Genomic DNA, 461,373 nt, shown 5'->3' on the forward strand with positions numbered 1-461,373 from the left:
GAGTTTTACATTATTGGGGAGATAGGCCTTCAATATTATGGCGAGCTTGGTTGGCAAGATACCTTTGATGATGTTTTGGGGAGATTAGATTCCTTAAACAAGGATATGAGGGAGCATGGGTTTAGTTACACGAAGCCAGTAAATCTTGGTGACGTACGATGGACGCCATCGACCCAGAATAGTATCGAAGATCTTCACGCCTTTTACAGCTACTGGAAAGCTGGAAGCATGGACTTTAATGGTACTTATTGGACGAAGGATGGCGGCATTTACAACACCGCTTATGCGCAAGAAGGTGAAACGTACACTTTTGAAACTGTCATTCCTGCAAACCCAAAAGCGCCCGCTTTTGATGTGTTTGTAAATGGTCGTCAGGTTGCTCATAACATTAAGGCGGATAAGGAGAGCTTATTCTTTAAAGTGAATGCTTTTGAGCAAAAGGGTGACCAGATGGTGATTGAATTTAAGCCGCTAGAACAGACTGGCGAGAAGATACTTTTAGATCACTTTTTGGTTCGTACTGTCGAGTAGACTGAGCTGTTAAGTTTTTATCAGTAGGCGCTTATCAATAGGGGCTTATGAACATACCCTTATAAATAAGTGCGTATAAAAAAACCTCCGTATATACGGAGGTTTTTATTTATCTGGTGCTGACTTCGTTAAAGAAGAAGCAAGCCGATATTAGAAGTTAGCAGAGCGTGGTGTACGTGGGAACGGGATAACGTCACGAACGTTGCCCATACCTGTTACGTAAGAGACTAGACGCTCAAAGCCAAGACCGAAGCCAGCGTGAGGCACAGTGCCGTATTTACGTAGGTCGCGGTACCAGCTCATGTGCTCAGGGTCGATACCCATACCAATCATGCGCTCGTCTAGAATGTCTAGACGCTCTTCACGTTGTGCACCACCGATGATTTCACCGATGCCTGGTGCAAGTACGTCCATTGCTGCAACTGTCTTGCCGTCGTCGTTTAAGCGCATGTAGAAAGCTTTGATGTCTTTCGGGTAGTTCTTAACGATAACAGGTGCTTTGAAGTGCTCTTCAGCTAGGTAACGCTCATGCTCAGAAGACATGTCGATGCCCCACTCAACGTCGAATTCAAATTTCTTACCAGAATCTAGTAGGATTTGGATTGCGTCAGTGTAGTCAACTTGTGCGAAATCAGCGTCTACGAATTGCTCTAGACGAGTGATTGCTTCTTTGTCGATGCGAGAAGCGAAGAACTCAAGGTCGTCGCGGCGCTCTTCAAGAACAGCAGCGAAAACGTACTTAAGCATGTCTTCAGCCAGTTTTGCTACATCGTCAAGGTCTGCAAACGCAACTTCAGGCTCAACCATCCAGAATTCAGCTAGGTGGCGGCTTGTGTTTGAGTTTTCAGCACGGAACGTAGGACCGAACGTGTAAACTTTGCTTAGTGCACAAGCGTAAGCTTCAGCATTAAGTTGGCCAGATACTGTTAGGAAAGTTTCTTTACCGAAGAAATCTTCGTTGAAGTCAACTTTGCCTTCGTCAGTGCGAGGTAGGTTTTCCATGTCTAGCGTCGATACGCGGAACATTTCACCAGCGCCTTCTGCATCAGATGCAGTGATAAGCGGAGCTGAAGTCCAGAAGAAACCTTGCTCGTGGTAGAAACGGTGAATCGCTTGAGATAAACAGTTACGTACACGTGCTACTGCGCCGATCACGTTCGTACGTGGGCGTAGGTGAGCAACTTCACGAAGGTATTCAATAGAGTGACGTGTCTTAGCCATTGGGTAAGTGTCAGCGTCTTCAACCCAGCCTACAACTTTAACGTCAGTTGCTGCCAGTTCGAAGTCTTGACCTTTCGCAGGAGACTCAACAATCTTACCTGTTACTTCAACAGAGCAGCCAGTTGTTAGCTTTAATACTTCGTCTTCGTAATTATTAAGATTATTAGGAACCACGGCCTGAATCGGGTCGAAACAAGAGCCGTCATAAATGGCAAGGAAAGAGATTCCAGCTTTGGAATCACGACGTGAACGGATCCAGCCGCGAACAGTTACTTCACTGTCTACCGCTAGCTTGCCGCCAAGTACGTCTGTTACAGGCGCGTAAGTCATGTTGATTTCATTCTCCATTGAGGGACAAATTCAACTCAAAGTCTCTAGCATTGAGGCAAATGAACATATATTTGCACAATAATTAGCCGAAACATTGAGTTGTATAAACTTTTTAAATCGATTGAACATATTACCTGTCATACCGACAGCTTCAACCTTTATTCTTGCTTGGTGAAAGAAATATTGTGTCTACTGACCAGAAATACCTTTTAGGGTGTGTTTTTTGTTCGATTTGGCTTTCTGTTTGGTATTTGTTTGAGTGCTAGGGAGGTGCGCTAGCGCTAATGGTTAAGTATTCTTCAATACCTTGTAAATCGATGTGAGCAGAGTGATTGAAACGACGTGAACTGACGTTGGTTACAACATAGATCTGGCTGAAATCGAGACCGCTAGCGGTTTTTGGCCGGATTAAGAAGCGTTAATATTCGAAACCTTTGTTTGCAAGATTGGACGTGTGATTAATGTAGCGCTCACTTTATATTGGCAGCCATTCAAGCTTGTGCGTTAACCGAGCTATCTGTGTAATACCTAGGTTTCCTTGTGCAATAGCTATATTACCTCGTGTAATAGCTTAGTTGTTTTGTGCAATATCTAAGTTACCTTGTGCAGTACTTACACTACCTTGTCCGAAACTTAAGTGATAAACACAAAGCACAAGTGTGAGTCCATCTAATCAACAATCACCCACAAGAGGAGTTTAATATTCACGTGTTAATTACGCCGCCTTAACCCCTGCATTCTCTCTACACCCGCACTTTTCGAGCACTCGCTCATTCAAGAAAAACAGTCGATCAAATTATGTCTGAACAAGGCAGGACTGGCTGTACAAGTAAAAGAGAATTACATGCTTAATTATTTAAAAAAACACTGGTTATCAAACGTTAAAGGAGATTCATTATCTGGGATTGTGGTTGCACTCGCATTAATCCCTGAAGCCATCGCATTTTCAATTATTGCAGGCGTTGACCCTAAAGTAGGGCTTTATGCTTCTTTCTGTATCTGTGTTGTAACCGCTTTGGTTGGCAGTCGTCCGGGGATGATCTCTGGGGCAACGGGCGCAATGGCGCTGTTGATGGTCACCTTAGTGAGAGAACACGGGCTAGAGTATCTACTCGCAGCTTCATTTCTTGCTGGCGTCATTCAAATCGCGGCTGGATACCTCAAGCTTGGTAATCTGATGAATTTCGTTTCCAAATCGGTGATTACTGGGTTTGTTAACGCGCTCGCTATTCTTATATTTATGGCTCAGCTCCCTGAGTTGATCAACGTCCCTTCGAGCGTTTACGTATTAGTCGCTTTGGGTTTGGCGATCATTTATCTGCTTCCTTATTTTCCCAAGTTTGGTCGTGCAATACCTTCTCCATTAGTCGCGATTGTTGCCCTGACTATTATCAGTTTGTTATTTGGTTTAGATGTCAGAACGATTGGAGATATGGGTAAGCTTCCGGATTCACTGCCTGTGTTCTTGATCCCTAATATTCCATTCACGTTTGATACGCTCACAACCATCCTTCCATATTCTATTGCTCTATCTCTTGTAGGCTTATTGGAATCATTGATGACGGCGACGATAGTGGATGACCTGACCGATACTGAAAGTAATAAGAACAATGAATGCAAAGGGCAGGGCGTAGCGAACATCGTGGCTTCACTATTTGGTGGTATGGCGGGGTGTGCGATGATTGGCCAGTCGATCATTAACATCAAATCTGGCGGCTTAACCCGATTATCCAGCCTGATCGCCGGGGTTGTTTTACTGCTAATGGTGGTGTTTGTTTCTGATTGGTTGAAGCTGATACCGATGGCCGCTTTAGTGTCTGTGATGATCATGGTTTCAATCGGCACGTTTTCATGGCGCTCTGTTGTTGAGCTTAAAGACCACACACTCCCAACCAATGTAACCATGTTAGCAACCGTGGCGGTGGTGGTGTTTACTCACAATCTCGCAATAGGTGTTGCGGTTGGCGTGGTGCTATCGGCTCTGTTTTATGCGCATGCTAGCAAATCCATGGTCTTTATATCCGATGAAGTCGTGACTAACGAAATGCACACTACCCACCGAGTAAAAGGCCATGTCTTCTTTGCTTCTTCAGATGCGTTTGTCGATCTATTTGATTATGACAATGCGACCTCTTTAGTGACCATCGATATTTCGGATGCGTCTTTCCTAGATAACACTTCAGTTGAGGCGCTTGATAAGGTCGTATTTAAGTTCCGTAAAAAGGGCGCTTATGTAGAAGTCTCAGGAATGGATACCGTGAGTGCGAATCTGATATTCAAACACGCGATGTACCACAAGCATAAAGATTTAACCGCGGTTTCCATTACGCACTAATCATGGTTTAAGGTACTTTAAAAGCTTAAAATCCTGAACTAGACATTGTTATGAAGATAAAGCGCTCATCTTTGAGCGCTTTTTTGTTGATGTCGGTAGGGGAGTTCTAGCGACCTATGACTGACCTTGATCGTTGGTTTTTGAGTTCGATAAGGTGAATTGGTTGATAAGAGATTCAAGGTGATCAGACAGCTCTTCTAAATCATTACTGATTCCACGAGTCTCAGCCGCAGACTGCGATGTGTTGTCGGCGTGAGAAGTGATGGTTTCAACCTTTTGTTGAACATCTTCGGTCGCGTGTGTAGTGGATTGCGTCTGTTGTTGAATATTTTTCGCATGAGCCAGCACTTGTTTCATTTCTTCAACGACACCGTTCATTTCAACGGACAGTGCGTCGATATCTGTTGAGCTTTGATGTGCTTGTTCGCAAACGCGATCGGCAGAAGTCAGCGACTCTTCACTGCCTTGCTGGAACTGATGAATGATAGACTCAATACTGCCAGTTGCCTCTGCCGTTCGTGATGCAAGATTTCGAACTTCATCTGCCACTACCGCAAAGCCCCGACCTTGCTCTCCCGCACGAGCCGCTTCAATCGCCGCATTTAAGGCTAGAAGGTTGGTTTGGTCGGCAATGCCACGAATCACACTCAATATTGAAGAGACCTCTCCGGTTTGCTCATTGAGTGTCAGTATCTTGTGTTTCACTTCTTCTATGCTGCTGACTAGGTTCTTTATCTCACTACTTGCATCATGTGCTTGGTTCGCACTTTTACAGGCCACATCAGCGGTATGATTGATGAGTTCTGACGCGGTTAAAGTGGCTTGTTCTACATTGACTTGTTGCGCCTGTATCCCTTCGATATTGTTTTGTACTTCAGCGGTTTCGTTTTGTTGATCGCTGGCGGCTTGCTCGGTAATTTGTGCAACACTGGTCAGTTGGTTGGCAGACGCATTCAGTTTGTGCGAGGTGTCTTGTACCTTCTCTAAGCTGTCGGAAACCGTGCCCATGAACGAGTTGATGGAGTTAGCAAGCGTGCCAATTTCATCTTTGCTTTGCTCTGGCAGCCGAGTGGATAGGTTTTTATCACTGCTGACTTGGGTCATAAAGCGAGAGGTTTGTTGAAGCGGGCGAACGATTATCTTACGAATCAATCCCATAGTAAGAACGAATCCGGCAAAGGAGATCACTGCCATGATACCGATCGCTGTCATCGTTTGAGTATTGATCAGCGAGTTGACATGGCTAAGGTTATATTCAAGTCGAATTGCACCTAATACTTCCCCTTCTGGCGCCATATGACATGCCACACAATTGGTGCCGCGATAGTTCTCGCTCGACTTCATTGGCAGAGCAATAACCAAGCCTTTTCCCCAATCGGCAGAAAAGGGTTCGATAACGGTTTCACCCGCTAGCGCTCGTTTATCAATATCATCCACAGGTGTTTGGTTGTCATTGCCAGGCCCGTATAACTTACTCACCGCATCAGCACGCAATACACGAACATTTTCAATGCCTTCTTGAGCTAACGCTTTCTGACGAAGGGTCTCTTTTTGTGCCATAGTGCCAGTGAGCATCATCATATTGAGGCTATCGAAATAGTTGCTCGCTTTATCGTGAAGCTGCTCACTTAACACTGAGTTTACAAGTTGCTTTTGCTGCGAATATTGAAAGTAGGTCGATATTGCTAATAGAAAAGTGAACACAATGGCGAGGGCCACTAGGATTTTAAAGGTGATTGTTGAGCGCATAAGGTGTTTGTTTTTATTAATTATAATGACGCGCATACTTTACGTGTAAGAGACCCTACCACCTATGAGGTATAACCGATTGTGTGACCACACTCCGGTTGTGGTTATGTTTCTGTGATGTAGCGAGTTTGTGATGATGTTCTTTGGGCGAATGAAAGGGAGTTTATCGTTAAATTTGAAGGGTATGAAAAGCCCAATAAACGTACATGGCTTAAATAAATATGTTCAGCGGGCTGTATTTATACTGGCCAAGCGTCATTATTAAAATCCACCTGCCAAAACAGGTGGATTTTTACTTTTACTTTTACTTTCAATTGCCGATTGCCAGTTAGTTGATTGTTGAAAGTGGAATGGCGTCAGAGATCGATTTTTCTAATCTGATGGCGATAAATTTCGAGGTAGGAGTAAAGGTTCGCTCACCATAGCTGTCTAGAGGAACCAAAGGGTTGGTTTCAGGATAGTAAGCCGCCGCCTGACCCTGTGGAACGTCATAAGCCACCAAGGTAAATCCTTTCACTTTTCTCGTTACACCATCTTCCCAAAGCGACACCATATCGACCTTGTCACCCGGTTTAAAACCGAGCTTCAATATATCGGCTTCATTGATAAACAAAACTTCGCGCATACCAAAGACACCGCGGTAACGATCATTCAAGCCATATAACGTGGTGTTGTATTGGTCATGGGAACGCATGGTTTGCAAGATCAGATCGGGTTTATTGCCCCCCTGCAAGACCGCTTCATTAATCAGCTGTTTTGGCAGTTCATTGGAGCCAAATTGCGCTTTGCCGCTGAGGGTGTTCCATTGACGATTTGCGGCCGGATTGACTAAATGAAATCCACCCGGATTTTCCAGTTTCTGATTGAAGTCAGTAAAGCCCGGAATCGTATCTGCAATGAGGTCTCGAATATGTCCATAATCTTGAATGACCCAATTCCAATCGATTGGATGGCTGCCTAGTGTGGCATTGGCAATACCCGCGACAATGGCTGGTTCAGAACGTAAATGCTCTGATCGAGGTTCGAGCTGCCCGTAAGAGATATGAACCATGCTGAAGGTATCTTCGACGGTGATGCCTTGTGGCCCATTAGCTTGTGTATCGATTTCCGTGCGCCCCAAACATGGCAAAATCAAGGCATCTTGACCGGTAACAAGGTGAGAGCGATTGAGTTTGGTTGAGATATGAACGGTAAGGTCACAATTTTTCATCGCCAGATGTGTGCGAGGAGTATCGGGTGTAGCTTGCGCAAAATTACCACCTAAACCAATAAAGACTTTCGAGCGTTTTTCCTCCATAGCTTTAATCGCTTGTATGGTGTTGTGGCCTACATCTCGTGGGACATTGAAGTTAAAGCGGCGTTCTAAGCTATCTAGAAATTGGTTTGAGGGTTTTTCATCGATACCCATCGTACGATCGCCTTGGACATTACTATGCCCCCTTACAGGTGATAGCCCAGCACCTGGCTTACCGACGTTGCCGCGCAACAATTGCACATTGGCTACTTCTTTGATGGTTTGTACTGAATGACGATGCTGTGTTAGCCCCATAGCCCAACACATGATCACCTTTTCTGAACGGCGGTACATGTCTGCGACCATTTCTATTTCGCTTAAAGCTAACCCTGATTGTTCAGCGATATGCTCCCATGTTGTCGCATCAACTTCTGCTAAGTATTCATCAATACCTGTGGTGTGTTCGCTGATGAATTGACGATCAAATATGGCTTTGCCTTCGGTTGCGAGGGCATCTCGTTCCCATTGCAGCAAATATTTAGCCATCCCACGAAAGACCGCCATATCGCCACCTAATGCTGGTCTTAAATAAGCGGTATTGGTTGGTTTTGAACCATTGCTTAACATTTCAACCGGAACTTGAGGATTTTGGAAACGTTCAAGTCCACGTTCTTTCAATGGATTGAAACAGATCACCTGAGCGCCGCGCTTTACCGCTTCACGCAATGGTTCAAGCATGCGGGGGTGGTTAGTGCCTGGGTTTTGCCCGAGCACAAAGATCGCGTCTGCTTTTTCAAAGTCGTCAAAAATCACGGTTCCTTTGCCCACACCGACCGTATCTTTCATGCCAATTGCACTGGCTTCGTGGCACATGTTTGAACAGTCAGGGAAGTTATTTGTTCCAAACGCACGGACGAAGAGTTGGTACAAAAACGCCGCTTCATTACTGGCTCGACCCGAAGTGTAAAATTCGGCTTGATGTGGCGAGTCGAGTTGCTTCAAATGCTTGGCTACGAGCGAAAAGGCTTCGTCCCACTCGATAGGAATATAGTGGTCGGACGCAGCGTCGTACTTCATCGGATGGGTTATTCGGCCTTGGTATTCCAGCCAGTAGTCTGTTTGTGATGACAAGGATGTTACGCTGTGTTCGGCGAAAAACTCAGGATCCACAAATCGATTTGTGGCTTCCCAGTTCACGGCTTTTGCACCGTTCTCACAGAAGTTCACTTTACTGTTGTGTGGGGATTCACCCCATGCGCATCCCGGACAATCAAAACCACCGTTTTGATTCGTTTTAAGCATTGTTCGAATGTTTTTGATGGCGTTTTCGCTGCCCCACCAACTCTTAGTGACGGCTTTTAACGCCCCCCAACCACCAGCAGGACCTTTATATTTTTTTATCTGTTCTTTTTGGCTCACAACTGCACTCCTCACTCGTGGGAACGGCAGTAAACAAGGGAACCGGTAAAAACAGGCGCGTTATAAAAATAAGGCGGGAGTAAAACGGTTTTGATTATTTGGTATCGATACCTGTTTACTGCTTTGAATATTTAGAAATAGACTGGCAAATTGTTTGCCATGATCTAAATCAAAGGTTATGCCGTTAAGGGGCGGTGCGTCCAATTGATATTGCCGACTAAGTGATAAATGGAATCTATCATGGGGAGTAAATATGGAAAGTGTTGCTTGTGTCACAGTGATAAATAGACCTGTCACTGTGATAAATAAAATTTATTAGCCAGTGCGATGCGAGCTCTATTTTACGAGAGATTCGTTGGGCAGCCTTGATATAGCTGAGTCTCCTGTGATAGTTGCTGTCTATCACGCTATAGATAATTTAGATTTGACCTATATTTAAATTAGGCATACTTTGATTTAAATCAAAAATACCGTTGTTATTTTAGCCGTTGCTTTACAGATTGAGCCATTTTCCGTGATAGGTATTTTCAATCACAGAGAACCGTTAATGTACGACGAACGCGAAGAAGACGCTTCATTTCAAGGTTTTACTAATCATTCATGGATATAAAACAACTTAAGTATTTAATCGCTTTAGATCAAACGAAACACTTTGGCCAGGCTGCGACACTTTGTCATATTACTCAGCCTACGTTGTCGATGAGGATAAGGCGTTTAGAAGAAGAGTTAGACCTCGAGTTGATTTCAAGAAGTCAACGTTTTGAAGGGTTTACCGAAGCGGGTGAGCGTATATTGGCTTGGGCAAAGACCGTCTTAGCGGCTCATGACGGTTTACAAGCCGAAGCGGCTAACTGCCGTGGCCAACTGGTCGGCTCGCTAAGAGTTGGCATGGTGCCTTTAGCCAGTCAAAACCCGATGCAGTTGATTAAGCCTTTAGCAGAAAAATTCCCTGAACTTCGCTTTCAAATTTTGTCGATGACATCTGAGCAGATCATAGACCAGCTCAATCGTAACCAACTTGATTTAGGCATGTGTTACACCGACCAGATCAATACGGCTTATTTTGACGTTATAGAAATGAACTCGACGGATTTAGGCATTCTGTATGATAGCCGATTCTTTGATTTTGCTGAGTCGGAAGTCTTATGGGAATCACTCAATAGCATTCCTTTGGGGCTTTTGTCTAAAGGCATGCATTATCGTCATTCGATTGATTTGAGCTTCGGTAGTAAAGGCCTAGTTCCTCAGACTTTGATTGAAAGTAACTCTACGTTTCACCTGATCCAAGCCGTCACTAGTGGCCTATGCTGTGCTGTTATGCCGCTTAACTCTGGATTGGAAGAGCTCAATGAACAACTGCGTATCGTACCGATAGAAAAAGCCGTGGTGCATTCGCCTCTAGGTCTACTTAAGCGTAAACAAGAACCTTATTCGGCACTCACTGATCAGTGCTTTGCTGAAGCAAAACACTTGTTTAATCAGTGATGTTTGTTTAACCAGTGATATTTATTTAATCAGTAACGTTTTCAGTCTGAGTCGATATCGTCAAGCTGACCGTCTTTCCGGGTGATTTTATGAGATGTATAACTCAATCCTATATTGAACTGCCTGATTTTAATCAAGCGCCTCCACAGCCCAATGCCATGAGCTATCGAGAGCTTACGGGCTATAGCATGGTGGTGGATGCACCTCTGGCAAACGAATCTGCATTGGCGATCAGTTATAACGGGATCAGTCAGGCGGTTATGATGGTGACGCCTGGCCACATGGAAGACTTTGTGCGCGGTTTTAGTTTAAGCACCGGCATCATAAAAAGATTCAGTGAAATTCGTGATATTGAGATTGGTGGCAATGGTGAATCTCATTTCGCACAAGTAGAAATCAGCAATCGCGCTTTTTGGGACATGAAAACTCAGCGGCGTAACTTGGCTGGAACCACAGGTTGTGGTTTGTGCGGTGTTGAGGCGCTTGAACAAGCACTTCCGGATTTGGTTCCATTGCCATCGTCATTACCACCCAGTCCACTGGTTTTTGAGGGGTTGAGAGGGCGAATTGCCGAACATCAAAAAGCAGCCAAAATATCCGGTGCTTTACATGCCGCTTTGTTTGCGAATTCGAAAGGTGAAATTTCACTTTGTCGTGAAGACATCGGCCGCCACAATGCTTTGGATAAATTAATAGGGGCAATGGCCGTGAACGAGATCAACCCTAAGTCGGGTTTCGCCATTATGACCAGTCGTTGCAGTTTAGAGCTTATCCATAAAGCCGTGCGTGCTGAAATCGCAACCTTGGTTTGTTTGTCGGCTCCGACCTCATTGACGGTCGAATGGGCAAGACGTAATCGCTTAAATCTGATTCACTTACCCAACAGCAGTCCACCTCGTCTATATAGCCCTGCGCCTTAATGTCATGTTTTCGTTTGGATAAAAAGAGAGACCATTGTGTCTCTCTTTGGTTTTTATTATAAATGATTATTGTTTTACTCGGATTGGTGGTTAATTTATATCCAAACGGCTGTTTTGTTCAATTTAATAGCAAAAAATATGGTTATAGCGTTGTGTTTCAAAGCTCATTCGATAAGATAAAAAGACCTCTAATGACAGAGGTAGGGCAGCAATGGATACGCTGCTTCAAATACTATGGAATGTGACTTAATTATTGGACACATACATGAAATTCAAGATTACATCACCGATTATTGAACCTACGGAAGGTTCACCACATCAGTTAACGCAAACTCACGCTTCTCGTTTTACCTCTTTTAAGACAAGCTCCCCTTTGAACACCTTGTTCGACCACGTCTCTGCACGCTTCTTTACCGCTTATCGCTCCTATTGTTATTCGTTTTATAACTCTATTTCTATCTGAATTCCTTTGTCATCCGCTCGATGTACGAAGACTCACATCTATAAAAACTAAACAAATAAGTTAAAAACAATGAATATTAAAATGATGGGTAGCTCCCTAATTATCGCTGGTACCGCTCTAGGTGCTGGTATGCTTGCGATCCCAATGGTATTAGCTCAATTCGGATTGCTTTACGGCACACTGCTGATGGTACTGATCTGCTTCGGTACGACTCACGCAGCATTATTACTTCTAGAAGCGACCATCAAAGCGGGTGGCGGTCTAGGACTAAACTCAATTGCCCGAAAAACCTTGGGTAAACAAGGCCAGTTACTGACTAACGGCTTGCTATACGCGTTATTGATTTGCCTATTGATGGCTTACATTCTAGGCGCAGGTGATTTGCTGAGTAAGTTACTGTCTAACTTTGGCGTTGAACTCACCGCGACCACGAGCCAAGTCGTGTTTACGTTACTTGCTGGTGCAGTCGTCGCAAGTGGCACAGGAGTGATTGATAAGCTCAACCGCGCATTGTTTTTTGTGATGCTAGCAAGCTTGTTTGCAACTATGGTGTTTTTAGCACCAAGCATGACGCAAGAAAACTTGATGCAGGTAACCAGCCATGACCACGTTGATCTAATCAAAACCAGTGCCATCCTGTTTACGAGCTTTGGCTTTATGGTTGTGATTCCAACCTTGGTTTCTTACAACCACGAAGCGACAGACAAACAGCTGCGTAACATGGTGATCGTCGGTTCTCTGATCCCATTAGTGTGTTACTTATGTTGGTTGTTTGCGGTAGTGGGTAACTTGAGCGAAGAGCAATTCAGAAGCTTTAAGAACGTATCAGATTTGATGGCGGCGTTTGAGGCTCAGTCTCCTTGGGTGGGTAACGTTCTGTCTACCTTCACTGGCTTGGCGTTGCTGACCTCTTTCTTTGGTGTGGCGATGTCTTTATTCAACCAGAACAAGGACATGTTCAACCAAAACACCGCAGTAACGTACTGCATTAGCTTTATCTTGCCGTTGGCGGGTTCATTGCTTGCAGCTGACAAGTTCCTACAAGTGTTGAATTATGCAGGTATCATCTTAGTGTTCTTGGCTGTTTTTGTTCCTCTGGTGATGGTTCATAAGCAACGCTTCATGAAAGTAGCGGAAGACAGATACAGCGCTGAAGGTGGCCGACCAATGATGTTGTTCTCATTGTTGTTTGGTTGCTTCTTGCTTATCTCGCAAGTGATTTAGCAAAACAATTTGGTCGGTTGAATAATTAGGGCGTGTTGACCTTTCGTGGTTAAATTTTGTTCAAGATAAAAGCGTTTTAATCGCGGCGAGGGGGAAGTAGCCTAGTCACTCTAAGCAAATCCCCCTCAACAAAGAGTAAAACGCTTATAGCCGAACCCTTCGGGCAGCGTTTGCTGGCCATTTCTACTACGTTATCGGCTTCTCATGTAGGCTAGCTACACATCGACGCCTCTGCCTTGTATAAATACCCAGCAACTCGCTGCAAAAATCAGCTCGAAAGATCAACACGCCCTAGTCACTAAGTTTCAGCTACAAAAGCTTCAGATACAAAAAAAGGAACGCATCGGCGTTCCTTTTTATTATCCGCTCATTAAAAGCAGACTGAGTTAAGTGTTGGCTTGTTAACTGATGCTGGCCAATAAATTAATACGGACTAGCAAGCCAATGTTAACTAACAAACGAATGTTAATTAACAAACAACCTTAACAGCCAAACCACCTTGAGATGTCTCACGGTATTTAGCGTTCATGTCTTTACCTGTTTCTAGCATAGTTTCGATAACTTTATCTAGAGATACAGTAGGAGCAGAAGAACGACGAAGTGCCATACGAGTTGAGTTGATTGCTTTAACGGCAGCAATACCGTTACGCTCGATACATGGTACTTGTACTTGGCCTGCTACTGGGTCACACGTTAGACCTAGGTTATGCTCCATGCCGATTTCTGCAGCCATACATACTTGCTCTGGGCTACCACCCATAAGCTCAGCAAGACCAGCAGCAGCCATAGAACATGCCACACCAACTTCACCCTGACAGCCTACTTCAGCGCCAGAGATAGAAGCGTTACGCTTGTAAAGACCACCGATCGCGCCAGAAGCTGCGAAGTAACGGATGTAGTCTTTCTCTGTCACTGTTTGGATGAACTTATCGTAGTAAGCCAATACAGCAGGGATGATGCCACACGCGCCGTTAGTTGGTGCAGTAACAACACGGCCACCGGCAGCATTTTCTTCGTTTACTGCGAATGCAAACATGTTCACCCAATCAACAACCGTCATTGGATCATTGGTTGTTTTTTCTGAAGTAATCAGAAGTTGGCGAAGTGAAGCTGCACGGCGAGGTACACGCAATGGACCCGGCAAGATACCTTCAGTATTCATACCGCGATCCATACACTCACGCATCGTTTTCCAGATGTTTGCGAAGTAAGTACGAGACTCTTCGTCTGAGTGGAAAGCCGCTTGGTTTTTCATAACCAGTGTACTGATAGAAAGACCACTTTCTTTACACTGATTAACCAGCTCTTCAGCTGTTGTGAATTCGTAAGGTGCTTTAATCGGGTTTTCTTCTTCTTTGCCGAAGCTCTCTTCGTCAACGATGAAACCGCCACCAATTGAGTAGTACGTTTTTGAGTAAGCTACTTCGTCATCAACCCAAGCATGAATGCTCATGCCGTTCTCGTGTAGAGAAAGGTTGGTTTTATGGAAATTCATTCCGCCATCTTTAGGGAACGAAACAGTATGACAGTGCATACCAACAGGTAGACGTTCAGTTTCTTCTACTCGTGCAATAAAGCCCGCGATAGAGTCGATATCTACTTTCTCAGGGGTGTTGCCAGCAAGACCCATGATGATAGCGATATCGGTGTGGTGACCTTTCCCTGTCAGTGATAGTGATCCATATACGTCCACGGTGATTTTAGTGATGTCGCGCAATTTTCCCATTGAACGTAGGTCATCAATAAATTCTTTACCCGCTTTCATTGGTCCAACTGTGTGTGAGCTCGATGGACCAACACCGATTTTATAGATATCAAATACACTAATCATAGCGATTACCTCAAAAAGAGAGCCTCCCAAGGGGAGTAGGGAGGCTCATTTATTATCATTATATTTTTTGTCTAATCTCGCGATATAAGATGGATGTCATCTTATAAAAAGGACTTGAGATTAAAGAGCGCCGTAGATTACAGAACTAATAGCCGCTAGACCACATAAAGCTGTAAAGATTTGCACAGGTGCTGATGTTTTGTACTTAGCCATTGCTGGTACTTTCTGCATCGCGAATACAGGCATTAGGAACAGGATAGCTGCAATCATTGGAGCACCCATTGTTTCAATCATACCTAGGATGCTTGGGTTAACTACCGCAACAATCCAAGTTGTAACAACGATGAACGCTAGAGATGCTTTCTCAATCGTGCTGATTGAAGAACCAGAGCGAGACTTGATTAGACCAACAAGACCTTCATGAGCACCTAGGAAGTGACCGAAGTAGCTAGAAGTAATCGCTGCGAACGCTACTAGAGGACCCATGTAAGAGATAAGTGGAGACTCGTGAACGTTAGCTAGGTAAGAAAGTACCGAGATGTTTTGCGCTTGCGCTGTAGCTAGTTGCTCTGGAGATAGAGAAAGCACTACAGAGAATACGAAGAACATTACAAAACCCATCAGCATCATTGCTGCGCCGCCAGTGATCGCGTCAGTTTTCTTAACTGCGTCTTCACCGTATACACGACGTTGCTCTTTAGAGAACTGTGAAATGATTGGGCTGTGGTTGAAAGAGAACACGATGATTGGAATCGCAAGCCAGATAATAGAAGGCATTGAAGACCATTCTGGGCTTGTTTCCATCATTGAAGTGTTCCATTCAGGAACTAGGAAGAAAGACAGCGCTAGTAGGACGAATACTAGTGGGTAAACCATTGCTGACGTTGCTTTAAGCATCAGTTCTTTACCGAATACAACACCTGCTGTCATAGCAAGGATCAGTGCACCAGAAAGAAGAGGACGTGGAATAGATTCCATACCCATTTGGTTTACTAGGAAAGAATCAACCGTGTTCGTGATACCAACACCGTAGATAAGAACGATTGGGTAGATAGCGAAAAAGTAAGCAAAAGTAATAATGTTTGCGCCAGTCTTACCGAAGTGCTCTTCAACTGTGTCTGTAATATCAGCTTCAGGGTTTTTAGCAGACAGTACGAAACGAGCTAGAGATTTGTGTGCGAACCAAGTCATTGGTGCCGCGATTAGAGCTAGGATAACTAATGGCCAAAAACCACCCGCACCAGCTTTGATTGGAAGGAATAGTACGCCAGCACCAACTGCTGTACCGAATAGTGATAAACACCAGGTAAAATCTTTATAGTTAAACTTGCTTGAATCTTTAACGGCATTTGCCGAAGAAGTTGTTGTGTTCATGTTAAATTACTCATTTTTTGGGAACAGGAAATAAGTTGGGGCTAATTCTGCAGAATTTTCTTCTGTAAAAAATAGATCTAAATCATGTAATGAAACGGCGTGTCACATGATATGCGAAAAACGGATTTTTGATCACGAAATTGGCGTGCTACAGGTGATTTATGCTCATGCTAGGCATTAGTTTTTATTATGCGAATGGCGGGGGTGGTCAGATTTATACCAGGAAAACGTTTGCGTAAAATTGCATTAATAAATCTGTTCTATAGAAAGGCTGGATTTTGTTAACAGAGATTAAACAAAACGTAGTTGCTATGTAATTTGTTGCACTACATGTCGCTGCAGAGATTGGATGATTTGTGCTGTAACGCCCCAAATTAGGTGCTCTTCGAAGGGCATCGCAAAAACACGATGCTTGATTTGTTTAACGTTAACAGTGTGGCTGTGTAACTTGGCTTGGTCTAAAACATAGGTGGCAGGCACCTCAAAAATCGAGGCCACTTCGTTCTCATCGATGATGGCTTCATAGTCAGGATCGACCATTGCAACAATCGGTGTCACAGAAAATTTACTAATAGTACTCAATGCAGGTAATTGGCCAACAATTTTAACTTGATCCGATCGAATTCCCACCTCTTCGTGGAGTTCTCTAAGTGCAGTAAATTGCATAGAAGGGTCGGAAAGTTCGTGTTTTCCTCCAGGAAAGCTGACTTGACCTGGATGATGCTTTAAATGAGCGGCTCTTTTAGTAAAAATGACATGTAAACCATCTTCTCGTTCCACTAAACCGACCACCACTGCCGCTTTGCGCAATTGATCGTCACTGATATGTGAAACACGCTCTACAGATTCAGGATGATAGCCAACCGTAGGGTTAAGCTGGAATTGTTGAAGGAAGTTTTCTTTATTCATATCAAGCCAATATATTGATTATTATGATTTTAAGTATAGACATAACCGTGGGCTGAATACCAATTTTGAGTGTGTCTTCATTTACTTACCCTTAGTTCAGTCATTAACTAAGCATAATAAAGGGGAGGGGCAGTTACTCATCTCCTCAAACGAGGGGTTTTGCTATATTCAATATTTGTACATTTCCGAGTAAGCGTTACCCATGTCATAAAATTAGGTGATGAAACGTAGTTTTTTTGTTTAAGAATTTGATAACAATAACTTAGTAGACCATTCTAAAAAGAAATAGAAGAAAAGGTATGAGATGAAAGGAATCATATTCACCGAATTTTTAGAGCTTGTTGAAGACAAGTTTGGGCTGGAGCTTTTGGAAGAAGTTTTAGAGATGTCAGAAGACGAAGGGATCTACACGTCGGTCGGAAGCTATGACCACAAAGACCTTGTCAGGTTGATTATCAACTTGAGTAAGAAAACCGATATTGTGATGCCGCCAGTTTACAGCGTGTTTTTGGGCAGTCGGTGTTTAAGAACTTATTGGCCTCATTGCCTAATAAAGCGAGCCTTGCTCATAGCACGACCACCTTTCAATTTATCCAACACGTAGAGCGCTATATTCACGTTGAAGTGAAGAAGCTCTATCCGGATGCGGAGCCGCCTGAATTCAGCTTTATTACCACGACTGAAGCACAGCTTGTTTTTGACTATAAAAGCGCAAGGTGCATGTCTCACGTTTGCTTAGGGCTTATTGAAGGGTGTGCTGAATACCACGGTGAATCTATCGCGGTTGAAATGACGCCGCAAAATGATGACCAAAGCGTGGTTAGGTTTAATCTCAAAGTAGAAAAGTGATATGGATCCGGCATCTGCCATAGAGAAGAAACTTAAGCGTCAAATCGCGGCAAGGAAAGCGGCTGAAGCGTTGTTGGAACAAAAGAGCCTCGAACTGTTTGAAGCTAACCAACAGCTTGAACTTGCTCTGCGTCAGTTAGAAAAGCGCTCTAACGCGAATATACGCCGTATTGAATTCCAAGAACAAATCGACAACCTGTTGATTGATTTCGGGCGCGCGTTCCTTAGAAATGATATCGATGACGTCATGTTGTCACAATTGACGATGAATGTGACCAACAGTTACTTGATCGAAGCCAGTCGTTTGATTTTGCCTCCCAAGCTGATCCCGCAGTTACACACCTACGACTATGGTGACGAAGCCGTCGAGGTGATAGAGCAATACATTCAAGAACCTCATTGGCAAGGCAACCTGCTAACGGTGCCATTAGAGGTCGAAAAGGTCATAGTCGGCGCGTTAATCGTGAAGGTCAGATTGTTAGACCAGGACTACGAATTCATTCAAAGCCAACTGTTGTTAGTGACCGATCTTATCTGCAGTGCATTAACTCATCAGCTTGCTATCAATCGAAATGTTGAATCACGTAAACGAGCGGAAGAGTCCGAGAGGGCAACGCGCGACTTTGTGGCCATGATTAACCATGAGCTAAGAACTCCGCTCAATGGTTTGCTAGGTAGTGCAGAATTGATCAGCGATACCGAACTCAGCAGTTCTCAGCGTGAAATAGTGAATAACCTGAGCCAATCTGGAGAGTTTCTCAGAACCATCATTAATGACTTGCTTGATTTCAGTAAAATCAATGCAGGGATGTTGGATCTTATTCCCAAGAAATTTGCGTTGCATGATTTGAGAAATACGATTGAAAGTATCTTCGTCAATCGCGCGATTGAGAAGCAGATCGAATTTAATATCAGTGTCGCATCTAACGTACCTTCTCATTTCCAAGGCGATTTAGAACGTATCACGCAACTGTTTGTAAACTTAATCGGTAATGCGATCAAATTTACAGAAGAGGGGCACGTCAATGTCGATATTGAGTGGGACAAAAACCAGTTTGTCTTCTCAGTGGAAGATACTGGGGTAGGCATTGCCGAATCTGCACATAAGACGCTGTTTGAACCTTTCACACAAGCTGATAACTCAAGTAGCCGAAATTATGAGGGCACTGGGCTTGGCTTAGCGATTTGTCGCAAGCTGGTGGCTCTGATGAATGGCGTGATTGGGGTGACCAGTGTTGTTGGCTCAGGCACTACGTTTACCATCTCGATTCCTCTTCAGGTTGTCGATGTACCAGCAGAGAGTGATAGTGTCGCTAGAGGCTTTGAATCTGAAGTCGAATTGTCACTGCTTAAAGTGCTGGTGGTTGATGATATTAAGATGAACCAGATCATCATCCAACAAATGTTACGTAAATATGAGATTGAACCTGCTACCGCGAGCAATGGTGTAGAAGCTTTTGAGCTTGCTTCAGATAATGAATACGACATTGTTTTCATGGATTGCAGAATGCCCGTCATGGACGGATTTGAAGCGACAGAGAAACTTAGAGCTAAGGGTTACGTTAAACCTATTGTGGCACTCACCGCCGGAACGACACTGGAAGAGCGAGAACGTTGTATTCAGTGCGGAATGGATGACATTCTTAGTAAGCCTTACACAGCCAACGATCTTAAAGAAATGCTCAAGAAGTGGGGTGTTGCGTCTGCGAAAGTAGCTTAGAGCTTGTTAACTAAAGTAACTTAGAGCTTGTTAATTAAGCCTCGCTAGTTAGACAGTGGTCATTCACATGCTCTGGCTCAGAGACTAAAAAACCGAAGTGATCTTACGATCCTTCGGTTTTTTTATTTCGGCTTCTTCTTATATAGAGCTTTCGCTGGCCGTTAAGCAGCGAAACTGTCAGTTGATGACGTTATGCTTAACATTCCTCAAGCACAGGTAGGATACGACTTAGTTTATCCAACGTCTCTTGGTACTCAGAAGCACAATCACTATCGAATACCACACCACCGCCAGCCCATGCATAAAGCGTATTGTTCTCTGCCACTAACGTACGAATAGTAATGCTGGTGTCCATTCTGCCATTTCGGCTGATGTAGCCAATACTGCCGCAGTACGCTGAACGTCGATGCGGTTCTAACTCTTCAATGATCTGCATCGCGCGAACTTTTGGAGCGCCGGTAATCGAGCCTCCAGGGAAACAGGCTCTCAGAAGGTCAGTTGCAGAGTATTGGTCATCAAGGTCCGCTCGTATCGTGCTCACTAAGTGGTGCACAGCAGGGAAGCTTTCAATATCGAAGAGCTTTGGTACATGAACCGATCCTGGCTTTGCGACTCGGCCAATATCATTACGAAGCAGGTCGACGATCATCAAGTTTTCTGCCTGATCTTTATCGGCGTTGACTAGGTCTTGTGCGTTGGCATCATCAATCATAGGGTCTTTAGAACGAGGGCGTGTGCCTTTGATCGGTTTTGTTTCAATGGTGCCACTATTGAGTTCTAAGAATCGTTCAGGCGAAACACTGATGATTGCGCAGTCAGCCAAACGGATGAAGCCAGAAAAGGGCGCCGAGTTGTATTGTTCCAATTTGTCATAGGCTAGCCATTCACTGCCTTGGTATTGGGCATTGAAACGCTGAGCCAAGTTAATCTGATAGCAATCGCCGGATAACAGGTACTCTTGAACACTATCGAATTTCGTTGCGTAGTTCTGTTCGCTCATGTTGGATTTCCACGGTGTGGTTAATCCAAAGGGCGCATGTGTTCGGTTTGACCGAGCCACTTGCTGCATCAGCCAATCATGATGTTCATCGATATTGCTGCCGACAATACACGCCGTTTTTAATTGATGGTCAACGATCACAGCCCACTCATACAAACCAACCGCCATGTCTGGCGCTTCAATATCACGCTGCGCTAGAGAAGGTAATGTCTCAACACGTCGACCTAAATCGTAGCTGAAATAACCCAACGCACCACCGACGAATGGTAATTCGCTGTGTTCCGTTGTCGTTGGTAATAATTGCTGTTGATATTGGTCGAGTAGTTCGAAAGGATCAGACGTTGAAACCTCGCACTCTTCATTAACATTAACGGTCGTTTCTGCGCCGATAGTTTCGAAGGTGGCGATGGGTTGAGCAACTAAAATGTCGTATCGACTATCAACGTGGCTTTCTGAAGCAGAGCGTAATAGCATTGCCCACGGCATACTTTCAATATGAGAAAACAGCTGTTTAGCTAAAGTTGATTGATATTCAAGCGGCTTGATTTGGATAGAGCGAAATTCGTTGTTATTCATTTGTTTAATTTGTGACAAAGAGTTCGATCACTGCATGGCGTGTGAGAGGAAGCAAGAGTATCATAAATTGAAAATAAAATGGGTTCTTGATTAGAACGGTGCAAACCAAATGGTTTAGTTTAAAGCTATGCAAGCGATTGCTAAAGCAACTAAATACAGCTCAACATAATAAAAAGCTAAGCCAACTAACCCGGTTAGACAAAAACAGTCAAACCAAGACCCCACATGGAACCAGAACAATAAAGAGGCATGCAATGACGGTTATTCGTAAGCAAGATGTGATCAGCAGTGTCGCTGACGCACTTCAGTACATTTCTTATTATCACCCTTTAGATTTTGTCCAAGCCCTAGAAAAAGCGTATGAGAAAGAAGAGAGCCAAGCAGCAAAAGATGCGATCGCTCAGATTCTGATTAACTCGCGCATGTCTGCGGAAGGTCATCGTCCAATTTGTCAGGATACGGGTATTGTTACTTGTTTCGTGAACATCGGTATGGATGTTAGGTGGGAAACGGATCAAACAGTACAGCAGATGGTTGATGAAGGCGTTCGTCAAGCTTACAACAATCCAGATAACCCATTGCGTGCATCTGTCCTAATGGACCCTGCAGGTAAGCGTATTAATACAAAAGACAACACACCAGCGGTTGTTCACATTAATATGGTTCCAGGTAATAAAGTTGAAATTCAAATCGCGGCTAAAGGCGGTGGTTCTGAGAACAAAACCAAGATGGTCATGCTAAACCCTTCTGATGACATTGCAGAGTGGGTAGAGAAAACGCTGCCGAAGATGGGTGCTGGTTGGTGTCCACCGGGCATGCTAGGTATAGGTATTGGCGGTACGGCTGAGAAAGCCGCGGTACTCGCTAAAGAATCTCTGATGGAACACATCGATATTCAAGACCTTATCGACAAAGGTCCAGAGAACGCAGAAGAAGAGCTTCGTTTAGACATCTTCAACCGTGTAAACAAGCTTGGTATTGGTGCACAAGGTCTTGGCGGTCTAACCACTGTCGTGGACGTAAAAATCAAAACAGCACCAACGCATGCAGCTTCAAAGCCTGTTTGCTTGATCCCGAACTGTGCAGCAACGCGTCACGTTCACTTCACGCTAGACGGCAGCGGCCCTGCAGAGCTAACACCACCTAAGTTAGAAGAGTGGCCAGACATTACTTGGGAAGCTGGCGCGAATACACGCCGTGTTAACCTTGATGAAATTACCAAAGAAGACGTTCAAGAGTGGAAGACTGGCGAAACGGTTCTTCTATCAGGCAAGATATTAACCGGTCGTGATGCTGCTCATAAGCGTATTCAAGGCATGCTTGAAAGTGGTGAAGGTTTACCAGAAGGCGTCGACCTGAAAGGTAAGTTCATTTATTACGTAGGCCCTGTTGATGCGGTACGCGATGAAGCGGTTGGTCCTGCTGGCCCAACAACCTCTACACGTATGGATAAGTTCACTGACATGATGCTAGAAGAAACAGGCATTATGGGCATGATTGGTAAAGCAGAACGTGGCCCTGCAACGGTAGAGTCAATCAAACAACATAAATCGGTTTACCTGATGGCGGTTGGCGGTGCAGCTTATTTAGTCGCGAAAGCAATTAAAAAAGCACGCGTGGTTGCGTTTGAAGATCTCGGTATGGAAGCGATTTACGAGTTTGAAGTTGAAGACATGCCGGTAACGGTTGCGGTTGACTCTAACGGCGTGAACGCGCACCAAATCGGCCCTGATACGTGGAAAGTGAAAATTGCTGAAGCTGAAAAAGCATAATTTACCGAAGTCAAAATTCGTAACAGGCGCTAGCTTCAGCGTTTGAATTGCAATTCTTGACAGAAAGTTGAAGACAAAAGTGCAGCATTATTTGCACTTTTGTCTTATTATCAATGATATAGTGATAAACACATAGTTTGATATAAGAATATAGGAGAGAGGAATGCCTCGTTTTATTCAGATCCTACAGATTATCTTGGCAGTGGTGATTGGTGCTTTTGTTGGTTACGACCTGATCTTGAAAGGGATCAGCATCTTTGATAATAAATACGTGACAATTACTTGTGCGCTTTGGCTAATTGCAGAGATTGCACTGTTTGTTATCTACAAGTTGATTGAAGACGATTAAACGTCGGATATCGCAGAAAAATTCTAAAGCCCCTGATTATGAATGTAGTCAGGGGCTTTTATTCATCTAGCATTAAGAATGTGTATTGCATACTTATCACCATAAGCAAAAACATCAGTATTTAAGATATTCCGATTGGAATAAATAAGTAGGCTATTTTTCCAAATGATTGCGCTCTTGGTGAGTCAGCAATCCAGCCTAACTATCACGGAGTCGTTCAAATGAAACACCTAACTCAAGAAATGAGTGACTTTATAAGCAGAGGAACGGATTCTCACATTCGAGTAGCGGTTACGGGGCTTTCTCGTGCGGGTAAGACAGCATTCATTACTTCGCTGGTAAATCAGCTTCTTCATACGTCTACCCACAAAAATCTACCACTGCTTGCATCAGCGAGAGATGGCAGAATTATTGGCGCAAAGCGCATCCCGCAACAAAACATGATGATTCCACGCTTCTCTTATGATGAAGCGATGGAATCTTTGAATGCACAGCCACCAGAATGGCCGGTGCCAACGCGTGATGTCAGTGAGATTCGTCTAGCAATCAAATATAAGCCGGCTAAAGGCGCAAAGAAGCTACTGAGCAAGAACAGCACCCTTTATCTCGATATTGTTGATTATCCGGGAGAGTGGCTACTTGATTTACCTTTGCTGGATATGGATTTTGATACTTGGAGTCAGTCTCAATTTTCAGCACTAAAAGGCGACAGAGAAACCTACTCGCAACAGTGGAACGCCATGCGTGGTGACGTTGACTTGTTAGCCGAAGCAGACGAAAAGAAACTGGTCGCCATTGCCGATAGCTATACTCAGTACCTTCACACTTGTAAGGATAACGGGTTGCACTGGGTGCAGCCGGGTCGATTCGTATTGCCGGGTGAGCTTGAAGGTGCGCCTGTGCTGCAATTTTTCCCGTGCACCGCACCTGAGGGCAAGTTCTCTAAAACAAGTAACTATGCGGTTTTAAAAGCGCGTTATGAAGAGTATCAACAAAAGGTCGTAAAGGCGTTCTACAAGAATCACTTCGCGACGTTCGACAGACAAATCGTGCTGGTGGATTGCTTACAGCCGCTCAATGCGGGCTATGACTCTTTCATGGATATGCGTGGCGCATTAGAGCAGCTACTAAAAAGCTTTAAGTATGGTCGAAGCAATGTGCTAAGACGCTTGTTTGCCCCGAAGATCGACAAGATATTATTTGCGGCCACCAAGGCTGACCACGTGACACCGGATCAACACCCGAACTTGGTATCGCTGTTACAACAGATGGTGCATCCGGCTTGGCAACAGGCGGCGTTTGAACATATCGACATGAGTTGCATGAGCATTGCGTCTATTCAAGCGACGAGTGCGGGTTATATATCGTCAGGTTCAGATAATGTCCCTGCATTGCAAGGTGTGACTTTAGATAATGCTCCTCAAACCATGTATCCGGGAGAGGTGCCGCGTAAGTTGCCCAATAAACAGTATTGGGAAACCAACCAGTTTGATTTCACGAGCTTTAGGCCGATGGAGCAACATTCCGATGAGCCTTGCCAACATCTAAGAGTCGACAAGGTTTTAGAATATCTCATTGGCGACAAGTTGAAGTAATTGAGGCAATTAAAATGAGTGAATTAAAAACGAAACAGGTCTTTGATGAACCGTTGAAGACCTCGTTCGATGAGGCTGATAAGAATGAAGTTACCCCAGATTTGGGGGCTCAAAAGCTATTCACGGAACAAGAAAAGTTTGTACCCGTTGCACCACAAGTAGAAACAGATCTTGATGCTGAGCAGCAACTGGAACAAGTGATTCGACCGAGTAAAAAGAAGAAGTGGTTTGGAACGGGCTTACTTGTCGCTTTCTCTGGTCTGGTGGGCTGGCAGGCGATTGACTCTGTCATTACCGCGATTCAAACCGCTGACTGGCTAGCTTTAGGCTGGGCTGGCTTTATCGCTGCAATCGCTTCATTAGGCTTGGGCGCAATAGGCAAAGAGTTGTGGAAGCTACGCTCATTGAAAGATCATTTCAGCGTTCAAGAGCAGAGTGAAGAGCTACTTCAGAGCCAAAGTGTCGGTAAAGGCAAATCGTTCTGTGAACACATTGCGAAGCAGGGCGGTATTGTCGCTGAATCACCCGCTTATGATAAATGGCGAAACAGCATTAACCCTGCACACAGTGATGCTGAAGTCTTGGATATGTATGATGCACTCGTTGTTGCCCAACAAGATAAAGTGGCGACTCAAATTGTCACTAAGTTCTCGACCGAATCGGCCGCTTTGGTTGCTGTGAGCCCATTGGCGGCTGCCGATATGTTGCTGGTGGCGTGGCGCAATTTCACCATGATAGACAAGCTTGCTGATGTGTATGGCATTGAGCTTGGTTACTGGTCGCGTATTAAGTTGTTCAAGTTGGTGTTGATCAACATGGCAGCGGCAGGTGCCAGTGAACTCGCGATAGACGCGAGTATGGACCTCGTCTCGATGGATCTTGCAGGCAAGGTTTCAGCTCGAGCAGGGCAGGGGCTCGGTGTCGGTATTCTCACTGCGAGACTGGGTTTAAAAGCCATGACATTGCTGCGTCCTATGCCTTGGCATAATGAGCGAAAAGTAAAAATATCAGATCTTCGTAAAGCCGTCCTTTCTGAAATAAAGCGCATTACGCTTAAATAGAGTGAGTTGCTTATCAACAAAGCGATCTACTGACCAACAAAGCGAGCTACTAACCAATAAAGCGAGTTACTTAGCAATAAAGTGTATGACATTGAGTCGTTTGCGAGTGAAGAGTAAACATCTGTTTACTCTTCTTCTTGACTGAACTCAGAGCTTAATCCACACTACTGTCAACTTATCCTGACACCTATAATAGGACTATTTGTGCGTCTTGAAGTATTGTGTGAAGACAGACTCGGCTTAACGCGTGAGTTGCTCGATATCTTGGCCTCAAAAAGCATTGATTTAAGAGGAATCGAAATTGATGTTAAAGGCATTATTTACTTAAACTGTCCTGATATCAATTTTGATGCTTTTAGTGAACTTATGGCTGAAATTCGCCGAATTTCAGGTGTGAAGGATGTACGTAAAATCCAATTTATGCCAAGCGAAAGGCATAACACAGAGTTGATTGCTCTGCTGGCAAACCTACCTGACCCTGTGATAGCGATTGACCTTAAAGGCTCAATCGATATGGCAAACCACGCTGCATTGAACCTCTTTAACAAGCAAGAAGACGAAGTGATCGGTGAGCCGCTAGCGACGTTCGTTCCTAGCTTTAACTTTTCTCGTTGGATTGAAGGCGATGTAACGCGCCATCGTGAAGTTGTGGTGTTAGATGGTTTAGATTTCTCTATTGAGATCCTGCCGATTTACCTTGGTGGTGATGTCAACGAAGCGGTACTGGCTAGCGCGGTAATGACAATTCGTTCTTGCAACCAAGAGATGAACACGCCAGACGCAATCCCTGAACAGAATAACCTAGGTTTTGAACACTTTGTTGGTGTCTCTAATCGCCATAAAGCCTTGATCAGCCAAGCTAAGAAACTGGCTATGCTGGATCAACCTCTGCTTATTGAAGGGGATACAGGCACGGGTAAAGAGATGCTGGCTAAAGCGTGTCATAACCGTTCGAACCGAGCGTCATTCCCATTCTTGATTCTAAGCTGTGCATCGATGCCTGATGACGTAGCGGAGACGGAATTGTTTGGTCATGCACCGGGTTCATTTAACCATGAACAAGGTCATAAAGGCATTTTCGAACAAGCGAATGGCGGTACCGTATTTTTAGATGAAATTGGCGAGATGAGCCCGCATCTACAAATCAAACTGCTGCGTTTCCTACAAGATGGTTCATTCCGTCGTGTTGGTGAAGAAGAAGAGATGCACGCGGATGTTCGTATTATCGCATCAACGCGCCACCGTCTTTCTGAATTAGCCGACTCGGGCTCGTTCCGTGAAGATCTGTTCTACCGCTTGAACGTGCTGACTTTATCGATTCCTGCTTTGCGTGAACGTTCAAACGATGTTGCCCCATTACTGGAGCTATTCGTTGCAAAGTACGCACAGCAATTAGGCATGTTGAAACCAAAGCTGACTCAAGAACTAATCGACCAATTAGGTAACTACCAATGGCCGGGCAACATTCGTCAGTTAGACAATATGGTTCTACGTGCTCTAACAGAGTTGGATTCAGATACGTTAACGGTTGAGCAATTCCACCTGCCACAGCTTGAAACCATGACTGCTGGAATGGCGAACTTGAGCTTAGACGGCTCGCTTGACGAGATCATGAAAGACTATGAGTCTCAGATCCTTGAAAAGCTCTACCAGTCTTTCCCATCAAGCCGTAAGCTTGCAAAACGTTTGAATGTATCTCACACCTCAATTGCGAATAAGCTTCGTGATTACGGTATTAGAAAGAACTGATCGAATAAGAACAAGATTATGGAAGATTTGAGTACACCGGAGCGCATTTATAAGCGTGACGGTAACCTGATTCTGAGAACGGCTGAAATCGACGACGCAGCGATGATCAGTGAGTACTTTCAGGCTAACAGAGAGTACCTGAAACCTTGGGAACCGATTCGCGAAGACGCGTTCTTTGATAGAGCGAGTTGGGCGCAGCGACTGATCAAGTTAAACGAGCTTCATAAAATGGGACTAGGCTATTACTGTTTACTGATTAATGCTGACTCTAATGAAATGTTAGGCACCATATCGTTCAGTAATTTGTCTCGTTTCCCGTTCTACGCCTGTAATGTCGGTTACTCATTGGCGCAAAGTGCACAGGGCCACGGTTACATGCGCAGAGGCTTGAGCATGGCAAAAGACTACATGTTTGATGTGCAGAACATGCACCGCTTAATGGCGGGCTACATGCCTCACAATGAACGCAGTGCGAGTGTATTGGAACATCTTGGCTTTGTTCGAGAAGGCTTCGCCAAAGATTACTTACAGATTAACGGTAAATGGGAAGACCATATACTGACCGCGCTAGTTAACCCTAACTGGGAAGACAAACGCAATGTCTAGACTAAATAGTATCTAGGCGTAAGAGCAAGTAACGAATTTAAAGGCAGCGAATATCAAGCGATCTCTAATCGCCGCTGTATCAAAAAGAACATATAGGCATGGTAGATCCATCAGCCTGAGAAGATATTTGAGGAATTTTGATGTCATACACAACTTTGGACGAATACCAAAGAAAATGGATTTTCACTCACCAGTCAATGCCGCTGCCGGCAGAGGATTTGGAAAAGATTAAACCAATGACACAGGCGAGAGCATCTCAGTTCTGGAAAGAGAACGTGAGCCCTCAAAGCCCTGATGCGGAAAGACTAAGCTCGCAAGACTGGCCAAGCAAAGCATCGAACTGGAATGAAGAGATCAGCTGGATGGCAAATTGGGAAGCGGATGAGCCTGAAATGCCAGAAGAAATTCTAAACTTCATTGATTGGCAAGATGACGTAACTGTTTATTTTTGTTACGAAAAATACAATGTTTTAGAAACCAAATGGTCAGTTTTCAAGAAACACTGGAAGAACTTTTTGTTCTACGATGATGGCCCGATTCTACTAGGTCGCCGCCGTTCAGAAGCACTTTGGTTTGCTACAAATGGTACCGTTAAAATTGGTAACCGTGCTTAAGTTCGGTGTGATTTAATCGAGCGAATGTTGACGATCCGATCAACAGATAGACAGACAAAAGGCGAGCATTGAGCTCGCTTTTTTTATGCCTAATGATCTTCGAAGATCATCGGAAGGAAACGACTATTTCAGCCCAGTGTATGATGACTATTTTTACTTACATAGAGCAGTTAAATTTCGAAATTGAGATCGCTATCTCATTGGGATAGTTGAAGTTTTATGGGGTTGAGCTATCTTTATATTACTGCCTTAGTGGAGGTGAAGTATTATGATTTGGGATACTCTCGAACGTGTAAATAAACTTCGCAAGGAAGCAATGGAAGATCCAGAGTTTTTGGATTCAGCAAAAATGCATGAGCAATGGCTTTTAAGCGAAACTCATAATCAATCGAACAAAGGAGCTAAAGAGAAGAAACCGAAAAAGTTATCTGATATTTATGAAAATACGGATTTTCCTATCAACCCAACAGGAACGAAACATTAACAATGATGAACTGCAATACGGCTAAGGCTCTTAACCAAGAAGCGATAAGTCGACTAAACATACCAGCCTTAAGCCACCAATAAAAAAGCCACTTTCAACGAATCGAAAGTGGCTTTTTCTTTACTAGTTAGCGCTCCAATCTAATGAGCCCTAAAACTAGTTATTAATCAGGCTTAACCCGCTTGGTAACGCATCACCAAACACACGCTTAGATTCGCTCTCAGAAAGCTCAGTCACTTCACTCACTAGCGTTAGCCATGAATCAGGCACCTTGCTTTGCTTAAGCTTCTCAATCACTTGATTACGATAGTCGTCAGAGATATCAAATTGACGGTCACCGGTTTTACGACAAATCATCACAGCAGCGAAGGCGATCATCTGCTCTTTCTGCCAGTTCTGTTCAAGCAGTTTTGGTAACCACTGTTCAGCTTGCTCTCTAGGAATTACGCTGTGTTGGCTGCCATACAAAGGCGTTCTTGATGCTAATCGACCTAGCGCCCACCAGTGAGCCTGTTCGAACTGGTTATGGTTAATCGCTTTGCTCAAGAACCAGCTTGCCAGCAGCACTTTGTCTTCCACTTCAAGTTGCTCAAGTGATGCCGCTAAACGAACCATGGCTTCATAGCCATTGTCTTGTGCATCTTTGGCTGTCTTAGGGTTTTTCATTGCCCCCGGGTGAAGGTACTTAGCGATGTCAGCCAAGATACTCTCTTGCTGCTCTTGGTTTAATCCACCGGCAACACGACGCCAGAATACCCACCAGTCCGTCCAACCTTGGTGGTTCTGGAACTGAATGTTTTGTTGGTAAAGACCCCAAATTTGTTCGATACGCCATGAGTCAGTCGGATCGCCAAAGCCTGGACGCAGCGAGTAACCCGCCAAACGCAGCCAGTTCTTCTCGTGTGCTTCTGAACGACGACGGCGTTTACGACCTAATGAAAAGGTATCAAACAGATGGCGAAGGGTCGTGAAGTCCCATTCATCACGCTTACCAAGTCGCTTCTCAAGATCTTTCGATAGTGTTTTGATCTCTTTTGATTCAGCACTCTTCTTGTTGCCGCTGTACAGACGAGAAATCAATTCCTTACATTCATCCAGTCTTGGGTGAAGTTTAGCGGTATCAGACTCATCACCTTGCTTGTTTCTTACTTCAAATTCGAGCAACCAACGTTTAGAGTCATCTTCTGTACTCACACACTCCATTTTCAGTGTGCCGACTTCTGTTAATTGACACGCGAGCAATACTTCGACGCGTTCTTTTTGGTTGGCTTGGAGCTCTGCAGTACCTGAACCTTCCAGTGTAGAAATGTACGGCGGAAGAGGGGAGAACAAGTCAGCGTCGACATTGACCATCACACCATTTTGAATAGCGGTGTCATGAGCAATTTGATCGTGTGTTGAAGTCAGAAGATTAAATCGTACCGGTTCGCCTAAAGTCAGCGAGAAACGACGGCTGTTCAAGCGTATCTCTTGGCCTTCTTCGGTTCCTTTGGCAAGCAGACAAAGCGCTTTACCCATATTGTTTTTCTCTTGCAGATGCAAGAAGTAAGAACGAGCGGCACCGCCACCGATTTTCAGCTGTGCACCGCGGCGTGCTTTACCAAAGGCAACCGCGCCAAGGGCAACAGACCAATCTGGATGAGGGTTATCAAGCACTGTGATTGGAGAACCATTCCAGTTGCCCAGTAGCTGAGTAATTCGCTCTGTTACCAGTTCACTGTTGAACACACCACCATTGAGTAGCACACCAACAGGAATTGCAGGTTTGGTATCATCAAACTCAACAGAGTCTGACTTTTCCAATGCGGCTTTAGATACTTGCTGATGTGTCGCTAGGAATTCGGCAACGTGCTTACTTACCGCAGGATCTGCAGCGTAGGGTAGGCCGAACTCGACAACCGCGCTACGGCGTTTGTCGGGTACTTCCGTAAACTCTGAAAGCGGGAAGAAACCTTCTAGTGCAATCTGATGAACTTCTTGTTTCGTTAAACCAATACTCTTGGTACCGCCAAGTAGCTTTGAACCGCTGCCCAGCATGGTGATCTTCACATCGTCGGGTGCATTAGCAGAAAGCAGGCTCTCTTTTGCGGCGCGAGTCTGCTGAATAAGCTTGGTTAAGCTTGAGGCATTCAGCTTTTTGTTTTGATTGAAGCGTTGCTCTGCAAGGTGGGCAAGGGCTAAATCTAGGTTATCACCACCGAGCATTAAGTGTTCACCAACGCCGATACGGTCGAGTGCGAGTTCTTGGTCATCGCCATTGTTTGAGTTGAAGCTTGCTTCGATCAAACTTAAATCGGTGGTACCACCGCCGACATCACACACTAGAATCAGCGGGATCTGTTGAAGCTCATAGGCTGCGGTTTGTTGATGACGGGCATACCAGTCGTAACACACAGCTTGAGGCTCTTCGAGTAACAGAATCTTACCTAAGCCAGCAAGTGCTGCCGCTTCGAGTGTCAGCTTACGTGCTGTCTCATCGAATGAAGCGGGAACAGTGACTACAACATCTTGGTCTTCCAGCTTATTGCTTGGGTTGCGGTAGTTCCATGCTTGGCGAATGTGGTTCAGGTAGCTTGCACTAGCCACAACTGGCGATACTTTATCGACGTCAGTTGCGCCTGCCCACGGCAGAATATCGGAGTTACGATCAACCGCTTGGTGAGATAACCAGCTTTTAGCACTCGATACTTGGCGACCTTCAACCTTAGCACCTAATTCTCGTGCCCATTCGCCTACGATGACATTTTGAATATCGCCTTCAACTAAGCTCGGTTCCCAAGGCATGGTGAGATCGGAAGGGGAGATCTGACCTTGTGCGGGATGATAACGAAATGATGGAAGTAGGGGCTTGCGAACCACTTCACCGGGGCCGATGAGTTGGTCAATATCGAAAAGAGAAACGGGAGCATGTTGTAGGTCGTCGTTGATTTCACAGTAAGCGACAACAGTATTCGTTGTGCCTAAGTCAATGCCGACTAAAAAACGAGGAGATGCCATACAAAACCTTATTTTGCCAAAGTGATGACCAGTTAATGGATAATCTTGGTCTTATTTTTGTCTTTGGAATGCTTTTAATACAGGGCTAGGGAATCGCATTGATAAAGTAACGGCACCCGTTAAGGTGCCGTTGATTCATTATGCTTCTACGTTTGAGTCGTTATTCGAGTCTTCACGAACATCGAACTCAACATGCCATTTCTGACCATTGTCAGTCGCAATCGCTTCTAGGTATAACGTGCCTAATTCAGTAACACGAGACGCCAAAGTTACGGGAACCACTTCACCTTCGCGACGACCTTCAGAAACAGGCAGTGTCACTTGAATTTCAGGAAGCTCATCCAGATCTTCTGGGGCCCAGTGATCAAGGTGCGTACCCGCTTGGTCTTCACGACGAGTAGTTGAACCGAAGAATTGGAAGTGAACTGGCTGACCAATCACTAGACCGAACTCTTGGCTAGGCACTTGTACGCTTGAACCTTCTTCCATACCAAATGGTGCAACACACAGTGCTTCCATTGGAGGAGCCATACCTGGGATAGCTGGCATCGCGCTTTCAATTCCAACGTAGTAAGAAGATGCGATACCACCACGGATACGAACGCCTTGGCCACGACGTACTGCGCCGTAGTAAGAAGCGCCACTTGCAACCGCTAGGTCTAAGTCTAAACCTGAAAGTTGTTTAGCAAACTCAGCGTCAGCATTGATCAGCCATTCGTTGATCGTATCTGAAAGGCGTTCTGACAGTAGGTTCGATTTTAGAACACCACCATTGAACAGTACCGCTGTTGGTTTGATGAAGTCTGCCGCTGGCGCTTCTGACCCTTGCGCTTCTGTACCGGGCATGCCGGGCATGTTTGCAAACGGGTTGAAATCTTGTTGAGCAGCTTCGCTATTTCCAGAAAGCGCGTTCGCTTGCTTAGAAAGGAATGCAGCAATATGACGAGTAATACCTGCATCTTGTGCGTAAGGCAGACCCATTTGAGTCAATGCGCCACGCGTCTTTTGTACTGGGTGCTCAGTCACCGCTACTTTCGGGAAGAAGCCATCAACCAATGTTTGTTGTACTTCTTGCTGAGTCAGATCTGTTTTCAGTGTTGCGCCCAGTAGTTTAGAACCACGGCTTGGAACAACGATTGGCACAGATTGAAGCTCAGCATCGTTAAGCAGTGCTTCTTTCGCATCACGACACGCGTGAGTCATTGCTTGAACCTGCCAAGGAGCCAGTTCTTTACCTTCTTGAGCCAGTTTCATCTTCAGACGGTAAGCTAGCGCTAAGTCCATGTTGTCGCCGCCCAGTAGGATATGTTCACCTACAGCGATACGGTTCAGGCTTAAGTTGCCTTCATCTTGTGTTACTTCAACCAACGAAAGGTCAGTCGTACCACCGCCGATATCGACAACAAGAACGATGTCACCAACGTTCACTTCATCACGCCATGTGTCGTTGCTGTTATCAATCCAGCTGTAAAGAGCAGCTTGTGGCTCTTCAAGAAGCGTCAGGTGAGTGAAGCCAACATTACGCGCAGCTTCTGCTGTTAGGTCACGAGCTGCAGGATCAAACGAAGCAGGAACCGTGATCGTTACATCTTGGTCTGCCAGTTTGTGTTCTGGGTTAGCGTGGTTCCAAGCATCTTTAAGGTGCTCAAGGTACAACTCAGTTGTCTTAAGCGGAGATACTTTTTCAACTTCTTCAGGGCTGCCTGCAGGAAGGAATGCATCGCGACGGTTAACACCACCGTGGCATAACCAAGATTTTGCACTTGCTACCAAACGGATAGGGGTTTTAGAACCAAGGTTACGAGCAATCGCACCGACTAGCGCTTTTGGTTCTGAAGACCAAGGAAGAACGCGAGAGCCCGCATTCATTTCATGTTCGTGCGGTTGGTATAGGAACGAGCCAAGTTGGCTGCGAGTTTCTACTGTACCTGGAGCCGTCAATTGAGGGATTGGCATCACCTCAACGCGAGCGTCTTCATTTGTTGTGTCGATGAAAGACAAAACGCAGTGTGTGGTACCTAAATCGATACCAACACTGAACTTAGGCGCCTGATGTTGCTCTTGAGAAGATAGCTCTTGTGAATGCGTCTGTGCAGATGACTCGTGCGATGATGGCTGAGTTTGGTGTTCCATTATAGCTCCACCTCTGCCGGTGCAATAACAGATGCGTCGTAGTTTTGAGCAAGCTTAGGCAGGTTCATGTCAGTTGCTTTCCAGCCTTTATGAACCAGTGTGCCGTTGAATGGAGCATTGCCTGTTACGTTGCCTGTTAGGCGGATTTCTTGAGGGTTAAAGCCTTCAACTACAGTAATACGAGTCTCTTCATCTTCATTACGGATGTGTGCAAGTGTTACGTAGTCTGTTAATACTTTTTGGCCGCCAGTGTGAATAACACGTGCTGCGGCACCAACTTCTTCATCAGAGAATGAAGTTAGGTCTTCTTTTAGGAAGTCGATTAAACGTGCTTCTTGCTGCATGATTGACAATAGTTGCATTGCAGAATCTGTTGGTGCTGTTGCCAGCTTAGATTCAACTTCTACTACTTTTTCGATTACACGTTCAACTTCAACAACTTTCTCTACTTCGACAATTTTCTCAACTGGCTTTTCAACTTCAACGATCTTTTCTACTGGTCTTTCTACGACTTTCTCAACCACTTTGGTTTTACGAGAAACGGCAATTAGCAGTAGTAAAACGCTTGATGCAGTTAGGCCTGCGTGAAGCATATCAAACGTTTGTGGGATTAGGTTCAAATCAACGATCATAGTGATTTCTCTTTAAAATTGATTTAACGGCATATTCGTCGGTTTAAAGGAATATACAGGTTGGAAAGAAACTTAGTGGCATAAGGCCGAATTGGTCACTTTCAAGCTATAAATATGGGTGGATACTAGCATATTCAAGGCTTAAGGGCTTTATTTAATGTTTTCAATAAACTGGCTTTTTGGTGAGTTAGCTTGAAAATTAATCGAGATTTGTTGGTTTGTTAGCCGTAAATGTCCATGGGTTGTAAATAGTGTTAGTTTTATCCCATTGTCAGAGCCAAAGATAAATAGAGCCTAGCATTCCGGCAGTGTATACTTTCGACTCGAAATAACATCACATGGGAAGCTGTATGCCCCACACTACCGACCCTATAACAGGGTTGAAGAAACGAACGTTGCCGTTAGTTGTCTTTTTTGCCACATTTTTGATGACGGTGTTGTGTTTTGTTTTGGTTGCATTGAATCAAAATCGGTCTTTGAATGAGAATCTGGACAGCTTTGCTCAGCATCAAACGCTCAGTTTAAAAGCGTTTATTGATAACGATGTCGCTTATATCGGTTCCGGTGCGAACTTTTTCTATTCTAATGATGTAGATAGTCGTGTTCGATTTGATCGTTTTGCTGAGCAAACGATTAATGGTTCGAAAAGCCTGATCGGATTGCAATGGATGCAAAAAGTCGCGGCAGAAGATATTGCCGAACACACCATCAAAATGAAAGCTCAATACCCATCCTATAGAGTGTTTACGGTCCCTAAACATGGGCCAAAAACTTATGGTTACATCTTGGATGGCGAGCCTGTATTTATCGCGACAGATATTTATCCGAATGATCCAGTGAACAACGGTGTTTTGGGTTTTTACTCTTCTCGTGAGCGGTTTAATCTGATCATTGAGAACATTAAAAAAACACGTGAAGCGAATATTTCAGACAAAGTTCGTCTATTGCAAGATGGTTTAGATAGCGACACACCCAAGAGCGGAATGTTGGTCTACCACCCTGTGTTTGATGGTCAAACTGACAATTTGTTAGGGGTTGTGATTGGTGTTGTTCGTACTACATACTATTTTGAGAAACTTCTGGCATCTACTGTCGGTGATATGGACGTTTATGTACGTGTTACCGATAACGGTTTTGAAGCTGAAGATGCCCCGATAATGTTCGAAACAAATGGTTATGAAGAGGTCACTGGACAACACATTACCAAGAGAATCACGCTGACTAACCGTGAGTGGATTATTGACTTCAAGATAGATGCCTGTATTTCATTTAATGGCTACTTAGTGTTGGCGGGAATCGGCATCGTTGGTACCACTATTTCATTACTGCTTGCTTATATTGTGAACCTGCAAATTCGAGAGAAAGAGCGCTTGTATCGAATGATTGATGAAAGAACAGAAGAACTTCGTTTTCTTGCCGATCATGACAGTTTAACGGAAATTTATAATCGCCGAGCTTTTAATAAGATGCTCGGTCAATCGGTACAAAGCGACAAACCGTTTAGCTTAATCGTGTTTGATGTTGATAAGTTTAAAGAGATCAATGATAAATTTGGGCATCCAGCCGGTGATGCGTTACTTATCCATGTGATTAAGGTTATCTCAGTGAGCTTGAAGTCTGGAGATAATCTATTTCGTATGGGAGGGGACGAGTTCGGTATCATTTCGAGTATCACTGAACATGACGCATTGAGTCGCTATTTAGAATGTATTTTAGATACGGTGAGTGAGTCTTATTGCGAGCATTATGGTCAGCTATTGAGTTGCACTCTAAGCATCGGGGCTACCATCCGTACTAATGAAGATATTGAAGAGCTTCTTCAAAAAACCGACAGCATGTTGTATCTAAGTAAGTCAAATGGCCGAAATCGAGTCACAATTGCAGGCTAAATGAGCACTTGATGCAACTGGGGTCGAGTTCTTTATTAGGCTCATGTACAATTTCACAAAATTTTTGACGAGAGAATTAGGCGACGTATGAATCACAATCGAGTGGTGTGTTTCGATTTGGAAATGTGCTGTTGGAGCGAAGACGGTGTAGGAACAACAGGGGAGATCATTGAAATTGGTCTTGCTGAGATCGATCTTGTCTCTGGAACCATCGTGAAGCGCGCGCAATATTACGTTAAGCCTGAAAAAGACGAAGTCTCTCTATTCTGCGTCGAGTTAACGGGCATTACACCTCGTAAAATCGAAAAACAGGGTCGCCCATTAGAGTCTGTTATCAAGTCGATGATTAAGAACTTCGGTGGCCCAAAGAAAATCTATGCAGCGTGGGGACGTGACGACCTTATCTTACATAAAGAGTGTATTGAGAAAGGCATCGAACCTCCGTTCAGCGAGTTCTTAAATATCGCCACGCTTTATCGAGTTCAGAATCGATTGAAAGAAAAACGTATTGGTCACCGTGCTGCTCAAGAAGCGAAAAATATTGAGTGGGAAGGTCGTCAGCACTCCGGTTATGTTGACGCTTATAACTTGGCAAAGCTTGCGCTGACGATGTTGTAATCGTTTGTATTTCAGAGAGGCGCGTGGTTAAAAACTGAAAGGTTAAATATTGAAAGGTTAAACACTTAAAGTTAGCCTGAATTTTGTGAGTTATTAAAATGAAGAGCCACCTACTTATTAGGTGGTTTTTTTGTGCCTGTTATTTGAGGGCAATGACTATTCCAAGAAACCTAATTTCAACAAGTGGTTTATCAATAGTGAATGGCTACATCGCTTATTTTACGAGTGAATAATATTCGTTTGAAATTTAGCTTTTTAATTAATATTAAATCTCAGGTCTCGACCTTGATTGGGTAGGGCTAGGTGGTAGCGTTAGCTCACCCAAAACAAGGAGAATAGGATGAAGAACATTATTAAGTATGGATTGGCACTGGGGGCGCTAAGCGTAAGTGCGTTGGTTTCGGCACAACCCGTTGTATTGATAAACACTTTTTCAGTCGAGCCAGCCCATGAAGCCGCTACGTTAACGTATTGGGAAGATGCGCGAGACGTATTGGTGAAGCAACCAGGATATATCTCTACCAAATTGCACCGCTCGTTAAGCTCGGATGCGACATACCGTTTTATTAATGTTGCAGAGTGGGAAAGCAAAAAGCATTTCCATGATGCGATACAGGCGATGAGAAAAGAATTACCACCTTTAAAAATTGAAGGGGTTTCTGCTGACCCTAACTTGTATGAAATTATTCGCGACTAATTAGGAAGCCACCACAATGAAAACAACTCTAGGAACCTTTTTAGCTATTTTTAGCTTTCTATTTTCAGCCATTCTTTTTTCAACCCATGCCCGTGCAGCGGCATACGGCGTGTCAGTGGCTTGGAAAACCGATGACGCCCAAGCCGTATTTGAAGCAATGCCTCATCAGAAAAAAGCATTTGCCAACCTGATTGATGCGGGCTTGGTACACGATATGTTCGTATCACAAAGCTTTATTGGGGATAAGAAGTTTCCGATGATTAAGTTTGTGATTGAAGCGGACAGTGAGCAGCACGTTAGAGACTTGATTGGTAACTTACCATTCCAATTTAAAGAGCTTGTAGAGGTGACTGAAATCAGAGACATCGGTAATAAGTGGTTAAACACGGACGTCGCTTTCACAAACTACGCAGTAGAACTTGCTTGGAAAGAGCCTGAGAATCAATTCATTGTCGATGAGGTTATTAGCAAAGATTTACAAATGGTTGTCGATTGGAGTGCTCAAGGTGTGATTACGTCTGCTTACTTAAAACATCAAGAAATAGCAGAAGAGAAGCCAAACCAAAAAGCGATGATCAGGCCAGTCTATTCAATGGCAATATTGGCTAAAAACGAAGAGCAAGCGCGCGAAGTTGCTAATCAGTTGAATGCAGTAAAGCTAGGCTTCGCTGAAGTTATGGTAAGTGAACTTGGATTCAAACTGGAACTCTAATTTCGCTAGAACAGAATTGTGACCTCGTTTTCAGATTGCGTAACGACGAGGTTTTAATATAGGGCCATGACCAGTTTAGAGTTAAACCTTGGCTATGTTCAAAGGTGAGTGAGTTTACGTGACTGACTCACCTTGTTGTTATTTTATATTGTTACTCACTGAGCCTATATTGTTACTCGCTGAGCTTATATTTAGCTTAATTATTGGCTAAACTTATCACTACTCTTTTCTATGTATGGTTTGCTATTAGTTCGACCAAACAAACACTTTTTTGATGACCTTTTTATTTATGAACACCTCGCCGAAATGAACGCCAATAGCCATGAAAAAATTACCTTAGACGCTTCGGGCATCGAGTTGATTAATAACACACTCATTGATTCGGAATCTGGTAAGCGGGTCACCTTATCCCCTTCAGAAGGTCTGATCCTTGAGCATCTAGTGAAGAACAGCCCAAAAGCCGTTGGTCGAGACTTTTTACTTGAGCATTGCTGGCCGGGCAGGGTTGTGACGGGCAGTTCACTTAATGTCGCGGTTAAGAACATTCGCACGGCATTAAATTCGTTTGAGTGTGATTGCAAAATCTTAACGGTTCAAAAGGAAGGGTACAGCTTCAATGGTTTGAAACAGGTCGGTAGTTATTTATCGATGCCAACACCTACCGCTGAAGCGCATGTTGAAGCTGCGTTTTCAGAGAAAGCCGCCATCGTTTCAGAGAAAGCTGGCATCGTTTCAGAGAAAACCACCATCGTCGATGAGTTAACATCACCGCCACCGTTTAAGCCTTCAGGTATGAACCAACAAGCTGGGCAATCAAAGCAACAGGATCCACAATCACGTCAGTTCAAGGCGAAGCACTTTATCGCTCGTCACCAATCTCGTATTGCCGGAATTGTAGTCAGCGCGCTTCTTCTCATGCTGTTTTATCAGTTTGCTTTTTTTATAGATAAGAGTGCCTACCGAGGTATGGATGTTTATCACGACAGTTTGAATTTTGATGAAGCCGTTATAAAAGAGCTGGATGCCGTGTCAGAGCTCGGTGTTGATTCGCTCTATCTGCATCGCATTGGCGTTGGGTGTCAGAATATCCAAGCCGTCGCCTTGATCAATGGACATTGGAAAGAGATAAGCCATCAGTTTAAAACTGTCTCTTGCGAAGGCGACAATAACAATGAGCGAGGGCAATAAGTATGAATCGTAAGTTTTGGATGCCTATCTTATTGACGCTGTTTGTGATTCTAAATGTAGGCTTAATCTCTGGGCTCGCAACCAAAAGTACCTATCGATTTTCTGCGGAATACCCGATGGTTGGGTGGGAGAGAATCTCGCTTCGATTGGAAAATGGTCGAGTCAAAATGCAGTACATTGGCTATGACATGGATGGGAATGTCGCTCAAACCAAGCAAATGTTTGGTGTGTTCTTGCGCTGGGGGAATCATTACTACCTTTATCAATTGGACCAAGATCAGGCCCAAGATAAGCAGACATTCAATATCAAGCACTTATACATTCAACAAACACAAGGCAAGCGCAGTGTGTTGGTATCGAATCAGCGCGGCCTTTATGTCACTAAGAAGGGCACGCCGTTAGAGCTCAAAGGCATCATGCATGGCGATCGATTACGCTAATACAGAGGCTTAATGCTAGTAGAGAGCCTTTGGTTAGCTTTTTCCGAGGACGTTCAGCTTAGTTTTGATAAAGTCACTGTGGTCAACGTAGAGCAGTTCCGCTGTTTTACGGATCACAGAGTCTTCGATAGGGTCAATTTCCCCGTCAGCATGCGCCACTTCCCACATCGCTTTGATTAAGTCGATTCGCACTGGCTGAGACAGGTCTCTGAGTTGCGATGTAAAATCATACAGCGATACTGATTGCTCTACTTTCGGTTCTGCTTGCTCTAGCAGCACCTTTGCTTGTTCTTCGTCTAAATCCAGCAAACGTTGCAGAAGCTGTAGCTTAGCGACTCTTTCTGATTCATTGATCTGATGGTCGGCTCCCGCGACTTCACACAATAAACTCGCAATGGCGACATTAGGTGATGTGCCTTGGTTTTTGCTTAGGTCCTGGCCTTCAATCAATTGTTTAAACATTGATGTGAGAGAATTGAACATAACGAGCTCCAGTTAAAATTTGTATCGGGTTCCGTAACGCTGATAGTTATCAACTATAACTACAACTATTGGGTCTACAGAGTGTGATCGCAAGCGTCTTTACTAAAAACTGACATTACGGATACGCGAGCGATAAGGAGCACTTCCTAGTCCGGTTCCGGAAAACGCGTAACCTTACCATCGCCACTGAGGGTGGTGATCGATTGCGGTTTCCCATCAGTGTCTAGCCTCAACTCCCCAATCGCACTGCGGTTTGAAAGGCGATAGAAGGTCTGATTATCAGGGCTTCGCTTCTCGATTTTTAAGCGCTTACGCTTCGTGAAATAGTTCAAAACTGAGCGAGGGCTGTATAACAGGCGGTCCCACACATCGCAGAATTTAAGCAGCGAAGCAGGGAACTGATTTTTAATGCCACTGCAGGTAATTTGATAGATGTTCGGACTGTTGCGACGATACCTAAGCTTGATATCGTAAGCGAAGGAGTAGTGAACGTCACCAGAAAGCACCACGAAGTTGGTCGGTGTTTTGGTATGGGTAAAGATGCTGATCAGCGTATTCGCACTGCCCGGATGTGCCATCCAGTTTTCAGCGTCAATCACTAATGGCTTGCCGATTGTGGTCGCCATCTTTTGCAGTGTTTCAATAAACTTCACGCCAAACATCGGTGCAGCAGAAACGATCACCACCTTATCTTGATTCATTAACTGATGTTGGAACTCAATCAAGGCTTCCCAGTCCATTAAACCTGAAGGCTTATTCATGCGTGACTCGGAACGCCAACGACGCGTTCGAGTATCCAACACAATGACTTTGGGTGAGGTGTCTATCGTGTAATGCCACTCTTCAAAGCGACTCAGCATCTCAATAAAGGCTTGATGCTTATCTGGCTCGATATTGCTAACAGAGTCAGTAGTCACTGCATTGCCGGCTTCATTATGAGTTTGTTCTATATTCTTATTTTTTTCAACAATATGCGCTTGTTTAGTAATGCGCGGTTGACCGACAAAAAGCTGTTTTGCTTGCTCGATGAACGCTTCGTCAAAGCTCTCCGGCTTGTTACCCCAGCCCTGACACATCCAGTAAGCCGCTAGGCCGTTACCTATCACTTGAGTGGCGAACTGGTTTTGGTCGACAGCATGTTCCCAGCCTACGGTAAGGTTCCAATCATCAGTCACATCGTGATCATCGAAGATCATGTAAGTTGGAATATGCGCGAACAGACGTTGTACTCGCGGTAAGCCAGCAATGAAATCATCCATGATGACGCTTTCATCACGCCATTGTTGCTGCTCAGTCGGTGTTAATTGGCGTCCACCTTGAGTGAAGTTATTCTCAATTAAACGCTCTCGATTGACGCATTGCCACAGTGTTGGAGACCAAACCAACAAGTACATCGCGATAAACTCAGACAGCGTGACCAAGTGGTTTTCACAATCGGTAGAACTAAAAATCGGCACGCCACGATTCGGGAAGAACTTATCGATCATGGATTCTGAAGCGGTGTGGTGCGGCAAATAGTGATGACGCTGATATAAGTGATATTCACTGCTATACAGTGCGTCACTAGTGTTGATTTGCTTAATTTGTGAGTCAGTAGGTAAGCTCTCACCTACAAGGCCAAGCAGTTGAATCACTTGCTGAATAGCATCAAGTGTTGGCCCCGCCACATGGTCGGCGTAGATCTGATCGCCGCTCATCATCAGCATGTCGGGTCTTTCAGCGACGCTTTGATCGGCTATCTTGTTATCGGCTGCGACTAGGCTGTCTTTGCTTGGATGATGCGGGTTACGGCAAGATCCATGAAGAATGTAATCAGCCGAGGTCGATATCTTAAACTCAACGCGAGATTTACCGTTGTAAACAAGGTGAGGGGCGAGCTCTTTTAGTGAACCTGACTCTGTGTGAATGTCATATTCAAGAGGCGTATTAGTCGGGAATTTACCTTGTAAGCGAATTAGCGTTACCCACGCGTGCGTACCGATTTGAATCGAATCATGTTCTTCAAGCGATGAGGTATAAAACGGTTGGTCTTGTTTTGGTTCTGAATGCTCTTTTTCGTTCGAAAAGCCTGTTTCTCGACTATGCTCAGTTTCACGAATATAAATATCAGCCCGGCCAACAAGAGGCGAGCTGGTGGCTAACCAAAGTACCACTTCAGTCGCGGTGGTTTTTCTTAAAATGGGTCCGGCGAGTAACAGGGGAAGAGATGATGTCGTAGAGGGTTTCAATACGGTACCTAAAATCATTGGTGGTTAGTCGTCGTGGAATTCTTTTGCTTCGTGTTCTACTAATTCAGACTCAGTAGCCTCAAGCTCCGTCATTTCAGATTTCGTTGATTCAAGCTCTGTTGATTCAAGTATTTCGATAACTTCCGAGCTAGAAAGTTCATGACCCATTAGAAATATTGCCAATAGAGCATCTGCTTTTGTCTTGGTATCGGAAGACTCGTCTAACAACAGTTCGAGCTTTTCTCGAATCATAGCAATCTCGTGCTCAACAAAGCCACGGCCTTCTTCATCCCCTTGATTGTCTTCAGGGGCATTATCGAATTCAAGAAATAGCATGTCGCCGTCTAGGTTGGTATCCACCAAACGCTCGGGCAGCCACGCATCACCCATAACAATATCTGGATCGGAATCTTTGGGTAACTGATCTATAATGTTTTGTAATTCGGAGACTTTCACAATACTTTCATTTAACCGAGAATATTCTACATTGTAACGGTCAATGCCGATCAAACCTAAAAATAGTTAGCCGTCATGGTTAATAAATGTCTATTCAGTAACACATTATTTATTACAAAGAGTAATTACATAAGAATGAAGCTCAAATATTTACCGACTCTCACTTCAACTGGAGTGGTTTTACTAAGTAGCGCTTTCCTAAGTGGCATTTTCGTAAGTGCTAATGCGTGGGCTGCTGAAGAGCAAGAGTGGGGCATCGCCGCAATGTTCCGTACTGCGAGCATCCCTTATGACACGTCTGGTGGTGACCAATCGGTTAACTCATTCGTGCCGATGCTGTTTTTCAAGAACGACTATGTGTTCATTGATGGTACCGAGATGGGGGCTTACCTCTATCAAACAGATGACGAGAAATGGTCTTTTAATGCTATCTCTCGCATGCGTTTTATTGATATCCCAGCTTCTGAACAGAACGCAATTGAAGGCGATACTGCGGACTTCGGTGCTCAACTGACCTACCAACTTGATGGTCCTTGGTCTGTCGAGACGGAATTGATGAGCGACAGTGAATTCAACCTCCACGGTAACTTACGTGCTAAAGCCAAGTATGAAACCGGAGATTGGGAGTTTTACCCAAGTGCGACACTTCGTTACAAAAGTGCTGACTTCAATAGCGAGTATTACTCAGCGTCTAATGAAACCATTGGTGCAGGTGTAGATCTGAATGTCGGTGTTGAAGCGCGTTATCATGTGGTTTCAAACTTGTACTTATTGGGTTCAACCGGTGTGACTCGATTAGACGATAATGCCTACGATTCGTCGATAGTCGAAGACCGTTATCAAGGTGAATTGTACCTTGGCTTTGGTTTCTTTAACGACAAAGAGAAAGCACCGAAACCTAAGCTGAGCAATGCGCCGTATTTACGTGTCGCCCACGGCTGGGCAACGCCATCCAATATTGGTGACATCATGAAGTTCAACGCGGAGAAAGATGAATACAACAACCAACTTACTTCGTTCTTCTATGGCCACCCGTTAACCGATGAGATCTTCGGCTTCCCATTGGATATCTACCTAACGCCAGGTATCGCACACCACTGGAGTTCAGAGGTTCAGTCAAGCAGCACTGAATACATCATCGCAATCAAAGCGTATTACACCTTTGATTGGCCAACCCAGTGGCGTGTTGGTGTGGCCGAGGGTATGTCTTACATCGATTCGATTACCTATATCGAAGGCTCTGAGATGGACCGTAAAGGTTACACAGCAAGTCATCTGTTGAATTACTTAGACTTCTCATTCGATGTGAACGTCGGCGACTTGATTGGTAAGAATGACTTGAACAACTTGTGGTTCGGCTACTCGTTACATCATCGTTCTGCGATCTTTGAAAACGCCTCTCAGTTTGGTCGTATCAAAGGCGGCAGTAACTACAACACGGTTTACTTCCAATATGAGTTCTAAGCGTAGTTTTTAGCTGTTCTTTTTAATCGTGGTTTTTGACTGTCATTTTCGTAGAGACAGTTTTAAACGTTAGCTTTAAGCCAGAGTTTACTAAGTACGACTTACATTTGACCTAGCTTCTATAGCATTCGCTAGTGTTAGCGTGATTAATCAGCCTGATAGCGAAAGGTTTTCCCTTTGTTGTCAGGCTTTTTTGTTTGAGACTTGTGATATAATCGCGCGAGTTTAATAAGTACAAGAATAGGACACGCTTTGACTTCGTCTCCGGAAAAAGCAGACAACAACAAGAATGCAGTACAGCCTAGTTCTCCAAAGAACGAAGCGAAATCGAACAAACCTGCATCGAACCGACCTGCTAATCAATCAAAAGCTAAACAACCAAAAGCTACACCTGCTGATCATTCAGCAGCCAATACAAAAGCATCTCAAAATAGCCCAGCTTCTCTTCGTAAAGCGCTCAACGAATGTATGATGCGCGATCGCTTCCGTCTGAGTAAGCGAATTGCTGGTGCGAGTAGAATTAAAAACGAACAATCCAAGAACGTTGTCTTCGATGAGATTGCGTTAGATATTGCCAAGTCTATGATGACGGCAAATCAGCGTGCCTCGCACAAACCAACCATCGAATACCCAGAGATTCTCCCTGTTAGCCAAAAGCGCGATGACATTGCGAAAGCCATTGCTGAAAACCAAGTGGTTATCGTGGCCGGCGAAACGGGCTCGGGTAAAACCACTCAGTTGCCAAAGATTTGTTCTGAGCTTGGCCGTGGCCGCATGGGCTTAATTGGTCACACTCAGCCTCGTCGTCTTGCGGCACGTTCAGTTGCCAACCGCATTGCGGAAGAGATGGAAACACAGCTGGGTGATTTTGTCGGTTATAAGGTTCGTTTTAACGACCAAATATCTGATAAAACACAAATCAAATTGATGACCGACGGTATCTTACTGGCGGAAATTCAGCACGACCGTTTCTTAAGCCAGTACGACACCATCATTATCGATGAAGCCCACGAACGTAGCCTGAACATTGACTTCATCATGGGTTACCTAAGAGAGCTTCTGCCAAAGCGTCCTGATCTTAAAGTTATCATTACATCAGCGACCATCGATCCTGAGCGCTTCTCGAAGCACTTTAACAATGCGCCGATTATTGAAGTATCAGGTCGTACTTACCCAGTTGATACGCGTTACCGCCCACTAGGTGGTGATGAAAGTGATTCAGATCGTGACCAAATCGAAGGTATCTTTGAAGCCGTTGATGAGCTGTGTGATGAAGGCCAAGGCGATATCTTGATCTTCATGAACGGTGAACGTGAAATTCGTGACACTGCCGATTCTTTAAGTAAACGTAATTTACGTGATACCGAAATCGTACCGCTGTACGCGCGTCTTTCTGCAGGCGAACAGAACCGAATCTTCCAGTCTCATACTGGTCGACGCATCGTTCTGGCGACCAACGTGGCTGAAACCTCGTTAACCGTTCCTGGCATCAAGTATGTAATCGACCCGGGTACGGCGCGTATTAGCCGTTACAGCTACCGTACTAAAGTACAACGCCTACCGATTGAGCCTGTGTCTCAAGCGAGTGCGAACCAGCGTAAAGGTCGTTGTGGTCGTGTTGCGGAAGGTATCTGTATTCGTCTGTACTCTGAGGAAGATTTCGAATCACGCCCAGAGTTTACTGATCCTGAGATTCTTCGTACTAACCTAGCATCCGTTATCCTTCAGATGACAGCGCTGGGCCTAGGCGACATTCAAGCATTCCCATTTGTTGAAGCACCAGATAAGCGTAATATTCAAGATGGTGTAAGGCTACTTGAAGAGCTCGGTGCAATCGCAACAACAGAACCGTCTGCGAACAAAAACAAGAATCATGGCGACGACAAGAAGAAGCTAACGCCGATTGGCCGCAAGCTGGCTAAGTTGCCGATTGATCCGCGTTTAGCGCGTATGGTGATTGAAGCGCCAAGCAACCGCTGTCTGCACGAAGTGATGGTGATTGCTTCTGCATTGTCGATTCAAGATCCGCGTGAGCGTCCATCAGACAAGCAACAATCTTCTGACGAGAAGCACAAACGCTTCTTTGATAAAGAGTCAGATTTCATCACGTTTGTGAACCTTTGGGATTACGTTAAGCAGCAACAAAAAGAGCTGTCGAGTAATCAATTTCGCAAACAGTGTAAGCAAGATTACCTAAACTATTTACGCATTCGTGAATGGCAAGATGTGTACTTCCAAATTCACCAAGCGATGCGTGAACTGGATACCAAGCTGAATAGTGAACCGGGCAGTTACGATGGCATTCACATGTCTCTGCTATCGGGTCTGCTTTCTCATATCGGTATGAAAGACCAAGAGAAGAATGAATATCAAGGTGCACGTAATGCGCGCTTCCATATATTCCCTGCGTCTGGCTTATTTAAGAAACAGCCTAAGTGGATCATGTCTGCTGAGCTGGTGGAAACCTCAAAACTTTGGGGGCGCGTTATCGCGAAGATTCAGCCTGAATGGATTGAACCCCTAGCGAAACACCTGATTAAACGCAGCTACAGCGAGCCACATTGGTCTAAGAAACAAGCGGCAGTAATGGCTCACGAAAAAGTGATGCTTTACGGAATCCCAATCATTCCAAAACGTTTGGTTAATTACGGTGCCATTGATGCCACCGTCAGCCGTGAATTGTTCGTGCGCAGCGCTTTGGTCGAAGGTGAGTGGGAAACCAAACACGCCTTCTTCAAGCAGAACCGCAAGCTACTGCAAGAAGTAGAAGAGTTAGAGCATAAGTCTCGTCGTCGTGACATCTTGATCGACGATGATGAACTGTTCGACTTTTATGACCAACGTGTTGGCGAAGAGGCTGTTTCAGGCCGTCACTTCGATACATGGTGGAAGCAAACCAGCCAGAAAACACCAGAGCTGCTTAACTTCGAAAAGTCGATGCTGTTCCGCGGTGATGCAAGCCACGTTACTGATTTGGATTACCCTAACTTCTGGCACCAAAATGGTATCAAGCTGAAGCTGAGCTACCAATTTGAGCCGGGCGACGACAACGATGGTGTAACGGTACACATTCCGCTGCCTATCTTGAACCAAATCGACCAGAACGGTTTTGATTGGCAGATCCCAGGCCTGCGTCAGGAACTGGTGATTAGCCTGATTAAGTCACTACCAAAAACGCTACGCCGTAACTTTGTACCTGCGCCAAACTACGCGGATGCGTTCTTGGCTCGTGTGACACCACTTGAAGCACCGTTGTTGGATTCTCTTGAAAAAGAGCTGCGCCGCATGACAGGTGTAGAAGTGGTACGTGATGACTGGAAGTTAGACCAGATCCCTGAGCACTTAAAGGTAACATTCCGCGCCGTAGATCATCGCAAGCGTAAGCTGAAAGAACAGAAAGACTTGCATGAGCTAAAAGAAAGTCTGAAAGACAAGGTTCAAGAAACGCTTTCTAAGGTTGCTGACGACGATATTGAACAGCAGAACCTGCATACGTGGAGCTTTGGTGAGCTACCAAAAGTTTACCAACAGAAACGCGGCGGCTATGATGTTAAAGCCTTCCCTGCGCTGGTGGATTCTAAAGACAGCGTAGAGATCAAATTGTTCGAAACCGAGCAAGAGCAGATCTCGGCAATGAAATCGGGTCAGCGTCGTTTAATCCTGTTGAACGTGCCATCGCCGATCAAATACTTGCACTCCAACTTACCGAACAAGTCTAAGCTTGGCTTGTATTTCAACCCATACGGACAGGTGCTCGATCTTATCGATGACTGTATCGCTTGTGGTATTGATAAGCTGATTGAAGAGAAGGGCGGTTTGGTTTGGGAACCAGAGCAGTTTGAAGCACTGAAAGAACACGTACGTGCAGAGCTGGGCGACAGCGTTGTTGAGATTGCTCAACAGGTTGAAACCATCCTAACCACGGCATTCAGCATCAGTAAAAAGCTCAAAGGACGTGTCGATCTTTCAATGGCATTCGCACTTTCTGACATAAAAGCTCAGGTAGAAGGTTTGATTTTTAAGGGGTTTGCCACAGAATGTGGGTGGAAACGCCTGCCGGATATTCTACGCTATATGAGAGCGATTGAACGCCGCATGGAAAAACTGCCGATTGACCCGAACAAAGATCGCTTGCATATGATCAAAGTTGAGTCAGTAATGAATGATTACAAAGAGCTGCTGAATAAAATCCCAAAAGGGATCGCGGTTCCAGAAAATGTAAAAGAGGTGCGTTGGATGGTAGAAGAGCTTCGTGTAAGCTTCTTCGCACAGCAGCTCGGTACGCCTTACCCAGTATCAGATAAGCGTGTTAAAAACGCGATTGATGCTTGCTAAGGAATAAAGCTAGACGCAATAGCAAGGTTTAGGTATAAATCTTGCTTATTGCATTACTAATTGAATAGTTATTACATACAGGGCGACTTGGTGGCAATTTATTACCACTCAAGGCCTGCCACTAGGACGAAAAAGGTCGAATATGAAAAAAACGTTATTGGCACTAGCACTGCTAGGTGCATCTTCAACAGCAATGGCTGATTCTTGGTTGTACGGCGGCGTAATGGGTGGTCAAAACTCATTAGGTAATGAAGAAGAAACAGCGATGGGTATCCACGTGGGTACAGGCATCCTGCCACTAATCGGTATTGAAGCGGGTTACTGGGATCTTGGTTCTTTCGACAGCGTTAAGTACGGCAACCGTGACCTTACAAACCTAGATGCAAGCACTGCTTACCTAGCGATCAAGCCAAGCATCGACTTCGGTCCTCTTCACGTATACGCGAAGGCTGGTGTTCACTCTTACGATCTTAAATCTGACGGCTTCAAGCAATCAGGTGAGGATATCATGTACGGTGTAGGCGCTGAATACTTCATCTTTGGCCCACTATCTGTAGGCGCTAGCTACCAAAACTTCAAAATGAAAGATGACGACTCTGGCGTATTTACGCTAAACGCAACTATCCACCTACTGTAATTGTTTATAGTGAGTGGCGAGCATTTAGTGAGTCACTTACTTACAGTTAATGATGGATGTTCGTTAAAGAGTTCGTAAGAATTCATAAAAAATGCCAGCTTGATAGCTGGCATTTTTGTATCTGTAGAATAGTAATGTCGCTGACTTAAGCGGTATAAGTTAAGCGAGCAGTGCTATTTCTTACTGTTTAGAATCTTCTGAATTCTTGGGTTAATTGCTTTGCCGTGTTGGCTTTCATACTCTTCGCGTTTCAAGTCGTTCAAGTTCTTCACTGAGTTAGCGGCAAGAAGGAACTGCGGCAATTCTGTTTCCAGCATGCCTTTCTCATCTAAACGCTTTGCTTCCAAGTAGTATTTCTTAAACAGGCCATCGAGCTTGTTTTCAGCCGTGCGCTTCAAGTCGTACAGTTTGTTCTGGATAAGCCATTTTTCAATGTTGTTAACAGCTGCGCGCGACAACACACGAATACGGCTATCAAGCAGCTCTTCTTCGGTCAAAGAATCTTTAAGGATCCAAAGCTCACCCATTTGCGGTGGCCAACTGTTGCCAAGTTGAATACGCTCATGGCAGTGCATTAGCACGCGGTTAAGGCCGTCTGAGTCAACAGAGTGGGCAAACTCAAGAAACTTACCGCTCGGTTCACTACCGTATTGGTATTCCCACTGAGTTTCGTACACGCTCAAGAAAGAACCGAACACATGGATACACCAATCCGTTAGCTCAAGCTCTGCTGGATCTTGATCAACAACAGGCACTTGTTGAGATGCACCAGAGCCCGCAGCGTTTGGTGTCGCTACGTTCACTTCTGTACTTTGTGCTTCAATCACTTCAGGTGCGTTAGGCTGTACGGTAGCGTCAGGAACAATAGGTTGAGCTGGCTCAGAAGGTTGGCTTTTTGCCTTTTTGAATGAGCTGCTGCCTGAAGCGTTCAGATGGGCTAAGCTTTTGTCTATACCCATTTCCTTGAGCTTGTCCTGCATTTCCTGAATATTGAGAGGTCTTCTGCTGTTGTTGTCTTTCATTTTGCTTCTCGTTAACTAGCCAGTACTGCAGCTTGGATTCAATCCGAGATAATGGCATTAATTCATTGGCTTTGGCTTTATACCAGAGGACAAATTTCTTCCATACTAAACTATGGTCACCGGTCAAACCGGAGAATTTAAACGCACGTTCCGCCCATGATGGTATCTCTTCTTCGTTGAGATCATGAGTAGAGACGGTGTTGCTGTTCATTGAGCCTCGACCTTGTGGGCGAGGGGCCTGCTGCATGTGTTGCATTGGTGCCGGAGCTGGCTGAAACTTGGGTGCAGGTGCAGGTGCAGGTGCAGGTGCAGGTGCAGTAGAGTAGACCGGAATACTATTGGTCGGTTGAACCTCAACGTGCGCCGTAGCTTGCTCTTGCTCAATGAGCATTTTGAAAACGTGAATCTCTTTCTTATCTCGATAGTCTACTTTCACCTTATCGAGGAAACCTTGGTCGACTAAACACTTAAGGCAGTCGGCTAAACCAAACGTAGAGAGAGCACAAAGCTGACCTGCCGTTTGCAGGCACACATTGGTGTAACCGAATTCATCAGCACCATCTGCAAGCATCAATAAAACCAGCTTTTCTGCTGGGCTAGAAGTATTCACTTGCCAAGCTAAATAAGAATATTTGGCGCTCAATATCGTGTTCTCAAAAAAGGTAAGTCGTTGTCACTATTGTAAGTCACCCCTTACCGAATTTATAGCAACTTAACAGAAAACGACATTAGTAAGCCAAATATTGACCATAAGGAGAGGTCTGCCCCAAAAAGTAAGCCTACACTCATTCATTCTAGGTCAGAAGGTCGCTAAAGATGGGGTTTACGTCCGTCTTTTTCGGGGCTGATTCTGTACCAAGGCTTAAAATAACGTGGTCTATTAACGTTAAGAATGAGCTTCTAAACTTTCGTGTTGTCTTCATGAAAGCGCCTATCTTCTCTCTCTAGTGACTGTTGATGATTTCTCTATCTACTTATTGACATATTTATCCATCCATTCATAATTTGTATTTAATTTATAAAACACCTTGATATGATCAATATTTGCGCTATTATGACGATAAGTCAGAAATGACGAAGCGTCACAAAATGGTTAACTACATGAATTTACTATTCGTGTTAATATATTGGACAGGAGCGTTTTAAATGCTGATTAAGCTTAGGTAATAGCTAAGCTCAAATACGGACTGAAAAATTATGTTTGGCTTTGGTTGTAAAGGCGATAAACAAAGTATCTTTGGTTGCAAGGCGGTGCTGTCTAAGAAGCAGCAATCCATAGCCGACCGAGAAGTAGAATTGATGTTGTTAGCAAAAGATCTGGTTCGAGAACAAGGGTTCGGAAATCTGACGATGGATAGGCTAACGGCGGCAAGTTCTTATTCTAAAGGTACGATATACAATCACTTTTGCAGCAAAGAAGACGTGGTTTTAGCGTTATGTATTCATTCTCTAAAGTCTGAGGCACTGTTGTTTGCTCGTTCTGGAGAGTTTGAAGGCAACTCACGCGAAAAGATTGTCGCATTGCACGTTGCGTACCGAGTTTATGCTCGTATGGAACCGGTATTATCAACTTGCGCGATTATGGCGAAAAGCCCATGGGTACTAGAGAAAGCCTCCAGTGCACGCGTGGCCGAGATGAATCAATTAGAAGAGATCGTTATCGAACAAGCGGATCTGCTCGTCAATCAAGCAGTAGAAGCCGGTGACCTAAAGTTCTCTTCTGGCGTGGGTTCAGATGCCATCGTATTCGCCAACTGGTCAATCGCATTTGGTTCAAATGCCTTGTCTCAGAATGCTTCAAACAGTCATTGTATCAAGCGGTTACAAGACCCGTATTCAGTATTACATAACGCGAACATGATTTTAGACGGCCTCAACTGGCAGCCCCTTTCGAGTGATTGGGATTACCGAAAAACCTGGCGCCGTGTAGAACAAGAACTGTTCAGTGAAGAAGTCGCTTACTTAGAGTCAGTAGGTCGATAAGCTTCAACTAAGCCCACCTATGTGGGTTTATTAATAACCATTAGTGACGAATCGTCATAAACTTAAGTTTAGCCTAGTGTGGTTTTGGTTTTCTTGAGTATATGACTAAGAATTGTGTTTTTGTCAGCTTCGGCTGGCTTTTTAAGACACAACTATGACGAATCGTCACAAATGGAGACTGTGATGGAACATGACAGCCAGAAGCCCGCTCTCGATCACCAAAATCGAGATAACCGTAATGTCGATAGCGTAAACGGGGATCTAAATAACAGTTGGCACTCAATACCGACCAAGCGTTCGTTTATCGTTCTGCTGGTGGTTTTTTCAATCATCATGCTCTCTGCATTAGGGGCAAAGAACCTCTACTTTAGAGGGGACTACAACATCTTCTTCGAAGGCACCAACAAACAGTTGATGGCGTTCGATGAAATCCAAACCACCTTTGCGAAAACCGACAACCTCGCGATTGTCGTCGCACCAGAAGGCGGCAATGTCTTCACCCCAGAAACCCTCACCTTAATTCAAAACCTCACGGTCGATGCGTGGCAGATCCCATACTCAAGCCGTGTCGATTCGCTTGCCAATTATCAGCATACCGAAGCCGTTGAAGATGACCTCTTAGTGGAAGACTTGCTGTACGAAGAATACGAGCACACACCAGAGCGGATCGCCAAAGTAAAACAGATCGCGCTCAACGAACCACTGCTTAAGAATGCATTGGTATCGGCTTCTGGTGACGTGACCATTGTGAACGTGACGGTGCAATTGCCCGAAGTGGACAAAACGGCGGAAGTGCAAGAAGTCATTGCGGCCATCAACGCTATGATTGACCGCTACGAAGCACAATATCCCAACGTCGAATTCCATAAAGCGGGCATCATTGCCATGAACAACGCCTTTATGACCTCGGCTCAAGAAGACAGCTCAACACTGGTGCCATTAATGCTGCTAGTTGTGTTGGTGTTCCTAACCTTTATGCTGCGCTCATTCTTTAGCGTGGTGGCTACCTTAGTTGTGATTATCTCTTCGATTGTCGCGACCATGGGTTTGTCTGGTTGGGCAGGGATGTTCCTAAGTACTGCAACGGTCAACGTTCCTACATTGGTATTAACCCTTGCCGTTGCCGATTGTGTTCACGTAATCGTGACCATGAGACAAGCTATGCAGCGCGGGATGGAGAAAGCACAAGCCATTCAATACAGCATCAAGTTGAACGCGATGCCAATTTTGATTACTTCTGTGACCACCGCGATTGGCTTCTTGATGATGAACATGTCGGATTCTCCCGTATTGCGAGACTTCGGTAACTTGTCGGCATTGGGTGTGATCATCGCGTGTTTCCTTTCTGTGACCATGCTTCCTGCGCTGTTAAAACTCTTGCCAGTGAAAACTCTGCCAACAAATGAAGCCGCTGAAAGCAAAGTAACCTTTATGGATAAACTGGGCGATTTTGTGGTGGCTAACCGCAAAGCACTGCTGCCGATTTCTACGTTAGTGATTGTTGGCGCAGCCGCGCTAATTCCACTCAACAAAGTGAATGATGAATCGGTGAAGTATTTCGATACCTCAAGCGAATTCAGACAAGCTGCGGACTTCATGGAAGAGACAGTAAGCGGCATGACGACCATCAGTATTGCGGTGAAAACCAATGAATCTCAAGCGATTGCTGATCCTGTGTTCTTACAAGCGATTGGTGACTTTACCGATTGGCTACGCGTACAACCAGAAACCGACCATGTCGCCACGCTTTCCGATGTTTACATGCGTTTGAATAAGAACATGCACGGTGATGACGACAGCTATTATCAATTGCCGCTTAACCGAGAACTTGCCGCGCAATACCTGCTGCTTTACGAGATGTCTCTGCCGTACGGTTTGGACTTGAACAACCAAATCAATGTCGATAAGTCATCGATCAAAATGGTGCTCACGGTCGACAACCTAGGCAGTGTGGAATTGGTGGAACTCGAAGAGCGTATTTACTCATGGTTTGCAGCCAATGCGCCTCAGTATGAAGTGGTGGCATCGAGTCCGTCACTGATGTTTGCCCATATCGGCGAAACCAACATGGCGAGCATGCTATCGACTCTGCCTATCACCTTAGTGCTTATCTCTGGCTTGATGATCTTCGCATTGCGCTCGGTTCGCTTGGGCATTATCAGCCTAGTGCCAAACATTGCCCCGGCGATTATCGGCTTTGGTTTGTGGGCGCTTATTTCGGGTGAAATCAACCTAGGTTTATCGGTCGTAGTCACGCTTACATTGGGTATTGTGGTCGATGATGCGGTGCATTTCTTGAGTAAATACCAACGCGCCAGAATGGAAGGGAAATCAGCGGAAGAAGCCGTTCGTTACGCCTTCCACACTGTTGGCCGTGCGTTGTGGATCACCACGGTCGTGCTTGTGGCTGGTTTCTCTGTGCTGGCGATGTCGAGCTTCCGACTCAATTCCGATATGGGCTTACTCAGCGCGATTGTGATTTTCATTGCGCTGGTGGTCGACTTCATCTTGTTACCGAGCCTACTGATGATCTTCGACAAACAGACTCACTATTCAGATAAACCTCAGTACGAATCAAAGCTATCTAAAGCCGAGTTAACTACAGCAGAGCAATCTAACCCAGCTGGCGAACTGTCTACTTCGACTAAATAAGGAATCGTCAGCCTGCTGTCGTGGGCTGACTCAAGGAGAAATTTATGAAAATCGTTAAACAAACTCTCGTTACGACACTATTTACTATGGGCGCGTTTGTCGCTTTCCCTACTATAGCTGACCCGGCGAAAGGCTTAGAAATTGCCGAACAACGTAAAGCCGTTGATATGGGGTGGGGCGATTCTGTTGCGATCATGGAAATGCTACTTCGCAACAAACAAGGCGAAAGCAGCACACGCCTAATGCGATTGAAGTCGTTAGAAGTGGATGACGATGGCGATAAAGGGCTGACCATTTTTGATGAGCCTCGCGACGTAAAAGGCACGGCTTTCCTCAACCATTCACACATCACCAAATCCGATGACCAATGGTTGTATTTGCCTGCATTGAAGCGTGTAAAACGTATCTCTTCACGTAACAAATCGGGCCCATTTATGGGCAGTGAATTTGCTTACGAAGATTTGAGCTCATTCGAGTTAGGAAAGTACACCTTCAACTACATTGAAGACGCCAAAATTGAAGGCGTGGATACCTTTGTTTTAGAGCAAGTACCGACCGATAAAAACTCTGGTTACACCATGCAAAAAGTATGGCTAGACCAACAATACTACCGCCCAGTTCAGGTTGAGTTTTACGACCGCAAAGGCGCACTGCTGAAAACCCTATCGTTTCAAGACTACAAACAATACCTAAACCAATACTGGCGCGCACACACCATGTCGATGCAAAACCATCAAACAGGCAAAAGTACGGTATTAACCACGACAGATTTAGCGTTCCAGACCGGTCTTAAAGACAAGGATTTTCAAAAAAACACACTTAAACGTGCAAAGTAAGGCAAGAATATGAAAAGGATTGTGTTAACAGGAACGCAGTTATCTTTAACCTTGGCGGCGACAGTCGGGCTTATGCAGGTGTCGTTGCCATGTGTGGCGGCTGGTTTTAGCTCTGAGTTCGTAGAACAAGTCACCCCAGAGCTAGCAGGGCAGGTTAACCTTGAACACAGGCAGTTCTTTAGCGACGGCTTACAAGGGCAAGATAAAGGACAAAGCTCACTGGTGTTGCAGCCGGAGTTTTACTGGGAGCAACAAGAGGGCAACGGCAGCTTTACCTTCACCCCGTTTTATCGCCTAGACAGCGAAGACGATGAGCGAACCCATGGCGACGTTCGTGAAGCTCTGTATCTCAATTATTGGGACGATTACGAACTGCGAGCCGGTGTCGGCAAGGTGTTCTGGGGTGTGACCGAATCGGCGCATTTGGTCGATGTGGTAAACCAAACCGATGCCATTGAATCGGTCGATGGTGAATCAAAGCTAGGTCAGCCTATGGTTCACTTCACCTCGATAAAAGACTGGGGAACCATTGATGCCATGTTACTGCCGTATTTTCGTGAACGCACCTTTGCAGGGGAAGACGGACGATTAAGGCCAACGGTACCTGTATCGGACGATGCGCTTTACGAATCTTCGCGAGAAGAAAAGCATTTAGACGTAGCACTGCGTTATAGCCAAATGTACGGTGATTGGGATGTCGGTTTAAGCTACTTAGGCGGCACCAATCGCGACCCTTATTATCGTGTAGAAGGCAATGAACTCAAGCCGTATTACGCGCAAATGCAGCACTTCGGATTGGATGTGCAAGGCATTATCGGTGATTGGTTATGGAAGCTGGAAAGCATTTATCGCGACAGCTACGACAACCACATTGGCGTCGCGACAGGCTTTGAATACACATGGGTTGGGGCGCTTGAATCGTATTGGGACATTGGCTTCATTGCTGAATACCTGTATGACAGCCGAGGTAACAACGCCCAAACCATCGGTCAAAACGATGTGTTCCTTGGTGCGCGTTTCGCCTTGAACGATGAAGACGGAACTGAGGTATTAACGGGCATTACTCAAGACTTAGACAACAGCGATGTCTACAGTGCAAAGATCGAAGCTTCAAGCCGTATCAACAACAACCTCAAGTGGCGATTGAACGCTTGGTTGTTTGAGAACGAAACCCCAGAGGACTTGTTGTTCTTTGCGCGTAAGGACGACTTTGTTGAGATGGCGTTGGAATACTATTTTTAGTCTTTACAAAAAGTTAGTATTTCCAACAAGTTAGCGTTTCAAAAAAATTGGCATTTCCAAAAAAGTTAATATTAGCTTCATGAGGCGTTCTTGTTAGAGGGGATGTCTCAAATTTAAGATGACTCATATTTAGAATGTTCAAAGTCGTCTTTTTATAAAATGGATCAAACAATCGAATAGACCCACAGGTAGAATGGTTATATTTTTCGAACATCTATAACCTCCGAATATGCATGCAAATTATGTTGGCGGTATCGGCCCTAAGGGATTTATGAATTCATTTAATTGGGATAAAAACTTTGAAACAGGCATTGGTGTCGTAGACGAACAGCATCAATACCTCGTTGGTTTTATCAACCACTACGGAAACCTGTTGTCAGAGAATACTATCTCTACAGACGACATGAGCGTCGCTTTACTCGATCTCACACGCTATGCCGAATTTCACTTTAAAGAAGAAGAATCTTTGATGAGAGATTGCGGAGTCTATGACTTACACATTGAAGAACACATCAAAGTACATCGCGTGTTTATGCAAGATATCTACAGCATGCAAGCTTTCATCTTGGAAGAAGATCAGGCGTCAGCACGCCAGCTACTGGACTTCCTCATCCATTGGCTTGCTTATCACATCCTTGGCATCGACCAAAACATGGCGCGACAAGTGGCCGCGATAGAAGAGGGCGCAACACCTCAACAAGCCTTTGAAGCAGAAGAAAAGCAGCAAGACTCGTCAACCATTCCGTTATTAGCCGCGCTTAAAGGCTTATTCGAGCAGGTCTCTGAACGCAATAAACAGTTGTTACGCTTCAACCAGTTACTCGAAGACAAAGTTGAGGAACGTACGGCAGAGTTAAAACAAGCGAATAAGAAACTTGAAGAACTCTCGTTAACAGACTCACTCACTAATTTGCCTAACCGCCGCTGTGCTTTTAAACAGTTAGCCGTGCATTGGCAAGACTCCAAAGAACTTGGCGTGCCTTTGGTGTGCATTATGATTGATGCCGACCACTTCAAGCGCATTAATGACACCAGTGGCCATGATGCAGGTGATTTGGTGCTAAAAACTCTTTCGCGCGAACTGAAAAATACATTCCGCAACGATGATATTGTGTGCCGATTAGGGGGCGATGAATTCTTGGTGATTTGCCCTGATACCGATCTTAAAGGGGGTATGCACATCGCAGAAACGACTCGCCAGAAAGTGTCTGAATTAGAGGTCGAGACCGGCAACCAAGCTTGGATTGGCAGCATTAGTGTCGGTGTGGCTGAAATGACCCAAGAATTCGAAACCATGAATGAATTGATTAAAGCGGCTGATGAGTCCGTTTATTTAGCGAAAAACGCGGGGAAGAACAGCGTTTGTTCGATTCAGATTTAGATCTCGATTTACTTAAGATTTAGAACCATAGCTCTCGTCAGTTTTAGCGCTTAGTTCACTTTAAATCTAAAACCTAGCTCGCTTTATTTTTTGAGCGTGATTCGCCTCCAAATTAAGGAGTGGTACCTGTAATTGTTCCACTTCTTCCTACTCCTCATTAATATCCTGTTAAATTTGCCGTGTTTTTAGTCAATAACTTGCTCTTTTAGCGATTCAATTTGGCATTGGTAGCGTGTTTGATTACTATGTGTAGCTATCTAAAAAAACTAATCATCCGATACGGACACTACCAACTGGTAGATGAGGAAATGATGCAACATCTAGAAGAGATCATTGCTAATGCAGCGACAGCGATTGAAAGCGCTGACTCGTTAGTCGCACTTGATGAAGTGCGAGTTCAGTATTTAGGTAAGAAGGGTGAACTCACTCTTCAACTACAAAGCCTAGGTAAACTTCCACCTGAAGAGCGTCGCACTGCTGGTCAAGAGATCAACAAAGCGAAAGGTGCTGTTCAACAAGCGATCGCCGCTCGCAAAGACGCACTGCAACGTGCAGAGCTTGAAGCGAAACTCGCTGAAGAAACGGTTGATGTGAGCCTACCCGGTCGTCGCATTGAGAACGGTGGTCTTCACCCAGTGACTCGCACCGTTGAGCGTATCGAACAGTTCTTTGGTGAGCTTGGCTTTAGCACTGAGTCTGGCCCTGAGATTGAAGATGCATTCCACAACTTTGATGCACTAAACATCGCAGACGATCACCCAGCTCGTACTGATCACGATACTTTCTTCTTCAACCCTGATCTAATGCTACGTACGCACACTTCTGGTGTTCAAATCCGTACGATGGAAAACGGCAAACCGCCTTTCCGCTTCATTGCTCCGGGTCGTGTTTACCGTAACGACTACGATCAAACTCACACGCCAATGTTCCACCAAGTGGAAGGTATGTTAGTTGATGAGAACGTAAACTTTGCACAACTTAAAGGCATTCTTAACGATTTCCTTTGTAACTTCTTTGAAGAAGAAGTTGAAGTGCGTTTCCGTCCTTCATTCTTCCCGTTCACAGAGCCTTCAGCTGAAGTTGACGTGAAACGTAAAGATGGCAAATGGTTAGAAGTTCTAGGCTGTGGCATGGTTCACCCTAACGTACTTCGCTCTGTTGGCATCGATCCTGAGAAATACTCTGGTTTTGCATTTGGTATGGGTGTAGAGCGTCTAACGATGCTTCGTTACGGTGTTAACGATCTACGTTCATTCTTTGAGAATGACCTACGTTTCCTAAAACAGTTCAAGTAATTCAAGGGTAGAAACACAATGAAATTCAGCGAATCATGGCTTCGTGAGTGGGTAAGCCCTTCAGTTACAACTGATGAATTAACGCACCAAATTACAATGGCTGGACTAGAGGTAGACGACGTTCTTCCTGTGGCTGGCGAATTTACTGGCGTGAAAGTCGGTAAAGTGGTTGAGTGCGGTCAACACCCAGACGCAGACAAACTGCAAGTTACAAAGATCGACATCGGCGCTGTTGATGCAGACGGTAACAAAGAGCTTTTAGACATCGTATGTGGTGCATCTAACTGTCGTCTTGGCCTAACGGTAGCAGTAGCAACTGTTGGCGCGGTACTGCCTGGCAACTTCAAAATCAAGAAAGCAAAACTACGTGGCGTTCCATCGCACGGCATGCTTTGTTCTTTCTCTGAGCTAGGTATCGACGTAGAGTCAGACGGCATCCTTGAGCTGCCTGAAGGCACAGCGCTTGGTATGGACGTACGTGAGCTTCTTGAGCTTAACGACGTCACTATCGACGTAGACCTAACAGCAAACCGCGCAGACTGCTTCAGCATCCGTGGCCTTGCTCGCGAAGTTGGCGTACTAAACCGCGCAGACATTACAGAGCCAACCGTTGACGCTGTTGCAACAAGCATTGAAGACACCGTCTCTGTTGAAATCAAAGCAACAGACGCTTGTCCACGTTACCTTGGCCGTGTGGTTAAGAACGTAAACGTGAAAGCGGAATCGCCAATCTGGATGCAAGAAAAACTGCGCCGTTGTGGTATCCGTTCAATCGACCCAGTGGTAGACATCACAAACTACGTGATGCTAGAGCAAGGCCAACCAATGCACGCATTTGATCTCGCTAAGATCGAAGGTGGTATCGTGGTTCGTCTAGCAGAGCAGGGCGAAAAGCTAACACTTCTAGATGGCAACGAAGCTGAACTAAACAGCAACACACTTGTTATCGCAGACCAAAACAAAGCACTAGCAATCGCTGGTATCTTTGGCGGTCAAGATTCTGGTGTTACTACTGAAACAACAGACGTACTTCTTGAAGCGGCATTCTTCGCACCGGATCACATCCGTGGTCGCGCACGTGCTTACGGCCTTCACACAGATTCTTCTCTACGTTTCGAACGTGGTGTTGATTCAACACTTCAGCTAGCCGCTATGGAGCGTGCAACACAGCTTCTCGTTGAAATCTGTGGTGGTGAAGTTGCGCCAGTAAACGGCAGCGAATCTGAAGCTGATCTTCCTAAAGCAAACGTAGTTGCTCTACGTCGCGCTAAGCTAGACAGCCTACTAGGTCACGAAATCCCATCGACAGACGTAGTGGAAATTCTTACTCGCCTAGGTTGTGAAGTAGCTGTTGTTGAAGATACAGAAAACACTGATGCTGGTTGGACGGCAACGTCTCCATCTTGGCGTTTTGATATCGCAATCGAGCAAGACCTAATTGAAGAAGTAGGTCGTATCTACGGTTACGATAACATTCCAAACCAAGCGCCTAAAGCGGCACTTAAAATGAATGACCACAAAGAAGCTAACCAACCGCTTAAGCGCGTTCGTGACCTTCTTGTAGACCGTGGCTACCACGAAGCAATCACATACAGCTTCGTAGAACCAGAACAGCAAAAACTTGTTGTACCTGGTGTTGAGCCGCTAATCCTGCCATTCCCTATCTCTGCGGACATGTCAGCAATGCGTCTTGGCCTAATCCAAGGTCTACTAAACACCGTTGTTCACAACCAGAAGCGTCAACAGTCTCGCGTTCGTCTATTCGAATCAGGCCTACGTTTCATCCCTGAAGCAACGGCTGAAAACGGCATGCGCCAAGAAATGATGCTTGCGGGCGTTATCTCTGGTACGCGTGGCGAAGAGCATTGGGATATTGCGACGAGCACTGTCGATTTCTTCGATCTTAAAGGTGACCTAGAAGCCGTTCTTGAGCTTTCTGCAAACGAAATTGCATACAGCTTCAAATCTGCTAAGCACCCAGCACTTCACCCAGGTCAAACTGCGGCTATCGTAGTCGACGGCAAAGAAGTGGGTATCATTGGTACTGTTCACCCAGAACTAGAGCGCAAGTTTGGTCTTAACGGCCGTACTATCGTATTCGAAATCGAATGGGCAGCTATCAACACTCGCGTGCTTCCAGAAGCAGTAGCCGTATCTAAGTTCCCTGCAAACCGTCGTGATATCGCCGTTGTTGTTGATGAAGCAGTTGCTTCTGGCGACATCGTTGAAGCGTGTATCGCTGCTGGTGGCGAATTCCTAACAGGCGCTAAACTGTTTGACGTATACGTTGGTCAAGGCGTTGAAGAAGGTAAGAAGAGCCTAGCAATCGCACTTAGCCTACAGTCTGTAGAGCGCACACTTGAAGATGCAGACATCGCTGGTTCAGTAGATGCTATCGTAGCTTCAATCTCAGAGAAATTCGGCGCAGCACTTCGCGACTAATCTCTTCTGATAGATAGAAAACCAAAGGCCTCGCATTGCGAGGCCTTTTTGTTTTCAGCCCTAAACCACCTACTTCAGTAGGTGGTTCTCATTCAGTTAGGCTTTGCCTGTAGTTCTACCCATGTTAAATGCTCCCTTGATTTTTAGCGAAGTCAAAGAGGACAAATAACATGAGTAGATACAATCAAGCTTCCCACGCATTTTGGAGATGTCAATATCACATAGTGTGGACGCCAAAATACAGATTTAAGATCTTGAAGAGCAATGTAGGCAAAGAAGTTTATCGGTGTATAAATGTTTACTGTAATCAACTTGGATGTGAAGTTGTTGAACTGAACGTCCAAGTTGACCACGTGCACTTAGTCGTAAAGGTTTCACCCAAGCTATCAATATCCAAGTTGATGGGCGTATTGAAAGGCAAAATAGCCTTAAAGCCTTTCAGTAAGTTTCCATATTTGAGGAAAAATTAGCTTTGGAGTAACCACTTTTGGCAAAAGGGCTATTTTGTCGATAGAGTAGGAATTAATGAAGAAATCATTCGACGTATGTAAGGCATCAGGAGAAGAAAGAGCGCGTGGAACAGCAACAATTAGCGCTGGACTAAAAAAGGGCCCCCTTTTAGGGGGCTCACACAAAGCCACCTTCTTTAGAAGGTGGTAATTTACTTACAGTTTTTATGCGGCTCAAGTGTTTCCACCACTAAACTGGAGAGTGCTGAACAACATATAGAGGGTACTCAACGCAATTAATCTCGTGCCTTTAATTTTGTGGTCCTAAAACAAATTGAAAGGTGAAATGACTAATGAGAAAGGTCTAAAGCGACTACGTAAAATTCTTTCGAGGCTCAACTCCAGAGATGCGAATCAAAAGGATTCGAGTAGCAATTAGAAGAGACTCAGCTCAAAGAAGCACAAGGCTGAGTTATTATGGGCGAAGCTCTCTAAAAGCAGTGTCTCGTAGCAATTCATCAGCCAAAGATAGATGAGTTAATATGAGGTTTGAGGTTTTGTGGAGGAGTGATGAATGATGCATCTAGTATAAGGGGGTTAAAGGCCGAACGCTTACTTGGAACGATATATAAACCGTGCGAGACAGCTTATTTTCTCTATTGAAAGCATGGCATACCTGTTGAATAAATCTAACGATTTAGATGAAGTAAAATAAATGGTGGTCGAATCATTAAAAGCCTCTTGTTAATAAGAGATATCACATAGTTCTAAAAAACAAAACGCCCGATGAAGTAAATCGAGCGTTTTGGTCAATTAATTGTCAATCTACATCAAGACGGGACACATTAGTCTATACCTAGCCAACGAACATCTAGCTGGCAGAGTTTTGTTGTATATATACCAGAAGTAGAGCAAAGAATATTTTTATCAGGCCAATCACCTTTCACGCTCGATATGTTTAACTCAATGTTATCGATTAACTTGTTAATATAAAAGTGATTACCCTCTAAAGACTTGATTGCGCTGTAAATGTCTAATCGTGTTTTTAGGCTTTTTATATTAATATTTTTATAAATATTTCGAACCCTGAAATGCGTTTTAATCTTCATGAAAGCTATTGGAAGTGGGATTAACATGATACATAGTAAAGCATATCGAATATAATCCTTAATAAGATAAATGTATTCATTCAAATAAAATAGAGATGCTCCAATAACTATTGCCATGACTAAAGCATAAAAAATTAGCGATAAGTCTAGACCTTTTGCTCCTGTAGTGAGCCTCAATTTTAAAAATGAAAATAGACACGTGAGATAAAAAATAGAAAAATAAATTATGTAGAACTTTTGAACATCTAGTTCTTGTATTCTATTTAATACTGTGCTCTCATTGTCAAACATGTAAACCATGAAATATAAGAAAATTAATATCGGGAGCGCGAATAGGACCCCACGCTTAGCCGATGAAATCAATAACAATAAAATTCCTGATACCCCGTTGTTAATGGCTATTTCTAAAGAGCTGTGATGGTATGTACCATTAATCAAAAAACTGTCATTTGAATCTTTATTGTTCTTGATATTTATTATTGATATTTGATTTAGGAAATAGATAACTATAACTTGGATGATAGATGCAATGGTTAATGCAATTGTCAAAGTGGGTTGAACACAAAGTATTATAATATATAACAGAATGAATAATGAAATCTCAATGCTTCTTAATACTAAGTAATTTTTAACAGAACTAAACGCATCTGATATTCCAAAATTAAAATAGTTACTCTTAAAGCTATTAAAGAATTGTAGATCATTACCTGAATCTAGGTAACTTCCTAATTCTATCTTCAGTTCCTTGGATACTTTAGATAAATGTCGACATGATTCGATCGCAGTGGAGCATAGCCATGAATCTTTCATTTTTAATGTTCTAATAACAGACTCTTCTATGACATTAGTTTTGCATAAGCAAAGTAGCTCAATGACAAATTTGTTCCAGTGTACTGGTTTACATGAACTCAATTCCTTATCAATAAAGTCTTGAATTTCTTCTTGTATATGGTGGATACAGTCATGCCTGCTTTTAAATGCATCTCTCAGGAATCTAATGCAGTGAATTGCCTCCAGTGAACCTGAACCATTGTCTTTTTTTATAAATTCCCAGCAGTTGTCAGCAATATCTTTAGCCTTTTTAACATCAGATACCTCACAGAATAAAACCAACGCATCTCGCCACTGTGTATCCTTGGGAATTTCGTTGAAAGGTATGTCACTTTCATTATCTAACATATCTAATACAACAAAATATTCGCAGAATCGCCTATGAACAAAACTGATTCTCCCCTCATCTGAACTGCTAGCTCTTATAAGTCGAGCGAATTTTAGACATTCTATTAACTGATCAATTTTTATATTAGGAAACTTCAACTTTAAGTCATTAACAGATGCCTCTAGGCCAAAATCTGAAAACATTGCAACGGCGATTTTCTTTGAGGATGTTAGTATATATTCTTTATCTATATCGAGTTCACTGAGCTTTCTAGAAGAGTTGTTCAATGCATCATCAATGAATACAGAGAACATATCTAATCTATTTTTTGGTAGTTCACCATGTATTTCAATATATTTCGATATCATTGATGCCATGAACGGATTCTTAGCAGTTAAATATAGGTCTGTTCTATCCTTAAAGATTTTATTTATCAAATCTTCGGATGAATTGGACATCTTTCTTATTGATTTATATATTTGAGCACCATTAAAAGGTCGAATCTCGATTTCTGAAGACGCATTGAAATCACTAGTAGGCTTTCTAAAATGTCTAGATGAGACTAAACCTGTGGGTTTGTTATTATTATCCTTTATGAACTTATATAAAATGGACGATAGTTGTTGAATTAATAAGCTGTTATCGTCAACATTCATTACTTGTGGAATTTCATCAAATGAGTCAAATATAAAAAAGAATCGTTTTTTTTCAATCAATCGGTCAAAGTATTTATCTACGAAAATGTTTAGAGCCAAATCGCGTCTCGCTATGTTCTCACGAACGAACTCGAGTAATTGATGCTCATTAGGCGGATTTTTTTCAGACCAATTTGTGTTATTCCATTCTTTTAAATTGATATAAAGTGGTATTTTGTTTGCTTCTTTTACTTGTGGTAAAAGTTCTATAGCAAGCTTACGCAGCGCAACACTTTTGCCACCTCCAGGTTCACCTAGAACTAGAAATGCCCTACCAGATTTGTTATTTAATGCCTTAAGTAAGTTAGATACCTTACGTTTATTTTTGGTTTTTGTTTTAATATAGACTTCCGCATCTAAATCTGTGTAAAAACTCCCTGTCCAGTTTGATTGCTTATTGATCATTTTTAGATCATCTTCTAAAGCTATCAGAGCATTGTTTAGTCGCTCGTTAAACTCTGGTTCAGGGATCTCCTTATCAAAAGAGCTTTGTTTCTCTCCCATACTTCCCGAAGGAGAAAGTGACTTATTTATCACATAAATTGAAAAGGATAAGAATAATAAAATAGGTACAGAAATAGTTGCAGGTTCATATGAAAGAATAAATATCAATCGACTTGATTCCGGGATTAGGCTTTCTAGAACACCATGAATTAGAAAACTCCAATTGCCATATGTGCCGGATAAGAGGACAAGAGATACGATATATAGTGAATATAGCCTTACTTTATTCTGACCATGGTTTGGTGGTAACCATATTGAACGAGTCACAAAAGTTAATATTAGTGCGCATACTGAAACCAATAGCGCTTGATCGAAGCTTGTGAAGAAGACCGAAGTCAAAATGGCAACCATATTGATTATAAATATCAATACAAAAGCTTTGTGGCGACTTGAAAGTACGTGATTCATCCAATAATCCAGTTTATACATTAAGTGTGCGGTATATTATCATTTGTGAATCTATCGTTCATTATAGATTTATGATTTTAATGTATTTTTGGGTGGTATAGTGGATGTTATACTGCCGTGTGAGTATTACTTTTCTGGTCCATAACTAGCAAGACATAACTAAGTACGGTATTGCGATATCTCACGATGGTGAGCAAATTGCGTATGGCAAAAGTGGGAGTGGGGGAACAGCGCTGATCTTCATTCACGGTTGGAGCTTAGACAGCAGGCTATGGCAAAACCAAGTGAGTGAGTTTTCAAAGCAGTACCAAGTGATCACTATGGACTTAGCTGGGCATGGTAACTCATCGTTCGACCGCCAAGAGTACACCATGGTTGCGTTTGCTGAAGACATCAAAGCCGTCATCGACAAAGAACAACTCGAATCAGTCATCTTAGTTGGGCATTCAATGGCAGGTGGTGTGATTGCAGAAGCGGCTAAACTGATGCCGAAAAGAGTGAAGGGCATTATTGGTGTCGATACATCGCAAAACGTCGCACTAGCCGTTTCACAAAGCGACCTAGATACAATGACCAAACCGTTTGAAGCAGACTTCCAAGCGGGCATCACTACGTTCGTGAAAGACTCGCTACCAAAAGACGTAGACGCGAGTTTACTTTACTGGGTAACGCAAGACATGGCATCCGCACCGCCAGCTATCGCGATAAACCAGTTCCGTCATTATCTGGGCCAATACGTAACAGGCGAAGCACACCGCGTGTATGAGAACGTGAATGTGCCAGTAATTTTGGTTAATGCTCGCCTATGGCCAACTGATTCCGAAGCGAACAAGAAACACATCAAGGATTACAGCATTTACTACATTGAAGACTCAGGCCACTTCCCAATGCTAGAGCAACCACAGCAGTTCAACACAACGTTGATGAAAGCGGTTAAGTCAGTGAAGTAGGGTGGTTGCACGTGAGAATAGGCTGATAATCCCCTCCTAACCTCCCCTTGGTTTGCATCTCCAATCTCTTGTTGGCAACGATAAAGGGGAGGAACTGAATAGCGATCGCTACATGTGCTGCTGTATGTTCAGCGACAAAGAATGTTCTCCCCCTCATTCTTATATCTCAAGAGATCGGGTCACTCCATTTGTAGTGGTCAAGTAAAACTGGCCACAGTTTTATAAGGGAACCAAAACTGTCGTTCCGACTCATTTGGTGTTAATCCACCATTGTATTGATGTGGACGATGCTGGTTGTAATAACCAACCAAATAATCCGTTATTGCTTTCTGTGCCTCTGTAAAACTTCTATAGCCATTCTTTGGTACCCATTCCGTTTTTAAACTTCTGAACACTCGCTCCATAGGACTATTATCCCAACAGTTCCCTCGACGACTCATACTTTGAGTGATTCGATATCTCCATAGCAACTGACGATATTTTTTACTCGTATAGTGGCAACCTTGATCCGAGTGGAACATTACACCAGACGGCCTTCCGCGGCTCTCATTGGCCATGGTCAGCGCCTTGCCAGTCAATACACTATCTGGTGAGTTAGACATTGCCCAACCGATGACTTTTCGTGCGAACAAGTCAATAACAACGGCTAGATAAGACCATCTCTCCCCCGTCCAGATATAAGTCACATCGCCACACCAGACTTGATTCGGCTCAGTCACCGCGAACTGACGATTTAACCGGTTAGGTATATGAACATGTTCCTGCTGTGTTTTTTTGTACGTATGTTTTGCTAGCTGGCAACTGACTAAGTCTAGTTCTTTCATGAACTTACTTGCTCGGTAACGGCTAAGTCGAATACCTCTTGCTGTGACTATGTCAGCAATGGTTCTCGCTCCAGCGGAACCATTGCTCAGCTCATAAGATCGGCGAACTTCGGCACGAACAAGCACATGCTCTGACGACAGAGATTTATCTCTATTTGCCCAATAACGATAACTACTGCGATGAACCCCGAACACTTCGCAAAGCCGTTTCACAGCATAACTCTTCTTGAGTTTCTCGATCATCGAGAACCGTTCAGGGAGTCTGACATCAAGAGAGCCGTAGCCTTTTTTAGAATTTCCTTTTCTTCTTCAATGCGTTTGATTTTCTTTTTAAGGTCACGAATTTCTCTTTGCTCTGGAGTGAGTGGTGATGAATTTGGTGTCTTACCAGCTCTTTCAGCTTTGAGTTGCCTTACCCAGCTTTCTAACGTAGTTTTTCCAATCCCCATTGCTTCGCAGGTTTCTTTATAGGAACGTCCCTGGTCAAGCACTAGCTGAGCGCATTCAAGTTTAAATTCTGGGTTAAAAGTGCGTCTTTCACGCTTAGTCATAATGTCACCTGTTTTAGTATCGAGATGATCATACATCACCTCTTAATCAGGTGGCCAAATTAACTATGCCACTACAATTCGAGGGGGAGCTAGAGGGGGAGGCTTTGGTCTACTAGAACTATTCACACAATGTTGATGAAAGCGTTGGAGTCACTGAAGTAGGGCGCTGTAGTTGTTAAATGATGGATGTAATCGTTGATAGATAAAACTAAGGCCTCGCGATTGCGAGGCCTTTTTGTTAGTCGGAGGTTTTGGTCGAATCCCAGAACTGTCTTTCACAATACTGATCTCATGGTCTTCATCCTATAGAACAGACAGATGGGTACTGAGTGGGTGGCTAGTCGTTCCGGGTCATATTCGGCATTTGTCCTAACATGCCATCTTCGCCGAAATGGAATGTTTCAAGTTGGGCTCTGGGTGTGGTACTCGACTTAATCGAGCTGGTATGGAGCGCCTCATCCTTTGTGCTAGCGGCGTAAAGTTGCCCAGAGAACGGAATGCTGGTGTCGTAATTTTCAAACCATACTGCCATTGCTTCCGTTAGCAAATTGTCAGACTTGTCGACATGCGCTAAGTAAGACTTGTGGTTGGCAAATATTCTCAAGTCATGAACCAAGTTGGGCGTGTCGTCGTCCGGAAAGACCGCTGCCATCAAAATGCCAGGAATCTTCTGGTGCCACATGTCACAGACGGTCTCGAATGACGTACCTAAATTCTGTATTTGCCCTGGCTTCACATAACGCGTCGTAAATCCAAACAGCGGAGGACCTTCTTCCCTACCGCCATCAGGTTTCATGAAACCGGCAAGGTTGCTCTTAAAGTCGTACTTTACGCCCGAATCTGCTTTCGCTCGGGTTTTTGTTTCTTCGTTCCACCCGCCAAACACGGTTAATGTGTCTAGGTTTTCAGGCGAGTAATCATACGTATCCCACACGGATTCTGCCTGAGTAGAGCGAGACAAGTAATCGTTAAACGCACTGGCACTTCGGACCCATAAAATATGCCAGTATGCCAAAGGATCTTCTGTATCAGGAAAGGCAAAGATTGCTTTAATGTCTGGGTTTTCTTCGTAAGCTGACTTTGAATGCGCTTGGTACACATACTTGAATTCAGCAAGTTTCTCTTTTTTTATATGACGCTTACCGTAAACAAGAACCGGGGTTACTTGTGCCGAGTCAGAGATAACAGCAGTTTCTTCAAATTGGGATAAAACAGGGCCTGCTTGTTCATTATCATCTTTCTTTTGCATGTCTTCTCCTAACTGAGTGTCCATTTCTATTTACTATTGATAGTTAAAGTTTAGTTTTAATTCGCCTAGAACGAGCATCTATTATCTTAGGTTTGATAAAAGCCATGCTGCCAAATGTTCTAAGGACACCTTATTCACTGTTATCTCTTGTCTGTTCTGAGGCCAACAGATCATCCCTAGTTTTAGCGGTACGAAGCGTAATAAGTTGCTGGGTTATTTCTCGTTGTGTCTTCATATTTATCTCCAGTTAATTCTGAGTGAAATACAAAGCCTAGATACAAAAAAACCTCTGGCGATGAATCACTCAGAGGTCTTTTATTGACGCAAAAAACTACCTCCTGAGTAACCTCATGGTGGTAGTGGTGGTTTTTGCGTTTAGGTAAATTTTGTTCATAGGGGTAATTATTAACACCTTGTAGATATCCGCACAAGGTAAATTAAGATTCCACAACAGAAGAAATGGGTCTGTTGTGTTCTTGAGCTGACAGCAGCGCTTACTCTCATTTCACCCTATGTTTGGTACAAGTGTTCTTGAAGCCAAATCGGTAACATGATGGCTTCTGTCATTCTCATGAGAACCGTTTATTTTTTGTCTTGAGAGTCTTTATATTTTTTGGCAATCCACTCATGCAAGTGAAGCCCCGTTTGACGCTTTAGGAATACACTGATACCAGCTAAAATTAACAGTCCGATTATTGTGCCCATAATTATCTCCAAAATTAGTTATCGTTCGTCATTCAAAAGTGAATCAATACATGTCGGTATTATGATTAATCCATTGATTTCATCATTTTATCTATATTAAGCCCACCAAGATCCTCGAGGTTATTCTTAATCGCTTCATCGATTGATAGCTGGCGTTCCACTTTCTTTATTTCCTTCTCAAGAAACTTTTCAACTTCTTGAGATACATTGAACATTAGCCCTTGTTCACGCGCTGCTTTTCTCGCTAGTTTAAGGCGAGCATCCAAGTCTGAAGAGATTTTAATGTTCAGTGATACTTTAGGTTGCTTCTTCTGTAATGACATGTCGAGTCTCATTTTTAACGTAAAAATACTATAAACTTTTCTACCTTTTTAGCAAGAAAAATTCAACATTAACTGTAACAGAAGCAAACAAGAAGCATATCAAGGACTACCGCCTTTACTACATCGAAGATTCAGCCACTTCCCAATACTAGATCAACCAGAACCGTTCAATACAACGTTGATGAAAACGGTTAAGTCAGTGAAGGAGGGCGCTGTAGTTGTTAAAGGGTAGTAGTAACCCTTAGAAAGATATAACAAAGGCCTTGCGTGTACAGGACCTTTTGTTAGTTAGAGGTTTTGCTAGCTACATTCATTCCTAATTTGCGAGTAATGATCGTATTTTTCACTCGTTTATGGTCCTTAAACTCGTGCCTCATAGTTATATAAATGGTCTATCAACCACCCCTAGATACGTAATTAGCACCACTGTTATTAGTAAGGGCTGACCGAATCTAGTGGTGCTTTCTACTGATAATCACTTTAACTATGTGTTTAGGACATCCTGCTATGGCTAAGAAAATAATATTCATTCATGGTCGCGCTCAAAAGCCCGATAAAGCTCACCTTCAAGCACTTTGGTACGATGCTATAGAGCATGGCTTACAGCGAGATTGTGGAGAATCAAGTTCATTACAAGCTTTTAAAGATGTAGATAAACGGTTTGTCTATTACGGTGAACTATCAAACACATTATTAGAGAAACCAACGGAAGACCCTGCAAGTCGGCAGCAAGCGTTGTCCGAACTCAAAAAGTACAAGACAAGCCAGTTCAATAAAACAACGTATAACAAGGTATCTAAAATTGGTTTTCTGAAAGAGGCGTTAGCAGATACTTTTTCATCGCTATTTGGAAAGCTAGGTGTGGCTGAGACACTGATAACGAAGGTCGCGCCGGATATGGCGCATTATTGGTATGAAGATACCTATTTTGGTAGCGATGTTAGGCACAGGCTAATGGTTGAATTGAAGGAAGCGCTTGATAATCAGGATGACGTGATGATTGTATCGCACAGTCTCGGGTCGATGATCAGTTATGACGTGTTATGGAAGTTGTCTCATTACGGAGAGTATAGACACGACTATGGTGCGGATAAGAAGGTCAACTTATTGCTAACGCTCGGGTCACCGCTAGGCGATGAAAACGTAAAAGATAGGCTAAAAGGGAGCCGCTTGAAAGATGAGAAAAAGTACCCTTTAAACATTCAGCAATGGATAAACATATCGGCAGAAGATGATTTTATCTCTCATGACAGCAAAATTAGAAATGACTTTAAAGATATGCTCAAACTGGGTCTGATACCCGGCGGAATGAAAGATATCCACCCCATTTACAACCTCAATATTCGCAACGGAAAAAGTAATCCGCATGCTTCCATCGGTTATCTCATCAACCCTAAATTCATCAAAGTGTTGGATGAATGGCTCTCTAGTTGATGTGGTTTTACCATCGTAAATTGCTTCGCTGTTCGTTGAAACTTAGATAAAACAAGGCCTCGCATGTGCGAGGCCTTTTTGTTTGTGCTTAAGAGGCAACTAACTTGGACAATATTAACTACTCTGTGTAGATCGCGATTCCATTAACCGTCTGTTCTGAAACAGGGATTAAGTACTGGTAGTCTGTGCCGACGCCTCCCAATACTACAGAGCTGTTGCTTCCTGTCGCTTGAAGTAAGACCCCATTAGCTCCTAGTTTGGCCGCCTGATTTTTTAACTCTTCGATTGCATAGTCGATGGAGCCTTGTTTAGTCATACCTGCATCACTAGATGCATCAACTAAAGCTATTTTTTCATAGTTCTCAGGTGCTTCGAGATACAGTGTTACTTCTAGAGGTGTAATTGGGTCTCTGGCTTCACCAACTAATATTGCTGAACCAGATGCACAGCCAACTAAAAATAGCGTGATAGAAAGAGCTAAGGTTTTAAAGATATTCATTGGTATTAGGTCTGTTTGTAGTGGCATAGTTAATTTGGCCACCTGATTAAGAGGTGATGTATGATCATCTCGATACTAAAACAGGTGACATTATGACTAAGCGTGAAAGACGCACTTTTAACCCAGAATTTAAACTTGAATGCGCTCAGCTAGTGCTTGACCAGGGACGTTCCTATAAAGAAACCTGCGAAGCAATGGGGATTGGAAAAACTACGTTAGAAAGCTGGGTAAGGCAACTCAAAGCTGAAAGAGCTGGTAAGACACCAAATTCATCACCACTCACTCCAGAGCAAAGAGAAATTCGTGACCTTAAAAAGAAAATCAAACGCATTGAAGAAGAAAAGGAAATTCTAAAAAAGGCTACGGCTCTCTTGATGTCAGACTCCCTGAACGGTTCTCGATGATCGAGAAACTCAAGAAGAGTTATGCTGTGAAACGGCTTTGCGAAGTGTTCGGGGTTCATCGCAGTAGTTATCGTTATTGGGCAAATAGAGATAAATCTCTGTCGTCAGAGCATGTGCTTGTTCGTGCCGAAGTTCGCCGATCTTATGAGCTGAGCAATGGTTCCGCTGGAGCGAGAACCATTGCTGACATAGTCACAGCAAGAGGTATTCGACTTAGCCGTTACCGAGCAAGTAAGTTCATGAAAGAACTAGACTTAGTCAGTTGCCAGCTAGCAAAACATACGTACAAAAAAACACAGCAGGAACATGTTCATATACCTAACCGGTTAAATCGTCAGTTCGCGGTGACTGAGCCGAATCAAGTCTGGTGTGGCGATGTGACTTATATCTGGACGGGGGAGAGATGGTCTTATCTAGCCGTTGTTATTGACTTGTTCGCACGAAAAGTCATCGGTTGGGCAATGTCTAACTCACCAGATAGTGTATTGACTGGCAAGGCGCTGACCATGGCCAATGAGAGCCGCGGAAGGCCGTCTGGTGTAATGTTCCACTCGGATCAAGGTTGCCACTATACGAGTAAAAAATATCGTCAGTTGCTATGGAGATATCGAATCACTCAAAGTATGAGTCGTCGAGGGAACTGTTGGGATAATAGTCCTATGGAGCGAGTGTTCAGAAGTTTAAAAACGGAATGGGTACCAAAGAATGGCTATAGAAGTTTTACAGAGGCACAGAAAGCAATAACGGATTATTTGGTTGGTTATTACAACCAGCATCGTCCACATCAATACAATGGTGGATTAACACCAAATGAGTCGGAACGACAGTTTTGGTTCCCTTATAAAACTGTGGCCAGTTTTACTTGACCACTACAGATTCTGGAGTTAGGCGCGGAGTATAGCGAAATAAGACCATCCTTTAATTATGGGCATTGTAACAAATTGCGTTATTGCTTGTGAATCAGATGCATATGAGGCTTGACCGATAATCCCCTCCTAACCTCCCCTTGGTTTACATCTCCAATCTCTTGTTGGTAACGGGAAAGGGGAGGAACTGAATACCGATCGTGACAAGTGCTGCTATATGTTCAGCGACAAAGAATATTCTCCCCCTCGATCGTATGTTTAAAGAGATCGGTGAACTGTATTTGAGGGTAGTGTTGTATGCTTCATACAAACCAAGCATCTAACATACGAAATATTTATATCTTCATCGCTAAATATGCAATAGATGTCACACTTGTCTGTAAATGGCTAATCTAACCTGTAATGACCTCTTTACTGATAAAAATAATTTTAACAGCACCTTTCATCATGTGGGGAGGCTTTAAACTCAACGTCAGATAAAGAGATTTCTTATGTATAAATATCTAACACTAATCGTTTTATTACTCGCTGGATGTGTGTCTACAAACGAAGTTGCAGACAAATCTTGGTGCCAACCTTACAACGACCAACTTACTGAAGTTTTTAGCAACGAACTTACGTTAGGCGCGAGAGCCCTAGATACCGTTATCGGGTGTGCTCCAAGGCCTTTACCTAAATTTGTACAAGGAGACGTGCTAACTAACTCAACACTTATGTCCGATTTTCAAGTGAAACAAGTCACTGATATTAAAGAAGTGTACGCCGAAACTAAGCCTAATACGGACGATATCATCAACTTTGTTATTTCACCGCAAGCAAAACAATTAGCATTGAGCAGGGCATTGCGCCTCAATGAGCTTTCATACTCAATTATTGCGCAATCGCAGAAAGACAAATCTGAACTAATAAAAAACAATACCTTTGAATTACTTAATGAATTTACGAAAGGTAATATTGATAAGCTCAACAAGGCCGTAAAAGAAACCAGTTACGATAGATATCAGAAACAAGTGCATCGTATTCAGCGTGATTATTATGACATCTTGTATCAAATTACCCTCGGTGGGGCTGATAAAGATGGTCGACAGTCAATATCATACGACCCGAAAGATATCGCAACGCTGCTCACTAAGGCTGTTAAGGTTTATGCTGATCAACAAGCTATTAGGTCGAACTTTTTATTAATGCGCGATCAGTATTTCGCAACTATCAACAGTAATTCACTTCCATCTTTTGATCAGCAGTGGGAGAACCAGATAACAGACATTAAAGAGCAATGTGAGTTAACTGCAAAAGGGCTTGGTTTAGATGAAACCAAGTGTGATGTTATGTCGAAGTAAATATATCTTTAATGAACTAAGGCCTCGCGTGTGCGAGGCCTTTTTGTGTTCCGACTAAAACTCAATATTAATCGAGCTTAACGAAAACTTGGGATAATCGCCGGAATCCCCGGTAGAAGGCCAACCAACGCCATCACACCACTTAGCACAATAAACATAGTTCCAGGCAACACCCAACGGCTCATTTTACTAAGCTCACTACTACGTTCTTTACAACCGACTAAGCCTAAGTTGTCCAACAGCATGGTGAGAGCCCAACCAAATGCAGGGTTAACGAGCGCTGAAGAAAATACAACAATTGCAGCCGATTGTGTGGTTTTCCCTTCACGTGTCATTTCCATTCCAGCTTCTAGCAAGGGAACAAATACCCCAACAATGAGTGCGACACAAAGCACAGGTTGCCAGATAGCTAGATCCATTGGGTAACCCCAAACTGCGGCGATGATACAGAACAGAGCTGTAAGCAATGCACCAGCAGGAATAGGGCGTTTAGCAATCGCCGCCGGTACGATGTAAGTCCCCCATGAAGACGTAAAGTTAGTACCGCCGAGCAGAGAACCAAACGTTTGACGAATTGAAGCCGTGGTCATGGTGTCGTCGATGTTCATATGTACTTTTTCGGTACGCTCTGGGTAGCTGATCTTTTGGAATACTTGATGCCCTAAGAAATCTGGTGACCACATCGCCACGGCTAGAATAGCAAACGGCAATACCACCATGAAGTGCTCAATCGTTGGTAGGCCTAACATCCAGCCTGTATCTTCTCCCCACCAATACATAGGGTTCATGTTAGGTAAGCCTGGCTCAGTGTGGAAAGCAAATGGCGCACCCATGGCAAATGCAATCGTACCACCCAGCAAGCAGCTAAGAGGTACTGCTAACCAACGTTTACGGAAGTGTTCCAATAGCGCGTACAAAATAATGGTGCAAAAGATCACGACAAAAGCGATATGGCTCATGCCAATTCCCTCAGCCCAAGCGAACAGCTTTTTAACTTGAGATGCGGTTCCAACAAAGCCAAGGTAGAGCAATAAGCCGCCACACACGCCTTTACTGGTGAGGTTTGCCAACATGCTGCCACCTTTACTGATGGCTAAGATTAGGCCAAAAGCGCCAATCAGCAACCCAAAGGCCATAGGGTGTCCGCCTGCTGCAACGACAATCGGAATTAAAGGAATGAGTGGGCCGTGTGTACCTGCAAGGTTTGCGGTCGGCAACAGGAAGCCAGAGAAAATAATAATGAAAACAGAGGCGATGAGGAGTTCATAACGAACGTTTTCTAGAATGAAGTCTTCATTTAGTCCGAGAGCCCCAGCAAAGGTGGCTGCAATAGCGCCCACCATAACCACTTTACCAATGGTCGCCGCCATCGCTGGGATGGTGTCTTCTATCTCAAATCGATAATCTTTAAACGGCAAATTTGGACGCCAGCGCTTAGGCGACATGATTTGCAATTCGTGTTCTAGATACTGTTCTCGGGAATCAAATTCCGATCTTGGTTTATGTTGTTGTTCATAGGTGAGTTCATCCTCATTGGCTTGAGGCTTCTCTGTTTGTATATGTGCGGACTCTAAAGTAGTGCTCATTTTGATTCCTTTCGTTCACACTCTGAGGTGTGTTATTCCAACAAACGTTGTTGACTCACGGCATGAAGTGTAAACAATGCGTCAACTTATAATTAAAAATTCATTAACATTCAGTTGTTAGTACCTTATACCAAACCCAAAAAAACAAATAGACTCAGTCGGTTAGACATTAGTCGTAGAGTCGGACGACTAGTATTAGACCCTGTAGATAGTATGTGTCTGTTTATTGGTAGGCTCTTAATTTCAGGAATAACAAAGCCACTTTCAACAACAAATGGTTCGACTCTAAAGACCCAGAAAAAAGTCCAACGACTTACGTTTGGCTGCATGCATGCTTGGTTGCGTTGTGGTGTGATTTGATAGTGACATCTGGTCCAGTTTTATGTTGGATATATTGGGTAATAAGCAGGGGTAGGGATTGCCTCTAGTAGCTCAATTTCTCCTACGTTTGGCCCCTGATAGTGTTAGAATCTCCGCATCAGAATTATCGAGAAACTAGGTATTTATAAACAATGTTTATCCATCACGTAAACGGCATCGACTGGCTGGTGATTACAGCTTTTGAAGAACTGAAACCGATGTTTATTGAAGATGCTGGTCCCATCCCAGCTTACTTCTCTACCACCAGTGAATTGAGCCTGATTGATCAAGCCAAGCGCAGCTATGGATTTTTGCCTAAACTCCGCGGTGTGATCACTGATACCGGCACGTATCAAAGTGAAAATCTTGAAGAAGATTTGAACCCACAGCTAGCGTGTATAGTGGAAGGGCGTGGTCGGGTGTTTATCTATCACGGCGACTATGTGGCTTTTGTGGATGACGAGCAAACCTTCATTACCCGTATGGACTGAGAGTGACTCAGTGAGTTGAGATCTGCGAATTGGTAAATCGGCGAGTTAGCTCCCCTAGAATTAAAAACTAAAGGATTAATACGATGGCAAAAACGGTCTCATTGGTACTTGGCAGTGGTGGCGCAAGAGGCTTGGTTCACGTTGGAATCATCCGTTGGTTAATTGAGCATGGCTATCAGATAAAATCCATCTCTGGCTGTTCAATTGGCGCACTTATCGGTGGTGTCTACGCTGCGGGTAAGTTGGATGAATTTGAAGAGTGGGTCACCAGTATCGACCAATCGGATATGGCTATGATGTTGGACTTTTCATGGCAATCGAGTGGTATCTTCAAAGGGGACAAGATCATCGACACGCTGCGTGGACTGATCGGCGAGATTTCAATTGAAGATCTGCCTATCCCTTATACCGCAGTTGCTGCCAACGTCGCCGATGAAAAAGAGGTTTGGCTGCAATCAGGTTCTCTGTTTGATGCCATTCGCGCCTCCATCTCTTTGCCACTGTTCTTCACACCTCACGTCATCAATGGTGAAGTGCTGATTGATGGCGGAGTACTCAATCCCGTACCGATTGCGCCGACCTTTAGTGATAAGACAGACTTTACTCTGGCTGTGAACTTAGGTGGTGAACCTGAGATGCTTCAACAGGAAGTGATACCGGTTTCCCTACCTACAAAAGATAGCAATCTGCACGAGAAGGTTGTTCACTTTATCGATAATTTAGGTAGCAGCGTAAAAAGCAAAATGAGCTTTAACTTTGCAGCTTACGATATCGCCAACCAAGCGTTTGATGCGATGCAATCGACTATTGCTCGTCAGAAATTGGCCGCTTACCCCGCCGATATTACGCTTGAGATCCCACGTAATGCCTGTGGCACTTTGGAGTTCGATCGCTCACAAGAAATGATAGATAGAGGCTACCATTTGGCACAGGCTAAAATGGGCAATCGACTTTAATGTATTTGCTGCTGAATGAGAGTATTTATGGAAACTGAACTAAAAGAGCTTGAACTCCACGAGCTTATGGCAACAAAAGATGTCATCGTGCTCACCAGCATAGAAGTGTCAGCTGTATCTTGGCTAATAGAGTGCTATCAAGAGAACGCTGATATTCAGATTATCGAGAACGCACATCAGCTAAATACTGAAGTGGTTTTGGCGCAATGCCGAGACTGCCTGAGTGAAAGTAAAAAGGTGATACTTACCGCGCAGTTTCGCAGTCAGCTTCCTATTATCAATGTCGCTTCACTGTGTAATGAGCAGCGCAAATCATTGATCAATATTGAGTTATCCGGCTGGGACGAAGAAAAACGCCTTCCTCACTCTTTTAGCAGTTTCTAGGCTATAGCTGCCTCTAGATAACAGCCGTTTTAGATAGCAGACAATACAAGAACTTCACTTCAAATGCCTTCCGCCATCAAGGTGCAAGGTTCTTCCTGTCATGTAATGACTGGACAAAACATACTTGATGCCATCTATTATTTCCTCAAAGCCCGCTTCTGTCGGAATTAAGGCTTTCTTCAGAGCTTTGGTTTTGTATGCTTCGTCGTCATGTTCATTAAACTTAATCATGGCTGGAGAGAGGGTATTTACTTTCACCTTGGGAGCCAGCATTGCTGAAAAAGACAGAGTCAGGTTGTTGAGTGCCGCTTTGCTTGCCGCGTAAGCGATGTGTTTTTTACTGCCTTTTTCTGCAACGTAGTCACTGATATGGATGATGTCTGAGGTTTTATCGCCAGACATCAATTGGTCTTTGAGTGTTAAATTGAACAGGTAAGGCACGGTAGCGTGAATCGTTATCATTTGGTGCATGATTTGTGGAGCATTTTCACTGGGCTTGTTTTTGTTCTCAGGCTTCCAGTCTGAAGCGTTGTGTATGACGGCTCGAAGTGTCTTATATTCTTGACCTACATAATCAAGAAAGCCCTCTAGGCTGCTTTGTTGATAAAAGTCTACTTGCTGCAAGTCGGCTCCACTGTCGCGCAACAGTTGCAGTTGAGGATAGTCGCTGCGGTAAGTGCCAACCACTTTGTATCCATCCGCTAAAAGTTGCTGCGCCAGTGCGAAGCCGAGTCTTTTTCCCACGCCGGTTATCAGTATCGTTTCACTCATCGTAAAAACTCAGCTCTGGTTTGAGGGTTAGTTTTGAAAATACCACCGAGAGCGGTCGTTGAGGTTTCAGAGTTTGCATCCATGACGCCTCTGGATTTAACGCAATAGTGAGTGGCTTTAATTGTCACGGCCACATTTTCTGTTTCAACTAGAGTCTGTATCGCGACTAAGATTTGCTGAGTAAGGCGTTCTTGCACTTGAGGACGCTGAGCAAAGAATCGAACAATACGGTTGATTTTAGACAATCCGAGTATCTTGCTTTCAGGGATATAGGCCACTTCTGCTAAACCATCGATGGTAATGAAGTGATGTTCGCACGTCGACGTTAAGTCTATGTTCGACACCTTGACCATTTCATCAACCGACATTTTGTTTTCTATCACACTGATTTTTGGGAAGTTATCGTAATCGAGCCCTGAAAATATCTCGTGGACGTACATCTTTGCAATACGATGGGGTGTTTCAGCGAGGCTGTCGTCGGTTAAATCCAGCCCAAGCGTACTGACCACTTCCGTTAACAGACCTTTGATGCGGTTGTACTTCTGGTTGGGATTCATTTCGCTCGGTGTCATTGGGGTTTCAAGTCCTTTTGCGAGCAAAGCTTCTCTTACTTTTTCGGCTTCTGTATTCAGCATGACTCTCTCCTTATGAGTTAATTTTCGAGCTCTGCTTCATAGCTAAGCGTGAGTGAAACGGAGTCGGCAAAACGTAGGGCATGAGGCTTATCAATTCTCACTTGAGCGTATCGTACCCATGGATGATCGATACAAATGCCGAGTACGTCGCTGGTTAACTTTTCTAAAAGCAGAAATCTTCCGGATTCGACATGTTGAATGATCTTCTTGCAGATGTTTTTGTAGTTGAGTGCGTTCTCCACATCATCTGAGAGGCAAAGGTTGTTAGCGGGGTAGTGGATCTCTGCATTGATAACGATGTCTTGCTGCTTAGACTTTTCTTCTTCGTTGAAGCCGATGAAGGTTCTTAGTCTGAGATTTGTAATGGTGATAATGGCGTTGTGATTCATAACAGTGTCCAATCCTTAGAGAGTAAAGTCAGGTACGTGCTTGTTTTAAGAAAAGATCAGTAAAGCTCACGCGATTAAGAGTTCAGTTGTTCCTTTCGCAGTTGTTCCTTTCGCAATTGTTCCTGTTGCAGCCGTTCTTTTTTCAGTCATGTAAACGCTAGGTGAAACTGAGTTTGAAAGGGATGGGTTCGGTTTTCTGACTTAACTGATCGAAGTTTTCCCAGAGCTGCTGATATGAGATGTCTAGAGTGGGGTGACGTTCTTGTGCGGCAATATCGACTAACGGCCTGAGCACAAAAGCGTACTCGGTGATTTCGCCTCTAGGCAGCTCTACGCCATCGATAACGCCCACTTGATTACCATAAAGAAGGATGTCGATATCCATCGTCCGTGAAGCATAGGCTTTTGTCTGACGCTTGCGATCGTTCTCTGATTCGATTTGATGTAGAACCTTAACCAGCTCTGCGACTGGAAGGGTACATTCGAACCCAACGACTAGGTTTAGGAAGTTGTCCCCTTTAAAACCGACAGGCTCGCAATCGTAGAATTTAGAAATGTGTAGGGGCGCAAAGCGGTCGTGCAATGCTTTGAGAGATTCTGTGACGTGATGTTCGCGGTTAATATTGCTTCCGATGCTGACATAGACGTTGGCCATAGTATTACCTTCCTTTTAAGGAGCTATACGTCCGACTTGCTATGAAGATCAGCAATGCGTCCTTTTAATGGCAGGACGGCAAAAGAAAAATACGGTTCTGTTACAAGTTTTGCCCGTTTTGAGCCCGACAAAAGGGCACCTGTGAGCTAGAAAGTGCCACGAGTAAAAACTCAGCCGATGAAGGTATTGGACAAAAATGTGTGTGGGAAAAATTGAATATGATCGGTCATGAATAACTATAGGTATGGAAAGTCGCTTAACGTAGCGTCCAGTATTGATGATGCCGATCACTGACAAGTATACGGACCTTCATGACAATATGCTTTTTCAAATATTTTAAATCATGCTCTCTAATGCCTATCAATAAAAAAGCCCAAACAAAGGATTGGGCTCAATTCAATAATCATTAAACCATTGTCATGGTGATTATATTCCGATTAATTTCCCCAGATTTGGCTTACAAACTCTGGATGGTCAATAAACGGATTACGATTCCCTTGGAAATCATGTACCGCCTTATTTCGGTCGATTTCTTTTTGGCTTACTGGATCTTCAGAATGCCAACGCTTTAGCATAGTAAGTAGCCAAGGTTCAAAAACGGTTGTATTGGTTCCATCCAGAGCGGCATCCGAGCTTGTAGAGTTTCCTTCCCAATTAGCGATTTCATTTTCATAGCGTGTTGCCATGTAGAAATATGCTCTTGCGAAATCACCTTTAAACTCATCAATTGGCTCAAACACCGTACCTACATAACCAAGAGAGTTCGCTGCACTGCCTAACTTAGAACCATTGCTTGATGTGTATGTCGCGCTACTCACCTCACCAAATGGCCAATTACTACGTTTCGAGTTAACGTAGCCGTCAGTGGCAAATAAATGGTGACCGTCAGAGTTCATTGGCTCGACTTTCCCACCAAACCAGCTTTTCGGGAATGAGTGCTCACGGTTATAGCAATCACCTTCTTTGCTGTATTGACCACATTGATCGGCCACCTTAGTAAATTGGATTGAATCTGAGCCTGAAGGTTTCTCCGAATACATATCGAGAATCGACCCATCAGTGTCATAGTATGCGTCTAGGTCAGCCTCAGACACTAACGTCCAAATAGCGGTGTAACCCTGACTACTATGATTATCAATAATTTGATATAAGGCCGTTTTTAACGCAAAGCCCACTTTGCCTTCAGCGTCTTTGTAATACTCACCTAACACTGGTGGTTCAGTTGGTGGTGTAGTAGTTGAGCCACCAATCGTAAATTCTGTACTCTGACTTGCTTGGAAATCACCACCAGATGCCACAACGGTTCCGTTTACCGACAAACTGTATGAACCATTCCCCACACTGCAGCACATTCCATCTCCATAAGAGTCTGAGACTTCTAGGGTGTAGCTACCATCCGCTAAACACATTTCCACTTCATTGTTTGTGTTACTTTGATAGTCTGAACCAGAATAAAGAGTTTGAGAAACTGAGTTTTTGAGAGACCAACTGGTTTCAGAGCCATAGTTATCCGTCACGAGCGTGAGTGCGGCACTTGTGTCATTGCAGCTTTGTGTTGGTGGAGCCTCCGTAGGCTGAAAGTTATCTAAATACACCACTTCCGAGCCATCAAAACCGGCATCATCATAAAATCGTACGCCCACAACAATATCTTTGGTGCTCGTAGCACTGTACGAGTGAGTCAATGCCTGCCACTGATTCGTTAAACCATTATTCGAGTAGCCTAAATAGCCATCAACAAAAAGGCGAGCTTTCACGTTACCTTCAGTGTGATAAACATCGACAGAGAAATCATAAGTTTTCCCTTGTTCAACACTTATCGTTTGAAGAAAATCGGTATTACTTTGAGTACTTGTATTCACTGTGACTTGTGCAGAGAAACTGCCGTTATTGACAGGGTCGGTAGAGGGCGAAAGTGCAATGCCGGAGTCAATCACACTCCATCCAGATGGTACGTTTCCTTCCCAGTTTTCGAAACTTCCATTTTGCATTTGCGCATGCGCACTCGCTGAACAAAGTAATGCAACGCCACTTAGTGTTATTATTCTATTTATCATATAACCTTCTGTTTAATCGGATAAAAACCAACTAAGCTTAGAAAGTAATCAAAAGATGAATGGAGATAAACATCACATTAATAAATGTAAGTAACATTACTTTTATTAATATATGTGATGTAAAGCAATGTGATATCGACCTGTCTAATGCTTTCACACGCTAGATTATTGAAAAAAGGTTCATCTTGGCTTTCAGGGGAAAGCTGCGATGAACCCAAAATAAGCACTTATCCGCAAGCCCTGCCTATAGTAAATGTAACCTCTACTAAAGTTAGATCCAGCCCTTACCTAACCAACTGAAAATTATGCGTACAATTCAGTTTGGTTCTAATTTCTAGTTGAAAACCGTGCACGCATATTGCTTCCGATTCAAGGCTCGTTATCAGTCAAAAACTTCCTTTTATTTGTATTTTGTTCAATGGCTTATGGGGGGGGCATGTTCGTGCGTAAGTGTGATTGAAGATCAGTCTCTAGCGCCCCATAAGCCCAAACAACAGCGTCACACATTTATCTCACGGGAAGCTTGGTCTTAGTTTTTACCAGACCGAAGGCGGAGCTGGATTCAATAGAAGCAATATTGGGCAGGCGAGTTAATTGCTCTGTAGATAGAATTAAGGCCTCGCGTGTGCGAGGCCTTTTTGTTTGTATCGAGCGGGAGTAGAAAAGTCTCTTGAGGTTTAGTTTTCTAAATTGTGCTTAATGATCTGTTCCACCACACCATTCATCGTCTTTGAGCTAATCTCCGGCTTCAAATACAAGGAATGATACTCAACGCCTGTACGGTCTATATAGGCTGCTTGTAAGCCAGCGGATAGCGCACCATGAGTGTCCCAATCATGAGTAGCGACAAGACGAAGGTTTTCGACAGGCTCTTGTAAGGTTTCGGCTGCAAATTTATACACGTCTGAATTTGGTTTGAAACTGCCTGTTTCCTCAACAGAAATGACGGTGTCGAAATAATCGTTTAAGCCCGAGTTCTTGATTTGAGAAGTGATGAGATCGCGGGATGAGTTGGAAAAAGCGACGGTTTTAAAACCGTTGTTATGCAATTTAAGTAAAGATGCTTTGATATCAGTGTGCGCTGGTAGATTGGTAAAAGAAGTTAACAAGGCACTTTTGCTTTCTGCCGTTAAATCACACTTGTATCGCTGTGCAATAGCGTCGAGCGCTGCATTCGCTAATTCAGAAAAAGTAGATTTTACGTTTGTTGCGATGCAAACCGTTGAAGAGTGCAAAAGCTTTGAGAACCAAAGCGATAGTGCATCCTCGCTGCCAAATACTGCTTTAAATTTAGGCTGTAATGACCCCAAATTTAAAACCGTTTCGTTTATATCAAACAGTATCACTTCTTTTTTCATGCGAAGAACCCAGATTTAATTGAATTTCATGCTTACATAATCCGCTCTGACGATACGGTTTACAACCTCGATTTAAGTAACTTGAGCTTTGCTCTCTAATTTGAAAAGGGGGCTGGAATACGTCAGCGACAATCCTTCAACTCAAATCTGGCATTGCTTCATAGGTATCATGCAACGCTAAATCTGAAATGATTTATTTGGATTATTTAGCTTATTTAGCGGCTTCGATGGTGCCTTTGAAAGTGCTGTCTAAAAAGTCACTAATCTCTTGTGAGTGGTAAATTGAGATGATCTTTTTATACGTTTCATTATTTTTGTCTTCTTCTCGCGCCGCTACAACCATCACGGCTAAAGGTGCATCTTTCTTCTCTAAGTAAATGCCTTGTTTCTTAGGGTCCAGTCCAGCCGACATTACATAGTTCATGGTGATTGCTGCTGCATCTACATCATCAAGAGAGCGGGGTAGCTGAGCGGCATCCACTTCAACAAATCGAATGTTCTTCGGGTTGCTAACAATATCGTTTAAAGATGCGTTGAAACCAGCGTTGTCTTTTAATGAAATCAGCCCGGCATCTTCAAGTAGTAACAGTCCACGCCCGCCATTCGTTGGGTCGTTTGGAATCGCGATTCGTGCGTTGTCGGGGATAGAGTCAAGCGAAGTGTACTTGTTAGAGTAAACGCCCATGCGCATCAAAATTGAACGCCCGATAGAAACTAACTTGCTATCGTGATTGTCGTTAAAGTTGTCGAGAAATGGTTGATGTTGGTAGCTATTGAGTTGGATGCTTCCATCATCTAATGCTGCGTTAGGGGTGATGTAGTCTGAGAATTCAACTAGCTCAATGTTAATCCCTTGCTTTGCTGCTTCTTTAGCGACTGCCTGTACAACTTGTGCATGTGGGCCAACTGTCGCCCCAATCTTGATGATAGCCTCGTCTTTTTTTCCACATCCTGTTACACCGAATAAGAAAGCTAATGCCAACAGGGATGCTGTGATTTTTTTGTAGCTGTTCATGATAACTCCATTTAATTGATCAAAAAGACATTTGGGCGTCTAGATGTCTATATTATCTATTTATAAGATCGGGTCAATAGGTTTGTTAGAAGCAAAGTTAGATTGATATTAATAGGCTAGATTGATATTAAGAGTCAGGTCTAATTCATCTCAGAATGTCGACGACCCCAAACCTATCTGTAGGGCAAGCCCACGTAGCGTTGGGAAAACAAAGGCCTCGCACGTATGAGGCCTTTTGGGTTTCGTTGAATAAGGTATAGGGCAGTAACTTGGAACTTAAAGAAAACGGGTTCGGTAATCTTGCCTATTAAGAAAGCTTTTGATTAAAGAACTCAAGCGTACGTGTCCATGCTAACTTCGCTTCTTCTTCAGCATATCGACCTGTTGAATCGTTATGGAAGCCATGATTCACACCGTCATAGATGTAAGCTGTGTAGTCTGCTTCGTTCTCTTTGAGTTCGGCTTCATAGTTTGGCCAAGTCGCGTTCACACGTTTATCGATTCCAGCGAATTGGATGAGCAATGGCCCTTTAACGTTCTTTCTTAAATCAGGTGCGGCAGGAGTGCCATAAAACGGAACGCCCGCATCCAGCTGTTCTGGCATTACCGCCGCCAACATATTCACGATATAGCCACCGAAGCAAAATCCGACTGCGCCTAGCTTGCCGTTACTTCTATCATGAGATTTCAAAAAGTTTGCAGCAGCGATAAAGTCTTCTTCGATTTTCTCTCTGGATAATGATTTTTGCATTGCTCGGCCTTCATCATCATTACCTGAATACCCACCAAGTGAATAGAGTGCATCAGGTGCAAACGCAATAAACCCCGCGGCCGCGAGTCGTCTTGCCACATCCTTTACGTATGGATTTAAGCCTCTATTTTCATGAATGACCAAGACAACAGGTGCATTACCCTCTAAGTCTTTTGGTACCACCAAGTAGCCATAGCCTTCTCCGTGTCCTTTAGGTGAAGGAAACTTCTCGTAGGTTGCTTTGATGGCAGGGTCATTGAAAGAGACTTGCTCTGCCTGCGCATAATTAGGGATCAGTGCAGAAGTTAGCGTCGTCATAGTTAAGCCAAGTACAGCTAGCCCGGATAGACGAGCCATAAACTCTCTGCGATCAATCAGGCCGTGCGCATATTCGTCGTACCAATCAAATGCTTCTTGAGGGATAGATCGAGTCGGATCTGATTGAGATTCGGTACTTTGATTCATAACTTTTCCTTGTTGTGAGTTGTTTGACCAATCAACTATAGTGGAAATTTCAACATATTTGAACGATCGCTCAATATCTTTTAAGCTATTTGTTATATCAAAGTACAAAAATTAGATGACAGTCAGATAAAACGATCACTTCGGAATCGATTCCCATGTCCAGGTTTGTTTTACGGAGCGATTCAACACAAGGTTGATGTAAGTGATTAAGTCAGTGAAGTAGGGCGGTTTTGATTATTGGCTTTGAGGAAGTTCTAGCTTTAAATTGGGCATTTAAGAGTTAAGCCTATTTACCACAGATATGGACAAGTACGTTTCAATGCAAAACGCTTGATTTTACTCTGGTATAATCTTTCCTATAAGAGCAGCCTTAGCGTTATCAGAACCTTCTTTATGAGAGATAAAAATAGATGTTGAAACTTTTGCGTCAGATAGAAAAATGGAAACTTGCCGCGTTTAGTTTACTCATGCTCATTGCCGCTTTTTTTATCTACAACCAGTTCGGGAACCGTATGTCCCGTGTCGACGACGCAAAATTTCTAATCGGGCAACTTAATATTGTTTTGGATGCTGCTGAGCAATATTCTCGTGATAATGGTTCTTTGCCTCCCATCACTTCCGATACCGACACGAACTTCGGCTACTTAAACATCAATCACTTAATCGAAAATCCGGGCTTATCAACATGGAAAGGCCCGTACCTACCTTATGACGATACATGGATAGGTGGTGATCAGTACATCGACCACCCGGATTACATAGCAACGCAATTACTGCTTAAGGAAAAGGATAGCCAGTGGGCACGAGGAAGCACCGAGACAGGTTGCGAATCGTCATCATCCACTTGCTCTGTTGCGGCTTGTATCTGGTTGGTACCAACAAAAATCGCACAAGAAATTAATCACATTGTGGACGGCAGTTCGAGTATCGAAAGCTCTGATTTGACAGGAAAAATACGTTACGACAAAGCTTTTGGTGGCGCACTTATCTGTATGATTGGAGATGACTATCCAATGCCATCAGCACAGCTAAATTAAGTCGTTTCTAATTACCTCACTGGCAACTTGGTCTTTGCTTTTACCTGACCGAAAGCGAAGCTGGATTCAATCGAAGCAATATTGGGTAGGCGAGTTAATTGCCCCGTAGATAAAATTAAGGCCTCGCGTTTGCGAGGCCTTAGTTTTGAGGCTATTACAATAAACCGATCTCTAACAGGTAATTGGGTAGAAGCGTTCTAGTCCATGCCAATTAGAGTCGTTATTATCCTTACCAGATATCTTCAATTAAAGAGTCTTTGAGTTGCTCAGCAGCGGCAATGTTTTCTTTCGACATGTATTGCTTAACGTCAATTATCTCTTTCTCTGCATCAGAGTTTCCGTATTCCTGCGCGATTTCAAACCATGCTAACGCTTTAACAAAATCGCTCCATGTTCCGTGGCCATTACGGTAAGCGTAACCAACGGAATATTGACCATAATCGTTGCCCTGCATTGCGGCGCGAGTGTAATACTCTAATGCTTTTTTTGCGTCTGTAGTTTTGAAACCACACGGTTTTTTGTATCGAGTAGAAGAGTAAATATCACCCATTTTCACATAAGAAAGTGTATGTTCATCTTCTTCAATGGCGTTGCTAAACAATTGCATCGCTTTAGAGCAACTCTTTTCAACGCCTTGTCCATTTAGGTAAGAAATACCCAAGTTGTACATGGCACTTGCATCGCCTAAGTTTGCCGATTGCTCAAACCAATAAGCAGATTTGGAGAAGTCTTGAGCGACGCCTTGACCTTCATCGTATGAAAATGCGAGTTGATACATAGCGTCAGAATAACCAGCTTGCGCAGAAGCGAGGTAATAGTCGTTGCCTTTCTTAAGGTCGACAGGTGTACCTTCACCATCAAAATACATTACGCCTAATGAGTAGAGCACATAAGGGTCTTTGCTGGTTTCAGCTTTATGGTACCAAGCCAGTGCTTTCTCGTACTGTTCGTCGTAGTAATACTTATCTGCCAAGGTAATAATTGCTTTCACCTCCCCTGATTCCGCGAGTTGATTCATGTACTCATAACCGCGTTCTACGTTTTCTTCATGCATTGAATCATCAATTAAAAGGTTAGCAGCCTGCATCAGTAATTCGGTATCGCTAGAGTTTTCTGCCGCCTTTAACAATGCGAGCTCTTTGCCCTCAAAAGCTTCAATCTCAAGATCGTATGCAAAAGTACTGGCTGACAACAGCAACGACAGTGACGCTAAAATAGTACAACTTTGTTTCATCATTTAAGCCATTTATTATATTAGTTAAGTTTCACATAAATATAACAAGATAGCTTTGAAAATAAAGGAGTTTTCGGAATGTAGGTCTCTGGGTTTACGACAATGAGACCTAGGGCATTTCCGAGTGCTAGGGTAACAAGAACAGTTAAACCAACCTCTGATGAAAGTGATTAAGCCAGTGAAGTAGGGTGGTTGTAATCGTTAGACAGATAAAACTAAGGCCTCGCGTGTGCGAGGCCTTTTTATGTGTTGTTTAGCGAGCGAAATAACTTGGCCAGAAGTTAGTGAGAATATACTGCCAACCCCTTTCAAACCTCCCCCTTAATTGATATTTTCACCTTCTTTTGAAACACAGAAAAGGCGGAGGGTAACAACATCTAATTTCCTATTTTTGTTTGTTATGCCCCTATGCAAACTCTTTATTATTCAGTGATTTAATTTATCCGTATTCTCTGGTATCTATTTGAAATACTAGGGGATACAGAAATGAAAAATGGGTTAGTCTACACGTTAGCCATGATGTTAATTGTGGGGTGCAAAGAATCGAATGAGCCAAACGCAACTGCAGTGGAACAACCGAGTGTCATCTCTAACATAGAGAAAACACCTGAGCTAGTCGCAGAATTAAAGGCACAACCGACAATCGATGATCAGTTTAGGCTGCTATATGAGCGCTTTGAACCCATGCTTGACCGCAGTGACTTTCTTACTGGTAATGATGTAAACAAAGATGGTATCCGCGATGACATTGAGGCGTTTATCGATGCGTTAGAAGTGACCGAGCCAGTCCGAAAAGCCTTAAAACAAAATGCCCGTTACACACAAGAAAACCTCTATCACGATTTTTCACAAAAGACCGACGCTAACATCAAAAAAGCGCTTGATATTTCAAATCAATACGACAAAGTCCTCGCCTGTGAAGAGTTTGTAGGAATTGATATTGATGACGGCATAAACACCTCCAACACAATCACATCTCTCACCTACAACACCAAAGCTCGTACTATGGCGTACTTAGCTTATAATCATTTACAAGATGGATCTGTAAGTACACTCCTTCCTGCTGAGGCAAAATATTGTGAATAGGCAAACAATATTACTCATATTAGTGGTTTTACTGCCATTCAATGCAATCGCTAACTCATGCAAAATAGAAGGTTACACTATCGCCTTTTTTAATGGGGTAGCAACAACCAAAGAACAAGCTAAAAGGGGACAAAAGAAGATCAAAGCCACTTTAGGTATCAGCCAATACAACGGGGAGCCTGTCGAATACCAGCTTTTCTACAACGATTCTTTTATTGAAGGAAGTGGCCTTAACGTACTGGCTGATTTCGCTGAAACCTTTGACCAAAGAACTTCCGAGTTAGAGCAGAAACAATTCGACCGGTGGGAGGCCTTTTGGGACATCGTAAGCGGTAGGCAAAACAGCGCTATCATCCAAAAAATCAGCGCCACTTTTACTTGGTTTGCTGGGTTTGTTCTCGACTTCACAAACCAAACCATCAATGCAACCATCACGACATATTTAAAAGAACTAGCATCACTTATTGATGCCCCCGAAACCAGCCAAACTAGAATGCAGCATCATCTTTTAAATGACTCTCTTACGTGGAAAGGAAAAAAGCTCATTTACATCGCGCATTCACAAGGGAACTTGTGGGTAAACGAATCGTACAAGCATGTTACATCTCAATACGGTTACAGTGCCGATAACATTCGCGTCGTTCACATCGCTCCCGCTTCCCCAACCCTTAGCCCAGACAGTGATTATATTTTATCAACCTCAGACCTTGTGATTAATGGGCTTAACTTTACAGGGATAGGCAGCGTCCCAATCCCCAACACCACGATAGCACCGAGTAAATTAGACTTTGCGGGACACGGACTCATTCCAATTTACCTCACTCACCCTAAATCCATTGAGAAAATCAAAGCGTCGGTCGATAAAGCTTTCACGTCTCTTACTAAACCCGAGATGGAAGATTTTTTATTTAAAATTGAGTTCAATTATAGTGCGAGCTATGACGCACTTCATGATAATCCTGTTTATGAAATTGTTGACGCTAATAAAACTGACGATTTTGGCTCTTACCTAAGGTTTCCTTCTTCTTATCTCAGCCCGAAAAATGAATCTTGGCCTAAGAAGACGGTGGATTCTTATATACAAGATGAAGATAGGTTGCCATTTAGAGTTGCGGGCAATGATGTGGCTTTATTTGATACTTGTAAAAGCCCGAACGAGGCAATGAATGACATTCCATCGATTCCCTCACAAGATACTTATATGTTCGTACAATGGCGAAATTTGAAAAGCTTTGAGCTAGGTACATTTAAGGATATTTGGAGGTCAAGAAAGATGACCGATAGATATGGATTGGTAGATGAAACCCCAATAGCATTTCGAGACATGGACGACGACTATTTCATTTGTGCTGGGGATGGAGACGCCATTGAACTAGAAGCAACACAACACTTTTATAATGAGGAGCAACGTCAATATTTAGCCACTCAGCATTTGTCAGGACGTTATGATGTGTCGGCACGTTATGCAGTACCTTTTCAAAGTTTTTATCCTACTAATCTCTGCCAAGGTCATTGATTATTTACTTGGAGTGAATCCAGTGCAGCTTAAGGAGGGTGAGCAGGAGCACTCTTACACTCCTTAATCCCTACCTCACTGGCAGCTTGGTCTTTGTTTTTACCTGGCCGAAGGCGAAGCTGGATTCAATAGAAGCAATATTAGGTAGGCGAGTTAATTGCTTACGGATAAACTGCTCGTAGCTTTTGAGCGATTCACTGACTACATGCAATAGGTAGTCGTGATTGCCAGTCATCAGAAAGCACTCTAACACCTCGTCAATCACTTCGATGTGCTGTTCAAAGTCTCGCATATTCTCTTCAGTTGGCTTTTCAAGTTTCACCAACACAAATACATTCACAGGCAAGCCGCATGCTTCTTGGTCGACACTGGCGTGATAGCCGCGAATAATCCCTTGTTTCTCTAATGCTCGAACTCGGCGCAAGCAAGGTGAGGGCGACAGTGCCACGCGATCGGCTAACTCTTGATTAGTCAGGCGGGCGTTGCTTTGCAGTTCAGCCAGTATTTTCTTGTCGATCTCGTCCATTGGCATATTCCATCAATATTGAATTTTATTTGGCAATATTATTGCTCAAAGTGTATGTCTTACTTCGCAAATAGCAATTTTTAGCATCTGTGCAAAACTAAAATTAAAGGAGGAACAACAAGCATGGAATGACTTAGGAACTATGAATACTTCAACTCAACTTAGCCCGCTGCGAAAAACCACCAAACATGAACAAGCAGAAGCCCTTGCGATTGAGCAAGCAAAGCATTTTGGTATCGACCCAAACAGTGATTACGGCGTCACGCTGATTGAACTGGCGACGACACTGTACAAAGCCAATACCAAGACTCACGATCTTTGGGCATTGACGGTTGATGGACTTTCAGAACTCGACAAGAGTGACCGAATCGCTTGGTTTAACGCTAAACGTTTTTTGTCATTTCAGATCGCTAAGATCCTCGACAACCTGCAAAACCCAATGCGCGCCACTTACCAATCTATTGCCACCAATCATGGCAATTTTGCGTCTAAAGGTGCGTATCCTATCTTCGATAATGTGGCGGCTATCTTCTCGGCAAGCCCGGTTATTACGCGCACAGCCACGTATTTGTTTGCATGTACAGAATGGATTGAAGATGCGTTTAACGGTAAAGAGCCGCTGCACGATATTTACTCTCGACTGCTTAATCCAACATCGATTTCACTGGCTAATCACATGGTTGATATTGAGGCAGGTTCTAGAGCCAACGAGTACCTCGCATGGAATTTTAACTCGGGGATGGCGGCTATTGATGGGTTGTTGAGCCACTTGCTCGGGCATGAAGACATTGTCTTGGCTTCACGTAATATCTATGGCGGTTCTTACCAGCTGTTGGAAGATTGGTTTGGCAAGCCTTCGAATCTGAATGTTGCGGTAGAGTGGGTGGATGGTTACTCCGGTGATGAGTTCGCGACGCGCCTTGATGAGGTTGCTGACAAATACGCAGATCGCCTCGCTGGTGGTAAGAAGATCTATGTTTACCTTGAGTCACCGTGTAACCCGCATGGATACGTGTTGGATGTTGCTAGCATCAGTAAAGCTGGCCACTCTCGTGGTTGGGATGTGATTGTTGACTCAACAGTTGGGACTCCATTGCTGCATCCAGTACTAAAACGCGACGATGTGGCGGAAAGACCCGATTATGTCATTCACTCTTACACCAAAGAACTGGCGGGTTCTGGCACCACAACTGCCGGAGTTGTGATTGGCCGCAACGAGACCATGTTTATTCCAAAAGGAGAGGAGGTTACTTTCACCAAACCTAACGGCGATGCGGCCACCATTCCATGGAACGAAACGTTGTTTTGGAATGTGTATTACATCAAAGGCGCATTTTTAGACGCAGACAAAGCGTTTGAAGTGCTCAACGGCATGAAAACCTATGAGATGCGTGTGGTGCAAAAGACAATCAACACCCTGACTCTCGCGAAGATCTTTGATGCTCACCCAGACATCAATGTGTCGTGTCCAGCTTTGCCAGACAGCGATAACTATGAACACTGCCAGAACAACATGTACTTGGGTTTACCAGCGGCGCTTTTCACAATCGATATGGAAGGTAACGGCGACCGTGCACCAATCAATCGAGATGGGTTTAAACAGTTCTTTGACATGCTTGAGCCAGCAATCGGCATGCAAGTGAGCCTTGGGCAAACCAACACCGTGGCCTTGTGCCCAGCACTGACTACGCACTCAGAACTCAGCGATGAAGCGCTTAATGAAGCAGGTATTAAACCGACCACAATGCGTATCTCTATCGGCTTAGAAGATCCTCGAATGTTCATCGCTCATATTGTCGAGGCCGCTAAATTGTCGATTGACCGCAAACACGCAGGCTTCTCATCGAGTTTCCCGAGTGGTGACAGTATCGATGAAATCTATATGCAAACCTATATGGATGTACACCAGAGATTTGTGAAGAGCTTGCCGAAGTTCAGTCAGCTTACTCAGTAACTTAGGTCAGTAAGGAAAGTTAACAAGAGAAGTCAGTGAAGTAGGGTAGCTGTAAACGTTAAATGAAAAACGTAAGGCCTCGCGTGTGCGAGGCCTTTTGGGTTTTAGGTAGCAGCATAAACCAATCGAGAACAAATCCTAGAAAAATGCGTCGATGAATCACCTAATAGCCTTTAACTCGTGGAATGTGGGCAAATCATTTCAACACCTCACGGCTTTCGTGACCACGCCCTTATTTGCTCAATTTCATCTTCATCGATATTTAAAGATTGAAGGAATTTGAGATGTCCTAGTGGCTCCATCTGCTCAAAGCGTTTGTGCCAATTGATCATGTCCTGTTCATCCATTCCTGACTCTTTAAGTATTTCTGTCCAACGCTCTTTGGTGAGTAGGCCTTGATTAAGAAGTTCAGGCTCTTTGAGTAAAGCCATAATGGACTGTTGCTGCTGGCGCAACTTTTGAATTTCTAGATCGAGGGCAGCAAACTGTTGTCTTAGTACCACATCTCGGTCTTCATCCTGAGATTGCTGTAGCAGGCTCTCAATCTCACTGACGGGAATACCATAAGAACGATAGGCAAGTATTGCTCTAAACCTTTTAAGCTCTCGTTCGCCATATTGGCGATAACCGTTAGATGCTCTAGCCGCGGGAGTGATTAGCCCCTTTCGCTCGTAGTAGAGAACCGTTGTTCGAGATACCTCAAGTTGCTCACAAAATTGCTTGATGCTCAACACTTAGGGCTATCCTCTTTGGTGGTTTGATAGTGAGACCAAATCAATGGAATCAATGCACTAATAAGAATAATCAGTGCCCCAATCATTGACCATAAATCAGGAATTTCAGAAAAGACAACTAAGCCAATAATAAGTGAATAGATAATCTTTACATACTCAACATTGGCAATGATGTTGGCTTGCGCCCATTTATATGCAGAGATACCAACATACTGAGCAAACGAAGAGATGATGCCAACTAACAGCAGTAACATGAAGTCTTCGACTGTTGGCGTGCGCCATAAGTAAAGGGTTGGTATTAATGTTATCAAACCAATTGCCAGAGCTTGGTATGCCATCAATGTTATTTTTGGTTCGCTCTGTGCCACTTTCCTAACACACACTACCGCTACCGACGCGCCTAGTGCGGCAATCACGCCAGATAAAACATAAAGGCTATGGCTTGCAGCAAAGGTCGGTCGAACAACCGTCATTACCCCGATAAATCCAACCACAATCGTGAAAATTCGACGGCTGGTGATCTGCTCTGCCAACACGAAATGAGCGATTAGAGCCACAAAAAGTACCTGCAGGAAACCGAGTGCTGTTGCGTCAGCAAATGGAATATTGCTCACTGAAATAAAGCCAAAATATAGAGCGGTAAAAGCGCCTAGTATTCTTAGTAGGTGAAGCGATATTCTGTTGGGCTTAAGTAGCACACCGATATTTTTGCTGATCGCAGGCATGAGCAACAACATAAAAATGAACTGGCGAAAGAACAGGATCTGAAAGGTGTCATAGGCTGTGCTGAGCTGTCGAACAAATACCCCAACGATCGTAAACAGTGCTGTAGATATAAGGGCAAGAGTGATCCCTTTCATTGTCGATGGTAAATGGTCGAAGAGCTGAAATAGCTTTGACTGCTGTAAGTCTCGTGATTGGTGCAATGAAATGTGCCTCTTTAGTCATGATAAGCATAAGGCTAATCATTCTAAAGTCGTTACCTGTAGACAGGTCAAGTGGTATGAGTGGTCAACGGCTAGAAAAAGAAATTAGCCACAGAGGTGGCTATATTCAAATGTTAATGGGTCATTTCCTATAACATAAGGCAAATATGAGCGGAAAAAGTAGTTTTTTGGACAACACTGATGTTGAGCACTTTTTCCACTCAATGAAGCTGCAATTAACGTTGGCTAGGGTAACCAAACACATCGTTCTCGTTGGCTGACTCTCCAGTTTGAGTTTCTGCAATATCCCAATGCTCTACTATTTTCCCTTCGCTATTAAAGCGGAAGATATCAATGTAACCAACACCTAAATCGTCTTTTTTACCTAGGTCAGTTTGCTTAGAATGAACAAGAACCATGTCACCCATCGCGATTGTTTTTGCTATCTCCGTTTTTAGCTTGGTCCCGTTACTGTTTAAGTAATCAAGGTAACCAACCAATGCTTTTCTGCCATTTGGAACCTCTGGGTTGTGTTGAATGTAGGTTTCGCTAGAAATATACTTTTTTAACGCACTTGTATCCGCTGGGTTATCAAAGCTTTTCAACACAGCAATGGCTCTGCCTCGATTACGCTCGATGTCTTGAGTTGCATCATAGATATTCGCGTCTGGCCCTTGGTACATGGTGTTTTTGTTTTCAGATTTTTCTGGAACTTGTTGGTAGTGATCCCAATGCTCTACCAGCATGCCATTTTCTTCTCTCCAGATATCAACATAAACATATTCCGCACCGTCTGAAGTTGTCCAAACAGAGTGTATTGCGACATAAGGACCTTCTGCAATGGTACGGTAGATATCTACTTTCACGCCAGGATCAGCAGTTAACTCGCCGGCTACCGCTTTAATCAGTTCTGCTGGTCCATCGCCATACGCTGTAGCGTGTTGGATGTAAGTGTCACCAACGTACTTTCCAAAGTTGTTCAAATTCCTATAAACCAGTACATCTTCGTAGAAGCCTTCCGCTAGTTTAATGGATTGATTAGTTTGAGCATCAATGGTGCTTAGGTTAGCAAAGCTTGGGGCAGTAAATAGACAAACAGCCATTCCGATTGCAACAGATTTAATAGACATGATTCTTCCTTTTTAGGTTTGTTTTGTTTGATCACCTGTATGCTAGCCAGTCTAATTAATTAAAAAAATAGGGCATTATTCATACTTATCATGAACAAATTCGATTAGTTGTAGTTGTAGTTGCGAGGTGGTAGGTGAAGTCTATTATCTACATCTAGATCTAATGATGGTCACGGGATACTGGCTGGGATCTGATAACTATTTATTTTAAAAGGCGAATCAGAGCAATATAATTACTCTGAATAGATGAATAGATGAATAGATGAATAGATGAATAGATGAATAGATGGGTTCAATACACAGGCGTTTACTTGGTTTCAAAAAACAGAAACTTCATACCATGGTCGGTCTTTTTAACATACAGCCAAAAAACTAAGAGTATCAATTCCAAATAATATTCACTGTAATCGATTTTTAAGCCAAGAATGACGCTCTGATTGCTTATTTCTATTGTGCCAGACTTTAACAATATTGAAGTGAGGAAGCTCGAAAGGTAAGGGGACCTGCTTAAAGTCTCTAAATAACGTTTCTGACAAGCGAGAAGGCATTGTCACTATGATATTTGTATCTTTAATTAAAGACGCTATCGCCCCGAAACTCGGCGCACTAGCCACGATTTTTCTCTTCACTCCTCGTTTTTTAAGTATTGTGTCTATCTCGGTTTGGTGAGAGTGCTCAAAAGACATGATGGCGTGAGGTTTGGAACAATATTGCTCTATCGTTGTTGGCGGTGTTTGCTTTTGAGGATTGTAAAAACAGACCTCTTGGTCAGAAAACAACTTAGTTTGAATTAAATCCGACTCGTTACTCGTTAGTTCTGGTGACAAAACAAAATCTACATCGCCAGACCGAAGTAATGAAGCCCACTGAAGTTGAGTTCTGGCTGGAGCTATGTGCAACGAGCTCATCGGCGCTGCTTTCTGGAAATCATGAAACATAGGTTTTATAACGGTTTCTATTTCATAGTCGTTAGCCGCGATGGAAAAAACTTTATCATCTATTAGTGGGTTGTATTGTTGTGAGCTTGTGAAGGCTTGCATCGCTATTACGATTTCTCTGGCCTTTTCAATAAGTTCTCCCGCCTTTGGCGTAGGCGCGATGCCTCTTCCTGAAGTGACAAACAATTCATCTTTTACTATTTTGCGCAGTTGGTTAAGCCCATGGCTAACTGTTGATTGAGTAACCCCCATACTATCCGCTGCCTTTGTTACTGATTGGTGTTCGTAAACGCTAATAAACATGCGAAGTAGCCGTCCATCCAACGTAGAGTAATCGAAAGTATTCATAGGTAACATTCAACTTATGCAGTGTATTAATAATATAGGTTGTAACATACTCTTTCTCGATAAAACAGAACCAAAGATTGACTCACCGGAATGAACGATATTTTCGAGTTAATCGTGAATAAAGAATTCCAGTTTATAGAGGTATTTTATGCCCAGTTTCACTCCCCAATTACCAATTGCGTATGGTAATCACCAAGAAGTAATATCTTCTCCGAGGTTAAAAGGTTGGCATGCACATATTTATTTTAACAACCTTACCGAGCAAACGGCTCAAAGGGTAATTAACGATATAGCATTAGAAATTACCGATCTAAGACAAGGCCAACTTCATCGAAAATTGGTTGGCCCTCATCCCTGTTGGAGCTGTCAGCTTTACTTTAAATCACATTTATTAAGTGACGTAGTTACTTGGTTGACGTTCAACCGAAAAGGTTTATCGATACTTTTTCACCCCATCAGTGGAAATGATTTGTTAGATCATAAAGATAGAGTGTTTTGGATGGGAGATGTCAAAGCCCTAAATCTAGAGAATCTATAAAGCCCCAAATTTGTATCGATAATGAAAACAATGAAAAACATGGAAAGAGGGGGAAGAATCAAAAGAGGAGAATGGAAGCGACTCGTTCAAATCCTGGATAAATTGCTCTGGGGCAACGGTGACAGCAAGCGCTAACTGAGGAAAAAAGCTTTCGCTAGAGCCCATGCTGTCAGCATGAAATAGTGCTTATTAAGATCGCTCGACAGGGTAGTCGAAAGACTGTCGTTAGCGAACTTTGTAACTCCCTCTATCCACTCGTTTACTATTTTGGCTGGTGGCCTGTTTTCTTCGCAAGCTCTAGCATAGCCTCGGCAAACGTTGTTGTCCCGCCTTTCGCTTTAACCTGAACCACCTTATATCCCAGGCTTTCTAGCGCTTGGCGCTCTACTAAAACCGCTTTGTCATCTGGTTGACTGCCTTGCACAGGTTGATGAATGTAACAACCTTCTAATTGACCATCTTCGACCAGCTGGTGGTGTTTCAGTGCATTGATATCAAAATTCATAGTAAGTCTTTTCGTTTTAAATGGAGAGTCTCTGTGGCAAAGACCACAAGTCTTAATAATTTTATGGTTTGTACCATACGGTATTTTAACTATAAGAAGCTAGTGAAAATACAGTAATCTAAAGGAATGTACTGGGTGCGGTTCGTATTCTCAATCTCGTATTGATAGTAGGAAAGGGGAGGAACTGAATACCGATCTTGATGAGTACGAGACAAGTGCGGCTTCAGTTTAGCGACAAAGAATGTTCTCCCCCTCGGTCGTTAATCTAAAGAGGTCGTTGAACTTCATTTTAGGGGGAGCTATAGGCCGAGGTGTAGTGGTCTAATGCTCGACTTGAATTTGTGTATTGGTCATCATCGCGATCAGTTTAGCTACTCGTTTACGCATGTCACGTCTATCAATAATCATGTCTAATGCGCCATGCTCTAATAGGAACTCACTCTGCTGAAAATCTTCAGGTAATTTTTCTCGTACCGTTTGTTCAATCACTCTTCGTCCGGCAAAACCAATTCTCGCTTTAGGTTCACCGATATTGATATCACCTAACATCGCAATACTTGCCGATACACCGCCAAAAGTTTGATCGGTCAATACGGAGATATAAGGGAGCTTTGCATCTGATAGCCGTTTTAAAGCAGCACTCGTTTTTGCCATTTGCATTAAAGCCATCAGTGACTCTTGCATACGCGCTCCACCACAAGCCGAAAAGCATACTAATCCACAGTTAGCCTCGATGGCTGCATTAACAGCATCAACAAAGCGAGCGCCCACAACGGCACCCATTGAGCCAGCCATAAAAGAAAATTCAAAAGCGCACGCCACAACAGGCATCCCTAACAACTCTCCCTGCATCGCGACTATTGCATCTTTCTCACCTGTACTTTTTTGGGCTAGGGCAAGGCGCTCTGTGTAGCGTTTATTGTCTTTGAAACTGAGCAAATCTTTCGGCTCGTGTTGTTTGCCTAACTCAGTTTTCATACCTTTATCTAAAAAACTGTCTAAGCGACAGCGTGCCGACATCCTCATGTGGTGATCGCATTTTGGACATACCTCCAGATTTTCTTTAAGAGCTATGCTGTACAGGATCTGGTTGCAAGAGGGGCATTTTGTCCATACGCCTTCTGGAATATTCGCTTTACGCGTACTGATTATATTCTTCTTATCTAATAGTTTTTCTATCCAACTCATTGGAAACCTTATCCAGTTCACTTTTAATGATGAGTATTGTATAAGCCTGTTTCTGGTAATAAAGTGGCTAATATTGGCTTTATAATCCAATTAGGTGGGATTATTAGAATGGGTGGGATTAATGGGAATGCTTGAGAAGATTGATCAACAATGGCTAAAAAGTTTTCACTGTGTCTATGAGAACAATAGCTTTAAGAGAGCTGCAGAGTTTCTGTGTTTACCGACATCAAACGTCAGTCGTCATATCGCGTTGCTAGAAGAGCAGCTAGATGCTCGACTTTTTGATAGAACGACTCGCCGAATTGCTTCGACAGAAGCAGGGGACCACCTCTATCTACGAACTCAGCCATTGTTGGATAAACTCAACGATGCCCTTGAGGAGGTGACACAACACTCTCGTGAAGTCATAGGGCAACTCAATGTTTTAATGCCAGACTCACCTGACTTGGCCCAAGCCGTCGTTTCGTTTTGTACTCAATATCCATCTATTTCATTATGTTGTGATACGAGTATCAGCCCTAAAGAGGATCCGCTTGACGGGTTTGACGTTATTTTGAGTTTTCATCGAGGGAAGCTAGAGGATAACAATTGGATAGCGAAAGAGATTAAGCGTTGGCCTAGTGTTGTTGTGGCTTCACCCAAACTTCTTCATACATCTTCTAAGCCTTTTAAGATTACGGATTTGAAACATGTACCTTGTATTAGCAGCTTTACCGCGTTAAATGGTACGCCATGGGTATTTAAGAACGAAACAGGTCCGGTAATTACTCAAAGAGTAAAATCTACATTTAAAGTGAATAGTGGACAACTCGCTAAAGCAGGTGCATTGGCTGGTTTGGGGTTTGCGATACTCCCTGTTGAATTTTGTCGCGATGAAATAGATACTGGCTCTTTGGAAGTTATAACACTTGAATACAAACCTGAAGATTTGGTGCTGTACGCCTTTTATGCGTCGAGAAAGCACATAGCGAAAAAGGTTCCGATGTTCATTGAGCACTTATTGCAGCAAGCGAATCTAGACGCGCAAAAATAACAGAAAATTCGGAGGCTAGGGGCTCTTCCCTAGGTTAGAGATGTACTCACTATTTATGGATAAAACTAAGACCTCGCGTTTGCGAGGATTTTTGTTTTTCGGGTAGTGATAACAAACTCTTGGACATAAATCAGTTTCGGGAAATCGAACATTAGCAAAGCATGAATAACTAAAAGTATGGCAAATAGCCAAACTTGAATCCCTGGAGGCCACGTTGAGGAGCGCTATATGCCCCTTGTTGTGAGAATGAAATGATGTGCCTGGGTATCAGATACCCTAAAGACCTTAGAGACAATTAACGACAAAAGATGGGAGCGATAACTCCCTCCCTATTTCATTTTCGACACGGATAACTAAGATCTTGAAACCTCTCTTACCGAGAACAATAATATGGTCACGAATTTTTAATGTTGGTCCCCATACTCAAATTCACTGACTTTAAAGAATTTTATGCCTTTAACGTCGTGTTTTTTAAAAATATCGACTACTTTTTGATGAAAGAAGATTTTTCCTCTTGATGTATTTCCGAGCTGAAAAATTAATCGTTCGTTTTCTGGAATAGCATCCAGCACATCTTCTCGAAGTCGGTAATTATCCATATCTGGTTTAATAGAAAATCCATCAATTTCCTTACTTCCATCACCTGGCATATAAAATTGACTTCTCTTTAGATCAACACAATCTAAGTCATCAAAAGTATTCAGTGCCCAAACGCCTTCAACAGCATTATTTTGCTCATCTTGAATGATCGCAGGAAAAAACTGACTGCCGTAAAGGCCACCTTCAAGCAGCTCTTTAAGTTTATTTGTGACCACAAAGTTCGGTACGCTAAATGCTATAGTGTAATCTTGCTGCAAATAATCCAAATTATCATTATCAGAGACAAAAGTAAGTGACTTTATACCAAAACTCAACTTTTCAAACTTCCAATGAGTATTGGCCGTATATGAGGTTGGTGTGAGGTCATTGTCATAGTCCTCAAATTCATAATCCGGAAATATAAGATAATAGGATTCATCATAAATATTCAAAGCTACTTTCCTCTTTCTAAATTGTATGGTACTTCTTTGAAAGTACTGAATTTATCATGTTTTCTCTCATTGCACTGGCATTCTTTGGGTTGAGCTTTTAGCTTTAAATCTAGCTCTGGCACTGTTGTGGTTCCCAAGCACCCAACTCCGCCACGCTTAAAGGCTTTGGCAACCCTAGTTAATGGCAGATCAAAGCTACTTACCCTGCGCAAGATTAATAAGCTGTGATAATCCATATAACGCTGAACACCAGGGGTACCCTGATTCTCGCAACGCTTACTTATGGTCTTATATGCCTCTTCTACTAGCTCGGTTACTTCTATGTGGTAACCCTTAGGGTGCTCCTTATCATTATCATTGGTATCAATAACAGTAGGATGATTGCCCCTGTGTAGTTGAACTTGTAAATGACACGCTCCTTCCAAAGTGCAAGGTAAAGCGACTAAATTACCGGGCAAGTTGATGTCATATCCGTAAGACTTAAGCTTTTCTCCGGTACCTGTTTTTTTTACACCTTGTTTTGATAAAAGGTGGTGCACCTGCATTTTAAAACCATGGTTTGTGGGGTGCGAAGGATCCATTTCAGCGGGATCCATTACAGCTTCTCTATATCCTTTTGCCATAGTTAACTCTATATATACTCTAACTCTCCCCGTTTATAACGAGGCGTTTTATGTTGGTTGGAATGACAAAGCCTACAGCTTGCATCTCGTTTCACCGCTTTCTTTTTCGCAGTCATGGTTGTAACGGGCTTGCCTTTGAACTTCCCAAGTGGGCGTTTCACCAGTTTTTCCGCTAGCTCCTGATAATCAGGCAGTACATCAATCAAGCTTTCCACAGCCTTAATAAATGAATCCAATGCCTTAGCCGCATTTCTTATTCCCTTGACCTTCTTAGCACCTCCCGCAAAACGTGCTGCCAGTGTCGCAATACGAGCCGCTGCTCCTGTACCTAACGTAAAAATAGCCAGCACAACGGTGAGAATCAGTTCAAGGATCAAATATGCACCCGCTTTACCGCCGTAGTAGAAATAGAAGTTAGGAGGAATAGCCTCAAGCATTAAAGACAGATAAGTCACATAAGTCAGAATTGTGTCGTGGTCTTCTATTATCGCCATTGCATTAGGGAACTGCTCGTGACCCTTTATTTCCTCTGCCCATTCAGGGTCGAGATCCATCAGCACAGTGTCAACAAAGGTTTCGACCGCATCAACATCACCATTTGAGATTTTCTGTGGAAGCTCTAGGATTGTCTGTCGGTGCTTAGCAATACACTCTAACTTTCGCACCACATCTTGGCTTTCCGCGTACAGTTTACTCACATCTTCAATCGCTTCATCGGCGGATTCAAAAACACTGTCTTGGAATGAGTCAAACTCTTTTCCTATTGTTTCCAATACCCAGGTAGGATTTTTAAGTTGCCCCTTCTCGTTAAGCATTGCCTTGGTGATCGAGTTGAACTTATCGACTGAATAAATCGCCAATTTATCGACAGCAGAAGAAGATAAATCTGAGATAGTGTCCGCAGCGTCTCCCCAAAAACTAGGAGACAACATATCAACAATATCAGCACCCCAAGCTTGAGCACCGTCAATCACCCCGTCACCTAAAGTCCAGTAACCCTCTTCATCCCATTGTTGTTGGAACCCTTTCATGTCCTCAATAAGTGCGTTGTATGTACCATCAAGTGTTGCCTCAACGCTGTCTTGGATATTGACTATTTGCTTCTCAATAGTTGGCTCGCCAACGAACTCTACAGTCACGCTATCTGTGTTAGGTTTTAATGTGTCAAATACCGCGACACCACCTTCAACTTGATTTGTTTCGACAGCCAAATCTATGGTTTCAGATTCCGTACTATTCAAGGGTAAAGCATTGAGTGATACGTTCTCTTCATGCACCACCGAGTTGGCAGTTATTTTCAGGTTTTTAGCATAGATAGGTGTCTGCCAACGATCGGAGTATATTGCACGAACCTTGACCCATTTCTGCTCCTCTAAATCTATTTTCGGTATCGTATTCACTACCACCTCAATCGTTCCTGCTTCGGCAGAATAAACATGATCGGGCGTTTGAATGACCGAGACAGCTGACACATCACTTATAAGTTGGTTAGCTTTCTTCTCCATACGCTTGAAAGCTTGGCTGAGGTTATCGGATAGCTTTTTAGCATAGGTATCAATGGTGCTTACATGCTTCTCATAGATATCAGAAGATAAGTAAACGTAATTCAACCGACTGGCTTCGGACTTCAGGGATTCAACACGCCCCTTTATTTTACTAAGTAGACCTTCAAGTTCAGAGTTGAGTGTATTCTTAGCCTTATCCCAAGGGTAGCTATTGATGAAAACCTGCGGGTTGCCTTTGCCACGAGCACGCATGTAAGCCAGCATACGGTCTGCGGTTTCATGCTTGGGTAAACGAAATAAGACGGAGAGGATTTCCCCTTCTTCCATCACCATTGGTAACCCGTTCGCTAGTACACTGTCAAAACTGGTATCAGAGAGACTATCAATTCCCGCGATTAGCGATTCTGCCAATACGCTGAAATGAAAATCAGGGTGTCTAAACTCGAAGTGGGCTTTCGTTTCTGCTTTCACAATATCGGCAAAATATCGGTCAGCGGTGAGGCTAGGCCCCATAGTTCCCCAGCCTTCTACTGGCGGGGCAATACGATTCGGGTGCCAGAAGGTTTGCTGTCCCTGAGCAGACCTATCAAAGAAGTCATCATCATTGTAATCGGGTAGGTAGTGTGGGTTGGTTATACGAACTGGGGTAGCAATAAACTCATCCGTACTTTCTTTAACCAGAATTTTGATTTGACCCGGCTTTAAGCCTGATACTTTGCTTTTGCCAGAGTTATCAAAGTTACTAGGAGACAGAGCGCCACCAGAGACATCGGTAATGTCAAAATCTGCGTTCTTGAGAAGTACACCATTCGGGTATCTAGCCTTGATGTAGACAGTGTAAGTGCCTTCTTCATCTTCAGTGACCGTGACGGCAGGGTTTTGAACCCCGCCTAGGCACATGGTATTGGCCTTGTTCATTGTCATTTGGTCTGACAACCTAGCCACGCCTTTCCCTTCGATGATGACACTCGGTGATGCGGAAATGAATTCGGCCTCGGCCTCTATCGTACCCGATGCTACGCCTTTCTTGTCCCCGCCCGCATCACCTGTGCTCTTGGCAAACTTACTGCCCTTTAAAGCAATACTGTTTCCGCCATCTGCTGTTACTGTCGTAGTGCCTTCCACTAAATCTGCCGACTTCGCGTTATTTCCATAAGGGATTGGTACAACAGGTTTACCGACTGTAGTAAGGCACACATCAGGCAGGGTGGCATTCGCCTCTCCTCCCGAGCCTTTATGGACAACACTGAGTCCATTTGCACTTATTGTAACTGCCATTAATATGTCCTACTTAGATTAAGTGGATTAGTTGAGTTTTACCTTAGCGCCCTGGATCTTATGAATTTTTTCAGCGCTACTACTAAGATGCTTGGCTGTTGTAGTGATACGGCCATCCGTTCCGCTATATTTGGTTTGTGTCGTTCCAGAGCCAATAAGCACTTCTTCCTCTGCATCAAGTGTTATCTTCTTTGCTTTAACAACAAGCTCTTGCTCTTCAAGCAAAGAAATATAGATATCAACCAATGTTGGAATGGTAAGATCTTCGGATAGAAAAGAGATTCGGCAATCGAGTTTATTATCGATGGCCATAAAAATTTCTGACTGAGTAAAAGCACGGCCTATTGACGCCCAGAGAGGTTGAGAAAATGGGTTATGCTCAAAGTCTACTTTGACTCGATTCTTTTCTGGATGAACTTCCACTACCCAACCAATTCGAGAGCAAGGTTTTGAAGTAGTCTTAAGAATGTCTCTTGGTGGCTCTTGATTCATGGTGGGCCCAGTGATTATTTAGAGCCTATTATTTTATCTCTGGGCGATTTGAATAGGTACTGTAGAAATGAATGGTCACTACGATTGAATAATCGACTTTAAAGGCATGAAGGCCAATCAATATAACTAGACTAGCAAATCAATTGGCTTTATCGCATGTGTTTTTCACTTTTCTACAGATTTATCTCGCACTTAAATTTGTGATTAAAGTCACGAAATTACTATCATTTTAAAACTGAGAGTATTACATCACTTGAGTAATGATAGAAACGCTATACCAAGCCAAAAAGCAATACGATGATGCCTTTTGTGTCGTTTAACTTTGACAACTGCTAATGTCAGATAACTTTTAGTAGGGGAAACACACATTAACAAGGTGTGTATGAGTAAAAGCACTAACTGGAAATGGGGCATAAGTGAGCCAGTCAATTCTCGAAATTAGTCAATGAAAATTACTTTTTAATATGGATAGACACTTAGCTCGTGGCTTGTATTGATATTGAAGATCAGTTTCATCTGAATCAGATGAAACTGACAGTGCCTTTGAGCGTTTCTACGCAATTGTAGGATTACTGTATCTAGAGCATTAGCCTGTCGCGCATTTCTCAATATTTACGACAGGCCCACTTTATTGCTGTGAATAGTTTATCAATGTCTCTCTGTAGAGTGAGAGTAAAGTATCGCTATCTACTTGAACGCCGACTTGCTGTGCAGGAAATAAACCCCATTCATCATTCATATAGTTACGTTGATCAGCTTTCTGAATGGTCATCCCTTCCGCTGGCCCATCTGTGACAACCCTGACCGGGCCATTACGACTTGTAAAAAGAGACGGTTGGATAACATAAGCAATGGCTGATGGGTCATGAACATGACAACCATCCATTCCTACTTTGTCAGAATAAAACTTTAAGTAGTAACGACTAATGTCCCAGATGAACTGCCCAACTTCTCCAGCGTCATCTCGCAACTCATCAAGGTATTGACTGGTAAAAAAACTCTCCTCTGTAACATCGAGCCCGATAATGACAACTGGCCATGATGCCGTAAACACCTTATCGGCAGCATGAGGGTCATCATGAATATTCGCTTCGGCAAATGGTGTTACATTCCCTCTGTGGCCGTTTTCACCGAATGCACCACCCATAACGACCACTTCTTTTACCAAGTCGACGATGTCAGGAGCAGCTTCCAGTGCAAGTGCAAGATTAGTCAGAGGACCGACAGCCACAAGAGTGATCTCTCTAGGTTCAGCTCGAACACTGTCGATAATGAACTGATAAGCTGGCTTTTTAATCGCTTCATAATCTAGCGAACTTGGTGCCGTCACATTACCGAACCCCGTTTCACCATGCACAACAACCGTTGCTCCAACAGGATCTCTTAATAAGGGCTTATCCGAACCTTTAGCAACGAGTGCCTTCATACCGAATTTTTGCTTCAGATAGAGAGCATTTTGAGTGCCATTGTCTATCGTCGCATTTCCATAAACGGTCGTGATTCCCATCAGCTCAATATCTGGATGTGCTTCTGCAAATAGGATTGCCATTGCATCATCGATGCCCGGATCTGTATCTAGGATGATTTTCTTTGTCATATCAGCTTCTAATTAAACAGTTGAGAGGTGTAGACGATACCTAGAAAAAACACTGATGAACGTGACTTGAATCTCATGATGAGAGCAATTTAACTTAAACACTCAAGGTTTGAATTACTCGTATGAATATTGTACTCCGGTCATTTTGTTTCCGCCTTTTATAAGGTATTAGTACCTTTAAAATATTGAAAAAATTCACCATGCCACTACAAGTTTTTCGACAGTGATGGACCACCAGTAGAACAGAATGTTCGATACTAAAGAAAGTTATCACGATGTATGTGGTGAATTTAATAATGGCCAGTAAATCAGTTGCTTACGGTGGGGTTTTTATTTTTAAGATTCCAAGATCAACAGCGAAGTAGGTCCTGATTTGGAATGGATGCCATCTACAAATAATGATGTTGTAAACGTTATAAATTCTCTAAACGAATTGGTTTTGCACGATCACTTAAGGCAATTAGGTCGATGTGGTCGTTATGACCATATATATTCAATAACTGAAAAAGAACGTAAGTATTGGAATGAGTTAAATAACAAGTTTTAGATACTCTTCTTTTTCCTAAAGGTCTGCCAAACGCTTAGATCTAAAAATACAGATCAAAATCTGAGTGGCCATCGGTGTTTAAGATCTTTGGTATTTAAGTCCTTTGATCGTTAAGCCCTGATTTAGCCTTCTAGATTACGCCGAACTAAATCGTGCATTTGTTTTACTGTCATCAGTGCTAACCAGATGATTTCTTCTACTGAACGCTGACCTGTTGTAGTAGTTGGGTGATCGGCTTCAGTTTGATTGGTGAGCGCGGGCAGCTCATGGACGCGGTTATCACGAATGGTATTGATCAATGCATCCATCGCATCATGAATTAAGCGTTCGACTTGTTGTGAACCTTGGTATTGCGTGCCTTTTCTGACCAGCGGAATCAGCAAGCAGAGATAATGGCTTAATAATCGATAGTGACTCAGCATATCTTCATAATAGTGAGGATCGGCACGAGTGTGTTTTGGCTCTTGCTGCATCTCATTGTAAATCAGCTCAAGGTCGCTTTCGGCGGTTAGCATAGCGGCACGTTGCTTGGTTAGCGCAATATGGTCATGTTGTTCGGTGCCAATTTGCAGCTGTTCGTAGCAATACACAAATAAGCTTTTTGAACTATTAAGCGCTTTTAACGCTTGAGTGTGGATCTCTTTGCCTCGCCATTGCGGCCATAACAAGCTGTATCCGAGCAGGACAATCGCGCCCCCGACTATGTTGTCGATCAAACGTGGTGCTGCAAAGTCGAGCCCTTGGTGCGCCATGGTCTGATACACCAAAATCAATAGCGCTGTAATGCAACCAATGGCTAGCGAGTAATGGCGCATGATATTAAGCATTGCGACAGGCAAGAGGATAACGATAAGCGTATACATCGCGGTCGTTGGTACGCCAATGTGAATTAAAGAGGTCGCGAACAGTACACCAAGCGCTGTACCTAAACAGCGTTGCCACGTTTTACTGCGTGTCGCCAAGAAGCTTGGCTGAATCACCATTAACATCGAAATCAGAACCCAATCAGGGCGAATCAATTCAAAGTATTCCGCAATTCCAGCACCAAGTGCGAACATCAAACCGATACGGGTAACATGACGCCAAATCGGATTGCCTCGGCTTGGCAGGCGAAAAGACAATTCGAACGGCTGCACTTCAAAAGAACGTTCATAAGCGGGTTCATTAAGCTCAATACGACGGGAAATGTGCTTCACTGCGTAGGCCCAATAACGAAAACGGGGTTGGTCTTCGAGCTTGACCGCTTCAATCAAGTCATTAGCTTCTTGTTCCAATGAGCTTAAGTGCTTCACCTCTTCGTTTGTGTTGTGTAGAAGCTGTTTGGCTTTGTGTCTTAGTCTTTGCTGACAATGTTGGCTCCAAACCAATAGCAAGTCTCGTTTGTGTTTGCTGGACTGAAATTGGTTCAATAGATCGGGATTCGTTGTATGGCTGCTGAGTATCACTTCAAACGTATCAAGAGCGAGGAACAAGGCTTGTCGAAGCGAGTTAGCATCTTCTTGTTTAGATCGAAATGATTCAGATTGAAGAGCCTGTTGGAACAACTCGATGAGTTGGTATTTGATGCGTCTTTTCGGTGCATCACTTTCGCTACCTAACAAGAATGCTTGTCGATATTGGATGTAGTCTGCCAAGGTTTCGTAAATCGCGGACAGACACACGCGCAGTGCATAGTGCTTCCATAACGCAAACCAAAGCCAGCTAAAAAGTGCAAAAGTAAGAGGCCCGAGTACCAACATAGGGTACAAGTTTAGCGCTGTGTTGGAATTGTGAAGTGAGAGAGTGACGACTGCTATCAATAGGCTCGACATGCCTAGCCGTGCCCAAAAAGGACCATTGACCGCAGCACTGGCAAGCAAAGCACCCATAGCACCATAAGTCACCCATAAAGGCAGTCCGCTTTTCAGCAGAGCGTAACTGATGGCCAGAGTCATGCCCCAAGCGGTTGCGGTGATCGCAAAACGTGTCCACCTCCTTGGCCCTGCTGCATCGAGGCCACTAATCAGAGCGGCTGGCATGGTCATCAGCGCGGTCATGGCGATAGTGGTTTGATTCGACAACACCCCTAAACCAAGAAACAGCGCAATGGCACTGGTGGCGCGAAGCCCAAGGTTAATGGAAGGGGAGTACCAGACTTTACGTAAAATGGCAGGAGAAAACGTCATAGACCCTCGTTATTTGTTTGATCTTAATGAGTGTAACGCCAAACCTCTTCGCGTGCTGTCTTCAATCACAGATTGATAAATTGAATCGCTGCAAGCCTCTTCTATTGGCATAGAACGCTATATAGCTTGGTTTATTCGAAAGCGAATCCACAAGGTTTAAGACAGCAAGATTTAAGATAGAGGGTTCAAAAATAGACAGTTTGGTAGTCGATGGAATCAGCAGAGAACGAAATTCGACTTAATCCTATCTTCTCGCTGCGATTGTATTCATTGATCGAGTGGTCAAAGCCATAGGCTGTCGAAGGCGCCATGTATTGGGTTACGCCTTGTTGTGTCGCCGTTATCCCGTCATGGCCGTGGCCGCAGATCACGTCACGAACACGATATTTTCGAAGCACGTTCATCACATCGGCATCGTTTTCTAGACGGATGGCTTTCATCCAGTCAGCTCCGACTGGAATAACAGGGTGGTGAACAACCACGATAGGATCACTAGCCTTTCTCAACTGTTGTTTTAGCCGAGCCATGCCAAGGTTATCAATGCGCCCAGAACCGAGTGGATGACGTTTATCCAGCGGCTTGAAGCTAGAGTCCAGAAATACAAACTCTCGTTCATTGGTCATTGCTTTATTGGTGACGAAAATCGACGATCCTTTTAACTCGGTACGCATTAAGCGAGAGTCATCATGATTGCCCGCAATCGCGTAAATGGATTGGTCGCTAATGTGTTGCCTAATGAACGCCTCTAATCGAATGTAGTCGCCAGACTTTGGATTACAACAAATATCACCAGTTAGAAAAATGGTCTTGCATGCTGTGTCTTTGCTGACGTATTCCAGTGCTCTACGCAGGTTTTCATAGCTGGATTCAGCGGAAAGGTGACAATCACTGATTTGGTAAACGGTGTTCATTGTTGTTGTCCGGTTATGCCATACGAATTATTAAAGATGATAAAAAAATGCCTGCCAAATTGGCAGGCATTTATTGATGCTAATGTGCTTTGGGTGCTTTGGACGCTTCGTGTTGCTCAACCATGAACGCAATGGCTTCATCGCTTAAACAAGACTTACTGACGTATTGGCGCTGTTTTCCAATATGAAGGATAAAACCTAAATCGGTTTGTTGCAGCTGGGAGATGTCAGTCCAAGCGATAGTATTGGTGTTTTTAGCGTTTTTATAACTCACACCGTTAACGTCACCTTGAAAGATCACTTTGCTGCCAGCACCTGAGCTGATTTTTTGTCGCCATATCCACCAGGTTCTCTTGCAGTAAACGCTGAACGCTTCAATCACACTTAATACAATAAAGAACCAGCCAACGTAACCGTTAGGTAGTAGCTCAAACTCTAATAAAACCACACCAAAAATAAGAAACAGTATTCCTTTTAAATAGGCTTTTGGAAATTGAGTCGGAAGGCTAGTTTGATCATAACACTCTGTGAAAAATGTCTTGTCGAGGATGTATTCTGTGGTGAAACCGGGATCTTTAGACATGTCTGGCTACTTTAATGTTTTCTGTGAATGAGCTTTCTATAAAGGGGCTACTACGCTGCAATCTAGTAACTCCAGCATTGTATCGCTTGTCGGTACTTTTCTTTAGCGGTTTTGATGCTCTTTTGTAAATCAATAATACTGACGGGTTTTGCTCTCGGTATAGCTTACTTGTTTACCTGATTTGATATTAAATAATGACTAAAGCTAAGGCCTCGCGTTTGCGAGGCCTTGATATGTGCGGAGCGGGTGGAAAGAACCTCAGATATATTGCTACGTTCTTGCGCTCTACATGGTGAAAACAGGCGACATGCCGCTGTCTTGGCCGTTCATTAATAACAAGCCAATCAACACAAGCAAAATGCCGCCAAAGAGTTGCAAGTAGTGACCTGCGACTTTCATTGATTCACTACTGTTCTTGTTACCCGCTGCCAAATAGCGCTTCACTAGATGTTTACCTGTTAGCGTCATCATTGCAATTAATGAGGTTGTTAATGCTGTGCCTACGGCCATCGCAAAGGCACTCAGAACGCCCATCCAATATAGGCCAACCATGTTTGCGAAAAGCAGAACCATGATGGCTCCGGTGCATGGCCTGATGCCAATCGTCACGATGATTCCCGCGTACTCTCGGAATGTTGAAGCTTTATTGATGGCTTCTGGATCAGCGACGTGTTGGTGGCCGCATCCACAGTCGGTATGAGAATGATCTGCATGAGTGTGGTCAGCGGCTTGTAATGCATTGGTAGCGCCCATAATCATTGAACCAGATGAACGAAGCGCCATTGACGTACGAACTGGCACCTGCGAACGAACTGACACTGACGAAGCTGTGCCTGTTGCTAATGGAGTGATGGCTTTCACTCTCAGAGTTGGTTGCGGTTTGTGCATTGTGGTGTATATGTTTTTTAAAGCCTTCCAGCAGATCAAAGTACCCACCACGGCCACCAACGCAAAGCTTAATGAAACAAACATATTCGCTTTGTCATTCACTACGCGCATTGAAGCACTAAAGCCCCATAGCAACACGCTTACTAATAAGATCGCGACCAGTGCTTGTAAAAAAGCGGAGACGACCGTAAGTACCAAACTCACTTTTGCTTTGGTTGGGTGAGTGGCTAAGTAGGTAGAGACAATAACCTTGCCGTGCCCAGGCCCAAGGGAGTGGAGCATGCCGTAGATAAAGCTGAATCCAATAAGGTAACTGCCTGCGCCCCAAGGATTAGATTTGGCTTCATAAAGTAGGTCGGCTAGCTCTGAGTTAACTTCTCTTTGCCATTGAATACTAGAGATAACTAACGATGGCCACATAGACCACACTTGATATGCACCGACAGCAACAAGCAATAAAGCTCCGGCGCCAATAAGGTAATAGTTTTTTTTAAGTTGATTTTTCTGCATTTCACAAGAACCTATATCAGATATTTTTCTCTAAATGAATTGAGAAGCTTACGTAATGGCGGTAAAGAGTCACTTTATTAGGATGCAGGAACTGCTGCACAATGAAGCTCAACCGATTGTGTAAACAGTTGGCCTAACGTGTTATCTGGATCTGCGTCGGCTGGTAAAGACATCGCATAACTCATCTGTTCTGGCGTCGGGTTGGGCTCGATTAATTCCAACTGACATTGTCTCGCTAGTTCAGGTGACAAGGTCACGTCGCTATTCGACAACCACGACATGTCGACGAAGTAACTAGGGTCAAAAATGAGTACGCGGAGCGAGTCTCGTGTCACAGGTTTAGGCTTAGAAAGTGGTAGGTCAAATGTTAGAACCATCTTGGCTTTATCACGCTCAAACTTGGCGTGTTCAGCAACCTGATATTTGATGGGCTCTTCACCATCATAAAAGTACGTGAAGTAGTGCTCATACTTCATGTTTTCAATAACAGACGCAGCGAGCTTTTTGAATGTTTCAACTTCTGTATCGGCAGACACGTCTTCTCCATCCAACATGTACATGGATGTCATTGCATCAAAAGACCACTCCATAGAGAGACCGGTGATCATGCCATTCTCTCCCTCAATATGAGTTTTCATCTCTATCCAAGAGTGAGGGTGGGCATATAGATTTGGCGCAAAACACAGTAATACTAGGCCAAAAGGTAAACCGTTTAGAGAACGACAGCAGGTCGAGAAACGGCTTACGTAGCGAGAGAAGAAGTGATTAATTACATCGATTAGATTAAATAGCTGTTTCATGAGAACGAATGGTTATTAAGTGTAATGTTATAATGTAACAATTGAGTGGGTTATTCACATCAAGTTTGTGTCATGTTTTGCCTGTTTACGTTTCTATTATCGGTTTCAATTCGGAGTTGCTTTTATTCGCAACTGCTTTTATTTGCAGCAATGCCCCGCAAGAGCGAGGAATTTTTTGATTGGGCAAGGAGGGTACTAAGCCGCTTTTCTAGATCCGTCAGTGTTTGTTGGTAAACGGACTTTTAGAAGAACTTCTTAATCGCTTTTTCAGCACAAGCGACATCTAAGTGGCCACCCGGAGCGCCACCCACACCAATCGCGCCTATCATGGCATTGTTCAGTTGTACCGGAACACCACCCGCTAGGAACAACAAGTTGTCGTCCATATTCTGCAAGGGTTGCATGATAGGTTTGTCGGCGATGAGTTTCATCAGGTTACCTGACGGCTGCTTCATGCTTGCCACTGTGAACGCTTTTTTGCGTGAGCTATCAAGTGTGTGGATGCCTGCGCCGTCAGAACGTAGCTGAGCAATCACATTGCCCGACAAGTCGACAACAGTCGCAGAAACCTTGTAACCAACGGCCTCGCATTGATTAACGGCTTCATGGGCAAGCTTGAAGGCCGCTTCTGATGAGATTTGAGTGAAAGAGACCGTTTGTGTTTCTGCTGCCATTGCATTGTGAGAAAGGCTAAGGAAACCAAGGGTTGCTGCTAGTACTGTTAGTTTTGTCGTTTTCATGTTTACTCCGTTAAAGCATCTGTTTTCAAAAAGAATCTGTTTTCAAAAAATATTCGTTTTTCAAATTCCGAATTCTATTTTTTGTTTGTTTAGAAAGGGTGTTTTAATCAACAGGTTCATACTAACGAATGCATGATTACGACTGGCTTTCTTGAACATTACAAAGTTGCAATGTTGGTTATATTCGAGAAAGAATATTGATAGAGTGTATTCAGACCACGGCAAATAAATAAACGGACGTTAATGAAAATACTATTGATTGAAGATGACATTCATATCGCGAGATTTTTGGTGCATGGTTTTCAGCAAGCAGGGATAACGGTGACGCACGCAACAGATGGTGTTGATGGATTACACGAGGCCGTAACCGAAGAGTATGACGTGATCATTCTCGATATTATGTTGCCAAAGAAAGATGGGTTTGAAGTGCTTGCCGAGCTGCGAGGGCAAGGCTACGCGACGCCTGTCATCATATTAAGTGCCAAACACTCAGTGGAAGAACGAGTGCAAGGGCTACAGTCAGGTGCTGATGATTATTTGGTAAAACCTTTTGCGTTTCCTGAGTTATTGGCCCGTTGCCAAACCTTGGTGCGTCGAGGCAAGCAACCGACCCCTCAGCCATTAGAATTGCATTACGGCCCGCTTAGCCTAGACCTACTTAAACACACGCTACAAAGAGATCAACAAACGATCACCATTAATCAGCGCGAGTTTATGTTGATGAAATTACTGCTTGAAAACCGAGAGGCTGTGATGTCGAAAACCGCGATTCTTGAGCATGTTTGGGGGCATCAGTTTGATCCGCAAACCAACGTGGTCGATGTTTTGGTTTGTAGGCTTCGCAGCAAAGTTGATAAGGGTTTTTCTAAGCCATTAATTCACACACTTCGAGGTGTTGGCTATGTCCTCAAGTCGTAGTATTGAACAGGCGCTCGCTAAAACACAGAGACATTTGTTGGTTCGCTTTATGTCGACCTTACTGCTCTGCTTGCTGCTGGTGGAACTGATTGTTGGGGCTATCTTCTTTTTCGACCTTTACCAAACGGAAAAGAAGATCCTTACGTCTATGTCGACCGAGTATCAGCGTATTTTGACTTACGATTCGAGTGAGCGATTGATTCATGTTTTAGAGGCGAATCCTCATCGGCTACTCGAAAACAACATTGCGGCGTATAAGCTTGAGAAGGGCGCTTCACCTGATGGCGTGTTTATCGCTGGTGTTCAACATTTATCGACAGAACAGCCTTTTTCTAGCTACCAAATTGATGACAATCGTTCATGGCTAGAGAGCTTCATCTTGAGTCCCTATATGTCGTTGCCTATTGAAGGGGAGCAGTATGATTTCTGGTTGGTTTTGGATAACAGAGCAAGAGACTTTATCGCCTATAATCAATGGCTAATGACCTTATATGCGTTGCTTGCTCTCGTGGCCGTGACCGCAGTATTTACTCGTAACATCATCCAGAGTGCGATGTCTCCGTTAGTGACCTTTGGCGACCTGCTCGATAAGCTGAAAAAAGGGCAGTTAGAATTTCCTAGCACTAAAAATGAAGCCGAATCTGATTTACCGCAAGGGCTCAACGTGATCAGCTCTAGTGTCCATACTGCGGTTGCCAAGTTACAGCACGTGACGACAACCTTGAATACGACCGTCGATGCGATCGCTCATGATATTCGAACTCCTTTGTCGCGTATTACGTTAGCTTCCCAAACGGCATTGCTCAATAACGCCGACCAACAAGCGATGAAAGACGCATTGGCAGATTGTTCTGAACACGCCATGCAGGCAAGCAATATGTTAACCGCCTTGATGAAGTTGAACGACGAGCTGACCGGAAAGCGCATACCACAGAAAGTGCCGACTCAGGTCTCTGATGTGATTGCCAATGTGGTGAGCTGGTATGAAGATGTCGCAGAAGATAAACAAGTTGAGCTTGAGGTTGAGAGCGCTGATGCTCTTGTTATTCAGTCAGATCCTGACAAATTGACTCAGGTGTTGGTTAACCTTGTTGATAACGCGATTAAGTACACCGAGCCCGAAGGAAGAGTGACGGTCAAAGTCGAGCAAAGCTCAGAAGGTAAGGTTGAGATAACCATCCAGGACACTGGTGTTGGCATTGAACAGAAATATCAGGATTTGATTTTTGAACGACTTTACCGAGTCGACAGCAGCCGCAGCAATATCGAGGGGTATGGTCTTGGGTTATCTTTAGCGCTTGCCATGGTCGAGAATCTAGAAGGAACGCTAGTCGTTGAATCTGAACTGGGTGTGGGGAGTACTTTTACTCTTTCGCTGTAACAACGATTTATATCGTCACTTCTGTCTTTGAAATTTCAACTCGTACGTACAAAGAATGCCCCGCACTAGTGGGGCATTCTTGTTTTTGGGGAAGGGAGGCTCTCCGTGAACAGGTGTGGGAGGTAGAGTAACCTGTGCCAACCATATGGGTTGCTTGTTGCTTGTTGCTTTTGGTCTTAGTTATCGATCCAGTAAATCTTATTTTTCACATGATAGTTATTGGCATATGCTAATAATGGGGCGTATGCTGAACTTCTGATCATCAATAACAGGAAGTTACTATGTTATACGCAGTACCTTGTCGCGACCTTCATGTAGGCAACCATTTTGCTCGCTCTCCACAGATCGCGATTGTCGATGAACAACGACAAATAAAACAGATTGTTCCTTTGGTTGATTCCGACACCGCTTGCAATAAAAAGAAGCAATGGATCTCTGTCCTCCGTTCTTACGATGTGAAATCTGTAGTCGTCCGTCACATAGGGAAGAAGATGCTAGCGCACTTGTTCAACCACGATATTAGAGTCTTGGCATCAACAGGAAAGGCAGAAATAGGTGCTTTGGATTTTAGTAATCTGCAACAAGTGACCGATTTAGATTACGGTCGGGAGCCTCGCAACGTTTGTCACAGTAAAAAAGGGCACAGTCAGAGAGGGTGCAGTAATAAAGGGAGTAGTAAGAAAGGCTGCGGTGAGGAAGGGCACAAAAAAGACGCCGCGATTCTTATGCCACAGCCGAATCACTTAGAGGGTATTCGAGGGTTCCGAAAATGACCTTTTTGTTGACGCTATTGGGGTTTATCGGAATCGTCGCGTTGATGGCGATAGGCGTGATTTTTTCGCGCAAGCCAATCAAAGGCAGTTGTGGAGGACTCGCACAGTTAGACATTGAGCGCGAATGCAATTGTAAGGATGTGTGTGAAGGGCAAAGCCGAAAGTTGTATCAGATTACTGAGCCATCAAGCTAAGTATCGAGAATTCACTATCGTTGAGCTAGCTAACGTTGGGCTAGTTCGCGAGTTAAGCGCTTTGAATCACCAACGCGTGACCGTTGACGATGCACTTGGCGACTTTGGCTCGTGCACGCTTGATGATGTTGCCGAACGTTTGGCGAGACACCTGCATTTGTTCAGCGGCTTCAAGTTGGCTCAATCCTTCTTGATCAGCCAAGCGTAAGGCTTCTAACTCTTCTAATAGCAATTCTTCTTTATGAAGCTCGTCCATAGGAACGCCATTAGGCTTAAAGCAAGAGTAAGCCGCTCGGATGCATAACTGGCGATGTTTTTTTGGTCGAGCCATATCAATCTCTAGGTATTTAAGGTTAAAAGGTAAGTATGAAGGTTTTCATTCCACACAATCATCGGCGCTGCCAAGTATGCAGCCAAGGCTTCTTTTCAGACAGCCCGATTTGCTTTGAAGCCGTTAGCGAGCACGAGACTTTAGCTGAGCATGAGACCCTAGCAAAGCGCGAAACGTTAGCTAAGTGCGGAATCTTGACCAAGCATGAAACCTCAGGTAAGTATGAAGCTTTAGCCAAGATTGTACCAACAGATAAAGCTGAGGGCTATGATGGCATTATGCAGGGGGGCCTTGTTACTGCGTTACACGACAGCGCAATGCTGCATTGCTTGTTTCAAAATAAGGTCACTGCCATGACAGTCAGCTTAACGTCTCGTTTCCATCATCCAATTTCGATTGGTCAAGAACTGGAAGTTCGCGCAAGATGGGTCAAAAGCAGACGAAATATCTATTTCTTAGAAAGCCAAATTACGCAGTGCGGAAAGTTGTGTTCATCGGCACAAAGCCAGTTCATGTCATCCCACTAGTTATCGAACCGAAGTTTCCTATGCCGTTAGTTTGTTACGCCCATTGTTTTGCACAATAAATAGAGGTTTTCTATAGTTAAGGTAATAACGAATAAAGCTAGGGCAGTATTGAATTTATCATAATCTTTCTTCACTTCTGATCGCGCTGATGTGTGTTCATTAGTCGAGCCTTCGTACTCGATTCAATTCATTGCTGCCTTCTTCTGGAGGGCTGCTGATGCACAAATACTTCAAATCGACACTCCGATACGGTGTCACTTCAATCGTTTCTCTTTTTCTATTCTTCAGTACTTTTGCCTCTTCTTCTCCACTTAAAGTCGGTGTTTACCCGTGTCCTCCTTTTGTGACCAGTTCGATGGAAAGTCAATGGAGTGGCCTGAGTGTCGAGCTTTGGGAACAGATTGCCAAAGAAATGGACGTTGAGTACACGATAGAGAATCACCGTTTGGATGAATTACTCAATGCGATTGAAACAGAGCAAATCGACATCGGTGTCTCTTGTATTTCCATCACCCCAGAGCGTGAGTTGTTTGCTGACTTTTCCCATTCCTTTTATGAAACTCACCTCGCTATCGCAGTGAAGAAGCAAGGTTACCTTCATACCTTACACGCCATTTTCTTAAACCCTGCATTGTGGCTGATCATTGGCGTTATCGTCTTTATCTCTGGTGTGATTGGTGCCTTTTTTTACGTATTGGAACACGGTGAAAATGAAAAGCTCTATTCGATGAAAAGCCGAACGGGCCGTTGGTTAGAAAGTTTCATATTGGGTTTACTTTTTATCACTCGAGGCCCATTCAATTATTTTGAGTTTAAGAGCTTAACCGGACGAATTGCAACGGTGTTCATTGGTGTGCTGAGTATGCTTTTCATCGCCAGTATTACTGCGGTATTAGCCAGCAAGCTTACGCTCAGCCAAGGCTCTTCCCATATTAAAGGCGTGAATGATCTCGCGGATGTTGAAGTAGGGGCAAAAGTCGCGACGACGTCTTCTTTGATGCTCACCAGTTTTGGTATTCGACACAAGAGTTATATCGATATGCCAAGACTGTTGGCGGCTTTAGAGGAAGGCGAAGTAGAGGCGATTGTCGCTGATGATGTGGTGCTTAAATATATGATCGGTAATGGCAGAATAAGCGGGCAGTTCGATGATCTAGAGGTGTTGCCGTATCAACTCGAAAAGCAGAATTATGGCTTTATCATCACTGAAAACAACTCGTATGAAGAAGAAATTAACCGCGCTCTGCTGAAAATTCGTGAGTCGCGAAAGTGGCGTAAAATCTTGGTCGACTATTTTGCAGATAAGTAACCGAGTTTAACTGCTGACTATCAGGCATTTCTAATGCCTCTCCCTAGAGTTGTTCTGAACCAGAGGCTTTGTTCTTTTTGAAATATTTAAACGCTGTCCAAACGACATAAGCCGCAACGCCCACAATCAATGCAGAGCGAAGGAGAATAGGCGCATCATGCTCAAGTTGACCAACATGCGGCACAATACTGGCAAACAATCGACTGGTAAAAAGCAGCCCCATTACTAACATAACAATCTTATTCATGTGACCTGCCATTTAATTGGGTGAGTTGTATAAAACGTGTGATGGGTCGATTGCACGGCCAAAAACGATTCTACTCGAAATAAAAGCATGCGCTTCTTAAGAGCGCCCGTCAACGCGATATCAGCTTAAAGCCAGTAAGCTAAAGTTTCGTTTTTGGAAGTGATTTGTTCTGCTGTTGGAGTTTCGAGTTCAAGACTGTTGTGAGGTCGATGACACCTTTCTGTGAATTTGATTTTCCGGAATTATTATTCTGATTTATGATCGCATGCAATCTAGGGGGGACAAATGTCCTCCTCTTTGTTTCTATCGGCGCAATAAGATAGGTGCTACAAAAATCAAATAATAAAGGACACCCCGATGGATCTATTCGCCCTACTTGATATAAATAATACCTTAGTCAATATCCCAATAGGGGATGGCTACGCGATGAGCTGGATTGAAGCATTCGGCACCGTATTTGGGTTGCTGTGTATTTGGTTTGCAAGCCAAGAAAAAACCATTAATTACCTGTTCGGGTTACTGAATGTCACCTTATTTGCGGTTATCTTTTTCCAAATTCAGTTATACGGACTGTTACTGCTTCAACTCTTTTTCTTCTGCGCCAACATTTACGGCTGGTACGCATGGACACGCCCTAATGAGCAAGGTGAAACGCTAGAAGTTCGCTGGTTGAGCCAAAATAAGCTGGTGGCAACGGCTGCAGCCTGTGCGATTTCGATTGCATTGCTCACGATGTATATCGACCCGTTCTTCTTTGCGTTGGCAAACATCGCGGTTGATAGCTTGAATCTATTTGGTGCTGATTTAACGGAACCAGTACTTGAACCTGATGCGTTCCCATTCTGGGATGCCACGATGACCATTCTATCTATTGTTGCTCAAGTTCTTATGACACGTAAGTATGTTGAAAACTGGATACTGTGGATTGTGATTAACATTATCAGTGTTGGTATTTATGCGACGCAGGGTGTGTACGCAATGTCTGTTCAATACGCAATCTTAATGTTTATTGCGGCAAACGGTACTCGTGAGTGGGCACGCACAGCTAAACGAAACAGTGATAAATCGTTAACTCAAGCAACGGCTTCTTAGGAGTGAAGATGGCAAAGCAACCTCATATCGGCGTTGATGAAACGCAAATTGCTCCGTTAGTTATTGTTTGTGGCGAGCCTGATAGAGCGAATCGAATCGCGAGCTTGCTTGAAGATGTCGAGATGGTTTCTGAGAACCGAGAGTATCGAATCTTCACTGGAACTCATCAAGGGAAAGCGATATCAGTTTGCAGCACTGGTATTGGCGCACCTTCAATGATAATTGCGGTAGAAGAACTTAAGTTTTGTGGTGTGACTCATATCGTTCGAGTAGGGTCTGCAGGTGCGATGCAGTCACATATCGGGCTTGGTGAGCTAATTATTGCAGAGGGCGCGGTTCGCGATGAGGGGGGTTCTACCGCTTACGTTAAGCCGTCGTATCCCGCCTATGCAAGCTTCTCTCTGCTTAAAGAGCTAGACAAGTTCTTGCAGCAGCAAACAACACCTTACTATTTGGGCACGGTACGCTCACACGACAGTTTTTATACCGATGACGAGCAGGCGCTTTGTCAGTACTGGAATGGCAAAGGCATTTTAGGTGCAGACATGGAAACATCCGCGCTGTTTACCGTGGGACGCTTGAGAGGGCTTAATGTAGCCTCTATCTTGAACAATGTTGTCTTATACGAACAAGATGTAAAGGAGGGCGTTGGGCAATATGTCGATGAGGCAGAGGCAATGATGCAAGGAGAGCGGCTAGCATCATTAGCGGCACTGGAAGCATTAATTACTCAATAAGAGCCTGAATAAATGCAAGACGAAAGCGATGGGAGACCGTCGCTTTTTTATTGGGTTCTCTCCTGTGGTTTAAGTGGTTACAATCGTTTGAATATAAACAGCAGTAATGCAATGAGAGAGTAAGTATGAAGATTGCACCATACTCAAGCGGACGCTTTAAAAATTACTTAGAACAAAAAAGCTCTGAATTTAGAGATCTCATCTACCAACACCAAGTTAACTCTCGTTACTTCAATCAAAACGATGAAATCCTACGTCAAGGTGAGCAGCTTCAGTATCTTTATGTAGTGCCCGCTGGAAGAGTCTCTATGAGTACTTCTGCGGCTAATGGGCGACGCTTTCAATTGGGTGAGGTGAATTGCGATTATCATATCTTCGGTGAGATGGAGTTTTTCACTCAGACACCTTGTCAGTGGAACGTAGTGGCTGACGAACACATGCAAGTTGATGTCATTTGCATTCAGAAACTAGCAGAAGCACTACATGAAAACCCGGAGATGATGTTCTTCTTTGCCTCTGCATTAGCGGAAGATTATCAAGACTCTATGGGCATTTACACTAACCGTCTTTTACACTCAATTACCTACAACATTGCCTACGACTTATTGGTTCAAAGCCAGACAAATACTGTGTTAGGCGGTTTCGATAAAGTGAATCAAGAAGCGGAACGTTTTGGCACATCGAGCAGAGTGTATCGAAGAGCGGTTAAAGACCTATTAGACAAGGGTTTCATTAGAAAAGGAGACCAAGGGTTGGAAATTGTTGACCAGCAAGCACTCCGAGCCTTTATTGATTCGTATGAGTAAGAAAAAGAATGACTCAAGTTGAAAGGGTAGTTTGAGTGAAATCAGAGAGGTAAGTGCAGAGCTGCTTCTCGATTCTAAGGCCCCGTGTTACGAGGCCTTGTGTTTGTCACAAAAGAAAGAGCGAGCGCCAGAAAGTTAGCACCTATTTAGAAGGCAGTTGTTAGCTAAACTGAACTTGAATGTTGTGGCTCATTTTGTTCTTTAGCTCTTCTTCATACTGATCTAGCCACGCATACCGCTCACGATATAATTTACGTTTTTGGCGTTTTAGAGCCTCAAGGTCTTTCCTGTTTGGGTTGATCGGTAGACGATAAAAATAGTCATCGTGTACCTGTCCATCGTGCTCTTCCCATAAACTATCGTACTTAAGGCTGATGTCTTTGTTTTTCTTGCCGTAGCGTAATGAGTTCGACACATGGCCAGATTCTTTTACCGCATAGATATTTTCGATACCTAAGCTAATGGCTAACAGTCGTAGTGTTTCTACCATGAAGGATTTAGGTCTTAAACCGTAGAAAGCTTTTGTGAATGTACGGCTAAATCCATTGTCATTGGCTCCACCCTGAATACCACCAATGTAGATGCTGTTGTCGAAAACAGTGAACGAGATGCTATACATTTTTTCGAGTAGAGAATTGGTCAATGAAATTGTCAGTTCACCCTCTTTTCTCGCGTTTCTTTCAAAGCTGAGATTAACCAGATAAACGTTGTCATCTATCTCTAGTTTTAAAAGATAGAGTCTTTCATTATAGATTTGGTGTCTAGCTTCTGTTGCGAAGGTTTCTTCAAACCAGTCGTAGTGCTTGGATAAGATTTCTATCTTTTCTTTATTGCTAAAGCCAGTACATAAGTAGGGAGTTACAAATTTAGATAAGAAGTTAGGCTGTTTGATAAATAACAGCTTTCTCTCTTCAGAGTTAAAATTTTCACTCATTTTTCTAGTGGCTGAATAGTAAAACAGGGCTCGAATAGTAAACTTAATTATTGCCTTGTACTTACCCTTATTTTTATGGGTATTGGCTTCTATTCCCATGCGAACGACATTCATAATCACCTCAAAAAAGAAACGCTGCACCAACACATTAGTGTTGCGAACATTTCCCTGACTCTCATAACTAACAATGAAAATGATGATAGTGAAAAATGCGATTTGGGTATGTATGGGTATGTATGACAATGTAATTAAGTCAGTTACTTAACGTTCAAATTTTGGGCGGCCTTTACGCTTAACGCAGATTGATAAATGCAAAAAGTAACATTTACAAAACGATCGTGTAACAATTGACTGGCGAGTAGTATTCTTCCTAATTCCGAAGCTGAGTTTCATATGACTGACTTTTTCGGAGTAAAGTTACTTTTGAGGAATTAAACATGGCAGGATGCATATCACCGCGCAGTTACGGTCGTTTAAGGCGAAGCCGATGGAATCGGTGGTATAAATGATTGGTTGGGTACGCTTGTTAACATCGAGAAGTTCATTTTCGATGTTAGTGATCATCGCTATTGCCTCCGTGATAGCGAATACGGGTTGGCGAGTTGTCATGAACAATTTCGCTGTCGATACCGTGGGCATGACAGGAGCGGACGTTGGTCTGCTTCAGAGTGTAAGGGAGATCCCTGGTTTACTCTCATTTACAGTGCTGTTTCTATTACTTATTATTTCTGAACAACAAGTTGCGGTGCTCTCTGTCGCCGCGCTGGGATTAGGCGTTGCCATAACGGGTTACTTACCCTCAATCTATGGCTTCTATTTCAGCACAACCCTGATGTCTGTTGGTTTTCATTATCTAGAAGCAGTGAATAAATCACTGTCTACACAACTTCTAGGTACGGAAAACTTTAGTGAATCCATGGGGAGGATTCGAGCCGCGGCATCCTTTTTCTCCATGGTGACTTTCATATGTATTATTGTCGCCAATTATGTTTTTGGTGTATCAGATAAGGCTATATTTTTTGCTAGTGGTACAGCGTGCTTCTGGTTAGCTTTTTATCTACTCACATTCAAAAATGCTAGCTGCGGTGAACGACAGCACACCAAGCTTATTGTACGTCGTGAATACACCACATATTACATATTGACCTTTCTAAGCGGGGCAAGAAGACAGATCTTTGTCGTGTTTGCAGGCTTACTCATGGTCACCAAATTCCATTACACGATCGCAATGATGGCCGCTCTATTTATGTTATCAAGCTTGTCCGCCACTGTTGCATTACCTGTGGTGGGTCGTTTTATTGACCGAGTAGGAGAAAAGAGAGCTCTACTGATTGAGTATGTGGCGTTGATGTTGGTGTTCTTATCGTATGCTTTTGTTGAGAATCATTATCTGGCAGGTGGGCTATACGTTGCCGACAGCATCATTTTCAGTTTTGCGATAGCCTTGACTACTTACTTTAAGAAAACCGTCCGGCCAAACGAAGTGGTGTCCACGGCGAGTCTTTCGTTTACTATCAATCATATCGCGGCAGTATTTCTGCCATTCTTATTGGGAGTGGTGTGGATGTCTGGCTATCAATGGGTGTTTGTTGCAGGGGCTATTATTGCATTGCTGAGTTTTCTAATCTCGTTGACTATCGATACCAGATTGCATCAACGCATTAATGGGGTGACTGAATTGCAGAAAGAGGTCGTTTGAAAGGGTTAATCGGTATAAGCATTTGTATTAGTGAAGCGCTGTTTCTTAATTCAAAAATGCCACTGCAAGGCTGCAGTGGCATTAGAAGAATAACAAACTATAACTCTAACAGTTTTGCCAATTCACGCTCTTCCATAAGCTCTTCAATGCGCTGACGAGTCTTGGGCGTTTCGGCTTGTGCTTTGGTTGACTTGCCTGCCTTTTTACTGCGGCTAGCTTTAACTTTTTCTTTGGTTATAGACATAGTAATCTTCCTTGGATTCTGCTTTGAGATCGTATTTACTCTAAGCGTTACATGACTCTTTTAGTGCTTTACCTGCTTTAAACGCAGGCGTTTTTGATGCTGAGATTTGAATCTCTTCTCCGGTTCGTGGGTTACGACCAGTGCGAGCAGCACGAGAATTAACTTTGAAACTACCAAAACCAAGGATGGCAACATCATCACCCTTAGCCAATGTGTTAGAGATACCTTCAACAAGTGCGTTTAACGCTGAACCTGCTTGATCTTTTGAGATGTCTGCTGAAGTTGCGATGTGTTCAACCAACTGAGATTTGTTCATATTCTATATTCCTTATTGAGTACGGCTGGCGCTTAACTTTAAGGCCAAGCTTGTTCTATCTTAGCAATAAGGGCTGAAATAGTGTTAACACCTAGGCAGGGTTTTGTAAAGTAATCAACAAGATTGAGCGTTAAATCATCTTTCAGTATAACCGAATGCAGTTCTTTAGCTATTGGTAATTTAAATGCTAGCTATCAAGTGGCATGAAAAAGGTGAACGTGAGCCTTTCATTTGATTGATAAAGCCAATCATAAGTCAGCGTATTACTGGTCGGCTAAATGAGAGAATAGAAACAAAAAAGCCCAGCGAGAGAGCTAGGCTTTGATTGTGAGGTGTAAAATATTGTGAGGTGTTGAATGTAGTGAAGTATAGAATTAAAGCGACTTAGTGACGCAATAATTGACTAAAGCGTAGGTTGAAGGCTGCAGAGTCATCAGGGTCTAACATGATTCGAACAATATTGATGCCTTTAGGGGCTTTCAATGCTTCAAAGATGTTTGCCATGTCTTTTTCTGTGTGGGCGACATAACTATGAATGTCTTTGCCTTCGGTGCCTCCTAATGCTTCGCCAAGTTTTTCATATTTCCAAACCGCAATGTCATTATATGAGCGCTGTTTGCCTGGGTTAATCGCTCGCTCTGCACCATAACCAGAATTATCGAGAAGAAAAATAACAGCGTCCTTTTTATGGTGAATCAATGTAGCAAGATCTTGAGCGCTCATGGTAAACGCACCTTCACCTTGGATGGTGATAGATCGGCGATTGAGTTGTTCATTCGCAAAGTTTGCGCCTACGAACATACCGAACCCAGCGCCAAGTGACCCCCAGTTTCCACAACCGTGCATAATAATATCTGAAGGGAATTCAGCTTGTGTACTATTGATAAATCCACCAGTATCGCCATACAACATATCACCTTCTTCTAGGTAATTTGAAAATTGAATGAACAGTCGATCAATAGTTAAATCATTGTTTGTTGGTACAAAAGCGTCGCGTTGTTCAAATGCAAATTTTCTTCTTGGTTGTAATATCAATTGACCAGCTTCGATATCTTTAATCGCCCCCAATAATGTTGGCAAAAAATCACGTAAGTACACTTGGTCAAAGCGACGACCGTTGATTTCTACATAATTTTGACGGATCCAGATAGCATCTTGTTTTTTACCGAGTTGGGTGGAGAACACTCCAGTATCGAACTCGTTTAATGTGACCCCTAATGCAATAGCAACATCAGCACCGTCGACCATTTCTTTTGTATAGTCTTCGCTGACTTCACCCATATAAATACCAACGTTGTTGGCATGTGCCTCAAAATCCCCCATTTTGCAGGTAAATGTTGTTGCTACAGCCGCATTTAGTTGATTAACCAGTTCGATACCTTGAGGAACGAGAGCTTCACGTTGAAGTAGATGGCCAGTCACGACGCTACGGGTGCGTGAACGGTGCAATAGAGTAACGGTTTCTTGCAATGCGGCTTCAAGGTTTGATATCGAAGACTGATCTAGCATTAAGTCTAATGGTTTTGTTGGTGCATCGACATCCATTGTTTGCATGTCGTATGGGACTTCCAAATATACTGGCTTTTTAGTTTGCATGGCTTTACGTAGCATCTGGTCAACGTAGTAGGGTGCGGTGTCAATGCTCTCAACTCGTTGGCTCACACAAGTAATATGTTTGAACATATCAACGTTGGTATCAAACTTATTACCAATAGCATGATGATAAAGGCGTTCGGTTGGTGTTTTCAATACGCTAATGGCTGGTGCTCCGGCCAATACTAGAATCGGCGTATCGTCGGCATAAGCGCTGGCTAAACCATTGGCGCAGCTAAGTGAACCAACACCAAATGTGACCGCCATTGCCCCAAATCCATTTTGCTTGGCGTAACCATCAGCTGCGTAAGTTCCGTTAAGTTCGTTACAAGGCATAATGTGTTGTACGCCATGGTCGCCATCAAGGATTTCGTCAAATAATGGAAGTACGTAATCACCGGGGATACCGAAAATGTGGTTCGTATTTAGTTCTTTTAGGCGCATTAAGATGTAGGTTGATAGTGATACTTTTTTCATGGTGTTACCTCATTGAATTTTATTGTCAGCGGTTGCTGTGTTTGGATGAGGTAATATTAAAAGGATCATAAAAATCGATATAGACGACTTTTTGAGTTCGACAATCTCATTTTTGGAAACCACCCATTATGCTTTCTACAACAGCCCGCTGAGCTGCGGTCTGCAGATTTTTATCTCTATATAACAAGCTGAATCTAACCGGGCTGATGGTGTAGTCATCAAATATTTCAATTACCTTGTCAGCAGCGGCAATATCTTCATGGATATAGGTTGGAATGACCGCATAACCAAGAGAATCTAGTACGGCAACGACGACCATTTCCATATCCATAACAGTGAGGCGGCAATCTATTTTGAGTCGAAACTGTTCTTCGGTAGAGCGGCGTAATACGGTTAGAGTAGGATGAGAAAATGTAGCAATGTAGGGAAGTTTATTGAACTCACCATTGGCAATTTCTGATTGATAAGAAGTCTGAAATTCATGACTCGCAACAAAGATTAACGGGACATCTATCAACTTTCTGGCGATGAGGTTTGTTTCTGGCAGTTCGCCGCTTGCAACCGCGATATCTACATCTTCGGTGAGTTCGGTTGAACTATGGGAGTTTTTAAGTTCGATCGAGAGATCTGGGTTCTGTTTAAGTAAGTCTTTGAGGTATGGGTACATAAACTTAAGGTAGAACTGCTTAGTAGCAGAGATCACCACTTTACCATGCAACTTTCCAGAGTCTTCATGTAACGCGTCCAATGAATGAACAAAAGCTTCGAGGTGTTGGTTGAGTGCTTGGAAGTATTTCTCCCCTTGGTTAGATAGAGTTAGTTTGTTCTTACTCCGAATGAAAAGTTGGACTCCCAAGCCTTGTTCAAGTCCGACAATTCGTCGACTTACAGTAGAAAGTGGCAGTTTTACTCGTTCACTGGCTTTTTTCATACTGCCGTATTTTGCGACCTGACAAAATACATAATAGTCGTCTATTTGATTCTTCATGTTTTACCGCTCTAAACTCGAACCTTTCTTAAAGAGTAACACATGAAAATACATACACATTCGGTATTTAAATTGCAGTCGGTAGTGTGTGGGGGAAACGGGGTAGTTAAGCGACATCCAACAAAAAAGCCCAGCGAATGTGCTGAGCTTTTGGTGTGTGTTTCTATTTTAGGACGAGACACTAAGTTAGTTAGGTAAGATCTACTTAGTAATAAAGATTTTCTCTGTTTCTAGTGACGTCATAGCGCGAACTTGGCGCCAAATGTAATAGAAAATACCTAACATCATCAGCATGCTAGGGATAGCTATGGCTGGGTAGCTGTAAAGTGTCAGTTTACCAAGTTCTTCATTAAAGGCTGCAGTACCAGCAGGGCTTGTCACAATCCAAGTCGCTAGGAAATAGTTCATCGCAGAGGAGAAAGCGAAGGTACTTGCGAATAGGTAGTTCGATGTCATTAGACAACGATCAAACTTTGCTTGGTTACCGAACTGTCTTAAACGCTCTTCAATAAGAGAGGTGTTTAACAGAGCTGGCGTAAAGATAACTTTTTGGATAAACGGGTAGCGAGTGAAGGTCGAGCCAAGGACCGCTAAACCAATTAGGCCAGGTATTAATGCTTCTTTTAGTGCTAACCAACGAGTATCTAGTTCGAAGAAACCAATGCCACCCGTTAATAGTACGCTGACGAAGCCAAGCGCAGCGATGAAGTTAAACTTCTTGTTGCGGATTAGCTCCATACCACCGTAAGCGATAGGGAAAGCAAGGGCGACAAGCAGTGCTAGACCGGTTCCTAGGTGCTCCTCTCCACTGAACTTCATTAAGATGAATGACGGAAGAAATACGTTAAAAACGATTTCGAAAAGAGGGTTCGATTTTTTGTTTTCTATGTTACTCATAATTTCTAAATACATTATGTTATGGATTTATTCTCAGGGATTGTTGTTTACCTCGCCCAAGATGTAAAGCCTTAACACGTCATGCTGTGTAACGACATGTGACATCAACGACATCTCTGAGCCTGTCTCACGTTGAATTCAAGACTTTACGCATTCTAGTTTTGGATGCTCTTAGGTATCTCGACTGAACGAAGCAAGCAACGTTTCATAATCAGGCTTGTTTGCCAAACTCTCAATGCTTATAAATGTCAGTACGTCTGCAAAGGGGGAAAGGTGTAAAAAATCGATGATGTTGCGGTTGTTCACTTCATCAAACAATTCAGTATGTCGAAACTGGACGTAATCTAAAGCGACATGGAGATACAAGGTGGCCAAGTTGTCGCTCAGAAGGGATTCTAGTCCTTGTTCTTTTATCTCTTGGTCAAGTTGCTCTAGGGCGGCAACCATACCTTCTTGCCCTCTATGGATAAGCGCATTGTCACTGTCTGCATAGCGAATCAATGCCGCGGTTCTAAACGCGATCTCCATTAACGTCTTTGCTGTTCCTAACGTTTGCATTTCATTGGCACGACTTAACGTTACCTGACGTAGCCTTTGAGGCTGGTACGTTTCAATTAGGTATTGGCAAATGCATAAGCTTTCCGTTAGTGCTGTTCCGTCTTCAAGTTTGAGTGCTGGAATTAAACAAAACGGATTGACGCTTTTTAGATTGGCCGGGGAGCTCCATGGATCAACCCAAACAAAAGACAAAGGAGAGCAGCGTGATAGAAGCGCAGTTGCTGCGACCACGCGTGAAAACGGGGAGGTTTCATTTAAGTAGAGTTGCATGATAATCCTTTATTGTATTCGTCAGATGAACTGAGGAAGCTAGCTTAGATCTAGGTCAAGTGTTCAGGCTTAGAGTGAGTTACAGTCATTAAGGTACACACCGCAGACAGCATCAAAGCAGCAGTACTAACGGTGAACAACACGTCGTATGAAGCCATATGATTTAAGTAGTACGCCATCAAAAGCCCAACCACACCTTGTGATACAGCAAAAGAGAGTGTCATTCCTGCCCACGCTTTGGTATGCAGTTCATAGCCTACAATCTCCAACGTGTAAGTCGACACTAGAGTTACCGTTCCCGGCGTGAAAATACCAACCAGTAATGAAGAAATTAACAGCGCGATAGGGTGTGTGCTAACAAGCGGTAATGCGACGCCTAGAGCCTTGAGGCTAAATGCAATGCAGAGGGATTTTTTAAGCCCTAACTTGTCTCCTAAGATGCCTGTAATCAATGGTCCAATGGCGGCGCCAATACCAAAGGTTGCCCAGAACAAACCACCGCTGCTGAACGACATACCCAGTTCTCGCACGATGTAATCAACCCAAAACAAGGTATGGGGTAAGTATCCGATAGCATCGAAGGTATACGCCGCCAGAATAAGCGCAACGCTGATTAGTTTTGGCTTTGAGAGCTGAGAGAAGGAAGATTTTATATAAGGCGCTTTAGACGTATTAGGTTGGGTTTGCCATGCATTCCAAGTCAGTATCGTTGTGACTAATGCGATCACTCCCATGCCAATCCAAGCCGACACCACACTAAAATAGATCAGTACTGGGATTAATGTGCCTGATAACATCGCACCAAGTCCAATGCCTGAAAATATGACACCGCTGACACGCGCCTTCACATCGGGATTAAACTTTCGGACAATCACTGGTGGGGCGACAACCATTAATAAGGCACCCGCAATTCCAGCCAACGTTCGCCAAACATAGAACCATGTTAAGGGCGCCTCTTGTAGCGCACAGCCTAAGTAACTAAAACTGCTTATCAACATAGCGAATCGAATTAACTGCCCAGCACTAAAGTAACGCAGCAGTATGTTGGCAGCCGGTGCACCCAATATGTACCCAAGAAGGGTCGCGACACCAAGGTAAGATGCATCACTTTCGCTAAACCAACCACTTTGAATGAGAGCCGGCATTAATGCTATATAGGCAAACCTACCGATCCCGTTGCCTATTAGAGTCGCCCCCATTCCAGCCAAGCTGTCTTGATTAACGATGTGTTTATTCAGCATGAAAAGGGCTCTTTTTAGGTTCAGCTAGATGTTCTAGCACTAGGACAAGATCTTTGTTTAGTTTTGCATATTGACATCATTCACCATCAATATCACTAGGCGGTTAGTCATATAATTTGCTCATTTAAAACCGGTTTGAGATAGGTAAATAGCGAGTGTGTTTAAACACTTAGGTAGATGTGTTGTTCTGCCGAGGATTAGGCGATAAGCGATTGTTTTAATCACCGAAGATTTGAGTGATTAATTGTTAGACTAAAGTTGGACGACCGGCCGCTTCAATTGAACATGAGTGACTTGCTTATCTAGAACTGTGTACTGACTTGCCGGTTCTAACTCACATTCACCCGCCTTAAACGATGGATGAATGGGAATTAAGAAAGATCTAACTGGCTAGGTGTGACCCCATTATTTATCGAAGAGCAGATTGAAGCTTAAAGGGATTTTGTCGGAAATCGCTAACCCACCAACGGTAGCTGATAGCTTGTTCAAGTTGTCTGTCGATATTCCAAAATCAGCGCCATTGACGATGATTGTCGAGGCTGAACTGACCATCACCAACTCTTCTGATGGAACGATTAAAACGGGAAAATCAATCGTTTTTGTTACGCCGTGCAAGGTAACCTCCGCTGCAATGGTTGTTCTTTTTGGGTCACCAGACAACATTGACGGTTCAACTTTTCCAGAGATTTTCACTTCAGGGAAAGTCATCGATTCAAAGTAAAGCTCATTGAGCCTCTGATCGCGAATAGCCACGCCAGTACTCAAACTTTTCACGTCCAACAATATGGAAAATTGACCCGCTTCGGTAAGGCCTCCTGATAAAGGCTTGATGGATGCGGGCTCAACAACAAACTGCTTTTTGATGGTTGCGAACGTGATATTCGATAAATTGGGGTCTAACGTGTAGCCCGTTTCCGCGAAAGATTGAGCTGAGATAACGGTGCATAGGAGGCCGAGTGTAGAGATTAGTTTTTTCATAAGTTGTCACCACATTGATGAATTCACAAGTTTAACGTTCTCGAGTCGTGCATTTTTGGAGATCTTTATTTGAACTAAAGATAAATTAGAAAAAGATAGATAGAAGCTTAGTTCAGCATTCATTAAATTACCTGACGAAGGTAGAGCATCGCCATATTATTGGAACCATGATCGGCAAAGTTACTTGTGTAAGTTTAGTTATGTTATAACATAACTAAAAGTCACTATTACTGTGAACGATGTTTGCAGTATTAAAAGAGAAACGATAAGCATGCATCAAGGAGATGACGTAATGAATGCCGTTTTAACCAAGCCTTTGATAACGAATAGCAATCAGCCACTTAACATTAGTTCCGTTGTGCGTATCAAGGACCAGGCGAATCATAAGCCTGGACTTAGCGCTTCTGAGCAGCCAACGGTATTAGCGGATATCTACCAAAGTGATATTAATATAGTGGTATGGCAGCGACAGTTTGATGAAGATTTAACTATGGCAATTAGTGAATTCATCGCCTCGAATCCTAGCTTCAGTAAGTCTATTAGCCTGTCACCAGACAACGCTTACGATAAATTGGAATTTGCCACCGGCGGAACCGCTTCTAAAGCGTTGTTAGAAAACATGGCAGAGTTGGTGGATATGTTCTGTTGTTTGTTCGATCTTGAAGAAGTAGGGCTCCGTTTGGCGGTTCTGAATAAAGCGATGTGTCCTCGTTTTCATTTTGACCAAGTTCCTTGCCGCTTAGTGACAACCTATCACGGCGTTGCGACTCAATGGTTACCAAACTATTCGGTCGACCGCTCTAAGCTAGGTCGTGGAAGTAATGGACAACCAGATTCGGCTTCAGGGCTGTACAGTCACGAGCCTGATATTAAGCAACTCTCAAGTGGAGATGTTGCACTGTTAAAGGGTGATCGCTGGAGCGGAAACGAGAATTCTGGCCTTGTCCATCGCTCACCAGTGACTTCACCTGACGATACGCGGCTCTTGCTGACGTTGGATTTTGGTTAATCGAGCTATATACGCGAGACCATTTTCTGCAGTAAACGACGGATCTCTTTTTGTTCGTCTGGTTCTAATACACTTAGGTATTCTTTATTGACATGAACGGGAATTGGCAAAAGCTCTCTTTGGATAGCGCGCCCGTTCTCTGTTAAATAAATATTGAACGAACGACGACTATTTGGGTCGAGTCGTCGTTCAATCAACCCAAGACGTTCGAGCTTATCCAAGGTTCGAGTCGTGGTCGAATTTTCTACTTTAGATTTCCTAGCGATTGCTCGTTGAGTTATTCCTTCTTTTTCCCACAAACACATTAAGGTAGGCCAGAGAGCGATCGTTAATCCGTGTTTTCTAAGTTCCGAGTCGAATGTCTTCGCTGCATCGTGTGCGATTACATGGATCAACCAACTAGCAGTTTGCTGTCTATTAAACACTTCATTCATTGATTCGTTCCTATGCTCCAAATTAAATCGGTTTGATTTATGCCAATGCAACCAAAATAACGGTAAACATTGCAGCTAAAGCAAGTACAAACAACGCACGCCATTGCGATGCAAACGCTACGCTTCCACTAAATTGGATTCTTGTTTGGAAGCCAGTGACCATTGCCCAAGTTAATGGTTTAGAGCGTAATTTATAGAACAAAACGGCAAAGACGTGTACCGCGACCAGAGTTGGAAGCACTTTTACCATAGTTAGGTGAATGTTTTCTAATAATGAAAATACGGAGTCATTCAACCAGATATTTGCATAGGGTAAGTGATCAAGAAGCCCAGCCAAGGCTAAACCAGAAACACACTGAATAATTAAAGCTGATAACAGTGTTACAACCATCCAACCGCCAGCAGGGTTATGGCCTGGCTTTTCTTTTTCTTTTCCTAATAAATAACGAACCACTGACTTAGGTGAACGTAGAAATTCTCTGAATCGGCTCGTTTCGCTTCCCACCCAACCCCAAACCAATCGCCAAACGACTAATGTCATAAGTGCTAGCCCCAGTTGAACGTGGGGTCCATTGCCTGAAATGCCCGATACCATTAACCCCATAAAAAGCGCTGCCTGAGCCCAGTGATATAGGCGAGTTGATAGATCCCAAATTTTCATAACTTCATTCTCTCTACTGTGTTTGTTCATTCAATGTATATTCCATTTGCATTAATTTACACAACAATAGTTGCAATTGCAACTATTGTTGTGTAAATTAATCCCATCAGAACAAAACGGAGCATCGAAACGAATCATCGATGTCTGTATCGAAACTAAATAGAAAAGCTATACGAAGCGAAGAGAGAGCAATATGAACAAGAGAATGATGCACAAGAGATTGGTGAGCCTACTGTGTACTACAACCGTTTTAATGAGTACCCACGTTTTGGCCTTACAAGGCGATGCAAGTGAAAGTAATTCTTCACAAGATCATTCAAACCAAATTGAACAGCGCCAGCACGCATTTGCACAAGTTGAAACCTTAGTCGAGAAGGCCAATGACACTTTGGATGGCGATGATACTCATTGGCAGACGCTCGAAGACATGAGCTTTGAGCTAACAACTCACAGTCAGGCGTTATTGACGTTATTTCCGTTGGGCAGCCAAGAGGGGAGTAAAGCAAAAGAGAGTGTTTGGAGTGAACCTGAAAAATTCAATCGTCTCCTAACGCAAATGGATCAGGGTTTTCAGGAACTCTACCGAGGTAGTCAAAGCAGCGATGTATCGTTAGCGGAATCAGGATTAGAAGCAGCGCAAGATACTTGCAAAAGTTGCCATCGCTCATACCGCTCTCGTTGGTAGCGTTGTTTTAACAACTCAACCAACTCGACCAGTTAAAGTTAATTAATCACATTTTATCAGCCAAACCTAATCAGCCGAAAAGGAACAAAACATGAAAACTATTACATTTACCGCATTTGCAGCTTCAATCTTATTATCTACCTTTACCAGCGCAGCAGACTATGCCGTTGAACTTGAGTGGAATACAAACAACTTAGAACAAGTCCTCGACAATATTCCGGAACAAAAAGCTGAATTCAGTAAGCTGATTGACCAAGGCGAGATAAAAGATATGTATGTATCGCATAGTGAGATTGATGGCCGTTCGGTGCAGTTACTGCGTTTTGTTATTGAAGCGAATGACTCACAACAGGTCCAAGCCAAATTAGCTCACCTACCTCTTTACAAGAAAGATCTGGTTAAAATTGCCAAAATTATTCCGCTAGGCTCAAAGTGGTTAGACAATACGCCAGATTACAATAACTACGGCGTCACAATCACATGGAAGCAGGGAATTGAAGCCCTTGAAATAGACCGTGTGCTTAGCATTGATTTACAAAGAGTGATCAGTCTCAACCAAGCAGGGCTTGTGACGTCATCATATCTTGATACGCAAAAACTTGAGAACAATGTTGTTCGACCTGTGTATTCGGTTTCTTTTATTGCTAAGGATGCGCAGCATGCAAAAGAGCTAAGTCACCAATTTGAAGCTGTTACGTTGGGGTATGCTGATGTGAATGTTCAATATTTGGGTTACAAGCTTTCTTTGACGAATAACAAATAATAGTTGTGATTGAGTGCTGCTTATTAACGAATAACCCTAATTATTGATAACAGCACCAAACTTACTCAGATACTCAGATACTCAGATACTCAGATACTCAGATACTCAGATACTCAGATACTCAGATACTCAAATAAATAGACAAGCAAACAAATATAAAAGCGAACAGTATGAATAATCGATTGATCAATTTTCTAAACGAAATCGGCACCATCATGTATGTGGGCGGTATTTTGTCTCACATTGTAATCGGCGCTACGCTAGGCCACGAAACTGCCGACACGGCTTACCATGTTGGTACTTATAAAGAGTTGAGTGCATACATTCTGATTTTACCAGGGTTAGCATTAAAGTTGTTTGCTGATTTATATTGTTACTTTTCTACAAAACAGAAGCCTAATTGGTTAAAAATGAAACTTGTGATGCTAGCGTTCTTGAGCGTCAATGCATTCGTGTTCTTGGTGCCGATGATGCCTGAAATGGTAGAGCTTGCTAAAGCATCAATACCTCAAGGAAAGGTAAGCCAAGCGTACCTAGACAAAGCTAAAATTGAAGAGCTGATCGGTATGTCTAATGCGCTTCCGCTGCTTGCAGAGTTAATACTGGGTTCATTCAAACCAAAGCTATTTGGTGAAAGAAAGATCAAAAGCTAGAAAGTGAATTTTTCAACACCTCACTTATTTGAGTCTCAATTTGTAGAGGTTATTAATTTTCAATAAGTTAAGTAATCTAAGTGTACGGATATCAATATTGACTGGACAAGAAATTATATTTAGTCAGTGCCAGTAGGAATAAAAGAGGACTGAACGTCATACGTTGGGTCCTTTTTTATTTGATGTATCAGCGTACTGATAAAATAGAACGCATTCGATAAGTCATCCCCTGGAGAGATTGTCAGATATGATTTATTGAGGGGTGGCGGGCTATTTACTCCATGAATATGCCACTGTACGTGCCCTCGTTCACACATATCAATAATTCAATCCTCTGGTTGGTTCTATTATTTATTTTAAAGCGTAAAATATATGCAGCTTGCAATCGTCTTGGTAACAAATTTGTCGCCACGGTTTTTTACTTCCAAATTATAGGTTTCCTATGTTCAAGAAACTCTCGCTTAAAAATAAGCTAGCGATATCAGCTAGTATGGCCATCATCCTGGGGGGGATTTTGGTCGAAGCATTGTCTTTTCGTGCTTCATTGCAAAGGTTGGATATTGAAGTTGAACAGCGCTTAGAGGGCGCATCGGCTTCGTACAATCAATATGTATCGGATTGGATCTTATCCAAAGAGCGTGCGCTTACTTCTCTTTCGAAAGAATCCAAACAAGAAAGCTTGGTGACTCATCTAAAACAGGTTCGTGACTCAGCTTCTTTTGATAATGTCTTCTTGGCATTTCCTGATGGTTCGCAAAAGAACGCGAACGGAGTAATACTGCCGCCGGGCAATGATGATCCCCGTTTATGGGGGTGGTACACCAATGCGGTTGCGAACCCAAGCAAGGTGTTCATGGATAACCCAACGGTTGCTGCAGCAACTGGGGCGAACGTTGTTTCATTAGGAACAGCAATGCAACTGCATGGGCAACAGGTTGTGTTGGGTGCTGATGTAGAAATTACAGACATCTTAAACAGTCTAGAGCAGGTGATTCTTCCGGGTGAAGGTTACATGTTCATCGCGACCAACAAAGGCACGGTTTATACGCACCCTGACACTAAGTTACTGAACAAGAATATCAGTTCACTTGGGTTAAATTTCTCCGATGTACAAAAGGCTCTGACTAGCGGTAAAGACACTTCTATCGAGCTGAATGGCAGCGACTATGTTCTGTACGCACGTGCTATTGACGGAACGAGCCTGATTACAGTGAGTGTTGTTAATCATGACTCTCTGGTTGCACCGTTATTTGATGCAGTGATTGGTCAAGTTTTGGCGACACTGCTGGTCGTTATTGTATGTACCATACTGTTTAACCTTTTGTGTACTATTCTATTCCGTCCGTTGAACCACGTATCTCAAGCATTGGCGCAAATCGCGAATGGTAGCGGTGATTTAACTCAACGTATTCATGTCGAAAACCAAGACGAAGTGGGGGAGCTAGCGCATAACTTCAATACGTTTGTGGGTAGTTTACAGCAGTTGATTGGTCATATTCGTGGGCAATCAGAACAGCTAAACAGCCAGTCAGAGCAAAGTGCTCAACGTGCGAACCGTTCTGTGGACGAGCTTAATCACCAACAGCAAGAAATCACAATGGTGGCAACGGCTGTGACGGAAATGGCCTGTGCAACTCAAGAAATTGCATCGCATGCCGAGCAAACAGCAAAAGCGGCACAAGACTCAGCGACAAGTACTAACAGTGGTCACGCTTTGGTTGTAGATACTAAAGGTTCGATCAATAACCTAGCCAATGAAGTGAACGAAGCGGGTAACGTGATCAGCGAGCTAAACAAGCATGCTCAAGAGATCTCGACGGTACTCGCAACGATTCAAGGTATTGCAGAACAAACTAACTTGCTTGCTTTGAATGCTGCGATTGAAGCAGCTCGTGCTGGTGAACAAGGTCGTGGTTTTGCTGTGGTGGCTGATGAAGTACGTGTGCTTTCTCAACGCACGCATTCTTCTACTGAAGAGATTAAATCGACGATTGATATTCTCCAGAGAACAACGGCCCAAGCGGTTGAGCTTATGGAGAGCAGCTCTAAACTGGCAATACATTCAGTAGAAGATGCCGACCGAGCTTCGCATGCGCTTGAAGAGATCAACACGGCGGTTGCTTTGATCAGCGATATGGCGACTCAAATCGCGACGGCTGCTGAAGAGCAAACACATGTGACGGGTGAAATTACCCAGAACGTGACGACCATTAAAGATGTTACCGACCACCTAGTTGTGGGCGCACAGGACAGCTTAACTGAGTCGAACGAACTTAAGAGCCAAGCCGCTGGTTTAAGTGATAAAGTGGCGACTTTTAAGCTTGCTTAACTGTTTTATTAGCTGATGCCTGATCAGTGAATGAACAGTAAGCAATAAGCCAAAGCGACGTAGATTACGTCGCTTTTTTTGTGTCTGTGAACAATAGAATTCTTTACTAATCCGCTTCTGAAAAATCTCTAAGCGCACTCATTGCGGCTTTAGCTTTGTCTTTCTGAACGAAGATATGATCGTGATAAAAGCCAGCAATCACGTTGGCGCTAATGCCGTAAGAACCAAGCTTGGTGGCAAAGGCCGCTGTTAATCCAACCGCTTCAAGGCTGGAATGTACAGACAAAGTAATCAGGCTAAACACACCATCGAAATCGAATTGAGCTTGGCGTGCGGCATCCTCCGTGAGCACCAAGGTTAAGCCTTCTTTTTCACGAAAGGTCGCTATTGGGTCGAGTTGAACATAATCTGCCAATCCCCCGTCTACAGTACAAAAAACATAATCACCTTCAATGAGCTCTGGTGACATGGACTTTAACAAAATGTCTAAATCGGTAATGGCAGTCATCGTCTTTTTCCCTGTGTAGTCGTGTTGGTTTATGGTGTTGGATAATGCAGCCAAGATAGAATTTAGCTTTGCATAAGTAAAATTGATAATACTTATTTCACATCAGTATCGTTAATGAGAGAGTTTATCTACCAGCTTGTCGACTGTTCCATCTCGTTAGACAGGTGATCGATAAAGGCTCTTAACAGCGGTGTGATTTGTTTACGCGTTCCATAAACCGCGTGTACACCCAGCGTTTTAGGCTTCCATTCAGAGAGCAGAGGAACCAATAATCCGTTTTCAATTAAGCCTTCCACCGAAGGAAACGGCAGCAAGCAGATACCGTTGCCTTTGAGTGTGGCAGAAAGCAGAACCTCTGAGGTATTCGCACTGATGTTCCCTTTAATCGGCACTGATTCGAGCCCATTAGGGCCATTAAACGTCCACGCGGTTTTGCCAAAATAACTGAATGACAGGCAGTTGTGGTGCGCTAAATCTTGCGCGTTTTTGGGTGTACCTTTCTCTTTTAGATATTGAGGGGACGCGCAAATCACCGAGCGACATTCACCTAGCTGTTTAGCAACAATATTGGGTGTCAGTTCGTTGGTAATGCGAATGGCTAAATCGATGCGAGATTCAACAAGATTGACCGTTTGATCGGTAGAAACGATATCAATTGAGACCTCTGGCCATTTATCGATGAAGCGACTGATCACGTCCATCAAGAAGCTATCGACAATGGAGTAACTGGCAGTAAGACGCAGTCGGCCTTTCAAGTGTTCGCGGCTTTGATTTCTGATACCTGCTAACGACGCCTCAAGGGCAAGCAACTCTCTAGCGACTTCAAGCGTCTGTTTTCCTGCGCTGGTCAAGCTCAAGCTTCGAGTGGTTCTATGAAGCAGGCGCGTTTCCATCCAGTTTTCGAGTTCACCTAAGTATCGAGTGACTTTGGTTCGAGAGAGATCAAGGTGCTCTGCTGCTGCACTCAAACTGCCACGTTCCACTATGGTGACAAAGACATTCATTGCCTCAAGTTTATCCATTGTTCCTATTACCCAAATGATTTTTGAATCTAATCGCTACCAAAAAATTAGTATATGTCCGAAAATCGCAACAGTGAAAGTCAATTTGATGTCTATTTCATCTAAATTCAATCAAATAAGATGTTTGGACACTCAATGAGTTGGCAGGCGTTCAGCTCTTAATAACGGAATAAAACTATGAAAAAGTTATCTAAAATCCTTTTATCAAGAACCGCGCTTTTAGGAACAATGAGTTTAGGAGCCATGCTAGCTGCATCGAGTGTTGTCTCTGCTGCCGAGCTAAACATCACTCATTACAATCCGGGTGAAAACGCGATATTCCCCGCAAGCTCTGTGTTGGTTTCAGGAGAGAAAGAAGTGATTCTGTTTGATGCGCAATTTAGTGTCGCAGATGGGCAAAAGCTGGTGGATCAAATTAAAGCGACTGGCAAAGAGCTATCGATGATTTACATCAGCAGTGGCGACCCGGATTTCTATTTTGGCTTAGAACCGATTGTGGCGGCATTTCCAAGCGTTGAGGTCGTTGCCAGTGAGGCGATCGTTGCTCACATCAAGCGCACTAAAGATGCAAAGCTAGAGTACTGGGGCCCAATCTTAGAAGACAACGCTCCGTCTAAAGTCATTGTCCCAACCGTGCTTAACGACACCACGCTGAACCTCGAAGGCGAAACCATCGAAGTAAGAGAAATCAATACACACCAAGCTTACCTGTGGGTGCCGTCTGAGAAAACGGTGTTTGGTGGCGTGTCGGTGTATAGCGGTGTACATGTATGGATGGCAGATACTGCATCAAAACAGATTCGTAGCCAGTGGTCACAATCATTAGAGCACATGAAAGCACTTGAGCCTGAAGTGTTGATTCCTGGCCACTACTTAGGTGAAATGCCAACGGGTGCTAACGGCGTTCAATTTACGATGGATTACGTGGCAGACATTGAAAAGGCACTGGTAAGTACAAGCAATCCAACGTCTGTTGATATCAGTGATTACATGAAGAAAGCATACCCACAATTTAAGGCAACAGAAGGCGATCTAGAACTGGGTGCCAAAGTGCTAAGTGGTGAGATGGAGTGGCACTAAGTTCATTATCTCGGTTGTGTCTCAGAAAAGCTTGAAGATTGTGTGCTAGATTTAAGTTGATACACAACTGGAGATATCGATGATCTGGCTTTCAGTGAAAGTACTACAGATTGGACTTGTCTATGGATACAGGAAGTATCAAAAAACGAAAAGAGCTCCAGCTTAGGGGCTCTTTTTTTGTTTCGGAGAGGCGATTTTCTATTTCAAGTGGGAAAGAAAATCTGCATTTGCCCGGTTTACTGTTAGTAGTCAGATTAGCCTAGTAGCCAGATCAGTCCTGCAACTCAAAACCCCCAATAAGCGAAAATATGTTGAAAATAGAACCCATTACTCCTCACATCGGAGCTCACATCCATGGATTAGAGCTTTGTACGTGTAGCACCGATGAACTCGATAAGGTGTATCAGGCACTGATTACCCATCAAGTCATCTTCCTAGGTGATCAAGTACTCTCACCAGAACAGCATTTGATGATTGCAGATCGTTTTGGACAACTTGAGCCAGCACATCCGTTTTTTCCTCGCGTCGAGCATGCACCTCAGGTGAGTGTGATTGAAACAACGCGAGGCAATGCTCCGATGGAAAGTTATTGGCATACCGACTTAACCTGGCGAAAACTGCCATCGAAAGCGTCGTTGCTGCATGCTCAGCATATTCCAAGCGTAGGCGGAGATACGATTTGGTGTTCGATGACCGCTGTATTTGATTCATTAGATGAAAGTATGAAAGCAAAGCTGAGGGGCTTATCTGCGACTCACTCGCTGGTGGCTTTTGAAGGCATAGAGTCGGATCAGATTGAGCTTGATTGGCATAAGTCGTTAATTAAAACCGCACAGGAAAATCCACCAGTAATCCATCCTGTTGTTCAGAGCCATCCAGAAACAGGTGAAGAAACACTTTATATCAATGAGCAGTTTACCCGTTATATCAATGAACTCGATCGTCAAGAGAGCGATGAGTTGCTCAGCCAGTTGTTTGATATTGCACGACGTCCAGAGTATCAGGTGCGCTTCAAGTGGGAGAAGGGCGCGATGGCGATATGGGATAATAGGGTCACTCAACATTATGCAGTGATTGATTACGGCGATACACCACGGAAAATGCACCGAGTAACAGTGACATAGCGGTAAGCTGAACACAGTTATCAAAGGAACACCGTGCATGCCCATCCCTTGAACCAAGCTCTCGTACTTAAATTTAAGTGCCGGCAGGGTGGATCATTCATCTACGCTTAATAATAAAAACAAAAGCGTTGATACATATTTGATTGAAACCTCACTGCTCGGAGGTGATGTGTAATATAATCACGGCAAAATAAAAGAATAAAAATCAAACCATAGAATTAGTACACGTTAGGGCTTAGAGAATAAAGAATTTCGTATGAACGCTATTCGTAAAGTTTATCAGTACGCAGAACCAAACCTTACTCTCGTGGGTTGGATGGGCTTTGTCGGTTTCCCAATTTACTATATTGTGTGGGAGCTCTTGTTCCCTCAGCCTTATGAAAACTTAATGCTGCGTCTGTTTTGCTCAGTATTATTTTTCGGCATTATTTATCGCAATCGTGTCCCATTTGAATGGCGAAAATACCTTCCGGCTTATTATCAAGTCGCCGTAACCCTCTGTTTACCGTTTTTCTTCTTCTACATGCTGCTAATGAATAATTGGTCCAGTGTTTGGGTTATGTCTTTCATGTCGGCCATTTTTCTTCATATTTTATTGGTACACGTCACCAGAGTGATGTTCGCACAAACCTTTGCCGGAATTGGCTTGGCAACCTTGTGCGCATGGGCGGCGCAAGGTTTCTACCTAGAACTCACTATGGATTGGACGCATGTGCCAATCTTCTTATTTATCTACTTGTTCGGCAACTTGTTCTACTTTCGTAATCAGATGGAACATGAGAATAAGGTGTCGTTGGCGAAATCTTTTGGAGCAGGTATTGCTCATGAGATGCGAAACCCTCTGAGTGGTTTGTTGACCTCTATTGATGTTATGCAGTCAATACTGCCAAACCCTAAAAGTGGTGATCACAAAGGGCAATATGCTTTAAGCAACGAAGAAGTCATACAGTTACGTGAAGTGGGCGATGAAGCGATGGAGATCATTCACTCAGGTAATGAGACGATTGACCTGTTACTGACTTCAATTGATGAAAACCGAGTATCTCGATCTACCTTCAAGAAGCATTCAGCACAAGCGGTGATTGAGGGTGCGATAGACAGCTTTAACTACAAGCGTTCAGCCGATAAATCAGCAATCTCTTTAGACGTACAGAGTAACTTTGATTTCTTGGGTAGCGACACTTTGTTGAAGTACGTGATGTATAACTTGTTCAAGAACGCATTCCACCATCGCAGCCCTGAAGATTTTCATATTCATGTCACCATGTGTAGTGATGAAGTGGCTAATCAAATAATGGTTACCGATAACGGCTCAGGCATCTCAAATGATGTGATTCGACGCATTTTTCAGGACTTTTATACTACTGGCCAATCGGGTAATTACGGTTTAGGTTTGCCATTTTGTCAGAAGGTAATGCGCTCGTTTGGTGGTGAAATTAAATGTCAGTCTGAAGTGGATCAATGGACACAGTTCACGATGACTTTTCCATCTTTGTCTTCCCATTCGGTGAAAGAAATCAAGAATGAACTGACTAAACTTAAGACTGTGCTATTGGTGAGTGACCAGAAAGTTCTCACCAATAAAATGACTGAGGTAGTCCGTTTTATGGGGTTTGAGCTCACGGTGTTGGATGTAGCATCAGCGCTTAAAAATAAGGAATACCAGTTCGAATTCGACTTGATCTTCGTTGACATGGAGAGCTTGGATTTAAGAGCAAGTTGCCTCGATAGGATTGAATCTTTACTTTCGTTCACTGAAGCTCGAATCATCTATTTGTATGAACATCACCCAATTAAGCGTGTCCGAAACGTTGCTTTTGAACCTATTTGGGTGGAAACACAAGTTTGGCTACTGAATACCAAGGCGACCATCGAACGCTTACTTTTCGACTCCAACTATGTGATGCCATCAGTTTCCGTAAAACCGCTAGAGGCTACCAATAAGCGCACGATCATGGTGGTCGACGATAACGAATCTCTGCGTCGGTTTACCGCGATGTTATTGGAAAAACAGGGCTTTGATGTAGTGCAGAAAGAAGATGGTCAACAAGCCTTAGACGCGTTGGATAGCGACGATATCGATTTGATTCTGATGGATATCGAGATGCCAATCATGGACGGTGTTGAAGCTTCTCGTCGAATTCGAAGCGCTAACAAAGCATACTCTTCAGTGCCTATCATTGCTCACACGGGTGACAGTTCTCCAGTGACATTGGAAAAAATGGAATCATCAGGCATGTCAGACTTTATCGTGAAACCGGCAGACAAAAATCGACTGTTCGACAAAATTGCTCACTGGATTTGATTTGTTGTACCGTCCAGTTATCCGGCTGAACTAAATAAATGAACACAAAAAGAGCTCAGCAATTTGCTGGGCTCTTTTTGTATCGCGACATGATAGCGTCCATTCAGTCCTGCCGTTTATATTGTTTATCGGAAGGGGTCTTATCTTTCAAAGAATCCTGTTGTGTGAATTGCCCTTACAATCACATGAACTCTAATTCCGGATGATTGTACGCTTCATGACAAACGGTGAGCACATGGTCAATATCTCTTGGTGTCATGTCGGCATTCACTGAAAAGCGGATGATGTTTTTGTTCTTGCCCGTCGCGGGGCGGCAGAAAACCGCACCGAATACATCTCGTTCTTCGAGGAAATCACGAACACGTTCGGTGTTTCTTTCACTACCACACTCTAGTGCCACGATTTGAGACTCGCTGCGGATGTTAAAGCCAATCCGTTTGAGACCAGTAGTGAGCGATTTAGCGCTTTTGAATAAGGCTTCTCGTTTGTCTTCTGCGCCTTTTATTACCTCTAATGTTTTCTCTAAACGAACCACCTCTTGTGGTAACACGGTCGAGCTGAAAATAGCTGGATACGCGACAAAAGGTAAGGTTTCTGAAAGCTGCTTTGGCCCAAGGATAGCACCTGCACGATAGGCAAAGGTTTTAGCCAAGCTAACGGTAATGAAGTCGACTTGGTTAGTGAGACCCAATGCGTGAACTAAGCCAGCACCATTTTCCCCATGCGTACCCAGTGAATGCGATTCATCAACGACAACGGCACAATCAAACTCTTGCGCCATTTCGTAGATGTCGCGTAGTGGGGCGATGGTCCCAATGGTGCTGTAAACCGAATCGACCACAATAACGCCTGAGCCGTGGCGCTCTAGCTGTTTGCGCAGGTGATTCATATTGTTATGCATAAACGGGTGGGCGAGGGCGCCTGCAGCGCGAATGCCTTCCCATAGTGACATGTGTGCAAAGAAGTCAATGTACACAGGTGTGCCCGGTGGGCAGATGGTTTGCAATAGCCCAATATTAGCAGCCCAGCCAGACTGAGAAAGCAAACAGCTCTCCATTCCGACATAGTTCGCGAGCTCAGTTTCGAACGCAGGTTTAGACTGTTCATCTTGTAAGAAAATTGCAGACATTACCACGTTGTCATCGTGTTCGACAATCGCCGCTTGATGGGCTTCTTGGATCGTTTTGTCGTGTGATAGTGCTAAGTAATCGTTGCTCTGCATCACAACAGCATTGCGCTTAGGTCGTTTACCCAATACCAAATGTTTTTGGCTTTCGTTTTGGGTAATCAGGTCTTGAATATAGAAGTTCAAGCGTTCTTCGATAAAGGAAGGTAGTGGTTTGGTTTTTGTTTTATCACTCATAATAGTTCTCTTCAAATACAGGAAAACGCCAGCGCTGACCGGAGGTATATTGAAGAAAATAAATGAGCTGTCATTAGCCAAGTTGCATATTTTTGCACGCCCTTGCAAACTCTGTATTTAAGGGTTTTGAGGTGAATGATTTTCCTTACAGTTCGGGGATTTAGCCTAGTTCTGATAGGAATAATAGCTTCCTTTTTTATGATAAAAGGCTATTAAAATTAGGTGCTCGTATGGTTATAAAAGGTCGACTCTGAAAAGCTACGGTGTGCTAGCTTTGTTTATTAACTAGCACGTATTAGCTATGAATTAGCACGTATTAACTATGAATTAGCACGTATTAACTATGAATTAGCACGTATTAACTATGAATGTGAATCAGTTCTATTAAGTCGTCCAATTGCAGCTTGGCTTTCCCCTCTAACGAGTAACCAATATTGATGCGTAAGCAATTGCTGTAAAGGTCGAGAGTGCTGAACAGGTGCCCAAGCCTGATATCAATGTTCTGGTCGGCAACTGCCTGAGCAAAGGTTGATTGGTTCAAGTTGGGTATTTGCAGCCAAAGCACCATGCCACCTTGTGGGTTACTTATCTTCACATCTTGAGGAAGATGCTGAGCTAAATAGCTTAGGTATTGCTGGCGTAATGAAAGGATTTGAGCACACCTTCTTCGAACGTGTTTTGCGTATTGACCAGATTCGATAAAGTCAGCAACCGCAAGCTGAGTCGGCAGGGCAACGCCATAGCTTGCTGCAGAAAACTGAGCCTTGTATTCGTTGATAAACCTACCCGGTAAGCACCATCCTAATCGGTAGCTCGGCGACAGGCTTTTCGATACCGAACCACACCACAGCACGTATCCACCTTTGTCATAGTATTTTGCTGGTAGTGGCGTGTGTGAGGAATAGGACAGTTCCAGATACACATCATCTTCAATGATCGGCACTCGATAGTGATTCGCTAATTCAGCAAGCTTTTGTTTTTGACTAGCCGACATGTTGATCCCTTGAGGGTTCATATGAGAGGTACAAAAGATCGCGGCATCCACTCGTTTATTCTTCAAATGCGCTCCCAGTTGTTGCAAGTCGACACCATCATCTAGAGACGGGATCTCGATGATTTTTCGCGACATTTGTCCGAGCAATTCCAGAATACCGTTGAAACATGGCGAGCTAATAGCGATGGTGTCGCCTTCTTTAGTACAAGATTCAAGTGCGGCCTTAATCGCAGACATACAGCCAGCCGTAATCACCATCTCTTCAGGTGAAAAGTGCACATCGAGCTTGGCAAAATGAGTGGATAATGCCTGTCGTAACATTGGCTCACCTTGTGTATGTGGGTAATGGTTTAGCCTGTTGCTCATACGCCTAATAGCGCGGCGAAAACTGCGTTCTAGTTCAACGATCGACGGTTCATCATTGGTGGTGCTTGAAACCCCTAAAGGTCCGTTGATTGAGTTGTGAGTCGAAGAAATTTGCTTGACGCTCGACACCTTACTCTCAAACTGTGCCCACTCGGGCGTTGAATGAACATGCTTGTGAGCAGAAACAAAATATCCCGCTTGCGGTCGAGAATGTATCCAACCCTGTGATTCCAGTTCTTGGTAACAGCTCACCACGGTCGACATGCTGATGGCCTGTTGCTTAGCCAATTGACGCAGCGAAGGCATGCGTCCGCCTTCCGGTCTTTTGCCGGCTTCTATCTCATCGATAAACTGATTGGCTAGCTTTCTGTAGATGCTCATTGTCACGACCGTTAGTAACTGTACTGGTTTTTATTGTGAAAATTGTATCTGTACTGGTTTTATTGTTCAAGGGATACTCATTCAAAACAAAGGAGGGGTGAGTATGAAAAGAAATGATTTGTTGTTAGCGGTATTCGTTATGGCAATTTGGGGGTTCAATTTCTCGATGATCAAGATGGGCGTGACCAACGTTCACCCATTATTGGCCACTGCAGCACGTTTTTCGTTAGCGGTGATTCCGGTGATATTTTTCGTGGCGAGACCTAATGTTGCTTGGCGCTATTTAGTCAGTTATGGCTTTGTGTTCGGTGTGGGAATTTGGGGTATGGCTTCATGGTCGATTACTGCGGGTTTGTCTTCCGGGCTTTCATCGGTCTTGCTTTCAACCAACGTGTTAATTGGCATGGCGGTTGGCGTTTGGGTGTTCAAGGAGAGTGCTTCCGTTCGTAAATTAATGGGTGCGATGCTAGCGATGTGTGCGTTAGCGGTGTTGGTTTCCGCAGCAACGGGCAACGTGACACTCAATGGTGTTATCTTGATTATGATAGCGGCATGCAGCTGGACCTTGATGGGCGTGATTGTTAAGGCATCTAAAACCACTCAGGCTTTCGCATTTAACGTGTGGGGGATGCTGTTTGCTCCGGTACCATTGGTGTTGTTTGCCGTGATGTTACACGGTGACCAAATTATCTGGCAGGGCATTGAACAATGGGATTGGAATACGACGATTGCGGTGCTGTTTCAGGCTTATCCAACCACGCTATTTGGTTACTGGGTGTGGAATAAGCTACTAATTCAATACCCGTTAAGCACGACAGCGCCGTTAACCTTGCTAGTGCCAATATTCGCGTTGATAAGTGGTTACTTTATGTACGACGAAGTGTTGTCAGTCGCTCAAGTTGTTGCATCTGTACTGTTTCTAATCGGTATCGGTTTGATTGTGAAGCCGGCGGAATCTGGTGCAGCCAAGTTAGTGGGAAAAGTAGTAAAGCAGTAGTAAAATATGTGTTTGATGGCCAATACACATAGAGGTCATCGCATTACAATCCAGTTTAAATACAAAGGCCCCGCAACTGCGAGGCCTTATATAAGCTTGGTTTAGCGATGATTAATGACGCTTCCTAATCATTGAGCCAAACATTAATCTAATGTCGAAAGTTCTTGTTTGTATTCCTCAACCTTTGCTTTTTCTTCGTCGATCTTTCCTAGGTATTTAGCGACCTTGTCGTCTTCGTTGAAGTTTTGTGCTTCTTGAAGTTCTTCTTTGTACTCAACGATTTCTTCTTGCGCGTCTTCAATATCATCCATTAACTCTGACTTTAGTTCTTCGTTGGTACAGTATGTATTTACCTGATCTAAAGCGTCTGTCAGTCCTTCTAGCTTGTTGTCATATCCGTTGGCTTTCGCGATATCAATTTTCATTTCAATTTCACACGCTTTTTTCTCACAACCAATTTTTTGCGAACAGTCAGAAGCCTGTGCGGATAAAGGGAAAAGGAACAGAGGTAACAATATTCTAATGCTGTATTTTGACATCGAGATGGCCTGATTTGGATTAGGTGAATAGAATGAGTTCGAGACGCAATTTACAGGCTCAATGCATGAAAGACTATATCGTTTAGCCATCAGAAAAAGACCAATGATATATCGACATCTTAAGTTCAGTGTCAGGTAGCTTTCGTCTGAACCCTGAGTGACTGAGATTATGTCATTCAGGGGAAAGTAGATTTGCTCCCAGCGATTAACTGACTAAGCATTGAAGCAGGTGAGTTTCTAGGTCGCTATCTATGGCCTGACCGATCACTTCAATTCTGGTTTCGGCACACTCATCGAGCTCTGATTCCGTCAAGCCATCTTCTGTTAAGTTGTAGCCGAAGATACCACTTTGGGTAATGAATACCGCTTTCATTCGCTCAGCTTCCAATCCCATTAAAAAGTGTCTCAAACGCTGGTGGTCAAACAGTTTCTCTGCTGAGAATCGCCAACCAACACTTTCAAAACCTTCACCTTGGTTGGTCGCTTTGATCATGCCGCTTTCTGGCATGGGTAGTTCTGAAGCGAGCGGCTTTTCTTGTTTATGGATGTGGTGGTGATGGTGCGCTTGTCGACTGAAAAAACTAGTGTCTCCTTCGAACTCTTCAAAAGGGATCTTTCCATGGTGAGCGAAGACCAACTTGGTATTCGGGTGACAAATCTCGGTGACGTAATCAGCCAGTGCTTCGGCGTCGCCATCTTGATATAAGTCGACCTTGTTACCAACCACCGTATCGGCAATGGTGATTTGCTGATTGAAGGTATCGTGATTTGAGTAGCGAGAATCAGAGAGCTTACGCGCATCGACTAAGGTGACGTTCTTCTGTAGTGACAGGACTTTACGGTAGTGCTCAGAAGACAAAACTTGCAGTACTTCTTTAGGATGCCCAAGCCCTGTTGGTTCGATCAATAGTCGGTCTGGTTTTGCTTCTGATAGCAATTGGTTGAGCGCGATTTGCATCGGTAAACCTGCCGCGCAACACATGCAACCACCGGGTACTTCACGAATGAACACTTGTTGTGTGGTCTGGTTACCTTGAATCAAGCTGCCATCAACGCCGATTTCTCCAAACTCATTCACTAACACAGCCCAGCGTTCATTTACTGGCTTGTTCTTCATTAAGTTGAGAATCGCAGAGGTTTTTCCTACTCCCAGGAATCCGGTAATAATGTTGGTTGGAATACTTAACATAGGTGACTTATCAGAGCTCATTGGCAATTCTCCTATAGCCTTGAACTAGGGTGTGGTTGGCTGAAACCACAGACTCTGAAAATGCAGAGTATTCGGGTGGCACTTTTGAGATGCTATTTAAATCAAACCCTGACCCTATATTGGTCATTGGTGGCACATGGAAGCTTTCCGGTAAATCGAGCCCATCTACTACACAGTTGTGGCGAATCACGCAACCTTTACCAATCACAGCATTAAATACCACCGAGTTGAAGCCAATAAAGACATCGTCACAGACTTCACAAGGCCCATGAATGATGGAGCGGTGAGCGATAGAAGAGCGTTCTCCGATGGTAACCGCGGCTCCTGCTTTAGAGTGAATAACCACACCATCTTGAATATTGGTGTCGCGCTTAATCACAATCGCTTCCATGTCACCTTTCTCGTTTATCTCGTCGGCACGAATGACGGCGTAGGGGCCGATAAACACGTTATCTTCAATGATGACTTTACCGCAGATGATGGCGGTCGGATCAATGAAGGCAGTTTCGGACACGTTTGGCATATGGCCGCTAGGGTTTCTTCTTAACATATTGAGCTCTTTTATTTTTTCGTAATGCCACTGGGTATACCACCATTGATGGCGCTGGGCATTTATGTATCGACGCATTTATCGCATACGCAGCTGATCTCTAACTGCGGGCTTATTACGGTGAAGCCTTCTTGCTTTGCGTGAGATTGAAGATCGCGAATAATGGAAGGGGCGATGGTTTGCTCGCTGATTTTGTCGCACTTAGAGCAAATCAAAAATTGCGGGATACCGTGTTCATGATCGCAAAGGATATGGTCGCAAAGTATGTACTTATTGGAGACTTTTAGTTTGTGCGCTAAGTGCTGCTCTTCGAGAAATTCTAACACCCGGTAAACCGACATCGCTTGAACGTGTTGATCAAAGTGTTCCTTACAATATTCAACGAGTTCATACGCAGACAGCGCTCTGTCGGCATGAACCAGTGCACGCAGTATCAACAGTCTCTTAGCGGTAAACTGTTTTCCGTTTGTTTTACGTGCTCGATGATCGCTTCGATGTCTCTCATTCAATCCACAAAATTAGTGATGACATAGATATGTTATAACATAACATTCAATCGCAAGGAACGAACTTTTACTTAAAGAACCTCTTAGGTGGGATCTCTCTTTTCAGGCTTACTTTGTAGATGAATATTATCTGTTTATTGCCAATCATTTTGCATGTTGTGCCAAAGAAGCTTTTTTATGACGTTGTGATTGTCGGGTAAAACCCTAAATGCACACGTGTTGATATAGGCTAATTCGAATTAAATGCTGAAATGATACAAATCTCATATTTAATAACGCTTATTTAGTAACCTCTGTTGAGTTCGATATCAAATCAAGTGGCTGATTTTATTGGGTATCGGAGAGAAGTCTCAAAAATTATCATTTAGGCCTCTAAAGTATTAAATTCTATTTTCAGTCAACTAATAGGCATGTTGTTCTATTTGATGGTGGTTAAGTAGATGTTTTTTAGCCATATATGTGAATTTACAAGCGACTTATCTTTCTGATTTGAAAGAATAATTAAATAGTTGAGATAAAAAAGTTGGCGAAAATCAGAAGCTTGGCATACACTTTCCTTGTAAACGACCTTATCTCATTGATTGAATAGGGTAAATGCTTTGGCGCTACTGGCGATGGTAGCAATGTATAACATAGCTTTGAGGAAAGTTTTATGGCACTCACTAAAGCCGATTTGGCTGAGAACCTGTTTGAAACACTCGGATACAGCAAGCGGGATGCCAAGGAAACGGTTGAAGTGTTTTTCGAAGAAGTTCGTAAGGCACTTGAAAATGGCGAACAGGTAAAACTGTCTGGTTTTGGTAACTTTGATCTTCGTGAGAAAAACGAGCGACCTGGTCGTAACCCGAAAACTGGTGAAGACATTCCAATTTCTGCTCGACGTGTTGTTACTTTTAGACCGGGACAAAAACTAAAGGCCCGAGTCGAGAATATTAAAATCGAGAAGTAGCCAAGCAATAGACCACGCCTAGCGTGGTCTTTTTGTATCTATCCCCAAGGAAAACACCCATTCAATTTCTAACGGCTTTGAGCTTCTAACTCCTAAACCCAATCCTAGATTCACTAATCATCATTCATTCTCGTGTAGCGGTACAAGCGGGAACTTAGCAATCGCTAACCACGAACTACCAGTTATTCTCGCATGAACTCTGTTTACGCACGTCAAGCAGAGCTCTTATGTTCTAGTTACTCTCCACAGTCGTTCAATACCTACCATTTCAGCTCAGTCATACAACTTTGTTCCCAGTGCCTTATCTTGTCTCCATACATCGACGCCCGTCTTTATTTATTACCCGCACATTTAAAATGGACAGCTAGGCAGTATGTATTCAATGCACCTTATTTGTTTTTTAAATCCGTTCAGCGAAATTGAACAGAGGTTAAATCTAATTTAATTTAAATCACTCGAGTGATTTGCTGTAATGCGCTCAATAAACAGCCAGTTAATCTATTTTGTTGATCTGAATCTAAGGAGAAGCTTTGCGTAAGTCCGCTTTAGCTTTGATGTTACTCTTTTTATCGACTGTCGCTTCGGCAGCGGAGTACCAGCAACTCGCCAATATGTGCATTGCTTGTCATGGCGGTAATAACGACACCTCGTTTCCCTCTATCCCAAACCTTAAGTGGCAGAACCAAGTCTATCTTGCTGAGCAACTGACTGACTTTAAAAGTGGTAAGCGTGAGGACAAAACGATGTCCAAAGTCGCGCAACTATTGTCAGAAGAAGACATCAAGAAGTTAGCCAATTACTTTTACCAACTGAATAACACAGGGTCACCGCAATGAGTTTAGATAGAAGACAGTTCCTTAAGGCCGCGCTTTCAGCAACCGCAGTATCTGCATTGCCGGTGTCGTGGGTATTTGCCGCAAATCGCCCTGAAGGTTTAGCTGCACTGGATATCAACGCATTAACGTGGGCAAAAGCTGAAGATCTACCAGATTACTACACCGTTTTAAATACCAACCCTTTGAATGCATATCCGCCAGAAAGTATGCTTGCGCCAGCCGTGACTCCTGCTGATGTTCCCTTTGTTCGTTGGAATGGCTTGATGCCTGACTTTACGGAGATGGACCCTGATACTTGGACCTTCGAAGTGAAAGGTGAATCGGTAAAAAAGAGCAAAACCTATACGATCGCAGAGTTGAAATCGAAGTTTAAGCATCACACACAAAGTCTTGTGTTGGAGTGTGGTGGTAACAGCCGTAATAACTTCTATCCAAGCACTAAAGGCAATCAATGGAGCAATGCTGGCGTCTATTGTTCACAGTGGACAGGTGTGTTGTTGAGCGATGTGCTTAAAGACTGTGGAATTAAAGATGATGCGGTTTACGTCGGTAACCATGGCTTTGATAAACACTTGAGTGGTAAAGGTGAGGCGATTTCACGTGGCGTTCCCATTGCAGCTGCGATGAACGATAACGCGTTAATCGCATGGGAAATGAATGGCGAGCCGATCCCTTATCTTCATGGTTACCCGCTACGAACGGTATTTGGCGGTCGACCGGCTTCTGTTTCTCAGAAATGCACGACCGGTATCAGTATTCGAAATAAGATCCATGATGGACACAAGATGGCAGCTCCTGCCTATCAAGTGCCTAAGAACCCAATCGCACCGGGTGAGAAAGTGGATAACAAAGATTTCCGAATCATTGAAGAGATGATCGTTAAATCGTTAATTACTTCGCCAAAGAGTGGCACTGAGTTTGTGTTAGGTAAGAAGGTCAAAGTCAGTGGTCATGCTTGGGCTGGCTTGAGAACCGTTGAGAAGCTGCAAGTGAGTTACGATTACGGTACTACTTGGCATGATGCGAAGCTGAACAAGCCAGTAAATAAGGGCGCGTGGCAACACTGGGAAGCTGATTTAGACCTTCCTACGATTGGTTATTATGAGATCTGGGCGAAGGCGACCGATAGCGAAGGCGATAGCCAGCCAGTTGTGCAACCGCAATGGAATCCTAAAGGTTACCTGTTTAATGGTTGCCACCGTATCGCTGTAAGAGTGTCGTGATGCTGTCTATTTCCAATAAGCCTAATTATGGCCGTTCGAAACAAGTCAATTTGATTGATGGCCTCTCATTTCATGCAGACTCAACTCCTGTCAGTCAACGCAGTTACCGTAAAGGCATAATGAGAGCGGCATTGGTGTGCAGCTTGTTAACGTCGATGCTTGTTCATGCTGAAGACATTCCGGAGAATCCGAAAGAGTATTACGGCGTAGACAAAACGTCGGGTCTGATTATGGCACCCGGTTGGGAGACCGTGAAAGGGCAATGTAACGCCTGCCATACCAGCTTAATCGTTGCTCAGAACAGCGGCAACAGAGAGCAATGGCGTGAAACCATTCAGTGGATGGTCGACACTCAAGGGCTGTGGGATCTGTCGGATACTTGGGATCCGGTATTGGATTACCTCAGTACCTACTATCAAGACAAAGGCATCGATATGAACAAGTATCGTCGTAAGCCTATTGATAGCGCCTTGATGCCACCTATGCCGGGAGAGAGCCAATGATCATCAATCGATTAAAGCGGACCTCTCTTGCGAGTGGAATTGTTGCGAATGGAGCTGTTGTTAATAGAGCTATTGCTAATAGAGCTGTTGCAAATACAGCTATTGCGATAGCCGCTGCAGCAATAGTTTTGTCGTTATCGGCGTGTACTGATGAACAGCCGAGCACTGAAGATAAAGTTGCCTCGCGAGTCGAATCATTAGGGATAGAGTCGGAACCAGCACCGAAGCTTAAAGCGGAAGCTAAAACTGAGATTGAAACGCTTGTCGATAGCAAGGTAACCACCAAAGATTACATACCGAGTTTAGTTTCAGGTGAAAAGTTGGTTCAGAACTTATGTAGTCAGTGCCATGGTGACAAGATCATTCCCTTCGTACAATCTTATCCAAACATCAAAGGTCAGAAAGCTGGGTATATTCTTAAGCAGCTTCGTGATTTTAAAAGTGATGAACGCCAAGATTTGTACATGCAGTCGGTGGTGAAACACCTTTCGGATGAAGACTTACAAGATGCGGCGGCGTTTTATAGCACGTTGAAGCCATTGGATTTATACAATCGCACTAAAGAGTATTATCGCCAATAGGTGAGGCTTTCTGGGACGCTGGTTAAGTTGGTTTTTACGAGGTTCGATAGGTAAAATAGTTGATAACGATAGGTAAAACAGTAAATAAAACAAAGGGCTGCGATTATGCAGCCCTTTGTCGTTCTTGTTTATGATAAGCGCTTAGCCAGTGGTTAAGCCGCTTTGATGTGCGTGGTAATGTATGGTTGCCATGCTTGTTGATAAAGCTCTAAAGATTGGCGTCTTAGGCTATTAATTTGTGCTGCTTCAATGTCATTGATAGGGCGTTGTTCTGCAATTGCGTGACGCTCAATGCCTTGGATGATTTCGTAAAGCTCGTGCTCAGGGCCACTTTTCACATCAGCAATCGCTTTTAAGTGAAGTTGAACCTCTGCAATGATGTTGGTCTTTGGCAAACGAACCAACAAGTTAAGGTCACGGTAACCAGAGTCAGCCGGTGATTTAAACTTGTTTTTCAGCTTAACAACGTCTGCTTCACGGCTTAGTGCTTCGTAAACTTCAACCAAGCTCTCGACATCATTCGCGATGATAGTTGCACGGGCTAAGTCGGTAATTTTTGTCACATCACCATCAAGCTCAAGGGCGATTTTTTCTTCTGCACGAGCTTGAGACTTAACGCCAGCAAATAGCGCTTCAGAATTGGTGAGTAGGGCAGTACTTTTGCAGATAGTTTCTAGTTCAGCTTGGCCTTGATGCGCTTTGCTGTACAGAATATCGAAGTCGGTGTAAGGCTGAGTCGGGCGTGAGTCGAAGGCTTTGATGCCGTAAAGGCCGCTCAAACTATGACGGAATACGTTTGATGAAACTTGGTTTTGCGCAGGAGTGCGCGTTTGATCAGTCGAACTTGTTGAAACAGGTGCTGCTGCGAATGCAGGCGCTCGGCTCAATACCAATAGCATTAGGGCCGTCGTACGGAGAAATACACTCATTCAAACTCCAAAATACAAGGTTACAAAAACGGGTAGTTAAAAGGGGTAACCAGTAACGCACAAGAGTAAAAATAGCTTAACTAAACTCACTACATATTAAATGGGGCTAGCTAAGACAGAAACCAACTCTAACGTTTAATATTGCTTTAAAATGTGAAGATATAGACAAATAATCCAACCGTTAGTTCCGCAATTATTAGAACTTTGAACTTAGCCATTTTCTGATTTTATCGAAACCAATGTGGTACTTTAAACCAAGCTAAGGTTGCTCTTACCTCTCTATACTGTACCCTTGCATTATGACTGTTTAACATGAACGAAAGATGAATAATCCTGAATTTTGGCACAATAAATGGGCAGCCAACCAAATTGGTTTCCACCTCGAAGATGTAAACCCACTTCTGATTAAATTTTGGGAAAAGACTGAGCCTAGCTACGAGAAGAGTGTGTTTGTTCCACTTTGTGGCAAAAGTGAAGATCTGATTTGGCTAGCTTCAAAGCATGAAGATGTTCAAGGTGTCGAGTTAAGTCAGATTGCGGTTCGCGCATTTTTTGCAGAGCACCTTTACACCCCGACTGTGACTCAAATCAGTGGTCAGCACGAGCTGTATCAATTCGATGAACTGAACATCTACACGGGCGACTACTTCTCTGCGCCAATCCAGCCTGTCGATACCATTTATGATCGCGCGTCTTTAGTCGCATTGCCTGAAGAGATGCGAGTGCAGTATGTAGAGCGTTTGAAACAACGACTGAAACAGGGTGGTAAGATCCTTCTAGTGACTCTGGATTACGACCAAAGCGAGATGGCAGGGCCTCCGTTTAGCGTACCTAAACTAGAGATTGATCAGTTGTTCGCGGGATACAAAATCACATTGTTGAATCAAGATATTGCAGATGATGAACATCCGAAGATTGCCAAAAAAGGCTTGTCTCGATTTAGTGAAGAAGTGTACTTGATTGAGTCAGACGCTTAAGCGCAGTGAGCTCTCTAGCGAAAAGACCGCTTCAATAAAAAAGACAACACCAACAAAAAGACGGGCTCGATAGCCCGTCTTTTTTGTTGTTCATATTTGAAGTCGTGATTGCTCAGATGCGAGAACGTAATGGTTCAGATCTGAGTTAGTCGTTACCAATTAGTAGTCATTAGCTAGAAAATAGTAATTAGCAGCTAGTAAATAGTAATTAACAGCTAGTAAATCACTTTTACTTTAGAAGCACTCTCAATTGCATCTTCAATCGCAGTCTCAGTGCTGTTGCGACGAGTAAGCGCCACACCTAGACGACGGCGACCATCGATATCAGGTTTACCAAACAAGCGAACTTGCGTCTGTGGTGCGTCTAGCGCCTCTGTAAGACCTTCAAAACGAATGTTGGTTGAAGTGCCTTGGCCCAGAATAACCGCTGATGCACACGGGCCGTATTGCGTGATGGATTTGATCGGCATACCCGTAAAGGCGCGTACGTGCAGTGCGAATTCAGATGAGTCTTGAGACATCAATGTCACTAAGCCAGTATCGTGTGGGCGAGGGGATACTTCGTTGAAGATAACGTGATCGCCTTTAACAAACAGCTCGACACCAAAGATACCGTGACCACCTAGTGCATTAACCACTTGTTCAGCGGTGTATTGCGCTGTTTTAAGTGCGTTGTCTGACATGACTTGTGGCTGCCAAGACTCACGGTAATCACCATCTTCTTGGCGGTGGCCGATTGGTGCACAGAAATGAACACCGTCGACTGCGCGAACGGTAAGTAGCGTAATTTCGTAATCAAAGTCGATGAAGCCTTCAACGATTACGCGACCCGCGCCAGTACGACCGCCTTCTTGTGCGTAGTCCCAAGACTTCTGAATGTCTTCCTCTGTTTTGATAACGCTTTGGCCTTTACCTGAAGAGCTCATTACTGGCTTAACAACGCAAGGCATGCCCACGAATTCAACAGCGGCAGCGAAGTCTTCAAAGGTGTCTGCAAAGCGGTAAGGAGAAGTGCTCAGCTTTAGCTCTTCTGCAGCTAGGCGACGTATACCTTCGCGGTTCATCGTTAGCTTAGTCGCATTTGCAGTGGGAACGACATTTAAGCCTTGCGCTTCTAGCTCTACCAACTTGCTGGTGGCAATAGCTTCAATTTCAGGAACCACATAATCTGGTTTTTCAAGTTCAATGACTGCTTGCAGTGCATCGCCGTCTAACATGTCTAATACATGACTACGATGTGCAACTTGCATTGCGGGTGCGTCTGCGTAACGGTCACATGCAATAACTTCCAAGCCTAAACGTTGGCACTCGATAGCAACTTCTTTGCCGAGTTCACCTGAACCTAATAGAAGTACACGAGTAGCATTTTCACGAGTAGCAGTACCAAACATAGAAATTCCTTCCGATCTTTTGAGCGATTGATTGAAAACGGGGTGATCATACTTATTTCAATGATAAAAGCAAACGTTTGCGCAAGTTGTTGCGTTAATTACAGGTATAAAAAAAGCAGCCCCGTTAAATAGGGCTGCTTATTTAAAACTTTGTTAATTAGATGTACTTAGATTGCTAAGTAAGTCACTGGAATGTCGGGATTAATCGCTTCTAATGTAGACTGCGTATCCGCTAGGTGACTGATGCTACCTTCGGCAATTTCAACCAACGCTGCACTTTCAACCTGTTCAAAATCGAAGCCAGCCAGTTTAAGTTGAATCAACGCCACTTGTAGAGGAGGTAAGCTCGGGTTGAACGCTGCGTTTTCAGCGTAAGCACCGGTGAAAATCTCACCCGACGTCAATTGCAGTGAAACACCACTTAGGTTTTTGGTGTAAGGAGCATGGCTGCGGTTTAGTGCTGCTAGAGCTTCTACAACAATAGGCGTTGTTTCTTCAGTCGTGTGTTTATGATCAAGCTTAGTCATTAGGCCAGTCGTCACACCTAAATCAGCAGGGCCGAATGAGTCTGGTAGGTACTCTTGCAGAGACATTTCATCACGTTGTGGAAGCTGAACTTTAAGTTCTTTTGCTGTGGTCAGTTCGTTCATGAATTGACGACAGTGACCACAAGGGCTGAAGTTGATGGTGATATCAGAAATACCTTGTTCGCCTTTCATCCAAGCGTGGCTGATTGCAGATTGCTCAGCGTGTACTGTTTGGCCAAGTTGAGCACCAGCAATTTCAAGGTTTGCACCAAAATACAGAGTGCCAGACAAACCACGCACGATTGCACCAACATAAAAGTCAGATAGCGGAGCGTAAGAATAGGCTGCGGCAAAAGGAAGTAGCGCAATACGTAGCTCGTCATCCGCTAAACCACTTGCTTGCAGTAGGCTAGCAAATTGTTCTGGAGACAATGTCGCGTCAAAGTTGTCTGCTAATACGATGTCACTCAAAAGTGCTTTGATTGCTGTTGGAGCACTTTCCAGCGCCAGGGTAATACGACTGTTCATGTTGAATCCTTAATTGACCTTAGGCTTTAATTCTATGCAATGCTCAGGAATTTTCCGTGACTTTGATCACTACTGTGTTGTTGTTGTTACATTGGTTTGCATAATTAGAGTGAGGTCACAGATGAAATCGATTGCAAGAGTAAAAACTACCATTGATATCGCACTTATTGCTTGAAATTGAGTTTGGTTTGTCACGTATTGATGAATAAATGAGAGAAAAAAGCCCAAGCTATCACTGAAATAATCAGGTTATGCTTGGGCTTATTGATATCTGTAACGCTTAAAAGTCGCGAACCAGTGAGTTTAGCTATTTACCAACTCATCTATTTAGAGTGCGTATAAACTGTAATCAAAGTGGTTAAGAGTAGAACCAAACCACAAGCGAAAATATACTCGGTGCAATGATCGAGGTAATTACGCCACAAAGTACTAAAGCTAGGGAACTGAATGCCGCATCTTGTGGGTTCTTTTCAGCGCAAGTTGCCGTTCCCAAAGCATGCGATACCGTGCCCATGGTTAAACCTCGTGCGATAGGGCTCTTAATACCGATCAAATTGTAGATAGGGTAAGCAAAAATTGCTCCGAACAAACCGACAATAAGTACCAGAATCGCGGCAATTGCCGCTTCGCCACCTAAATGGCTTGAGACTTCCATCGCGATCGGTGTGGTGACCGACTTACCCAACAAACTCGCGATCAAACTTAAATCCGCTTTAAAAGCCACGGCAATCAATGCGGTTGTGGTCATCGACATCACGCTGCCTAGCGTGCAAGCAAATGTGATAATGCGCCAGTTAGATCTGATTTGAGGTAACTGTTCATATAAAGGGAAGGCAAGTGCCACTACCGCAGGTTGAAGCATGTAGGTAATCCAAGTGTTGTCTGCGTAATAGGTTTCAAAAGGCACTTTGAAAAACAACAGAATCGGAATGATGATACTAATACTGATAAGTAGAGGATTACAAAACGGCGAATTAACTTTTTGGCTTACCCAACGAGCAAACAAGAACACCACAATAGTCAGTAGAATCCACATGATTATTGACCTCTCGAAAGCAAGCGGTCTAAGAACCATGATAAAGAAACTAGCACGATCAGCGTACCACCAACGGCACTTGCCATAATGGGTAATGCATTCGCGATAAGCATGTCAAAATGATCCATGAGTCCGACACTGATAGGGACAAACAATAAGATCATCAAACGAATAATCAAGCTTGCACCGGGCTGTACCCAGTGCTCAGGAACAATACCAATCACCATGGCAGCAAACAAAATTAACATGCCAAAAATACTGCCTGGGATAGAGGTATCCAATAAGTGCTGTAACGCGTTACCTGCTGTGAGTGCACCTATAATTAAGGTGAAGGAGATTAAGCAGTAAACGAGTTTGATCAATCTTTCTTTCAAAGTGTCACATCTCTTGATAATGAATTTAGCTCGCTAGCTTTTCTACGTATTGATAAACCGCTTTTAAGATAGCCATTTTCTTCTCGTCACTTTCATGTTCGTGTGCGAGGTTCTCTAGATTCAGCATGTACTCTTCCAGACGGCTTTCGTAAAACTCACGACAGTGGTTAGCCCATTTCAGTTGTTCAGCTTCGTCTAACGTCCACGGGAAATGTCGAGCGCGGTAACGGAACAGCAAAGGCTTAATACGTTCGTCACCAAAAGTGATGTCTAACGCTGCCAAGTTATTTGGGTCAGTTTCACGAATGATGTCCATTGCGGTTTTGTCGCCTGGCGAAAAGAAGCCGTCGTAAAGGTGAGTGTCTACGTCGTCGCTTTTTTCGTACTTGCGTTCTTGCGAATACAAACCGATCAGTTTCTCGCGGATCTCTGGATGTTCACGTAATAGCGCTAAGTTTTTTAAGCACTGTTGACGATCGATACCAATAGTTTCCGCATTTTCAGCCGTTAGGGTTTTCGCTGGCGCAAGAATAGGGCACTTGTTCAACTGGACGAGTTTGATGGGTACGGGTAGCTCGTCTTCACCCAGTTCACTGCGTTTGGTGTAGAGTCTGTCTCTGAGTTCATCAGCGTCCAGTTCTAACAGTGGGCTTGGATCTTTGGCTAAATCAACCACGATAACGGCATTTTGATTGGTTGGGTGCCAAGCCATAGGCACAATCCAGCTTGTGTAGTTACAATCGCGACCAAACATGCCCGAAACGTGCATCAATGGTGTCATGTTTACAATATCAACCAGGTCATTCAGCTTACGCTTATGACGCATGTTGTAAAGGTAATCGAACATCTTAGGCTGTGCAGCTTTCAGCTTCTTCGCTAACTCGATGGTCGCAATAACATCGGCCATCGCATCGTGCGCGTTCTCATGTTCAATGCCGTTTGCCACAGATAGGTGTTCCAGTTTGAAGCTTGGATAACCTTCTTCGTTCTCTGGCCAAACAATGCCTTCAGGGCGCAGTGCGTGAACAGCGCGCATTACATCTAACATATCCCAACGCGAGTTGCCGTTCTGCCAACTCCACGCATATGGGTCGATGAAGTTTCGGTAACAGGTGTAACGCGTTACTTCATCATCGAATCGAATACTGTTGTAGCCAAGGCTTGTGGTGTTTGGTTTCGCCAACTCGGCATGGATCTTAGCGATAAACTCTGGCTCAGGAAGACCTTGTGAAGCCGCTTTTTGTGGTGTGATGCGGGTGATCAGTGCAGCTTCAGGCGCAGGGAGGTAATCAGCAGGAGGTTGGCAATAGATAACTAGAGGCTCTCCAATAACATTGAAATCTTGGTCGGTACGAACACCCGCAAATTGACTCGGACGGTCTTTTGCTGGGCTAACGCCCCACGTTTCGTAATCGAAAAAGAAGTAGGTCGGCTGATTATCTGAACTCATTGAATTTCCTGAACAGCAAGCGCGGAACGTTTACTGTGGCTGAAGGTTAGTTTTGTTCAGTATCTGATAGTATGCGGTACGCGTGCAACCCAGATCACAAATAAATTGCCGGAAAACGGTGCTTTACTATTCAATCGAGTCGGTGGGGAAGGTTTTGAATCCAATTGTGGCTTTTCTATGGTCACAATTCTGCCTGTGTACCTCTTTTTTACCTATCTTTTCACCTTAGCTGTTGTAAGGCGATGAGTCGGGTTTCAGGTTTACCGCGAATGAGTTTGTTTGTCTTTTACTCTAAAGCCGTGTGATTAGAAACACCTCGTTGTTTTTTGACTGGTGGTTAATCTGCTGTACCTGTAGCTAGTCCGCTGTGCTTGTATCTAAACTGCAGCGCAGATGTCTAATCCGTAGCACAGATGTTTAAACTGCTTCACTTGCCTGTCTTGGCTCTGTCCAATCAAGGTGTTTTTCGCAATACAATCCTCTTAGGTTTAATTAATTTTTCGGTATTTATGATTGTCGTGGTTAATTTTACTGGAGTGTTATGTTTGTCTCATTTTTAATACTTCTATAATCCGTGTTTGAATTGGATATAAAGAAAACTCTAATATTTCATTTTTATTACAATTTATTTTAATTGTCAGTATGTTTCACTTCTGAGACTGAATTGCAACATGGTGATCTATATAGTAATTAACCTGAATATAATAAGGGTTTATTCTTGTCACTTATTCTTGTTCTTTATTTTAGGGTTACTTTAATTAAGGTCTTTTTATAGAAATAATTACGTACAAAAATAAAGGAATTAAGTGTAAAACCAGTTTTATATATAACTGGTAAAAATGATTCAATACCATTATTATTGTTAGTGTTATTTATATCAATTTGCGTGATCTTATTCTCACTGCGCCTCATTTCTTTATAAATAAGTGTCAATGTATATATTTTCTGAATAGGATTGTTGTTACCTAATTGTTAACTTTGATTGACTATTAGGTAACCCTAATAATAAAGCCGATTTTATATAAAGGATTAAAGAAATGAACAAAGTCTTTAAGGTTGTTGCTGTATCTGCACTTTCTATCTCTTCAGCGAACGTTTTCGCTGTGAGTGACACTTTTGATGCAACACTAGAAGTAAAACAAGCAATTACAATGACAAAAACAAGTGATCTTGACTTCGGTATCATCACTTCAGACAACACAACGGACGTTGTTATCGCTCAAGGTGATGCTGGAGCTGCGGCATTTACTCTTTCTGGGGAATCTGGTGATGCAGTAACAGTAAGTATTTCTGATACTAACTTGGTTAACGGCGTAAATACGATTGCAGCTGAATTCGACTTTAATAACGCTATTACTCTTACCGGTGGTACTGCGGCTCTTAATATTGGTGGTACTGCACGTACTTCAAGTGCGACATTAGTTGCTGGTACATATACTGCTAACGTTGCAGTAGATGTTACTTACCAGTAATTAAATGAAACCAGTGTAATATTGTGGCTGCTATAAAGCAGCCGCTTTTACTATGAGTGTTCTATTCAAATACGCGATTTATATTGGTCTGATGATTTACTCCAGCCCTTTTCATGCGCTAGAAATTATTCCTGAGAATATGGAAGTGAAATTTCCGGGTATGTATATCTCTGGGTCGGGCCAGAATGCGGATTCAAACCCATCCAATAGTCAGGTTTATGTGGTTCGTTTTTATGTTGAAGGTGAGCCTGGTAAAAAAATCGTGGTTTCTCTCCCTTCCAAGCAATATCTAAACCATTCTCGTAAATCCAAACGCCTGCGTATTAGAAAGTTCTATTTTGGTTGTGGCTTATCAAAGCGTGGTAGAGCCAAAATCAAAGGGAATGGAAGAAGCAAATTATTGTGTATTGGTGCCAAAGTGAAAATCGGCGCTAACCATCCAGCAGGCCTTTACACCAGTACAATCCCTTTTGAGGTTAATTATAAATGAAGTTGTTTATCTCATGTGTTCTCGGCTTAATATTCACAACACAAGCCTATGCTCAGTTACTCATCGCACCGACTCGTTTTGTGCTGGATGCCGACACTTCGGTGACTGAAAAAATCGTCGTCGAAAACAATTCAGATCAACCGATTCGCTTGGAGATAAAACCGATTTATCGCCCGGTAAAGGCGAATGGCTTAGTTCGAACTGACGCTAATATCGCGCAATCAGAAGATATCGCGAGTTGGATTAAAGTGTCACCACCAATAATTCGTGAACTTAAACCCAATCAAAGACGCACGGTTCGCTTACGTATGAATGCTTTACCTGCTGACATGGCTGATGGTGAATATCGTGCTTACTTGTGGTTTTCCCCAATAGCAAAAGCTGCAGAGCTATCAGACATTGCGTTGTCTTCTAGCAAAACCAACAGTGATGGTTCAGCTTTTCAACTGAACTTTCATATCAACAGTTATGTGCCTGTTTATGTCCAAAAAGGTGAGCAGATACAAGATGTTAAGTTTGCGTGTGACCACCAAAGCATCAAGATTCGCAACGACGCTAACTTTCAATTTACTGCGAAATTGAATGTTGATGAGCATAGCGAAAAAGTGGTTCTACTTCGTAATGCTGAATTAACTAAGCTTTTCCCAAAAGGCTCAAAGATCTCACTGGTTCAGAACGAACAGCTTCTGTACGAATGTGTTCTGTAGTGCTCGTTTCATTGAAGCGAACTCTGTAAAAGCCAGTGTTCAATTGCATGGTTTGGCGACTTTTGTTGTTCGCTTCACTGTTTCCTTTTGGTGCGTATTCGCAATCTAAAGCAGAAAGTAAGGCGAGTGAACTCTATCCAGCCCATGTTGAAGTTCGAGTCGGGAAAGTGGGGGATAGCTTTTATCGTGTCATGATGGATGACTACGAAGAACCCTTCATTTCGATATCCAATGCCGCTTTTTATCTGCTCGAAATGAATGGTCAGTGTGATGAAAGCGGATATTGCGAACTGTATTTGCCTCAAGATGTGGGAAGAGAATCTCCTCCGTATATTCTAGATACCGAACAAGCCATCTGCTATCGAGATGACGACAATATCCAGTTGATCAAATATCAAGTCATAGATTCAGAAACTTTCATTCATTGGTACAGCTTACAAGCTTGTATCCCGGCAAAAGTGCGTTGGGATATTGATGATTATCGGCTCACCGTTACTCCAGAATTCAGTTCATTGACTGAACTGGAAGCCGCTATTTCTAAGATGAAAAATGAATCACGTAAGAAGGCCGAGGATCTCAAGCGAGCTGAAAACACGCCAGCTTTCGAACCTGTTGCCGCTGTGGGTTTAGCGACTCGGTTAGCGACTTCGGTTTATCACGACAGTGAAACTGGCGGTGATGTTTACGCAATCTCAGACACCATATTAAGCACTGAGCACTCCTTGTCTCGCTTGTCGATTGATTCGCGAGAAGATAACCCTATCGTTTATTACAACATTGCGGTTGAAGCTCATGACGGTGAAGGCTCTTTGGAAGTCGGCCATGTGTTATTAGATGGCAGCGTCTTTACCGTGAATCAAACCCTCGAAGATGGGCTCTATTACACCAACCGAAAGCGACAGACAGAGTTCGGCAACCTTCAACTTGAACGAACCACTCAACCAAACATCAGCATCGATGTTTTGGTCAATGGCATTTATCAAACCACTTATCGCTCTGATGAGTTTGGACGTTTCGTGGTTGAAGAAGACAACATCTCCCCCGGTGACACCATCAAGTTTCGCTACTACTTATCGAAAGGTGTCTGGCAGGAAGAAGAGATCACCGTCGCCGGTTTAGAAGATGCATTTCTGCCAAGTAATGAGTGGGGCGTGCAAGTGGTGGGCAATGAAGGTGCAGACCGAGCTGGCGCTGTGTCGCTCGAATATGGGCTTGCCGATTACTTCACCGTGGGTAGTGCCTTTATGAGGCAAAATGGCAAAGACTTGATTGGTGTTCAAGGACGATACTTACCGGCGCATTGGTTCGCGGGTCATATCGGTTGGTTACCTGAGTTCAATCGCTTTCCAATGGAGTTTGATATTTTGATCAATGGTGATCAGTCGGCATCGATAGAGCTCAATAAAACCGATGAATTGGACTTAGAGTCGATGGAGTACGATGTGTTCAAATACAACCTGTCGCTTGCCAATCTAACGGCCTTTTTGACGGTAAGGGATGATGAAGATGAGTTGAGCGTTGAACCCAAGTTGAACTCGAAAGTGGCTCGTAATCTGTTTGTCTCATACGCCGGTGACTATCGATACATCAAAGCTTCTCATCAAGAAGACTATCTACACACTATTGGCTTGGTCAAAAGCGGGTTTTCGGATACGTCGTGGAATATTTCTGGAACTGTTGATGGCTCTGGTCATCATGAACGAACGGAGCTGTCTCTGAGAAATGCGTGCAAAGAGTGCCTGTTAGATCCGTTGGAGGTTTTTCAAGAGCTCACGACCAACGTATCGGCTCGCTATCAAAAGCAGGAGGTTTCGTTTACGGCTTCCTTAGAAGCTCGAGTTAATCCTTATTTGCTCTTTAAATTGGAAGGAACCGAAGACCGATACGGTGTCGAGATGACGACCGAATTCGGTGCTAAAACTTACTTTGACGAAAGTATTGGTGAGTTTGTTGAGTGGAATCGATACAACCATTCTAAGCTGACGGGCGTTGTCTACGATCACCACAGACAACCCATACCAGGAGTAAGCCTACAAATCTTGGACCAACGAGCGGTCAGTGATGCAAAGGGCCTATTTGAATTCTCAAGTGTTCCGGCTCGAGATAATCTACCTATCTATATTGATGAAGGGGCGCTCGACCTTAACCTCACGCCGATTCAAAACCCTGTGTTTGTAAACACTAAGCAAGTCGGGCTAACTCATGCTCACATCGAAATGGTGGTGTCATTTGGCGTCGATGGCACAGTGGAAGGCGATCTAGAAAACAGTGCTTATCTGCACTTTAAACATATCCAGAAAGGCACCGAGTATTCGAGCGAGATTGAGAGCGATGGCTTTTACATGGTAGAGGGGCTCATCGCGGGCAAATACATTGTGACTTTAGAAATGGGAGACAAGCGATACGTGCAAGGTGCCGACTTGGACGGCGATTTCTGGGTAAGCGACCTCACATTCAACCTCATTGATTTTCATAAGGTGTACTAAATCCGATCGTTTTGATTAGTCTGAAGGAGGCGACAGTATCAATCGCACTTTTTGTTTCATGGTTAGCTCTCGGTTCTTCAAATCTTTGAATATGGCCTTCCATTCTTGAAAGGTGACCACTATCGGGTTAAAACTGTTTACAGGTTTGGTGACGCCGTAATGTACGGTTTCAACTTCAGGTTCGAACGTACCAAACAACTTATCCCAAATGATCAAAACACCGGCGTAGTTCTTATCTATGTATTGCGGGTTTTTGCCGTGATGCACACGGTGGTGTGATGGGGTGTTAAAGATGTATTCAAGTGGCCCCAAGCTTCGTATCCATTGTGTATGGACGAAGAACTGCAAACCTAGATTCAGAAGCACTACAAAGATGACCCATTTAGGGTCAAAACCTATGATGACGAGCGGTACCCAAAATAGCCACATGCCTGCGAATGGGTACATCAAACTCTGACGGAAAGCCGTACTGAAGTTCATCTGTTCTGAACTGTGGTGCGCGACGTGCGCGGCCCACATCCAGCGAACACGATGGCTTGCTCTATGGAACCAGTAATAGCAAAAGTCTTGTAACACCATCAATACAACAAAACTCAGCACGCCCATTTCAATGTCCATTAAACGCCAACCAAACATCCAGAGATACAACTGAACGACCAATAACCCGGTGAGCAAATCGGAGAGTTGATGCATTCCCGCCAGCGTGAAGTTACACATCACTTCTGAAAGTTTATAGCTGGAGTTATCTGGCAGTCGACCTTGCTTCTGACCGATAAAATACTCAGCCAACATGCACACCACGAATAAGGGCGCTAATACCAGCAGTAGCCATTCTGGGTGATTGATTAATGCGTCGATATTCATGTTTTATCCTTGTTGAGACGCCATACGCGTTCTTAGTATCAAGTTTACTTAGACTTGCTCGCCTGAGATTCAATCAGCAGAATTACGTTACCAGCGAGCAAAGTGATCTTCTGTTAGGCCAAGAACACCATCGAGTCGATGTGTCACTCCATTGTTGTCTTCAATCGAGCCAGAAAAGTGACCAATGAACTGACGAAAGTTACTCTTTAACAGCCATAAATTGAGCTTTTCGCTGCGGTTATTTAAGGGCGTATAGGTCAGGTTTATACGTCCATCTTGTGATGTTATCTGCCAAGGCAAGTTCGTGTCTTGGCGACTGAACGTAAACTGTACCGGGTTAAGCAAGTGTCTGGTTCCATTGACCCATAACACGTTTTCGCAGCCTCCGGTTTCATTCACGCCCGCCGCGAGGTTTAGGCCAATATCTGTGCCATTGGATTGCGTGTTGATGCTTGCCCAGCGCCAGCTGGTTTCACGTCTCATGTAGCCCGCTGAAAAGTCATAACCGGCACGAGCTTGTTCGAGAACGAGTGATTCCCCTTTGATTTGGATTTCACCGCTGATGCGCAAAGCATTGTGCTTTTGGGTGTAAGTCCAACCTGAATAACCCGTTGGGCTGCACATCGCTAAGGGCAAGCTGTCGGCTTCAGGCTCTAAAGCGATATCGGCCTTGATGAGTTTGGTATTCAATCGAACTTGCCATTGCCCGCCTTCAATATTAAAGGTGATGCTTTGGCCTGCAATGTTTGTCGTGCCGTCAAATGGCGAAGCGGTAACTTGTTTATCAAACCCTAATGGCCTCAACCAAGATGACTCTTCTAGATGGTTGTTTTCAATATCGTACAGATAACAAAATGCCGAGCCCAAGTAGCGAATATCCGCGATAGCGACACCAATAATGTGCGTGTCGGTGACGATGCTGACAAACTGAAATTGCTTGTAGTGGAAGTGCTTCTGCCAAGGAGCTGCTTTTGAATCCATCGAGTTTCGGTAGTCAAAGCTCTCGATGTTCAGGTGCTTGGGGATGCCATCGAAATGTCCAATGATCGGCTGACCATTAGAATCAATCAAACTGTGTGGGGCTGGGTTCGTTTTTATCATTGCGATGGTTCACATTAATTTAACAATTAAAGCCATTGTGCGATGAGTAGCGTAGAATTGGGAGGTCATATTCGGACAAGAGCGCGTTGCCAATCACGATTTTGTCAGTAGTGTTGTTGAAGCTGAGTAGTCATGTTTATGGGAATGGGCTCGATATAAGGAGAGACGATTGGAGATTATCGCGGAGTATAAGCCGACCGGACATCGGCATCAGTTGGGTACATTAGATATCGCGCTGCTGTTGAATACGTTAGAGCAACGAGGTATCGATATTGAAAGGCTGCTCAATGATGTGGGTTTGCCGAACATGGATTGGCGAGACCCGAATGGAAAGCTGACTTACGCTGACAAGCTTGCGTTATTTAGCGCGGCTAATCAGAGTTTTCCTCACGATGGCTTGGGGCTTTGGTTGGGAGAACACGCTAGCTTGAGCCACTTTGGTGTGTTGGGTTATGCGCTATCAACCAGTCAAAATGTCGGGGAGGCCATCAAGTCGGGCTTCAAGTATTTGCGCCTGAATGGGCCTATCTTCTCGGTTAAATTACTTCTAGATTCCGAGCAAGCGGTGATTCGGATAGAGAACACTTTGGAAGTGGGTGAACTCCTGCCTTTCTGCAGTGAATATTTCTTGAGTTCAATCGTCTCTTTGTTCAAAGAACTGACTGGTCATGAGTTGGATATCTACACTTTGGCATTGCCTTATGCTCGTTCCAATTACACTAAGCTTTATGACAACCGCTTCCAGTGCCCGGTGATTTTTGAGCAAAACTATTGTGAACTGCGTTTTGATGTCTCCGTTTTATCACAAACCTTATTGACTCATGATGCCGCGACCCTGAAGCGCTATCTCGCGTCTTGCCAGTCGATAGTGGAAACGCTGGACTCTGAGCATCTGCTGACTAACCAGATCAAAACGATCTTTTATCAAACCGCAGGCAGTTTCCCGAATATTGAACAACTCGCGGATGAGTTTGGTTGTAGCTCTCGTACGCTCAGGCGAGAGCTAGTGACCCATGATTCCAGTTATCAAATATTGCTTACCGAAGTTCGAGTGGAACTGGCCAAAGAGCTGTTACTCGGCACAACCATGAGTATCGATGACATCGGTGAAAGGCTCGGTTATAGCGACCCGGCAAATTTCAGAAGGGCGTTTAAAGGTTGGCTCAATAAAACGCCCGCGCAGTTTCGTGACGGTTTAAGTTAAAGCGTTACTTGCTAAAAAATTGTTCTCTGAAATTGGTGACTTGCTGCTGATAGTAACTGTCCCAATCGTGCTGAGACCAAGTGGCATAACTTGATGAGCGCTGAGAGTCTAAGGTCGCGTTGAGCTGATCCAGTTGCTCGTGATAACTCATCACGGTTTGTTGCTGTTGCGCGACTTGCTGTTCTCTTGCGGTAATGTTGCTGGCCTGCATTTCATCTAAGTAGGTCTCTTGAAGGTCGGCTTTGACTGATACTATCTCAGCAGGGCTATAGCTGCTGGGTATCAAAGAGACTGCCAATTCATATTTTTGAAGCTGTGTTTCGGCGTTTAACGTGTCCGTATTGTTTTGCCATTCACTAAGCAAATCTTGATAATTGGCCAAAAACTGGCTCGCTTCGTTCTCTTCAAGGGTGTTGGCGTCGAGCGTAAAATCCAGATGCGCAAACTGGTCTGCGAATAGCTGGTAGGCCAACTCGCCCCATATTTGCTGTGCAGACTGCTTGAATAAGGCAACACGATCTTCAAGAGTCTCTATGGATTCAAGTGGGATGGTACTTTGGGCTAATTGCCAGTCGACTGATAGCTGCGGATAGTCGCTCAGTAACTCAAACCATATGCTCGGCAATTCTGATTTCAATCGTGCGAGTTGCTCTGCGCAGTCATCGCGTTGTTGACAAAGCTTCCAGAACCCATCGAGTTCATCGAATAAAGCCTTACCTTCGAATTCACTCAAGTTTTCAGCAAGAATTTTACCGTCCAGTGCTCCAGCTTGGGCTTGATTGCTCTGCGATGCTGAATTTCCCGAACTGGGGGTTGCAGTTGGTGTGAAATTATCGTCATCAGTTGTCGTAGAAACACGCGGCTTAGCTTCTGTGTGTTGAGCAGAAGATAGCGGTGTTTCAATCGATTTTGATGACCATGAGTAGCCAACAATGCTCGTCACCGCGACGAGCATTAGGATTAATATAACTCGATGCATTATTGGTTCACCGAGTTACTTGATCACGGCGCTAACAGGGAAGTGGTCTGAAAGGTTGTAGTGCTTCCATAACTCACTGCTGGTTGAGCGAGGAACATCAACGCGGTTATTGTTGTGAGTTTTTTGTGCGTACTCCGAACTCACCACTACGTAATCCAAGTATTCGACGTTTTCCCCGCCAGACATAGGTTCGCCTGCAAAGTTGTTGATGCGTGGGTCAAAGGTAGAAGCGGTGTAACCAGAGTATGTTGGTTCATCAGCCTGCAGGTTAGCGAACATTTGTTGGTAGTCGTCTGGGAACTTCAGCTTGTTCACGTTGAAGTCACCGCTGTAAATAACCGTCTCTGAAGTTGGTATTTCCAGTGATTGAGCAAGCTGACGCATCTGTTTAAATTGACGTTGTCGGTAGTCACGTGCCGTGTCTGTATCGAATGATGCCGTGTGGGTGCCGAAAACATGGTAAGCCTGACCATTCTTGATAACCTCGGCATAATTCACGCCCTTATCAGCGAAACAATCTGTGCCTGTACAATCAGGGAACACGTATTGCGCTTCGTTGACAATAGGGTAGCGGCTCACAATGACCACGCCACCGTCGTATATGTTAATCCCATCTTTATCTAGCATTTTGGTTTGGTACGGGTACTCTTTTGCAAGTTCACGCAAGAACTCATCTCTGCCGTTAGCAAACACCTCTTGTAGTGCCAACACGTCGTAGCCTTTTATATATTGAGGGAGAAGATCGTAGCGGTCACCAATATGCGAAGCGATGGCAGGCAGCGCCCAGATGTTATAGGTCATGACTTTGAGTGTATTGGCATCCGGCTCTGGTTGCTCATCTACTTTGGGTGGGGTGATGGTGTAATAAATATCATCGTAGCGCGCCGTAGAATCGGCTTTGAGGGCTAGCTCTGCATTGACCCCGAATGCATCGGTTGTGCTGCGATGAATATTACGATCGTCATGCAAAGTTAGGTTGACGTCTGCTGCGCTCAAACCGTGTTGCATTGTTGAGTTGTACCAATGTCCTTCCATGGTTTGATTAAGTGTGACGCTCTCCCCAATAGAATTTGAGACTACTGTGTCAAACTCGTATGTCTTACCGGACTTCACACCTGTCCAGCGGTTGAAACTGATCAGCTTTTTGGTTTCCCACGGGCCAATTTGTTCAACATGTTGCTGCCACTCATCACCGAACTGAAGTAGGTCGGTACCAGTATGATTGGTTTGAATCGTCATCACTTGGTTGGTGTTGTTGGTCAGGTACACATCGGTATCTGCAATAGCCGAGGTTGAAATGAATGAAGCTGATGCAAGTAATGCACTCAGGCAAGTCCATTGAGTTTTCATTTTCACGTTATCCTTACTGATTGGTTTAAAGAATAACGTAGTAAAGAGTTATGACATTGGAGTTATAACTCTATCAGAATTATCCAAATATTAGATATATGCCATGGTTTTATAAATTCGATTACTCATTGATAATTAACATATTGCTTTGTCGGAATGATAAGTGATACGCGCGCACGCTAACAAATAGAGGAACGATTTGGATTTGAGGGTAAGTCACTAGTGGTGTGTTTTTGTGGAAATCATAGGTCGGTAAATAACCAGAAATGGATGCTGTGAATCACGATAAGGGATAACGCTAGCGGCCTTGCTCTATCAGCATAAATTTTACCATTGTTCAGTAAACAGATTCCTCAAAAACAGGTATGATAGTGTCGTTTTTAATCCTGAACTGGGAAAGTCATGGCAAAGTTAACACTCCAAGAGCAAATGCTTAAAGCTGGCTTGGTAAATGAGAAAAAATTAAAGAAGGCGAAGAAGGGCTCTAAAAAGTCTCGCGTTCAGTCTCGTGAAGCAAAAGCGGCAGCAGAAGAAACTAAACTGGCGCAGCAAGCGAAAGACAAAGAGTTAAACCAACAGTTGAAAGAACAACAGTTGAGCAAAGAAATTAAAGCTCAAGTGAAGCAACTGATTGAGATGAACAAGATCGAACAGAAGAATGGTGAGATCAAATACAACTTCACCGATGGTACGCTAGTTAAATATCTTTACGTAGAAGACCTGACTCAAAAGCAACTAAGTAAAGGTATCCTAAGTATCGCGCGTCAAGGCGAAAGCTATGTTGTTATCCCTACTGCGGTAGCGAACAAGATCGCGATGCGCGACGAAGAATCTATCGTTGATACTCAAGCTTCAAGCTCTGATGAAGTTGACGAAGATGACCCGTACAAAGACTTCGTGATCCCAGATGATCTAATGTGGTAGTCCTCGACTAAACCACTATCTAATTCGTCAATTACTTGTGGCGTGAAGAAGTATTAAAAGCCCCGATGTGTCTTACATCGGGGCTTTTTCAATGTTGGCAACTGCATAGAATTATTTGCGGGCTCATCTGAACCGGTCTTGTCTCTATATTTGAGAAATAATTCATTGCCGGTGCCTCACTTACGACCGCTTTACTGGTAAGTAGCTAAGTAGGTAGGTTACCTACTAAGGCTTTGGCCAGCTAATCGGCAACAATGTCTGCGATGTCGAAAGTTGAGTCTTGTTGGCTGTTTTTAAGTTGATGATATTCGAGCTGATATTGCTCATAGCCATCAAAATAGCAGTCGCCGATTTCATTGCGTGGGCAAATTTGTACATCGTCTCTTGCGACCAGTTCAGTTGAACAAGATGGGCAGTGTTTCATAGATCCTCCTGATGGAATCCCAGTGTATAACCGGCCCCATTAACTCAAACTTTTGTTTCGTTGTGATTTCATTTTTAAGTCAAGTAGTGGGTTTATTTGTCATAAACCCGCTACTTGTTGCTGTGCTTGGCCACAGAAAGGAGCAGCGATATAAGGTGCTTCGAGTTCGACAATGCTGTTTATTGGATGCTACATATATTGAAGCGAGAGCGGTTACCTCCACCTAACATTTTTACATTCTCTTTGTTACTAAGTGCTTTCCAGGCGGTACTTTCTGCCGCACTGAGGTTTGAAGGTTGGTAATCTAAGTTAGCGTATCTGGATACAACCACTTGTTTATCCATGCTTTCAGATAGGCTATCGATTACATTAGTTGTCACTTTTCCATCGGAGTAGGCCATGACCAAAACTTCATCATTTTCTTCAAGCGCTGAGACTAATGTGCTTTCATTGTCTTTGCTGTATTGAACATCACTGTAACCTTGCTCTGAGCCTGCTCGTTTGCCTGAAATTGAACGATAAAGAAGGCTCTTTTTACGTTTCTTTAAGCAGCTAAGTGGGGTCTCATTCTGCTTGCTATAAATATTGACCACTTTAATATCGTTTTGAGCAGCGTATTTCAGAATTGAACTTTGGTTTCCGAGTCCTCTGCGTGTCAGCGCTGGTGAATTTTGCAAGCTTTGAGATAAGCGTTGTTCGGTAGCATCAACGATAACAATCGCAGGTTTGTTACCTTCACTTAACGATTTCTTTAGTGCTTGTCTAACTTCGACATGTGCCATTTTTCCTTCTACAGTATCCCAGTTCGGTGCATGCTGAGGTGTTGCGGATGGTCTTGTTTCAAGCGTATATGGCTTGTAGTCGTAGTGTTCTTTCGGCCAATAAGTATTTCTTTTTGCTTTTCCCAAATCGTCAGCTAAATGAAATTCACTCACGATCTTTTCATTTTTTAAATACGCTTTAGGTTTTTCTTGTCCTAGCGCTTTCCATTGGAAGTACATCTCTTCACGAAGGTTGATGACTGCCTGCCTGGCACTACTGATTTCCGTAACGGGATCTCGACCGTGTTCAGCATTGTTGTAGTGAGTAATTCCTGTGGTCTGATATTCATAATTTGGAATCACATACTCTGTCGCTTTATTGGTGTCTGGGTGTCGGTGAGACAGAGGCGCATTGCCTTGAGGGACGGCACCAGAAGAGAAGTCTCTCGCGTGTATGAGCTCATGTCCTAATGCGACAGTTTGATCAAACGGTGTCTCTGTTCCTGGAATATTGACCATCTCCGTGGTGGAGAAGTAAACCGTATTCGAGACCCCCTTACCATTAAACTGTCGCTGCCAAGCTAGCGAAGCCTTTTGTTGATCTTCAAATATAGAGGGTATCGTCTCAAAGAGTCTTCCTGGCCTTTCTGGTTCTTTTATCACAGTGACAACCGCAGCATTAGAGTGGTCGATCCCTATTGTATGTTCAATTAATGGTTCAACACCGTCGTGAGGCGCATTGACCGGAACGTAGGTAGCGATTTGTCGTAAAATTTCTCGTCCAGTTTGTGATAGCTGTAGCTTGCGGACTAACACGCTTATATCTGCAAGGTATGCGTCACTCTTTGTTTGTACGTAGAGGTTTCTAGACATGCGATAAAGTTTACCGTGGGTGTCTGAGTTGTACCCCGCAATCACTTTTACGCCATCCGGAGCGTCATAAAATAGGCCGAATTCTGAGCCTTTTCCTGCATATACATTCATTGGGTCAACAAGCAAAAAAAGCACTGAAAGAGTTAATATAATCTTATTTTTCATTGACTTATTTCTCTAATGCGATTTGTGATTCAATCCAATCTTCGAGTTCTTTGAGGAGCAGATGGTTGATATGTGGAAGCATGGTCAGTTCTTCTTGTTTAATGATTAACCCAAGCTGCCCAATTGCAGACTCGAGATCTCCTTGGCTCAACGCTATTTTTATATTCGCGAGTTGGGCCCAGAGGGCATGTGAAGATACATAGCCTACTTGTTGTTCCAGTTCATCTTGATGCTCATCGGAAAGGTAGCTCAGGTGCAGAGGGGAAAGCGTGCTGTTGAACAGTTGATGTTGACTGTTAGGCGATACATTGACTTCTGACTGCTGATGTTGCGCGATTTGTAGATAGAGCGAAAGATCGCCTAATAAATATTGAAGTTGGTTGGCATTCGTCGTCTTCATTGCCTTTTCAATGATGCTTTCAATAGCGCTTTGAAAATTTTGATCAAAGTTAGTGCTTGGCTGCGACATCACTTCATCGAGTATATCGGCCATTTGGGGAGCATAAAATCTAAGGTCTCCTGCAGCATAAACGCTCGGATAGGGCACTGAATAGTTCAGTGAACGAAGATAAGACATCGATATAGCGAGCTCAAATTGAGGTTGAATGAAATGTCTAAAAATTTCGTATTGTTTGATTTGACTTAACACTCCACCGCTTGGTCGCTCTGTTAGCAGCAGTTCATACCAACGGCTAAGCTGATACCAGTTTGTACGATTGTCGGGGTTTGAACCGTCGATTCCTTTGCTTTCTAGATAATCCACTAAAGACGTTTGGTAGCTAAGAATCTCGATGTCAGTTAGCAAGGATAATTGCTGCTCAAACACCTGATTAGAGAGCTGGCCGGATATGTAGGCATCAGCTGTATTCATTAGTTGCTCTCTAAATAAGCCAGCAGGCCATCCCGAGGTCACCCTCGACGCTGTATAATAATCGACATTAAACTCTACTCTTTTTGTTAATACTCTGGACAGTTCAGGGTCCTTTTTAGGGTGGTAAGTATCGTACAATGGACCAGAGTCTTTACATGCATCTAGAGAAGCTTGAATACCGCCTGGGGCAATGGAAGGAACACCCCAGCAAGTTCTTGCGGGGCGGACTTCTACAGTTGCTGTACTGAGTTGTTCCTCGCTCAGGTAATCGATATCCCACATTTCTTTCGCATACTCTCTCAATCCACTTTGTCTTACTTGAAATTCCAATATACTTCGGTTGATTTTGCTGTGTGTAATGATCGATACCACGTGAGGCTTTGACCTTTCTATGAGCCGTTTAATTGTGTTCTCTCTATGTGTTGATAGTCGGCGTAAAGCAATTTCAACAAGTTCTCTTTTCTTGCTATGTATATTCAAAGCGAGCTCGTTATAGTCATCTGCGTTCAGTTTATTAATTAGATCATCGATGCGTGCTGGTCCTTCAATGCGAATACAGCGTTCGAGCTCTGTTAAAGAGTCTTGAGCATTTTGGCATAGCGGCTGGTGTAGATTTGAATTAGGGGAAACATGCCCGATTGACTTCAACAGTTCTAAATCAATTCGTGCCATTTGTTTAGATAACTGCCTGTCATACGCTGAAGCTAACCGGCGATACTCAGTGTCTGCTTCAAGAAGCAGGTTATCTATATACATAGAGGCAGTGAGCTTGACATGATCGTCGTATTTATTGATGAGTTCGATGGCATCTTGTTTTGAATGATGGAAACGAGAAAATTTTGATGAGTGGTTGGTAAACACGTAGTGCGATTGGCTTTCAAATTCGGTGATTTTTTCTTTGGCTGCGAAGTACTTAATGTCATTCGATAATAGGTTTAGCTCATCACCAACTAGAGGAATGAGAGAAAAAATAGAAGCCGCTTTGTCGAGTCGAGTAGAGGATTCCTCAGAAAATGTTTGGACCATGTTGTCGACCCAAAAGCCCACCGCAACAGCATCTCCGATTGGCCCTAAGACTTCCAAAGTAGAAGAACCGGCCTGACCCAACCGATTGATTAGGCTTTCTTGGCTCAACGAGCTTTCGAATGTTTGTGGGACGTTAGCCAACGCTTTTTCTGTTTGTGGCCATGCTGATGTGAAAGATTGCGTGTGCACATCGTGTTCAAGTTCGCCTAACGCAGTACCAAACTGTGGTTCCAAATAAAGCTCATTTCGAGACCATAAAGAGGCACGATCATTGTTTATTGTGTCTAGTGATTGGGTATCCTGAACTCCATTGCTTAAGCAAAGCGCGGCTGACATGGGGCTGTATAGTATGGCGACAAACCGCCATAACGTGTTTTTGTTTTTCATAGTTAACTTTTTCTTGGAGTGAATAGCTGGCCGAATTTATCGAGATAAAGGTTCACCCATAAACAAGAGCCTCGTTTGGGTGCCGATACGCAGGAGTGTTTTGGCTTTTTTGATTGAGGGGTTGCAAAAAGCTCACCACCAGTGTGGTGAACCTAGATTGGGGAATATGAGTTTGCTTACTGCTGCACAGGGTTAATCACAAGTTGAGCATCTAGATACCCAAGTTGAGCGAAAGTGTCAGGGTTGAAATCAGTCACTATTTTAATATCACCCGCGTAGTAGGTTTCGTGATTGTTGAACGTCGTTGTATCGAATGAATCGACAGAATGCTCAGCGCCGATATCTATCATCCCTGAATATTGAGATTCAGCACTGAATTGACCAGACACGTGAGAGTAGAACGGGCGGACACTGGCTCCTGCGGCGTACTGCATGCTACTCAAGCCATTGGTGTTGATTGCCCAACTCCAGTCCCACCATTTCATCTCTCCAGGAATATAGCGGTGGTCCCATTGGTAGCGGATATTGGCTTGATCTTCGCTGGTGGTTCCCATGGTAAAGGTGTGTGAGACAGTAGGGCGGTTTGTTGGATGTGAGCTCAGCGCATTGCCGCTATAACGAAGAAAACCTGTGAAGCTCACGTCGTAACTCATGTTGGTTTTGATGCGGTATGGGTAAGAGATGGTAGAGCGTAAGAACTCGACTTGAAAGGGAAGTACTGAGTTCGCTGGTACAGTGATGATGGCTTGTAGGTCAGTTGGCTCCAAGCGAGAGCCACTGTTGGTATCAGAAAAGCGTTGGCCTTCTTCTAACACGACTCTGACATCCGTTTTCCCAGCTTGCGGCCAGTGGAAGTTCTCATCAATCATCACTGATTCAGCAAGGTCAAAGCGCTGTGTTTTACGCCAATGGGTGGATTGCTTAAAATGAAGGTCAACGACGATTTGTTTCGGATGATCAGTCTTGTTAATAGCATAAGCTGTAAGGGTGTTGACCAGCTCTTGGTCAGTTTCTTCTACAGAACCGTGCCAAAACGCAGTGTTATCGAGTACGTAAGAGAAGTTATCGACAGTGATGGTTGTCTTCTCATTACAACGCTCACCGGTACAGCTTCCATCGTTATTCCCTTTGATCTCCCAACCATGGTTAAGTTGCTCTATTGCCATATCTTGACCGACGTAACGCCCGTTATTGCCGCTAACCCAAGCGTAACCAAGACTATGAGCCAAGTAACTTAGCGGCCTGATAAAGTTCGTGTCGTCATTAACTAAAGCTCGTTGAACTTCAAGGTTACTGTTCTCTTGAATAGCTTGTGCTTCGTAGTATGGCAAGCCCGCTTCTGGTGTATTAGGGTAGCACCAGGTTTTGTTGCTTGGTTGACCTGGTTTAATGAGGCCATGATAGCCGGAGCCCATGATCACCCAATCATGCTGAAGGCCAACAATGTCCCAAACATTCATGCGGGATATCAGGGCTGTTTTATGTTCTTGAGCTTCTGAATTGTTGAGAGCGCGATAGTCGAAACGACAGATATCTTCTCCAAGTTTATCTAAGACGATTTGGTCTGAGTATATCTTCGCATGAGCTGTAAAAGAGATTACCGATAGGGCAGTGCTAAATAGAATGGTTCTACTGACGTTAATCATTAATAAGTTCCTAAATGCCATTATTTGGCTATTTTTATTAGAATCGAGTTATTAGATTTTATTGATATTATTTAAAGCCGAGGGACTCTAGCGGGGTGTACTTTGTCATATAAAACAATGCCAAAAATACTGAAATGAATTGAAAATAAATACTTATAGATATCAGGAGGTTGTACTGATCAACTTGTTGTTTGATAAAGACTTATCTTGATGACTTCAATTAGTTTCAACTATCAAAATATTAGGTGGTTGATTGTTGAACGTTTATATTTTCGTAGCCTTGCTATTTGGGAAATTGGCTGAGCGATTAGCTAGCAGGAATGGTTGCCGAACGGCAAGAACAGACGCAAATGAGAAGAATAAATGGTGTTGTGATAGGCAGGATCAAAAAATGCAGCCAACAACCTTTCGATTATTGCTGCATTTTGTCTAGTTCGAATTAACTTAATTGAACGAGATTAAGCATCACCTGGCTTTTCGCGTTTGCTGTTCCAACCCATAAAGTTGTAGATGTTGTAACGAGCAAAGCCAATTTGTTCATGCAGAGCAAAATCTGTGACCGCAAAGTTGTACCATAGTGGCAACCACGAAACTTGAGCTGCCATATAGTCGGCTCTCACTGGAATAACATTCAAGCCGAAGTGGTTGAAATAGAGCTCGCTACGACGAATATGTAGGCCAGATGAAACCAACACAATGTTGTCGAATTTATGATGCTTCATTAGGTCACTAGTGAGCTGTGCATTCTTCCAAGTGTTGACGCTATTCGGCTCTTGAATGATGTCACCTATTGGAACGTCAAGTCTCAGCAATTGTTGTTGATAAACTTCTGCTTCGGTAACACCGTTATTTTGTGCATCGCCACCACTGATGATCACTTTGCATGTGGTTTGGGTTTTGGCGCAATCTTTATATTGGCTGGCTGTTTCGCTGATTCGGCCAAAAGAGAAAAAGGCTGGCTCGAACTCTTGCGTGCTTTTAATTAACTGCGTTCCCGCACCCAGAAGAACAATAGCGTTATTGTCAGACCATTGGATGTCAGGCTTACTTTCGTAATCGGCTTGTAGGTCGTTCAGTAAATAACGAGGAATTAAGCCTGAACCAATCAACACAAATGACGATATAAGAACAAGAGATAAAAACAGAGAGGTTTTTCGCCACTGAAGTAAACGTGTAAAGCCTACGAATAGCAGAAGAAGTAATAATATAATAAAGCTCATGAGGATCCTGTTATCGAACTGGTGCCAAGATGATGTGACATACTGAAGCGGTGCATCATATATCAGTTATGTTAATCATTCATAGATAACTCATTGTATTATTGAACAAATGCACGATTTCTTTCTATCAAGAACAATCATCGATGAGAGCATTCGAAAAAATCGCTTTATTATTGTTCGATAATACCATTCTAAATATAGGTATATAAATCAAGAGGATTATTTAAACCTTATTTCGTGTTATTTGATTTATCTGTTCATCGGTTTCCGTTTCTTCAACTCGTTAACTCAGCTTTCATATTCTTAAACTACCAAATTATCAAGCTCTCAGCTCTTAAATGATCAAGCTCTTAAGTTTTCAAGCTCTCAAGTTTTCAAGCTCTTAAATTATCAAAGTAAGCCTGAACAAATTTAACGAACACTTGGTGTTTCTTTGCCGGATAAGTAACTTGCGGATAGAAAAGGTAAATACTGTTGCCTTGTTGCAAACATTCATCAGGCAGCACTTGCTCTAACTCTCCAAGTTCGACCTCTTTCGCAACGTAGTAACTTGCAATACGGATGATGCCACTGCCTGCCATAGCTTGTTGTTTGAGCAAGTGGTTGTCATTGCTTGAAAGCCAGCCGGACACATCAATATTTGCCGATTTTAAAGGCCACTCGGTTTGGTGCAGCGTTGCTAAGCATTGATGATCACTCAAGTCACTCACATTGGTAGGGCGACCAAATTGATCAAGATAACCAGGGGTCGCGACTAAATCATGCTGATAGCTAATCAAGTGTTTCGCTACCATGTTGTCAGGTGGCGTATTGGTGGCGCGAAACGCGATATCGATATCATCTTGGTTTAGATTAAAGTTGGTGTAGCTGCTGTTTATCTCAAAACGGATTTCTGGATATTGCTGCCTAAACTGTTGGCAGATATCGAATAGATATACCTCAGTAAACATCTTTGGCGCAGTGAGGCGTAATAGACCTTTAACGATGTCGTGTTGCTCAGAAACACTGCGTTCAAGCTGTAAGACTTGCGAGCGAATCGTTAAGCCTTGTTGTAACGCGCGTTCGCCTTCTTGGGTTAAACGAACACTGCGAGTGGTTCTGACCAAAAGCGGGCACTGTAAATCGTTCTCTAAACGTTTGATCTGCTCAGAAAGGTAGCTCTTAGAGATACCGAGCTTTTCGGCTGCCTTGGTAAAGTTGAGTTGCTGAGCAAGTTCTACAAACAGGATCAGTCGTTCAATTCTTTTGTGTTCGTTCATTCGCGCGTTCCTATCAATCTATTGTTCGTCATATCAAACAATCATTTCGTAACTAGCATATTCTGTTTTTTTAAAAGAACAATATGATAGAGGCATATTTCTGGTCAGCAAATTTTCTAAGCGAGAATCGATATGACGAACAGCATTGAATCTACAAACAAAACGAATGACAAAAAGAGTATCCCATTATCAAACCATCTGCCGAATGTTGGGCAAGTTGCCTATGGTTGCATGGGGCTAGGTGGTGGCTGGAATGATAATCCAGTGACAAGTGCGGATGTTGCTCAAACACGAAGTGTAATCGACACGACATTAGAATCGGGCATTAACTTATTCGATCATGCGGATATCTATACCTTCAGCAAAGCTGAGCAAGCCTTTGGTCAAGCTTTACAACAAGCCCCTGAGTTGCGCGAACAGATGTTCATTCAATCTAAGTGTGGGATTCGTTTTGAAGGTGAGGGCAATGTTGGTCGTTATGATTTCTCGGCTGATTGGGTAAGCCAATCGGTAGACGGTATTCTCAACCGATTGAATACTGAAAAGCTCGATGTACTGCTATTACATCGTCCTGATCCTTTGATGGAACTCGATGACCTGGCAAGAGTGTTAGAGCACTTAAAAGCGCAGGGTAAGGTCGATTTCTTTGGTGTGTCGAACATGAACAGTCACCAAATCCAGTATCTGCAATCTGCGCTAGGGCAACCTATTGTCGCGAATCAAGTTGAGATGAGCTTAGCCAAATTGGATTGGTTGAACGATGGGGTGATGATTAACTCGCAAGGGCACCATCAATCAGACTTCGCCGCAGGCACCCTTGAACATTGCCAAATGAATAACATCCAACTGCAAGCTTGGGGTTGTTTGGCACAAGGCCGATTTGCTGAGCAAGGTTTGTATTCAGAACATGAACACGTGAAAAAGACGGCGCACTACGTGGCTCAGTTAGCAAATCAATATGGCGTAGAAAGTGAAGCGATTGTGTTGGCATTTTTGCTTCGTCACCCTGCTCGTATCCAACCTGTTATTGGCACCACAAATCTAGACCGAATCAAAGCTTCAGCGGTGGCGACTCAGATAAACCTGTCTCGTGAAGAGTGGTACAACTTATACGTGTACTCACGTGGTCAAGCGCTGCCATAAGGAATAAACATGTTGAATCAAAAGATCGCACAACAATTGGTGTCTAATGCTCTTGATATTGCCAAGCATCATCAACAAGCAATTGCGGTGAGCGTATGTGATACGCACGGAGAGTTATTGGCGTTTATTCGCATGGATAATGTGAGCGTACAAGCCGGGTTGTTAGCACAGAACAAAGCTTATACGTCTGCAAGAGACAGACAGCCAAGCGGTAACTTAGGCGCTTGGGCGAGAGAAACCGGTAAAGACTTAAGTTACTGGACCGACTCAAAGATCACTGGCTTTAAAGGCGGTGTTCCCATTGAGATAAAGGGGCTGGTGATTGGCGCTATTGGTATCAGCGGATTAAGTGAAGATGACGATGAAGCACTTGCTGAGAAAGTGATTCAACTTGTGCTCTAAGTGCTGTTGCTTGTGAAGCAATGGAAGTTAGAAGTAACAGATAATAAAAAACCGATGCATGTGCATCGGTTTTTTGTTTAACGAGACTCAAGTTATTGAATCAATCGAACTCATTAAGCGTTCGCTTGTTCCAGATCTTGTTGCTTGTCTTTCTTACCCAATAGGCGGCTTGTGATCGTACCGGCTGTCATTGCACCAGATACGTTAAGCGCCGTACGTGCCATATCGATAAGTGGCTCGATAGAGATAAGCAGTGCTGCGATAGTTACAGGAAGACCCATAGCTGGAAGTACGATAAGCGCCGCGAACGTTGCACCGCCACCTACGCCAGCAATACCGAATGAGCTCACTGTGATAATAGCAATCAGAGATAGAATGAAGTTGATGTCCATTGGGTCGATGCCAACCGTAGGCGCAACCATGACTGCTAGCATTGCAGGGTAGATACCCGCACAACCGTTTTGACCAATCGTTGCACCGAAAGTTGCAGACAGGTTAGCAATCGCTGGTGGCACATTTAGCTTAGTGATTTGAGCTTCAACGTTCAGTGGAATCGTTGCAGCAGAACTACGCGAAGTGAAAGCGAACGTTAGAACAGGCCAGATTTTTTGGAAGTACTCTTTCGGGTTTACACCAACAAAAGAGACCAACACACCGTGAACCACAAACATCAGGATGATTGCTACGTAAGAAGCAACGATGAAACCCAGTAGGCTTAGGATGTCTGAAGCACTCGATGTTGCGACTACTTTCGCCATTAACGCAGCGATGCCGTATGGCGTGAGTGCCATGATCATCTTAACTAAGCGCATAACGATAGATTGTGCAGCGTCAACGAAAGTACGGATCGGTGATTCTAGCTCTTCTTTCTCAGCCATTACTTTACGAGCAGCAATACCTGTTAGCACGCCGAAGATAACCACAGCGATGATAGACGTAGAGCGAGCACCGGTTAGATCAGCAAACGGGTTAGTCGGAATGAAGCTAATCAGCATTTGTGGAATAGTTAGGTCTGAAACACTTCCCATGCGGCTTTCTAGTGTTGCAATACGAGCTGTTTCACGCGCGCCCTCTGTTAAGCCTTCAGCCGAAAGACCGAATGCTTGAGCCACTGCAATACCAACAATTGCAGAGATCGCTGTTGTTGCGAGTAATACTGAAATAGTGATACCAGAAATCTTGCCCAGTGAACCGCCTTTTTCAAGCTTCACTACAGCCGCAATCATTGAAACCAAGACTAATGGCATGATTACCATTTTAAGCAATCCAACGTAACCACGACCAACGATGTTTACCCAGTCTAGTGTCTCTTTGATGATGGGATTGCCTTCACCAAATAGCAGCTGTAGACCAAGGCCAAATGCACTACCAAAAACTAAACCGAGTAAAACGAGGCGAGAAAGTGTGTTTTCTTTTTTCTGCTGTCCGTAGAGAAAAAAGAGGATACCAGTGAATACCGCTAAGGCAGCGATAGCTGAAAATGACATTTGTTTTCCTTATGAATAACTTTAGATCAATTAGGCACCTAGATGTATAGGTGTCAGTACTGCTGCTAAAATAACGTTCTGTTACAAAACGTAAAATAAGGAAAAGTAATTTATTAGAACGATTAGTAATATCCACTCAATGGTATGGGTGGATATTCAACATTGTGATGAATAGGTGAGCTTTTTAGCGATATTTTGCCAATAAATTGAGCATGTCACTTGACGAGTAAATTTCGATATTTTTGAAATTATTTTCGAATAATCGGAACAACATTGCCTTCGCGACGTCTTCCGCTTGAATAGGGCGTAGGTTTTTGAACTGACCATACATAAAGGGAGAGACTAAAGGAAAGATGCTTTGCAGGAGTTTTTCATCGGCTCTTGGTTCATCACGTTCACCAACCAGCGGCCCCGGACGTGCGATGAAAAGCTGCTTGAAGCCAATACGTTTTAAGTTTTGTTCCATTTGCCCCTTGCAACGAAGGTAGTGTGAATAAGAATCTGGTGAAGCGCCATAGCTCGAAACGACGGCAACGCGTTGTACCCCAAGAAACTTCATCGATTGTGCAACTTGGCTAACCAATTCAACATCGACTTTGCGAAGTGCTTCTTTTGATCCTGCCTTTTTCTTCGTCGTACCTAAGCAGATAACGCCAAGTTTAGGTGTCGCATTCGTATCATCCCAACTCGTGACTTGCAGGTCATTATGAATGAGCGTGTGGAGTTTATTGGAGTCAAACTGTGAATAGAGTGATCTTCGGGATAACGCATAGATATTGTCGACCGCGGGCTCATCAATGAGTTGCCTCATCACATGATGACCAATTAGCCCTGTTGCACCAGCCACAACAACCGATGTTTTGTCTCCAGAAATGCTCATGGCTATCCCTAACGTATATGTAAGTTACTGTTTTTAATTTAAACCTTATTTAGGAATATTGGCAATTTCTTCGCTGGTAATGTGAAGGTGCATACAAATTGTCAATTCCATGTCGGCAAAGTCGCTGACAACAAACCGAAGCAAAGGTGAAAAACAGCTCACGAGTACGAGCTGTTTTAATTAACTGTAAAAGCAGGTGTTAGGTTTAGTAAGACTTCACGGCGCTTGAGTTAGCACCCGTCATAGAATGTATTGATTGTAAGATCACCAATGTTGATGAGCTGATCTTGATTTAATGTGTAGGAGCGAGTGAGTTGAACGAAACAGTTGTAAGCTTTCAGTTCTCTAAACTGCCTTTCTTTGCCTGTGTAGACAATCAGCGTAGGGTTAAATTGAGGTCCGTAGCTCAATAGATGGTAGTTTTCCGTTTCCATAGCGTTTTCAACATTGTCAGAGTCGAGAGCGATCGTTCCCCATCTTATCCAAATATTTTGACCTGAGATCTTTGCTAGTTTTTCCTTCTCTAAACCTTCAATAGTGGCTTTACCCATCACGATTTCGTTTGTTGCGTTGAAAGCGCCAATGAATCCATCGAGTGTGGCTATCCTGGCATCAGAGTTCAGGTTCAAAAATCGTGGTGCTGCAGTCACTGAGAGAATGCCTAAAATGATGATAGTCACCACCATTTCAATTAACGTGAAGCCTTTGTTTTCCATAAGTACCCTTAATAACTGACAGGGAAATATTAGCAACAAGATTTAATATGTAAACGGCTCTGAGATTTATGTAAGTGCATAAAATGTAAGGGATAATTTACGTTGAGTGATAAGTGTACCAAAGCGATTTGATTTACTTATTTAGTGGTTTTGTTATGTACTAAATGTCTAATTAGTTGGACTTGGTAACTGTTCGATTGATTTTTGCACAAAGAGATAGGAAGTGATGTCAGTAGAGATAACAAAGCCCGCTGGGCGACGGGCTTTGTTACTTACTTTACTGCTTTCTAGGTGAAGGATAGTGGGATTTTCCTTACCTTTTTGCTGGTTTTCTTACTTGATTTATTTGGTTTTCTTTTACTTGAATTTGGAATCATTACACCTCCTAAATCTTTGTTCTGTTCTGTCTTTCAATCGATTGTCTTTCTTTGTGTAGCGTCAGTGTTGTGGGCATTCACTGTATAGGTACTTATCAATGGAGAGATTAATAAGTACTTTAGATAAAGCATAAACGATGCCAAAATGTAAGTTATTGATAAATCTATTATCAGTATTGTTTGTGTTTTAGGGTTCGTCAATTTGATTGTCAATTTGAGAAAAAACCAGTGTGATCTGTTTAAATTAAGAACACTCTCTACGGTTTCTGTTGATTAGGCATAGATACAGCATTGCTTAACACGTAAACTGAGTCGTAATTCACATAGACCAAGGACGTGCTATGAACCTCAAGCTTGATACTCTTGCTCCCACTCAGATTTATCACCTGATGACACAAACCGTTGTTCCTCGCCCTATTGCGTGGGTATTGACGGAATCTTCTGAACAAGAGTACAACCTAGCGCCTTTCTCTTATTTCACGCCTGTTTCCAGTAATCCGCCGCTACTGATGTTATCGGTTGGGAAGAAGCCGTCTGGCGAAATCAAAGATACCACTCGTAACGCCCTAGAAACGGGTAAGCTAGTGATTCACATTGCTTCTTCAAGTTCTGCCGAAACAATGACAGCAACAGCAGCCACTCTCGATCATGGTGATTCTGAAGTCACCGCGAATAATATTGAACTGGTTGAATTTGAAGGCTTTTCTTTACCGAGAGTAAAAGAGTGCGCGGTCGCTTTTGGCTGCACCTTATACGAAGTAAAAGAAGTTGGAGAGGTGCCGCAAAGTTTGATATTTGTTCAAGTTGAAACCGTGTACATTTCCGAAGATGTGATCGATAAAGAGAGTGAACGTCTTAAGGTTGATGCGTTGGCATTGGACCCACTGTCTCGACTTGGTGGCGGTGAATACGCGACGCTTTCTAATGTGTTCTCTGTTGCTCGCCCAAAATAGCCAATCCTAAATTAACGTACCCAGAATAAGCGTTTTTAAAAACTATGTTAGATACCCAATACTCACAGTACATCCAACACCGAATTGACCAAAAAACTAAGCCGCTCGGTGCGCTTGGCTTACTAGAAAAAGTCGCTCATCAATTGGCATTGATTCAGAGCCAAGGCAAAGAAGCTGCGGTTGAACACATCGAATTGAATAAGCCACGTATCATCATTTTTGCTGGCGACCATGGCATAGCAGATGAAGGTGTGAGTATTGCTCCAAGTGCCGTAACACAGCAGATGGTGTTGAACTTCTTAAGTGGTGGCGCGGCGATCAATTGCTTCTGTACGGTGAATAATATCGATATCACGGTAGTCGACACGGGGATATTGTTGCCTGTGGAATCAGACAGTGACATGTTGATCTCTCAGCGCTTGGGTACGCGAACCAATAACTTTGCCAATGAAGCGGCAATGAGTTTAGAAACGGTTGAACGTGGGATTGAACTGGGTACAGAGCTTGTATCTAGAACCATTTCGAATGGCACCAATATCATCATGTTTGGTGAAATGGGTATCGGAAATACCAGCAGCGCATCAGCGATCTTAAGTGCATTAGCGAATCGTGCTGCAGCGGAGTGTGTTGGCCTAGGAACAGGCATCAACAATGAACAGCTTGCACGTAAATTGGCTGTGGTTGAGCTAGGTGTTGCGCGTTGCAAAGGTTTAGAGCTTAAAGAAGTTAAAGAGCTTGCAGATCTTACAGATATTAAAGGGCTTAAAGATATCAAAGAGGTACTAGCACAAGTCGGTGGCTATGAAATCGTTCAAATGGTCGGTGGTTTCCTTGGCGCTTACCAGAACAGAACACCAATATTAGTCGATGGTTTTATCGTATCGGTTGCAGCGTATGTCGCGACCTTAATTGAACCGAACTGCCGTGATTACATGATCTTTGCTCATCGCTCTGAAGAGTCAGGGCACAAAATTCTGTTAGAACTGCTAGACGCTGAGCCACTGCTCGATCTTGGATTGAGATTAGGCGAGGGCACGGGTGCAGCGCTAGCTATGCCGATTATTCGTGCGGCAGCCGAGTTTTATAACAACATGGCGAGCTTCGAAAGTGCTGGAGTCACGGTTTAATGAGTGATGTATCAGAAAGATCGTTGAGAGATCGAGTCACTTACCAGTGGGAGCTGTTTGCGCTGGCGATGGGCTTCTTTTCTCGTTTACCAATGCCAAAGAACACGCCCTATTCATCGGAGCGAATGAACCGTTCTGGTCGCTACTTTTCAACGGTTGGTTTGTTACTTGGTGTTCTATGTGGCGGTGTGTTTTTGCTACTTGATACGGTACTGCCGAGTGCAGTGGCGATTTTCTTGATGATGAGTTTTAGCCTGATGCTCACAGGTGCATTCCATGAAGATGGTTTGACTGATATGGCGGATGGCATTGGTGGCGGCATGACTCTAGAACGTCGTTTGACCATCATGAAAGACAGTCGAATTGGCACTTATGGCGCGTCTGCACTAGTTATGGCTTTGCTTGGCAAGTGGGTGTTGTTGAATGAGCTGGTCAACATGACGGCTCTGTTTATGGTTATAGTGACCAGTTATACCTTTAGCCGCGCGATTGCTGCATCACTGATTTATGACATGCCTTATGTTAGCGATTTAGATACCAGTAAAAGTAAGCCTTTGGCCAACAAGCAAACCAAAGGTGAACTTGCCTTCTTATTGCTTGTAGGCGTGTTGCCAAGCCTGTGGTTTGGTCTTGAATTCGCTTTGGTTTTATCTGTCGTCGCCTATCTGTTTAGAACAGGATTCAAAAAGTGGTTAATGGCTCGAATTGGCGGCTTTACTGGCGACTGCTTGGGGGCAGCTCAACAGTTGATGGAGTTACTGATTTACCTTGTATTCATTACTGCATTTTACAATGGCTTTCTATAACGGTTTCCTATGACAAACACGAATCAAGCTAGTCAAATTAATCAAACAAGTCAGCGAAACAGCCATCTGGTATTGGGTGGAGCTCGTTCTGGTAAGTCTAGTTTTGCAGAGCAACAAGCATTATGTGCGCTTGAAGCATGTTCAAATGGACGCCTCAATTATATTGCGACAGCGACATATCTTGATGATGAAATGCGAGAACGAATCGCGCACCATCAACAACGTCGTGGTGAGCAGTGGATTGAACATGAAGCCCCTGTTGAATTAGCCGAAGAACTGCAGTTTTTTACCCAAGACGATGTGGTGCTGATTGACTGCCTAACTTTGTGGTTGAACAACATCATCTTTGAACTGGGTGATGATGCAACCAATGAACAGGTTGAAGCCGTGGTTGAAGTATTGGTCAAAAGCGTCGAGCAAAGCCCAGCGCAAATTATCATGGTGTCTAACGAAGTCGGCTTAGGTGTGGTGCCGCTGGGTAAAGTGTCGCGCTTGTTTGTAGACAATGCGGGACGCATGAACCAAGCACTAGCTCGCGTCGTTGAACGCGTTACGCTGGTTGCAGCAGGATTACCACTGAGCTTAAAACCATCTAATCACTTGCTTGATACTCAAGGCTAGGTCGCACACATGGTTAATGGAACAACTAAAAACATCTATTTATTAAGACATGGCAAGGTCGAAGGGGAGGCAGCACTTAACGGATTGTCAGACGTGTTGGTCAACCCTGATCTTCAATATCAGATCTGTGGAGCTCTCGCTAAACAAGACATTATCTTTGATAGTGTGGTTTCCTCGCCACTCAGACGATGTGGTGATCTTGCGAGCTTGTTTGCAGAGCGTATGTCAGTGCCTTTATCAGTTGCACCAGACTTTCAGGAAATGAACTTCGGTGAAGTAGATGGTGTCCCATTTGATGAACTTGAAGACAAGTGGGGAATGTTAGAAACCTTTTGGCAAGATCCTGCTAATCATCAATTAACTGGCGCAGAAAGTTTACAGGGCTTCCACGACAGAGTAACTCAAGCTTGGTCGCAACTTTTGAATGATCCAAGTGACAATATATTGTTGGTTACTCATGGTGGTGTGATTCGCATATTGTTAGCGCACTGCCTTGATATTGATTGGAAAAACCCGAGTCTGTACTCGAAGTTGTCGATAGGAAACGCATCGATAACGCATATTCAAATCACTCAGTTTGCGCAGAGTTTTATCAGTGTAAAGTCGATAGGGTTACCTGTTCTCTGAGTGTTAAAAATACACGGTTTTAAGAATTAACAATCTATTAGAACTGTAAATAGAAATAGAAATAGAAGTATAAAGCGGCGTTTACAGCCGCTATACCAGATTGGTATTACTACCTACGTGAAAGGAATTTAGTCATGACAACACCGAGTTGGGATCTAAGCATTGCTTATCGCGATCTTAATGATGCAAAAATCGAACAGGACATTGAACTCATTCAACAATGTATTGAGCTGTTGTACCTACACGTTGAAAAGCGTCATATTATCCTAGCGATGCAAAACGCCATTCAAACTTCTGAAGCGGCAGGCACGTTACTGAGCACAATCAACACCTTCGCTAATTGTCACGCATCGGTAGACGCGACGCACACAGAAGCCAAAGCACTGCTTGGTCGTGTAGCGAAGCTGAACTCTGAAATGTCTCAAGCGTTCAGCCCTTACGAAGACACGCTAATTCACGCAGAGCCAGAATTTATTGATGCAGTATTAGAGCATGAGAGCGCGGATGTTGCAGGGCAACGCTTTGCGATTGAAAGCTCACGTAAGTTATCAAGCAGCCGACTCAGTGTTGCTGAAGAGCAGTTGTTAGCGGCGATGAAGGTTGATGGCCGTGACGGATGGGGTCGTTTATACGACAACCTAACCGGTTCTTTAAAACTATCGCTAAAGCTGGACGGTGAAGACGAAGCTCTAGGTTTTTCACAAGCTGCGAGCCTGTTGTACGGCAGCGAATTCGACAAACAAGAACCAGCATGGCGCGCCGTTCAAGGTGCGATGAAAACGCATCAAGAGTCTTTTGCTTCGATCCTAAATGCATTGGCGGGTTGGCGACTGACTGAAAACAAAAAGCGCTCGAAGATTAGCGATGTACATTTCCTAGATCCAAGCCTACACGGCAGCCGCATTGTGCCAGAAACGCTAGACACCATGATGTCGGTAGCAAAGGCAAATCGAGCAGTAGGCCAGAAAGCAGGCCTGTTAATGGCAAGAGTTCACGGGCTCGATGAAATGAAGCCTTGGAACCATTTAGCAGCGATGCCACCGCTGGGTGACAGCGAATCTAAGGTTTATCCATTTGATGAAGCGATCGATGTGATCAAAACCGCCTTCGCTGAAGTAAATCCAGAGATGGCTGATTTCGTCGCATTAATGGTTGAGAACGGTTGGATTGATGCCGCTCCAGCAGCCAATAAACGTCTAGGTGCGTACTGCACTAAATTTGCTGCGACACGCACCCCGCTTGTGTTCATGACATGGAGTGGTAGCCGCTCAGACTTAATGACATTGGCGCACGAGCTAGGCCACGCGTTCCACAACTGGGTGATGAAAGACATGCCGTTGTGTCAAACACGCTACCCAATGACGCTAGCAGAAACCGCGTCAATCTTCGCTGAAAACATCGTTCGTGACCATTTGTTAAAACAAGCACAAACACGCAATGAGAAACTTGAAATGCTGTGGGAAGAGCTTTCTTCTTCTTTGGCATTAATGGTGAACATTCCCGTTCGTTTTGAGTTTGAGAAAGCCTTCTACGAGCAGCGTGAAAAAGGCGAACTCACGGCTCAGCAGCTGTGTGACCTGATGGAGACGACTTGGAAAGAGTGGTACGGCGATGCAATGACAGAAGCCGACCCTTACTTCTGGGCAAGTAAGCTGCACTTCAGCATCTCTCAAGTGAGCTTTTATAACTATCCATACCTGTTCGGTTATCTGTTCAGTAAAGGTGTTTACGCTCAGCGCGATGCGAAAGGTGAGCAATTCTACGGCGATTACGTGTCGTTGCTTCGTGATACGGGTAGCATGATGGCGGAAGAAGTCGTTCAAAAGCACTTAGGAATGGATCTGACTCAAGCTGATTTTTGGCAACAAAGCATCGACATGGTCAAAGTTCAAATCGATGAATTTGAAAGATTGCTCGATCAGGAAGATTAATTGATCTCAATCTGTTCATGGCAGGTAAGAGCTGTGTTAGCTTACGTGGCTCTTATCTTGCTGAGATAACTTGAGAAAAGCTGAGACAACCAAAAGTTGCTTTAAATAGAGAAAGTTATTTGGAACAGATGTCGGTTAGTAAAGTCAGCAGGTAATATAAAAATATATGGGTAGTATTTGTGAGTGATAACGGAGTTTCTATTGATAAGTGCGATCCTAGCAACACAATTTCTATGTACAATTTATTAACATACGGCCGTGCAATTAAGGAGTAACGCATGACGAAGACCCTCTTTCGCCAATCATTTCTTTTTGACAGCCTAGATCTTGAGCAAGAAGTGGTTGCAGGACAGACCGTACTGAGTAACGGTGTTCAAATTAAGCTTCATCAACGCGGTGTATTGGAAGTGATTCCCGCTGAGTATAATTCTGAAACCAAAAACATCATCTTTTCAACAGGTGTTCATGGCGACGAAACTTCACCAATGGAGCTGATTGATAAGCTCATTGAGGATATTGAAACAGGCTTCCAGGAAGTGAATGCGAGATGCCTGTTTATTATTGCTCACCCAGAAGCAACCAACGCGCATACTCGTTTTCTTGATGTGAACATGAATCGTTTGTTTGATGAAAAACAGCACGAAAGCAATCGAGAAGTGGATATTGCGAAGAACTTGAAGTTATTGGTTACTGAGTTTTATAAGCAGACGGAACCCGCAACTCGCTGGCACTTAGACCTGCATTGTGCGATCCGCTTGTCTAAGCATTATTCGTTCGCCGTGAGCCCTAAGGTTCGCCACGAAGTTCGCAATAAAGAGCTGTTTGATTTCATTAATAGTGCGCATGTTGAAGCGGTGTTGTTGTCGAACGCACCAACCAGCACCTTCAGTTGGTACAGCGCTGAAAATTTTGCAGCTCAAGCACTGACAATGGAGCTAGGGCAGGTCGCGCGAATTGGTGAGAACCAGCTTGATAAGCTCACTGCTTTTGACCTGGCGATGCGCAACCTGATTGCTGAAATAGAACCAGAGCATTTACCAAAGAAAACCATTACCTATCGCGTAAGCCGAACGATTGTTCGCTTGCATGATGACTTTGATTTCATGTTCTCTGATGACGTTGAGAATTTTACCGCGTTTAAGCACGGTGAAGTGTTCGGTCATGATGGTGATAAACCATTGATGGCGAAGAATGAAAACGAAGCCGTGGTGTTCCCAAATCGAAACGTGGCCATTGGTCAACGAGCGGCCTTAATGGTGTGCGAAGTTGAAACACGATTCGACCACGGTCAGCTTGTATACGATTAATAGCGAGCTGGGTTAAAGCGACGAAAACAACCGCTCAACTGGTTGAAATATCAAGGTTCACATTACGGTGTGAGCCTTGAGTTTATTTAGGGATACAGGTAAGGTTACGCGAACAATTTCAAAGTAGCTTGATATGGATTTCCAACAACTTCTTCACCAAAAACAGCGCAAATGGACCCGAGCCATTTATCTGATGGCAACACTGCTTGTCGCGCTGAGTGCGATTTACCTAATGGTTGGCGATCTTTTCATTTCCCCTCTGGGCACCTTGTCCACGTTAGAACAAAAACTACTGGTTGATTTACGCTTACCTCGATTATTGGCGGCTATTGCCATAGGGGCAGGGTTAGCTGTATCTGGCGCAAGCCTACAAGTCTTATTGGGTAATGTATTAGCAGAGCCAGGTGTGCTCGGCATTTCTGGTGGCGCAAGCTTGGCGATGGTTATCGTACTGTTCTTCCTGCCGTTTGCTCCTACACCAGAACTGTTCATGATTGCCGCCGTTTTAGGTTCACTTTGTTTTACCGTGATTCTAGTGAGCATGGTAAAAACGATGCGGCTTACCACGGCTAAATTACTGCTAGTCGGTGTCGCGTTGGGCATTCTTTCTGGTGCGATGGTGACATGGGCGTTCTATTTTAGTGATGACCTCAGTCTACGCTTGTTGATGTATTGGCTAATGGGCAGCTTGGGTGGTGTCACTTGGTATCAACACTCGCTCACTTTAGTGATGATACCCGTGATTATTTGGTTGTGCCTGCAAGGTAGTAAGCTAGATAAGTTAATGATTGGCGAGACTCATGCTGCACAGTTAGGCGTGAACGTTCCGAGATTACGCTGGCGTCTAATCTTTGCTGTGTCTATTTTAGTCGGCTGCGCGGTTGCCTTAGGCGGCGTGATCAGCTTTGTTGGCTTGGTTGTGCCACACTTGTTGCGTTTAGCGATTGGTACTGACAACCGATACCTTCTTCCTTTGTCTGCCGTAGCTGGTGCAGCATTGCTGGTGTTTGCTGATATTTGCGCGCGTACATTACTCGATTCTGCAGAGCTACCTTTGGGTGTGATGACTACCAGTATCGGTGCGCCTATCTTCATTTGGATGTTAATTAAAAATCATGATTCAAATTAAGAGCCTGAGCGTCGGCGCTCGTTTATTACCGCTATCATTTGAGCTCACGCAAGGGCAGGTGACCCACGTTATCGGCCCGAATGGCAGCGGTAAAAGTACCTTACTCGAAGCGATATCTGGTATTGGTGATGGCTATAAAGGCGATATCAAGCTCGACGGGCAAGACTTATCAGCGTTGTCGTTACAAGACTTATCATTACATCGTGCTTATCTGTGTCAAAGCGCAAGGCCAGCCTTCAACCTGGAAGTGTTTCAATACCTTGCGTTGTCATTGCCAAGCTCCTCACACGGCCTTGATGCTGAAATCAACGCAGCTTTGGAAGAAATTAGTCAGATGTTGGACATCGCAGACAAACTTCATCGTTCAATTCAGACACTGTCTGGTGGAGAATGGCAACGCGTTCGTTTGGCGGGAATGTGCCTGCAAATTTGGCCGACACTTAACCCTTATGCAAAGCTGCTGATCCTCGATGAACCCGCAGCTCCATTGGATATTGCTCAAGAAGCGCTACTGTATAAGCTTATCGAACGAGTAGCAGAGAAGGGTATCGCTGTGATTATGGCAAACCACGACCTGAACAGAACCCTAAGACACGCAGACCAAGTACTGCTACTCGACAAAGGCGTACTTCAAGCATCAGGTAGTGCAGAACAAGTGCTCACCCCTGAGCAGCTAGAGTCCGTATTCAACACTGAAGTCAAAAGTATTTTAGTCGATAATCAAACTTATCTATTGTTTGGTTAACTTAGGCTCATCAATACAAGGCAACCTATATGTTTAGATATATTCAGCGACGAAGAATCAAAAAGGTCATCAAGTTACTTTCTGCCAAGTTGGTTAAAGCGTATGGCAGTCGTGATTTCTTCTCGATTGGACAGGTTGAAACGAGTTCTCGTGAACTGAGCAAACGCCAACAACAGATTGCTTTAGCTTTGTTTGCTGATCCACAAGATCTTGCCGTTGAATTGGCTCCAACGATTCATTTGCTACGTAATGATGTATCTAATGACTTCTTCGGTGGCGATAATTACACAGCCCGTGATGTACTTAATCTATTAGGTGGAGGCGGCTGGAAAGGCGGCAGTATGGACGATAACTTGTCCCATCATTTTGGTATGCACAGCCGTTATTGAGTTTTAAGTTAGGCAAGCGGTTAAAGCGATAGCTTTGTTGTCACGAATGCTCAGTGTTTACACTGAGCTTTTTTATGGCTGGCATTTCTTAACGAGAACCTGAGTTATCAAGCAATTTTAGGTTAAGTATTGCTTTCGATTGATAGTGTTTAATGCTAAGTATTAGTTAACAGTCACAATTGTGTAAGGTCATCATTATGGATCTCAATTTGTTGAAAACGTTTGATGCTGTGATGAAAGCTCGCAGCGTTAACGTCGCCGCCGAAGCGTTAGGTATTTCCGCCCCCGCTGTCAGTCAATCACTCAACCGATTGAGAGAGCAGTATAATGATCCACTCTTTATTCGTGAAGGACGCGGGATTGCGCCAACTAATTTTGCTGTGGAGCTGCACGCGGAAGTGCAAGAACCATTAAGTTTATTGATCAATGGAGCCAAATCGCGGCAGCATTTTAATGCTTTAAAGAGTCATCGTACTTTTCGAATTTCTAGCCATAAAGATATTGACCTACTTGTTGTTCCTCGTTTGACTCAATATCGAGCTGAATTTGCACCAAGTGCGACGATAGAAGCGGATATTGAGCACATCAGTGAACAAGTTCGACAAGATGATTTACGCCAACGCAAAGTCGATATTATTTTGTCGACTGTCCCACTAGAAGAGCATAGTTATCACAACTTGAAGCTGTTTGAAGAGGATCTTGTTGTGGTGTTAAGTGTTAATCACCCTCGCATACAAAGTAGTATGAATATCGAACAGTTTTTCTCTGAACATCATGTTTTGTGGCAAACTCAACGAATGGACAATCATGCATTAAACTCAGTTGCACATGCGCCTTTACGTGAACGGAAAGTGGCGTATCGAACGGGTTCAAGTTTAACGGGTATATCATTGACGAGTGGGACGGATTGGTTGTGTGTAAGCGCTCGGTCGTTGGTCGATAAGGTAACTGGCAGCGGCAAATATCAAGTATTCGAACTGCCCTTCAAAGCGGAGCCTATGCCTGTTTATATGACTTGGCATCGCTCGCAAGATAACGATAAGGGGCATCAATGGTTGCGTGAGGCCCTAATCAATACGACCCAAAACAACAGTTAAGTATTGCTTAATTGTTATTTAAGTTTAAGGCTATCGATTGATTAATGGTTTGAACTTAATATCTCTCTCATCGACGGGCCGAATGGTCGAACCCGCCAAATTCAAGAGAGATATTTATTATGAAACCGTCAACATTATTAACGCAGTCGATTTGCTTTGCACTATTAACCACAACGGCTAGCTCAGCATTAGCGATGGACCAGAACTTGGTTCGCAGTTCTGACCCAACGTTCTTCACCAGTGAAGCAGTACAAAGTCATCTAGCAAAAGTGGTTTGGGAAGACGCAGACCACAACCGAGCATTTATTGAAAATTCAGAATACATGCCAGTTGCAATGACTGAATTTGCTAAACAAATGGCGCCAAAAATCCAAGAGATTGCTCCAGGTAAACTGTATTCAATTTCTGGTTTTCAACTTGCATCAACGTTAGTTGCTGTTGGTAATGATGGTTTAATTATTGTTGACCCAGGCGAAAACGATACAGCGGCCAAAGAGTCAATGGAAGCATTTAATCAATTCTCCACACTTCCAGTAAAAGCGGTTATTTATACTCACCGTCACCCAGACCATGCCTTTGGCGCTGCGGGTTGGGGCGTAACAGAAGACCAAGTTGCGTCGGGTGAAGTGAAAATTATAGCTTCAGATAACTTTATTCCAAACCTCGTGAACGATGTTGGTGTTACGGGAAGTATCCTCACTCAGCGCACGGCATACGCTAGTGTATATTTGCCTAAAGGTGAAAAAGGTGGTCCTGCGCACTATGGTTTAGGCCCTACGTTTACAGCCGGTCCAGTCTCTTTTTTCATGCCGAATGTATTAGTCAGTAATGATGATCCACTGAAAATTAATGTTTCAGGTATTGAAATGGAAATCTTTGGTGCGTATGGCGATGCGGGTGATGATGAAGTCGATATTTACTTCCCGCAGTTTAAGCACGTTCATGGTAGTGAAACCATTCAAGGTGAAACTTTCCCTAACTTATATACATTGCGCGGCACCAAATATCGTGATGTTCAAAAATGGTATGAAGGCATCGATACACTGTCTGAGTATGCGGAAAAATCAGAAACGTACAGTGGCTCACATATGCGTGCTTGGGTAGGGCATGACTTTATCAATGAACGTATTACTAATTATCGCGATGCAATTCAATATGTGCATGACCAATCTATCTACCACATAAACCGCGGTATTAAACGCGATGAGTTAGCTGAAAAAGTGGTTCTTCCAGACAACTTGGCTAACGACCCTTGGTTAGGTGAGTACTACGGTACTGTTGCGCATTCTGTACGCAACATTTACAACGGTTACCTTGGCTGGTGGGATGGTGATGCAACTAAATTAGCACGACCTGGCGTTAAAGAGATGGCTCAAGATTACGTAGATGCTATGGGCGGTGAAGATAAGGTTATTGATATTGCCGAAAAAGCCTTTGAAGAGAAAAACTATGGCTGGGCTGCCGAAGTACTAACACATGTTAACAATGTCGATCCAGAAAACATGGAAGCGCGTACATTAAAAGCGGAAGCACTGCGTGAGTGGGGCTATGAACAGACGAACATATACTGGAGAGGTTTTGCGATTTCGAATGCTGGCGAGCTTGATGGCACACTAGATCGCTCAGTGGCATGGGACTTTGCTAATCCAGCAATCGTAAAAGTACTACCAACAACAAAAATCTTGGAAACAGCACGTGTAAATCTAAACGCTGACCGTGCCCAAGGTAAAGAATTATCAATTAATATTAAAGTGTCGGATACAGGAGAGGTGGCGAACTATACCGTGCGTAATGAAATTGCTGTCTTCTCTCTACAGCAAGATCCTGAAGCGGATGCAACATTGAGTGGTAACAAGCTAGACGTATTAGGTTATTTCGCATCGGGTGATGTGAGTAAAGCTAATATCGAAGGCGATAGCCAGTCAGTTGATACATTCTTTAGCTTGTTTGACCATAACAAAGCGAATGACATCAACCTTGTACTACCAAACTAATTAATGTTGTTGATATGCCGAGCGACTCCTTAAGGAGTCGCTTTTTTTTGGACTATAAGATTTTAGAGAGAAGTAACATGAAAATCAAAGCGATCGCTACATCTATTGCATTATTGTGTTTAGCATCAAATGTATTGGCTCAACCGAATGAAGCTATGTCTTCAGCAAGTACTTCACAAGAGCTTGTTGATCAAAGCTTGCCATCACAAACAGCAGGTAAACAATCATCTGCACCGCAAAAACAACCAACGAAACGATCAACTCAACAACCACAAGATATGTCAGATCCATTGGCCGTTTATACTCAAGCAGGTTTCGGTGTGACTAATAAGGGACTCAACCTGAAAGTAGGGCAATCTTATGATACTGGCAGTGATATCTTGATGGGGATGAATGTCATCGAGGTTAAAGGTATTGCGGGGGAATGGCTCGGTTGGTCAGGTTCAGATTCGCGAGATAATAGCATTGATACCCTGCGCTTTCGAAATTTTACCGTTAATACGACGAATGGCCGTGGTAAACAAATCGACTTAAACTATAACGTTGAGCGCGAAGAGCTAGATGCGTCATATAGTTTCATTCAAGCCTTGCCTAAATGGGGTGCTATACAGCTATACCCTCTAGCTGGCGTGGGTGCTCGAATTATGAACGGGCAGTTTACAAAAACGATCGACACTGAATCTGGAGAATACGACATCGATAAGTCAATCGGTTATACAATTCCTGGCGTATACGGTGTTGTCGGTATGTACAGCAAAATTACAGTCACAGACAAAATTTGGATTAACTACAACCCAATGTGGTTGACATCGATTGCTGGCTCAGACGGGTTCGTTAATCAGGGCTTTGGCGGAGATAGTAATATTCTCACGAATGAATTGTCTCTTTCTTATCAATTTACACCGCGATTTAATGCCCGCTATTATGCTAATTGGACTCAAGACCAAGCGTATTTTGAAGGGGATCAACGTCTAGAGTTTAATTATCAATTCTAACGGAACTGTCCTTAAGTTTATTTTAAAACCACCTACTTCAATAGGTGGTTACTCGTCTTATTCGGTAACCAGGTTTCGTGTTACTTCTAACCAGGTAACAGCATGCTTAATTATTTACCGCCAGCTAGTAAATTGGATTGAGCAACAATGGAAAAAGTTAGATTAATATGTCATCAATCGACTAAGCTCGGTTCTCTATTCGATATACAAACTTCCAAGCGGCTTATTTATTCAGCCGCTTTTTTATTCACTTTGAATATTGTTCCCTTAATCAACACAGAATACTGAGATCCAATAATTCGAAGCAACATCATCTATCTACAACGCATTTGTTTGAGTTGTGTGATGCTGATTCCTATCAATATAAAACCCGCTGTTATTGATAAAATTGACGTATATATTTTCGTTGTTCTTCAAACAAAAACTATAAACCTTCGAAGTGCAATTTTGATTGATAAGTGATCAATTGATGTTGTGTTCAGGATAAAATAATAGAGAGTGGGAAAGTGAAAACAACAAATAATAATATTCTTAAAATAGCAGTGGGTATGGCTATGCTATCGAGTGTGCCATCAGTGGCAAACGCTCATGGCTGGTCTGAATTTCCAAGCGCACGTCAGAACACGTGTTACGAGCAAGGCGGAGTTTGGTCAGGTACACCACCGAATGCAGCATGTGCTCAAGCGAAAGATATTTCTGGCTCTTACCCGTTCGTTCAACGTAACGAGTATGCGAAAAATATCCAAGATTTCAACAACATCAACGCTGTAAAAGCGGCGATTCCTGACGGCACGTTATGTTACGCCAATGATTCGCAAAAACGCGGCATGGGTGCACCTCATACAGGCTGGACTCGCACCGAGCTAAATACTGGTACATTTGAATATGTATTCAACGCGACTGCACCACACAACCCGTCATTCTGGGAATTCTACCTAACGAAACCAAACGCAGACCTGAGCAAAGGCCTAGCGTGGGGGGACTTAGACCTTATCCAAGAAGTTGGGAATGTTCCTGTAAGCGGTGGCAAATACCGTATCAACGTGACGATTCCTTCAGACCGCTCTGGCGACGCAATCTTATACGTACGTTGGCAACGTGATGATGCCGCGGGTGAAGGCTTCTATAACTGTTCTGACATCACTATCGCAGGTGGTACAACCCCTCCACCAGAGCCGGGTCCTGAGCCTGATCTCGTACGTGGCGACCTATTCATTTCAGAAGGTTTTGGTACTCCACAAGTTGGCGACACCGTTAAGTACGACATCATCAACAAGTATGGTGAAGTAGCGCGTAGCTTCGACATCGTCATCGACGCTTCAAACGTTAACGATTGGGCTCGTTTGTTGGCTTCAGAAATTAACGGCTGGCATGAAGAGTTCAAAGACGGTGCGATTTTCATTGGTGATTGGCACGCTGAAATGCAGCACTACATGTACTTCCAAAACGACCCTTCACGTAACTTCTTCAACTCAAAGGATAGCCGCGCTTCTGGTCAGCTAACGCTGATTGACGGTGGCGATGGTGGTGTTGAACCATTGAAAGGTGACATCTACGAGCTAGTGAAGAGTGACAACGTAGTGAATGCTGGCGACAAAGTTGTGATTGCAACAAGCGAAGCGGCGACATTAACTCAAACTCAAGGCTCTTCAGTAAGCATTCAAAATAACGGCACGGCTTCTATCGTAGTTGATACCACTGGCATCACTGCAAACGAAACTCTATCGTTTATGGCTAGCTCGATTGAAAGCGACAGTGTTGAAACCTTCACTTTTGAAGTAATTGCCGATGACGGTGGTGTAACACCAGACCCAGATCCAACGCCGGATCCTGATCCGACTCCTGACCCTACGCCAGACCCAGGCTCATGGGATTCATCAGCAACTTACCTAGGCGGTGAAGTAGTGACGTATTCGAACCAGTCGTGGAAAGCGCAATGGTGGGTTCAAGGTGGTACAAACCCTAAAGCGACCTACGAAAATGATCAGTGGGGCGTGTGGCGTCCAGCTAACTAGTCGGCTAGTTAATCTAAACTAAGTAACTAAATAACTAAATAACTAAGACACCACACTTTATTGATGAGTGCGGTGTCTTTTCTTATGGGAGAGATAAACAAGTCGACCGTGAAGAGAATTGCGTTTAGGGTAGGGCTTTGGTTTACCTCGAATGCTCAGTTCACCTCGAATGCTTTGAATATCGGGAGTTCGGGAAGCTTAAGCGCACTGGATAAGAAAGAACTTTTTGATGAAAAAATCACAGATACTCGCCAATACAATTAAGAATCAGATAGAGCAAAACATCTGGTTGAGTGGTGAGAAGATCCCATCAATTAGAGATGCGTGTAAGCGCTATAAACTCAGCATCGAGACGGTACTGCAAGCCTATCAACAGCTTGAAGACCAAGGCTATGTGCGCTCGAAGCCTAAATCTGGTTATTTCGTGTTACCGCGCAGAAATGTGTTCACCTCAGAACTCGCACAACAAAAAGCCATCAAACCGTATCCTGTTAAAATCAGTGACTTGCTTTACGATGTGCTCCAACGTGCCAAAGACCCTAGCATCATTCCACTTAGCTCGGCATTCCCAGATCCTGCTTTGTTTCCGCATCAAGCATTGTCGCGCAGTTTAGCCAATGCCAGCCGCCAAATGCCCGATAACAGCATGCTCACCAATTTGCCTCCAGGCAGTGAAACACTTCGTAGACAAATTGCCCAACGCTATCAAGTTCAAGGCTTGAACGTCCTACCTGACGATATTGTGATTACTTCTGGGGCGATGGAGGCACTTAACTTATGCCTACAATCCTGTGCCGAGCCGGGTGACTTAGTTGCGATAGAGTACCCAGCGTTTTACGGTGTGTTACAGACTATTGAAAGACTAAACCTCACTGCTGTTGAGATTCCAACAGACCCGACAACAGGGATTGATTTGGATGTGTTGGAGTCGGTGTTCGCTTCAATGGACATCAAAGCATGTTGGTTCATGACGGAGTCGCAAAACCCGGTTGGCTATTCGATGAGTGATAGCAACAAGCAGCGATTGGCCGAGTTGGTGAATCAACATAAGATCCCGATGATTGAAGACGATGTGTATCGAGAACTGCACGTTGGTAATCAAAGCTCATTGCCTGCTAAAGCCTATGACACTGGCGAGCAAATCATGTTGTGTGGTTCGTTTTCCAAATCATTGTCGCCTGGCTTTCGAATCGGTTGGGTAGTTGCAAGGAAACAAGCGTTAAAGATTCAAAGGCTGCAGCATCTTTCGACACTCTCAAGCAGTATTCCTATCCAACTTGGGCTGTCTCACTATCTGACATTTTATAGTTATGACAACCATCTTAAAAAACTTCGCAAGCTTTTGAATGAAAGGAAGAAGGCACATATTGCATTGTTAGAATCTAGCTTACCTTCAAGTGCGACGGTGCATAAAAGCCAAGGTGGCTACTTCATTTGGATAGAACTGCCGCACTCTGTTTGTGTTGAGAAGTTGTATGAACTAGCCCTTGAACAAAACATCTCTGTCGCACCGGGAATCATATTCAGCAGTGACAAAAAGTTCTCTCATCACATTCGACTCAACTGTTCGTATGCTTGTGACGACAAAATAGCAGAAGCCATTCAAACACTAGGCGGCTTGATTCAGACAATGGAATCACAAGCCATCAGGTGCAGTTAAGCTCTCACCGATAGTTCGTCAAATAATTTAATCTGTTCTGTTTTTTAACAATCAACCTGTTCTAGTTTGGTTCGTGAGAACTGTGCTGAAATACGCTCCAATTCTTAATATGAAAGCCATCATTATGATGTTTGGAGCTTAAATGTTTGATGTAGTTGAATTGTCGCGTTTACAGTTTGCGCTAACCGCTATGTTCCACTTTCTTTTCGTCCCTCTGACTATCGGTATGTCGTGCTTACTGGCGATCATGGAGTCGATCTATGTACTTACCGGTAAACAAATTTATCAAGACATGACCCGATTCTGGGGCAAACTGTTCGGCATTAACTTTGCCTTGGGTGTCACGACCGGTTTAACCATGGAATTCCAGTTTGGCACCAACTGGTCTTATTATTCTCACTATGTCGGCGATATTTTCGGTGCACCTTTAGCCATCGAAGCGCTTGTCGCGTTCTTCTTAGAATCCACCTTTGTCGGCTTATTCTTTTTCGGCTGGGAAAGGCTATCGAAACGCCAACACCTTGTAGCGACTTGGCTGGTGGCTCTGGGCTCGAGCTTTTCTGCACTGTGGATTTTGGTTGCAAATGGTTGGATGCAAAATCCAATTGGATCAGAGTTCAATTACCAAACCATGCGCATGGAAATGACCAGTTTTGCAGAAGTGGTGCTTAACCCTGTCGCACAAGTTAAATTCCTGCATACCGTGGCCTCAGCGTATACCTGTGGCTCAATGTTTATCCTTGGTGTGAGCTCTTACTACTTGCTTAAAGGGCGAGACATTGCTTTTGCAAAACGTTCGTTTGCTGTTGCAGCTTCGTTCGGCATTGCTTCTATTATCTCGGTGATCGTATTAGGTGATGAGTCGGGCTATGAACTGGGCGATGTTCAAAAAGTAAAGCTGGCCGCTATTGAAGCTGAATGGCACACAGAACCTGCACCTGCGGCGTTTACCTTGTTTGGATTACCGAACCAAGAAGAAGGCAAAACCGACTTCGCGGTCAAAATCCCTTATGTGATGGGAATTATTGCAACGCGATCTTTGGATGAGCAAGTCACTGGCCTTCATGACCTACGCGATCAGCACCTCGTCCGTATTCGCAACGGAATCATCGCTTACGAATTGCTAGAACGTTTACGAGCAGGCGATACTTCTTATGAGACGGAACAAGCCTTTGATCAAACCAAGCGCGATCTCGGCTATGGCTTATTACTTAAGCGTTACACCGATACCGTAACCGATGCGACTGAACAGCAAATCCAACAAGCGGCAGATGATTCCATTCCAACTGTCTGGCCACTTTTCTGGTCATTCCGAATCATGGTGGGTTGTGGCTTCATTATGTTGTTTGTTTTTGGTGCGGCCTTCCTGCAAACCTACCGTAAAAACATTACGCAAAAGCCTTGGTTACTGAAAGCGGCGCTATGGTCAATTCCATTACCTTGGATTGCCATTGAAGCTGGCTGGTTTGTTGCGGAATATGGTCGTCAGCCTTGGGCAGTAGGTGAAATTCTTCCTGTGACCGTCGCGGCTTCTTCTCAAACCGTTGAAAACCTGCTTACGTCTCTTGCTCTCATTATCAGCCTATATATCGTATTTATCATTGTTGAAAGTTACTTGATGATTACCGTTGCTAAAAAAGGCCCAAGCAGTTTAAAAACGGGTCGCTATCACTATGAACAAAATACAACTTCACTTGAAGCCAAATTGGCACAACAAGTTCAACAATAAGGTGACTGACTCATGTTCGAATATGACACATTGCGTTTAATTTGGTGGGTTCTGATTGGTGTACTGCTGATTGGTTTTATGATCACCGATGGTTTTGATATGGGAGTGGGGGCGTTGTTACCGTTTATTGGTAAAACGAACGCTGAAAGACGAGTAATGATTAACTCCATCGCGCCCCATTGGGACGGTAACCAAGTTTGGTTAATTACCGCAGGTGGTGCGTTGTTTGCGGCTTGGCCTTTGGTTTATGCGACATCGTTTTCAAGCCTTTATGTGGCGATGTATTTGGTGCTTATCTCATTGTGGTTGCGTCCTTTGGCGCTTGAGTATCGAGCAAAGATCGACAGCGATCAGTGGCGACAAGTATGTGACTTGGCAATCTCGTTCTCAGGCTTCTTCCCTCCAATCTTGTTTGGGGTGGCGTTTGGCAATTTGATGCAAGGCTTACCTTTTACGCTCAATAGCTTCTTGATGGTTGAGTACCATGGTTCGTTTATCGATTTGATCAACCCATTCGCGCTTTTGTGTGGTCTAGTCGGGTTATTGATGGCGCTGTTACAAGGTGGTGCGTGGTTGATGATGAAAACCACAGACGTAGTGTACAAAAAGGCAAGAACGGTGACGCAGGCGAGTGCGGTACTTATCGCTTTCCTTATGGTGATTGGCTGTATGGCGATAAACCATATTGATGGGTATCTGATAGTCAGTGCGATGGATCATAGCTCGGCTTCAAATCCTTTGAACAAAGAAGTCGTTACACAAGCAGGCGCTTGGTTAACCAACTTCGATACGTACCCTTGGATGTGGTTTGCACCGATCGGCAGCGTGACCATTCCATTGCTGGCTTTGATTGGCGCAAGGTTGAAATGGGATGCGATTACTTTTATTAGTTCAAGCCTGACTAACGCTTGCATCATCTTAACGGCGGGTTTCTCAATGTTCCCGTTCATTATCCCGTCTAGCGTTAACCCGAGTAATAGCCTAACGCTGTGGGATTCAACATCCAGTGAGCTGACCTTGAACATCATGACTGGCGTGGCGTTTGTGATGGTGCCAATCATTCTGTGTTATACCGCGTTCAGTTATCGAACCATGTTTGGGCGACTTGATAGCGAGTATGTCGAACGTAATGGCCATTCACTGTATTAAGGAGTTTTTCATGTGGTATTTTGTTTGGATATTAGGCTTATTCTTAGCCTCTGCATTTGCGGTTTTGAACGTCATTAGCTTAGAGAAAAGTGATTCAGAAACGGAGTCTTAATCGCTGAGTAGGGCTCTATAAGAAGATGAGAGTTATATAGAAAACAAGAGCTATATAAGAAGACCAGAAGCGTGAGTTTCTGGTCTTTTACGTTTTGTAATGTGTTGACGAATTATTCCAGAATAAGGTTTTCTTTAATCTCATCGTTAAGATACCCCTGATCAAAATCTGGTGTCATGAATTCGACTAAGGAGGAGTCTAGATAGCTGGTTTCTTGATAATGCAAATCTAAGTGATCAGCAGTTGCGTAGGTGGGAATCGCAGAAAACAAAACGATACTGATCGCTGCAGCGATATTAATGGCTTTGTTACGTTGAGGAGTCATTTTCATAGTAGTGCCCTCGAAAGGTGGGCAAATCCATCTGCCTATGAGAATTGAATCTGAGATGTTTAGAAGTCGTAAGACAAACCAAGAGTGATGATGCTGTCGTTGTCAATTGAGCCAATTAGATTGTCGCCAACTTGTAGGTTACCCTCGTTGGTGTTGAAGTAGGTGTATTTCACGTAGGGCGTCCAGTCGTCGATGCTTTTAGAGAGAACGACTTCGTGCTCATTGGTACGGTAGTCACCTTGATGAAAATAGATATTGTCACCGTCATGGGTAAACCCGCCATTGGATCCATCACTGTTTTCGTGAGTGTATTGGTAAGCTAAATCCCAACCGGAGAGTGAGTACCCCGCACCGGCGATGAACTTATTGGTGTTAATCGCCGTGTCGCTTACATTTTCGAGTACTTGCCCTGACTGTTTATATCCCAATCCACTGAATAAATTGAAGTTATCGTTCACTTGATAATCGATAATACCTTCGATTAATAACTCTTCACCGTTGTCCCATTTACCGAGTTCACCGTATAGGTTGAACGTGAGAGACTCGCTGATGTGAAAGTCGTGGCCGTAACCTGCTGCCAGCCAACCCTGGTCATCAAAACCTATATAGACTTGTCCATTTTCTGAGGTATCGATTAATGCGCCAGCTTCTGTGGAGTAGACACCGTTATCAGCAGCATTAGAGGCAACGTTTTGTTCGATGTAAACTTGAGTCGAAGTCGCAAACGCTGCGCTGCTGAGTAACGTAAGTGGTAGAGCAATAAGGTTAAGCTTTTTCATGGATTCTCCAGTGTCGTTCTATTGAATTAACTTGCTGGAGAGTATGTGATTAAACTGAATTTATATTAATAGGGTTAACTTTAGTTAAAACCTCAGCTTCATTTATGCTTTCTCAATGCCGATTTGATTGCTTCGCGGGTTTTGATGTGTTGTTCGTCTTTAGCGTAGCGGCGGTGATAGAGCATTCGAAACGTGATCGGTCTTAATTTGATGGGGATAGGGTGAACACGTAAGCCAAGCGCTGGTGCGAGCATTTCTGCAAAAGAGCGAGTAGAAGCGGCGATATAATCCGTCGTGCTTGCCAAAATCAGCATGCTTGAAATTGAGCTGGTTTCAATCCTGACTTTTCGCGGCTCGATATCGCTCTCTGATAAAAACTCGACCGTGTTCATGTTGGCGCGTTTGATCTTGAGCGCAATATGTTCCTCTTGGAAATACTCTTCTTTACTCAGTGTCTCACCAATTCGAGGGTGGTTGATTCGAGTCAGACACACGGGTTCCTCATCGACGATGGTTTCTTCAATCAATGAGTGTTTCTTACTCGAAAGTACATCAATGACGATATCTACTTTTTGTGCAGTAAGCGCATCAAACAGTTCTTCCTCTTCGAGCGGCGCTTCCGTGAAGCTTACGCCTTCAACCTGGCTAACGAAATGAAGCAAGCTCTCTGTGCAATAGACTTTAAGGTCATTCTTTTGCTGCTCAACCGTTCCAATGATGTTCAATGGGTCTTCTATCTTATTAGCGAGTGATACCGCTGCACCAGTAGGTGCGATACCTCGTCCTTCTCTCACAAATAAAGCCTTGCCCACAACACCTTCGAGTCTCTTAATCGCCGCACTTACCGCGGGCTGAGAAATATCGAGCTGCTCTGATGCCACGGTGATAGAGCTGTGTTTGTAAACGGCCAAAAATGTCGTCAGTAGATTAAGGTCCAAATTCAGTTCCCTCTATTCTTATTGCCACTCATCCAAATCATGGTGGAGTTACTATTAACTCATAAATGAAATGGAGGTTTTAAGTAAAGTTTACACTATATATCAAGGTTCTGTTTATTAATAAACTTGTTTGCATCGGAGTGAGGAAGGAACTTCATTCATTTACTAAATACTCAGACCGATAGGTGAAACTATGAGAACTTTCGCAAAATTATCAATCATCTCTACAGCAATGATCATCACGACAACCGCTTTTGCTGCTGACCCAATGATGCAATACAACACCAAGCAGACTAACTCTGATATTCAAAAACTCGAGAAATTTGAATATCACGAGGGTGAAACTCTTGAAGAGTATCTGAGCACTCAACCTAAGGGGAACTTGTACTCTTCAGAAGAAGAGGTGCTTTCTGTGTTAATGGGCGGTGTAAACAATGGTGACTATCGCAAAGAAACCAATTCAGGTTGGAAAGAAGGCCTGATGTTTGAGGGCATTGCACCTTATGGCGATCACATGGTGTCTGGCGCCAACTGGTTCCCACGCACTGAAGAAGTTCAACCGGATGAAATGCGTGTCACGTTCATGGGGACATCACCAATGATTCGCCCGGGGCAGGCAAACACCTCGATATACGTCGAATTGGGTAACGGCTCTAACTTTGTCTTTGATTTAGGTGAAGGATCAATTGCGAACTACGTAGCGGCGGGTGTCGCGATGAATGAACTCGACCATATCTTCATTACTCACTTACACGTAGATCACTACGGATCATTACCTTACCTGTATCAATTTGGTGGTTGGAATGGTCGCTGGGAAAAGCCGCTTAACATTTATGGCCCGAGTGGTGCGACTCCAGAATATGGCACTCGTCATATGATTGAAGGCATGCAGCAAATGTTGAACTGGCACACCGATGCATTTGATGTGTTCCCATCAGGCAACGACATAGTGGTACACGAGTTTGATTTCCGCGACGACGGTGGCGTTATCTATGACCAAGACAATGTGGAAGTGATTCACTGGCGACGCAGTCACGCAAAAGATGGCGCGTCTGGTTACCGCTTGAATTGGACTCAAGATGACGGTCGAGTGCTTTCGTTTGTTTGGACAGGAGACGGTCGCCCAACTGAGTTGGATTTGAAATACGCAAAAGGCGCAGACTTGTTCATTACTGAACTGCAAACCGAAACGTTTGGTGTGTCTTCGATTATTCAAGGTGTGCCGCCATTCTTAGCACGTTACACCGTTGATACTCACCATACACCAGCGTACGCGGCGGGTTATGTGGCGAATGAAGTACAACCGCGCTTGTTCATGACAACGCACATGACATTCGACCCATATCTCAATGAGGAAACCGTTGCAGAGGTTCGCCACCATTGGCAAGGGCCTTACCACTTCGGTGCGCCAGATGGCATTGTCGTTAACATGACTAAAGATAATGCGTGGGTTCGTGAAGGTATTTTACCTGATTTCCCGAATGCGCGAGCGCCACAATTTGATCTGGCAGATGGGTCTGATTTTAGAATTCCATTACCGAAAAACAGCCGTGAAGACATACAAGAACAAGAGATTCGTGATTTAGAGCTGGATCCAAAACTGTACTACCCAGAAGGCTACCATCCAGAGCTGTTAACTGAGTGGCCAGTCGACCGTGACATCGTGATCCCAGCTGAACAAGTACCAGAAGCAATGAAGCAAGGTATGAACACCAAGCAAGAATACATGGATAGAGTGCGTGCTCACCACAATCTTGAGCGCAAATCGGTAAGTCGTCCAACTGAGCCTGGTGAAGGAGCAGGAACCGACAACAAATAGGGTATTTGTAGTGAGGGCTGATATTGCCCTCACATCCTAAAAAGTTAGGTAAATAAACCCATTCTCTTACTCAATCATAAAACTATTGCTTACAACTTCTTTGCTTAGAATATCTGGAGTTCATTATGAAAAAATCAATTTTAGCGGTCGTCATTCTATCTTTAGTGTCAGCGTCTGTTTTCGCTAACGGACAATCCAATGCTCACAACTATCAACCTGGTGCGACGAATAACTCAGAACGTTTAGCGGATATTGATCCTAACTACGAACTGACCTTACCTTCAGAAAAAGAAGGCTACACCATGTATGACAACCAATCCATGTCAGATGGCGGGACCTACACAACGTATGTCAAACCGAATCCTTCCGATGCAATGCATGTAGCCGATGAAGGCTCGCTAAAAATAACGCATGGAGAAGGTGGTGTCATTATGACGGAATACACCACAAAGAATGGCCAACACACGTTTTCAGTGATGTGCGGCTACACTTCGGGCCCATCATACTGGGCTGACGGAAAACCAGCGAAGGTATGTGAAGAGGCGCAAGCACTAGCGGTTGCATTGGAAGCAAAAGGTCAATGGGAGGTGAAGCCAATGACTTACACCATCGCACCAGCAAGAATCGTAGTTGATAAGTGATTTTTGTCTACAGAACGCTCGTTATATCGAGCCTCGTTATCCAATCATATTGATTACTTGTAGTGAGACAGAGGGGTACTCAGGCTGAAATGCTCATGAAGTTCCCCTCAGCTTAGCTCACCTTACAAGAAGCTAAGTCAGCCAACTAATCAAATTTGTATTCGAAAATACAGAAGGTCTATCCTATGAAAAATACCATTAAGCTACTGGCTATCGCATGTGTTTTACTTACTCCAATGCTTGTCGCCGCTGCCGAACATAATCACAGTCACAATCATTTTAACCCTGAATTAGAGCAACTGGGCGACGACATTATTGGTCTAACCGTGTGTTACAAAAATGGGCATCTATCAGATGAGAATCAAGAGCCTGCGTTTATGAACCTTATCAACCATGCCAGTGTAGACGGTGAGGAGTTGGGGATGTACTACATGGATAAGTTGGGTCCTAAAGCGGAGCAAATTATGAGTGATGACGACGCTCGTCACTTATGGACTCAAGATTATTGTGCTGATTTGACTGACACTTATTTGGATTCAGATAAGTTAGCTCAAAGATCAAATGAACATCAAAGTCATTCACACGGCCACGATCATGGACATAACCATAATCACGATCACCATGGACATGGCGACTTGACTCCAGAGGTGCTTGAGCAAGATATCGAACGAGGGCGTTTACTCAGTATTAACTAAGCCCAATAAGATAAGCGTACTTACTTTGTTACCTCTTGGCATAAAATGGTAAGACTCGAATCGAGTGAATGACTAGAATTATCTCAAACGAAACAAGTGAATTAGGGCGGATTCTAGTCACTTTATCTTATTCGAATGGATGCTTTGAAAGCTCGAAAGAGGATTATTTTATGTACGAACTCACACTGATTCTAAGCCTAATGATGGGTGGCGCTGACAGCACAGCAGAAATGGAAGTTAACACCCAATTTACGACTCTTGAGCAATGTAATGAAGAAGGCGCAGTGCTAGCTGAGAAGCTAAATGCAACAGACCTTAAAGTCATCCAAGTTCAATGTGAACGTGACTAATCAAGAGAGCTAGTTAAACAATATGGGCACATACCTTTGTGTCCATATCACATCAACATAATAACCTAGTCTTTACTCTCTCCATCGGAAACTTTCCGTTAGCCACTACAAGTAAAACCATATTATTAATACGCCTTCGTCAAAATACTGTTTCCCTCCACTTGCTAATTCCTTAATTTGAAACAATTTCATCTAACCTATTGTTAAATATTTACTATTTGATAGTGTGTCTAGGTGCACATTAAGGATGTGTTTCATATTTAGCGATGAAAATAGTAGGAGTTGCGATGAGTATTATAGTGAGACGGTCTGAACCGTCAGATGCAAAGGGAATCAAAGAAGTTTACGAATGCACTAATGCTTATACCGGTACGCTGCAACTCCCCAATCCATCTCTGGAAAGCTGGCAGAAGCGAATCTCTAATATGCCTGACAACGTGTACTCTTATGTCGCGATGATCGACGATGAGATTGTTGGCAACTTGGGAATGGAAGTGTGTGTGAACCCAAGAAGGCGACATGTGGCTTCATTTGGTATGGGTGTTAAAGACGATGTGTTAGGCAGAGGCGTTGGGAGCCAACTGCTCGCGACAGCAATCGATCTGTGTGATAACTGGATTAACATCAAGCGAATGGAGTTAACGGTGTACACCGATAATGAAAGAGCGATCAGCCTGTATAAGAAGTTCGGTTTCGTGATTGAAGGAGAGTCCGCAGGGTTCGCTTTCAGAAATGGCGAATATGTGGCGGCTTATCACATGGCACGACTGGTATAGTGGTAACACGGTGACGTTTTCAAGAACGAGAAGACACAGAAAATAAAACGATAGATATTAAAACGCCACGTTATCGTAACGTGGCGTTTGTTGTTTTGACTCGCTAAAACATTAATGATTTAGAAAGCTAAAAGACTCGCCTAAGCTGTTAGTGGCTCAAGGTTCGCAGGACGGTAGTGTACTGATTTAAGTACTTTACCTTGGCGAATTGTCTTACCTTCAGATACAAAATCTTCCGCGCACTTAGCGATGATGTATTCGCCTTTTTGAACAGCCATCAGCTTGATGTTTTGCTCAGCATAGAAAGCTTCTGTTTCAGCGTATTCAGTTTCGTTGCGACATACTTTGCTCATGTTGCTTGAGTGTACTTCGTCCCAACAAGGCAAGAAGTCGATTGAACGGTTTTTACAAACATTCAATAGCAGGTCGATCAGGTAGCTGATCGCTAGGTTATCTTCAACCTTAGCTTGGCCAAGGTGAACTAAACGTCCCATCAAAACATAAACGCTGTCTACGATAGCGTCAGCTTGCTCGATTTTAGAGTCTGCTTCTGCTAGTTCTGTTAGTTCTTCTATCGCTAGAGAGGTATGTAGCGTATCGCCTTTTTCGTCCATTGTTTCAGGAGCAGCAACAGGCAGATCAAAAGTGCTGCGGAACTCTTCAATGTCGCGGTAAAGGTGATCGTAGATTTCTTGGCTTAGTTGAGAAAGGTTCATTTTCCTATCCATTCTGTTTCGTTAATGGATCATTTTATCAAAGCTAGGAATAGGGTGCTAACGCAAAGTCGAAGAAGTCGACTTTTATTCATTGGACCAATGAGGTATTTTGCATACAAACCAATTGATTATTAGGTTTTTTTACACTTTACTCTTCTTCATATACCAAATAGTGATGTTGTCATTAAATTCGACAGTTGTGAGATCCCAGTTATGCACCAAGCTAGTGAAAGCGAAATTGTTATACGCCGCTTGTATCAAATTACCAATGACTATCGAAAAGGTTTCGATAGTCAGATCGCTCAACTGCTTATTATGGGACTCGAACGCTTTGATTTAGATATTGGTATCCTGTCGAAAGTAGAAGGCAACCGCTATCGAGTGGAACACTGCATTACCCCTGAGGGCGTGGAACTGCACAGTGGCGATATTTTCGATTATCGATCGACCTATTGTGAAATTACGTGTAAATCAATCGGCCCTATCTGCATTGAACATTGCGGTAAACACGATAAATATGCAACTCATCCTGCTTATCAGTCTTTCGGCTTAGAGTCCTATATTGGCATTCCTATTTTCGTTAACGAAGAGCTTTACGGCACCTTAAACTTTTCAAGTCCTAGACCGTATTACAGAGAATTCAAAGAGTTCGATATCGATGTGATGAGGTTGATGGCTTCATGGATAGAAGTAGAACTGGTTAGAAGGCAGCAAGAACGTAAACTGCAAGAACTGAACGAAAAACTTGAATACCAAGCCCTGTATGATCCCCTTACCCACTTACCGAATAGACGTTGTTTGTTCAAAACGCTGAATGCAGAAGTTGAACAGTTAAAAGGATCTTTAGGTAAAGGGACGCTAGCGGTTGTCGACATCGATTTCTTTAAGGTCGTTAATGATACTTACGGTCACCAAATGGGTGATGTTGTTTTAAAGAGAGTGGCGAATGTGTTGAGTCATAACACTCAAGAAGGCGAGTTTGTGGCGCGTTTCGGTGGCGAGGAGTTTATTCTTTGGTACCCAAATAGAACCCCCAGTTATGTTGAAGATAAGTTCAGGATTCTTTTGCAAGAGATGAAGAAAATCACACTGGATAGAAAGCCAGTCACCATATCAATCGGCGCCTGTCATTTTGAATTGAGTACTGGGGATACCAAAGGGGAACGAATGTCGGCGTTAGACTCGTTAATAAAAGTTGCCGATGAGTGCCTGTATATTGCTAAACAAAATGGACGAGATCAGTTTATTTCTCGTCCATATCATCAAGAACGCTCAGGAATATGAGCCATCTTGTTAGCGATTAACTGAACTATTAGCTGAACTATTAACTGAACAGGTAAGGGAACAGTTGACGACGTTCTTCCGGCGTTAAAGATTCAACTCTCGCGATGTTGGTATCAGGAATCGCTTCAGGGTTAGGGTAGTGCTTCAACACCTTTTCCATACTCGCTTCACGAATCAAATGGTAAACCGGATACGGAGAACGGTTCGTTAGGTTTTCATCGTCTTCTGGATCTGCACCACCAAAGCAATAGTCTGGGTGGAAGGTTGCTACTTGGTAAACGCCTTCCCAATCTTCTTGCTTGATCAACGCTTCAATCCAATCAATGAACATGTTGTAGTCGAAGAAATCTTGCAGCATGTTAGGTACAACCACCAAAGTCGTCTCTAATTCTGCGACTGGCGTGTTATCTAACTCTACGAAATGCGTCATGATGTCTTGCAACAACGCTTCTTCCGTATTCGCTTCACTCACAAAGATCTTAATCTGTTTATTACGTTGTGGCTTGGCTGCGAATGGACACAGGTTTAGGCCAATAACGACATCGTCTAACCACTGCTTTACTTGGTCGTGGATGGTTTGAAGCTCTGTGCTTTGAGTGTTCGACATAACAGGTTCCGAAATGAAATTTTGCGTAGGATATCAGAACGGACGTTAATCAAAAGCAATAATTGAGTTACAACCTCAGTCGCACTTATGCTTGTGCGAGTTTAGAGGCCGATACTTGAAGTTGTTTTAATTGGTAGACCCAAGTAAATATCGCAACATAGAAGATTGAACCGCCCGCAATGACGCCATTCCAACCGAACAGTTGCCAGCAATACAAGAGTAAGAAACCACCTAAGCTCCCGCCAATATAATAGTGAACCAAGTAAAGTGCAGTTGCTGTCGCCTTAGCGCTTGGTGCTTTTTGACTTACCCAAGAGTAGGCAAGGGTATGGGCGAAGAAAGCTCCGCCGCTAATCAATAATAAACCAGCGAGCATGAATGGGATCTTATCGACAGCAGAAACAAACATTCCAATTAAGCTGATGCACACGCCCATCAAGATTCCGCTTAACGGATCAAAACGGAGTGTCCATTTGTTGGATAGCTTAGAGCTGACTGTACCAGCCAAATAACACAGGAATATAAGTGAGGCTAAACCTACGGGCACTGAGTGAGGCTCGGATACCAACCTAAAGCCCATGACTGAATACAAGTTAACAAACAGTGCAAAATTAGCGCCTCCGATCAACATCGCGAGCCATAAGGTGCGGTTTCTTAAATGCATCACTACTGAACGGTTATGGTGAAAGAACAAGCCTTTCTGTGGTTTGAAGTTTTGTTGTTCCGGTAGGCTATACGCAATATAGAGCGCGCCAAGCAAAGAGCCGACAACGAAAAATAACACAGTCACATGCCAGTCAAAATAGTCCGTGATTAAGCCCCCTAGTACACGTCCAAAGATCCCACCTAATGAGTTGGCCGCAATATAACCACCAATCGCGACAGCAAAGGCTTTGGGTGATAACTCTTCGACCATATAGGCAACCGCTACACCAGCGAAAGCTGCGACAGCAATTCCCATCAAAGCTCTCGCAATAACGAGTTGCAGCAAGGTAGTCGTAAAAACCATACTCAATCCAATCACAGGAATAGCGAACGAACTGAATAGAATAATAGGTTTTCGACCGAAGGTTTCAGATGCGATAGCCCAAGGCACCAAGCTAATCGAAAGGCCAAGTGTTGTTGCGGCAAACAGCCAGTTGATTTGAGTTTCAGAGACTTGGAAGTGCTCAGCCATGTGCGGCAAGATTGGCTGAAAGAGATAAAGGTTACAGAAAATGATAAACGAGCCAATCGCTAATGATTGGGTGATTCGTTTGTATTGAGGACTGCCTTTATCAAACATTGATGTTGTGCCTGTGCAAGTTAATAAGCTATTTGTGAACAAGTTATCAGTACAAGTGTGATTAAAGAAATATATTAAAGATATCGCCTCCATATATAAAATATATTGACATGCTTGAATCAAAACCACTTCGACATTTTCTGGCTGTTGCTCAGTTTGGTAACTTCACTCAGGCTGCTAAAGCGCTGCATATCGCGCAACCTGCATTGAGTATCTCCATTAAAAAGCTAGAACAAACGCTTGAGTTGATTCTATTTCGTCGTGGAGATAAATCCGTCACCTTAACGGAAGAGGGAAAGGTACTGTTTGAGCATGCGAAGCGAATAGCCCAGCAGTTCGATGATGCTCAACTTGCGATGAATGAACTAAAAGGTTTAGAAAAAGGAGAGGTGCGACTAGGCGCTCCAAGTATGATGGGCAGTTACTTTTTTCCGCAAGTCGTGATGGCATTTAAGAGCCAATACCCTAACCTCAAATTGACGATAATAGATGCTGGTACAGCTTCAATTCGGGAAATGCTGTTAAACGGCGAACTCGATATTGGTGTGATTAATCATGAGAACGTTCCTGATGATTTGGAAACGGATCATCTATTAAGTTCAGAGATGCTTGCGGTCGTTGGTAAAGAGCACCCACTCGCAAGTCAACCATCCATTACTTTTGAAGAATTTTTTGCTCAAGAGCTGATCATGTTCAAATCGGGCTATTTCCATCGCGATTTTATTGATGCAACGTGTAAAAATTACAACCTAGATATGACCATCGCATTCGAAACCAATTTATTACCAATGATTCTTTCTATCGTGAAGCGAGAGTTCGCCATTACTGCGTTACTCAGCTTAGTGACAGAGTACGAAGACGATGTTGTCGGCGTACCATTTAAAGACCCTGTGAAACTGAATCTATCTTTGGCTTGGAGAAAGGAAGGGTATCTGTCGAAAGCCGACAGAACCTTTATTGATTTCGTTAAGCGTTATGTGTGATTTTTTTTCGTCATGCCGCCGATTGATCTAAAACAATTCACATTTCTAATGGTTCGTGTGAACGGTGTCACTAATTTAGGCGTGGATATTAAGGGTTTATGATTTACTTAATGTGCCTAGGGTTTAGTAATCGATAAGGTTTTTAGGTATGAAATACTGTTTTTATCAAATGCGAATGTAAAGAGCAAAAACTGGTTAGGATTCATAGAACGTTTATGGATCGTCTTTTTGGTATTAAAGGAAGATACCAATGTGTGAACTTCGGTGTGGTTTTCAAAATTAAAGGCTAGTGATCGTGTTACAATAATAAAGTGTGGTTGGAATATGCGTACATAGTCCTGTGTTAAGCTGACCTAATGCCTATCACACAAATTTCAGCTTTCCTGAATTTCACTTAACAGCCCATTGCAAAAGAATAGTTACTCGAAAAGTTAACCTGCCATGCGTTTACTTCTCGGCTCTTTTCTAACGTTGGCTAAGTTAAATTTTCAAACCGCCTACAAACTCTTCAAATTATATCTGATTAAAACCACGTAGACTTCTTCGCTTTATTTAAAATTCGATTAAATATAACCAGTTGATTTTAAGTGCTTTTATTTAGATTTGATCACAAGAGTTAGTAATGGTTATATCATTCTGAGAAAAACGTGTGGTTAACAATATGGTTAACTTACATTAGTTGATTCATATTTGCGTCCTTGAACCATTATCCAAATAGTAATTACCCGATGAAATGTAAGTGCAAAGAGCAAAGGCTTGTGAGAGTTCACAGGACCATTTTAGAAAAAGTCCTTGGGATTAAAGAAAAATATAAGTGTTCAGCTTGTGGCAAGCTCTTGAGGGTAAAAGGATAGCGATATCGAATTTTAATGATCTACTTACATTGAAATAGATAAAACAAAGCCCGCATATTCTAGTTAGAGTATGCGGGCTTTGTTGTGTAGAAGTACTGATCTCTAGACCACGTTAGGTGTTCTTTGAGTTATACATCTTATCGAAGTTTTTCTGATTCCAGCCGACCATCACTTGGTCACCGATCTTAAGCACAGGGATAGAACGAGCACCCATCGCTTGTAATTCTTTACGGCCACGCTGCATTTTTGCATTCGTTAGGCGATATTCAATTTTCTTCGAATCCAAATAGCGTTGTGCATCTTTACAGTGCGGGCATTTGTCTGCGACGTACAATACAACACGTTTCATTTTTACAATCTCTTTTTGAGTGTAGCTCTTGGTGAATCTCGCTAAAGTGTAACGAATCCTAGGTGATTAGAAAAGTGTGATCAGTTACACTATGCGGCTCAATTTTCAAGACCACAACATATTGTCGTGGTGTAACTTGTACGGTCTTTCAGCATGCATCCTTCTTTACGCTATATCCAAGGCTACCCGAAGCACATTCTCGACCCGGTAACTCAACTTGTTGAATCAGGTAAATTGGTGCCGTGGTTTGAAGCTCGCTACCCAAAGAATCATGAAATCAAAAGCGAGAAAGCCCTGTTTGACTATGCGATTGAGATTAAAAATCGCTACATGAAAAAAACGCCACCGATCAGTAAAGTGATTTACGACGGCAAGATACACCTAATTAATAATGCACTAGGTCTGCACTCTTACGTCGCGAAGAATCACGGTGGAAAGATCAAATCGAAGAACGAGATTCGTATCGCCAGTGTTTTTAAAAATGCACCAGAACCTTTGCTGAGAATGCTGGTGGTGCATGAACTGGCGCACATCAAAGAGAAAGAACACGACAAAGCCTTTTACCAACTATGCTGTCACATGGAGCCGGAATATCATCAACTTGAGTTAGATGCCCGTTTATTCATGATGTATTTAGACTTAAAGAAGTAGCCCAATGAGCCAATCACAAAATAGAACTACGCTAAGCCTGTCAAAAAACAGTACCTCATCAGCAAAAACAAAAGACAACCAAGCTGAGCAAGGTAATCGTACTCAAGGTAATCGCAAGCACGGTGATATTAAGCCAAATGCAGGCAAGCCAAGCAGCGACAAGCGTATTTCTACAAAGAACACATCAGACCGCAAAAACAGTGCTCCCAAAGGTGCTGACAACAACAAAGCAAAGCGACCTTTTGCAAAAGATAGCAAAGGTAAACCGGGTGCGAATAAAGGGTCATCGAATAAGGGTTCTTTCAATAAAACTGCTTTTAACAAAAACGCAGCCCAGAAAAGACGCTCGACTGAAAAGCCTCAAGGTGGATTACACCCAAGAAACCAACATACAGGTCGCTATGACTTCGAGTTATTGGTTGCAGCATTGCCTGAGCTAAAAGAACACCTGATCAAGAACCCGGTGGGCGAAGACACCATTAATTTCTCTGATCCATTAGCCGTTAAGCTACTTAACAAGGCTTTACTGGCGCATCACTATGGCGTTAAGCATTGGGATATTCCTGCTGGTTACTTGTGCCCGCCAATTCCTGGCCGTGCAGATTATATTCACAGAGTGGCAGACATCCTTAATAGCGATGGTCAAGGTGAACCTTATAATCATTCTTCTGTGAAAGCATTAGATATTGGTGTTGGTGCAAACTGTATTTACCCAATCATTGGTGCGACAGAGTATAAGTGGCGCTGGACAGGTACTGATGTCGATTCAGTCTCCATCAAAACAGCGAACTTCATTGCGGAAAGTAACCCTAATCTAAAAGGTAAGATCCGAGCTCGCCTGCAAGCCGACTCAGAATCTATCTTTAAGGGCGTGATTAAGGATAATGAACGTTACGATGTCACAATTTGTAACCCTCCATTCCATAGCTCTCTAGAAGAGGCGGAAAAGGGATCACAACGTAAACTGGATAACCTAGCGGCAAACCGAGCTAAGAAAGCGGGTCAGTCATTCAAGCCAGAAACGAATAAGAAGCCAGCTAAGTTAGACAAATTAACCACGCAAAATAAATCAACTAAGCAAGATAAACCAACCTTAAACTTTGGTGGCCAAAAATCTGAACTTTGGTGTCCGGGTGGTGAAGCGGCTTTCATTATGAAGATGGCGAGAGAGAGCCAGCTTTTTGCTACTCAAGTACTGTGGTTTACGACATTGATCTCTAAGAAAGACAACGTCGATATGGTTCGTTCAGAGCTAGGTAAGCTTAGAGCTAAACAAGTAAAAGTGGTTGAGATGTCACAAGGCCAGAAGGTGAGTCGCTTTATCGCATGGACCTTTATGGACGACGAACAAAGACAAGAGTGGATTGCGCTTAAATAACAGACTGTACTTAGTTAAGATATTAAGCTGAAATTACGAACGGGCTTGTTGTTAACGCAACAAGCCCGTTTTTATATCTAACGCAACAACTCTAAGCTCAGTTAGCCTTAAACGGAGAGCAGTTCGTCTAATTTACTTTGGTATTTCTGTTGAAGTGCACGGTTACCCGCCTTCTTTTCGAGTTCGACCAAGATTTGAAGCGATGGAATTTGATAGCCATAACGTTGGTGAAATTTGAATAAGCGGAGCCTAGCGTCATTGTATTCGGCCTCACTGACTTCAATTTTAGAAAGCTGTAGTACGGATCTAGCTCGATTTGGGTCGTGGTCAATCGCACGAGAGAAGTAGTATTTTGCTTGCTCGACCTCTCCGGCTTTAAACGCGCAGAATGCCGCATTTTCATAACTGGCAGAGACGAGATAATAATAGGGTTGGTCGATGGCACGGTTAAAGTATTTATCGGCTTGCTCGTATTCGCCCTGTTTACACAAGAATGTACCGTAGTTGTTCAATACGTTGCCGTTTCTTGCGTCTAACCTCAGCGCTTTCTTATAGGCGTTTCTTGCTTCGTCAACTTCCCCAACTTGTTCGTAATAGTGCGCAATGGAAAGGCGAGCTCGATAGTAGCTAGGTGCGTGTTTGATGGCGAGCTCTAGGTTCTCACGTGCTCTCACCATATTCCCTTGCCCCATATAACCCAAACCTAATTCAATACGAGATTCAGACATCGCAATAGGGTCACTTTCAATCTTTGGCGGTCCTTCAGTGACAGAAACGCAACCGACCAACGAAAGAGAGGCGAGTAGTATCAGACTCGATAACGAAAGAGGGCGGGATAATGAAATAGGTTTAGATAATAACGAGTTGGCGGGCATGTGAAGCTCCTTATGAACACCAACCCATCATATGAAATCAAATCTATTGAAGTGGTAAATCTATTATGGAATGCGACTCAAACACCATAAAAAAACCGCGTCCAATTTGGCGTTTTATCAACAACCTACTGAACACGGCTTTATGTGTTTGTGAATCGAAAGAAAGAACTTAATCGTCTTTGGTAAAGTTGTCTTCGCTGAAGTGATCCAAATCGTAAGGCGTTTGTTGGTAAACGCAGTAGTTCAACCAGTTTGAGAATAACAAGTGCCCATGACTACGCCAACTTGCGACAGGCTTATTATCTGGATTGTTGTTCGGGTAGTAGTTGATTGGAATCACGGGTTCCATGCCTTCGCCTAAATCACGAACGTACTCACCGTGTAATGTATGCGCATCGTATTCAGGGTGACCCGTTACAAACACGTTTCGCTTATCTTTGGTCGCCGCCAGATATACGCCAGCCACATCAGAAGTCGCAAGAACATCAAGGTCGGTATGCTCGGCTAAGTATTCTTGAGAGAAATCTGCGTAGCGAGAATGCGGTGCTAAGAAGGTATCGTCAAAGCCACGCAGAAGCGGGTGGTAAGGGTGATGAATCTCGTGATTATAAACACCAGAAAGCTTCTCTTTGCGAGTGCGCTTTGGCAAGTCATACAGTAATTTCAAACCCGCCTGAGCCGCCCAACACACATACAAGGTTGAGGTCACGTGCTTGTTTGCCCATTCCATGATGGTTTTTAGGTGGTCCCAGTAGATAACATCTTCAAATTGAACCAAGCCAAGCGGTGCACCAGTAATGATCAATCCATCAAAGTTTCTCCCTTTGACCATTTCAAATTGGCGGTAGAAGTTATCAAGGTGTTCAGTCGGTGTGTTTTTGCTTGGTCGGTCATCAATGCGCAGCAGCTCAACATCCACTTGCAATGGACTGTTCGATAGTAGGCGTAAGAATTGAGTTTCAGTTTCAATCTTCTTCGGCATTAGGTTGAGGATCAAGACTCGAAGTGGACGAATTTCCTGTGTCGATGCTCTTGATAACGGCATCACGAAGATGTTTTCTTCACGAAGAACATCAGATGCTGGCAATTGGTCTGGAATGCGAATAGGCAAAGCTTTCTCCCTAAGCTAGATATGTAGACGTCTATACATCTAAATCTATAGTAGTTTGATACGCTTGTCGATATCCAAAATGGATAGATGTAAATTATTTGTGTTTTCTATCAGAAGCCATCTACCGGCTTCGACGAAGTCTTATAATGTTTAACGACTACCCGAGTAAGGCATAAGTGCTTGGTTCTGTTATGTAGAACTAGGCAGTTATCAGAGCAAGCGGTTAGCATTTACGATAAACTCATGTTTTCGAATTAGCCTGTAAAGTGACAGATGAAGTTAATACTCATTCGAGGGTTGCCCGGTTCTGGCAAGTCAACAAAAGCAAAAACCTACGATGCATTGCATGTCGAAGCGGATATGTATTACGTGAATGAGCAAGGTGATTACTATTTTGATCCAAGGCAGCTACAACAAGCACATGAGTGGTGTCAAAACACGACAGAAAATGGCTTGAAACAAGGGTTAGATGTTGTTGTTTCGAATACCTTTATTAAGCATTGGGAAATGAAGGCTTACCGTCAACTTGCAAGAAAATACAAAGCTGACTTGATCATCGAAGTGTGCCGAGAGCAATATGGCAGTATTCACGACATCGAACCGTCTGTGATTAAGCGCATGGCAAAAGATTGGCAAGAATAGCCTCGTGCTTATCCAGCTTGGCTGAATGGCAAATAGAATTAAATGAATAGAACAACTTCAAGGTAACGATTGAAATGGCAAAGCGCTCAGTTGTGGTCGACATGACCTCCTATGGTATCTACTCCACATGGGATTCAAAATCTAAAGACCTTCCAAAAATCCAAGAGTTCACTACCATCGTTGATGCTGAAATCGACGTAGAGTTTGGCTATATCCTGAATATCAAAAAAGCCAAAGGTGAAAAGATCCGCTACTGCATCTATCACCCGGATATCACCACAGACAAGGGCGAAGTGCTCGAACCGTTCGATGGTGAAGAGCATGTCGGTAACAACGACTGGGATTTCTACTTAGGCGACACCATCTGGGCGCCAGTCTCGAACAAGCTAGGCAAGTGGCGCATGACCGTGGAGTTAAAAGGCAACATCATTGCCGATAAGACATTCGACCTTGTTGCAAAAGACGAAGGCCAATTCTGGAAGCGTAGAGGGTTTTAAGCTTAATCTTCTAGCTAAACTCAGACTACAAAAAAGCCGAGTCACGGATCATACGTGAACTCGGCTTTTTGACATTAACTAGATGGCATTTTCTATTTCATTAACGAGTAAGGTTGTCTAGTTAACAAATAAGACTGGCTAGTTAACCAGTAAGACTATTGAGTCACGTAAGCGACTACAAACTCAGTGATAGCGACCATATCTTTAACCGCGATGTACTCTTCAGTGGTGTGAACTTTCGCCATACCAGTTGAAAGGTTAACCGTTGTTAGGCCTTTCGCATTGAAGTTGTTTGCATCGCTACCGCCGCCAGTGCGTTTAGTGTTTGCTGTTACGCCAAGCTTCTCAAATGCTGATTTGATAGAAAGAATGTGCGGGTGATCGTCTGCAATCACGAATGCATCGTAAGCGCGCGTTGATTCGATTTCTACTTCAGCGCCGAACTGTTTTGCACTCTCTTGGAATGTCGAGATCATGTGCTCAACTTGAGCCGTTAGCTTTTCGCCGTTTAGAGAACGTGCTTCAGCCACGACTTTAAGCTCTGGCATTACGATGTTAGTCGCTTGACCACCCTCAACAATACCAACGTTTGCTGTCGTTTCTTCATCGATGCGAAGTAGGTTCATCTTAGTGATAGCGTCTGCAACAACTTGAATTGCGCTGATGCCTTCTTCTGGCGCTAAACCAGCGTGAGCAGGGCGGCCTTTGATTTTAGCAACAATTTTTTGCTGACCCGGAGCTGCGTTTACGATGGTGCCAATTGGGCCGCCTGTATCCAGTACGATAGCGTGCTCAGATTGAATGTAAGACATATCGAAGTTCAAAGAGCCGAACAGACCGCCTTCTTCGAAGACAGTGAACGCAATCTCGATAGTTTTGTGCTCTTTGCCTTCAGCTTTGATGCAACGAACCGCTTCCATGATAGCTGCGATACCAGACTTGTCGTCGCCACCGAGAATTGTGTTGCCTTTTGAACGGATGATACCGTCTTCAATGATTGGCTCAATGCCGATACCTGGCGTTACTGTGTCCATGTGGCAACTGAATACTGTGCTGCCTGGAAGAGTGCCATCTAGACGAGCGTAGATGTTGAAACCGTTAGACACTTCTGTAGGGACAGCCAGTTTGTGAACTTCAAAGCCTAGTTCACCAAGTTGTTCAGCCAAAGCTTCAGCAATCGCTTTTTCATTACGAGATTCACTATCAATTTTCACTAGATTGCAGAAATGTTCTACAAGACGTTGTTCATTAATTTGGGTCATTGTTAATTCTCATTATGCTTCCGCTCGTTCTAAAGAAGCTGCGGAGGTAGGAACAGGAAAATTACTATAACGCCTTTTTGTAGGATGATTGTCTGAGTTAAATCAAGAAAGTTGCCTGATTATTCTAATTAATTAGAAAAAGCCAACTCAGATCCACCGGTGCACAGGATTTTAATCTGTATATCTGTCGTGTATAATGTTTAACCGCTCTAAAAAAACGTCGATGAAATTGTAATGCAATCAATAATGGCACTGATAAATGAATAGAAACAATGTGTTAGGATCATTCCTGCTTGTTGTTGCCATGAGTGCAATATTAGGGCTGTATTTGCTTTATCCTTCATATGATGAGGATTTGAAGTCTATAAGGCCAGATAACCCCAGTGCTTTTAGTCCTGAGAAAGAACTATCACTAACTCGATATGGCACGGAGTTGATCGATATACTTCAGTTGTCTCGTGGTGACCCTCAACTTGCTTCTCAAAAGCTAAAATCACTAAAAGAAAGAGGTCCCAATCAAGATAAAGCGATTTATCGCGCCTATGAGCTGATGATTTCATCGAACCTTTCACAACACGAACTCGATACAGAAGCCGTAGCAATATATGTAAGAAAAATAAAAGCGTTAGCGCAAGCAGAAGATCTTGCTTGGCTAAAAGCACAATCACTTGTTGAGCTTTCGATAGAGTATATAAGCAAAGGCGAGTTAGCAGAGTCCGAACTGCAAATTCGAGCTGCTATCGATATTGCTGAGTCAATTCATTACGAAGAGTTATTGATAAAGGCTTATAACACTGCTGGAGCAATAAACAATATCCGCAATGATTTTCCCGAAGCACAGTACTTTTTCCATAAAGGGCTCGATCTTGGGAAAAAATATCCAGGGCATATTTATAACAGTAAGTTAGTGTCAAACATGGCACTGCTTTATATCTATTTGGAAGACTGGCCTAAAGCGCTCAAGCTGATGAAAAGAGCCAAAAAACTCTATTACAAGAGTGGACTACTCGAAGCTTCGACCATAGGTGTGCTGCATGTGAATGAGTCTTTTGCTTATCTACGCAGTGGTGATTTGGTTAAAGGCCGAGAAGCATATCAAAGTGCGACTAAGCTCAATGGCGATAACGTGAGTGAGCGATACAAAATCATTTTGTTGAAAGCAGAGAGTGACGTGTTGTTGGCCGAAAGGAACTTTGAGTCAGCACGGCAAGTCGCAAACTTGTGTCTTAGATATCCGAGAGTGGACAAATACACACTTCAAATGGGCCAATGTTACTTGAACAGAGCCTTGGCAAACATCGGTTTGAACCGAGATAATTTTGTCTTTGCTGATCTTAAGCGATCGTCTGCAATGTTCGACGTTGTGGGTAGTCGCAGTTGGAAAGTCCTTGGTTTAAGAACACTTGCTGAATATTACGACTCGAGAGGCGACAGCGAGAATGCACTTCGCTATTTTAAGCTCTACTACAAAGGTAACAAAGCGCTGTTGTTTGATAAACGCCAAAGCGATATTTTTTTACTAGAGCAAGATTTCGCCACGGCATCATTAGCCCAAGAAAATGAACTGCTTAACGCAGAAAAAGAACTTGGGGAGCTGACATTAGACAAGCAGCAGTTACGAAATCGAATTGTTGTCGCGTTGGGTATCATGGTGATGATCAGCGCCGCATTATTGTTGATAAGGCTTAGCTCGATACAAAGGAAAAATAAAGCGCTGGTTACTCAATCTACAACGTGTGCGCTAACGGGTTTGTACAACCGACGCTATCTAGAGCAGTTGTTAACTCAGCCAATGCCATTTAATACTTCACGGTTTGGAATCAGTCTCGTTATTCTAGATCTTGATCACTTTAAGCGCGTTAATGACACCTTTGGACATGATATTGGTGATGAGGTTTTAGTGGAAGTCGCAAGGCGAGTAAAACAACACTTATTCCCAAATGATGTAGTGGCTCGTTGGGGTGGTGAAGAGTTTGTTATGCTGCTGTCCGGTTCCATTGATCCTGAGCAACAGTTGAACGTTATCCGTTTAGCTATTTCCGAAACACCCATTGATACGCACTCCGGCTCTTTAGACCTCACCACATCGATAGGAGCGTCGATTGGTATTGCTCATGAGCAACTCAATCAAGATACTTACAAGAAGTACCTCAAAGCCGCGGATGATGCATTATATCAAGCGAAAGAGTCGGGTAGGAATCAAGTCATCATCGCTGAAAGTTAATCGCTAATCAGCAAACAAAAAGCCATTCTGATCTTCGTGAGATAAGAATGGCTTCTGGAACACTCTGAGATCGCTAATATCAAAATTTGAGTGAGAAGTAGGGTTTACTTAGCGATATGTCGAGTTTATCTATATCAACATTTTCTAAATGAGTTATTTAGCGGCACCTTGCAGCATTTCAACCAGTTCGCCCTCTGTCGCCGGTTCTCTTGCTAGTTCAATCACCGCTGAAGCACCGCCTTTTAACATATAAGCTCGAGTTCCGCAGTGGTCATAGTGGAACCATTTACCGTCTACACATACGTCCGTATAACATCTTGGGTCTTGTTTGAGTTCCATATCAATTTCCTTATTAACATTTGCCTAACGTTTTTCAGACTAGTTGATCACAAATTTAGGTAAATTGATCTGAATCAATCTAGAGTGTAATTGATGATTTGATTAGCAAATAGGAGAGGTGTGTCTAGCGTATGAGCGACCTTTTGTTGATTACAGCATTCAAAGGTCGTGATTCTGGTTGGCAACTCTCGCTCTTTTGCTTGCCACGTGATGCTTTTCTACATACGCTAGCCACTCTTTTAATCCCTATACAGACGTGATTGTGTTGGAAAATGACTAATATCTTTATCGTTGTAATTGTTCTGGTTGTGTTCTTTTACTTTATCCAAAAGTATCTAGTGAAGCATGACGACACCAAAGATCATGCTTACCAGAAAAAAGGGTCGTTGATGTCGGCGCAACAGGCGACATTTTATAACGCACTTAAATCCGCGGTGGGCAACCATGGCGAAGTGTTTGCCAAGGTCAGCATGTCGAACGTTCTTGTTCCTGCTAAGGCGAACAACAAGAAGAATTGGTTTATCGCCAACAACAAAATCTCACGTAGCTACTTTGATTTTGTCGTGTGCGACCCGCGAACGTTAGAGCCCCGCGTGATCATAGAACTTGATAACGGCAAAGAGCTCAACAAGGGAAAGGCCGATCGAGAAAAGCTACTGATCCACGTGTGTAAATCGGCAGGCTTGCCACTGATTGGTGCATCTATTAAACACAGCTACCAAGTGAGTCGTTTGAAGAGGTTACTGGCAGCACACATCGATTTAATCGAGCCATCAAAAGAAGTTCGATTCTGTAAGAAGTGTGGCAGCCCAATGATCATCAAACTGGCCAGCCAAGGCGATTACAAAGGCCGACGCTTTTTCACTTGTAGCCGTCAACCAAACTGTACGTATACAGAGAACTACAACGTTGTATTCGATGTGGATGAAGATTCTAACTAATATCTTGAGTTAAAATGCTTTATTAGAGGGGTAAGACACGAAACAGGCAGATGTATATAGCTATTGAACTAGAGGCGAAATGTGATCTACTTCAAGCCATTGATCTGCTTTGTGTTTAAAATTTATTCTGATTGTTGTTTTTAAAAGCAAACGAACCGTTTTGTGCAAATTTATCCTTGCACGCTACCCATTCACTCGTTATTATCCATCTCGTTCTGAAGCGTTAGCCACTTAGTAAAGCGGTTAGTTAAGTTTCAAAGCATTGCCCGCTTAGCTCAGTTGGTTAGAGTACTTGCATGACATGCAAGGTGTCACTGGTTCGAGTCCAGTAGCGGGCACCAAATTCAAAAAGAAAGCCCACCTAGTGTGGGCTTTTTTGTGCCTATAATTCCTTGTTTTATCAGACTCTTAACCATTTCTTGGTCCCAAGAGATCCCGTGATGTGTTGTAAAATCCACCGTTTAAAGTAACACTGTTAGTAACACTACAGGAAATATGGATTGGTGATGTTACTATGGCTAGGAAAACAACCCCATTAACAGCGACTCAGATCTTACAAGCAAAACCAAAAGAAAAGGAATATAGCCTGCTCGATGGTGATGGTCTTGCATTGAGAATAAAGCCCAATGGTTCCAAATTGTGGCTCTTTAACTATTACCGTCCAATTACTCGTAAACGAGCAAACCTCAGTATTGGTAAATACCCATCTGTATCGCTTGCTAAAGCTCGAACCAAAGCTATTGAAGCTAGAGAACTACTTGCTGATGGTATTGATCCTAAAGAGCACCGTGACACTACTCTTAGAGAAAAACAGTTAGAATTGTCGAATACGTTACAGTCGGTATTTGATGACTGGATTGAAGTGAAGAGAACAAGCGTCAAAGAGCAAACGGCTAAAAAGTTAAAACAACGAATAGAAAAGTACCTTTTGCCGGATCTGGGTAAGTGTCCACTTGGTGACATTACGGCACCACAAGCGATAAAAACAATTAAACCCATTGCGAATCAAGGTAAATTAGAAACAGTAGGGCGTTTGTGTCGTAACCTCAATGAGATAATGACCTTTGCAGTAAACACGGGTGTGATTGAGCACAACAAGCTCGCAGGTATTGGTAAAGCATTTGAGACTGCTAAGGTAACCAACCAAGCGTCGCTAACTCCTGACGAGCTTCCAGAGCTTCTCAAAATAATCAACTACGCATCAATTAAGCCCATCACTCGCTGCTTGTTGGAATGGCAACTTCACACCATGACAAGGCCTGCTGAAACGGCTGGGGCACGTTGGGATGAAATTGACAGAGAAAAGAGGCTTTGGATCATTCCTGCTGAACGAATGAAAAAGGGAAGAGTGCACACTGTTCCTTTAACAAAACAAACTTTAGACCTATTAGAGACGATTGATTTCATCACGGGTGAAAGTGAATACATTTTCCCAGCAGACAAAAGCAACCACAATCACATCAACAAAGAGACAGCAAATAAAGCATTGGTAAGAATGGGCATGAAGGGTAGGCAAACGTCTCACGGTTTACGAGCATTAGCCAGTACCACTCTAAATGAACAGAACTTTGACCCTGACATTATTGAAGCTGCACTTTCTCATGTGGATAGAGATAAGGTAAGAAGCGCGTACAACCGTACTGATTACCTTGAGCGTCGTAAAGTTCTAATGGCGTGGTGGAGCGAGCATATTGAAGAGGCTGCAACAGGAAGTCTGTCGATGAGTGGTAAGAAGAGTCTTAAGGTTGTGGGTTAGTAGTATAGGAGTGCAAAAGCAACATATAACTTACACACTTGAATACATCTCTGGTTTTGAGTTCGTCGAACAACAGTTATGAGCTCTGTGACCCTATCAGTGCCGCTAGTTATAAACTATATAAAGGAAATCAAGGGGACGTTGTATTTCGTCCTTTTGCTCCTGCTATAGCTTATGATCACGCAATACTCACACTTGCTTACAAACCAATGTCAAAGCTTGCTGAAGTCTTTGCTTTAAATATCCGACAAGCAGTAGATGAATTTGTGTCCGATATAAATGATTTCTAAAGGGCGTATATGTTGCGTCTTAATAGCCCTAACCTCCAACATCGTGGTTAGCTTGATGGTAAGTTACAGTTACAGTTCAATCACCAACTTTCCGGTGGGGTTATGACTTTCTAGATCACTATGAGTATTGAGACCTTCTCCTATGGGGTATTGTATTTCTATGAACCTGAAAACATTTAGTAGCTGCTATTTCTGCTATTAATAGCAACTTGTAGCGACAAGTGGAGTAGTTAGATGAGGCTATCGAACAAAAAGTTTTACATGTTGGGTGATATAGACTCTGATAGAGCTATCGCTGATAAACTAAATAAATGCCATGGTTTGGGCATTTCTGTTTTCGTGAAGGTACCTGATGGCTGCAATGTATGGGCTATTGATCCAAAACTTGAGCAACTTACCGAGGCCGATGTAGTTCTGAGTGAAAGCGCTTTACTTAAGAAATCGCAGCTAAATAGGTACTTTTTCAGGGACCAAGAATTCGATCCATTCGGGGCTCCACGCATAAATACTTCTGAGTTGTATGCATCGACCAAACTTGATGATATTGAACTTTTGGAATTAACCCCTGATGATGTAAAGAAGCTCGTGGCTTCTCACGAAGTATCAGTTAATTCGTTCAAAGGAGTATTTCTTTTTGATGGTGAGGATGATTTGAATCTATGTAGGTCAGTACCTGTATCGAAGTACATTTTTGAAGTTGATGAGTCTCATAATGTAGCCCTCGAAAACAAATTTTCCGTTGTTAAGTTTACCGGCGTAAAGCTGAAGTATGCGGTATGTAAGCAAGCAGCTACTATAGAGCCTAAGTTCAACGTCCCTTTGGACCACATAAAGATCCAGAATGTTGTCGCTCAGGAAGGCTATATCTTGGAAGCCGATGTTTCGAAATTGCTTTTCAATCAAGTTGATTACGAAAAGAGCATTTACCATCTAGAGCCGGAATATCACGTCTCATCATCTTTTTTGGAGTTGTCAAAAGTTGGGTTTAAAATTTACGTTAAAAAAGATCCGACTTTATCTGGCGGTGTTTCCAGCTTTATAGGAAGGCAGTGTCATAGCTTCCATACTAAGCCACTTCGTGAAGCTGGAGCTTTTTTGATAAGCCCAAAGCCGACTGGACGTGCCAAAAACAAAGGTTGTCAGTTTCCGTACTTGAAAGAAATATTTGATACTTATTGGCAAGGTGCGTTGGGTTTAACGGGGAAAGAAATAAAGCAGCGTATCGAACACGTTACGAGTGCAATAGAAGAGCTTGAAATCAATTCGACATATGCACAAGCAGCTGAAAAAATTATACGTCCAGACCAATACAAAACAAAATGAAAGGAGTTTAACCTCTTTAAATATAAGGGGTGCAGTCGTTTTTTTCCTCTAAATGACGCCTATCTCCTATGACTTATTCTCGACGTTGCTGTTTACTTCTCCCATCGAACCATTTGGGAGAAATCAGATGCAACAAGAACAATTAGCACATCACACAAACCGAATCTTACGCTTAAGAGATCTAATATCGCTAACAGGTCTTTCCCGTACCACTATCTACGAAAAACAAAACCCTAACTCATCAAGATTTGATCCAACATTCCCACCTAAAATTAAGCTAGGAGCTAGAGCGGTTGGGTGGCAAATGGAAGGAATCATTATTTGGATCAATCTGATGAAGCATCAATCTACAGTTAATGCTGAATTTTCGCCCCAAGATAATGGTTAACTCGAAGGATTGTATATGAGACAGCAACGCCAAATTTACTTTCCAGTAAATTGTGAAATTACCCCGAATGTCGTTAAATCAGACTTAATAGCTAAGGCGTTTAACGAAGCAGCAGATATTACTCAAGCACCATCACCTATGGTGTATTTGACCACGATCAGTGCTGTATCTGTAGCATTGCAGGGCTTGATAAATGTAGAGCTGCCTACGGGTAAAATTGCTCCAGTCTCTTTGATGTCACTGAGCATTGCCGAGTCTGGGGAACGAAAATCGTCTGTAGAAAATTTACTTACGAAAGGGATTAAGTTATTCCATAGAGAAAATATGGAGCATTACCAAAGCCAACTAAAGGAGTACGCGATTAGATCAAGACTTCATGACAAGAAAAAGGCTCAGATAGAGAAATCTATCGATTTAGATGAGGCATATGATGAACTAGTGAATGCTTTGATAGATCACGACTCTAGTAAGCCGAAGAAACCCGTACTTGATTCTCTGATTTTCGAAGACAGTACCATAGAGGCTCTGCTCAGTGATTTAAGCGAACATATTCCCAATGCTTATCTTGGTTCTAGTGAAGGAGGAGTGTTGCTGAATAGTCGAATCATGTCTCAGACAGCAAATCTTAACTCTATTTGGAGTGGCGATGAAATAACGGTAAGCAGAAAATCAGTTGGCTCCTTCACGGTAGGTGGTGCCCGACTGACAATGAATATCATGACACAATGGAGTGCTTTAGAACGGTTCATGAATAAAACGAAAGGAGACGTTCGCGGAAATGGTTTTTTGTCTCGATTTCTTGTCTGCGCACCGGAATCTAATTGTGGTTTTAGGCAATCCTACGGTATTGATTACTCTGAGGGTAACTTGAATCGGTTTAACGAAAGGCTCCACCAGCTGTTGTCACAGTCCGCTGCTTTATCAGGCTATACGAACAAGAGAACGGTTAGTTTTTCCAATGAAGCAAAAAAAGCTTGGTTTGATATAGCTAATCATATTGAACTAGAGATGGGACCAGATGGCGCATTTGAGCATGCAAAGGATCACGCGTCAAAGTTGCCTGAAAATATCGCTAGGTTGGCAGCCCTAGTTCATAGTTTCGATAATTTATCAGAAGAAGAAATATCTTTAGATACATTATTGGAAGCAATTGACTTAGTTGCTTATTTCTCAAATGAGTTCATGAAGGTTTTTTCTGCTCCACCAAAATACGTGGTAGATGCTGATAATCTATATTTTTGGTTTTGTAATCAGTCCTTGTGTGGGGTTCGATATATAAAGAGGAATGATCTGCTTCAATATGGGCCTAATGGGACAAGAAAGAAAAAGGATCTGGATTTGGCATTGGATGAGTTAAGGAGAACAAACAATTTTAAAGAGGTGGTAATACATAGAACTAGAGTTATTGATTTATACCCCAAAGATGCATTTGATGCCGAGCAACTTAAACATGACCTATCAATATTAATCGACGAAGTTCTTTAATGAATAATTTAGGTTAGAAAATGAAGTTACTATGAATAGATCAAGTTGCGGAGTGACAGGGCTTAGTAAAACAACAATCTATCACTATATGAGTACAGGACAATTTTCGCAGTGTATTAAAGTCGGCCTTAGAGTTTCCCGGTGGTTAGGAAGTGATGTAGCGGCTTGGGTTGAGGCCAAAAGAAGAGAGAAATTGGAATGGAACATTTATAACCTTGAGACTTCATATCAAGTAATTAATGAGATTTTTAACTAAACAAACCACTTGAAAAAAATAACATGATTGATATTTATATTTGGATGTCGTGTAAATGTTTTATCAGAGTTTATTTGACCTTTAGGTGTTAATTATTTCAGGTGATCCCTCTTTGTTTTTATTTTTATTCTCACAACTATTACAAGGTTAATGGTTGGTAGGGTAATATATGTTTATATTTATTTGACTCTATTTGTTACTTGTTGGGGACTATTATGTATTCGACTAAACGTTTAACTACTTTAAATAACCCTGAATTTGAAGGGTTAGATGTTATTGCCAAATATGATTTATGTTCTGAATATTTAAATGGAATTAGAAGTGTATTTAATAAAGCTATGGAGGAGTATTCGAGAGTAGCGGTACTTCGTTTTGATCTGCATTTACCTAAGGGGATAGATTGCCCTGACTATCCTTTGGAGTATGACTCTTCAGTGATTACACGTTTCATTGAGTCTTTTAAAGCACAACTGCAAGCTGATGGAGCTAAGAAAAAAAGAGAAGGTAAGCGTTACTACAGATGTACTGTTCGTTATGTTTGGGCTAAAGAAATCAGTCAATCTATAAATCCTCATTATCATGTGGCTCTGGTTCTAAACAGAGATGCCTATTTTGGTTTTGGTAGATACGGTGAATTGAATAACAACCTTGCAGGCAAAATTTACCGAGCTTGGGCTAGTGCTCTGTCGCTTTCTCCAGAAAGTTCAATGTCTCTCATACATATTCCTGAAAACCCTGTTTATAGCTTAGACAAGAACGCACAGGACTACCCCGAACAATGTAATACGGTATTTCATCGGTTAAGCTATTTAGCCAAATTTGAAACTAAGCGCTATGGCAACAAAGGCAAGAATTTTGCGACTAGCCGACGTTAGGTAATCAAATTGAAGTGTGGATGTTTTCTTTGTTACCAACAGTGCAATAGTTAGCTAGGGGAGTAAACGCTCCCCTATTAAGATGATTGTCAGGCTTAATTTGCTTCATAAGCCCCTTTAGCTGGATCGTGATTATCTTCATCTTCAATCGCTTGCCTTGCTTCAATCTCGTTCATCCCATTCTTAACGGCCTCTTTAATTCTTTGCTCCTTGGCTTCTTCGTACATTTCTTCTTGCTCAGCTATATCGATATCTTTTGGCATTAGGTTGATTCCTTTACAGAAAATTTAAGGAATAACATGTTAGCAGCGGTGATGTCCTACATATGATGAGACCGGTCTAATTTTCGCAAAAAAGCCTTTTTCTTTAATAATATATATCTCAAGAGCCGCTAGCTTGGGATTGTTGATAGGCGAGTCGGTTAAAGCGGGATCCGACTCCGCGAGGCATCTAAATGTGAATATGGCCAAAAAAATAGGGAGCGCGAAACTCCCTACAGCTTACTACAAACCAAACGTATTTAACGTTTGTTTGTATTCATGGTCGATTTGCTGCTTGACTAACTCACGACGCGCTTCAATTGGTGCACGATCAGAAATAGCCTGAGCTTTTGTTTCAAGGCTCTCTAGCTGATTCGCTTTCCATTGTTTTAGAACTTGCTCAATTTGGGCTGGTGTAAGCTCCTGCTTGATGGTTTCGATACTTAAGCTTTCGATAGCAGTGTTAGCGAACGTATTCATTGATAATACAGCTGTTGCTATCGCGATAGTTTTAATCATTGTTTTCATGTTGGTTTCCTCATTGAGTAATAAGTGGTGGTTTAATTTGTTTAGGGCGAATTAACGACGTAGGACTTGATGTGTGGTGTTTGTAGGTGGTTATTGATATCTGACTAGTATTGCGCGGTTACCAAGCTTAGAAGGCCATACAGAGAGGGCGGCCGTCCCTCTCGACTTGAGTTCCTTGGGTAAGCGAAGACAAGGCGCTACTTTGCATACATCATATTTTCTGCCTTTGTGTATCAATCAAGTTGGAGATTTAGTTGATGATCCACACATGGTGTAATTTAAGTAGAGCTATGGCTCTGCGAGTTGAAAGGGAGTAAGTGGCCCCATAAGTTCGCAGATGTTGAAACAACGCTAGGTTAATGCATGATGTGGCATTATCTGCCGGATCGATTTACTGATTAATTAAAATGTCTTCTGGTTCAGCATGTGGACTGGTTTGATGACGGATTTGATAATCAGAAAGTTGAAAGCTTGAGGGGTAATCAAAATGAAAGGTGAGTACTTTAACCGTTTTGATTTGATTCAGTGGAAGGTTGTCGTATTCGCTATTGGTGTGCTGGTAAACAAGGTGAAAAGTGTCGGATGACAGCACTAAGCCGAGGGGCTTGATACTCTCAATGACGTGTTCGTTTATAAAAGTAACGGATATCAGGCGTTGGTAAGTCAATGCCAAGGATAACGGTTCAAAGGTACTGGTTAGCTCAGTAATTTCAGAGTAAGAGCTGCGATCAATATTGGTATTCACCTTCTTGGATTGACCATTTGGTTGCTGTACCCCTGGGTAGCTGTGCTGGTGGTTCAGTATTAGTTGAAATGCAGATTCGACCGCATAGTGTAGAGGAGTGGGTAGAACGTCAGTCACCAGAGCCTTTGCTAGCTGTAACACAATGGACTCTCGTGGGCCTAGTACGATCTGGCTGATTAGTTCTCGACTGTATCCATAGGGTTTATTTCTAGTGTCTTTGTCTACATCGAGATATTGAACAACGACATCAAGGTTACGTTGTATCGTTCGAATGTCGCGCTCAATTCCTGCATGGGATAATTCGAGTTGTAGCTGCTGAGCCGTAACCTTTCGGCCTTTTGGGATGCGATGATACAGCTCGAAAGCCAAAGACAACTGTTCCGTTGTGGTGGGTTTATTGGTTATTGTCATGGCGAGAGTCAGATACTTGTTATGCTCTAGTGATTAATGAGAACTCACCATCGTATAGAGCGATGTGGCAATACCTGCCTTATCGAATAGAAAATTCAGCCTCTGGTATGCCAGAGGCATTTATGCCGCTTTTATTGGCGTTGAGTCGGTTTGATGGCCTCCTTTGTTAATCATTCGCGAGTCACCTGAATGATATAGATTTGAAATTACTTTCAATCGAATACTTCTCGGATACGTTGAAGAACTGTGGTTGAAACATGATCATTGAGATTTTTTACTCAACTTACCTATATCTATGAGAGTAGTGAGTCATCATTGCTCTTGGCCCTAGCACTTTCGAGTACTAGGGTCAGGTGGGTAGAGAGATAGGTAAAAAAGCTTGGGTCTCTATAAAGCAAATGGAGTACGTAGTACGACATCCTTATTTCTTTTTTCTCTTCTCTTTTGACTTAGTTTGTAACCACTAAGAATGGATGAGTAATGAGTTCATCATTCATGCAATGAGATTTAAAGTACAGGTGCAGTAGCAACACCTGTATCTACCCTTGAGGATATATCAAGCTTGGTATCAGTTACTTACTTCAATCTGATCATAAGACTCCATATCTAAGTACGACAGAAAGTTACTCTCCCATATCTTGTAGAAATCATTGACCCCATAAGCATCGATTGCTTGCCAACCGACACCGGTGAAGAAAGCCATGTTGTTGCCAATATCGAAATCAACATTTCTTTCTAGTTCAGGGTAGTAATTCCCCATGTACGCAAAATCTGTGATGTAGAGAATGGACCAACGTTCCGCACTGTCTTTTTGCAAGGCTATCTCTACAGGGTGATAACCGCCAGCTTCTGCACTGTAGGTCGTATCACGAAAGTTCAGCGTGAAGTGGCCGCATGATTGGTTAGGTTGAGGGTTGATGTGCTTAAGCAGAATAGTTTGAAGCTTAACTGATATGGGTAGTGAGCATTTGCTGAATAAGGCTTTTACAGGTGTATTGGTAGACATAATGAATTCCTCAATGAATAGATGTTGATTACTAGGTAGTTGTCGTTGAACTGGAGGGAAGAAACGACTACTGAAATTGACTGACGATAGTTAGAGTCTGTGTATCGAACTGTGACGTCTTTAGGTGGTTGGTGAACGCCTTAAGCCAGCTAATAAAGAGCGACTGCACCTCAGGCCGATTGAGCTCGCATCGTTGGATGTCTGGTTGATAGAACCATTGATATTTGAAGTTGAAGTACAGTGCTACATCAACGCTCTCGGCTTCTGGTGTGGGGTAATCAAAAGAAGCGACGAATCGAACTTCCCAAGGCTCCTTAGAACTGCCTCGTTCGAGCTGAATTTCAATGGGCTGTATCCCGCTTCGGTTGCGATAGAAGCTTGCTACTTTAAGATTAATCGCGACTCGTTTTGTTGCTGTGGAGACGTCATATTGGTTAATCACCATCTCTGCAAGCTGGTGGAGTAGGTTAAGTTTGAAACTGTTTGTGATTGTACTGTTCATATCCAACCTCTCTCAGCGAAGGACACACAAGTTTCACCAATAACGAAGTGGTCGAGTACTCGTACATCAACCAGAGTTAAAGCATCCTTTAATCGATTGGTAATGCGTTTGTCAGCTTGTGATGGCTCAGCAACGCCTGAAGGGTGGTTATGGGCGAACATAACCGCAGCGGCATTGTGTTCTAGTGCAAGCTTAACAACTTCCCTAGGGTAGATACTGGCTGCATCAATCGTCCCAAAGAAAAGCTCATTAAACTCGATAAGCCGATGCTGGTTATCAAGCAGCATGACGGCAAAAACTTCACGCTCATAGTTTCCTAACTTGTATCTCAGGTAGTCCTTGGTTGCGGTTGGATTACAGAACGCATCTCCTCTCAGGTATTTCTCCGCGATGATTTCAGCGGCTTTCTCAAGTACTTGATGGGCTGATACAGGCTCGTGAAATGAATATTGCTTACTACTTGATTCGTGCATAAATGAATTCCTTCTAATGGGTATACGCACGAGGATGATATGTACCTGAGATTTGTTTGAATCGACTCGACATTTCATTGAGGCGATATGTGGACGGGTATGGACTTGTTCGGACTTTCATTCGCAGATTGCCTTTATCTATGAATGGTCGAGGTATGAGTACTTCATTATTGATTATCAGCAGTGTAAGGAAGGTAATGATGATTCAGCTAAAGTTTGGAAATTACCCAGTGCTACTCAACGAATCCACCATTCATCTTATTCAATAATTACAGCTAGTCAGTAAATCGGAGCGGACGCTCTGTTTTCTTGTGCTAGCGATATCTGGACGTCCTTGGACTCCCTCATACCCGTAGTCGGGTCTTTAGTGCTGCAAAATAGTTTAAAACAAGGAAGCAATATGAGATTCATGCGATTACAAGAAGTGAAAGAAAAGACAGGCTTAAGTAAGTCAGCTATCTACAGCAAGATTAAAGAGGGAGAGTTTCCAGTGAGTGTGCCAATTGGTTCACGAACCGTCGCATGGCTTGAAAGCGATATTAACGACTGGCTGGAATGGCGGATACAAGTTCGTGATAGAGCCGCTAGAGGTTTTTTTAGATGATATAAGGAAGCGCTAAAAGTATTGCTTCTAATGTAATTCATTGATATTTAGTTAGCAATTTGTGTTGCTTGGCACTGAAATAGAGTCGATGCTTTGATAGTTTCGAATAATCAAGTAATGGGCAAAAGGGCAATGTAAGCAATATGAATGGATCTCAACCACCGGAGAAACTTTGTCTCAAAAACATATATGAATTGCTAGGGGAGTCTTTTTACATCCCTGCTTATCAACGAGGATATCGCTGGGGTCCGATTCAAGTTAAGGAATTGCTAGATGATATTTGGGAGTTCAGTCAGCTAGGTGACGGAAACAGTTCAGCCTTCTATTGTCTTCAGCCTGTGGTTGTAGTTGGAGGTCAGGGTAGTTGGCAGGTTGTTGATGGACAGCAAAGGCTAACAACGCTACACCTTATTCTGCACTTTCTAGAACAGGAACATCTAAGGCGCCCTTTGACTGATGCGTATAAAAAGTCCCTATATGTTTTACAGTATGAGACTCGTCAGGAAGGTGATGCATTTATCCAACGCATTCACGAAGATCTTGAATCCTGCAATATTGACTTTTTTCATATGAAACAGGCATATGAAGCCATTAAAAACTGGTTTGCTGAAAAAGATTACAATGACAATAATAAGTTATTGGCGACATTGTTGGCTAAATCTCCTGAAGAGCGTTCTGTAAAGGTGATCTGGTATGACTTAAGTGATGAGTGTATTAACAACGACTATGCTATTGATGTTTTTTCTCGTATCAATATTGGCAAAATACCGCTTACTAATGCTGAGTTGGTTAAAGCTCTATTTCTAAAGCGTAGTCATTTTCACGATGACCAGGCTAGGTTAAAGCAACTGCAGATTGCTACAGAATGGGACACAATAGAAAAGCGACTTCAGGAACCTGCTTTTTGGTATTTTCTTAGTAATTCAAGTAAACGCTACCCGACACGGATTGAGTATATTTTTGACCTGATGAAGGGGAAGAAGTCCAGTGATGAGGCATTTTTCACTTTTCATAAATTCCATGACGACTTTAAGGCTGGTACTGCTGATATTGAGCAATTGTGGCAGGAAATTAAGCGCTATTTCCTTACATTTGATGAATGGTTTCAAGATAGGGAATTATATCATTTAATAGGCTACCTTGTGGATTGTGGAGAGAGAATTGCTGAGTTAAAAAAAGAGTCAGAACGGGTAGGTTCAACTAAAACAGACTTTAAAAATTTCCTGAAAAATCGTATTCGCCGGCAGGTTTACTGTCAGTTGGAAGGACTGACATATGGTGATCCTCGTATTAAGAAAATACTTTTGTTGTTTAATATTCAAACATTATTGTCTACGCGAGAGGCTGATATACGTTTTCCTTTTGACCGTTATAAACAAGAAAGGTGGGATATTGAGCATATTCGGTCTCAGTCAGATTCTGCTCCTGTAGGTGCTGCGCGCGTTGAATGGCTTAGTGATATCGAAGCCTATTTTAGCGGCAGTCGATTTAAAGAAGAGTCTTTAGAAAAGGAACACGAGTTTGCTACATTGGCAAATAAACTACTGGCTCAGGATCGCTTAGATGATGGTTTCGCCGGGTTCTATGACGAAGTGGTTAGTTATTTTGAGCAAGCTGAAGTGTCATGGCGAGACGAGTTAGGGAATTTGGCGCTATTAGATTCTTCTACCAATCGCAGCTATAAGAACGCTTTATTTCCAATCAAACGAGCTCGCATAATAGATAACGACAAGCGTGGAGTTTTTGTTCCCATATGTACTAAGAACGTGTTCTTAAAGTACTACAGCAAGTCCGTGATTGAGCCTATGCATTGGAGCGAATTAGATGCAAAGGATCATCAAGAGGCTATAAGTCAAATACTGAAGCAGTATTTACCAAAGCTAGGTGAAAGGAATGAGTGATATGGAAATCAATGCAAATTCAGGCGAACGGCTTAGTTTCTACCAGATGTTTGAGCAGAAGAATATGAAGGTGGAGATCCCTATTATCCAGCGGGATTATGCTCAGGGTAGGATAGAAGTTGCTGACGTTCGCAATACGTTTTTGCAAGCTTTGCATGACTATTTGGATCAAGGAGAGCCCTTTCGGGATTTGGATTTTGTTTATGGTAGCGTAACAACAAATACAAAAGGGCGAAATAGCTTCATTCCGCTGGATGGGCAGCAGCGATTGACAACCCTGTTTTTGCTACATTGGTATCTTGCTCAAATTTCAGGGAACGGAGAGTCTTTTAGGAAGGTGTTGAGTGCTGGTGGTACCTCTCATTTTACCTATGAAACACGCAGCAGTTCAAAAGAATTTTGCAATGCATTAGTGACCAGTGGTATTGATTTCAATGCGTTGCTGATGGAGTCGGGAATTGAGTACTTAAGCAAGACAATTAAAGATAAGGCATGGTTCTATTTGTCCTGGGAAAGCGATCCTACCATCTGCTCTATGTTAACAATGCTGGATGCTATTCACTATAAATTTGCCCGTAATGCAGATTTCTTTGAAAAGCTTGTCGATAAGGAAAAACCTGTAATTACGTTTCGATTCTTAAATCTCGCTCAGTTCAAACTAACTGATGATTTATATATCAAAATGAATGCCAGAGGAAAGCCTCTGACGGATTTCGAGAACTTTAAAGCGAGGCTTGAAAAGACTATTAAGTCATTCTCTGGAGAATGGCCAGAATATCGATTGAGTTTCAAAATAAAGCCTGTTTTGGGCTATGAGTATTTCATTCACAAGATTGATACTGATTGGACCGACTTGTTTTGGCACTATCGTAATATTGCATCGCAAGATGACACTTATGATGACGAGCTGATGAACTTTATTGGTCTATGTGTAGCGAACTTCCTATTGCTGCAGGAAAAGGAGAATAACTATAGCTTGCAGAAGCGGTTGTTTGGTTCTGGTGGTAGAGTTAATCAATTATCCTTTATGGAATATGAGCAGTATCGTTATATAACGAAACCATTGATCATTGAGTTGATAAAACACCTAGATCTAGTACGTGGTACTGTAAGCCCATGCTTTGGTGTGGCTAAGTATCTGGAGAATAAGAGGTACTATGATGAAGAAAGCATATTTGAGAAAGTCATTGGCAATAGTTCAAGCTTTCCGGAAAAGCTGAGGTTTCATGCCTTTTATTCTTGTGTGGCAAAAGGCAAAGCTGGAGTAGAGCTATTATCTTGGATGCGCGTTGTCTTCAATCTTACCGAGAATACCATCATTAATTCGGTAGACGAATATCAAAGGGCTCTGAGGTCTATTGATGAATTAGCCCAAATGGACGGCGCAATTCTTGATTTGCTTATTCAAGATGTACCCATCCATAGTTTTCTTGCGATTCAGGTTTTTGAAGAAAAATTGAAAGCTCACTTATTGATGAAGTCTCATGAATGGGAAACTGCCATTCTGGAGCTTGAAGGTCATGAGTTCTTTAGAGGGCAAATTGGTTATGCACTAAAGTTCAGTGGAGTTGTCGAGTACTTTAATGAGCATGGTAATGTTGGCTGGTTTGATGCAGAAGAAGACTACTTGGAGCAATTTAGATACTATGTAAAGGCAGGCTCAGTATTATTCACAGCAATAGCACCTAGTTCTAAGGCGCTAAATTTCGCGTGGGAGCGTGCTGTACTCTCAAAAGGTGAGTACTTGACAGCAACGAGTGCTGATAGATTTAACCTTCTCAGTTCGCGCACAAATAAGAACAACGTTGAGCGTGACCACTCCTGGCGACGTCTAATAAGGGTTTCGTTGCGAGAGTCAGACAGATGGAATAAGGCGCAAAAATACGTAAAAGCAGTGATGGATGACCCTGCTTTTGACCTTGACGACTTAAGATCTGGATTAGAGGCTATTTGTGCAAAAGCATTGACTGATAATCCGTTTGATTGGCGTGCGATGTTAATAGGTAAACCCGAGTTATATAGTCTTTGCAATCAGGGCTTTATCGTGAAAAATGCCCGTGAGGTAGTGCTATTACATGAGTCTCAAAGAAATCATACTCATAGTGAGTTGTATTCAAGATACTTGGAATTGGAATTGGAAGACAGCGGATTGAGTACTGCTCCTTTCATGGACAGGACCTATTTAAGTGTTCGTAGCCGCGAAGATACAGCTTCTTTTGATTTAAGTGGATTTCATACCAAAGATCAGGAGTATGGTATGGAGATATGGTATGAGGATGGCCAGTACACTTTGCTATTTTATCGCAGTGAGGACTCAATATCATTCCCACACGAACTAAAGAACATACTGGAACTCTGTGGATTTACCCGCATTTCTCATCTACAAGATTATCAGCCTGAAGACTGGCTATGTAGCGATGAAAATTATGTTTGTTACTGCACGGCACCTCAGTATGCATTAGCGAAGATAGCAGAGCTTTGTCCTCAATTGATGGGTTTAAGCAATGAATAGTGTGAGCATCTTTACGATTAAAATGTAGTGAGTCAAATCTGGGCGAACCATCGCATACGGTATGACTGAAGTTATTTCAGTCTAAAGATGTGTCAGTAACTACATCGCTGACACGGTAGCGTTTTGCTTCCGAAAGGAAGCCCATTTATGCCGACATCGTTTGATACTTGCAGTGCTCTGGTTTTCTCAGTTGAGGCAGCAGCGGCGATTTCAATTGACTTGGCTTACTTGGGTAGTGATTAGTAGGAGTTTTTTAATTGCCTGATTTAATAGGTAAAATGTGAAGTATTTATCGGTTTGTAGGTGTTCTTTCCTTGTAAGGTTGGAGGTTATATAAATCTTAATAAATATAAGGATTGTCGGTAATGAAACTGTATACAGTTGAAGGTGATTTAGCAGCAGATAAAAGTCGTGATGCGTATCCAATGATGACTTTGTGTGGTGACTGTGTTGATAGTTATACTGTTATCACTACCGAAGGTAGCGCAGAAGGACCTTGTGAAGATTGCGGATGCGAAAAAGAATCAGGTTCAGATGTCTCTTGTGGAGAATGTAATAATGAGTTTCCAGAAGCGCCATCAGAAGGTGATGAATGCGAGCAATGTGGACAAGAGTGGGTGGAAGATTAGGAATAAGTAACATTTACACCTCATGATTTATTGAACTGGGGTAATCCAGATCATTATAATATTAACGTGTGAGCCTGATTTGGTGAGAGTGTTGAACTGGATTTCATGTCGCATAGCTCAACACTCTTTCTTAAATAACACAATCGTATTTACGAACGGCATTGATAGCTATACACCCAATAAGCCCACCAGCTAATGTATACAGCAATGAGTTCTTTGAATGATTACAGTGAGCTAAAAGCAAACCTGCAACAGCACCAAGACCAGCCGCTTGCAACTGCTCACTTGATGGTTTGCCGTGTAGTACTGTCGAGGCTAAATGCTCACAGTTATTATCTAATACGCCATATTTTTTGGCTTTCTTGATCAACAGCTCTGCTTGATTAAACAGAATACTTTTCCTTTCTTCACTTAGGTGGCTTAAGACCACTTTTACTGATTTTCCATTTGCGTACTCTTCTAAGGCACAAATCTCGACATTGCTGTCTGGAGAGTTGTGAAGCACTCGCCCTTTACCCAGGTAGATTCCGGCATGCTCCACGAAAAGTTTTGAACGATAAAGTAGATCACCAATACTAAGATTATTCTTCATAATTTTTCCTTTTTGATTTAAAGTATGTGTATTCGAAATTTACATTGAAATGCGTAAAACGTATATCAATGCATTTAACTTATACTTACGCACTAAATTGATCAAGTGTTATTTTGTTATTGGTGGTGAAAATGCAAGATAAAATGGTTTCATACTCATCTATTTTGGGTGTAGTCGTTGCGAACAAGCGCAAAGAGTTAGGCATTGACCAGAGTGTTTTAGCTGAAAAAATGGGTCTCTCACAAGCTAGTTACAGCCGTTTGGAGTCGGGAAAGTCAACATTCTCTGTTGACCAGATGTTTGAATGCGCCAAAGCTCTTGGTATTGCTCCAGAAGAACTGTTTCACTCTGTTGTGAATACTGGTAAGAATTTGGAAGAAAAGGAACGGGTGTCTGTTCAAGCTCAGCCAAGAGGCAATACCACAAAAGCGAAGGCTGATAGTAGTGCTAAGGTCGGCACCTTCATAGCGGGAGCTGCTCTAGGAGCATTGATTTTTGGACTAGCAAGTAAGTCAAAATAACAGTAAGAATAGCTAACATTACCTTCTGTTTATCTTACCGCTCAATTGATAGGGCTGAGCAAATAACAAGTGGCTTTCCGTCGGGCCTTAGTTAAATGATGTGATCAAACGAATTTCTAATGGTGAATTCGAGCTAATCTTTCTAGCTGTTTTTTTGATTGCTTCTGAGGTGTGTTTTCTTGATTATTGATATTGGTTTTATTTCATATTGTTAGATCTATCTCATTGTTTATAAAGGCACTGTGCGTTAGCCTCCTTAGAACTAAAACTATCGTGTGTACGGTAATTTCAATACAAACATAGGTGGGCTTGATGGACAAACAAACTGCAGAGCAACTACTCAAAACGGCAATAGCTGATGAAGGTGCTCAATTTAGAGAAGGTCAGTGGGAAGCTATTGATGCTTTAGTTAACCACAATCAAAAATTGTTAGTTGTCCAGCGAACTGGCTGGGGTAAGAGCTCCGTCTATTTTATCAGTACCAAAATATTCAGAGACCGAGGCAAAGGTCCAACTATTATAGTGTCACCGTTGCTTGCTTTAATGCGTAACCAAATCGAATCTGCGCAGCGTTTAGGGATCAAAGCGGTGACGATGAACTCCACTAACATAGTTGATTGGGAAAAAGTTACTAAAGATATTCTCGATGACAAAATTGATTGTTTGTTGATCTCCCCAGAGCGTTTAGCCAACGATAAATTTGTTGAAACGGTTCTTCGCCCAATATCAGATAGCATCTCACTCATGGTGGTGGATGAAGCACATTGTATCTCTGACTGGGGGCATGATTTCCGTCCGGACTATCGACGCATAGTAAATATTTTAAAGCTATTGCCTGAAAATACACCGGTATTGGGAACGACAGCGACAGCGAATGATCGAGTTGTTGATGACATACAAACCCAGTTAGGTAACATCGAAATACAGCGCGGGACACTTATCCGAGAGAGTCTTGCTCTGCAAAACATAGTATTACCAGATCAACCATCACGCTTAGCATGGTTAGCTCAAACTATTCCTACCTTAGCCAGTACAGGTATTGTATACGTACTTACTCAACGAGATGCTGACATAGTATCTCTATGGCTTAATATATGCGGCATTGATGCAAAGCCTTACTACAGTGGTGTTACGGACCCTGAGTTTGTTAATGAACGAGGTAAACTGGATACTAACGCGTATCGCGAGCATCTAGAACAACAATTGTTGAACGACAAATTGACAGTCTTGGTCGCAACGACAGCTTTAGGTATGGGATATGACAAACCAAACTTAGGCTTTGTTATCCACTTCCAAGCACCAGGTTCAATTGTGGCATTCTACCAACAAGTTGGCCGTGCTGGACGAGGAATAGATTCTGCGGTAGGTGTTCTAATGTCAGGAGAAGAAGATTCCAGAATTCACGACTTTTTCCGAAAAACGGCATTTCCTACAGAAGCAAATGTAAATCGCATTTTGAAGGCTCTAGATCCTGTTGAGTATTTAACGGCGGAGGGCTTAGAGAAAGAAGCGAATCTACCGCAAGGGAGAATTGAGCATGTACTTAAATTTTTAGCGGCTGAGTATCCAGCTCCTGTTGGAAATGTTGGGAAAAAATGGCATCGAAACCCAGTTCCTTACCAAATGGACATGAATAAAGTCCAGGCTATTACAGATATTAGAGAAGCTGAGTGGGCTGAAATAGGAAAGTATTTAACAACAGAAAATTGCCTCATGCTTAATGTCCGTAATGCTTTAGATGACCATTCTGATGAGCCATGTGGTAAATGTAGAAATTGTATTGGTGAAGACTTATTGCCTACCGACGTCGATACTGCACTTGGTCAAAAGGCGGCTGACTTTTTGTGCCGAAGCGAAATGGTAATGGAGCCAAGAAAGCAAATAGCAGTCTCAAATGATGAAGCGGCGAAAACGTTCGTCAAATATGACTTTCCGAGGTTACTGGGTGATTTAGCAGCAGAACCTGGTCGAATTCTTTCTCGTTGGGGAGATGCCGGTTGGGGCCAAATGGTGGCTGATGACAAGCACAACAACCACTTTAGAGATGAGTTAGTAGATGCAACAGTCGAGATGATAACTGAACGTTGGAAACCAGATGCTTTTCCAACATGGGTATGTTGTATTCCTTCATTAAACCATAAGACGTTAGTTCCTGATTTTGCAAAACGTTTAGCAGATAAGTTGGGCCTTCCTTTCGTGGACTCTTTGGATAAAGTATTAGAGAATGAACCACAGAAATGGCAGCAGAATCGATATCATCAGTGCTCGAACTTAGATGGTGCATTCAAGGTCACTAAATTGGGACCTGAAGGTAGTGTTTTATTAGTTGATGACGTAGTTCGTTCGAAATGGACCTTCACGGTAGGTGCTGCATTATTGAAGCAAGCTGGCAGTGGTAAAGTATACCCAGTCGCGCTAGCTTCCACATCGGTAAATGATTAATGAATTTAACAACAACAGCACAAGCGATAATCCTGCTTACCAGTTACTTTGGCAAGCAGGACAAAGACGCAGCAAAGCCGCTCACTAATGCGGAATGGGCACGTTTCGCTATGTGGCTGAGAGATAGCCAACTCAGTCCCGCTGACTTGCTGGATAACGACAAGAAAGCGTTATTGTCGCAGTGGCGAGACCCTAAAAACAAAGTCACTCAAGAACGAATTGAATCTCTATTACAACGCGGTCATAGCATGGCGTTAGCACTCGAGAAATGGAGTCGTTCTGGGTTGTGGGTGATTACCCGTGCAGATAAAGATAGTTACCCTAAACGTTTACTTCATAAATTAGGTAACCAGGCTCCTCCTGTACTCTATGGTTGCGGAGATAAAGATCTACTGAAGGCTGGTGGTGTTGCAGTTGTAGGTTCGCGTAATGCTACACCTGCAGATCTTGCATATGCTGAGCTGGTTGGATGCAAAGCTGCAAGTGTGGGCTTGGGTACGGTTTCAGGTGGGGCACGAGGTGTTGACGAAACCTCAATGCTAGGGGCTATGAATGCTGGTGGTGCAGTGGTTGGCATACTTGCTGACAGTTTGTTGAAAGCTTCTACTTCAGCAAAGTACCGTAGTGGCTTAATGAATGGAAACGTCGCTCTTGTCTCTCCTTTTAACCCAGAAGCTGGCTTTAACCGTTTTAATGCAATGGACCGCAATAAGTACATTTATTGTCTTGCGGATACTTCCGTTGTTGTTCACTCCGGCCCTAAAGGCGGCACGTGGGAAGGTGCACTTCAGAACCTTAAAAAAGGTTGGGTTCCTACTTGGGTCAAGCAAACTCAAGACTCTGCAGCTGGCAATGCAGCAATAGTTGCGGCTGGCGCACAGTGGTGTAGTGGTGTTATTGAAGATTTAGATATCCAATCTTTATTAGTTAGTCGCTCTAACCATACCACTAATAGTCAAAATGATTTATTCAGTCAGCCACAAGCTGATCTTTTCTCTCAGCCTGCCGATGTATCAGGGAAAGAGAATAAAGAAAGTATCAAATTTGAAGAACAATCAGAACAAGAACTTGTAGCTGAGACGGTGATATCAGAAGAGGCGCAAGCCCTTACACAGGTTGAAGCTACGCCTACTGTAGTATCCAAAGAGAGTTTTTATCAATTGTTTGTTCAGTATCTTGCAATTGCAGCTCGTGAACCAATATCAGAAGCGGAACTTGTTGAAGTATCAGACCTGCATAAAGGGCAGGTGAAAAGCTGGTTATCCCTCGCTCTAGAACAAAGTTTGATAACCAAACTAACAAGACCGGTTAGATATCAATGGGTTGATAAAAATTGAAGGTGAATTATCGCAATTAGCAGGTTAACAGCGACTAAAAAGGGAAGGTGACTTCCCTTATCTGAACTAAGAAATATCGTTATTGTTACGACAACTTAAATTATCTGCATTTAGTTAGTTCAACACATGTAGATTACGATATTCGTCATAAGCGTACTGATCGGTCATGCCGCTAATATAGTCTTGGATGAGGCGGACTCGAAAATAAAACTCCCAAACATCGTTATCAAAGTCGTAGGGTAAATAAGGAGGATCAGCCGGTTTATCTTTTTCTTGTTTTAATGTTTGTATCGCTATTTCGTATGCTCGAAGATGCTTGTTGGGTAGCTTCTTGTAGAGTCTTCTCTCGTATAGAGGGGCTTTTTCAATGTTGGTAAAAGTCTTTTTGCTCAATAGTAATAAGGGCTTATACGCATCAAGTAGCCCCGTAATGATTCTATATCCTTGCAGCTCACTTTTTTCCACTTCTGGATCGCAGAAAGCATAGTTCATAGCAACATTCTTAAGAGCTTTAACTGATGCATGATTCTCACTATGGTCTTCAATTAGTGCCCTATTGAAGCTCCCATGAAATACCTTCTCTATATTATCTATAAACTGCTTGCACGCATGTTGTGGTAGGCGTTTGTTTATTTCTACACGAAGAGTAATGAAGAAGTGGCTGTTCGCACAGTTATCAGCTTTTGAAGCGCTTTCACTGGCGACATTAACGATCCTTCTCATCTCGTCATTGCTTTGTAACCCGTACTTTTTTACAAGAGATTGGTATTCGTCGTCTAAAGCATCTTTTAGTTGCTCTACAGTGAGAATGCCTTTTTCAACTGCATCCTCAATGTCTGCAATCCCGTAGGAAATATCATCCGCAGCTTCCATTATGTATGAAAATGGGGAGCGGCAATGAGAGTCCATTGACAATACCGTTTTTAATGACTCTATGTAGCGGTGTTCACTTAAGTAATAACCCACTTTTTTCATCAAATAGTCATAGTGTTTTAATTCTGGATTGTTCTGTGTTTTAGGCGATGGCAGATCCCCACGGCGAGTATACTTAAATACGCCAGATACTTGAGAATAGGTTAAATTTAGTTCGAGTAGAGTGTGAACTAGGCGGATAGCCTGTGCGTTACCTTCGAAATTTGTAAGGTCTTGTTGGATAGGCTTTGGTAAGTCGATTCTGGGCTCACCTTTCTCATCCATTACTAGAGATAGTAAGTTTCTAGAAAACCAATCGTTTATAGCTTGTTCGCCAAAATGCCCAAATGGTGGATTCCCAACGTCGTGCATTAAACATGACATTTCGATTATCGACTCAAATTGACGTTCTAATCCAGTTAGTTTGTATTCTTGCTTAGATTCTTCTGAAAGCGCTTTAAAGATAAGTTGAGTGATATATCGACCAACTTGTTGAACTTCGAGAGAGTGAGTGAGACGACTTCGTACAGCGGCATTACGTTCTAGAGGAAAGACTTGAGTTTTTTGTTGAAGCCTTCTAATTGCAGCAGAATTGAGGATTCTACCTCGATCACTTTCAAAGCTTCCTTGAGCTGCAATTTTATCAGGTTCAGCCAGTGAGCGAGGTTTAGTAGTGGTTCCGTTGTGATATACCCTCGTCCCTCGAACTTTTTCGTTGAAGTTGATAGCCATAATGTTCTCTCATTGTTTAGCAACAAGAAGAAATTATACCCAATGCGCCAATAGGTGCATATAGGGTTGAGTGAGTAATGTGATAGGACTTGTAATCGTGAGTATTGTGATTGAAGTGAGTTTGTAAAAAGCATCTAGTTGCAAGCAGATTACGCATGTGATGAATGCTATATTTTGAGGCATTCAATTTTTAGGTTTGGATTATTGTCAATTTCCTTTTTCTTATCATGGTCTTTTAGGCTGATATGCAATAGCATTACATAAAATAGAGCTGGGTGGGCTTTTGATTAGTACAAGTTTAGGTTTGACGTTGTACATGACTTTGAAGTTTGAAAACACTGGACCATTTATGAAAAGGAATATCTAGATTGACAGAAGTATCTTCTCAGATTATCAACAGTAGCGCCATCCCGGCTTGGAGTGGCTTTATATATCAGGGAAAAGTCGCCTTGTATCACGCGCTGCGTCTTCTAGTACAACGGGATCTTCAAGCACATTCCCTAAATGTCGAGCACTTAGATGATTTTGTTATCCACGATCGCAGTGGTAACGTTTTATCTCTTCATCAAGTAAAGGCGATGAAGAATGATAAGCGTTATTCATATAATTCTGCTTTACAGCAAGCGTCAAAAGTATCAGCAAGGTGTAACGGAAATACTGTTAGATGGTTTCACGTTTCAGTGGGGCTTGATGACTTTTCTGATAGAGCTGCTAATGACGCTAATGGTGAGCACCTTGTTCAGTTTTATCAGTACCATGATGAACGTTGTTATGTTGAAACGAACTCTATCGATACTAAACTCAATGAAATTGTTGCCCAGTACCTTCAATCATACGGGCTACCATCTACAGAATTACTGATTGCGCATAAACTGGCTAAGTTGCATGTATTGTTAGCAGGGCGAGTGAACTTAGCTCATTATCGAAATCAGCATGAGTCGATGAACAAGTTCGAAGCGGCAGAATCTATTCCAGTTTATTTTGCGGAGATAGTAGATTGTTTGCGTTCCGAGGTAATTCATAGTGATGATCATGCAGCAATTCTGTTCGAGTTTAGAAAAACTCTTTTGAACAGAACTGATCAAATACTAGATAGCCTTCAAGAAAATGAATCTATTGATTTGAATGGTATTTGTCAGTGTAGATTTGCAGTAGCTAATATGGATACTCCTGCCTTAACTCGACTCTACTATTCAAAAAAGCCAAATCAAAAGGAAATCACTTTAGCTGGTTTTAGTAATGATACTGTAGATACTTATTTAAGAATAATTATCAGCATCATGGGAGTTAAAACGTCTGAAGACTTACCACACTATTTCAAAAGCGGACTTGGTTCGTTTCTTCCTACAGCGATGAAGTTTGATTTTTTAAATCAGAAGTTAGACGTAGAGCAAATTCAAAAAAATGTTGATGCTCTTCGTGGAAACCTGACCATACAAGATGTGCTCTATGACTACGATAATCTAGTTGTACATATGGATAGCGCTCCATTTCCACTTAGTAGTAAATTTAGTGCTGCTGGTAAATTTACAGAGATTTCTGAAAACAATAAAAACCGAATTACAAAAATAAACAATGTGAGGTTTGTGTCAGTTCGCGACGCAAGTGATGAAATAAATGATTAATCGAATAATTACAACATTATCAAGTAACTCTCCTTGTCAGTTTGAGTTAGTTGAACAAGCTGCAGAACAGTTTTCTTTCTATCGAGCAACATCAACGGATTACCAGCGGTTTTTAGTTGTAGCACAAGTGGCGAAATTGATGAAACCGAGTGAGCTTAACCAATGGGTGTTGGCAAATACTCCTGATGAGCTAAGGGAATTACCAGCTTTTGCTAAAAATACAGATGTTCTGGTTCTGTTTGAGTTAGATCGTTTATCGGATATCGTAGGCTATGAAAGCGAAGTTTTTTCTCTGGAAGAAGATGGCTATAGCTTTAAAAAGCATGTGTTGTATTTCTCACAAGCAGAATTGGCTCTTTTGAATGGGATGGATGCGAATAGCATTGCAAATTTAATAAAAGATCAAAGTAAATTTAGTCTGTATAAAAAGTCACCTTTGGCTGAGTCAGAATACGGTATAGCTAGCCGTATTTTTATTAAGTTGCCCTTTTTGTCTGTCCCTGTAGATGAATCTGAGTTAGACGATCCTTGTAGACTTGCAGATGATTACCTGAGAACTGTGGATTTATTGGGGGTAAACAATGAGTTTGAAGAGTTGATAGTAGGTAATGGAAGTAATTACAAAGTAATGGTTGAGGAGTATATTCGTGAAAAAATGGCGAATTCACAAGCTGAAGATTAATGGCTTTAAAGTATTCTCGGAGTTTGAAGAAAGCTACTCATCAGATCTAATCGTTTACGATGGGCCGAATGGTTTTGGTAAAACTTCTTTATTTGATGCCAAGCAACTTCTTTTTTGCAAGCAACTTCCAAGGATCGTAGCCAGGCATGGTGCGCTTAAAGTTGGCAACAAGACTTTTAATAGAAGCATATATCAAAATCATAATAGCCAAGAAGATGTCTCAATAGTCGCAGAGCTCAAAAAAGAAAGTGAGTCAATCTATGTAATGAGACTGGCGAAGCAAGTGGATTTAGATGCCAGTAAAAACAAACCCAATAGTTTTGAAGAGTTCAAGCTCTATGAGTTAACAAGTTTTGATAAAAGTGCTGAGCCAAGACTGATTGTTGATGAAAAACAATTCTGGGCGGAAAAACTAGGCGACAAGTTTTTGAGTAACTTTTCAGTGCTCAACTATCTTCAGCAAGATAGTAAATCCATTGTTATTCCGGATGCATGCGATAATAGAAAAAGAACAGATCAAATAAGCCATCTTCTCAATCTTGATGAGTTAGAAAAACGAATCGATAACATTGGTAAGCTAAAATCTGAGTCCAGAGACCAACTTAAAAAAGCGAAAGGGGAGCATCAAGCTCAACAAGCTTTACTAGAAGAGCTTCAACAGACCTTAACGGTAAGTGATTCTGCGCAGGTAGCTTATACGAAATTAACTGACTTAAATGTCACACCTCAATGGGATCTGGAACATCCCTTTACGGTCGATAATTACAAAAACATTGCTCAGTTGTTGGAGCAAGTAAGCCTGTTAAAACGTACTTACATTGGTAGGTATGAAATAGCAAAGAGAATGAGAAATAAGCAAAAAATTGATTTTACTATACGGGATGAATTTGATTTAGCTGTTAGGCTCCATCATCAGTTTGATAGGCTTTCAAGCTTGAATAAAAATAAAGCACAATTAGATAAACTAGAAAAGTTGTGTAATACGCTAAATATAGAGATTTCAAAGCTCTCCTCATCGCATAGTTCAATTTTATCGCCATACCTCGAAACACATTATTCTGTAGAGCTCGTTAAGTTGTTACAGGACAAAAATAAACTGCTTCTAGAACACGGCGGTGTTAGTAAGAAGCAAGCCGAAGTGATGCAATTACGGACAAAATTACTTCAAGCTTCCGGTAGTGACGATCAGGATTGTCCACTTTGTGGTTATGACTACCAAGAAAATGCATTATTGGTATCTGCTATTGATGCGAAAACAGCTCAACTAAAGCAGCAGTTAGATGGAATTGCTCTACAAATTAGCCAGTGCTATCTAGCCATTGAGGCGATTTTAAGTCCGTTAAAAGGTAAATATTTTCCGCTGCTAGAGATGGCTAGGAATGAATACGAAGGGGCATTGCACTCTGAGTTAATAATGCATGAACATCAAGCTCAGAGGTTAGAGCTGATAGGGAAGAAGTTGATTGCACAGGGGTTTGAGCTGCCGAAACAGTATGTACTAGAAGCAGAAGTTCAAGAAGAACAGGTATCAAAAGTTAAGAAGGCAATCTTCAAGTCACTCGAACCAGAAGAGGAGATAATAACGGACCATGAGCTTAACTTCTTCGTTAACCAATTTGGGGAATTAGGCAAGTTAGATAAACTGTCTGAGGAACTGATAGAGCTAAAGCAAAACTATATTCAGCAGCAACATAACTTAACGATAAATGCTTCTATCTCAAATAGAAAAAAAGAAGTGAGACTGTGTGCCGATAAAGTAGAGCATTTGGGTAAATTGGGAACACAGCTAGAACGAATAGAGACTCAGTTAAAACACGCACAAACGGACTATACTAATCGAACGATTGGTCAAATGGAGTCACTTTTTCACATATATAGTGGGCGTTTACTACAAAATTATCAGAGTGGCTTAGGAGTATTTATTGATACACCAAGTGCTAAAAGAAAAACCGCTGCAATGAGTTTTACAACAGTACGTGACTCGCAACATGATGCAACTCTGTCTATGAGCAGCGGGCAGATAAGTGCTCTGTCATTGTCGTTATTTCTAGCGTTGAATAAGAAGTATGCCAAAACGGCGTTTGTGTTTATTGACGATCCAACGCAGTGTATGGATGAAATTAACATTGCGTCGCTTAGTGACTTGCTCCGAGTCGAACTGAGAGATAGGCAAGTGATTATTTCGACTCATGAACAGGATATTTCCGACTACTTGTGTTATCGCTACGGGAAAGCAGGTCTTTCTAGAAAACAAGTTAATTTGTTAGATAAGTGCAAATTAACTGTAGTTGATAATGATATTCACTAACACTTCCATGTGAGATAGCTGAAGCGATTTGAGTGATTGTATGTGATTAATTTCACGAATTTGACATGTATGACAGGTTGTATATTCCCCAAAGTCGACTTGCTATAACTCGTTAATTATCAAGTGGATATAGTGTTTGTCCGACTCCCTCACTCGTATCATGCATCTTGATCTGAAAACTCATAGGATAAGTGTGTGGCTGGAGCAACTTAGGTTAGTTTTTGCTTAAGTAACACCAGAAGTAACATCTTAAAGCTCTACTTTTGTAATTATCATTTTAATCAAAAAGATAGGTGTGATAGTAGAGTCCAGTAGCGGCACCAAATTCGTTCTTTATGAACAAGCAAAAAAGCCCACCTAGTGTGGGCTTTTTTGTGCCTGTAATTCCCCTTATTATTAAACTATCAGTTATTTTAGGGTTCTAAGAATTGTTGCTTGTAACGCTCCTAGACTGCGTCCTTTAATGATCCAAAGTGCAATAGCCACTTAAAATCCATTCGGGTTGTCAATAACGTATAGCCAGCCTCCATCGACATACCTCATCACTTCGAGAGCGGTTCCTTTGGGGCCACCAACTATCTCCCAATCAGACCTTATGAGAGCCGTGTCGCCGTTAATATGGATAGACACATCATGGGTGAGCATTTCGACGTCGCCTTGAAGGTAACTTTTCAATATAGGCTATGTAGCGTCAACTAACTTGACCGATCCAGCGTCAATTAGCCTGGCCGGTTGAAGTCCTGTTTAACTTAGGTTTCGTTGTGCTTCCTTTCTCCTATAACTTTCACCTTTGCATTGTAAGATCTTCGCATGATGGATCAGCCTATCTATTGCTGCTACTGTCATCACTGTATTGTCGAACAGTTCATCCCATTCTTCGAACGATTGATTTGATGTGATGATTAAGCTGTATCGTTCATAGCGATGCGCTATCAACTCGAACAATACACTGGTCTCCTCACTCGTTTTTTGTACATAACCTATGTCATCTAAGATAAGTACATTGTACTTATCTAGCTTCATCAAGGCTTCTGACAGTCTCAACTCCTCTTTGGCGAGTTGAAGTTGCTGTACCAGCAAGTTGGCACTCATGAACTTGACACGGTGGCCATGCTCTATCAGCTTAAAACCCAGTCCGGCAGCTAAATGCGTTTTACCTAACCCACTCGCCCCGAACAGTAAGATATTATCGCCTGTTTTTACCCATTCTCTATGGTTAGCCAAGTGCCATACTTGTGCTTTATTTATGCCACTCACCGCTGCGAAGTCGTAACCATCAAGATATTTACCTGCTGGAAGGTTAGATTCTTTTAAGTGCCTCTGTAGGCGCTTTTCCTCACGACTATCTAGCTCTAGGCGACATAACTCTGCAAGATAGCGCTCTGCTGACCAGCTTTGATCACGCGCTTTTTCTGCCATTGGCTCCCATTGAGAGACAAGACTACCAAGGCGTAAAGATTTGAGGAGAAGAGGAAGAACATGCTGCTCTGACATTATTTCACCCCTTCTAAGATTTGCTGATAGCTCGATAAGGTATGCTGCTCTACTTTTGGACTGTCCGTCCAGACTTCATCTTGTAAGAACCTATCTTCACAGTCGAACAGAGTGGGTAGACGACCCACTCTGATACCATCTAGCACGAACCGGCCAACCGCTTCCTCCCTTTCTGACTTATTGGCCACATTCAACAGCTTCACCATATAGAAGCTTGCCTCGTCCATTGTGAGCTGAGCATCGACGTACTGCCAGATTTGACGATAATCCTCACTTGGTAACATTTCGTCTCGCCACTGACAGCCTCTGAAGGCTCTTGGCTTTTTCATTAAAGAACCAATGATGTGCCTATAATCAATTTGATGACCTCGACGGCATGAGCGTGTATGAACTCTGTCTAGGGTTAGGGTATGTTCGTCATGACAATAGACTTCGAGCGTTTTATCGAAGAGGTGGACACGAACCGTCCCCCCAATAAGGCGGGACGGAACTGAATAAGTGACCCTCTTGAGTTGGACTGTACTTGTTGTCGACACCTTCAGTACATGAACGGTGTAATTGACGCAGTCGTATTTAGGGAGCGGTTGTAATTGTCGCTGCTCGTCAACTAGCAGTGGTTTTGAGCGACGATTACGTCGCTCAACGAGTTGGTTAACGAACAACTCGTACTCATTTATTGTCTCGAAGTCATTGGAGCCTCGGATCGCCAACGCTTGGCGAATTTGGTTCTTCAGGTGGTTATTCGAGCTTTCTATGGCACCATTTTCATGAGCTATACCGGTATTATTTCTCGTTGGTTGGAAGCCATAATGTGTCGCGAGTTGTTGGAAGCTCTCCGTAAATTCACGTTCAGATGTGTTATTTTTATAAGCAGCGCTTAAGCTGTCTGTTCTCACCTCAAGAGGGACCCCTTCTGAGCGCTCAAAAGCCCCTTTTAGCCCTGTAGCAACGGCTGTAAAGCTTTCCCCACCGTAAACCACTTGTGCATGACTCCAACCACTGGCGGGCAAACGATAATTAAACAGTCTATGTTCCAGTTTTTCACCTTGGATCGTCACGATGAAGTCGGCCCATGTAAAGTCCATGATCCCTTGTTTGCCAAACTCCTTTTCCTGACGGAAGATGACTTCTTTATCTTCTCCGTGTAACAGGCGCCACTGACGGACTCGACGTTCTAATGTGCGTCGGTGGTTGGGTGAAAAACTATCGCTATGCTCTTCACAAAGATAGTCAAAAATACCGACAGGGGTAATTGACGCTGAGCGTTCAAGGAGTGGAAGAACCACTGAGTTCCAGACCGGTTCAAGGGGGTCGGTTCTTGTTCGATAACCTCGAGTCTTAATTGGGCCTAATTGTCGCTGTCCTGATTCAATTCGACGAGCGGAACGCTCAGAGAAGCCGGCTTTAGCCGCGGAGGTGGTTTGTGTTTTATCTTTTCGATTAGCCATGTATAGCCTTATTTGTTGATCTGTAATTCGTTTCCCTGGCACAAAGCTTTCCGGTAGAGAGTTTGTCCAGAATGTAGCAGATCAACCGGCCTATCTAATTGTCGCTGAACCGGTCAGGGTAATTGTCGCTCAATAATAGGCTTAATAGCCTTTGGCCCTCTAGCAAGGTTACCCTGATTATCTAGGACGAATATGGCGTCTTGATGGAACAGAGTGCCTAGTCCGTCGATGTCTTGTTTTGAAAAGTATTCCGCGAAAAGTTGGTGAAGTTCTGTTGGCGACTGCGGTTTTTTGTAATCTGTTGATGCGTAAGAATAGAAAGTTATTAAGTTTAAAACGACGAATAGAAGTATCTTCATGGAACCACCTGCTTGTTTGTGTTTTGGGTTGAAGCCATAATAGATAGGGTAGTTACCAAAAGAAATTAGCTACCTAAAAGTAACTAATTACCTTTAGGTAACTATGCAATTGTTACTATGGATAATCAAAGAGGTGGATATGAGTGAACAGGGTAAGCAACCTGAAGGTTATTGCAGCGCTGATAAATATTTGACACTGATCTCTACGAAGTGGACTGCTCACATTGTTTGGTTGCTAGGTCAGAGTAGCGAGATACGTTTTGGACAGATTCAAAAGCAGCTGGCTTTAGTGTCTAGTAAAGTACTTAGTGAGCGGCTGAAGTTGCTTAGCAAAGAAGGTTTCATTTGGCGCAGGCAAGAAGAAACCGTTCCAGTGACGGTATATTACGGTCTGACCAAAAAAGGAAAAGAGCTGGCGGATATTGTTGATATTATCGTGAAAAAATCGGATAGCTGGAATTAGTCTAACGTAATGGTTGTAAAGCTATTCTGATATTCAACGTCATTACTATGGTGGATTTTTCTGTGTGCATGGTTTAGGCGGTTCTTTTCGATATTGAGTGACAAACGAAGTCATAGCTTAAATATCGAATACGTTTAATAGGTTAGTTTATAATTAGATTTAGTCAAAAAAATATGTGGGGCTAAATAATGAAATAATACCAGTGCATATGTTGGATAATACATATCGGTCTTGGTATTTGTATTTCGTATGTTTTATTTTGGATTTATATTAGGATGAATCATAGTGTTGAAATATCACACTCGAAGCTGAAGCGTGCAATAGAGTGTGATTGTCAGATTTCAACCGAGTATTATTGAGTCAAATCAGCAACAAATGTTTGCTTGTAACTGGCAGTAGTTTTCAGCTCTTTTTTGATCCATTGGTTGAACAAGCTAAAGTCAGAGTGTAATTGCCAGAAAAGGGATGCAATAACTCGCTTACCAAAAAAATCAGGGTGGTCAGTAACTACTTTAAGTTTACTATTTTCTACACTTCCCTCTATGAGAAACCCCGGTAAAAAAGCGATGCCTTTTTGAGCCTTACATAGATCGATGATGGTTCCTAAGTCATCCAGTCGCCATAAGTTGTACGATGCTATGTTTGACAAGTTAAGCAGCTCTTCACAACCATCCATTAATAGAACTCGTTGTGATGGTGCTTGAGACTTAAAGGTTACCAGGTCTTCATGAGCCACCCACCAACAGTTGACGTGAAATAACTCCTCTATGTTGAAGTCGTAATTTGTCTTGTGATAGGGGTTACCTAAGGCTAAATCTATCTTCCCTTCATTTATATAGTTACCTAACACGAAACTTGGTTTAGTTACGACAAGTAAATCAACGTTAGGGAATGCTTCTGAAAACGCTAATAGTGTTTTCTTTACATTATTATTAAACACTAATGGGTCTATGCCTACCCGGTAGACTATTTGGTCAGATATATTCATTTGCTGTGCGATCGTGACTAGATCACGATATTTCGATACCACAGGTAAAGATAACTGGAATAATCGTTTTCCTTTTTCTGTTAGCCAAACTTTAGAGTGTTCTCTATTAAATACATTGAAACCTAAATCGGACTCAAGATTTTGAACAGCTGTGCTAACGGTTGATTGTGACTTGCCAAGCTTGCGAGCAGCAGAGCTAAATGAACCTTCCTCAACTACCGCTATGAACGAAATGATATTTTCGAAATGTAGTTTCATGATTCGACTAACCTTTTGACACAAATAAATTATATTTTTTATGGTTTGTTGATTTGAAGAACAATAGCGTGATGATAATTGTATTTCAACAAGTTTTATAAGGGGTAATAAAACTGGGTAAATTATTTCTTAGATTGGTTCCAAAGCTTATATAAATTTTAGATAAGTTAAAATATTGACCAATGTCTTACTTTTTCAAGTTTATAAATTTGATTTAATATTGTCTTGTAAAGTTGAATTTATATGTAACTCATTGTTAATTATAGCTTTGTTTTTGATTCCTTTGTTTTTAATGTGTTTATTTTGATCATTTTTCGTCCGGCCTATTGATTAAGTCGATAGGGGTTATTTTCCATAGATTGGTAACGCTAATTATAATGGCGACGAATTTTCAACAGCCCTTATAGGAACAAATAATGATTACTAAGCTATACGTCAAAACAAGCATGTTTTTATCACAATTCAAGAACGATGAGCGCGGAGTAACTGCAATTGAATATGGTCTTATTGCAGTAGCAATGGCTGTATTAGTAACTACTGCAGTAGGCGCAGATGGTTTCATTGGTAAGCTAGAAGCAGCATTTACTAAAGTTGGCGACGCTATCACTACAGCTAGCAGCTAACATCAAGCCTTATTGGCTAATGTAGATCATATCGAAAGATATTTGTGCCAGACCTATGTTTTCCATTGGTCTGGCTCAGTTAATTAGGAACATCAATTAAGACATACTTTACGCTAATCCATATAAATCTAGGTGATATTTCTAATTTTGAGTTTTGATGTGTATTTACTGATTTTGGTAATCGTGTGTGCCTATGTATCGGCTACCGATTTTCTCTATCGAAAGATACAAAATCACACCTTGTTGATATTGCTCTTTTTACAATGTTTTTTGTCACCGTTAGACATTCAAATTATGAGCTTCCTGCTGGTGTTAGGGGGAGGGTTGATTGTTTACGCCCTGATTTGGATTGGAGCTGGCGATATTAAATATGCCGCGGTTCTATCACTTACCATACCTCTCAGTGATTTACTTTGGGCGTTTGTTATGACGGCTTTTGCCGGCGGATTTCTAGCCGTTATTTATCTCGTATACAACAAGCTGATAAGTAAAAGGCTAGTAAGAAAAACGTCGAGCAGCCAACAAGGTATTCCATATGGGATAGCGATTAGCGTTGGATTCTACTTGGTAATTTTGACTCAAAACACGCCACATATATAAACCTCCAAGAATGAGAACATTATGAGATCTCGACTGGTATTACTTGTTGCCATTGCTGCCCTAATAGTCGGCGCGCTAGGCGTTGTCGATTTGTTCAAGAGTGAACCTCAATCGACAACGACAGCTGAAGTGGTGGAAGAAAAAAACGAAGAACATGTTGCCGTTTGGATGACCACGGAACCTTATGAAAAAGGACGTGCGATTGATGCGCAAGGCGTCGTTAAACAACAACTTCCTCTTAGCAAAGCATTAACGCTTGGTGTCAGAGAAGACGCTCAAATCAGCTTTGCACCCTCCACTTTACTCAATCGAAGCCTCAACGCTGGCGAGGTTGTACTGCCTGAATATCAAGTGACACCCGGTCAGCCCGGATACATAGATCTTTTGGTCACGGAAGGCATGACGTTGTACCCACTTAAAGTCAGTGACAAAAACCTAATCAACGATTACATCCGTCCTGGAACGTCCATCGATATCTTAACTGTAAGTTCTCCAAACGATAACTTAGCTGGAAATATCGATAAGCCGAAACGCTTTAGAGGGGTGAAGGCGTCGATGTTTCTTAAAAACGTCAAAGTACTCAACATCGGAAATGATGCAACTGGCGATAGTTCTATTACCGCTCGCGCTCCAAGTAAAGAGGATGGACTGACTACGGTGGTCATCGAAGTTAGCCCCGATGAATTGCCAAAACTTGCGCTCGCACAACGAACAATGCACATCGAAATTTACCGAAGCCAAACCTACACGCAACCTGAGTTCGCGGAGGTGCGCAATATTATCGATAACTATACCGGGATTGCTGAGTTACGCGGTAATGAGAATAACCCTAGAGAGGCGTTGTAATTATGATTCATGATCGAATCAAGCAAGCACTGTGTGTTTCCATTCTAGCGCCGTTGATTGGCTTACTTTCTATAACAAACACTTTTGCCGCCGATCGTTCCATCACGCTCAACGATGGTCAGCACATCCAATTAAAAAGCCCAATTGGACAAGTGTTCATTAATAACCCTGATATCGTCGACTACAAAATAATCAACGACAACACACTTGTTGTGTTCGCCAATGCTATTGGGCAATCACGACTGATCGTCTATGGCATTGATGATGATGTTCTGCTTTCCGACCGCATTATTGTTGATTTGGATTTAACTGATATTAGACGCCAAATTAAATTCCATTTCCCTGATGCCAAAGTCAAGGTTCAGTCTGTGGGAGAGCAAGTTGCCGTGAGTGGTCTTGTTGATTCCGAAGCGACTCGCGACGACATCTATCGTTTGGTTGCCACTCTGCTTGGGCGAGAAAAAACAGAGAAATGGGACAAAACGGTGAAACTGGAGTTTAAGTCCGACAACTCAAATTATGAAGAGCCCGAAAGCATGGTGTTTGCTCGCAATATGACGTGGGAAGGGATCATCGAACGCATTGAAGTTGCAACGACCCAGCAAGTGAACGTCAAAATATCAGTGGCTCAAGTCACCGAATCATTTGGACAAACTGTGGGTGTTGATTGGAGTTCAGTCGGTTCAAGTGTTGGCGAGTTTGTGTTCGATCAGTTCGATGCAGCAAACCTAAGCACCCTAATAACTGCATTAGGGAACGACCAGATAGCTGAAGTTCTAGCTGAACCTAACTTAACCGTGTTATCCGGTGAGTCTGCAAGTTTCCTTGTAGGCGGCGAAGTGCCCGTTATCGTGTCGACGAACAGCAACGTGAACATCTCTTTCAAAGAGTTCGGCATCAAACTCGATCTTACTGCGAAAGTGCTTAGCCAAGACAGAATCCGTATGCAACTCGCGCCAGAAGTAAGCGAAGTTGAAGGTTATGTAGAAGCGGCCGGAATCAAAGTCCCGCAACTGGCTTCACGACGTGCGATGACCACCGTTGAGTTAGCCGATGGCGATAGCTTCGTTCTTGGTGGCTTGATGAGCAGTGCTGATTTGGAAAAAATGCAAAAAATCCCTTTTGTTGGCGACATACCAGTACTCGGAGCCGCATTCCGAAAAGCAACCACAGAAAGAAAACGAACTGAATTGATCATCGTTGCCACTGTGAATCTTGTTGAACCGATGAAACCGAAAGACATTCAACTGCCTTACATCAAGAAGACTTCTACATTGGCGCGCTGGCTAAACATTAAGTGGGATGGCAAGTCGGTAACGTCTTCCGATGCAACGATTCGTCTGTTGTCGCAAGGAGGGTTTATCCAATGAAGAAATTACTATTAATGGCGTTATTTACCACGTCACTTTTAGGCTGTGCCTCTGAGCAATATTTTGTCGGACACGGCGCTGAAGCCTTGGTGTACAAAGAGCATCACAGCTTTGAGTTTGCGATGAAAAACCGTGCTGAAACCACCAAGCAGATTACCGCTTTGATTCAAGATATTGAATCAACGGACAAAGAAGCCACTTATGTCGTGGATTACAAATCAACCCGTAGCAAACAGATGTTGCAAGAGATCTTCGATCAATATCCGTCGCATGTTATCGCGCCACAAAGAGTCTCGTATCGAAGCGCTCAATTGTTACCGAGCGACTTAAAGATTCAGGTGACCTTAACGCGTTTGAAGACTCAAGAATGCACGCCAGCACAGATTCACGTTCGTTTGAGGCAGCCAGACTGCTTTGCTGAATCGATGCGTTTGAAGCAAGTGGCTTACAAGTCTCGATTGGTAGGAGAACAATAATGTTTGACTTGACTAAAGCATTAACAACAAAGGCCAAGCCAGTTCAGACCGGAACGACAGGGGTTGCCGGATGTACTTTGTTCTATCAATCTCAAGAGTGTTTAGACCTTGTTCAAGAAGTCTTTCGATTTGAAGGATGGAATGACCCTGCATGTGTCAAAGCCAAAGCGGGTTTGACCAAACTGACAGAGCAACAAAGCAGCCATATTGTGGTTCTAGAGCTAAATGAATCGACCAATGTGGTTGAAGACGCTAAAGCATTTGCCAGCAAACTACCCACGCACAAAGGGGTGGTTGTGATTGGTAAAGAGGATGCCATTTCTACGCTTCGTTCGCTTAAAGACATGGGTTTTTACTACGTGTTCTGGCCGGTGAATAAGCAGGAATTTGCTGACTTCTTAAATCACGTTAGCAAGAACCTGAAGACGTTCTCTGGTGTGAGCCAAAAACGCAAAGCGAAGCGCGTGGCGATTGTCGGTTCAAAAGGTGGCGTTGGCGCATCGTTTATCACAACTGAGTTGAGCTCACTGTTATCGACGCAAGGCTCGGACACGATTCTTGTCGATCATCAATATGCCGATACCAACATTGATGTCTTGCTTGGCTTGAAGGATTTTAAGCCGAGAACCATCGATGAGTTCACCGCACCATTGCACGAAATGGATGAAGAAGGGGCGTTGAGTTACCTAATCAACGCTCGCAAAAATTTACGACTGTTGGCGATTGATGGCGACATGGGCCAAAGCGATGTTCTTAATTACAACCAGACCTTGTGCGAGTTGTTAGCGCGCAACACCAATTTCATTATCGAAGACTTCTCTGGTGGTGTGGATTTCAAAGTTGAACCTCAACTCTTGGTAGAAAACTTTGATGTGGTTGTGTTGGTGTTAGACGCATCTGTGTCTTCAGTAAGAAGTGCAAAACGACTGTATGAAAAAGTCTCCAACTTACAGCTTTCGTTATCGTCGCGTACTCGTGTGATTACGGTGGTGAACTACCATCGCCCGGAAAACGCTTACGTCTTACAAAAGCCTGATCTTATTAAGTATCTAGGCACAGAAGTTGATCTCGAAGTCGACTACTGCAAAGCGCTGGCGCACATCATTATCGATGGAAAACGCGGGCATAAGCATGACCGTCACATTAGTCGTTCTATGGAACAGTTGGTGAAGCTGATTAATGGTCAACCTATGGATCAGAAGGGTATGAACTCTTGGTTGAAAAAGGTGCGTGCTAAATGAGTTCTAACAAAGACTTATACCTCGCGTTTCGTGGCCAGATATTTGAAGCCCTAGATGCAGAAGCGGTTCAGAAAATGAGCCGTCGAGACCTTGAATCGCAGATACAAGCGGCGGTTGATTTGTTGGCGAATAGCTACCAAAGACCGATCACCTCGATGATGAAGTCCGGGTTAGTGAAAAGCCTAATCGACGAGCTGTTTGGTTTAGGGCCTTTACAGCCTTTGGTCGAAGATCAGTCCATTTCCGACATCATGGTGAACGGGCCCAACAACATCTTTTTCGAACGACATGGCAAGGTGAAAAAGTCCGAAGTATCGTTTGTGAATGAAGAGCAGTTGTTAGCCATTGCTAAGCGCATTGCGTCACGTGTCGGAAGGCGTGTGGATGAACTTTCTCCGACGGTCGACGCCAGGTTAGAAGACGGCAGCCGAGTGAACATCGTGATTCCTCCCATTTCGCTGGATGGTACCTCGATCTCTATTCGTAAGTTCAGAGAGCAGAACATCGGTTTTGAAGATTTGATTGGCTTTGGGTCGATGTCTCCAGACATGGCGCGCGTGCTGATGATCGCTTCGCGCTGCCGCATCAATGTGTTGATTTCTGGCGGTACAGGCTCAGGTAAAACCACGTTGCTCAACGCATTGTCTCAATACATTGCCGAAGATGAACGTATCGTTACGATTGAAGATGCGGCTGAACTGCGTTTGCAACAACCCAACTTGGTTCGACTCGAAACACGTACCTCGAGTGTTGAACAAACTGGAGCGGTGACCCAGCGTGAGTTAGTGATCAATGCGCTTCGTATGCGTCCAGACCGCATTATTCTTGGCGAGTGTCGTGGTTCTGAAGCGTTTGAAATGCTGCAAGCTATGAATACCGGGCACGATGGGTCGATGTCTACGTTGCACGCCAACACGCCGCGCGATGCGATTGCCCGTGTTGAATCGATGGTGATGATGGCGAACTTAAATCAGCCTCTGGATGCGATTAGAAGAACGATCGTGAGTGCCGTTCAAATGATTGTTCAGGTCAACAGGTTGCGCGATGGGTCTCGTAAAATCACGAGCATCTCGGAAATCGTCGGCCTAGAAGGCGACAGCGTCGTGATGGAAGAGATCTATCGTTTTCGTTATGACGACGCCCACTACGGAGAAACCGTAAAAGGCGAATTCGTGACCGACGGCATTATGCAGCGATCTGAGCTTGTGAAAAAAGCGCAATTCTTCGGGCTCTATGAAGAGCTGAAAGCATCGTTCAAGGGGGCCTAGCATGCTTTGGCTTTCGTTAATCCTCTTTGCGTTTGTGCTGCTTTTGATCCGAGATTCAAAGGTAAAAAAGGTTAATCAGTTTTTCAATATTGAAGAAGTAGAAGCTGAAAACTTCAATGCTATTAACGTCAAGTCTTTGGTTCGTAAACAAAACTGGCAAAAGTTCAAAGAGTCCGTATCACCCACGTTAATGGTGTTAGGCCCGCGTTCTTCTCTTTACATTGCGCTCTATATTACGGGCAGCATCATCGCATCTTGGTACATCGTTGTTGAGTTGCTATCAATCACCAATACGTGGTTAGTGCTGGGCTCATCTATGGTATTTACACTTTGCGGTTATCGGTTCCTAGTGACAAGAAGACGTCGCGAATTTGAGAATACGTTCCCAGATGCGCTGAATATTCTAATGAGTGCGGTCACTGCCGGTGACAGCTTAATGCAAGCCATCAGTTATGTAGGCGATGTGATGCACAACCCGATAGGCCGCGAATTTAAGCTAATGGGCGACCGACTTAAGTTGGGTGAGTCACCAGAAGTGGTGCTTCAACGATCGTGCAAAAACTACCCCTACCCAGAGTTTCTATTCTTTACCGTGACTATCAGGGCAAATATTGCTCGAGGTGGGCAACTTAAGGGCGTGATGGCGCGGCTGATTAGAGTGCTAGTGGACTCTCGAACGTTAGAGAAAAAGAAAATGGCGATGACTTCGGAAGCTCGAATTTCCGCCAAAATAGTTGCGGCTATTCCTCTGATTTTTATGCTTATTCTCAACTACGTTAATCCCGATAATGTGGAGTTTGTTCTCTACGATCCAGAAGGAAGGCTTGTATTGTTTTACGTGCTTGGTAGTGAACTGTTCGGTCTATTTCTTGTTTGGTTGTTAGTGAGAGGAGTACGCGCATGATGTTATTGGCTTCCCTTGTTGTGTTGTTTTTTTCGCTACTCTTTTTGATTATCGATTCTATTCGTAAAGAGCAACGACATAAGAAGGTTGCGCTCTATATCGGGGATAATTCGGCTCGTGCACCTTCACGCGTAAATCGCTTTTTTGTTCGTTTTGGTAAAGAACATCGCCATGAACTCGAGCAAAAAATGATAGAGGCGGGTTATTACAACACGGATTGGGCAAAATTCTATTTTCCGGCCAAGTTGTTGGTATTGGCGTTGGTTTCAGGGTTGGTGCTGTTAGGGGATATGACGTCAACCAACAAACTGCTCGTGGTTATTTTCTCGCTGATTGGCGTCATTGTCGTCCCAGATACAATGCTTCAAATGCGCCGCAAGATGTTGATCAGTCGAACCTCAGCTCAACTGCCGTATTTGCTCGACATGATGTCGGTATGTGTTCAAACCGGTATGACGATTGAAGCGGCGCTGGTTTATTTGGGGAAAGAGCTGGCTGAATTTGATTCAGATCTTTGTTACCAAATTAAACGCACATCTGATTCTGCAAAAATACACGGTTTAGAAAAGGCGCTCAATGATCTGAGTGAGCGTATCCCGACGCCACCAGTACGAAGTTTTGTACTGACCATCATTCAAAACCTGCAATACGGCACATCCGTGGCGAGTGTGTTAAGTGACCTCGCGGAAGACATGCGAAAAGTCCAAATTCTTACGGTCGAGGAAAAGGTAGGTAAGCTCTCTGCGAAGATGAGTGTCCCATTGATCCTTTTCATCATGTTCCCGATCGTTATCTTGATTCTCGCGCCGAGCATCATGCAAATGACATTGAATATATAGGGAGACGACGAGTGATTGGAAAACGTTTTTGTCTCATTTTGTTGTCGATGAGCGTGTTAGCGGGCTGTCAATCAGCCCCGTCACCACAAGACCTGCAGCTTGCCGACGTCACTAGTATGGAAAAAGTGAAGAACTATGACGGCTTGATTAGTTATTACAAATCTGAGCTAGAGCAGGGCTCCGAAGACCCAGAGGTAAAAGAGAAACTGGCATGGGCATATTTTCATAAAGGGGATATCGAGTCGGCAGATTTCTATGTCCAACATTTGCAAAAAGAGGGGTTTGAAAATCCCAACTTGTACCAGTTAGAAGGGCAAGTATTTGATGCAAAAAATGACGTTGAAAGTGCCATTACCGCTTATCTAGCTTCTATCGAGGTGGGAAATACAACGGGTCAAATTCACGTCTTGCTCGGCGTGTCGTACACCAAGGTTGGAAGATTTAATGAAGCTTACCAAGAACTGAATCGAGCCCGTTTACGCGGTTATGACGATGTCGTGGTTAAGAACAACATTGCGATGATTCAAATGGCTAATGGCGAGTATCAACAGGCGATCGAAACGTTAGCTCCGGTTTTAAAAGAAGACCCGTCGAATAAGATCGTAAAAGCGAACCTAGCTATCGCACTAATGAAAACTCAGCAAATCGACTCAGCCAAGAAGTTACTCAAAGGTGACTTCTCAGCAGAAGAGATCCAGAGCATCGCCGCTGAATTAACTCATCTAGGAGTTAATGATGAAGCTTCTTAATAGGCAGAAGGGCGTGACGGCGATTGAGTTTGTGTTGGGTGCGCTTGTTCTGTTTTTCGCCACCTTTGCGATCTTCGAATCGAGTTACCAAGTCTACGTTGTGAACATGACCGAGTATTCGCTGAGAGAAACCATCAGGAATACCAAAATATATGAAGGTAAAGGGATCAACGAGCAGTACGAAACTAAGTTCAAATCGTTAATCGAAGATGATGACAATCTATGGAGTTTCTTAATTGATAGCTCAAGGTTCTCTATCGCAGGTCAGTACTTCAAAACCTATGACGATTTCATCGCGAATAGGGGACACTCTGATCAAGGCTTGAACTTTAACTACGACTTAGCCGAAATCACGGTGACCTACCGCTACACGCCAGTGATTAAACTGACTGGCGCTGCTGACAGGGACATTTCAAGCACCATGGTTTTGAACTTAGAACACGAGGGGTGGAAAGATGATGCTCCGTAAGCAACGTGTGCTTTCTAAAAGACACCAACAAGGCTCGTATACGATTGAGTTAGTTTTCATTCTAGTGGCCTTGTGGGGCGTTTACCTGTTTGGCGCAGACTTGAGCTATCAATTACTCGCGCGCGCCAAGCTCGATCGATCCAGCTTTGCTTTAGTCAATGTGATCAAAGAGCGTACTCGTTATTTTGAAGCCGACGTGTTGGCAGGACAAAACCTACCCGTCACTAATTCAGAGTTAGAAGACATGGCCAAAGTGGCAAGTCGAATGCTTAATACGCCAGTTGATAACGTGGCGATCAAGATAGAGTCATTAATCAATAAAACGAATGTCGCTGAATTCTCAACCAGCAAGTACAGAAGCTTAAATTGCCAAACTGATTCGATTCTCGATCATGCAGATTTAGCGCCGGTAGAAAAGGGCGTTGTGTATCCATTGTACCGAATCAGTCTTTGTGAAGAGCAAAGTTCTTGGTTTAAACCCTTCTTCAACGGTGGCACCAGCACCACGGTTAAGATTGGCTCTTCTTCAATAATGCCTGGGAGATAATGAAATGAAAATGCAGCACGATCGTCATATCAATCGCCAGCATCTCAGTCTCCAAAGACAGCAAGGGGTTGCCGCGGTTTGGATGGGCTTATTGCTTGTTCCAATCATGGGCATGACTTTTTGGGCGGTTGAGGGCACACGTTATGTTCAAGAGACCAGTCGATTAAGAGACTCCGCAGAGGCCGCAGCGATAGCAGTGACGATTGAAGACCAACCGGATCAGGCTCGCGGGTTAGCGACTAAATATGTCGAAAACTATGTGCGGGACATCAAATCAACCAACCTCTCAGCAGACCGGTTCCACCAAGCGGAAGACGAGGGCACTGGGGTTCTGGAATACATCCAATACACAGTGAATGCAAAGACGACACACGACTCTTGGTTTGCGAGTAGCTTTATCCCTTCGTTTGACCAGCAGCAAGACTTAGCGGGACGTTCGTTAGCGAGAAAGTACCCAGTTTACCTTGGTGATAACAACATCGATATTGTGTTTGTGTCGGACTTTTCCGGTTCAATGAATGACAGATGGGGTTCAAGTCGACACATAAAAATCGACGATCTGAAGACAGCCATCGATGCAATATCCAGCAAAATTCTTTGCACATCGATTAAACAGGACTATGTCGATGGCGAGTGGAAATACGTTTGTGATGAGCCCGGAGAAGATACAACCGGAGACAAACTGCTTAATCGAGTTGGTTTTGTGCCTTTTAACGTTCGAACGAGGGAGATTGTCTCGGGAAATCAAGCTCGGGCGACAAGCCAGTTGAGCTACAAAGATAACTATAAAACGAACGTATCACCTTATTCCTACAACGATGTTAACTGGGATTACTGGCGCACCTATTCACAAAATGACGTGATTAGATGTGCTGACCGGCAGTCACGTTGCTCATATCCAAAATCGGAGAATCAAAAGTACGCCAAACGTATTAAGGATGTGATTTATCAAGATAACTACTTGGTTGCAGACGTATACAACTATGTAGATTTATCGACATCAGTGTCGACGATGTTTACGGATAAGTCGGGGTTACAGCCTGATTTTTATAGTGTGAGTGGAACAAGTTTATTTAACGCGCATGGTTCTTCCAATTCATCGCAGTTTTCGAACATTCGTCTGTCGAACAAGCTCTCAGATTTGGACCCGATTAACTCTATGTGGGCAGACGGTGGCACCGCGGCTTTTCAAGGCATATTGAGAGGTTCTCAGGTGCTTCATGACGGTGACCCGAACAGTTCCGATCAAGAAGAGCAGCAAATCTACAACAAGAAAATTAAGATGTTGCTGATCTTAAGCGATGGGCAGGAGAGTCCGAATAACGGCATCCTCAAAGGGTTAGTCGACAGAGGAATGTGTAACAAAGCAAGAGAGGAAATACCAGGCTTATACATAGGTGTTATTGGGATCGATTTTCGAGCATCTCAACAAAGTGGTTTTCAAGACTGCGTTGTCGACCCAAATGAAGACATCATCGACGTATCTAACCTAGATGAATTGATTGAAAAGATAGAAGAACTCATCCGTAAAGGCTCAAAAACAAGCGGAATAACTAAGTTGTACTAGAGGAAAATATGAAAAAGTTAATGATCGGTTCAATCGTCATATCGACATTGCAATTTAGCCTTATCGCCAATGCGGAAGAAGGCATCAGTGTTTATTGCGATACTGCGTTCAGTGAGTATCAACACAGTGTCACGGTTGATGATGTCGTTGGCATTGCACAGCACAGACAGGGCTTATTACAAATAGAGCAGCCGTCTGACAGCCGTGAGCTAAAACAAGCGTTAGCAGGTCAATCCAATCTAGGTATGAACCAGTCAGGATGTAAGACTTGGATCAGTAACCAAGAGCGTCAAGGGTTGTTGGCACGACTTCATTTTGGTTTTGATCAACACAACTTATCGCCGATGGGCAGCAAAGCACTGAGCCAACTTGCAGGCGAGTTAAAGACTAACGGCAGTGCGATTACGGTGGATGGACACACTGACAGCACCGGCGAAGCAGGTTATAACCAAGCATTGGGGCTTCAAAGAGCACTGACGACATCGGATGGTTTAATCGCGGATGGTGTAGAGAAGAATCGCCTTGTTATACGCTCATTTGGTGAAAGTAAACCTGTTGCGTCCAACGCAACGTCAGAGGGTAGAGCCAAGAATAGACGCTCAGAAATTTGGGCCTTTGCGAATGATGCTTCTGAAGTGGAAAATTAAGATTTAGGGTTTGGTTGTTGCTTGGTTCTGCTTAGTGCTTGGTTGTTGCTTAGTACTAGGTAATAACCGCCCTAGATTGTCGCTCTTGGGATTTTTGTTACAACGTATACTAATGAATATTCAATTAAGTTTAACTGTCTGATACTAAAGAAATATTAATGCTTTTTGATAAGTTCTCTTCTGAAGGGATGCAAAAAAATATCGATGTCGATACTTGGGTATCTATATTGGATAACATACGAGACATAATGGACGCATCGAATGCGGGCATCATCATGATCTCTGATTTGAGTTGCTCTGGTTCTGAGAGTGTGTGGAGCTCCTCAAACATATCGTGTAACCAACATAAGAGCAAAATTAGCCTCTTTTGTGAGTATGTGCATAACGAAAATCGCACGGTCTATTTGAGTGGTCATGCTGGTGGTGATTCCGTTTCTGCGAATGGGGCGGATGCTTATAAGTCGTTTTGTGGCGTCCCGGTAAGAGATATCGATGGCGAAGTGTTTGCGGTGCTCTTGGTTTTTGATTTAAGCCCAACAGCGTATACCGAGAGCCAAGTTAGCTTGATTGAAAACATATCGACTCTATTGCGTTCTGAAATTCTATTAAAAGAAGAGAGCCGGATTTTATACAAGAATAGTCATTTTGATATCATGACAACGCTGCTTAATCGAAGGGGATTCTTCCACGAATTCAATAAAGCAAACATAAGCGATGGTGAGATCGTTTGTTTGTATTTCGACTTGGATAATTTGAAGTACATCAATGATACCTATGGCCACTTTAAAGGTGATGACTATATCTCTGGCTTTGCGTCATGCATAAAAAACAATGCAAAGTACAACATCATATCGGCTAGGGTCGGTGGTGATGAGTTCATTGTCGTCATACATTCAGAAGAGGCTGGTTATGCTTCTGAGTTGATCAATAACATTCACGCTGAATTTCATGACTTCATTGAAAGCTTTCGTTGTGATGATGAGGTACCACTCGGTTTTTCATATGGTTGTGGTACGGCGGATTCCCGAAGTTTCAACATCATAAATCTAATAAAGTCTTCCGATGAAAACATGTACCTCAATAAGAAAAACAAGATTTAGATGTTCGTGACAGGCGTAAAAAAGCCCACTAGTGTGGGCTTAGATGTAGATGTAGATGTAGATGTAGATGTAGATGTAGATGTAGATGTGGGTGTAGTCGTTTTCTAAACTAAGCTCGAATGATCATTTGTTCGCGCTCAGGACCTACTGATACCATCACGATTGGCACACCCATCAACTCTTCGATACGCGTAACGTAATCTTGTGCCGCTTGAGGAAGGCTCTCAAACGTGCGGCAACCCGTGATATCTTCGTCCCAACCTGCCATATCTTCATATACAGGTTTTAGCTCAGCCGTTTGTGGCCAAATCGGGTTCTCAGTATGTTCACCTGAGTAAGCGGTACAGATCTTAAGTTCAGACAAACCAGATAGGCAGTCAATCTTAGTTAGTGCGATTTCAGTCGCGGCTTGTAGGTCAACGCCGTTGCGAGTTGCTACTGCATCAAAGTAACCCATATCACGTGGGCGACCCGTAGTTGCACCGTATTCGTTAGAGCTTTCGCGGAAGCTGTCTTGCTCTTCCATTGCAGTTACTAGCGTGCCAGTACCAACAGACGAGCTGAATGATTTAGCAACGGCAATAATACGCTCAGGGCGAAGGGCAGGTAAACCGCTGCCAATGCCTGCATAAGCTGCAGTTACATTCGAAGACGTTGTCCAAGGGTATTCACCGTAAACAAGGTCACGACCTGCGCCTAGCTGAGCTTCAAACAGTAGGTTCGCGTCTTGCGATTGCAGTGCTTTTAGCGGCTCAGTTACATTGCAGATGAACGGGCGCCAAGCTTTAGTTACTTCAAGTAGCCATTCTGTCATTTCAGAAGCAGTCTGAGTGAAATCACATTGAGGGTATAGAGCCTTCAGTTGTGGCATCTTCCAATCAAGCAGGAATTGAATGCGTTGCTCTAAAATCTCAGGTTGATTCAACCAACCGACAAGAATGCCTTTCTTCATCACGCGATCGCCGTATGCTGGTGCAATACCTTGACGTGTTGAGCCGTAAGCGCCGTCACCCAAACGTTCTTCTTCAAGCGTATCTTCAAGGGCATGTAAAGGCAGACACAGTGTCGCACGATCTGAGATCGCCATTTTCACTTTGATGCCAGCCTCTTGAACTTCTGCAATTTCTTGAGTTAGCGCAGCAGGGCTGATCACCATGCCTGGGCCAAGAACCGCCGTACAATCAGGATTAAAAATACCACTAGGTAGTTGGTGCAGTTTGAATGTACCGAAGTCGTTTACTACGGTATGGCCTGCATTGTTTCCGCCTTGAAAACGAATGCTAGCAGAAGCTTGGTCTGCTAAAAAATCGACGATGCGGCCTTTGCCTTCATCACCCCAGTTTGCGCCCACAACAACGATAGATGGCATAATTTTTCTCCTAACTGATTGAGAAATCATGTTAGGCCTACAAAGTGGATAAGAGAAATTAATTATCTTTATTATCTTGATAAGGATTCCATATATCCCTAAAGTCTTAACCTACAAGCGAGATTCCCTATCATGTTCGTTCCTCACTGTAGGGAATGACGATGGGGCATTCTTTACTTTAGGGAATGATGTAAGTGACACGAGAGAGAGGACATGATGCTCGATATTAATTTGTTGAAGACGTTTGTGACGCTAGCGGAATATAAGCATTTTGGGAAAGCGGCCAATGCACTGCACATGACACAACCCAATGTGAGTTTGCACCTAAAACAACTGGAAAAACAAACACGCATTAAGTTGATAGAGCGAAGTCCGTTTCAACTGACTCAAGCAGGCGAAAGGCTATTAGAAACGAGCCAAAGAACGCTACTCGAACTTCAGATTTGTCAGGCCGATCTCAACGCCATTAACGATCTAAAAATAGGGACGTTAACTATTGCCGTAAGTGACATTATTTCCCGATTCTTGTTGATTCGTCCTTTCCAAAAGTTCAAAGCGCAGTATCCCGGTATTGACCTTACGCTCTTGAATACCACGTCATCTCAGGCATCGAGTTTAGTTAAAAATGCTCAAGCGGATATTGGTTTTGTTATCGCCAAAGAACAGCACAACGAGTCACTGTATTTCACTAAGCTGCAAGAGCTTTCTTGGTGCGCGCTAGGCGATGGGTTTGATATCCAAGACTCTGATGCAGAGCTCACTTTGATTTTACTAGGCCATGATACGAGAACGCGTGACTTCATTGATGAAGGTTTACCAAGCCTTAATCTGCCTAATTATAGGGTGATGGAAGTAGGGAGTGTCGACGCTCAAATCGACTGGGCAGAAGCGGGATTTGGTGTGGCGATTGTTCCTGAATTTGCGGTATCCACCAAGCAGCATCTGCATTCGAAAGTGACACCGTTGATGAACTTTTCTAGCACCAGTCTTGGTTATATTGTTCGGCAGAACCAAGTGTTGTCGAAAGCCACCAAGCAATTGTTAGGTTGGGTGAATGATGAGATTACTCTGTTGCAAAACCAATAACTCCTTCTGATCTTAGTAGCCCACCTCGTGTGGGCTTTTTTGTGTCTGCAAAGCGCAGTTTTTACCGCATCTATTGGCTCTGGAACGACCTAGAGTTCGCCATCAACTATTACATCGGCAAATCAGAGTCTCAAAATTCATCGTTGACAATGTTTGATAATCAAACTAAATTCCATTTATTGATTTGATAATCAAACTACTTGTGAGTCAAAGCACTTTTTTGACTAAAATTAATCAGTAACGACTCCTAACATTGAACACACGAGCTAAGGACGCCATTTTGAGTTTTCCAACACGTCACCAACACAACTTTTCTTCACATAACAGCCAAGGTGAAAAGCGTACTTTCTACGTTCTCTTGTTAACTATCATCACCATGGTTGTCGAGATCGTTGCCGGTACTATTTACGGCTCTATGGCGTTACTTGCCGATGGTTGGCACATGGGGACGCACGCTGCAGCGTTTGGTATCACCTTATTTGCATACCGATATGCGAAGAAACATGCCGAGAGCGAACGTTTCTCTTTCGGTACTGGCAAAGTTAGTGTGCTAGGGGGCTACACCAGCGCGATTGCATTGGGGATTGTGGCATTATTGATGCTGGTGGAATCAGTGCATCGTTTATTTAACCCACAAGCGATTCAGTTCAATGAAGCGATCATCGTTGCCTGTATTGGTTTAACCGTGAATGTGGTGAGTATGTTTTTACTCGGCGATCACCATCATGACCACGGACACAAGCATGGCCATGATCAAAGTAAGAACCATGGCCGTTCGCACGGTCATTCACATAGCCATGATCACGACAGCGACCATGGTCATAAACATGTTGAGCATCACGGACACCATCATGATCACAACCTACGCGCAGCCTACATGCATGTATTGGCGGATACTTTGACTTCACTGTTGGCCATTGTTGCGCTGCTATTCGGTAAGTTTTACGGTTGGAACTGGTTAGATGCGGCAATGGGTATGGTTGGCGCATTCGTGATTGCTAAGTGGACGATGAACCTTATGAAACAAACCAGTCCAATCCTGCTTGATGAGAATATCGACCAAGATTATCGTGATTCAGTGACTGAAACCTTAACGCCTTATGCGTCGGTTACCGATTTCCACATGTGGAAGGTGAGTGGGCATCACTATTCAGCAGCGATTACTCTTGAATCAAACAGTGATAAAACCGTCTCTGAATATAAACAAATGCTCGCCAAGTTTGATAAGATTAATCATCTTACTCTTGAAGTGCATTCAAACGACCATGCGAAATATAGAACAGCTTAACCAAATACTGACTGAGTTCTACGATAAAATGTCTTCGTGGGAGCAGTCTGTTGTCAAAGAGACGGGTTACTCCCTGGCTCAAGTACACACCATTGAAGTGCTTGGTATGCATGGCGCGTTAAGAATGAAAGAGCTCGCTGAAAAGTTGGGTATCACCACGGGTACGCTTACCGTTCAAATCGAAAAGTTGGTTAAAGCTGAATTGATTGAGCGCCATGAACACCCAACAGATCGTCGTGCGATTGTGGTTGCTTTGACTGATGAAGGGCAGAAGATACACGTTCACCACAACCAGCTTCACTTGAATTTGGTTAATGGACTAACACAAGACATCGAAGAAGATGAGAAAGCGGTGTTATTGAAGTGCCTAACCAAGATGGTGAAAGCGTTTTAGTCAGCCTTGAGTTCGCATTCTAACTCTTTAGCTGCAAAGCGATTGACTAGACAATCAAAAAATGGACCTGACTCGAATTGAGTGGGTCCATTTTTTTCGCCGTTTACGCTCTACTGTACAATCATCAATAGACGGATTCACTGTTTAAAAACCAAGTCAAAACCTCCAATATTGCGCTTCGCTCGTGCTCTTCTGGAGAGCCAAAAAAATGTCATCATAAATAATGCGTCCAAATGTGCTTCAAAGTCTTTTAATTCAATGCCTTGTACACCGTGGTGTTCAAGCTATTTATGTTCCGTCAAATAGCTGTCTCTCACTTTTATCATTCAACTAATGTACATGTATTCAATTTGTGTTATTGATGCTTTTATCTTTAGTGAAAAGATTCATTCTCTGTTTGAATACCATTGAGAATGTCACTGCTGGTGGGCTGAACAGTCGCTAGATTTAGTGCTCATTACTGATACAAAAACCATAACCATAACAATAACCAGGTCGCACGAGTTGTATACCATGCTTAGATGCGATCAATTAGATACTCAAAGTTAATTTAGTAAAGACGAGCCACGTATATGAATATAAAGAAAAAGCTCTATTCGTTGGGGATGTTCTCCATCTTCGGCATGATTTCACTGTTGTTTACCACATCGCAATTTGCAGACACCACCGCTCAAATGAGTGAAGCCAAACAAATCACCAAAGAACTTGAAGTGCGACTACTCAATCTTCGCCGTAACGAGAAAGATTTCCTATTACGTAGTGATATGAAGTACCTCGCCAAGTTCGACGTAAACTACAATAAATTCTTAGCGTCTGAATCTGAGCTCAATGCAGTGCTCAGTGATTTAGGTTTAGCCAACAGCGCACACCTACGTGAAGATATTGAAACCTACCACACAAGCTTTGTTAACTTAGTAAAAGCGAGTGAAGTGTATGGGTTAGCACGTGACAAAGGCTTGCTAGGCGAGTTTCATGCTTTGCTCGATAGCATCAGCGCGACAGCCAGTGCTGAACAAAAAATCGAGCTTTACCTGTTCAATGACTTAATTGAAAAGGGTGAGTTCGATCCGAGTGTTCTTTCTATTACCTCTAGTGCTGGAAGCTCAACTGCTTTGATAGATGCTGCGCGTCAAGTAGTTGAACAGAAGCGAGTGATTGGCTTGAAGCACAACGAAGGTCTGCTTGGGCAAGCTCGTTCGGGTTCTCATGCTATCGAAACTCAATTTAAAGAGTTCTCAGCGGTATTAGACCAAGAAACCCAACAAGAGATGGACAAGCTATCGCTGATCAACAACATCCTTTGCGTCACGTTACTTGTGTCGATCATTCTGTTCAGCTGGTTAATCGTCCGTTCTATCATTGGTAAAATTGAGTCACTGCTTTCGGTTATCCGTAATATCGTTAATTCAAACGACGTGTCTATTCGTTCTCACCTAGATGGTAAAGACGAACTCAGTACTTTAGGCCAATACTTCAACCAATTGCTTGATCAATTGGAGGGCTTAATCGCGGCATCTCAATCTAAGTCACTGCAACTGACACAAAGTACGTCGAACATGCATGACGAGCTAGAGTCAGTAATCAAACAGTTTGAAGTTCAAGCAAACCACACCTCTACAATGACAACGTCAGTGCAAGAGATGGTACTCACAATAGGTGAAATTTCAGAAAGCACATCAGTTGCGGCTGAAGGTGTTCATCAAGCAAAAGTGAATGCCGATAAAGGCCGTGAAGTGGTGGTTGATACGATCAGCAACATTACTCAGTTGTCTGAACGCCTTTCTAGCAGCCAAGATTCGATCAGCTCATTGAACCATCATGTTGATCAAATCGGCGATGCAGTAAACATCATCCAAGGCATTGCAGAGCAAACCAACTTATTGGCACTGAACGCAGCCATTGAGGCAGCACGTGCCGGTGAACAAGGCCGAGGCTTTGCCGTGGTTGCCGATGAAGTTCGTGCTCTTGCAAGCAGAACGCACCAATCAACGACTGAAATTACCAGTGTAGTAACGGCAATTCAAAGTCAAATGAACGCTTCTATGACCGAGATTGGTGAATGTAACCAACAAGGCCAACTGACTCTGAAAGATTCGGAAGAGCTCGATGCTAGCCTGCAGCTTATCTTAAGCGACATGGAAAGCATCCAGGGCAACTCTGAGCGTATTGCATCAGCGATTGAAGAGCAGGGTGCTGTTATGGCACAAGTGAGCGACTCAATCACCGAGTTAAACACCATTTCAAGTGATAACAACGCTTCGGCGCAACATTGTTTAGTTGAAGTGGATAAAGTCGCAGAGCAAGCCCATGAGATGGATAAAGCGGTGGCGCAGTTCAAGACCTCTTAAACATTTAGAGTAAACTAAACCAAAGGCGTGGATCATCTGCGCCTTTTTTTGTGCCTGAAATTCAACTAGATAAATGACGAGAATAAAAAAACGGCCCGATCTGGGGGAAGATCTGGGCCGTTATATTACGTATTTTAAGGGGAATTACTTATTTCGGCCTTCCAGCACATCCAGTGCCAGTTCAACCGCTTTATCAATATTGTCGCATCCCGCTAACTTACCTGAACTGATAGGACCAAGCACATTAGCGTATAACGAGAGCTGCTTGTTAAATGGCAGGCTCAACTGCTCATATAAACGCTGGCGAATCTCGGCATGTTGCTCAGGAGCGTGAGCAGCAAGGCTTTTCAAAGTGTCATAAACAAGAGTGGTGGTAGTGTTCATTCGTCTCTTTATCATTAAGTGGGAGGCGCTTATTTTATAATCTTTTCAGGTTCTTTTACTGTGATATAAGTCATACAATATTATTAATGTGTTTATCTTTTGAATCTAATGAGAATAAGGCATTCCAAAATAGACTTAAGTATCTGTGAAATATAACTAAAATAATGACAGACTATCGAATAAACGAACGTATTGGCGCGTTTCTGGCAAACGGTTAAATCTATAGGAAGAGGAACAACATGCACTACGACGTATTCAACGGAGACGCAGATGGCATAATCGCGTTGTTACAGCTGCGATTCAGTGAGCCAAGAGAGAGCGTGCTCATTACAGGTGTAAAGCGTGATATTAAGTTGGTCTCTCAAGTTGTTACTCAAATTATGGAGCCGGGTAAGCAAGGTGACATTTCTTCCGTTACCGTTTTAGATGTGTCGATGGAAAAAAACTTATCTGCATTGCATTCACTGCTAGACGCCAACATCCATGTATTTTATTGCGATCATCATCGAACTGGTGAGGTACCTGACTCTAGCTATTTGGATACTCTGATTGATACCGCGCCAGAGAGCTGCACGAGCTTACTAATTAACCAGAAATTGAATGGTGCGCATGTGGCTTGGGCAATCGCGGCTGCTTTTGGTGATAATCTAAAAACAGTGGCCGCGCGGCTAGCGGATGAAAATGGATTCGATGAATCTCAAACAGAGTTTTTGGAAGAGCTAGGTACCTTGGTGAACTACAACGGTTACGGTTCGTCACTCAGTGATTTGCATTTCACGCCAGCTGAGCTCTACAAAATTCTTTATCAATACCCAAATCCGTTTGATCTTTTGGATGATAAAAACTCTGTATTTTATCGACTACTAACTGCCTATAAAAATGATCGCCAACAGCTATCAAACCTTGCTCCTGTTTATGAAAGTGAAGTCGCACGTGTGTTTGAACTGCCAGGTGAGACGTGGGCAAGGCGCATCAGTGGTGTATTTGGTAATGAAATCGTTAATCAAGATCCAAACCGAGCGCAAGCAGTATTAACGAAAAACCAAGATGGCTTGTCTTACACGGTGAGCTTACGGGCACCATTATCAAACAGAACGGGCGCAGACGAAATTTGTTCTAGTTTTGATACGGGTGGTGGAAGAAAAGCAGCAGCGGGTATCAATCAACTCAATGAAGAAAATAAGATGAATTTTATTTCATTTATTGATACTTATTATTCGCCTGATGTTAAAGGCTAACTGAAAAATAGTCGGGGTGATCATACAAAATTCCACAAATTCACCACTCCTATATTCCGTTATACGTGTGTATCTCTAGCACATGTATGACGACTATATCCAAGCTATTTTAGTGATGTCACTCGCAATGGTATCTGGTCTGAGGTCAGTAATTACGGTGTGTTTGAATCGATTTTTGTCGATTTAAAGTTCGTTTTTTCCTATTGGTGATTTTTTATGTTTTCGGTTAATTATCTATGTGAATTAAGGTTGATTAAATATTTGCATGGTCAATGTGTTCGGCCGAAAATAACAGCTTTTAGCATTTCATTTTGAATGAAAAGTCAAAATCATATTGATTCTGATATTCAATCTGTGACTTAAAATCACAAGTTAAATCAAAGGTCATCTTTTCCTATAAATTCCATTACTTCTCTATAAATATTCATGATTACAATGAATTGGTTCGGTTGTGATTGGCACAGCTGTTAAGTAAGGAAGTGGGACTAATGTTGAAACGTAAAGCTCTACAATTAGCTGTATCGGTCGGCATGGCCGCAATGTCTGGCGCTGTTTATGCGAATGATTCAGATATGACGAATCCGGATTCTGGTGTAGTGGTCGGGTATTGGCACAACTGGTGTGACGGTGGCGGCTACCAAGGGGGCAATGCGCCATGCGTGACGCTGGATGAAGTAAACCCAATGTATAACATCGTGAATGTGTCATTCATGAAGGTTTACGATGTGGCTGATGGTCGAATCCCAACTTTTAAACTGGACCCAACCGTTGGGTTATCAGAAGAACAATTTATTGACCAAATCTCTGAACTCAACAAACAAGGTCGTTCTGTACTGTTGGCTTTGGGCGGTGCTGATGCACACGTAGAGCTAGAAACCGGTGATGAAAGAACCTTTGCTGATGAGATTATCCGTCTTACTGAGCGTTACGGTTTCGATGGCCTAGATATCGACCTTGAACAAGCCGCGGTAACCGCAGCAAACAACCAAACCGTTATTCCAGATGCGCTTAAGCTAGTGAAAGACCACTACCGTGCTGAAGGTAGAAACTTCCTTATTACTATGGCGCCTGAGTTCCCGTATCTAACGACAGGCGGTAAGTACGTTCCATATATCGATAATCTAGAAGGTTATTACGACTGGATTAACCCACAATTCTACAACCAAGGTGGCGACGGTATCTGGGTTGACGGCGTGGGCTGGATTGCTCAAAACAACGATGCATTAAAAGAAGAATTCATCTACTACATCTCTGATTCGCTTATCAACGGAACGCGTGGCTTCCACAAAATTCCACATGACAAGCTGGTGTTTGGTATTCCTTCTAGCATTGATGCTGCAGCAACCGGCTTTGTGCAAGATCCTCAAGATTTATACGACGCGTTCGAGACTTTAACGACTCAAGGCCAACCGCTGCGTGGTGTAATGACTTGGTCTATCAACTGGGACATGGGTACTAACAAAAACGGTCAACAATACAACGAGCAGTTTATTAAAGATTACGGCCCGTTTGTCCACGGTCAAGTGACGCCACCACCAGTAGAGGGTGAGCCAGTTCTTAAAGGTGTCGAAAATGCCCGTGTTCTTCACGGCACAACGTTTGACCCAATGGAAGGTGTAACGGCAACCGATAAAGAAGATGGCGATCTAACATCTTCTGTCGATGTTGAAGGTTACGTGGAAACCAGTGTGATTGGCACTTACGTTCTAACTTACCGAGTGAAAGACAGCGATAACAACGAAACCACTAAAGCGAGAACGGTAGAGGTTTACAGCCAGAAGCCTGTGTTTAATGGTGTGTCTGACACTACTGTTGTGTTGGGAACTGCATTTGATGCTATGGCAGGCGTAACGGCGAATGATGCTGAAGATGGCGACCTAACAAGCACCATCACACACACTGGCAGTGTCGATGTAAATGAAATCGGCAACTACACGCTTGTGTATAGCGTAACAGACAGCGCGAACCAAACTGTAACCGCTGACCGTAAAGTGTCTGTGACGGATGGTTCTAACTGTGCTGCTGCATGGGATGCCGACACCGTTTATGTTGAAGGTGATCAAGTATCACATGACGGTTCAACGTGGGGAGCTGGCTGGTATACTCGTGGCGAAGAACCGGGAACAACAGGCGAGTGGGGCGTTTGGAGAAAAGTTTCAGACTCTTCATGTGGTGGTAACCCAGATCCGGGCGATGACTTAGAGCTTGCAGTTTCAGGCCTTCAGTCAGAATATGCGCCAGATAACGGCAATGTACGTTTGGATCTGACACTGACATCAAATGAAGCAATGGATGTGACTGTGAAGGCGCTCAACAGTGCGGGTAGCGTGGTTGAACAAACCAAAGTAAGCCTAACTGACAGCCGTTCAATCACAATGGACTTGTACGATGTGGCGGAAGGTCAATATTCACTTGAGGTTGTTGGCACAGCAACAGACGGCGAAATAGTGATGGTAAATGATTCGTTCGCTGTTAAAGACGGTGGCGGAACGACTCCACCTCCAGGTGATTACCCGCCATATGAAGCCGGCACAAACTACGCAGCAGGTGACATTGTGGTAGGCAGCGACAATGGTCTATACGAATGTAAGCCTTGGCCATACACGGCTTGGTGTGCAAGCGCATCTTACGCACCAGCAGAAAGCCAATACTGGCAAGATGCTTGGACAAAGCTGTAGTCTGATAGCTCGACGTTAGCAATATAAAATAGACGATCAAAGAGAGGCCATTGTGCCTCTCTTTTTTATGTTCAAACATTTCTAACTTAGAGCTTCAAACCTTTCCTAACCTCAAACTCGGTTCTACATTTTGCTCTAGATCAAAATAAGAGTGATTATCAATTGTATTAATGAGGTGGTAGATGCACTATGCGCACACTGAATTTGCTCTGTTGTGAATATTTGCATAATGAATCTTGCCCAAGTTGACCTAAACCTACTCGTTATTCTTAAACACCTTCTTGAAGAGAAGCACGTTTCCAACACGGCGTTGGCGTTGGATATGAGCCAACCTACGGTGAGCCGATCTCTACAAAAACTTCGCACTGTGTTCAACGATGATTTGTTGGTGCGAGCTGCTTATGGCTATGAATTGACCCCGAAAGCAGAGGTCATCAAGCAAGACCTCAACTCTGTGCTTACGCGCCTTGAGAAACTGGTTCACGGAGACGTGTTTGAACCACAAACGAGTGATAGTACGGTTCGTTTTTTTGGTTTGGTTCCTCAGGTCTCACACCTTTTGCCAAAAGTAGTGGCACAAATTCGCCAGCAAGCGCCGAATATGGTTGTCGATATCGACTCGATTCCTAAACGACACTTTGAGCCTCTGTTATCCGGTGATGCGCACTTTGTGTTGTCGACGCATGAGCCATTAAGTTCTGAACAAAACCTGTATCGAATGTTCGTAATCAGTCGCGATTATCGGTTATTAATGAGCAAAGACCATCCTCTGGCGGATAAAGAGATCACCGTTGATGACTTATTGAATAGCCAGCTTGGCCAGATCTCACTGCAAGGGGATAAAAAGCTCTCGATTGAAAGTCGATTTAAAGACCTTGGTTTAATTGATAAGCAGCGCCAACTCTCGATCCCAATTCAGTTGTCCAACTTCAATATTGCTGCGGATATTGCGGAGACGACCGATATCATCTTTCACTTGCCCACACCATTTGCGACAAAAGCTGCCAATCAACGAGATTTAATTTGTAAACGCGTTCCCAAAGCGATCAGAAGCCCATCAGAAGATGTTTATCTCTATTGGCATAAACGTTTCCATAATGACCCTATGTGTCGTTGGGTTCGTGATTTATTTAAAGAGATATACACCCAATCTATCTAGGTGGTGAATGCTATTGAGGTCATGCTATTAAAATGAATATGTATTGGTTTTATTATTTGAAAGTTGAATAACGAGAATCAATTTTTGGTATGAAACTTTTGTTGATAAGAATGGTGCTAGATTGTTTAATGCAAACCATTATCATTACCAATCACATGTAAGAATGAATATCATGTCTGAGAGATCTCTTTTGATTCGAAAACCTCTTTTGGTTCGTAAACCCCTTTCGATCGCAGTCGTTGTTATTTGTACCTCACTTTCAGCTAACGTGTTGGCGCAAGAAGAAGCGCAAGCAACAGATGAGCAAATGGTTGTTACGGCAACTCGTACTGAAATGACACTGAAACAAGCGCCGGCTTCAATGTCAGTGATCACCGCTCAAGACATTGAAGACAGCCCTGGTATTACCTTGGCTGACATCGTTGCAGAATCAACCAGTGTCGAATCTGACTTTGATAGCACACGTGCTGGCCGTCAGATGATCTCTATTCGTGGTATGGATTCAGATTACACGCTTATCATGGTGAATGGCCGTCGTCTAAGCTCAGCGAGTGCCATCATCCGAGGTAACGACTTCGACCTATCGACTATTCCCGCTGATTCGATCGAACGTGTTGAAATTATCCGCGGTCCAATGTCTGCACTTTATGGTTCAGATGGCATGGGTGGCACAATCAACATCATCACCAAGGCTCCTGAAAATGACTGGAGCTCTACGTTAAGCATGGACACGTCTTCACCGTTAGATGGTGATGGCGGTGAAGAGTACTCGATGGGCTTCACGACCTCTGGTGCTCTAATTGAAGATGAATTGTTTGCACGCGTTTCTGTGAACCAAACTAGCCGTGATGCTTGGCAACCCTATTCTGGTACACATAGCTCTGGTTACGACCGCTCAGATGTTACGGCTTTAGAAGAACGAGACACACTAAGTTTACTCGCAAGCCTGACTTGGAATGCGACAGACAACCAAACGATCGACTTTGATTTTGGTTACAGTGACGACGAACGTGAATCATCTGCAGAAAACGTATCATCTGTGATTGAGTCTGACACACGAGTAGTGCGTCAGAGCCAAGCGATTACGCACAGTGGCTTTTGGAGCTGGGGTGATACACAAGTCCGCTACTCACGCGAAAATGTGACTGACAACGACGCTGCGGATTCTGATACTAACTACAGCAGTGACGTAGAAGAGTTAACTCAAATAGCAGAAGCATCAGCGACGACTTATCTTGGTGATAATCATACCGTAACGTTTGGTATGGACTATCAGTTGAGCGAATTAACCAACAAAGAAAACTTGGTCAATGGCACATCAGAAGCGTATCAAGGAGCGTTATTTGTTCAAGACCAATGGCTGATGACTGAACAACTAACAGCAACCATCGGTGGTCGTTTAGATAAGCACGAATTGTACGGTGAAGAGTTCAGTCCTCGTGTGTATTTGGTGCACCAAACAACGAATGACCTGATCATTAAGGGTGGCGTGGGTAAAGCATTTAAAGCACCAACATTGACTCAAAATCAAGCCGACTACACAGTTAACAGTTGTAAAGGTGCTTGTGATTTATATGGCAATGAAGACCTGAAGCCTGAAACGAGCTGGAACTATGAGATAGCAGCGATATACAGCCAACCTCGTTGGAACGTTGAAGGTGCCTTGTTCCGCAATGAAATTAACGACCTTATTGATCGTGATGAAACCTACTGCGAGAATGGCGGAATGTTTGAATCGGGTAAAGGGTGTGCCGATAGTTCTAGCTCAACTGGCTATGTGAAAGGCAAACGTACTTATACCAATGTGTCTGAGGCTGTGGTTCAAGGTGCTGAGCTTACTGGCCAATTCCAAATAACGGATGAATGGGGCGTGTCTGGTAACTACACTTTCTTAGACACTGAAGATAAGTCTACTGGTGAAGAACTGCTTGAGCGTTACAAGCACTCGGGTTTAGTTAAACTGAACTGGAGCCCAACTTACGACCTGAACACCTTTGTTAGTGCGCGTTACCGAGGTGAGCGTAATATCGAAACTGATTTGACTCAAGAAGCCTATACTACGCTTAATATTGGTGGGGTATACAACATTAATGATTCGGTTAGAGTACGCGCAGGCATTACTAACTTGACTGACGAAGCGGTATCACAAGAGCTAGAGAGCATGGGTTATGTTGAAGAGCCACGTACTTACTACGTAGGTATGACTGCGGACTTCTAATCGAGAGCTCGAACACCGATAGCTTGATACAAAAGAACCCACACTGGCTGGATGCTCGATAAAGAGTACGGCGAGTGTGGGTTCTTTTTTGTCTGTGTTTGAATCTGGCTAATTCGTTTGGTATAGACTTACCTAAATTTTTACACAAGCGATCAGAGCATTACCTGATTTAGTATCCCAAGGTAACAGCTTGTCATAATCGTGCTCAAAAATATGAACCTCAAAGTAGGGTTTCAATATTTCAATGAGCTCCTTAAACGAGAATGCCACCATCGGGTGTTCATCATTCCACACTTGAGTTTCACCAGCAGTCGTTTTTTCAATACTGAGTTTTAACGCCTGCTTGTCACCCTTGCCAGAGTAATACCAGCCTGAGCTGAACGTGAAATCATCTTGTTCAAGATTGGTGGTGTGTCGAACAAAAAGGTCATTGCTGATCTTGTCTTTATCCACCACATTAAAACAAAAAATCCCCTCTGGTTTTAAAGCGCGATGTACGCTCTCAACACATTCTTTTAGCTTCTCGAAACCATCGTTGTAATGGATTGAGTATAAGAAGCAGGTGATCAAATCCAGAGGTTCTGCCACTTCAAAACTACTCATGTTTTGCACCGAGAAATTGGCTTCGGGGCAGCGAACCTGAGCGATATCTAGCATTGGCGCGTTGAGATCGAGTCCATTGCTTTGGTAACCAAAATCGATAAAGTGACGAACGTGTGGACCAGTGCCACAAGCTAAGTCGAGGTGAGTCTTTCCACCATTTCCGAAAATTTGATGTAGCCTACGTACGCAGTTACTTTGCGCTTGATAGTCAATATCAACACACATTAAATCGTAGTAACCGGATAGGTCGGTATAAAGTGCGTTGGAAGAAATAGTAGCTGACATATTGGCGGACATAAGTGCCTACAGCGTTAGCTGATATAATGAGGGTGGCGCATCATATACCGAAATGTCGAAATCGCAATCAAATATTCGATCAAGTTATGTGCTTTAATTCTCGGTGGCTGTACTTTAATTATGTGTGGCTGTGCTCAATTTGTACGGTTAGCCGACTCATTTAGCGCAAGCTTAAAAAGGCGGTGGATTATGAAGGAGAACTGGTGCGTTATGCAGGAGAGCCAGAGGAACATGAAGGAGAACAAGGAGCTGCGATCAAGCTAGTGCTTCATAGCAAACCACATCATCGTTGATCGAGACTTGGTTTTTACCATTCGCTTTCGCACGATATAGTGCATCATCGGTAACACGAATAAGTGTATCAATGGTGTTGGCAGAGTGGCACAAGCACTGGTTGGTAACGCCAATACTCACGCTCGTTGTAAAAGCGCGGCGATTAATACCAAAGAAGGTATGTTGATTGAAGGTGTGGCAGATTCGTTCGCTGATGATTTTGGTATGGGCCGATTTCGCTTTTGGAATGAACACAATAAACTCCTCGCCACCCCAACGTCCAACTACGCCACCTAACAACTCAATGTGAGCTTTAATGGTGTCTGCTAAGTGCCTAATCACCGTATCACCCACGGTGTGCCCAAATCGATCGTTAATCGATTTGAAGTCATCAATATCAATCAACAGACATGACATCTCCATATGCTGATTAACCGGCTTCTTGAGCCAATCGTAAATAGCACGACGATTGAACACATGCGTTAAGTCATCATGCATCGCTCGATGCAGCAACTCCCTTTCTAGTAATACTTTATCGGTGACTTCTTCAAGGATCACTTGTATCGCGTCTTCACCTTCCCAGTTAATCACGTTGTCATAGAGGTTGAAGTATTTGTGGGTGCCATCAAAGCATTGGTTAGACACCACTGAACTAAAGTTGGGTGTATTGCCATTGAGAATGTTCTCGCAGCGTCTGATGGCCGTTGAACGCTGATCTTCAGGTACGATGGATAGGATAGAGTCCATCGCAAGCACTTGCTCTATTGAGTCTGCACCTTGTTGTTCTACCCATGCTTGGTTGACCATTAAAGGTTTGAAGTTTCTATGGATCAGGATCCCTTGTTTCGATGTATTAAGTAGCTTGCGATACATGCTATCCGTTTCGTTACGTTTGCGCTGAGCTTCGACTACGGATGTGATGTCGATGATAGTGACTTGGAGGGCGGGTTTACTATTGAGTTCAATAATGTGTGATAGGCAAAAGATAGAGATGTTGCGGCCATGGGCTGGAATATCGGTGTACAACTTTCCTTTTTTTAGTTTGCCTTTTATGGCCTCTAAGTAACGTTTCTTGGCTAGCTCTTGGTAACCGTCAGGAACTAACGCATAAACAAATTCAACGTTCAATAACAGCTCTTCACGGGTTCGGTAACCAAAGATCTGAGCGATTTCGTTGTCGACATCAATAATTCGGTGATTTTGCAGTGTCATGCGCCCTTGCGCGGAATCGAAGTTCTGGCAGGGTGTCGTGGTGGTTAAATCTAATTGAATGCTCATATCGACCTGGCTACTTATTCGTTAAATTGAAATAGGTGTTGTTCCTCGGCGTAGTGACCACACAGGCATTGTGGAACACTTTTATGAAGAGACTAGATAAGAAAAATATGCTATCTAGGTAAGGTCAGTATGGCATTTATAATTTCATGATTAATCAGTAATTTCATGATTAATCAGTAATTTTACTGATTAAAACCGAGTTCTTGAAAAGGAAACAATCAGGAAATCAGGCCAGTAATTAAAGCCAAATCACTCAAGCTAAATAAGCGAACTAAACAAGGAGAGTTGAGGTAATGAAACCAGAAATAAAAGCACAGGATTCAATGGGAAACGGAACAGCAATGGAAAGCAGCACATCAATAGAAATTAAGCTTGATGACTTGTCGGGTGGGGAAGTCGTTGAATTGCTTGAAGAACACCTTGCCGATATGTATGCCACGTCACCAGCTGAAAGCGTTCATGCACTGGATATGGATGGACTTAAGTCACCAGAGATTACCTTTTTCAGCGCTTGGAAAGACAGCCAACTGCTTGGGTGTGTTGCGATTAAAGAGCTAAATACCCAACATGCTGAACTCAAATCGATGAGAACCTCCCAGTTTGCGAGAAAGTCGGGGGTTGCCAGTCAACTGTTACAGCATGTAATAGACACAGCAACCGTTCGCCAGTATCAAACAATCAGTTTAGAGACCGGCTCAGAAGACTACTTTAAGGCCGCACGTAACCTGTATGAAAAGTTTGGCTTTGGATACTGCGAACCCTTTGCTGACTATGTGTTGGACCCGCACAGCCAGTTCATGAGTATTGAGTTGCGTTAGATGCGGTCGAAATGTAGATCGAAGTAAAAGAAAGATTCCCTATCACGTTCGTTCCTCACTGTAGGGAATGACAGCGATGTACATCGCTGTCTAGAGTGTCACGGCTGTAGTTTTTCGTAGTTGGAAGGGGCGGGATGAACATTTATGCGAATTTCCAGCGTCATTCCAGAACCGAAGGACGAGGTATGTGGAATCTCTAACCGCAAAGCGAGATTCCCTATAACGCTCGTCCCTCGCTTTAGGGAATGACGAATATCCGGTATCAATGACTAATAGTTAAAGCGTTAGCGTGTTTCTAGTTCTGCAAATATCGCTTCGGCATCCACAACGCTGCCTGAGATAGAAAGGGTGCTGAACGGAACCAAATCTTCTGGGCTTGATGGCTTTTTAACAAGCAGCTCTGGGTAGATTTTTGATTCCCCCATTAACATCGCCTTTAGCTCTTTTACCGATAAATCAGGATAGCGCGACCACACCAACGCAGCGACGCCAGAAACGACAGGCGCAGCCATACTTGTGCCACTTTTCGAACCGTAAGTATTCCCCGGTGTGGTTGACAAAATTCGATATCCCGGTGCAAATACATCAACCGATTTCTGACCGAAGTTACTGAAGCTTGCGACCAAGGTTTCGTCTGCGTATTTCGCTGATGCACCCACATCTAACCATGTTGAAATAGGCTTTGAACGGTAGTGCTTAGCGTAGCGGTTTGGAAAGCTTGGTTTGATGTCATTATCGTTACGGCTGTTTCCCGCAGAGTGAACGATCAACACGCCTTTACGAGCGGCATAGCGGAATGCATGATCGACAATGTATTTGCGTGGTGAGTAGCTTTTCCCGAAGCTCATGTTAATGATCTTCGCGCCATTATCGACGGCGTAACGCACCGCATTAGCAATATCTTTGTCTCGCTCATCGCCATTTGGCACCATACGTACTGCCATGATTTGAGCATGATCTGCCACACCATCAATACCCACTGAGTTGTTACGCTCAGCAGCGATGATTCCAGCAACGTGTGTGCCGTGTGAGCCTACAGGGCCTTTTACATCGTTGTTGCCGTAGCCTTTTTCCCAAGGGTAAGAAATGTCATCCCAAACAATATCGCCACGCGTATCGAGCTCTAGGTTAAGGTGGAAATCTAGAGAGTCTTGATAGCGGCTACGACGTGATTCTAGATATTCGAATGAATACCATGAATCAAATACGCTCAAAAGCCCTTCAGCTGCAGTCACAATGCTCGGGTTTTCGTTATTCAATAGCGGTTGCAATCCGTTTACCGTGAAGTCTTTGTGATCGGTAAGTTCAAGGATTTCTGCTTTGTACTCGTTGGCTTGCTCAGTTGCTGATGTTACGCGATTCAACGCATCTTGGTCATCTTTTAGAGACGACAAATAATCAGATTCAACACCTTGATAGTACTTGCGTTTCTTACGCGGAATCCAATGTCCATTTTCTTTTAACTCGAGGTACTTTTTGTATTCTCTGGTAACCTCTAGTGTGTCTTGATCAACGTTAATACCTAACGAGTTGCCCAGAAAGTTCCAGCCGTGGACATCATCGATGTACCCATTGCCGTCATCATCAATGCCGTTGCCTGGGATCTCGCCTTCATTGGTCCAAAGTTTGTTTTTTAGGTCTTCATGTTCAACATCGACACCCGAATCAAGAACGGCAACGATAACTGGCTGTGGCATAAGAGGGGGCATTAGGTAGTCATACACAATATCTGAACCCACGCCCTGAAGTCTTGTGTAGCTCGCCGATAAGTTAAACCAATCGCCGCGCTGTTCATCGGCGTTACTCATCATTCTCATAGAGAAGAATGAAGGTTGAATGGTTTCTCGTGAGTAATCCTCAACAATCGTGCCTTTTACATCTTGAATAAAAGGAGAGTTGATAGGTTGTGGCTCTGGGCTACTCTCGTTCAGAGTCGTAGCTGATACGTGGGTTGAAGCCATAATAGCTAGGGCTATAGTGGTAAGTCTTTGTCCGTGATTCATCTGTGGTGCATCCTTATCATTGTGCGACTAAATAGTTGTGCGACTAACGCTGACTTCTTCGAAACGAAGTGTAAAAAACACGCAGTAAGTCAGTTGAGTGAGAGGGAAATGCCCGCTCAAAAAGCAATTAAAAGGTAATATGCAATCAGACTTGTATCATTCGTTTGATCAATGAAATGGTAGGAAGATCTCACTGTGATCGATTTTAAAGTCTCAAAGTTTGAGCTGAATTCTATTAATAAAAGCAATATTTATAAAATTAAGGATTGAAATTAAAGGTGTTTAAAATCAATTGATTAGTTTGTTAATTGCAGGAGGTGGTTTTGGCTCTCACTCAGCATTGAAGTGCTTTTGAAAGAGCCAAGATCAAGGAGCTTAGTTGTCGTGAGAGCTAAATTTAAAGTTTCCGTTGACGGCAAAATGGTCTGAAAGGTGCCAACTTCCCCAAGTGTCAGAGTTCAACCTTTGATGAAGCTTGACCGTATTAGTATTACTTGTTGCTTGTCTATGCATTCTGCTAACAAAAACGTAATCCAGATACTCTACATCAGCGCCACCTGAATATTTGTAAGCGGCATACGGGTTAATCGTCGGGTCAAAGGTTGCATTGGTGTAGCCTCTGAATTCTGGAGGATCAACATCCAACATCCAACGTCGCTAGCATTAGAAGGTATTCCACGAAGTCACTATTTTTATCGATATTGAAGTCTCCAGCATAGATAACCGCTTCGTTGGAAGGTATGTCTTTAGTCAGCATAAAGGTTCGCATCAGTCCTAGCTGTAGGCGTCTTAGACGTTTGGCTGCTGGCGTATTAAATGATGCTAGGTGAGTGTTGAATATATGGTATATCTCACCGTCTTTGTCGATTTTGGTATAGACGACGCCTTTATCTGCGTAACAATCAGTCCCGGAGCAGTGTTCGAAAATTATACTGTCGGTTTCAATAATTGGATGGCGACTAAAAGTGACCACGCCTCCGTCGTACATCGCACTAGTGCCACCTCCTACCACCTCTGTTCTAAATGCATATTCCTCTGCTAGAGCGTTGAATAGGATCTCTCGGTCTGAAGAAAAAGCTTCTTGAAGTGTGAGTACGTCATATCCGGAGAGAGTGTGCTCCAAGACACTTGCACGACTTGTAATGTTTGATGATACGCCGGGGAGCATCCATAGGTTATATGAGCCAACGTTAAAGGTATTTGGATCTTGATCAAAATCATTGTTCGTATGTTCTGAGACTACAAATTCAACGTCGTCAAAGCCTGACGTGTATATAGCCTTAACACCGAACTCAGAGTGATATCCATCTTGGTTATATCGATGAAGAATATATGGGTTGTAGTCGGTCATCATCCCTTGATCTTTATACCCATAAGACAACGTTGAGCCTGAACCGTGACCAACCAACCTAAGTTGACTTACAGGTTCTTGCGGCTTTGGTTCCCAAGTACCTTCGTTTGTTAATCGTGAAATTGTTAGGAAGTAGTCATACGTTGCGCCATTAACAAGCCCATAATATCGATTAAAATCAGCTACTTTAGCTTTTTGATAAGGCCAAATAACTAAGTCATTTTCAGTCAAACTGTATTGGTAACCGTTACTTACGGGTTCACTGGAGTCTATCGAAAAGTTTATTAATATGGGTTTGTCGGTGCGGTTTATATAGTAAAGTGATGTTGCGAGTGCTTGGCTGGCTATTGCCCAAATTATTAGTGTTGAACACAGCTTTTTGATCATGTTTCTTCCTTTGATTACATTCCTAAAATCGAAATCAGAAAGTAGCCTTTATATGCATTCAGTTGCAATTTAAAGGTTTTGGTTTTGTGCTGTGTAACATGTATGTGATCATATTGTATATTTTATGAAAAATTACGCTATTTTATAGTAACTTATGATTATTCTAACCGATTCGAAGTACATTCTATGACGACTTATTTTGCTGGTTTTTCCCTTGGGCTTTCGCTGATTCTTGCAATCGGTTCTCAAAATGCATTTGTTTTAAAGCAAGGGCTTAAGAATCAACACGTATTGGCAGTTTGTGCTGTATGTGCCATTTCTGATGCCTTACTAATTAGCTTCGGCGTTACAGGCTTTGGCGCAATCGTTAAACAGTTCCCACAAATTGAGCAGCTCGCTCGTTATGGCGGGGCTATCTTTTTGGGTGTCTACTCATTCTTAAGCTTCCGTTCAGCATTTACTGAAACCCACGCCTTAGAAGCCACTGCTGAAACCAAAGACTCGTTAACCAAAGCGATTGCGATGTGTTTGGCGTTTACTTGGCTTAATCCGCATGTGTATTTGGATACTGTGGTATTGCTGGGTTCTATCTCAACCCAATATCAACCTAACCAAATGTTGTTTGGCGCTGGTGCAGTATCGGCGTCGTTTGTGTTCTTCTTTTCACTTGGATATGGCGCACGCTTCTTGGCTCCAATGTTTAAGAACCCGAGAGCGTGGAAGGTGTTGGAATTTGTCGTTGGCATGATCATGGCGTCTATTGCAATATCTTTGATCGTTTAGCCGCTCGTAATTAGGCATTCAAGCTTACTGCCTAAAGTGACTACTTAAAGTTCCTACCTAAAGTGACTGCCTTTAGTTGCTTTCGTACTTAATTATTTCTGCAAAAATGGAATTATTTTTCGTCTTTCGGTTTTGGCGTTCGTCTTAGGGGTACAAATACAAATTAATGACCTAATTCGGAGTCAACCATGATTAAACTTGTTAGCTTTAAAAACTGCCCATTCGTTCAACGTGTAATGGGTGCTTTAGTAATGAAAAATGTCCCATTTGAAATTGAATACATTGAGCTAAATAATAAACCTCAATGGTTCCTAGATATTTCGCCAAACGGACAAGTGCCAGTATTGATTACAGAAAATGACACAGTTCTGTTTGAGTCAGATGCAATTGTTGAATACTTAGACGATAAATATGCGCCGATAGAAGAGGTGTCTGCAGAGCAAAAAGCACTAGATCGCGCTTGGTCTTATCAGGCAAGCAAACATTACATGCCGCAATGTGGAACGATGGGCAGTAAAGATAAAGAAACCTTTGAGACACGTTTAGCGAATCTTCAAAAATCCTTCCAAAAGGCCGAGAACAAGCTTGGTGACAGCGACTTCTTTAAAGGCGATTACATCTCTAACGTCGACATTGCTTGGCTACCACTGTTACATCGAGCGTCAGTAATCAAAGAGGGCTCAGGCTTTGATATGCTTGAAGGCTTCCCGAAAGTACAGAAGTGGCAATCGGCGTTGATTGAATCTGGCTTGACCGATAAAACCGTTCCTGCGGACTTTATTGAGAAGTTCAGCGGCTTCTACTTAACGAATAACTATTTGGCTAGTCTTGCTGAAGCTCATTAATAACATGAATTAAATTGAAATATATTTTAATAGCAGGCTGCTCTAAATAAATGCCCTCCCAAAATTAAACTCATTCTTATCTTTATATCTTTATATCTTTTATTGGAAAAAGAGAGAAACAGGATGAGTTTTTATATTTAGGCGTGAAGATTCAGGTTGTTTTTGAAAACGAGTAACAATTTAGTTAGTACTGTAACGACATGATTATAAATAACTTAATTTTTATGATGCTTAGGTTTACTATCAGATTTATACGTATTTTAGTACTCGTTACGCCTCAGGAAATACATCTGTCTCATAAATAAGACTGGATTAAATATCTATGATTGTTCGTTTGATGACCTAAAAATCTTGTGATACCTTCTCATTCTCTCCGTAAATGAACAGTGTTTTATTATTCATTAGGGGTTGCTTATTTAATTTATTTTAAACAGTAGCGCAACAGGTGAAATAGTGTCGGAAACTATTGGCTGTTGATCAACGTTACTGTAGGACAGACAAAAAAAGGGTATTTTCATGCTTAAATCATCATTTCTATTGGGCCTAATTGGCTTAGTTTCACTTCCTACACTTGCTGCTGGTATTGAGGGCGGTCCATACATTGGCGCCGGCCTTGGTGTGTATCAAGATTCAGACACTGATGGCGGCGGCAATTTAGATGCTGAAAGCATGGGGTACAGCCTTTACGGTGGTTACCAATTTAACCGCATTGTTGGTATTGAACTTGGTTACACGGATTACGCTGACTACGAAAAGTTTGGTACTAAGCTGCTTTCACCAACTTCTCTTTCTGTTGCAGCAAACGTAGGTTACACATTTGATAATTCAATTCGTCCGTTTGTAACCGCAGGTCTGAGCTACGTAGATTTGAACTCTAGCAACAGTGCTTTTTACGGTGACGATTCTGGTGCTGGTTTCCATTTTGGTGTTGGTGTGGAATACAACCCAGTGGAGAACTTAACACTTCGCCTGATCTCGCAAGCAGATGCTGTGAACATAGAAAACTACGCTTATATCAATGGCAATAAAGTTCGTCTAAGCAGCAAAGATGTAGCATTTAGCACAGTAACACTGGGTGCTTCATACAATTTTTAATGACCTCTGTGAAATAACTTACAGCTAATGTCATGGACACCTATAACCGCTCTAACGTTGAGCGGTTTTTTTATGTCAAAAATAACGATTGGTCACGCTATGGGCGGAGTTGGTCCAAAGCCTGAAATTAGTTGGTTTTCACAAGCTTATAAAAGGGAATTATCTCGACTATTTTGGTAGATTAAAGGTATTACAGACTTCCAGTGAGCAGCAATGAAGATTCTTCACACGTCCGATTGGCACCTTGGCCAAAACTTCTACAATAAAAGCCGTAAGAATGAACATGAACGGTTTTTACAATGGTTACTTGAGCAAGTTACAGAGCACGACATTGACGCGATCATTGTTGCTGGCGACATTTTTGATACCAGCACGCCGCCGAGTTACGCTCGTGAGATGTATAACAAGTTCGTGGTCGATTCGAACAAGATCGGCTGTCAATTGGTGTTGTTAGGTGGAAATCACGATTCGGTGTCTGTGCTTAAAGAGACACAACAGCTGCTCAAATACATGGGCGCAGACGTAATTCCTAATACCAATGAAGATCATGCGACTCAGGTTGTTGAACTAAAAGGCAAGAACGGCGATGTAGAAGCGCTGGTTTGTGCTATTCCTTTTATTCGCCCTCGCGATGTGTTGACCAGCCAGGCGGGTGTCACAGGCGTTGAGCGCCAGAAGCAACTCGGAGATGCAATCAAACAGCATTACCGAAGTGTTTATGATGCAGCAGTCGCCAAACGTGCGACGTTTGAAAACAGCGAACACATGCCGATTATCGCTACTGGTCATTTAACGGCGATGGGTGTTCAACAATCGGATTCGGTACGCGACATCTATGTCGGCAACCTTGATGGTTTTGCCGCTGATGGCTTCCCAGACGCAGATTATATTGCACTTGGTCATATCCACCGTCCACAAGTGGTGGCAAAGCGTGAATACATTCGTTACTGCGGCTCACCTATACCATTAAGCTTTGATGAACTTAAATCTCAAAAGCAGGTATGTGTGGTTGAGTTTGTTGAGGGCGAGCGCACCATTTCTCAATTGCCAGTTCCAACGTTTCAGCCTCTAGCTGAAATCAAAGGCGACTTGAGTGAAATCGAATCTCAACTGAATCAATATGTAGGCTTAGATAGCGAACAAAGCGTGTGGTTATCGATAGAAGTGCAAGCGCAAGATTACTTGTCGGATCTTCAAGAACGTATGCGCGCACTAACCGAAGGTTTGAATGTGGAAGTGCTTCAATTGCGCCGCGCAAGAGAACGTCGTAATCAAGCATTAGAGCAAGAGTCGGCAGAAACCTTATCTGAACTGAGCCCGATGGACGTGTTTAGCAAGCGTATTGCCTTAGAAGAGTTTGAAACCGATTCTGAAAAAGCACGTTTAGAGCGAATGAAGGTGAAATTTAAACAAGTGATGGTTGAAGTGTCTGAGAGCGCTCAAGCGCCAAACAAAGTAGAAGAGTAACCAGTATGAAGATTTTAAGCCTAGAATTTGAAAACCTGAACTCTTTGAAAGGACGTTGGAAGCTCGATTTTACCCAATCACCGTTTGCGGAAAATGGCTTGTTTGCGATTACTGGCCCAACAGGGGCGGGTAAAACCACCATTCTTGACGCGATTTGTTTGGCATTGTTCCACCGCACGCCGCGTTTGAAAAGTATCGCCAAAGGCAACAACGAATTAATGACGCGTGGCACGGGTGAGTGTTTCGCTGAGCTTGAATTTGAAGTGCAGGGCAAAACGTATCGCTCTAACTTCCACCAAAAGCGAGCGCGCGGAAAACACGATGGCGCATTACAAACGCCAACGTGTGAATTTGCGGATGCGGATACTGACAAAGTCTTAGAGACCATGCTGACTAAGAAAACCAAGTTGGTAGAACAGGTAACAGGTCTCGATTTTTCACGCTTCACTAAATCCATCATGTTGTCTCAGGGTGAGTTTGCGGCGTTCTTAAATGCCAATGCTAACGACCGTGCAGAGCTACTTGAAGAGCTGACGGGCACAGAAGTCTATAGCCTGATTTCTGAGCGCATCTACGATCATTTCAAGTCGAGTGAAGAGTCGCTTAATCACCTTAAAGCGAAAGCAGAAGGTGTGAGCTTACTGTCTGAAGAGCAAATCCAAGCGCTAACCGCAGAACGAGAAACGCTAGAAGCCGAGCAGAAGCGTTTAGCCGAGCAATTAAAAGAGTGGCAAGCGCATCTAAGCTGGTGGAAAGACGTGACCAAAGCTGAGCAAACTATTGCGACCAGTGAGCACGATCTTAAAACAGCTCAAGATGAACTAGACCGTAATCAACCATCACTAGAGCGTTTGGCATACAGTGAACCGGCTGAAAAGCTGCGCCCAATGCACAAAGATTTAAAGCGTTGCGAACAAGAGGTGAACACCACTCAAGCTCACTTAGATAACAGCACCAAGTTACTTGCTGTTCGTGATGTAGAGAAGCAAGACGCGCAAACTAAACTGACTCAAAGCAGTGCGATTGTCGAACAGGTAAAAACCGAGCAACAAGATCAAGAGAAGATCATCGATCTCGTGCGCCCACTCGATAACCAAATTGCCGTACTCAAAGATAAGCAAATTGCGGCCGTTAATGCAGCGAATACGCTTAACGAGCAACATACGCAGCAGCGTAATCAACAGATTGGTTTAGTCCAAAAAATAGATGCACTGAAGCAACAAGATCAACTCAGCACTGAGTATTTAAATACACATCAAGCTGACCAATATCTGGAAAAATACCTAGGTCAATGGCAAGCCAAAGTTGAGCAAGTTCGTACTTTAGAGCGTCAACATGCAGAACAACTAAACTCAGCGAAGCAAGCTTTGTGTGCGGTTGATGCACAGCAAACGATCATCAAATCTGCGCAAGACGCTAAAGCAACGCAAGATAAGACCTTAGCTGAATTGGTGGTGCTAGAGAGTAGTACAAAGCAACAGTGGGAAGCATTGCAAGGCAACACTAGCGAGCAAGTGTTGAATTCGCAAAAAGATCTGTTGGAGTTTTGGAATCGCAATACACACTCATTACTCGAGATCAATCGTGGTTTCCTAAATGCCCAACAACAGCTGCACGCAAAAACACAGGCACATCAGACCAACACCCAATTGGTCGACAAGCTTTCGAAAGAACGTGAAGTGTTAGTCGAGCGATATAAAGAGAAAGAGACGTCTCTCGAACGATTAACGCGATTGATTGATCAAGAAGGCGAATTGGCAAAATACCGTGCGGCTTTGGAATCTGGAACTGAGTGCCCACTGTGTGGTTCAACAGACCATTCGATTGAGCAGTCGCAAGATATTGCAAATTTGGTTGCTCAAAAAGAAACGGAAAATCTAGAGTTAACGGCCATCAAAAAAGAAGGCCAAGAGCATCGTCAGCAATTAGATTCTCTGGCCCCAATGATTGTGGCGCTTAACGATGACATCCAACGTGCGCAAGCAGATATTCAACAAGCTCAATTGAATTGGCAAGGTGTAATCGGCAAGCTTCAACAGAGCTTATCGGATTTCGTTGGCACAGCTCCTGAACTGGCGCTGCTAACGATTAACGATTTAGGTAATGAAGCTATAGTCGCGACCTTTGCTCAGCAGTGTGAAGTTCAACTAAGTCAGAGCTCACAGCAACTCAAAGCGTTGGCTGATGCGAAAGCACACTATGCTGAAGCTGAGAAACAACGCCTGTCTGTGAGTGTTATGGCTGACAAGGCGCAGTCTAATCTCGAGTTGGCCGAGCAGCGCTTAGCGGATCTGAATAAGCAAAATCACAGCACGAACGAACAAGTGGCTCAGATAGCTCTAGCAAAAGAACAGCAATGGAACGCTCTGAAAGAGAGTATTGTTCAAACGGCTATCGAAGCGCCTGAACTTGAACATATTGATGATTGGTTTACTGCTAAATCACAAGCATCAAGCACATGGCAGCAAACTAAACAGCAACAGGCTGATATTGAGAAGCAACTGATTACTCAAACTGCCGAACTGAAAACTTTAGATGACAAGCTAAGCAGTGTTGAGAAAGAGCTCGCGACATTGACGCAACAGAGTGAGTCTCTAGTGTTAGAACTGACTCGTGTAACGGCTGAAAGAACAGAATTGTTTGGTGATAAAGACATTCAAGCCACCAGCAATGCGATGAAGCAAAAAGTCACTGAAGCGGTAAATGCATTTGATGCAGCGCAGTTAGTGCTTAACCGTTGCGAGCTGGAACATCGAACCGAGCAAACCAAACACACTGGTTTCTCAGACGAGTTGGTCAGTAAGCAATCGAGCTACACACAAGCGTCGAATGCTTGGTTAGAGGAGCTGAAAACTAGCCCATTCGAAGATGAGGCTAATTTTGAAGTGGCGTTGTTGGATGAAGAGGTTAGAACTCAACTTCAAAGCCTGAAGAAGTCTTTAGACGAAGCGATTGTCAGTGCGAAAGCAAGGTTGAACACCGCCAAAGCGACGCAAGTGGAGCTACAAAACCACGCAAATGCTAAAGCATGGCAAGAGCAAGACCAACAGCAAGTTGAAGAAGCGACTACTGAATGCCAAAGCGCACAACAAAGCCATGCGACAAAGATCGGCGCGATTTCTGCCAATCTTGAAACGGATAGCCAGAACCGAAGTAATCAGCAAGATCTGTTCAAGCAGATCGACGAGCAACAAGTCGAGTTTGATGATATTTCACGTCTGAACTCACTTATCGGCTCTAAGAACGGCGATAAATTCCGTAAGTTTGCTCAAGGTCTAACACTGGAAAACTTGGTGTACTTGGCGAACAAGCAGCTACAGCGTTTGCATGGTCGTTACGAACTTAAACGTAAAGCCGATGATGGCTTAGAACTGCAAGTGCTCGATACATGGCAGGGCGATGTGATGCGTGACACCAAAACCTTATCCGGTGGCGAAAGCTTTTTGGTGAGCTTGGCGTTGGCATTAGCGCTTTCTGATCTTGTGAGCTACAAAACCAGTATTGATTCTTTGTTCTTGGATGAAGGTTTCGGCACGCTGGATAGCGACACATTGGACATTGCTTTAAACGCGCTCGATAACTTGAATGCATCAGGCAAGATGATTGGCGTCATTAGTCACGTTGAAGCACTGAAAGAGCGAGTGCCTGTTCAGCTTAAAGTAACAAAACACTCTGGCTTAGGTGTGAGTGAGATGGAGAAGCAGTACAAGGTTGTTGCTTAGCTTCTTGTCATATTCATCAGCGCAGAAATAGAAATAGAAATCGAGCTAGATGAAGCAGATCCCCGACTCAGTCGTTCCTCCTTCTCGAGGATGACGGAGTCGGAAGTTGTGATTAATCACTTCGCCGTCATCCCTTAATGTCAGGATCGAATAAAAAGCAGCTGTCATTCCCTAAAGCGAGACACGAGCGTAATAGGGAATCTGGGCTTGTTGGTATTACTTTCTTCATTTCCTAAAGTGAGCTACGAACGTAGTAGGGACTCTAGGTTTGTTGGTTTTACCTTCGTCATTCCCTAAAGTGAGGTACGAACGTAATAGGGAATCTGGGCTTGGTCGTATTACCTTCGTCATTCCCTGAAGCGAGAATCGAGCGTAATAAGGATTCTCTGGCAAGCGCAGGAAGTGGACTCATCGAAAAGGAAATTGCCATGCACAAGAAGCCTCATTTACCAACTAAGACATGTCCTATTTGCCAAAAGTCTTTCTCATGGCGTAAAAAGTGGCAACGTTGTTGGGATGACGTGATTTACTGTTCTGAACGTTGCCGTCGTCATAAGACAACTTTGGCGTAATTTCTGTTCGTTTTTAGAACACGTTAATAGTTTCGTCATTCATTTCTTAAGTTAATATTTCTATCTGTAAGACAACTAATGTATAAAGGCGGCATGAAGATACCTAAAAGAATACAGCCCTTAGTTGACGATGGTTTAGTCGACGAGGTGACAAGCCAATTAATGAGTGGCAAAGAAGCGTCAGTGTACATCGTACGCTGCGGCGATACGATCCGTTGTGCCAAGGTATATAAGGAAATAAGCCAGCGCAGCTTTAAAAAAGCAACGGCGTATCGTGAAGGCCGAAAAGTACGTAATAGCCGCCGTGCCAGAGCGATGGAAAAAGGCTCTGGTTTTGGCCGAGAACAACAAGAGAAAGTGTGGCAAAGCGCTGAAGTGGATGCCTTGTATAAACTGGCAGAAGCGGGCGTTCGTGTGCCTGTGCCTTATGGCTGTTTTGATGGCGTGCTGCTTATGGAGCTAGTCACTGATGATGACGGTTATGTGGCTCCAAGATTGAACGATGTTGTGATGCCACCAGAACAAGCGATTGAAGATCATGCGGTGATGATGACTTACGTGGTTAAAATGCTTTGCGTTGGTTTGATCCATGGTGACTTGTCTGAGTTTAACGTATTGGTTGATGAATACGGCCCTGTGATTATCGATCTACCACAAGCGGTTGATGCTTCGGCGAACAACAACGCTGAGTGGATGTTGGCTCGTGACATCAATAACATCCGTGATTATTACGCTCAGTTTGCCCCTGAATTGGCGAAAACCGAGTATGCCAAGGAAATGTGGGCGCTGTACGAGAAAGGCGACTTAAAGCCAGATAGCAAGCTGACGGGCGAGTTTACAGAAACTGACGATTTGGCAGACATCGAAGCCATTATGCAAGAGATAGACGCTGCGCGAATTGAAGAACAGCACCGACGCGAGCGTGTTAAAGAAGAAAAAGAAGGTGTCGACGACAGCAAGTTTAATTGGGCTGAGTAGTCGAGATCATCGTTTTTGATCTTTCTTTAAATGTCAGTCATAACGCCTTAAAAAACTAAGGCGCTCTTTCAAAAAAATAACCCAATAGAGCCTCAACTCTGTTGGGTTTTCTTTTTTAGCGCTCATGAAAGACGGCCACTGGTATTAACTACCACTTTAACTGCTCACCATCGTACGCGTAGAAGTCCCCACTTTTGTCCGGCGTGGCAGTGCGAATGATATCGACCAATTGATGGGCGACATAACTCGATTCAAACAACTTACCCTCAGGGGCATTAGTCTGAAAAGGCTTCGATAGAGCCGTGTCTGTTGTGCCCGGGTGCAGAGCCAACACGGTGCCTTTCTTTATGGTGCGTTGCCATTCAATCGACATGGTTTTGATAAACATATTGAGCGCCGCTTTCGATGAACGATAGCTATACCAACCTCCTAATCGGTTGTCTGAAATACTGCCTACCTTTGCGGAAACTACAGCAAACTTTGGATTGTCGCTTGTTTTAAGAACTGGTGTGAAGTGCTTTGCCAGTAATAAGCTAGGTAGGGTATTCACCGAAATGTTTTTCAGGAAAAACTCAGGGTCGATAGAAGACAAGTTCTTTTCCGGCCCGAGCTCTGGTGTGTGAAGCATACCCACGCAGTTTATCAACCAGTCCAATTTTTCAAACTGTTTGCTGAGTTGCTCAATATCAGCTTCATTGGTTGCATCGACTCTGTGCCAGTTCAAACGATTGTTTTCTAGTTCTGGCTGTTGAGAGTGGTAAGTCGCGTCTACATGCACATCAAGAAAATCAAACCGAGACAGCTCAGATAATAGGTGTTTAACCACAGCGAAACCAATACCGCCACTCCCACCAACAACTAGTATGTGTAATCTGAGTTGCTCAACCATTATAAATTCTCCAAGTTTGTGATTCGTTGTTCTGCGGTCTCGAGTATCGCTTGTTGGTCTTGTTCATTCATGTTGTCCCAAGAGCGATATAACATGCCCATGCGTGGGTTACGGTTTAACGTATCGCGGTGCTGGTTCATAAAGCGCCAGTACAAGCTATTGAAAGGGCAAGATTGCTCTCCGCTGCGTTCTTTTATCTTGTAATGACAGCCTTTGCAGTAATCACTCATGCGATTAATGTAAGAACCGCTGGCAGAGTATGGTTTGGTTCCGACGATCCCGCCATCAGCAAAAAGTGCCATACCTCGCGTATTCGGCATTTCGACCCATTCAATTGCATCGACGTATATACCAAGGTACCAACTATCAACTTGATCCGGAGCAATGCCCGTAATTAAACAGAAGTTACCTGTGATCATAAGCCTTTGAATGTGGTGCGCATAAGCAAACTCGAGGGATTGATCAATCGCGTGCTTCATGCAATTCATTTTGGTTTGTCCATCCCAAAAGTAATGAGGCAGCTTATTGGTTGCTGAATAATGGTTTTTATTGGCGTACGCAGGCATGTTTGCCCAATAGACGGCGCGTATGTACTCTCTCCAACCTAGAATTTGGCGCACAAACCCTTCGATTTGTGCAATGTCGATGCTGGGTTTATCTGGAGAACTGTCTCTATGACTGGATGTTTGATAGGACGAGAGTGCTGCGTCAATCACTTCTTGGGGACTTAGCAGTTTGCTGTTCAACGAAAAGGAGATGCGACTGTGATACAAGCTCCATTTAGAGTCGTGTTCTGTCGTCATCGCATCCTGAAACTGCCCAAATAACGGTAAGCAAACCTGGCAGAAATGAGCGAGTAAAGACAAGCTTTGTGCGCGGTTAACTGGCCATAATAATTGGTCGCCAACTTCACCAATGGTTTTAACTTGATGACGTTCGATGCGTTCTAAAATCGCGGAAATGTCGTTGGCAAACATCAGAGGTTGAGGCAGGCTTTCAATGTCTTGTTTCTTGAGTTTCTTTCGATTGCTCGCATCGTAATTCCATTTGCCGCCAACTGGCTTTCCGTCTTCTAGCAAAATGTCGAAGCGCTTTCTCATTCGGCGATAGAAGTGTTCCATCATGATGTGTTTGTCTTTCGGAAACTGTTGTTCGATCTCTTCGAATGGAAAGAGGAAGTGTTCGGAATCACAACAACCTTTGGTCGCATTAGTGAGCTTTAGCTTGTTCATCTGCTCTAAAAGGCGATATTCATCTGGCCTTTGATATTCGAATTTCTCAGCGCCGAATTCGTGTACGTAGTGTTGCAATAGAGCATCGAGATTTTCAAATTGCGTGGTGTCATCAAGAGTGAGGTGGAGTACCTGATGACCTTGTTGTTTGAGTTCGTCGGCAAAATAGCCCATCGCAGAGAAAAAAGCGGCCACCTTTTGGATGTGCGATGCAACGTAGTCAGTCTCTTGCTTAAGTTCAGCGATGATGTAAATGACCTCGTCATCAACCTGTTGATACCAAGAGTGCTGGATATTGAGTTGGTCGCCTAAGACAAGGCGCACGGTTTTGAAATTCATAACACATCCTGATTGTTGGTTAAGACAAGTTCTTTGCTTCTGACATTCCACTTGTTGATGAACGCATGGTCTGGGTCGTACATATCCGTTTGCTTACCCAAATCAAAATGACGTGATTTGGGTTGTGCTTGGTTGGCATTGTTTTGCTTGTTGGTTTGAGTGCTTACCTGAGGTCTCAGCGCTCCGGCTATATACGCCCAATTGCCCCAGTTTGATGCCACGTCATAGTCGATAAGTTGGCTCTCAAAATAGGCTGCGCCGTGTCGCCAATCGATCCCTAGTTCGTAGATCAAACAGCTGGCTGCCAGTTGTCTTCCTCTGTTCGACATATAGCCAGTTGTATTGAGCTGACGCATACACGCATCGACAATCGGGTAGTTGGTATTGCCACTTTTCCATTTGGCTAAATTCAGGTTCAACGTCGCTGAGGAGTTTGAAGAGTCGAGTTTATGGTTTGAGGTTTCACCGAACAACGACGAACCCAATGACAAACACTTCCAATAGAAATATTCGCGCCACAACAACTCAAAGTAGATCCAATAGGTTGAATCGTTACTGCCATGATCGGCTTCGAACTGTTTTAAATGGCAATAAATCGTTTTAGGCGAAACGCAGCCGAGCGCTAACCACGGTGAGAACTTGGTTGAGTTTTCGATGCCGTCAAATGCGTTTCGAGTCTGCTTGTAATTAAAAGCGTAGTCATGTGAAAAGTAGTTTTCTAAATGCGCTAGTCCTGCGTCTTCTCCACCCCAATAATCGCTTATTACTGCGCTTTCATCATTTGGTGAACTGAATAATGAGATTGTCGATGTCGATGTCGATGTTAATGCTAGTCTCACTGCTGGTGGTAGAGCTGAAATAACCGTCTCATTGCGATTAACATCCAAGTGCTCGACTAGCTTTCTAAATTTGGTAAAAGAGCTCGGGACTTTTGATAATTCAAACGGCAGCTCATGTGAGTCAAACAAGGTCGAGTGATGTGGTAAACACATTACTAAGTTAGGGGACTGTCTTTGTATTGATCGAATAAATTGTAGCTCGTCGTAGCCGCAATGTGCGTTAGCGAAAAAGTGAGTGACGTGTTGTGACACAATGATTTGGCTGAGTGTATGCTCAGCAGCGCTTGGTTCTAAATGGTTACTGTGAATTACGACAAGTTGCTGCCCTAGCTTCACTAAATTCGATTCTAAATTGGCTATCGATTGTGAAACAAAAGCCTGGCGATGTGCGCCATAACTTTGCTCTTGCGCTAAATCAGCAGAGAAATGAACCCAAGTGGGTTCGACAATCACGCAAATGAGTTTTTCGACGCTCTGTGCAGCGCAATGGAGCAATTGATTGTCGTTGATTCTTAAGTCGTTTGTAAAAAGATAGAGACCAATCTTTTTCATTGCTTGCACTCGTGATTTGTTATTTATTAGACGGTTACGAGTGGATGAGCAAACAAGATCACAAATGATTTCGTCAAATCGGTAATGGTTGAATTTGGGGGAAAGAAGAGGATTAAAGAAGGGATAGAAGCCAACCAATAATACCGATAGAGGTTGGCCCATGAAGTCTGGCTTTATAAGCACAAACAGCTATTTTTTAAGAGCGACAGTCTTTAGGAGCAGACAGTCCATAGAAACTCTAGTCCATAGCAGCAGTCAGTCTTTAGGAACGAGCTCTAGTCCATAGGAACGACGAGTATGTCGACGGGAGAAGAGTCTATCAATTGCTTCGAGTGCGAGATGATCTTATGCCAAAAATCATGATGATGACCACAGAGCATTAGATCAATGTTGTGTGTTTTCACAGCATCTTTGAGTTTGTCATTCAAATCACCCGTACCTACAAAAATATGCTGAACCGGATGTTTAGCGTAAGCCTCAAACTCTCTTAAGTGTTTTATCGCATCATCATTGACAGGTAAGTCACCATTATTTTGTTGAATATCAACGAGTTCTGGGTAGATTTCTCCGTGAGTACCGTCGATATAAACAAACGAAAGTTCCGTTTCTAGTTTGTTCGCGAAGAAGGTTGCTCTATCAATGAGTATTTTCGAGTCATCAGACATTTCAAGTGCGACCAGAATATGTCGGTATTCCATAATTAAAGCCTCTTGTTATTAGTGATGTTACAAGCATAGTTTCTCTCTAAGTAAATGATATCGAAGAGGTCTCATATTGCGTAAAATCATCATTCAAAGATCTTCTAAGTACTCTCGTATTTATATCGCTTTGATTGATAAGAAATTTACAAAAGGTTGTTATAGTGAAGTGAGTTCGATCTTTACGCTTTTTGCTATTAGATAAGCTCGCTAGTCCAACTCGTCAATAACCAAGAGGCATTAATGACAGCATTACTCACCATCCCAACTCGAACATTAGGCTTTGACTACGATATTGAGATCCGCGATTGGTCTCAAAAACTTGTCGGTTTTCACGTATTTGAAGATGGTAGACGACCGCTCGATGGTGGTATTGGCTTGAGCTTAAACCTCGTTGAGCAGTTTGATGTGAATGGTCGTTGGTTAGATTCATTGCCAGCTCGTTATCGTGAGATAACCGATGATTTCCCAGAGTATCAATACCAGATGTTGTGGCTCGCGGCGAACACTTATGAGGCGGCTCAATTGCTTGAATTAAGGCCGGTTATCTTGGCGTTAATCTGCATGAAACACAGTGTCGATAACAAGAAAGCATTGGAACTGAGTCGCCTAGGGCAGAAGAGAATCTTAACCAAACTGGGCTTAGACGGCAGTAAAGCGACACTCAAATTTATCGATAAGCTAGAGCTTAACTATAACGTTGGAGACGAGCTTGACCACATTGTTCGAATTCTCGAACCGCTACAAAGACGTGTGCTCAAATTCAAACATTACTCTAAAGTAGGCTACACAGCGCTTCGTTTGGATCAAGTTCATCCATTTCTAACCGGCAGTCGATTGGGCATTGCGATGGTGGAAGAGGGCAGGCTTAATGCGCCTTCAAAAATGGCAATGTTCCAAGATGCGATATTGTTAGGACTAGATTTGGAGATGGATGATCCATTACGCGCCATCACCAGCCAGAACTCATTTTCGATGTTCGAACAACTTCACGATAGATGGACAGAGCAACGTCAACTGCGTCGTTTAGAAGGTAACCGCCCAATGGATAAAGACATTCCTTACCCGGTTCCTTTGCTAGGTAACGACAATATTCATCCGCTTACTGATTACTACGACCTTGAAAAAGAAGGCATGGAGCAAAAACACTGCATTGGTGTTTATCATAATCGAATCATGAGCGATCGCTATGTGGTATTCCGCATGTTCAAACCTCAGCGCTTAACCATAGGTTTACGTCGTGCCCCGAGCAAAGCGTTTCCGTTTGAGATTGACCAAATTTGCGGAAAACGAAATGCACCGCCATCGGAGTCGGCTCGCCAAGTCATCCATGACTGGTTAGAAGCGAGTAAGCAAAAGTACCCTAAGCAATAGCCATGAAGTAGAAGGAATAGCAGGATGTTTCAACAAGGCGATTTATGTCCGCATTGTGGTTTGATTATTATTATGCCAACAGATTTGCAAGCCGAATGCTTAGGGTGTGGCGAAGAAATCAATCAAGACCCTGCAGACGATTACGACGAAGAAGAGTAACTTTACCTACACTGATATAAACCAAGGCTAGGATGGCCAAATTACTCCCTTTCAAAGGACGGAAACATGCAGAAAGTAATCTTTAGAAATTGCGATGAAAGTTCGCCATATTGGAGTGAATTAGAGCGCTTGTTTCAAAGTGAATGGTCGGATTTCAAGTTTAAAGATACCTATAAAGACTGCGTACAACTCCCTCCAGTAATAGTAGTGCTTCGCGATAATGTGGTCATTGGTGGCTTGGCATATTCCCATTTTCAGGAACCTCATCAAGTTCGGGATGTGGTGTGGATTAATGCTGTTTATGTTGATGCTCAATGGCGTGGCCAAGGTATTGCAAGTGAATTGATTAATCGTGGTGTAAAACAGGTTTCTTCTACAGTACAAACTCAACTGTACGTGTACACCAATGTAATGGAACTCTACCAAGGATTAGGTTGGTCAGTCGTCGATATCGACTCAGAAGCAAACCATAAAGTGATGAGTATAGAGCTTATTCGATAAGCTCAGAGCAAAGCCGACTATTAGGTTATCTACCTATCGAGTATTGAACCTATCTCTTTATCAACAACGTATAATCCTGTTAAATTTTCGTTTGAAATGATACCTATATCGCCTTTAAATCAAACAACTCGCTGTTGATTAAAACGATCACTACGATTTATTGCAGCAGTTGTTGAGCACAAAGCCTATATTGACTAGAATGGCGCACTTTTTTTATTTACGTACATACAGGTAATGAACATGAGCGATACTAATTCAAAACCAGCTTTACCAGATCATCTAGCAGGTAACCCACGCAGCCCACACCACGTGGCTGAGTGTTTCGAATACCCAATCGGCATTCGTCTAAATGGTAAAGAGCGTACTGATGTTGAAGAATACTGCATCAGCGAAGGTTGGGTTAAGATCCCTTCTCCAAAAGCGCTAGACCGCCGTGGTCAGCCAATGCTTATTACTCTAAAAGGCTCTGTAGAAGCTTTTTACATCGAAGAATAATCGCTTTGTGTGACGCGCTAATACTTCGTGTAGTTAGTAAATGTTTTGTCTAATTAGCCAACATAAAGTCACTAAGAGTTATTACTTGAAAGGGTCTAGAGAAATCTAGGCCCTTTTTGTTTTCCTATGTTTGTCACTACACCAACACCATCGTTTACCACGCGATACCTGCACCAATTGAAAACTCTAGGTCTTCGCCTTCAGCTTTATCGAAACCTGCTGTCACAACAAAACCACTGTCCATAATGTAGGTAGCATCTAACCCACCAACCTGTTTGGTTGAGCTGTCAGAGAACTCTCGGCTATCTAAAGTTACGTCTGTATGTGTTCGTTTAATCCCGTAACCGGGGGTGATGTACAAGTTTTCGGTGATTCCAATAGGAGCGTGAAACTGATATTCGTTGTCACGTTGTTTGTATTCATAAGACGAGGTGTCCTCGTTGTAAGCAGAGCGTGTGAACTCAAAGCCATAACCTATGCTACCCGGACCGCGATATTTGATGTAAGCAGCAGACCAATCTCTCCACCCACGTTCAGCCGATAGACCAAATGTAATCGCAGTTTCCTCTTGGTTTTGTTCATAGGCTTGTGCGTTAGACATAGTGAATAGCAAGATAGCAGCTAATGTCAGAAGGGGAAGCTTTTTGATGGTCATTGGATCTCTCGCTTATGTATACAAAATATCGGCGAATTCAAAGTATTGAACGCCAGTAGATTAGTAACCTAGTCCGGATCTTCCTTGAGTTTTTTGTTAGTGTTTTCTTCGTAGATGTTTTGAACGGCATCCTCTTAGATTTGAGGATGCCTATTTGATATGGGAATGGGGGTAATTGTTATTTTAAAGTACGCAGCTTATTGACCTGCATCTTTGCACGAACTTTGGTAACTTCTGCCTGAGAAGGCAAGTTGTCTTTAACCTTATTTTTAATATCCGCAACTGGGATAAAGTTCCATTGCCCATCGTGATACTTAACGACGAATGTCTCTCGACTTATTTCTTCACGGAATACCCAAACACCATCGTCTAGACGTTTAAAATCGCCAACTACATTTCCGTCCGTGTCTCGCACAGTCCAAAAAGTCAGATTGGTATCTTTATAGGTTTCTTTCTCTCCGGAGATTTCTTTGTCGCCAGCAGTGATAGTGACATGGCTATCTCGGATTATGATTTCACCAACACGCTTGTCATCCACATAGATGCCGTAAAGCGTTTCTTCTTCACTAGAGCGCTCTTTTACTGCTCCGATGTGCGCTTCATCAGTATCTTTATTAAAAAATGGAATATCGCCCAATTCTGGGATGTGGACGAAACCTAAATCTGCTTGTGCAATTTTGTCTTTTAGACTTGGTGCATCAACACCATATTCAGGGTCTGCGTTCTCATAACCGCCATCGTTATCGGTATCATCTTGTCCAAAACCGGGATCGATATTTTCAAAACCGTAGTCGCCGTCAAATTGAGGTTGTGCAGGTTCAGATGTACCACCTGATGAACAGCCAGCTAAAACAGCAGTAAGCACAAGAGCGATAAGTGATTTGTTCATGATATTTCCTATCGTTTATTTAATTCATAAGAAGCTGATGACTGCACACCATTCCAAGGTAGGAGGGCGAACAAACAAAATTGTTCTAAGCCTTGCTGCATCGCTTGAGGTTGTACGATACGCAATCAGCAACGTTCAATGAATAAACGGAAGTATAGGTTTAACATCACGACTGGCTATGTATTTTAGCTTCGAAAGAAATGCATAGAATATACATGCCTTGTTGGTTGGTAGAAAATGGAGTTTTGATAGCCTTCTTGATAAACAAATATTTTGTTCGATATTTATTCATTCGAACGAAATGTGGTCACTTTAAGTTTGCTGTAAACCAGAAACTCGCAAACGAAAATATGAAGCGCAGTCTAATTAAATGAAACTAAAATGCTGTATTTAAAGTTATTTATTGTTAATGGATAACTCTATCACAGAAATTAATCCTGAAGCACATACAATGCCCGTAATTTCGAATGAGCGTTTAATTTTTTCGTTCGAGCATTTTAAGATTTCTATCGCCCAATAATTATGAGGTTCCTATGTTTGGAATATTCAAACCCATGGCGCATATCGATCGCTTATCGTCAGATAAGATTGATAGCACCTACACACGTTTACGATGGCAGCTTTTTCTCGGCATCTTTGTTGGTTATGCGGGTTACTACCTAGTCCGAAAAAACTTCAGTTTGGCGATGCCATACCTTATTGAACAAGGGTACAGCCGAGGAGAGCTAGGGGTTGCTTTGGCTGCTGTATCCATCGCTTACGGTTTATCTAAGTTTCTAATGGGAAGCGTTTCTGATCGTTCAAATCCCCGTTATTTCCTCAGCGGTGGCTTGTTAATGTCTGCACTGGTGATGTTCTGCTTTGGTTTTATGCCATGGGCAACAGGCAGCATTACTGCAATGTTTATCCTTCTGTTCTTGAATGGTTGGTTCCAAGGTATGGGGTGGCCGGCTTGTGGGCGAACCATGGTGCACTGGTGGTCACGTAAAGAACGTGGCGAGATAGTGTCGGTATGGAACGTGGCGCACAATGTTGGCGGCGGATTGATTGGTCCAATGTTCTTATTAGGTCTTTGGGCTTTTAATGACGACTGGCGAACCGCTTTTTATGTTCCTGCATTTTTTGCCACTCTCGTTGCTGTCTTTGTTTGGTTCACAGTAAGAGACACACCTCAGTCTTGTGGCTTACCTCCAATTGAAGAACACAAAGACGATTACCCAGATGACTATGATAAGTCTCACGAGACAGAGATGACGGCTAAAGAAATCTTCTTTAAGTATATATTCTCTAATAAGTTGTTGTGGTCAATTGCTATCGCGAATGCGTTTGTTTACCTGATTCGTTACGGCGTACTCGATTGGGCTCCGGTTTACTTAAATGAAGCGAAAGATTTCTCAGTAGATAAATCCTCTTGGGCTTACTTCCTGTATGAGTGGGCAGGTATTCCTGGCACGTTATTGTGTGGTTGGATTTCAGATAAATTGTTCAAAGGTCGACGCGCTCCAGCAGGGATCCTGTTTATGGTTCTCGTAACTGTCGCAGTGTTGGTGTACTGGTTGAACCCAGCGGGTAACCCAACGGTCGATATGTTGGCACTGATTGCGATTGGCTTCCTTATTTATGGTCCAGTAATGCTGATCGGCTTGTATGCACTTGAACTTGCACCAAAGAAAGCGGCAGGTACAGCGGCTGGCTTAACGGGTCTATTTGGTTACCTAGGCGGGGCAGTTGCTGCCAATGCCGTGCTTGGTTTCATGGTTGACCATTACGGCTGGGATGGCGGCTTCATGATTTTGGTCGGAGCTTGTGTTGCTTCAATAATTTGTCTGCTTTACGCCTTCCTCGGTGAGCGTGCACACCATAAACAAAAAGATCTCGAACGAGAGAAAGAAGCGCTAACTCAGTAGTTTATTAGCTGAACCACACCATACTAATAACAACAGAGGCAGGTATATCCTGCTTCTGTTTTATCAAGGGAAACAATAATGAAAACAACGTCACTGTCTCTGACTTTACTAGCACTTAGCTTATCTGCAAATGCGTTCGCCGATCCTTTAGTGATTGCGCATCGCGGTGCTTCTGGTTATTTACCCGAGCATACATTACCGGCTAAAGCACTCGCTTACGCAATGAAACCTGACTATATCGAACAAGATGTAGTGATGACCAAAGATGACCAATTGGTGGTTTTGCATGATCACTATTTAGATCGCGTCACTGATGTTGCTGACCGCTTTCCAGACCGTGCACGAGCAGATGGCCGCTATTACGCGATTGATTTTACGCTTGCCGAGATCAAATCATTAAAAGTGACTGAAGGTTTTAACCTAGATGACCAAGGTAATCGAGTAGCTGGGTTCCCAGCACGCTTCCCTATGTGGCAGTCTGATTTCCGTGTCGCTACCTTTGCAGAAGAGATTGAGCTGATCCAAGGCTTAAATAAGACCTTAGGTTATGACGTGGGCATCTATCCAGAGATTAAAGCACCTTGGTTCCATCGTCACGAAGGAAAAGATATCTCTAAAGCTGTACTTGCCACCTTGCAACAATATGGGTATCTATCGAAAGACAACAAGGTGTACTTGCAGTGTTTCGACGCCAATGAACTTCAACGCATCAATGAAGAACTTATGCCAGCGATGGAAATGGATCTTAAGCTCGTTCAGTTGATGGCTTATACAGATTGGAATGAAACCATGACTTACAAGGGCGATAAAGCGACGCCGTACAGTTATGACTGGATGTTTGAGAAGGGCGGAATGGCAAAAGTCGCTAGCTATGCTGATGGCATTGGCCCTTGGAAACCTATGCTGGTGGACGATGCATCAACCAAAGATAACATCATTATTAAACCATTGATGAAGTCAGCAAAAGACGCGGGCTTAGATGTTCACCCGTACACGTTCCGTGCTGACCCAGGAAGAATCCCAGCTTATGCTGATAACTTTGATGGCATGTTGGATGTCTTCTACAACCAAGTCAAAGTTGATGGTGTGTTTACCGACTTCCCAGACAAAGCGGTCGACTTCTTGAACCGTTAATATCCTGCTCAGTTACGAGGCACTAGTAACTAGATACAATGAGCTAAAAGCACAGCCTAAAGGCGCTTTTAGCTCTTTTTTACTTTTTGGCTCTTCTTGTACTAGCCTCGAAATCCTACCCATATTCTTCTTTCTTAGCCCACATTTTGATATTCACTCGGTTTACAGCAATAACCTGACTTGATAGGTTACTCCCAATGCAGCCAGATGCTTAATCTATAAGTATTTATCGGCTCAACCTGATATTGAATTTGGAAAGATCATGGAAGAAAGAAGCAAAGCTTATCTCGATAGCTACCTCAACACATTGCCAGCAGAGGTTGCCTCGCAATACACCTCCTTTAGTGCCGACTATTACTGCGCCGACGAGTACAACGCCAACCTCTGCGCGCAGTTGATTCTCAAGGGTGAAAAACAAGCGTCCTGCGGCCTTGAATACTGGTATACCCATGAAGGCGAGACGCGACCAGTAGTTGGTCACTTGCAAGTCGTCACCGACTGGGATGGCAAGCCCGTCTGTATCGTTGAGATCACGTCGGTGTCGTTGTGCAAATACAACGAGGTGAGTGCGGAGTTTGCTGCTGCAGAAGGCGAGGGTGACAAAACACTAGAATGGTGGAGAAAAGCTCACTGGAACTTCTTCTCTCGTGAATGTGAAGAACTCAAGATCTCACCAAGTGAAGACATGTTACTTATGTTGGAGCGTTTCAAAGTGGTTTATCAACAGTGAACTCCCCAGTGAGTGCCATGTTGAATCTCGAGGCATGGCACTTTAGTCTTCATTTGAACAATACAAGATAACTAACAATCACAAGGAGAGTGATGTGAAAATAGCGATATTGGATGACTACCAGAACGTTGTTAAAGACCTCGATTGTTACCGAAAACTCGAACAACACGATGTCTCGGTATTTACCGAGACTTACTCGGAGCAAGAGCTCGTCGCTAAGTTGGTCTCGTTTGAAGCCATTGTGCTCATTCGTGAAAGAACCGAGATCACCGAATCTCTGTTATCGCAGCTCCCAAACCTCAAGCTCATTAGCCAGACGGGCAAAGTGAGTAATCATATCGACCCACAAATGTGCGAACGATTTGGTGTTACTCTGTTAGAAGGCCGAGGCTCGCCAGTTGCACCCTCTGAATTATGCTGGGCGTTGATTATGGCTGCATCGCGCCACATTCCCACTTATGCTTCAAACCTCAAACAGAGCCAATGGCAAGATTCAGGCTCACTCGGCTTAGGCAGAACATTAAAGGGCCTAAAGCTAGGCATTTGGGGCTATGGAAAGATAGGACGTTGCATCGCGCAATATGCCCAAGCATTTGGAATGGACGTGATGGTGTGGGGAAGCCAAACCTCAAGAGAGCAAGCGCTGGAAGACGGTTTTGAAGCAGCAGAAAACAAACACGCGTTTTTCAGTGACGTAGATGTACTCTCGTTGCACCTACGCTTGAATGACGCCACTAGAGGTTGCGTAACTGCTGAGGATTTGACCTTAATGAAGCCAGACTCACTGTTCGTGAACATCAGTCGTTCAGAGTTGGTTGAGCAAGGCGCTTTATACCGAGAGTTGAGTCTGGCACCAAGCAAACGAGCGGCGATTGATGTTTTTGAAGTAGAGCCCGCTACACTAGAGACTGAACCTCTTTTAGCCTTACCAAACGTCACTGCGACACCGCATTTAGGCTATGTTGAACAAAATAGCTACGAACTCTACTTCGATATCGCCTTCGACAACATTCTGTCCTATCAAAGAGATGGCTTATAAAGGCGCGATGATTAATGCAGGAGGCAAGATGACAAAGCTAATCGAATTAACAGAAATAGTCTTATTCGACTGGGGCAATACGCTGATGGTCGACTTCCCAGACGCACAAGGGAAGATGTGCGACTGGGAAACCGTACAAGAAGTGAGTGGTGCTCGTGCATTACTGGCTGAACTCTCCATAAATCATCAAGTCTACGTTGCCACCAATGCCGGTGACTCCAGTAAAGACGACATTATTCGAGCCTTTGAGCGTGTTGGCCTGTCTCAATATATCTTGGGTTACTTTTGTAAGGCGAGCATTGGCTTTTCTAAGTTCGAGTCGGGGTTCTATCCTGCCATTATTTCTAAGCTCGGTGTTTCACCACAAGACATCACCATGGTAGGCGACACCTTAGAGAAAGACATTTACCCAGCACTTGAAGCGGGTTTGCAAGCGGTGTGGTTGAACACGGAAGGAGTTGATCTTAAGTCACAGCACCCGCGTATCGTGCAAGTTCAATCCCTAAGCGAACTGTTGGAGAAGCGCCATGGATGACCATTCAGAGATCTGGCGTCAGTATTACCAAAAGGCACTAAGCAAACCTCATTTAAAGAGAACTGAATTCGCAATCAAACTGAATGAATCAGGCTTAAATGTTGCGATTGATTGTGGTTGTGGAACAGGTAGTGACATCGCCTTTTTAGAACAACAAGCGTATCAAGTGTATGGCTTCGACGTTAATCCTGATTCGATTGCTATATGTCGGGATCGTTTTGGTCGCAAATCTTTGGTCGAAATATCTGAAAGTGGATTTGAACACTATGATTACCCGAAATCTGGCGTAGTGATTGCCAATTCGAGTCTGTTTTTTGCTGACCCAACGTGTTTTGACGAGGTTTGGCATAATATTGAAAACTGCCTTGAAGTGGGGGGCGTATTTGCGGGTGATTTCATGGGCGTCGATGACAGTTGGGCACATGGCTATCGAACCCCAACAACGCCGTTAACGAAAACCAAAGTACTCAGCTTATTCAACGACTTTGAGATAGTACGATTCCATGAGCGAGACGAACAAGCACTCACGTCGCTGGGTAGGGTGAAGCATTGGCACACTTACTCGGTCGTTGCGATTAAGCGTCGTTAAAAGTCAGTAACTAAAACTCATTCGAATGCTTGTCCGTTTTGACGTAAACCTCTCATCTCTTTGCTGTTTAATCCTCTAAGCTAACTCTAGTTTCCACTATGAGGGCTAGGTTATGAGTATCAAACGTCACGGAATATCGGTTGGAATTGAACGTGTTAGCGGTGAGACCATCGTTGTTTTTAAAGCGAAAGGCAAACTCACACACGATGACTATCAAGCAATGATGCCAATTCTAAATACCACGCTAGAAGAACTCGATTCATCGAAACTCAAGATGCTGGTCGACATCTCCACCTTAACGGGTTGGGAGTTACGTGCTGCTTGGGATGATTTCAAACTGGGATTAGAGCTCAATTCGAAGATAGACAAAATCGCGATTTATGGTGATAAAAGCTGGCAAGAATTCGCTTCAAAAGTAGGGAGTTGGTTTGTGTCTGGTGAGATAAAGTCATTCGAAGACCACGACTCTGCGCTTAAGTGGCTAGTTGATTGATTCTATCTACGGACCGCTAGCGAACAACCAATAAATAACGCCAATGCCAGTTGACGAGCCTTGTCTCGAAGGCTGTCATTTTTCGTTTTGGTTATGATATTTCCGATTCGATTCAATAGAGTATATTCATTGCAGCGTGTAACATACCCAGGCTTTGTTTGGTCGTGGATAATAGCGCGGCCAGATTCAGTAATAACGAGAACTAAAACAGAAATAAGGTCTAACGACATGCATAAGGTAATTGATAAGCTGGCTTGGATATTCATCAAAGACGGCAAGTTGTTGATGGTGAGATCAAAAGGCAAAGAACTGTTCTACCTACCGGGTGGTAAGCGTGAAACTGGCGAAAGTGACGAGCAAGCACTGGTTCGCGAAATCAAAGAAGAGATCTCGGTAGATTTAGTGCCTGATTCAATCAAATACGTTGAGACCTTTACAGGTCAAGCTGATGGCAAAGCGGAAGGTGTATCAGTGCAATTGACTTGTTATCTTGCTGATTATACTGGAGAACTGTCTCCAGATGCCGAAATCGAAGAACTTAAGTTTGTTGATGTCAACGACAGAGCGGTATGTTCGTTGGCAGCACTGGTTGCGCTTGATTGGTTAGAAGCGAACCAGTATTTGGCTTAAGGTTTTAGCTGATATTAGCTCATGCTGAAGATTGATCTTCAAAAGATCATCGCTTACGAATAGCTTGAAGGGCGGCTGTCTTTCATCAACAGGTCGAGTTTCCTTTGAGCTTTCTTCGTGTCTTGTAAATCCACCACCTCAATCATTTCACACTCATCTCGTACCATCTCATTAATCAGGCTTGGATAGTGTCTGCAATCTTCTGGTCGGTCTAAGTAAATGCTGCATGTGTACTTGGCTTTAGCCTTGGTGTCTTTCGTCGGAACTAGCTCCAGAAAAGGGCAGCGAGTTAAACGTTCACCAGATTCAGGGTCGAACCAGATCTCGCTTCCTCGGACATATTCAAAGATGTCTGGATTGAACAACTCCCACAAATCAATCTCTTCTTGCGTTGCGGCAAGGTCACCATCTCCGTATTTGATACAGCATTTCCCGCATTGATTACAATTTTTCATTAGTGACTTCATTGGTTGGTGAGCTTTTATCATTTTACCACTGATAAGCGTGGCACGTTGACTTTGTTGTTCATGGTTAAACTGTTTCGGGAAGGGAGCCTAAAATAGAAGTACTTAATATTACTTTAACTACCTAACACCACTCCAAACAAGGCTGTAAACAGTGATACAATTTGCGCCTAGCAAGTTATTAAAACAAGGCATCAAAATGAGAACCGTATACACCACCGAAGGCGACATCAACGCAAAGAAACAGAAAGACGCATACCCAAAGTTGGCGCTATGTGATAACTGCGTTCGAGACTATGTGGTGATTGCTCAAGGCGAGCGTACTTATAAGCCATGCGCAAAATGTGGTGCTGACGATTAATGCGCCTTGATAAATATCTATGTAAAAGCACTGACCTAACCAAGCCTGAAGCGATTGAACGCATCCATAATGGCGAGGTGAACGTAAACAGTGAAACAGTCACCGATGAATCAGCTCAGGTTCATGAAAGCAACACCATCTTGTTGAATGGCACGCCGCTTAAGTTGCGTGAATTTCGATACCTTTTAATGCATAAGCCTGCGGGCACCATCTGTTCCAATATCGACGAAGCTTATCCTTCACTCTTTAACTACATCGAGATAAAAAAAGCATCAGAACTGCACATCGCAGGGCGCTTAGATGCCGACACCACAGGTTTAGTCTTAATTACCGATGATGGGCGATGGTCATTCAACATCACGCTGCCAACCAAGTCATGTAAGAAGGTGTACCGCGTGACATTGTCACGAGATATCAAAGATGATGTCGCGGATAAGTTCAAAGCGGGCATTCAATTGCAAGGCGAACAAAAACTGACGCGTCCGGCAGAACTCGAAGTGATTACCAGTAAAGAAGTACTGTTGACCATTACAGAAGGTAAGTTTCATCAAGTAAAACGAATGTTTGCTGCGGTAGGAAACCGAGTTGTTGGCCTTCACCGTGAACAGATTGGTGATGTTCGTTTAGATGTTGAAGCAGGCCAGTGGCGTTATCTAACTAAAGCCGAAGTCGACTCATTTCAGCAAGACTCTGAATAAACGTTGTAACCACTTAAAGCGTTAAGCGTGTCAGGAGCAGAATATCAACACTATAAGGATGTAGGATGGAAAACCTAAAAGTCTCAGAAATTAAGTCTTTCGTACCCGCGAGAGACTTCGTTTTATCCAAGCGTTTTTACCAGTCAATCGGTTTCGAGCTGATGTCTGAATTTCACGACATCGCCTATCTGCGACACGGCGGTTGTGCGTTCCTTCTGCAAAACTTTTATGAACCTGCGCACTGTCACAATTACATGATGCACTTGCTGGTTGAAGACGTAAAAAGTTGGTATCAACACATCCAAAACTCTAATGTGGTGTCGGAATTTGAAGTTACCGTTTCCGAGGTTGTTGAACAGCCTTGGGGAATGCTTGAGTTTTGTATCACTGACCCAAGTGGTGTGCTGTGGCGTGTGGCTGAAAACATCAGGTCGCGCTGATTCATCCAACTTGCATTGAGGCCAGTGAAAACTTCAAATTATCCATCTGTTTCTTTATTTATGCCGACATAAGGCAATGATCAAATAGGTTCAAACATGGATATAAAGGCTAAAATGCACAGCCAAGACGTTTACTACTGTGACGACGTTGATTTGGTTGCTGAGCAAACTCAATGCTTAGAAGTGCTATACGATTTCAACCATACTCGCCCGAGCGAAGGTGATAAACGACAACAAATCATGAAGCAACTGTTCGCCGAAGTCGGTGAGGGCTGCTACATCGAGCCGCCGTTACACGCGAACTGGGGGCGTCACACCCACCTAGGCAACAACGTATACGTGAACTTCAATCTAACTCTGGTCGACGACACAGACGTATTCATCGGCGACAACGTGATGATTGCGCCTAACGTGACCATCGCCACTGGCACACATCCCATCAGCCCAGAACTTAGGCTAAAAGCAGCGCAGTTCAATGTTCCCGTTCGTATTGGCAACAACGTTTGGCTTGGCGCGCACACTGTCGTACTTCCCGGTGTCACCATTGGTGAAAACTCAGTAATAGGCGCAGGCAGCATCGTCACCAAAGACATCCCAGCTAACGTCGTCGCAGTCGGTAACCCATGCAAAGTGATACGCGAAATCAACGAGCGCGACCGAGAGTATTACCACACAGATCGCCGCATTCCCGATGAATTAAAGTAAGCGACTTTTCACATGCCTTAAATTAGCTGTGACATAAGCCATTGTTATGCAATGACTTAGTTGTATATTGCTTGTCTATCTTAGAAACTAGACAAAATTATTCTGGAGTTAAGTACAGAATTTTTCTGTCTGATAGCTGTTATGTGCATGGAGGCACTTTGAAGAAACTAAGAGTAGCTTTACCCGATTTCGCAGCTAAAAGAAGTAACGAAAACCAGAAAGAACAATTCCAGGAACTTTTACTGGGAGGAGATGACAATAATGCATCCGTCAGCTCGGTATCCATATATGAAAATGTAATTTCATTGAAAATCAATATTCACAATGTCTTGTTAACTGAATCAATGAAAACCAAGTTTTCTAAGAACTCACATCGAATTCTTCCTAAGAAGGTATGTAGCAGCGCAGGCCTTAGAGATTGGCTGGAAAGTGGAAAATGGATTTCGATAGATGTTATAGCTAACAGTGACGAAACTGTAACAAACATTAGAGTAACAGGTGAAAATTGCACATGACAAGGCGTTATAAAAATATCCATAATTAAAGGAATCAGATGAACAAAATACAAATAGGTTTAGTCATGGTCTGCATGATTTCTCTCGGTTTCATATTGGGTGCTGGCTTCTACTCTGGTGAACGACACACAAGGATTCAAGGTGAAGGTTTCCCTTTATTTGAAGTCAAAGTTGCCAGCCATTTCCCTGTAAAATCTCTGGAAAAATTCAATATTACAACTGATAGCCCAATTACTACCTTTCGAGTTCCTTTAGCGTTAGAAAGCGACCCTCAGCTTAGTTTTGTAACAGACTTCGAAGTTACAATTGATAACGAGTCTGGCTTGGTGGGGCGAGTTAAAATCGAGCGAGGTTTTGTTACTAAGAGCGAGTGTATTGTTGCACTAGGCACCTTGGTCAAGAAGCTACAGGCTCACTATCCAGTATTTCAGTTTGAAGCAGGTAAGTCGAACTACTCGAAAACGGTTGGAGATTTGCGAGTTGGTGCTTCATGCTCAGTTTATGAAAAATCCCCATACGTTTCGTTAGAGTACTATTTAGAAAGTAACTCTGTAGCAGATAATATCCTTAAAGCTTTTACTCAAAGTTAAAGCTATAAGAAGACATTTAAGAGTGATACACAATGCTCGGCACTTTTACTTCAAGTCGGCTTAGTGTTTATAGCACAATGGTTTAGGTAAGGTGTTGGCGTTATATGCACAAGTGGTTCGTCCTTACATTGTCGTCGTTCTTACCTGTTTAATTAGAATCAAATAGCTAATGATTCCACCGAAGACGGGGAAGCTTAATGATAAGAATAGTATCAGTCCTTTTCTCTGAACTTCATTGTTAGCTAGTACGATTATGAGTGGTAAAAACCAAGTAATGACCGAAGATGTGAAAAGAGACACTCCTAAAATTGTAAATGTCATTTCATTGTGAACGCCTGAATAGTTGACTACAAAACTTAGTATCAACATGAACCAAAACAGGGCAATAGATTGTTTTAGTAACCTCAGCATTTTCATTAGCATTATTCTGGGAACTCTAATCAAGCAATAAATGCAGTCAATGTAAGCTTTTGTTTTATTGAAATCTAGGATTGTTCCATTACAGGTATGGAAGTGTGATGTTTGTGAGTGCATATAATAAATAATTTAAGCAGATTCGCTACGCTTGGCGGCAGCGTTGCTCATTACTTAATTGGTCGTCAGGTGCAACTACGTTTCAGCACAAATAAATACAAGGATTATGTATGTTTATCATTTGTTTGACTTATCAGGTTTCTCTGGAGGAAATTGATGCCTTTATTCCTGAGCATGTGGATTATCTAAATGAACAATATGCTAAAGGTTACTTCATTTTATCTGGGCGCAAAGAACCAAGAACTGGTGGTGTAATTATTTCCACTATTAGAGACCGAAATGAACTTAATGAAGTACTTGCTCTAGACCCTTTTAATCGAGAAGGTTTAGCTAACTATGAAGTCACAGAGATAGTCCCTACAAAAGCATCAAATAGTCTCAAGTTCCTCGTTTAGCATCTGGTACATAACGAGTGCTTCAAGTGGGATTCACAAAGCGTGGTATTTTTACTATGCGTTGGTTTTGGTGATTGAGCTAGCGTTATGCCTTATCAAATTCGGAGAATATATGGATATCTTGATTGAGCAAGAAATTGAGCTTCATCGGTATGAAATACGTCAGAGCCTTCCTGGTATTGAACGCCTAATCCATCTTAGCTTTTCTGAAGTTGGTAAATCAGGCACCACGTATGATTTTGCTTCAATTATAGAAATGATGAGTTCAGAACAACCTTCAGGAGTTCGAATTCATTCTCAAAACTATGAATGTGTTCAACTTGAACCATCGGTTCAGCTACTAAAATACGAGTCGGTTTTAATAGCACCGTCAGGAGAGACTACCGATTATGCTAAACGTTGTTCTATCTGGGCTTTTAATGGCTCACGGTGGCAATTGAAGTTTCATCAAGGGACGCCATGCTCAACTTTCGAATTGATCTAGAATCAAGCTTGGAAAGCGGGTAGATATAGGTTTTAGATCCAGATTCTTAACATTTGGCATTTTTTGGTTTGAATCAGCTTTAGTGTGTACGGCACCGTGGGTTAAGTTTTGTGGTGGCTGCCCAATATCTAAGCGGGCTTCATGTTCTAGGAGGGAATTTTGCTCGATTTGTTTAAAAAAGTGGTTCTAATTAACCTCTCAGCTGCACTTGTGGTTATAGCTCTAGCCCAGTTTATTCCTTTTTTCGCGACTACTCAGTTGGTCGACTTCTTGTTCTTTGTTGTCATCGTTATATGGGTTTTAGCGAAACTAATGTGGGAAGGTGGTATCCATAGTAAGACAACTCGGTTAGACGATCCGAGAACAGATAAGGTCTACAAAATGGTAGAAGGGCATGATTTCGAGAAAGAGCAACACGAGCACTATCGAATGAACTACCAGACAGGTTTGGTTTTCTTTATAGCCGGTTTACCTGCATTTATTACTTGTTTAGCTCTTCAATTTCTTTGAGCACCAACATAACAGTAAACTTAATAAGATTCACAATTCATGGCATTCGCACTATGCGTAAGTCCAAGTGTTTAAAGTGGTATCACGTTGCTCACCACCTAAGCGGGCATGATACTTCTTGAGTTAAAGTAACTACTCATATCGAGTCTTAATAGTTTGTTTAGGTTCACGGTGCCTTTCTTAACTATTTAGTAGAGTGGCATTTCAGTGTGCATGGAGGTTTTGTAATGGGAACTGTAATCGGTTTGGTGATTCTAGCTGCTATAGATTGGTATCTTGTTCGTAAAACAGGGCTTCATATTCATAAATGGATCTCTATAAAATATGCCGCGTATCTGTCGGAGAAGGGAAACAAAAAATAGCCTTTCTTATTAAGTCATCGGTATAAAAAGTGTTATCTGCTATTCATTTTACACACATTGCAAAGATTGGAGGATTCATGAAAGGTAAAGGAAAGTGCCTATGTGGCTCGGTTGAGTTGGAAGTAGAGTACGCCAGTAATGAATTGGGGGCTTGTCATTGTAGTATGTGTAGAAATTGGTCTGGCGGGCCGATGTTAGTCATTGATTGTGCTGATTCCGTCAAAATATCAGGTGAATCAAATGTAGTGAGATATAAGTCATCCGATTGGGCTGAGAGAGGGTTCTGCGGTAAATGTGGTACTCACTTGTTTTACTTTTTAGTGCCAAATAATCAGTATCATCTTCCTGTCGGTTTATTGATGTCTGGGGATGACTACAAATTAACTCATCAGATTTTTATCGATGAAAAGCCCGAATACTACGAATTTAAAAATGAAACACAAAATATGACTGGCGCAGAAATATTTGCCCACTTTGAAAGTGGAGAGTAGCACTTAGTTTTTATTAGCTTAAGACTAATTCACAACGCTCGGCATTTTTTAGTTTCGGTCGAGTTTTGTGTTTGCGGTGTAATGGTTTCGGTTAGGTGGTGCTCACGCCTAACATCCCAGCATCAACCCCCAACTTGAAGTGCCTCGAAACTCGATTATGTGAACTCCTAATAGCTGAATAGTTACTCTAATATACAATGAGTTTTCTAATGGCTCTGAGGGGGCGGAAATGACAGATATGGCAATATCAAGTTACCTTGGCTGGTTGTTACTTCTTATAGGTTGTTATCCTTTCTTGCTTGTTGGTGTCAGTATGTTTTTCTATGATGCAGAGCGTAAACAAGCATTAAGGTGGTTGAACGGAGTTAGTTTTCTATTGGCTGCATTCCTTCTTTACATGCATATGCAGACAGAAGTCATCTATGGTCGGGAACTGCTCGAAGCCTGGTATCGTGATAACCCAGAAGGTAAGCCTCAATAAAAAGCACATAACAAGTGTTTATTATCAAAATCGGTATATAAGAGTGATGCTAAACGCTTGGCATTTCCAGACCGAATCAATTTTAGTGTTTTCGGCACAATGGGTGAGGTGCTCGCGATGTCAGCCACTTCAAGCGGCGATAACTCGTCTATCCAATTATGCTTATCGGAGTGAACCATGCTCTCTTATAAAGTGTCTGATATTTTAGATATTCAAATGTTGAGGCTCCGATGAATTTTCTCCGTAAGTATAAAATCAGTTCCCTTTTCTGCGTTAGTGGTCTTTTGTGTTTCATTGCTTATAACACCATAGGTTCATACGTAGATGAAAATGGTGTGTTGGTTGAGCCATTCGGGCTTATTCCTCTATTTTGGCTTTTTGAGCTGCTGGCGTTGGTGGCTTTGGTTGTGACCTTCCTTAGACATAAAAAGTGCCAGTAATCCAGTTAAGCTACGAGTACACGAAGGTGTTTTGTGATCACAAACAACTTAAGCGTGATTCGGTACGCGTGGCATCTTTGGCATGCGGCGGCATTGGTGTTTCCACTCGTTTTAACTTCAGTGGGTTAGGTGTTAAATTTGAGAGCATTGGTAGCGTTGCCATCTGCTCAAGCGGGCGTTATGTTACTAATTGGATTCAACGTTTATAAAGGATGAACATGGTAGTACTTAGAGGAATGCGCCAAGACGAATATCCAGCATATTGTCAGTATTTTATTGACGATTACAGTCAGGAAATAGCTAGAAACTATGGGCATTCTTTAGACGTTGCAGTCGAATTAGCAAAGAAGGACTTGCATCGTAGCTTCCCTAACGGACTAGAGGGCAATGAGCATTCGCTATTATGCATTGATGCTGAAGTCGATGGTGAATGTAAGCTTGTGGGTTACCTATGGCACTCAGTAAATATTGGGGATAAATCTACGTTTATCTATGACTTCTTCATTTCGAATGAACATCGAGGTCTAGGTTATGGTACTCAATCAATTTCTGCGTTAGAGACCCAACTACTCGCTATTGGTATCAATCAAATAAAACTGAGGGTCGCATATCATAATGAGCGGGCGCTTAAGTTGTATAAAGAAGTTGGCTTTGAGGTTACCGGTTTCAATATGTCTAAGAAACTAAGCGGGTAGCCTCAACATATCAAGCAACATACATAGACCGGCAGGTTTCATTTAAACATGGAGTGAAAATATGAAGTCAGATTTTTCAAAACTTGCGACAACCGAGTACGGAAACATATTAAGTAACGACCACTTTATTAATTTTAGTATTGGTCCTCTTTGGCAGGGAATGCCGCCAATTTTTGGAGAAGCGTTTACTGTCCAGTTAACGTCTGGTGATAATTTAATGCTTCATTCAGCCATATACGAGGCACCAGAAGGTTCCATCATTGTAGTGGATGGAGTTGATAGCGAATATGCAGTAGCCGGCGGTAATGTATGCGCAGTCGCTAAGAGTCGAGGTATCAAAGGCTTTATTATTGATGGTGTTATTCGAGATTTGAGTGAAATTTCAGATATGAAGTTTCCAGTTTTTGCGAAAGGTGTTCATCCAGTACCGGGAAAGAAAGAGGTCTATTCTGAATTGGGTGCTCCAATCACTTGCGGGGGAGCAAAGGTCTCTACGGGAGATATCATTGTTGCTGATGTAGAGGGTATTGTCGTTATTCCTAAATCAAGAAAAGATGATGTGTTTCTAATGGCTTCAAAGAAAGCAAGTGACGAAGCTTCATTAACGCTCGCTGAGTGGGAAACGAGTCATAGGGCTAAAATAGCCCAAGCAATAACGTGTGCGAAACAAAAAACTTAATTGGTGCAGCAAGTTGATTTGTAATGCGTGGCATTTTCATCAATTAACAGGTGTTAGGCGACAACGAATAAATTCATCCATGGAGAAGAGAGTGATCGTACGGACTGCGACGAAAGAAGACTCAAGTGTCTTGTTAGAGTTTATTGAACAAAAAGCTGACTTTGACCGGAGTATGAGAGGGTTTAGTGGTGAAATCTCGACAACTATAGAGAAAATCGAACGCACACTATTTGGTGATTACGCATTTGCTCATGCATTAATATTGGAACGGAATTGTGAGCCTTTTGGCTTCGCACTGTATCACTATCGATATTCATCCTTCAGTGGAGAGCCATCAATCTGGCTTGACGACCTATTGGTTACAGGAAGTCAAAGATCAAAAGGGTATGGCCGTGAACTTATGTTGGCTTTAAAGTCACAAGCGGAGTCATCATATGTCTCTCACATCTCATGGACGGCAAGTCCACATAATAAGAAAGCGCATGATTTCTACAAAAGGTTGGGTGCAGAGGTTGAGCGAATGGATGATCAAAGACCTTATTTCCGTTGGGCAATGTACGATTCGTAAATGAATCAAAAGGGAACTATGAAAATAACGACGCTGGTTGATAACTCTCGACTGGATAACAGGAAAGATTTAGCCGTTGAGCGCGGACTATCACTGCATATTGAAACTGAATCGTTAAAGATCTTGTTCGATATGGGAAGTGGCGATACGTTTTGTCAAAACGCACCATTACTGGGTATTGATATCAAAGATGTAGACCTCGCTGTCATATCACACAGGCATCATGATCATTGTAATGGCACCGCTGATTTTGTTGCTCATAACTCTAAAGCCAAAGTGTTTCTGAAAAATTGCGAACAGAAAAGCTATCATTTCCGGGCTTTCGGTTTCAAAAGTGATGTCGGGATCAATCCGGACTTACTAGAAAACAGCAACGAGCGGTTAGTCTTCGTTAATCGTACGACTGAGATCGCCCCAAATGTCTTTGCTATCACAGATATTAGAGTGAAACACGAACAACCTAAGGGTAATAAATACCTTTATACACAGTCGGAAAATCGACGGGAGCGCGACTCATTTGATCATGAATTACTGTTAGTGATTAAAGAGCCAGATGGTTTAGTTATATTCACGGGATGTGCGCATAGTGGCGTTCTTAATATGGTTGATACAGCGGTTACTCTGTTCCCAGGAGAGAGAATAAAAGCGGTTGTCGGGGGCTTCCATCTAGTGGGCTTACCATTATTCAATAGTATTGGTTGCACAAAGCAAGACATTAAAGAGCTTGGATTGACGTTGTCTCAGTACCCCATTGATAAACTGTATACAGGGCACTGTACAGGCAAGAAAGCTTATGGCCTGTTGAAAGAAGTATTAGGCGAGCGTCTGGAAGCAATGCCGACAGGTAGGTGTATTAATGTGTAGCGTAACTTGTTTTCTTCTCCAAAACTATCAATCAGTAGTTTGAGTGTTTATACATATCCTTGGCATATTTGATATGTTATTCGTTGCTATAATTGGTTTGTATCCGAGGCTAGGACATGAATCATGAAAAAGTCAGAAGCAATGCAGCGAGCGAGAAGTATCTATGGTATTGACTTTCAAAATCGTAATACTCATTTTTCCAAGATTAACAAGGCTCTACCTGTTTGGTGGTTAGAGGTTTCATTGGACAAAATTGATGATAATCGGGTTAAGCAAATCTATTTTTTACTTGAAGATGGTGTGAATCTACATTTGCTCGATATTCCGACTGATTACTTACGTCAGCATAAGTCTGGTTTCTACATACGGCATGATAAGAATCACATGTGTTTCAAAATAGACATATCATCTTACCAAGAGCTTATGGGCTCTAAAAGAGAGTTAATGAAGCGCTTTAAAGTATAGTCGTCGCAAAGAATTTAAACACTCGGTGTTTTTTGTCTATTAGACCGCTATATGTTAAGAGGCATCGAGTGATGCGACGTTAACCCTTACAAGTCAGAGATTAGGACGTTTTATGATCAAAGGTCAGGTAATAGAATGGAATGACTCTAAGGGTTACGGTTTCATTTCTTTTGTTGGTGGTGTGAAGGTGTTTTTCCATATTTCATCTGTCACAAACCGCGGTTACCGCCCTAAATTACAAGATAGTGTCACCTTTCAAGTAACTGAAGATAATAAAGGGCGTCTAAATGCTGAAAATGTAACAGTTCAAGGTGTTAATGGCTTCCCTTTTGCTGTGTTGTTCGGGTTTAGTTTTTTGGTGGCAGCGACCGCATCGGTCATAGTCTTCAATGGTGAGAAGGTTCTGATCCCTTTGTATATTGTATTGAGCATATTTACGTATTTTATGTTTGCTTGGGATAAGCAAGCTGCACTGAGCGGGGATTGGAGAACGCCAGAGAAAACACTTCATATGCTTTCTCTCTTAGGTGGTTGGCCTGGCGCGCTACTGGCTCAATTTCAGCTACGACATAAATCAAGAAAGCAGCCTTTCAAATTCATCCTTTGGGTTGCGATTTTATTAAATGTCTGCGGATTTCTTTGGTTGTTTACGGAACAAGGTAGGAATTTAGCGCTGGGAGTGCTTAACCTCTTTTAGTCATAATTTGGAGTTAGCTAACGGACCAAGGTTAATTGAGTCATCTTGCTTTATATATATTCTCGGACCTTCCAGCTTTAGAGCCGTGATACTTTAAAAGGGCTAGTATCTGAAACTCGCGCTATGTCTATCTTTTTTATCCTATAGAGCTTGAACTTAGACGCTCTAGTGTGAATCGGTTTCATGTTTGTCTAATTATATTTTTCACGACGCAACACACGTTCCGTGAAATAAGGAGTTTTAAGTGAGTCAGGAAGTAAGAGTAGGTGTAGCTGCGGTTATTCTACGTGAAGGACGAGTGCTACTTGGAGAACGAATTGGTTCTCATGGGGCTCATACATGGGCAACGCCGGGCGGACACCTTGAGTGGGGTGAAAGTATCGAAGAGTGTGCCAAACGCGAAACACTCGAAGAGACTGGCTTAGTTGTTAGTGCATTTGAGAAGCTGACTTTTACCAATGATATTTTTGAAAAAGAGAACAAGCACTATATAACGCTGTTTTTTGTTGCTTCTGACGCTAGCGGCGAACCGCAGGTGGCAGAACCTGATAAATGTAAGCAATGGAAATGGTTTAAGCTAGATGAGTTACCTGAGCCATTGTTTCTTCCTCTGACGAATCTGTTGAGCGATCCGGTCATCCTTGGGAAGCTAGCGCAGTAATACAAATTGTTAGTTCGTTGCTATGTGAATACAGGAAACAATCAAATGGAATTAAAGTGTCACTGCGGAGATGTGAGTTTAGAGCTGAGCTCGCTTCCAGACGAAGTCGGGGAGTGTAATTGTTCTATCTGTCGTCGTTATGCTGCCGTTTGGGCGTATTTTTCTCCGGAGCAAGTTCAAATCCACTTGAGCGATAAAACTGAGTTTTATTGTTGGGGCGATAAAGAAGTCGAATTTCATCGCTGCAAGTTGTGTGGATGTTTAACGCATTACGTAACGACAGAGAAATGCTCCGCAGATATCTTGGCTGTGAACATGAGAATGGCCGAAAATGAAGTGCTTACAAGCATCCCAGTTCGTAAGATCAACGGCGCAGCGTACTAAGTCAACTAACAAGGTACTTTCACTACGCCTTGCAGTATTGAAACGGTAGATTTGGTCGTATTAAGGAGAAGTTCGATGTTCAAGTGTCCAAATTGTGGGGCGTCGGTTTCTATTAAAGAGAAATCGAAGCTACATCCTTCCAAGCACATGCCATGTAAACAATGCGCTCAAGTATTGAAGCCTTTTACTATTTATTACTATTCACTCTTTTTTATTGCCCCTTTTACGGTTTCGATTTCAATGAATTATGCAGGGTTTAGCACTTTAGGTGCCATGGTGCTTAGTTTTACATTGTTTTACGTGCTGTTAGTGTGTCAGCCAATAAAGAAAGTAACGCAATAGCCCTCTAGCATTAAAAGAAGATGACTAATCAGCAATAAAATAATGAGACAGGTAAATCATGACATTACGAGTAGTTCCAGAGCTTTATTGTTTCGATATTGATGTGAGCAAATCCTTCTTTGTCGATGTGTTGGGGTTTGAAGTGAAATACGAGCGCCCAGATGAAGAGTTTGTTTATCTAACGCTTGATGGTGTTGATGTGATGCTTGAAGGGATTGCGGGCAAAAGTCGAAAATGGCTTTCAGGTGATCTGGAATTTCCGTTAGGGCGTGGTGTTAACTTCCAATGGGATGTTATCGATATCGAACCTCTATATCAGAGAGTTAACGAAAGTGCCGCTGATTCTATTTACTTAGCGTTAGAGTCGAAGTCTTATCAATGTGGTGATTCGATCGCGACTCAGAAGCAGTTCATCGTTCAAACTCCAGACGGTTATCTCTTTAGGTTCTGCCAAGATATTCATTAAATCATGACCTTGTGCTTTTACGAATACTGGTCTTTGCTCGAAATTATTGGATAGACTAAACGTATTAACTTAGTACTAAGGTTGCATTGCTCACGCCCCAGTAATGCGTTATACAAATACTGTGAATAAGAATGAATTAGGATATGTAGTGAGCCATTTACCAGACGAAAGCCAAAAACGATTCATAGCGGTTTTAAGCAAAAAGATGGATTTGGGAAGAACACTGAACGTGCTAGGGCACTTGAGCGTTGGCCTATCTAATCAATTAGAAAGTGATGAGGCTTGCTACGTTGACTATGAAGACTTGGATGGCAATGCTCACCCAAACCTATCTCACTATCCTTTCATCGTGCTGAAAGCAGACAACTCAAATAAGCTTAGAAAAGTGCGTGAAGAAGCCTTCAGCCGTGGTATTAAATTTACCGATTTTACAAGCTCAATGATCGAAGGTGGTTCTGTTGAGCAGCAGCAACGAACCAAAAAAACCAAAGAGGAAGATCTTGAGTATCTAGGTGTATGCCTGTTTGGTGACACGGATATTTTACGTGAGTTTACAAAGAAGTTTAGCTTGTATAAGTAACTCACTTTAGTGGTTTAGCTATCTGCTAGTAAGTGCGTTGAACATGTTACATAACCCGTTAATCCAGAGATAGGAAGTCAATGGAATACCAATTAGATATCGAGCCCTGCGATGACGACATTAATGAAGTCCGAGGCGGATTAATCAAACACAACACACCGTTTCTGGAAGGGATCCCCAAGTCTCAAGTTGCGTACTACGCGATGGAGGAAGGCAACAAAGTCGGTGGCATTATCGCTGACCTTTGGGGAAACTGGTTACAGATTAAGTTCCTCTGGGTCGACGATTCGATGAGAGGAAAGCAAGTCGGTAGTGCGTTGCTTGAACTTATTGAAGAGTATGCGAAGTCTCAAGGTTGTACGTCGTCCTTGGTCGATACATTAAGTTTCCAAGCGAAGCCTTTCTATGAGAAACGAGGGTATGAATGCCAGATGGTGTTAGATAATTACCCTGTAGATTCCTCGCTATCGTTTCTCACTAAATCGCTCGTCAAAACGTAGCGTATTAATCGCCCGTATATACAAGGAGAGTAGAGTGGTCAACATTCGGGAAATGGCAATTTCAGACTACGACTCAGTGATCGCGTTGTGGTGCTAAACAGAAGGTATGAGTATTCGCGATGCCGATTCGAAAGAAAGCATTGCGAACTATTTAGACCGTAACCCCGGTCTGAGTTTTGTGGCTGAAAATAACAACGAGATCATTGGCGCTGTGTTGGTCGGAACGGATGGGCGTCGAGGGTATTTACAACATTTAGCTGTCTCGGCTAACTTCAGAGGGCAAAAGCTAGGTTGTAAGCTTGTCGCAGAGGCGGTCAACGCGCTTGCAGGGTTAGGCATCCCTAAGACTCACTTGTTTGTCTATAACGACAACATCAATGCTCAACAGTTTTACGAAAAGTTGGGCTGGTTTCCTCGAGATGAAGTTCGAATGTACTCGTTTAATAGCTCGGATAATAGTAACGTTTAGCCTTAAAGGTTCGCGCTGGCTGAGCTTGAATTTGTAACAGACTCGCGCGCATCTTCCCAATATCAAAACAATCCTTGGAGTATTTAGAAATGTTGTTTTCTAGTCTGTCTAAACCATCGGTTCATGGCTCCGAGTTATGTTCTGAACTGCTCAATTTCTTCACCGAGCATAAGAGTGATTTCGAAGAAAAGTTAATCCCTGATCTGTCATACATCGATGATATGGCACATGTGGTGAACGGTATCAAAATCAAAGACGTTCTACACATCAATGCGAATCAATATCGACTTCAATATTCGTTTGATTGGGAGCTGTTTCTAGGTTGTTCAGATAGGAACGAAACTGGTGTAGAGAATGGAAGTGTTCTATTCACGCTTGAGGACGATAACGTTCTTAATATCAACTTCCCAAACTACGGTTCTCGAGACACTAGCGATGAGCTCTAGTCGGTTTTTCGTGCGTGTTATACAGAAGGAACAACAATGATAACTATCGAAAGGCTTGAAGAATCCCATGTGGCGTTAGTTCAGGCCATCCAACTCGCCGACGAACAGGTCAAGTTCGCTGGCACAGCTGCAGAGTTTTTATTAGACGGCAGTGAAACGACGCACTTGCACGTGATTAAGTCTAATAACGAAGTTGTTGGTTTCTTTAAGCTGGATATCGCTTACGCAGATTCTTATGAGTTTTGCCCTGAAGGAAGCATTGGGCTAAGAGCTTTTGTGCTTGATAAAAACCAACAAGGTAAAGGTTTAGGAACAGGCACGGTGAAGGCTTTGTTTCCATATTTAAAAGCGAATTACTCAGCGTATGAGTCGATTTACTTAACCGTGAATTGCAAAAATCCCGCAGCATTCAACTGTTATAAGAAAGGCGGCTTCGAAGATACCAATGAACAGTATCTAGGTGGCGCAGCAGGCCCGCAATTTATCATGCGCGTTCAAATCGCTTAGTACTATGAAACCGATTAATTTTTTATGAAGCACTCCAGCATAGTTGTATGCAGATTGAGAGTCTTAAAGAACTCGAAAAGGAAATTTGATGAAAGTTCAATATCTTGAAGTGGTTACCCCAGATGTCGATATTGTTTGTGCAACATACGCTCAGCTCTATAACGTGAAATTCAGTGGTGCAGATTTGAACCTTGGTGGGGCGCGCACTGCAAAGCTATCTAATGGTGGGGTAATAGGCATTCGAGTACCGCTTCGTGAAACTGAAGAACCAACTGTTCGTCATTACACGCTGGTTGAGGATATTCAGTCTGCGGTAAATGCAGCCGAGAAACTAGGCGCCGAAGTCGCGGTGCCTTCAATGGAGTTACCACGTCACGGAATGTGTGCCATTGTTATTCAAGGTGGCGTCGAACTCGGGTTCTGGCAATTATAAATGATCTATACGTTTTAGATTGTGGCGGACGAGATACTACGATTTATGATGAGGTACCTAGTGTCTTTGCCTGCTTCATGGCATCATTCCACGCAGCTAAAACCCCAACAAGGTATGTTATGAAACAGAATATTGTCCACATTGCACTCGTGGTAAAAGACTACGATGAAGCGCTTGATTTCTATGTAAACAAGCTTAAGTTTGATCTCATCGAAGACACGTATCTACCAGAAGAAGATAAACGCTGGGTTGTTGTTGCTCCACCAAATTCAACCGGTGTGAGCCTGTTACTTGCTAGAGCTTCTAAGCCAGAGCAACACGATTTCATCGGTAACCAAGCTGGTGGACGCGTATTCCTATTCTTAAACACCGATGATTTCTGGCGTGATTACGAACGCATGACGTCTTTGGGCATAAACTTCGTCCGAGAGCCTAAAGAGCAAGGCTACGGTACCGTTGCTGTGTTTGAAGATCTTTACGGTAACTTGTGGGATCTGCTTCAGTTAAACCCTGAACACCCTATGGCTAACAGATAGATAAGCAAGCTTAGCCCACAACCATAATTCTAGTCATACGGATTGGCAGGAGCGACATGGAAGTCACAAGGTATCAACCCAAGTATTTAACCGCTTTACAGGCGCTCTATCTAGAATCAAGACAGGACACCTTTCATTGGGCTGATGCCGACGCTTTTAAGTTATCCGATTTCGAGTTAGATACAGAAGGTGAAGAAATATGGGTCGCCGTTTCTGGCAATAAGGTTTTAGGTTTTGCCTCTATTGGAAACCTGAAAGCTTCATCCATCACCTCTATGTTTGCCCGCGAATGCTACGTTCTGGGGCTGGTTCTGCTTTACTCAATACTTGCAAACAACATTACCCTGATCTGACATTGAAGTGTTTGACTACCAATGAAAATGCGGTTGGCTTTTATCAGTCGCAAGGCTTTGTAATCTCGTCCACAGAGGGAGAGGGATTAGAGCGTTATCACTTAATGACTTACCAAGTTTAGTAATAATAAGCTTAGTAATAACAATCATGGCGATCACAATCTCTGCAATTACAACAAGGGTAATCAAGTCGGGAGCTAAACAGAGAATATGGAAATAAAACAGCTGTCAGCGATGGAGGTACTTCCGGTTAGGCATCAAGTGCTTTGGCCTGATAAACCGATGTCGTTTTGTATGGTGCCAGATGACGAACAAGCAACGCATTACGGCGCGTTTATTGGTGAGCAGTTGGTTTGTGTCGCGTCTATCTATATCCAAGGCCATGAAGCGAGGCTGAGAAAGTTTGCCACGCTGCCTGAATTCCAAGGGCAGGGAATCGGTTCAAACGTGATTGATCATGCAATCTCTAACCTCAAAGATTTAAACATCCAATATTTTTGGTGCGATGCGCGTACAACGGCTTTAGGTTTTTATCAAAAATTTGGGATGGCTGTAGAAGGCTCTGAATTTGAAAAATCGGGTGTTGCGTATTACAAAATGTCGGTTCATTGGGAGTAACGCTTCTCTTTCGTGAGGTTAACCCTCCGCACCGCTAAATCACAACTTAAGTTAAGGAAGCTCATCGTGGAAGAAATCAAAGGCATTCTGCAATTCATGGTCGAAATTGAACAATTAAAGGATGTTCATCGACAAACAAAACCGGTTGGATTGGACCGATATGAAAACTCGGCCGAGCACAGTTGGCATGTCTGTTTGAGTGCACTTATGTTGAAAGACTATGCCAATGAAGAAATCGATATTACCCGAGTGATGAAGATGTTGCTGATACATGACCTTGGGGAAATCGATGCCGGAGACACCATCATTTATGCCAGTGAAACCGAAGAAAACAAGCTCAAAGAGAGAAACTGCGTTGAGCGTTTGCTGAAATCATTGCCGAGCCATTCAAGAAGCGAGTATTTGGATTTATGGCTTGAGTTCGAAGCGGGTGAGTCACCGGAAGCCAGATTTGGTAAGGCGATCGATAGAGTCCCACCTTTGCTTCATAACATCCATGGTGATGGTCACAGCTGGAAGAAGCACAACATATCCAAAGACAAAGTACTGACCTTCAATGGCGAGCGTATTTCTAAAGGCAGTCGTGCTCTATGGAAAGAGCTAGAAGTGCAACTTGAAGGGGCTGCGGACAAAGGGCTATTAAAGTAAAAATTAACTATCTTGCCAAGTAATGACAAAGAAGTTTCAACCTAACAACGTTTAAATTAAACTCGGGAATTCATAGTGTTACTTCAGCGTAGCAAGCCCATTGTTAAAGGAATAAGAACTACATGAAAACCACTGCTTTAGCTTTAGTGTTGCTTAGTGTTTCTGGTAGTGCATTTGCAACCAATACCAATATTGAAGCGATCGATTACCAAGTGTCGGTCACTGTCGAGGATTCTGAATCAAAACTCAACTTCCCAACCTTTAAGTTTCACTCTTTCGGTCAGGAAGTCATATCTCAAACTGAAAAGTGCATTTATTCGGGTGTTCTTTCTAAGCATGAAGCTAACGCTATTCTATTAGAGGCCAAAATGTCATGCGATTATGAAAATGGTGAGTCTAGTAGTGATCTGCCGGTTTTTATTCTGAATAAAGAGGGTGGAGAAGCAAGTATCGAGCTTGGAGAAGATGAAGCGAATCTGTGGAGATACACGGTTCTAATTAAAGCGCTTAACTAAATTTCAAACGATACACGGTTACTCTTTTTGTTCGCTATTGAACACCGCAATGCCAATTAAAGTAGATGCATGACACATGGTATTATCTTGTGTCTCATTTCTTTCTAATAAAACTCTAATGGACAACAATAAGTTCGAGAACCGAGTGATAAGTTGTTAGTATGCATCAACTTTATAAATGTTAGTTGGCTTATATAAATGCTTAATAATAAGTATATTAAACACCCTTATCACTGTGAGCAGTGCAACGCACTTACCCCGCACCTTGCTGTTAACGCTTCCGATGCTCAATCTAAAGCGGACGCTGAATCTGAAAAGAAACAATGGAAATTAGGCGTGTTGGTGGAGTACCTGATGACGTTGTTGTTTAGAGGTGACCATAATGTTCCCGGTTTTTATGTCGACAGTGATTACGAATACCAGTGTGAAAAATGCGGGACTAAGTCGTGGCATTAATAGAGTATGACAATTTGATTCAACCCTAATTTTCGAGCTCTAATCCTCAAAATCAACTCGCTTAAAGAACCAGTTTGCTTAAATAATTCGTGAGTTTCAATCAGGTGTATTATTCCTATTTTGTTATGGAGGACAAACGAGTGTTATACCCAAAAGCTTTAAATATCGGTGACAAAATCGGATTTTTCTCACCGTCATCGCCCGCAACTGTCTTTGCACCTAATCGATTTGCTCGTGCTAAACGTTATTTGGAAAAGCAGGGCTTCATTCTAGTTGAAGGTTCGTTAACTGGAGAATCAGAAGGGTATCGTTCTGGTTCCATTCAAGCGCGAGCCGAAGAACTCAATCAGCTTATTCGAGATCCTGACGTACGCTGCATTATGTCGACCATTGGTGGTAACAACAGCAACTCACTGTTGCCATACATCGATTATGACGCTTTAAGAAATGACCCCAAGATTATTATCGGCTATTCAGATGCCACCGCATTACTGTTAGGCATCTACGCCAAAACTGGATTGGTGACTTTCTATGGCCCGGCACTTGTTGCGTCATTTGGTGAGTTCCCGCCATTAGTCGACGAAACCTTCCAATCGTTTTCTGACATCTTATGTTCGGATTCAAGCCAACATCAGTACACGATGCCTGCGAGTTGGACGGACATTAAACACGACTGGGAAACTCAAAACTCTGCAAAGCCAGTTTACGTTAATGAATGGCGCTTCATGGGAAGTGGTCAAGTAAGCGGTCGCGTGATTGGTGGCAATCTGAGTACCATGGCGGGGATTTGGGGCAGCGAATACATGCCAGAAATTAAGTCAGGCGATATTCTGCTTATTGAAGATTCACTAAAAGGCATCGAAGCCGTCGAGCGCTCATTCGCGCACTTATTGGCTTGCGGAGTGTTCGATAGAGTAGGCGCTATTGTACTCGGCAAACATGAACTGTTTGATGACAAAGGGACAGGGCGAACACCACTCGATGTACTTATTGAAGTGCTGAACGGTAAAAATGTCCCGATCCTGTATGGTTTCGACAGTTGCCACACTCATCCCATGCTAGTCACTCCACTAGGTGTGCAAGGTACTATTGATTTTGATGACCACACATTCAAGCTTCAAAGCCAATGGTTAGCGTCGAGTTAGTCTAAACTGATGATAATAAGACGCATTAGAAAAGTGATCCTCTCTGCAAACTGAGAATGGAAACGCGTCTATACTGACATGGGTTACGTCGCTGATTTTAGAGGTGGCGCTATAAATATAAGTTTGACTAGGCTAAATCTCAGAGGTGACGATGAAAAAATTACTACCACTATGCGCCATTTTACTCTCGGCATCATTTTCAGCTGCGGCTTCGGATGGTTTGATTAAATACCAAAGTAATTACTCAGTGAAAGAGACCGCTGACCGCTTTGAAGAAATCGCCAAAAGCAAAGGTTTGACCTTGTTTGCGAGAATCGACCATCAGAAAAATGCGAGTAAGGTCGATCTTGAATTGAGACCAACGGAAGTCATCATCTTTGGTAACCCAAAAGTAGGGACACCATTAATGCAATGCGCTCAAGATGTCGCGATAGATTTACCGCAGAAGGTATTAGTCACTGAGGATTCTAATAAAGAAGTATGGCTATCTTACAACGATCCTAATTACTTGGTAGAGCGTCACGCAATCAATGGCTGTGATGAAGTGGTTAAGAAGATATCGGGTGTACTAAGCAAGCTTTCAGAAGCAACAGTGGCGAAAGCTGAATAACCGAGCTAATAAGCACTCATTTAGACCATTAATGGGTGCGACTTGACGATGATATAGCTTCCCAATCAACGTTTGGCTGCATTGACAACTAAGCAACAATATATAAAAGTAGTGTTATGAAACTGAATTTAGCGTCATCTAACCAACGAATTATCATCATTCCATAGGAATGGTGGGATTGTTGATGCGCTTTGTTTATCGAACCCACCCGTAAGGTGGGTTTTTTGTCGCTGTCTTATGGGTTTTATCTGAATAGAGGAAGTCATATGAAAAAGGTCGCGGTTTTTGGCAAGCCTGGGAGTGGAAAGTCCACAATCAGCAAAGCGTTAGCACTAGCTACAGGCATAGAGCTTCACCAGTTGGACTCTATTGTTTATAAGGCCAACGGAGAGTTTGTTGAGCGTGAAGTGTTCGACCTAGCACACGACAACATAATCAATTCTGAAAGCTGGATCATCGATGGTTTTGGCCCTCTAGGCTCATTCAACACACGTTTAGAAGCCGCAGATACTTTGGTTTATATCGACCTTCCTTATCCAATTAGCTACTGGTTTGTTACCAAGCGAATGCTCAAAGGGTTGTTCGTTATACCTGAAGGCTGGCCTGATGGAAGCTCAGTGATAAAAGGCACGATACAAAGTTACAAGACACTAAAACTGTGCCCTAAGTTTTGGAATGACGACTTTAGACTACGGTTAGAATTACGCGCAAAAGAGAAAGAGGTTCACATCATCAGAAGCGTGAGTGAATTGAATAACTTTGTCCGCCAACACGTCACTTAACAGGTGAGAGCTTACCTTTCTTTGAAACGCTTTAATTTGCTCATAACTTCATGAAAATATTTAGATTTAATTCAACATGTGGCATATTTGCCATGTGTTGAATTTGTGCTTTAAGTTAAGGCTATAGATATTATGTATGGAAGTGAGAAGACGAGAGCGTTCTGCTGTAACTGTAAGGAACTTACACTGCATAAGTACACTATGTTCAGTAACCAAGCCGAAAAAGCGCCACAAGATGTAAAGAAGCCAGGGTTGCTGGGAATGATTTTATCGTCATTAGCTTCAAGCGGCGGAACCGGTGATTATAAATGTATAAAGTGTGGAACCAATTTGCGAACACCAGACAATCTAGACTGAGTTTGGCTTGGACAAATAAAAACGGGAAGACCTCAATGATCTTCCCGTTAGGTATTACTTAACTCATCGTGCTATTGGCAGTTTGAGTGAGAAGCCTTATGCACAACACTTCTTGTATTTCTTACCGCTACCGCAAGAACATGGGTCGTTACGGTTAGGTGTCTTTTCGAACGTCATTGTTTTTGGCTTATTTAGCAACGTGTCGAACTCAAGCGTGTTTTCTTCTTTAGTTGCATCAACAGATACAGTAACAAAGATTGAATGCTCGGCCGCGATTGCTTCAACTTCTGCTTTACGAGCTTCAGTTTGAACCATTACCGCAACTGGTGACTCTTCAGTACCCACTTTAACATCGCGGTTTACATTGTAGCCAGCAAGAACGTGGTTCTGTCTTGTTTCGATACGGCCTTTGAAAAATAGTTTCGACATTGGGTACTCACAAAATTTGGGATGACGCTATTCCTATGCTAGGTAGCGTTATAGAGCGGGGGATTATACGCATATATTCCAATTGATAAAGCAGTGATGTGAGTAAAGATTGTTGGTTTTTGTTTGCCAGCAATTATTTGTTTTATTGCTTTGTTCTAATTAGACTAATTTTGAAACTCAAGACAATAAGATTTCCCTTAACAGGGCCTCAAGTGATAAATTGAAATCGTCAATTTAAACAACGAGATACCCCATGAAGTTAGATGCCATCCTGTGGGATTACGATGGAACCTTAGTTAATTCAGTTCCAAAGAATATCGCAATTACTAAAGATATTATCTCTGTGGTCGCGCCACGCTTATCAGGTGAGAACTTACCTAAATATCTGCAGAGCGAAACGCTTTATCACGAAGCCAACCACGGTGCTAAAAACTGGCAAGCTTTATATGTCGATTATTACGGCCTATCACATGACGAAATGTTGATCGCCGGTGGAATGTGGGCAGAGCATCAAGAGAAAAACCAAACTGCTGTCGCCTTGTTTGACGGGATGAACACTGTGGTAAGTCAGTTTGCTCATCTTCCTCATGGGATCTGTTCTCAAAACTCACAATTGAATATTCGTGGTGTACTCGACAGTTATGGCATTGGCGATTTGTTTAAATCGGTAGTGGGCTATGACGATGTCTCGAACGGCCACCAAAAGCCACACCCGTTTGGTGGCGTGAAATGTGTTGAGAACATATTTGGCGCCGATCAGTCTAACGAGCTTTGTTTGATGTACATCGGTGACCATGAAGCGGACACACAGTTTGCTCGCAATATTGAAGCAGCATTGGGTAAGAACGCAAAAGTGATTGCCGTGGCCGCCGGTTATAGCCGATCTGAGCCTGAAAACTGGCAAACCAAGCCCGATTATATTGCCAACCATGTCGATGATCTTTTAACGATCATCGGCAAGTACGTATAAAAATCACTACACCTGAATGAATTTAAGGAAGAGTAATGACATCAAAAGACGTGGTATTAGGTTTTTGGGACGCAATGAGAACCAATGACTTTGCAAAGGCGAGTGAATGGTTAACGGAAGATTTTGAAGGCTATTGGCCTCAGTCGTCTGAATTGACGGTAGGCCGCGATAACTTTACGGCAATCAACTCTGAATACCCAGCCAATGGTGTTTGGGAATTCACCCTCAATTCGATTGTCTGTGAGGGAGATTCCGTAGTGACGAACGTTTCGGTTACTGACAGTGTATTGAAAGACCGAGTGATTACCTTTCACACGGTTGTTGATGGTTTAATTCAAAAGCAAACTGAGTTTTGGCCAGACCCGTTCGAAGCGCCGGCGTGGCGATCGCAGTGGGTTCAGGTTGTATCGAAAAATTAGTTTGTATCGATACGATCAGTTTGTAACGAAAACCCAGGTCGTATCGAATAATCAGGTTATATCGAACGATCAGGTTTCATCGAAAAATCAGGTTTTAACAAACAAGTGGTATTAGGAGGTTTCATTGAGCAAGGTAGTGATTGTAACGGGCGGAAGCCGAGGTATTGGCGCAGCGACGTCTAAATTGTTGGCCAGTAAAGGCTATGCTGTATGCGTCAACTTCATACACAATGAGTCGCGAGCTGAAGATTTAGTGAACGAGATTCGCGAACAAGGCGGAACCGCGATAAGCGTGCGTGCGGATGTGTCTATTGAATCGGACGTGAAATCCTTATTCGAGATTGCACGTAATAAGCTAGGTCCAGTGACTCACTTGGTCAATAATGCCGGGATCTTGTTTACCCAGTCACCATTGGTTGATATTGAATTGGATCGCTTTGAAAAGGTGATGAAATCCAACGTATCAAGCTGCTTTCTGTGCAGTAAAGCCTTTATCAAACAAGCTGATGGCGCGGGTTCGATTGTGAATGTATCGTCTGCCGCTTCTCGCACCGGTGCACCGTTTGAGTATGTGGATTACGCAGCATCCAAAGGTGCGATGGATTCACTGACCAAAGGCTTATCGCTTGAATTGGCTGCGCGTAATATCCGAGTTAATGGTGTAAGGCCAGGTTGTATCTACACTGAGATGCACGCAGACGGCGGAGAGCCTGATCGCGTAGACAGACTAGCTTCGCAGTTACCATTACAACGAGGTGGCACGCCAGAAGAAGTCGCTAACTCTATCGCGTGGTTACTGTCAGACGAAGCTTCTTATGTAACCGGCTCATTTATTGATATTGCGGGCGGGCGATAGGGCACGTTGGCCTTTACACTAAGATAAACCAGTTAAAACCATAAACACGCAACAAAAGTACCTAACTAAAAGAACGAAACTAAGAGTACAAACATGAAAAACTATTTTGAAAGTCCGTTTGTCGGAAAGTCACTCAAAGAACAAGTGACCAACCCAAACATCATCGTGGGCGAGCACAGCTATTACTCGGGTTACTACCATAACCACAGTTTTGATGACTGTGCGCGTTACCTATTACCGGATAGAACCGACATCGATAAGCTGATCATCGGTAGCTATTGTTCGATTGGTTCTGGCGCAGTCTTCATGATGGCGGGCAACCAAGGCCACCAAAATCAGTGGGTGAGTACCTTCCCGTTCTTCTATCAAGACGACGAGAAATTTGAAGATGCGATAGACGGCTTCGAACGCTCTGGTGATACCGTGATTGGTAACGATGTGTGGATTGGCACAGAAGCCATGATCATGAGTGGTGTTAAGGTCGGTGACGGAGCAATCATCGCAAGTCGAGCGGTTGTGACGAAAGACGTCGCACCATACTCGATTGTTGGTTCAAACCCTGCGCGTCACATCCGCTATCGTTTCAATGAAACTGAAATTGCTCAGTTGTTAGAAATGAAATGGTGGGAGTGGAACGAAGAACAAATCAAAGGCGCGATGCCATTGATGTGTTCTTCAGATATCGACGGTTTGTACCAATATTGGAAAGCGTTCGCGCAATCTTAAATTCAGGCTCGCTGAAATTACAAGTGCGCCTAAATAAACGCACGTGAGCTAGATACCAGCACCGACTTGGAAGTAGAGGGCGGTATCTTCTTCACTGAACGCAATATCAATCCCTGAAATCAAACCATAGCGCCTTGCAATAAGGTAACGGAAACCGACGCCATAAGCAGCGTGAGAGCTTTGATCAAACATGTCTTTATCGCTGTCACCCGCATAGCCAATTCCCGTAAACACTGCGGTTGACCAACGTGGTGTCCATTGTTTGCTTATTTGAACTTCTGCCGCGACCGTGTGTTCACCTTGATATCGATTGCGGGCGATACCTCTGAGTTCAATGTCTGGGTAATATTGAGGAGAAAGCACGCGTTCATTGGTCGACAATGACTTGTACTGTCCTCGCAACGCTAAGTTCCACTCCTTGTTTAACTCCCAATAATTCAGCCCTTCCAAGTTAAACGTTTGATAGGTGTAATCACTGCCAATGGCATCACCAAACCAAAGGTATTCCGCGACATAGTTGTATCCTTGCGTCGGATTCAAGAAGCTGTTCTTGCTGTCGTATTCAGCGATTAGACCCAAACCGGAAGAGGTCGGTGACGTGTTGCCAATGTTGTTTAAGATTTCTTGCGCTTTAGGATGATTATTAAGTGAGAGTGTTGGTGCGAAGAACTGTTGAGAAAACCCCAGTAACCATTGGGAGTCGGGTACTCTAAATTGGAGTTTCTGTATCCCGCCCATGCCTTTGAGTCCTAGCTCAACACCTTCGTTTGGATCGAGTGGAGACAAGGCGTTCGGAGAGCTTTGTCTATAAAAGGTCATGTTGATATCGCCATAACCTAATCCACCAAGGTAGCGTATAGAGTCCTCATTCCAACTGCGCTTGTGACCAACAAACGCCATCCAAGTGCCATTCTCTGTCGCAAAGCCGCCAATCGCAGTGATTGCAGGGGTGAGAAGCTGCGCGCCACCATCGAGTGATTTTTCAGCGAGTTCTTTACGTGTGTTTTTTTGCTCTTCAGATTCGTGCATGAAGATACCAGTGAAGCCGCCACCGTATCCTACCGCAGGCTCAGTAATTAGAATTGGAACAGGAAGAAAACCGTAGGCATTTTCTGCGAGGTATTCTCCCATATCGAGTTGGCCATCAATTTCATCGATAAAGCTGACGGCGTGTGTCGCCGTAGAAACAAGTATAAGGCTACTTAGTGCTAAAGGTTTAAAGGTCATAACATTCCGTATTATTCACTATCCATTAAATTGAGTGTAATCAATCAAATAGATAGCGCAATAGAACGAGGAGTATTAACCGATATATCTGTTCAAAAGGCGAATGGAACAGCGTTTACTATTGGATAGTTTCTACGTACGTCAGAATATCCAGAGCATCTTGCTTGGTAATTGTCCCTTTCCACGTTGGCATACCTTGTTCTACGTTACCTTCTAAAATGTCATCTGCCAAAGAACTTGGACTGGTAAAAAAGCCGCCTAGTTTATTAGCGATATTGGCGGGCTTGTGTGGCAATGAAGCGGCAGTGGGGCCATCACCGTGTCCTTTGTCGCCATGACACACCCGACAAAGCTGCGTGTATTTGGCTTTACCATTGGCAAAGTGCCTCGCATCGATTTCTGAGGCGGCACTCGCATTAAACGTCATCATTGAAGCGACTAAACCTAAAAAAGCTAACACGTGTAAATGGTTCATGGTTTTCATTGTTTTGTTCTCGATTATTATTTAACAATGAAAGAATAAGCAGGCGTGAGTAGAAGAAACGTGAATGGGTAAAGCGGGATTAAGCTAAGTTTAGAAGTAGGTTTAGAAGCAAGTTTAGAAATAGGATTAGAAACAAGTTTAGTTGCGGACGAACATCAATGTGATGTAGGTAAATGATTGATTATATGCATATTGCATAGTATGGCGTGTCGCATTAGCGTGGTGGATGAATTGGAGGGGTATTATGATTAGTTGCAACGATTACGATTATATTGAGATTGTGTGTATGCACCGATACCCAATCAAATTAACGCTGAAGTCTGGCGAGCAGATTGAATGTGTCGGATTAGATACTCAACGCAATGATAGCCGTGAAGAGTGCATTAAGGTCAGTATTCAAGGTGTAGAACAACTTGTCGTACTCACTGATCTTTCCACACTAGAAGTCTGTGTCGACAATCCTCATTTTCAGCAGATTTCATTCAAAACGTCATAGGCTTTCAAATGAATAACACCATAGAACAATGCTATTGCACCGCGTGCAGAGAAGACACACAACATGTTGTTGTGTTGGTCAGAAAGACGAGTGCGTTTGCAGACAAACCTAACCAAAAGCGAAGCGAGTTTTGGGCAGGCATGATAAAAGGTTGGTTCCTTGGCCCGTTTATCGCGTCAATGGATGAGTTTTCTCGTCACCTTGTCTGTGAAAAGTGTGGCCATAAAGAGATACAAGATTAGTCGTGTTATTTTACAAAACATTGGATTCAATACAGTTAGATCGTCAATTGGCTTAGGAATAAAACGAATGAAAGTAGAAACGATTGAAGCCGTAAAGGCGTATGGTTTTTCAGTAAGAACCACTAATACCGATGAGATTGACCCAGCCAAAGCCAAGATAGGGCAATTGTGGCAGGGCTTTTTTGACCAAGCGTTTCCAAAATTAACGCCGGATTCAAAAGTGTATGGTGTCTACACCAATTACGAGTCTGACTTTACGGGTGAATTTGATGTCATCGCTTGTACTAGCGCACTCACCGATAACAATTTAGATGCGCTTGTCGAAACCGAAATACAAGCAGGCAAATACTTAACGTTTTCTGCTGAAGGTGAACTCCCTCAAGCAGTGATCGACCTATGGGGTGAAGTGTGGGCGTATTTCAACGCTGCAGATTGCCCACATGTTCGAACTTACACGACAGATTTTGAATTCTACAAAGGTGAAACTGAAGTCGAGGTTTCGATAGCGATTCAATAAGCTTTGGGTTGTAGTTAGTGATAGTCAAATTGAGTCATTAGCAAAAGAGCCGCTCTGTACGAGCGGCTCTTTTTATTGGGGTACACCGCTTTAATGAATTGGGGTACACCGTCTAAATAAATTGCGGTACACCGCTTTAACAAATTGTGGAATATCGTATTAACAAAGGTCAGCTACATCATTCTCATGAAGTAAGGAATGATCAGGGCGTTCGCTAAATCAATGAAGAACGCGCATACCAATGGCACGATGATGAAGGCTTGCGCTGAATGCCCATATTTCTGACTTACTGCCGACATGTTCGCCATGGCTGTCGGTGTTGAACCTAACGAAATCCCTCCGAACCCAGCACATACAACAGCCGCATCATAGGTCTTACCCATTGATGGGAACACGATGAAGATATTGATTATCACGGCCAGTAGCAGCTGCATTGCCAATATCGCGAAGATGGGACCCGCCAAGTCAATGAGCGTCCAAAGCTGCATGCTCATTAATGACATCGCCAAAAATGTACCCAGGGAGATTTCAGCAATTAAGTCGATAGCGGGCGAGCGTGTCGGCCATTTTGCGCCCGAGATTCTTGGGTAGGAGTCAGGCATTACGTTGGTGATCACGATACCCGCAAACAAACACGATACGAACAGTGGAAGCTGTAATCCTGTCTGACTGATCAATTCATTAAGCAACGCGCCGACAATGACACAAATATGGATCGCTAACACGGCGTCTAAAAATTGAAATGATGTGAGGGCTTGTTGTTGCTTTTTGGCCTTTGAATCGATTGAACCTGATTGTTCATCAGTAGGTTTGAGGTTGTGGCGCTTGATGAGAAACTTCGCAATAGGACCGCCCATAAGGCTGGCTAAAATAAGCCCGAATGTTGCACTGGCGATACCAATTTCCATTGCACTTTCTAGGCCGAACTCTTCTGCAACCTTAGGTGCCCAAGCAATCGCGGTGCCATGTCCGCCAATCAGTGAAATACTTCCGCTGAGTAGACCAAAAACAGGCTCTAAACCAAACATAGACGCGACAGAAATACCGACGATGTTTTGCATGATCATAAAGAAGATGGTGATCGCGAGCAGAATGACTAACGGTTTTCCACCTTTGAACAGGTCTTTCAAGCTTGAATTGATGCCGATTGTCGTAAAGAAATAAACCAATAAAACGTCGCGAGCCAATAGGTCAAACTGAACTTCAATGGATGTTGTTGCATAAAGCGAAGCAAACAACAACGAAGCTAAGATCCCACCAGATACGGGTTCTGGAATACTAAACTCTTTTAAAAAGCCAATGACCTGGTTAAGCCTTCGACCGATGAATAGAACCACAATACCCATGGTCACCGCAAAGAATGACCCTAGGTGTAAGACGTTGTTTTCAAATTCCATAATAAGCCTGTATAAGTAAAATTCTGACGTGTGTTATGACTGTCGATACGTCATTTAATAAGCAACTAGGTTAGCATTATTTTTGGTTACCAAAAGATAAGAATGTTTGAAATTCAGTATCTGAGATAAGTTGTTTGTTTCCCTCCTCAATGAGTATGTCGACGTTTTCTTTGTCTATCATGAAGTCTGTCGGGATTTGATTGAGTAGGTAGCGCTTAGCGCTGTTATTGGTTTTGTTCAAGCTGACTTCAATGAAGTAAGGGGTAACCTCGTGATCTTGATAAGAGGCAAATTCTGACCAAGATTCCAACTCGTCAACGATGAGATCTTTGGTCGTATCATTATAACGGTGCAGTTGAATGTCTGTGATGACGTCTACCGTCTGTTTCATGCTTGGTGCTTCAAGAGAGCGACCAATTCCGGATTCTGGCATTGTTGCAGCATCAACCGAAATGATGACAATAGGGCGAGCGTTTTGATTTCCATGTAAACTTTTTAGCTGTTCTTTGTCGTTGTAGCGCAAGTATTCAAATATCTCGTAGACTGACAACAAACCGAGGTTATCTGTAATCCCGCCATCAACCAGGTGGAGATAATTAACGTCGTCTTTATTGCTATATGACTTCAGCGATTTGATCAGATTTCGGTTGCGGTAGCTTGTCGTATCAAATGAAGGCTGCAAGTGCTCTGTTTTGTCACAATCTTTTTTGTTCTCAAGTACAACAGGGGTGAATACAAAAGGGACGGCAGAAGATGCAGTCACTGAACTCGAAACTGAATAACTGTTTAAGTCTGAGCAAATGAGATCAAAGTATTCTTGTGTAAATGAAAAGCGAGAACCTGTTGAGATATCAGTAGCGTTAATCACGATGTATGGTGCGCCATCACGTCGAATATCAGCGAATGTACTATCACCAAAGATGTTGGCCTCGTAATAGTCTGTCGCTTTGTCGGTTCTTGTCGCGTATGAGAACCAATAGGTAGGAGACAACACGATAGAGAGTAGGTCTTTAGAGACTTCGTGATAAAGAAACGCCTCTTCGTAATCTTCAAATATCTTGTCGCCATATAAGCCGTAATAGGCGGCGGTAAAACTCCCTCCCGACACGGAGCTGATCATGTCTACTTCTTCTAATAGATTGATACTTTCGCCATCGATTTCCATATTTGTATCGCGCAATGCCTGCAATACGCCATAAGAAAGCGCGGCAGCACGTGTACCACCTCCAGAAAAAGAGAGAATTAAGGTGACTTTGTCGTCTTGCTTATGGAAATTTTCAGCGGTGTAGGATTGGTTCGGTGGTTCGTCTAACTGACTTGTGTTGGTTGTTTTATTTTTAGCACTACAACCAGAAAGGTTGAGTGAGAAGGCCACTAGCAATGATATTTGCGTTAACCCTTTCAACCAATACTCTGGTTTGTCTAATACGTTACTTTTGGTTTTCGACATAGTGCATTTCAAACTGACGTGTTGTTGAGTGAAATGCTATTTTCGTTGATATTAGATAGGCCATCAATGGCGCTGCCTGTAATTCAGTGTCACGATTTTCGTAACAATTCAGAGCTCATTACGCTCATACAGAACGGTTTAGCACTACCCAAAAAGACAATCTTGCTTGGTTTCATTCCACAAAGGGTATTGTTTCATTACTTGGGAATAGAGCTTACTTTCTAGGTGCGCTCTTAACCAACGTCCTACGCTTTGGTATTCAGATTGCACAAACCACTTCTTTTCTACACGCACAAATTGGCTGACGAATGGCATCACTGCAAAATCGGCTAGGCTTGGTGTGTCGCCGAACAGGTAGGGATGAAGGGTCAGTTTACTTTCGAGTTCAGATATAAAATCTTCGCAGTTGTGCCTGCGTTGTTCACTATCATCGTTTCGATAACGTACTGAAGCGCGGTATTTCTCTAAGTGACCAATAAACTCATTGTCGTTGGTTTTAATAAGCTGGTGGATCAACTCACTTAAGGTGGGATTGCGCGAACGTAGAAGATCTTGAGGATCGTTTTGCTCCAACGCCCAATTCATCACATCGATGCTTTGCTCTATGATTGTCCCTTGTGGCAAAACCAATACCGGGACGGTACCTTTTGGCGAACTGGCCAATAGTTCGCTAGGCTTATCTTTGGTCACGATTTCTCTAAGTAACACTTTTTGCTGGGACAAGGCGATCCCCATTCTCCCGCGCATCGCGTAAGGGCAGCGTCTTAAAGAATAAAGGATCGGTAAATCGGATTCGTTTGGCATTATTGAGGTCATTTAGTTTGAAAAGTGTTGTTAGGTGGTAAAGAGATCGTGATGTAGGTAGAATACGCGGCTTAAAAATTATAAGTAAGTGAGCGACTTCAAAAATGAGCAGAAAGATTGAGTTATTAGCCCCTGGTGGCGATGTTGAGGCAATTAAAGCAGCCATCGTAGCAGGAGCTAATGCGGTTTATTGTGGTTTAGACACCTTCAACGCTCGTAACAGAGCCTCTAACCTGTCGTTAGATGAATTGAATGGTGTGATTCGCCTTGCTCATGAATATGGCTGTGAAGTGTTTCTGACTCTTAACGTTGTGCTGCTGGAGCATGAGATTAAGAGCATTACTAAACTGCTAAACCAACTGGTGAACACCAAACTAGACGGGATTATCGTTCAAGACCTTGGTTTGTTCGATTTGGTGAAAAAACATTTTCCATCACTTGATGTACACGCGTCTACGCAGCTGACCACACATAACGAAGGCCAGATTAAATTCTTGTCTAAGATTGGCGCAACACGCGTTAACTTATCTCGTGAATTGAACCTACCTGAAATCAAAATGCTGACGGAAGTCGCACACGATCACGACGTACTGACCGAAGTGTTTGTGCATGGTGCTTTGTGTATCGCATTCTCAGGCCAATGTTACTCAAGTTCTGTAAGTGTGGGTAACTCTGGTAACCGTGGCCGTTGTAGCCAGGCGTGTCGCGATGAATACGAAATCACAGACGCGGGTAACAAGTTCCCATTGAACTTAAAAGATAACTCGGCGTATTACGACTTACCTGAATTGGTTGATGCTAAAGTTGACTCGTTAAAAGTAGAAGGCCGTATTAAAGGCGCGCACTACGTTTACACAGTAGTAGATACATGGCGTAAACAGATTGATAGCTTTGTGGAAAGTGGTTTGTTGATCGAAGACGATTCGAACCTGCACAAAGTATTCAACCGTGATTTCACCAACTCTTTCCTTAAGGGCAACCTAACGAAAGACATGTTCATCGATAACCCGCGTGACAACAGCATGAACTATGCCGTTGATAAAGCGACCAAAGAGAACAATGAAATCTCTGTTGTGCAGATTCAAGAAGTGACCAGCGATCTCTACGAAGCTAAGAATGCGCTTGGTAGTGAAATGCGTGACAAGATTGAGTTCCTTGATATTCGTAAAACAGCAGTGTCACTTTCGTTCAATGCGAAATTAGGCCAAGCCTTGACTGTGACGGTAACATCAGACAAAGAAAGCTTTGAAGTTCAGTCTAAGTCTCTGTTAGAAACTGCGGCTGAAACATCGATTACTCAAGAGTTACTAGAAAAACGTTTCAAGTCAGTGAAGAGTGCGGTGCATACGCTAGAAAGCTACAATTACGACAATCTAGATGCTGGCCTTATTCTTCCTCTAAAAGAAGTTTCTGTCTTAAAAGACGAAATCGACTTCATTCTTAACGGTTCTGTAAAAGTCATTAAGCACGTTGAAGTACCTGCATTGCCTAAGCATCCTAAAGTGAATGAAACGCCAACATTATCTATGTTGATCGCAGACGTTGAAGATTTACACTTGTGTGATGTAACGGACGCTGACGTTTACTTCAAATTGCCTGAAAGCTTCAAGAAGCGTTGTAACAAGTACATCGATATCTTGGCGGCAAACCCTAGCTTAATTCCTTGGTTCCCGGCAGTATTGATCGGTAAAGATTACGACGAAGCGGTTCGTATTCTTGAAGAGATCAAGCCAGCTCGTATCGTAACCAACAACACGGGTATTGCTTACAAAGCTTACGAGATGGGTATTGAGTGGGTTGCAGGCCCGTTCATGAACACCACAAACTCTCACGCACTGGTTACGCTGAAAGAAGAGCTGAACTGTGCTGGTGCTTTCATTTCGAACGAGATCAACAAAGGTCAGATTCGTCATATTCGCCGCCCAGAGAACTTCAAACTGTTCTACAGCATCTACCACCCAATCTTGATGATGACCAGCCGCCAGTGTTTCTTCCAAAGAACCGTGGGTTGTAACAAGCCAAGCATTGAAGCCGGTTGTATGTTGAAGTGTGAGAAAGCGACCACAATTACCAACGTGAAAGGCATCTCTTTCGCGGTTGATAAACAGAAGGGTGGCTACCCAAGCATTTACAACCACGAGCAGTTCTTAAACCATGACGCTGTAACGGATTTCTCAGGTCTGTTCGACGAGTTCTTCATTGACCTGACCAACATCGGCGCTGGTTCGAAAGAAGTACAAGACAAGGCTGAGCTAATCAAGCATTTCCAAGGTTTGATTAACGGCGTTGATGGGTCACAACAGAACCTAGAGCAAATGGTTGAAGTTCGTACTAACGCTCAATACGTACAAGGTTTATAGGGTTCAAGATTTGCAGTCTGCAAGGTCTGCAAGGTCTGCAAGCTTCTAGGTTTATAGACCTCAAGGTTTAAAGTAATACGAACCAATAAATAGAAAAAAAGAGGCCACTCAATTGAGTGGCCTCTTTATGTTTAGGTCTCTTAAGAAGCATAAACGAGATCGGAATTTAGTTGGCGTGTAACGTTTATTCCGTCACGGTTTCTTGTTTGAAGCATGGGCTTTTCAACGTGTTCATCTTTTCAATTTCGTTGGTTAAGCGCAGCGAGAGCAGGGCTTTTTGGTTTGAAGCAAAATCAAACATCACGATAGTCGCGGTGCCAATGGTCGTCAGTTTTTGCTGAGTCTTACTGACAATCGCGTATTCCATGGTGAATCGATCATCTTGAATATCAGTAACACGAGAGCCAATCATCAAGGTATCTGGATACGTGACTGGGCGGAAATACTTACAGTAAGTGTCACCAAGAACAGGGCCAACTTTGGTAATCGCCATCTCTTCCATCAGCTCAACGTGCTTAAAGAAATCTAAGCGAGCGGTTTCGAAATAGCGAAAATATACGGCGTTGTTAACGTGATTGAGTGCGTCCATTTCTCCCCAAGCGACAGGGATTTCTGTTACTACCGGGTAGTCAGATAATAGTGCTTCCATGCGAACTCTCTTATTGTTATCTGTGTAGTTAATGTTATCTGCTTATCCTTCATCGGGATAAGTTGTTATTGGAATAAAAACCCTACCGCTAAATTAACAAAACTGCAACACGTGTGATTTAAGTTTTTGAAGCTTGAAACCACACAATGTCAGTGACTTAACTTTCCGTTACTTATTGACTAGTGCCTCACTAAACAAACGACTTACGCACATCCACTCAATGATTACGCACTAAGGTGTTTGAATTGCAGTTCAACTAAGCGTTGGTACAATTCGCAGCTATTGATGAGAGACTGGTGGTCGCCGATGTCTACCAACTGTCCTTTATCGAGCACTGCAATCTGGTCGGCGTGTTTAATTGTTGATAATCGATGGGCGATAATGATCGTCGTTCTACCACGCATTAACTCTTCTAAAGCTTGTTGAACGTGATGCTCACTTTCGCTGTCTAGTGCGCTGGTTGCTTCGTCCAACAATAGAATGTTTGGATCTTTTAGGATGGCACGAGCAATCGCAATACGCTGTCTCTGGCCACCAGAAAGCCTAACACCGCGTTCACCAAGAAAGCTGTGATAGCCTTCAGGTAGGTTTTGGATGAACTCATGTGCATGTGCTTTTTTAGCCGCTTCGATAACTTGCTCGTCCGTTGCTTTCGGGTTTCCGTAGCGAATGTTGTGGAACACATCGTTACTGAACAGAGCAGGTTGCTGCGGCACCAATGCCATCTGCTTTCTTAGCTCGTTAGGATCAAACTGATTCAGTTCAACACCGCCTAAGGTTACTTTACCCACTTGCGGGTCGTAGAAACGTTGCAACAGTTCAAACAAAGTAGTTTTCCCCGCGCCTGACGGGCCAACCAATGCCAACACTTTGCCTTCATGCGCAGTGAGCGTGAGGTTACTTGTTGCGGGTTGATCCGGTCTTGATGGGTAACAGAAGGTCACATCATCAAAAGCGACTTCTGGTGTTAGCTTATCAAGCGGTGTTGGTTTCGCTACTGGCGCAACAATATGGCTTTCAACTTGTAGGATTTCGATTAATCGCTCGGTCGCACCTGCCGCACGTTGCAGTTCACCCATCACTTCAGAAATGGTACCTAATGACGAAGCTACCATGATTGCGTAGAACACAAACGCCGCTAAATCACCTGCCGACATGGTGCCGTTGATGACATCACTGCCACCAACCCACAGCATCCCTGATATTGCGCTGAACACGATAACAATCACGCCAGAGATAAGAATCGCACGCTGTTTTACACGCTGGCGACCAATCTCATAAGCTTTTTCCACTTCTACCGCGAATGACGCTTTCTCTTGCGCTTCTCGGCTGTAGCTTTGCACCGTTTTAATGTGCTCAATTGCCTCACCTGCGTAAGAACCGACATCAGACATCGAATCTTGGCTTTGGCGAGATAGGGCTCTTACACGGCGCCCATAGACAAGGATCGGAATCAAGATAAATGGCACCGAGGCCAATACAATCAACGTCAGCTTAATATTGGTCGCAAACAGCATGATGATTGCACCAATACACATCAACGCGCTGCGCATCGCCATAGAGAACGATGAACCAATGATGCTTTGAAGCAGAGTGGTATCCGTGGTGATTCGCGACATGATGTCGCCACTGCCATTGGTTTCAAAGTAACTCGGGTGCAGCGTCACGACATGATTGAAAACCGACAAGCGAATGTCCGCACTCACACGTTCCCCAACAGAAGAAACCAAATAGAAGCGGAAGAAAGTACCAATCGAGATTAATACGACCACGACCATGATGAATTGAATCGCACTGCCTAAATCTGAGAGTGATTGTTGGCTAAAACCTTGGTCGATAAGAAGGCGAATACCGTGTCCGACTGAAAGGGTTAAGCTCGCTGTGAAGATCAACGCGATCAACGCAGCAATAACACGACCTTTATAAGGCTGAATGAATTTACTCAGCTCAAACAAAATACTGAGGCTTTTCTTCTCAGGTTTGGGGTCTGGCGCTTTTTGAGTAGAGCGCTGAGTCGATTGCTGAGTTGAGTCGAGCGTAGAAGAGACATCGTTTTGCATATGACTGCCTTAATGTGTTGTCGCTTTAAAAATAGATGGCTTGTTACTTATTACTTATTGCTTATGGCTTATGACTTATGGCCTGTACTGCGCGTTGTTCGCTGGGAAGTAATTATTGTTGAGAATAGAACCCATTAAAGCATTTATTGCGCTGTGACGCTCCCCAGGAAACTCAATTTCCAATATTTCATCAACACTAAGTGAATAATTCGAAACGACCTTAAAGGAAAACTAAGCATCTTGATCCAGTCAGTTGGATAGGAAACTAAGCTATTTAACCCTAATTTTTATGCAAGTAAATTAGTGTTGATAGGAGAGTGCACACATAAACAAGCAACCGTGCGATGATTTATAAATTGATAGAAAAACGTTTGCTTTTTATCTCGATACTAACCTTATCAATAGCTTGCAAATTTTAGTTGTAAGACCAGTTATAGCGACTGTTTTTTGCACAATATTTGTTACAAAAATTCAACAAAGTAGTTTTTTATACATTTTTCTTGCATAAAACCTCGGATTGAATAGAATAACCAACAAATGACAATTAATGCAGTATTGTGGCATGAGTATTCAAGTAAAGAGCATCAACAAATCATACGGTGATACCCAAGTTCTTCACGACATCAGTTTCGACTGTGAGAGTGGCGAAACCTTGGTATTGCTTGGCCCAAGCGGCGCTGGCAAGAGTTCACTACTGCGTGTTTTGAACCTGCTAGAAATCGCGGATAACGGCGAATTAGACATTGCTAACGAGCAATTCGACTTTGCTGGTCAGATCCAAGAGAAGCAAGGGCTTAAACTTCGTCGTAAAGTCGGCATGGTGTTCCAGCAATACAACTTATGGCCACACATGACGGTGATGGAAAACTTGATTGAAGCACCAACGAAAGTTGCGGGTTTGGATAAGCAAGAGGCGATTAAGCAAGCTCAAGAAGTACTAAAGACACTTCAACTTGAAGATAAAGCTGACGCTTGGCCACTTCAACTGTCTGGCGGTCAACAACAGCGTGTTGCGATTGCACGTGCGCTGATGATGAAACCGGATGTGTTGTTGTTTGATGAGCCAACAGCGGCGCTTGATCCTGAGATCACCAACCAAGTCGTGAGCATTATTAAAGAATTGAGCGGAACGGGCATTACCCAAGTGGTCGTGACGCACGAAGTCGACTTCGCGAAGAAGATTGCTAGCCACGTTCTGTACCTAGAGAAAGGGTACATCGTTGAACACGGCACCAGTGATTCATTCGTTAATCCGCAGACACCTGAGTTTGCTGAATATTTGACTCATTAAGTAAGTCACGTATTAAAAGAAAGTTGACTCACTAGATTTAGCTAAACACAACATCAATTAAAACAATCAAATTATAAGAATGGCCACAGGCCGCTATCAAACAGTATTCGGAGTAACAACATGAAAAAGATTCTACTAGCTTCACTTATCGGCCTTGCTTCTTTCAACGCAGCGGCGCAAGAAGAAATCAAATTCGCAATGGAAGCAACTTACGCACCATTCGAATACATGGATGAGAACAACCAAATTCAGGGTTTTGACGTAGACTTAGCAAACGCACTTTGTGAAGAGCTGAAAGCAACGTGTACTTTCCACAACCAAGCATTCGATAGCTTGATCCCTGCACTTAAATTCAAACGTTACGATGCAGCTATCTCAGCAATGGACATTACTGAAACACGTCTTAAACAGGTGAACTTCTCTAACGCATATTACGACAACTCTGCAGCATTCATCTCTTTCGAAGGCAAAGTCGCAGACCAAGCAGCACTAGAAGGTAAGCGTGTTGGTGTTCAAAACGGTTCTACTCACCAGAGCTTCCTACTTGAGCAAATGACTGGCGTAACAGCGGTACCTTACTCAAGCTACCAAGATGCATTTATCGACATGAAAAACGGTCGTATCGATTCTGTATTCGGTGACACAGCCGTTGTAGCAGAATGGTTCAAGAAAGAAGACAACCTAACGTACGTTGGCGACCAAGTAACAAACCAAGAGTACTTCGGTAACGGCTTTGGCATCGCAGTAAACAAGAGCAACCAAGAACTTGTAGACCAGCTTAACGTTGCACTTGCTGCAGTGAAAGCGAACGGCGAATACGACAAGATCTTCAACAAGTACTTCGGTAAGTAATTTATGGAATTAACGGGTTACTCTTTAGGGCTCGTCGAAGCAAGCTGGGTGACTGTTCAGCTTGCATTCGTAAGTCTATTGGTTGGATTGGTTCTAGCAGTTTTGTTTGCAAGTGGTGAGATGTCTCGTCGTATTGCAATCAAATGGCCAACGACTGCATTTGTGACGATTGTTCGTGGTTTACCAGAAATTCTGGTCGTACTGTTTATCTACTTTGGTTCGACACAAGTTCTGTTCATGATCACTGGCGACTTCATAGAAGTGAGCCCGTTCTTATCTGGTGTTGTTGCACTGTCACTTATCTTTGCTTCTTACGCGTCACAAACCATCCGTGGTGCTTTGAAAGCAGTAAGCAAAGGGCAGAGAGAAGCAGCAAGCGCGCTTGGTATCTCTCAATCACGTTCATTCTTTCGTATCGTATTACCTCAAGCGGTAAGACACGCGCTACCAGGGTTAACCAACCAATGGTTAGTGTTACTAAAAGACACCGCATTAGTATCACTGATTGGCGTAACGGATTTGCTGAAACAAGCACAATTAACATCAGCGGCAACGCACGAAGCATTTACTTGGTACGCGACAGCAGCAGCAATCTACTTGGTCATCACTTTAATCACCCAAAGATTGGTAAAAGTGATTGATGGTAAGTTCTCTATTCAAGGTTTGGGTAACAAAGGGGCAATGGCATGAATCAACAATACCTCTCTCAAATGCTTGAAGGCTTAGCGACCAGTCTGCAACTTACAGGCGCTTCATTGCTGGTTGGTTGTATCTTGTCACTGATGATGACGGTAACGCTAATCCTAAGAATACCGGCAATTCACTGGTTAACACGTGGCATCATCACGCTGTTCACCGGCACACCATTATTGGTGCAAATCTTCTTGGTGTATTACGGCCCGGGCCAATTCGATTGGATTCGTGAAAGCTTCCTATGGACTTGGTTAAGCCAACCTTGGTTCTGTGCAATGTTAGCATTAGCATTGAACACCGCCGCATACAGCACGCTACTGTTCAGAGGCGCATTCAACGCCATTCCAGCAGGGCAGTGGGAAGCATGTCGCGCACTTGGCATGGACAAAATCGCAACGCTGAAAGTGTTACTGCCATACGCTCTACGCCGCGCCGTTCCAGCTTACTCGAACGAAGTGATTCTAGTTTTCAAAGGTACGTCACTGGCAAACACCATCACCATTATGGATTTGATGGGCTACGCTCAGCGTATCAACGGCCAAACCTACGACACGCTCACCGTGTTCGGCATTGCTGGCGCATTCTACTTAGCAGTAAACGGCATACTAACGCTGATCTTCCGCCAAGTAGAGAAGAAAGCTCTCGCATTCGAAGCGGCGTAAGCTAGCCACTCACAAGCTTAACTAACGTATAAAGCCTGCCATTTATGTTCGCATAGATGGCAGGCTTTTCTGTTTTTGGGGTATGTGTAGAGGTGCTGTTTTTATATCCAGTAGTGCGGGTTTTTGCGAAATTCATACTATATGGAAATATTCTGCACTTTGTCATTCAATGAGTCTATCTATGTTTTAAGTCACTGAAATACTGCGATTAATCATGGTAAATTGCGGTGCATATGAAACTAGATAGAATGATTCTGTATTTAAATGCAGAATTTTTCGGTCTAATAGCTGTTGAACTAAGCCGCTTCGCGGAGGACTTTCCTCTCACTTATCCGATAGACCAAACTTATGATGTATCCATAGATTAAGGAATACATCATGACCCCATTAAGACAACAACTTATCGATGAAATGGCGGTTCGCCGTTTTTCTCCGAAAACCCATGCAAGCTATTTACGTTGGGTTAAAGATCTATCTACTACTTACGATCTGTCCCCCAATTTACTCACCGATCAACAGATTAGTGCGTATTTACGTACGCTCACCACAGAGCGGAGCTTAAGTAGTAGTACTTGTGCTCAAGCTTTGAATGCCATCTTGTTCTTTTATCGTGCCGTTTTGAATAGAGAATTTGAAGAGCGACTGGTTCCCCCGATTAAACGCGCCAGTAAAATACCGGAGCTGCTTAATCGCGAGGAAGTAAGAAGTATCATTAGTCATTGTCGAAGTCTTAAGTATCAGACCGCACTTGAAATGTGTTATGGATGTGGCCTACGTGTCAGTGAGGTCGTAGGCTTGTACGTGAAAGACATTGATGGTACGGCGAAACGACTGCACATTCATTGTGGTAAAGGTAAAAAAGATCGCTTTGTTCCACTGGGTGATAGCCAACTGAATCATCTTCGAAATTACTGGCGTCATTATCACCCAACCGTAGTGCTGTTTCCCAGCCTAGAGCCCGAAAAGCCATTGGGTATTAGCTCTTTGCAGAAGTGCTTCAAAGCAGCGAAAGTTGAGGCAAACGTCAGAAAATTAGGAGGAATACACGCCTTGAGGCACGCTTATGCGACACATCAGCTTGAATCGGGCATGCCTTTGAATGTTCTGCAGCGTTACCTCGGACATTCGAATATCAAAACGACATTGAGGTACACCCATTGGATAGGTCATCACAACGAAAGCTCGGACGGAAGTAAGTTCGACTTAGTTGCTCAACTATGGGAGGAGAGCGAATGAACGCATTATCTCCTTACCAAGCCATATTAACACAAGGCTTAGAAGAGCTTGATAAAAGCAAAGTCACACCGAGACAGTGGCAAGTGCTTAACCATTTAAGAGACTGCCGAACGGAGCGTATGGGCAGTTACGACTGGCGTTGTCAGCAATGTGGTCATGAAACTCGTTGGTACTGCTCTTGTCGAGACCGCCATTGCCCCAATTGCCAAGAGCAGATGAGGCAGCAATGGTTAACAAAGCGAAGCCAAGATATTTTACCTGTGGCCTATCATCATATGGTTTTTACCTTACCGCACGAGTTCAATGCTCTGGTTAAAGCGCATCCTAAGGTGGTTTATCAATGCTTGTTTCATTCCGTGTGGGCAACATTATGCGCGTTTGCTAATGAGCGGCATCATCTTGTCGGTCAACTTGGAGCATTAATGGTTCTTCACACTTGGGGAAGAAACCTGAGTCAACATACTCATATTCATTGCTTACTACCGAGTGGGGTGCTTACAAAAGATCGGCAATGGCAACCGACAAGAAAAGAGAGTTACCTGCTTCCGGTTAAAGCCTTATCCGTTCGCTTTAAGAAAGAGATGTTATGTCGAGTAAGCGAGTTGATAGCGACGCACAGTAATTTATTAGAGGAAGCCGCTAGTAAGAGATGGGTTGTGTACAGTAAACCTGTACTCCACGAGCCCACAGCGGTAGTGGGTTATCTATCTCGGTATTGCAATCGTATCGGGTTAAATCCCAACCAATTAAGTTATAACGTGGATGGCCGTATCACGATGAGTTACAAAGATTATCGAACCAACGGGACTCAAAGAATGTGTTGTAATGCGGGCGAGTTGCTTCGACGCTTACTTTTACATGTGTTGCCTAAAGGGCTAATGCGAATACGCTACTATGGCTTTTTAGCTAATGCTGTACGGGTAAAAGCGATAGCGGAAATTAGGCATAGCTTACGAGAGCGACCCGCAGATAAATCGGAAGTGCTGAAAGAGAAACCTTGTTGTCCGAACTGCCATAGCAACAGCATGGTACTCGTGTGCATCAATATTAGACCTAGGATAGTCGTTTCAGAGCACCGACTGACCTAGTTGTCTGATTATAATGAATAAAATTATCGTTGTGTTATGGCGAGAGAGGGGCATTGTTCGCTTTTAAAAATATTATGCAACGGGTATAGTCGCTGTAGATAAATTGGCGGCTAGAAGTGGAAAATGGACGGCTGACGGGGTACCGGTCTTAATGATAAGAGTAGAACGCAAGTCAGTCCTAAAAAGCAAATTCCATAGATAGAAGCGGCCAAGTCCAACAGGTATTTATCCATTGTGCTACGACAACGGATAAATACTTAAGCGTTAGGCGATATGAGGAGGATTCATTGGTAACTTTATTTCTAGGTGCGGGCTTTTCGAAATGGGCGTTTGACCTACCGTTAGTTAATAATCTGTTTGATTTTGATATAGGCACCACCTCTGGCGCCGAAGAGAGAAGACTTGAGCTCATCAAAAAAGACTGGGTTCTGTGGAGGGAAAGCAACCCCGATTGCACTCCAGAAAAGTTTGTTCATTGGTGCGTTGAAAAATCTAGCCACAGGAAAAGTCGAGTTATCTGGTATGTGAATCGACGCCTTACAGAACCATTTATGACTAGAATTAGTGGGTCATATTCAGCAGCAATGTTTGACGAGCGTGTTGTTAGAGAAAATGAAAAAATTGTTGCCCTAAAACAATTCTTTGAGAAGCTGAAAGTTTTTGATCTAAACGGCATTATTACATGTAACTATGACACGATTGTCGAATGTGCACTTGGAACATCGGGCTTTAATTATGGCGTGGTTGGGGAGCAATTAAGAGGCCGAGGAATCAATCCACAGTTTCCATGGCAAAATGCACATTTAAGAGTTACTGGTGACACGCCATTGGTTAAGCTCCATGGCTCACTTTCGTGGGATAAAGACACCAAATATACTAGCGGTAAGCCAGGAAAGGCGGGTAACGCACTAATTGTCCCACCGGCTCCTGAAAAAGAGCCTCCAGCTGAACTAAAAGAAGTTTGGGATCTAGGGGCAAATATACTATCTCAATCACAAAGCATTATTATTTTTGGTTTTGCGTTTAACCCTTATGACCAAGCATTATTGGAGTATCTTAAAAAGTTTGGTTCAAATATCAAAAACGTTCTTTTAATTGATCCTTATCCGCAGGTTGAAAGTGCCAAGAGCCTATGGGCTAATAGTAAAATTGAGGTGTTGGATCCTAGAGAAGAATTTGATATTGAGCCGTGGGTAGAAACGTGTACCGTATCGCGCGTGGTCATCGCCTAACAAACGACTATGGCGTCAATGATTAATTTTTGGCAGTGTTTTCATCCCACATGGCGCCATCTCTCAGCATAGAGTTAAGAGTCACAACCATCTTTCGAACACACGCGATTATTGCGACTTTCTTAGGCTTTCCGGCAGCTACAAGTCGAGCATAAGTTGCTTTGAATACGGGGTTACATTGCATGGCTGACATCATTGCCATATATAACACTGTGCGTACTTGCGCTCGACCGCCTTGGATCACGCGCTTACCTTTGTAGCGCCCACTTTCGCGTGTTATTGGAGCGACACCAATTAGTGATGCCGCTTGTTTATTTGTGATGTAGCCAAGTTCTGGTACGTTGCTAATTATTGATGCAGCGGCAATGTTTCCTATTCCAGGGACGCTCTGCAATATTGTGTTTTTAGCCTGATATTCAGGGCTATCTTCAATGAGTTTAACGAGCTTTTCTTCTAACTTGGTGATTTGATTTTTTATCGTGGTTAGCATCGGTTTGATAGTCGGATGGAGAGAAGCGGGAAGTATCTGGATTCGGTTCTTTTCCATGGTTTGCATGGATAACAACTGGTTTCGGCGAATGACTAAGTCACTCATTAGGCGTATGTTTTTTGGCTTTATGACAGTAAGAGCTGGTTTGATTGCTTCTCCATAGTGAGCAATCAATTCTGCATCTAAACGATCATTTTTGGCTCTGCGGCCAATAGCACCAGCGAACCGTTTTATGTGGACAGGGTTTGCTCTGACAATAGGTAATTGAGCCTCTGCACATGCAAGAACAAAAGGCATTTCTAATCGGCCTGTTGCTTCAATAACGATTCGTTCAGGACTGTGACTCTTAATCGTTTTGAGTGCTTTTTTGATGCCTTTATCATTGTTCTCTACTGAGAAAAATAGGTCTAGTGGCCTGATGTGGATGTCTAATTGTGTTTTGCCGGTATCAACTCCAACGTTGATGCTTTGATTGATTTTGGTATTCATAATAAGCTAACTCATGCTTGCGTAATGCGGGTTCGAGACCCAGTCGACTATTCGAGGTTTATGCTTGAAGTCCTATGTAGCGTTCATGTTTGTTATCGGTCTCTCGATAGAGGAGCCAGCGTTTAAACGAACTACTACATAGAAAGCTTTAGTTGCAGCTAAAGCCTGGGTCTCACATTACCCGATTGGAGTGCTTATTATCCATACAAACGCTTTAAGGCGGATTCGCAACGCGTAGCATTGTTGGTTTGCGGTAACTTTAGTGATTTAGGTGGTTTGCAGAAACATCGCATTGCGTTGCTCACCACTTAAGCGGGCGTTAAGTTTCTAGTCGAGGTTATATGAAAATTAAGGCAGCTCCGGATTGGAGGCAATATGAATGGCTAGCAACCAAAATTCTACATGATGAGCGCTCTGAATCGAATGTAACAGTGTTAGCTGATGCTCGGATTAAAGGTGTGTACTCTGAAAGAATACGCCAAATTGACACGTTGATAGAGCGAGAATCTATTAAGACAATAGTTGAGTGTAAGCACTATGATAAGCCGTTAGATATAAAAGCTGCCGAATCCTTTATGAGCATGATGAACGATGTTGGTGCTAAATTTGGCGTGCTGTTATCTTCAAGTGGCTTCACATCTTCTGTACCTAAAAGAATTCGTGAGTTTGGCGATAGAATTACACTTGAGCATTTAGATTGGCATCAAGCTTATAGCACATCTTTTGCCAAGATTTCATATGGACGAATCTCTGACATTTGCTCTCATTGTAGTGGAACGCATGAAATTGGGCGTTCCGTTCCAGGGTTACTTTGCTGGGAACATGGATTAGGTGTAGCTCACTTAGGTAAGGTTTCAACGGGCTCAGTAGGTCGATGCCTCAAGTGTAAATCATATACGGTTTACTGTGATTGCTGCGGTTGGGTAACTGTTGCGGAACATGAGGATCCATGTTGCGAACTTCGGGACGTCTTCTATGAGCATATCGTAAGAGAAACTTAACAAATTGCTCAAGTCGACAGCTAACAGTCGGCGATTTTGGTTTGGTTGAGTATAGTGATTAAGGCGGCTTTGCCTGAGTATCGTGGTGGTTAGCTGCAACTTAGCAAGGCGTTAACTGGCAGGAGTAAATATGAGCAGAAATAGCAAACAAAAAAGAACGCAAAAGAAAGTTCAAGCGAAAAAAGCGGCTAACCAAAAAGCCGAGGCAATACGTAAAAAGCAGAGTGTGATTCCTTCTATTTTCTTAGATGAATCAGGAAATACTGGCTCAAACTTATTAGACAAAAATCAACCGGTATTTACCCTAGCTAGTTGCGACCTTTCGACTAAAGAGGCGGAGCGCCTTTTAGGTTTAGTTGGCTCTCGTGCAGAAAATGAACTTCATTTTAAGAGGTTGAAACGGAATAAAGCAGGGCAAGACGGAATCGTCCGTTTACTAAGTGACCCTGCGATTAATACTGAAAGTATTAAAATGAATGTGTTCTCAAAACGCTTTATGGTTACGTCGAAAATTGTAGATTTGCTCATTGAGCATATGCTCCACCTAAAAGGTGTCGATCTTTATGTTAATGGGCAAAATATTGCACTATCAAATATGCTGTTTTATTGCTTCCAAGCGTTCTGCGATGAAGAGTTAGTGGACAATATGTATCAACTGTTTGTGGATATGGTTAAAGAGCAAACGGAAGAATCTATAGAGTCTTTCTATTCTTGCGTTGAGTCCGTGCAAGCATCATCGTCAAGTGATGGCTTTAAATCTGACATAGACCAAATCATTGAAACAAAAGAATATATTGATAGCGCACTCGAGGGTATTGATAAAACAGCTTTAGATCCATCAATCCCTGCTCTGTTTGCACAATGTATCCAATGGGGTAATCAATATCCTAAAGGTTTCCATTTAATTCACGATGACTCTCACAGCATCGAAAAGCAACGTGAAATGTTTGCTCAATTTATGGATTGGACTCAGGAAACTGTTGAACTTGGATATGATCGTCGCAAGTTTGGATTACCTCTAAAAGGTAAATCAATGAAATTTGCAGATTCACAAAAACATAAACAGATTCAAGTTGCTGATATTGTGGCAAGTTCTTTTGCTTATTGGGCTGCAGGTGTTGCTGTTGGAGAATCAGAAGACTATTTCTTCCTAGAACTTAATAAGTTAGATTTGGATCGTTTTATCGGACACAATAAAATTTGGCCAACACCTGATGTTGACCCTAAAGATCTTGGGACGGTGCATGACGGTGGTTTAAATGCTGCCAATAATATCCCTTCATTTTTGGCTAAAGCAAAAGCAAAAGCAAATCCAAGGGTAACGGAAACAGCCAGTTAACAAGGCAATCAAGGTGATGCGTTACACTCGGCGGTGCGCTTTGCTGGTTTTGTGGGGCACACCTTATTGCAGGCGTTATGTTCCATTGCGCACATATGTGATGTGCATCTAATTTTGTAAAATATTGAGAATTGCCCCTTTATTTGCACTAAATTTATACCCATGTAATTAGTGTGCTTAATTACAATGAGGAATGCACTGTGCCAATTTTCTTCGAAAATCTAGATACAACAACTCGTGATTACATGCGTGGCGAAGTAAACGTAGACTTTGAAAATGCGAACGTTTACTACAGCAAATTCTTGAAGCAGGGACTGCAAGATACATGGGATAACCTTTTACTTGAAGCCGTTACTGAGCATGATGAGGCTTGGTTGGAAAGTAAGATTGAATCAAACCAACTATTAGTTGATAGCTATCAAAGGAAAAAGCCTAAAGGTGGTTTTACTGTAGCCAAAGTCCCTTATACGGCTCCGCAGACATTAGCTGAAGGTGAGTTTAATCGCTTTTATTGTCGTGGGTTATGCGCACGTGCGATTGAAGAAGGAAAAATGGTTCAAGTTTATCGTGGTAAGGAAGTTATTAACGCTCGTAGCGCATCTGAAGAAAAAATCGGACAAGTCATTGCTCCAAAGGAGTTGCTAGAGGACTTGAGAGTTAATGTCGGTGTAGATACGGCATTAGGCTTACCAAATGGTCCTAATTCTGGTTTGACAATCAAGTTAGTATAAGAACATAACAATCTGTTTAAGAGTGATTCGCAACGCTTGGCATTTTTGCTATGCGTTGCGTTTTGTGTTTAAGGTGGTATTCGGCGGCTTTTGGATTGCGTTGCTCACACCTTAACAGGGCGATATATCACTGAGTGCAGCATGATTTAGGTAAGAGATATTATGAAGAAAATAGAGTTTATAAGTTGGGATGATTTTGGTGTAGTAGTGCAAGATCACAAAGAAGACCCAGCGTTACTAACAATGAAAGACTATGCAATTATCAATGGCTTCGACGTGAAAAATAGGCTGGGCTCTGCGGTAAAAGAAGTTCTGACGCTTGCTAAACTATACGAATTCGAATACATCAAAACATCTCGTGGATATCAGTTTTCAAGCGCTATTCTAGAGGCAATTTTCACAACGGTGATTGTTTCTGCTTATGAGAGAGACATAATTCTAAGAGGAATGTCTGAAGGTGCTACATTTTCTGAGAAACATGCGGCATTCGAAGTGGTGGAGTCTTTGATGATAGATTCTCCCATGTACCTATTAGAGTGATATAACAAACGACTTTGGCGTCAATGATCAATTTTTGGATGTATTTCCATCTCACATAGCACCATCTCTGAGCATAGAGTTAAGGGTCGCAGCCATCTTTCGTACACACGCGATTATTTCGACTTTCTTAGGCTTTCCGGCAGCTACAAGTCGAGCATAAGTTGCTTTGAATACGGGGTTACATTGCATGGCTGACATCATTGCCATATATAACACTGTGCATACTTGCGCTCGACCGCCTTGGATCACACGTTTACCTTTGTAGCGCCCACTTTCGCGTGTTATTGGAGCTACACCAATGAGTGTATATTTTCTATTTTAGTCTACTGCATGAACACTGAAGAGGTTTTTAGCTAAGCCGATACCGCAGAAATAAGAACAATCAGACATGGTACCTCCGATGCATTTGAGCACCACATAAGTGTGGCAGCTCCTCGGTAGGGGGAATCCATATTATTCGTTAGAAATTAAAATTGGGATGCACCCGCTAATTGACCTATTATATTGAAATACATACAGATAACTGATATCTTCACAGCAGAGCAATTAGTTGCATTTGTTATAAGCTAGACTGGGTACTGCATGAACACTCCATCTATGAATATTCTGCATATATCAGATGTTCATTTCAAAGAAAATGAATCCACTGCGACACAAAGTCAGATTACAAAAGCTTTGGTTAAAGCCATCGAAAATTACGAGAAGCCAATCCACTATTGTGTTTTTACAGGAGATTTGGCTAATCATGCTTTGACTAGTGAGTATAAGCTCGCGGGAGAATGGCTAGAACGTGTTTTTTTAGCTATGAATAACCCAGACGCAAAAATGATTATTTGCCCGGGAAATCACGATATTGATAGGAGTTCCGCTAACGTTCTTTCTGCGAGAGGCGCTTCTACGAACAAAAAATTACTCGACATGTTCTTAAGCAAGGAAGAGGATTCTTTTTGTTCACTAAGAACATTCTTAGATTGGCATGAAGAGTTCAGTAATAAAAATTCATGGGTTATCAGTTTGTGGGGTAAACACGTGAACTTGGTCACTGAACTGCATAACGACTTAAACATCAATTTTGTCATGGCAAACTCAGCGTTGTTATCTTGTGACAATGATGATGTAGGGAATCTATGTGTAGACCTTGATCAACTTAATACATGTTTAGAGAAGTCTAGAGATAATAAGGGCTTAAATATCTGCATGATGCACCATCCATTGGATGGTGGTTGGTTAAGTAAGTGGAACCAAGAACGTGTAGATACTTTATTAAAACAGAAAGCTAGTTGTCACTTTTTGATGTCTGGTCATGTTCATGATGCTGAGGGTTCAAATAGTGCCAATAACAATGGTCAGGCACTCGCAAGTTTCAAGTGTGGAGCAGCCTATACCGGTGGTGAGTGGAAAAATGAATTTTCGATTCTTGAGGTTGATATTGACGGTTCTAAGGTAACACCGAAGAATTTTTTATATTCTGAGTCTTCTGATGAATGGTATGTAAACACAGCGCAATCTCAATATGTTATGGTAGATTTCTCTAGCGTTAAGCTAAGCGAAAGCGGTAAAAAAAAATCTTAGTTGAAAAAGTTGCTCAATCTTTAAGCAATAATAGAACTCAATTTTTCGACTCACTGTATACTAATATGGAAATTCAGGGGGTCGAAATATCTGAAGAGATATTTACCGACGAAGATAGCGATTACGGCGGTTACTATGACAAGTTTGATACAATTCTATGGTTGCCTTCGCCGGATATTGTAAAACAAACGCCAAATCACCAGAATATTACAGGGATGGTTCTGAGTGTAAGGGATATTGATATAGCTTATGACGTATTATCTGAATACGTTGATTTTTTTGGGGGAGAAGGGTTCCCCGGATCTTTCAAAAAAGTACCAGACGAAATGAAACACAATATTGTAGGCGCAATCAAAACTTTAAGCGAGAATGGTTTTTTCTTATCGGTTAGTATCCCTGCATATCTTTTTGATCATTGCGAAGACGGAAAAAAAGTAAAATCAGTTAATTATGCGATAACAAATAGCCTGTTACAAAAAGTATTTAGAGAAAAACACAAGGTTAATATTAAGTGTATTGATGTTCATATTGTTAATCAAGGTTCAGCAAACAGTGGCTTAAAATCGAGAGTGTCAAAGCTTGCTAGAAAATTATTAAGTGCAGATGTACAAGCCAATTATTATTTTTTTAACAGTAGCGAATGTGAGCGAGATCAAACTCTTAACAGATTTTTCGGGTTATGTTGCTGGTTTGTCAATCAAAAACATAGTATGAATAATTCTTATTGGCTAGAATTGATTAAGAATTAGTGTTTAATAGGTTGTTGAAGCAAGGACGCAAATAGTTAATGTGTTGGAAAAAGTCCCTCATAGAGCCTCTGAATATGCTCGCCAATTCCCTAATTGCATTAGCTGTTTTACAACCTACGAGGGTGTGTTGTTATCAGAGTTTCGGCCTGATGATATTGTATAAGGAAATATTTATTTTTAATTAATTAAGGAAATATTGTAATAATCTTAATAGAGGATAAATATGGAAAAAATAATCAACCTTAGATTTATACTAGTAAGGTAATTAGTAAGTTAAATATTAATTTAGTGTAAAACCCACAAACGCTCAGCACTATGTGTTGGGCGTTTTTTCTAGCTTATAACCATAAATTTAAGAGTGATTCGCAACACGTAGCATTTTTCTCTATTCGTTGATTTAGTGATTAAGGTGGTATGTGGGGCCTTCGGCATTGCGTTACTCCCCCCTGAATAGGGCGCTAGACTCATCGTGTGGAAATTCATATTGCATCCCCATTTCAGGATAAATCGAGACCTATTTCCTTGCCTGAGAAATGAGCAAAAGTAGTATGTGCTGTAGAAATCTACTTTTAGTCAATTTTTAGGTCACTCGTGAATATACTTCTGATTGTACCTACCGTTTTTTTAGCCAAATTTATCGGTTCGCAAATGGGGTTCACCTATAACCTGTTTTCAGATCCGTTCAGTCTTAAGCTAGCTCTGATTGACCTTGGTTTATTTGGCTTTGTCGGTGCGGTTCTTAGTTTTATTTACGACAAGAGCAAACATGCTTTCAAGAACTTCAGGAAAAATTAGCCTGACATTGCATTTAAGACGGATGCTCACCGCGTTATTTTCGGCTTTTTTGGGGGTAAGTGTTTATATTACAATTACTTAAGGTCTGTTTGTAACGTTACTCACACCTATACATAGTGTTGCTTTCTACGAGGGAATGAACATGAAACAACGAATTTTCAAGAATCTGAAGCTGGCATTAGGTATTGGTTTGGGTGTTGCCATTCATCAGTACTTTTTTATGACGGATAGTGCGTTTGATTTCTATCGACCAATTGTGGCGTTTGCTTTTACGTTTGTAGTTAGCAGTATTGGTACACTTCTAAAAAAAAGAATCATGCGTAATAAGCAGACTAAAGGGGCATCATGACTAAAATCTATTTCGTATGTGGCTTTATCGGTTCGGGTAAGACGACTTACTCTAAAGCGCTTGCAGAAAAGCATGGCGCCTTTCGTTTCTCGATTGATGAGTGGATGATTCCTTTGTATGGCGAGCATATGGAGCGTGAAGTTTTTGATCGCCGACTGGCTACACTGCAAGGTTTATTCAAGGACTCTGCAATGCAGCTCTTTTCCTTGGGTGTTCCGGTGATTTTTGACTTTGGTTTTTGGCGTAAGTCTGACCGAGATTCTTTTACAAGCTGGGCATCAAACCTAGGGGTGGACAGAGAAGTTCACTACCTTGATGTTCCCTTTGAGACTTGTAAGGAGAGGGCATTTAACCGTAACTCGGAACTGAATGGTAAGTCTTATGAAATGACGCCTGAAATGTTAGATCTTTTTTGGTCTTGGTTTGAGATTCCAACTTCAAATGAAAATGTTGTTTGGGTTCAGCAAGACACTTAACAAGTTATATAGCCAAGCTTAGTTTGAGCTAGCAGCCCCTTAATATCGTAATAAGTGAATCGGAGATTGAATGGACAAGGAACTGAAAACACATTTCGACGAGTATCCTGATGATGTTCGAGCTCGGCTTGAAGAGTTGCGTTCATTAATCTTTGAGCTTTGCTCTGATTTGGAGTTAGGTGAAGTCGAAGAGTCTCTGAAATGGGGTGAACCGAGTTACAGCGTCAAGACGGGTAGCCCAATTCGAATCGACTGGAAATTGAAATCACCAAACAACTATTACTTGTTCTTTAACTGTCAAACGAAGTTAATCGACACATTCAGAGAATTGCACGATGGCACCTTGGCATTCCAAGGTAATCGGGCAATCATCTTGAACCTAACTGAACCACTTCCGAAGGCACCAATCAAGCAGTGCTTAGAGCTTGCCTTAACTTATCAGCAACGAAAACATCTTCTGCTTCTTGGCGCGTAATTCTTATGTGTTGTTGGCTGCTTAATTTAATGTGGTTAGAATTTTGAAATGTGCCTACCACTGATTTACGAGGCTTGGCACTTCTCGTTTAATGTTAGGTTAGTATTTACCGTCTTATGGTTTAGGTTAGTGGCGTTGCTCGGACTGTAAAGTGATAGGTGGACAGGGAAAATTATGAATCAATAAGAAGCCTTTATAGGATTTGCGGTTTATGGTGTTATCAGTAGTTTAATCGGCTTTTTTACGTTTTTTATTATCAAAAATGCAAAGTACAAACAAACATTGTGGACTTTACAGGCTGTTGTTTTTGGTATCTTCTCGATTGGTTTTATCTATTGGTCTGGTGGTAATGGGGCAGAATTGTTGGTCTGGGTTCCGATGGTTACTTTAATGTCTATTTACAATATCCACTCTCTGAAATTTTGTGGTTCTTGTGGAAAAACTAACGTAAGAAAAAGCGGATTGTCATCCATTAAATCATGTAGTGACTGTGGTAATGCTTTATAGTAAAGCTAAGAAATATCAGACGTTTGTTCATTTTAGTTTCAGCCTTAAAAGGAAGTTGTATGAATTTAGATAAAGCTAAAAAACGTATCGCGAAGCAGGTTAAAAAAGGCGACAACGGATACCCAAAAATCACGTTAGCGTATTACGGGACGACCAAAGATCTCGCAACGGAAGTCGCAGTTCAATTTATGCTGGGTGAGAGCGATGGTGTCCAAGAAGAGCGTTTTTCTTGCGAAACCGAAATCCGAGATAATGAGCTAATCCAAACGACGCTGATCAAGATAATCGAGCGCGCTAATGTTAACTCAGTAATTGAAGTTGAAGGCGTGACGGTTCTTTAGTTGTCTTAGTATCAGTCGGTGCGTTTGAAATTTTCTACTCATAATTTATCAAGGAAGAAACATTATGAAATTAGCTCAGTTAAATATCGCTCTGGCTAAATACCCGTTAGATGCGCCGGAAATCAAAGAGTTTGTCGATAACTTAGAGCTGGTTAATGGAATCGCAGAAAGCAGTGAAGGGTTTGTTTGGCGTCTGAAAGATGAATCTGGTGACGCCACCAATATCCAAGCTTTCGATGATCCTAATATGATTGTGAATATGTCGGTTTGGGACTCTGTGGATTCGTTAAAGAACTTCATGTTCCGCACACATCACCGTGATTTTATGCGCCGAAAGGGTGACTGGTTTCATCGATTACCTGAAGATACTTATGTGCTTTGGTGGATTGAAGAAGACCATATTCCCACACTCGAAGAAGCGATAGAGCGACTTGAACACCTCAGAGAAATCGGTGATACGCCGTATGCCTTCACTTTTAAAACCAACTTTACGGAGTCAGAAGCGCCAAAATAGCGTTCATAGATAACCAAGGTTATGTTTTTTTAGATGTTTTATGGCAATTCCCGTGAAGATGAGTCGATTATTGGTATGATGTTTCTATAGTCTTCGAGAGGTTTTATGATGTTGAAAATGAAAAGTAGTGTACTTGCGGTGTGTTTATTCGGTTTCAGCATGAGTGCTAGCGCTTCAACACTGGAAGAGTGTGCCAAACTCCTTCCTGATGGTCACACGTATAAAGTAGAGATCATTTTAGACGTAGATAAGACTGAGAAGGATCCAGCGGTGAAAGGCAGTTTTGGTGTGACGGGCGGAGCCGATGCGCCAGATACTTTCGATATCGGTGATTTTGTCGAGTGCGCTGGTCCTCTGATCAAAACCGTAGATACAGACAGCAACGAAGCGTCTAATTCCTAGTCACAGATTGTCGCGAAAATAGTTCACTTTCGTCATGGAAGACATGATCAGGGGTACTTAAACTAGGTTGAGGTGAATAGGGTAATTATGGGCGATTATTTAGATATTTGGTTTACGGTTACCTCCTTAGTTTTTATTGTAAGCTTACTTTCAGCACTTTTTGTTGGGGTCTGGCGTAAAAATATAAAAGCGTTGATTCTATTAAGTGGAGTCGCAGCAATAAGTATCGTTCTGTTTCTCTCTCAGAAGTATCAAATCCGAAAGATCCTAGCTGAAGAGCTGAGCGTGTCGAGTTTCGTTGTGGAGGCTCATGAGGAGTTTGAAGAATCTAAATTGTTAGATTCTTTGAGAAGTAGTAACTACGTAACGATGAATAGAACGAAACCTTTGTCAAAAAGTAAAGTACGTATTGTTATTAACTCTGGCGAGGTTGAGTTATTGATAGCTCAAGACTCTAAGAACGAAGAACTGTTTTGGATCTATTACCCTAAATACCGATTTAGTCGTTTAAACCCAATTGGAAAGGTACGTATCCGTTAAACATAAGTGCACAATTGCTACAGCGACTTTCAGTAACAAAAATACCGCCGTAATCAACGGCGGTATTTATTATCATGCTTATTGCATCGTTCAGCTGAGAACAGAGAGTCTAGTTAACGTGGGCTAATTCGACACTCTGCGTTTCATTAGCGACTTTCCAATCGCCACCTAACGCTTTATACACCGCAATCGTGGTGTTGGCGGTTTGAAGCTTGGCGGCTACTTGGCGATCTTGCATCGCTTTTTGTTGTCTTTGTGCGTCTAACACCGATAAGTAATCGACTAGGCCCGCTTTGTATAGCGACTTTGCCTTGCTCACTGCGTTATCGACGGCGCGGGTGGCTTCATCTATGCGCTGTTGGTTTTCTTGGCTACGGCCATAGGCAAACAAGCTTGAATCGACTTCCGCAAAGGCGCTGTCTACCGAATGTTGGTAGTTAAGCGCTGCAGAACGGAACCTTGCTTCGTTCATTTCCACCATGGCTTCGCCTCGGCCACCATCGAATACATTCCAACTTATGCCTGCAGATGCCGCCCAGCCGAATGAATCGCTACTGAACAGATCATCAAAACTTCCGGCTGTCACTCCTGGCGTACCCGTTAGGAAGAATTTTGGATAGCGATTGGCAATGCTTGCGCCGAGTTCTTCGTTAATGGCTGCCATTTCGCGTTCTGCAATTCGGATGTCTGGGCGTTGTTCTAACAAGTCAGAAGGTAAGCCTGTAGGAATCACATCCTTCATTCTCGGTAACGTAAATTCACCCGCTAAACGTTGGTTCACGCTCGTAAGTGATTCGCCTAACAACACTGCCATACGTTGTTTGTGAACTTGCTCTGCGATTTCAAGTTGAGGAACAATGGATTCAGTCGCGGCAAGCATGGCTTTGGCTTGAGCAAGATCTAACTCCGAGCCATAGCCGCTGCGAACAACTTTGGTGACCAGTTCTAAAGTCTGCTTTTGGTCGGAAATGTTCTCTAGTGCGATCGCTTTTCGCTCTTGAGCGCCACGATATTGCAGGTAGTTGTGAATGACATCGGCAGTGATCAAGGTATTCAAACCCGATTGGAATATCTCGGCTTGTTCCACTCGAATTGTTGCCGCGTTGGATTGCTTATCGATACGTCCAAACAAGTCCATTTCCCATGCGATGCTTGCACCTAAGAACCCGCCATCGTGTTGCGCTTCCAGCAACGACATCCCCGTTGCTGATTCAACCGCATCAGAGGCGCCAAATACCGGGCCGAGTAGGGAGTCGTTTTCACTCAGTTGGTAGTTGTAATAACCACCGCCGACATTGATGGTCGGGACTTTGAATGATTCAACAACGCTTTTGTATGAGTTCGCCATGTTGATTCGCTCGGCGGCCAGTTTAAGTGGGATGTTCTGGCTTTGAACATCAGCCACTAACTGATTGAGCGTTGGATCATTAAACTGCGTCCACCAATGATTGTGCTGTTCGTTTTGGCTCACTCCGTCTTGGTTCACATCACCTTGGCTATATAAGAAGCTCTCAGCCATGGTCGTTTGTGGTTCATCGTAATCAGGGCCAACCGCACAACCTGTCAGCAACAAGGCGAGAGCAATAGGAGCCACTTTAAACTTAGTTAATGGGTACATGTTTATTGCTCCTTGTTGAATGAGGTTGGAGTGCCGATGTTTGTAGACTGAGGCGTTGCATCGAGTACAACTACAGCATCTTTAATGGCTTCAGCCACTGTCTTTTTCTCTTCAGTTCGATAGAAAAGTTTATACAGCGCAGGCATCACAAACAGAGACAACACGGTTGCCGCAGCCAAACCACCGATAATGGTTGCTGCCATCTGGTCAAACAGCAGGTCACTAAGCAGCGGGATCATGCCAAGAGCCGTGGTTAGTGCACCCATCGAGATCGCCATTGTGCGGTTCACGGTTGCTTCTTTGATTGCATCAGACAGTGAGCGACCGTCTTTACGTTCAAGCTCGATCTGGTCCATCAACACGATGCCGTTCTTGATGATCATACCGGTCAAGGTTACCGCGCCAATCAGCGCCATGAAGCCGAACGGTTTATCCAACAGCAACAAGCTGAACGTTGCACCCGTCGCCGCAAGCGGTAGGGTGGTGAAGATGATCACTGGCTGTTTGAAGCCGTTAAACATCGCAACTAGGATGATCACCATCAACAACATCGCTTTAGGTAGCTGTTTAAGAATATCGCTGACCGCTTTATGCTCGTCGTAATATTCGCCACCCCATTCCAAGTGGTAACCGTGTGGAAGGTGAATGGATTCTATTTGTTCTTTAACTGAGTCTCTCACTGCTGCAGGTGTGGTGTAGCGACCAACGCCAGCTTGTGCTGTGATGGTTTTTACTCGGTCGCGACGCCAAATCATGGTCTCTTCGCTGGTAAGCTCAAACCCGTCAATGACTTGACCTAGTGGAACGCTGTGGATGCCCAATAAAGAACGTACCGGCAAAGTTTCTAGCGATTGAATAGAGCTTTCTGTACCACGCAGTTGAATCGTCACCAGTTCGTCGTTTAAGTTCATACGACCCAGCGGCATGCCTTCTGACGCGCGTTTCATCGCGAATGCAATATCTGCACGGTTAATGCCTGCAAGACGCATCTTGTCTTGGTTGATGACAGGTTCTAGCACTTTGCTCTTTTGACGCCAGTCGTCACGCACGTACTTGGTGTCTGGGTGTCGAGCAAAGATAGCTTTCGCTTGTTCAGATAAGCCGTGCAGTACCTCGATATCTGGGCCTGAAAAACGCGCTTCAACACTGAATTTATCCGAAGTCGCAAGCTTTAAGCTTCTAAAGCGAGGATCGGCGTTTGGAAACTCTTCCATTAACCATTTGTCGCCACGCGCAATCAACGGGCTGAGTGACGGGAAATCGGTCGCGTTAATCAAGATCTGACCGTAAGCAGAGTCAAACGGTTCTGGCTCAATGGTCACTGAGAAACGTGGAGCGCCAGCACCAATGTACGTTGAAATACTCTCGACTTCCGGCTGCTCTAACAACCATTGTTCGATACGCTTCATGTCTTCTGAGGTCTGTTCAACCTTGGCGCCATTTGGCAGCCAGTAATCTAAGAACAGAATGGGCCTGTCGGCTTGTGGAATAAAGTTAACGGCAATATTCGGGATAGCCAATGCAGTGACCAAGATCAGCGGAATAAGTCCCGTCAGTGCTTTGAGTGGGTTATCTACCGTCCAGTTTACGCTCTTACGGTATAAGCTCACTTTGGTGTTGTCAGCTTGCTTAGTTGGCTTGATGAAGAACCAACACATCAAAGCTGTGAAGGTCATTGCGACAAACCATGACAACAACAGTGAAGAGGCGATAATTAGGAATACTGAGCTTGCGAACTCAGCGGCATCGGTTTTTGAAAAGATAACAGGGCTCGCACCCATGATAGCAATGACTGTCGCGCCAAAGAGTGGTGTAGCGGTCTCTTTAACAGAATCAATCGCGGCTTTGGTGCGATCGACGCCTTTATTGATTTTCACAATCATCATATCGGTGATGACAATGGCATTATCAACCAACATGCCGAGCGCAAGAATGAACGTACCTAGCGAAACTCGGTGTAAATCGATTGAAGCGATGTTCATGTAGATAAGTGTCAGCAAGATAGTCAGCAGTAAGCTTGAGCCGACAATGGTTGCGCTTTTTAGCCCCATGAATATAGACAGGACGATGAATACAATCGCGACACTCTCTAGCAAGTTACTTACGAAGTTGTCGATCGATTTCTGAACTTCTTCCGGCTGGTTAGCAACTGTCGCGATATCAACACCTAACGGCAGGGTTGCTTGAAAATCGCTGACGATTTGATTGATTTCATCACCAAGTGATACCACGTTTACGCCGGTGACTGGGCTCATCGCTAATGTGACTGCTGGTACGCCGTTGTAGCGGTTCTCTGTCATCATTGGCTCTTGGTAGCCCATTGTGACGTCTGCAATATCGCCTAAGCGGATTAAGCTGGTTCCTAATTCACTCACGCCGCCTTTGATCATCAGGTTTTTGATGTCGTCTAATGAACCAAACTCACTCGACTGTTGAACTCGGATTCGTTCAGTTCCTGCTGAAAACTTACCGGCATCGAAGGCCATGTTTTGCGTATTCAGCTGCGACCAAACTTGTGTGATAGATAGGCCGTATTGCGCTAACCTTTCATCTGGGATGTCGATATGAACAACGCGTGGCTGAACGCCGTGTAATTCGATCTTCTTAATACCATCGATGGTTTTAATTCTGCGTTGGAGTTCTTCTGCGTAACGTCTTAGCTCAGCAGGCGAAGCATCCTTACTGTGGATAGAGAAAAGCATGCCGTAGACTTCAGAAAACTCGTCTTGTACGACACTGATCTGTGCAGTTGAAGGCAGTAACAGCTTCATGTCTGACACTTTACGACGCAACAAGTCCCACTCTTGTGGAAGTGCGTTTGAATTAAGAGACTCTTTAAGGTCAACAAACACCATCGACATACCCGGACGAGACAGTGAACGAAGTCGGTTTAATGATCCCATCTCTTGCAGTTTGGTTTCGACGGTATCAGTAACTTGCTGTTCCACTTCTTCCGCAGAAGCACCGGGGTAGAGCGTTACTACGACGGCCGTTTTGATGGTGAAGCTTGGATCTTCGAGCTTGCCAAGATCAAAGTAAGAAAACAGGCCTGCGATAACACTCAATGCAGTGAAAAACAGGATGAAGGTGCGTTGTTTGATCGCAAAATCAGCTAGATTCATCATGATTTACCTACAGACTCTTAACTTGAATATCGGAGAAGTGTTGGCCTTCCATGACGTACTGAGCACCACTCACCACGACGAAATCACCATCGTTGAGCGTTGATTCAACACATACGGTATTTTGGGACATCGAAACCACGTCCACAGTCACGCTATGAGCTTGCTCGTTCTTAACCGTGAACACTTGCTCGATGCCAGATTGATTCACCAACGCTGAATACGGTAAACAAAAATTGCTGCTAGCTTCGCCAAGTTGAGTTGTCAGTGTGACGGCTTTTCCCGGTAACACTGACTTGCCGGTTGTTTCTACATGGTAGGTAACCGCGTAGGTTTGCTTGATAAGGTGAGGTGACGTGGCAATTTCAGCGGTGTACCCAATTAGCTTTTCCTCTGAACCATACCAATTGATAACAGCGGTTTGATTCGATTGGAACTCATGAATCAAGTTTTCTGGGACTTGGATTTTAACTTCAAGCTGTTCAGGGTTGTGGATAGTGAAAACCGAAATGCCCGGCAGAACTTGCTCAAACTGATCGAAGTTCGATGCCGCTACAACGCCGTCGAAGGGTGCGAGCAACTTGGTATAACGAATCGAATCTTTCGCACGGCGTATGTTCTGTTCTACGACTTTAACCGCCGCTTCACTTCGTTCATAACCGCTGATTGCACGGTCTAGGTTAACATCGGCAATCGCATTATCAGCGATGGCTTGTTTTACTCGTACAAGTTCGGATTTCGCTAATTTGTGTGCAGATTTCGCTTCGAGCGCTCGCGCTTGTAACTCTTCCAATGCCACTTGGTAATCGTGCGGGTCGAGTTGTGCCAACGGTTGGCCTTTCTTTACTGAATCACCAATCGAGACCATCATTTTTTGAATAGTGCCAGGCACACGAAACGCGACGCCAGCGGTTTCTGATGACTGCAATTTGCCTGTGAACGATTTTTCAACTTGATGAGAGAGAGGCTCAAGTTGGATAACTTGAATCGGGCGCGTTTGTTTTTGAGCTATCGTCGCCTCAGAGTCATTACAGCCAAACAGAGCGGTTAGGCTTAGTGCCATGACTGTGTATTTGAAGATAGGTGTCTGCTGAAAGATAGACGAACGCTGCAAAACAGATGAATGTTGAGATATAGGCTTCATGGATTACTCCTGTCAATTTATGGAGTAATTCTATCTTTCAGTCTTGTTTAGATAATCTAGTCTTCACGTGAAACACTGTCATGATATTCGTTACAATAACTAAAGATTTGGAAGTTCTTGTAATAGAAAATCAATCAAAAGTTGAGCAGAATGACTCAGCGCTTTGCGTTGAGGGTAGAGTAGCCATGCTTCTTCTTCTTGAAGATTCTCGTCGGGGAACAGGTTAATCAAGGTGCCGTCTTTGAGTTGCTGTCGTACCAAGAGTTCTGGTAACAACGCGATGCCTCTATGTCGAATTACACCGCCTTTCACGAACCCAATGCTGTCGCTGACGACCGAAGGTTCAACTTTGATGGTGTGATCTTTGATGTCCCATTGTTTATCGATGTCACCACTTGGCCACCTGAAGCAAACAAATGGGTAATTGGAGAGCTCTCTTAGGTTTGAGGGCTTGCCTTGTTTCTCTAGAAACTCAGGGCTTGCGACAAAAACACGTTGGAGAACCATCACTTTACGAGCAACCACATTAGCATCGCTCAACGTACCACCATGCATGGCGAGGTCTAACCCTTGACGGTACATGTCGACAAAACCATTGCTGATCGTACGAATATCAAGCTCAATTTTCGGGTACATATCTTGGAATTTAAACAGAGTCGACTGCATGATGTCGCTGGTTTCTGGCAACAGGCCAATCTTAACTTGTCCGTGTGCAACTTCTGATAGGTTGGAGGCGATATGGTTCGCTTTGTCGAGCGCACTTAATGCATTGAGTAGTTCTTTGTAATAGAGCTCGCCAGATTTGGTTAAGGAGAGGCTTCGTGTGGTTCTAAAGAACAGTTGAATGCCAAGAGACTTCTCAAGGTCGTTAATTCTTCGGCTAACATTAGCACGGGGAAGGTCAAGTGCATTGGCAGCGGCAGTAAAACTACCCAGTTCGACAACGGTGGTAAACAGCTTAAGATCTTCGATTTTCATAACAACGGCATTTAATCGTTTTTAGAACAGTATGTTGGCATCGTATACCAATTGGATTTTAAAATCGAAGCGTTCTTTAATTTGGCTTGTTTTGAAGCAATAAAAAGCCAGCCGATAAATCATTATCAAAGCTGGCTTTGTGTTCGCATGGGACAGACTGCTCTATTTTTCACCTTGGACTAGGCAGCTTGTTCTTTCACCTCACAACATATCAGTTTAACGACCTCGACCGTCGACCATCACAATAATAGTTTTAGAAATGATGGCGAGGTCAGCGGCAATCCAAGACTTAACAGAACATAGGCTTAATGCGTAACTGTGGTCAAAGCCCACTTTACGACGTACATCATCAATACAGGTATCATAACCTTGATTTACTTGTGCAAGCCCCGTAATACCAGGCATTACGCCGTATGTACGGTCAGCAAAGTAAGGGATTTCGTTCTCTAGTTTGGTGTAAAAAGTAGGGCGTTCAGGGCGTGGACCAATAAGAGACATTTCGCCTTTTAACACGTTAAAAAGTTGTGGAAGCTCATCAAGACGTGTCTTTCTTAAGAAACGGCCAACTGGCGTAATTCTTGGGTCATTCGCCGTTGCCCAAACGGCACCAGAGCGAGTTTCTGCATCTTCATACATACTACGAAACTTCATAATTTCAAAGATTGCCATTTTCTCAGGTGTGGATTTACCAACACGCAGTTGACGGTAGAAAATAGGGCCACGAGAAGTAAGCGCTATGGCCATCGCAATCAATGGAAATACCGGTGCTAACAAAATCAAAGCAACCAGTGAGCTCACGAAATCGAAAGTACGTTTAGCTCGCGAGATTTTGTATTGGTATAGGTTTTGAGTAGATAGCTGTTCAATGTTCATCATAATAAGTCCTTAATGATTCGCTCGTGTCCAAGGTGAGTTTTCTAGTCCGATTAGGTAACGAATGCCACCAATGAAGTTGGCATAGTGTCCAACTATCAAATAAGAGATTAATGAAATAGGTTTGTTTACTAGACGCTTTGGCAAGATGCAGCCAAGTACGCCAATGGTATAAACGGCAACTTGAGTCCATAACAGTGCTTCAAATACCAAGTAGTTGCTAAGTAAGATTGAGCACACTAAGCACACAATCATTAAATATGGAGTAAGTAGGCGGAGTCCTTTTCCAGAGAAGAACGCAAATGCGATACCTTTGAACTTCGGGCTGAACAAGCCAAACAATCGAATCGCTTGTTGCATGTTGCCCGCTGAAATACGAAGTCTTCTTTTGAAGTCAGTTTCTAGGTTTGATTCTTCTAGCTCCAGTGCCACCATTTGTGTTTCGTATTCTGCAATGTAACCTTGTTTAACGATTTGCATTGGCAAGATGAAGTCATCGTTGATGGTGTTTAGAGGCAGTAGTTCAAACAAATGGGTTCTAAACAAGTAGAACGCGCCATGAGAACCCAAGCTCGAACCTAATGAAGCCTCAGACTCTTTAACGGCGGTTTGATACTGCCAGTACGCGTTTTCACCTTCGTTGCCCGTTGGGCATAGTTGATAGGTAGCATTAACAACGCCAACCTTGTCACTTTCAAAATGAGCAGCTGCAATAAGCAATGCATCCAATGAAATAAGGGCTGATACATCACTTAGCGCCGTGATATCGCTTTTTATACTTGTCACTTCTTCATTGATAACCGCAACTTTTCCTCGGTTGGTCTTGTGGTCATGTATCTCGAAATAGATATCGCTGCACATCGCTTCTTGAATCGTCATTTCGGCGATTTCTACCGTGTTATCAGTGCAGCCATCACAAGCAATAATCACTTGTAGCTTCTTTTCTGGGTAATCTAATGAAGCAAGGTTACGAACTTTATCGGCGATCCACTGCCCTTCGTTAAATGCTGGCACAAGAATGGTAATGGTGGGTAGTGTGCAATCTTGTTGTTCGTCTTTATAACAACGATGGCTCTCTTCAATCTGACGCGCCGGGTGACTTTTCGCATACCAACGCAGTAACAGTGGATAGGCAGCGTGATGGTAGACAATCAGCGCACCAGAGAATAAGCAAAGTCCTGCAAGCAACCAGTCGATCATGCGCAAACTCCTTTTGAGATATCGTTGTAAGAGGCAACCATTTTTACAATGTCGAAGTTTTCGAGTACGTAACGACGAGGTGACAAAAAGCGTTCATTTTGCTTTTCTAATAGCGCACTAGCTAACCCCACAATGCTGCCGCTTTTGACGAGGGCGCCGCTGACTGGACATAAGGTTTCATCGACAGCTCCTACATTCATCGCGACGGTAGGGATGTTGCACGCCTGAGCTTCTAGTGTAGAAAGTGGCAACCCCTCATGACGAGAAGGTAGACAGAAGGTGTCTAACGCGCCGTAAAAAGAAGTCATGTCTTCAATTAAGCCAAGAAAGATCACACGGTCGCTCAAATTCAAGCGGTCAGTGAGTTGTTCCAGTTGCTTGCGTTTTGAACCATCACCAGCCAATGCGACAACGGTGTTAGTAGGAAGTAAGCTAAGCGCTTTAATCAGTTGGTCTTGACCTTTCACGTGTTCTAAACGTCCCGCACAACCTACGATGTGTTTATCGGTTGGTAGATCAAGTATTGCTCTCGCGTCTACTTTTGACATCGGTTTGAACTTTTCGCAATCCACACCGTTTTTAATCGTGATGATATTGTTATATGCAAAGGCAGAGCGCAGTTGGTTGTAAACACGCGTCGCGTCGGCTACTAATGTAGGTTGGGCAGCTTTTAACGCCAATGCTTGTAAGCGACGACGTTTGTTATTTTTCAAATGCCAAGCATCATGCTCGGTATGAATTCGAGTAGGAACCCCTGATACACGAGCGGCATAGCCTGCGTACAGTAATGGGCCTATGTGATGGGTATGAACAACATCAGGGCGAATTCCTCTAAATGCTTTGATGAGTTTTATGATGATGTTGAATTGAACACCGGGCTCTTTATCTAAAAACACAATTTGGTTGTGGTAAGGCTTCAGCTTCGGCCAGTTTGCGATGGATTCTGCTTTCGTGCCTTCTAAACTGACGATCAACACTTGGTCTGTTGGTTTGGCAAGGCGCAGCAAATCTAACGTTAGGGTTTCTAATCCGCCTGGGGCAAGGTGTTGAACAACGTGTATGATCTTCTTGCCATGCTTTGTTATCTGGTTATTCATAATTTGGACCCTGCCTTTATAATTCTTGTTTCGCTTTTCTGACGTTTCTATTGAAGTAACTTCTTTAAAACGTTTGACTACACAAGGAGATTGCAGGAGTTATGCCAATTAAATAATTATTATATTTCAGTGGCTTATGGTTAATGGTTCCAGGGATGTTTTCGTTTCTCAAAATGGGAATCAAAACAAGATACGAGTGAATGGCTATTTGAATCGTGGCGCTTCGGGAAATCGAAAGTGGGATTAATAATTGGGGCTTTATAAAAGAAAAACGCCAACCGAGTGTTGGCGTTTAGTACTTGGAAACTAAAGAGCTAGGAAGCACGAAGCTAGGAAACTAGGAAACTAGAAAGCTAAGAAGCTAGCAAGTTAAAAAATGGCTTTAAGGCTAATCAACTCATTTTAGGGATAACGGTAATTACGGGAACACCTAAGATGTCTTCAATTTCATCTTTACGCTTGATTGAAGAGTCAAACAGCTCAAACAATATCGCCAACCCAATGCCAAGGCCGATACCTGCAACGAAACCAGCCAAAACAAACACAAAAGAAGGTATGTTAGATTTCATACTAGGCGTGAAGGGTAAATCGATAATCTTCACACGTTTGTTTTGCTCGAATACGCCAAGCGAACCCGTTAATTGAGCCATTTCATAACGCTCTGTCAGTTCATCGTATAGCTGACGCTTGATTTCAACTTGGCGTTTAAGGCGATACATCTCTTTTGCATTTTCACCGAAGTTATTCGCCTTATGTTCTAATTCGAAAATCATAGTACGAAGGCTTTTCGTTTCTTCAGTTAAAGACTCAAAGCGAGCGCGAACCAGTTGTAAACTGTGTAGTTGGGTGACTAAAAGAGGTTGGGTATCCGAAAGTTTGTTCAGTGTCGTGCTACTTGCAATGTCCCAAAGCTGGTCGCTGTTCATCGTAGGTTGAGTTACATCGAGTAAACTCTTTCTCTCATTTTCAAGTCTGTCCAGTTCACGAACTTTAGCTTGTACGGCACTGTGTTTGTTTGTGTATTTGGCTTGAAGTAGAGCCAGTTCACTACGAATATCGATGATCTGATCTTCTATTCGACCTATCACTGGGTTAGTTTTTGAAAGCTGTTGATCGATTGACCCTAAGCTTTTTTCAACACCGGATAACTCGGCTTCTTTTTCTGCCAGTGTTTGCTTGAGTGACGCTAAGCGATTCAAACTTTGGCTCTGTACCTCAGGCGTCGAATGAACATTTTCATTCATGTATAAGGCAAGAGCTTCTTCTGCTACTTCAAGTTCAGCACTGCGCTTATCTATATGAATCTTCAAGAAGTTGCTCGAGTCTTCAATCGAAGAACGTTCTGGTGCTAACAGTTGCTCAATAAAATGTTCACTTACCGAACGAAGCGTCGCTTCCATTCCATCTGGTGTGTTTGAGCTTAAGCTAATTTTTAGAAAATCTTTTCCAAGCTGAGTCACCGTTAGACGTTGAGATAGGTCAGTAATGATCTCTTGTTTCTCAATTTCAGGCATATCGGGCGTGGTTAATTGCAGTTCATCAGCGACCGAGTAAAGCACATGTCGACTATGAAGTAGTGTTCTCAACGCGTTAAGGCGGTCTTTGAGCATGGTAGAAACGGCGATGTCTTCCAAGAATGGATTCATTTTGGCCGTTTCTTGAATCAACATACTGGTATGCGCGTCATATTTAGTCGGAGCCAACTTGCTCACACCAAAGCCGACAAAGGGCAAAATAAGGATTGGTAGAACAATAACGTAGCGTTGGCGCCACATGGCATTCAAGATGAACAATAACCGCAATTTCAGATTATTCATAATAGCTCCAACATCCAATGTACGAAGTTACCGCGGTTCTGCCAACTGTCTTTGGAGACGACAGAGACTGGCGAGTTTTCAAGGTGACGGCTTTGCTCGAGAGCTTCGACCATCTGTTGTACATTTTCAACGGACGTAACGTGATTATTATAAGGAACCATTGCAGGAAAAGGGGAGGTCACGATAGGAGTTCCCGCGGCAAGGTATTCCATCAGCTTTAATGGACTGCATGCTCGGATCTGTTCGTTATCAACGAAAGGTAATAGGCTCACATCCCAGTGTTGTGAATAGCTTGGCAACGTGTGATGTGGGCGAGGCCCCAAGTAATGAACATTATCGAGGTTAGGCAACGACAATGTATCAAGCTCATTAGGGCCGATGAATACAAAGTCCCATTCCGGCATTGCTGTCGCCACATGTTTAACCATGTCGTAATCCAGCCATTCAGATAAGCTTCCGTAAAAGCCTGCAATCGGGCGGTGGTTGCTTGGCAAGTCGTGTGCTCTTGGAACTGGTGTAGAAAATAGCCCGACATCGACACCATGTGGTAAGAGTTGAGCTTTCTCATTAGGGAATTTGCCCATCAGCTTTTCACTAGCAGCGAAGATCAGATCTGATTTTTCAATCAATTCCAATTCATGCTGAGCGACAGTTTTGTGGTCAACGCCCGCGAGCGCACTAAAGTCATCCCCGCAGTAATAAACAACCGCTGACTCGCCTAAGTGTCCGCACAAATCAACAGCGGTAGGAAGGGAAGTCCATAAGATAGGATTATGAAGCTTCAGCTCAGCAATAACTGGCTTCAACTGACGTAACATCATTTGCTGAGCCAGTTTTCTAGACAGCTTAGAAGAAGGCGCAGGAATGGTTTTCAAGTTCACGACCGTTATGTTGCCTTGGTCGTTTGAATCAGCGACGTTTTGTGGATCCAGCATGTTTTGAGTAACTGCGTTGCTTCGCCCTGTCAGTTTATTGAAAGCGCGAGTGATGTCTTTAACTGACAGTCTTGGCTGTCTAAGACCAATAGAGTTGACCCATAAGACTTTATGTTGTTTAGCCAAGTGGCGAACCAAGTGTTGAGTCGATGAAGGCAGACCGCCAAAGTCTTCACCAAATACGATTAAATCACGCATGGTCGCCTCCATGAGTCTCTAACGAATCGAACACATCGGATTCTGTCACTTCAACGGATTTAATCTGACCGACAACTCGAGCAGGGTTACCGCCTGCGATTGCGAAGGCAGGGATGTTCTTTGTTACCACGCTGCCTGCGGCTATTACGGCACCTTCGCCGATGGTTACGCCACCTTTAACGGTAACATTGGTGCCTAGCCATACATCTTGTTCAAGAATGATGTCGCCGATTTGCTGAGGGTCATCGCCTTCACCTAGTGCTCGACGTTTTGCATCAAGCGGGTGTCCAGAGTATCCAAACAGGAAAGCGCCGCCAGCGATGCGTACGTTGTCGGAGATAACGACTTTACCTCCAACTGCGATAGTCGATTGCCAACCGATGTCTACATTGTTGCCAATCGACAGTAGCGGGTGTTCCAAGCCTTCAAGTGGTTGGGTACAACCAGAGAATGTCGTGTGGCCAGAGATACGGCAGTTATCGCCAATCGTAATTTGCACCGGACCGCTCACGAAAGGGAGGCCACCATACAAATACAGGCGTTTGCCACATTGAGCCACTCGACCTTTGAAAGCCGGAGTCCAGTAGAAGAATCGAGTAAAGCCAGAAACCAAATTCACCACAAGCTTGTGCGCTTGATATAGGCAGCGATTAAGTACTTGAGGGGTAGGTAGCTCTGTGCTTCTGATGTTTTTCAAAATGATAAACACATTTCTAATTAGAGAATTAGGATGAAACTTAAGCCAATGTTTGAATTGATGTATAGATACTGACGTCATAATGAAAATCCTCTTTTTTGTTATATAGAAGTACTTTCATATATTGTGCCATTTAATAAGTGTTTTATTTTCAATTAGTTACAAGTTTCCTTTTAGGTTTTCTCATTTTGACAGGCAGTATGAGATACGTTAGAGACGCAAACTGTGAGTGCTGCGAGGATGTAAATCGGCCAGTTGAAGCCTTGAGTCAAAAATGTACCCGACACGATTGTTCCAATCAGACCGGCATAGATCGCATAGGCGACCGCATTAAGCTCGGGGGCGATTTCTGTGGTCGAGTTTTTTAATCTCGCGAGCGTAGAGCGAGAGGTTTTGATCAAAGAAACGATAAGGCAGACAAAAATGATCAGACCAATGAAGCCGGTCTCTGCTAACACACCAAACCAAGTACTGTGAACGGCGTGATTCAGTCCGTCCCAGTGCGAACTATAAAAGAAATAGTTCGAGAAGAAGTTGTTCAACCCTACACCAGTCAGTGGATTCTCAACTGCCATTTTTACTGCTGCTTCCCATGCATAGATTCGCCCCATTGCAGATTCATCGATACCTTGTTCAGCGGCACCACCAGAAGATCTGTCTGAGATCCCAGCAACCAAGTAGAGCACTACGGCCACGACAGTTCCTACGGTGATTAAGAGAACTTTAGAGCGCACTAGTTTCCACGCAAAAATACCAATCACCGCAATACACCCCAATAAGCCGCCACGGCTTTGAGTCGCAATAATGGCGGCGAGCAGCAACAAACAGACTAACCCGCTAATTAAACGTTTGGATCGTGAGATGCCAGTCGTGGTGGCTTGGCTTATCGTAAATGCGAGTGGGAACATCAGTACCAGTGCTAGATCATTCGGGTCGCCTAACATAGAGCCAAAATCGCGGCCAATAGTCACGCGGGAGCCTTCAACAAGCCCAATACCATTTACTGAGTTGTACACGGCAATAGAGCTGACTAAAGCGCCTGCGTAGATAATCGTCATCGCGGTTTTTGCGAGGTTTTCCGTGGTGTTTACTAGCCAAGTAATCGCAAGCGTCATCACGATGATTTTCCAATAAACGCCTTTGAATTCTGCAAGTGCTATGGGCCTGTTAGACGCGAAGATAATACCAATAAAAACCAATACCCAAAAAATGGCGAGCCAATTTAAACAAGGGTGCCAGAAGATTTTAAGCTCTTTGCTGATTAATGCATGCCAGAGCAGAGCTGACAGAGCGCCTAATGAAAGCATCAGCGGTATTTTAAGCGAATAGAGTTGAGGTATGGCTTCGTGAATTCGGAAAAATGAAAAGACAACGAACAGTAGGACTAGCCAGAATGTCTTGTTTAACACGAATAACCCGGCCAATGGCACAAGAGCTAGCGCCACAATAACAGCGGGATGCGGCACGAAGTACCAAACAACACCGAGCCCGACACACAAGGCGCTGATCGTGATGATGACTGGCAATCTATTGGCTTCAGGGTTGACCATTGTGACCTCTATTCGCAAATAAACTCTTAATGACTCGGCTCGCAATCTTTTGAGACGTAGTTACACCTGATGTTAAATATTGCAAAGTGAGTGCCAGTTATGCATTTTGTTTAACTAACTGATTTATTGTTGGATTATTAAGTGAGGGCTTAGCCTTGAGGTAAGTTTTTTCATTTTGAGAATCAGTATAAGACTGACTAGAACGGCTAAGTTATCCAGCTAAAATAACCAATTACCTACTAAGACTAGTATTAACAGTCGAGTTGATAGATTTCTAACAATTGCGGGACAACAGCTTGTGGCGAGTATTGGTGTTTGACGGTTTCTATCGCGTTATTCTTGAGGGAGTCACGTTGTTCACTCGTCAATGACATCCACGTGGACAAATGCTGTTCTAGTACTAACGCTGTTTCTGAATCAGGCTCTGAATTGGCGAGGTAGCCATTAACTTGGTGCACGATGAGCTTAGGCAAGTTACCAACTGAGGTGGCGAGAACGGGAATGCCGCGAATCATGGCTTCTAATGCCGCCATAGGTAAGCCTTCAAAGCGGGAAGGGATGATTAACAAATCGATTTGGCTCCAGACGTCGTCCATATTGGTCTGATGCCCATGAAAGGTAACATTATGAGGCTGCGATTTAACTAAGGCCTCCATTTCGGGTCCGTCCCCAAAAAGCTCAAACCGAACATCAGGAAACTGTTTGGCTAATGCGACAAATCGATCAGGCGCTTTTTCATGGCTCAATCGCCCCACAAAACCAACATGGAATGGACCTGATGAAGGGAAGCTTGTTAACCCGGTTGGGACTTTAACAAAGTTATTCAATTGATGGGTTTTACTCGGTACTTTCGCTTTAATCTTCTCACTAACCACGAGCGACTGATCAGAAAGGAAGCTGCTGTAACGGTCGAGCCAGTCATAAAGCCATACTTTGCCTGTTGGGGTTTCACCTGCGTGATAAGTGGTGATTTGTTTGGTATTGCTTAAACGAGGTGAGAGTTTTATGAGCTTGCTGACCAAACTAGCTTTGTAACCATGAGCATGGATAAGCTTTGGCTGATAATGTCGAACTGCACGTTTAAGTTGTGTCGCGCTCTTGCTGCTTGAATCTGCAGAGCAAGAGGCTAAATCGGAGAGGTAACTATAAGGGATATGCAGCGCATCTAACTTTTCAACGATGATCGCTTCAGGCTTAAACTTAGTCAAAAGGACGATTCGAACAGCATCTGAATACTGAGCGCTTTCAGATATCAGGCCTTGTGCTAATTCTAAAACATGTGTTTCTATACCTCCAAAAGTTTGGCTGTCGATCAACAGCCAAATCTCATGAAGGTTGACGTTAAGTACACCTTTTTTAGGCTTGATTGTACTCATCTTCCGATTCCCAAGCCTGCTTCTTACGGTAAACGGTAGAAGGGCTAAGTTCTAACAACACAGCAGCGTTTAGCACATTCCCATCGCAATGATTGATCGCGTGTTGAATGGCTTCGCGCTCTATTTGCCACATTGGACGAATCGTACCTTCGCTTGTTGTAAATGTGGGCGTCATCAAGTCGTTGTTAGCGGGAACAACTGACGATTGCTCCAACTCTTCAGGAGTAATCGGTGGCAACTTAGCTTCTGGTGCTTCCACAACAGCAGCATGGGGCGCCGCTACTCGAATTGGTGTCACTGATTTCGAGGTTGGATCTGCGTCTATTTTATTAATCGGAGGCGGTAACATGTCTTTGGTCACGCTTGTTTCATTGTTCAACACCACGATGTTACGGATGATGTTTTGCAACTGACGCACGTTGCCAGGCCACGCATAACGTTTAAGTAGATTCTGCGTTTCTTTGTCTATTGATTTGAACTTCTTCTTGTCTTGCTTCGCGTACAGCTTTAAGAAGTGATTACAAAGGGTGACAATGTCACCTCCTCGTTCACGAAGCGGTGGCATCTCAATAGGTACTACGTGAACACGATAGTAAAGGTCTTCTCTAAAACGTCCTTCTTCTACCTCAACTAGTGGGTCGCGGTTGGTCGCACAGATAATTCTGACATCCACTTTAATCTCGCGGTTGCCACCGAGTGGGGTAAACGTACCAGTTTGCAAAAATCGTAGGAGCTTCTTCTGCATCTCCAGTTCCATTTCACAAAGCTCATCGAGAAATAGGGTACCGCCGTGTGCTTGCATCGCTGCACCTTTACGGTCGGCTGTTGCTCCGGTAAATGCACCTTTAACGTGACCAAAGATTTCACTCTCCATTAGGTCTCGAGGGATAGCACCACAGTTAATAGCAACGAAGGGCTTACCATTACGCTGGCTCTCTTGATGAATCGCTTCCGCACATACTTCTTTACCCGTACCACTTTCACCATTAATAAACACGCTGGCAGTGGTTGGCGCTACAGAATCAATGATCTTGTAAACCGCTTGCATGGGTAGGCAAGAGCCGATGAAATTATGAAAACGGTCACGATCGAACTTGCTTTGCATGTTATCGACGAGGTTTTCGAGTTTCGCTCTTTTTAGATGTAAGCGAACAGAGGTCTTGAGTCGATCGGCTTGAATTGGCTTTTCTAAGAAGTCTTCCGCACCGCGCTGGATGAGATCTACAGCAATGTTTACTGAGCCATGCGCTGTCGCGATAATGACTGCAGTCGGTATTTCATTCGCACTAATCCAATCTAAGACTTCTTCTCCTGGCATGTCGGGCAGCTTAAGATCGAGAATAACAAGCTGTGGAGAGTGCCTTTCAATGAAAATCTTAGCTTCCGCGCCGGTTTCGACGTGGAAAATATCGTAGGGCTCGTCTTTTACGTACTGCTTGTAGAGTACGGCGAGTGAGGTGGAGTCTTCAACTAACAATACCTTAGGGCGCATTGTGTATTCCTTTTGAAACTTTATCCTAACCAATCAATAACATAGTGGTATGTATCCATCAATACGAGACTTGTGTATTTGTTATCTACCGCATGCAATCTCTTAAGAAACGATAGGTGTACTTTCTCGCGTTGTTGGTCACGCCGGGGTGCATGTTAATGGTGAGTATATTAATAACGACTATGTTGAGTTTTTATCTGATACCGATCATGAGCATTCAGAGCTAGCTGAAACCAGCCTTTTTTCTTTCAAGCAAGGCTTTGATTGAACGCTCTGCGAGTTCTAGTAATTCGTCAACTTGTAGAAATGCCGCATCATGACCCTGTTCTAAACATTGCTTCTCTAAAGCGCGAGCTAACTCACCCAAAGGGCGATTACCTAATGATAGCGCCGTGCTGCCAAGAGTGTGGACCTCGAACTCAAGTGTTTGAGCGTCGTTCTGAGCGACAGCCTCTTTTATGGCGACCAAGTGTGTTTGTGATTCGTCGACATAATGGTCGATCAAGATCGGGATAATATCCGCACTTGTGTCTCGAATCATTTGCTCTAGAACGCTTTCATCAACAAGCCCGCTAACTTGTTGTGAGTTTAGATGTGCAGCCGTGTCTGACGCTAAAGTGGAATTCATCAAACTAAGTCCTTTTGTTGAGCGTAATATCCGAGAGTACTAATAAGTTCTAGTCATTTTCTAGAATAATTTCAACTGCTTGCCGTATAAACAGAGCAATTAATTCCCATCTCATTCATATTGCTACTGGGTTTGTGACAAACCTAACGGACTGATTTAATTTTGTTTTTACTTATGAAATATAAACTTAGGTGCCTATAAAGTGTAAGGTGCGGATAGAGATCAGAAGAAAACGAGGCCGATACAAATAAAAAGACCACTGCAGTGAATTAACAACAGTGGTCTTGGGGCGGGTTAAGTAGTTTAGGCTAATCTAAATAGCTATAACTCAAATAACGATAATTTAAACAGCCGTGCTTTAAATAACGAAAAGTAGAACTACGAAGCTTTATCAATCTTTGGCTTTGGGTCGGCCTCTACTTCTTCCTCGCTACTTTCAGAGAAGATATCAGCAACGGCGCTTCTCTCTAATTCACCCTTCAGATTACCTTCTTCGTCGACAACTGGAAGGGAGTAGTCACAAGACATAGTGTCTGGAAGTACTTCTTCAATTACCGCATCAGGTAAAACAGCAGGTACCTCTTCGTAAATCTCATCGCTGAAGTCATGAACAGAGGCATCTTCAACGGCGTCTTGTAAGCTCTCTTGAGTCACCAAACCTTGATAGCCTTCATCCGTTACGTGATAAGCGTAATCGTTTTTCAGCATCTTCATTTGTGCCAGAGCACCTTCAATCGTTTCTGAAGTGATTCGATAGAGAGGAGGCTGCATAACCGTTTCAACCGTCAATGCACGAGCACGGTTTACGTCTTTAACGAATGCCTCTACATAGTCATCGGCTGGATTCAGTAGAATCTCATGTGGTGTGCCTTGTTGTACCAACTCGCCATCTTTCAAAATTGCGATTCGATCGCCGAGACGGAGTGCTTCATCTAAATCGTGGGTGATGAAAACAATCGTCTTATGAAGCTTCTGTTGAAGTTCGATAAGCTGATCTTGCATTTCACTTCGAATCAAAGGGTCGAGTGCCGAAAAGGCCTCATCCATTAACAAGATTTCAGCGTTAGTACACAGAGCGCGAGAAAGGCCAACACGTTGTTGCTGACCACCTGAAAGTTGGGCGGGGTATTGCTTACCGTAACCTTTCAAACCCACCGTTTCTAACCATTCGTTGGCTTTCGCTAAACGGTCTTCTTTTTTGATGCCTTGTACTTCCAACCCGTACGCAACATTTTCTACCACGGTGCGATGAGGCATTAAGCCAAAGCGTTGGAATACCATCGACATTTTATGACGGCGGAACTCTTCTAATTGCTTGGTGTTGAGGCTCATTACATCAATACCTTCGACCATAATTTTACCCTGAGTTGGGTCAATTAAACGGTTGAAGTGGCGAATTAGAGTCGATTTACCCGAGCCAGAAAGCCCCATGATAACGAAGATTTCACCGCGGTTAATCTCGAGATTAATCTCTTTTAAACCGACGGTATGACCTGTGTCCGCAAGAATCTGATCTTTGTGTTCACCGTTCTGAACTCGGTTCATAACAAACATCGGTTTCGGTCCAAACACTTTGTAAAGACCACTAATTTCAATCAATGGTTTAGTCATGCTTGAGTCCTCCTAAATGCGCATTGGTTCTTCTTGCGTATGCCTGTGAAGCGCGGTCAAAAAGAATTGCGAGGGCAACAATGGCAAAACCGTTCATCAAGCCTAATGTGAAATATTGGTTGGTGATGGATTTAAGAACTGGTTGTCCTAGGCCTTTCACACCAATCATGGATGCGATAACAACCATAGACAGTGCCATCATGATGGTTTGGTTGATACCCGCCATGATCGTTGGCATTGCTAGAGGGAGCTGAACACCCCATAAGCGTTGTTTCTTGCTCGCACCAAAAGCTGTTGCTGCTTCAAGGACTTCTTTATCGACTAAGCGTATGCCTAGGTTGGTTAAACGAATCACAGGTGGGATAGCGTAGATAACCACGGCGATTAGACCTGGAATTTTACCGATGCCGAGTAACATCACCACTGGGATCAAGTAAACGAATGCCGGCATGGTTTGCATGATATCAAGCATTGGTGTAACGATAGATTGAGCTCGATTTGAACGAGCCATCGCAATACCAATCGGAATGCCTAAGAATATCGAAACCAAGGTACAAACAGTGATGATACTGAGCGTCCGCATGGTGTCTTCCCACATTCCAAAGTAACCAATAAGGAGCAAAGAAACGACACAACCTAAAGCCAGTTTCCAAGAACGACTCGCGGCGTAGACAAGGCTTGTACAAACGGCGAGGACTATAATCCAAGGGGTTGAGATAAGAAGTTTTTCAAACCAAACAAGGAATGAAAGAAGAGGGTCAAATAGAGATTCAATCATTTCACCGTATTCTCGAGAGAATTCACGGTATGCGCCATCTAGCGTCTTTTTTATGGTTCGTAAATCAGCGCGTTCCATCTCTGGAAAGGTTGATAACCAATTGGTGTCAGCCATTTTATATCCTTATAGTTCGGAGCCACTTGTTCATGCGATGAGGTAATCGCCTATGAAAAGGGCTCCGAATCATGAATAACATCAAGTATAGCGACGTTATTTCCGTATTATTGAAGCTTAGTGCTTAGTGCACAGTGCGTTTCGAAATATAGCTATCATTGAAATATAACGGCTATCGAAATGCTGCGATTAAAGCTGAGCTTCAACTTTCTTAGCGACTTCTTGAGAAACCCATGGGTGCCATACTTCTGGGAACTCACTCAAGAAATGGATACTCGCTTCTTCGCCATCCGCTTGGTTGTCTTCCATCCAAGCAAGAAGCGAGTTCATTTTGTCGTTAGTGAAACCACGTTTAGTGAAGTAATCGTAAGCCTCTGGTGCTCTCGATGCGAAGTCTTCTGTAGTGACAGTGTGCACTGGTGAAGGCGGGTACATGGTCGCTTTAGGTGAATCACAGTCTTCTTTAGTGGTACAAGTTAGGAACTCTTGCTCATTAACACCACTGCCAAAGTCAACTTTAACCATGTCGTATTTGCCTAGAACGGCAGTTGGCGCCCAGTAGTAACCAAACCAAGCTTCTTCGCGCTCATAAGCTTTTGCGATAGAGCCAGATAAGCCGGCACTCGAGCCTGGATCAACAATCGTGAAACCACTGTCTTCCAGCTCAAGAGCGTTAAACAAGTTTCCGGCGCTGATCTGACAGTTCCAGCCTGCTGGGCAACTGTAAAATGCTGACGTATCTGGGTCTTCAGGGTGCTTAAATAAGCTAGCGTTTTTACGTACACCTTCGATGGTTGCCATCTCTGGGTATTGTTTAACTAAGTAAGCTGGAACCCAAAAGCCTTCCTCACCGCCATTCACAAGTGCTTTACCTGCGTAGCGAAGACGTTTTTCTTGGACACCCTTGTCCAATGCGTCTTTTAAGCTGTTGCTCCAAAGTTCAGGTGCAACATCAGGCTGGCCTTTTTCAATCATGGATGTGCCTGTTGGCATGGTGTCGCCAGGGATAAGTTCGGCATCACACCCATAACCATGTTCCAGGATGAATTGGTCGATATTGGCGATCAGTGTTGCAGAGTTCCAGTTCATATCTGCGATTGTTACGCTGCCACATTCTCCAGCGTTAGCATTACCGCTGGCTGCTGCTACTAACAAAAATACGGAGCTTAACTTGTATTTCATATTGAGTTTCCTTTCTCTTTAATAATACAACTAAGGTAACCAAGGTAAATTGATTATCAAAATTGCTCGATGGTGATCCTTTCCGTGTATTTGAATCATTTGAGCAGAAGGAGGGATAGGTGAAGTTTGAATAGATAAACGTGCAAAGTCAGTGAAGTGTGATTTGCCAATTCATCCACTGTGTTTCAACAGCCATCGGATAACTTTGTCAAACTATTACAAATTCGTCAAAAACCACCTCTATTTATAATCTTAGGGAATAATCGTACGAATTCCATCTTTGATGCGATTTACAAGGTGCTTTATTAGACTGAGTCACATAACGTGATCATTCTGCACGTTAATTGTTTCTAAAAGTCACTAAATCCTAAAATTTTCATGTGAAATGCATCGAATGGTAATTGGACGCCCTAGAAAGGTATGTAGTGACATTATAGAGAAGGGCAATAGTAGAGATAGATGAAGTCAACAATAAGCTACAACGTCCAGCTTAATTAAACCCACGCTCTTTACGTATCTCGATAGCATCCATCGACTCTTTCGCAAGAACCACTAACTCTTCAACTTTCGAAAAAGCTAACTCGGATTGTTTCTCTGAACACAGTTTTTCGACTTTCCTCGCTAACACAGATAAACGGCGGTTTCCTAATGCAAGTGACGAGCTACCCAAGGTATGAGTCTCAAATTCAAGGCTTGATAGGTCTTGTTCCTGAGCTGCTTTTTCAATCAGATTGATACGACTACCAGACTCTACAATATAATGATCAATCAACATTGGCATTACTTCAGCACACGTATCTTCGACCATTTGCTCAAGAATTTGCTCATCGACAAGATCTGATACTTGAACTTCTACTATTTGCTGATCGGTTATTTGATTTTTCTGGTCGACTATAGCGGCAGAACTCTCTTTTGCGTATCGGTTTTCAGGGGTATCGGTTGTCTGGCTGTTTATAGTCGCAGTTTCGCTATTTTGAGATGTCTTTACTGTAGGAGGAGTATAGTCAATTTCGTTTTCCTGCTTGGTCACTAGGTGGAGGTGCAACATATCAGCGATCTGTGACATTCTCATGGGTTTTGCAAGGTAGTCGTCCATACCTTGACTTAAAAACTGTTCTCTATCTCCGGCGAGTGCATGCGCCGTCAGCGCAACGATTGGCACTGATGCTTTTTGAGTGTTAGGCAAATTTCTAATTTCTGAACATGCTTGTAGGCCATCTTTGTCTGGCATAGATATGTCCATAAAGATGAAGTCATAATCGTTATTTTTTGCCATTTCGACAGCTTGGTTTCCGTCGTTAGCTATATCAATGGTCATCCCAACATTTTTAAACATGTTAACGATAACGAGTTGATTCGCTTTGTTATCTTCGGCGACTAAAATACGGCTTTTCAGAACTTTAGGGGTTAACGCCACAGATGAAGAGGCAGCGCGATTTTTTTCTGCTGAGTTTGATGCTTTTTCCAAAATTACCGAAAAGGTAAAAGTACTACCAACACCTTCCTCACTACTTACAGATATGTTGCCATCCATGAGTTTAGCGAGGTGTTTACAAATAGCAAGACCTAACCCAGAACCATCACGGCGCCTTGAATAGCCTTGATCTACCATGGTGAATTCTTCAAATAAGTAACTCATTGCGTTGGGTTCAATACCGATTCCCGAGTCAACGACTTGGCAGGTGACCTCTACCTTGTTATCTGCAGTTTCGTTAGTCTCGACGTTGACGATGACACTACCATCGGAAGTGAACTTGATTGCATTGCCTATCAAATTCAATAAGATTTGTTGAAAACGATGAACATCTCCAATCACCATTACAGGTTGGTTGGGTTGATAGGGTGTCACGAGCTGGATATTTTTTGCGTTAGCGCTCGGCTCAAAACTGTCAATGGTGCTATGTATACACTCTTGGAGTGAAAAGGATTTTTGTTCAAGAATCAGAGTATTGGCTTCCATGCGAGAGAAGTCCAATATGTCATTAATAATTGATAAAAGTAGCTCGCCCGATGTTGAAGCTATATTGACTAAGTGGCTTTGATCCTTGGTCAATTCGGTCTCTCTAAGTAACGACAAAATACCGAGAATACCATTCATAGGGGTTCGAATTTCATGAGACATAGAGGCCAAAAATCGGCTTTTAGATTCAGAAGCTTGCTCGGCTTGTTCTCTGGCTTGTTTGATGTCGGTATAGTTTTTGGACAAGGACGTAGACATGTCATTAAATGCTTTGACTACGTCACCAAGTTCGTCGTCACTTTTTATTTTCAGTTGAAAGCCGGGCCCGTGCGTTCTTACTTTTTTTACCGCAAAAGAAAGCTGATATAAATGTTTCGTTAGGTAAGTACCTAAAATAAAAGAACATATGGCAACGAGAATAACCTCTATTAAAGCGATTGAACTGATGGTTTTTTTTGCGTCTGTAAGCATTGAATTGATCGAAGATGTCGTAAACCCGATTGAAATCGAGCCGTACTCCAGCCCATCACTTTCAATTGGGTAGTAGGTATCGAATATTCCATCATCGACGTTGGATAAGTTGGTATCGACCTGAATTTCTTTACTGAAATTGTCTGGAGAACCAGCGCTACTCAGCAAGATTTCATTCCGCTCTACTTTGACATAGACGATATCTTCAATCGTCATGATCTCCTTCACAATGTCATCTAATGTTGCAATATCAGTGGATAGCACTGCGTCTTTGGTTGCGCGAGCAAGCAGTTGAGAAGTTGCTTGTGCACGCTTGATAAGCTGTTGTTCATTAGAATCTGAAAGAAATGACATTGCACTTATGACAAGAGCCATAAGCATCACTATTTCTATAGAGGCAATCCCAATGATCGTTTTTGTTCTAAAAGTCATCAGCGTATCCTTACCGTGAGTCTTTATCCCAAAAGCCGTAACGATTATTCCTTGTTTACTATTATCGTCATTGTGTCTTTCTGCTTAATATTCAGAGCACGAACATCATCCCAGTCAACATCAACCGCAGTTTCAAAGGCTTTAATTCTTAGTGGTGAAAGTAACGTTTTTCCTTCCTCGTCCTGAGCCAATTGGACAAAAGAGGTTTGAATTTTTTGTATTACTTCCGAGTCGACTCTCGGGTGATTGGCGATGGCATGAGGAGTAAAACCTTTGGAGGTGTAGATAGGAATTAGCTGGTCTCTAACTTCTGGGTCTAATGCGTTGAAGGTTCGGATAATACCGCCTCCAGACGGATAAAACCCCTTTGCCACAGAAAGATATACCGAATCATGTGAAGATACATAGTTGGATTCAAAATGAATGTTTCTTTGTTTGAGACCAGCTTGAGTCAGTAAGGTTGCCGCGAACGCTGCAGGCGCGGGGAAGGCAAGGGTAGTATTGTTTAACTGTTCCAAGCTTGTAATACCGCTATCTTTACGTACTACCAATATTCCTTTTAGGCGTTTGTCTTTGGCTTTGACCATCGCACTATAACCAACACTATTATTGAAGGTAACGAAGTGGAATGGGTTCATGTATGCAAAATCGTAGTCACCGTTGGCCAGACGTTGCTCAAACATAGGTATATCTTTGGCGGTTTCAAAGATGATGGTGTGGCCCGTTTCTTGACTTATCTTCGTGAGGATTGGGGTCCACTGCTGTGCAAGTCTACTGGCCGATTGCTGAGGAACAATACCAAATGTGAAAGTGTCTGCATAAGTTAATGTCGGTAGCAAAGCCAACATTAACAAGCTCAAATTTTTCATAAATTCCTTCCTTATGTTGAGGCACCATGCTTTGTAGTGAGGCTTATAGGGTTAAATTGAGAAACTCATTCCTAGATATCGAATTTTTAATCTTCTCTTGCAGTGAACGAGGAAGGAGCTTCAGTTTATTTACTTGTCGTATCAATTCGTTAGCGAAACTTGGTGTGTCTTTCATGTTCATCACACTGCCCATTAGATTGATACTCTGTGCATCAAGCAGCTTTTTCGCTTGTTCTAGGTGGTGAGTTGACGTTTCACCATAGGCGACAACCATCAATGTGCTGTCACAGGCACTCGCAACAGACTGTGCAGGGATATTCCCTTTGTTAATGTTGAGAAGCGGTGAGGTGTCGATGATGACTCTGTCGTATTTCTCTAGCCATTTGTTGACCACTTTTTGTAACGTTGTCGGGTCTTTATAAGCAAGCTGTGTTGATGCCACTTGAGGTGCCGGGACACCAATGAACATCCGGTGAGACTCAACATGTTCTATTAACTGCCCCTGTTGACTGTCTTCTAACATGTTCAAATCTTTGAAAGCGGGGTTGTATAAGTTGAGGTCAACATAAAGCGTAGAATGACCAGCAAGGAGAAAACGTTCTGCTAATGCAGTTGCAACAGAGGTTACCCCGTCACCTGAATGACAGGCAGTCACACAAATCGATTTCTGTCCGTTAAGTTCAGAAGCTAAATACAGTTGTTCGACTTCGGCATGGGTCGCTGAAATTGTCATTATAAAGCTCCTATTAAGACGATCATTGTTGTTAGACGTAATATGTCTTCTAGACCTACACGAGCTTTTTCCATAAAGCTCTCACGGCGATCTGGGATGTAGATAGTGTCACCAGCGCGCAGTACTGGTAGGTTGTAAATATTGGCTGTTTTGCTGAATTCAACAAGGTCGAAGGTACGAGCTTGACCTTGGCAACAAGACATATTGACAATGGTAATTTTCTCTACGTAAGCATTGTCAGTAGGGCCTGCCGCTTCTGCCAATATATCTAGAATCGTCATGTTGTCGTTGAACACATAGCGACCTGGGTTGTTAATCGCACCAAGCACACGAACGGTTTCTTCTTTCGGTGTATCTAACCAGTTTTTACCTTTCTCTGGAATGTAAATGGTGTCACCAGTGGTTACATTTGGCAGTAATGATTCGTCACCGGTTTCAAAGTAGAGCGATAGATTGAGTTTACTTACTTTAGAGTAGGTTTTATCACGATGCGTAACACGAACGTTGTGTATATCGGCATCCTTAGTAGGGCCGTCTGCCGCAGACAAGATATCTAGAAAGTGCATGTCTTTGGTGAAGCGGTAACGACCGGGTGCATTCACTTGTCCAAAGATGTAGATCGAAGCATCAGAGCTTTGACGTACCCATTGAGATTTATTGTCTGAAGGATCTTGTGGTAAGTCGTGGACACGGACGATAGAGCCCGCGCGAATTTGCGGCATCAGATCTCGTGGCGCGCCATTTCTGATGAAATCATCAAGATTAAACACAACCATCTTTCTACCTGTCACAACTTCAATTTTTGAGGTGTCCGCTCTCAACGTAGGACCGCCGACGTGAGCCAATAATCCCATGAAGTTCATTTCATCTGACCATTCAATACGACCAGGTCGGTTGACCTCACCGATAACGTTAACCGCTCTGTCTGGTGCAATCTTCAACCAAGACTTCTCGTTCATGTCGGTTTTCTCTGGAACGAAAATAGCGTCACCGGCTTTAATACTCGGTGGGTTAGAGTTAGGTAGACCTTCTGTGTAAGCTGCTAAATCGAATTTAAGTACTCTGCCATCCGCTTTGATCACACGTATTTGGCGCGATTCTGCAAATCGAGTCGGCCCACCAGCATTCGCAAGGATATCCATGAAGGTGGCGTCTCTTTTTCCTTCAAAAGCGCCGGGAGCGGCAACTTCACCCATGACGTAAACCATGTTGGCGCCGGATTTGATCTCTTCTTCTTGCTTCGGCACAAATATGGTTGCACCTGGGCGTAAGATCGGAAGTAGGCTTTCGTCACCAGAATCTAAATAACGTTTGAGGTTGAACAGTGTAGGCGTGTTGTTTGAAATTACTCGGATTTGCTCAACACTGGCATAACGAGTCACACCGCCCGAGCGCATTAGTACGTCGACAAGATCGGTGCTCTCTTTATAAGTGAATGACCCCGGTGCATTTACCTCGCCAAATACTTTAATTGAATTGCGAGAGTCGGCACTGTCACCAGAGTTAGCAAGCTTGGCAGCATCGAATTCTTGTTCAATATTGCCTACTAATGGCGATGCTGGAACAAAAAGCGAATCCAATGATTGCAGAGTAGGTAGCGTTGATTCGTCACCTGAATCGAGGAAGCGTTTGTAGTTAAACTCTTTCTTGTCCGCGCCTCGCTTAAGAATCAATTTGTCCAGTTGTGCTCCTGGACGTAATCCACCGGCTGCGTAAAGCGCCATTTGGATGCTAGAACCCAATGCCAGTGTGTATTCGCCAGGCTGTTCGACATAACCTTGCACGTAGATAATGATTTGTTGTTCTTTGACGTAGACCGAAGCGTTCGAAAGATCTTTATAAGCGGTTGCCAGTGATTCTAGAACGACTTTGTTAAGCTGCTCACTGTCATAACCGGCAACAAATACGGCGCCAACTTCAGGAAGGGTAATGCGGCCACGTTTATCCACTTGGAACCCTGTGTTCAACGTACTTTCACCGGGTACGTTAACTTGGATAAGGTCACCGACTTGAACCGCGTCTGAAAACTCTTCGCTCGCATTCACGACACTCGTAAAGCTTAACGATAGGGTGATGATAAAAGCGATCAATAATTTCATAATCCACCTCCCATTTTCTCGGCATTTTTAGGGGAGATAATTTCGATACTCACTCGGCGGTTAGTTAAACGCGTACCGTCTGATTCGCCTTCAAAAAGAGGGACAGTTTCACCCACAGACACGGCTTTAATTCGCTGAGCACCTAAGCCAAAAATAGTTAGGTAGCGTTCGACTTGTTTAGCACGTCCAAGTGCTAAGTCATCGTTAAATTTTTCGGTACCCGTAGCATCGGCATGACCCGTAACAACAAGGTCTAGAGATTTATGTTCTTTCAGTAGTATGGTCGCCTCGGCAAGTCGTCCCATGTACTTGGGATTGACTTCGGTAGAGTTTTCCGCGAATTGGTTGTCAACGTTAAGCAGGTCGTACAACTGTTCGATAACCGACAATTGCATTCTAAATTGGTTTTCATTTTTTGGTGGTTCACAGCGGGCTTGTGAGGTCACATAGTCCAGTTGGACTTCAAGTTCGTTTAAGCGTTTTCTTTGAATCACTAGGTCGTTGGCCGCATCTAGAAGCAGGCCACCTTGTAGTTCACGAGCGATACGATTTTGCTTCTCTATCGCTTGCACAACAGCAGCGGGGAAGCACCAACGGGCGCCTTCTTGAATCAAGGCATCAAGATGTAATTTAGCCAGTTGCCAATCAAAACGTAATCCGTGTTCAGGACCAAGAGGTTCGTCTGGCATGACAGGAGAAAAGTCGGCATTTTGGTAATTAATAGAGTCATAACTTTCAGCCAAACCGCCGGTGCCTTGTTCAGGGTAGCTAGTACAGCCACCTAGAACCAAAGCAGACAGAGAAAGGGCTATGTAGTTTTTCAGTATTTTCATGCCAACGTCCTATGTTTTTACTTTTTATTATTATGTTTTGTTACTTCTAGCTTAGTGGATCTTCATGAATTTGTAGGATTTTTTGAATTTACTGGGATAGCGTGGCCAATACGTAGCAAGTTCATAATTTCAAGAGGCTGGCCAGTCACATTTTCAAGTCGCATGTTGCGCTCGCGCTCAGTTAGGCGTTTGAACATGTAAACAATTGCGCCAACACCAGATGAATCTAAAAACTCAACTTGGCTAAAATCAACTTCGATTTCAGGGTGGCCATCATTTGAGATTACATCGTCAATATCGGTCTGAGCATCACGGCTACCTGCTGCATCTAAATCACCGAAGATAGAAAGAGTCAGTGTCGTTGTATTTAAATCAATCTTACGTAGTTCCATAGCGATATCTCCTTTTGAGTATGTATGGACAATTGCACTGAATGTGCCAACTTTTATGCTTATATTTTTCAATAACTTAACTCGAACTCTAATCTCTATCTCATATTGAGAAAGTCGGTTTCTCAATATGAGAACTAAAAATGGGTGAACATTTGAGACCCATAAGTCATTAATTACATGAATGGAATTGAAAGTTAAATAAGGTTGATGTGTGGATCGCATCTTCTAGCAAAGGTTGTCTACCTACGTGTCAGAAGGCTTAGGATTAAAGGCGTTTGTTGACCACTACAGATATCAATACGGAGCAGATGATGAGATTAACTAAATTGGCGATAGCAACTCTATGGGCGTGTTCGCTTTCTTCTCATTCATCCTATTTACCTCCCGACCATTTGGTACTGGCCAATACATACCAACAAGGCATTGATGTTTCTGAATACTGGAAGAGTGAAAAGCTTGATGGGATTCGGGCTCTTTGGGACGGACAACACCTTTATACTCGAAACGGGAATCGCATTTACTCACCGAAGTGGTTTACAAAAAACTTGCCTAAGGTACATCTCGAAGGGGAGTTGTGGGCAGGAAGAGGTCAGTTCCACTTAGTCCAATCTACCGTCCTCGATCATACGCCTAGTGACGTAGCGTGGCGCCAAATAGATTTCATGCTGTTTGATATGCCAGGGGCTGCTGGTGATTATCAAAAGCGCTATTACAACATCTTGCATTGGGTAAGCATGATTAGTGAACCTCATGTCAGCTACATCGAACATGTACCGATTCACAATGAAGAAGCTCTGTTTCATCAACTCGATAATGTCGATGAGAGTAATGGCGAAGGTTTGATGCTTCGTAAGATCACCAGTCGCTATCAAGCCGGTCGAAGTAATGATCTTTTAAAGCTTAAAAGGCATCACGATGCGGAAGCCACGGTTATTGGTTACAAAGGCGGAACAGGGAAGTATAAAGGGATGATGGGTTCGATTTTGGTTCACACAGAAGAGGGTGTGGAATTTTATATTGGAAGCGGGTTCAGTGACCAGATGAGACTCGCACCGCCTGAAATAGGCAGTCAAATTACCTTCCGGTATAACGGCTTTACACAAAACGGAAAGCCTAAGTTTGCGCGCTTTGTTCGAGAAAAGAGTGAATACTAATCTCCTGAGTATAAACTAATCGCCCCTAAATCATTTACAGCCGTAAGCGAAAAGAGCCCTGAAAATCAGAGCTCTTTTTTGTATGTAATAACGGCGATACCGGTTTAGCGAGGACGAATCTAACGAGAGCTAAATTCTAACTGAACATCATCATCTTGTTTATGCATCCAATGCAAACGCATACCAAGCATAATGGCAGCTGATGTTAGGCCGACAATGAAACCAATCCAGAACCCATGTGCGCCCATAGGTTCAACAATCCAATCTTTCATCCCTAAGATGTAGCCGATAGGAAGACCAAGTAACCAATACGCTACGAAGGTAATGTTGAAGATAGAACGTATGTCTTTGTATCCACGCAAAGCGCCTGCGGCAATAACTTGGATTGCATCGGTACATTGATAAACCGCAGCGAACAACAATAATTGCATCGCAACGGTAACTACCGCCGTGTTCTCTGTGTAAAGTAACGAAACCTGCTCTCTAAACAATACTGTTAATGCCGCTGTCATAAAGGCGGTTACCAAACCGACGATGATACCCACGTGTGTTGCGATCTTCGCACCTTCAGTGTTGTTTTCACCAAGCTTATGGCCAACACGAATACTCACGGCGGCACCGATACTCATTGGAATCATAAACACGAGAGAAGAGAAATTAATCGCGACTTGGTGTGCGGCAACAACCAATGAACCTAATGGGGCAACTAATAGGGAAACCACAGCGAACAGCGTGACCTCGAAGAAGATAGCGGCAGCAACTGGAAAACCAAGTCTAAACAAACGAATTTGAGCTTTAAGTTGAGGCTTGTGGAACGTCCCGAAGATGTTGATTTTAGCCAAACGCTTTGATGTTAAAACGTAAGCGAACAGCAGTGCAAACATCACCCAATAGACGATAGCCGTTGCAACGCCACAGCCAACACCACCCAGAGCAGGAGCACCAAGTTTCCCGTATACGAACATCCAGTTTAGCGGGATGTTTAATAGCAAACCGATAAAACCAATCACCATGGCAGGCTTAGTTAAAGACATGCCATCAGTAAAACTTCTCAATGTTTGGAACAGCAAAAACGCAGGGACAGCAAACATCACCGCATTCATATAGCCGATGGTCTTGTCTGCCATGAGTTGCTCAATGTCCATCCATTCCAATATCAGCTGCGTTTGGAATAGTACGCCAATGATTGGAAGAGAAATGACGAGTGCTAAAAACGCACCTTGCTGAATCTCAAATGGAATTTTGACTTGGCGGCCTGAACCGTTCAGTTGTGCAACAACAGGAACCAACGCCATCAATAGACCGACACCAAATAATATTGATGGTAGCCAGATACTTGCTGCAATCGAAACCGCCGCCATATCGATAGCACTTACGCCACCGGCCATCACAGTATCAACAAAACCCATTCCAGTTTGTGCAACAGATGCAATCAAAACTGGGGTCGCAAGTTTGATTAGATTCGAGGATTCTTCTTTGTAACGATGCACAAACAACTCCAAATAAGAGGGAAAATTAGAATAATAGTGTAGGAAAGGACATTCTGAAGGAATCAGAGGCAATGATCTTAAGCTTCCACTGGACGAATCATAAAGAAATGTCACAATAACTGCTATGAAAAACTGTTATTAGAATGCTAAATAGGAATCTTATGTTTACAGGTATCGTTCAAGGCATGGCAACACTGGTTGCTATAAACAAAAAAGAGTTGTTTCAAACTCATACCATTGAGTTAAGTGACGAAATGGTTGAGGGATTAGCAATTGGTGCCTCAGTAGCTCATAACGGTTGTTGCTTAACGGTAACGGAAATTTCAGGCAATCAGATTGCTTTTGATTTAATGCAAGCCACATTGCGATTGACGAACTTGGGCCAACTGAATGTTGGTGACAAAGTGAATGTTGAGCGTGCAGCAAAGTTTGGTGACGAAATTGGCGGACATAGCATGTCTGGCCACATTACTCTTATGGGTAACCTCGTTGATGTGATTAAGACAGAAAATAACCGTACGCTTTGGTTTGAGCTGCCGCAAGAATCAATGAAGTATGTGTTGAGCAAGGGCTACATTGGCGTTGATGGTTGTTCATTGACAATCGGTGAAGTGGAAGAGAACCGTTTCTCTGTTCACCTGATCCCAGAAACGCTGAATCGTACTCTGTTTGGCGGCCGTGAAGTAGGCGATCAAGTAAATATTGAGTTCGACCCTCAAACACAGGCGATTGTTGATACTGTCGAACGCGTATTAGCAAACCAGAAGTCGTAGTGACGGTTTATAAATTGCATTTGCCCCAAAAGCGACACTAAGTAAAAGTCGAAGATATTAAAAAAGAGCACATTAGGTGCTCTTTTTCTATTTTTGTGTATTTGTATTTTTCTAGGCTAGCCTCAAAATCGAGATGTAGCGCTAAATCGAGGTGTAGATCCAACTCGACAAGAGAGTAGGTGTTAGAAGACTTGTTCGTCGTCTGCATCAATCGAGAGGTTAATTCTGTCTCTCACTTCATCTACCTGCATATCGAGGTGAATGGCATTGCAACACGCCGGGCAATCGTCATAAAAATCTTGGCTCCCATTAGAAGCATCGAGCGTTATGCTGATTGCATGCCCACAGTGGGGGCACGAGACATGTTTCTCTGTGTATTTATGCATGGCTAATTCTCCTCACTGTATCTTGTCCAAATCGCAGTAGCTTGTATAGATCGCAATAGCTAGCTGTGATTGGTATTAAACGGCCTGTATCTTCTGAATACATGCTTCAGTTTGTGCTAAATATTCGCCGCCAAATTGATTGCAGTGGTTAAGAAGATGGTACAAGTTGTAAATGTCTTTCCGATCAGTATAGCCAACGTCGAGTGGATTGACGCTCTGATAACCTTCATAAAACTCTTTTGGAAACCCTTCAAACAATTCCGTTAACGCTAAGTCACATTCATGGTCGCCCCAATAACAAGCGGGGTCGTAACAGATTGGCCCAAAGGCTGAATTCGCTACGTTGCCATTCCATAGATCACCATGAAGCAACGAAGGGCGAGGGTTGTGGCCAGCAAGACGCATATTCACGACATCAACGATGTCATCAATATCACCGAATTCAATGCCTTTCTCTTTTAGCAGTTGCAGTTGGAAGCCGATGCGTTGTTCAGAGAAAAAGCGACCCCATTTCTTATGCCAAGGGTTAGGCTGAAGTGTACTACCGATATAATTATCTTGGTCACAACCAAACTCTTTTTGCTCGCCCCATTTATGAAGCTGAGCAAGCTGCACCCCGAAATCAAAGCTGTTATTACCGGTATCAAGCGGCTTAGTTGGCAAGTAATTGAGAATAATGAATGAGCATTCTTTGGTTTTACCAATCAGTACCAACTCAGGCACATAAACGGTGGAAGTTTCTCTTAACAAGCGTAAGTTCTCAGCTTCGATTTCAAACTTAGGTAAAAATTCTCGCTGGTTCACTTTTACGAAGTAGCGTTCATTACCATCGCTGATCATATAGCAATCGTTAATGTCACCACCAGAAACCTTGGTACGTTCAGTAATCTGAAAGTTAAATAGAAGAGTATCTGAAAGTTGTTGAGAAATGGCCTGCCACATAGGAAATCCTCAAAGACTGAAAGTTAAAAAATTGAAGGTTAGAAATACTGTTTGTTAGCCATAGTTTAGGATAAATTTGAGCAATTTATAGACGTACTCGTCAATGTTCTTATCTGTTCTTCACCTTATGTAGAATCAATTGGCTGATTTGTGAACTCGAACTGATTCAAGCTCTTTGAAATACAAACAGAAATTGGCAAGGCAAAGTTATAGAATTGTTTGGAACTGGCCTCACAATCGAAACGGTTTTGGTCGAAACAAACTGGAAAAGTAGTTGGAGCTTGTTATTGTCTACGCATCAACTTAAATGTGCTATTAGAGTAGGTTGAAACGACTATAGTTAACGATAGGGCACGTGACCATCTCAGCTTACTAGCTCTTTACTAACTCTTTAATAGCCGAGTAATGATGACGTGCTGAATCTGCAAGTATCTTGACCAACAGACATCTAGCGACATGTATATATTCAGTCATTGGTTTAATATTTAAGCTGAAACACTAACTAGGATCATTTTAATACGGTTTTTGGTAATAAAGTGATGACAAATCGCTTCATTTACATAGTATTAAGCAAGTACGTATAATCTGCTCTTGAGCTTAAAACGGAGATTTATTGTGGTTGTAGAAACCGATGGCTATTTGGCTCTGATCGAGCACTTATCGTTTAATCTGGACGTCTTTACAAATAGTAATGGCGATACAGGCAATGAGAGTGTTGAAGACATCATCACAGACATGATTTCAACAAACATCATGGCTATTTTTGAGCAAAATCCAGAGTTGCATTCGAGTGTTCGTTTTCAACTTTTGAAAGAAGCCGATGCTGTGGTAGCGGATTTAGGCGAAGTATTAGCGGGTGTATGGGCTAAGAAAGCGACCAACGAGCAAATTGTATTTCTAGATGAATACATCGCGCTAGTGAAGAATCTATTTGATTCTGCTGTCGCTAAATACGACTAACTATTTGTCCATTTCCTCGTTAGTCATTTTTTCACGATGATTATGTTCACGATGATAGGCGTTTACGTCGTAGCTTTAAAAGTGACCTCGTTTAGCGGTTAAGACTTTAAACCGCTATAAACGCCTAAAGTGCCAAAACTTAGAAGCCCAATAAGGGTTATCCAACCTCGATATAATGACACCTTTCGATGTCGAAGCATGTAGGAATTGATTATTCCCTAAATACACACCTACGTGTCTTACCGTCATCGACGTTTTGAAAAATACCAAATCTCCGCTTGTTGCTTGTCCATACGCTATTTCTTTTCCCTTTTTACTCTGATCTTTTGTGGTTCTCGGTAGGGCTTGTTGTGTCGCATTTTGCACGGCAATTTGAACAAAAGCGGAGCAATCTACGCCTCGAAATGATGTCCCACCGAAATGGTATGGCACACCTTTCCACTGTTCATACACGCTCATATAAGCGTTTGTAGTCAATTGTTCTGACTTTGATAAGGGTTTCTGTGCGGTTTGACTAAGCTGAGAAGGCGATGGTGACGAGCTACAAGCAGCCAATGTTGCTAAAGTTATTGTAACTACAGCCATTTTTCTGAATTTCATATGTAACTCTTCTGACAAAAAACTGAAATAAAAACGTCATCAAGGACTTCTAGTATACGAACTAACTTAAGGATATCTCTTTTCGTAGTCAAACTGGATTTCACATGCCCGACACAAATTTATCAATAAAACCCTCACGTTATACATTCTCGCTCATTCAAACCGTCACTGCTGTATTTATTTCCATTCTTTTACTCGTTAGTTTTTTATCAATGGTTAGCATTCGGGGAGTTGAACGGGTCGGGGGACATTTTGACGCACTTTCAGAACAAGCTTTACCCCTTGCTTTACACAACGCCGAATTAACGCAAAGCGTATTAGAGCAAGTGAAACTTCTCACCTATAGCACCCAGTCAACCGACTTAAATGCGCTGAATTCGACAAGGGTTTCAATTGACCAACTCGCAACAGAGAGTAATACCACGCTTGAGGAACTCCTTTTTATCTCCCAATCTTTTCCTGATGCGATCTCTTTAGAGCAACAACAAAACCTTATTGATGATATGGCGCAACTGCAAACCATGACTAATACGGTATTGCTGGCGCAGATTGAGATTCAAAGTAAGCAAAACCTAATCGACAGTAAAATGGGCGAGTTTCGTTATGGTGTTGGCTCAATCGGACCAGAAATGAATCGAATCAGCTCATTCTTGGTTGAAGACAACCCAGAAGCGAGCGATGCAGCGAACCGATTTACATCCAGTGCGTCTGCTATGGCGAACACCTTCTTGATGTTGATGATGCAATCTGACATTGATAAAGCACAAGACGAATACCGTCAATTGAGAAACCGAATCGCAGGCCTTAACTTGGCTTACAGCGATTTTGCCGATTGGCACCCAGACATCGCTGAGTTCGCGAGCTTGACGGCGCCTTACGAGATGGTTAAAGAAGGCTTTACCGAAGAAGGTGTAATCAAACAAATCCTATTGAAGCTCGAACTGGTTCAGCAGCAAGAGCAAAACTTAACGCAAGTCATCACCCTAGCGAATACCGTCATCAGCACACTGAATCAATTGTCTTCTACCGCCTCGCAACTGATTGATGAAAGTGAATTGGTTGTAAATCAAACCATCACCAATATTGATCGTGTGTTGTTTATCAGCGGGCTAGTGATTGCCTTTATTATTGTGATCTCATGGTTCGTGTTACGCCGTTGGATGAATAAAGGGCTTAAAAACATTACTCACCAGTTGAGTTCACTTGCAGATCATGATTTCTCTAAACAAAGTGAACTACTCGGGCCGCTAGAGTTACAGGTTATTACTTCGAAGCTAAATACGGTCGTAGATTCCACCGCGGATTCGGTTCGTTTGGTAACGCGTAATTGTGAAACGCTCTATCAAACCGCTGAAGTAAGTCATGATGCTGCTGAGCAAACCAATTCAAGCTTGAATGAGCAGAACGAATCACTACAGAATATGATCGCCACAATTACAGAACTTGAAGCGTCCATTGGTGAGATTGCTCGTATATCTAACGCATCGAATGACGACGCGCAGATAGCAGAAGACGAATCAGTTAATGGTAGCCAAGTGATCGGCCTAAATCAGAAGCGATTACAAGCACTTGAGCAATCTCTTAGCCTGAATCAAGAATCGATGACGGACTTGGATATTCGCGTTAAACAGATTCGTGAAATGGTTGACGTGATCAGTGGTATTGCTGAAAACACCAATTTACTCGCATTGAATGCCGCAATAGAAGCAGCGCGAGCAGGAGATCAAGGCCGCGGGTTTGCAGTGGTTGCCGATGAAGTACGAAAACTGGCGAGTGGTACCTCCCAGCAAACCACTAATATTCGTAATATGATGAACGAATTGGTGGCGGCGGCTGACCGATCACGCGCTTCTGTAACGGAATCGAGAAGTGAAATGGCCAACGCACTAGAAACCAGTGGCGATGTAAAACAAGCCTTCGAGAAAATCGAATTCGCGGTTAGCCAAATCAAAGGACGTGTTGAGCAAATCATGGTAGCAACCGACCAACAAGCCCGTGCGACTGTCGATGTAACGCATTCTATCACTCGCGTGTCTGAGCAGGGTGAGAACACTAAACTGCAACTTGAATCTATGATCGAGAGTTCAGAGCAAGTTGGTGAGATAGCAGGGCACCAACAAGCTATGCTTCATAAATACGTACTGAAATAAACAAGCTTGACAGTTAAGCTAGTGTGCGCAAGAGTTTAAGCACTAGCAGCACTAGCAGCACTAGCAGCACTAGCAGCACTAGCAGCACTAGCAGCACTTAGTCACTAACTACGCTTATAACTACTATCGATACAGAAACGCTCTTAAATTCTCACAAGAATCTAAGGGCGTTTTGTTTTCGGATTAAGATAACTTTGGTATTAAGCTAAGTTTGGTCTCAATTAAAGCTTGAGCCTCAAATGAATTCAAACCTAGTTTTTCGTCGTCGGGAATTGAGTAAATGGCTGACGTAGCATCAGATCTAACCGTTGTTCTTTACCATCTTGAATCTCTAGAACGCCAATCTGAACGTTATCGTGACCAAGCTTTGGTTGAGCGCGGTAAGTCTTAAACCAGATGTCCCACACAGATAAAAAGAAACCGAAGTTTGAGTGGGTTTCTTTCACGATAACCGAGTGATGAACGCGGTGCATGTCTGGTGTCACAATCACTTTTCTCAACCGCGTATCAATCCACAGCGGTAGACGCCCATTGCTGTGGTTAAACATGGCACTGGCATTCAACACAATTTCGAAGATGACAACAGCGATCACTGGAACACCAAGTGCTATGACAAAGCTCACTTTAATCAGCATTGAAAGAATCATCTCTATTGGATGAAACCGAGTACCGGTTGTGACATCAATATCTAGGTCCGCATGGTGAACTCGATGTAGCTTCCACAACCAAGGAACACGGTGAAACACCAAGTGCTGTAGGTAAATGGCGCAATCTAACAGTAAAACGCAGATCAGAATGGTGAGTTCTTTAGGAAGTGACAGGGTATTGAACAGACCCCATTGGTTTTCTTGTGCAATGACCGCCGCTTGGAATGCTGCGATAGGAATTAGAGTGGCTAATAGAAAGCTGTTCAAAGCAACCAACGCAAAGTTATTCCCCCAACGAAACCATTTGCTTTGAGTCAGTGTTTTACGCGGAAAACGGTATTCCCAAAGCGCACACAATCCAAAAACGACAATAAAACAAACAAGGCGAAGCAGTGATGGGTCTTGCATGGGAATTCCTTCTATCATTCTAAGGACACTGTAAGTACAATCGTGCCACTTTTCTAGAGTTATCGTTATTGTCCATGAGAATCCACGCTTTTCACCGTTTATATCAACATCGTTTGTCCATTGCTACCAAACCGTTTAATGCGCGCGGGTGTAAAGTCGTGCGATGTGAATTCTGCAAAATCAAACAAGACAGCTGTATCTGTGAGCATCAACCTAACGTTGATACGAACGTCGCGACTATGTTGATCTTGTCAGACAACGAAATCTTAAAGCCAAGTAACACTGGTCGTTTGATTGTTGATACCGTTAAAGACAGTTACGCCTACCTTTGGCATCGTACTGAGCCAAATCAAGAGATGTTGGATGTCCTCAAAGATGACAAATACCAACCTGTGATCGTATTCCCTGAAGACTATACCGACGACAAAACGCGCGTAGTTCAAGATCTGCCACAAATGCGTGACCCAAACAAAACACTATTGCTGATTTTCATTGATGGCAGTTGGCGCGAAGCACGACGTATCTTCCGTCGCTCAGAGTATCTGCAAGATTTACCGGTGTTGTCGATTGAACCGGAATCGGTTTCTCAATACATGATGCGTAAGTCAGACAACGAACAACATCTATCAACGGCCGAAGTAGCGAGCTTAGTTTTGAAGCAAGCCGGTGAAGAGCAGGGCGCTAAGACTTTACAGCTATGGTTTGAAGCATTTCGTGAAAGCTACATGTTGAGTAAGACACGTTATAAATCGGATCCAACCAAACCAAGCCTGAATGCTTTCATAGAGCATAATAAAAGTGAGACGTCACTCTAACCTTTAACCGCTTTGTGCTGACTTGTTGTTCAAACAGATTCGAACACGAGATAAGTTTGTTATCTATCACGGTTTGTAGGGGGAGTGTTATGGATAATGCTTCCTAGTTGTTTAATTTAAAAATTTTATTTGCCCGAATTTAGGGAAAAATTGGAGAGATTTCATGTATTACGGCTTTGATGTTGGCGGCACAAAAATTGAGTTTGGTGCGTTCAATGAAAAACTTGAGCGAGTAGCAACCGAACGCGTACCAACGCCTACTGAAGATTATCAACTGCTACTTGATACGATTGCCGGTTTGGTAAAAAAATACGATAGCGAATTCTCTTGCGAAGGCAAAATTGGCCTTGGTCTTCCTGGTATGGAAGATGCGGACGACGGCACCATGCTTGTTGTTAACGTACCGGCTTCAACAGGTAAGCCATTACGCAAAGACTTAGAAGCGCTGATTGGTCGTAGTGTTAAAATCGAGAACGATGCGAACTGTTTTGCGCTGTCTGAAGCGTGGGATGATGAATTGAAAGATGAACCATCAGTAGCGGGCCTAATTTTAGGTACTGGTTTTGGTGGTGGTTTGGTTTTTGATGGCAAAGTATTCTCAGGACGTAACCACGTTGCTGGCGAGCTCGGCCATATGCGTCTTCCTATTGATGCATGGTTCCACCTTGGCGACAACGCACCGTTACTAGGCTGTGGTTGTGGCAAGAAAGGTTGTTTAGATAGCTACCTTTCTGGTCGCGGCTTTGAACTGATTTATGAGCACTACTTCGGTGAGAAAAAGAAAGCGATTGAAATCATCCAAGCGTACAACGAAGGCGAAGCAAAAGCAGCTGAGCACGTTGACCGTTTCATGGAGCTATTGGCTATCTGTTTCGCAAACCTATTTACTGCACTTGACCCGCATGTTGTAGCACTGGGTGGTGGACTTTCAAACTTTGAACTTATCTACGAAGAGATGCCAAAGCGTGTTCCTAAATACCTATTGTCTGTAGCGAAATGTCCAAAAATCATCAAAGCGAAGCACGGTGATTCAGGCGGCGTTCGTGGTGCTGCATTCCTTAACATTAAGTAATCGTCACTTACCGTTAAGCTAATTAAGGTTAGATAGTTAAAAGCATAAATAAAAATGCCGCAATCTCTAAAGAGGTTGCGGCATTTTTTATTGTTCGGTGTTTTCGTTTCTTTAGCTCTTAACTTCTTAGCTCTCAAGTGCAAACGAAAAGCTAGAAACTACAGATCGAGAAAAAGAAGCCAGAGGGCTTACTTCTTCTTTTTACCAACACCAAGGTTGTCTTTTTGCTTCAACGTAAGCTTAGTGAAGCCAAGCTTACGGAAATAGTTATCTTGGTAGTTACGAACCGCTTTAGTATCAGAAATAAACTCAAGCTGTTGCTCAGTTTTTAGGTACTCAGTGATGTCGATACCTTCGGCTGCAGCGACAGCTTCTTGGATCGTGCGGTGTTCTTGTTTCGAAAACAGTAACTCTTTGTCTTCGTCTTTGTAAGTGTACAGAATGGTACGAGCCATGGTGCTCTCCAATAGAATTATTACTTTGCGCGCACTCTACATAAAAACAGTACGTGGCTCAAGGTTATGATAAAAAATCTTAAGATTATCGTTCTAAACGTTTGGCGTCATTTAAGCTTTTGTCTTTAAGGAAACGAACAGGTTGTCTTTCACAAAAGAAAGCCCCTGAACATCGAAAGCTCGATAGAAGGGGCTTCATCTATTCATGACAAAGGTCCGCTAAGTCAATTAAAGATCTGGTAAGTCAACTTAGCTGATTAAGCTTTGAATTAAACGCGCCCCTGCAGAGGAATGATCGTTACCGTTTCACCAACTTTCACGGTATCAACCGCTGGTGAGATTTCGATTAAACAGTTTGCTTCGCTCATTGAACGCAGGATACCTGAACCTTGCTTACCCGTCGTTTTCACTTGAAGCACACCCGATTCATTCATCGAGAACACACCACGGCTGAACTCGGTACGACCTTGGCGTGAACGCAACTGTTCGGTCGCTACCGCGTTCGCTTTAACTGGTGTCCAGTTGGTTTGACCTTGAAGCTTGCGGATCGCTGGCTCTACAAAGTTAATGAACGACACCATAACGGCAACTGGATTGCCCGGTAAACCGAAGAAAGGTTTGTCTTCAATTTTTCCGTAAGCAAGAGGGCGACCCGGACGCATATTGATACGCCAGAAGTTGATTTCACCCAGCTTATCTAACGCAAGCTTGATGTAATCCGCATCACCAACAGATACGCCACCAGAAGTCAGAACCATATCGGTTTCAAGCGACGCTGAATGCAGCACATCCATCATCTTCTGTTCATCATCTTCAATGATGCCGTAATCAACGATGTCACAACCCAGCTTTTGAAGCATGCCGATGATAGTAAAACGGTTCGAGTCGTAGATAGAGTTTGATTTTTGCTCGCTGCCCGGAGCTTGAACTTCGTCACCCGTAGAGAACACACCCACTTTAACTTTACGCAGAACAGGGCAGGCACCAAAACCTAACGACGCCATCATGCCCATTTCTGGCGCTTCGATGCGTGTGCCACGTGTAAAGACAGGTTGGCCGATTTCTAAATCTTCACCAGCCATACGGACATTTTGTCCAATTGAGATTTTCGCACCTGGGAAGCTAACCTTATCGCCATCTTGAACGGCTTGTTCGCGCATTACAACAACATCAACGCCTTCAGGCATTGGTGCACCCGTCATGATCTTAACAGCTTCACCTTGTTGAACGGTTTGCTCGTAGCTGTGACCAGCCATAACTTCAGCAACCAGTTGGTAACTATCCAGTTCTAAATCTTCACTACGAATTGCGTAGCCGTCCATTGCTGAGTTGGTGTTTTGAGGCACATTGATTGGCGAGATTACATCTTCAGCCAAAACACGACCGTAGCCCTGCAATAGTTCAACACTCTCTGTGAGATCGAGCGCGTCAATGCTATCAACAATCTTTTGTTGGCCTTGAGTAACGGTTAAACCTGCAGGAGAGAACGAATCACAACACACTGCGGGCGCAGCGTCTTTTGAAGATGAGCATGACACGGCTTTGCCTGCTGTTGAGGAAAGGTCAAAGGACTGTGCGTAATCGATGATGAAATCACGAATCGCTTCTAAGTCGCTGATCGCCATTTGTGGCAGCTCTGATTCAACTTGGATGTCTGCCGCGATAGCAATAATGTTGTTATCATTCGGGTACAACCAAGGTTTACCGACTTCATCTCTGTGCAATTCAATTTTAGGGAAGGCGATGTTTTTACAGCCTTCGACCAGAATCAAGTCCAGCGTGTTGGTATCGAAACGTGTCAGAAGGTAATCAAAATTAGCTTCGGCTTCTGGCGTTTCTGTCATCATCACGTGACGATTACGCGATGCAATCAGCATTTGGTTTGCGCCCGCTTTACGTAAACGGTAGCTGTCTTTACCCGGCTTATCGACATCAAAATCGTGGTGAGCATGTTTTAACACACCCACTTTTAAACCCGCATTAGTCAGCAGAGGCAGTAACGCTTCAAGTACCGTTGTTTTACCTGTCCCGCTATAAGCAGCAAAGCCCAATAAAGGAAGGTTAGGGCGTTGTTTAGAATCTTTCATTATTGAAGCGTTCCGAATTGGGTGAGTTCTTCTGGCGTGTTGAGATTGACAAAGCAGTTAGGAGAATCGCTGAAATCAACGTATTCGGTAACACATTCTTTGTATAGCAAGATGATTTTACGATCACCACGTTCCAAAAACGCTTCTAGCTTTGGCAGAACACGTTTGTGGAATAGGGTGAATACAGGTTGCTTAAATTCGCCATCATGCGCGACAAGAATGTCACTGTCTTCTTTAACTGCAGAACAAAAACGCTCAACAAGGTCGTCACTGATTTGTGGGCTGTCGCAAGGGACAAAGCCGACCCAGTCTGTGCTCGCGTTTTTAAGGCCAGCATGAATGCCGCCCAATGGACCTGGATAGTCAGGGAAGGAATCGGAAACAACCGGAGCAAATGCTTGGTAACTGTCTAAGTTACGGTTGGCATTGATGGTGATGCTGACATCTTGTTGTGACAGCTTGTTTATAACGTATTGAATAAGCGGAGAACCGTTGAGCTCAACAAGTCCTTTATCTTTTCCGCCCATGCGGCTGGCCTGTCCGCCAGCCAAAATAACCCAACTAGTTTGCGTTGGAAGCAGCATAAATATTCTCTTGTGCTTTATCTTTCTGAATAACTTGCAGAAGCGGCGATTCGGTCAAAGTATTGTCTTTGATCCACCATTGCTTCTTACATAAGTCGGTTAACGCGTTAGTTTGGTGACTAGTGATGACTAAACTCGCGCCTCTTTGAAGAAGATCTTCGGCCATTATCACCAATCTTTCAATAGATTCTTTGTCTAAAGAGGCACTTGGTTCATCCATAAGCAAGATTGACGGCTTAAGAATCCAGGCTCGTGCCATTGCAACGCGTTGACGCTCACCACCAGACAACACAGAAATGTGTTCATCTGCCAAGGTTTCTAAACCTACCATTCTCAGCGCATTAATTATTTGCGCTCGCTTATCTTTTTGGCTCTCTTTGTTAAAGCGAATGCCATAAGCGACATTTTGGTACACCGAACCATCAAAAAGATAGGGGGTTTGATGCAGGTAGATAATGTCTTTGAACTTGAGCCTAGGGAATAAGATCTGCTGCCAGCTTTGTGTTGGAGACTGAATGCGGCCAGAGCTTGGCTGAATCAATCCAGACAATATTTTAAGTAGGGTCGTTTTACCCACACCATTATCTCCTTTGAGATAAATGGCATCGTTGGGGCCGATCGACAATTCAGGGATATGGAACAAAACACGCTCTTTGTAGCGCATTGAAATTTGCTGCGTTGTTATTTTTATACTCATGACAGCGTTCCTAAGTTCTTAAATAGCCTTTTCCTCTCACACTGGAAAGGAAAAAGTTAAGGGCTAATGCCAATGCTAATAACACCATACCGAGGGCGACGCCTTGAGCGAATGCGCCTTTGTGGCTTTCCATAGCGATAGCTGTTGGGATATTTCTTGTCATCCCCATAATGTTGCCACCGACCATCATTGAACAACCAACCTCAGTGACGATACGAGAGAAGGCAGCGATAGTTGCCGCTAAAAGAGGGAAGCGTGTTTCCCAAATTAAGGTACATGCCACACGTGTGGTTGATACACCAAGCGTGCGCGCCGTTTCAACCGCTCGGCGGTCACTGGCTTGGAGAGCGCCGTGCATCATCGCGACTAGGATTGGGAAACAGATCAGCATCTGACCTAGAATCATCGCCTTTTGGGTGAACAGTAATTCCCAATCACCGAGTGGGCCAGAACGAGAGAGCATCATGTACATCAACAAACCGATAACCACGGTTGGGATAGCTTGCAGGGTGTTGATCACCGATAACAATGCCCACTTCCCGGGGAACTCGGTATAAGCCAATAAGAAAGCCATAAGGATTGCAGGAACAATCACTAATGAGATGGCGGACAAAGATACGCTGAAAGATACCGCGACGATTTTCCACAATTCGTGGTCAAAACTCACTAGTAGGTTCATTGCATCAATCGTTGTTTGCCATAGGGTCATGAAGTATCTCGTGTGAATCGATAATAGGTCTTTATCGGTAATGACTGATGTTAATCATAGCTGACACAAACTATTTGAGCTTGAATTGGCCAGCTATTGTTTTTAAGAGTGCTTCGTTAACTGTTTAGCTAAGTGTAGTGCTTGTTGGTTTTGACTACACCTTCAATGCTACGCTTTACTTACAACCAACGACTCATTGCTTACAACCAACTGTTCTGCGCTCGCAACAAACTATTCTGCGCTCGCAACAAACAGCTGTTTGCCGTGCAGTTTAAAGTCGTTAATCAGTTTCTGACCTTTAGGGTTAACCAGCCAATCACTGAATACTTTCGCAGCTTGATAGTTGATGCTCGGGTAGCGTTCTGGGTTAACAAGAATCACTTGGTAAGGGTTAAACAGGTTCTTGTCACCTTGGAAAAGGATTTTAAGATCCAATTTGTTTTGGTAAGCCAACCAAGTACCACGGTCTGTCATGGTGTAGCCTTGCATCTCTGACGCCATGTTCAGAGTAGGGCCCATGCCTTGACCCACACTGCGATAACCACCGAAGTTTGGTTCCATTTTAGTTTGTGCCCAAATACCCATCTCTTTCTTATGAGTACCAGAGTCGTCACCACGAGAAACAAAGGTCACGTTATTGTTCGCGATTGCTTTGAACACATCAGTCACTGCTTTTTGAGATTCAATCTTCGCTGGATCGCTTTGAGGACCAACAATGACAAAGTCGTTGTACATCAGCTTGCGAGGTAGAACCCCGTAACCTTGTTCAACGAAATTCGCTTCAGCCTTTGGTGCGTGAGTCATCACTAGATCTACATCGCCATTCTCACCCATGCGAAGTGATTTACCTGTACCCGCCGCTAGAACATCAACTTTGATACCAGAATCTTTTTCGAACTCAGGTAATAAGTAGTCAAGTAGACCAGAGTGGTAGGTACTTGTGGTGGTCGCCAATTTGATATGGGTGGTGTCTTCCGCGCTGCTAGCCGTGTAACTGACGATAGATAGAGCTGCAATAGTTAGGGGAATTGCTTTCATTATTATTATGTCCATTCTGTTATAAATGAATGACATGCCTTTAGTATTAAAGGGCTCAAAAAAGGGCATGTGCATAAGACGCTAATTGTTGTAATTAGAAATCTACACCTTACAAGCAAACTTAATGCCAATAAATCATGCATCAGGTCTCATTAAATTGCTGTTATTTCGGACAAAACTGCGTCATTTAGCCCTCTAAAATGAATCAAAACATGAGCTAGGACAAAATGTCGCACATTGTCCCTGTTGCACAAAAGGTTAATTGGTACACTCTGTCCCAACTTTCCCCACCGGCTAATCATTATGTCTTTACCTAGTTCACCTGCACCCAACCTCAACCCGAACACATTGACTCAATATCAAGCGTTTTCCGTCTTGGTTGTGGATGATGAAATGGGTATGCAGGCTATTTTAAAGAAAGCACTGGGTAAGTTCTTTGGCAAGGTATCGAGTGCAGGGTCGGTTGAAGAAGCCGAAATACTGCGTTCGAGCGAGCATTTTGATCTCATTGTTCTTGATATCAACCTGCCAGGTCGGTCTGGTATTGAGTGGGAAGAGGCGTTTAACGACAACGACAAACGTGCCGATGTGATTTTCATGACAGGTTATGCTGATTTAGAGATGACGATATCTGCGCTTAAGCTTGGCGCTTCAGATTTCATTCTTAAGCCGTTCAACTTAGAACAGATGATACAAGCTGTTCTGCGTTGTATGGATAAGCGACTTGACCAAAGAATGCAGTACGCGTTGAAGCGCGATGTTAGCCGTCATATCAAGACCGAATTGATCGGCAATTCAGACAAGACTAAACAGCTTAAATTGCTGATCAGTCAATTTGCACCGTCAAGAGCATCAGTTCTTATAGAAGGTGAGTCGGGTACGGGTAAAGAGTTAGTTGCTCGTGGTGTACATGAAGCTAGCAAACGAACAGGGCCATTCGTGCCAATTAACTGTGGAGCGATTGCGCCTGAGCTTTTAGAAAGTGAGCTATTCGGGCATACCTCTGGCGCATTTACCGGCGCGAAGAAAAATCGTGAAGGTCTGTTCAGAGTCGCAAGCGGTGGCACCTTGTTCCTTGATGAGATCGGTGAAATGCCACTGCCAATGCAAGCTGCGCTGTTACGTGTGTTAGAGCAACGTACTATTCGTCCAGTTGGCAGTGAGAAAGAGATCGCTGTCGATGTACGTGTCGTCGCAGCAACAAACCGAAACCTTCAAGAAGAGGTCGATAAAGGCCACTTCCGTCGCGATCTGTTCTACCGACTCAATGTACTTAAGATTGATGTTGTGCCATTGAGAGAACGACCTTCTGATCTGATAGAGCTTGTTCCATACTTCACTCGTCTTTTATCTAGTGAACTGGGTATGCCGGTTCCAAACTGGGCACATGAAGATATCTTGGCAATGAATGAATACGAATGGCCGGGAAATATTCGCGAACTTAAGAACTTAGTCGAAAGATGCATTCTTTTAGACAAGCCACCAGCACACTATTGGCGCGAAGTGAATGGTGATCCAGCCCCAACCAGCATTTCAGTGACGGTGTCACATGGCGCGGAAATACCAAACTTGAATAATGTAGACGCAGCTGAGGGTTACCCGAACACTTGGACACTCAAAGAAGTAGAAAAATCTCACATAGAACAACTGGTGAGTTTCCATGATGGCAATAAATCTGCAGCTGCGCGAGATCTCGGTGTGGCACGTAAAACACTAGAGCGTAAGTACAAAGAATGGAACACAGAAGGCTCTGAATATGCCGATTAGACGTCATTGGTGGACAAAGTGGGCGTTCCGGTTCAAAACCATGGTGCGTTATCGCCTGCTATTTCTAACATCCGCTCCCATCATTCTTACCTTATGTGCGCTTGTCGCTATAACACTGTATTGGTCAGTACATTACACGTGGCAGGGTGCTCTGATTGATGTCGATGAGCGTTTGGATGTTGCCGACAACAGTATCCATCTAATTCAGAACCAACAGGCCTATAACGTTCAAGCATTTGCTGAGTCTTACAACTTCCGAATCAAACTCACGAGCGATATTTCGAAAGAAGAGCTCACACGTTGGGTTTCTGAAAATAAATCTCGCTATAAACTCGATTTTCTACGCTGGCGCAGCGTCGAGAGCATGGAGAAAAAGCTTGAATACCTCAACCTGACACACAAAGAATCGTTCTTTAGTGTATTGAGCCAAAACGAACTCAACGATTTAGACCAAAACCTTGCCAGGCAAGCCGAAGTCCCAATGCTCAATAGTCAAAATGTTGAAACTCGGGGTTTAGTTAGCCGTACCGTTGTGTCGATTCGTGACAAGAATGATCACGTGATTGGTTTTCTTGATGGCGGGATCCTCCTTAATAACAGCACACAGTTGGTTGATCAGATCAGCAATCTCATTTATCCGCAACGCGAGGGGTTCAATCGTCGTATTGGCACCGTTACTGTGTTTCTTGATGACCTACGTGTCAGCACTAATGTACCGTTGAGCAGCGAAGAAAGTGCAGGGCGCGCAATTGGTACTCGTGTTTCTCACGAGGTTCATTCTAAAGTATTGAATGAAGGCAAAGAGTGGCTAGATAGAGCGTATGTTTACGACGCTTGGTACATCACTGCGTATCAACCGATTCATGACCAATTCGATAACGTCATCGGCATGCTCTATACCGGTTATCTGATTTGGCCATTGGTGGAAACGTACTTAACCAACCTTGGTGAAATCAGTATTACGATTGTGTTGTTGTTACTGGCTTCTGGTTTGATCGTTCACCGTGGTGCGCGTGATCTTTTCAACCCAATTGAACGCATTCACAAAGTGGTGAAGCTAGTCCAGATGGGGCAAGACAAGCGAATTGGTACTCTTGGTTTGAACGATCAACACGAGCTGACTTTGCTCGCTAAACAATTCGATAAGATGTTGGATTTGCTGCACGAACGTAATCAAGAGATCCAACAAGCCGCCTCAGAACTCGAATGTAAGGTTCATTCTCGTACTGCTAGCTTGAAAGAGAAAACCGAAGAACTCGAACTGCATATCAAGCTGTTGAATCAAGCTCGAGACAAGCTGGTGGTCAACGAAAAGTTAGCCGCGCTAGGCGAATTAACCGCGGGCATTGCCCATGAGATTAATAACCCGACAGCGGTAATTCTTGGCAATGTAGAGTTGATGAAGTTTGAACTCGGTGACGAAGTCGCTCGTGTAGACGAAGAAGTCCACGCTATCATGGAACAGATTGACCGAATCCGAAATATCACACGAAGCCTGCTTCAATACAGCCGTCATGGCGGTGTACAAGACGAAATTACGTGGCAACATATCAATCCAATAGTGGATGAAAGTATTACGCTCGTAAAAACAGGCGCGAAAAAGAAAGGCATTGTCTACGTATCACAACTGCATGCTAAAACGTCTGTGGAAGTTAACCGAAACCAACTTTTGCAGATTTTGGTTAACCTACAGATGAACGCGATTCATGCCATGGACGGACAGGGCACATTGACTATCTCAAGTGAAGACTGGGTGGAGAATGGCGTGTCTCATGGTGCAATCGTTCATGTTGAAGATGAAGGGTGTGGTATCAAAGAAGAACAATTGAAACGCATCTTTTCACCTTTCTACACCACCAAACGTGACGGTACAGGCTTAGGCTTATCAGTATCTCAAAGTATCTTGAGCCAAACGGGCGGTGAGATACGTGTCGAATCAGAAGTAGGCAAGGGAAGCCGCTTTAGTATCTACCTTCAGCAAAAAGCGACACCACAGTTATTGGTCTCAAACCTATAACTTTTTAGCTTTAACCTCGAATCGAATCCAACCATATTATCACCTGATAATATTTCTACTGCGTTTGGGCTGTTACATGAACGTTTCAGCCCAAGCACGAAAATCCCGCACTACTAAACTATCGCCAACTAAATCTCAACCTCTGCCTGTTTGACGAGTACCTCTTTTTGAATATGTAACACAGTGTATATCTTTTGATCTTGATGCATATCATCTGAACTGTACGGATTTTTGATACATTGACCCCAAATTCATAATCAAAAAATATAATAAAGTCAGTCAGCTATGAAATTAAGTAATCTATCTATTAAATCAAAACTTATCTCGATCGTCATTTTATCGGTTGTTCTATTGGTAATGGCGTCATCTTTCAACCTAATGCAACAACGTGAAAGCTCAATGCAAGAGCGCCAAGATAAACTCAGTGCTCAAGTCGAAACCGCGGTCAGCTTAGCGAGCTACTATTACAGCCAACGTAACGTACTCGGTGAAGAAGAAGCAAAGAAACAAGCGCTGCAAGCAATTGAAACGCTTCGTTACGACACCACCAATTATTTCTGGATCTTAAACCAACAACTCAACGTTGTTATCCATCCATTAAAACCTGAACTCAATGGCAAGAACGCAGGTAACTTTAAAGATGGTGCAGGTAAACACCACTGGCGTGAGATGGTGAACATTTCACGTACCCCAGAGGAGAAAGGGTTTCTTGATTATCAATGGATGAGCCCGCAAGGTGAACTCAAAGACAAGATCTCATATGTACAGCTATTCCCTGAGTGGAATTGGATTGTAGGCTCGGGAATCTTAGTTGCGGATATTCAAGACGCTTTCTATGCATTAGCGCTCAAAGAGGGACTGGTCGCGGTTGTATTATCAGGCCTGTTGTTTGCTATGGGCTACGCGATTTCTAACAATATCCTTGTGCCACTTAACAAGCTTATCGACAACACCCATAAGATTGCAGATGGGGATCTTCGTGTACGCATGAACATGACACGCAAAGATGAACTGGGCGATATGAGTAATCAAATTGATACCATGCTCAACAAGTTACAAAGCACGCTTCGTACAGCGAATGAATCAGCAGGTTTATCCAGCAATATGGCGAGTCACATTGCACAAGCCAGTGAAGAGGCTGCGACCAGTGTTAACTCACAGCATGCACAGCTTGAGTTGCTATCGACAGCGATGACAGAAATGAGTGCCACGATTTCTGATGTCGCTGTGAATGCTGAAAATACTGCCGCAAGCACCAATAAGGTTGTTGAGCACGCAAATCAGAACGACCAGAACATGCAAGTAACGTCTAAAACCATATCTCAGGTGTCAGAAAACATTTCGACCGCGAATGATCTCGTCAGAGACTTACAATCTGGTGTCACAGAGATAAGCCAAGTGGTGAGCGTGATACGTGATGTATCTGAGCAAACGAACTTGTTAGCGCTTAATGCGGCAATAGAAGCAGCCCGAGCAGGTGAGCAAGGAAGAGGGTTCGCGGTAGTCGCAGATGAAGTCCGTAACCTCGCAAGCCGCACTCAAAACTCAACCAATGAAGTTCAATCGACGATTGAAAAACTGACTCAGCAAGCCGAGCGTACCTTTAAAGCAATGCAAAGCAGCAATGAGAAAGTCGATCACAGTGTTGTCGCGTCTAACGAAACACGCCAACAACTCGATGTGATTGTGAATGAGCTTCACAACGCCAACGACATGGTCGCACAAATCGCCGCCGCATCGGAGCAACAAAGCACGGTAGCAACCGAAATGAGTGAAAGTGTCACAGGGATTCATCTGGCGGCTAACGAAGTATTGCAAGCTTCACAGTCGTTAGCTGAGGATAGCCAGAAAATGGCCAACACTACAGAACACCTTACTGATCAGTTAAAGTACTTTAAGGTCTAAGCGAAAACCTCATAAAAAAACACCTCCGCACTTGAGACAAGTTCGGAGGTGTTTTTGTTTGTAGATGACTGGATTGTTAACTTGCTCAACAAAAGAAGCGCGTTAAGAAAAAGAAGCGCGTTAAGCCAACCTTGCTAATGTGCAGTTACTGAAATCTTCGGAGGGTTGATATTGTGCTTTCTAAACTCTTTCATCACACGCAAGGTAATATCGGTTTCAAACAGCTTCTCATACGCCGTGTCGACCACATAGGCCTTACAAGTTAACTGTATCGCCAAGTAATTATCCGTGATCGTCTGTTTGACCAGAACCGTAACAGGCTTCGGCAAGTGGATGTAACGACTTGAAGACGCCGCTTCTTGAATCAAGTCTCGAGCTAGGGTGATGTCTTCATTCATACCGACATAAAATGGAATCACCACCTGCATATCCAGCGCGCCATAGTTACCACTGGTCGTTACTTCGTTTAAGAACTTGTTGTTCGGGATCGTGATGATGTCATCGTTCAGGGTTCTCATTCGAACAGAACGCAAACCAATGGTAATGATGTCGCCATAGTTACCTTCAAACGTGACGCGGTCACCAACTTGAAAAGGTCTGTCAATCATCACAGTGATACCGGCGATGAATGATGCTGCCAAGTCTTTAAGCGCAAAGCCGACCGACACGGCGAGGGTACCACCAATCAAAGCCAGTATTTGATCGTTGATTCGAAAGCTCATCATGAACACGATAAGGCCGGTGCTCACGTAAATAAAGAATTGAGTAAACGACTGCAGTTTCTGTAGCAGCATTCGATATTGCACGAACTGACTACCAAAACTGGTCACCAACGAATTGATGAACTTCAGTAACAACCACATTGCGGCAATAACGATCATGGAGAAGAACACACCGCTCCAACGCACCAAACTCGCAATCTTTGAGATGTTTTCTACGTTAGCTAACTCTTCCGTCGCAAAGGTCGGGAAACTGACAGCACTTGCCAAGCCAACAAATAGTAGGATAAATAACTTCTTCATTTTACTTCACCAGTAGATGTTGACGGTCGAGAACGTTTGTAATGTGGCGGAACCAGTGCTCAGAAATTCGAGCCTTTTCTTCATGCCAACCAATATAACCACGGCTTTCAAAATAACGTAGAATCCCGGTTATCTCTGCAATGCTCAGTTGAGTACATTCAGACAACACTTCCGGAGAAGCTATTTCCAGTTGCACGATAGAGCGAAGTACAGCCAGCATAGGTTTTGGCATGTTCTCGAGTTCCTGCGCTTCAGGAACATGGAACAAACGTACCACGGCTTGATCTGTCTCTTTATTTCGGTTCAAAGAGAGCCTAAAGAATCGCAGCGCAACGGTAGGGTTGCCATCAGAGTAGTGCCACAAGATTCGATAGAAACCTTGGCGTGCACGTTCTTCTTCACTCATGTCATCTTGGTCCCACTGCTTAGGGACAACTAAACCATCAAACGATAACGGCTTTTCAAGTTCCGTATTGATACGGCTATTTAGAAGATCACCGACTTGTTTTTCTGTCCAACGTGGTAGGAAACACACCAAATCAAACAGCAGACGCTCACCACGCGCTCTATCAACAAATCGCCAGCTTGATTTGGCAATCGATATCACGACACGGTGATTCTTTTTAGAACGACGCAGTAGGTTGGTTAAACGAATCAAATCAGACAGGCCACCGACCATTGGCTTAACCAATCGTTGGGCATTATCAATCGCAATTAAGTACGTGGTGTTACTTTTACGTAGGTGCGCCAAGATCTGAATCTCAGTCGCTTCTTCTTCCAAGCCGATGCTCACGGCTAGATGCGCTAAGAGCTCTTGGTAACCCGCGTAAGGGCAACTCACGTAAACAGGCTCTGCGTTGGATACTTTATGCAGCAAGGTATAAAGCAGCGTTGTAGCGCCCACACCACGTTCGCCTGAAACAATACAAATAGCAGGGCTGTCCGACATCAAATAACGAGAGAGTTGCTTAACCTCATCGCCCGCGTAATCAATTAAGGTGCTATCGATATTACCCGGCAGAATGTACTCATAGGTTTTGTCTCCTTTGATTCGAACCAAGTTTTGTTGGTTTTTATCAAGATCAGACTGCTTAGCCACTTCGATTCGAAAGAGATAAGCTAAGGCCTGACTAAACAACGTGTAACTAGAAAGCAATGCCATGATTCGATGTTGGAAGTTGTAAACACTCAACCACACGATTCCAATTGCCGTCGCCAGTATATTAAGTAAGAAGGTTTCCTTACGGTTTACCGCCCAGTTAACCCACACCGGACGATCAGAGATGTGTTGCAGCGTATCGAAGACTTTCGCTCTCCATAATCTAAGTACCGATATCGTGACCAGCACAAACCAGAAAAACAGCGCACTGTAGATCCAGCTATAAATGGTACCTTTACCCAGTGTGATGCTCGATATCTGCAAAGTCAGACCGGCAACAATAATACTCCAAACATAGCGACGAATCGTCGATAGTCTCAGCGCGATGACTTCTTGATTTGATGTGCGACCCAAGCGATACGCAAATTCAAGAATAAAGCTGATAGCAATCGAACCACCTAGAATCCACCACGTGAATATTTCTAGGAAAATCAGGTGCTGCAGGCTAGGGATGCTAGAAAGCACTCTCAAAGAAAGTGTGATGGCGATTAACCAAGCAATCGCACGCTCAGCGCGGCTGATATACCAAATCACACGAACCAGAAAAGGAGGGTTCGTTTTCGCTTCGAGAAAGTTAACTCGAAACAACTCAATCAAGCGAGTGCTGTTGGCAAGCCACCATACTAAACCGAAGTAAATGAACAGCACCTTTAGAGAAGCCCAAATGACAGGCACTGGAGAAATAAAAATGTCTTTAACTAATGCTTTAAAGCTACGAATTTGGAAGTAAACAAGATACTCAATATTGAGCTTGGTTAATTCCCACTCTTGTTTAAATTGAGTCACGCCGTATGGGCCAAAACCGGTTAAGCGCTCTTTATTCGCGGAGTTTGTCTGCTCTAAAAGATGCTGTTTACTTACGTTCAAGCTATTCAAAGTGACGTAGCTCGTTTGCACGGCAAACCATTGATCGGCGTCGTTGTTATCTCTATAGGCTTTTACCTGTTGCTCGAAGGTTTTGATTTCCAGCTTTTGAACTCGCAGAACTTCGGCAAGTAAAATGTTGACTTGGCGTCTGTCCGACTGCTCCATAAAGAGTGGGTCAGGTAGGGAACCAATACGCTTATCCAGATCTACAGCAGTATTAGAGACCTGAGGCTGAGATTGTAAGTCATATTCCAAGTTGGCATGACTCGGCCAAGAGAGAATGGCTAAAGTGAAGATTAAGAAGCGCGAAAGTGAACGCATAAAAGTCTCTTAGAATTATGAGGTTAGGATTACTATAGTTAGTTAATCTTACTTTGTGAAATCCAACCCCGTATCGGGGGCGAGTACTTTATTCCCGTTTTGGCTGATTTTGTCATGAAATTGTCAGAGATTAGGCTGATCTTGCCTATGTCTGTTGTTGCTTTGATCGGGTTAGTTTTACTGTGACCAATCAGCATACGATATATTCAATGGTTGGCATGATTTGGGACGTTATATACCGCCCATTATGGGGTGCTGTTCGATATTTTGTTTTTCCTGAAAGTAGATGGTTTTTTAACGACAAATAGACAATCAAAAATGTGAGTCAGCTCAAACTATGATTTGGCTAGGTTATCACTCACTTAATGGCGAGTAATTGCAATCAAGACTTGCAGTTAAAGCCCCGAAGAAGTAACGTTGCGGCGTTTTTCACATTAAAAAGGTAACGGCATTGATCTCCACAGCAAATATCACCCAACAATTCGGCGCTAAGCCACTTTTCGAAAATATTTCAGTTAAGTTCGGCGAAGGCAACCGCTACGGTTTAATCGGCGCGAATGGCTGTGGTAAATCGACGTTCATGAAGATCCTTTCTGGTGAACTTGAGCCAAGTGCTGGTAACGTAAGCTACGATCCAAATGAGCGCGTTGCTAAGCTAAACCAAGACCAGTTTGCTTATGAAGAATTCACGGTAATCGACACGGTTATCATGGGTCACAAAGAGCTTTGGGCGATCAAGCAAGAGCGTGACCGTATCTACTCTTTGCCTGAAATGAGCGAAGAAGACGGCATGAAAGTGGCTGATCTTGAAGTTCAGTTCGCTGAAATGGACGGTTACATGGCAGAAGCGAAAGCAGGTGAGCTTCTTCTTGCGGTAGGTATTGAAGAATCACTGCACTTCGGTCTAATGAGCGAAGTAGCACCGGGTTGGAAACTTCGTGTTCTATTGTCTCAAGTACTGTTTGCAGACCCGCATATCATGCTTCTTGACGAACCAACGAACAACCTGGACATGGACACCATCAAGTGGTTGGAAGATACGTTAAACCAACGTAACTGCACAATGATCATCATTTCGCATGACCGTCACTTCCTAAACTCAGTTTGTACACACATGGCTGACCTTGATTACGGCGCACTTCGTCTGTTCCCTGGCAACTACGATGAGTACATGACAGCAGCGACACAAGCTCGTGAACGTCTACTTTCTGATAACGCGAAGAAGAAAGCACAAATTGCTGAACTTCAAACGTTCGTTTCTCGTTTCTCTGCTAACGCATCTAAAGCGAAACAAGCGACATCTCGTGCTAAACAGATCGACAAGATTCAACTAGATGAAGTAAAAGCGTCTAGCCGTCAAAACCCATTCATCCGTTTCGAACAGTCTAAAGAGCTATTCCGTAACGCACTTGTGGTTGAAAACCTATCTCAAGGTTTTGAAGAAGACCTATACAACAAGTTCGATGCGATTTTCGAAGTAGGTGAGCGTGTTGCTATCATCGGCGAGAACGGTGTGGGTAAAACAACACTACTTAACACACTAGCGGGTGCCCTAGAAGCGCGTACTGGTGAATATAAGTGGTCTGAAAACTCAAACATCGGTTACTACGCTCAAGATCACGCACATGATTTTGAAGAAGATCTAAACCTGTTTGATTGGATGAGCCAATGGCGTCAAGAAGGCGAAGACGAGCAAGTTGTTCGTAGCTTCCTAGGTCGTATGCTATTTGGTCAAGACGACATCAAGAAGTCGGTAAAGGTTATCTCTGGTGGTGAGCAAGGTCGTATGCTTCTTGGCAAGATCATGATGCACAAACCAAACATCCTGCTAATGGATGAACCAACGAACCACATGGATATGGAATCTATCGAAGCGCTTAACTTGGCTCTTGAGAACTACAAAGGCACATTGTTCTTCGTATCTCACGACCGTGTATTCGTAGACTCTCTAGCGACTCGTGTTCTTGAAATCAAAGACGGCAAGATCAACGATTTCCGCGGTACTTACGCTGAGTTCTTGAAAGCACGCGCTTAGTAAGCATTAAACATGAATACGTAATACAACGTTAGTACGTATCCCTGATTAAAAAGGCCTCTATCTTAATGAATAAGATAGAGGCCTTTTGTTTTTCATATCAGTTTTTTATATCAATCTCTTTGTATTAAAAAACGTCGAGTGGTTGGTCGCAAATACCTTTACTCATCAATACTTACACTGCTCATTAATACTTAAACTGCGCGACAATCTTCTCAAGCTTCACACTCACGCTCGATACTTGTTCACTGCAACGGACAGACCCAGATACCACGGTATGAGTATCACTGGCTAAATGAGCGATATCGGTAATGTTCCGATCGATGTCCGCTGAAACCATGGATTGTTCTTCAGACGCCGTCGCAATCTGGCTGTTTAAGTCGAACATCTCTCCAACCTGAAAGTGTATCCCTTCAATCGCATTTACCACATCCTTGGTTTGATGCTTAACTAATCCTGTTTGCTCTAAGCTTACCGACATCTTAGCGACCGTTTTTGCTATTCCAGACGTTAGGCCATGAATGGTCGATTCAATTTGATGGGTTGAATCGTTAGTCATTAGCGAAAGCTCTCTGACTTCAGAGGCCACGACTGCAAACCCGCGTCCATGGTCACCAGCACGTGCAGCTTCTATCGCTGCATTTAGCGCGAGTAGGTTAGTTTGTTCCGCAATGCCTTGAATCGTAGTAACGACCTGATTGATTTCGCGACTCTGATCTTCGAGCTGAACAATTAGGTTTTGAGACTCTGCAATATTGTCGGCTAGCACATTAATGCTGTCATTAGTTGCGAGGGTTTCTTGCAACGCCTGATGTGCATTGTCTTTGATCTTCTCAGCGTTCATCGCTGCGTTTTCTATGTTCGCCGTCACTTCATTACTGGTCATCACCAGCTCATTAACTGCCGTCGCTACAGATTCAGATTGTTGCTTCTGCTTCTCAGCATTACTCATACTTTTGATTGCCGCTTCTTCAGAACTACATGAACTATCGGTCAGCACCGTCATCACGCCGGATAGCTCTTTGATGTTACCGTGCAGTTTATTGATGAAGGTATCGAACGAGTGAGCAAGTTGTGCGAGTTCGTCATTGCCTTTGGCATTCATGCGAACGGTTAAGTCACCATCTCCACTGGCGATTGATTCCATCATCACGTTTATCGCTTTGATTCGCGCAAGTATGTTGCGACCAATGAACACCAACAATAAAGAGAGCAGAGCGACGATGGCGGCACCAAACAGATGCAATGTATTTTTGGTATGTGTACTCGCCGTTGTGATGGCTTGGCTTATCTCGGTTTGTACCGTTTCAATAGCTTGTTCTGTTTTGTGGACGTTGCTACGTAAGGCGCCTCTAAGACCGAGTTCTGCCGACAAGCCTAAATTGGTGTTAGCCAGAAGAAGCGTTTCAACCGCAGCTTTGTAATCCGAATAGGCTTGCTCTGTAGCAACCGAAGTTTGAGAGTAGGGTTCAAACTCTTTAAGAGCATCAGCTAACGCCATATGTGTTTGGTCATTAATATGAGCGAGATAGTGGAAGTCTTTTTCAATCAACTCCAACAACGCAAGCTCTAGAGCCAAACTCGATTCAGATTCGATCGCTGATTTTAACGCGGTTCTTTTGCCATCTAACGCAGCGACAAAACCTAAAGGCGCGGTCGTACGTTCAATGTTATTTACTTGTTCGACAATTTGGTGAAACTGCTTTTGATATTGATGAAGAGTGTCCGAAATCCGTGTCATTTGGTCGGATAAATGAAGCTCGTATGAAGCTAGAGTTTGGTTCAAAGTCACCAATCGTTGATTCAGGGTGTTGGCGGTGTTGTCGAAGCGTTCTGCGTATTTGATATCGTGGCGAGATAAGAAATCTTTTTCGTGTCGCCTCAGGGTGAGTAGGTCAACAGAGCTCCTCAAGTTTTCAGTGGCAGCACGTTCCAAGGATTCAAGCTTATCTAAGCTAAACTGCTCGTAGATGGCATAGATAAAGACTGAAACAAACAGGGTGAGGTTGATTAGAATGAATTTACTGCGTATTGAAAGAGACAGCGAATGACGCTGAGGTTCCGATGGATTACTCATGGTTAATTCCCTTTAAGCCAGTGACGTTGATATTCATATTTATTTTGTAATTAACAGATTTATTTAAATGATGAATATGTAACTAATAGCTTATTAAGTTGTTAAAGCAAGATTCGTTTACGACTAAGGTCGAGGGAGCCGTTATTTATCTACAAGCAAAAATCAGTGGGCACCGTTGATAGAAACCTCCAAGCTATATAGCTTACTAGGCATATCTTGAAATAAACTTTGAACAAATAAAAAATGCCGCTCATCAAGGTTATGAGCGGCATTGTTGTTTAGCTATATCGTTCGCCTAAAATCAGCTTTAATTAGGCATGAACAGGGCTTTTGAACCTAGCTTTCAGATAAAGCTTGTTCACCTTTTACATCGAATTCAATCTTCTCTGCGCCAGTGAACACTTGGAATCGCAGGCCTTTAGCGCGAGCAATGGTCGTGATGCCAAATTGCTGAGCCAAGTCTAAGCCCATTTGCGTCACGCCAGAACGTGATAGCAAAACAGGGATACCCATCTGAGCAACCTTAATCACCATCTCAGACGTTAAACGACCTGTGGTATAGAAGATCTTGTCTTCACCTGACTCTTTGTTAAGCCACATCTCACCAGCCAATGTATCAACGGCATTGTGTCGGCCAACATCTTCAACAAACGATAGAACCTTGTCGTCTTTGCAAACAGCGCAACCATGTACCGCGCCAGCTTTCTTGTACGTGTCGTTGTAATGAGTCAGTGCTTCTAAAGCCGTGTAAATTTCAGTTTGCTTAATTTTGGTCTGAGGCACTTGGTAATCTTCCAACTGCTTCATCACGTTACCAAACATGGTGCCCTGACCACAGCCAGAGGTCACCGTCTTCTTCTTAAGCGCTTGCTCAAGTTGGCTCGTATCTTCTTTGGTGATAACCGCTGCAGAGCTGGTTTCCCAATCGATGATGATAGATTCAACCGCTTCAGGGTCAGAAAGGAAGCTTTGGTTCTTCAAATAACCCAAGACTAAAGATTCAGGGCGCGAGCCAAGCGTCATCAGGGTTACGATCTCTTTCCAGTTCAACATAACGGTAAGAGGGCGTTCACAAGCGATCTGTTTGGTTAGCTTCTCACCATATTCATCAAACACTTCAACTTCGATTGTTTGAAGTGGGTTTTCACTAGTTTTTATTATGTTTGGTTTTACCACAGTCACGTCCTACTTAATGAGATAGCGATTTTAAGAGATAAGAAGTTAACAAGAGGGTCTAACGCCGTTCTTGTTCATCGATTCTTTAACTCATGCTTAAAGCAAATCTTATTCCAAAATAACGGGTATTCAGGAAAACATGAAGCATTCGATTAAAATAGCGCAAAATATGAGAGTTCACCGAGTGGAGTTGTCTGAAATAACCAGTATCGACTAACGTTATAGTGACAACTTGATAACGATATAGATACGCTCTCGCAGTTAATCCGTATTGGCGTGTTTATTGCTTTATGGGGTGTATATGATTGCGCACAGTACAAAATGTCCTAAGTGCATTCAGACCAAAGAAAATCAATTGGGTGAAGTATGTCTGAGATAAAAGAATTCAAAGAACAATATGAAAAAACAGAAGCAGCTTGGCCAATCGGTGTCCAAAGAATAGAAAAAGAGATCAAAACAGGTATCTGGGTAACTACTCAATGGGAATTGACGGGGTTTGAACTGTCGCCAGAAGACGATGCCCAAGACGTTTGTTTACTCCAATTACATAAAGACGAGCGTACAGACTATCGTTTCAACCTAAGCTCTCAGCAACCTAAGCTTTTCTTAGTGATGGATAATGTCGATTCTGGTGTCAAGCCAGTTATTCAGTTACTTACAGCATCACAAACCGTTGCAGGGCAATACATGGACGGTGACAACCAAGTGTTGTCTTACGATATTCCTTTGCCCGTACAGGCTTGGATGGAAGCCTTCATCGGCCGTCATGGTGAATTGCTAGAAGCAAGACGTAAGAAACGTAAAGGTGCGGGTAGATCTAATGGCAACTAACTTCTTTAGCCGTTGGTCTCAACGAAAGCTTGACGAATCCACTGACGAACCTTTGGAAGTAGAGCAAACACTGGAAGCACCAGCACTCACTTCCTCTGATTCTTCATCTTCTGAGATTTCGCCTGCTGATCTTTCGTCTGAAATGGAAGCAGCAGCGCCTCAGTCTTTAGAGAGTGATGCTTTAGAAACCAATGAAGAAGTTCATGCTTCTGACGTTCAAGATCCCGCACCAGAAGCCACTGAAGACTTGTCTGTTGCTCAATTATTGGTATCAGAAGCCTCAGAAAGCGTAAAAAAAGCCGCATTGCGTAAATTATTCCTTTCCGAAGAATTCAATGTTCGTGATGGTTTAGATGATTACGACGACGATTACAGTAATTTGAAGTCTCTTTCTGAAGGGGTGGCGGAAACCTTGCGTGATTGGGTTAAAGACAAAACGGAAGAAGACACTACGCCAGAAGAAGACCAAGTCATTGATAGTAAAGATGAAAGTGAAGTTTTAGAACATTCTGAAAGCGATCTTGAGGTATCTGATAATGAATTTGAAACGTCAGAAAGTGCCGAAATAACCGAACAAGAAAAACAACTGTACAAAAACACAGTATCAGATGATAACGCTACAATGTCAGACGAAGCTGACCTGAAAGAGATGGGACAAAATATACCACACAAAGAATAGGTACATTTTGACTAAATACTCAATGAACCGCTTGAGACAAAATGTCCCAAGCGGTTTTTTTATACGCACAATAAACGCTATAAAGGATTAAATTATTGATATATAAGGCTTATTAAATTGGCATGGCATTTGCTAAATAACGTTTATTATCAACTTTTTTGTAGATAGACGAATTCATAGTCTGACGAGCGGGACACTGGCTAAAGGGTTAGTTGTTAACGGATTAGTCAGCAAGTTCTCTATCGCTTACTACAATGAAGGTTGAACAGATTATCCATGTCCAAAGATGGAACTGAGCAATGCTTAAACAATTATTAGAACAAGCAACTTCAAATAACGCTAAAGCAAGACTGTATGCATTTGAAAATACAGTTGAGTTAACAAATCTGATTCCACCTACTGTTAGCTACGAAAGCGGCGGTAATACTCTTGTTATTGGTCCAACTGCGATCATTGAAAGTGCTGCGGCTCAATTACCTCAATTGACGAGCTTAACCTTATTGTCGACAGACGGCGAAAAGGGCAAAAACCCAGAACTGTACTTCGCGAATTCGGTTCAAGTATCCGGTTTCCTTGGCACGTTTGAAGTTGTGATTGAGAGTAAAGGCACATCAAGCAACTTGGCGAAAATCGCGATTAATCACGATTGTTTCGATGTTGTTCTAGACCTATGTCTGAATAGCTGCATGACAGAAGAAGTGCCTGTACCGGGTTATTACCCAGTAGGCCGTGGCTATCCAAAACTGGCCGAAGCACTGGAAGAGATTCCAACGCTAATGGGCACATTTGATAAGCCTAAGTTCTTCCGTTTAGACACTGACCTTTGTGCGCACAGTTCTCGTGGCGTAAAAGGATGTGAACGTTGTGTTGACGCTTGTCCTGCTGGCGCACTATCAAGTGAAGGCTCAGACAAAACAGGTCACAAGATTGAGATTAACCCTTATCTATGTCAAGGCGTCGGAACTTGTGCAACAAGCTGTCCTACAGAAGCGATTACCTATGCGCTTCCAAACCCTGACGATACTCAAAAGTTCATTGAACGTACGCTAGCTAACTATGAACATGCGGGCGGTCTGGATCCAATCGTACTTATCTGTAGCTCTCGTCATGAGACTTACAATGTAATGGCGCTAAAAGCACTACCAGATAACGTTATTCCAATCGTTGTTGAAGAACTGCCTTCTATTGGTATTGATACTTGGTTTGCAGCGCTAGTGAATGGCGCAACCCAGGTTCTGTTTGCTGCTTCTCGTTTTATGCCAGAGACGATCATTCGCGTTCTGAATAACGAAGTCGGGATTGCTCAAGAGCTACTAGACCAAATCGGTGTTCCAAAAGAAACCATCGATATCCTGTATTTAGAGTCTCTACGTGAAGGGCCTCCAACACTGTGCGTTGATTCTTTCGACCTTGCACTTGGCGATCTTCAAGGCAACAAACGTCAACGTCTATTCACTGCACTCGATGCTATGTCTTCATCTCGCATTCCTGTCGAGAATATCGTTGAACTTCCTTCGAATGCACCATACGGCACGGTTTCGTGTGAAAGCAAAGATTGTACGTTATGCATGAGTTGTGTTGCGGTTTGTCCTACACGTGCTCTTCATACCGACGGTGCTTCTCCATCACTTAAGTTTGTAGAACAAGACTGTATTCAATGTGGTCTGTGTGAAAAGGCATGCCCTGAGAATGTTCTCACTCTGACACCTCGTATGAATTGGGTGAAAGAAGAACGTCAACAAGCGGTTGTGATTCATGAAGAGAAAGCGGCGGAATGTTTACGCTGCCATAAGCCATTCGCTCCACAGTCTATGATTGACATGTTGCAGAATAAGTTACGTGGTCACTCTCATTTTTCAGATGAAACTGCGATTAATCGTATTGCGATGTGTGAAGACTGTCGTGTAGTGGACATGTTCGATTCAATGGCTCAAGACCCATTGAATCAATTGAAATACTAGGAGTTGGCATTGGAAACTAATTTGGATCAGACACAAGAGCCTGAGCTCGCAAAAGAATTAAAGCAAGAACAGACACTAAGAACTGAAATCTATTTGGTTCTTTCTGCATTGTTCCGTAGCGCACCTTCTGAAGAGGTCATTGTTTTCCTAAAGACGTTAGACATTGAAGCGTCTGAGAGTGCAATGCAAAAAGCTTGGATTGCCATTCAACAAGCGGCAACGGAATCAAATCGCGAAGCGTTAGAAGATGAATATCAAGATCTGTTCATTGGCATTGGCCGTGGAGAGATTGTTCCATTTGGTTCTTGGCATAGAACTGGCGCCATGATGGAAAAACCATTAGCAGAGATTCGTCATGACTTAGAGCTTTTAGGCATTGAGCGTGACGATCAAGTGAAAGAGCCAGAAGATCATATAGCTGCATTGTGTGAAGTCATGGCCATGCTAACGGCTGAAGAAGAAGCGCTGCAACAAGCGGTATTCAACAAACACCTTGGCCCTTGGTTTAACTCTTTCACGCGTCAGCTTGAAGGAGCAGAAAGCGCGAACTTCTACAAGTCAGCAGCTCAGCTGTGTGAAGCATTCCTAACGCTAGAACAAGTGCGTTTTAGCGTGAATACAAAAAGCAGTAAGCACAAATTAAAGATTGATGTGAAAAACGTCACTGATTACGAGTAATCGAGCAGTACGCGATTATATCGATAGAGGGGCATTAAGCCTCCAAAAAAAGATCTACCGTAAGGTAAGGAAGCAATGATGAAAGATAATAAAGATATAAATACAAGCCGTAGGGACTTACTCAAAGGCTTGACGACTGCAGCCGTGGCTGGTGCCGTTGTCGCTGGTACAACTAAAGTGGCAACCGCTTCAGAAACTGTTGAAATTTTGAAAGAAGACGTGAAGAAGACTGGGTATCGTGAAACGCAACATATTCGCGATTACTACGACACACTTTAGGAGATAACGGATGAAACTTGTCAAACGCTCCGATAGTGTGAGCAAAGAAACCAATCAACTGGGTGTGTCTCGACGTGCCTTCATGAAAAACACCTCTCTAGCGGCTGGTGGTGCGGTAGTAGGCGCTGGTCTATTCGCTCCGGGTATGATGAAAAAGGCGCAAGCTAAGTCAGTCGACCCTGAAGCGAAAACAGAAGTGAAACGCACTATCTGTTCTCACTGTTCTGTGGGTTGTGGTATTTACGCTGAAGTTCAAAACGGTGTTTGGACGGGTCAAGAGCCTGCATTCGATCACCCATTCAACGCTGGTGGACACTGTGCGAAAGGCGCAGCTCTGCGTGAGCACGGCCACGGTGAACGTCGCCTTAAGTACCCAATGAAATTGGAAGGCGGTAAGTGGAAGAAGCTTTCTTGGGAACAAGCGATTGAAGAGATCGGTAATAAAGCGCTAGAACTTCGTAAAGAGTCTGGCCCTGATTCGGTTTACTTCTTAGGTAGTGCAAAACACAGTAACGAGCAAGCTTACGCATTCCGTAAGATGGCGTCGCTTTGGGGCACCAATAACGTTGACCACCAAGCGCGTATTTGTCACTCAACCACAGTAGCCGGTGTTGCAAACACTTGGGGTTACGGCGCGATGACAAACTCGTTCAATGACATGCACAACTGTAAGTCGATGCTGTTCATTGGTTCGAACCCTGCAGAAGCTCACCCGGTTGCGATGCAACACATCCTAATCGCGAAAGAGAAGAACAACTGTAAGATCGTTGTTGCGGATCCTCGTCGTACGCGTACTGCTGCGAAATCTGATCACTATGTTTCTCTACGCCCGGGTTCAGATGTTGCGTTTATCTGGGGTCTGTTATGGCATGTCTTTGCTAACAAATGGGAAGACCAAGAATTCATCCGCCAACGTGTATTCGGCATGGACGAGATCCGTGAAGAAGTTGCGAAGTGGAACCCTGCAGAAGTTGAGCGTGTAACCGGCGTTAGCGAAGAAGACGTTTACCACACAGCAAAACTGCTTTCAGAGAACCGTCCGGGTTGTATCGTTTGGTGTATGGGTGGTACTCAACATACTACGGGTAACAACAACACACGTGCTTACTGTGTACTTGAGCTTGCGCTCGGTAACATCGGTAAATCAGGTGGCGGTGCAAACATTTTCCGTGGTCACGATAACGTACAAGGCGCAACTGACCTTGGCGTACTATCAGACACACTACCGGGTTACTACGGCTTGTCTGAAGGTTCTTGGCGCCATTGGTCTAAAGTTTGGGATATCGACTTTGACTGGGTTAAGGGACGATTTGACGACAACGCATACGGTGGTCAAAAACCAATGAACAGTGCAGGTATTCCTGTCTCTCGTTGGGTTGATGGCGTGCTTGAAGACAAAGACAAGATTCGCCAACGCGAAAACATCCGCGCCATGTTCTACTGGGGTCACGCGGTGAACTCTCAGACTCGTGGTCCAGAGATGAAGAAGGCGATGCAGAAGCTGGATATGATGGTTATCGTTGACCCATACCCAACAGTCGCGGCAGTAATGAACGATCGCACCGACGGCGTTTACTTGCTTCCAGCAACCACTCAATTTGAAACCTACGGCAGTGTAACGGCGTCAAACCGTTCTCTACAGTGGCGTGACAAGGTTGTTGATCCTCTGTTCGAATCTAAGCCTGACCACGAAATCATGTACCTTCTTTCTAAGAAGCTTGGTTTCTCTGAACAACTGTTCAAAAACATCCGTGTTGAGAACAACCAACCATTGATTGAAGACATCACTCGTGAATTCAACAAAGGTATGTGGACGATCGGCTATACAGGTCAAAGCCCAGAGCGTTTGAAAGAACATCAACAAAACTGGCACACGTTCCACAAAACAACGCTTGCTGCAGAAGGCGGCCCAGCGAATGGCGAGACTTACGGTCTGCCTTGGCCATGCTGGGGCAACCCAGAGATGAAACACCCAGGTACGCATATCCTTTACGATACGTCTAAACCTGTTGCTGAGGGTGGCGGTAACTTCCGTACTCGTTTCGGTGTCGAATTTGAAGGTCAAAGCCTATTGGCTGAAGACAGCTATTCAAAAGGCAGCGAAATCAAAGATGGTTACCCAGAATTCAGTGACAAACTGCTGAAACAACTGGGTTGGTGGGACGACCTAACAGCAGAAGAGAAAGCCTCTGCTGAAGGTAAAAACTGGAAAACTGACGTTTCTGGTGGCATCCAACGTGTTGCCATTAAGCATGGTTGTATTCCGTTTGGTAATGCGAAAGCGCGTGCGATTGTTTGGACATTCCCAGACCGCGTACCACTGCACCGTGAGCCACTTTACACGCCACGTCGCGACTTAGTTGCTGATTACCCAACTTGGGATGACAAAGAAGCGATTTTCCGTGTTCCTACGCTTTACAAGTCGATTCAAGACCAAGACAAGTCTGGTGAATACCCGATTATTCTTACTTCTGGTCGCCTGGTTGAGTACGAAGGAGGTGGTGAAGAAACCCGTTCAAACCCATGGCTAGCCGAACTTCAACAAGAGATGTTCGTTGAAGTGAACCCGAAAGATGCGAACGACATCGGTTTCAAAGATGGTGATGATGTTTGGGTTGAAGGTGCTGAGAAAGGTCGAATTAAGGTGAAAGCGATGGTTACTCGTCGTGTGAAACCTGGCCTAGCATTCCTACCATTCCACTTCGGTGGCAAGTTCCAAGGCGAAGATTTGCGTTCTAAGTATCCAGAAGGCACTGATCCTTACGTTATTGGTGAAGCTGCAAACACAGCAACCACATACGGTTACGACCCTGTCACGTTGATGCAGGAAACGAAAGTAACCCTTTGTAATATTCGTAAAGCGTAAGGAGTCTTAAAATGGCTAGAATGAAATTTCTTTGTGACACCAAACGTTGTATCGAATGTAACGGTTGTGTCACTGCATGTAAGAACGAAAATGATGATGCTCTGGAATGGGGTATTCAACGTCGCCGCGTTGTAACACTGAACGACGGTGAACCGGGTGAAAACTCTATCTCAGTAGCGTGTATGCACTGTACTGATGCACCTTGTATGGCAGTTTGCCCAGCAGACTGTTTTGAACATACAGAAGACGGCATCGTACTTCACAATAAAGATCTATGTATCGGTTGTGGTTACTGCTTGTTTGCTTGTCCGTTTGGCGCACCTCAATTTCCTAAACAGGAAGCCTTTGGTGAGCGCGGTAAAATGGACAAATGTACCTTCTGTGCTGGCGGTCCAGAAACAGAGCCAGGTTCTGTGGAAGAGCGTCAGAAGTACGGTGCGAACCGTATTGCTGAAGGCAAGCTACCAATGTGTGCTTCTTTATGTTCAACCAAAGCACTGCTAGCGGGTGATGCAGAGAAAGTCTCTGATGTATTCCGTCAGCGTGTTGTTGAGCGTGGTGCGAAGGGTGCAGGCTGGACAGACGGCAATGACCTTTCTTACGATGCGATGAAGAGCTAGTTAGGAGAGACATATGCTTACAATGTTTAAGCGTCTCTTCCTTGTTGTGCTGCCAATGTTGGCAGCACTAACAATGCTGTCTCCTATGAGCCATGCATCAGAGACTAACGCTTCACAAACTCAATCGAGTAGTGCAGAAAGAGAAATCACACAACTTGCTGGCGCCGATTTTTGGCGACAAGTAAGAAACGGTGAAGAAGGTTACACCACATCTCAATCTGCTGAGCACGGTGTGTTGATCAGTACTCCAGGTCAAACGTGGTACATATTGAAGGAGAAGTGGATGTCACCAGCCGGTGCTGTCGCTATCTTTGGCAGTATTGCTTTCGTTACCTTAATGTACGTTGTGATTGGCCCACTAATGCTGAGTGCGCCAAGAACGGGTCGTAAGATCAAACGTTGGTCGCGACTTGACCGCGCACTGCACTGGAGTATGGCGTTTACCTTCTTAACACTGGCTTTCAGTGGTTTGATGTTGGTTTACGGTAAACACTTCTTGAAACCTTATATCCCAACCGATTTATGGGGCTTCATCGTTCTATTGGCGAAGCAATACCACAACTACATCGGCCCGATTTTCTATGTGCTGTTGATGGCTGTTCTTATCAAGTGGTGGCGCAAGTCGATCTTCAAAATGGTCGATATCCAGTGGTTTATAAAACTGGGTGGTATGGTCGGGAAACATAAAGGTTCTCATCCATCTGCAGAGTTTTCTAACGCGGGTGAGAAAGCGCTATTCTGGCTATTGATTGTTATGGGTAGTGTCGCTGCGATCAGTGGCTTGGTGTTAGATTTCCCAATCTTTGGCCAAACACGACGTGATATGGAGCTTTCGAACTTAGTTCACATGCTTGCTGCTCTGATCCTTATCTGCGGCTTTGTGTTCCACATCTACATCGGCTTGTTCGGTATGGAAGGTGCACTTGAGGGTATGGTAACAGGCGAAGTTGATGAAACTTGGGCTAAAGAACACCATGACCTTTGGTACAAAGAAGTGATGGAACAAGAGAAAAATGGCGCTGAACAAAGCGCAAATGTAGCAACAGAGAAAACGGAAGGGGTGAATAAGAATGAACAAACCTCATAAAGGTATTTGGGTCGCTTACATCCTAAGCTGCTTTACACCATTTACTTGTCTTCTCTCTGGTGTGGTCGCGATTATCTACGCAGGCTATCGTTTAGATAAAGGGGAAGACGGCGAAGTAGTGGATACGCACTACTATGGCTTGATTCGCTCGTTCTTCTTGAACCTGACGTTCTTTGTTGTGCTTATCGTCACGGTAGCGACCTCTAACGGCGTGTTAATTGGTGTGAACGATTACTGGTATCAAAACCATATTATCGATGACATCGCTTACTACATTCCCTATGTCGGCATGCTGTTTGGTGGTGTGGCGATCGTGGTGTGGTTTATTCGTATGTATCAAGGCATGCAGCGCTTAAGTCAAAACCTACCGCAAAACCCGACAACAGGACCAAACCTGTAGTGAGTATCAGACGAAGTAGATAACAACTTATCTAGAGCGATTTACTCAAAGCAACCATTGTATAGAAAGCCCAGTGATTCGAATCACTGGGCTTTTTTTGTCCACCCTGAACAAGGGTCTAGTCAACTTGGAAGAAGATTTTTAACTAATTCTTCAAAATATTTGGGGTAGCTCTAAAACAGAACCAAGCTTGATATTGACTGCGCCAATATGGTGCAACTCCCTTAATTGGTGCAATTAATTTTAAACATCCCTCCATATCAAATATCCAAAAAAGTGCAGTGGTAATTTTAACCCCTTAAAATCATAAGCTTAGAATAAAAACTTGTTGCACGGAAATTACGTGAGCGTGTTGGAACGCATCTTGCGTTTACTGTTGAGTCTTTAATTAATTACGACATCAATTCGCACGGTTCTAGTGCAATTGAGACAAAGCTAAGGGAGAGAGCTTTAATGAGTCAAACGGTTACCCAAGTTCATAGCGCAGTAGAGAGCTTGACGCAGAGTTCAGACACTCTATTTCTATTATTAGGCGCCATCATGGTCTTCTTAATGCACGCAGGCTTTGCATTTTTGGAAGTCGGTACAGTAAGAAAGAAAAACCAAGTGAACGCGCTGGTTAAGATCCTCTCGGATTTCGGCGTTTCTGCCATTGCCTATTTCTTTATCGGTTACTGGGTGGCTTACGGTGCGCATTTCTTTGCAGATGCAGAAACCTTATCGCAAGGTAATGGTTACGAGCTGGTGAAGTTTTTCTTCTTGATGACGTTTGCTGCGGCGATTCCAGCGATCGTTTCTGGTGGTATCGCTGAGCGTGCACGTTTCTATCCAATACTCATCGCAACACTTTTCACCGTAGGCTTTGTTTACCCATTCTTTGAAGGGATCATCTGGAATGGTAATTTTGGTTTCCAAGATTGGCTTGAAGCGCAATTCGGTTATGGCTTCCATGACTTCGCGGGTTCAGTTGTGGTTCACGGTGTTGGCGGTTGGATTGCTTTGGTCGCAGTTTACTTCTTAGGTATGCGTAAAGGTCGTATTCGTGCAGGTAAACACACTAACTTCGCACCATCTAACATCCCATTCTTAGCACTAGGTTCTTGGATCTTATGTGTGGGTTGGTTTGGCTTCAACGTGATGTCAGCTCAAGCTATCAATGGCATCAGCGGCCTAGTAGCCATGAACTCACTTATGGCGATGGTCGGCGGCATTCTAGCGGCTTTAGTCGCAGGTAAAAATGACCCAGGCTTCATCCATAATGGTCCTTTGGCTGGTCTCGTAGCGATTTGTGCAGGTTCAGACTTAATGCACCCACTTGGCGCTCTCGTTACAGGTGGTGTAGCGGGCGCATTGTTCGTTTACCTGTTTACTTACATGCAGAACAAAACACAGATTGATGATGTGCTGGGTGTATGGCCATTGCACGGCGTGTGTGGCGCTTGGGGTGGCATTGCAGCTGGCATCTTCGGCCAGCAAGCACTCTGGGGACTAGGTGGCGTGAGCTTTGCTTCTCAAGTTGTTGGTACACTGGCGGGTATTGCTGTTGCTCTGATTGGTGCATTGGTTGTATACGGTGTTCTAAGTAAAGTGACTGGCCTACGTTTAAGTGAAGAAGACGAGTTCAACGGTGCGGATCTTTCAATCCATAAGATCTCTTCGATTAACGAAGACTAACGTCATCAATCTTGATGAGTGTTAAGCCCTTGCTAGACACAAATTAAATTATAACTAAGCGGCTTCGGCCGCTTTTTTTGTTTCAGTGAAAAGCAAAACAGAGAGTTTGAGTAACAATGGCAGCACCCATCAAGCGAGTTATGTCACAAATAGCCAATGAATTCAGTTGCCTAAGACTATGGTCTAATCCCTAAAACTATTGTTGGAATTTGAACAGTGCTAAGCTGTTAAAAAGTGACATATTGAAAAGGACGTTATATGCATTTCCCATATCGAAATATCGTAATTCTTACTGGCGCCGGCATCTCTGCGGAGTCGGGGATTCAAACATTCCGAGCACAAGACGGATTATGGGAAAACCATAAAATCGAAGATGTCGCGACACCAGAGGGTTTTGCAAAAGATCCAGACTTGGTGCAAGAGTTCTACAATAAGCGTCGCCATGGCTTACAGAACGAAAGTATTCTGCCAAACTCTGCCCATAAGGCGCTAGGTGAGCTCGAAGAGAAGCTAGGTGGCAAAGTAACGATCATCACTCAAAACATCGACAACCTGCACGAGAGAGGCGGTAGCAACAATATTATTCACATGCATGGTGAACTTCTTAAGGCACGTTGCAGCGAATCAAATCAAGTTCTAGAGCACAAAGACGGCATCCATACTGGTGAATTGTGCCATTGTTGCCAAATACCAGCTCAAATGCGTCCTCATATTGTTTGGTTTGGCGAAATGCCATTAAGAATGGGCGACATCTATTCAGCGTTAGAAGAAGCTGATCTGTTTATCTCGATCGGCACATCAGGTGTGGTTTATCCAGCGGCTGGTTTTGTACATGACGCAAGAATGCATGGCGCACATACAATTGAAATCAACCTCGAGCCAAGTGCGGTTGAGAGCGAATTTGAAGAGAAACGTTACGGTAAAGCCAGTATTGAAGTGCCAAAATTAGTCGGTGAGCTGTTGTCTTTAGAGAAAGGCTCTTTAACGGCTTAACTAATCTTTATCCACTATATATAAGCAAATATACATTGACCTAAAGAGAATTAGAGTCGTATGTATGTTTGCTTTTTTGTCTCTATTTTTTACCTGCCTTACGGCCAAATCAGCCACTAAATAATGGTGTGATTAAGCTCGTTGATCTGTTCGCTGCGCTTTTTTCATTTCGTACATCGCTTTATCTGACTCATCAAGCGCCTGTTTAAAGTTCTCTCTACTCGTTACTTCAATACCGTAAGAGAAGCCGATGTTCTCTCCATGTAATAGATTCGTCACTTGGCTTACAAACTCGCCACCACGGCCAAGTTGTGCAGTCGCGACAAACTCATCGCCGCCAACTCGAAACACCATTTCATCTTCTAAGGCGGCTTGGCTGAGCGCTTGAGAGAAGCGAACGATCATTAGATCGCCAACTTTATGGCCTTTACGGTCATTGACTCGCTTTAACCCGTCCAAATCGAAATATATGAGTTCGAATTCTTTCAGCGTGATTGCGTCAAACTTCTTACGATTATACAAGCCTGTCAGCTCATCTTGCTTGCTTTGATCTTTCAATTTGGTTGTAAGTTCAGTTATACCGTAAGCAATAAGTAGGAAGGCTATTTGCAACAATCCATCTTCAAGAAAGGTGTCGAGTAACTCGTTTCGGTCGGCCCATTCATCGAGGTGTTTGAGCTCTGTGATCACATCATAAAGCAAGTTAGAAATAAGTAGTAGAGCACCATAGCGAAGGGCTTTATGAGGGCGAATAGCATGACGAGCAACGTAGTAGATGTACATTATAATCACGAGCGTGTTCGTTTCAAAAAACAGATCGTAATTGGAATCTATGTGAATAAAAGAACTCAGCCCAAGCATCAAGAATGACGCAAGCAGCATCAGAGTCACAACCAATAATATAGGGTTCGCGGGCATATTAAATCGCACTTCATTTGGTTTAATATCATCCTATATAAAGTGTAGATAAAAATAAAGCGGCTTACGCCGCTTTATTAACCTGTCAGTAACAATCTAGTTGTTTACTTTAAGTTTTTGGAAGTACTCGTCATAAATAACGCTCGCTTCGCCAACTTCATCCTGCCATACGCCGTTATCCATCACAGATTGCGGTGGGAAAACGTTCTTATCTTCAGAAAATTCTTTAGGTAGAAGAGGGTAAGCCGTTTTAACTGGCGTCGGGTAACCGATCTCTAGAGCAATCTTCGCTGCATTTTCTGGACGAAGAAGGAAGTCGATCATCTTATGTGCTGCTTCAACGTTTTTAGCGCCAGATGGGATAGCTAGGCTGTCCATCCAGAAGATAGCGCCTTTCTCTGGCCAGATGATGTCAATTGTCGCGCCTTCTTGGCGTGCCATGTAAGCAGAGCCATTCCAAAGCATACCAAGAGACACTTCGCCCGCTAGATAAGGGTTTGCTGGGAAATCTGAGTTAAATACCAATACGTTTGGCATCAGCTTACGAAGTTCTTCGTACGCTTCTTTGATTTCTTCAGGGTTCGTTGTGTTTGGAGAGTAACCCAGTTTAGACAGTGCGATATGGAAAACCTCACGAGAGTCATCCATCATCATCAGTTGACCTTCCCACTGTGTATCCCACAGATCGCCCCAGTTTTTAACTGAAGACTTGTCTAGCATATCTGAGTTGATACCAATACCCGTTGCGCCCCAGATGTATGGGATCGAGTAGTTGTTGTTTGGGTCAAATGGCTTATCTAAGTAATTTGGATCCAAATCTGAAAAGTGGCTTAGCTTAGCTTTATCAAGCTCTTGAAGCATGCCTTCTTTACGCATCTTAGAAACGAAGTAAGTAGAAGGAACCACTAAGTCGTAACCCGTACCTTGAGTTTTTAACTTAGCGTACATGCTTTCGTTAGACTCATAAGTTGAGTAATAGACTTTAATGCCAGTTTCTTCTGTGAAGTCTTCTAGTACTTCATTTGGAATATATTCAGACCAGTTGTAAAAATACAGTTCTTGGTCAGCTGCGAAAGAGGGTGTAGAAAGTAAAGTAGCAGCACACAATGCGCCGGTATACAGTGTTTTTTTCATTACTGTTCCGTTCATTTGTTTGATTTGGAGCTGGGTAGTGAACCCAAAGTAAATGGATTTCTAAAAATCGCGCTAGATTATAGCAGTGATATAACAAAATAGGCAGCCTAAGCTGCCTATTCATTGATATTCTTATTTTTAACGTGTTGATTACCTAACTCAGGTTGTTAAGTAAACCAGTTACTTATCAGCGTCTGTTGACCGGAGCAATGAGATAACGAACTCGCTTACTGACCCGCTTTAAGCTTCATGAAGTAATCTTCGTACTTCACTGTCTTATCGCCAACCGCGGCTTGCCATTCAACACGGTCAAGATCTTCTTGCGACGGGAACAGAGCAGGGCTGTCTTTGAACTTCTCATTAGACGCTTTAACGGCCGTTAGGTAACCGGTGTCACGAGAGATTTGTTCTGCGATTTCTGGGCGAAGTAGGAAGTCGATCATCTTATGAGCTGCTTCTACGTTGATTGCGCCAGAACTGATAGCAAAGTTATCAACCCAACCAATGCCGCCTTCTTTAGGGAAAACCAGTTTAATCGGTAGCCCTTCATTTTGCGCTGCAGCGGCAGAACCGTTCCAAAGCATGCCAAGACCGACTTCGCCAGACATGTATGGCGCGCCTGGGTTATCTGAGTTAAATACCAAAACGTTTGGCATTAATTTCTGTAGCTCGGCGTAGGCTTCATCGATTTCTTTTTCGTTTGTTGTGTTACCTGAATAACCCAGCTTACGTAGAGCAATGTGGAACACTTCACGAGTGTCGTCCATCATCATCAGTTGACCTTCGAGCTCTGGCTTCCATAAGTCAGCCCAGCTTTGAAAATCTTCTGGATCGTACATATCTGTATTCACAGCAAGGCCGGTAATAGCGACAACATGTGGAATCGAGTAGTCGTTGTTCGGATCATATGGCTTATCTAGATAGTTGGTATCTAGATTCGCAAAATTGTTTAGCTTGGTTTTGTCGATCTTTTGAAGCATGCCTTCATCGCGCATTTTAGACACGAAGTAGGTCGAAGGAACCACAAGGTCGTAACCTTTATTGTGCGTTTTCAATTTTGCGTACAAAGTTTCATTCGATTCGTAAGTCGAGTAAATCACTTTGATGCCCGTTTCATCAGTGAACTGTTCTAAGATCTCACTATTGATGTAAGGTCCCCAGTTCATGAATACCAATTCTTTGTTATCTTTTGCAAATGATGGTGCAGATAACATTGAAAGCGCACATGCACTACCAGCTAATAGAGTAGCCCATTTTTTCATTGACGTTAGCTCCAAACTAAACGTTGCCCGAAGGCAGTAGATAGAAAAACAGAATGGCAATTTACCATTCTGTTTATGATTAACATTTTTTTAAACTTGAAGTATTTTAACTTCTTATCAAGTCAGTCTCAGTAAAGAGTAGGAGACTTACTTGATTTTCTCTCTCGCTAACAACTGGGAAATAATCACCAGTACTAACGACACCACTAACATCACTGTTGCTAGGGCGTTGACCTCTGGAGATATACCGACTTTAACCATCGAGTAAATCTTCAGTGGCAATATTTCATACGTTGGACCCGTTACGAAAGAGCTGATGATCACATCGTCCAAAGACAGAGTGAAGCTCAATAACCAACCCGCAGCAACAGCTGGCTTAGCAAGAGGCAAGATGATCTGTTTTAGAATCGTCCATTCACTTGCCCCTAAATCTTTTGCAGCTTCTAGCATCTTCACATCAAAGCCATTCAAGCGACTGTAAACCGTAACAACAACGAACGGCAGACAGAAAGTAATGTGCGCCGCAAGTAGGGTAAAGAACCCAAGTTGTACACCCATAACTAAGAATAGCGCAAGAAGCGAAATCGCCATTACGATATCTGGAGACATCATCACGATGAACAACATGCCATTGACTATGCCTTTACCTTTAAATTGGTAACGGAATAGGGCTACTGCTGTCAGGCTGCCAACAATCGTTGCCGCAGTTGCTGAGAACACCGCGACGTTGATCGAGTGCCACGCAGCCTGCATTAGGCTATCGTTGTTAATCAGCGCGTCATACCACTTGGTGGTAAAGCCACCCCATTTCATACCAAACTTATTGGCATTAAAAGAGTTGGCAATTAATACGATAATAGGTAGGTATAGAAAAGCGTATACCAGCGCCATAAAGCTGAACTTAACTGTGCGACCCATTAGTCTAGCTCCACTTTCTTATTCAATAACTTGCCTGCACGGTAGTAGGCATAAAGCATCACGGCCATAGCAGTAGTCAGTGCAATACTGGTTGCGGCGCCAAACGGCCAATCACGGGCATTCAACACTTGGCTCTTAATGACGTTACCGATCAACAGGTTCTTAGCACCGCCCAACAAGTCTGAAATGTAGAACATTCCAAGCGCAGGGAGCAATACAAGTAAACAACCACCGATAATGCCTGGCATCGTTAGGGGTAAAACAACCTTCAATAGCGTTTGAAGTTTGTTCGCACCTAAGTCTTTAGCCGCTTCTAAATAAGTATCGTCTAGCTTTTCAATCGCTGAGTACAACGGCAAAATCATGAAAGGCAATAGGATATATACTAACCCAATCATTACTGCCGTTTCTGAATACATGATACGAAGTGGCTTATCGATAATGTCTAACGCCAACAAACCTTTGTTCAACACACCTTGTGTACCTAAAACCACTTTTAACCCGTAAGTACGAATCAAAGAGTTGGTCCAGAATGGCACAATCACTAAGAACAACATGATTGGGCGCCATTTCGTAGGCATTTTTGCCACGATATAGGCAAATGGGTAACCAATAATTAAACAAAGTAGGGTTGCGACAATCGCCATATAGAAAGAGTGCATCAGCACTTTAAAATACAGCGGATCAGCCAAACGCAAGTAGTTATCGAGAGTGAAGGTCATCTCGATCAAGTTCGCTTCATCACGAGTTAGAAAGCTAGTGCCGATGATCATGATGTTTGGAATCATCACGAACAGCACTAACCAACCTGTGATTAAAGCAACAATCGCGTTTTGTAAATTAAACTTCTTGCTCATCTTCTAACACCACTTCCCAGCTCTCAACCCAAGTTACTGCAACTTTTTGGCCCAGTGAGTGATCAACATCAGGGTCATCTTCGTTGAAGAATTCGCTAACCATGACACGCATACCAGATTCAAGTTCTACGACTGAATCTAATGTCATACCTTTGTAGGTTCGCTCGACAATGTGGCCAACAATACCGCTTTGGTCCGACTCTTTAATTTCTTCGATACGAAGATCTTCAGGGCGAAGTAGTACTTGCAATTTTTGGCCCGGTGATACGTCTTTATCGTAATAGATAATTGACTCTTCACCTTCAATTGTCGCAACAATGCGTTTTTCATCTTGACGAGATTTCGCGGTCGCTTCGAATACGTTAATTTCACCAATGAAACGAGCAACAAATAAGTTCTTAGGCTCTTCGTAAATTTCTCTTGGTGTCCCGTCTTGTTCAATCACGCCATCACGCATAACAATAATACGGTCAGACATAGACAGCGCCTCTTCTTGGTCATGCGTTACAAAAATGAACGTAATACCAAGTTGGCGTTGCAGTTGTTTAAGCTCGATTTGCATCTGTTTACGTAGCTTGTAATCAAGAGCAGATAGGGATTCGTCCAACAAAAGAACTTTAGGCTTATTAACGACAGCACGAGCGATTGCAATACGTTGCTGTTGGCCACCGGATAGCTGGTGTGGCTTTCGTTGTGCCATTTGTTCTAGGCGCACCATTTTTAAAGCATCCATAACACGAGGTTCAATCTCAGTATTTGGCACTTTCTGCATGCGTAAACCAAATGCCACATTATCGAAAACGGTCATATGTGGGAATAGGGCATAGCTTTGGAATACAGTGTTAACATGCCTTTGTTCAGCAGGAACTTGGGTTACATTCTGTTGGGCTAATAGTATTTCACCACTATCTGCCGTTTCAAACCCTGCAATCATTCTTAGTACCGTAGTTTTACCGCAACCGGACGGGCCTAATATCGTGAGAAACTCACCATGATTTACGTTTAGATCAAGATTGCCGATGACTTCCTTACCATCGAAACTTTTACTAATGCCAGTTAACTGTACGACTGGCTTTCCTACTGATTTTTTAGCGTTCAACGTCTGTTTTTCTCCACCTTGGTTCTATTTGAGACCTGTTGCTATACACCTTTAAGGCGCGCATCATAATCACCAAAAACGTGAATTCAAAGCATTTTTTACCATTCAGAGATAAAAAAATTCGTAGGTAAAAGTAAACATCCTTTACCATACTGTTA

Annotated in this window: 428 protein-coding genes, 1 tRNA gene and 10 pseudogenes (1 of these 439 running past the window's edge); 258 read left to right on the top strand and 181 right to left on the bottom strand. The window is 43.3% G+C overall.

The window, feature by feature from the left end; translation table 11 throughout:
• Window positions 1-531: the end of a trypsin-like serine peptidase gene (locus M4S28_RS07550; protein ID WP_108101210.1), read on the top strand. It extends 630 nt beyond the left edge of the window; 531 of the gene's 1,161 nt are visible here — the last part of the coding sequence; the start codon falls outside the window, past its left edge; it ends in the stop codon at window positions 529-531.
• 150 nt (window positions 532-681) lie between these two features.
• Here M4S28_RS07550 and asnS read toward each other — a convergent pair whose 3' ends face one another.
• Window positions 682-2,082, bottom strand: a complete 1,401-nt coding sequence (gene asnS, locus M4S28_RS07555; protein WP_004734710.1) for an asparagine--tRNA ligase — start codon at window positions 2,080-2,082, stop codon at window positions 682-684.
• An 844-nt stretch (window positions 2,083-2,926) separates the two neighbouring features.
• Between asnS and M4S28_RS07560 the strand changes: the two genes are divergently transcribed.
• A complete protein-coding gene (locus M4S28_RS07560) occupies window positions 2,927-4,417 on the top strand; it encodes a SulP family inorganic anion transporter (RefSeq protein ID WP_249632612.1) in 1,491 nt (496 codons plus the stop codon).
• A 114-nt stretch (window positions 4,418-4,531) separates the two neighbouring features.
• On the opposite strand, the gene M4S28_RS07565 is transcribed toward M4S28_RS07560, so the two are convergent.
• Together M4S28_RS07565 and M4S28_RS07570 are read right to left on the bottom strand one after the other, a co-directional pair.
• Entirely contained in the window at window positions 4,532-6,166 is a 1,635-nt protein-coding gene (locus M4S28_RS07565; RefSeq protein ID WP_249632613.1) for a methyl-accepting chemotaxis protein, read from the bottom strand.
• Window positions 6,167-6,494: 328 nt separating this feature from the next.
• Window positions 6,495-8,819, bottom strand: a complete 2,325-nt coding sequence (locus tag M4S28_RS07570) for an FdhF/YdeP family oxidoreductase (RefSeq protein ID WP_249632614.1) — start codon at window positions 8,817-8,819, stop codon at window positions 6,495-6,497.
• Between the two features lie 600 nt (window positions 8,820-9,419).
• Between M4S28_RS07570 and M4S28_RS07575 the strand changes: the two genes are divergently transcribed.
• The 4 genes from M4S28_RS07575 (at window position 9,420) to M4S28_RS07590 (ending at window position 12,911) form a co-directional block, all read left to right on the top strand.
• A complete protein-coding gene (locus M4S28_RS07575) occupies window positions 9,420-10,304 on the top strand; it encodes a LysR family global transcriptional regulator AcsS (RefSeq protein ID WP_004734714.1) in 885 nt (294 codons plus the stop codon).
• Window positions 10,305-10,393: 89 nt separating this feature from the next.
• Window positions 10,394-11,224 carry a formate dehydrogenase accessory sulfurtransferase FdhD gene (gene fdhD, locus M4S28_RS07580; RefSeq protein WP_249632615.1) on the top strand — a complete coding sequence of 277 codons (831 nt, stop codon included), beginning with the start codon at window positions 10,394-10,396 and terminating at the stop codon, window positions 11,222-11,224.
• A 265-nt stretch (window positions 11,225-11,489) separates the two neighbouring features.
• Window positions 11,490-11,687, top strand: coding sequence for a hypothetical protein (locus M4S28_RS07585; protein ID WP_131825228.1), 198 nt, complete (start codon window positions 11,490-11,492; stop codon window positions 11,685-11,687).
• An 81-nt stretch (window positions 11,688-11,768) separates the two neighbouring features.
• On the top strand, window positions 11,769-12,911 hold the full coding sequence (locus M4S28_RS07590) for an amino acid permease (protein ID WP_249632713.1): 1,143 nt from the start codon (window positions 11,769-11,771) through the stop codon (window positions 12,909-12,911).
• Between the two features lie 469 nt (window positions 12,912-13,380).
• Here M4S28_RS07590 and M4S28_RS07595 read toward each other — a convergent pair whose 3' ends face one another.
• From M4S28_RS07595 to M4S28_RS07605, 3 genes are all read right to left on the bottom strand, one after another.
• Window positions 13,381-14,742, bottom strand: coding sequence for an L-serine ammonia-lyase (locus M4S28_RS07595; RefSeq protein WP_004734717.1), 1,362 nt, complete (start codon window positions 14,740-14,742; stop codon window positions 13,381-13,383).
• Between the two features lie 120 nt (window positions 14,743-14,862).
• A complete protein-coding gene (locus tag M4S28_RS07600) occupies window positions 14,863-16,116 on the bottom strand; it encodes an aromatic amino acid transport family protein (RefSeq protein WP_017091019.1) in 1,254 nt (417 codons plus the stop codon).
• 309 nt (window positions 16,117-16,425) lie between these two features.
• Complete coding sequence (locus M4S28_RS07605; protein ID WP_208774077.1) at window positions 16,426-17,025, bottom strand: CoA pyrophosphatase; 600 nt, start codon at window positions 17,023-17,025, stop codon at window positions 16,426-16,428.
• A gap of 304 nt (window positions 17,026-17,329) precedes the next feature.
• Between M4S28_RS07605 and M4S28_RS07610 the strand changes: the two are divergent.
• Window positions 17,330-17,874, top strand: a pseudogene (locus M4S28_RS07610) (heme NO-binding domain-containing protein).
• Between the two features lies 1 nt (window position 17,875).
• Complete coding sequence (locus M4S28_RS07615) at window positions 17,876-19,594, top strand: ATP-binding protein (RefSeq protein WP_249632616.1); 1,719 nt, start codon at window positions 17,876-17,878, stop codon at window positions 19,592-19,594.
• A gap of 196 nt (window positions 19,595-19,790) precedes the next feature.
• Here the strand turns inward: M4S28_RS07615 and pabB are convergent, their stop codons facing one another.
• Window positions 19,791-21,170 carry an aminodeoxychorismate synthase component I gene (pabB, locus tag M4S28_RS07620; protein WP_249632617.1) on the bottom strand — a complete coding sequence of 460 codons (1,380 nt, stop codon included), beginning with the start codon at window positions 21,168-21,170 and terminating at the stop codon, window positions 19,791-19,793.
• A 254-nt stretch (window positions 21,171-21,424) separates the two neighbouring features.
• On the opposite strand from pabB, the gene M4S28_RS07625 reads away from it, so the two are divergent.
• The 8 genes from M4S28_RS07625 to M4S28_RS07660 all read left to right on the top strand — a co-directional run bounded on the left by M4S28_RS07625 (window position 21,425) and on the right by M4S28_RS07660 (window position 29,400).
• Window positions 21,425-22,942 (top strand): fumarate hydratase, encoded by a 1,518-nt coding sequence (locus M4S28_RS07625; protein ID WP_249632618.1) that lies wholly within the window; start codon window positions 21,425-21,427, stop codon window positions 22,940-22,942.
• Window positions 22,943-23,105: 163 nt separating this feature from the next.
• Entirely contained in the window at window positions 23,106-23,291 is a 186-nt protein-coding gene (locus tag M4S28_RS07630) for a hypothetical protein (protein WP_004734731.1), read from the top strand.
• A gap of 221 nt (window positions 23,292-23,512) precedes the next feature.
• Window positions 23,513-24,886, top strand: coding sequence for a YcjX family GTP-binding protein (locus tag M4S28_RS07635; RefSeq protein ID WP_249632619.1), 1,374 nt, complete (start codon window positions 23,513-23,515; stop codon window positions 24,884-24,886).
• Between the two features lie 14 nt (window positions 24,887-24,900).
• Window positions 24,901-25,947: a YcjF family protein gene (locus tag M4S28_RS07640; RefSeq protein WP_249632620.1), complete on the top strand. Its 1,047-nt coding sequence runs from the start codon at window positions 24,901-24,903 to the stop codon at window positions 25,945-25,947.
• 204 nt (window positions 25,948-26,151) lie between these two features.
• A complete protein-coding gene (tyrR, locus tag M4S28_RS07645) occupies window positions 26,152-27,696 on the top strand; it encodes a transcriptional regulator TyrR (protein ID WP_108100109.1) in 1,545 nt (514 codons plus the stop codon).
• Between the two features lie 18 nt (window positions 27,697-27,714).
• Entirely contained in the window at window positions 27,715-28,302 is a 588-nt protein-coding gene (gene rimJ / locus M4S28_RS07650) for a ribosomal protein S5-alanine N-acetyltransferase (protein ID WP_004734735.1), read from the top strand.
• Window positions 28,303-28,442: 140 nt separating this feature from the next.
• Entirely contained in the window at window positions 28,443-28,916 is a 474-nt protein-coding gene (locus M4S28_RS07655) for a DUF2947 domain-containing protein (protein ID WP_004734736.1), read from the top strand.
• Window positions 28,917-29,184: 268 nt separating this feature from the next.
• On the top strand, window positions 29,185-29,400 hold the full coding sequence (locus tag M4S28_RS07660) for a hypothetical protein (protein ID WP_054546551.1): 216 nt from the start codon (window positions 29,185-29,187) through the stop codon (window positions 29,398-29,400).
• A 156-nt stretch (window positions 29,401-29,556) separates the two neighbouring features.
• On the opposite strand, the gene M4S28_RS07665 is transcribed toward M4S28_RS07660, so the two are convergent.
• From M4S28_RS07665 to M4S28_RS07675, 3 genes are all read right to left on the bottom strand, one after another.
• A complete protein-coding gene (locus M4S28_RS07665) occupies window positions 29,557-32,397 on the bottom strand; it encodes an Hsp70 family protein (protein ID WP_249632621.1) in 2,841 nt (946 codons plus the stop codon).
• Between the two features lie 138 nt (window positions 32,398-32,535).
• Complete coding sequence (locus M4S28_RS07670; RefSeq protein ID WP_249632622.1) at window positions 32,536-34,530, bottom strand: Hsp70 family protein; 1,995 nt, start codon at window positions 34,528-34,530, stop codon at window positions 32,536-32,538.
• The gene (locus M4S28_RS07675) at window positions 34,530-35,162 is read right to left on the bottom strand and encodes a DUF2760 domain-containing protein (protein ID WP_249632623.1); all 633 of its coding nucleotides are present in this window, start codon (window positions 35,160-35,162) and stop codon (window positions 34,530-34,532) included. Before M4S28_RS07675 ends, M4S28_RS07670 begins: the two co-directional genes overlap by 1 nt.
• A gap of 350 nt (window positions 35,163-35,512) precedes the next feature.
• Between M4S28_RS07675 and M4S28_RS07680 the strand changes: the two genes are divergently transcribed.
• The 6 genes from M4S28_RS07680 to M4S28_RS07705 all read left to right on the top strand — a co-directional run bounded on the left by M4S28_RS07680 (window position 35,513) and on the right by M4S28_RS07705 (window position 40,706).
• On the top strand, window positions 35,513-37,051 hold the full coding sequence (locus M4S28_RS07680; RefSeq protein ID WP_249632624.1) for a sensor domain-containing diguanylate cyclase: 1,539 nt from the start codon (window positions 35,513-35,515) through the stop codon (window positions 37,049-37,051).
• An 87-nt stretch (window positions 37,052-37,138) separates the two neighbouring features.
• Window positions 37,139-37,669 carry a 3'-5' exonuclease gene (locus tag M4S28_RS07685; protein ID WP_249632625.1) on the top strand — a complete coding sequence of 177 codons (531 nt, stop codon included), beginning with the start codon at window positions 37,139-37,141 and terminating at the stop codon, window positions 37,667-37,669.
• A gap of 340 nt (window positions 37,670-38,009) precedes the next feature.
• Window positions 38,010-38,366, top strand: a complete 357-nt coding sequence (locus tag M4S28_RS07690) for an antibiotic biosynthesis monooxygenase family protein (RefSeq protein WP_004734744.1) — start codon at window positions 38,010-38,012, stop codon at window positions 38,364-38,366.
• Between the two features lie 16 nt (window positions 38,367-38,382).
• Window positions 38,383-39,078: a hypothetical protein gene (locus M4S28_RS07695; protein ID WP_249632626.1), complete on the top strand. Its 696-nt coding sequence runs from the start codon at window positions 38,383-38,385 to the stop codon at window positions 39,076-39,078.
• Window positions 39,079-39,519: 441 nt separating this feature from the next.
• Window positions 39,520-40,266, top strand: a complete 747-nt coding sequence (locus tag M4S28_RS07700; RefSeq protein ID WP_445329534.1) for a winged helix-turn-helix domain-containing protein — start codon at window positions 39,520-39,522, stop codon at window positions 40,264-40,266.
• A gap of 2 nt (window positions 40,267-40,268) precedes the next feature.
• Complete coding sequence (locus M4S28_RS07705) at window positions 40,269-40,706, top strand: hypothetical protein (RefSeq protein WP_017077881.1); 438 nt, start codon at window positions 40,269-40,271, stop codon at window positions 40,704-40,706.
• Between the two features lie 33 nt (window positions 40,707-40,739).
• Here M4S28_RS07705 and M4S28_RS07710 read toward each other — a convergent pair whose 3' ends face one another.
• The 3 genes from M4S28_RS07710 to M4S28_RS07720 all read right to left on the bottom strand — a co-directional run bounded on the left by M4S28_RS07710 (window position 40,740) and on the right by M4S28_RS07720 (window position 43,927).
• Entirely contained in the window at window positions 40,740-41,189 is a 450-nt protein-coding gene (locus tag M4S28_RS07710) for a tellurite resistance TerB family protein (protein WP_004734748.1), read from the bottom strand.
• 146 nt (window positions 41,190-41,335) lie between these two features.
• Window positions 41,336-43,435 (bottom strand): metallophosphoesterase family protein, encoded by a 2,100-nt coding sequence (locus tag M4S28_RS07715; protein ID WP_249632628.1) that lies wholly within the window; start codon window positions 43,433-43,435, stop codon window positions 41,336-41,338.
• 6 nt (window positions 43,436-43,441) lie between these two features.
• Window positions 43,442-43,927, bottom strand: a complete 486-nt coding sequence (locus tag M4S28_RS07720) for a VC1380 family protein (protein WP_249632629.1) — start codon at window positions 43,925-43,927, stop codon at window positions 43,442-43,444.
• 81 nt (window positions 43,928-44,008) lie between these two features.
• Between M4S28_RS07720 and M4S28_RS07725 the strand changes: the two genes are divergently transcribed.
• From M4S28_RS07725 to M4S28_RS07735, 3 genes are all read left to right on the top strand, one after another.
• Complete coding sequence (locus tag M4S28_RS07725) at window positions 44,009-45,337, top strand: MipA/OmpV family protein (RefSeq protein WP_249632630.1); 1,329 nt, start codon at window positions 44,009-44,011, stop codon at window positions 45,335-45,337.
• Between the two features lie 252 nt (window positions 45,338-45,589).
• Window positions 45,590-49,672: an ATP-dependent RNA helicase HrpA gene (gene hrpA, locus M4S28_RS07730; protein WP_249632631.1), complete on the top strand. Its 4,083-nt coding sequence runs from the start codon at window positions 45,590-45,592 to the stop codon at window positions 49,670-49,672.
• A gap of 142 nt (window positions 49,673-49,814) precedes the next feature.
• Window positions 49,815-50,309, top strand: coding sequence for an outer membrane beta-barrel protein (locus M4S28_RS07735; RefSeq protein WP_017077897.1), 495 nt, complete (start codon window positions 49,815-49,817; stop codon window positions 50,307-50,309).
• Window positions 50,310-50,482: 173 nt separating this feature from the next.
• Here the strand turns inward: M4S28_RS07735 and M4S28_RS07740 are convergent, their stop codons facing one another.
• Together M4S28_RS07740 and M4S28_RS07745 are read right to left on the bottom strand one after the other, a co-directional pair.
• Complete coding sequence (locus M4S28_RS07740) at window positions 50,483-51,268, bottom strand: hypothetical protein (RefSeq protein WP_065608384.1); 786 nt, start codon at window positions 51,266-51,268, stop codon at window positions 50,483-50,485.
• On the bottom strand, window positions 51,189-51,974 hold the full coding sequence (locus M4S28_RS07745; protein WP_017091255.1) for a hypothetical protein: 786 nt from the start codon (window positions 51,972-51,974) through the stop codon (window positions 51,189-51,191). Before M4S28_RS07745 ends, M4S28_RS07740 begins: the two co-directional genes overlap by 80 nt.
• 554 nt (window positions 51,975-52,528) lie before the next feature.
• On the opposite strand from M4S28_RS07745, the gene M4S28_RS07750 reads away from it, so the two are divergent.
• From M4S28_RS07750 to tnpA, 8 genes and pseudogenes are all read left to right on the top strand, one after another.
• Window positions 52,529-53,314, top strand: coding sequence for a TetR/AcrR family transcriptional regulator (locus M4S28_RS07750; RefSeq protein ID WP_017074568.1), 786 nt, complete (start codon window positions 52,529-52,531; stop codon window positions 53,312-53,314).
• A gap of 120 nt (window positions 53,315-53,434) precedes the next feature.
• Complete coding sequence (locus M4S28_RS07755; protein WP_249632632.1) at window positions 53,435-55,966, top strand: efflux RND transporter permease subunit; 2,532 nt, start codon at window positions 53,435-53,437, stop codon at window positions 55,964-55,966.
• Between the two features lie 44 nt (window positions 55,967-56,010).
• Window positions 56,011-56,802, top strand: a complete 792-nt coding sequence (locus M4S28_RS07760; protein WP_249632633.1) for an outer membrane lipoprotein-sorting protein — start codon at window positions 56,011-56,013, stop codon at window positions 56,800-56,802.
• 9 nt (window positions 56,803-56,811) lie between these two features.
• On the top strand, window positions 56,812-58,044 hold the full coding sequence (locus tag M4S28_RS07765) for a hypothetical protein (RefSeq protein ID WP_249632634.1): 1,233 nt from the start codon (window positions 56,812-56,814) through the stop codon (window positions 58,042-58,044).
• A gap of 271 nt (window positions 58,045-58,315) precedes the next feature.
• Complete coding sequence (locus tag M4S28_RS07770) at window positions 58,316-59,425, top strand: GGDEF domain-containing protein (RefSeq protein WP_249632635.1); 1,110 nt, start codon at window positions 58,316-58,318, stop codon at window positions 59,423-59,425.
• A 311-nt stretch (window positions 59,426-59,736) separates the two neighbouring features.
• Entirely contained in the window at window positions 59,737-60,720 is a 984-nt protein-coding gene (pheS, locus tag M4S28_RS07775; RefSeq protein ID WP_249632714.1) for a phenylalanine--tRNA ligase subunit alpha, read from the top strand.
• Between the two features lie 18 nt (window positions 60,721-60,738).
• On the top strand, window positions 60,739-63,162 hold the full coding sequence (gene pheT, locus M4S28_RS07780) for a phenylalanine--tRNA ligase subunit beta (RefSeq protein ID WP_249632636.1): 2,424 nt from the start codon (window positions 60,739-60,741) through the stop codon (window positions 63,160-63,162).
• 170 nt (window positions 63,163-63,332) lie between these two features.
• A pseudogene (tnpA, locus tag M4S28_RS07785) lies at window positions 63,333-63,766 on the top strand (IS200/IS605 family transposase).
• Between the two features lie 690 nt (window positions 63,767-64,456).
• Here tnpA and M4S28_RS07790 read toward each other — a convergent pair.
• The gene (locus tag M4S28_RS07790; protein WP_249632637.1) at window positions 64,457-67,486 is read right to left on the bottom strand and encodes an NACHT domain-containing protein; all 3,030 of its coding nucleotides are present in this window, start codon (window positions 67,484-67,486) and stop codon (window positions 64,457-64,459) included.
• A 155-nt stretch (window positions 67,487-67,641) separates the two neighbouring features.
• On the opposite strand from M4S28_RS07790, the pseudogene M4S28_RS07795 reads away from it, so the two are divergent.
• Window positions 67,642-68,436, top strand: a pseudogene (locus tag M4S28_RS07795) (alpha/beta fold hydrolase); the annotation flags it as partial.
• A 197-nt stretch (window positions 68,437-68,633) separates the two neighbouring features.
• On the opposite strand, the gene M4S28_RS07800 reads toward M4S28_RS07795, so the two are convergent.
• The 4 genes from M4S28_RS07800 to M4S28_RS07810 all read right to left on the bottom strand — a co-directional run bounded on the left by M4S28_RS07800 (window position 68,634) and on the right by M4S28_RS07810 (window position 72,088).
• Window positions 68,634-69,811 (bottom strand): IS3 family transposase gene (locus tag M4S28_RS07800; RefSeq protein ID WP_249631935.1). Its coding sequence is split into 2 segments (ribosomal slippage): window positions 68,634-69,553 and window positions 69,553-69,811, totalling 1,179 coding nucleotides; the frame shifts between segments, so codons are not numbered across the junction.
• 337 nt (window positions 69,812-70,148) lie between these two features.
• A complete protein-coding gene (locus M4S28_RS07805) occupies window positions 70,149-71,060 on the bottom strand; it encodes a hypothetical protein (protein WP_249632638.1) in 912 nt (303 codons plus the stop codon).
• A gap of 582 nt (window positions 71,061-71,642) precedes the next feature.
• The gene (locus tag M4S28_RS26460; protein WP_017109721.1) at window positions 71,643-71,765 is read right to left on the bottom strand and encodes a hypothetical protein; all 123 of its coding nucleotides are present in this window, start codon (window positions 71,763-71,765) and stop codon (window positions 71,643-71,645) included.
• A gap of 65 nt (window positions 71,766-71,830) precedes the next feature.
• A complete protein-coding gene (locus M4S28_RS07810) occupies window positions 71,831-72,088 on the bottom strand; it encodes a hypothetical protein (protein ID WP_249632639.1) in 258 nt (85 codons plus the stop codon).
• A gap of 507 nt (window positions 72,089-72,595) precedes the next feature.
• Between M4S28_RS07810 and M4S28_RS07815 the strand changes: the two genes are divergently transcribed.
• Window positions 72,596-73,522 carry a hypothetical protein gene (locus M4S28_RS07815; protein WP_249632640.1) on the top strand — a complete coding sequence of 309 codons (927 nt, stop codon included), beginning with the start codon at window positions 72,596-72,598 and terminating at the stop codon, window positions 73,520-73,522.
• A 118-nt stretch (window positions 73,523-73,640) separates the two neighbouring features.
• On the opposite strand, the gene M4S28_RS07820 is transcribed toward M4S28_RS07815, so the two are convergent.
• A complete protein-coding gene (locus M4S28_RS07820; RefSeq protein ID WP_249632641.1) occupies window positions 73,641-74,048 on the bottom strand; it encodes a hypothetical protein in 408 nt (135 codons plus the stop codon).
• Window positions 74,049-74,113: 65 nt separating this feature from the next.
• Here M4S28_RS07820 and M4S28_RS07825 point away from each other — a divergent pair.
• Window positions 74,114-75,291 (top strand): IS3 family transposase gene (locus tag M4S28_RS07825; protein ID WP_249631935.1). Its coding sequence is split into 2 segments (ribosomal slippage): window positions 74,114-74,372 and window positions 74,372-75,291, totalling 1,179 coding nucleotides; the frame shifts between segments, so codons are not numbered across the junction.
• A 491-nt stretch (window positions 75,292-75,782) separates the two neighbouring features.
• Window positions 75,783-76,631, top strand: a complete 849-nt coding sequence (locus tag M4S28_RS07830) for a hypothetical protein (protein ID WP_249632642.1) — start codon at window positions 75,783-75,785, stop codon at window positions 76,629-76,631.
• Window positions 76,632-76,708: 77 nt separating this feature from the next.
• Here M4S28_RS07830 and M4S28_RS07835 read toward each other — a convergent pair whose 3' ends face one another.
• Window positions 76,709-78,217 (bottom strand): DUF3360 domain-containing protein, encoded by a 1,509-nt coding sequence (locus M4S28_RS07835; RefSeq protein WP_004734780.1) that lies wholly within the window; start codon window positions 78,215-78,217, stop codon window positions 76,709-76,711.
• Between the two features lie 512 nt (window positions 78,218-78,729).
• Here M4S28_RS07835 and M4S28_RS07840 point away from each other — a divergent pair.
• From M4S28_RS07840 to M4S28_RS07850, 3 genes are all read left to right on the top strand, one after another.
• Window positions 78,730-79,068 carry a hypothetical protein gene (locus M4S28_RS07840; RefSeq protein ID WP_004734781.1) on the top strand — a complete coding sequence of 113 codons (339 nt, stop codon included), beginning with the start codon at window positions 78,730-78,732 and terminating at the stop codon, window positions 79,066-79,068.
• Window positions 79,069-79,151: 83 nt separating this feature from the next.
• A complete protein-coding gene (locus M4S28_RS07845; RefSeq protein ID WP_249632643.1) occupies window positions 79,152-80,024 on the top strand; it encodes a patatin-like phospholipase family protein in 873 nt (290 codons plus the stop codon).
• A gap of 15 nt (window positions 80,025-80,039) precedes the next feature.
• Window positions 80,040-80,408: a hypothetical protein gene (locus tag M4S28_RS07850; protein ID WP_249632644.1), complete on the top strand. Its 369-nt coding sequence runs from the start codon at window positions 80,040-80,042 to the stop codon at window positions 80,406-80,408.
• Window positions 80,409-80,462: 54 nt separating this feature from the next.
• On the opposite strand, the gene folM is transcribed toward M4S28_RS07850, so the two are convergent.
• The 9 genes and pseudogenes from folM to M4S28_RS07895 form a co-directional block, all read right to left on the bottom strand.
• The gene (gene folM, locus M4S28_RS07855) at window positions 80,463-81,179 is read right to left on the bottom strand and encodes a dihydromonapterin reductase (RefSeq protein WP_249632645.1); all 717 of its coding nucleotides are present in this window, start codon (window positions 81,177-81,179) and stop codon (window positions 80,463-80,465) included.
• Window positions 81,176-81,814, bottom strand: a complete 639-nt coding sequence (gene folE / locus M4S28_RS07860) for a GTP cyclohydrolase I FolE (RefSeq protein ID WP_054543114.1) — start codon at window positions 81,812-81,814, stop codon at window positions 81,176-81,178. The genes folM and folE overlap by 4 nt, the downstream gene beginning before the upstream one ends.
• A 17-nt stretch (window positions 81,815-81,831) precedes the next feature.
• Complete coding sequence (gene folX / locus M4S28_RS07865; RefSeq protein ID WP_004734786.1) at window positions 81,832-82,203, bottom strand: dihydroneopterin triphosphate 2'-epimerase; 372 nt, start codon at window positions 82,201-82,203, stop codon at window positions 81,832-81,834.
• A 157-nt stretch (window positions 82,204-82,360) separates the two neighbouring features.
• Window positions 82,361-82,858: a 2-amino-4-hydroxy-6-hydroxymethyldihydropteridine diphosphokinase gene (folK, locus tag M4S28_RS07870; RefSeq protein WP_249632646.1), complete on the bottom strand. Its 498-nt coding sequence runs from the start codon at window positions 82,856-82,858 to the stop codon at window positions 82,361-82,363.
• Between the two features lie 437 nt (window positions 82,859-83,295).
• Window positions 83,296-84,915, bottom strand: coding sequence for an endonuclease (locus tag M4S28_RS07875; RefSeq protein ID WP_249632647.1), 1,620 nt, complete (start codon window positions 84,913-84,915; stop codon window positions 83,296-83,298).
• 507 nt (window positions 84,916-85,422) lie between these two features.
• Window positions 85,423-85,515: pseudogene (locus tag M4S28_RS07880) on the bottom strand (Lrp/AsnC family transcriptional regulator); the annotation flags it as partial.
• 77 nt (window positions 85,516-85,592) lie between these two features.
• Window positions 85,593-86,273 (bottom strand): haloacid dehalogenase type II, encoded by a 681-nt coding sequence (locus M4S28_RS07885; protein WP_249632648.1) that lies wholly within the window; start codon window positions 86,271-86,273, stop codon window positions 85,593-85,595.
• A gap of 211 nt (window positions 86,274-86,484) precedes the next feature.
• Entirely contained in the window at window positions 86,485-87,288 is an 804-nt protein-coding gene (locus M4S28_RS07890; protein ID WP_249632649.1) for a MetQ/NlpA family ABC transporter substrate-binding protein, read from the bottom strand.
• A 307-nt stretch (window positions 87,289-87,595) separates the two neighbouring features.
• Complete coding sequence (locus M4S28_RS07895) at window positions 87,596-88,504, bottom strand: dienelactone hydrolase family protein (RefSeq protein ID WP_249632650.1); 909 nt, start codon at window positions 88,502-88,504, stop codon at window positions 87,596-87,598.
• A gap of 410 nt (window positions 88,505-88,914) precedes the next feature.
• On the opposite strand from M4S28_RS07895, the gene M4S28_RS07900 reads away from it, so the two are divergent.
• The gene (locus M4S28_RS07900) at window positions 88,915-89,541 is read left to right on the top strand and encodes a type II secretion system protein (protein WP_249632651.1); all 627 of its coding nucleotides are present in this window, start codon (window positions 88,915-88,917) and stop codon (window positions 89,539-89,541) included.
• Between the two features lie 11 nt (window positions 89,542-89,552).
• On the opposite strand, the pseudogene M4S28_RS07905 reads toward M4S28_RS07900, so the two are convergent.
• A pseudogene (locus tag M4S28_RS07905) lies at window positions 89,553-89,642 on the bottom strand (Lrp/AsnC family transcriptional regulator); the annotation flags it as partial.
• A 128-nt stretch (window positions 89,643-89,770) separates the two neighbouring features.
• Entirely contained in the window at window positions 89,771-90,778 is a 1,008-nt protein-coding gene (locus M4S28_RS07910; RefSeq protein WP_249632652.1) for a tetratricopeptide repeat protein, read from the bottom strand.
• 483 nt (window positions 90,779-91,261) lie between these two features.
• Here M4S28_RS07910 and M4S28_RS07915 point away from each other — a divergent pair, with 483 nt between their 5' ends.
• Window positions 91,262-91,861, top strand: coding sequence for a chromosome partitioning protein ParA (locus M4S28_RS07915; RefSeq protein ID WP_249632653.1), 600 nt, complete (start codon window positions 91,262-91,264; stop codon window positions 91,859-91,861).
• Window positions 91,854-93,377, top strand: coding sequence for a hypothetical protein (locus M4S28_RS07920; protein ID WP_249632654.1), 1,524 nt, complete (start codon window positions 91,854-91,856; stop codon window positions 93,375-93,377). Before M4S28_RS07915 ends, M4S28_RS07920 begins: the two co-directional genes overlap by 8 nt.
• A 70-nt stretch (window positions 93,378-93,447) precedes the next feature.
• Here the strand turns inward: M4S28_RS07920 and M4S28_RS07925 are convergent, their stop codons facing one another.
• A complete protein-coding gene (locus M4S28_RS07925) occupies window positions 93,448-93,903 on the bottom strand; it encodes an Lrp/AsnC family transcriptional regulator (protein WP_012604166.1) in 456 nt (151 codons plus the stop codon).
• Window positions 93,904-94,045: 142 nt separating this feature from the next.
• Here M4S28_RS07925 and M4S28_RS07930 point away from each other — a divergent pair, with 142 nt between their 5' ends.
• On the top strand, window positions 94,046-95,857 hold the full coding sequence (locus M4S28_RS07930; RefSeq protein WP_249632655.1) for a PLP-dependent transferase: 1,812 nt from the start codon (window positions 94,046-94,048) through the stop codon (window positions 95,855-95,857).
• Between the two features lie 209 nt (window positions 95,858-96,066).
• On the opposite strand, the gene M4S28_RS07935 is transcribed toward M4S28_RS07930, so the two are convergent.
• The 4 genes from M4S28_RS07935 to M4S28_RS07950 all read right to left on the bottom strand — a co-directional run bounded on the left by M4S28_RS07935 (window position 96,067) and on the right by M4S28_RS07950 (window position 99,888).
• Window positions 96,067-96,591 carry a MerR family transcriptional regulator gene (locus M4S28_RS07935; RefSeq protein WP_249632656.1) on the bottom strand — a complete coding sequence of 175 codons (525 nt, stop codon included), beginning with the start codon at window positions 96,589-96,591 and terminating at the stop codon, window positions 96,067-96,069.
• Window positions 96,585-97,451 (bottom strand): DMT family transporter, encoded by an 867-nt coding sequence (locus M4S28_RS07940; protein WP_249632715.1) that lies wholly within the window; start codon window positions 97,449-97,451, stop codon window positions 96,585-96,587. Before M4S28_RS07940 ends, M4S28_RS07935 begins: the two co-directional genes overlap by 7 nt.
• Before the next feature lie 302 nt (window positions 97,452-97,753).
• Window positions 97,754-98,647, bottom strand: a complete 894-nt coding sequence (locus tag M4S28_RS07945; RefSeq protein ID WP_061025348.1) for a nuclear transport factor 2 family protein — start codon at window positions 98,645-98,647, stop codon at window positions 97,754-97,756.
• 398 nt (window positions 98,648-99,045) lie between these two features.
• Window positions 99,046-99,888, bottom strand: coding sequence for a LysR family transcriptional regulator (locus tag M4S28_RS07950; RefSeq protein WP_249632657.1), 843 nt, complete (start codon window positions 99,886-99,888; stop codon window positions 99,046-99,048).
• Window positions 99,889-100,081: 193 nt separating this feature from the next.
• On the opposite strand from M4S28_RS07950, the gene M4S28_RS07955 reads away from it, so the two are divergent.
• On the top strand, window positions 100,082-100,471 hold the full coding sequence (locus M4S28_RS07955; protein WP_249632658.1) for a DOPA 4,5-dioxygenase family protein: 390 nt from the start codon (window positions 100,082-100,084) through the stop codon (window positions 100,469-100,471).
• A gap of 262 nt (window positions 100,472-100,733) precedes the next feature.
• On the opposite strand, the gene M4S28_RS07960 is transcribed toward M4S28_RS07955, so the two are convergent.
• Window positions 100,734-100,976, bottom strand: a complete 243-nt coding sequence (locus tag M4S28_RS07960; protein ID WP_017094321.1) for a hypothetical protein — start codon at window positions 100,974-100,976, stop codon at window positions 100,734-100,736.
• A 321-nt stretch (window positions 100,977-101,297) separates the two neighbouring features.
• A complete protein-coding gene (accD, locus tag M4S28_RS07965; protein ID WP_102498048.1) occupies window positions 101,298-102,164 on the bottom strand; it encodes an acetyl-CoA carboxylase, carboxyltransferase subunit beta in 867 nt (288 codons plus the stop codon).
• Window positions 102,165-102,285: 121 nt separating this feature from the next.
• On the opposite strand from accD, the gene M4S28_RS07970 reads away from it, so the two are divergent.
• Window positions 102,286-103,197, top strand: a complete 912-nt coding sequence (locus M4S28_RS07970; RefSeq protein ID WP_249632659.1) for a LysR family transcriptional regulator — start codon at window positions 102,286-102,288, stop codon at window positions 103,195-103,197.
• Between the two features lie 404 nt (window positions 103,198-103,601).
• On the opposite strand, the gene M4S28_RS07975 is transcribed toward M4S28_RS07970, so the two are convergent.
• The 11 genes from M4S28_RS07975 to M4S28_RS08025 form a co-directional block, all read right to left on the bottom strand.
• Window positions 103,602-104,228, bottom strand: coding sequence for an imm11 family protein (locus M4S28_RS07975; RefSeq protein WP_108162208.1), 627 nt, complete (start codon window positions 104,226-104,228; stop codon window positions 103,602-103,604).
• Between the two features lie 2 nt (window positions 104,229-104,230).
• The gene (locus M4S28_RS07980) at window positions 104,231-104,851 is read right to left on the bottom strand and encodes an AHH domain-containing protein (protein ID WP_249632660.1); all 621 of its coding nucleotides are present in this window, start codon (window positions 104,849-104,851) and stop codon (window positions 104,231-104,233) included.
• Window positions 104,852-104,859: 8 nt separating this feature from the next.
• Window positions 104,860-107,634 (bottom strand): DUF4150 domain-containing protein, encoded by a 2,775-nt coding sequence (locus M4S28_RS07985; RefSeq protein ID WP_249632661.1) that lies wholly within the window; start codon window positions 107,632-107,634, stop codon window positions 104,860-104,862.
• A gap of 27 nt (window positions 107,635-107,661) precedes the next feature.
• Window positions 107,662-108,126 (bottom strand): hypothetical protein, encoded by a 465-nt coding sequence (locus tag M4S28_RS07990; RefSeq protein ID WP_108193855.1) that lies wholly within the window; start codon window positions 108,124-108,126, stop codon window positions 107,662-107,664.
• 628 nt (window positions 108,127-108,754) lie between these two features.
• Entirely contained in the window at window positions 108,755-109,723 is a 969-nt protein-coding gene (locus tag M4S28_RS07995) for a nucleoside hydrolase (RefSeq protein ID WP_249632662.1), read from the bottom strand.
• Window positions 109,724-110,392: 669 nt separating this feature from the next.
• Window positions 110,393-112,435, bottom strand: a complete 2,043-nt coding sequence (locus tag M4S28_RS08000; protein WP_249632663.1) for an FUSC family protein — start codon at window positions 112,433-112,435, stop codon at window positions 110,393-110,395.
• A 185-nt stretch (window positions 112,436-112,620) separates the two neighbouring features.
• Window positions 112,621-113,346 (bottom strand): metallophosphoesterase family protein, encoded by a 726-nt coding sequence (locus M4S28_RS08005; protein ID WP_249632664.1) that lies wholly within the window; start codon window positions 113,344-113,346, stop codon window positions 112,621-112,623.
• 79 nt (window positions 113,347-113,425) lie between these two features.
• Complete coding sequence (locus tag M4S28_RS08010) at window positions 113,426-113,929, bottom strand: YcxB family protein (protein WP_249632665.1); 504 nt, start codon at window positions 113,927-113,929, stop codon at window positions 113,426-113,428.
• A gap of 285 nt (window positions 113,930-114,214) precedes the next feature.
• On the bottom strand, window positions 114,215-115,327 hold the full coding sequence (locus M4S28_RS08015) for a nickel/cobalt transporter (protein WP_249632666.1): 1,113 nt from the start codon (window positions 115,325-115,327) through the stop codon (window positions 114,215-114,217).
• Between the two features lie 77 nt (window positions 115,328-115,404).
• A complete protein-coding gene (locus M4S28_RS08020) occupies window positions 115,405-116,127 on the bottom strand; it encodes a DUF1007 family protein (RefSeq protein ID WP_249632667.1) in 723 nt (240 codons plus the stop codon).
• A gap of 242 nt (window positions 116,128-116,369) precedes the next feature.
• Window positions 116,370-116,867, bottom strand: coding sequence for a GlcG/HbpS family heme-binding protein (locus tag M4S28_RS08025; protein ID WP_249632668.1), 498 nt, complete (start codon window positions 116,865-116,867; stop codon window positions 116,370-116,372).
• A 243-nt stretch (window positions 116,868-117,110) separates the two neighbouring features.
• Here M4S28_RS08025 and M4S28_RS08030 point away from each other — a divergent pair, with 243 nt between their 5' ends.
• The 4 genes from M4S28_RS08030 to nqrM all read left to right on the top strand — a co-directional run bounded on the left by M4S28_RS08030 (window position 117,111) and on the right by nqrM (window position 120,133).
• Window positions 117,111-117,785 (top strand): response regulator transcription factor, encoded by a 675-nt coding sequence (locus M4S28_RS08030; RefSeq protein ID WP_249632669.1) that lies wholly within the window; start codon window positions 117,111-117,113, stop codon window positions 117,783-117,785.
• Window positions 117,769-119,166, top strand: coding sequence for a sensor histidine kinase (locus M4S28_RS08035; RefSeq protein ID WP_249632670.1), 1,398 nt, complete (start codon window positions 117,769-117,771; stop codon window positions 119,164-119,166). Before M4S28_RS08030 ends, M4S28_RS08035 begins: the two co-directional genes overlap by 17 nt.
• A gap of 281 nt (window positions 119,167-119,447) precedes the next feature.
• On the top strand, window positions 119,448-119,939 hold the full coding sequence (locus M4S28_RS08040; protein WP_249632671.1) for a NifB/NifX family molybdenum-iron cluster-binding protein: 492 nt from the start codon (window positions 119,448-119,450) through the stop codon (window positions 119,937-119,939).
• Complete coding sequence (nqrM, locus tag M4S28_RS08045; RefSeq protein WP_249632672.1) at window positions 119,936-120,133, top strand: (Na+)-NQR maturation NqrM; 198 nt, start codon at window positions 119,936-119,938, stop codon at window positions 120,131-120,133. Before M4S28_RS08040 ends, nqrM begins: the two co-directional genes overlap by 4 nt.
• Before the next feature lie 52 nt (window positions 120,134-120,185).
• Here the strand turns inward: nqrM and M4S28_RS08050 are convergent, their stop codons facing one another.
• Window positions 120,186-120,464, bottom strand: coding sequence for a DUF134 domain-containing protein (locus M4S28_RS08050; RefSeq protein ID WP_249632673.1), 279 nt, complete (start codon window positions 120,462-120,464; stop codon window positions 120,186-120,188).
• A gap of 35 nt (window positions 120,465-120,499) precedes the next feature.
• Between M4S28_RS08050 and M4S28_RS08055 the strand changes: the two genes are divergently transcribed.
• Together M4S28_RS08055 and M4S28_RS08060 are read left to right on the top strand one after the other, a co-directional pair.
• On the top strand, window positions 120,500-120,991 hold the full coding sequence (locus M4S28_RS08055) for a PaaI family thioesterase (protein WP_249632674.1): 492 nt from the start codon (window positions 120,500-120,502) through the stop codon (window positions 120,989-120,991).
• A gap of 217 nt (window positions 120,992-121,208) precedes the next feature.
• Window positions 121,209-122,300, top strand: coding sequence for a transporter substrate-binding domain-containing protein (locus M4S28_RS08060; protein WP_249632675.1), 1,092 nt, complete (start codon window positions 121,209-121,211; stop codon window positions 122,298-122,300).
• Between the two features lie 43 nt (window positions 122,301-122,343).
• Here the strand turns inward: M4S28_RS08060 and M4S28_RS08065 are convergent, their stop codons facing one another.
• Entirely contained in the window at window positions 122,344-122,547 is a 204-nt protein-coding gene (locus M4S28_RS08065; protein WP_249632676.1) for a hypothetical protein, read from the bottom strand.
• A gap of 357 nt (window positions 122,548-122,904) precedes the next feature.
• On the opposite strand from M4S28_RS08065, the gene pnuC reads away from it, so the two are divergent.
• The 3 genes from pnuC (at window position 122,905) to M4S28_RS08080 (ending at window position 125,182) form a co-directional block, all read left to right on the top strand.
• The gene (gene pnuC / locus M4S28_RS08070; protein ID WP_004734818.1) at window positions 122,905-123,639 is read left to right on the top strand and encodes a nicotinamide riboside transporter PnuC; all 735 of its coding nucleotides are present in this window, start codon (window positions 122,905-122,907) and stop codon (window positions 123,637-123,639) included.
• 8 nt (window positions 123,640-123,647) lie between these two features.
• Entirely contained in the window at window positions 123,648-124,376 is a 729-nt protein-coding gene (locus tag M4S28_RS08075) for a nucleoside phosphorylase (RefSeq protein WP_249632677.1), read from the top strand.
• Between the two features lie 125 nt (window positions 124,377-124,501).
• Window positions 124,502-125,182 carry a Crp/Fnr family transcriptional regulator gene (locus M4S28_RS08080; RefSeq protein WP_249632678.1) on the top strand — a complete coding sequence of 227 codons (681 nt, stop codon included), beginning with the start codon at window positions 124,502-124,504 and terminating at the stop codon, window positions 125,180-125,182.
• 160 nt (window positions 125,183-125,342) lie between these two features.
• On the opposite strand, the gene M4S28_RS08085 is transcribed toward M4S28_RS08080, so the two are convergent.
• The gene (locus M4S28_RS08085; RefSeq protein ID WP_249632679.1) at window positions 125,343-126,230 is read right to left on the bottom strand and encodes a VirK/YbjX family protein; all 888 of its coding nucleotides are present in this window, start codon (window positions 126,228-126,230) and stop codon (window positions 125,343-125,345) included.
• Between the two features lie 436 nt (window positions 126,231-126,666).
• Here M4S28_RS08085 and M4S28_RS08090 point away from each other — a divergent pair, with 436 nt between their 5' ends.
• Window positions 126,667-127,815 carry an MFS transporter gene (locus M4S28_RS08090; protein WP_249632716.1) on the top strand — a complete coding sequence of 383 codons (1,149 nt, stop codon included), beginning with the start codon at window positions 126,667-126,669 and terminating at the stop codon, window positions 127,813-127,815.
• A 97-nt stretch (window positions 127,816-127,912) separates the two neighbouring features.
• Here the strand turns inward: M4S28_RS08090 and M4S28_RS08095 are convergent, their stop codons facing one another.
• The 8 genes from M4S28_RS08095 to M4S28_RS08130 form a co-directional block, all read right to left on the bottom strand.
• Complete coding sequence (locus M4S28_RS08095) at window positions 127,913-128,059, bottom strand: hypothetical protein (RefSeq protein ID WP_004734823.1); 147 nt, start codon at window positions 128,057-128,059, stop codon at window positions 127,913-127,915.
• A gap of 40 nt (window positions 128,060-128,099) precedes the next feature.
• Window positions 128,100-128,375: an HU family DNA-binding protein gene (locus tag M4S28_RS08100; RefSeq protein WP_004734824.1), complete on the bottom strand. Its 276-nt coding sequence runs from the start codon at window positions 128,373-128,375 to the stop codon at window positions 128,100-128,102.
• A gap of 384 nt (window positions 128,376-128,759) precedes the next feature.
• The gene (locus M4S28_RS08105) at window positions 128,760-130,445 is read right to left on the bottom strand and encodes a thiamine pyrophosphate-binding protein (protein ID WP_249632680.1); all 1,686 of its coding nucleotides are present in this window, start codon (window positions 130,443-130,445) and stop codon (window positions 128,760-128,762) included.
• A gap of 106 nt (window positions 130,446-130,551) precedes the next feature.
• Window positions 130,552-131,433: a LysR family transcriptional regulator gene (locus M4S28_RS08110; RefSeq protein WP_171307675.1), complete on the bottom strand. Its 882-nt coding sequence runs from the start codon at window positions 131,431-131,433 to the stop codon at window positions 130,552-130,554.
• A 201-nt stretch (window positions 131,434-131,634) separates the two neighbouring features.
• Entirely contained in the window at window positions 131,635-132,330 is a 696-nt protein-coding gene (locus tag M4S28_RS08115) for a VC0807 family protein (protein WP_249632681.1), read from the bottom strand.
• Window positions 132,331-132,501: 171 nt separating this feature from the next.
• Complete coding sequence (locus tag M4S28_RS08120) at window positions 132,502-133,158, bottom strand: glutathione S-transferase family protein (RefSeq protein ID WP_249632682.1); 657 nt, start codon at window positions 133,156-133,158, stop codon at window positions 132,502-132,504.
• Between the two features lie 50 nt (window positions 133,159-133,208).
• Window positions 133,209-134,399: a YbfB/YjiJ family MFS transporter gene (locus tag M4S28_RS08125; RefSeq protein ID WP_249632683.1), complete on the bottom strand. Its 1,191-nt coding sequence runs from the start codon at window positions 134,397-134,399 to the stop codon at window positions 133,209-133,211.
• Between the two features lie 405 nt (window positions 134,400-134,804).
• A complete protein-coding gene (locus M4S28_RS08130; RefSeq protein ID WP_249632684.1) occupies window positions 134,805-135,377 on the bottom strand; it encodes a YceI family protein in 573 nt (190 codons plus the stop codon).
• 292 nt (window positions 135,378-135,669) lie between these two features.
• Here M4S28_RS08130 and M4S28_RS08135 point away from each other — a divergent pair, with 292 nt between their 5' ends.
• On the top strand, window positions 135,670-136,386 hold the full coding sequence (locus M4S28_RS08135; RefSeq protein WP_249632717.1) for a DUF1826 domain-containing protein: 717 nt from the start codon (window positions 135,670-135,672) through the stop codon (window positions 136,384-136,386).
• Between the two features lie 5 nt (window positions 136,387-136,391).
• On the opposite strand, the gene M4S28_RS08140 is transcribed toward M4S28_RS08135, so the two are convergent.
• Window positions 136,392-136,820, bottom strand: coding sequence for a MarR family winged helix-turn-helix transcriptional regulator (locus tag M4S28_RS08140; RefSeq protein ID WP_249632685.1), 429 nt, complete (start codon window positions 136,818-136,820; stop codon window positions 136,392-136,394).
• 37 nt (window positions 136,821-136,857) lie between these two features.
• Window positions 136,858-137,481, bottom strand: coding sequence for a cytochrome b/b6 domain-containing protein (locus M4S28_RS08145; RefSeq protein ID WP_249632686.1), 624 nt, complete (start codon window positions 137,479-137,481; stop codon window positions 136,858-136,860).
• Window positions 137,482-137,689: 208 nt separating this feature from the next.
• Between M4S28_RS08145 and M4S28_RS08150 the strand changes: the two genes are divergently transcribed.
• The 4 genes from M4S28_RS08150 (at window position 137,690) to M4S28_RS08165 (ending at window position 141,911) form a co-directional block, all read left to right on the top strand.
• Window positions 137,690-138,166, top strand: coding sequence for a cytochrome c (locus tag M4S28_RS08150; RefSeq protein ID WP_445329535.1), 477 nt, complete (start codon window positions 137,690-137,692; stop codon window positions 138,164-138,166).
• A 91-nt stretch (window positions 138,167-138,257) separates the two neighbouring features.
• Window positions 138,258-138,929 carry a hypothetical protein gene (locus M4S28_RS08155; RefSeq protein WP_249632688.1) on the top strand — a complete coding sequence of 224 codons (672 nt, stop codon included), beginning with the start codon at window positions 138,258-138,260 and terminating at the stop codon, window positions 138,927-138,929.
• A gap of 170 nt (window positions 138,930-139,099) precedes the next feature.
• Window positions 139,100-139,582, top strand: coding sequence for an enoyl-CoA hydratase (locus tag M4S28_RS08160; protein ID WP_249632689.1), 483 nt, complete (start codon window positions 139,100-139,102; stop codon window positions 139,580-139,582).
• Between the two features lie 442 nt (window positions 139,583-140,024).
• Entirely contained in the window at window positions 140,025-141,911 is a 1,887-nt protein-coding gene (locus M4S28_RS08165; RefSeq protein WP_249632690.1) for a methyl-accepting chemotaxis protein, read from the top strand.
• Window positions 141,912-142,017: 106 nt separating this feature from the next.
• Here M4S28_RS08165 and M4S28_RS08170 read toward each other — a convergent pair whose 3' ends face one another.
• Window positions 142,018-142,419, bottom strand: a complete 402-nt coding sequence (locus M4S28_RS08170; RefSeq protein WP_249632691.1) for an ACT domain-containing protein — start codon at window positions 142,417-142,419, stop codon at window positions 142,018-142,020.
• A gap of 128 nt (window positions 142,420-142,547) precedes the next feature.
• Window positions 142,548-143,441: a LysR family transcriptional regulator gene (locus M4S28_RS08175; protein ID WP_249632692.1), complete on the bottom strand. Its 894-nt coding sequence runs from the start codon at window positions 143,439-143,441 to the stop codon at window positions 142,548-142,550.
• Between the two features lie 177 nt (window positions 143,442-143,618).
• On the opposite strand from M4S28_RS08175, the gene M4S28_RS08180 reads away from it, so the two are divergent.
• From M4S28_RS08180 to M4S28_RS08190, 3 genes are all read left to right on the top strand, one after another.
• Window positions 143,619-144,521, top strand: a complete 903-nt coding sequence (locus tag M4S28_RS08180) for a Vmh family MBL fold metallo-hydrolase (protein WP_249632693.1) — start codon at window positions 143,619-143,621, stop codon at window positions 144,519-144,521.
• 308 nt (window positions 144,522-144,829) lie between these two features.
• A complete protein-coding gene (locus M4S28_RS08185; protein WP_249631532.1) occupies window positions 144,830-145,645 on the top strand; it encodes a TauD/TfdA dioxygenase family protein in 816 nt (271 codons plus the stop codon).
• 256 nt (window positions 145,646-145,901) lie between these two features.
• Window positions 145,902-147,950: an ATP-binding response regulator gene (locus M4S28_RS08190; RefSeq protein WP_249631533.1), complete on the top strand. Its 2,049-nt coding sequence runs from the start codon at window positions 145,902-145,904 to the stop codon at window positions 147,948-147,950.
• A 181-nt stretch (window positions 147,951-148,131) separates the two neighbouring features.
• Here M4S28_RS08190 and cqsA read toward each other — a convergent pair whose 3' ends face one another.
• Together cqsA and M4S28_RS08200 are read right to left on the bottom strand one after the other, a co-directional pair.
• Complete coding sequence (gene cqsA / locus M4S28_RS08195) at window positions 148,132-149,313, bottom strand: alpha-hydroxyketone-type quorum-sensing autoinducer synthase (protein WP_249631534.1); 1,182 nt, start codon at window positions 149,311-149,313, stop codon at window positions 148,132-148,134.
• A gap of 358 nt (window positions 149,314-149,671) precedes the next feature.
• On the bottom strand, window positions 149,672-151,054 hold the full coding sequence (locus M4S28_RS08200) for an aminotransferase-like domain-containing protein (RefSeq protein ID WP_249631535.1): 1,383 nt from the start codon (window positions 151,052-151,054) through the stop codon (window positions 149,672-149,674).
• Between the two features lie 103 nt (window positions 151,055-151,157).
• Between M4S28_RS08200 and M4S28_RS08205 the strand changes: the two genes are divergently transcribed.
• On the top strand, window positions 151,158-152,051 hold the full coding sequence (locus M4S28_RS08205; protein WP_249631536.1) for an EamA family transporter: 894 nt from the start codon (window positions 151,158-151,160) through the stop codon (window positions 152,049-152,051).
• Between the two features lie 143 nt (window positions 152,052-152,194).
• On the opposite strand, the gene M4S28_RS08210 is transcribed toward M4S28_RS08205, so the two are convergent.
• From M4S28_RS08210 to M4S28_RS08225, 4 genes and pseudogenes are all read right to left on the bottom strand, one after another.
• Window positions 152,195-152,590 carry a DUF1090 domain-containing protein gene (locus tag M4S28_RS08210; protein WP_249631537.1) on the bottom strand — a complete coding sequence of 132 codons (396 nt, stop codon included), beginning with the start codon at window positions 152,588-152,590 and terminating at the stop codon, window positions 152,195-152,197.
• 205 nt (window positions 152,591-152,795) lie between these two features.
• Window positions 152,796-153,800 carry a CobW family GTP-binding protein gene (locus M4S28_RS08215; protein ID WP_249631538.1) on the bottom strand — a complete coding sequence of 335 codons (1,005 nt, stop codon included), beginning with the start codon at window positions 153,798-153,800 and terminating at the stop codon, window positions 152,796-152,798.
• A complete protein-coding gene (locus M4S28_RS08220) occupies window positions 153,790-154,350 on the bottom strand; it encodes an LbetaH domain-containing protein (protein WP_122056208.1) in 561 nt (186 codons plus the stop codon). Before M4S28_RS08220 ends, M4S28_RS08215 begins: the two co-directional genes overlap by 11 nt.
• A gap of 62 nt (window positions 154,351-154,412) precedes the next feature.
• A pseudogene (locus M4S28_RS08225) lies at window positions 154,413-154,855 on the bottom strand (Fur family transcriptional regulator).
• A 653-nt stretch (window positions 154,856-155,508) separates the two neighbouring features.
• On the opposite strand from M4S28_RS08225, the gene ihfA reads away from it, so the two are divergent.
• The 5 genes from ihfA (at window position 155,509) to M4S28_RS08250 (ending at window position 158,948) form a co-directional block, all read left to right on the top strand.
• Window positions 155,509-155,805 (top strand): integration host factor subunit alpha, encoded by a 297-nt coding sequence (ihfA, locus tag M4S28_RS08230; protein WP_004734853.1) that lies wholly within the window; start codon window positions 155,509-155,511, stop codon window positions 155,803-155,805.
• Window positions 155,806-156,335: 530 nt separating this feature from the next.
• On the top strand, window positions 156,336-156,641 hold the full coding sequence (locus tag M4S28_RS08235) for a c-type cytochrome (protein WP_249631539.1): 306 nt from the start codon (window positions 156,336-156,338) through the stop codon (window positions 156,639-156,641).
• Window positions 156,638-157,864, top strand: a complete 1,227-nt coding sequence (locus M4S28_RS08240; RefSeq protein WP_249631540.1) for a molybdopterin-dependent oxidoreductase — start codon at window positions 156,638-156,640, stop codon at window positions 157,862-157,864. Before M4S28_RS08235 ends, M4S28_RS08240 begins: the two co-directional genes overlap by 4 nt.
• Window positions 157,864-158,367 (top strand): cytochrome C, encoded by a 504-nt coding sequence (locus M4S28_RS08245; RefSeq protein ID WP_249631541.1) that lies wholly within the window; start codon window positions 157,864-157,866, stop codon window positions 158,365-158,367. Before M4S28_RS08240 ends, M4S28_RS08245 begins: the two co-directional genes overlap by 1 nt.
• On the top strand, window positions 158,364-158,948 hold the full coding sequence (locus M4S28_RS08250; RefSeq protein ID WP_249631542.1) for a c-type cytochrome: 585 nt from the start codon (window positions 158,364-158,366) through the stop codon (window positions 158,946-158,948). Before M4S28_RS08245 ends, M4S28_RS08250 begins: the two co-directional genes overlap by 4 nt.
• A 152-nt stretch (window positions 158,949-159,100) precedes the next feature.
• On the opposite strand, the gene M4S28_RS08255 is transcribed toward M4S28_RS08250, so the two are convergent.
• Window positions 159,101-159,877, bottom strand: a complete 777-nt coding sequence (locus tag M4S28_RS08255; protein WP_017077978.1) for a RelA/SpoT domain-containing protein — start codon at window positions 159,875-159,877, stop codon at window positions 159,101-159,103.
• A gap of 323 nt (window positions 159,878-160,200) precedes the next feature.
• Here M4S28_RS08255 and M4S28_RS08260 point away from each other — a divergent pair, with 323 nt between their 5' ends.
• Window positions 160,201-160,854, top strand: a complete 654-nt coding sequence (locus M4S28_RS08260; RefSeq protein WP_249631543.1) for a thiopurine S-methyltransferase — start codon at window positions 160,201-160,203, stop codon at window positions 160,852-160,854.
• 215 nt (window positions 160,855-161,069) lie between these two features.
• Here M4S28_RS08260 and purT read toward each other — a convergent pair whose 3' ends face one another.
• The 5 genes from purT to sbcB form a co-directional block, all read right to left on the bottom strand.
• Window positions 161,070-162,245, bottom strand: a complete 1,176-nt coding sequence (gene purT, locus M4S28_RS08265) for a formate-dependent phosphoribosylglycinamide formyltransferase (protein WP_017077980.1) — start codon at window positions 162,243-162,245, stop codon at window positions 161,070-161,072.
• A gap of 167 nt (window positions 162,246-162,412) precedes the next feature.
• Window positions 162,413-163,300, bottom strand: a complete 888-nt coding sequence (gene cdd, locus M4S28_RS08270; protein WP_249631544.1) for a cytidine deaminase — start codon at window positions 163,298-163,300, stop codon at window positions 162,413-162,415.
• 358 nt (window positions 163,301-163,658) lie between these two features.
• Window positions 163,659-164,336, bottom strand: a complete 678-nt coding sequence (locus tag M4S28_RS08275; RefSeq protein WP_249631545.1) for an LrgB family protein — start codon at window positions 164,334-164,336, stop codon at window positions 163,659-163,661.
• Window positions 164,337-164,338: 2 nt separating this feature from the next.
• Window positions 164,339-164,710 carry a CidA/LrgA family protein gene (locus M4S28_RS08280; RefSeq protein ID WP_017075118.1) on the bottom strand — a complete coding sequence of 124 codons (372 nt, stop codon included), beginning with the start codon at window positions 164,708-164,710 and terminating at the stop codon, window positions 164,339-164,341.
• Between the two features lie 25 nt (window positions 164,711-164,735).
• Window positions 164,736-166,160 carry an exodeoxyribonuclease I gene (sbcB, locus tag M4S28_RS08285; RefSeq protein ID WP_249631546.1) on the bottom strand — a complete coding sequence of 475 codons (1,425 nt, stop codon included), beginning with the start codon at window positions 166,158-166,160 and terminating at the stop codon, window positions 164,736-164,738.
• A gap of 1,037 nt (window positions 166,161-167,197) precedes the next feature.
• Here sbcB and M4S28_RS08290 point away from each other — a divergent pair.
• Genes M4S28_RS08290 through M4S28_RS08305 form a run of 4 tightly spaced genes read left to right on the top strand, consistent with a single transcriptional unit; the run spans window position 167,198 to window position 171,315 of the window.
• Window positions 167,198-167,632: a DUF4402 domain-containing protein gene (locus M4S28_RS08290; protein ID WP_004734871.1), complete on the top strand. Its 435-nt coding sequence runs from the start codon at window positions 167,198-167,200 to the stop codon at window positions 167,630-167,632.
• Between the two features lie 52 nt (window positions 167,633-167,684).
• Window positions 167,685-168,122 carry a DUF4402 domain-containing protein gene (locus M4S28_RS08295; RefSeq protein ID WP_004734872.1) on the top strand — a complete coding sequence of 146 codons (438 nt, stop codon included), beginning with the start codon at window positions 167,685-167,687 and terminating at the stop codon, window positions 168,120-168,122.
• Window positions 168,119-168,829, top strand: coding sequence for a fimbrial biogenesis chaperone (locus M4S28_RS08300; protein WP_249631547.1), 711 nt, complete (start codon window positions 168,119-168,121; stop codon window positions 168,827-168,829). Before M4S28_RS08295 ends, M4S28_RS08300 begins: the two co-directional genes overlap by 4 nt.
• Window positions 168,830-168,876: 47 nt before the next feature.
• Entirely contained in the window at window positions 168,877-171,315 is a 2,439-nt protein-coding gene (locus M4S28_RS08305) for a carboxypeptidase-like regulatory domain-containing protein (protein ID WP_249631548.1), read from the top strand.
• Window positions 171,316-171,330: 15 nt separating this feature from the next.
• Here the strand turns inward: M4S28_RS08305 and M4S28_RS08310 are convergent, their stop codons facing one another.
• Window positions 171,331-172,179, bottom strand: a complete 849-nt coding sequence (locus tag M4S28_RS08310; RefSeq protein WP_249631549.1) for a sterol desaturase family protein — start codon at window positions 172,177-172,179, stop codon at window positions 171,331-171,333.
• Between the two features lie 87 nt (window positions 172,180-172,266).
• Entirely contained in the window at window positions 172,267-173,280 is a 1,014-nt protein-coding gene (locus M4S28_RS08315) for a DUF2804 domain-containing protein (protein WP_249631550.1), read from the bottom strand.
• A 169-nt stretch (window positions 173,281-173,449) separates the two neighbouring features.
• On the opposite strand from M4S28_RS08315, the gene M4S28_RS08320 reads away from it, so the two are divergent.
• A complete protein-coding gene (locus tag M4S28_RS08320) occupies window positions 173,450-174,484 on the top strand; it encodes an AraC family transcriptional regulator (protein WP_249631551.1) in 1,035 nt (344 codons plus the stop codon).
• A gap of 4 nt (window positions 174,485-174,488) precedes the next feature.
• Here the strand turns inward: M4S28_RS08320 and M4S28_RS08325 are convergent, their stop codons facing one another.
• Complete coding sequence (locus M4S28_RS08325; RefSeq protein ID WP_249632718.1) at window positions 174,489-175,439, bottom strand: chromosome partitioning protein ParA; 951 nt, start codon at window positions 175,437-175,439, stop codon at window positions 174,489-174,491.
• Window positions 175,440-175,478: 39 nt separating this feature from the next.
• Window positions 175,479-176,813: a sphingomyelin phosphodiesterase gene (locus tag M4S28_RS08330; RefSeq protein WP_249631552.1), complete on the bottom strand. Its 1,335-nt coding sequence runs from the start codon at window positions 176,811-176,813 to the stop codon at window positions 175,479-175,481.
• A gap of 402 nt (window positions 176,814-177,215) precedes the next feature.
• On the opposite strand from M4S28_RS08330, the gene M4S28_RS08335 reads away from it, so the two are divergent.
• Window positions 177,216-177,737 (top strand): DUF2058 domain-containing protein, encoded by a 522-nt coding sequence (locus M4S28_RS08335; RefSeq protein WP_004734880.1) that lies wholly within the window; start codon window positions 177,216-177,218, stop codon window positions 177,735-177,737.
• Between the two features lie 241 nt (window positions 177,738-177,978).
• Here M4S28_RS08335 and M4S28_RS08340 read toward each other — a convergent pair whose 3' ends face one another.
• The 6 genes from M4S28_RS08340 to M4S28_RS08365 form a co-directional block, all read right to left on the bottom strand.
• Window positions 177,979-178,161 (bottom strand): hypothetical protein, encoded by a 183-nt coding sequence (locus M4S28_RS08340; RefSeq protein ID WP_076679233.1) that lies wholly within the window; start codon window positions 178,159-178,161, stop codon window positions 177,979-177,981.
• A 179-nt stretch (window positions 178,162-178,340) separates the two neighbouring features.
• Window positions 178,341-179,960 (bottom strand): M91 family zinc metallopeptidase, encoded by a 1,620-nt coding sequence (locus M4S28_RS08345; RefSeq protein ID WP_249631553.1) that lies wholly within the window; start codon window positions 179,958-179,960, stop codon window positions 178,341-178,343.
• A gap of 4 nt (window positions 179,961-179,964) precedes the next feature.
• On the bottom strand, window positions 179,965-182,244 hold the full coding sequence (locus M4S28_RS08350; protein ID WP_249631554.1) for a hypothetical protein: 2,280 nt from the start codon (window positions 182,242-182,244) through the stop codon (window positions 179,965-179,967).
• Between the two features lie 176 nt (window positions 182,245-182,420).
• Entirely contained in the window at window positions 182,421-183,890 is a 1,470-nt protein-coding gene (locus tag M4S28_RS08355; protein ID WP_249631555.1) for an aerolysin family beta-barrel pore-forming toxin, read from the bottom strand.
• Between the two features lie 458 nt (window positions 183,891-184,348).
• The gene (locus M4S28_RS08360) at window positions 184,349-185,110 is read right to left on the bottom strand and encodes a YdcF family protein (RefSeq protein WP_249631556.1); all 762 of its coding nucleotides are present in this window, start codon (window positions 185,108-185,110) and stop codon (window positions 184,349-184,351) included.
• 374 nt (window positions 185,111-185,484) lie between these two features.
• On the bottom strand, window positions 185,485-186,369 hold the full coding sequence (locus M4S28_RS08365) for a LysR family transcriptional regulator (protein WP_249631557.1): 885 nt from the start codon (window positions 186,367-186,369) through the stop codon (window positions 185,485-185,487).
• Between the two features lie 132 nt (window positions 186,370-186,501).
• On the opposite strand from M4S28_RS08365, the gene M4S28_RS08370 reads away from it, so the two are divergent.
• Together M4S28_RS08370 and M4S28_RS08375 are read left to right on the top strand one after the other, a co-directional pair.
• Window positions 186,502-187,512 carry an aldo/keto reductase gene (locus M4S28_RS08370; protein ID WP_249631558.1) on the top strand — a complete coding sequence of 337 codons (1,011 nt, stop codon included), beginning with the start codon at window positions 186,502-186,504 and terminating at the stop codon, window positions 187,510-187,512.
• A 9-nt stretch (window positions 187,513-187,521) separates the two neighbouring features.
• The gene (locus M4S28_RS08375) at window positions 187,522-187,914 is read left to right on the top strand and encodes a GlcG/HbpS family heme-binding protein (RefSeq protein WP_249631559.1); all 393 of its coding nucleotides are present in this window, start codon (window positions 187,522-187,524) and stop codon (window positions 187,912-187,914) included.
• A gap of 113 nt (window positions 187,915-188,027) precedes the next feature.
• Here M4S28_RS08375 and M4S28_RS08380 read toward each other — a convergent pair whose 3' ends face one another.
• The 3 genes from M4S28_RS08380 to M4S28_RS08390 form a co-directional block, all read right to left on the bottom strand.
• A complete protein-coding gene (locus tag M4S28_RS08380) occupies window positions 188,028-189,401 on the bottom strand; it encodes an L-cystine transporter (RefSeq protein WP_108093543.1) in 1,374 nt (457 codons plus the stop codon).
• Between the two features lie 184 nt (window positions 189,402-189,585).
• Entirely contained in the window at window positions 189,586-190,281 is a 696-nt protein-coding gene (locus M4S28_RS08385; protein WP_249631560.1) for an NAD-dependent epimerase/dehydratase family protein, read from the bottom strand.
• A gap of 230 nt (window positions 190,282-190,511) precedes the next feature.
• Entirely contained in the window at window positions 190,512-190,997 is a 486-nt protein-coding gene (locus tag M4S28_RS08390; RefSeq protein WP_249631561.1) for a pilus assembly FimT family protein, read from the bottom strand.
• 718 nt (window positions 190,998-191,715) lie between these two features.
• Between M4S28_RS08390 and M4S28_RS08395 the strand changes: the two genes are divergently transcribed.
• The 18 genes from M4S28_RS08395 (at window position 191,716) to cydX (ending at window position 211,760) form a co-directional block, all read left to right on the top strand.
• On the top strand, window positions 191,716-192,327 hold the full coding sequence (locus M4S28_RS08395; RefSeq protein WP_249631562.1) for a flavin reductase family protein: 612 nt from the start codon (window positions 191,716-191,718) through the stop codon (window positions 192,325-192,327).
• Window positions 192,328-192,371: 44 nt separating this feature from the next.
• Complete coding sequence (cobT, locus tag M4S28_RS08400) at window positions 192,372-193,454, top strand: nicotinate-nucleotide--dimethylbenzimidazole phosphoribosyltransferase (protein WP_249631563.1); 1,083 nt, start codon at window positions 192,372-192,374, stop codon at window positions 193,452-193,454.
• On the top strand, window positions 193,454-194,260 hold the full coding sequence (locus M4S28_RS08405) for an adenosylcobinamide-GDP ribazoletransferase (protein ID WP_249631564.1): 807 nt from the start codon (window positions 193,454-193,456) through the stop codon (window positions 194,258-194,260). The genes cobT and M4S28_RS08405 overlap by 1 nt, the downstream gene beginning before the upstream one ends.
• Before the next feature lie 9 nt (window positions 194,261-194,269).
• Entirely contained in the window at window positions 194,270-194,881 is a 612-nt protein-coding gene (gene cobU / locus M4S28_RS08410) for a bifunctional adenosylcobinamide kinase/adenosylcobinamide-phosphate guanylyltransferase (protein ID WP_048611868.1), read from the top strand.
• Window positions 194,882-194,890: 9 nt separating this feature from the next.
• Window positions 194,891-195,508, top strand: coding sequence for an alpha-ribazole phosphatase family protein (gene cobC / locus M4S28_RS08415; protein ID WP_048611870.1), 618 nt, complete (start codon window positions 194,891-194,893; stop codon window positions 195,506-195,508).
• A 134-nt stretch (window positions 195,509-195,642) separates the two neighbouring features.
• On the top strand, window positions 195,643-197,439 hold the full coding sequence (locus M4S28_RS08420; protein WP_249631565.1) for a M3 family oligoendopeptidase: 1,797 nt from the start codon (window positions 195,643-195,645) through the stop codon (window positions 197,437-197,439).
• A 278-nt stretch (window positions 197,440-197,717) separates the two neighbouring features.
• Window positions 197,718-198,746 (top strand): succinylglutamate desuccinylase, encoded by a 1,029-nt coding sequence (locus M4S28_RS08425; RefSeq protein WP_249631566.1) that lies wholly within the window; start codon window positions 197,718-197,720, stop codon window positions 198,744-198,746.
• A 133-nt stretch (window positions 198,747-198,879) separates the two neighbouring features.
• The gene (btuC, locus tag M4S28_RS08430) at window positions 198,880-199,875 is read left to right on the top strand and encodes a vitamin B12 ABC transporter permease BtuC (protein ID WP_108185537.1); all 996 of its coding nucleotides are present in this window, start codon (window positions 198,880-198,882) and stop codon (window positions 199,873-199,875) included.
• A complete protein-coding gene (btuD, locus tag M4S28_RS08435; protein WP_249631567.1) occupies window positions 199,862-200,620 on the top strand; it encodes a vitamin B12 ABC transporter ATP-binding protein BtuD in 759 nt (252 codons plus the stop codon). Before btuC ends, btuD begins: the two co-directional genes overlap by 14 nt.
• 29 nt (window positions 200,621-200,649) lie before the next feature.
• Window positions 200,650-201,009, top strand: coding sequence for a DUF6559 family protein (locus M4S28_RS08440; protein ID WP_249631568.1), 360 nt, complete (start codon window positions 200,650-200,652; stop codon window positions 201,007-201,009).
• Window positions 201,010-201,206: 197 nt separating this feature from the next.
• Window positions 201,207-202,106 (top strand): LysR family transcriptional regulator, encoded by a 900-nt coding sequence (locus M4S28_RS08445; RefSeq protein WP_102576998.1) that lies wholly within the window; start codon window positions 201,207-201,209, stop codon window positions 202,104-202,106.
• Between the two features lie 119 nt (window positions 202,107-202,225).
• On the top strand, window positions 202,226-204,100 hold the full coding sequence (locus M4S28_RS08450; RefSeq protein ID WP_249631569.1) for an alkyl sulfatase dimerization domain-containing protein: 1,875 nt from the start codon (window positions 202,226-202,228) through the stop codon (window positions 204,098-204,100).
• Between the two features lie 77 nt (window positions 204,101-204,177).
• Window positions 204,178-205,095, top strand: a complete 918-nt coding sequence (locus M4S28_RS08455; protein ID WP_445329527.1) for a hypothetical protein — start codon at window positions 204,178-204,180, stop codon at window positions 205,093-205,095.
• Window positions 205,096-205,643: 548 nt separating this feature from the next.
• Window positions 205,644-207,110 (top strand): lytic polysaccharide monooxygenase, encoded by a 1,467-nt coding sequence (locus M4S28_RS08460; protein WP_503031264.1) that lies wholly within the window; start codon window positions 205,644-205,646, stop codon window positions 207,108-207,110.
• Window positions 207,111-207,339: 229 nt separating this feature from the next.
• Window positions 207,340-208,770: an aminotransferase-like domain-containing protein gene (locus M4S28_RS08465; RefSeq protein WP_249631570.1), complete on the top strand. Its 1,431-nt coding sequence runs from the start codon at window positions 207,340-207,342 to the stop codon at window positions 208,768-208,770.
• A gap of 142 nt (window positions 208,771-208,912) precedes the next feature.
• Complete coding sequence (locus tag M4S28_RS08470) at window positions 208,913-210,499, top strand: cytochrome ubiquinol oxidase subunit I (protein WP_249631571.1); 1,587 nt, start codon at window positions 208,913-208,915, stop codon at window positions 210,497-210,499.
• 12 nt (window positions 210,500-210,511) lie between these two features.
• Complete coding sequence (gene cydB, locus M4S28_RS08475; protein WP_249631572.1) at window positions 210,512-211,648, top strand: cytochrome d ubiquinol oxidase subunit II; 1,137 nt, start codon at window positions 210,512-210,514, stop codon at window positions 211,646-211,648.
• 10 nt (window positions 211,649-211,658) lie between these two features.
• Window positions 211,659-211,760, top strand: coding sequence for a cytochrome bd-I oxidase subunit CydX (gene cydX / locus M4S28_RS08480; protein WP_017083482.1), 102 nt, complete (start codon window positions 211,659-211,661; stop codon window positions 211,758-211,760).
• Between the two features lie 112 nt (window positions 211,761-211,872).
• Here the strand turns inward: cydX and M4S28_RS08485 are convergent, their stop codons facing one another.
• The 3 genes from M4S28_RS08485 to M4S28_RS08495 all read right to left on the bottom strand — a co-directional run bounded on the left by M4S28_RS08485 (window position 211,873) and on the right by M4S28_RS08495 (window position 213,808).
• Window positions 211,873-212,091, bottom strand: coding sequence for a hypothetical protein (locus tag M4S28_RS08485; RefSeq protein ID WP_249631573.1), 219 nt, complete (start codon window positions 212,089-212,091; stop codon window positions 211,873-211,875).
• A gap of 59 nt (window positions 212,092-212,150) precedes the next feature.
• The gene (locus M4S28_RS08490; protein WP_249631574.1) at window positions 212,151-212,870 is read right to left on the bottom strand and encodes a hypothetical protein; all 720 of its coding nucleotides are present in this window, start codon (window positions 212,868-212,870) and stop codon (window positions 212,151-212,153) included.
• A 98-nt stretch (window positions 212,871-212,968) separates the two neighbouring features.
• Window positions 212,969-213,808 carry a LysR family transcriptional regulator gene (locus M4S28_RS08495; RefSeq protein ID WP_017068280.1) on the bottom strand — a complete coding sequence of 280 codons (840 nt, stop codon included), beginning with the start codon at window positions 213,806-213,808 and terminating at the stop codon, window positions 212,969-212,971.
• A gap of 193 nt (window positions 213,809-214,001) precedes the next feature.
• Between M4S28_RS08495 and gntH the strand changes: the two genes are divergently transcribed.
• The 5 genes from gntH (at window position 214,002) to M4S28_RS08520 (ending at window position 218,089) form a co-directional block, all read left to right on the top strand.
• Window positions 214,002-215,627 carry a guanitoxin biosynthesis MBL fold metallo-hydrolase GntH gene (gene gntH, locus M4S28_RS08500; RefSeq protein ID WP_108117381.1) on the top strand — a complete coding sequence of 542 codons (1,626 nt, stop codon included), beginning with the start codon at window positions 214,002-214,004 and terminating at the stop codon, window positions 215,625-215,627.
• Window positions 215,628-215,752: 125 nt separating this feature from the next.
• Window positions 215,753-216,268: a hypothetical protein gene (locus tag M4S28_RS08505; RefSeq protein WP_249631575.1), complete on the top strand. Its 516-nt coding sequence runs from the start codon at window positions 215,753-215,755 to the stop codon at window positions 216,266-216,268.
• A 185-nt stretch (window positions 216,269-216,453) separates the two neighbouring features.
• Window positions 216,454-216,963: a hypothetical protein gene (locus M4S28_RS08510; RefSeq protein ID WP_249631576.1), complete on the top strand. Its 510-nt coding sequence runs from the start codon at window positions 216,454-216,456 to the stop codon at window positions 216,961-216,963.
• A gap of 170 nt (window positions 216,964-217,133) precedes the next feature.
• On the top strand, window positions 217,134-217,313 hold the full coding sequence (locus M4S28_RS08515) for a hypothetical protein (protein ID WP_249631577.1): 180 nt from the start codon (window positions 217,134-217,136) through the stop codon (window positions 217,311-217,313).
• Window positions 217,314-217,600: 287 nt separating this feature from the next.
• Complete coding sequence (locus M4S28_RS08520) at window positions 217,601-218,089, top strand: GNAT family N-acetyltransferase (protein WP_026012381.1); 489 nt, start codon at window positions 217,601-217,603, stop codon at window positions 218,087-218,089.
• 140 nt (window positions 218,090-218,229) lie between these two features.
• Here M4S28_RS08520 and M4S28_RS08525 read toward each other — a convergent pair whose 3' ends face one another.
• A complete protein-coding gene (locus tag M4S28_RS08525) occupies window positions 218,230-218,805 on the bottom strand; it encodes a nucleoside triphosphate pyrophosphohydrolase family protein (protein WP_017075082.1) in 576 nt (191 codons plus the stop codon).
• Between the two features lie 213 nt (window positions 218,806-219,018).
• On the opposite strand from M4S28_RS08525, the gene M4S28_RS08530 reads away from it, so the two are divergent.
• Entirely contained in the window at window positions 219,019-220,089 is a 1,071-nt protein-coding gene (locus M4S28_RS08530; RefSeq protein ID WP_249631578.1) for a sensor domain-containing diguanylate cyclase, read from the top strand.
• Window positions 220,090-220,129: 40 nt separating this feature from the next.
• Here the strand turns inward: M4S28_RS08530 and M4S28_RS08535 are convergent, their stop codons facing one another.
• On the bottom strand, window positions 220,130-220,696 hold the full coding sequence (locus M4S28_RS08535; RefSeq protein WP_054546431.1) for a DUF1415 domain-containing protein: 567 nt from the start codon (window positions 220,694-220,696) through the stop codon (window positions 220,130-220,132).
• Between the two features lie 85 nt (window positions 220,697-220,781).
• Window positions 220,782-221,981, bottom strand: coding sequence for an MFS transporter (locus tag M4S28_RS08540; protein ID WP_249631579.1), 1,200 nt, complete (start codon window positions 221,979-221,981; stop codon window positions 220,782-220,784).
• A 110-nt stretch (window positions 221,982-222,091) separates the two neighbouring features.
• Here M4S28_RS08540 and M4S28_RS08545 point away from each other — a divergent pair, with 110 nt between their 5' ends.
• Window positions 222,092-222,964 carry a LysR family transcriptional regulator gene (locus M4S28_RS08545; RefSeq protein WP_249631580.1) on the top strand — a complete coding sequence of 291 codons (873 nt, stop codon included), beginning with the start codon at window positions 222,092-222,094 and terminating at the stop codon, window positions 222,962-222,964.
• Between the two features lie 966 nt (window positions 222,965-223,930).
• Here the strand turns inward: M4S28_RS08545 and M4S28_RS08550 are convergent.
• Window positions 223,931-224,167: a glutaredoxin family protein gene (locus M4S28_RS08550; RefSeq protein ID WP_004734934.1), complete on the bottom strand. Its 237-nt coding sequence runs from the start codon at window positions 224,165-224,167 to the stop codon at window positions 223,931-223,933.
• 153 nt (window positions 224,168-224,320) lie between these two features.
• Here M4S28_RS08550 and M4S28_RS08555 point away from each other — a divergent pair, with 153 nt between their 5' ends.
• A complete protein-coding gene (locus M4S28_RS08555) occupies window positions 224,321-224,818 on the top strand; it encodes a YgjP-like metallopeptidase domain-containing protein (RefSeq protein ID WP_004734935.1) in 498 nt (165 codons plus the stop codon).
• A 4-nt stretch (window positions 224,819-224,822) separates the two neighbouring features.
• Window positions 224,823-226,196 carry a 23S rRNA (adenine(1618)-N(6))-methyltransferase RlmF gene (rlmF, locus tag M4S28_RS08560; RefSeq protein ID WP_249631581.1) on the top strand — a complete coding sequence of 458 codons (1,374 nt, stop codon included), beginning with the start codon at window positions 224,823-224,825 and terminating at the stop codon, window positions 226,194-226,196.
• 107 nt (window positions 226,197-226,303) lie between these two features.
• Here rlmF and pilW read toward each other — a convergent pair whose 3' ends face one another.
• On the bottom strand, window positions 226,304-227,071 hold the full coding sequence (pilW, locus tag M4S28_RS08565; protein WP_249631582.1) for a type IV pilus biogenesis/stability protein PilW: 768 nt from the start codon (window positions 227,069-227,071) through the stop codon (window positions 226,304-226,306).
• A gap of 169 nt (window positions 227,072-227,240) precedes the next feature.
• A complete protein-coding gene (gene metA / locus M4S28_RS08570; protein WP_004734938.1) occupies window positions 227,241-228,182 on the bottom strand; it encodes a homoserine O-acetyltransferase MetA in 942 nt (313 codons plus the stop codon).
• Between the two features lie 273 nt (window positions 228,183-228,455).
• On the opposite strand from metA, the gene M4S28_RS08575 reads away from it, so the two are divergent.
• Together M4S28_RS08575 and M4S28_RS08580 are read left to right on the top strand one after the other, a co-directional pair.
• Window positions 228,456-228,824, top strand: a complete 369-nt coding sequence (locus tag M4S28_RS08575; RefSeq protein ID WP_017092626.1) for an ATP-binding protein — start codon at window positions 228,456-228,458, stop codon at window positions 228,822-228,824.
• 74 nt (window positions 228,825-228,898) lie between these two features.
• Window positions 228,899-229,321 (top strand): DUF3859 domain-containing protein, encoded by a 423-nt coding sequence (locus tag M4S28_RS08580; RefSeq protein ID WP_017083493.1) that lies wholly within the window; start codon window positions 228,899-228,901, stop codon window positions 229,319-229,321.
• A 155-nt stretch (window positions 229,322-229,476) separates the two neighbouring features.
• On the opposite strand, the gene M4S28_RS08585 is transcribed toward M4S28_RS08580, so the two are convergent.
• Window positions 229,477-230,583, bottom strand: coding sequence for a M20/M25/M40 family metallo-hydrolase (locus M4S28_RS08585; protein ID WP_249631583.1), 1,107 nt, complete (start codon window positions 230,581-230,583; stop codon window positions 229,477-229,479).
• 259 nt (window positions 230,584-230,842) lie between these two features.
• Between M4S28_RS08585 and M4S28_RS08590 the strand changes: the two genes are divergently transcribed.
• A complete protein-coding gene (locus tag M4S28_RS08590) occupies window positions 230,843-232,807 on the top strand; it encodes a tetratricopeptide repeat-containing diguanylate cyclase (RefSeq protein WP_249631584.1) in 1,965 nt (654 codons plus the stop codon).
• A 153-nt stretch (window positions 232,808-232,960) separates the two neighbouring features.
• Here the strand turns inward: M4S28_RS08590 and M4S28_RS08595 are convergent, their stop codons facing one another.
• Window positions 232,961-233,146 (bottom strand): hypothetical protein, encoded by a 186-nt coding sequence (locus M4S28_RS08595; protein ID WP_004734943.1) that lies wholly within the window; start codon window positions 233,144-233,146, stop codon window positions 232,961-232,963.
• A gap of 272 nt (window positions 233,147-233,418) precedes the next feature.
• On the opposite strand from M4S28_RS08595, the gene M4S28_RS08600 reads away from it, so the two are divergent.
• The 8 genes from M4S28_RS08600 to M4S28_RS08630 all read left to right on the top strand — a co-directional run bounded on the left by M4S28_RS08600 (window position 233,419) and on the right by M4S28_RS08630 (window position 240,460).
• Window positions 233,419-234,087 carry a DUF2726 domain-containing protein gene (locus tag M4S28_RS08600; protein WP_004734944.1) on the top strand — a complete coding sequence of 223 codons (669 nt, stop codon included), beginning with the start codon at window positions 233,419-233,421 and terminating at the stop codon, window positions 234,085-234,087.
• Between the two features lie 264 nt (window positions 234,088-234,351).
• Window positions 234,352-234,428: transfer RNA gene (locus M4S28_RS08605), tRNA-Val, on the top strand.
• 173 nt (window positions 234,429-234,601) lie between these two features.
• Complete coding sequence (locus M4S28_RS08610; protein ID WP_102554889.1) at window positions 234,602-235,843, top strand: integrase domain-containing protein; 1,242 nt, start codon at window positions 234,602-234,604, stop codon at window positions 235,841-235,843.
• Window positions 235,844-236,394: 551 nt separating this feature from the next.
• On the top strand, window positions 236,395-237,456 hold the full coding sequence (locus tag M4S28_RS08615) for a hypothetical protein (RefSeq protein WP_249631585.1): 1,062 nt from the start codon (window positions 236,395-236,397) through the stop codon (window positions 237,454-237,456).
• 127 nt (window positions 237,457-237,583) lie between these two features.
• Window positions 237,584-237,844, top strand: a complete 261-nt coding sequence (locus M4S28_RS08620) for a helix-turn-helix transcriptional regulator (protein WP_048667397.1) — start codon at window positions 237,584-237,586, stop codon at window positions 237,842-237,844.
• A 15-nt stretch (window positions 237,845-237,859) separates the two neighbouring features.
• The gene (locus tag M4S28_RS08625) at window positions 237,860-239,329 is read left to right on the top strand and encodes a YfjI family protein (RefSeq protein WP_249631586.1); all 1,470 of its coding nucleotides are present in this window, start codon (window positions 237,860-237,862) and stop codon (window positions 239,327-239,329) included.
• Window positions 239,330-239,417: 88 nt separating this feature from the next.
• The gene (locus M4S28_RS26610) at window positions 239,418-239,585 is read left to right on the top strand and encodes a helix-turn-helix transcriptional regulator (RefSeq protein ID WP_503031265.1); all 168 of its coding nucleotides are present in this window, start codon (window positions 239,418-239,420) and stop codon (window positions 239,583-239,585) included.
• 215 nt (window positions 239,586-239,800) lie between these two features.
• Window positions 239,801-240,460, top strand: a complete 660-nt coding sequence (locus M4S28_RS08630; protein ID WP_249631587.1) for an inovirus Gp2 family protein — start codon at window positions 239,801-239,803, stop codon at window positions 240,458-240,460.
• 95 nt (window positions 240,461-240,555) lie between these two features.
• Here the strand turns inward: M4S28_RS08630 and M4S28_RS08635 are convergent, their stop codons facing one another.
• The 6 genes from M4S28_RS08635 to radC all read right to left on the bottom strand — a co-directional run bounded on the left by M4S28_RS08635 (window position 240,556) and on the right by radC (window position 244,385).
• Window positions 240,556-240,723, bottom strand: a complete 168-nt coding sequence (locus M4S28_RS08635; protein ID WP_155413382.1) for a hypothetical protein — start codon at window positions 240,721-240,723, stop codon at window positions 240,556-240,558.
• 240 nt (window positions 240,724-240,963) lie between these two features.
• The gene (locus M4S28_RS08640; protein ID WP_048667401.1) at window positions 240,964-241,248 is read right to left on the bottom strand and encodes a hypothetical protein; all 285 of its coding nucleotides are present in this window, start codon (window positions 241,246-241,248) and stop codon (window positions 240,964-240,966) included.
• A 391-nt stretch (window positions 241,249-241,639) separates the two neighbouring features.
• On the bottom strand, window positions 241,640-242,404 hold the full coding sequence (locus tag M4S28_RS08645; protein WP_249631588.1) for a helix-turn-helix transcriptional regulator: 765 nt from the start codon (window positions 242,402-242,404) through the stop codon (window positions 241,640-241,642).
• 568 nt (window positions 242,405-242,972) lie between these two features.
• Entirely contained in the window at window positions 242,973-243,410 is a 438-nt protein-coding gene (locus tag M4S28_RS08650) for a DUF2787 domain-containing protein (protein ID WP_249631589.1), read from the bottom strand.
• Between the two features lie 67 nt (window positions 243,411-243,477).
• On the bottom strand, window positions 243,478-243,912 hold the full coding sequence (locus tag M4S28_RS08655) for a DUF2787 family protein (protein WP_249631590.1): 435 nt from the start codon (window positions 243,910-243,912) through the stop codon (window positions 243,478-243,480).
• Complete coding sequence (radC, locus tag M4S28_RS08660; protein WP_249631591.1) at window positions 243,909-244,385, bottom strand: RadC family protein; 477 nt, start codon at window positions 244,383-244,385, stop codon at window positions 243,909-243,911. The genes M4S28_RS08655 and radC overlap by 4 nt, the downstream gene beginning before the upstream one ends.
• A gap of 400 nt (window positions 244,386-244,785) precedes the next feature.
• On the opposite strand from radC, the gene M4S28_RS08665 reads away from it, so the two are divergent.
• The 4 genes from M4S28_RS08665 to M4S28_RS08680 all read left to right on the top strand — a co-directional run bounded on the left by M4S28_RS08665 (window position 244,786) and on the right by M4S28_RS08680 (window position 250,031).
• Entirely contained in the window at window positions 244,786-244,989 is a 204-nt protein-coding gene (locus tag M4S28_RS08665) for a helix-turn-helix transcriptional regulator (protein ID WP_048667407.1), read from the top strand.
• Between the two features lie 143 nt (window positions 244,990-245,132).
• Entirely contained in the window at window positions 245,133-246,890 is a 1,758-nt protein-coding gene (locus tag M4S28_RS08670) for a DUF262 domain-containing protein (RefSeq protein WP_249631592.1), read from the top strand.
• On the top strand, window positions 246,883-249,402 hold the full coding sequence (locus M4S28_RS08675) for a GmrSD restriction endonuclease domain-containing protein (RefSeq protein ID WP_249631593.1): 2,520 nt from the start codon (window positions 246,883-246,885) through the stop codon (window positions 249,400-249,402). The genes M4S28_RS08670 and M4S28_RS08675 overlap by 8 nt, the downstream gene beginning before the upstream one ends.
• Before the next feature lie 365 nt (window positions 249,403-249,767).
• Entirely contained in the window at window positions 249,768-250,031 is a 264-nt protein-coding gene (locus M4S28_RS08680) for a hypothetical protein (RefSeq protein WP_249632744.1), read from the top strand.
• A 130-nt stretch (window positions 250,032-250,161) separates the two neighbouring features.
• Here M4S28_RS08680 and M4S28_RS08685 read toward each other — a convergent pair whose 3' ends face one another.
• Window positions 250,162-250,623: a lecithin retinol acyltransferase family protein gene (locus M4S28_RS08685; RefSeq protein WP_249631594.1), complete on the bottom strand. Its 462-nt coding sequence runs from the start codon at window positions 250,621-250,623 to the stop codon at window positions 250,162-250,164.
• A gap of 131 nt (window positions 250,624-250,754) precedes the next feature.
• Between M4S28_RS08685 and M4S28_RS08690 the strand changes: the two genes are divergently transcribed.
• The 3 genes from M4S28_RS08690 to M4S28_RS08700 all read left to right on the top strand — a co-directional run bounded on the left by M4S28_RS08690 (window position 250,755) and on the right by M4S28_RS08700 (window position 254,923).
• Window positions 250,755-251,144, top strand: coding sequence for a helix-turn-helix domain-containing protein (locus M4S28_RS08690; protein ID WP_249631595.1), 390 nt, complete (start codon window positions 250,755-250,757; stop codon window positions 251,142-251,144).
• Window positions 251,145-251,456: 312 nt separating this feature from the next.
• On the top strand, window positions 251,457-253,586 hold the full coding sequence (locus M4S28_RS08695) for a RecQ family ATP-dependent DNA helicase (RefSeq protein WP_249631596.1): 2,130 nt from the start codon (window positions 251,457-251,459) through the stop codon (window positions 253,584-253,586).
• Window positions 253,586-254,923, top strand: coding sequence for a DNA-processing protein DprA (locus M4S28_RS08700; protein WP_249631597.1), 1,338 nt, complete (start codon window positions 253,586-253,588; stop codon window positions 254,921-254,923). The genes M4S28_RS08695 and M4S28_RS08700 overlap by 1 nt, the downstream gene beginning before the upstream one ends.
• Window positions 254,924-255,037: 114 nt before the next feature.
• Here the strand turns inward: M4S28_RS08700 and dgt are convergent, their stop codons facing one another.
• Window positions 255,038-256,567 (bottom strand): dGTPase, encoded by a 1,530-nt coding sequence (gene dgt / locus M4S28_RS08705; protein ID WP_249631598.1) that lies wholly within the window; start codon window positions 256,565-256,567, stop codon window positions 255,038-255,040.
• Between the two features lie 368 nt (window positions 256,568-256,935).
• On the opposite strand from dgt, the gene M4S28_RS08710 reads away from it, so the two are divergent.
• From M4S28_RS08710 to M4S28_RS08720, 3 genes are read left to right on the top strand one after another with little or no spacing between them, the layout of a single operon-like run.
• Window positions 256,936-258,192: an ABC-three component system protein gene (locus tag M4S28_RS08710; protein WP_249631599.1), complete on the top strand. Its 1,257-nt coding sequence runs from the start codon at window positions 256,936-256,938 to the stop codon at window positions 258,190-258,192.
• Window positions 258,185-258,874: an ABC-three component system middle component 1 gene (locus M4S28_RS08715; RefSeq protein WP_249631600.1), complete on the top strand. Its 690-nt coding sequence runs from the start codon at window positions 258,185-258,187 to the stop codon at window positions 258,872-258,874. The genes M4S28_RS08710 and M4S28_RS08715 overlap by 8 nt, the downstream gene beginning before the upstream one ends.
• Complete coding sequence (locus M4S28_RS08720; protein WP_249631601.1) at window positions 258,840-261,182, top strand: AAA family ATPase; 2,343 nt, start codon at window positions 258,840-258,842, stop codon at window positions 261,180-261,182. Before M4S28_RS08715 ends, M4S28_RS08720 begins: the two co-directional genes overlap by 35 nt.
• Window positions 261,183-261,668: 486 nt before the next feature.
• On the opposite strand, the pseudogene M4S28_RS26540 reads toward M4S28_RS08720, so the two are convergent.
• The 3 genes and pseudogenes from M4S28_RS26540 to istA all read right to left on the bottom strand — a co-directional run.
• A pseudogene (locus M4S28_RS26540) lies at window positions 261,669-261,863 on the bottom strand (Cif family virulence factor); the annotation flags it as partial.
• A gap of 63 nt (window positions 261,864-261,926) precedes the next feature.
• Window positions 261,927-262,676 carry an IS21-like element helper ATPase IstB gene (gene istB, locus M4S28_RS08725; RefSeq protein WP_249631602.1) on the bottom strand — a complete coding sequence of 250 codons (750 nt, stop codon included), beginning with the start codon at window positions 262,674-262,676 and terminating at the stop codon, window positions 261,927-261,929.
• Window positions 262,676-264,166, bottom strand: coding sequence for an IS21 family transposase (gene istA, locus M4S28_RS08730; RefSeq protein ID WP_249631603.1), 1,491 nt, complete (start codon window positions 264,164-264,166; stop codon window positions 262,676-262,678). Before istA ends, istB begins: the two co-directional genes overlap by 1 nt.
• 456 nt (window positions 264,167-264,622) lie before the next feature.
• Between istA and M4S28_RS08735 the strand changes: the two genes are divergently transcribed.
• A complete protein-coding gene (locus M4S28_RS08735; RefSeq protein ID WP_004733958.1) occupies window positions 264,623-264,946 on the top strand; it encodes a winged helix-turn-helix transcriptional regulator in 324 nt (107 codons plus the stop codon).
• 352 nt (window positions 264,947-265,298) lie between these two features.
• Here the strand turns inward: M4S28_RS08735 and M4S28_RS08740 are convergent, their stop codons facing one another.
• Complete coding sequence (locus M4S28_RS08740; protein ID WP_249631604.1) at window positions 265,299-266,192, bottom strand: LysR family transcriptional regulator; 894 nt, start codon at window positions 266,190-266,192, stop codon at window positions 265,299-265,301.
• Window positions 266,193-266,608: 416 nt separating this feature from the next.
• On the opposite strand from M4S28_RS08740, the gene M4S28_RS08745 reads away from it, so the two are divergent.
• From M4S28_RS08745 to M4S28_RS08815, 15 genes are all read left to right on the top strand, one after another.
• Window positions 266,609-266,815, top strand: a complete 207-nt coding sequence (locus M4S28_RS08745) for a Flp family type IVb pilin (RefSeq protein ID WP_004733956.1) — start codon at window positions 266,609-266,611, stop codon at window positions 266,813-266,815.
• Between the two features lie 159 nt (window positions 266,816-266,974).
• The gene (locus M4S28_RS08750) at window positions 266,975-267,415 is read left to right on the top strand and encodes an A24 family peptidase (RefSeq protein WP_249631605.1); all 441 of its coding nucleotides are present in this window, start codon (window positions 266,975-266,977) and stop codon (window positions 267,413-267,415) included.
• A gap of 21 nt (window positions 267,416-267,436) precedes the next feature.
• Window positions 267,437-268,261 carry a Flp pilus assembly protein CpaB gene (gene cpaB / locus M4S28_RS08755; RefSeq protein ID WP_249631606.1) on the top strand — a complete coding sequence of 275 codons (825 nt, stop codon included), beginning with the start codon at window positions 267,437-267,439 and terminating at the stop codon, window positions 268,259-268,261.
• Complete coding sequence (locus M4S28_RS08760; RefSeq protein WP_249632720.1) at window positions 268,261-269,631, top strand: type II and III secretion system protein family protein; 1,371 nt, start codon at window positions 268,261-268,263, stop codon at window positions 269,629-269,631. The genes cpaB and M4S28_RS08760 overlap by 1 nt, the downstream gene beginning before the upstream one ends.
• A complete protein-coding gene (locus M4S28_RS08765) occupies window positions 269,628-270,107 on the top strand; it encodes a hypothetical protein (RefSeq protein ID WP_249631607.1) in 480 nt (159 codons plus the stop codon). The genes M4S28_RS08760 and M4S28_RS08765 overlap by 4 nt, the downstream gene beginning before the upstream one ends.
• A complete protein-coding gene (locus M4S28_RS08770; protein ID WP_249631608.1) occupies window positions 270,107-271,348 on the top strand; it encodes a CpaE/TadZ family protein in 1,242 nt (413 codons plus the stop codon). The genes M4S28_RS08765 and M4S28_RS08770 overlap by 1 nt, the downstream gene beginning before the upstream one ends.
• Window positions 271,345-272,616, top strand: a complete 1,272-nt coding sequence (locus M4S28_RS08775) for a TadA family conjugal transfer-associated ATPase (RefSeq protein ID WP_004733950.1) — start codon at window positions 271,345-271,347, stop codon at window positions 272,614-272,616. Before M4S28_RS08770 ends, M4S28_RS08775 begins: the two co-directional genes overlap by 4 nt.
• 1 nt (window position 272,617) lies before the next feature.
• Window positions 272,618-273,520, top strand: a complete 903-nt coding sequence (locus tag M4S28_RS08780) for a type II secretion system F family protein (protein ID WP_017078040.1) — start codon at window positions 272,618-272,620, stop codon at window positions 273,518-273,520.
• Window positions 273,517-274,359 carry a type II secretion system F family protein gene (locus tag M4S28_RS08785; protein WP_249631609.1) on the top strand — a complete coding sequence of 281 codons (843 nt, stop codon included), beginning with the start codon at window positions 273,517-273,519 and terminating at the stop codon, window positions 274,357-274,359. Before M4S28_RS08780 ends, M4S28_RS08785 begins: the two co-directional genes overlap by 4 nt.
• A 47-nt stretch (window positions 274,360-274,406) precedes the next feature.
• Window positions 274,407-275,108: a tetratricopeptide repeat protein gene (locus tag M4S28_RS08790; protein WP_004733947.1), complete on the top strand. Its 702-nt coding sequence runs from the start codon at window positions 274,407-274,409 to the stop codon at window positions 275,106-275,108.
• The gene (locus M4S28_RS08795; protein ID WP_249632721.1) at window positions 275,095-275,577 is read left to right on the top strand and encodes a TadE/TadG family type IV pilus assembly protein; all 483 of its coding nucleotides are present in this window, start codon (window positions 275,095-275,097) and stop codon (window positions 275,575-275,577) included. Before M4S28_RS08790 ends, M4S28_RS08795 begins: the two co-directional genes overlap by 14 nt.
• Window positions 275,567-276,124 (top strand): tight adherence pilus pseudopilin TadF, encoded by a 558-nt coding sequence (tadF, locus tag M4S28_RS08800; RefSeq protein WP_249632722.1) that lies wholly within the window; start codon window positions 275,567-275,569, stop codon window positions 276,122-276,124. The genes M4S28_RS08795 and tadF overlap by 11 nt, the downstream gene beginning before the upstream one ends.
• 10 nt (window positions 276,125-276,134) lie before the next feature.
• A complete protein-coding gene (locus tag M4S28_RS08805) occupies window positions 276,135-277,691 on the top strand; it encodes a TadE/TadG family type IV pilus assembly protein (protein ID WP_249632723.1) in 1,557 nt (518 codons plus the stop codon).
• Window positions 277,692-277,699: 8 nt separating this feature from the next.
• Window positions 277,700-278,338, top strand: coding sequence for an OmpA family protein (locus M4S28_RS08810; RefSeq protein WP_249631610.1), 639 nt, complete (start codon window positions 277,700-277,702; stop codon window positions 278,336-278,338).
• 158 nt (window positions 278,339-278,496) lie between these two features.
• Window positions 278,497-279,438, top strand: coding sequence for a sensor domain-containing diguanylate cyclase (locus M4S28_RS08815; protein WP_249631611.1), 942 nt, complete (start codon window positions 278,497-278,499; stop codon window positions 279,436-279,438).
• 109 nt (window positions 279,439-279,547) lie between these two features.
• Here the strand turns inward: M4S28_RS08815 and M4S28_RS08820 are convergent, their stop codons facing one another.
• On the bottom strand, window positions 279,548-280,807 hold the full coding sequence (locus M4S28_RS08820) for an adenylosuccinate synthase (protein ID WP_065681901.1): 1,260 nt from the start codon (window positions 280,805-280,807) through the stop codon (window positions 279,548-279,550).
• Between the two features lie 213 nt (window positions 280,808-281,020).
• Here M4S28_RS08820 and M4S28_RS08825 point away from each other — a divergent pair, with 213 nt between their 5' ends.
• From M4S28_RS08825 to M4S28_RS08840, 4 genes are all read left to right on the top strand, one after another.
• Window positions 281,021-281,893 (top strand): LysR family transcriptional regulator, encoded by an 873-nt coding sequence (locus M4S28_RS08825; protein WP_249631612.1) that lies wholly within the window; start codon window positions 281,021-281,023, stop codon window positions 281,891-281,893.
• A 280-nt stretch (window positions 281,894-282,173) separates the two neighbouring features.
• Complete coding sequence (dmeF, locus tag M4S28_RS08830) at window positions 282,174-283,181, top strand: CDF family Co(II)/Ni(II) efflux transporter DmeF (protein ID WP_249631613.1); 1,008 nt, start codon at window positions 282,174-282,176, stop codon at window positions 283,179-283,181.
• Window positions 283,159-283,575 (top strand): MarR family winged helix-turn-helix transcriptional regulator, encoded by a 417-nt coding sequence (locus tag M4S28_RS08835; protein ID WP_017070724.1) that lies wholly within the window; start codon window positions 283,159-283,161, stop codon window positions 283,573-283,575. Before dmeF ends, M4S28_RS08835 begins: the two co-directional genes overlap by 23 nt.
• Before the next feature lie 623 nt (window positions 283,576-284,198).
• On the top strand, window positions 284,199-285,923 hold the full coding sequence (locus tag M4S28_RS08840; RefSeq protein WP_249632724.1) for a methyl-accepting chemotaxis protein: 1,725 nt from the start codon (window positions 284,199-284,201) through the stop codon (window positions 285,921-285,923).
• A gap of 144 nt (window positions 285,924-286,067) precedes the next feature.
• Here the strand turns inward: M4S28_RS08840 and M4S28_RS08845 are convergent, their stop codons facing one another.
• Window positions 286,068-286,307 (bottom strand): PAS factor family protein, encoded by a 240-nt coding sequence (locus M4S28_RS08845; RefSeq protein WP_004733935.1) that lies wholly within the window; start codon window positions 286,305-286,307, stop codon window positions 286,068-286,070.
• 239 nt (window positions 286,308-286,546) lie between these two features.
• Between M4S28_RS08845 and M4S28_RS08850 the strand changes: the two genes are divergently transcribed.
• The 4 genes from M4S28_RS08850 (at window position 286,547) to M4S28_RS08865 (ending at window position 293,600) form a co-directional block, all read left to right on the top strand.
• Window positions 286,547-287,545 (top strand): DHH family phosphoesterase, encoded by a 999-nt coding sequence (locus M4S28_RS08850; protein ID WP_249631614.1) that lies wholly within the window; start codon window positions 286,547-286,549, stop codon window positions 287,543-287,545.
• Window positions 287,546-288,033: 488 nt separating this feature from the next.
• Window positions 288,034-290,223 carry an immunoglobulin-like domain-containing protein gene (locus M4S28_RS08855; protein WP_249631615.1) on the top strand — a complete coding sequence of 730 codons (2,190 nt, stop codon included), beginning with the start codon at window positions 288,034-288,036 and terminating at the stop codon, window positions 290,221-290,223.
• Window positions 290,224-290,452: 229 nt separating this feature from the next.
• Window positions 290,453-291,382 carry a LysR family transcriptional regulator gene (locus tag M4S28_RS08860; RefSeq protein WP_146454559.1) on the top strand — a complete coding sequence of 310 codons (930 nt, stop codon included), beginning with the start codon at window positions 290,453-290,455 and terminating at the stop codon, window positions 291,380-291,382.
• 172 nt (window positions 291,383-291,554) lie between these two features.
• Window positions 291,555-293,600, top strand: a complete 2,046-nt coding sequence (locus M4S28_RS08865) for a TonB-dependent receptor domain-containing protein (RefSeq protein WP_249631616.1) — start codon at window positions 291,555-291,557, stop codon at window positions 293,598-293,600.
• Window positions 293,601-293,732: 132 nt separating this feature from the next.
• Here the strand turns inward: M4S28_RS08865 and M4S28_RS08870 are convergent, their stop codons facing one another.
• Entirely contained in the window at window positions 293,733-294,488 is a 756-nt protein-coding gene (locus M4S28_RS08870; RefSeq protein ID WP_061024822.1) for a class I SAM-dependent DNA methyltransferase, read from the bottom strand.
• Between the two features lie 267 nt (window positions 294,489-294,755).
• Complete coding sequence (locus tag M4S28_RS08875; protein ID WP_249631617.1) at window positions 294,756-296,051, bottom strand: sensor domain-containing diguanylate cyclase; 1,296 nt, start codon at window positions 296,049-296,051, stop codon at window positions 294,756-294,758.
• Window positions 296,052-296,344: 293 nt separating this feature from the next.
• On the opposite strand from M4S28_RS08875, the gene M4S28_RS08880 reads away from it, so the two are divergent.
• Window positions 296,345-296,869, top strand: coding sequence for a GNAT family N-acetyltransferase (locus tag M4S28_RS08880; protein ID WP_249631618.1), 525 nt, complete (start codon window positions 296,345-296,347; stop codon window positions 296,867-296,869).
• Between the two features lie 284 nt (window positions 296,870-297,153).
• Here M4S28_RS08880 and M4S28_RS08885 read toward each other — a convergent pair whose 3' ends face one another.
• Entirely contained in the window at window positions 297,154-298,872 is a 1,719-nt protein-coding gene (locus M4S28_RS08885) for a S8 family peptidase (protein ID WP_249631619.1), read from the bottom strand.
• A gap of 375 nt (window positions 298,873-299,247) precedes the next feature.
• Window positions 299,248-300,610 (bottom strand): annotated as a pseudogene (locus M4S28_RS08890) (sphingomyelin phosphodiesterase).
• 186 nt (window positions 300,611-300,796) lie between these two features.
• Here M4S28_RS08890 and M4S28_RS08895 point away from each other — a divergent pair.
• The 7 genes from M4S28_RS08895 (at window position 300,797) to M4S28_RS08925 (ending at window position 310,072) form a co-directional block, all read left to right on the top strand.
• Window positions 300,797-301,393, top strand: a complete 597-nt coding sequence (locus M4S28_RS08895; protein WP_017078060.1) for a LysE/ArgO family amino acid transporter — start codon at window positions 300,797-300,799, stop codon at window positions 301,391-301,393.
• A gap of 188 nt (window positions 301,394-301,581) precedes the next feature.
• A complete protein-coding gene (locus tag M4S28_RS08900; RefSeq protein WP_102534727.1) occupies window positions 301,582-302,238 on the top strand; it encodes a glutathione S-transferase family protein in 657 nt (218 codons plus the stop codon).
• Window positions 302,239-302,754: 516 nt separating this feature from the next.
• On the top strand, window positions 302,755-303,333 hold the full coding sequence (locus M4S28_RS08905) for a porin family protein (protein ID WP_249631620.1): 579 nt from the start codon (window positions 302,755-302,757) through the stop codon (window positions 303,331-303,333).
• Between the two features lie 213 nt (window positions 303,334-303,546).
• Window positions 303,547-304,800, top strand: coding sequence for an exonuclease subunit SbcD (gene sbcD, locus M4S28_RS08910; protein WP_249631621.1), 1,254 nt, complete (start codon window positions 303,547-303,549; stop codon window positions 304,798-304,800).
• Window positions 304,801-304,805: 5 nt separating this feature from the next.
• Window positions 304,806-308,522, top strand: coding sequence for an AAA family ATPase (locus tag M4S28_RS08915; protein ID WP_249631622.1), 3,717 nt, complete (start codon window positions 304,806-304,808; stop codon window positions 308,520-308,522).
• Between the two features lie 428 nt (window positions 308,523-308,950).
• Entirely contained in the window at window positions 308,951-309,094 is a 144-nt protein-coding gene (locus M4S28_RS08920) for a DUF2256 domain-containing protein (protein ID WP_004733920.1), read from the top strand.
• A 93-nt stretch (window positions 309,095-309,187) separates the two neighbouring features.
• Entirely contained in the window at window positions 309,188-310,072 is an 885-nt protein-coding gene (locus M4S28_RS08925) for a PA4780 family RIO1-like protein kinase (protein ID WP_029221996.1), read from the top strand.
• 148 nt (window positions 310,073-310,220) lie between these two features.
• On the opposite strand, the gene M4S28_RS08930 is transcribed toward M4S28_RS08925, so the two are convergent.
• From M4S28_RS08930 to M4S28_RS08945, 4 genes are all read right to left on the bottom strand, one after another.
• The gene (locus M4S28_RS08930) at window positions 310,221-310,961 is read right to left on the bottom strand and encodes an SDR family oxidoreductase (RefSeq protein WP_249631623.1); all 741 of its coding nucleotides are present in this window, start codon (window positions 310,959-310,961) and stop codon (window positions 310,221-310,223) included.
• Window positions 310,961-312,532, bottom strand: a complete 1,572-nt coding sequence (locus tag M4S28_RS08935; RefSeq protein ID WP_249631624.1) for a cryptochrome/photolyase family protein — start codon at window positions 312,530-312,532, stop codon at window positions 310,961-310,963. Before M4S28_RS08935 ends, M4S28_RS08930 begins: the two co-directional genes overlap by 1 nt.
• The gene (locus tag M4S28_RS08940) at window positions 312,529-313,923 is read right to left on the bottom strand and encodes a DASH family cryptochrome (protein ID WP_249631625.1); all 1,395 of its coding nucleotides are present in this window, start codon (window positions 313,921-313,923) and stop codon (window positions 312,529-312,531) included. Before M4S28_RS08940 ends, M4S28_RS08935 begins: the two co-directional genes overlap by 4 nt.
• A 275-nt stretch (window positions 313,924-314,198) precedes the next feature.
• The gene (locus tag M4S28_RS08945) at window positions 314,199-314,621 is read right to left on the bottom strand and encodes a universal stress protein (RefSeq protein ID WP_017083567.1); all 423 of its coding nucleotides are present in this window, start codon (window positions 314,619-314,621) and stop codon (window positions 314,199-314,201) included.
• A 243-nt stretch (window positions 314,622-314,864) separates the two neighbouring features.
• Between M4S28_RS08945 and M4S28_RS08950 the strand changes: the two genes are divergently transcribed.
• The 4 genes from M4S28_RS08950 (at window position 314,865) to M4S28_RS08960 (ending at window position 317,150) form a co-directional block, all read left to right on the top strand.
• Window positions 314,865-315,995, top strand: coding sequence for a PcfJ domain-containing protein (locus M4S28_RS08950; RefSeq protein WP_249631626.1), 1,131 nt, complete (start codon window positions 314,865-314,867; stop codon window positions 315,993-315,995).
• 24 nt (window positions 315,996-316,019) lie between these two features.
• Complete coding sequence (locus M4S28_RS26465; RefSeq protein ID WP_017078071.1) at window positions 316,020-316,154, top strand: hypothetical protein; 135 nt, start codon at window positions 316,020-316,022, stop codon at window positions 316,152-316,154.
• Between the two features lie 66 nt (window positions 316,155-316,220).
• Entirely contained in the window at window positions 316,221-316,655 is a 435-nt protein-coding gene (locus M4S28_RS08955; protein ID WP_108149862.1) for a GNAT family N-acetyltransferase, read from the top strand.
• Between the two features lie 240 nt (window positions 316,656-316,895).
• Window positions 316,896-317,150: a DUF3297 family protein gene (locus tag M4S28_RS08960; protein ID WP_004733911.1), complete on the top strand. Its 255-nt coding sequence runs from the start codon at window positions 316,896-316,898 to the stop codon at window positions 317,148-317,150.
• 154 nt (window positions 317,151-317,304) lie between these two features.
• Here the strand turns inward: M4S28_RS08960 and M4S28_RS08965 are convergent, their stop codons facing one another.
• On the bottom strand, window positions 317,305-317,805 hold the full coding sequence (locus M4S28_RS08965; protein WP_249631627.1) for a hypothetical protein: 501 nt from the start codon (window positions 317,803-317,805) through the stop codon (window positions 317,305-317,307).
• 178 nt (window positions 317,806-317,983) lie between these two features.
• Window positions 317,984-318,694, bottom strand: a complete 711-nt coding sequence (locus M4S28_RS08970; protein ID WP_249631628.1) for a membrane lipoprotein lipid attachment site-containing protein — start codon at window positions 318,692-318,694, stop codon at window positions 317,984-317,986.
• 533 nt (window positions 318,695-319,227) lie between these two features.
• On the opposite strand from M4S28_RS08970, the gene glpT reads away from it, so the two are divergent.
• The 8 genes from glpT to M4S28_RS09010 all read left to right on the top strand — a co-directional run bounded on the left by glpT (window position 319,228) and on the right by M4S28_RS09010 (window position 325,751).
• Complete coding sequence (gene glpT, locus M4S28_RS08975; protein ID WP_249631629.1) at window positions 319,228-320,601, top strand: glycerol-3-phosphate transporter; 1,374 nt, start codon at window positions 319,228-319,230, stop codon at window positions 320,599-320,601.
• A 78-nt stretch (window positions 320,602-320,679) separates the two neighbouring features.
• A complete protein-coding gene (gene glpQ / locus M4S28_RS08980; protein ID WP_249631630.1) occupies window positions 320,680-321,735 on the top strand; it encodes a glycerophosphodiester phosphodiesterase in 1,056 nt (351 codons plus the stop codon).
• A 262-nt stretch (window positions 321,736-321,997) separates the two neighbouring features.
• Window positions 321,998-322,465 carry an ASCH domain-containing protein gene (locus tag M4S28_RS08985; protein ID WP_249631631.1) on the top strand — a complete coding sequence of 156 codons (468 nt, stop codon included), beginning with the start codon at window positions 321,998-322,000 and terminating at the stop codon, window positions 322,463-322,465.
• 94 nt (window positions 322,466-322,559) lie between these two features.
• The gene (locus tag M4S28_RS08990) at window positions 322,560-323,504 is read left to right on the top strand and encodes a D-2-hydroxyacid dehydrogenase family protein (RefSeq protein ID WP_249631632.1); all 945 of its coding nucleotides are present in this window, start codon (window positions 322,560-322,562) and stop codon (window positions 323,502-323,504) included.
• 28 nt (window positions 323,505-323,532) lie between these two features.
• A complete protein-coding gene (locus tag M4S28_RS08995; protein WP_249631633.1) occupies window positions 323,533-324,039 on the top strand; it encodes an HAD family hydrolase in 507 nt (168 codons plus the stop codon).
• A complete protein-coding gene (locus M4S28_RS09000; RefSeq protein WP_249631634.1) occupies window positions 324,032-324,628 on the top strand; it encodes a class I SAM-dependent methyltransferase in 597 nt (198 codons plus the stop codon). Before M4S28_RS08995 ends, M4S28_RS09000 begins: the two co-directional genes overlap by 8 nt.
• Before the next feature lie 112 nt (window positions 324,629-324,740).
• Window positions 324,741-325,121, top strand: a complete 381-nt coding sequence (locus M4S28_RS09005) for a SpoIIAA family protein (RefSeq protein WP_249631635.1) — start codon at window positions 324,741-324,743, stop codon at window positions 325,119-325,121.
• A gap of 228 nt (window positions 325,122-325,349) precedes the next feature.
• Complete coding sequence (locus M4S28_RS09010; RefSeq protein ID WP_249631636.1) at window positions 325,350-325,751, top strand: NUDIX hydrolase; 402 nt, start codon at window positions 325,350-325,352, stop codon at window positions 325,749-325,751.
• A gap of 53 nt (window positions 325,752-325,804) precedes the next feature.
• Here M4S28_RS09010 and M4S28_RS09015 read toward each other — a convergent pair whose 3' ends face one another.
• Entirely contained in the window at window positions 325,805-326,206 is a 402-nt protein-coding gene (locus M4S28_RS09015) for a YkgJ family cysteine cluster protein (RefSeq protein WP_249631637.1), read from the bottom strand.
• A 208-nt stretch (window positions 326,207-326,414) separates the two neighbouring features.
• Here M4S28_RS09015 and M4S28_RS09020 point away from each other — a divergent pair, with 208 nt between their 5' ends.
• The 37 genes and pseudogenes from M4S28_RS09020 to M4S28_RS09200 all read left to right on the top strand — a co-directional run bounded on the left by M4S28_RS09020 (window position 326,415) and on the right by M4S28_RS09200 (window position 347,997).
• A complete protein-coding gene (locus tag M4S28_RS09020) occupies window positions 326,415-326,576 on the top strand; it encodes a hypothetical protein (RefSeq protein WP_012604036.1) in 162 nt (53 codons plus the stop codon).
• A complete protein-coding gene (locus tag M4S28_RS09025; RefSeq protein ID WP_102454178.1) occupies window positions 326,576-327,274 on the top strand; it encodes a pseudouridine synthase in 699 nt (232 codons plus the stop codon). The genes M4S28_RS09020 and M4S28_RS09025 overlap by 1 nt, the downstream gene beginning before the upstream one ends.
• A 65-nt stretch (window positions 327,275-327,339) precedes the next feature.
• On the top strand, window positions 327,340-327,714 hold the full coding sequence (locus M4S28_RS09030) for a VOC family protein (RefSeq protein WP_102454177.1): 375 nt from the start codon (window positions 327,340-327,342) through the stop codon (window positions 327,712-327,714).
• A gap of 96 nt (window positions 327,715-327,810) precedes the next feature.
• Window positions 327,811-328,419, top strand: coding sequence for a sugar O-acetyltransferase (locus tag M4S28_RS09035; RefSeq protein WP_108166599.1), 609 nt, complete (start codon window positions 327,811-327,813; stop codon window positions 328,417-328,419).
• Between the two features lie 158 nt (window positions 328,420-328,577).
• Entirely contained in the window at window positions 328,578-328,934 is a 357-nt protein-coding gene (locus M4S28_RS09040; protein ID WP_249631638.1) for a hypothetical protein, read from the top strand.
• A gap of 38 nt (window positions 328,935-328,972) precedes the next feature.
• The gene (locus M4S28_RS09045; RefSeq protein WP_108166598.1) at window positions 328,973-329,524 is read left to right on the top strand and encodes a hypothetical protein; all 552 of its coding nucleotides are present in this window, start codon (window positions 328,973-328,975) and stop codon (window positions 329,522-329,524) included.
• A 644-nt stretch (window positions 329,525-330,168) separates the two neighbouring features.
• Window positions 330,169-330,453, top strand: a complete 285-nt coding sequence (locus M4S28_RS09050; RefSeq protein WP_108166596.1) for a YciI family protein — start codon at window positions 330,169-330,171, stop codon at window positions 330,451-330,453.
• Window positions 330,454-330,565: 112 nt separating this feature from the next.
• The gene (locus M4S28_RS09055) at window positions 330,566-330,937 is read left to right on the top strand and encodes a nuclear transport factor 2 family protein (protein WP_249631639.1); all 372 of its coding nucleotides are present in this window, start codon (window positions 330,566-330,568) and stop codon (window positions 330,935-330,937) included.
• A gap of 159 nt (window positions 330,938-331,096) precedes the next feature.
• The gene (locus M4S28_RS09060) at window positions 331,097-331,447 is read left to right on the top strand and encodes a hypothetical protein (RefSeq protein WP_108166594.1); all 351 of its coding nucleotides are present in this window, start codon (window positions 331,097-331,099) and stop codon (window positions 331,445-331,447) included.
• 439 nt (window positions 331,448-331,886) lie between these two features.
• Entirely contained in the window at window positions 331,887-332,300 is a 414-nt protein-coding gene (locus M4S28_RS09065) for a GFA family protein (RefSeq protein WP_017096149.1), read from the top strand.
• A gap of 229 nt (window positions 332,301-332,529) precedes the next feature.
• Window positions 332,530-332,781, top strand: coding sequence for a hypothetical protein (locus M4S28_RS09070; protein ID WP_249631640.1), 252 nt, complete (start codon window positions 332,530-332,532; stop codon window positions 332,779-332,781).
• Window positions 332,782-333,011: 230 nt separating this feature from the next.
• Window positions 333,012-333,221: a DUF3955 domain-containing protein gene (locus M4S28_RS09075; protein WP_249631641.1), complete on the top strand. Its 210-nt coding sequence runs from the start codon at window positions 333,012-333,014 to the stop codon at window positions 333,219-333,221.
• A gap of 218 nt (window positions 333,222-333,439) precedes the next feature.
• The gene (locus tag M4S28_RS09080) at window positions 333,440-333,916 is read left to right on the top strand and encodes a GNAT family N-acetyltransferase (protein WP_054546367.1); all 477 of its coding nucleotides are present in this window, start codon (window positions 333,440-333,442) and stop codon (window positions 333,914-333,916) included.
• A 61-nt stretch (window positions 333,917-333,977) separates the two neighbouring features.
• Window positions 333,978-334,595, top strand: coding sequence for an RraA family protein (locus tag M4S28_RS09085; RefSeq protein WP_249631642.1), 618 nt, complete (start codon window positions 333,978-333,980; stop codon window positions 334,593-334,595).
• A gap of 79 nt (window positions 334,596-334,674) precedes the next feature.
• On the top strand, window positions 334,675-335,163 hold the full coding sequence (locus M4S28_RS09090; protein WP_249631643.1) for a GNAT family N-acetyltransferase: 489 nt from the start codon (window positions 334,675-334,677) through the stop codon (window positions 335,161-335,163).
• A gap of 18 nt (window positions 335,164-335,181) precedes the next feature.
• Window positions 335,182-336,027: an MBL fold metallo-hydrolase gene (locus M4S28_RS09095; protein WP_102578022.1), complete on the top strand. Its 846-nt coding sequence runs from the start codon at window positions 335,182-335,184 to the stop codon at window positions 336,025-336,027.
• 123 nt (window positions 336,028-336,150) lie between these two features.
• Window positions 336,151-336,492 carry a hypothetical protein gene (locus M4S28_RS09100; RefSeq protein ID WP_017078746.1) on the top strand — a complete coding sequence of 114 codons (342 nt, stop codon included), beginning with the start codon at window positions 336,151-336,153 and terminating at the stop codon, window positions 336,490-336,492.
• Window positions 336,493-336,604: 112 nt separating this feature from the next.
• On the top strand, window positions 336,605-337,189 hold the full coding sequence (locus M4S28_RS09105) for a DUF1294 domain-containing protein (RefSeq protein WP_249631644.1): 585 nt from the start codon (window positions 336,605-336,607) through the stop codon (window positions 337,187-337,189).
• Window positions 337,190-337,433: 244 nt separating this feature from the next.
• Entirely contained in the window at window positions 337,434-337,850 is a 417-nt protein-coding gene (locus M4S28_RS09110) for a nucleotide triphosphate diphosphatase NUDT15 (protein WP_249631645.1), read from the top strand.
• Window positions 337,851-337,895: 45 nt separating this feature from the next.
• On the top strand, window positions 337,896-338,234 hold the full coding sequence (locus M4S28_RS09115; protein ID WP_249631646.1) for a GFA family protein: 339 nt from the start codon (window positions 337,896-337,898) through the stop codon (window positions 338,232-338,234).
• Between the two features lie 400 nt (window positions 338,235-338,634).
• Window positions 338,635-339,042, top strand: a complete 408-nt coding sequence (locus tag M4S28_RS09120; RefSeq protein WP_249631647.1) for a bleomycin resistance protein — start codon at window positions 338,635-338,637, stop codon at window positions 339,040-339,042.
• A gap of 148 nt (window positions 339,043-339,190) precedes the next feature.
• Window positions 339,191-339,622, top strand: a complete 432-nt coding sequence (locus tag M4S28_RS09125; RefSeq protein ID WP_249631648.1) for a DUF2000 domain-containing protein — start codon at window positions 339,191-339,193, stop codon at window positions 339,620-339,622.
• 80 nt (window positions 339,623-339,702) lie between these two features.
• Entirely contained in the window at window positions 339,703-340,122 is a 420-nt protein-coding gene (locus tag M4S28_RS09130) for a GNAT family N-acetyltransferase (protein WP_249631649.1), read from the top strand.
• Between the two features lie 106 nt (window positions 340,123-340,228).
• The gene (locus tag M4S28_RS09135; protein ID WP_249631650.1) at window positions 340,229-340,591 is read left to right on the top strand and encodes a GNAT family N-acetyltransferase; all 363 of its coding nucleotides are present in this window, start codon (window positions 340,229-340,231) and stop codon (window positions 340,589-340,591) included.
• Between the two features lie 89 nt (window positions 340,592-340,680).
• Complete coding sequence (locus M4S28_RS09140) at window positions 340,681-341,037, top strand: hypothetical protein (RefSeq protein ID WP_065675216.1); 357 nt, start codon at window positions 340,681-340,683, stop codon at window positions 341,035-341,037.
• A gap of 36 nt (window positions 341,038-341,073) precedes the next feature.
• Window positions 341,074-341,544, top strand: a complete 471-nt coding sequence (locus M4S28_RS09145) for a GNAT family N-acetyltransferase (protein ID WP_054541348.1) — start codon at window positions 341,074-341,076, stop codon at window positions 341,542-341,544.
• Between the two features lie 88 nt (window positions 341,545-341,632).
• Window positions 341,633-341,977, top strand: coding sequence for a VOC family protein (locus tag M4S28_RS09150; protein ID WP_249631651.1), 345 nt, complete (start codon window positions 341,633-341,635; stop codon window positions 341,975-341,977).
• Between the two features lie 119 nt (window positions 341,978-342,096).
• Window positions 342,097-342,513 carry a VOC family protein gene (locus tag M4S28_RS09155; RefSeq protein WP_009846821.1) on the top strand — a complete coding sequence of 139 codons (417 nt, stop codon included), beginning with the start codon at window positions 342,097-342,099 and terminating at the stop codon, window positions 342,511-342,513.
• A 56-nt stretch (window positions 342,514-342,569) separates the two neighbouring features.
• Window positions 342,570-342,988 (top strand): annotated as a pseudogene (locus M4S28_RS09160) (GNAT family N-acetyltransferase).
• An 88-nt stretch (window positions 342,989-343,076) separates the two neighbouring features.
• Window positions 343,077-343,484 (top strand): GNAT family N-acetyltransferase, encoded by a 408-nt coding sequence (locus M4S28_RS09165; RefSeq protein ID WP_249631652.1) that lies wholly within the window; start codon window positions 343,077-343,079, stop codon window positions 343,482-343,484.
• 66 nt (window positions 343,485-343,550) lie between these two features.
• Window positions 343,551-344,132, top strand: coding sequence for an HD domain-containing protein (locus M4S28_RS09170; protein ID WP_249631653.1), 582 nt, complete (start codon window positions 343,551-343,553; stop codon window positions 344,130-344,132).
• Between the two features lie 122 nt (window positions 344,133-344,254).
• Window positions 344,255-344,647 carry a hypothetical protein gene (locus M4S28_RS09175; protein WP_249631654.1) on the top strand — a complete coding sequence of 131 codons (393 nt, stop codon included), beginning with the start codon at window positions 344,255-344,257 and terminating at the stop codon, window positions 344,645-344,647.
• A gap of 198 nt (window positions 344,648-344,845) precedes the next feature.
• Window positions 344,846-345,103 carry a hypothetical protein gene (locus tag M4S28_RS09180; protein WP_249631655.1) on the top strand — a complete coding sequence of 86 codons (258 nt, stop codon included), beginning with the start codon at window positions 344,846-344,848 and terminating at the stop codon, window positions 345,101-345,103.
• A 140-nt stretch (window positions 345,104-345,243) separates the two neighbouring features.
• On the top strand, window positions 345,244-346,248 hold the full coding sequence (locus M4S28_RS09185) for a S66 family peptidase (RefSeq protein ID WP_249631656.1): 1,005 nt from the start codon (window positions 345,244-345,246) through the stop codon (window positions 346,246-346,248).
• A 151-nt stretch (window positions 346,249-346,399) separates the two neighbouring features.
• Window positions 346,400-346,858 carry a DUF302 domain-containing protein gene (locus tag M4S28_RS09190; protein WP_029222242.1) on the top strand — a complete coding sequence of 153 codons (459 nt, stop codon included), beginning with the start codon at window positions 346,400-346,402 and terminating at the stop codon, window positions 346,856-346,858.
• A gap of 266 nt (window positions 346,859-347,124) precedes the next feature.
• Window positions 347,125-347,640 carry a P-loop NTPase family protein gene (locus M4S28_RS09195; RefSeq protein WP_249631657.1) on the top strand — a complete coding sequence of 172 codons (516 nt, stop codon included), beginning with the start codon at window positions 347,125-347,127 and terminating at the stop codon, window positions 347,638-347,640.
• Between the two features lie 132 nt (window positions 347,641-347,772).
• Window positions 347,773-347,997 (top strand): hypothetical protein, encoded by a 225-nt coding sequence (locus tag M4S28_RS09200; RefSeq protein WP_032555842.1) that lies wholly within the window; start codon window positions 347,773-347,775, stop codon window positions 347,995-347,997.
• A 96-nt stretch (window positions 347,998-348,093) separates the two neighbouring features.
• Here M4S28_RS09200 and M4S28_RS09205 read toward each other — a convergent pair whose 3' ends face one another.
• Window positions 348,094-348,426 (bottom strand): PBPRA1643 family SWIM/SEC-C metal-binding motif protein, encoded by a 333-nt coding sequence (locus M4S28_RS09205; RefSeq protein ID WP_004733856.1) that lies wholly within the window; start codon window positions 348,424-348,426, stop codon window positions 348,094-348,096.
• Window positions 348,427-348,679: 253 nt separating this feature from the next.
• Between M4S28_RS09205 and M4S28_RS09210 the strand changes: the two genes are divergently transcribed.
• The 4 genes from M4S28_RS09210 to catB all read left to right on the top strand — a co-directional run bounded on the left by M4S28_RS09210 (window position 348,680) and on the right by catB (window position 351,397).
• A complete protein-coding gene (locus M4S28_RS09210; RefSeq protein ID WP_249631658.1) occupies window positions 348,680-349,396 on the top strand; it encodes an HAD family hydrolase in 717 nt (238 codons plus the stop codon).
• A 35-nt stretch (window positions 349,397-349,431) separates the two neighbouring features.
• A complete protein-coding gene (locus tag M4S28_RS09215; protein ID WP_249631659.1) occupies window positions 349,432-349,815 on the top strand; it encodes a nuclear transport factor 2 family protein in 384 nt (127 codons plus the stop codon).
• A 124-nt stretch (window positions 349,816-349,939) separates the two neighbouring features.
• Entirely contained in the window at window positions 349,940-350,671 is a 732-nt protein-coding gene (locus M4S28_RS09220) for a glucose 1-dehydrogenase (RefSeq protein WP_249631660.1), read from the top strand.
• Between the two features lie 93 nt (window positions 350,672-350,764).
• Window positions 350,765-351,397 (top strand): type B chloramphenicol O-acetyltransferase, encoded by a 633-nt coding sequence (gene catB / locus M4S28_RS09225; protein ID WP_249631661.1) that lies wholly within the window; start codon window positions 350,765-350,767, stop codon window positions 351,395-351,397.
• Between the two features lie 48 nt (window positions 351,398-351,445).
• Here catB and M4S28_RS09230 read toward each other — a convergent pair whose 3' ends face one another.
• The gene (locus M4S28_RS09230) at window positions 351,446-352,624 is read right to left on the bottom strand and encodes a BamA/TamA family outer membrane protein (protein ID WP_249631662.1); all 1,179 of its coding nucleotides are present in this window, start codon (window positions 352,622-352,624) and stop codon (window positions 351,446-351,448) included.
• A gap of 118 nt (window positions 352,625-352,742) precedes the next feature.
• A complete protein-coding gene (locus tag M4S28_RS09235; protein WP_108101454.1) occupies window positions 352,743-353,108 on the bottom strand; it encodes a c-type cytochrome in 366 nt (121 codons plus the stop codon).
• A 244-nt stretch (window positions 353,109-353,352) separates the two neighbouring features.
• Here M4S28_RS09235 and M4S28_RS09240 point away from each other — a divergent pair, with 244 nt between their 5' ends.
• The 3 genes from M4S28_RS09240 (at window position 353,353) to M4S28_RS09250 (ending at window position 354,363) form a co-directional block, all read left to right on the top strand.
• Window positions 353,353-353,604, top strand: a complete 252-nt coding sequence (locus M4S28_RS09240; protein ID WP_004733849.1) for a Rho-binding antiterminator — start codon at window positions 353,353-353,355, stop codon at window positions 353,602-353,604.
• Window positions 353,605-353,612: 8 nt separating this feature from the next.
• Window positions 353,613-353,846, top strand: coding sequence for a hypothetical protein (locus M4S28_RS09245; RefSeq protein WP_004733848.1), 234 nt, complete (start codon window positions 353,613-353,615; stop codon window positions 353,844-353,846).
• Between the two features lie 67 nt (window positions 353,847-353,913).
• Complete coding sequence (locus tag M4S28_RS09250; protein WP_249631663.1) at window positions 353,914-354,363, top strand: GyrI-like domain-containing protein; 450 nt, start codon at window positions 353,914-353,916, stop codon at window positions 354,361-354,363.
• A gap of 173 nt (window positions 354,364-354,536) precedes the next feature.
• On the opposite strand, the gene gltS is transcribed toward M4S28_RS09250, so the two are convergent.
• From gltS to M4S28_RS09265, 3 genes are all read right to left on the bottom strand, one after another.
• Entirely contained in the window at window positions 354,537-355,760 is a 1,224-nt protein-coding gene (gene gltS, locus M4S28_RS09255; RefSeq protein ID WP_249631664.1) for a sodium/glutamate symporter, read from the bottom strand.
• A 76-nt stretch (window positions 355,761-355,836) separates the two neighbouring features.
• A complete protein-coding gene (locus tag M4S28_RS09260) occupies window positions 355,837-357,210 on the bottom strand; it encodes a patatin-like phospholipase family protein (RefSeq protein WP_102465719.1) in 1,374 nt (457 codons plus the stop codon).
• 144 nt (window positions 357,211-357,354) lie between these two features.
• A complete protein-coding gene (locus tag M4S28_RS09265; RefSeq protein ID WP_249631665.1) occupies window positions 357,355-358,014 on the bottom strand; it encodes a glutathione S-transferase in 660 nt (219 codons plus the stop codon).
• A 104-nt stretch (window positions 358,015-358,118) separates the two neighbouring features.
• Here M4S28_RS09265 and M4S28_RS09270 point away from each other — a divergent pair, with 104 nt between their 5' ends.
• Window positions 358,119-360,374 (top strand): peptidase U32 family protein, encoded by a 2,256-nt coding sequence (locus M4S28_RS09270; protein ID WP_249631666.1) that lies wholly within the window; start codon window positions 358,119-358,121, stop codon window positions 360,372-360,374.
• Window positions 360,375-360,558: 184 nt separating this feature from the next.
• Here the strand turns inward: M4S28_RS09270 and M4S28_RS09275 are convergent, their stop codons facing one another.
• Together M4S28_RS09275 and M4S28_RS09280 are read right to left on the bottom strand one after the other, a co-directional pair.
• Entirely contained in the window at window positions 360,559-361,023 is a 465-nt protein-coding gene (locus tag M4S28_RS09275; protein WP_048658683.1) for an acyl-CoA thioesterase, read from the bottom strand.
• 224 nt (window positions 361,024-361,247) lie between these two features.
• On the bottom strand, window positions 361,248-363,083 hold the full coding sequence (locus tag M4S28_RS09280) for an ABC transporter ATP-binding protein/permease (protein WP_249631667.1): 1,836 nt from the start codon (window positions 363,081-363,083) through the stop codon (window positions 361,248-361,250).
• 562 nt (window positions 363,084-363,645) lie between these two features.
• On the opposite strand from M4S28_RS09280, the gene artP reads away from it, so the two are divergent.
• From artP to M4S28_RS09315, 7 genes are all read left to right on the top strand, one after another.
• On the top strand, window positions 363,646-364,374 hold the full coding sequence (gene artP / locus M4S28_RS09285) for an arginine ABC transporter ATP-binding protein ArtP (protein ID WP_102339720.1): 729 nt from the start codon (window positions 363,646-363,648) through the stop codon (window positions 364,372-364,374).
• 120 nt (window positions 364,375-364,494) lie between these two features.
• Window positions 364,495-365,226: a lysine/arginine/ornithine ABC transporter substrate-binding protein gene (locus M4S28_RS09290; RefSeq protein WP_249631668.1), complete on the top strand. Its 732-nt coding sequence runs from the start codon at window positions 364,495-364,497 to the stop codon at window positions 365,224-365,226.
• A gap of 3 nt (window positions 365,227-365,229) precedes the next feature.
• The gene (gene artQ, locus M4S28_RS09295; protein ID WP_249631669.1) at window positions 365,230-365,916 is read left to right on the top strand and encodes an arginine ABC transporter permease ArtQ; all 687 of its coding nucleotides are present in this window, start codon (window positions 365,230-365,232) and stop codon (window positions 365,914-365,916) included.
• The gene (gene artM / locus M4S28_RS09300) at window positions 365,913-366,581 is read left to right on the top strand and encodes an arginine ABC transporter permease ArtM (protein WP_249631670.1); all 669 of its coding nucleotides are present in this window, start codon (window positions 365,913-365,915) and stop codon (window positions 366,579-366,581) included. The genes artQ and artM overlap by 4 nt, the downstream gene beginning before the upstream one ends.
• A gap of 378 nt (window positions 366,582-366,959) precedes the next feature.
• Complete coding sequence (locus M4S28_RS09305) at window positions 366,960-367,817, top strand: tyrosine-type recombinase/integrase (RefSeq protein WP_249631671.1); 858 nt, start codon at window positions 366,960-366,962, stop codon at window positions 367,815-367,817.
• Complete coding sequence (locus M4S28_RS09310) at window positions 367,814-368,905, top strand: IS91 family transposase (RefSeq protein ID WP_249631672.1); 1,092 nt, start codon at window positions 367,814-367,816, stop codon at window positions 368,903-368,905. Before M4S28_RS09305 ends, M4S28_RS09310 begins: the two co-directional genes overlap by 4 nt.
• A gap of 287 nt (window positions 368,906-369,192) precedes the next feature.
• Window positions 369,193-370,137 carry an SIR2 family protein gene (locus M4S28_RS09315; protein ID WP_249631673.1) on the top strand — a complete coding sequence of 315 codons (945 nt, stop codon included), beginning with the start codon at window positions 369,193-369,195 and terminating at the stop codon, window positions 370,135-370,137.
• Window positions 370,138-370,159: 22 nt separating this feature from the next.
• On the opposite strand, the gene M4S28_RS09320 is transcribed toward M4S28_RS09315, so the two are convergent.
• Entirely contained in the window at window positions 370,160-371,116 is a 957-nt protein-coding gene (locus M4S28_RS09320) for an IS110 family RNA-guided transposase (RefSeq protein ID WP_017064050.1), read from the bottom strand.
• Window positions 371,117-371,457: 341 nt separating this feature from the next.
• Here M4S28_RS09320 and M4S28_RS09325 point away from each other — a divergent pair, with 341 nt between their 5' ends.
• From M4S28_RS09325 to M4S28_RS09345, 4 genes are all read left to right on the top strand, one after another.
• Window positions 371,458-372,117, top strand: a complete 660-nt coding sequence (locus M4S28_RS09325; RefSeq protein ID WP_249631674.1) for a restriction endonuclease — start codon at window positions 371,458-371,460, stop codon at window positions 372,115-372,117.
• Window positions 372,118-372,247: 130 nt separating this feature from the next.
• Window positions 372,248-373,456 (top strand): DUF3800 domain-containing protein, encoded by a 1,209-nt coding sequence (locus tag M4S28_RS09330; RefSeq protein WP_249631675.1) that lies wholly within the window; start codon window positions 372,248-372,250, stop codon window positions 373,454-373,456.
• A gap of 200 nt (window positions 373,457-373,656) precedes the next feature.
• Window positions 373,657-374,187 (top strand): hypothetical protein, encoded by a 531-nt coding sequence (locus M4S28_RS09335; protein ID WP_249631676.1) that lies wholly within the window; start codon window positions 373,657-373,659, stop codon window positions 374,185-374,187.
• Between the two features lie 162 nt (window positions 374,188-374,349).
• A complete protein-coding gene (locus tag M4S28_RS09345; protein WP_249631677.1) occupies window positions 374,350-374,727 on the top strand; it encodes a hypothetical protein in 378 nt (125 codons plus the stop codon).
• Window positions 374,728-374,778: 51 nt separating this feature from the next.
• Here M4S28_RS09345 and M4S28_RS09350 read toward each other — a convergent pair.
• A pseudogene (locus M4S28_RS09350) lies at window positions 374,779-375,033 on the bottom strand (transposase); the annotation flags it as partial.
• A 276-nt stretch (window positions 375,034-375,309) separates the two neighbouring features.
• Between M4S28_RS09350 and M4S28_RS09355 the strand changes: the two are divergent.
• The 10 genes from M4S28_RS09355 to M4S28_RS09405 all read left to right on the top strand — a co-directional run bounded on the left by M4S28_RS09355 (window position 375,310) and on the right by M4S28_RS09405 (window position 381,447).
• The gene (locus M4S28_RS09355) at window positions 375,310-376,299 is read left to right on the top strand and encodes a metallophosphoesterase family protein (protein WP_249631678.1); all 990 of its coding nucleotides are present in this window, start codon (window positions 375,310-375,312) and stop codon (window positions 376,297-376,299) included.
• Between the two features lie 65 nt (window positions 376,300-376,364).
• Window positions 376,365-377,048, top strand: a complete 684-nt coding sequence (locus tag M4S28_RS09360) for a hypothetical protein (protein WP_249631679.1) — start codon at window positions 376,365-376,367, stop codon at window positions 377,046-377,048.
• 937 nt (window positions 377,049-377,985) lie between these two features.
• Entirely contained in the window at window positions 377,986-378,192 is a 207-nt protein-coding gene (locus tag M4S28_RS09370; protein WP_249631680.1) for a hypothetical protein, read from the top strand.
• On the top strand, window positions 378,189-378,668 hold the full coding sequence (locus M4S28_RS09375; RefSeq protein ID WP_249631681.1) for a P-loop nucleotide/nucleoside kinase family protein: 480 nt from the start codon (window positions 378,189-378,191) through the stop codon (window positions 378,666-378,668). Before M4S28_RS09370 ends, M4S28_RS09375 begins: the two co-directional genes overlap by 4 nt.
• Before the next feature lie 70 nt (window positions 378,669-378,738).
• The gene (locus M4S28_RS09380) at window positions 378,739-379,143 is read left to right on the top strand and encodes a DUF1801 domain-containing protein (protein ID WP_102464505.1); all 405 of its coding nucleotides are present in this window, start codon (window positions 378,739-378,741) and stop codon (window positions 379,141-379,143) included.
• A 195-nt stretch (window positions 379,144-379,338) separates the two neighbouring features.
• Complete coding sequence (locus tag M4S28_RS09385; RefSeq protein ID WP_249632725.1) at window positions 379,339-379,650, top strand: hypothetical protein; 312 nt, start codon at window positions 379,339-379,341, stop codon at window positions 379,648-379,650.
• Window positions 379,651-379,709: 59 nt separating this feature from the next.
• On the top strand, window positions 379,710-379,991 hold the full coding sequence (locus tag M4S28_RS09390; protein WP_249631682.1) for a hypothetical protein: 282 nt from the start codon (window positions 379,710-379,712) through the stop codon (window positions 379,989-379,991).
• Between the two features lie 64 nt (window positions 379,992-380,055).
• Window positions 380,056-380,505 carry a DUF3291 domain-containing protein gene (locus M4S28_RS09395; RefSeq protein ID WP_017080506.1) on the top strand — a complete coding sequence of 150 codons (450 nt, stop codon included), beginning with the start codon at window positions 380,056-380,058 and terminating at the stop codon, window positions 380,503-380,505.
• 105 nt (window positions 380,506-380,610) lie between these two features.
• Window positions 380,611-380,907 (top strand): hypothetical protein, encoded by a 297-nt coding sequence (locus tag M4S28_RS09400; RefSeq protein ID WP_004733817.1) that lies wholly within the window; start codon window positions 380,611-380,613, stop codon window positions 380,905-380,907.
• A gap of 87 nt (window positions 380,908-380,994) precedes the next feature.
• Window positions 380,995-381,447 carry a hypothetical protein gene (locus M4S28_RS09405; protein ID WP_102450167.1) on the top strand — a complete coding sequence of 151 codons (453 nt, stop codon included), beginning with the start codon at window positions 380,995-380,997 and terminating at the stop codon, window positions 381,445-381,447.
• A 109-nt stretch (window positions 381,448-381,556) separates the two neighbouring features.
• On the opposite strand, the gene M4S28_RS09410 is transcribed toward M4S28_RS09405, so the two are convergent.
• The 23 genes from M4S28_RS09410 to M4S28_RS09520 all read right to left on the bottom strand — a co-directional run bounded on the left by M4S28_RS09410 (window position 381,557) and on the right by M4S28_RS09520 (window position 411,646).
• On the bottom strand, window positions 381,557-383,065 hold the full coding sequence (locus M4S28_RS09410; protein WP_249631683.1) for an efflux transporter outer membrane subunit: 1,509 nt from the start codon (window positions 383,063-383,065) through the stop codon (window positions 381,557-381,559).
• A gap of 2 nt (window positions 383,066-383,067) precedes the next feature.
• Window positions 383,068-386,187 (bottom strand): efflux RND transporter permease subunit, encoded by a 3,120-nt coding sequence (locus tag M4S28_RS09415; RefSeq protein WP_249632726.1) that lies wholly within the window; start codon window positions 386,185-386,187, stop codon window positions 383,068-383,070.
• Between the two features lie 10 nt (window positions 386,188-386,197).
• Window positions 386,198-387,331 (bottom strand): efflux RND transporter periplasmic adaptor subunit, encoded by a 1,134-nt coding sequence (locus M4S28_RS09420; RefSeq protein ID WP_249631684.1) that lies wholly within the window; start codon window positions 387,329-387,331, stop codon window positions 386,198-386,200.
• Window positions 387,332-387,430: 99 nt separating this feature from the next.
• Entirely contained in the window at window positions 387,431-388,309 is an 879-nt protein-coding gene (locus tag M4S28_RS09425) for a LysR family transcriptional regulator (RefSeq protein ID WP_249631685.1), read from the bottom strand.
• Between the two features lie 216 nt (window positions 388,310-388,525).
• The gene (locus M4S28_RS09430; protein WP_249631686.1) at window positions 388,526-389,185 is read right to left on the bottom strand and encodes a sugar transferase; all 660 of its coding nucleotides are present in this window, start codon (window positions 389,183-389,185) and stop codon (window positions 388,526-388,528) included.
• 9 nt (window positions 389,186-389,194) lie between these two features.
• Complete coding sequence (locus tag M4S28_RS09435; protein WP_249631687.1) at window positions 389,195-390,382, bottom strand: glycosyltransferase family 2 protein; 1,188 nt, start codon at window positions 390,380-390,382, stop codon at window positions 389,195-389,197.
• On the bottom strand, window positions 390,379-391,479 hold the full coding sequence (locus M4S28_RS09440; protein ID WP_249631688.1) for a glycosyltransferase: 1,101 nt from the start codon (window positions 391,477-391,479) through the stop codon (window positions 390,379-390,381). Before M4S28_RS09440 ends, M4S28_RS09435 begins: the two co-directional genes overlap by 4 nt.
• Window positions 391,480-391,871: 392 nt before the next feature.
• Complete coding sequence (locus M4S28_RS09445) at window positions 391,872-393,296, bottom strand: GumC family protein (protein WP_182795994.1); 1,425 nt, start codon at window positions 393,294-393,296, stop codon at window positions 391,872-391,874.
• Window positions 393,293-394,429 carry a glycosyltransferase gene (locus M4S28_RS09450; protein ID WP_249631689.1) on the bottom strand — a complete coding sequence of 379 codons (1,137 nt, stop codon included), beginning with the start codon at window positions 394,427-394,429 and terminating at the stop codon, window positions 393,293-393,295. The genes M4S28_RS09445 and M4S28_RS09450 overlap by 4 nt, the downstream gene beginning before the upstream one ends.
• Window positions 394,422-395,207 (bottom strand): acyltransferase, encoded by a 786-nt coding sequence (locus M4S28_RS09455; protein WP_249631690.1) that lies wholly within the window; start codon window positions 395,205-395,207, stop codon window positions 394,422-394,424. The genes M4S28_RS09450 and M4S28_RS09455 overlap by 8 nt, the downstream gene beginning before the upstream one ends.
• Before the next feature lie 92 nt (window positions 395,208-395,299).
• Complete coding sequence (locus tag M4S28_RS09460; protein ID WP_249631691.1) at window positions 395,300-396,676, bottom strand: O-antigen ligase family protein; 1,377 nt, start codon at window positions 396,674-396,676, stop codon at window positions 395,300-395,302.
• Between the two features lie 251 nt (window positions 396,677-396,927).
• A complete protein-coding gene (locus M4S28_RS09465) occupies window positions 396,928-398,052 on the bottom strand; it encodes a glycosyltransferase family 4 protein (protein ID WP_249631692.1) in 1,125 nt (374 codons plus the stop codon).
• Window positions 398,033-399,544, bottom strand: coding sequence for a sigma-54-dependent transcriptional regulator (locus tag M4S28_RS09470; RefSeq protein ID WP_249631693.1), 1,512 nt, complete (start codon window positions 399,542-399,544; stop codon window positions 398,033-398,035). Before M4S28_RS09470 ends, M4S28_RS09465 begins: the two co-directional genes overlap by 20 nt.
• A 223-nt stretch (window positions 399,545-399,767) precedes the next feature.
• The gene (locus M4S28_RS09475; protein ID WP_249631694.1) at window positions 399,768-400,172 is read right to left on the bottom strand and encodes an Hpt domain-containing protein; all 405 of its coding nucleotides are present in this window, start codon (window positions 400,170-400,172) and stop codon (window positions 399,768-399,770) included.
• Window positions 400,173-400,550: 378 nt separating this feature from the next.
• Window positions 400,551-401,783: a quaternary amine ABC transporter ATP-binding protein gene (locus M4S28_RS09480; protein WP_249631695.1), complete on the bottom strand. Its 1,233-nt coding sequence runs from the start codon at window positions 401,781-401,783 to the stop codon at window positions 400,551-400,553.
• On the bottom strand, window positions 401,776-402,675 hold the full coding sequence (locus M4S28_RS09485; protein WP_004733798.1) for an ABC transporter permease: 900 nt from the start codon (window positions 402,673-402,675) through the stop codon (window positions 401,776-401,778). Before M4S28_RS09485 ends, M4S28_RS09480 begins: the two co-directional genes overlap by 8 nt.
• A 189-nt stretch (window positions 402,676-402,864) precedes the next feature.
• Window positions 402,865-403,857, bottom strand: a complete 993-nt coding sequence (locus M4S28_RS09490) for an ABC transporter substrate-binding protein (RefSeq protein ID WP_249631696.1) — start codon at window positions 403,855-403,857, stop codon at window positions 402,865-402,867.
• Window positions 403,858-404,347: 490 nt separating this feature from the next.
• Window positions 404,348-406,720 (bottom strand): ATP-binding protein, encoded by a 2,373-nt coding sequence (locus tag M4S28_RS09495; RefSeq protein ID WP_249631697.1) that lies wholly within the window; start codon window positions 406,718-406,720, stop codon window positions 404,348-404,350.
• Window positions 406,721-406,764: 44 nt separating this feature from the next.
• Window positions 406,765-407,589, bottom strand: a complete 825-nt coding sequence (locus M4S28_RS09500; RefSeq protein WP_249631698.1) for a phosphate/phosphite/phosphonate ABC transporter substrate-binding protein — start codon at window positions 407,587-407,589, stop codon at window positions 406,765-406,767.
• A 43-nt stretch (window positions 407,590-407,632) separates the two neighbouring features.
• Window positions 407,633-408,322, bottom strand: coding sequence for a P-loop NTPase family protein (locus M4S28_RS09505; protein ID WP_249631699.1), 690 nt, complete (start codon window positions 408,320-408,322; stop codon window positions 407,633-407,635).
• A complete protein-coding gene (locus M4S28_RS09510) occupies window positions 408,322-410,421 on the bottom strand; it encodes an SLBB domain-containing protein (protein ID WP_017083651.1) in 2,100 nt (699 codons plus the stop codon). Before M4S28_RS09510 ends, M4S28_RS09505 begins: the two co-directional genes overlap by 1 nt.
• Window positions 410,418-411,254: an OmpA family protein gene (locus tag M4S28_RS09515; protein ID WP_249631700.1), complete on the bottom strand. Its 837-nt coding sequence runs from the start codon at window positions 411,252-411,254 to the stop codon at window positions 410,418-410,420. The genes M4S28_RS09510 and M4S28_RS09515 overlap by 4 nt, the downstream gene beginning before the upstream one ends.
• Window positions 411,255-411,316: 62 nt before the next feature.
• Window positions 411,317-411,646 carry an STAS domain-containing protein gene (locus M4S28_RS09520; RefSeq protein WP_004733793.1) on the bottom strand — a complete coding sequence of 110 codons (330 nt, stop codon included), beginning with the start codon at window positions 411,644-411,646 and terminating at the stop codon, window positions 411,317-411,319.
• 311 nt (window positions 411,647-411,957) lie between these two features.
• On the opposite strand from M4S28_RS09520, the gene M4S28_RS09525 reads away from it, so the two are divergent.
• Window positions 411,958-412,800, top strand: coding sequence for a DNA ligase (locus tag M4S28_RS09525; RefSeq protein ID WP_249631701.1), 843 nt, complete (start codon window positions 411,958-411,960; stop codon window positions 412,798-412,800).
• A gap of 119 nt (window positions 412,801-412,919) precedes the next feature.
• Here the strand turns inward: M4S28_RS09525 and M4S28_RS09530 are convergent, their stop codons facing one another.
• Complete coding sequence (locus tag M4S28_RS09530; RefSeq protein ID WP_249631702.1) at window positions 412,920-414,290, bottom strand: MATE family efflux transporter; 1,371 nt, start codon at window positions 414,288-414,290, stop codon at window positions 412,920-412,922.
• Between the two features lie 161 nt (window positions 414,291-414,451).
• Here M4S28_RS09530 and M4S28_RS09535 point away from each other — a divergent pair, with 161 nt between their 5' ends.
• Window positions 414,452-415,063, top strand: a complete 612-nt coding sequence (locus M4S28_RS09535; protein ID WP_029224555.1) for a riboflavin synthase — start codon at window positions 414,452-414,454, stop codon at window positions 415,061-415,063.
• 182 nt (window positions 415,064-415,245) lie between these two features.
• Here M4S28_RS09535 and M4S28_RS09540 read toward each other — a convergent pair whose 3' ends face one another.
• Both M4S28_RS09540 and M4S28_RS09545 read right to left on the bottom strand, forming a co-directional pair.
• A complete protein-coding gene (locus M4S28_RS09540; RefSeq protein ID WP_004733789.1) occupies window positions 415,246-415,449 on the bottom strand; it encodes a CPXCG motif-containing cysteine-rich protein in 204 nt (67 codons plus the stop codon).
• Window positions 415,450-415,524: 75 nt separating this feature from the next.
• Window positions 415,525-416,391 (bottom strand): fructosamine kinase family protein, encoded by an 867-nt coding sequence (locus tag M4S28_RS09545; protein ID WP_004733788.1) that lies wholly within the window; start codon window positions 416,389-416,391, stop codon window positions 415,525-415,527.
• 615 nt (window positions 416,392-417,006) lie between these two features.
• On the opposite strand from M4S28_RS09545, the gene M4S28_RS09550 reads away from it, so the two are divergent.
• The gene (locus M4S28_RS09550) at window positions 417,007-417,351 is read left to right on the top strand and encodes a DUF3802 family protein (RefSeq protein WP_004733787.1); all 345 of its coding nucleotides are present in this window, start codon (window positions 417,007-417,009) and stop codon (window positions 417,349-417,351) included.
• A gap of 114 nt (window positions 417,352-417,465) precedes the next feature.
• On the opposite strand, the gene M4S28_RS09555 is transcribed toward M4S28_RS09550, so the two are convergent.
• Window positions 417,466-417,951 (bottom strand): C40 family peptidase, encoded by a 486-nt coding sequence (locus M4S28_RS09555; protein ID WP_017083653.1) that lies wholly within the window; start codon window positions 417,949-417,951, stop codon window positions 417,466-417,468.
• Window positions 417,952-418,055: 104 nt separating this feature from the next.
• Here M4S28_RS09555 and M4S28_RS09560 point away from each other — a divergent pair, with 104 nt between their 5' ends.
• Window positions 418,056-420,101: a methyl-accepting chemotaxis protein gene (locus tag M4S28_RS09560; RefSeq protein ID WP_249631703.1), complete on the top strand. Its 2,046-nt coding sequence runs from the start codon at window positions 418,056-418,058 to the stop codon at window positions 420,099-420,101.
• Window positions 420,102-420,352: 251 nt separating this feature from the next.
• Here M4S28_RS09560 and M4S28_RS09565 read toward each other — a convergent pair whose 3' ends face one another.
• Window positions 420,353-421,156: a sterol desaturase family protein gene (locus M4S28_RS09565; RefSeq protein WP_249631704.1), complete on the bottom strand. Its 804-nt coding sequence runs from the start codon at window positions 421,154-421,156 to the stop codon at window positions 420,353-420,355.
• Window positions 421,157-421,224: 68 nt separating this feature from the next.
• On the opposite strand from M4S28_RS09565, the gene M4S28_RS09570 reads away from it, so the two are divergent.
• Both M4S28_RS09570 and nagK read left to right on the top strand, forming a co-directional pair.
• Window positions 421,225-421,971, top strand: a complete 747-nt coding sequence (locus M4S28_RS09570) for a tRNA-uridine aminocarboxypropyltransferase (RefSeq protein ID WP_249631705.1) — start codon at window positions 421,225-421,227, stop codon at window positions 421,969-421,971.
• Window positions 421,972-422,134: 163 nt separating this feature from the next.
• Window positions 422,135-423,043 carry an N-acetylglucosamine kinase gene (gene nagK / locus M4S28_RS09575; RefSeq protein ID WP_004733781.1) on the top strand — a complete coding sequence of 303 codons (909 nt, stop codon included), beginning with the start codon at window positions 422,135-422,137 and terminating at the stop codon, window positions 423,041-423,043.
• Window positions 423,044-423,231: 188 nt separating this feature from the next.
• Here the strand turns inward: nagK and M4S28_RS09580 are convergent, their stop codons facing one another.
• The 6 genes from M4S28_RS09580 to M4S28_RS09605 form a co-directional block, all read right to left on the bottom strand.
• Window positions 423,232-423,498 (bottom strand): DUF2960 family protein, encoded by a 267-nt coding sequence (locus M4S28_RS09580; protein ID WP_004733780.1) that lies wholly within the window; start codon window positions 423,496-423,498, stop codon window positions 423,232-423,234.
• 269 nt (window positions 423,499-423,767) lie between these two features.
• A complete protein-coding gene (locus M4S28_RS09585; RefSeq protein WP_249631706.1) occupies window positions 423,768-425,585 on the bottom strand; it encodes a bifunctional molybdopterin-guanine dinucleotide biosynthesis adaptor protein MobB/molybdopterin molybdotransferase MoeA in 1,818 nt (605 codons plus the stop codon).
• The gene (gene mobA / locus M4S28_RS09590) at window positions 425,585-426,169 is read right to left on the bottom strand and encodes a molybdenum cofactor guanylyltransferase MobA (RefSeq protein ID WP_004733776.1); all 585 of its coding nucleotides are present in this window, start codon (window positions 426,167-426,169) and stop codon (window positions 425,585-425,587) included. Before mobA ends, M4S28_RS09585 begins: the two co-directional genes overlap by 1 nt.
• Window positions 426,147-426,866 (bottom strand): energy-coupling factor ABC transporter ATP-binding protein, encoded by a 720-nt coding sequence (locus M4S28_RS09595; RefSeq protein WP_004733775.1) that lies wholly within the window; start codon window positions 426,864-426,866, stop codon window positions 426,147-426,149. Before M4S28_RS09595 ends, mobA begins: the two co-directional genes overlap by 23 nt.
• 10 nt (window positions 426,867-426,876) lie before the next feature.
• Entirely contained in the window at window positions 426,877-427,575 is a 699-nt protein-coding gene (locus M4S28_RS09600) for an ABC transporter permease (RefSeq protein WP_017068184.1), read from the bottom strand.
• Between the two features lie 231 nt (window positions 427,576-427,806).
• Complete coding sequence (locus M4S28_RS09605) at window positions 427,807-428,613, bottom strand: ABC transporter substrate-binding protein (protein ID WP_017077255.1); 807 nt, start codon at window positions 428,611-428,613, stop codon at window positions 427,807-427,809.
• 303 nt (window positions 428,614-428,916) lie between these two features.
• Here M4S28_RS09605 and M4S28_RS09610 point away from each other — a divergent pair, with 303 nt between their 5' ends.
• The 3 genes from M4S28_RS09610 to M4S28_RS09620 all read left to right on the top strand — a co-directional run bounded on the left by M4S28_RS09610 (window position 428,917) and on the right by M4S28_RS09620 (window position 434,302).
• Window positions 428,917-430,380 (top strand): sigma-54-dependent transcriptional regulator, encoded by a 1,464-nt coding sequence (locus tag M4S28_RS09610; protein ID WP_249631707.1) that lies wholly within the window; start codon window positions 428,917-428,919, stop codon window positions 430,378-430,380.
• Entirely contained in the window at window positions 430,370-432,397 is a 2,028-nt protein-coding gene (locus tag M4S28_RS09615; RefSeq protein ID WP_249631708.1) for a sensor histidine kinase, read from the top strand. Before M4S28_RS09610 ends, M4S28_RS09615 begins: the two co-directional genes overlap by 11 nt.
• 285 nt (window positions 432,398-432,682) lie before the next feature.
• Window positions 432,683-434,302 (top strand): methyl-accepting chemotaxis protein, encoded by a 1,620-nt coding sequence (locus tag M4S28_RS09620; RefSeq protein WP_249631709.1) that lies wholly within the window; start codon window positions 432,683-432,685, stop codon window positions 434,300-434,302.
• Between the two features lie 134 nt (window positions 434,303-434,436).
• On the opposite strand, the gene M4S28_RS09625 is transcribed toward M4S28_RS09620, so the two are convergent.
• Both M4S28_RS09625 and M4S28_RS09630 read right to left on the bottom strand, forming a co-directional pair.
• Window positions 434,437-435,324, bottom strand: coding sequence for a mechanosensitive ion channel family protein (locus tag M4S28_RS09625; RefSeq protein ID WP_004733762.1), 888 nt, complete (start codon window positions 435,322-435,324; stop codon window positions 434,437-434,439).
• A 1-nt stretch (window position 435,325) separates the two neighbouring features.
• Window positions 435,326-437,671 (bottom strand): ATP-binding protein, encoded by a 2,346-nt coding sequence (locus M4S28_RS09630; protein WP_249631710.1) that lies wholly within the window; start codon window positions 437,669-437,671, stop codon window positions 435,326-435,328.
• Window positions 437,672-438,122: 451 nt separating this feature from the next.
• Between M4S28_RS09630 and M4S28_RS09635 the strand changes: the two genes are divergently transcribed.
• Window positions 438,123-439,706: an ABC-F family ATPase gene (locus M4S28_RS09635; RefSeq protein ID WP_017077249.1), complete on the top strand. Its 1,584-nt coding sequence runs from the start codon at window positions 438,123-438,125 to the stop codon at window positions 439,704-439,706.
• A gap of 187 nt (window positions 439,707-439,893) precedes the next feature.
• On the opposite strand, the gene M4S28_RS09640 is transcribed toward M4S28_RS09635, so the two are convergent.
• Both M4S28_RS09640 and fdhD (M4S28_RS09645) read right to left on the bottom strand, forming a co-directional pair.
• Window positions 439,894-441,783, bottom strand: coding sequence for a methyl-accepting chemotaxis protein (locus M4S28_RS09640; protein WP_249631711.1), 1,890 nt, complete (start codon window positions 441,781-441,783; stop codon window positions 439,894-439,896).
• 336 nt (window positions 441,784-442,119) lie between these two features.
• On the bottom strand, window positions 442,120-442,959 hold the full coding sequence (fdhD, locus tag M4S28_RS09645) for a formate dehydrogenase accessory sulfurtransferase FdhD (RefSeq protein ID WP_249631712.1): 840 nt from the start codon (window positions 442,957-442,959) through the stop codon (window positions 442,120-442,122).
• A 366-nt stretch (window positions 442,960-443,325) separates the two neighbouring features.
• Between fdhD (M4S28_RS09645) and M4S28_RS09650 the strand changes: the two genes are divergently transcribed.
• The 11 genes from M4S28_RS09650 to cobB all read left to right on the top strand — a co-directional run bounded on the left by M4S28_RS09650 (window position 443,326) and on the right by cobB (window position 455,027).
• The gene (locus M4S28_RS09650) at window positions 443,326-443,790 is read left to right on the top strand and encodes a DUF3305 domain-containing protein (protein ID WP_004733736.1); all 465 of its coding nucleotides are present in this window, start codon (window positions 443,326-443,328) and stop codon (window positions 443,788-443,790) included.
• Window positions 443,780-444,469 carry a DUF3306 domain-containing protein gene (locus tag M4S28_RS09655; protein WP_249631713.1) on the top strand — a complete coding sequence of 230 codons (690 nt, stop codon included), beginning with the start codon at window positions 443,780-443,782 and terminating at the stop codon, window positions 444,467-444,469. The genes M4S28_RS09650 and M4S28_RS09655 overlap by 11 nt, the downstream gene beginning before the upstream one ends.
• 299 nt (window positions 444,470-444,768) lie before the next feature.
• Window positions 444,769-446,430: a 4Fe-4S dicluster domain-containing protein gene (locus tag M4S28_RS09660; protein WP_017087794.1), complete on the top strand. Its 1,662-nt coding sequence runs from the start codon at window positions 444,769-444,771 to the stop codon at window positions 446,428-446,430.
• Window positions 446,431-446,439: 9 nt separating this feature from the next.
• Window positions 446,440-447,108: a TorD/DmsD family molecular chaperone gene (locus tag M4S28_RS09665; RefSeq protein ID WP_445329529.1), complete on the top strand. Its 669-nt coding sequence runs from the start codon at window positions 446,440-446,442 to the stop codon at window positions 447,106-447,108.
• A 78-nt stretch (window positions 447,109-447,186) separates the two neighbouring features.
• The gene (locus M4S28_RS09670) at window positions 447,187-447,387 is read left to right on the top strand and encodes a twin-arginine translocation signal domain-containing protein (protein ID WP_249632727.1); all 201 of its coding nucleotides are present in this window, start codon (window positions 447,187-447,189) and stop codon (window positions 447,385-447,387) included.
• A gap of 10 nt (window positions 447,388-447,397) precedes the next feature.
• Entirely contained in the window at window positions 447,398-450,253 is a 2,856-nt protein-coding gene (locus M4S28_RS09675) for a formate dehydrogenase subunit alpha (protein ID WP_249631715.1), read from the top strand.
• Between the two features lie 11 nt (window positions 450,254-450,264).
• The gene (fdh3B, locus tag M4S28_RS09680; RefSeq protein ID WP_004733723.1) at window positions 450,265-450,873 is read left to right on the top strand and encodes a formate dehydrogenase FDH3 subunit beta; all 609 of its coding nucleotides are present in this window, start codon (window positions 450,265-450,267) and stop codon (window positions 450,871-450,873) included.
• 13 nt (window positions 450,874-450,886) lie between these two features.
• A complete protein-coding gene (locus tag M4S28_RS09685) occupies window positions 450,887-451,960 on the top strand; it encodes a formate dehydrogenase subunit gamma (RefSeq protein ID WP_114633561.1) in 1,074 nt (357 codons plus the stop codon).
• Window positions 451,944-452,360 carry a hypothetical protein gene (locus M4S28_RS09690; protein ID WP_017059624.1) on the top strand — a complete coding sequence of 139 codons (417 nt, stop codon included), beginning with the start codon at window positions 451,944-451,946 and terminating at the stop codon, window positions 452,358-452,360. Before M4S28_RS09685 ends, M4S28_RS09690 begins: the two co-directional genes overlap by 17 nt.
• A 453-nt stretch (window positions 452,361-452,813) precedes the next feature.
• Window positions 452,814-454,034 (top strand): ammonium transporter, encoded by a 1,221-nt coding sequence (locus M4S28_RS09695; protein ID WP_229648816.1) that lies wholly within the window; start codon window positions 452,814-452,816, stop codon window positions 454,032-454,034.
• A 258-nt stretch (window positions 454,035-454,292) separates the two neighbouring features.
• Complete coding sequence (gene cobB, locus M4S28_RS09700) at window positions 454,293-455,027, top strand: Sir2 family NAD+-dependent deacetylase (RefSeq protein ID WP_249631716.1); 735 nt, start codon at window positions 454,293-454,295, stop codon at window positions 455,025-455,027.
• 132 nt (window positions 455,028-455,159) lie between these two features.
• Here cobB and M4S28_RS09705 read toward each other — a convergent pair whose 3' ends face one another.
• From M4S28_RS09705 to potA, 6 genes are all read right to left on the bottom strand, one after another.
• A complete protein-coding gene (locus tag M4S28_RS09705) occupies window positions 455,160-455,957 on the bottom strand; it encodes a GGDEF domain-containing protein (RefSeq protein WP_249631717.1) in 798 nt (265 codons plus the stop codon).
• 84 nt (window positions 455,958-456,041) lie between these two features.
• A complete protein-coding gene (locus M4S28_RS09710) occupies window positions 456,042-457,079 on the bottom strand; it encodes an extracellular solute-binding protein (protein WP_249631718.1) in 1,038 nt (345 codons plus the stop codon).
• Window positions 457,080-457,306: 227 nt separating this feature from the next.
• The gene (locus tag M4S28_RS09715) at window positions 457,307-458,341 is read right to left on the bottom strand and encodes an extracellular solute-binding protein (protein ID WP_249631719.1); all 1,035 of its coding nucleotides are present in this window, start codon (window positions 458,339-458,341) and stop codon (window positions 457,307-457,309) included.
• Between the two features lie 147 nt (window positions 458,342-458,488).
• Window positions 458,489-459,259, bottom strand: a complete 771-nt coding sequence (potC, locus tag M4S28_RS09720; protein WP_009846722.1) for a spermidine/putrescine ABC transporter permease PotC — start codon at window positions 459,257-459,259, stop codon at window positions 458,489-458,491.
• On the bottom strand, window positions 459,259-460,116 hold the full coding sequence (gene potB / locus M4S28_RS09725) for a spermidine/putrescine ABC transporter permease PotB (protein ID WP_004733704.1): 858 nt from the start codon (window positions 460,114-460,116) through the stop codon (window positions 459,259-459,261). The genes potC and potB overlap by 1 nt, the downstream gene beginning before the upstream one ends.
• A complete protein-coding gene (gene potA / locus M4S28_RS09730) occupies window positions 460,100-461,215 on the bottom strand; it encodes a spermidine/putrescine ABC transporter ATP-binding protein PotA (protein WP_249631720.1) in 1,116 nt (371 codons plus the stop codon). Before potA ends, potB begins: the two co-directional genes overlap by 17 nt.
• Between the last annotated feature and the right edge of the window lie 158 nt (window positions 461,216-461,373).

This window comes from Vibrio sp. J383 (assembly GCF_023503985.1).
Lineage (GTDB): Bacteria > Pseudomonadota > Gammaproteobacteria > Enterobacterales > Vibrionaceae > Vibrio > Vibrio splendidus.

Coding starts and splice junctions, on each gene's coding strand:
- asnS (WP_004734710.1), bottom strand. CDS start 2,082: ATGACTTACGCGCCTGTAACAGACGTACTTGGCGGCAAGCTAGCGGTA.
- M4S28_RS07560 (WP_249632612.1), top strand. CDS start 2,927: ATGCTTAATTATTTAAAAAAACACTGGTTATCAAACGTTAAAGGAGAT.
- M4S28_RS07565 (WP_249632613.1), bottom strand. CDS start 6,166: ATGCGCTCAACAATCACCTTTAAAATCCTAGTGGCCCTCGCCATTGTG.
- M4S28_RS07575 (WP_004734714.1), top strand. CDS start 9,420: ATGGATATAAAACAACTTAAGTATTTAATCGCTTTAGATCAAACGAAA.
- fdhD (WP_249632615.1), top strand. CDS start 10,394: ATGAGATGTATAACTCAATCCTATATTGAACTGCCTGATTTTAATCAA.
- M4S28_RS07585 (WP_131825228.1), top strand. CDS start 11,490: ATGAAATTCAAGATTACATCACCGATTATTGAACCTACGGAAGGTTCA.
- M4S28_RS07590 (WP_249632713.1), top strand. CDS start 11,769: ATGATGGGTAGCTCCCTAATTATCGCTGGTACCGCTCTAGGTGCTGGT.
- M4S28_RS07595 (WP_004734717.1), bottom strand. CDS start 14,742: ATGATTAGTGTATTTGATATCTATAAAATCGGTGTTGGTCCATCGAGC.
- M4S28_RS07600 (WP_017091019.1), bottom strand. CDS start 16,116: ATGAACACAACAACTTCTTCGGCAAATGCCGTTAAAGATTCAAGCAAG.
- M4S28_RS07605 (WP_208774077.1), bottom strand. CDS start 17,025: ATGAATAAAGAAAACTTCCTTCAACAATTCCAGCTTAACCCTACGGTT.
- M4S28_RS07615 (WP_249632616.1), top strand. CDS start 17,876: ATGGATCCGGCATCTGCCATAGAGAAGAAACTTAAGCGTCAAATCGCG.
- pabB (WP_249632617.1), bottom strand. CDS start 21,170: ATGAATAACAACGAATTTCGCTCTATCCAAATCAAGCCGCTTGAATAT.
- M4S28_RS07625 (WP_249632618.1), top strand. CDS start 21,425: ATGACGGTTATTCGTAAGCAAGATGTGATCAGCAGTGTCGCTGACGCA.
- M4S28_RS07630 (WP_004734731.1), top strand. CDS start 23,106: ATGCCTCGTTTTATTCAGATCCTACAGATTATCTTGGCAGTGGTGATT.
- M4S28_RS07635 (WP_249632619.1), top strand. CDS start 23,513: ATGAAACACCTAACTCAAGAAATGAGTGACTTTATAAGCAGAGGAACG.
- M4S28_RS07640 (WP_249632620.1), top strand. CDS start 24,901: ATGAGTGAATTAAAAACGAAACAGGTCTTTGATGAACCGTTGAAGACC.
- rimJ (WP_004734735.1), top strand. CDS start 27,715: ATGGAAGATTTGAGTACACCGGAGCGCATTTATAAGCGTGACGGTAAC.
- M4S28_RS07655 (WP_004734736.1), top strand. CDS start 28,443: ATGTCATACACAACTTTGGACGAATACCAAAGAAAATGGATTTTCACT.
- M4S28_RS07660 (WP_054546551.1), top strand. CDS start 29,185: ATGATTTGGGATACTCTCGAACGTGTAAATAAACTTCGCAAGGAAGCA.
- M4S28_RS07665 (WP_249632621.1), bottom strand. CDS start 32,397: ATGGCATCTCCTCGTTTTTTAGTCGGCATTGACTTAGGCACAACGAAT.
- M4S28_RS07670 (WP_249632622.1), bottom strand. CDS start 34,530: ATGGAACACCAAACTCAGCCATCATCGCACGAGTCATCTGCACAGACG.
- M4S28_RS07675 (WP_249632623.1), bottom strand. CDS start 35,162: ATGATCGTTGATTTGAACCTAATCCCACAAACGTTTGATATGCTTCAC.
- M4S28_RS07680 (WP_249632624.1), top strand. CDS start 35,513: ATGCCCCACACTACCGACCCTATAACAGGGTTGAAGAAACGAACGTTG.
- M4S28_RS07685 (WP_249632625.1), top strand. CDS start 37,139: ATGAATCACAATCGAGTGGTGTGTTTCGATTTGGAAATGTGCTGTTGG.
- M4S28_RS07690 (WP_004734744.1), top strand. CDS start 38,010: ATGAAGAACATTATTAAGTATGGATTGGCACTGGGGGCGCTAAGCGTA.
- M4S28_RS07695 (WP_249632626.1), top strand. CDS start 38,383: ATGAAAACAACTCTAGGAACCTTTTTAGCTATTTTTAGCTTTCTATTT.
- M4S28_RS07705 (WP_017077881.1), top strand. CDS start 40,269: ATGAATCGTAAGTTTTGGATGCCTATCTTATTGACGCTGTTTGTGATT.
- M4S28_RS07710 (WP_004734748.1), bottom strand. CDS start 41,189: ATGTTCAATTCTCTCACATCAATGTTTAAACAATTGATTGAAGGCCAG.
- M4S28_RS07715 (WP_249632628.1), bottom strand. CDS start 43,435: ATGATTTTAGGTACCGTATTGAAACCCTCTACGACATCATCTCTTCCC.
- M4S28_RS07725 (WP_249632630.1), top strand. CDS start 44,009: ATGAAGCTCAAATATTTACCGACTCTCACTTCAACTGGAGTGGTTTTA.
- M4S28_RS07735 (WP_017077897.1), top strand. CDS start 49,815: ATGAAAAAAACGTTATTGGCACTAGCACTGCTAGGTGCATCTTCAACA.
- M4S28_RS07740 (WP_065608384.1), bottom strand. CDS start 51,268: ATGGGTATAGACAAAAGCTTAGCCCATCTGAACGCTTCAGGCAGCAGC.
- M4S28_RS07750 (WP_017074568.1), top strand. CDS start 52,529: ATGTTTGGCTTTGGTTGTAAAGGCGATAAACAAAGTATCTTTGGTTGC.
- M4S28_RS07760 (WP_249632633.1), top strand. CDS start 56,011: ATGAAAATCGTTAAACAAACTCTCGTTACGACACTATTTACTATGGGC.
- M4S28_RS07765 (WP_249632634.1), top strand. CDS start 56,812: ATGAAAAGGATTGTGTTAACAGGAACGCAGTTATCTTTAACCTTGGCG.
- M4S28_RS07770 (WP_249632635.1), top strand. CDS start 58,316: ATGAATTCATTTAATTGGGATAAAAACTTTGAAACAGGCATTGGTGTC.
- pheS (WP_249632714.1), top strand. CDS start 59,737: ATGCAACATCTAGAAGAGATCATTGCTAATGCAGCGACAGCGATTGAA.
- pheT (WP_249632636.1), top strand. CDS start 60,739: ATGAAATTCAGCGAATCATGGCTTCGTGAGTGGGTAAGCCCTTCAGTT.
- M4S28_RS07790 (WP_249632637.1), bottom strand. CDS start 67,486: ATGAATCACGTACTTTCAAGTCGCCACAAAGCTTTTGTATTGATATTT.
- M4S28_RS07805 (WP_249632638.1), bottom strand. CDS start 71,060: ATGCAAAAGAAAGATGATAATGAACAAGCAGGCCCTGTTTTATCCCAA.
- M4S28_RS26460 (WP_017109721.1), bottom strand. CDS start 71,765: ATGGGCACAATAATCGGACTGTTAATTTTAGCTGGTATCAGTGTATTC.
- M4S28_RS07810 (WP_249632639.1), bottom strand. CDS start 72,088: ATGTCATTACAGAAGAAGCAACCTAAAGTATCACTGAACATTAAAATC.
- M4S28_RS07815 (WP_249632640.1), top strand. CDS start 72,596: ATGGCTAAGAAAATAATATTCATTCATGGTCGCGCTCAAAAGCCCGAT.
- M4S28_RS07820 (WP_249632641.1), bottom strand. CDS start 74,048: ATGCCACTACAAACAGACCTAATACCAATGAATATCTTTAAAACCTTA.
- M4S28_RS07830 (WP_249632642.1), top strand. CDS start 75,783: ATGTATAAATATCTAACACTAATCGTTTTATTACTCGCTGGATGTGTG.
- M4S28_RS07835 (WP_004734780.1), bottom strand. CDS start 78,217: ATGAGCACTACTTTAGAGTCCGCACATATACAAACAGAGAAGCCTCAA.
- M4S28_RS07840 (WP_004734781.1), top strand. CDS start 78,730: ATGTTTATCCATCACGTAAACGGCATCGACTGGCTGGTGATTACAGCT.
- M4S28_RS07845 (WP_249632643.1), top strand. CDS start 79,152: ATGGCAAAAACGGTCTCATTGGTACTTGGCAGTGGTGGCGCAAGAGGC.
- M4S28_RS07850 (WP_249632644.1), top strand. CDS start 80,040: ATGAGAGTATTTATGGAAACTGAACTAAAAGAGCTTGAACTCCACGAG.
- folM (WP_249632645.1), bottom strand. CDS start 81,179: ATGAGTGAAACGATACTGATAACCGGCGTGGGAAAAAGACTCGGCTTC.
- folE (WP_054543114.1), bottom strand. CDS start 81,814: ATGCTGAATACAGAAGCCGAAAAAGTAAGAGAAGCTTTGCTCGCAAAA.
- folX (WP_004734786.1), bottom strand. CDS start 82,203: ATGAATCACAACGCCATTATCACCATTACAAATCTCAGACTAAGAACC.
- folK (WP_249632646.1), bottom strand. CDS start 82,858: ATGGCCAACGTCTATGTCAGCATCGGAAGCAATATTAACCGCGAACAT.
- M4S28_RS07875 (WP_249632647.1), bottom strand. CDS start 84,915: ATGATAAATAGAATAATAACACTAAGTGGCGTTGCATTACTTTGTTCA.
- M4S28_RS07885 (WP_249632648.1), bottom strand. CDS start 86,273: ATGAAAAAAGAAGTGATACTGTTTGATATAAACGAAACGGTTTTAAAT.
- M4S28_RS07890 (WP_249632649.1), bottom strand. CDS start 87,288: ATGAACAGCTACAAAAAAATCACAGCATCCCTGTTGGCATTAGCTTTC.
- M4S28_RS07895 (WP_249632650.1), bottom strand. CDS start 88,504: ATGAATCAAAGTACCGAATCTCAATCAGATCCGACTCGATCTATCCCT.
- M4S28_RS07900 (WP_249632651.1), top strand. CDS start 88,915: ATGTTGAAACTTTTGCGTCAGATAGAAAAATGGAAACTTGCCGCGTTT.
- M4S28_RS07910 (WP_249632652.1), bottom strand. CDS start 90,778: ATGATGAAACAAAGTTGTACTATTTTAGCGTCACTGTCGTTGCTGTTG.
- M4S28_RS07915 (WP_249632653.1), top strand. CDS start 91,262: ATGAAAAATGGGTTAGTCTACACGTTAGCCATGATGTTAATTGTGGGG.
- M4S28_RS07925 (WP_012604166.1), bottom strand. CDS start 93,903: ATGGACGAGATCGACAAGAAAATACTGGCTGAACTGCAAAGCAACGCC.
- M4S28_RS07930 (WP_249632655.1), top strand. CDS start 94,046: ATGAATACTTCAACTCAACTTAGCCCGCTGCGAAAAACCACCAAACAT.
- M4S28_RS07940 (WP_249632715.1), bottom strand. CDS start 97,451: ATGAAAGGGATCACTCTTGCCCTTATATCTACAGCACTGTTTACGATC.
- M4S28_RS07945 (WP_061025348.1), bottom strand. CDS start 98,647: ATGTCTATTAAATCTGTTGCAATCGGAATGGCTGTTTGTCTATTTACT.
- M4S28_RS07950 (WP_249632657.1), bottom strand. CDS start 99,888: ATGTTTATTAGCGTTTACGAACACCAATCAGTAACAAAGGCAGCGGAT.
- M4S28_RS07955 (WP_249632658.1), top strand. CDS start 100,082: ATGCCCAGTTTCACTCCCCAATTACCAATTGCGTATGGTAATCACCAA.
- M4S28_RS07960 (WP_017094321.1), bottom strand. CDS start 100,976: ATGAATTTTGATATCAATGCACTGAAACACCACCAGCTGGTCGAAGAT.
- accD (WP_102498048.1), bottom strand. CDS start 102,164: ATGAGTTGGATAGAAAAACTATTAGATAAGAAGAATATAATCAGTACG.
- M4S28_RS07970 (WP_249632659.1), top strand. CDS start 102,286: ATGGGAATGCTTGAGAAGATTGATCAACAATGGCTAAAAAGTTTTCAC.
- M4S28_RS07980 (WP_249632660.1), bottom strand. CDS start 104,851: ATGGCAAAAGGATATAGAGAAGCTGTAATGGATCCCGCTGAAATGGAT.
- M4S28_RS07985 (WP_249632661.1), bottom strand. CDS start 107,634: ATGGCAGTTACAATAAGTGCAAATGGACTCAGTGTTGTCCATAAAGGC.
- M4S28_RS07990 (WP_108193855.1), bottom strand. CDS start 108,126: ATGAATCAAGAGCCACCAAGAGACATTCTTAAGACTACTTCAAAACCT.
- M4S28_RS07995 (WP_249632662.1), bottom strand. CDS start 109,723: ATGACAAAGAAAATCATCCTAGATACAGATCCGGGCATCGATGATGCA.
- M4S28_RS08000 (WP_249632663.1), bottom strand. CDS start 112,435: ATGACGTTTTCTCCTGCCATTTTACGTAAAGTCTGGTACTCCCCTTCC.
- M4S28_RS08005 (WP_249632664.1), bottom strand. CDS start 113,346: ATGAACACCGTTTACCAAATCAGTGATTGTCACCTTTCCGCTGAATCC.
- M4S28_RS08010 (WP_249632665.1), bottom strand. CDS start 113,929: ATGTCTAAAGATCCCGGTTTCACCACAGAATACATCCTCGACAAGACA.
- M4S28_RS08015 (WP_249632666.1), bottom strand. CDS start 115,327: ATGCAGAAAAATCAACTTAAAAAAAACTATTACCTTATTGGCGCCGGA.
- M4S28_RS08020 (WP_249632667.1), bottom strand. CDS start 116,127: ATGAAACAGCTATTTAATCTAATCGATGTAATTAATCACTTCTTCTCT.
- M4S28_RS08025 (WP_249632668.1), bottom strand. CDS start 116,867: ATGAAAACGACAAAACTAACAGTACTAGCAGCAACCCTTGGTTTCCTT.
- M4S28_RS08030 (WP_249632669.1), top strand. CDS start 117,111: ATGAAAATACTATTGATTGAAGATGACATTCATATCGCGAGATTTTTG.
- M4S28_RS08035 (WP_249632670.1), top strand. CDS start 117,769: ATGTCCTCAAGTCGTAGTATTGAACAGGCGCTCGCTAAAACACAGAGA.
- M4S28_RS08040 (WP_249632671.1), top strand. CDS start 119,448: ATGTTATACGCAGTACCTTGTCGCGACCTTCATGTAGGCAACCATTTT.
- nqrM (WP_249632672.1), top strand. CDS start 119,936: ATGACCTTTTTGTTGACGCTATTGGGGTTTATCGGAATCGTCGCGTTG.
- M4S28_RS08050 (WP_249632673.1), bottom strand. CDS start 120,464: ATGGCTCGACCAAAAAAACATCGCCAGTTATGCATCCGAGCGGCTTAC.
- M4S28_RS08055 (WP_249632674.1), top strand. CDS start 120,500: ATGAAGGTTTTCATTCCACACAATCATCGGCGCTGCCAAGTATGCAGC.
- M4S28_RS08060 (WP_249632675.1), top strand. CDS start 121,209: ATGCACAAATACTTCAAATCGACACTCCGATACGGTGTCACTTCAATC.
- M4S28_RS08065 (WP_249632676.1), bottom strand. CDS start 122,547: ATGAATAAGATTGTTATGTTAGTAATGGGGCTGCTTTTTACCAGTCGA.
- pnuC (WP_004734818.1), top strand. CDS start 122,905: ATGGATCTATTCGCCCTACTTGATATAAATAATACCTTAGTCAATATC.
- M4S28_RS08075 (WP_249632677.1), top strand. CDS start 123,648: ATGGCAAAGCAACCTCATATCGGCGTTGATGAAACGCAAATTGCTCCG.
- M4S28_RS08080 (WP_249632678.1), top strand. CDS start 124,502: ATGAAGATTGCACCATACTCAAGCGGACGCTTTAAAAATTACTTAGAA.
- M4S28_RS08085 (WP_249632679.1), bottom strand. CDS start 126,230: ATGAATGTCGTTCGCATGGGAATAGAAGCCAATACCCATAAAAATAAG.
- M4S28_RS08090 (WP_249632716.1), top strand. CDS start 126,667: ATGTTAGTGATCATCGCTATTGCCTCCGTGATAGCGAATACGGGTTGG.
- M4S28_RS08095 (WP_004734823.1), bottom strand. CDS start 128,059: ATGTCTATAACCAAAGAAAAAGTTAAAGCTAGCCGCAGTAAAAAGGCA.
- M4S28_RS08100 (WP_004734824.1), bottom strand. CDS start 128,375: ATGAACAAATCTCAGTTGGTTGAACACATCGCAACTTCAGCAGACATC.
- M4S28_RS08105 (WP_249632680.1), bottom strand. CDS start 130,445: ATGAAAAAAGTATCACTATCAACCTACATCTTAATGCGCCTAAAAGAA.
- M4S28_RS08110 (WP_171307675.1), bottom strand. CDS start 131,433: ATGAAGAATCAAATAGACGACTATTATGTATTTTGTCAGGTCGCAAAA.
- M4S28_RS08115 (WP_249632681.1), bottom strand. CDS start 132,330: ATGAGTAACATAGAAAACAAAAAATCGAACCCTCTTTTCGAAATCGTT.
- M4S28_RS08120 (WP_249632682.1), bottom strand. CDS start 133,158: ATGCAACTCTACTTAAATGAAACCTCCCCGTTTTCACGCGTGGTCGCA.
- M4S28_RS08125 (WP_249632683.1), bottom strand. CDS start 134,399: ATGCTGAATAAACACATCGTTAATCAAGACAGCTTGGCTGGAATGGGG.
- M4S28_RS08130 (WP_249632684.1), bottom strand. CDS start 135,377: ATGAAAAAACTAATCTCTACACTCGGCCTCCTATGCACCGTTATCTCA.
- M4S28_RS08135 (WP_249632717.1), top strand. CDS start 135,670: ATGAATGCCGTTTTAACCAAGCCTTTGATAACGAATAGCAATCAGCCA.
- M4S28_RS08140 (WP_249632685.1), bottom strand. CDS start 136,820: ATGAATGAAGTGTTTAATAGACAGCAAACTGCTAGTTGGTTGATCCAT.
- M4S28_RS08145 (WP_249632686.1), bottom strand. CDS start 137,481: ATGAAAATTTGGGATCTATCAACTCGCCTATATCACTGGGCTCAGGCA.
- M4S28_RS08150 (WP_445329535.1), top strand. CDS start 137,690: ATGCACAAGAGATTGGTGAGCCTACTGTGTACTACAACCGTTTTAATG.
- M4S28_RS08155 (WP_249632688.1), top strand. CDS start 138,258: ATGAAAACTATTACATTTACCGCATTTGCAGCTTCAATCTTATTATCT.
- M4S28_RS08160 (WP_249632689.1), top strand. CDS start 139,100: ATGAATAATCGATTGATCAATTTTCTAAACGAAATCGGCACCATCATG.
- M4S28_RS08165 (WP_249632690.1), top strand. CDS start 140,025: ATGTTCAAGAAACTCTCGCTTAAAAATAAGCTAGCGATATCAGCTAGT.
- M4S28_RS08170 (WP_249632691.1), bottom strand. CDS start 142,419: ATGACTGCCATTACCGATTTAGACATTTTGTTAAAGTCCATGTCACCA.
- M4S28_RS08175 (WP_249632692.1), bottom strand. CDS start 143,441: ATGGATAAACTTGAGGCAATGAATGTCTTTGTCACCATAGTGGAACGT.
- M4S28_RS08180 (WP_249632693.1), top strand. CDS start 143,619: ATGAAAAAGTTATCTAAAATCCTTTTATCAAGAACCGCGCTTTTAGGA.
- M4S28_RS08185 (WP_249631532.1), top strand. CDS start 144,830: ATGTTGAAAATAGAACCCATTACTCCTCACATCGGAGCTCACATCCAT.
- M4S28_RS08190 (WP_249631533.1), top strand. CDS start 145,902: ATGAACGCTATTCGTAAAGTTTATCAGTACGCAGAACCAAACCTTACT.
- cqsA (WP_249631534.1), bottom strand. CDS start 149,313: ATGAGTGATAAAACAAAAACCAAACCACTACCTTCCTTTATCGAAGAA.
- M4S28_RS08200 (WP_249631535.1), bottom strand. CDS start 151,054: ATGAGCATCTACAGAAAGCTAGCCAATCAGTTTATCGATGAGATAGAA.
- M4S28_RS08205 (WP_249631536.1), top strand. CDS start 151,158: ATGAAAAGAAATGATTTGTTGTTAGCGGTATTCGTTATGGCAATTTGG.
- M4S28_RS08210 (WP_249631537.1), bottom strand. CDS start 152,590: ATGTCAAAATACAGCATTAGAATATTGTTACCTCTGTTCCTTTTCCCT.
- M4S28_RS08215 (WP_249631538.1), bottom strand. CDS start 153,800: ATGAGCTCTGATAAGTCACCTATGTTAAGTATTCCAACCAACATTATT.
- M4S28_RS08220 (WP_122056208.1), bottom strand. CDS start 154,350: ATGTTAAGAAGAAACCCTAGCGGCCATATGCCAAACGTGTCCGAAACT.
- ihfA (WP_004734853.1), top strand. CDS start 155,509: ATGGCACTCACTAAAGCCGATTTGGCTGAGAACCTGTTTGAAACACTC.
- M4S28_RS08240 (WP_249631540.1), top strand. CDS start 156,638: ATGAGTTTAGATAGAAGACAGTTCCTTAAGGCCGCGCTTTCAGCAACC.
- M4S28_RS08245 (WP_249631541.1), top strand. CDS start 157,864: ATGCTGTCTATTTCCAATAAGCCTAATTATGGCCGTTCGAAACAAGTC.
- M4S28_RS08250 (WP_249631542.1), top strand. CDS start 158,364: ATGATCATCAATCGATTAAAGCGGACCTCTCTTGCGAGTGGAATTGTT.
- M4S28_RS08255 (WP_017077978.1), bottom strand. CDS start 159,877: ATGAGTGTATTTCTCCGTACGACGGCCCTAATGCTATTGGTATTGAGC.
- M4S28_RS08260 (WP_249631543.1), top strand. CDS start 160,201: ATGAATAATCCTGAATTTTGGCACAATAAATGGGCAGCCAACCAAATT.
- purT (WP_017077980.1), bottom strand. CDS start 162,245: ATGTTTGGTACTGCTACTCGTGAAAATGCTACTCGTGTACTTCTATTA.
- cdd (WP_249631544.1), bottom strand. CDS start 163,300: ATGAACAGTCGTATTACCCTGGCGCTGGAAAGTGCTCCAACAGCAATC.
- M4S28_RS08275 (WP_249631545.1), bottom strand. CDS start 164,336: ATGTGGATTCTACTGACTATTGTGGTGTTCTTGTTTGCTCGTTGGGTA.
- sbcB (WP_249631546.1), bottom strand. CDS start 166,160: ATGAGTTCAGATAATCAGCCGACCTACTTCTTTTTCGATTACGAAACG.
- M4S28_RS08290 (WP_004734871.1), top strand. CDS start 167,198: ATGAACAAAGTCTTTAAGGTTGTTGCTGTATCTGCACTTTCTATCTCT.
- M4S28_RS08295 (WP_004734872.1), top strand. CDS start 167,685: ATGAGTGTTCTATTCAAATACGCGATTTATATTGGTCTGATGATTTAC.
- M4S28_RS08300 (WP_249631547.1), top strand. CDS start 168,119: ATGAAGTTGTTTATCTCATGTGTTCTCGGCTTAATATTCACAACACAA.
- M4S28_RS08305 (WP_249631548.1), top strand. CDS start 168,877: ATGGTTTGGCGACTTTTGTTGTTCGCTTCACTGTTTCCTTTTGGTGCG.
- M4S28_RS08310 (WP_249631549.1), bottom strand. CDS start 172,179: ATGAATATCGACGCATTAATCAATCACCCAGAATGGCTACTGCTGGTA.
- M4S28_RS08315 (WP_249631550.1), bottom strand. CDS start 173,280: ATGATAAAAACGAACCCAGCCCCACACAGTTTGATTGATTCTAATGGT.
- M4S28_RS08325 (WP_249632718.1), bottom strand. CDS start 175,439: ATGCTCGTCGCGGTGACGAGCATTGTTGGCTACTCATGGTCATCAAAA.
- M4S28_RS08330 (WP_249631552.1), bottom strand. CDS start 176,813: ATGAAAACTCAATGGACTTGCCTGAGTGCATTACTTGCATCAGCTTCA.
- M4S28_RS08335 (WP_004734880.1), top strand. CDS start 177,216: ATGGCAAAGTTAACACTCCAAGAGCAAATGCTTAAAGCTGGCTTGGTA.
- M4S28_RS08340 (WP_076679233.1), bottom strand. CDS start 178,161: ATGAAACACTGCCCATCTTGTTCAACTGAACTGGTCGCAAGAGACGAT.
- M4S28_RS08345 (WP_249631553.1), bottom strand. CDS start 179,960: ATGAAAAATAAGATTATATTAACTCTTTCAGTGCTTTTTTTGCTTGTT.
- M4S28_RS08350 (WP_249631554.1), bottom strand. CDS start 182,244: ATGAAAAACAAAAACACGTTATGGCGGTTTGTCGCCATACTATACAGC.
- M4S28_RS08355 (WP_249631555.1), bottom strand. CDS start 183,890: ATGATTAACGTCAGTAGAACCATTCTATTTAGCACTGCCCTATCGGTA.
- M4S28_RS08360 (WP_249631556.1), bottom strand. CDS start 185,110: ATGAGCTTTATTATATTATTACTTCTTCTGCTATTCGTAGGCTTTACA.
- M4S28_RS08365 (WP_249631557.1), bottom strand. CDS start 186,369: ATGAACGAACACAAAAGAATTGAACGACTGATCCTGTTTGTAGAACTT.
- M4S28_RS08370 (WP_249631558.1), top strand. CDS start 186,502: ATGACGAACAGCATTGAATCTACAAACAAAACGAATGACAAAAAGAGT.
- M4S28_RS08375 (WP_249631559.1), top strand. CDS start 187,522: ATGTTGAATCAAAAGATCGCACAACAATTGGTGTCTAATGCTCTTGAT.
- M4S28_RS08380 (WP_108093543.1), bottom strand. CDS start 189,401: ATGTCATTTTCAGCTATCGCTGCCTTAGCGGTATTCACTGGTATCCTC.
- M4S28_RS08385 (WP_249631560.1), bottom strand. CDS start 190,281: ATGAGCATTTCTGGAGACAAAACATCGGTTGTTGTGGCTGGTGCAACA.
- M4S28_RS08390 (WP_249631561.1), bottom strand. CDS start 190,997: ATGGAAAACAAAGGCTTCACGTTAATTGAAATGGTGGTGACTATCATC.
- M4S28_RS08395 (WP_249631562.1), top strand. CDS start 191,716: ATGAACCTCAAGCTTGATACTCTTGCTCCCACTCAGATTTATCACCTG.
- cobT (WP_249631563.1), top strand. CDS start 192,372: ATGTTAGATACCCAATACTCACAGTACATCCAACACCGAATTGACCAA.
- M4S28_RS08405 (WP_249631564.1), top strand. CDS start 193,454: ATGAGTGATGTATCAGAAAGATCGTTGAGAGATCGAGTCACTTACCAG.
- cobU (WP_048611868.1), top strand. CDS start 194,270: ATGACAAACACGAATCAAGCTAGTCAAATTAATCAAACAAGTCAGCGA.
- cobC (WP_048611870.1), top strand. CDS start 194,891: ATGGTTAATGGAACAACTAAAAACATCTATTTATTAAGACATGGCAAG.
- M4S28_RS08420 (WP_249631565.1), top strand. CDS start 195,643: ATGACAACACCGAGTTGGGATCTAAGCATTGCTTATCGCGATCTTAAT.
- M4S28_RS08425 (WP_249631566.1), top strand. CDS start 197,718: ATGACGAAGACCCTCTTTCGCCAATCATTTCTTTTTGACAGCCTAGAT.
- btuC (WP_108185537.1), top strand. CDS start 198,880: ATGGATTTCCAACAACTTCTTCACCAAAAACAGCGCAAATGGACCCGA.
- btuD (WP_249631567.1), top strand. CDS start 199,862: ATGATTCAAATTAAGAGCCTGAGCGTCGGCGCTCGTTTATTACCGCTA.
- M4S28_RS08440 (WP_249631568.1), top strand. CDS start 200,650: ATGTTTAGATATATTCAGCGACGAAGAATCAAAAAGGTCATCAAGTTA.
- M4S28_RS08445 (WP_102576998.1), top strand. CDS start 201,207: ATGGATCTCAATTTGTTGAAAACGTTTGATGCTGTGATGAAAGCTCGC.
- M4S28_RS08450 (WP_249631569.1), top strand. CDS start 202,226: ATGAAACCGTCAACATTATTAACGCAGTCGATTTGCTTTGCACTATTA.
- M4S28_RS08455 (WP_445329527.1), top strand. CDS start 204,178: ATGAAAATCAAAGCGATCGCTACATCTATTGCATTATTGTGTTTAGCA.
- M4S28_RS08460 (WP_503031264.1), top strand. CDS start 205,644: ATGGCTATGCTATCGAGTGTGCCATCAGTGGCAAACGCTCATGGCTGG.
- M4S28_RS08465 (WP_249631570.1), top strand. CDS start 207,340: ATGAAAAAATCACAGATACTCGCCAATACAATTAAGAATCAGATAGAG.
- M4S28_RS08470 (WP_249631571.1), top strand. CDS start 208,913: ATGTTTGATGTAGTTGAATTGTCGCGTTTACAGTTTGCGCTAACCGCT.
- cydB (WP_249631572.1), top strand. CDS start 210,512: ATGTTCGAATATGACACATTGCGTTTAATTTGGTGGGTTCTGATTGGT.
- cydX (WP_017083482.1), top strand. CDS start 211,659: ATGTGGTATTTTGTTTGGATATTAGGCTTATTCTTAGCCTCTGCATTT.
- M4S28_RS08485 (WP_249631573.1), bottom strand. CDS start 212,091: ATGAAAATGACTCCTCAACGTAACAAAGCCATTAATATCGCTGCAGCG.
- M4S28_RS08490 (WP_249631574.1), bottom strand. CDS start 212,870: ATGAAAAAGCTTAACCTTATTGCTCTACCACTTACGTTACTCAGCAGC.
- gntH (WP_108117381.1), top strand. CDS start 214,002: ATGAGAACTTTCGCAAAATTATCAATCATCTCTACAGCAATGATCATC.
- M4S28_RS08505 (WP_249631575.1), top strand. CDS start 215,753: ATGAAAAAATCAATTTTAGCGGTCGTCATTCTATCTTTAGTGTCAGCG.
- M4S28_RS08510 (WP_249631576.1), top strand. CDS start 216,454: ATGAAAAATACCATTAAGCTACTGGCTATCGCATGTGTTTTACTTACT.
- M4S28_RS08515 (WP_249631577.1), top strand. CDS start 217,134: ATGTACGAACTCACACTGATTCTAAGCCTAATGATGGGTGGCGCTGAC.
- M4S28_RS08520 (WP_026012381.1), top strand. CDS start 217,601: ATGAGTATTATAGTGAGACGGTCTGAACCGTCAGATGCAAAGGGAATC.
- M4S28_RS08525 (WP_017075082.1), bottom strand. CDS start 218,805: ATGAACCTTTCTCAACTAAGCCAAGAAATCTACGATCACCTTTACCGC.
- M4S28_RS08530 (WP_249631578.1), top strand. CDS start 219,019: ATGCACCAAGCTAGTGAAAGCGAAATTGTTATACGCCGCTTGTATCAA.
- M4S28_RS08535 (WP_054546431.1), bottom strand. CDS start 220,696: ATGTCGAACACTCAAAGCACAGAGCTTCAAACCATCCACGACCAAGTA.
- M4S28_RS08540 (WP_249631579.1), bottom strand. CDS start 221,981: ATGTTTGATAAAGGCAGTCCTCAATACAAACGAATCACCCAATCATTA.
- M4S28_RS08545 (WP_249631580.1), top strand. CDS start 222,092: ATGCTTGAATCAAAACCACTTCGACATTTTCTGGCTGTTGCTCAGTTT.
- M4S28_RS08550 (WP_004734934.1), bottom strand. CDS start 224,167: ATGAAACGTGTTGTATTGTACGTCGCAGACAAATGCCCGCACTGTAAA.
- M4S28_RS08555 (WP_004734935.1), top strand. CDS start 224,321: ATGCATCCTTCTTTACGCTATATCCAAGGCTACCCGAAGCACATTCTC.
- rlmF (WP_249631581.1), top strand. CDS start 224,823: ATGAGCCAATCACAAAATAGAACTACGCTAAGCCTGTCAAAAAACAGT.
- pilW (WP_249631582.1), bottom strand. CDS start 227,071: ATGCCCGCCAACTCGTTATTATCTAAACCTATTTCATTATCCCGCCCT.
- M4S28_RS08575 (WP_017092626.1), top strand. CDS start 228,456: ATGAAGTTAATACTCATTCGAGGGTTGCCCGGTTCTGGCAAGTCAACA.
- M4S28_RS08580 (WP_017083493.1), top strand. CDS start 228,899: ATGGCAAAGCGCTCAGTTGTGGTCGACATGACCTCCTATGGTATCTAC.
- M4S28_RS08585 (WP_249631583.1), bottom strand. CDS start 230,583: ATGACCCAAATTAATGAACAACGTCTTGTAGAACATTTCTGCAATCTA.
- M4S28_RS08590 (WP_249631584.1), top strand. CDS start 230,843: ATGAATAGAAACAATGTGTTAGGATCATTCCTGCTTGTTGTTGCCATG.
- M4S28_RS08595 (WP_004734943.1), bottom strand. CDS start 233,146: ATGGAACTCAAACAAGACCCAAGATGTTATACGGACGTATGTGTAGAC.
- M4S28_RS08600 (WP_004734944.1), top strand. CDS start 233,419: ATGACTAATATCTTTATCGTTGTAATTGTTCTGGTTGTGTTCTTTTAC.
- M4S28_RS08610 (WP_102554889.1), top strand. CDS start 234,602: ATGGCTAGGAAAACAACCCCATTAACAGCGACTCAGATCTTACAAGCA.
- M4S28_RS08615 (WP_249631585.1), top strand. CDS start 236,395: ATGTTGGGTGATATAGACTCTGATAGAGCTATCGCTGATAAACTAAAT.
- M4S28_RS08620 (WP_048667397.1), top strand. CDS start 237,584: ATGCAACAAGAACAATTAGCACATCACACAAACCGAATCTTACGCTTA.
- M4S28_RS08625 (WP_249631586.1), top strand. CDS start 237,860: ATGAGACAGCAACGCCAAATTTACTTTCCAGTAAATTGTGAAATTACC.
- M4S28_RS26610 (WP_503031265.1), top strand. CDS start 239,418: ATGAGTACAGGACAATTTTCGCAGTGTATTAAAGTCGGCCTTAGAGTT.
- M4S28_RS08630 (WP_249631587.1), top strand. CDS start 239,801: ATGTATTCGACTAAACGTTTAACTACTTTAAATAACCCTGAATTTGAA.
- M4S28_RS08635 (WP_155413382.1), bottom strand. CDS start 240,723: ATGCCAAAAGATATCGATATAGCTGAGCAAGAAGAAATGTACGAAGAA.
- M4S28_RS08640 (WP_048667401.1), bottom strand. CDS start 241,248: ATGAAAACAATGATTAAAACTATCGCGATAGCAACAGCTGTATTATCA.
- M4S28_RS08645 (WP_249631588.1), bottom strand. CDS start 242,404: ATGACAATAACCAATAAACCCACCACAACGGAACAGTTGTCTTTGGCT.
- M4S28_RS08650 (WP_249631589.1), bottom strand. CDS start 243,410: ATGTCTACCAATACACCTGTAAAAGCCTTATTCAGCAAATGCTCACTA.
- M4S28_RS08655 (WP_249631590.1), bottom strand. CDS start 243,912: ATGAACAGTACAATCACAAACAGTTTCAAACTTAACCTACTCCACCAG.
- radC (WP_249631591.1), bottom strand. CDS start 244,385: ATGCACGAATCAAGTAGTAAGCAATATTCATTTCACGAGCCTGTATCA.
- M4S28_RS08665 (WP_048667407.1), top strand. CDS start 244,786: ATGAGATTCATGCGATTACAAGAAGTGAAAGAAAAGACAGGCTTAAGT.
- M4S28_RS08670 (WP_249631592.1), top strand. CDS start 245,133: ATGAATGGATCTCAACCACCGGAGAAACTTTGTCTCAAAAACATATAT.
- M4S28_RS08675 (WP_249631593.1), top strand. CDS start 246,883: ATGAGTGATATGGAAATCAATGCAAATTCAGGCGAACGGCTTAGTTTC.
- M4S28_RS08680 (WP_249632744.1), top strand. CDS start 249,768: ATGAAACTGTATACAGTTGAAGGTGATTTAGCAGCAGATAAAAGTCGT.
- M4S28_RS08685 (WP_249631594.1), bottom strand. CDS start 250,623: ATGAAGAATAATCTTAGTATTGGTGATCTACTTTATCGTTCAAAACTT.
- M4S28_RS08690 (WP_249631595.1), top strand. CDS start 250,755: ATGCAAGATAAAATGGTTTCATACTCATCTATTTTGGGTGTAGTCGTT.
- M4S28_RS08695 (WP_249631596.1), top strand. CDS start 251,457: ATGGACAAACAAACTGCAGAGCAACTACTCAAAACGGCAATAGCTGAT.
- M4S28_RS08700 (WP_249631597.1), top strand. CDS start 253,586: ATGAATTTAACAACAACAGCACAAGCGATAATCCTGCTTACCAGTTAC.
- dgt (WP_249631598.1), bottom strand. CDS start 256,567: ATGGCTATCAACTTCAACGAAAAAGTTCGAGGGACGAGGGTATATCAC.
- M4S28_RS08715 (WP_249631600.1), top strand. CDS start 258,185: ATGATTAATCGAATAATTACAACATTATCAAGTAACTCTCCTTGTCAG.
- istB (WP_249631602.1), bottom strand. CDS start 262,676: ATGTCAGAGCAGCATGTTCTTCCTCTTCTCCTCAAATCTTTACGCCTT.
- M4S28_RS08735 (WP_004733958.1), top strand. CDS start 264,623: ATGAGTGAACAGGGTAAGCAACCTGAAGGTTATTGCAGCGCTGATAAA.
- M4S28_RS08740 (WP_249631604.1), bottom strand. CDS start 266,192: ATGAAACTACATTTCGAAAATATCATTTCGTTCATAGCGGTAGTTGAG.
- M4S28_RS08745 (WP_004733956.1), top strand. CDS start 266,609: ATGATTACTAAGCTATACGTCAAAACAAGCATGTTTTTATCACAATTC.
- cpaB (WP_249631606.1), top strand. CDS start 267,437: ATGAGATCTCGACTGGTATTACTTGTTGCCATTGCTGCCCTAATAGTC.
- M4S28_RS08765 (WP_249631607.1), top strand. CDS start 269,628: ATGAAGAAATTACTATTAATGGCGTTATTTACCACGTCACTTTTAGGC.
- M4S28_RS08770 (WP_249631608.1), top strand. CDS start 270,107: ATGTTTGACTTGACTAAAGCATTAACAACAAAGGCCAAGCCAGTTCAG.
- M4S28_RS08775 (WP_004733950.1), top strand. CDS start 271,345: ATGAGTTCTAACAAAGACTTATACCTCGCGTTTCGTGGCCAGATATTT.
- M4S28_RS08780 (WP_017078040.1), top strand. CDS start 272,618: ATGCTTTGGCTTTCGTTAATCCTCTTTGCGTTTGTGCTGCTTTTGATC.
- M4S28_RS08785 (WP_249631609.1), top strand. CDS start 273,517: ATGATGTTATTGGCTTCCCTTGTTGTGTTGTTTTTTTCGCTACTCTTT.
- M4S28_RS08790 (WP_004733947.1), top strand. CDS start 274,407: ATGAGCGTGTTAGCGGGCTGTCAATCAGCCCCGTCACCACAAGACCTG.
- M4S28_RS08795 (WP_249632721.1), top strand. CDS start 275,095: ATGAAGCTTCTTAATAGGCAGAAGGGCGTGACGGCGATTGAGTTTGTG.
- tadF (WP_249632722.1), top strand. CDS start 275,567: ATGCTCCGTAAGCAACGTGTGCTTTCTAAAAGACACCAACAAGGCTCG.
- M4S28_RS08805 (WP_249632723.1), top strand. CDS start 276,135: ATGCAGCACGATCGTCATATCAATCGCCAGCATCTCAGTCTCCAAAGA.
- M4S28_RS08810 (WP_249631610.1), top strand. CDS start 277,700: ATGAAAAAGTTAATGATCGGTTCAATCGTCATATCGACATTGCAATTT.
- M4S28_RS08815 (WP_249631611.1), top strand. CDS start 278,497: ATGCTTTTTGATAAGTTCTCTTCTGAAGGGATGCAAAAAAATATCGAT.
- M4S28_RS08820 (WP_065681901.1), bottom strand. CDS start 280,807: ATGCCATCTATCGTTGTTGTGGGCGCAAACTGGGGTGATGAAGGCAAA.
- M4S28_RS08825 (WP_249631612.1), top strand. CDS start 281,021: ATGATGCTCGATATTAATTTGTTGAAGACGTTTGTGACGCTAGCGGAA.
- M4S28_RS08835 (WP_017070724.1), top strand. CDS start 283,159: ATGCGAAATATAGAACAGCTTAACCAAATACTGACTGAGTTCTACGAT.
- M4S28_RS08840 (WP_249632724.1), top strand. CDS start 284,199: ATGATTTCACTGTTGTTTACCACATCGCAATTTGCAGACACCACCGCT.
- M4S28_RS08845 (WP_004733935.1), bottom strand. CDS start 286,307: ATGAACACTACCACCACTCTTGTTTATGACACTTTGAAAAGCCTTGCT.
- M4S28_RS08850 (WP_249631614.1), top strand. CDS start 286,547: ATGCACTACGACGTATTCAACGGAGACGCAGATGGCATAATCGCGTTG.
- M4S28_RS08855 (WP_249631615.1), top strand. CDS start 288,034: ATGTTGAAACGTAAAGCTCTACAATTAGCTGTATCGGTCGGCATGGCC.
- M4S28_RS08860 (WP_146454559.1), top strand. CDS start 290,453: ATGAATCTTGCCCAAGTTGACCTAAACCTACTCGTTATTCTTAAACAC.
- M4S28_RS08865 (WP_249631616.1), top strand. CDS start 291,555: ATGTCTGAGAGATCTCTTTTGATTCGAAAACCTCTTTTGGTTCGTAAA.
- M4S28_RS08870 (WP_061024822.1), bottom strand. CDS start 294,488: ATGTCAGCTACTATTTCTTCCAACGCACTTTATACCGACCTATCCGGT.
- M4S28_RS08875 (WP_249631617.1), bottom strand. CDS start 296,051: ATGAGCATTCAATTAGATTTAACCACCACGACACCCTGCCAGAACTTC.
- M4S28_RS08880 (WP_249631618.1), top strand. CDS start 296,345: ATGAAACCAGAAATAAAAGCACAGGATTCAATGGGAAACGGAACAGCA.
- M4S28_RS08885 (WP_249631619.1), bottom strand. CDS start 298,872: ATGAATCACGGACAAAGACTTACCACTATAGCCCTAGCTATTATGGCT.
- M4S28_RS08895 (WP_017078060.1), top strand. CDS start 300,797: ATGACGACTTATTTTGCTGGTTTTTCCCTTGGGCTTTCGCTGATTCTT.
- M4S28_RS08900 (WP_102534727.1), top strand. CDS start 301,582: ATGATTAAACTTGTTAGCTTTAAAAACTGCCCATTCGTTCAACGTGTA.
- M4S28_RS08905 (WP_249631620.1), top strand. CDS start 302,755: ATGCTTAAATCATCATTTCTATTGGGCCTAATTGGCTTAGTTTCACTT.
- sbcD (WP_249631621.1), top strand. CDS start 303,547: ATGAAGATTCTTCACACGTCCGATTGGCACCTTGGCCAAAACTTCTAC.
- M4S28_RS08915 (WP_249631622.1), top strand. CDS start 304,806: ATGAAGATTTTAAGCCTAGAATTTGAAAACCTGAACTCTTTGAAAGGA.
- M4S28_RS08920 (WP_004733920.1), top strand. CDS start 308,951: ATGCACAAGAAGCCTCATTTACCAACTAAGACATGTCCTATTTGCCAA.
- M4S28_RS08925 (WP_029221996.1), top strand. CDS start 309,188: ATGAAGATACCTAAAAGAATACAGCCCTTAGTTGACGATGGTTTAGTC.
- M4S28_RS08930 (WP_249631623.1), bottom strand. CDS start 310,961: ATGGTTGAGCAACTCAGATTACACATACTAGTTGTTGGTGGGAGTGGC.
- M4S28_RS08935 (WP_249631624.1), bottom strand. CDS start 312,532: ATGAATTTCAAAACCGTGCGCCTTGTCTTAGGCGACCAACTCAATATC.
- M4S28_RS08940 (WP_249631625.1), bottom strand. CDS start 313,923: ATGAAAAAGATTGGTCTCTATCTTTTTACAAACGACTTAAGAATCAAC.
- M4S28_RS08945 (WP_017083567.1), bottom strand. CDS start 314,621: ATGGAATACCGACATATTCTGGTCGCACTTGAAATGTCTGATGACTCG.
- M4S28_RS08950 (WP_249631626.1), top strand. CDS start 314,865: ATGACAGCATTACTCACCATCCCAACTCGAACATTAGGCTTTGACTAC.
- M4S28_RS26465 (WP_017078071.1), top strand. CDS start 316,020: ATGTTTCAACAAGGCGATTTATGTCCGCATTGTGGTTTGATTATTATT.
- M4S28_RS08955 (WP_108149862.1), top strand. CDS start 316,221: ATGCAGAAAGTAATCTTTAGAAATTGCGATGAAAGTTCGCCATATTGG.
- M4S28_RS08960 (WP_004733911.1), top strand. CDS start 316,896: ATGAGCGATACTAATTCAAAACCAGCTTTACCAGATCATCTAGCAGGT.
- M4S28_RS08965 (WP_249631627.1), bottom strand. CDS start 317,805: ATGACCATCAAAAAGCTTCCCCTTCTGACATTAGCTGCTATCTTGCTA.
- M4S28_RS08970 (WP_249631628.1), bottom strand. CDS start 318,694: ATGAACAAATCACTTATCGCTCTTGTGCTTACTGCTGTTTTAGCTGGC.
- glpT (WP_249631629.1), top strand. CDS start 319,228: ATGTTTGGAATATTCAAACCCATGGCGCATATCGATCGCTTATCGTCA.
- glpQ (WP_249631630.1), top strand. CDS start 320,680: ATGAAAACAACGTCACTGTCTCTGACTTTACTAGCACTTAGCTTATCT.
- M4S28_RS08985 (WP_249631631.1), top strand. CDS start 321,998: ATGGAAGAAAGAAGCAAAGCTTATCTCGATAGCTACCTCAACACATTG.
- M4S28_RS08995 (WP_249631633.1), top strand. CDS start 323,533: ATGACAAAGCTAATCGAATTAACAGAAATAGTCTTATTCGACTGGGGC.
- M4S28_RS09000 (WP_249631634.1), top strand. CDS start 324,032: ATGGATGACCATTCAGAGATCTGGCGTCAGTATTACCAAAAGGCACTA.
- M4S28_RS09005 (WP_249631635.1), top strand. CDS start 324,741: ATGAGTATCAAACGTCACGGAATATCGGTTGGAATTGAACGTGTTAGC.
- M4S28_RS09010 (WP_249631636.1), top strand. CDS start 325,350: ATGCATAAGGTAATTGATAAGCTGGCTTGGATATTCATCAAAGACGGC.
- M4S28_RS09015 (WP_249631637.1), bottom strand. CDS start 326,206: ATGAAAAATTGTAATCAATGCGGGAAATGCTGTATCAAATACGGAGAT.
- M4S28_RS09020 (WP_012604036.1), top strand. CDS start 326,415: ATGAGAACCGTATACACCACCGAAGGCGACATCAACGCAAAGAAACAG.
- M4S28_RS09025 (WP_102454178.1), top strand. CDS start 326,576: ATGCGCCTTGATAAATATCTATGTAAAAGCACTGACCTAACCAAGCCT.
- M4S28_RS09030 (WP_102454177.1), top strand. CDS start 327,340: ATGGAAAACCTAAAAGTCTCAGAAATTAAGTCTTTCGTACCCGCGAGA.
- M4S28_RS09035 (WP_108166599.1), top strand. CDS start 327,811: ATGGATATAAAGGCTAAAATGCACAGCCAAGACGTTTACTACTGTGAC.
- M4S28_RS09045 (WP_108166598.1), top strand. CDS start 328,973: ATGAACAAAATACAAATAGGTTTAGTCATGGTCTGCATGATTTCTCTC.
- M4S28_RS09050 (WP_108166596.1), top strand. CDS start 330,169: ATGTTTATCATTTGTTTGACTTATCAGGTTTCTCTGGAGGAAATTGAT.
- M4S28_RS09055 (WP_249631639.1), top strand. CDS start 330,566: ATGGATATCTTGATTGAGCAAGAAATTGAGCTTCATCGGTATGAAATA.
- M4S28_RS09065 (WP_017096149.1), top strand. CDS start 331,887: ATGAAAGGTAAAGGAAAGTGCCTATGTGGCTCGGTTGAGTTGGAAGTA.
- M4S28_RS09070 (WP_249631640.1), top strand. CDS start 332,530: ATGACAGATATGGCAATATCAAGTTACCTTGGCTGGTTGTTACTTCTT.
- M4S28_RS09075 (WP_249631641.1), top strand. CDS start 333,012: ATGAATTTTCTCCGTAAGTATAAAATCAGTTCCCTTTTCTGCGTTAGT.
- M4S28_RS09080 (WP_054546367.1), top strand. CDS start 333,440: ATGGTAGTACTTAGAGGAATGCGCCAAGACGAATATCCAGCATATTGT.
- M4S28_RS09085 (WP_249631642.1), top strand. CDS start 333,978: ATGAAGTCAGATTTTTCAAAACTTGCGACAACCGAGTACGGAAACATA.
- M4S28_RS09090 (WP_249631643.1), top strand. CDS start 334,675: ATGGAGAAGAGAGTGATCGTACGGACTGCGACGAAAGAAGACTCAAGT.
- M4S28_RS09095 (WP_102578022.1), top strand. CDS start 335,182: ATGAAAATAACGACGCTGGTTGATAACTCTCGACTGGATAACAGGAAA.
- M4S28_RS09100 (WP_017078746.1), top strand. CDS start 336,151: ATGAAAAAGTCAGAAGCAATGCAGCGAGCGAGAAGTATCTATGGTATT.
- M4S28_RS09105 (WP_249631644.1), top strand. CDS start 336,605: ATGATCAAAGGTCAGGTAATAGAATGGAATGACTCTAAGGGTTACGGT.
- M4S28_RS09115 (WP_249631646.1), top strand. CDS start 337,896: ATGGAATTAAAGTGTCACTGCGGAGATGTGAGTTTAGAGCTGAGCTCG.
- M4S28_RS09120 (WP_249631647.1), top strand. CDS start 338,635: ATGACATTACGAGTAGTTCCAGAGCTTTATTGTTTCGATATTGATGTG.
- M4S28_RS09130 (WP_249631649.1), top strand. CDS start 339,703: ATGGAATACCAATTAGATATCGAGCCCTGCGATGACGACATTAATGAA.
- M4S28_RS09135 (WP_249631650.1), top strand. CDS start 340,229: ATGAGTATTCGCGATGCCGATTCGAAAGAAAGCATTGCGAACTATTTA.
- M4S28_RS09140 (WP_065675216.1), top strand. CDS start 340,681: ATGTTGTTTTCTAGTCTGTCTAAACCATCGGTTCATGGCTCCGAGTTA.
- M4S28_RS09145 (WP_054541348.1), top strand. CDS start 341,074: ATGATAACTATCGAAAGGCTTGAAGAATCCCATGTGGCGTTAGTTCAG.
- M4S28_RS09150 (WP_249631651.1), top strand. CDS start 341,633: ATGAAAGTTCAATATCTTGAAGTGGTTACCCCAGATGTCGATATTGTT.
- M4S28_RS09155 (WP_009846821.1), top strand. CDS start 342,097: ATGAAACAGAATATTGTCCACATTGCACTCGTGGTAAAAGACTACGAT.
- M4S28_RS09165 (WP_249631652.1), top strand. CDS start 343,077: ATGGAAATAAAACAGCTGTCAGCGATGGAGGTACTTCCGGTTAGGCAT.
- M4S28_RS09175 (WP_249631654.1), top strand. CDS start 344,255: ATGAAAACCACTGCTTTAGCTTTAGTGTTGCTTAGTGTTTCTGGTAGT.
- M4S28_RS09180 (WP_249631655.1), top strand. CDS start 344,846: ATGCTTAATAATAAGTATATTAAACACCCTTATCACTGTGAGCAGTGC.
- M4S28_RS09190 (WP_029222242.1), top strand. CDS start 346,400: ATGAAAAAATTACTACCACTATGCGCCATTTTACTCTCGGCATCATTT.
- M4S28_RS09195 (WP_249631657.1), top strand. CDS start 347,125: ATGAAAAAGGTCGCGGTTTTTGGCAAGCCTGGGAGTGGAAAGTCCACA.
- M4S28_RS09200 (WP_032555842.1), top strand. CDS start 347,773: ATGTATGGAAGTGAGAAGACGAGAGCGTTCTGCTGTAACTGTAAGGAA.
- M4S28_RS09205 (WP_004733856.1), bottom strand. CDS start 348,426: ATGTCGAAACTATTTTTCAAAGGCCGTATCGAAACAAGACAGAACCAC.
- M4S28_RS09210 (WP_249631658.1), top strand. CDS start 348,680: ATGAAGTTAGATGCCATCCTGTGGGATTACGATGGAACCTTAGTTAAT.
- M4S28_RS09215 (WP_249631659.1), top strand. CDS start 349,432: ATGACATCAAAAGACGTGGTATTAGGTTTTTGGGACGCAATGAGAACC.
- catB (WP_249631661.1), top strand. CDS start 350,765: ATGAAAAACTATTTTGAAAGTCCGTTTGTCGGAAAGTCACTCAAAGAA.
- M4S28_RS09230 (WP_249631662.1), bottom strand. CDS start 352,624: ATGACCTTTAAACCTTTAGCACTAAGTAGCCTTATACTTGTTTCTACG.
- M4S28_RS09235 (WP_108101454.1), bottom strand. CDS start 353,108: ATGAAAACCATGAACCATTTACACGTGTTAGCTTTTTTAGGTTTAGTC.
- M4S28_RS09240 (WP_004733849.1), top strand. CDS start 353,353: ATGATTAGTTGCAACGATTACGATTATATTGAGATTGTGTGTATGCAC.
- M4S28_RS09245 (WP_004733848.1), top strand. CDS start 353,613: ATGAATAACACCATAGAACAATGCTATTGCACCGCGTGCAGAGAAGAC.
- M4S28_RS09250 (WP_249631663.1), top strand. CDS start 353,914: ATGAAAGTAGAAACGATTGAAGCCGTAAAGGCGTATGGTTTTTCAGTA.
- gltS (WP_249631664.1), bottom strand. CDS start 355,760: ATGGAATTTGAAAACAACGTCTTACACCTAGGGTCATTCTTTGCGGTG.
- M4S28_RS09260 (WP_102465719.1), bottom strand. CDS start 357,210: ATGTCGAAAACCAAAAGTAACGTATTAGACAAACCAGAGTATTGGTTG.
- M4S28_RS09265 (WP_249631665.1), bottom strand. CDS start 358,014: ATGCCAAACGAATCCGATTTACCGATCCTTTATTCTTTAAGACGCTGC.
- M4S28_RS09270 (WP_249631666.1), top strand. CDS start 358,119: ATGAGCAGAAAGATTGAGTTATTAGCCCCTGGTGGCGATGTTGAGGCA.
- M4S28_RS09275 (WP_048658683.1), bottom strand. CDS start 361,023: ATGGAAGCACTATTATCTGACTACCCGGTAGTAACAGAAATCCCTGTC.
- M4S28_RS09280 (WP_249631667.1), bottom strand. CDS start 363,083: ATGCAAAACGATGTCTCTTCTACGCTCGACTCAACTCAGCAATCGACT.
- artP (WP_102339720.1), top strand. CDS start 363,646: ATGAGTATTCAAGTAAAGAGCATCAACAAATCATACGGTGATACCCAA.
- M4S28_RS09290 (WP_249631668.1), top strand. CDS start 364,495: ATGAAAAAGATTCTACTAGCTTCACTTATCGGCCTTGCTTCTTTCAAC.
- artQ (WP_249631669.1), top strand. CDS start 365,230: ATGGAATTAACGGGTTACTCTTTAGGGCTCGTCGAAGCAAGCTGGGTG.
- artM (WP_249631670.1), top strand. CDS start 365,913: ATGAATCAACAATACCTCTCTCAAATGCTTGAAGGCTTAGCGACCAGT.
- M4S28_RS09305 (WP_249631671.1), top strand. CDS start 366,960: ATGACCCCATTAAGACAACAACTTATCGATGAAATGGCGGTTCGCCGT.
- M4S28_RS09310 (WP_249631672.1), top strand. CDS start 367,814: ATGAACGCATTATCTCCTTACCAAGCCATATTAACACAAGGCTTAGAA.
- M4S28_RS09320 (WP_017064050.1), bottom strand. CDS start 371,116: ATGAATACCAAAATCAATCAAAGCATCAACGTTGGAGTTGATACCGGC.
- M4S28_RS09325 (WP_249631674.1), top strand. CDS start 371,458: ATGAAAATTAAGGCAGCTCCGGATTGGAGGCAATATGAATGGCTAGCA.
- M4S28_RS09330 (WP_249631675.1), top strand. CDS start 372,248: ATGAGCAGAAATAGCAAACAAAAAAGAACGCAAAAGAAAGTTCAAGCG.
- M4S28_RS09345 (WP_249631677.1), top strand. CDS start 374,350: ATGAAGAAAATAGAGTTTATAAGTTGGGATGATTTTGGTGTAGTAGTG.
- M4S28_RS09355 (WP_249631678.1), top strand. CDS start 375,310: ATGAACACTCCATCTATGAATATTCTGCATATATCAGATGTTCATTTC.
- M4S28_RS09360 (WP_249631679.1), top strand. CDS start 376,365: ATGGAAATTCAGGGGGTCGAAATATCTGAAGAGATATTTACCGACGAA.
- M4S28_RS09370 (WP_249631680.1), top strand. CDS start 377,986: ATGAAACAACGAATTTTCAAGAATCTGAAGCTGGCATTAGGTATTGGT.
- M4S28_RS09375 (WP_249631681.1), top strand. CDS start 378,189: ATGACTAAAATCTATTTCGTATGTGGCTTTATCGGTTCGGGTAAGACG.
- M4S28_RS09380 (WP_102464505.1), top strand. CDS start 378,739: ATGGACAAGGAACTGAAAACACATTTCGACGAGTATCCTGATGATGTT.
- M4S28_RS09390 (WP_249631682.1), top strand. CDS start 379,710: ATGAATTTAGATAAAGCTAAAAAACGTATCGCGAAGCAGGTTAAAAAA.
- M4S28_RS09395 (WP_017080506.1), top strand. CDS start 380,056: ATGAAATTAGCTCAGTTAAATATCGCTCTGGCTAAATACCCGTTAGAT.
- M4S28_RS09400 (WP_004733817.1), top strand. CDS start 380,611: ATGATGTTGAAAATGAAAAGTAGTGTACTTGCGGTGTGTTTATTCGGT.
- M4S28_RS09405 (WP_102450167.1), top strand. CDS start 380,995: ATGGGCGATTATTTAGATATTTGGTTTACGGTTACCTCCTTAGTTTTT.
- M4S28_RS09410 (WP_249631683.1), bottom strand. CDS start 383,065: ATGTACCCATTAACTAAGTTTAAAGTGGCTCCTATTGCTCTCGCCTTG.
- M4S28_RS09415 (WP_249632726.1), bottom strand. CDS start 386,187: ATGAATCTAGCTGATTTTGCGATCAAACAACGCACCTTCATCCTGTTT.
- M4S28_RS09420 (WP_249631684.1), bottom strand. CDS start 387,331: ATGAAGCCTATATCTCAACATTCATCTGTTTTGCAGCGTTCGTCTATC.
- M4S28_RS09425 (WP_249631685.1), bottom strand. CDS start 388,309: ATGAAAATCGAAGATCTTAAGCTGTTTACCACCGTTGTCGAACTGGGT.
- M4S28_RS09430 (WP_249631686.1), bottom strand. CDS start 389,185: ATGATGAACATTGAACAGCTATCTACTCAAAACCTATACCAATACAAA.
- M4S28_RS09435 (WP_249631687.1), bottom strand. CDS start 390,382: ATGATCGACTGGTTGCTTGCAGGACTTTGCTTATTCTCTGGTGCGCTG.
- M4S28_RS09440 (WP_249631688.1), bottom strand. CDS start 391,479: ATGAATAACCAGATAACAAAGCATGGCAAGAAGATCATACACGTTGTT.
- M4S28_RS09445 (WP_182795994.1), bottom strand. CDS start 393,296: ATGAATAATCTGAAATTGCGGTTATTGTTCATCTTGAATGCCATGTGG.
- M4S28_RS09450 (WP_249631689.1), bottom strand. CDS start 394,429: ATGCGTGATTTAATCGTATTTGGTGAAGACTTTGGCGGTCTGCCTTCA.
- M4S28_RS09455 (WP_249631690.1), bottom strand. CDS start 395,207: ATGACGTCAGTATCTATACATCAATTCAAACATTGGCTTAAGTTTCAT.
- M4S28_RS09460 (WP_249631691.1), bottom strand. CDS start 396,676: ATGGTCAACCCTGAAGCCAATAGATTGCCAGTCATCATCACGATCAGC.
- M4S28_RS09465 (WP_249631692.1), bottom strand. CDS start 398,052: ATGAGTACAATCAAGCCTAAAAAAGGTGTACTTAACGTCAACCTTCAT.
- M4S28_RS09470 (WP_249631693.1), bottom strand. CDS start 399,544: ATGCGCCCTAAGGTATTGTTAGTTGAAGACTCCACCTCACTCGCCGTA.
- M4S28_RS09475 (WP_249631694.1), bottom strand. CDS start 400,172: ATGAATTCCACTTTAGCGTCAGACACGGCTGCACATCTAAACTCACAA.
- M4S28_RS09480 (WP_249631695.1), bottom strand. CDS start 401,783: ATGACTAAACCATTGATTGAAATTAGTGGTCTTTACAAAGTGTTTGGA.
- M4S28_RS09485 (WP_004733798.1), bottom strand. CDS start 402,675: ATGGCTGACACCAATTGGTTATCAACCTTTCCAGAGATGGAACGCGCT.
- M4S28_RS09490 (WP_249631696.1), bottom strand. CDS start 403,857: ATGAAATACAAGTTAAGCTCCGTATTTTTGTTAGTAGCAGCAGCCAGC.
- M4S28_RS09495 (WP_249631697.1), bottom strand. CDS start 406,720: ATGACTTTTAGAACAAAAACGATCATTGGGATTGCCTCTATAGAAATA.
- M4S28_RS09500 (WP_249631698.1), bottom strand. CDS start 407,589: ATGAAAAATTTGAGCTTGTTAATGTTGGCTTTGCTACCGACATTAACT.
- M4S28_RS09505 (WP_249631699.1), bottom strand. CDS start 408,322: ATGACAATTTCAGCGACCCATGCCGAAGTCGAACAACTGTATTTAGCT.
- M4S28_RS09510 (WP_017083651.1), bottom strand. CDS start 410,421: ATGAAATTATTGATCGCTTTTATCATCACCCTATCGTTAAGCTTTACG.
- M4S28_RS09515 (WP_249631700.1), bottom strand. CDS start 411,254: ATGAAAATACTGAAAAACTACATAGCCCTTTCTCTGTCTGCTTTGGTT.
- M4S28_RS09520 (WP_004733793.1), bottom strand. CDS start 411,646: ATGGAACTACGTAAGATTGATTTAAATACAACGACACTGACTCTTTCT.
- M4S28_RS09525 (WP_249631701.1), top strand. CDS start 411,958: ATGAGATTAACTAAATTGGCGATAGCAACTCTATGGGCGTGTTCGCTT.
- M4S28_RS09535 (WP_029224555.1), top strand. CDS start 414,452: ATGTTTACAGGTATCGTTCAAGGCATGGCAACACTGGTTGCTATAAAC.
- M4S28_RS09540 (WP_004733789.1), bottom strand. CDS start 415,449: ATGCATAAATACACAGAGAAACATGTCTCGTGCCCCCACTGTGGGCAT.
- M4S28_RS09545 (WP_004733788.1), bottom strand. CDS start 416,391: ATGTGGCAGGCCATTTCTCAACAACTTTCAGATACTCTTCTATTTAAC.
- M4S28_RS09555 (WP_017083653.1), bottom strand. CDS start 417,951: ATGAAATTCAGAAAAATGGCTGTAGTTACAATAACTTTAGCAACATTG.
- M4S28_RS09560 (WP_249631703.1), top strand. CDS start 418,056: ATGCCCGACACAAATTTATCAATAAAACCCTCACGTTATACATTCTCG.
- M4S28_RS09565 (WP_249631704.1), bottom strand. CDS start 421,156: ATGCAAGACCCATCACTGCTTCGCCTTGTTTGTTTTATTGTCGTTTTT.
- nagK (WP_004733781.1), top strand. CDS start 422,135: ATGTATTACGGCTTTGATGTTGGCGGCACAAAAATTGAGTTTGGTGCG.
- M4S28_RS09580 (WP_004733780.1), bottom strand. CDS start 423,498: ATGGCTCGTACCATTCTGTACACTTACAAAGACGAAGACAAAGAGTTA.
- M4S28_RS09585 (WP_249631706.1), bottom strand. CDS start 425,585: ATGAAAGATTCTAAACAACGCCCTAACCTTCCTTTATTGGGCTTTGCT.
- mobA (WP_004733776.1), bottom strand. CDS start 426,169: ATGCTGCTTCCAACGCAAACTAGTTGGGTTATTTTGGCTGGCGGACAG.
- M4S28_RS09595 (WP_004733775.1), bottom strand. CDS start 426,866: ATGAGTATAAAAATAACAACGCAGCAAATTTCAATGCGCTACAAAGAG.
- M4S28_RS09600 (WP_017068184.1), bottom strand. CDS start 427,575: ATGACCCTATGGCAAACAACGATTGATGCAATGAACCTACTAGTGAGT.
- M4S28_RS09605 (WP_017077255.1), bottom strand. CDS start 428,613: ATGAAAGCAATTCCCCTAACTATTGCAGCTCTATCTATCGTCAGTTAC.
- M4S28_RS09610 (WP_249631707.1), top strand. CDS start 428,917: ATGTCTTTACCTAGTTCACCTGCACCCAACCTCAACCCGAACACATTG.
- M4S28_RS09615 (WP_249631708.1), top strand. CDS start 430,370: ATGCCGATTAGACGTCATTGGTGGACAAAGTGGGCGTTCCGGTTCAAA.
- M4S28_RS09620 (WP_249631709.1), top strand. CDS start 432,683: ATGAAATTAAGTAATCTATCTATTAAATCAAAACTTATCTCGATCGTC.
- M4S28_RS09625 (WP_004733762.1), bottom strand. CDS start 435,324: ATGAAGAAGTTATTTATCCTACTATTTGTTGGCTTGGCAAGTGCTGTC.
- M4S28_RS09630 (WP_249631710.1), bottom strand. CDS start 437,671: ATGCGTTCACTTTCGCGCTTCTTAATCTTCACTTTAGCCATTCTCTCT.
- M4S28_RS09640 (WP_249631711.1), bottom strand. CDS start 441,783: ATGAGTAATCCATCGGAACCTCAGCGTCATTCGCTGTCTCTTTCAATA.
- M4S28_RS09650 (WP_004733736.1), top strand. CDS start 443,326: ATGTCTGAGATAAAAGAATTCAAAGAACAATATGAAAAAACAGAAGCA.
- M4S28_RS09655 (WP_249631713.1), top strand. CDS start 443,780: ATGGCAACTAACTTCTTTAGCCGTTGGTCTCAACGAAAGCTTGACGAA.
- M4S28_RS09660 (WP_017087794.1), top strand. CDS start 444,769: ATGCTTAAACAATTATTAGAACAAGCAACTTCAAATAACGCTAAAGCA.
- M4S28_RS09670 (WP_249632727.1), top strand. CDS start 447,187: ATGAAAGATAATAAAGATATAAATACAAGCCGTAGGGACTTACTCAAA.
- M4S28_RS09675 (WP_249631715.1), top strand. CDS start 447,398: ATGAAACTTGTCAAACGCTCCGATAGTGTGAGCAAAGAAACCAATCAA.
- fdh3B (WP_004733723.1), top strand. CDS start 450,265: ATGGCTAGAATGAAATTTCTTTGTGACACCAAACGTTGTATCGAATGT.
- M4S28_RS09685 (WP_114633561.1), top strand. CDS start 450,887: ATGCTTACAATGTTTAAGCGTCTCTTCCTTGTTGTGCTGCCAATGTTG.
- M4S28_RS09690 (WP_017059624.1), top strand. CDS start 451,944: ATGAACAAACCTCATAAAGGTATTTGGGTCGCTTACATCCTAAGCTGC.
- M4S28_RS09695 (WP_229648816.1), top strand. CDS start 452,814: ATGAGTCAAACGGTTACCCAAGTTCATAGCGCAGTAGAGAGCTTGACG.
- cobB (WP_249631716.1), top strand. CDS start 454,293: ATGCATTTCCCATATCGAAATATCGTAATTCTTACTGGCGCCGGCATC.
- M4S28_RS09710 (WP_249631718.1), bottom strand. CDS start 457,079: ATGAAAAAAACACTGTATACCGGCGCATTGTGTGCTGCTACTTTACTT.
- M4S28_RS09715 (WP_249631719.1), bottom strand. CDS start 458,341: ATGAAAAAATGGGCTACTCTATTAGCTGGTAGTGCATGTGCGCTTTCA.
- potC (WP_009846722.1), bottom strand. CDS start 459,259: ATGGGTCGCACAGTTAAGTTCAGCTTTATGGCGCTGGTATACGCTTTT.
- potB (WP_004733704.1), bottom strand. CDS start 460,116: ATGAGCAAGAAGTTTAATTTACAAAACGCGATTGTTGCTTTAATCACA.